Below are 396101 nucleotides of genomic sequence, written 5' to 3'. Positions count from 1 at the left end.
GTCACGGCCAGGTTCGAGCCCTGGAGAATCAGGAACGAGCCGAGCGTGACGAGGAAGCTGGGCAGCCCGGTCTTGATCAGCAGCCAGCCGTTGAACGCTCCGACCGCCAACGACATGATCAGCGCGACGAAGACACCGGTCCACACGTTCACCGTCAGCTGGAAGCTGATGATCGCGGCGGTCAGCGCGGAGGTGGTGACCGCGACACCGGCGGACAGGTCGAACTCCCCACCGATCATCAGCAGGGCCACCGGGATCGCCATGATGCCCATGACGGAGGCCTGGTAGAGCACGGTCGCCAGCGAACTGGCCTCACGGAAGGACGGGGCCACCGAGAAGAAGAAGGCGTACACGCCGATCGCGGCTATGAGCGCGCCGACCTCGGGGCGGGCCATCAGCCGGCGCCCGAGCGAGCGCTGTACGGTGCGCCCGTCCTTCTGGGCGGCCGGCGGAGCCGGCGACGAGGGTGAACTCGCCGCCGGTGCCGTTGCTTGGGTCATTCAGATCACCGGGTGCCCTTCGCGGCGAACTTGGCGATCGTGTCGACGTTCTTCGCATCGACGAACGCGGGGCCGGTCAGCACCGCTTCCTCGCCGCCGCCGCTGTAGTTGCCGTTGTTCTTGTAGAGCCACATCGAGTCCACGGCCAGGTATCCCTGCAGATACGGCTGCTGGTCCACCGCGAACTGGATGTCACCGCTCTTGATCGAGTCCGTCAGCTCCTTGTTCAGGTCGAAGGTGGCGACCTTCGCCTTGCTGCCCGCGTCCGCGACCGACTGGACCGCGGTCAGGGCGTAGGGGGCGCCGAGGGCGACCACGTAGTCGATGGCGGTGTCCTGCTTGAGCTTGGCGCTGATGGTCGACTTCACGGACGGCATGTCGGTGCCCGTGACGTTGAGGATCTCGGTGTCGCCCTCGAAGGTCTTCTCCACGCCCGCGCAGCGCTGCTCCAGGCCGACGTTGCCCTGCTCCTGCACGACGCAGACGGCCTTCTTGGCGCCCACGTCGTTCAGCCGCTTGCCGAACGCCTCGCCCGCCACGCTCTCGTCCTGCCCGAAGAAGGACATCAGACCGAGGTTCTGCCAGTCGCTCAGACCGGAGTTGAGACCGACCACGGGGATGCCGGCCTTCGTCGCCTTGGCCACGACGTCCTTCATCGCGTCGGGCTTGGCGAGGGTGATGGCGATGCCGTCGACCTTCTGGTCGATCGCGTTCTGCACGAGGTTGGCCTGGGTGCCGGCGTTCGGGTCCGCCGAGTAGATGAGCTCGATGTTGTCCTTGTCGGCCGCCGCCTGGGCGCCCTTGCGGACGATGTCCCAGAAGGTGTCGCCGGGGGCCTGGTGGGTGACCAGCGCGACCTTCATCCGGGGGGTGTTGGCCTTGCCCGCGGAGGCGTCTGCCCCGCCCTCCTCGGCCTCCTTGCCGCCGGAGTCGCTGGAGCAGCCGGCGATCAGCAGCGCGGACGCCGCGGCTATGGCGAAGAAGGGGGCCACTCTGCGTGAGCGGGAGTACGTGCGGTCCATCTTTCCTGCACCTCACTGTGCGACAGGGGGAAAGGGAACGGGACAGCGTCGGGCGGAATGCCCGCGCGAGCCCGGACGTTCGAAGTCCGGATCATTGTGCCGGTAGGCCGACTGCGCTGTTTCGTTGGGACGGGATACAAACGCCTAGCGGACCCCGCTGTCAAGACTTTGTTAAGACATTATTTCACGAGCAGGTCAGGATGTCAGTACAAAGCCTTGACAGAGGGTCGCTTCGGGTCCTACACCTGGGATACATCCGGACCCGAGTGCTCGCATCCCCGCGCGCGGTGGGCCTCCGGGGGCCCGCAGCCGACCATCCGAGGAGCGACGCGTATGCCTGAGTCCGCCGAAAGCTTCGATCCGATCACGATGGGTCGTGTCGGAATCGATCTCTATCCGTTGCAGACGGGGGGCGTTCTTCGGGTGCGGGCGGGTGGGGGCTGGCCGCGCAGTTCCCCGCGCCCCTAAAGATTCAGGCCCCTGCGGGCCTGAAAGACCGCGGCCCCGGGCGCCTGAAATGGCGACGGGGCCGCGGGGTGAAAAGCACGGGGCGCAGCCCCTGCTTTTCAGGGGCGCGGGGAACTGCGCGACCAGCCCCCACCGGACCCGCACCCGACAACGAACCGCCCCCGCCGCCCACAACACCCCCTTCGCCCCCGTGAGGTACCGATGCCCCAGCCCCCCGCGCCCCCCACCCGCCGTCTGACCGTCGCCCAGGCGCTGGTGCGGTTCCTGTCCGCGCAGTACACGCAGCGCGACAACGAACGCCGTCGACTGATCGCCGGAACCTGGGGCATCTTCGGCCACGGCAACGTCGCGGGGCTGGGCCAGGCGCTCCTGGAGGCCGGTGAGAAGGCGATGCCGTTCCACCAGGGCCGCAACGAGCAGTCCATGGTGCACGCGGCCGTCGGCTACGCCCGCCAGCTGAACCGGCTCTCCGCCCAGGCCGTCACCACCTCCATCGGCCCCGGCGCCACCAACCTGGTCACCGGCGCCGCCCTGGCCACGATCAACCGCCTCCCCGTACTCCTCCTCCCCGGCGACTACTTCGCGACCCGCACCGCCGACCCGCTGCTCCAGCAGCTGGAGCACCCCACCGAGGCCGATGTCTCGGTCAACGACACGCTGCGCCCGGTCTCGCGCTACTTCGACCGGATCAGCCGCCCGGAGGCCCTGATCCCGGCCGCCCTGAACGCCATGCGCGTCCTCGCCGACCCGGCCGACACCGGCGCCGTCACCCTCGCCCTGCCGCAGGACGTCCAGGCGGAGGCGTACGACTGGCCGGAGGAGTTCTTCGCCGAGCGGGTGTGGAACGTACGCCGCCCCCTCCCCGACCCGGTCGAACTGGCCGAAGCCGTACGAGCCGTCCGTGCCGCCCGGCGGCCCCTCCTCGTCGCGGGCGGCGGCGTCCACCACAGCGAGGCCGAGGACGCGCTGAAGGCGCTGGTCGACGCTACCGGCATCCCGGTCGCCTCCACGCAGGCGGGCAAGGGGTCCCTGCGGTACGACCACCCGGCCGACCTCGGCGGGATCGGCCACACCGGTACGGCGGTCTGCGACGACCTCGCCCGCACCGCCGATCTGATCGTCGGCGTCGGCACCCGCTACACCGACTTCACCACCGCCTCGAACACCCTCTTCCAGAACCCGGACGTCCGGTTCGTCAACCTCAACATCGCCGCCTTCGACGCCCACAAGCTGGCCGCCCGGACGGTGGTCTGCGACGCGCGGGCGGGACTCGAAGCGCTGACGGACGCACTCGCCGGCCACCGGGTGGACGAGGCGTACGAGGCGGAGTACCGGGCGGGCAAGGAGCGCTGGGAGCGGGTCGTCGAGGCCGCCTACACCGCCGCCGACGAGCATGCCGTACCCACCCAGACCCAGGTGCTCGGCGCCCTGGACGCGGTCGTCGGCGACGAGGACGTGGTCATCAACGCGGCCGGTTCGCTCCCCGGTGACCTGCACAAGCTGTGGCGGGCCCGGGGCCCCCGCCAGTACCACCTGGAGTACGGCTACTCCTGCATGGGCTACGAGATCCCCGCCGGGATCGGTGTCCAGCAGGCGGCGCCCGGCACGGCCGTCTGGTCGCTGGTCGGCGACGGCACGTATCTGATGATGCCGACGGAGATCGTGACGGCCGTCCAGGAGGGCCTGCCGGTCAATCTGGTCCTCATCCAGAACCACGGCTACGCCTCCATCGGCGGCCTCTCGGAGTCGGTCGGCGGCGAGCGCTTCGGCACCGCCTACCGCTACCGCGCCGCCGACGGCACCTTCACCGGCGCCCCGCTCCCGGTGGACCTCGCCGCCAACGCGGCCAGCCTCGGCATGGACGTCCTGCGCGCCAAGACGGTCAAGGAACTGCGCGACGCGCTGGCGACGGCCCGCGCCTCGGAGCGGCCCACCTGCGTCTACGTCGAGACCGACCCGGCGCCCACCGCTCCCCCGGCACAGGCCTGGTGGGACGTCCCGGTCGCGGAGACCGCCTCCCGTCCGGCGGCCGTCGAGGCGCGCGTGACGTACGACCGGGAGGTGGCCGACCGGCGCCGCCACCTCTGACCCGGCCGAATCCGCCGGTCGCGACGCATCATGTAAGGACAATGCGATGACAGGGGTTCCTGTCATCCGGACGGACGGATACCCTCATGGGCGTGACCAGCGCGACTGCGGGGAGTACAGGGAGTCTCGGCCTCAGCGTCGACCGGAGCAGCCCGGTGCCGCTGTACTACCAGCTGGCCCGGCAGCTGGAGTCGGCGATCGAGCACGGCGCGCTCGGCCCGGGCAGCCTGCTGGGCAACGAGATCGAGCTCGCGGGCCGTCTCGGTCTGTCCCGGCCCACCGTCCGGCAGGCCATCCAGTCGCTCGTCGACAAGGGCCTGCTCGTACGCCGCCGGGGCGTCGGCACACAGGTGGTGCACAGCCAGGTCAAACGGCCGCTGGAGCTGAGCAGCCTGTACGACGACCTGGAGGCGGCCGGGCAGCAGCCCACGACCAGGGTGCTGCTGAGCGAGATCCGGCAGGCCTCCGCCGAGGTCGCGGCCGCCCTGGGCATCGCCGAGGGCGCCGAGGTGCACCTCTTCGAGCGGCTGCGCCTCACCCACGGCCAGCCGGTGGCGTTCCTGTCCAACTTCGTCCCGGCCGGACTGCTGGCCCTCGACATCGACCGCCTGGAGTCGACGGGCCTGTACCGGATGATGCGCAACGCCGGCATCACCCTGCACAGCGCCCACCAGAGCGTCGGCGCCCGTATCGCCACCCCGGAGGAGGCCGAGCGCCTCGGCGAACCGGAGGGCGCCGCACTCCTCACCATGCAGCGCACGGCGTACGACGACACCGGGCGCGCGGTCGAGTACGGCACCCATGTCTACCGGGCCTCGCGCTACTCCTTCGACTTCCAGCTGCTCGTCCGCAACTGAGACCGGGGCGGGGGCAGTTGGGGGCCGCTTCCCTCGGGCTCAGAGGTCGACCCAGGCCCCCGACTCGGCCGAGCGGCTCATCGCGTCCAGCGCGGTGGCGCTGTGCACGGCGTCGGCCAGGGTGGTGCCGTGCGGCGTGCCCTCGGCGATGGAGCGCAGGAAGTTGTACGCCTCCACGACCTTGAGGTCGTCGTAGCCCATGGCGTTGGCGGAGCCCGGCTGGAAGGCTCCGTAAGCGCCGTGGCCGGGGCCGACGAAGAGGGTGTGGACGGCCTGGTCCTGGTAGGCGTCGCCCTTGCTGACGCCCAGTTCGCCCATGCGGCGGAAGTCCCAGAAGAGGGCGCCCTCGGTGCCGTGGATCTCGAAGCCGTAGTTGTTCTGCTCGCCGACGGAGACCCGGCAGGCCTCCAGGACGCCCCGGGCGCCGGAGGCGAAGCGGAGCAGGCAGTTGACGTAGTCCTCGTTCTCCACAGGGCCCAACTCGCCGCCGGAGGAGCGGGTGTGGCCGGCGGTGGCACCGGTGGGGCGGGCCCGCTCGGGGACGAAGATGGCGGTGTCGGCGGTGAGGGAGGCGATGTCGCCGAGCAGGAAGCGGGCGAGGTCGACGCCGTGCGAGGCGAGGTCGCCGAGGACGCCGCTGCCGCCGCGCTCGCGCTCGTACCGCCAGGTCAGGGCGCCCTCGGGGTGGGCGGCGTAGTCGCTGAAGAGACGGATGCGGACATGGGTGACGGTGCCGATCTCCCCGGCGGCGATCAGCTCGCGGGCGGCGGAGACGGCGGGTGCGTTGCGGTAGTTGAAGCCGACGGTGCCCTGGACGCCGGCCTTGGTGACCGCGTCGGCGACGGCGCGGGCGTCGGCGGCGGTGAGACCGACCGGCTTCTCGATCCAGATGTGCTTGCCGGCCTCGGCCATGGCGACGCCGATCTCCCGGTGCAGGAAGTTCGGCGCGGTGATGCTGACCGCCTGGATCCGTGGGTCGGCGGCCACCTCACGCCAGTCCCGGGCGGTGGTGGCGAACCCGAACTGCCGGGCGGCCTCCTCGGCGCGGCCTGGCACCTCCTCGACGACGGTGACCAGCTCGGGCCGCAGACTCAGCTCCGGGAAGTGGTGCGGCACGCGCGCGTACGCCTGGGTGTGCACCCGCCCCATCCAGCCGAACCCCACGACGGCGACACCGAGCGCACTCACCATGACTGCCCTTCTTTGGACCGTTCCAATAACGTACGCCGCTCACACTGAGGGCATGCTCCGGCACTGTCAAGCCCTTTGACACAGGCACCCCGCTGTGGAACGGTCCAGGCCATGAGACCCGGACCCGCGAGCCCGACGATCCGCGATGTCGCCGAGAGGGCCGGCGTGTCCAAGTCGCTGGTCTCGCTGGTGCTGCGCGGGTCGGAGCAGGTGCGCGAGGAGAAGCGGCAGGCGGTGCTGGCCGCCGTGGACGAGCTGGGCTACCGGCCGAACGCCGCCGCGCGCAGCCTGAGCGAGCGCCGCACCCGCACGGTCGGCGTCCTCCTCCACGACATGCGCAACCCCTGGTTCGTCGAGCTGCTGGACGGCCTCAACTCCCGGCTGCACGACAACGGTCTGCGCATGCTGCTCGCCGACGGCCATCTCAACCGGCGGCTCGGCGAGGACCTCACCCGTACCTTCACCGAGCTGCGGGTGGACGGGCTGATCGCGGTCGGCACCCTGCCGCCGTCCGCGGCGCTGCGTACGGCGGCGGGCCTCATCCCGACCGTGGTCGCGGGCGCCCGCGAGCCCACGCTTCCCCATGTGGACGTCGTCGCGGGCGACGACCAGCACGGCGCCCGCCTCGCCACCGAGCACCTGATCGGCCTCGGGCACCGGCGGATCGCGCACATCGCGGGGGACGGTGTGGTCGGCGCGCTGCGCCGCCGCACCTTCGAGACGGTGATGCGCGAGCACGGGCTGAGCGACACGGCGGCCGTCGAGCGGGGCGATCTGACGGAGGAGGGCGGCTACCGCGCCACGGTCCGGCTGCTCAGCCTCCCCGAACGCCCCACCGCCGTCGTGGCGTTCAACGACATGGCCTGTGTGGGCGCGCTCTCCGCCGCCGAGGAACTGGGTCTGAAAGTGCCGCGCGATCTCTCCCTCGTCGGCTACGACAACACCTACGTCTCCCGGCTGCGCCACCTCTGGCTCACCACCGTGGACAACGCCAGCCACGACGTCGGCCGCACCGCCGCGCAGTGCCTCCTCGACCGCATCGCCGACCCGGCCCGCCCCGCCAAGGTCGTCCTGACCACACCGACGCTGGAGATCCGGGGCACGACGGGTCCACCGGCCGAGAGCTGAGGAGCCGGCCGCGGACCTCTGGTCCGTCGGCGCTGCGGTGGTGCGGTCGTGCGGCGGGGGGGGTCAGCTCGGGGGCAGCAGGCAGTGGTCGTCCGGCGCGACGGTCTGCCAGATGCGCCGCCCGATCTCCTTCAACTGCCGCTGCTGGGTCTTGCTGAGCGCGTCGAACACATAGCGTCGTACGGCGTCGGCGTGACCCGGCGCGGACTCGACGACCTTGGCGAATCCGGCGTCCGTGAGGACGGCCAGGGTGTACCGCCCGTCGGTGGGGTCCGGCTCCCGGCGCACCCAGCCGCCCTTCTCCAGCCGCTTCACCAGATGGGACAGCCGGGACAGCGACGAACCGGCGTATCCGGCGAGGTCGCTCATCCGCAGGGTGCGTTCCTCCGTCTGGGACAGCATCGCCATCACCAGATACTCGACGTGACTGACGCCCGAGTCCCGCTGCAGCTGCGCGTCGAGCGCGCTCGGCAGTCTGACCATCACGCCCGCCAGCACGTGCCAGGTCTCCATCTCCTCATCGGTCAGCCCACCCGACCGCCGCGGTGTCTCCATGGCGCCCACTCTACGTGCCGCTTCAAGTGATCAAGCGTTGGATGACTTGACCATTCAAGTCACCCGACCTACGTTGATCCCGCCATCTCTCTTGAAGCTTCAACACACACACCGGAAGTGCCCGCCATGAACGTCACCCTCTGGATCATCGCGAGCCTGCTCGCGGCCGCCTTCCTCGCCGCCGGTCTGATGAAGACCATCCAGCCCAAGGAGAAGCTGGCGGCCTCCGGCATGGACTGGGTCGACTCCTTCTCCCCCGGCATGGTCAAGACCATCGGCGCGCTGGAGGCCCTGGGCGCGGTCGGTCTGATCCTTCCGGCCGTCCTCGACATAGCCCCGGTCCTCGTCCCCCTCGCGGCGACCGGCCTCGCCGTCACGATGGTCGGCGCGGCCGTCTTCCACCTCCGCCGCGGGGAAACCAAGGAGACCGTGCCGAGCGTGGTGCTGCTCATCTTGGCGGTGGTGGTGGCCTGGGGCCGCTTCGGACCGTACGCGTTCTGATCGGTCCTTATGTGCGGGGTGCGTTGTCGGGTGCGGGTCCGTGGGGCTTCTCGCGCAGTTCCCCGCGCCCCTGAAAAGCCGGGGCTGCGCCCCGTGCTTTTCACCCCTGCAGCCGCGTCGCCACTCAGACTCGCAGCCCCGTCTTCTTTCAGGCCCGCAGGGGCCTGAATCCTTAGGGGCGCGGGGAACTGCGCGAGAAGCCCCACCGGGCCCGCGCCCGCCGACGAACCGCACCCCCGAGCTCATACGCGCCCCCGCACATCGACCGCGGTGAGTGCCAACGCCAGCAACCCCGGCACGAGAAACACCAGCGGCAGCAGCATCCACACACACAACACGGCGGTCACCACGGCGAGTACGACCAGCCCACTGCCCCCGGCATCCCGCACCGCGTCCCGGCCCGCCCCCCGCACCGCAGCGGGCCAGTCCTCGACCGACTCGGGGCGCCCACAGGCCCGCAGACCGACCACCACGGCCCCCGCACCGATCGCCGCCGCCAGAAGCGCGAAGGCCCGCCCCCCGGGGAGCCCCGCACCGGCGAGGGCCAGGTCGACGAGGGCGAGGGCCGCGCCGACGAGCGCCACGAGCCCGGCGACCAGGTCACCGAACCGCAGTCGCCGCCGCAGGGCCACGAGGAACCGCCCGGCCGTGACCGGCCGGCCCTCCCGTACGCCCCGCAGCACCGCACAGGCCGTGGAAAGCGCCGCCGGCAGCGTCACCAGCGGAAGGCTCACCACCGCCACGGCGATCCCAACGCTCAGCACGTCCGCGAACAGCGTCATCCGGGGCCCGAAGATCTCGCCCGGCTCCTTGGTCGTCCGTACGGGGCTCATCGTCATCACCCCTTGATCCCGGAGTTGGCCATGCCCTCCACCAGGAAGCGCTGGAAGGCGAGGAAGAACAGCACGATCGGGAGGAGCGCGATCACCGACATGGCGAACATCGGGCCGAACGCCGAGGTGCTCGACGCGTCGACGAAGGACCTGAGCGCCAGGGTCAGGGTGAACTTCTCGGGCGAGAACAGATAGATCAGCTGGGTGAAGAAGTCGTTCCAGGTCCAGATGAAGGTGAAGATGGCGGTGGTGATCAGGGCGGGGCGGGTGAGCGGAAGAATCACCGAGAAGAAACTCCGGAAGGGCCCGCATCCGTCGATACGCGCCGCCTCCTCCAACTCCCTCGGCAGCCCGCGCATGAACTGCACGATGAGGAAGACGAAGAACGCTTCCGTGGCGAGGAACTTCGGCAGGATCAGCGGCCAGTAGGTGTTCACCATGCCGAGCTGGTTGAAGATGATGTAGTGCGGGATCAGTACGGCGTGGTGCGGCAGCATGATCGTCGCGATCATGAAGGCGAAGAGCGGGCCGCGGAAACGGAACCGCAGACGGGCGAAGGCGTAGGCGGCCAGGGAGCAGGACAGGACGTTCCCGACGACCGCGCCGCCCGCGATCAGCAGGGAGTTGCCGAGCAGTCGGCCGACCGAGACGTCGTTGACGCCGTCGAGCGCGGTCTCGTAGTTGGTCCACTCCAGCCGGCTCGGCAACAGGTCGAGGCTGGCGATGACCTCGTCGGCCGGTTTCACGGAGGTCGCGAGCAGCCAGGCCAGCGGGTACAGCATGACCAGGAGCGCGGCCAGACAGCCGACGTGCAGGGCCACGCGTCGCCAGGCAACTGGCTTATGGGCTACTGAAGTTGAGGGTGTGGTGGTGGTCATCGGTCCCCCTCGGAGGCGTAGAAGACCCAGGAGCGGGACGTGCGGAACAGGATCGCGGTGACCGCGCCGATGGCGAGCAGCAGGACCCAGGCCATGGCGGAGGCGTAGCCCATGTGGGAGGCGACGAAGCCCCGGTCGTAGAGGTAGAGGGTGTAGAAGAGCGTGGAGTCGGCGGGGCCGCCCTTGCCCGCGCTGATCGCGAAGGCCGGGGTGAAGACCTGGAAGGCCTGGATGGTCTGGAGCACCAGGTTGAAGAAGATCACCGGCGACAGCATCGGGACCGTGATCGACAGGAAGCGGCGCCAGGCGCCCGCGCCGTCCACCTCGGCGGCCTCGTACAACTCCCCCGGGATCTGCTGGAGTCCGGCGAGGAAGATGACCATCGGGGCGCCGAACTGCCACACCGTGAGCAGGGCGACCGCGAGCAGTGCCCAGCCGGGGCGGTTGACCCAGCCGCCGGTGCCGAGGAGGTTGTCGACGGTGCCGCCGTCGTTGAAGATCGCCCGCCAGACCAGGGCGATGGACATGGAGGCGCCGAGGAGGGAGGGGGCGTAGAAGGCGGAGCGGTAGAAGCCCCGGCCGCGTTTCATGTTCTTCAGGGCCAGTGCCACCAGGAGGGCGAGGGCCAGTTGGAGCGGTACGGCGATGACGACGTACATCAGGGTCGTCGTCACCGAGCGCCAGTAGCGCGGGTCCTCGGTGAACATCTGGGTGTAGTTGCGCAGGCCCACCCAGTTGGGGGCGTTGAACAGGTCGTAGTCGGTGAAGGAGAGATAGAGCGAGACGGCCATCGGGAGCAGGGTGAGGACGCAGGCCCCGAGCACCCAGGGGGACAGGAACACCCAGGCCGCGCCCTCGCGCCGGCGCCGCCGGGCGGGCCGGTCGGGCTGGGGAACTCCCTTGTCGCGTGCGGTCGTTGGCAGCTGTGTGGTGGTCATGACCTCAGCTCCGCCTTCGCCTCGATGAGGTAGTTCTCGGCCGCCTCGCGGGGGGACATCCGCTCGTAGGAGACCTGGTCGTAGTCGCGCTGGAAGGTGGTCTGCAGGGCGCTGTCGCCCGAAGGGGGCGCCTGCGGCGGGGGGTTGAGCTTTCCTTCGACGGTGGCCTGGTAGTCGTAGATGGTCTTGTCGAAGTCCTTGAGACCGGCCGCGATGTCCTCGCGGATCGACTCGTTGACGGGGATGCCCCGGGTGGCGCCGAGGATCTTCGCGGCCTCGTCGTCGTTCAGCAGGAAGTCGACGAGCCGGGCGGACTCCTCGGGGTGGCCGGAGTCGGCGGCCACGCCCATGAACATGGAGGGCTTGAAGTACTGGCCGGGCGTGCCGTCCTCGCCCGCCGGCATGGGGGCGAGGGAGATCCCGGAGGGCACGAGCGCGAGGTAACCGCTGGCGGGGGCGTCCCAGTTGACGTCCGAGGCGGCCTTGCCCCGGCCGAGCGGGGTGTTCTCGACCGAGCCGTCGAGCTGGGTGGTCTGTTCGGCGGGCGACACGGCGCCCTCGCGGCGCAGCCTGTCGGTGAAGGTCCACCAGCGGGTCAAGTCGTCTGCGGTGAAGCCGAGTTGATTGTCCTCGGTGTAAAGGGACTTGCCCTGGCCGCGCAGCCAGATCTCGAAGGCGTCCTCGCTCTGGCCGGGGTCGGTGCCGCCGGGCGCCCCCGTCTCCTCGGCCACCTTCCGCATGGCGTCGGCCCAGTCGCTCCAGGTCCAGCCCACCCGGGGCGGTGCGAGGCCGGCGGTCCTCCACTTCTCGGTGTCGTACACCATGGTCTCGGTGCCGCGCCCCTGCGGTACGGCGTACTGCTTGCCGTCCACCTTGCCGGTGGCGAGGAGTCCGGGCTCGAACTCGGCGGTGTCGAGGGCCTGTTGCTGCTCGGCGAGGTCGAGGAGCACGCCCCCGGAGGCGTACTGGTCGATCATCCGGTAGTCGAGCTGCATCACATCGGGCGCGTCACCGCCGGCGGCCTGGGTGGCGAGCTTCTGTTTGTAGGCCTCGTAACCGGCGAAGGAGGTCTGTACGTCGATCCCCGGGTTCCGCTTCTCGAAGAGGTCGACGGCCGCCTGGGTTCTGGCCGCCCGGTCCGGGTTGCCCCACCAGGTGTAGCGCAGGACGACCTCGCCGCCGGCACCACCCGACCCGTCCGTTCCCGAGCAGCCGGTGAGCAGCGCGCAGAGCGCCAGCGCGGTGGCCGCCGCACGGGGTTTCCAGGACTTCCTCGTCCTGATTCGGGGCATGAGTGGGTCACCTCTTTCACTAGAAAGCGCTTCCACCCCCCGTACGACCCTAGGGAAGGTCCGGATGTCAGAACAAGACCCCTGCACCACCTCCCTACGACACCGCCGCACCGCCGTGGTGGGCCTCGGCGCCCGTGCGCGGATGTTCACCGAGGCGCTGACGGGACCCTTCGCGGACCGGATCGACCTGGTGGGCTTCTGCGACCCGAACGCGCACCGCATGGCCGTCCACAACGCCTGGATCGCGGCCGACCATCCGGGCCGCGCGCCCGTACCGGCGTACGGCGCCGACGAGTTCGAGGAGATGCTGCGGCGCGAGCGGGTCGATCTGGTCGTGGTGTGCTCGATGGACCGGACCCACGACCACTACATCGTCCGCGCCCTGGAGGCGGGTTGCGATGTCGTCACCGAGAAGCCGATGACCACGGACGCCGAGCGCGCCCACCGCATCCTGGAGACCCAGCGGCGCACGGGCCGCGAGGTGCGCGTCTCCTTCAACTACCGCTACAACCCGGTCCATTCGGCCGTACGGCAACTGATCGCGTCCGGTGAGATCGGCGAGGTCGGCTCGGTGCACTTCGAGTGGCTGCTCGACCTGCGGCACGGCGCCGACTACTTCCGCCGCTGGCACCGCGAGAAGGCCGACTCCGGCGGCCTCCTCGTCCACAAGTCGACCCACCACTTCGACCTGGTCAACTGGTGGCTCGGCACCCGCCCCGAGACCGTCTTCGCGCAGGGCGGCCTCTTCTTCTACGGCGACGAGGCGGGCCGCCGCCGAGGCCTCGCCCGGGACTACGACCGCACCCACGGCTCCCCGGCGGCCCGGACCGACCCCTTCGCCCTCCACCTCACGGACTCCCCCGTCCTCACCTCGCTCTACCTGGATGCCGAACGGGAGGACGGCTACCACCGGGACCGGAACGTCTTCGGTCCCGGTGTGACCATCGAGGACGACATGGCGGTCCTCGTCCGCTACGCCTCCGGCGCCACCCTCACCTACCACCTGACGGCCTACTCCCCCTGGGAGGGCTACCGCATCGCCTTCAACGGCAGCGAGGGGCGCCTCGAACTGCTGGTGGAGGAGTCCACCTGGACCCGCCCCCACGTCCGCACGACCGGCGCGAGCCCGGTCCTGCACGGCGTGCAGGACGGTGCCGAGGCAGGCCGCACCGAGCTGCTGGTACGCCGCTTCTGGGAACGGCCGCGCGAGGTGAAGGTGACCACGGGCGAGGGCGGGCACGGGGGAGGCGACCTGCGGATGCTGGCCGACCTGTTCGGGGAGCGGGTGCCGGACGGGCTGGGGCGGGCGGCCGACGCGGTGGACGGGGCGCGGTCCCTGGTGACCGGGCTGGCGGCGAACCGGTCGCTGGAGACAGGGGTGCCGGTGGCGGCGCGGGAGTTGCTGGACGTGTGAGGTGGCGGATGTGCGAGGTGCCGGGCGGGTGAGGTGCCGAGCGGATGGGACGCCAGACGGGTGAGGTGCCGGGCGGGCGAGTCCGCGTCGTCCGGGCCTGGGCTCAGGGGGGTCACCAGACGAGTTCGAGGCGTTCCGGGGAGCGGTGGATCAACGTCGGGCGCATGGTGATCTGTTGGTCTTCCGCGAGGCGCAGGCCGGGCAGGCGGCTGGTCAACTGCTCCAGGGTCAGGCGGAGTTGTTCGCGGGCGAGCTGGGAGCCGGGGCAGGTGTGGGTGCCGAAGCCGAAGGAGAGGTGGCGGCTGCCGGTGGGGCGGGCGATGTCGAAGTCGTCGGGGCGGGCGTGGCGGGAGGCGTCGCGGTTGGCGCTGCCGTAGGCGAGGAACACCGGTGTCCCCGCGGGGAGTTCGGTGCCGGACAGGGTGACCGGGCGGGTGGTGACACGGCGGAAGCCCTGTATCGCGGTGTCGTAGCGGACGGCTTCCTCGATCGCGGCCGGGATGCGCTGCGGCTCGGCGCGGAGCAGCTCCCACTGCCGGCGGTCGCGCAGGAGGTGCAGGAGGGTCGTCCCGATGAGGGCGGTCGTGGTCAGGTGTCCGGCGATGAGCAGGTTCTGCAAGTGGGCGACGATCTCATGGCGGTGATCGAGCGTCAGCTCGTCGGCGTCCGGTCCGACGACGGACCTGATGAGTTCGGTGCCCAGGTCCTCGCGCGGGTCGGCGTACCGGGCACGTACGAACGCGTCGAGCCGGTGGGCCGTGGCGACCATGTCCTCGGCCGCCGCGATCTGTTCGGCCTCCGGCATGGGCCGGAACAGCAACTGCTCGGCCCGGTGACCGCCGTGGACCAACGCCGGCACGTCGTCCGGGTCGAACCCGATCAGTCGCCCGATGACCTCCCCGGGCAGCCGTCCCGCGTAGGCGGACATCAGCTCCACCCGGCCTCCCTCGCCGCTCCCCTCTCCCTTGCCGTCGCCTCCCCCGCCCTCCTCGCCGGCCTTGATGAACTCGTCGACCAGGGCGGCGGCCCGTTCGGCGGCGTACGGCAGGACGGCGGCGACCCTCGCGGGTGACAGTCCCCGCACGATGGGGGCGCGCAGCTGCTGGTGCAGGGTGCCGTCGGCGGTGACGACGACGGGGCGGCCACCGAAGCCGCCGCCGAGCACGGCCAGCGCGGCGGGTGCGGGCATGACGTCCGGGCGCAGCGCGTTGGCCGAGGAGAAGTCCTCCGGGCGCCGCAGCACCTCCCGTACGTCGGCGTCCCGCGCGACCAGCCAGGAGTCCAGCTCGGGGACGTACGTCAGCCCCTCCGCCGCCCTGGCCCGCGCGTAGTGCGGATACGGATCCCGCTGCAACTCGTCGAGTCTGCCGTGCAGTTCATTGTCCACGGGAGCACCTTCCGGCCGGGGGCGGGCGTGCGTGCGGTCGCGCTCATGGTGTCGCACGGGGCGGCCGGGCGGTAGGGGATCCGCAGCGGGACGGACCGAGGGACGGGTGGGCGTGGAGCGGTCCGCCGGGCGCAGGCCGCCGTCCGTCTCGCGGCGGGCATCGTCGGCGGGTGACGGTCCGGGGCGCCCGCCCCGTCCGTAATTGTTCACTTACGATCACTCCGTGGTCCTCTTTCTCCTCGAACGCCTCTCCCGACTCCCCGCCGACCGGGCCTGGCAGCACCTCACCGACTGGCCCCGGCACGCCGCCGTCGTCCCGCTGACCCGTATCACCGTGCGTACGCCTCCACCGACCGGCGAGGGCACGGTGTTCGTGGCCCGCAGCGGTCTCGGCCCGTTCGCCTTCGACGACCCGATGGAGGTCACGGTCTGGCAGCCGCCGGAGGGGGACGTTGCCGGTAAGTGCCGTCTCGTCAAGCACGGTTCGTTCGTCACCGGGTGGGCCGAGATCGAGGTCCATCCGTACGGAGACGGCGCGTCCCGCGTGGTGTGGCGCGAGGACATGCGGGTGCGAGGGCTGCCGGGCCTCTTCGACCGGCCGCTGGGACGGCTGGCGCGGCGGATGTTCGGGCGGGCGATGGACGGGCTCCTCAGGGACGGGCCGCTCGCGGACGACGACCGACGGGCGGGCTGAGCCCCCCGACAGGTTTGCTCCTGGCCGGTGTTCGACGTCGTTGATGCTCCTGTCGCTGTCAGACCCGCCCGCTACGGTCCCGCACCATGACCTCTCACCATCTGCACACCACCCGGGCCTCCTACGACACCGTCGCCGCCGACTACGAGAAGCTGCTGAGAGACGAGCTGGCGAACAGCCCGTTCGAGCGGGCCATGCTGGGCGTGTTCGCCGAACGGGTGCTTGGCGCCGGGGGCGGGCGCGTCGCGGACGTGGGGTGCGGGCCGGGGCGGGTCACCGGGCATCTGGCCTCGCTGGGGCTCGACGTCTGCGGGGTCGACCTCTCCCCGGAGATGATCGCCGTCGCCCGCTGGGCCCACCCTCGGCTGCGGTTCGACGTGGGCACGATGACCGCGCTCGACTTCGAGGACGGCTCCCTGTCCGGCGCCCTCGCCTGGTACTCCACGGTGCACACCCCGCCCGCCGAACTCCCACCGGTCTTCCGCGAGTTCCACCGGGTCCTCGCCCCCGGCGGTCTTCTCGCCCTCGCCTACAAGGTCGGCGACGAGTCCGTCCACCTGTCGCACGCGTACGGCCACGACCTGGACCTCGATGTCTACCGCTTCCCGCCGGACCTGGTCGCGGACCTGCTGGGGGACGCCGGGTTCGTCGAGGCGGCGCGGCTGGTGCGGGAGCCGGACGGGCCCGGCACCACGGCGACCACTCCCCAGGCGTATGTGCTGGCGCGCAAGCCGGAGTGACCGTCGGGAGTACCGTCGGGAGTCCTGAGAGCGGGGCCCCGGTCAGGACGGGCCGGGGTCTCCCCTCCGGGCGGCCAGGCCGTCGCGGCGGTCGCGGTCGCCGTCGCCCGTGGTGCTGAGGAGGGTGTCGCAGATCTCGCGGAGCTTGTCGGTGGCCTGCTTGGAGAACAGCCCGCAGAGCCCGGCGATCCCGGAGAAGCCGTACGGGTTGGTCGCGCCCGCGCCGGAGCTGCCGGCGAACAGGCCGCCGCGCAGCAGGAGATAGACGAGGAGGGCGAGGGCCACCCCGATGCCGGCGCGGAGGAGGTACCACCACAGCCAGCTCGCGTAGAGCCGCCGGTTGCCGACGTAGGTCGCGAAGGACGTGGCCGCGTGCACGAAGCTGCCGAGCGCGCTGCACACGACCACGGCCAGCAGCATCGCGGTGTCGGCCGTCAGCGACCAGTCCCCGAGGCCGAAGGGCGACCACCGCGCGGTGGCCGTGGGCTCCGCGCCCGGCTCCACCGTCTCCAGCACCGCCGGCCAGAGCGTCACGAGGGCCCCGCAGACGAAGACGACGTCGGCGAGGAGGAAGAGGCCCAGCAGGGCCGTCGACAGGGTGGACAGCCGCCGCCGCTCGTCACGGGCATCGGCGGGTTGCTCCGGCTCGGGCTCGGCCGGACCCTCGTCGGTGGTCGGCGCCGTATCGCTGTCGCCTCTCGGGTCCGTATCGCCGTCGGCGCGCGGGTCCGTACCCCCGCCGGTGTTCGGGTCCGTACCCCCGTCGGTCGCTTCCGGGTCCGTGCCGCCGCCCGGGGCCACGCTCCCGCTCGCGCCCCCGTCCGGGCGCTCCTCGCCGCTCGCCATGCTCAACTGACCGCCCCCGTAGCGCTGTTGCCGTAACGCAACGGTCGGTCCTGCCGCCCCCGGGGTCAAGCCACCGGCGCATCTCGGGGTTCAGGAGACACGCAGGCTCGGCAGTTCCGTGACGTCCGGTGAGGTGTCGTGGTGGATCGGGGTGTGCGCCCCGGTCAGCGAGACCCCGCTGCCGCCACGCCGGTCGGCGACGATCTCGGCGGCGATGGACAGGGCCGTCTCCTCCGGCGTACGGGCGCCCAGGTCGAGCCCGATCGGGGACCTGAGGCGGGCCAACTCCAGCTCCGTGACGCCCACTTGACGGAGGCGCTCGTTGCGGTCGAGGTGGGTGCGGCGGGAGCCCATCGCGCCGACGTAGGCGACGGGGAGCCGGAGGGCGAGCTGGAGCAGGGGGACGTCGAACTTGGCGTCGTGGGTGAGGACGCACAGGACGGTCCTGCCGTCGACGTCCGTACGCTCCAGATATTTGTGCGGCCACTCGACGACGATCTCGTCCGCCTCCGGGAAGCGGGTGCGGGTCGCGAAGACGGGGCGGGCGTCGCAGACGGTGACGTGATGGCCGAGGAACTTGCCGACGCGGACGAGAGCCGACGCGAAGTCGATCGCGCCGAAGACGATCATCCGGGGCGGCGGGACGGACGACTCGACCAGAACCGTGAGCGGTGCTCCGCAACGCGAGCCCTGCTCTCCGATCTCCAGGGTGCCCGTGCGGCCGGTGTCGAGGAGGGCGCGGGCCTCGGCGGCGACCGTACGGTCGAGTTCGGGGTGGGCGCCGTAGCCGCCGTCGTACGAGCCGTCCGGGCGGACCAGCAGGGCGCGGCCCCGTAGGTCCGCCGGGCCGGAGACGATCCGGGCCAGGGCCGCCGTCTCCCCGCTCGCGGCGGCGGAGAGCGCGGCGGCGGCCACCGGGCGGACGGGGTCGCCGGCCCGTACCGGGGTGACCAGGATGTCGATGACTCCGCCGCAGGTCAGGCCGACGGCGAAGGCGTCCTCGTCGCTGTAGCCGAAGCGTTCGAGGACCGGCTCGCCGTCCGCCAGGGCCTGTTGGCACAGGTCGTAGACAGCGCCCTCCACACAACCGCCGGAGACCGAGCCGATCGCCGTGCCGTCGGCGTCCACCGCGAGGGCGGCGCCGGGCCGGCGGGGCGCGCTGCCGCCGACGGCCACCACGGTGGCCACGGCGAAGTCACGTCCCTGCTCGACCCACCGGTGCAGTTCTTCGGCGATGTCCAGCATCTCTCTCGGTCTCCTCGAACGACGGTTGCGCGAACGGTACTTGCCAGGCGGGACTTGCCGGGCGGGACTTGCCGGGCGGGCCCTAGTGCACGCCCATCCAGCTTTCGATCGGGTTGAGGGCGAAGAAGACGACGAAGACCGCCGTCAGGCCCCACATGAACGCGCCGATCTCCCGCGCCCGGCCCTGGGCGAGTTTGATGGCGACGTAGGAGATGACTCCGGCCGCGACGCCCGCGGTGATGGAGTACGTGAACGGCATGATCACGACGGTCAGGAAGACCGGGATCGCGGTGGCGCGGTCGGACCAGTCGACGTGCCGCGCGTTCATCATCATCATGGCGCCGATGACGACGAGCGCGGCGGCGGCCACCTCGCCGGGCACGATCGCCGTGAGCGGGGTGAAGAACAGACAGGCCGCGAAGAACAGCCCGGTGACGACGGAGGAGAGCCCGGTGCGCGCGCCCTCTCCGACTCCCGTGGCCGACTCGACGAACACGGTCTGGCCCGAGCCGCCGGCCACGCCGCCGATCGCGCCGCCCGCCCCGTCGATGAACAGCGCCTTGGACAGGCCCGGCATCCGGCCCTTGTCGTCGGCGAGCCCCGCCTCGGTCCCTACGCCGATGATGGTGGCCATGGCGTCGAAGAACCCGGCGAGCACGAGCGTGAACACGATCATGCCGACCGTCATCGCGCCGACCTCGCCCCAGCCGCCGAACTCCACATGACCGAAGAGCGAGAAGTCCGGCATCGACACCGCGCTGCCGTGCAACTCCGGTGCGCCGCTCGCCCATTGCTTCGGGTCGATGACGTCGAGGGCGTTCAGGATCACGGCGAGCACCGTGCCGCCGACGATGCCGAGCAGGATCGCGCCGGGGACACCGCGGGCCTGCAGCATGAAGATCGCGAGGAGGGTGACCGCGAAGAGGAGGACCGGCCAGCCGGCGAGTTCACCCGTCGGGCCGAGGCTGACCGGGGTCGCCTTGCCCTGGTGCACGAAGCCGGCCTTGTAGAAGCCGATCAGGGCGACGAACAGGCCGATGCCCATGGTGATCGCGTGCTTCAGGGCCAGCGGGATGGCGTTCATGATCATCTCGCGGAGGCCGGTGACGACCAGGAGCATGATGATCACGCCGTACATCACACACATGCCCATCGCCTGCGGCCACGTCATCTGAGGTGCGACCTGCGAGGCGATGACCCCGGAGACGGAGAGGCCGGCGGCGAGGGCGAGCGGGACCTTGCCGACGACGCCCATCAGGAGGGTGGTGACGGCCGCGGCGACGGCGGTCGCCGTGATCAGGGCCTTCTGCGGGAGCGTGGCGCCTGCGGCGTCCGGGCCGGACAGGATGAGCGGGTTGAGCAGGAGGATGTACGCCATCGCCATGAAGGTGGTGACGCCGCCGCGGAGCTCTCTGGCGACCGTGGATCCTCGGTGGGTGATGTGGAAGTAGCGGTCGAGCGAGGGCCTGCCTTTGGGGACGCGGGGTCCTGAGGTCTCGGCCTCGGCCTCGGCCTTCGGTTGGAGTGACTGTTGGGTCATGTGGGCCTTCTCCCAAGGTTCACAGGGGCACGGCCGTTGCACTGGGCTTCGGCCGATTTGGGAAGGTGCCCGACCCGGGGGACGGCCCGAGACGGTGGTGTGTGCGGGTGGGGTGCGTTGTCGGGTGCGGGTCCGGTGGGGCTGGTCGCGCAGTTCCCCGCGCCCCTGAAAAGCAGGGGCTGCGCCCCATGCTTTTCACCCCGCAGCCTCGTCGCCCTTTCAGGCCCCCGGGTCCATCGCCTTTCAGGCCGGCGGGGCCGTGGTCTTTCAGGCCCGCAGGGGCCTGAATCTTCAGGGGCGCGGGGAACTGCGCGAGCAACCACGAACAACCCGCACCCGCCGACGAACCGCACCCCCGAGCTCATAGGCGCCCCAACAAGAACTACGCCGTACCGGTCAAATGCTCCGGCCGAACCGGCGTCCGGTTCAGCTCCAACCCCGTCGCGTTCCGGATCGCCGCGAGGACGGCCGGAGTCGACGACAGGGTGGGCGCCTCGCCGACGCCACGGAGCCCGTACGGCGCGTGGTCGTCGGCGAGTTCGAGCACGTCGACGGGGATGGTCGGCGTGTCGAGGATCGTGGGGATGAGGTAGTCCGTGAAGGACGGGTTACGGACCTTCGCGGTCTTGGGGTCGACGATGATCTCCTCCATGACCGCGATGCCGAGACCCTGGGTCGTGCCGCCCTGGATCTGCCCGAGGACGGAGAGCGGGTTCAGGGCCTTGCCGACATCCTGCGCGCAGGCCAGCTCGACGACCTTGACCATGCCCAGCTCGGTGTCGACCTCGACGACCGCCCGGTGCGCGGCGAAGGAGTACTGGACGTGCCCGAAGCCCTGCCCGGTCCGCAGGTCGAACGGCTCGGTCGGCCGGTGCCGCCACTCAGCCTCGACCTCGACGGCCTCGTCACCGAGGACGTCCACCAGGTCGGCCAGGACCTCACCGCCGTCGGTGACGACCTTGCCGCCCTCCAACACCAACTCGGCCGTGGCCCAAGCCGGGTGGTACGTACCGAACTTGCGGCGGCCCAGCTCCAGCACCTTCTCCCGGACCAGCTCGCAGCTGTTCTTGACCGCGCCGCCCGTGACGTACGTCTGACGGGACGCGGACGTCGAACCCGCCGACCCCACCTGCGTGTTGGCCGGGTTGATCGTCACCTGGGCGACGCCCAACTCCGTACGGGCGATCTGCGCGTGGACGGTGATGCCGCCCTGGCCGACCTCCGCCATGGCCGTGTGGACCGTCGCCACGGGTTCACCGCCGACAACCTCCATACGGACACGGGCGGTTGAGTAGTCGTCAAAACCCTCGGAGAAGCCGACGTTCTTGATGCCGACCGCGTAGCCGATGCCGCGTACGACGCCCTCGCCGTGCGTGGTGTTGGACAGGCCGCCCGGGAGCTGTCGTACGTCCGCCGCCTCGCCCGCCGCGAGCCACTGCTGCTCCGGCGGCAGGGGCATCGCCTTGACGCGGCGCAGGAGTTCGGCGACCGGGGCCGGGGAGTCGACGGCCTGGCCGGTGGGTAGCAGGGTGCCCTGTTCCATGGCGTTGAGCTGCCGGAGCTCCACCGGGTCCATACCGAGCTTCGCCGCCAGCTTGTCCATCTGTGCCTCGTAGGCGAAGCAGGCCTGGACCGCGCCGAATCCGCGCATGGCGCCGCAGGGCGGGTTGTTGGTGTAGAGGGCGATGGACTCGATGTCGACGTTCTCGATGACGTACGGCCCGGCGCCGAGCGAGGCGGCGTTGCCGACCACGGCCGGGGAGGCGGAGGCGTACGCGCCGCCGTCCAGGACGATACGGGCCTTGAGGTGGGTGAGCCTGCCGTCGCGGGTGGCCCCGTGCTCGTAGTACAGCTTCGCGGGGTGGCGGTGGACGTGTCCGAAGAAGGACTCGAAGCGGTTGTAGACGATCTTGACCGGCTTGCCGGTGCGCAGGGCGAGCAGACAGGCGTGGATCTGCATGGACAGGTCCTCGCGGCCTCCGAAGGCACCGCCCACCCCGGCCAGCGTCATCCGGACCTTGTCCTCGGGCAGGCCGAGCACGGGCGCGATCTGGCGCAGGTCGGAGTGGAGCCACTGGGTGGCGATGTAGAGGTCGACACCGCCGTCCTCGGCGGGCACGGCGAGCCCGGACTCGGGGCCCAGGAAGGCCTGGTCCTGCATACCGAAGACGTACTCGCCCTCGACGATCACATCGGCACGCTCACGGGCCGCCGCCACGTCGCCGCGGATGATCGGCTGCCGGTGGACGATGTTCGGGTGCGCGACATGCGCGAAGTGGTGGTCGTCGCGGCCCTCGTGGACGAGGACGGCGTCCGGCGCGGTCGCGGAGGCCTCGTCGGTGATGACCGGCAGTTCGCGGTACTCCACCTTGATCTTGGCGGTGGCGCGGCGCGCGGTCTCGGGGTGGTCGGCGGCGACGATCGCGACGGGCTCGCCGTGGTGGCGGACCTTGCCGTGGGCGAGGACCGGGGTGTCCTGGATCTCCAGGCCGTAGTTCCGCACGTCGGTCGGCAGGTCGTCGTACGTCATGACCGCGTAGACGCCGGGTGTGGCGAGGGCCTCGGCCGTGTCGATGGAGAGGATCTCGGCGTGGGCGACCGTGGAGCGCAGGATCTGGCCCCAGAGCATGTCCTCGTGCCACATGTCGGAGGAGTACGCGAACTCGCCGGTGACCTTGAGGGTGCCGTCGGGGCGGAGCGTGGACTCGCCGATGCCGCCCTTGGTGCGCGACCCCTGGGTGATGTTGGTGGGCAGGCCGGTGGTTCCCATGATCAGACCCCTTCCGACTGCCGGGCGGCCGCGAGGCGGACCGCGTCCATGATCTTCTCGTAGCCGGTGCAGCGGCACAGGTTGCCCGACAGCGCCTCGCGGATGTCCGCGTCGCTCGGGTTGGGGGTGCGCTCCAGCATCTCGTCGGCGGCGACCAGCAGACCGGGTGTGCAGAAGCCGCACTGGACGGCTCCGGCGTCGATGAACGCCTGCTGGATCGGGGAGAGTTCACCGCCCTCGCCGGTCTGCGAGTCGGTGCCCCGGGCCGCCCACCGCTTGGCCTCGTCGAGCGAGGTCCCCGCCGAGCCGGACGCACCGGCCGCAGCAGTCGTACCGGCCGTACCGCACGCGCCAGACGCACCGGACGCGCAACCGCCGCGCTCCGCCCGCTGCTTGGCGAAGTCCGCCAGGCCCTCGACCGTGACGACCTCGCGGCCCTCCACCTGTCCGGCGGCGACCAGACACGCACACACCGGTACGCCGTCGAGGCGGACCGTGCAGGACCCGCACTCGCCCTGCTCACAGGCGTTCTTGGAGCCCGGAAGCCCCATCCGCTCCCGCAGCACGTACAGCAGGGACTCGCCCTCCCACACGTCGTCTGCTTCCTGCGGACGGCCGTTGACCGTGAAACTGACGCGCATTACGCGACTCCCTCCGTGCGAGCGGCGGTGCCGCGGTACGACTCCCAGGTCCACATCAGCGTGCGGCGGGCCATGACACCGACGGCGTGGCGGCGGTAGCTCGCGGTGCCGCGGACGTCGTCGATCGGGTTGCAGGCGCCGGCGCACAGGTCCGCGAACTGCTTGGCGACCGAGGGGGTGATGATCCGGCCGTTGTCCCAGAAGCCTCCCTCGTCGAGCGCCGCGTTGAGGAACTCCTCGGCGGCCTTGGCCCGGACGGGGGTCGGCGCGGCCGAGCCGATGCCGGTCCGGACGGTGCGCGAGGCCGGGTGGAGGGCCAGTCCGAACGCGCACACGGCGATGACCATGGCGTTGCGGGTGCCGACCTTGGAGTACTGCTGCGGGCCGTCCGCCTTGTCGATGTGGACGGCGCGGATCAGCTCGTCGGGCGCGAGGGCGTTGCGCTTCACGCCGGTGTAGAAGTCGTCGATGGGGATGAGCCGGGAGCCGCGTACGGACTCGGCCTCGACCTGGGCGCCCGCCGCGAGGAGGGCCGGGTGGGCGTCGCCGGCCGGGGAGGCGGTGCCGAGGTTGCCGCCGACGCCGCCGCGGTTGCGGATCTGCGGGGAGGCGACCGTGTGCGAGGCCAGGGCGAGGCCGGGCAACTCGGTACGGAGGTCCTCCATGATCCGGGTGTACGGGACGGACGCGCCCAGGCGAACCGATTCCTCGCCGACCTCCCACTCGGAGAGTTCGCCGATGCGGTTCAGATCGAGCAGATACTCGGGCCGACGGTGGTCGAAGTTGATCTCGACCATGACGTCGGTGCCGCCGGCGATCGGCACAGCGGTGGGGTGCTCGGCCTTCGCGGCGAGCGCCTCCTCCCAGCTGGCGGGGCGAAGGAAGTCCATGTGACCGGCTCTCTTCTTCGTCTTGAGTCGTTCTCTTTGAGCCAGATCGGTGCGGCGGGCCCGGCTCGTCCATGTGCTGTTCACGTGTCCTGAGCTTCAGTACACAGCGCGCTCCTCCGCCCCGGTCAGTCACGGAAAACATGAAGGAGTTGGCTGGCCAGGGGGCGCATCTTGTAGATTCGTATGAACGGAGGGCATCTGCAACCTCTTGGTATTCCCCTGGAAACCTCCTTGTTCTCGACACAGGAACGGCGGCGACGAGAATGCGCCTGCGCGCACTGCTGGACACCGACGCGCTGGGTCTGCGGCTGCTCGGCGGCGAGGACGAGCTGGACCGCACCGTGCGCGGTGTGATGACCACCGACCTCAGGGACCCCAGCCGCTACCTCTCCGGCGGCGAGCTGGTCCTCACGGGCCTCGCCTGGCGCCGTGACGCGGCCGACTCCGAACCCTTCGTACGGCTCCTGACCGGCGCCGGCGTCACCGCGCTTGCCGCCGGGGAGGCCGAGCTGGGTGCCGTCCCGGAGGACCTCGTCGTGGCCTGCGCCCGGCACCGGCTGCCGCTCTTCGCGGTCAACGAGGCGGTGGCCTTCGCCACGATCACCGAGCACGTCGTACGGCAGGTCTCCGGCGAGCGCGCCGGGGATCTGGCGGCCGTGGTGGACCGCCACCGCCGGATGATGACCTCCGGCCCGGCGGGCGGCGGCCCGGACGTCGTCCTGGACCTCCTCGGCTCCGACCTGGACCTCAGGGCCTGGGTGCTGTCGCCCGCCGGCCGGCTCGTCGCAGGCCCCAAGGAGGGCCCCGCCCTCCCCGCCGGGCTGTGCGCGCGGCTGTCCGCCGAGCATCTGGCGGCGACCCGCACGGGACGGCTCGGGCCGCACCGCGTCCTGGCCGGCACCACCACGTACTCGCTCTTCCCGATCAGCGGCACGGGCCGCGCGCCGGGCGCCGCCCGTGACGTGCGCGAGACGGTGCTGTCCGAGTGGCTCCTCGTGGTCGAGGCCGACGCCGGGGACTGGCCCGCCGAGCGGCTCGACCTGCTGTACGGCGTCACCCAGCTGATCGCGGTCGAACGCGACCGGCGCGACGCGGCCCGTACGGTACGGCGACGGCTCGCCCAGGAGGTGCTGGAGCTGGTGCAGGCGGGGGCGGTCCCGGCGGAGATCGCGGCCCGGCTGCGGGTCGCCGCACCGGTGCTGCTGCCGGGCCTCGGGTCGGCACCGCACTGGCAGGTCGTCGTGGCCCGGGTCGAGTGGGACGGCGGCGAGATCGACAGCGGCCAGGTCGCCCAGGCCCTGCTGGAGGAGATCCTCGTCGATCCGCTGGCGACCGGCCCCGAGCCGTCGGACCGGATCGCCGTCGCCCATACGGGTGAGGAGGCCATCGCCCTCGTCCCCCTCCCGGCGGTCACCCCGGAGCACGACGGCCCCGGACCCGGCATCCACGCCGACACGCTCCTCGCCGCCGTACGGGACCCGCTGGCCGCCGGTCTCGACGACGACGGGCGGCTCACCCTCGGCGTCAGCGCGGCCGTGCACTCGGCCGAGGGGCTGCGCGGCGCCCTGGAGGAGGCCCGGCACGCCCGCCGGGTGGCGGCGGCCCGCTCCGGCCGGGTCTGCGCGGCCGGCCACCAGGAGCTGGCCTCGCACGTCCTGCTGCTCCCCTTCGTCCCCGACGACGTGCGCCGCGCCTTCACCGCCCGCCTCCTCGACCCCCTGCGCGACTACGACCGCCGGCACCGCGCCGAGCTGATCCCCACCCTGGAGGCGTTCCTGGAGTGCGACGGCTCCTGGACGCGGTGCGCCGCGCGGCTCCACCTGCACGTCAACACGTTGCGGTACCGGGTGGGCCGTATCGAGCAGTTGACGAGCCGGGACCTCTCCCGGCTGGAGGACAAGCTGGACTTCTTCCTGGCCCTGCGCATGAGCTGAGGTCATGGGGTGGTGGGCGAAGATCCAAGTGCGCCGTCCGCACCCCATGACTTTGTGAATTCCTTCACCCACCCCCTTGGCCGGGCGCCGGAATCCGTGCTGAGATGCGGCCACCACTCAAAGCTCAAAGGCGTGCTCGGGGAGGGCAACGTGGCGCATACCGCCATGTCTGGTAACGGAACGACCGCCGGTGACGATCCACTCCAGACCGCGGTATGGCGGCTGCGCTCACGCGCCTGCTGGGTCGACGCGGCGGCCCTGATCGAGCCCGTCACCCCACAGGCCTCGCTGCAGCGGACCGCGCTGCTCGTCGAGCGCTGTCTCTACACCGAGCAGGGCTGGGAGGACGCGGAGGACGCGCTGCGTACGGCCGAGGCGCAGGCCCGGACCGACGACGAGCGGGGCGCGGCGGCGTGCGAGCGGGGTCAACTGGCGTACGCGGCCACGCTGCTCGGGGTGCGGGACCGCGCCGACGAGGCGCGGGCCGCGCTGGGGCGGGCGGCGGCGCTGATCGCCCCGGGTGCGCCGGGGCGGGCCCTGCTCGACTTCCGCCGGGGTGTTCTCGCGGAGAACCTCGCGGACTCGCCGCAGGCGGCCCGTGCCGCGTATCGCCGGGCGCATGCCGGGGCCACCGCCCATGACGACCTGTTGCTGCAGTCGTTCACCTGGCGTCATCTCGCCGGGCTCGCCCTGCGCGACGGCGAGTTGGCCGAGGCGCGGCACGGCTTCGCCGAATCCCTCCGCCTCCGCGAGGAGTTGGGCTATCTCGTCGGCACCGCCCCCGCGCTCGTCTCCCTCGCCGACACCGAGTCCGAGCCCGAGGCGTCCCGGCTCCGCGAGGAGGCGGGACGGCTGTTCCGCCTCCTGGGAGGCGTCCCGACCTGGCTGGCACGGCAGTTGGCCCCACCACCGGCGGCTACGGCCTGACCGGGGCCGGGGGGGTTCGTTGTCGGCCGCGGGTCCGGTGGGGGCTGGTCGCGCAGTTCCCCGCGCCCCTAAAGGCAACGGCCCCTGCGGGCCGTTGAAAAGCACGGGGCGCAGCCCCTGCGTTTCAGGGGCGCGGGGAACTGCGCGACCAGCCCCCACCGAGCCGCACCCGCCGACGCCCCCTCAGCCCACCACCCCGAAATGCTTCTCCACCAGGCAGCACGCCGCCTCCAGGTCCTCCGCCACCAACGCGTCCAGCAGCGCGATGTGCTCCGCCGCGTCGGCCATCAGCTCGACGCGCCCCCCGCTCCCCACCTGCCCGCCCCCCAACGGCAGTTGCGTACGCCGGTGCAGGTCGTCCGCGATCTGGAGCAACTGCTCGTTCCCGGCGAGCCCCAACACCCCCCGGTGGAAGGCCCGGTCCGCCTCCCCGTACGTGGCCCGGCACCCGGAGGACGCCGCGCGGGCCGTCTCGTCGGCGAGGGGCCGTAGCAGGCTCCAGCGCTCCGCGGGCAACGCGCGGGCGAGCCGCATGATCACCGGGACCTGGAGCAGCGCCCGCACCTCGGCGAGTTCGGCCAGCTCCCGGGCGCCCCGCCGTACGACACGGAACCCCCGGTTGGGCACGACCTCGACCGCACCCTCGATGGCCAGTTGCTGCATCGCCTCGCGCACGGGGGTCGCGGAGACCCCGAACTGCTCACCGAGCGCGGGCGCCGAGTACACCTCCCCAGGGGTGAGCTCCCCGCCGGCGAGCGCGGCCCGCAGCGCGTCGAGGATCTGCCCCCGCACGGAGGCCCGCTGGACGACCGGGCGCCCCTGTGCGCGCGGCAGCGGGATGGGGGTCTCGCTGTGCGTGTGCTCGCCCCGGGCCGCGTCGGCGACGGGGCCGGTGTCGCCGCGCACGCCCGTGGTGCCGGCCGCCGCGATGCCCCGCTCCCGGTCGACGTCCGCGACGCCGGGCTGCGCGGGCACGCGGTAGGCCGACGCCGGACGGGCGGCGGCGGTGTCCGGGGCACTCGCGGCGGTGGCCTGGCGCGAGCGCGGTCCGGCCTGCTCCACGGGGGTCCTCCTCCGAGCCGAGTCGTGTGCCGAGTGGGCCGAGCGGTGCGGCCGACCGGGTACATGGGGGCGCTTAGGTCACTACTGGGGTTGTTACCGGTCGTAAAGCACCATAGGCGCACATGCCCTCAGTTCAAACCTCGACCACCTCGGGTAAGGTAAGCCTTACTTGGCAGCGATGGTGAAACGGCGGTCTCCGTATGCCCCACTCAGCTCCGGCACCGGCCCCCACTGCGCGCACGTCACCCATGACGGGCGCGTACGCCCGCCTGACCGAGGTCCTGCCGATGGTGAGCGTGACAGAACTCTCTCCCACGGACCCCCTGCCCGAGGGTGAGGGGTGGGTCTCCGCCGCCGGGCTCGCGGCGGCGGGGGCCGATCTCGACGCGTTCCTCGCGTGGGACCATGCGCAGATCCTGCGGGACTACGACCGCCCGGGCCGCCCGGACGTGGTGGCGGCCTTCGGGCTGCACCGCTACGCCTGGTACGCCTGTCTGCTCTTCACCGTCCCTTGGTTCCTGGAGCGCCGGGTGCCGAGGTTCCCCGCCGGGCAGGTGGCGTTCCAGCGCGAGCAGAGCCGGCTGGTGGTGCGGGGCGAAACGTTCAGCTGCCTGCCGGACGACCCGGCGGCCGGCGAGCCGGGCGCCCGGGTGGTGCCGGACGAGGAGGCGCTGCGGGCCGAGGTGCGGGCGGCGTACGCCGAGCACATGGAGCCGGTGCTCGGCGGCTTCGGTCCCCGGATGCGGCGGCGCGGACGGGCGCTGTGGGCGATGGCGACCGACGAGATCGTCGAGGGGATCGAGTACGTCGCCGAACTCCTGGGCCCCGACGAGCAGAAGCGCTGCCGGCGCGAGCTGGAGCTGCTGCTGCCGGGGGCGACCCGGCCGTTCGTGGGCGACGCGGGCTACCGCGAACTGACCGGCCCCGGCGGCGAGTCGCTGCCCACCCGGGACCGGGCGAGCTGCTGCATGTTCTACACGCTGGCCCCGGACGACACCTGTGTCACCTGCCCGCGCACCTGCGACGCGGACCGGATCGCCAAACTGACGGCCTCCTCCACCGCTTGACGGATCCTCGCGCAGCAGCCGACGGGCGCCCGCGCACCCTTGACGGACCCTCGTGAACAGCTGACGGATCCTCGCGAACAGTTGACGAACACTCGCCGACCCGAGGATGCTTCTCGCCGGGCGCCCCCCGGCGATCGCCCGCGGCATGTGCCGTAAGATCAACTCCGGGTGGGACCCTCGTTGGGTTACAGGTGGTTCACAAATTCCTCACTTGTCGCAGGAACTTTCCGTTGAACCACCCGAACGGGTAATCTCACTCGCACTCAACTCCCGTCCCTCGCGCGGTAGTTCGAGCAGAATGCCGCCTGGCGTCACTCATTGCACTTCTTTGGCGGTCTCTTGCCCCGAAACCCCCTGAGGGCCGCGAGGATTGGGCCACTATGGCGGGCGTTACGCCCTATCCCAATGCAAGGGACCCCTGATGAGATTGACCGACATATCGCTGAACTGGCTGCTTCCGGGCGCCGTACTGCTCCTGGGCATGCTGGCGGCGGTTGCGGTGCTCGCGCGCGGCAAGCGCTCCGGGGAGCACGCGAAGACCGACGATTCGTGGGAACGCAGTGAGGAGCGCCGCAGGCGCAAGGAGGCCCTCTACGCCACGGCCTCCTACATACTCCTCTTCTGCTGCGCCGCGGTCGCCGCCGCGCTCTCCTTCCGCGGCCTGGTCGGCTTCGGCGAGCAGAACCTGGGCCTCTCCAACGGGTGGCAGTACCTGGTTCCGTTCGGCCTGGACGGCGCCGCCATGTTCTGCTCGGTGCTCGCGGTGCGCGAGGCCAGCCACGGTGACGCGGCCCTCGGCTCGCGGATACTCGTATGGACGTTCGCCGGTGCGGCGGCCTGGTTCAACTGGGTGCACGCCCCCAGGGGCCTCGGCCACGACGGCGCCCCGCAGTTCTTCGCAGGCATGTCCATGTCCGCCGCGGTGCTCTTCGACCGCGCGCTCAAGCAGACCCGCCGGGCCGCACTGCGCGAGCAGGGTCTCGTGCCGCGACCGCTGCCGCAGATCCGTATCGTCCGCTGGCTGCGGGCCCCGCGCGAGACGTACAAGGCCTGGTCGCTGATGCTCCTGGAGGGCGTCCGCAGTCTGGACGAGGCCGTGGACGAGGTGCGCGAGGACAAGCGGATCAAGGAAGAGAACCGGACGCGCAAGCGCGAGCAGGAGCGTCTGGAGCGCGCCCACCTCAAGGCGATCAGCCGGGGCCACCGGGGTCTGCCCGGCCGTGGCGGCGGCGGTGGCGGGGGCCAGCGCCAGGTGGACACCACCGTGGAGCGCGTACCGGCCCAGGTCGCCTCGGAGCCTGCCATATCGACACCGGAACAGCTGCCCGTACGTTCGCGTCCCTCCCTGCAGCCCGTACGCAACGGAGCTGACAAGTCGATCACCGTCGACCTCACCGCGGAGGACGACACCATGGCCCTGCCGCGGCTCGACTCCCTGGAGCGCAAGCTCAAGGACCTGGAGCAGCAGTTCGGCTGAGCGGCATCACGAAGAACGAGCGAGCGAGTCATCGGACAGGGGCGCGGCAGAAGCCGCGCCCCTGTCCGTTGCCGTGTCGATGTCTCATGGATGCCGCGTCGAGGGGGCTACGTCAGCCCGCCGTCGAGGTCGAACCACACCGCCTTGCCCACCCCGTGCGCCCGTACCCCCCAGGCGTCGGCGAGCGACTGGACGAGGAGAAGGCCGCGTCCGTGTGTGCTGTCGTCGGAGGTCGTCCTCGGCCTGGGCCTGCGCCCCACGAAGTCCCGTACCTCCACATGGAGTCCGCGCGGTGAGACGGTGGCGGTCAGCACCGCGTCGTGGTCGGTGTGGATGAGCGCGTTGGTCACCAGCTCGCTCGTCAGCAGTTCCGCTATCTCCGATCGTCCCGGCCGCCCCCATTGCCGCAACAGCTCCCGCAGGGCCCTGCGTGCCTCCGGCACCGCCCTCAGGTCCGCCCGTCCGAGTCTGCGCCTCATCTGTCCGGCACCGGCCTTGTCCGTCGCATCGCCGGTTACGTCCTCCACCACCTCTGCCGAGAAGGCCCCGATCGCCATGGGACCGCCCCCTCGTGCCTGCCTCTTCATGACCCCCGCCCACGCGCCGATGACGATTCCCCTCCTGCTCGAACACGCACACGGGGATGCATGCCCCGTCCGGATCGCGGCACTCATGCCGAATCGTCAACGACCCTCCGTACGCTTTCAAACGCACAGAGTCAAGCCAGCTGTCGGCACCTTGTGAGAGCGCTTCCCGTCCCACGAAACCCCCGCACAGCCCGACGAACCCGGCGCCCCGCCGCACTCCGGGCACCCGGGTCCCGACCATGGCGGCCGGGTCCAACTGCCCACGCGAGGCTGCCGATCCGGCCGTGTGCCACCGGGGCACGACGGCCGTGTGTACACCGTGTTTCCCGCCCGGGCCGGGGCGCTCGCACCGATGATGTTGATTGGCCGGAATCCTGCGCCGGTACCGGCCAACATGTGGCCGGGAGCCACCGGTCGACGCCTGTCGTCGTCCTCCGGGGCCGCCGTCAGGCCTCCCAGACGGCGGCGGCCGTACGGTCGTCCGCGTAGCCCTTGACCCTGACCTGGGCGTCGGCGAGGAAGGCGGCGAGGCCGGGCGGCTCGGCGGCTCCCCAGCGGGCCGCGAGGTGGTCGGCGAGCGGGGCCTCGCCGCGCAGCGGTTCGGCCAGACCGCCGGTGCACAGGAGCAGGACGTCCTCCTCGCGGGCCACGGAGGCACGGAACCTGAAGGGCTCGCGGGGTGGCGCGGGGGCGGGTTCGTACGGGCTCGGGGGTGTCGTGATGCCGAGATCCATGGTGAGTCGGTCGCCGTCGGGGGTCTCGTGCGGCAGCGAGCCGAAGCCGACCACCGGGGCGCCCGCCGTGTCGGCGACCCGGGGCTCTATGTCCTGCCATTCCCCGTCCCGCAGCCGGAACAGTCCGCCGGCGCCGACCCCGAAGAACACGCGTGTACGGCACCGGGGGTCGGCCGGGAGCAGCAGACAGCGCAGGCTCGCCGTGTACTCCTCCGGGTCGAGGCCCTGTTCGACGGCGCTGGCGCGCAGTTTGCCGAGGCTGCGGTCGGTGAGCCGGTGCAGCCCTGACTTGAGGTCGCCGCGCCGGGACGCCCTGATGTCCTCCACCAGCCGGGCGTGGCTCATCCCCACGGCCCGCCCGATCCACCGGCACGCCTCCGCCGCCGCCCGGTGCGCGCCCGGTGTGGCGCGGGCGCCGGTCGCCATGGCCACCAGTACGAGCGCCTGCTCCCCCAGGCCGAAACGGGCGGTCAGGAGTGAGTCCCGGCGCGGTTCGCCCCGGTAGCGCGCGGAGTCCCCGCGCAGCGACGCGGCCCGCAGCGTGCACGCCCCGTAGCGCGCGCCGTCCAGCACCGTGTCCGCGACCAGGTCCCCCAGGTCCTCCGGGTCCGCCGGCGGCAGCGCGCTCGGCTCCGCGTCGTAGGTGGGCGGCCCCGACCCCACGTACTCGACCCGCACCCGCTGACTCCCGGTGACCAGAGTGACCTCCCGCCCCTGGAGGGTCTGCGGGTCGAGCTGGGTGGGGGGCGGGGCGTCCGAGGGTTCGGAGGCCGGGGGTGCGGCGTTCGAGAGTTCGGGTGCCGAGGGTTCGAGTGCCGGCGGGGAGATCGAGGGCGCCGTGGGCGGGACGGCGTCGGAGGGCGGCGCGGGCGGGCTCGCCCATGGGTCCGTGGACATCGGCGGAGGGCCGGGCGGTCGCACCGCCGGGGGTAGCGGGGGACGCGGGGGGCGCGGGGGCGTGCCGCCGGGCGGTACGTCCGCCGGGGGCCGGCCGCCGGGAGCGGGAGGCGCGTCCACCGGTGGCCGTGCGGTGAGGCCTCCCCCGATGGGTGACCCAGTGGGTGACCCAGTGGGCGACCCGGCGGGCGTACGGCGCCGGGGGACGGCCGTACGGAAGCCCGGTGGGGTGGGCCCCGACGGAAAGGTCAGGGGGCCCGTCGGCAGGGCGGGCGGCGGCTCCCAGGGGGCACGCTGCGGGGTGAGGCCGCTGCGGCGCAGGGCGTCGGTGGCACCACCCGGTCCACCGGATCCGCTCCACCCGCCGGGGCCGGGCGGGGGTGTGAGGGGACGCGGGGGGTCGCCGGGGCGGCTGCCGTATCCGTCCTGCCCGCCACCTTGCCCGGTGGGGCCGCCACGGAGGTCCTGGCCATCGGTTCGCCCGGTGGGGCCGCCACGATCGGCCGATCCGTCGGTTCGCCCGGTGGGGTCGCCGCGATCGGCCGATCCGTCGGTGCGACCTGCCGCACCCGGTCCGCCGGACCCGTTCCACCCGTCGGGGCCGCCCGGCGGTCCCTGGGCGGGCACCCTGTCCGAGAGGGCGCCCGGGTGGGGCGGGGCGGGGCGCGGGGGGTCCTGGGCCGCGCGCGGGTCGCCCGGGGTGGTCGCCCCGGATCCTGATCCCCCCGGTCCACCCGACCTGCCCGGCCCACCGCCCGATCCGCTCCTGGCGCCCGACGACCCCGGCACGGCTCCCCAGGCACCCGTCGTACCCGGCACCGCGCTCCAGGCACCCCGCGAACTCGGCGCACCCCGTGGACTCGACGGACTCGGCCGCCCGGTCGGCCCACCCGGCGGATCGGCCGGTGTGCTCGAAGTCGTCGGTGTCGTCGGTGTCGTCGGCGGCTTCCCGACCGTGTTCGCCGCCGAGGCGAAACGGTCGTCGAGGGAATCGGCCGCGACCGAGGGGCCCGTGTCCCCGTTGGCGTCGTCGTACAACTGCCGCCACCAGTCGTCCTCATGACCGGTGGGCCTCTCCCCCTGCTGGCTCATGCCCCTAATTGTCCACCTCAGAGGCCGTATGAAAACGGGGCATCCGGAAAATCGGCCCGCAGAGCAGACGACCTCACGGCGTGTCGGACTACACGTCGAACTCCGGTGCGAGGCAAGGGAGTCGAGGGATCGGTGGGGTCGGGTGGAGATCCGCAAGGCCGTCCGGAGAGATCTGAAGGGACTCAAAGGGGCCCGAGGAGACCGCCGGGCGGTGCCACCCCCCACAGGAGAAACCGCCCGGCGGCGCCGGGGTGACCGGGGCGCGGTGCGGGCGCGGGGGCCGGTCGGCCCGAGTGTGAGGCATGTTCCTGGGATTCCGCTGTGTGACCCCGCCGGGCAGCGAGGTACGCGGTGCGGTGATGATGTGCCGAGGCGGAAGCGCGCCGGGAGAGGCGCGGCAAGGGTGAGGGGCGTCGCCGCATGCTGGGAGCGATAGGTCTCGACGAGACGCACGAGTCGGCGTACCGGGCCCTGGTGTCCGTGGGCGCCGCCGACGTACCGGACCTGGCGCGCCGGCTCACGCTCGGGGAGCACGACACCGAGCGCGCGCTGCGCCGGCTGGAGCGGCACGGTCTCGCCGCGCAGTCCTCCGCGCGCCCCGGCCGCTGGGTGGCCGCGCCGCCCGGTGTGGCCCTGGGCGCACTGCTCACCCAGCAGCGGCACGAGCTGGAGAAGGCCGAGCTGGCGGCGGCGTTGCTCGCCGAGGAGTACCGGGCGAGCGCCGCCGAGCCCGCCGCGCACGATCTCGTCGAGGTGGTGATCGGCTCGGCGGCCATAGCGCAGCGCTTCCTGCAGCTCCAGCTCGGCGCCACGGAGGAGGTCTGCGCCATGGTCACCGGCGCGCCGATCGCGGTCTCCGGCCCGGAGAACAACCCCGCCGAGGAGCAGGCCACCGGCCGTGGTGTCGGCTACCGCGTGGTCGTCGAGCGGGCCGTCCTGGACGAGGACAGCGGGCTCACCGAGCTGTCCGCCGCGCTGGGCCGGGACGAGCGGGTGCGGGTGATGGACGAGGTGCCGACGAAGCTGGTGATCGCCGACCGGACGCTCGCGATGGTCCCGCTCACCACGCACACCGCCGAGCCCGCCGCGCTCGTCGTCCACGCGAGCGGTCTGCTGGAGCTGTTGTCGGGCCTGTTCGAGTCGGTGTGGCGGCAGGCCCTGCCGTTGCGCCTCGGCGCCGGCCGCGTCGTCACCGAGGACGTCCTCGACGGCCCCGACGACACGGATCTGGAGATCCTCTCCCTGCTGCTGGCCGGGATGACCGACGCGAGCGTCGCCAAACAGCTCGAACTGGGCCTGCGGACCGTGCAGCGCCGGGTGAAACGCCTGATGGAGCTGACCGGTGTGACGACCCGGCTGCAACTGGGCTGGCATGCGTACGAGCGGGCCTGGGTGACCCGGGACTGACACACCGACCAGCGCTTGACCTGCGCTTTCTCACGGGGTCCTGCACCCTGGGCAGATGGGAGCGTGGGAACTCCTGCTGGTCGCTGTGGTGCTGCTGCTCGGCCTGTGCGGAGTGCTGGTGCCCGGCGTACCGGGGTCCTGGCTCGTATGGGCCGGGGTCATGTGGTGGGCGCTGGAGGACCCGAGGCCGATCGCCTGGTGGGTGCTGGTGAGCGCCACCGTCGTCCTGCTCCTGTCCCGGGCGGTCCGCTGGGTCCTGCCGCCCCGGCGCCTGGCGGAGAGCGGTGCCACCCCCCGGATGGGCGTGTACGCCGGTACCGGCGCGTTCCTCGGTTTCGTCCTGCTCCCCGTGCTCGGCGCGATCCCCGGCTTCGTCGGCGGCATCTACCTCTGCGAACGCCTCCGCCTCGGTCGCTCCGGCGCGGCGAAGGACGCCACGCGCACGGCGATGCGCTCGGGCGGGTCGAGCGTCCTGACGGAGCTCTTCGCGTGTCTGCTGGTGGCGGGGACGTGGGTGGGCGTGGTCTTCGGAAGCTGAGGCCCGCCGCCCCCTCAGGAGCCACGCCCGCGGGCCCCTGAGGCGCGCGCCCCTACCTCGGGTCGCGCCGCGCTAGAGCACGCCCTCCAGACCGAGGAGCAGGCGCTTGCGGTCGAGGCCGCCGGCGTAACCCGTGAGGGTGCCGTCCGCGCCGATCACCCGGTGGCAGGGGCGGACGATGAGGAGGGGGTTCGCGCCGATCGCGCCGCCCACGGCCCGGACGGCGGCCCGGGGTGCGCCGATACGGGTGGCGATGGCCCCGTACGTGGTGGTCGCGCCGTACGGGACGTCGTCGAGCGCCTCCCAGACCCGCCGCCGGAAGTCGGTGCCCTCGCCGCGCAACTCCAGCCGGAATTCCTTGAGTTCACCGGCGAAGTAGGCGGCGAGCTGCTCCTCGGCGGCCCGGAAGGGCGCCGGGTCGCGCACCCAGGCCGCCAGCGGGACCCGGCCGCCCTTCTGCTCCGGCACGGAGACGGAGGTGAGCGCCCCGAACTCGTCGGCGGTGAGCAGGAGTTGCCCGGCGGGGCTGTCGACGACGGTGTAGTAGGTCCGCTGCTCGGTAGTCACGACTGAACTCCCTGCTCCTGTACCTGTGTCGGTACCTGCGTCTGTACGTGTTGCTTTACCTGTGTCCGAAGATGCCGGAGGGCGTACGACCGCCAGGGTCGCCAGGTGTCCGGCGCTGCCTCGTCCGGTGGTGCCACGTCCGGGTCGCCGAGGGCGCGGGTGCGGATCGCGGCGACGGTACGGGCGTCCAGGCCGGGCAGGGCGAGCAGTGCCGCCTCGGCGGCCTCCCGGTCGGCGCCCACGTCGAGGCGGACGGTGCCGTCGGCGAGGGCGGTGGCGAGGGCGCCGAGCGGGCCGTCCGCGCCGGCCAGTGCGGCGGGTTCGGGGAAGAGATGCGTCAGCGTCCCGTGCGGCGCGTCGAGCGCCTTCCCGTACGCCTGTACGAGTCGGCCCGCCTCCTCGCGCCCCACGAGCGCCCGCACCGCGCACTCCTCCGGATCGGCCGCGCCCGGCGACCGCAGTCCCGGCCTGGCGGTGACGAGCGGGGCGAGCCGCGCGTCCTGCCCGAGGCGCTCGTCCACGGCGTACGGATCGGCGTCCAGGTCGAACAGCCGGCGCAGCCGCTGTACGGCGGTGGTGAGGTCCCGGGGGTCGGTGAGATGGAGCCGGGCGTCGAGCCAGCCGCCTCCCGTACGCTCCCGGCGGCGGTCCCCGGGCCGTTCGTCGACCTCGGCGACACCGGTGCCGTACGGAAGGCGGAGGGTGCGCCGGTACGTGCGGTGGCCGCGAACGCCGGTCAGCTCCTCGATGCCGGTGACGGCCTCGTCGGCGAGGACGTCGAAGAGCGCGGTGGACTGGTACGGGCCCCGGTACGCGAGCCGGAGCGGGATCCCGGCGGTCGGCGCGCCGGCGGAGCGCCGGGGTGCCCCGGCGCGCAGGGCACTGGGCGTCATGGCGTACACGGCCCTGATCGTGTCGTTGAACTGGCGCACGCTGGCGAACCCGGACGCGAACGCGACCTCGGTGACCGGGAGGGCGGTGGTCTGGAGGAGGACGCGGGCGGTGTGGGCCCGCTGGGCACGGGCCAGGGCGACGGGCCCGGCGCCGACCTCGGTGGTGAGCTGCCGCTGGACCTGGCGTGCGCTGTATCCCAGCCGCACGGCCAGCCCGGCGACGCCCTCCCGGTCGACGACGCCGTCCCCGATGAGCCGCATGGCCCGGCCCACGGCGTCCGCGCGCACGTTCCACGCGGCCGACCCGGGCACGGCGTCCGGCCGGCACCGCCGACAGGCCCGGAACCCGGCACCCTGGGCGGCGGCCGCGGTCGCGTAGAACCGGACGTTCTCCCGCTTCGGCGTCACCGCCGGACAGCTCGGCCGACAGTAGATCCCGGTGGTCCCGACAGCGAAGAAGAACTCCCCGTCGAACCGCCCGTCCCTGCTCCGCACGGCCTCGTACCTGGTGTCTTCGTCCTTCATGCCTCCCAGTGTCGACGACGCGGACGACCCGGACTGGCGGAATTCGGACATGAGGCTCGGCGTCCTGGGGATGGGGGGAAGCAGGGGCGCAGCCCCGCTTCCCCCCAGGGGCGCGGGGAACTGCGCGACCAGCCCCCACTCACCCGCACCCAGAACTCAACGCCGCCCACCCCTCTTCGCCTCCATGGCCGCGCGCCCCTCCGCACCCTTCCGCTTCCACTCCTTACGGATCTCCGCCCGCACCCGCGCATCACTCTTCGCCACGATCCGCTGGTTCTCCCGGAGCAGCTTCCGGTAGCTGTCGAGCCGCCGCTCGGGCAGCTCACCGGACTCGACCGCGCCGAGGACCGCGCAGCCGGGCTCGGCGATGTGCGCGCAGTCGTGGAAGCGGCAGTCCGCGGCCAGGGCCTCGATCTCGGCGAAGACCTGTCCGACCCCGCTCTCGGCGTCCCAGAGGCCGACGCCGCGCAGCCCGGGGGTGTCGATGAGGACCCCGCCGCCGGGGAGGGCGAGGAGGTTGCGGGTAGTCGTGGTGTGCCGTCCCTTGCCGTCCACGTCACGGATGGCCTGGACGTCCATGACGTCCTCGCCGAGCAGCGCGTTGGCGAGGGTCGACTTTCCGGCGCCGGACTGCCCGAGCAGGACGGAGGTACCGCCGGAGAGCACCGCGGCGAGGACGTCGAGGCCCTCGCCGAGGGCGGAGCTGACCGTCAGCACGGCGACGCCGGGCGCGACGGTCTCCACGTCCTGCACCAGATGCGCCAGCGTGGCGGCCTCCGGCACGAGGTCGGCCTTGGTGAGCACGACGACCGGCTGGGCCCCGGACTCCCAGGCCAGCGCGAGGAACCGTTCGACGCGACCGAGGTCGAGTTCCACGGCGAGGGACACGGCGACGACCGCGTAGTCGACGTTGGCGGCGAGGATCTGTCCCTCGGCGCGCTTGGAGGAGGTGGAGCGTACGAAGGCGCTGCGGCGGGGCAGGTAGGTGCGGACGTACCGGGGGTCGCCCGCCGGTTCGACGGCGACCCAGTCGCCCGTGCACACGACACGCATCGGGTCGTGAGGCGTGACGAAAGCGGTGTCGGCCCGCAGCGAACCGTTCGCGGTGACGACGTCGCACTGCCCTCGGTCGACACGGACGACTCGCCCGGCGAGCAGGCCTTCGGCGTCGTAGGGGGCGAAGGCGTCCGCCCAGGAGTCGTCCCAGCCGTAGGGGGCCAGGGCGGAGAGGTCGGAACCGGCACCGGAAGCCGAAGCGGAGGCGGAACCGGTGGTGAAGCTGGAGGAAGTCAAGGGAGACCCTTCACAAGGGTGGTCCCGGCGGCCGTACAGCGAGGTACGGGAGTACAGGAAGTGGGTGTCAGCCGGTGACCACGGAGGTGGACTGGATGGATTCCTGGATGCGGGCAGCGCCCATCGCCGTGACAGCCATCGGTCAACACCTCCTGTCCCACTCGTCGTTGGCTACGGCGGCCGGAAGGCCGCCGTGCTCGGTGATCTCACCCTAGCGGGGGCTCACGGTCCCCCGTCAACCGAATTAATCCGCTCCCCGCCCGCTCCCCGCCCGCTCCCCGCCCGCTCCCCGCCCGCTCCCCGCCCGCGCTCGATCCGCGCTCGGCCCGTGCGCCGTCTGTGCACGGTCCGCGCTCAGTCCCCCCGTTCGCAGGTCTTCCCGTTGAGCGTGAAGTCCACGGGTACGGGGTTGTCGTAACCCTGCCAGATGCCGAGGAAGCCGACGCCGAAGGTGCCGCCCGCGGCGACCTTCTTGTTGTAGTCGGCGGCGGTGGCGGTGACCTCGGAGCCGTCCTGGTCGAAGGTGCCGTCCCACATCTGGGTGACGCGCTGTTCGGCCGCGTAGGTCCAGCCGACGCGCCAGCCGTCGAGGGCCTTGGCGGAGGTGACGGTGAGGGCGGCCTGGAAGCCGCCGGGCCACTCGTTGACGACCTGGTAGCGGACGTGGCAGGTGGCGTCCGGCGACTTGCCGGGATCGACCGGCTGGTGGGTGACGCGGGCCGGCGTCGAGGAGTCGCCCTGGGGTTCCTCGTTGCTGTTGCCGCCGCCCTTGCCGTCCTCGTCGCCGGAACCCGAACCGGTCTCCTCCGGGCGGGAGGTGCTCTGCAGCTCGGAGCCGCCGCCCGACGGGGGTTGGCTCACCGGGGAACGCGGGTCGCGCTGCACCACCGCGGAGTCGCCGGCGGACGTGCCGTCGGCGAGCGTCTCGTCCTCGCCGAAGGGCATGAGGGAGACGACGAGGGCCAGCACGGAGACGAGACCGGCTCCGGCGAGCAGCCCGTTGCGGCTGAACCGGGGCTTCGGCTCCCTGCCCGGCGAGAGTCCCCGGTCGGCGCCGGTGGAGTCCGCGCGTCCGGGGAGCAATCCGGCGTCGGCCGCGCGGCGGCGGCGCTCCAGGTAGGCGAGTCCGCTCCAGCCGATCACACCACTGGCGAGCGCGGCGGGCAGGCCGCCGCCGTGCAGGCCGAGACAGGCCGCGGCCTCGGCGCACTCCACGCAGGTGGCGAGGTGGCGCGAGAGGTCCTCGGGGGTGTCGGTGCCGGGCGAGCGGGTGACCGCGTCCAGCAGCCGGGTGTAGGTGCGGCAGTCGGCGCGCATGGGCGCGTCGAGCCGGCTGCGGTGGCACCGGTCCCTGAACAGCACGCGCACCTGGTCGAGTTCGGTCCGGGCGGCCACCGGGTCGAGACCGAGCCGGCGGGCCACCGAGCCCAGGGGCAGCGACTCGACCTCGGCCAGCCAGAGCAGGGCCGCGTCAGGTTCCTGCATGTCCCGCAGGGCGCGCAGGGCGAGGGGGCGGTGCAGCGGCGGGCCGATGTAGCGCGCGGCCTTGTCCGAGTTGAGCCAGAGGCGGAGTTCGGGGTCGAGCCGGTGGCCCTGGCCGTCCCTCTCCCAGACCGCGGCGGAGGTCCTGACCCAGGTCAGGAGGAACGGTATTCGAGGCAGCCGCAGAGCACGCCGGCCGACGCCGCGGTCGGCCCCCGCCTCGCTCTCCACGGTGTGCGCCTCGTGCATGCCGTTGGTGAAGGCCTCGGTGGCCAGTTGGGTCGCCGCGGTCGAACCGGACGTGCACAGGTCGGCGTACGACAGGACCGCGTCCCAGCACTCCGAGAACAACGCGGCCTCGGCGGCGTCCTGGGGCTTCGGCAGGTCAGGCATGAGTCTCCTGCATCCACAGAGCGAGGGGGGAAGAGTGCAAAAGTAGTCAACTGCCCTTTAAAGCCAAGGGAGTTGGGGGGACTACGTTGCAGCGCCCCAGAGCTTTTCACGCTTCCCACACAACTGACAAGCTGCGTCTTCGAACGCGGTTACCTGCGGTCACGCATGTGGACTTGTACGTACGCCGACCCCGATCGACTCAACCGTCACAGGAGTTACTGAACCGAAACCTCCTCGGCGGTCCCTTCGGTGCTCTCCTCGGCGGCCGGGAGGCTGTCCATGAAGGAGCTGACGGAGAAGACGGCGTTGCCGGGTCCGGGCGGGCCGTATCCGGGCGGCGAGGCGAGCCCGAACTCCTCCATCGTGGCGCGATAGGCCTGCAACAGCCTGATGTGGTACTCCAGCGGCGCGCCCTGCGGGTTGGCCTTGCCGAGCGGGGTCGTGGGCTCGGGGCACCAGGTGGTGAAGCGGGGCGTGATGCCCTGCGACATGAAGAACCGCAGGCCCTCGGTGGTCGACGCGATGGCCTCGTCGACCGTCTTGAACCCGAAGGGCTCGGCCATCTCCACGCCCGCCACGAAGTTGGGGATCACATTGCGCGCGCCGAAGACGCCCGCCGAGTCCAGGATCCGCTTGTGCCACTCGTCGCGGCCGACATAGCGCTCCTTGCCCGGGCAGTACATCTTGAAGAGGTACTCGTCCCACACCTCGTAGTTCGGGTGGTAGATCTTCACGCCGTAGTCGTGGAAGCGCTTGACGTCGTCCAGCGGCAGCGCCTGTGCGACGACCTTGCCGATCCAGCGGTCCGGGAAGCGCTCCTCGATGGCCTTGGCGTAGTGGCCGTAGAAGTCGGCCTCGTCGCGGCCCGAGACCGTCTTGGTGATGGCGCCGCCGGTGAGCGTGTACGCGGTGGATGTCTTCGCCGTGTCGTACCGGTCGATGATCTCCAGCGCTTCGAGGACCTCGTCGACGTCCTTCACGCCCGTGTAAGGCCGGCCCGCCGCCTTGTGCTGGCGCCAGTTGTGGTTGATGTCGCAGTACTGGCACTCCTCCTTCGCGCCGAAGTACTGGCAGACGCGGAAGACGGTCAGATAGATGAGGTAGCCCCACTGGATGGTCGGGGCCACCTCCATCACGGACTTCCCGTTGGAGAGGGTGTGCTTGTAGTACTCGGGCATGGGCGGGACGCCGACGTCCGCGATGCGCTTGCCGTCGAGGTACAGGCCGAGGAGGCCGTCCTCGTCGGAGGCCACCCGGTAGGGCGAGGACGGGTTGACCCGTACGGAGACGACCGTGCGCCGCAGGTCGTACGGGCCGCCGGTGAGGATGATCTCCTCCGGCGGGCGGCGCAGCGCTGCCTCGCCCAGCTCGGGGAGGGTGCCGTGGTCGAAGGAGAAGATGAAGTACGACTTCGGCTTGACCTCGCCCTTCTCGTTGTCGCTCAGCGCGGAGGCGTCGAAGGCCACACCACCCCTGAGCAGGTCCTCCTTGAAGACGGCCTCCCGTGGCACATGCGGGAACCTCTCCATCAGGTCCTCCACCAGTGCGGTGCGGCTGCCCATCCCGTTCTCCTCGCTCCCGACGTCGCACGGGGGTCGCCCGCGCGCTCGACTCCTCACGGTAAGCCTCCGACGGTACGAGGACACCGCCGGGTCCCCGGCTGGGCGTTTCATTCCCGCACGGACCTGGACCGCCTGGCCTGCTTGTACGCCTGCCACAGCCCGGTGGCCCGCTCGCACTGGACCTGTCCGTACCCGCAGTCGGCACAGCCGGTCATGTGGTCGATGAAGGCGCCGTACTCCGTCTCGCCGGGCAGATGGTCCGGCACCACGAGCGGCAGTAGCCGGCAGGGAACACGCCGCCCCGGCTCACCCCCGCTCACGCCTTCCTCCGCTTGCGGCGCGGCGGCCGGTGGTGGTTGCGGATCTCGACGTCGTGGTCCGACACCCGGGACAGGTCGCCTCGGGCTATACGCCACACCAGCCCGCGAACTCCAGCAACTCCCCCGGTGCCTTCGCCCGCGCCCGCAGCAGCGTGGACACCGTCTCGTGCACGCCCGGGTGGTACCGGGTCTGCTGGGGCGCCACGTGCCGTGCCTTCGCCAGCGAGGTGAAGGCGTCGCCGTGCTTCGCCGTCCAGGTCTCGGCGCGGGCCCGGTCCACCCAGTAGTGGCCGGCGCGGGCCTTCGGGTAGTCGTCCGGCAGGCGTACCTTGCGGGCCTTCTCCAGGGCGCGGGCGTGGCGGTCGCGGTCGCTGGACGCCGACATGCCGTGGATCACGACGTTGACGGGGCCGAACACGAGTCCGTAGTCGCGGGTCTCCCCCGTCTCCTCGGCGATCTCCCCGGCCGCCTCCAGCCAGTCGTCCGCACCGCCGGCATCGCCCCGGCGGCTGGAGAGGATCGCCCCCTTCAGGTGCAGGGCGCCTCGGACCGCCTTCGTGGCCCGCTGTCCGTCGTCGTCGAGGTCCTTGAGCGCCTGCTTGACCAGGAGCACCCCTCGGTCGTGGCGCGCCGCGTCGGCCATCAGCTGCGCGCGGTCCCACCGCTCGATGGCGATCTGCCGGGGGTCCCCGGACCGTGGAGCCGCGACGGCCATCCGGGACAGGGCCAGCCGGGCGAGATCCTGGAACCCGATCTGACGGCCGACCACGTACACCGTGCGGCACAGCTCCGCCTGGAGCCACGCGGCCTGCTCCAGGGCGTGTCCCGGACGCTGGGTGAGGACATGGGCGTTGACCTCGGCGAGCAGCGCGGGGAGTTCGTGGGCGATCTCGATGTACTCGGCCCGGGCGCGCTGTTGTTCCAGCCCGGCCACCGTGGCGCTCAGGTCGGTGAGCGACCGGGGTGGTGGGTCGTCCTCGCCGAGGGGGATGTCCCAGTCGTCCAGGGCCGAGCTGATCGGCGTGGTCAGCCGGTCGAGCTGGTCCGACTGGAGCTGGTGGACGTAGGGCTGGCCGTGCAGGACCGAGATGCTGACGGACAGGGCGCGGGCGACAGCGGAGACGACGGCCGGACTGGCTTCGCGTTGACCGTTGATGACACGGGAGAGCATGGACGGGGAGACGTTGGCGCGGCGTCCGAGTTCTCTGAGGGAGTAGCCGCGCAGGGCGCTCACGTCCGCGATGCGCGCCCCGATTCCCCCGGTGTCCTGGCGAGTTGGGTGGGCCATGCTGAACTCCGTTCCGACCTCGACACTCAGAACGGTACGCCGATCGCCCCCGCACCGGCCTCCCTCGGCCGACGTTCACGCCATCCGCTCCAGCACCCCCCGGTCCAGCGCGTGCGCCAACGCCCTCCCGGCGGCCAGCCGTTCCGCCTCCTCCGTGACCGCGAGGCCGAGGCGGGCGACCTCGTTGCCCTGGGAACCGGCCAGGTGGGGGGTGACGAAGGCGTTCGGGAGGTCGAGGAGGGGGGAGTCGGCGGGCAGTGGTTCGGGGTCGGTGACGTCGAGGATCGCGGAGAGGCGCCCGGCACGCAGCTCGTCGACGAGGGCGTCGTGGTCGACGAGGGCGCCGCGCGCGGTGTTGATCAGGACGGCCCCGTCGGGCATGAGGGCGAGGGCACGGCGGTCGATCAGGCGGTGGGTCTCGGGGGTGTCCGGGGCGTGCACGGTGACGATGTCGGAGGTGCGCAGCAGGTCGTCGAGCGGCAGCAGGGGGACGCCCAGGGCGGCGGCCCCTGCCTCGTCGACGTAGGGGTCGGTGAGGCTCACCCGGAGGTCGAAGGGGCGCAGCAGTTCGATGACGCGGCGGCCGATGCGGGAGGCGCCGACGACTCCGACGCGGCGGCCGTGGTTGCCGATGCCGGGGACGAACCCCCAGCCGGGCGAGACGCGTTCGGTCCTCAGACGCTCGCGGCGGCCGAGGATGTCCTTGCCGGCGAGCAGGATCATGGCGAGCGTGTACTCGGCGACGGGCACGGCGTTGGCGGCGGCGGCCGTGGAGACGGTGATCCCGCGTTCCCAGACGGCGGGGGCGACGAACCCCTTCACCGAGCCCGCCGAGTGCAGCACCGCGCGGAGTTTCGGCGCCGCGTCGAGGACGGTCCCGTCGATGCGGGGGCAGCCCCAGCCGGTGACCAGCACCTCGGTCTCGGCCAGCGCCTCCCGTACGCGGGGGCCGGTGAAGTCCTCGGCGACCAGGGCGGGATCGATGTCCACGGTCCCGCGCAGCCGGGCCAGCACGTCGGGCGGGAAGATCCGCGGAACGTTCTCGGCCGTCATGGCGAACAGGGCGCGCGGACGCTCGGGCAAGGAAGAACCTTCCGGCTGGGAGAGGGCGAGGTCAGACGGTAGTAACCGCTCTCTACGGTAGGCGGGCGCTCGTGGGGAGGTCAATGAACCGGACGGAGCGCGGGGCGGAGAGGATGGCCCTCATCAGGTACGGGCGGCGGAGGAGATCAGGTATGACGACCGAGACCATCACCAACTGGGCCGGGAACATCACGTACACCGCGAAGGAGCTGCACCGGCCGCCCTCCGTCGACGCGCTGCGGGCCCTGGTGGCGGGGAGCGAGCGGGTGCGGGTGCTGGGCAGCGGGCACTCGTTCAACGAGATCGCGGAGCCCGGCCCCGAGGGCGTCCTGCTCTCCCTGACCGGGCTGGCGCCGGAGATCGAGGTGGACACGGCGGTCCGTACGGTACGGGTCGGGGGCGGTGTCCGGTACGCGGAGCTGGCCCGCGCGGTGCACGACCGGGGTCTCGCCCTGCACAACATGGCCTCCCTCCCGCACATCTCCGTGGCGGGCTCGGTGGCCACCGGTACCCATGGCTCGGGCGACGGGAACGGTCCGCTCGCGGCGGCCGTGCGCGAGGTGGAGCTGGTCACGGCGGACGGTACGACGCTGACGCTGTCGCGCGGCGACGACCGCTTCGGCGCGGCGGTCACCTCGCTCGGCGCCCTCGGTGTGGTCACCGCGCTCACCCTCGACCTGGAGCCGGCCTTCGGGGTGAGCCAGCGGGTCTTCGGTGAACTCCCCCTGGCCGGGCTGGACTTCGCGGCGGTGTCGGCGTCGGCGTACAGCGTGAGTCTGTTCACCCGCTGGCTCCACTCGGGCTTCGACCAGGTGTGGGTCAAGCGGCGTACGGACCGGGCCGAGGCGGACTTCCCGTGGGCCGCGCCCGCGACCGGGGCGATGCATCCGGTGCCGGGGATGCCGGCGGTGAACTGCACCGAGCAGTTCGGGGTGCCCGGCCCTTGGCACGAGCGGCTGCCGCACTTCCGGGCCGAGTTCACGCCGAGCAGCGGGGACGAACTGCAGTCGGAGTATCTACTGCCGCGGACGTCCGCCGTGGAGGCGCTGCACGCGCTCGACGGGATCCGGCACGCGGTGGCGCCCGTGCTTCAGGTCTGCGAGGTCCGGACGGTGGCCGCCGACGCGCAGTGGCTGAGCCCGGCGCACGGCCGGGACACGGTCGCGCTGCACTTCACATGGATCGCGGACGCGGCGCCCGTCCTGCCGGTGGTGCGGCGGGTGGAGGAGGTGCTCGCGCCGTTCGAGGCGCGGCCGCACTGGGGGAAGGTGTTCACGGTTCCGGCGGCCGAACTGGGGCGGCTGTACCCCCGGCTGGGTGATTTCCGCAGGGTGGCGGACGGGCTGGACCCGGCGGGCAAGTTCCGCAACGCCTTCGTCCGGGAGGTGCTCGACGCGTGAGGGCGACCGGCCCGTACGGCCCTCCTACGGCCCTCATACGGCCCTCACCTGGTGACTCCGCCGCCGGTCCGCCCGGTGACCCGTCGCACGGTCGGTCTCCGGCCACGGCGCGGGGCCGGTCGGGAGACTTCGTAAACCCCCTTTCCTAACCCCTTGTCGAAAGTCTCTCCGCCCCATAACCTGGCGCGGCGCCGGGGCAACAGGCCTCGTCATGGCCTGGAGGGATCGAGGGGATCATGTCGTCGGCGAAGCGCACCTCACGCGACATCCGCACCGCGAACCGCTACGAGGTGCTGCGCCAGATCATCGCCAAGTCTCCCACCTCCCGGCAGGAACTGGCGGCGGCCACCGGGCTCAGTCTGGCCACGGTCGCCACCCTCGTCGGCGAACTGCTCGACCTCCGCATGATCACCGAGGTCGGGTTCGAGGACTCGGCGGGGGGCCGCCCCCGTGGACTGGTGGCCGTCAACGCGTCGGGGGGCGCGTTGATCGGCGTCGACATCGCGGAGACGTACGTCCATGTCGAACTGTTCGACCTGGCGCTGAACGTCCTGGCGCGGGCCGAGGAGGACGTACGGGCGGGGGAGACGCTGCCCGAGCAGATGGTCGGGCATGTCGCCGCCGCCGTCGGCTCGGTGGTGGCGCAGGCCGGTACCGAGGGTGCCCGGGTGCTCGGCGTCGGGGTGAGCGTGCCGGGGCAGGTCGACCGGGCCACCGGTATCTCGGAGTACGCGCCCAACTGGGACTGGCACGACGTGCCGCTGCTCGACCTGCTGACCGAGCACATCGCCTATCCCCTGTACCTGGACAATCCGCTGCGCGCGGTCGCGGTGGCCGAGCTGTGGTTCGGGGCCGCGCGCGGGCGGGGGGACGCCGTGGTGGTCACCCTCGGGACCGGTGTGGGCGCCGGGCTCGTCCTGGACGGCGGGCTGCACCGGGGGGTGAGCAACAGCGCCGGGGAGTGGGGCCACACGACGATCGTCCTCGACGGCCGGCTCTGCCACTGCGGCAACCACGGGTGCGTGGAGACGTATGTGGGCGCCCCCGGGATCATGCTGAACCTCCGGGAGCTGAGTCCGCGCAGTTCGCTGCTGCATCCCGAGGACCAGACGGCCACCATCGCCGCGCTCGCCCAGGGGGTGGCCCGGCAGGACCCGGTGGCGGTCAAGGTGGTGCGGGACACCGCCCGCTACCTCGGCGCGGCCGTCGCCGACCTGGTCAATCTGTTCAACCCCGAAGTGGTCGTGCTCAGCAGCTGGGTCGCGGCCGCGCTCGGCGAGCCCCTGGTCGCGGAGGTGCGCGAGGCCGTAGCCCGGCACGCGCTGCCGCGTCCGATGGCCGCCACCGAGATCGTGCTCTCCCTGATCCCCACGGACCCGGCGTGCCTGGGCGCGGCGACGTTCGCGCTCGAAGGGGCGCTGCAGTCCGTGGGGCAGCGGCCGGGCACACGTGCCGCCCCACCGAGGAGCCGCACCCCAGCCAGGAGCCGTACCGCGCCGTCGTCGTGACGAAGCGGTAGTACCCCCACGAGCCGAGGGCCGCCGGACCCTGACCCGGCGGCCCTCACCTTCCCCTTTCGTCTTCCCTCACCAACCCCTTCGCGCCGCACGGACGTTCGGAACACCGAACCGAATACAACGCTTCGAACAGACTTCGTCCAACCCCTTGCCGAAGCCTTAGCCGAAGGTTAACGTCCCGCACCGCAAGTCCCTTTGAGCCACTGAGCCAACTGGCGCTGAGCCGCAGAGCCATGGGCGCAGAGCCGCAGCCGTACTCGAGACAAGGACGTCAGCATGTCGGCATTCAGGAACAGCAACTTCGACCGCCGTACCGCCCTGCGGGCCGCGCTGGGTCTGGCCGCCGCCGGGGGACTGGCCGCGTGCGGCGGCAACACCGGTCGTAGCAGCGGCGGGGGCCCCGGCCTCACGCAGTACTTCCACGCGTACGGCGAGGCGGGCACCGAGCAGGCCATCAAGAAGTACGCGAAGGCCTACAAGGAAACCAACGTCACCACGCAGTGGATCACCGGCTCCAACTTCGAGAGCAAGCTGTTCGCCTCGCTGCTCACGGACAAGGCCCCCGACTGCTTCGAGTTCCACCCGCAGCTGCAGATGATCGAGAGCGGGCAGGTCGCGGACCTGACCGACCTGATAGACCCGGTCAAGGACGACTTCAACCAGGCCGACATCCAGTCGCACACGGTCGACGGCAAGATCTACGGCATCCGGATGATCGACGACCCGCAGTTCTTCTTCTACCGCCCCTCGCTGTTCGAGAAGGCCGGTGTCGAGGTCCCGACGACGCTGGAGGAGCTGGCCGAGGCCGCCGCCAAGCTGACCACGGACAAGGTCAAGGGCGCCTACCTCGGCAACACCCTCCACTCGATGATCAACCCGTTGATCTGGTCGGCGGGCGCACAGCACCTCGACGAAAAGAACCAGATCGCCTACCACACGGACGCGGTCGTCGACGGCTTCAAGCAGCTGCGCAAGCTGTTCACCAGCGGTGACCTGCTGCTCGACGCCCCGACCGACTTCTGGGACCCGTCCGCCCTCAACCAGGGCCTGACCGCCATGCAGTGGTGCGGTATGTGGGCGATGCCGCAGATGCAGGAGGCGCTCGGCGACGACCTCGGCATCTTCCCGTTCCCGAAGGTCGGCAGCGCCGGCAAGCAGTCGGTCTACAACGGCGGCTGGTCGATGTTCGTCAACGCCAAGGGCAAGAACCTCGAAGCCACCAAGGAGTACGTGAAGTGGCTGTGGATCGACCAGAAGGAGTACCAGGAGGACTGGGCCCTCTCCTACGGCTTCCACATCCCGCCGCGCACCTCGATCGCGGAATCCGCCGACAAGCTGAAGTCGGGTCTGCCGGCTGAGGGCGTCAAGCTCTTCAACGAGTTCGGCCACTTCGACAACATCGGCTGGACCCAGGCGAGCATCACCGCCCTGGAGGACGTCCTCGCCAACTCCGTCCGCAAGGGCGGCGACCCGGACAAGGAACTGACGAAGGCCGACGCCAAGGTCAACAAGGAACTCAAGAAGCTCTTCGGATAGGCCGGCGGACGGGTACTCACGACATGTCGACCATCACCAAGGACGGCGTCTCCAGCCCCGCCCCGGTCAAGGCCACCCCGGCCAAGCCGCGGCGGGGGCTGCGGGGCTCCCCCACCTTCAACTTCTGGCTCTTCACCGGGCCGTTCCTGATCGGCCTGGCGGTCTTCGTCTACCTGCCGATCCTGTGGAGCCTGTATCTGTCGTTCTTCGAGGCCCGCTTCACGGTCACCCCGAGCGAGTTCGTCGGCCTCGACAACTACGTGACGATGCTGACCGACGAGGAGTTCATCCGCTCCCTCGTCACCTTCACGATCTTCGCCGTCTTCATCGTGCCGCTGACCTGGGGCACCTCGCTGGGCCTGGCGCTGATGGTGAACCGGCTCCGCTTCATGCGGGCGTTCTTCCGCTCGGTGTTCTTCCTGCCGACGGCGGTCAGCTACGTCGCCGCCTCGCTGGTCTGGAAGATGTCCATCTTCAACGGTGTCCGCTTCGGTCTCGCGAACACCTTCCTGGGCCTGTTCGGCATCGACAACACCGCGTGGCTGGCCAGCCCCGACCCGCCGTGGTACTGGATGGTCATCCTGACCGTTCGCCTGTGGCTCCAGGCCGGCTTCTACATGATCCTCTTCATCGCGGCCCTTCAGAACATCCCCACGGAGCTGTACGAGGCCGCCTCGATCGACGGCGCCAAGCCTGGCTGGCAGACGTTCTGGCACATCACCCTGCCGCAGCTGCGGGCGACCTCCACCGCCGTGATCCTGCTGCTGCTCGTGGCGGCGTACCAGGCCTTCGACGAGTTCTTCAACCTGCTGAACAAGACCACCTGGGGCAGACCGCCCCTGGTCGAGCTGTACTACAAGGCCCTCGGCGACGCGCAGGACTACGGCGCGGGCAGCGCGGGCGCGCTGATCCTCACCGTACTGATCTGCCTCGTGACCCTGCTCCAGGGCAAGTTCCTGGGATTCGGAAGGGGTGAGGAGTCCAAGTGACCACCACCACGACACCTCCGGCGGAACACATGGACCGGACCGACGTATCCGCCAAGCCGCGCCGCGTCCGGACCGGCAGTGTGCTCGGCTCGACCGGGCTGTACCTCGCCACCGGCCTCGCCGCGATCCTCTTCCTGATCCCGTTCTATCTGATCGTCCGCAACGCGCTGATGACGGACCCGGAGATCACGGGCGAGGAATGGAAGTGGTTCCCCACCGACATCCAGTGGGGCAACGTCAGCGAGCCGTTCGACGACCCGTCGGTCGACTTCGCGCGCTCGCTGTGGAACTCGGCGGTCGTCGGCGTCCTGCACACCGTCGGCACCCTGCTGGTCTGCTCACTGGCCGGCTACGGCCTGGCCCGCATTCCGTACAAGCACGCCAACAAGGTGTTCTACGCCGTTCTGGGCACCCTGATGGTCCCGACCGCCGTGACGTTCGTGCCCAGCTTCGTGCTGGTGTCGTCCCTCGGCTGGATCGACACCTACCGGGGTCTCATCATTCCGGGCCTCTTCAGTGGTTTCACGTGCTTCCTGTTCCGGCAGTACTTCCTGGGGTTCCCCAAGGAGCTGGAGGAGGCGGCGCGCGTGGACGGGCTCGGCTACATGGGCGCGTACTGGCGGGTCGTCGTACCCAACTCGCTGAACTTCTTCGCCGCGATGGCGACGATCACGTTCATCAGCGGATGGAACTCCTTCCTGTGGCCCCTGGTCATCGGCCAGGACCCGAGCGCGTGGACCGTCCAGGTCGCGCTCTCGAACTACATGACCGGCCAGACCGTGAACTTCCATCTGATCTTCATGGCCACGGCCATTTCCATCCTGCCCCTGGTGTTCGTCTTCCTCTTCCTCCAGCGCTGGCTGGTGCAGGGCATCGCGCAGACTGGCATCAAGGGCTAGGAAATCAGCAAGGAGACCGATGTCTTTCCGCACGACCACATCGTCCGTCGAGTACGTCGAGGACGTGTCCCCGGGCCGCGGGGCCCTGCCGCCCCGCGCCTGGTACGCGTCCTCCGACGCCCGGTCCCTGTCGCTGAACGGCGACTGGAGCTTCCGGCTGTCGCCGACCGCCGACGCGGAGGACGACTCGTTCGCCGCCGAGGGGTACGACGCCGGGGGCTGGGCCCGGGTGGCCGTCCCCGGCCACTGGGTGCTGCAGGGCGACGGGGCCTTCGGGGCGCCGATCTACACCAACCACCTGTACCCGTTCCCGGTGGACCCGCCGAGGGTGCCGACGGAGAACCCGACCGGTGACCATCTGCGGTACTTCGACCTGCCGGGCGACTGGTCTGCGGACGGTGGCGCCGTGCTCCGTTTCGACGGTGTGGAGTCCTGCGCCCGGGTGTGGCTGAACGGCACGGACATCGGTGAGTTCAAGGGCTCCCGGCTGCCGCACGAGTTCGCGGTCGGGCACCTGCTGAAGCCGGCGGGGAACGTCCTCGCCGTCCGGGTCCACCAGTGGTCGGCGGGCTCCTATCTGGAGGACCAGGACCAGTGGTGGCTGCCCGGGATCTTCCGGGACGTCACCCTGCTGCACCGCCCGGCGGACAGCGCCCTGGACTTCTTCGTGCACGCCTCCTACGACCATGTGGGCGGTACCGGGACCCTGCGTGTCGACTCCGACGTCGACGGCCGGGTCCTCGTGCCCGCCCTGGACATCGATGTCGCGACCGGTGAGGCGGTGACGGTCCCGGTGGAGCCGTGGACCGCCGAGACGCCCCGGCTGTACGACGGTGAGCTGGTCACCGGGGGCGAGCGGGTCCCGCTGCGGATCGGGTTCCGTACGGTCGTCCTCGAAGACGGCCTCCTCAAGGTCAACGGCAGGGCGATCCTGTTCAAGGGCGTCAACCGGCACGAGTGGCACCCGGTCAAGGGCCGCTCCCTCGACCTGGAGACCATGCGCGAGGACGTGCTGCTGATGAAGCGGCACAACCTCAACGCCGTACGCACTTCGCACTACCCGCCGCACCCGGCCTTCCTCGACCTGTGCGACGAGTACGGCCTCTGGGTGATCGACGAGTGCGATCTGGAGACCCACGGCTTCACCGAGCAGAACTGGCGGGACAACCCCGTCGACGACGACCGCTGGACCCCGGCCCTCCTGGACCGCGCGGCCCGGATGGTCGAGCGCGACAAGAACCACCCCTCGGTGGTCATGTGGTCCCTCGGCAACGAGGCCGGCACCGGCCGGGGCCTGACCGCCATGGCCGAGTGGATCCACGGCCGCGACGGCTCGCGCCTCGTGCACTACGAGGGCGACTGGGACTGCCGGGACACCGACGTCTACTCCCGGATGTACGCCGACCACGCCGAGACCGAACGCATCGGCAAGCGTCTGGACGGCGGCACCCACAAGCGGCGCCAACTCCCCTACATCCTGTGCGAGTACGGACACGCCATGGGCAACGGCCCCGGCGGGATCGCCGACTACCAGCGCATCTTCGAGGCCCACGAGCGCATCCAGGGCGGCTTCATCTGGGAGTGGATCGACCACGGCGTCAAGCACCCGAAGCTGGGCTACGCCTACGGCGGCGACTTCGGCGAGGAGCTGCACGACGCCAACTTCGTCTGCGACGGCCTGATCTTCCCGGACCGGACACCCTCCCCCGGCCTGATCGAGTTCAAGAAGGTCATCGAGCCCGTCCGTATCGACGGCGACGGCTCGGCCGGGACGGTCCGGGTGCGCAACGCGTACGACTTCGCGGACCTGTCCTCGCTCGCCTTCGAGTGGGCGTACCAGGTGGACGGCAAGACGCTGGAGGCCGGCGCCCTCTCCGTGCCCGCGCTGGGGCCCGGTGAGTCGGCCGAGGTGAAGCTGCCGCAGCCGCCGGCCGGCGGACCGGCGGGCGAGGCGCTGTGGACCGTACGGGCGCTGCTGGCCGAGGACACGGCGTGGGGCAGGAAGGACCACCAGGTGGCGTGGGCCCAACTCCCGGTCGTGGAACGGCCGTTGCCGACCGTGACGCCTGGCGACGACCCTGTGGCGAGCGAGAAGTTGATCTATCTCGGCCCGGCCTCCTTCGACGTCCGCACGGGCGCGCTCAAGACCATCGGCGGCCTCGACGTGACCGGACTGCGCCTCGACGTGTGGCGGGCGACCACCGACAACGACGAGGGCGCGTGGAACGGCAACACCTGCTACAGCGACCTGTGGCGGAAGCTCGGCCTGCACCGCGTGCGACACCGCCTGGACGGGGTCGAGTTGGGCGCCGACGCGCTGACCGTACGGACCCGGGTGGCACCGGCCGCCCGGGAGGTCGGCCTGCGCGCGACCTACCGGTGGACCGCCGACGACACCCGGCTGAAGCTGACCGTGTCGGTGGAGCCGGAGGGTGACTGGACCGTGCCGCTCCCGAGGCTCGGCATCCGCTTCGGGCTCTCGTCGGCGAACGACGTGACGTGGTACGGCGGCGGCCCCGGCGAGGGCTACCCGGACACCAAGTCGGCCTCCATGGTGAGCCGTTACCACTCCACGGTCGACGAGATGCAGACCCCGTACGTCCGCCCCCAGGAGAACGGCGCCCGCCCCGACGTCCGTTGGGCGGAGCTGGGCGGACTCCGCATCGACGGCGACCCGGAGTTCTGGTTCACGGCCCGCCGCTGGACCACCGAACAGCTGGACGCCGCCGCACATCTGACGGACCTTCAGTCCGGTGACACGGTGTGGGTCAACCTCGACCACGACCTGATGGGCATCGGCTCCCAGTCCTGCGGCCCCGGCCCGCTGCCGCAGTACCACCTGCCGGCCGAACCGACGGAGTTCTCGTTCGTGTTCTCGGAGATCGGCTGATCCGACGGGCGCGTGAAGGGTGTCGTACGGCAACCTTCACGCGCCCGGCGGCCCCCAGTTCACGCCCGCGCCCCTGACGGGGCACGGGTGTGGTCGGGGCTTCAGTGGTCCGCGCAGCACGGTGTCGGTTCCGGTACCTCGAAGGGGACCAGGGTGCCGCCCACGGCGGGCATGGTGGTGAGGACGAGTTCGCCGTCGTGCCAGTGCGGGCGTACGTGGTCCTGGGTCACCAGCGGGGTGTCCGGGGCCGGGCGGCCGGGTGTGCCCAGGACGGTGACGCGGGTGATCGCGGAGCGGTCGAGGACGTCCGCGATCGTCAGCGTGCCGGTCAGGGCCGTGACACCGGGATAGATCACGGCGCGGCCCATGGCGTCCGGGGTGCCGGGCGCCACCTCGTGGTCACGGGCCGCCAGCCGCTCCTGGACGGTGCTCAGGAGCGGCTCGGACGGCACCGCGAGGGACAGGGCGACCCGTGGCCGGTCGCCCCGCACCAGGTGTGTGCACCCGAACGTGCCCTCGGGTAGGGCGAGTTCGGCGGCCAGCGTGTGGAGCAGGTGATCGGCGGCGCGCAGATCCCTGACCTCCGCGTCCACGGTGAGGGTGTACGGAGTCACGAGGGCAGGACCCACACCGGGTTGGAGTAGAACCACAGGTCGCGCCACGGGTCGGCGTCACCGACGACGTCGATGGCGGGGCCCGCCGGGTCGACCGCCGCGCCCATCGCGCCGACGGCCGAGCGGTTGCCGTCGCTGCCGCGCAGCCGGACGTAGAGCGGGCGGTCGACCTTGCCGAGGTCGTAGGTGAGCCGGACGGTGCCGGTGGACTTGTTCACCTCGTACGACTTCACGACCTTGGCCGTCGGAGCGGTGAAGGTGTCCTTGTCGGCGGGTGTGCCGGTCACATCGCCCCGGATGACGTCCACGCGGGCCAACTCGGGGACGAATCCCGCCCAGTTGGGGCCGCCGGCCAGGGACACGTCGACGGTCAGGGTGACCTTGGTGCCCTTCCTGACGTGCAGGGCGCCGCCCAGGGTGGCCCAGCGGCTGCCGCCGGAGACGCGGACGTCGAGGCCGCTGAGGAGGCCGCCGTGGTCGACCCAGACGCGGCCGGCGCGGATGCCGTCCATGACGGCGGCGTAGGAGAAGCCGTCGGCGCCGACGTGGGTGCGGCTGTACTGGCCGGGCCAGTAGTCGCCCTGGGTGATGTCTATCTTGCCGCCGTACACGGGGTCGGTGTGCTTGCCGTTGGCGGTGAAGTCGCTGTCCGGGCCGCCGCGTACGGCCGTGTCCGTGTACACCTGGTGGGAGTCCGAGTTGGCGGTGATCCACCAGGGCTTGCCCTCGGCGAGGAGGCTGTCCCACAGGCCGCCGACGGTGGCGGTCATCCAGTCGAAGCCGCCCCAGGTGCGGTAGCTCTCCAGCGGGTAGCCGGGGAAGGAGTTGGCGCTGGGGTTGTTGTCGTAGATGCCGCGGGCGCGGGCCATGCCGAGCGGCGCGGGGATGCCGGCGGCCTGGTGGCCGGGGGCGCCCTCGAAGCCGACGGCTATCTGGCGGCCCGAGCCGGTCGCGTCGCGCCAGCCACGGATCTCGTGCGGGGAGTCGACACCGCGCCGCGCCGGATGGTTGGCGAGCATCAGGGCGTCCTTGACCTTGCGCCGCCGGACCTGGTCGCCGAGGAAGGCGAGACCCGCGACCGCGAGGGCCTCGTTGGCGGGCGTGGAGTCGGAGGCGCCCTTCACGCTGCCGTCGTAGTCGGTCTCGAACTGCTTGAGGACGGAGACCTCGTTCCTGCCCGGGTGGACGAAGACGGTGCCGTGCTCGGCGCCCGGGATGTTCCACTCCAGGCCCTGGAAGACGAGCGTGTCCTCGTACGCGGCGCGCGCGGCCTTGATGTCCGGGTTGACCTTCTCGACACCGATCTTGGCGTGCGTCATGCTGCCGTGGTCGGTGATGACCAGCCAGTCCATGCCGTGCCTGGCGCCCTGGCGGACCTGGTCGACGACCCGGTACTTGCCGTCGCTGCTGTACTGCGTGTGGATGTGGTGGTCGCCCGCCAGCCACAGGAAACCGCCCTTGCGCCGGCCTCCCGAGGACGCGTACGCCGGGGCGGTCGCCGCCGCCTGTCCCAGAACGCTCGCGGCGGTCAGGCCCGCGCCCAACAGGCCCGCGCGGCGCAGCAGGGAGCGGCGCGACCGCTGCTCGGGGTTCAGCGCCTCGTCGGGCACGGAGGCGTCGAAGGCGGCGGGGAGCGGGGCGGCCGCGTCCCCGTGGTCATGCCCGTGGTCATGCCCGTGGTCGTGGTCATGTCCGTGGTCGTGCCCGTGATGGTGATGACCGTGCGCGTGCCCGTGCCCCATGAAACGCCTCCCGGATGCCGCTGCCTACGCGGCTGCCTTCGCGACGCGACCACGCCGCCTGTGGAGGATCGAGGGGGCACATGAACGTCGAACGATCAAGGGATGGCCGCCGGGTGCCCTGGATACGGCGGATCACCACGTCCCTCACTGTTTCCCCAACAGCCCTTGCACGTCACACTGATTGACATCGAATCTGAGCATCGCTCATCTTCCCCCCGCCCCCCGGAGAGCCCCATGAGTCCCACGCAGCCCAGACGTTCCGCGAGAAGACTGCTCGGCGCCGTCGCCGCCGGCGCGCTGGCCGTCACCGGCCTCGCCACCACCGGTGCGACGCCCGCGGCGGCCGCCACCAGCGGCACGTTCAACGTGCTGACGTACAACGTCGCCGGCCTCCCGGAGGGGCTCAGTTCCGGCAAACCGGCGACGAACACCCCGCTGATCTCGCCGCGCCTCGGGGCGTACGACATCGTGAACGTCCAGGAGGACTTCAACTACCACGCGGCGCTGTACGCGGGCGACAACCACCCGTACCGCACGGCGACCAGCGGTGGCGTGCCCTTCGGTGACGGCCTCAACACGCTGTCGGACTACGCGTTCGAGGACTTCGAGCGGGTGAAGTGGAACGACTGCACCGGCACCAACTGCCTCACCCCGAAGGGCTTCTCACTGGCCCGGGTGCGGCTCGACGACGGCGTCTACGTCGACCTCTACAACGTGCACACCAACGCCGACTCCGACGACGCGGCCCTCGCCGCCCGCCGCGCCAACGTCACCCAGCTCTCCGAGTTCATCAAGGCGAACTCGGCGGGCAACGCGGTGATCGTCATGGGGGACACCAACACCCGTTACACGCGCACCGGCGACAACATCCGCTCGCTCGTGTCGGAGAACGGTCTCACGGACCCGTGGGTGCAGCTGGTCAAGGGCGGTGTCGCCCCGGCCCTGGGCGCCGACCCGCTGCTCTGCCCGACGACCGCCCCGACCAACGACTGCGAGGTCGTCGACAAGGTCTTCTACCGGGACAGCAACGTGGTCGACCTGACCGCGAACCGCTACAACAACGACTGGGCCAAGTTCCTCGACTCGGCGGGCGGCAACCTCTCCGACCACTTCCCGCACACGGTCGACTTCTCCTGGAAGCTCAACTCGGGCCTGCGCGCCAGTGACTTCTTCGGCGGCCCCCACGGCACGGCGTACAACGACGCGGACAACCTCCCCTCGACGGTCTCGCCCCGCACCCTGACCCTGCGCGGCGCCTCCCGCCTCGACGCGGTCTCGCTCACGCACGACGGCGGTACGACGCTGACCCACGGCGGCACGGGCGGCACGGCGACCTCCCTCACCCTGGCCTCCGGCGAGCACCTCACCTCCGTGAAGCTCACCCAGGGCCAGAAGGACGGCCACACCCGGATCTTCTCCGCCGCCTTCGGCACGGACAAGGGCCGCACCCTCGCCTCCGGCACCGCCACCTCCGAGACCAAGACCTTCACCGCCCCCTCCGGCTGGCAGATCGTCGGCTTCACCGGCCGCTCGGGCAGCGAGATCGACAAGCTCGGCGTGCTGTACGCGCCGATCCGCTGACCTGCGGTCCCACCGTCACACGGCCTCCGGGCCCTTGATCGCCGGGCGGTAGCCTGGGCGTCCGGGGTCCCAGAGGTGAAGAGGTGGTCTCCATGGCCCGTGCCGGGCTCACCGTCGACCGGGTCGTGGAGGCCGCGGCCGATCTCGCGGACGAGATCGGGTTCGAGAAGGTCACCCTGTCCGCGCTGGCGCGGCACTTCGGGGTGAAGGACGCGAGTCTGTACTCGCACGTCAGAAACCTCCAGGATCTGCGGACACGGGTCGCGCTGCTGGCGGGCGGCGAGATGATCGACGACATCGCCGAGGCCGTCGCCGGACGGGCCGGCAAGGACGCGCTCGCCGCCTTCGCCGGGGCCTACCGGGCGTACGCCCTCAGACACCCCGGCCGGTACGCGGCCACCCAGATCCCCGTCGACCAGGCCCTCGTCACCGACTCCCCCGCCCTGCGCCGCACCGCCGAGATCACCTACGGCATGCTCCGCGCGTACGGCCTCGACGAGCCCGACCTCACGGACGCCGTACGCCTGCTGCGCAGCACCTTCCACGGTTTCTGCGCGCTGGAGGCCGGGGGCGGCTTCGGCGCCCCCCGGGACGTACGGCGGTCGTGGGACAAGGCCGTCGAGGCACTGCATCTGGCGCTGACGCACTGGCCCCGGGAGGACGGGGGCCACTCTTGAGATCTCAAACATTTTTCGCCCAGGTGGCAACCTCTCGCCCCCGCGCGGCGACCACAGCACATGACACCTGCAACACCCACCCCCTCCGCACCGCCCGCCCCGGCCAGACACCGCCGTCGCCACCTCGCGCGCAAGCCCGTCATCGGCTCGCTCGTGGCCGCGTCCGTGCTGGCCGGCGCCTGGTACGCGACCGCCGGGGCCGCGCCCACGCCCACCGCCGCGGCCGGTGATCTCACCGTCACGAACACGACGGTGAGCCTCACGGCGAAGTTCCCGTACCTCTCGGCCGGCTACAACAACAGCCGGGAGTGGACGCGGACGGCGACCGCCGTGGCGCCGAACGGCTCGCTGCGGGTCGCCTGGCCCGCCTCGGACGGTATCCATGTCACCCCGCTGACGGCGGCCGGGAAGCGCTCGGGGGCCGACACGGTCGTCAAGGGGACAAGGGAGGTCGGGGGGCTCGTCGCGCACAACGACGGGTTCGCGCTGCTGACCCGGGTCGCCGACAGCAACAAGTGGAAGGAGACGGCCGCCGCGCTGATCCGCTACCAGAACGGCAAGCAGACCTGGCGGACCAAGCTCACCGGCACCTCCTCGAACGACACGGCCCCGCTGCTCGACGGCCAACTCGCCTGGAACGGCAAGAAGTACGGCGCCTACTTCGTCGTGCACGGCGCGGGCGGCTTCGCCGACGGCCACTTCGGCGACAAGCTCGCGTACGTGGGCCCCAAGGGCAAGAAGCTCGGCGGCGGCTGGGGCTGGGGCTGCTCCCACAACGAGGGCATAGCCCTGCGCGCCGAGACGACCGGCGACTTCACCTCCCTGTGCTTCGACGACTGGCGGTCGGGCCTGTTCGTGTCCACCGGCATAGCCGCTCCCGACAACGCCCCCGTCGTGCAGCGCGAGCAGTGCTGGGCCGGCTACTGCGGCGGCACCTTCTCCGGCCGCACCGGCGAGATCGTGAAGTCCTCCACCGGCCGCTACGCCACCGCCTTCGCCTCGCGCGGCGCCGCCTCCGCCAAGAAGAACCCCGAGGACTCCAGCGGCCGTGGCTGGACGGTCAAGCCGAAGACCAGCACCCACCAGGTCGCGATCGCGTTCCTCAAGAACCGCAGCACGCCCTCGGGCAAGCCGGTCTACCTCACCTCCGCCAAGGGCACCGAACACGTCAACGTGCGCGTCGCCCCGTACGGCAAGAACCGGCTCCTCGTCTCCTACGAGACCCTGAAGAACGCCAAGTGCGCGAGCGGCACCTGCACCGGCACCTTCACGGGCACCCACTTCCGCCTCGTCGACTGGAACGGCAAGCCCCAGGGCGCCGACAAGGTCGTCGGCGCCCGGATCAGCGGTGACATCGCGGTCCTGAAGGACGGGACGCTGACCTGGGCGTACGCCCCCGTCACCCCGTCCTACACGACCGCCCTCAACGGGGCGTCACCGACCACGAAGACGCTGAGGATCGCCCGTCTGACGCCGTGAACACGAACTGGGCCCGCTCGTGGCTGTGGGCCCAGTTCACGGACACCTCGTACGTCCCCCGCACCTCCACGGAGACCAGCTCCGGGAGGGGCGGGGGCGTCGGCTCACCGGTGAGCCGGGCGAGCGCCACGAAGAGGGTCGCCGCTTCGCCGACACCGCCGACGAGCCCGGGTGCGTCCGCGTCCGCGTCCGACGACAGACCGTGCGCCGGGAGGAGTTCCGCGTGTACGCCGTCCGCGCCCGCCCATCCCGTGATCCGTACCGCCGTGCCGGGCACCGCGCCCGCCACCAGATGGGCCCGCACCTCCACCGCCCCGCGCGCGAGCACGAGGCTCGTCACCCGCGCCCCTCCCCCGGCCGTGTGGCGGGACGCCGCCCAGCCCTCGCCGACACCCAGCGGCTCGATGTCCGTACGGCTCGCGTCGCCGCCGACGATCACGCTGTTGTCGTACGTGTCGGCCGGCTCCGCCAGGGCCACGGGCTCCGTCACCGTCGAGTACGCGAGCCGGGTGTAGAACGGGTCGTAGCGGACGTCCTCGCTGCCGTGGTTGTGGAGACGGACCAGGCCGTCCGAACGTGTGGACTGCAGCAGCCAGTTGGGCGGGCCGACCGGGCGCAGCTCGTCCTCCCGCTCCACCGGGCCCGGCTCCTCCGTCGCCGTCCACACCTCGTGGTCCGGCGGCAGGAGCAGTCCGAGGAAGCCCTTGCTGGCCCAGTACGGGGAGGCGGGGCCCGAATAGCCTTGCAGGACGGCGGAGTTGGGCCCGTGCCAGCCGAGGGACAACAGACCTCGCTCGTCGACGGCCCCCCGGTCGAGGAAGTACTTCAGCGCACCGGACGCCAGCCGCCTCGTCTCGCCCGGCGACAGGGGCGTACGGCCGGTGAGGGCGCCCAGCCACAGGGGGACCGTCGTCGCGAAGCGGTAGGTGAGGGAGCGGCCCTGGTGCAGGGGGGCGCCGTCGCCGCCGAACAGGCGGGCGTAGTCGGCGAGATGGGCGGAGAGGCGGTCGCCGTAGCGGGCGAGGAGGTGGTCGTCCTTGGCCAGCCAGGCGTGCAGCACCGGGTAGAGGTGCATGGCCCAGCCGTTGTAGTAGTCGAACTTTCGGCCGTCGCCGTCGGTGTACCAGCCGTCGCCGAGGTACCACTGCTCGATGCGGTCGAGGCGCTGTTCGATGACCCTGTGCGCCAACTCCGGTTCGTGGCCGATCTCTTCGAGGAAGCCGCCGACTGTGACCGGGAACAACTCCCAGTTGCAGGGCCAGGGTTCGGCGGTGAGCGCGTCGCCGAGCCAGGCGGCCGTGCGCTGCCGGACGTCGTCGTCGAGGCGGTCCCAGAGCAGGTCCCGGGCGATGCGCAGGGCGAAGGCGATGGAGGCGGCCTCGACGAGGGGTTGGCCGCGGTCCTCGATGCGGGGCCAGACGCCCGATACGCCGGCGGCCAGGCCGTCGGCGTAGCGGGCGAGTGCGTTCTCGTCCCGACGGAAGGCCGCGAGGAGCAGCGTCCGGGCGTATCCCTCCAGCCCGTCCGACCTGCGGCCCGACCAGCTGGTGCGGTCGCCGGGGAGGTCGCAGAGGGCCCCATCGGGGGTCGCGTACGGCTCGACGGCGGCGAGCAGTGCGTCCGCTGCCGCCTCCCAGTGGGCGCGGGTGTAGCCGGTGTACGGGCTGAGGGTGCGGTCGTCCTGGGGCTGGGAGGGCATACGGCGCGCTTTCTGGCTGGGGTTCGTTCGGGGTGGGGGTGGGGGTGGGGGTGAGTGGGCTGCGTTGTCGGGTGCGGGTCCGGTGGGGGTTCTCGCGCAGTTCCCCGCGCCCCTAAAGGGCCAGGCCCTGGCGGGCCTGGAAGGCGGCGGGGCTGCGGGGCTGCTGGCCTGCTGGCCTGCTGGCCTGCTGGCCTGGAAAACACGGGGCGTAGCCCCTGTTTTCAGGGGCGCGGGGAAGCGCGGCCAGCCACGAACCAGCCGCACCCGCCGACGAACGGCACCCCCCACCCCCTCCCGCGTACAAACCTGGGACGCCCCGGTTCCGGTCGGGACGCCCCAGGGGTCTCATCCCACCCTGGTCCGCCCCTCGGGCACCAGCCCCTGGGCGACGAGTTCGTCACGGACCAACCCGGCGTAGACGGTCGCCCCGTGCACCGAGGTGTGCGTGTTGTCGCGCTTCTCGTTGTAGAGGTAGAGCGCCTTGGACCCCTCCGTCCCCAGCGACTCCACCAACGCCTTGGTCTTGGCGGTGAGGTCGACCAGGGGCACAGCATGCGCCGCCGCGACCGAACGCGTGACCGCCGGGTGGTCGACGCCCAGCCCGTTGACCAGCAGGGCCGTACCGTTGTTCAGGGTCCCGTCCGCGTTGAACCACCGCCGGACGATCGGGGTCACCAGCACCGGCCTGCCCCCCTGCGCACGGACGCCCGCGACCAGGGTCTCCAGGTTCGCCCGATACGTGGCCTCGTCGGTCTGCTTGTCGTTGTGGGCCAACTGGATGAGGACCAGGTCACCCCGCTTGATCCGCGGCTGGACGGTGGCCCACAACCGGGAGTCGGCGAGGTAGGACACCGTGCTCTCGCCGGAGTCGGCGTGGTTGGCGACCGAGACGCCCTTGCGGAGGTACTGCGGAAGCTGCTGCCCCCAGCCGGAGTACGGATCGCCGGGCTGGTCGCAGACCGTGGAGTCGCCGACGAGGAGGATCTGCCGGGCCCGCTTGGCAGGGGTCACCCGGATGTCGGCCAGCGCGGGCGCCGAGCCGCCGATGACGAGGTCCAGACCGGGGGTGCCGACGGCACCCGTCGGCTCACCCTCAGGCGTACGGACATCGACGGTGAAGCTGCGGAGGACGGGCCTCCCGGCCGCCGTCGCCGTCTCCGCCACGAGCGTGCGGCGCGTCTCGCCGGTGACCCTCGTGCTCGCCGCGCCGTCGCCGCCGAGGCGGACCGTCACGTCGTACGTGCCGGCCGGGACGTCGAAGTGGCAGGCGTTCGCGGCGCAGTTCTCCAGGCCGAGCGCGGGCCGGCCCTGATGGGCCTGGGCCGGTACGGCGGACAAGGCGGTGCCCAGGGTCGCAGCCGTCAGCACGGCGACGGTGAAACGTCTCATTGCGGCTCCTCCGGAGGGATGACAAGACCCGGCGGGTGGACGGTACATCGTTTGACAAGCGCTTTCTAGATGTCGGATCGATTTCACACGATTGCCAACTTCCCTGAGGCGAAAGCCCTTTCGCGAAAACGATTCAACTGTCACCCTTCCGAATCACCCGCACTCCCCCCACACCACCCGAGGAGGACCCCCATGTCCGAATCCAACGACAGACCACCGACCGCCCCCGGCCTGGGCCGCCGCGGCTTCGTCGTCGGCACCGCCGCCACCGCCGCCGGGGCCGCGCTCGCCGGGCCGCTGGCCGGCACCGCCCGCGCCGCGGCCTTCGGCTACACCGACGACGGCACCCACTACGTCATCGACACCGGCGCGAACCTCGTCTTCAAGGTCAGGAAGAGCAACGGCGACCTGTCCTCGCTCGTCTACCGGGGCACGGAGTACCAGGGCTACGGCGGCATGAACTCGCACATCGAGTCCGGCCTCGGCAGTTCCACGGTCACCGTCAGCCAGTCCGGTTCGACGATCCTCGTCTCCGTCTCCTACGGCACGCTGAAGCACTACTACGCGGCCCGCAGCGGCGAGAACAACGTCTACCTGTGGACCAACAAGGCCGACACCTCGGTCTCGGCGACCCGCTTCATCCTGCGCGTCAAGGCGGGCCTGTTCCTCAACGACGAGCCCGATTCCTACACCTACGCGCCCACCACCATCGAGGCCTCGGACGTCTTCGCGAAGTCCGACGGCCAGACCCGTTCGAAGCACTACTCGAAGCGACGGGTCATCGACTACGACTACGTCGGCTGGACGACCGGCGGCGTCGGCCTCTACGTCGTCCGCAGCAACCACGAGAAGGCCTCCGGCGGCCCGTTCTACCGTTCCCTGCTGCGCCACCAGAGCGCGGACGGCGGGGGCCTCTACGAGATCCTGTACTACGGCCAGAACCAGACCGAGGAGCAGCGGTTCGGCCTCCAGGGTCCGTACGTCATCGCCTTCACGGACGGCGGGGCGCCCTCCTCGTCGCTGTTCCCGGGCACGCTGACCACGTCGTGGGCGGACTCGCTCGGCCTGTCCGGGTACGTCGGCGCGGGCGGCCGGGGCCGGGTGGCCGGCGTCGGCATCACGGGGCGGAACACGTCGTACGCGTACACGGTGGGGCTCGCCAACTCGGCGGCGCAGTACTGGGGTTCGGCGCGGGCGTCGGACGGCTACTACTCCATCTCCGGGGTGCTGCCGGGGACGTACACGCTCACCGTCTTCAAGGGTGAGCTGGCGGTGTACACGACCTCGGTGACGGTCTCGGCGGGCGGCACGACGACGCTGAACTCGATCGCGATCCCGGCCACGAACGACCCGTCCAACGCGGGCGCGATCTGGCGGATCAACGACTGGAACGGCACGCCGAGCGGTTTCAAGAACGCCGACCTCATGACGTACGCGCACCCGTCGGACGTCCGGGCCGCAGCCTGGACCGGCAACGTGGTCATCGGCAGCGGCACCGAGACCTCGGCCTTCCCCTGCTACCTGTGGAAGGACGTGAACAGCGGCCTCCTCGTCTACTTCAGGCTGACCGCCGCGCAGGCCGCCGCCGCCCACACCCTGCGCATCGGTGTGACGACGGCCTACGCGAACGGCCGGCCGCAGGTCGTCGTCAACGACACCTGGACCTCGGCGATCCCCTCCCCACCCACCCAGCCGAACACCCGGTCGCTGACGAACGGGTCCTACCGGGGGAACAACCACACGTTCACCTACAGCGTCCCGGCGTCCGCCTGGCTGACGGACACGAGTCAGTACAACGTGCTGAGGATCAACGTGGTGAGCGGGTCGGGGTCGACGTCCTATCTGAGCGCCGGGACGGCGATCGACGCGATCGATCTGCTCAACTGAACTTCATGTCTGACTGATTGACGGTCAGTCATGTTCCGCGCGTCCACTGCTGATTCGTCCCGCTGCCACATGTGTAGGTGATGACGGCGGCCGAGTCGGCGGTGGACGCGCCGTTCACGTCCAGGCACTCGCCGGTCGCCCGGGAGACGAGCTTGACGTAGCTGCCGGAGGTGGTGAGCGACCACTGCTGGCTCGTGGAAGAGGAGTTGCACTTCTCCTGGGTGACCGTGTTGGCGTTCTCCTGGACGCACAGCGAGCTGTGGCGGGTGGTCAACTGGTAGTAGCCGCTGCCGAGGGACTTGAACCAGTACTTCTGGTTGTTGCCGCCGTTGCAGGTGTACTGCTTGATCTGGGCGCCCGCCCACTGCGACTGACTCGTGACATCGGCACACTTGGACGAGTGGCGGGCGATCAGGGTGTTGTACGTGGCGCTGGTGCCGCTGACCGTGCCGGTGGCCGTGTCGACGGTGATCTCCGGGGACCAGGACATGGACATCGTGGTGGAGGTCGGGAAGGTCAGCGGCAGCCAGACGTACCGGGAGTCGTTGACGGTGCCGCCGAAGGAGTTGCCCCAGCGGTCGCCCAGGTAGAGGTAGGAGGTGGTCGAGGTGCCCTGCACGGGCAGGACGTACGCGGTCTGCGAGCCGTAGGTGGTGGAGTCGCCGACGTTGGCCATGGCCGTCCAGGGGCCCGCGATGCTGGTGGCGGTGGCGTACTGCTGCTGGTTGGGGTTCCAGCCGGTGGCGCCCGAGGTGAGCATGAAGTAGACGCCGTTGCGCTTGAACAGGGCCGGGGCCTCGCGGTGGCCGCCGTGCCAGGGGTCGGCGACGAGGGCGGCGATACCGGTGTAGTCGGCGGTGAGCCGGTAGATCTGGAGGTCGTAGTTCTCGCGGGCGGCCGAGATCATGTAGCCGGTGCCGTCGGTGTCCACGAAGACGGTGATGTCGCGGGACATATGGGTGCCGAGCGGGCGGAAGCTGCCCTGCCAGGTGTAGTCGCCGTCGACGGTGTCGGAGACGGCGACGGCCGCGCGGGCCTCGCTGTAGTCGACGCCGTTCTCCTTGTGCATCCACATCACGAACTTGCCGGTGGCCGCGTTGTACATGACCTTGGGCCGCTCGATGTTGGCGGTCGCCAGCTCGGGGTCGGTGGCCTCGGTCAGGACGTGGTTGCGGAACTCCCAGTTCTTGAGGTCCGTGGAGCGGTAGGCCGACACGTACCGGAAGGTGTTGTCGGAGTTCCGGTTCTCACCGAACCAGTAGTAGTACGAGCCGACCTTGATGACCCCGCCGCCGTGGGCGTGCAGGGCGTTGCCGGCGCTGTCGGTGAACTGGGTGCCGTTGGGGACGGTCTGCGGCGCCGCCTGGGCGGGGCCGGCGGTGACGAGGGCGCCGGCCAGCGCCAGACAGAGCGCGAGGAGCATCGCGTACGCACGTCTCATCTCAGCTCTCCTTACCTGGTGTTCGGGGTGGGTGCGTCGGCTACGGGGACGCCGAAGTCGGGGGTGCCGTCGGGCTTCCAGCCGAGGCGCTGGATACGGGTGTGGCGGTTGGGGTCGTTGAGGGGGTCGCCGACGATGTCCTTGTACTGGCGGGCGTGGTAGACGAGGACGTCGGTGCATCCGTCCTCGGCGACGGTGAAGCTGTTGTGGCCCGGCCCGTACTGCTTGGTGGTGTCGTTGCTGGTGAAGACCGGGGTCGGGGACTTGGACCAGTTGGCGGGGTCCATGAGGTCGGCGTCCGCGTCGATGGTCAGCAGGCCCATGCAGTAGTTGAAGTCGGTCGCGCTCGCCGAGTACGTCATGAAGAGCCGCCCGTTGCGCTTGATCACCGACGGGCCCTCGTTGACCTTGAAGCCGATGACCTCCCAGGGCAACTCCGGGGTGGTGAGCCGGACCTGAGGTCCCGTCAAGGTCAGCGGGTCGGCCATCCGGGACAGCCAGACCGCGGTGTTGTTGTTCATCCCGGGCTCGTGCTGCGCCCACGCGAGATAGCGGGAGCCCCGGTGGGTGAAGGTGGTGGCGTCCAGGGAGAAGGTCTCCCAGGCCGTCTTCAGCTGACCGCGCTCGACCCACGTTCCCTTGAACGGGTCGCGGTGGGAGTTCTCCAGGACCCAGATCCGGATCGCCCAGATGTCCTCGGCGGGCGCGGAGGCGAAGTAGATGTACCACTTGCCGTCGATGCGGTGGATCTCCGGCGCCCAGATGTGCGCGCCCATCACGCCGGTGGCGTGTTTGCGCCAGATCACGGACTCGGCGGCCGTCGACAGGCCGCGCAGGGTGCGGGATCTGCGCAGGATGATCCGGTCGTACTCGGGCGCGGTCGCCGTGAAGTAGTAGAAGCCGTCGGTGTGCCGGTTGATGTGCGGGTCGGCGCGGTTGCGGACGAGGGGGTTGGCGTACGGGGGCCGGCCGCTCGACGTCTGGGCGGCGCCGGACGCGTGGGCGACACCGGCGGGCATCGCGGTGAGGGCGCCGGCGGCCAGGGCGCCCTTCAGGAGCAGACGACGGTTCGGGGGGTCGGGGAAGGTGTGGTCGCGGCCCATGCGGCTTCCTCTCGGAGGGGGGAACAAAAGGAAACAGAAATGTTCGACATATCGCACAAGATCTTTCATTCCGAACGCCGAAAAGGTAAGGGCGTGTTACGAGGAGGTCAACGGGTTGCGCGGAACGAACACAAGCTCACAGGAAGCGAACCGAGGTCCTCACAGGATTTCTGTTATCGGGACGGCACCCGGACCGTCCCCATGTCGTGCGCAGCCATATCCACAAGACAGCGTCGGCCGCCGGAGCCCTGGCGGTCACCGCCCTGATGCTCGGTGCCCCGACCGCGACCGCCGCCGGCCCCCGGGACGTGACCGCCGATGTACTGGCCGGACGGAACGTCACCCTCTCCGGCGACACGGTGGTGACCGTGCCGTCCGGGACGACGAAGTACGGCGGTGTGTTCAGCGGCACGGGCACACTCACCGTGCGCGGCACCGGCACGCTGGTCCTCACCAGGGACAGCGACTTCACCCTGCCGAAGTCCCGGCAGCGGCAGAGCGTGCGGACGCTCGGCGGGAACCACCCGTACGTCACCGTCACCAACCCGGACCCGCCCGCCGTGACCGTCGCGAAGGGCGCGACCCTCCAGTACGGCGACAGCGGCTCGACCGGGGCGATCGGCCACTACCCGTACAACACCCCGGCGTTCCGGCTCAACCAGAACAACATCCGGGTCGACGGCACCCTGCGGCTCGCCCTGAAGAACGTCCAGTACAACCTGGGGACCATCAGCGGCTCGGGACTGGTCACCCAGCCGAGGTTCCTGTGGGCCACCTGGGACCTGTCGGGCACCCACCCCTTCACCGGGGTGATCGACAACGGCACACAGGTGAACGCCGGGCGCCCGGAGTTCGCGACCTCGCTGCCGAACGCGCGCAAGGTCCTGAACCAGGGCACCTGGACGGTGGACACCCCGCTGGGCCAGACCGTCACCCAGGGCATGGACTTCTACCAGCGCGAGTACGGCAGTGACATCAACGTCCAGTCGCGGCCCGGCAGCAAGGTGATCCTCACCGGCCAGTACAGCTGGTCGGACCGGGGCGGCGACACCGACCCCTCGCTCAGCGACCCCGCCCTGAACTGGACGCCCGCCCGTAAGAACGTCAACAAGCGCGGCACCAACATCAAGGGCGCGAACGTCCAGTGGGGCGACGGCACCACGAACAAGATCTTCATGCCGGGCACGGCCGAGACGGTCTACATCAACCTCCTCGCCGCCCGCTCCCGTTCGCTGCTCACCTTCGACTACAACGGGCCGGTGACGCTGGGCGCCCCCATCGGCGGCGGCCGCTTCCACGACACGCTCTCCGCGCCCGGCGCCGGGGACATCGTCATCGCGGGGACGAAGGGCAACGACGTCACCTTCGCCGCCGTGCAGTACTACAACGGTTCGACGACGGTCGAGAAGGGCGCGGTGCTGCGGCTGGGCAGCGGCAGGTCCGGTGGCGACGGCGGGCTTTACACCAAGGGCGACCTCTACAAAGTGGTCAACAACGGTTCGCTGATCGTCCGGAACACCTCGAAGCCGGTGACGCTGTCGCGCGTCGGCGGCACCGGCTCACTCACCCAGTCGGGGGCGGCCACGACGACGCTGACGGGCGGCGCGGTGACGTACACCGGGGCCACGAACGTCACCAAGGGCACGCTGGCGCTCCGCTCGGGGGCGACCCTCGGCCGGAGCCGGACCATTCGGCTCACCACCACCGGGGCGAGGCTCGACGTGGGCACCGCCGGGCTGAAGGTGACCAGGTCGCTGTCCGGCAAGGGCACGGTGAAGGGCGCGGTGACCAACGCGGGCGTGGTCGTGGCCGGCCTCACGGTGACCGGCGGCTACACCCAGACCGGGAAGGGCGAACTGGTGCTGCGCGAGCAGCCGTTGAAGGTGACCGGGGCGGTGAGGCTGGCCGGGGAGCTGGACTTCGCGGCCCTGGCGGACGTGGGCGGGCCCGGCGAGAGGATCACCGTGATCGACCACAGGGGCAAGGGCCGGAACACCGGCACGTTCACCGGGCTGCGCGAGGGCGCCAAGGTGAAACTCGGGGACAACACGTACCGGATCACCTACAAGGGCGGTGACGGCAACGACGTCGTCCTGACCACGGCCAAGGCGGGCGCGTCGCCGGCCGTGAAGGCCGCCGCCGGCTCCGGCTCGGACACCGGCGCCCAAGAAACCCGGACGCAGAACGCGAGCGCCTCCGCCGACAGCGGCCTCGGCTGGTGGCCGTACGCGCTCGCGCTCGGTGCTCTCTCCGGGCTGCTGGTGCCGGTGGCCAGGCACCGCAGGAACAACCGGCGCGGGGGCGGCAGGCACGCCGCCACGGGCTGAGACAGGAGTCTCGCGAGGCGAGACGTGTGACGGTCGGGCGGTCGCTGTACGGGGGTCGGCGTCCGCCCGACGCATGTTCGCCGGGCCGCGGTCCCCCTCTTCAGCTGTCTCCCCGCTTCAGCCGTCCTGCCGGGACTTCCGGTCCAGCAGGGCGGCGCCGAGCGGGGTCAGGGTGTGCAGGACCGTGTTGGCGTGGCGGTGGCTGGTGATCAGGCCGGCGTCGCGCAGTACACCGGTGTGATGGCTCGCGGTCGTGGGGGTCACTCCGGCCCGGCGGGCGGCCTCGGTGGTGGTGGAGCCGGTCGCGCTGGCTCGCAGGATGGCGGCGCGGGTGGGGCCGAGCAGTGCGTGCAGCGGCGGGGAACCGGTGTCCGGGGGCGTCGCCGGCCGGTGGTGGAGAGGGTGGAGCAGTACGGGCGGGAGTCCGGGGTCGGCCAGCGCGATGGGCGCGTGCCAGCAGAAGTGCGAGGGGATCAGGAGCAGTCCCCGCCCGGCGAGGTGGACGTCGCGGTGGTCCGGGTACGGGTCGATCTCCAGGACCGGTGGCCGCCAGTGGATCGTGGGCCCCAGCCCGGCGAGCAGCCCGTCGGTGCCGGTGTGGAACAGGGTGTGCGCGTAACGGGCCCGCTCGGTGTGCAGACGTTCCTGGATGTGCTCCTCGTGCGGGGCGATCACGGCCCGGTGGTAGGCGCGCAGGGCGTCCACGAGCTGTTCGCGCATGTCCCGCTCGGTGAGCCGGTGCACCCAGGCCGGGGCGCCGACGGCCCGGGTGAGCGCGTCGACCTCGCTCACGACCCGCTCGTGCGGTGCCGCGAGGACGGCCTCCAGCCCGGCGTCCAGGCCTTGGGTGCCCTCGGGTGGTGTCAGGAAGTCCGGGAAGTAGCTGGCGCGTGGGAAGAGCGGAAGCAGGAAGGTCTTCACCGTCCGTTCGAGCCCGGCCCGGCGCAGCGAGGCCCGTGCGGTGTGGAACCAGGGGGCGTAGGCCCAGCGGCCTTCGCGGGTCTGGAGCCGGTGCAGACTGACCGCGATCTCCCAGAGGGCGTGCGGTTCGGTCGCCACTCTGACTCTGGTGAGGTCCTCGGACGTGAAATGAAAGCGGAGCATCCTGTTCTCCGTGGGCCCTTGTGGTCGGCCTGCGAAGTGTCAGCACACTCGCATGAGCATGACAGTGGCATGCCGGGCCGGGAACATGAATTCCCGCCAGCAGTAAGCCCGTTGGCACTGTCCACGAGAAAGGCATGGGATGTTCTCGTACGAGCGGAAGCACGACCGGAAGTCCGGCCGCACCCTCCGTCGGAGCCGCAGGGGCCTCGTCGCCGCGGCGCTCGCCTTCGCCACGGCCGGCCTGGGCCTGATCGCACCGAGTGCCGCGAGCGCGGCGCCGCAGGCGTGGTCGTGCGGCAGCGGCAATCTGTGTGCCTACACCGGCGGCAGCGGCAACGGCAGCCGATGTTCGTGGAGCAACGCCGACGCGGACTGGTGGAGCGGTTCCACCCAGTGTTCGTGGTCCGACACCCAGAACGTCGGGTCGGCCAAGAACAGCGGCACCTCGTCCGCGTACGCCTATGTCGTCCTCTACACCGGCGCCAACTACACCGGCGACGGCTACTGCATCCCGCAGAGGGGTGGCGAGTGGCCGAACCTCAACGTCAGGATCCGTTCCCACCGCTGGGAAGCTTCCTGCTGATCCAGCAGGTGACCGGCGGGTCCCGGAACGGGGCCCGCCGGTTCGGCCGTCTCTAGGCGGCGTCCGCCGTGTCCTCGGTGCCGCTCGCCCCCTCAGCCCCTTCCTGCCGCCCCCGCAGCCACACGTACACCGGGATGCCCGCGAAGAGGAACAGGGCGCCCTGGTAGACGGCCGCGTAGCCGGCGCCGGCGATCAGCCAGAAGGAGAAGGCGAAGGAGAGGGCGGCGACGATCAGGTCGCGGACCAGACCGGCGGGGCGGACCCGCTCGCGGCTGCCCCTGGCCAGCCAGTACAGCTGGGCGGCGGCGGAGAGCAGGTAGGGGACGCAGCCGGTGAACGTGGTGATGAGGACCAGGACGCGGAAGGCGGTGTCCGGGTCGTCCGCGTAGTTGACGACGATCAGGAGCGTGCCGAGGACGGCGGTGGCGAGGACGCCGAAGCCGGGGACGCCGCCCTTGCCGACCCGGGCGAACTGCTTCGGGAAGAGGCCGTCGCGGGCGGCGGCGTACGGCATCTGGGCGCTGAGCAGGACCCAGCCGTTGAGGCAGCCCACGATCGAGGCCACGGCGACCAGCGCGATCACCGTGCCGCCCCAGCTGCCGCCGGCCATCGAGTCGACCGCGTCGGCGAAGGGCGCACCGGACTCGACGAGTTCCTCGTGCGGGACCAGACCGAACACGGCGACCGTGCCGAGGATGTAGACCAGCGCGGAGGCGAGGGTGCCGAGGACGCTGGCGCGGCCCACGTTGCGCTCGGGGTCCTTGACCTCGCCGGCGCTGACGGCGGCCGACTCGACGCCGAGGAAGCTGTAGAGGAGAAGCGCCGCGGCGGCGGCGAGCGCGCCGGGGGCGCTCTCGCCGGAGGCGTTGAACGGACCGTAGTTGTCGAGGTCGATGAAGAACAGGCCGACGGTGGCGACCAGCAGCAGCGGCACGAACTTCAGCACGGTGGAGACGATCTGCACGGCGCCCACATAGCGGGTGCCCGCGAAGTTCGCGGCGGCCGGCAGCCACAGGGCGGCCAGCGCCACCAGCGCCAGGACGGCCTTGCTGTCGCCCAGGGGTATCAGCACGTCGACATAGCCGACGACACCGACCGCGAGCGCGGCGATGCTGACCCAGCACATCGTCCAGTACGACCAGGCCGACAGGAAGCCCGCGAAGGGGCCGAAGGCGTCGCGCGGGTAGACGTAGAGACCGCCGGTGACCGGACTGCGCCTGGCCAGCTTCCCGAAGAGCAGCGCCAGCAGGACGGCGGCCACGGAGAGGACGACGAAGGCGAGCAGGCTGACCGTGCCGTACGGGGCGACGGCGGCGGGGAGCGTGAAGATGCCGCCGCCGATGATGTTGCCCATCACGAGGGCGGTGGCCGCGGCGAGGCCGAACCTGCGGCCCGGGGAGGCGGTCGTCGCCCCCGGGCTCGGCTCGGACTCCGTCACCGGGGTCGGTTCGGGCTCGGTGGCCTCGGGGGTGCTGGTCGTGGTCATGGCGGTTCCCGGGGGATGGGGCGGGGTGGGGACGGGGAGGGCGTGATCGTACCGCCGCATTCCACATGGTGGGCAGTCTGTTCATTAGATGGACACAATCGGCTGGGGTTTCCCGCTCCGGCTCGACTACCGTCGACGGCATGACCAGCAACACGCCCGGTACGTTCCCCGGCATTCCCGGTCCCCCCGTCGGCCCCTTCGCCGCGGCCCTCGCCGCAGAGGTCCTCGTCCTCGACGGCGGTATGTCCAACCAGTTGGCGTCCGCCGGGCACGACCTGAGCGACGAGCTGTGGTCGGCGCGACTGCTCGCGGAGCGGCCGGAGGCGATCGCCGAGGCCCATCTCGCCTACTTCGAGGCCGGCGCGAACGTGGCGATCACCGCCAGCTACCAGGCCACCTTCGAGGGCTTCGCCAAGCGCCGGATCCGGCACGAGCGCGCGGCCGAACTCATGGCCCTGAGCACCGAGTTGGCCGTGGACGCGGCGGTGGAGGCCAAGGCGAAGGGCATCACGCGCCCGCTCCTCGTGGCCGCCTCGGTCGGCCCGTACGGGGCGATGCTCGCGGACGGCTCCGAGTACCGGGGCCGGTACGGGCTGAGCGTGGCCGAGCTGGAACGGTTCCACCGGCCCCGTCTGGAGACACTGGCCGCCACCTTCCCCGACGTCCTGGCCCTGGAGACGATCCCGGACACCGACGAGGCCGAGGCGCTGCTGCGGGCGATCCGCGGTCTGGAGGTGCCCGCCTGGCTGTCGTACACCGTCGACGGCGACCGCACCCGTGCCGGGCAGCCGCTGGAGGAGGCCTTCGCGCTCGCCGCCGATGCCGAGGAGGTCGTCGCGGTCGGTGTGAACTGCTGCTCGCCCGACGATGTGGGCGGCGCGATCGAGACGGCCGTCCGGGTCTCCGGGAAACCGGTCGTCGTGTACCCGAACAGCGGCGAGACCTGGGACGCGTCGGCGCGGGCCTGGACCGGGCGGTCGACGTTCACCACCGCGCAGGTGGAGGGATGGCGGGCGGCCGGGGCCCGGCTGATCGGCGGGTGCTGCCGGGTGGGCCCGGAGGCGATCTCGGCGATCGCGAGGACGCTGGGCTGAAAGCCCGGGGGTGCGGGATCTCGGTGTCCATGACCGCCCCCACGTGGACTGCCCCGCGACTGCCCCGGAGGTGCGCGGGGCGGTCGCGGGGCAGGGATCCGCGGTGCCATGGCCGTTACTTCGGGTCGCTGTTGAACCTGGCGGCGGACCAGAAGTAGCCGAGGACGGCGAGGCCGAGGCACCAGGCGAGGGCGAGCCAGCCGTTGTGGCCGATCTCGGTGCCGAGGAGGAGGCCGCGGAGGGTCTCGATGGCGGGGGTGAAGGGCTGGTACTCGGCGATCGGCTGGAACCAGCCCGGCATCGTGTCGGCCGGGATGAACGCGCTGGAGATGAGCGGCAGCAGGATCAGCGGCTGTGCGCTGTTGGCGGCGGCCTCGGCGTTCGGGCTGGACAGGCCCATGCCGACCGCGATCCAGGTGAGCGCCAGGGAGAACATCGCGAGCAGTCCGAACGCCGCCAGCCACTCCAGGACCGTGGCGTCGGTGGAGCGGAAGCCGATGGCCACCCCGACGGCGCCGACGAGCACCACACTGGCGACACACTGCAGCACGCTGCCGACGACATGCCCGATCAGGACGGAGCCGCGGTGGATCGCCATCGTGCGGAAGCGGGCGATGATGCCCTCGTTCATATCGGTGGAGACGGACACCGCCGTTCCGACGACGGTGCCGCCGATGGTCATCATCAGGATGCCCGGGACGATGTAGGCGATGTAGTCGGAGCGGTCGCTGCCGCCGATGCCCGCGCTCATCACGTCGCCGAAGATGTAGACGAAGAGCAACAGCAGCATGACCGGGGTCAGGAGCAGGTTCAGGGTGAGGGAGGGGTAGCGGCGCGCGTGCAGGAGGTTGCGGCGCAGCATCGTCGTGGAGTCGCGGACGGCCAGGGCGAGGGTGCTCATCGGACGTTCTCCTTGGGCTGGTCGGGGATGCCGGCGGCGGGGCCGGTGAGGGCGAAGAACACGTCGTCGAGGTCGGGGGTGTGCACGGTGAGTTCGTCGGCCTCGATACCGGCCGCGTCCAACTGGTCGAGCACGGCGCGCAGTTCACGCTGGGTGCCGCCGCTGGGGATCTGCAGGGCGAGGGCTTCGTCGTCGCGGGTGACCTCGCGCAGCGCGGTGGCGGCGGAACGGTAGGCGGTGGGGTCGGTGAAGCGGAGGCGGACGTGTCCGCCGGGGATGAGCCGCTTGAGTTCCTCGGCGGTGCCTTGCGCCGCGATCTTTCCGTCGTTCAACACCGCGATGCGGTCGGCGAGTTCGTCGGCCTCTTCCAGGTACTGGGTGGTGAGGAAGACGGTGACGCCGCCGGTGACGAGTTCGCGGATGATCTGCCACATGTTGTGGCGGGAGCGGGGGTCGAGGCCGGTGGTGGGTTCGTCGAGGAAGATGATCCTGGGGTCGCCGACCAGGGTCATGGCGATGTCGAGGCGGCGTTTCATGCCGCCGGAGTAGGTGGAGGCGGGCTTCTTCGCGGCCTCGACCAGGTCGAAGCGTTCCAGGAGTTCGGCGGTGACCCGGCGTCCCTCGGCCCGGGACAGGTGGTGCAGGTCGGCCATGAGGAGCATGTTCTCCTCGCCGGTGATCAGGCCGTCGACGGCGGAGAACTGCCCGGTCACACCGATCGCGGCACGCACGGCCTGGGGGTCTGCGGCGAGGTCGTGGCCGCCGACGCGGATCTCGCCGGAGGCGGGGTCGGGGGTGATGAGGGTGGAGAGGATCTTGACCGCGGTGGTCTTGCCGGCGCCGTTCGGGCCGAGCAGGGAGAAGATCGTCCCTTCGGGGACGGCCAGGTCGATGCCGTCGAGGACGAGCTTGTCGCCGTAGGACTTCCGCAGGCCGTGGGCCGCGATGGCCGGGGTGGTCATGAGGGGTACTCCTTCGAAGGCTCCGGGGCGGAGGGCGTGGGTCAGAGGCGCGGGGCGGGAAGGCGGGGGGCGGGGACCGGAGGGCGTGGGTCAGAGGCTGCCGGCGGTGATGTCGCCGTAGGCGGTGGTGGCGTGGATGGTCAGGTCGGCGGCGGCGCCGTCGCTGTTGCGGAGCGTGTTGCGGATCCGGCCGTAGGTGGTGCCGGCGTCCAGGGAGGCGGAGACGCCATGGGCGGCGCCGATGGAGACATCGCCCCGCTCGGTGCGCAGCGTGACCGTGCCGCGCACGGCCTCGCCGATGTTCAGGTGGCCCTGCCGGGTGCTGATCTCGCTGTCCCCGGCCAGGCGGCCGATCGTGATGTCGCCGTCCTGGAGGCTGAGGCGGACGCTCGCGGCCTCGTCGAGCTTGACCGGGCCCTGCGCGCTCTCGAAGGCGACGTCTCCGAGCCGTCCGACGCCCCGGAGTTCGACGCCGGCCGCCTTCGCCTCGACATGGGAGCCGGCGGGCAGTTGGACGGTCACCTCGACGGACCCGGAGGCGCCGAAGTACTGGTTCTTCGCCTCCGGGGCCGTGATCCGCAGCACCCCGTCGACGTACTCGACCTTGGTCTCCTCCGCCGCCCGCACGTCACGGCTCTTGGTGGCGTTGGCGGGCAGGACCTCGACCGTGGTGTCGGCCCGGTCGGCGGCGATGAACCGCACGCGCCCGGCGGGGATGTCCAGGACCGCGGCGATCGGGGCGGTGGTGGCGAACTTCTGCGTCGTGTTCTGCATCGTGCTCTCCTCGGCTCGTTGTTTCGAACAATGGAAAAGCTACGTTGCATTCACAGATCTAGCAACGCACTCGTTGCGCAATATCGCCATAGTCGCAGGTCAAACTAAGTAAATCGTTGCAACGGCTTCGAGCCTAACGCAACACTCGCCATCGCATTCATTGCAATGAGCTGGGAGTGAACGCTATGGTGGACGCACCACGGAGCACAAAGGAGACAGCGATGCCGGGAGGCAGGCTCACCCAGCAGGAGCGTCAGCAGATCGCGGCGGGGCTGGCCGACGGCCTCGCCTACGCGGAGATCGCCAGACGCCTGGACCGCCCGACATCGACGGTCACACGTGAGGTGATGCGCAACGGCGGCCCCACCGCCTACCGCGCCGACCTCGCCCACCGCGCCACCGAGCGCCGCACCCACCGCCGCCGCCCGGCCGCACCCCGCGAGGCCCAGGCGCCCGAGCGGGCCCACGGACGCGACACCGAAGCCGTACGCGAGTACGAGGAGGTGTTCACCAACGTGATGATGGCCTCGGGCATGCCCACGATGATGGCCCGGGTGATGGCCTGCCTCACCCTCACCGACTCCGGCAGCCTCACCGCGTCCGAGCTGGCCCAGCGCCTCCAGGTCAGCCCCGCGTCCGTCTCCAAGGCGATCACGTACCTCGACAGCCAGGGCATGATCCGCCGGGAACAGGGCGAGCGCCGCCGTGAGCGCTACATCGTCGACGACGACGTCTGGTACCAGTCGATGCTGGCCAGCGCCCGCGCCATCGCCCAGATCGTCGAGATCGCCCAGCAGGGCGTGGGCGTCCTGGGCGCCGGCACGCCCGCCGCGACCCGCCTGGAGAACGTCGCCCGCTTCCTCGACTTCGTCAGCGAGAGCACCACTCGCGCCGCGGAACAGGCCCGCGAGATCCTCCACACCAGGCCCCGGACAGCCCCGTCCGAGGCCGCCGGCCCCGGCTCAGATCACGGTTAGCGGCGCTATGGAGGGGCCCGTCCTCACGGGCTGCGGCGGAAGCGGCGCAGCGCCGGGAGCGGGCCTCCGCCGGACGTGACGCCGGAGGTGACGAAGGTGCCCGAGCCCTGGACCCTGCGGGGCCGTCTCGCGTCCGCGTCCCACAGGGCGAGTTCGGGGTCGTAGGGGCCGAAGACGATCCGGGGGCCGTCCATGCCGCCGATGCCGTCCATATCGCCCGTGGCGTCCGGGGCGTCCATAGCACCCGGGGCGTGGGTGGCGTCCGGTGTGTCGAAGACGCGGACCGGATGAGTGGCGTCCCAGGCGGGCCAGCCGGGGGCGCCGTCCGTCGCGAAGCGGACCCAGGCGGTGTGCAGGGCGGTGGCGAGGTGGGGTGGGGGGTTCTCGCCGGCGAGCTTGGCGGAGGCGGGGGCGCCGCCGGTGTCGAAGACGAAGCCGAGTTCGAGGGCGTGGCAGGAACCGAGGGCGGGGATGCCGGAGGGCCAGGCGAACTCGTAGAGGTAGGACCGGGCCTGCTCCTGGCCGAGGCGGGCCTCCGCCACCCGGTGCAGGGGGACGCGCAGGAGGTGGTCGGTGACGAGCCGGCCCACCAGGTCGGCGGTGCCCTTGTCGGGGTGCAGGTCGCGGTAGCCGCGGGGCACCTCGGGGCCGCAGCGGCAGCGGGCGCGGGCACCGGCCAGGGCGACCGTGCCGAGGCGGTCGACGCGTTCCTGGAGACCGCCGGGGACGAGCCAGAGGCGGTGTTCGTCGCGGGTCCAGCCCATCAGGAGGTCGATCCCGGGGGCCGCGCCGTGCTCGGTCAGGGCCTGGAGCGGGTCGGTGGGCAGCAGCTCACCGTCGACGACGATGCCGAAGGCGGGGCCGCCCAGCACCGGACTGCTGAGCCGGCCGGCCTCGGCCTGTGCCTCGACGAGCGTGGAGCGGTCCACGGCGGCGAAGGCCTCGGCGGTCGCCGGGACCTTCAGCCGGGTCGCCATCCGGCGGACCATACGGCGCACCTTGTCCCGGTCCAGGGCCTCGGGCGGCCCGCTCTGCAGCACGGCCCGCCGGAACAGGCCCCGCGCACGGGGAACGGCCAGCAGCGCGCCGACACTGATGGCGCCCGCCGACTGACCGGCCAGGGTCACCCGGTCCGGATCGCCGCCGAACCCGGCGATCGAGTCCCGCACCCACTCCAGCGCGGCCAGCTGGTCACGCAGTCCGAGATTGGGCGGGGCGTCCGGGAAGAGGCCGTAACCCTCCACACCCAGGCGGTAGTTGAGGGACACCAGCACCACGCCGTCACGGGCGAAGGCGGCGCCGTCGTAGACCGGGACCGCCGACGAGCCCCGGGTGAGGGCGCCGCCGTGGATCCAGACCAGGACCGGCAGCCGGGCCCCGCGGCCCGGCTCCGGTGTCCATACGTTCAGGTTGAGGCAGTCGTCGCCCGGGACGACCGGGTCCGACAGATAGTGGGCGAACGCCTCCGAGTACGGCGGTTTCGGAGGCGTCGGCCCGAAGGCGACGGCGTCACGCACCCCGGTCCAGGGCTCGGGCGGGGAGGGCGGGCGGAACCGGCGGGGGCCGAAGGGAGGGGCCGCGTACGGGATGCCCCGGAAGACCGCGATGCCGTCCTCGTAGCCGTCCCCGTACGCGTATGTGCCGCGTACGTCCCCGTACGGCGTCCTGACCACGGGGCCCTGCCGGTCTGCCGTCATCGCGCACCAGCTCCTCACACCCGCCCGCGCGCTCGCTTACTCACGCGCTCACTCGCTCGTGAACCGTCATTCACCTCAGAGCACCACATCCCTTCGCGGTATTCCGTTCGTGCCGGGTCTTTGACGGCCGTTCGGGGGACGGCGGCCCGTGGGCGGGGCGGCGGCTACTTGGCGTACATCAGGGTGCCGAAGCCCAGCTGGTCGTAGCCGCCGCTGGCCGAGCCGTAGTCCCCGCCGCCGCCCTCGGGTCGGACCCGTTCGGCCATGGCGGTGATGTACGGGACGGACAGGCCCCGGCGCCGCGCGTAGTGGTAGTGGACGAGGTCCCACACCGGGCGGAGCTGGCCCCGGCTCGCGGAGGAGACGGCGGTGTGGGTCTGCCGGGCGCAGTTCTGGCCGGTGCCCCAGGTGTAGGTGGTGAAGGGGACGTCCTGCCCGAGGTTGTACTTGGCGACGTACTGGGCGCCCTTCATGAACCGGTTGCCGTCGTAGCCGTACAGGTCGTCGCCCTGGGACCAGGCCGTCTCGCAGAAGGCGCCCATCAGACCGATGCCCATGACGCTGTGGCCCTGGTCGCGGCCGGCCTCCTGCCACTGGCCGAGGGCGTGGCCGGCGGAGTCGGTGTGGAGGTACGGGACGGCGTGGGCGAGGGAGCCGTTGCCGGCGCCGGTCTTGAAGTAGTTCACGGCCTGGTCGTACTTGGCTCCGTCGTCGCACAGGATCCCGATCGCGAGGATCGAGTTCATGGTGCACAGGTCCCAGTTGGCCCAGTAGTTGGTGACGCAGGCGTCGTTGTGGCCGTTCAGGAACTGGTTGTTGAGCGGGTAGAAGACGTTGAGCATCATCGTCCTGAACCGGTCCAGGTCGAACCCGCCGTAGCCGCGCATGAGTTCGGCGGCGTTGGCGAACTGGTAGCCGTAGATCCCGGCGGCCAGGAACCGGTCGGCGTTGCCGGTGACGGTGGTGAGCGTCGACGACCAGGCGTTGAGGATACGGACCGCCGCGTCACCGTTCGCGGTGGTGCCGGCGATCTTCCAGCGCAGCGCGTTCTGGTAGGCCGCGTGGATGTCGTTGTAGAGGATGCCGTAGTTCTGGCCCGTGCCTCCGCGGATGATGGTGGCCTGCGGGTTGGGTGTCCAGGTGCTCGCGGAGTGGGAGTTGGCGGTCAGGCGGTTCCAGCCGGACAGCCACGGGTCGTCCCCGGCGGCCACCCGCGCCTTGGCGCGGTTGAGTTCGCCGTAGGCGTGCAGCATGCCGGGGTGGGTGAAGGCGGCCGGGGCCGCCTCCGCCGTCGTGGCGACGGAGGCGGACGCGGCGCCCAGCGCGAGGGCGGCGGTGAGACCGCCGGCGGTCCTGAGCAGACCTCGGCGGCTCAACTCGCCTTCGGTCACAGTCGTGTTGGGAGTGGTGTGGGGGGAAGTGCGGCTCATCGTGCGGCTCCCGTCCATGGGGGGATCGGCGGCCCGGAGCCGGTCCGGGTCCGCCTAGGTGGGGGTGATGCTCACCTCGCTGAATCGCGCGGTGCCGTGGGTGAGCGGGCTGCGGGAGCAGACCACCAGGCCCACGTGGTACGGGGCGTCACCGAAGCCGGGGATCTCTCCCTCGGCGAGGGGGGTGAAGGTGACGCCGCCGTCCGTGGAGACCGCTGCGGCGAAGAGGGTCCCTTCGCGCTTCAGCCGCAGCAGACAGGGGATGGTGACCGTGGCATCGCCGGTGAAGGCCGACCGTCCGGCAACCGTCGTACGGAGCATGAGCTGGGCGCCGGTCCCGCCGCTGACGATCGCTCCGGCCGCCTGGTCGAACGGCGACAGCGACTTGGCCATCAGCAGCCCGACCCGGTCGGCGGGGGCCCCGGTACGGGAGTCCAGCCGGACGGTGACCTCGCAGTCACCGGTGATCGGCCGCCGTACGAACTGGCCTGTCATCCCTTGGTTGTTGACGGTCAGGTCGATACCCGCGCCCCGTACGACGAAGGTCCCGTCCTCCTCGTACGCGGTACTGCCGGGTGTGCTGACGGCCACCACACCGAGGGTGCCGAACCGCCGGGTGTCGAGGACCGGGTCGCCGAGGTCGCCGTAGGTCCAGGGGGCCGGCGGGGGTGTGCCGACGGTCAGGGTGAGGGTGCCGGTGCCGTCGCCCGCCGCGTTCCCGGCGGTGGTGGTCACGGTGAACTCGCCGGTCCGGGTGGGGGTTCCGGAGATCAGGCCGGTGCGCCGGTCGACGCGGAGGCCGTCGGGGAGTCCTCTCGCGGTGAACCGTACGGGTTCGTGCGAGGCACGGATCAGGTACTGGAAGGCGTTGCCCCTGTTGGCGAACGCCGCTGCCGCTGGGGCGAGTTGGGGCCGGGACGGGGTCGGCATGGTCGCGGTGGCGGGCTTCGAGCGGGGGCCGCGTCCGCCGGTGTTCGTCTTGGTGACGGCGTAGTGGTACGTCGTGCCGGGGCTGCCGGTGGCGTCGGCGTACCGCAGGCGGGTGCCGAAGCCGACCGGGGCGACCTCGGTGGCGATCACCCGGTAGGGGCCGTCGGCGCGGGTGGCGCGCAGGACCCGGTAGCGGGCGGAGAGGTCGGGATCGGTCCACGCCAGCTCGACCGCGTCGGCACCGGCGACGGCCCCGAGGTCGGTCACCCGCCGGGCCGGGCGGTCCACCGACCAGATCTCTCCCCGGGCCGCCGACACGACCCGTACATGGTCGAAGGCCCCGGTGCCGGTCCCGGCGTACTCCTCGGCCACGCCCAGACAGGACGTGAGGACCAGCCCCGCGTACGCGGTGCGCCCCAACTCGACCTCGGTGGCGCCGACTTCGGTCCAGTGGACGCCGTCCGGGGAGATCGCCCCGGTGCAGCGACGGCCCGCGCGGCTCACCCGCACCCAGTACGGGGCCCGCAGCCGGTAGCCGTCGCCCGCGCCCTCGACGTACGGGGCCTCCAGCGGTGTCGCCGACTCCGGCAGCGCGCCCAGGCTGGAGATCGGGAACGCGGCGGAGGTGGTGATGCTCTGCCGCTGGGTGGGCGGCACGGGTGTGCTGCCGGTCGCGGAGATCGCCGACCCGGCCGCCCTCCGTACGCTCCACACACCGCTCCAGGTGTGCAGCGGCAGCCCCTGGACCAGCATCGAGGCGTGCGCGGCGCCCGCGTCGAGCGAGTCGCGCAGAGTGACACCGATCTTGGAGTACTGGGAGCTGAGCGGCCACACGATCCGCGCGGTGACCGTGCCGTCGCCCCGCAGCGGCAGATGCGCCAGGCGGTACGTGTCCGCCGTACCGCTCGCCCGGAGCACGAACCGCTCACCGTCGAAGCCGGCGGAACCGGGGATCCTCACGCTCCCCAGGTCCAGGCTGGACCAGGGCTCGGGCAGCCCGGCGCAGGCGGCGGCCTCACTCGAACTACCGCTGGCCCCGGCCGAGTTGGTGGCGGCGACGGTGTAGTAGTACGTCCGACCCCCGCGGACGTCCGTGTCGGTGTACGTCGGCTCGTCGAGCCCGGCGGCGACCTTCTCGTACGGGCCCTCGGGACCCGTGGACCGCCGGACGGTGTACCCGGTGGCCCACGCCGACGGCAGCCAGGCCACGGTCACGGCCCCGCGGTCGCCCGTCGCCGTCACCCCGGCCGGTGGTTGTGGGGCGGGGGTCGAGGCGGGGGCGGTGGCCCCGGCGTAGGCGAAGGTGCCGAAGCCGGGCAGGTCGTCGTTGCCGCCCTCGACCGCACGGGCGCCCGCCGTGCCGCGGAAGACGGCCGCCTCGGTGGCGGGGGCGTCGAGGCCGCGTACTCCGGCGTAGTGGGCGTAGTACATCTCGTAGACCGGCGGGAGGGTGCCGCGGCCCACGGCCGAGACGGTCTTCTTGATGTACTTGCCGGTGCGGTCCAGGGCGGGGGTGAAGGGGACGTCGCCGCCGAGGTTGTAGCGGGCGGCGTACTCGGCGTTCGCCAGCAGACGGTGGCCGTCGAAGCCCCACAGGTCGACGCCCTGGTTCCAGGCCACCTGTGCCGCGTCGCCCATCAGGCCCACGGCCAGCTGCTCGTGCCCCTGGTCACGACCGGACTCCTGGCCCTGGCCGGCGGCGGTGACGATACGGCCCGGCACACTGCCGTTGCCCGCGCCCGCCGCCGCGAACCGCAGCGCGTCCTCGAAGAGGACCGGTGCCTCGCAGAACACGCCTATGGCCAGGACGGTCTGAAGAGCCGTCAGGTCCCAGTTGCCGTTGGCGTACAGCATGTAGCCGGACACCGCCGGGTACCAGACGTCGAGGAACGACCGCTCGCAGCGGGCGATGTCGGAGTCCGTCCAGCCGTCGTAGCCGGTGTGCCGGAGCAGTTCGGCGGCGTTGACGAACTTGAAGGCCTGCAGCCCCGCGCCGAGCGGGCCGTCCGCGCCGGTGATCATCGTGAGGGACGCCGACCAGACGTCGAGGATGTCCCGGGCCTTGTCCGCGTGGGCCCGCTCGCCCGTCACGCACCACATCAGCGCGTTCTGGTAGGCGGCGGCCGAGTCGGCGACGGCCTGGTTCTGGAAGTTGGTGGGACCTCGGCCCCAGGAGGTGATCTGGCCCGTGTTCTGGACGGTGTACGTGGACTTGGAGCGGGCGTGGGCCGCGAACGCGAGGTAGCCGTCGTGGATCGGCGACTCCTCGGCGGCGACGGCGGCCCTCCACCGGTCCAGGTCGGCGGCGGTGTGCAGCAGACCCGGGTGACTGAAGGTGCGCGTCGCCGTGGTGGAGCGCGCCCACGCGTCCGTGACGGAAGCGGAGGTGGGCGCAGGGGCGGAGGCGGAGGCGGGCAGGAGTCCCGCCCCGGCCACGGTCGTGAACCCGGCCGCCCCGAGGAACGACCGCCTGTCGAACGATCCGTCGAACGATCCGTCGAGCGGTCGGTTGAGCCGTCGCTTGAGCGGTCTGTGGAACGGTCCGCTGAGGGGAAGCACAGGCGTCTCCTGGTCCTACGGGTGCCGCACGATGAGCTTGACGGACTTCGTGGCCCTACCGGCGCTGTTGGTGGCCGAGACGGTGACCGTGCGGGAGCCGGGGCGGGCGGGGACGCCGGAGATCAGGCCCGTTCTCGTGTCGATGCTCAGGCCCTTGGGCAGGCCCTCTGCGCCGAACGACGTGGGCAGTCCGGTCGCCGTGACGAGGTGGTTGAAGACCCGCTTCCTCGTGGCCGTGACCTCACCGGCGCTGGTGATCTCCGGGGCCGTGGTGGCGGCGGCCGTGTCGGCGTCCAGGAAGCGGAGGTTCTGGACGTGCTCGTTGGCGAACATCGGAACCATGTCCGTCGTCAGGAACCAGCCGGGCTTCTTCATCTTGTCGTGCACGACCGTGCCGTTGACCGTCAGGTTCTGGAAGGTCAGGTTCTTGATCGGGCGGTCCGCGTCGTAGCCGGTTAGGATCGCCATGGACGCGTGCGTGCCGTTGTACGTGAGGTCGCGGACGTACACGTCCTCGATGCCGCGCCCCGGGGAGGCGTTGTACCGGTTGGCCATCACCCGCATGTTGAGCAGCTGGCCCCAGGTGAAGTCCTCCACCCGGACGTCCTGGATACGGACGTTGCGGATGAGGTTGCTGTCGCCGGGGTTGAGGGCGAAGCAGCCCTGGTAGAGGACCTGCGGCTCGCGGTGCTGAAGGACGTCGATATTGCTGAAGACGATGTTCTCGATGGTCTCGGGCTTCTCGGGGTTGCCGTGCGTGCCGATGTTCACGGGGTGGGCGACGTCGGCCCAGAGGGTGGAGTCGCGGACGGTGATGTTGCGGCAGTCGCCGTAGTAGTCCCAGCGGTGGGCGTAGATGGCGACGCAGTCGTCGCTGTTGCGCATGAAGACGCCCTCGATCAGCACGTCCTCGCTGCTGAACACGTCGATGCCGTCGCCCCACTGACCGAAGCTGTACGAGTGCAGGTTACGGACGGTGACCTGCTGCGACTGGCCGATGGTGCAGGAGTAGCCGGTCTTGGGGTTGAGGGCGAGGATGCCGTCGATCTCGATGTTCTTGGAGAACGCCACCAGCGTCGCGGCGTCCGAGTCGTGGATGATGCCCCGGCCGAGCAGCCGCGCGTTCTCCACGTTGCTGAACTCCACGCGGGCCTTGAGCACCGCGCCACCGGCCAGGTACACCGTCTTGCCGCTGGGCACCTTCACCACGTTGTCGGGGACGGTGTGGATGCCGGGCCCGAAGTAGATGACGTCCGGGTCGCCCTCCTCGGGCCGCCACTTCTCGATCGGGTTGGCGTGCAGCTGGAGGTTGTCGTAGAGGTCGAACGCGCCGCCGTCGGCGTCGCCGATCTCGATGGAGAGATTGCGCGGCTCGGTGAGGCCGAAGGTGACGGTGTCACCGCTCACCTCGTGCGCGACGGCGTACGACAGGGGGCGGATCCGCGCCGAGGGGATGGCGCCCTTCGAGGAGGTGACCTGGACCTCCACCGTGCCGTGGAAGTCGAGGTTGGCGACGGAGGAGCTGCGGACGACGCCCGCGCCGGTCTTCTCGTTGATGGTCTTCGTACGGGCCCGGATGACGGGCACCGGCTGCCAGTCGCCGCCCGGCGTACGGGCCTTGACGGAGAAACTGGTGTTCAGCGGCAGCCCGGCCGGGACGGGGTGCACCACCAGCCGGTCGGCCCGCGGTCCGCCGGCCGCGCTCGCGGTGCCGGTGGCCGTTCCGAGCAGGGAGTACGCGGCGGCCGTGACACCGGCGGCCTGGAGCAGGGTGCGCCGGGACAGACCGGAGCCCTGGGTGTCGGTCATCAGCAATGTCCTTGTGTGCAGGGTGGGTTGGGGAAAGGCGCGGTGCTGCCTGAGGTCGGCGCACGGGAGTCGGGGCAATCACCCGTTGAGCAACAACCGGTTTCTACCGGTCGACGGGCAGAGCTTGTTCCTGACCGCAAACGGCGTCAAGGGTCTTGACCAGTTTTCGAAAACTCCGCGCACCCTTCGGGGCCTGGCCGGATGGCTTCACGGGGGCCCGTCGGCGACCACCCGGTGAGCGCAGATGTTTCATGTCGCCCCTGGTCAGCCCTGGTTCTCTGCCCACTCGCCCGGCCGGAACATCGGCCCCGAACCCCAACGACACGGGAACCGTTCGCCTTCCATCTGCGGGGCGACCGATGACGCCGGGCCATGTTCTACCCCGCCCCGCCCCACCCGCAGACACCCGATCAAGGTGATTGACCGCCCCTCGAACACACACCTACCGTAGAAGACGTTTTCTGGCTCTGACGCCGTTCCACAGCGCCCTCGCCCTCCCCCAGCCCACCCCAGCTCTCCAGGAGAGTCATGCCCAGCGCCCAGTCGACGCGCGCCGTGTTCGCCATGGATCCGGTGCATCTGCCCCTGCTCTTCCCGCCGCCGCTCATGGCACGGCTGCGGCGGACGGTCGAGATCGACCCCGAGTTCGTCGTGCGGGACTTCGCCGACCCCGTCGCCGCTCCCGCGCTGGCCGGGGCCGACGTGCTGATCACCGGCTGGGGCTGCCCTCATCTCGACGCTGACGTACTCAGGGCGGCGCCCCGGCTGCGTACGGTCCTGCATGCCGCGGGCTCGGTGCGCGCGCTGGTCGGCGAGGCGCTGTGGCAGGGCGGGGTCACCGTCTCCAGCGCGGTGGCCGGCAACGCGCTGCCGGTCGCCGAGTACACCCTCGCGATGATCCTGCTGTCCGGGAAGGACACCTTCGACCAGCGCGAACGCTTCCGGCGGACCCACACCTACCCCTCCCCCGCCGAGACCGCGGCCATCGGCAACGTCGGCCGCCGGGTCGGGGTCATCGGGGCCTCACGCGTGGGCCGCCGACTCCTCGAACTGCTGAGGCCGTTCGACTTCGCCGTCTCGCTGTACGACCCCTACGTCGACACGGCGGGGGCCGCCGCGCTGGGCGCCGACCCGATGACACTGGAGGACCTGCTGCGCACCAGCGACATCGTCAGCCTCCACGCCCCCGACATCCCCGAGACGTACCGCATGCTCGACCGCGGCAGACTCGCGCTGATCAGGGACGGTGGCGTCCTCATCAACACCTCCCGGGGCGCCCTGGTCGACCCCGACGCCCTCACGGACGAGCTGCTCTCCGGCCGGCTGCGCGCGATCCTGGACGTCACCGAACCCGAGCCGCTGCCCGTCGGCTCCCCGCTCTACCACCTGCCCAACGTCTTCCTCACCCCGCACATCGCGGGTTCCCTCGGCAACGAGCTGGAGCGCCTCGGCCGTACCGTCGTCGAGGAGCTGGAGCGCCTCGTCTCGGGCCTGCCACCGGCGCACCAGGTACGGCACACGGACCTGGTGCGGGTCGCCTGAACGCCGTTCACCGCGACACGGGCACTCCCCGCCCCCTGTCCGCCGCCGGACAACGGCTTCCGGCAACCCCGCCGACAATCCGGCGCAACAAATTCCCGTCGCACTCTTGCGGTCGGCCGATCGGGCCACCTACGTTTCACAGCAACCGTTTTCTACAAACGTTCCGCAGGGGCCCCGAGACCCGAGCTGACGGTCCACCTCGCTCGTCGTCGCCCCACCGAGCCGCCCCTCGCTCCGCGTCGCCTCCCCCGCTTCCGCGCTCGCCCACGTCTCGAAGGATGACCGTACGATGAACTCCCTCAGCCCCCGGAGAAGGTTCGCCCGCGTCGCCGTCGCGAGTGTGGCGCTGACAGGTCTGCTCGCCGCGTGCGGCGGTTCGGACTCGGGTGACGACGGTTCCTCCGGCGCCTCCGGTCCGGTCACCCTCCCCTTCTGGGGCTGGGCCAACGGACAGGAAGCCCTGGTCAAGGCGTTCAACGCCGCCCACCAGGACGTCAAGCTCAAGTACACCAAGGTCACCGACCAGTTGACCATGCAGAAGCAGCTCAACAACGCGGTGAAGGCGGGCAACGCCCCCTGTCTGGTGCAGAACACCGCCGAGTATGTGACGACCTGGGTGTCGCAGGGCGCGCTCGCCGACATCACCGACTACGTCGGGTCGAGCAAGGACAAGTTCAACGCCGGTGCGTGGGCCGGGGTCCAGGTGCAGGGCAAGGTCTACGGCGTGCCCACCGCCTCGGCGCCCGCCTTCACGATCTACCGCACGGACGTCTTCGACAAGTACGGCCTCAAGGCCCCCGCGACCTGGGACGACTTCATCGCCGCCGGCAAGGTCCTGAAGAAGCACGGCATCCACATCACCAACTACGCCGGTGAGGACCCCAGCACCCTGGAGGTGCTCGCGATGCAGGCCGGGGCCCACTGGTACGCGATCGACGGCGACTCCTGGAAGGTGGACTTCCAGGGCGAGGGCAGCCTGAAGGCCGCCGATGTGATCCAGCGGATCATCGACGGCGGTCTCAACTCCAAGCTCTCCTTCGCCGACTACGCGGCGGTGCAGCGCAACTACGACAAGGGCGGCACGGTCACCCGCCAGATATCGACCTGGCAGATGTCCGGCATGGTGCAGAACTTCACCGACTCCTTCGGCAAGTGGGCGCTCACGCCGTGGCCGACGTACAAGGGTGAGGCGGCCAAGACGCCGGCCGGCACCAACCAGAGCGGTGGCATGAACCTGGTCACCGAGCAGTGCGAGCACAAGGAGCAGGCGGCCGAGGCGGCGTTGTGGCTGTCCACGGACACCGGTGCGGTCAAGTCGATGGCGAGCCCGGAGACCGGCAGCGGTGTCATGCCGGGGCTGGCCGACAGTGACGCGTACGTCGCCGAGGCGATCTCCGAGAAGCTGCTCGGCGACCACTACGAGCCCGCCAAGAAGGTCGTCACGGACAGCCTGGGCACCGTCACCGCCGACTGGGTCTACGGCCCCAACTGGACCGCCATGTTCACCGAGTTGCAGAGCGAGTGGGGCAAGGTCGTCAGCAAGGAACAGAAGGTCACCGACCTGCTCGCGCACATGCAGGAGTGGACGGTCGAGGACCTGAAGTCGCGCGGTATCAACGTCAAGGGCTGAGGCATCCTTCGATGATTCGCTCCCAGCGCTGGAAGGGCGCCGCGTTCACGGTGCCCTTCCAGCTCGGATTCGTCTTCCTCTATCTGCTGCCCATCGGGTACGCGGCCTACGAGTCGCTGTTCCAGGAGAAGCGGTCCGGGCTCGGCCTCGGCGGCGCCACCCGGGAGTTCTCCGGGTTCGAGAACTATCAACTCGGGCTGACGGACTCTGTGTTCATGGGCTCCATCCTGCGGGTGGTGCTGTTCGCCTGCGTCCAGATCCCGTTCATGCTGCTGGTCAGCCTGGTCCTGGCGCTGTTCCTGGACGCGCTCACCTCGAAGGCCGCGAACCGCTTCAGTATCGTGCTGCTGGTCCCGTACATGATCCCGGGTGTGGTCGCGGCGATCGTGTGGATCAACCTCTACAGCCCCGAGGTGGGCCCGCTGACCCCGATCGGCGACCTCTTCGGGTTCGACTGGAACTTCTTCGCGCCCTCGATGGTGTGGCCGTCCATCGGCAACCTGCTCACCTGGCACGGCATCGGCTACAACATGGTGATCATCTACTCGGCGCTCCAGGGCGTGCCCCGCGAACTGTTCGAGGCCGCCCGCCTCGACGGCGCCTCCGAGTCCCGGATCGCGCTGAGCATCAAGATCCCGTTCGTACGCGGGGCGTTGGTGCTGACCGGCCTGCTGTCCATCATCCAGATGCTGCAGATCTTCAACGAGCCGGCGCTGTTCCGGAACATCACCCCGGAGACCGTCGACGACAGCTTCACCCCGATCATGATCATCTACAACCAGGCGTTCAACGCGGGCAACTACCCCTACGCCGCCGCCCTGTCGGTGCTCCTCGCCCTGATCCTCGGCGTCGCCTCCCTCCTCTTCTACCGGCTGACCTCGAAGGAGGTCGACTGATGGCCACGACCACCGAGTCCCCCAAGAAGGCCCGCGAACCCGGGCGGTCCGGCGTGCCTCCCGTACGGCGGATCGCCGGCCCCGACCCCGCCTCGCGCGGGCGCGGCGGCCAGCGGTTCATCCTGCTCGGCCTGATCCTCGCGAGCGTCTACAGCCTGTTCCCGGTGTGGTGGCTGATCGTCGCCGCCACCAAGGACCGGGTCGGGCTGTACCAGAGCAACGGCCTGTGGTTCGACGGCATGCACCTCTGGGAGAACCTGCGTCAGCTCTTCACCTACGAGGACGGCATCTTCCTGCGCTGGACCGCCAACTCGTTCCTGTACGCCGGTGTCGGCTCCCTCGGCGGCACGCTCATCGCGCTGGCGACCGGTTACGGCCTCGCCCGCTTCGACTTCCCCGGCCGGGGTGTGGTGTTCGCGGCGGTGGTGGGCTCGTTCCTGATCCCCATCGCCCTGCTCACGCTCCCCCTCTATCTGATGTTCTCGAAGATCGGCCTGGTCGACACCCCCTGGGCGATGCTGATCCCCTGCCTCATCAACCCCTTCAGCGTCTACTTGGCGAAGGTCTACACCGAGGCGACGATCCCCTTCGAACTCCTGGAGGCGGCCCGTATCGACGGCGCCGGTGAGCTGCGGATCTTCTTCAGCATCGTGCTGCGGATGATGACCACGGGCGGCGCGACGGTCTTCCTGCTGGCCTTCGTCAACACCTGGAACGCGTTCTTCCTCCCGCTCACCGTCCTGCGCGGCGAGGAGAACTGGACCCTCAACCTCGGCCTCTACAACTGGACCGGCAAACGCCTGGAGTCCGGCGTCGACCTGACGAGTCTGGTCCTGACCGGCGCGCTGCTGTCCATCGTCCCGCTGGCCGTCATGATGACCGCGATGCGCCGCTACTGGCGGTCCGGTGTGACGCTGGGGGCGCTCAAGTGACCGGCTCCTCCGCAGGGCAACGGGCGTCCGGAACCCGTGCCGTCGTGGACGTGCACCCGGGCATGACCGTGGCCCGCAACCCGATCATCCGTGGCTTCGCCCCCGACCCCTCCCTGATCAGGGCCGGCGAGTGGTACTACGTGGCGACCAGCTCGTTCGAGTGGTTCCCGACGATCCCGATCCACCGTTCCAAGGACCTGGCGCACTGGGAGTACGCCGGCCATGTACGCGGCGCGGCCCCCGGCGGCTCACTGGCCGGCGTCCCCGACTCGGGCGGCATCTGGGCCCCGTCGCTGAGCTGGGACGGCGAACGCTTCTGGGTGGTCTACACGATCGTCCGGTCGGTCGGCACGCGCTACTTCGATCTGGACACATACGTCAGCAAGGCCCCGGCGGTCGACGGCGACTGGACCGCTCCGCAGCGCGTCGCGAGCCACGGCTTCGACCCCGCCCTGTTCCACCACGAGGGCCGGCTCTGGCTGCTCAACATGCAGAGCGACCACCGCCCGGGCGGCAAGCGGTTCGCCGGGATCGTCCTGACCGAACTGGACCGCACCACCCTGCGCCCGCTCGGCGACACCCACCTCCTCCTCCAGCACGACCGACTGATCGAAGGCCCCAAGCTCCTGGCCCGGCACGGCTGGTACTACCTGGTCCTCGCCGAGGGCGGCACCGGCGTCGAACACGGGGTACGGGTGGCGCGCAGCCGCACCCTGACCGGCCCGTACGAACTCGACGACCTGCCCCTGCTGACGACACGGGACGCCCCGAAGTCCCCACTCCAGAAGGCCGGACACGCCGAACTGGTCGAGACCCCGAGTGGCGACTGGTACCTCAGCCACCTCACGGCCCGCCCCCTCCACACCGAGCACGGCATACGGTGCCCACTGGGCCGGGAGACAGCCGTCCAGGCGGTGGTGTGGGACACGGAGGGCTGGCCCCGGCTGCGGCAGGGGGGTTGGCATCCGGAGGTGGAGGTGGAGGTGCCGCGCGTGGAGGCGGAGGTGCCGCGCGTGGAGGCGGAGGTGCCGCGCGTGGAGGCGGAGGTGCCGCGCGTGGAGGCGGCCGGTGGGCCGACGTCCACCGCCGTGTCCGCCCCGCAGGAGGGCACGTTGACCTGGCCGTGGAGCAGCCCGCGTGCCTCGCCGGACGCGTCGTGGGCCGACACCACCGCGCGCCCCGGCTGGATCCGGCTCCGGGGACGTCAGGGCCCCGAGTCCCTGTGGGAGCGGAGTCTGCTGGCACAGCGGCTCACCGAGCACCGCGCGGAGGTGGAGGTCACCGTCGAGGCCCGCCCGCGCACCTTCGGCGAGGCCGCCGGACTGACCCTCCGCTACAACACCTCCTCCTACCTCACCCTCGACCTGACCTGGTCCGAACCCGAGGGTGAACCGCAGCGCGGCCAGCAGTGGCGGGGCGAGGGCCGCACCGTACTGAGCCTCCTCGAACGCGACGAGGACGGGGCCCGACAGGTGGCCGTGGTCGAGGTCGAACCGGGCCGCCCGATCACCCTGGGCGCGACCATCGACGGCCCGAACGCCCACTTCTGGTACCTCCACGACAACCACCGCACCCCCATCGGCCCACCCCTCGACTTCACCCACCTCTCCGACGACTACGGCCCCCACCTCCGCTTCACCGGCACCTTGGCCGGCATCCACGCCCAGGACCTCGTCGCTGCGGAGTTCACGGCGGACTTCAGGGGGTTTCGGTTGGTGTGCGAGGCGGAGTGAGGGGGCCGCTGCTTCAGGTTCCCTGCTCGAACGCGATGCGGATGCGTGCGACCTGCTCGGCCACGTGCTCCATGAACCAGTGCATGACCTCGTAGGGGATGACGTGCTCGTCGTGGCTGTGGATGTGGACGGTCGGCTCCAGGTCCGGATCCTCGTCGGGGATCACCGCCACCAGGAACGCGACTCCAGGCCGATGCGTCTCCGCCCACGCGGCCGGCGCCGGCACGGCCTCGCTCAACTCCACACACCAAGCGTCGTCCGGCAAGGCGTAGTGAAACTGGATGGCGTAGTGAATGCCTGCGTGATCGCGCAACTCCGACATGTCCGCAGGCTTCCACAGCCGCCGCGTCGGAGTCCCGCGAGTTTCCCGCTCAGCCGACTGTCCCGTTATCGCGGGGGGATGAGTGCCCGGCACCTGTCCGCCGGAGGTCAGAGGAAGAGGAGTTACGGTGCGGCTGACGGCTCAGTGGCCTGGGGGAAGCCCAGTTCGTCGAGCAGTGTGCTGAAGAGGTCTTCCACGGGGGTCTCGTGTGAGCGAAGCAGCTCTTCGATCCTCACTGCCTGCTGCGGCGTCACGGGAATGCCGACGGTTGTGGCCCATACGACCGCGCCCTCGGCGTCGGTGGGAATCTCCGCGTCGAGCTCCACGTGCTTACGTCTGACCGCGTCGTGGAACTCCGGTGTGTCCAGCCACAGGAGCTGATCCTCGAGATCTTCGGGCTCCTCGGCCAGAAGCCTGGCGGCGATGTCCAGGTTGAGCCAGGCCTGCCAACGCTCGCCGGTGGCGTTCAGACCGGTCACGAGTGCGAGGTCGCTGTCGGAGATGTCGGCGACGCAGGCCGGTGCCCTGCTCCACTCGACCAGGGCGGCCAGGTCGGCGTCGTCCCATGTCCCGGAATCGAACTGAAGCGTCTGCCAGCCTCCCGGCCGTGACTCCCGTGTGCGCACGGTGGCCTTGAGTTCTTCGTCGAGGCTGTCGAACACGGCAGCTTCCAGCAGAGGTCGGCTACTACGAGCGAAGACCAGGTGACCCGAGAATCCCACGGCAGTTTCTCCTTCGCGATGTTGGGCGCACCTTATGGCCTGCCGCTGACAACGCAGGCACCGCTGGCATCTGTTCGCGGTCAGTCCGGCTCATCTGCTCAAACGGCAATACCCCGATGAGGGCTGCGGCGATGGCAACGAACGCGAGAAGTCCTCGGGCTTGCGTTCATGGCATCGGTGCGGACGTCGGCAGGTGCGCTCCGAGGCGGCCACGAAGATGATCACGGCGAACGTCTCCCGTACTGCGCCGCGCTCGAACGGGCGATCGTAACCTGCCCCGACAGGAACCGCCCGGCTCCGGCCCGGGAAGCAATCCGGTAGCGGAGGCGGCCGCTCTCCGGCAGGCTCGCGTGCATGATCTCGGTGGTGCAGAACGTGGCGATCGACTGTGCTGATGCCTATGAACTGGCTCGCTTCTGGGGTGAGGTGACCGGTTGTCCGTTGGATCCGCAGGACAGACCGGGCGACCGGGAGACGCGGGTGCTGTTGCCGGAGGGCCCGTCGCTGTACTTCAACCAGGTGCCGGAGCCGAAGACGGTCAAGAACCGGGTCCATTTGTGCCTGCGGCCGACGACCTCGCGCGAGCGGGAGATCGAGCGGTTGCTGAACCTCGGAGCCACCTTCGTCACGGATCGCCGGGAGCCCGACGGCACGGGCTGGGCCGTCCTGGCGGACCCCGAAGGCAATGAATTCTGTGTCCTTCGCAGTGAATCCGACCGCGCTTCGATGCCTTCCTGACGTTCCGGAACAGCCAGCCCGCCTTGTTCGAAGTTTCGAAAGTTTTGACTGGGGGCGTCCTGTGAATCCCTGCTTCTTCCCGCCGTGTTGAGTTGGGCTTAACGTAGGAAGCGCTTGCTACGGTTCGGGTTTCCGTCGTGCGGGCGATGCTGTTCGAAAAATTTCATCGGCCCTCGGGACGGGGCCCTGAAAGGTGGAGTCGCGATGGTGCGTGGCGGGAGCGCGACGGCCGGGCCGACGCTGGCGGTGGTGGCGCGCGAGGCCGGGGTGTCTGTGCCGACGGCCTCGAAGGTGGTCAACGGCCGGGAGGACGTGGCCCCGGAGACCAGGCGCCGGGTCACCGAGGCGCTGGACCGGCTCGGCTATGTCCGCAGACCCCGGTTCGAGGCGTCGAAGCCGCCCCGCATGGTCGACCTGGTGGTCCACTCGCTGGAGAGTTCCTGGTCGGGCGCGGTCCTGCACGGCGTCGAACAGGCCGCCCACGACGCCGGCCTGGAGGTCGTGGTCTCGGCCGGTCTCACCCGTACCCGTGGCGGCGCCCGCCCCGAACGCGGCTGGTTCGACAAGCTCACCACCCGCGGCTCGGCGGGCGTGCTGTTCAATCTGGCCGAGCTGTCCCCCGCCCAGTACTCCTGGCTCACCCAGCACCGCATCCCGTTCGTCCTGATCGACCCGGTCCTCGAACCGCCGCCCGGCGTGGTGTCGGTCGGCGCCGCCAACTGGCAGGGCGGGATGACCGCCGCCGACCATCTGCTGGCCCTGGGCCACGAGCGGATCGCCGTGATCGCCGGGTACCGGCGCAAGATGTGCAGCAGCGCCCGGGTCGCCGGCTACCGCTCGGCGCTGACGGCCGCACGGATCCCCTACCGGCCCGAGTACGTCCGCTACGGCAACTTCATGGAGACCACCGCCCGCCACCGTATGCTCCAGCTGCTCGACCTCCCCGAGCCGCCGACCGCCGTGTTCGTCTGCTCGGACAAGATGGCCCTCGGCGTGTACGAGGCACTGGCCGAGCGGGGGCTGCGGGTGCCGGACGACATCAGCGTGGTCGGTTTCGACGACCTTCCCGAGGCCCGCTGGGCGACTCCCGGCCTCACCACCGTCCGCCAGCCCCTCTCGGAGATGGCCCAGACCGCGCTACGGCTGCTGGTGCGGATGATGGAGGGCGACCAACCGGAGGGCACCCGCACCGAGTTGTCGACGCGGCTCGTGGAGCGGTCCAGTACGGGGGCGCTGCGCCCGGCCTGAGCGGGTGGACGGCGGTGGGCGCCGGGTGCGTCGCGGTCCGGTGAAGGGGTTGCGGACACCCTGAGTTCGGGTGAACGGTTGGCGTCGTGGGACCGTACGCATAGGGATGCCCCCTCGGGTGTTCCGGCGGTCCCGCCACCCCGGCCCACTCCGCACCACCAGCACTGAGCTCCACATGCTCCACAGGGAAGGACCTTCGGGTTGTCGCACATACGCTCTCCGCAGCTTCCGGGATCCACACCGGCACCGGATGACGACAAGGCCCCGGAGGAAGCCACCCCTCCGGAGCGGACGTCGGAAGAGAGTTCGCCGGACATGGACGTAGACGTAGCGCCCGAAGCCGCGGCTGAGACCGAACCCCCTGCCGCGCCCTCCACCGAGCCCTCCGACGAGCCCTCCGCCGAACTCCCCGCCGGCCCTTCCGCCGAACTCCCCGCCGACCCTGCCACCGAACCCTCCACCGAACCCCCAGCCACCCCCTCCGGCTGGCGCGCCACGCACCCCCGTGCCGCCCGCGCCGTCGCCTGGACCGTGAGTGGGCTGGCCGTCGCTCTCGTGATGTTCGCGCTGCTCGTGCCGAACGATGTCACCGAGATCGGGTTCGGGCGGTTCCTGCGGATTCCGGCGGAGGGGATCCTCGTGGCCGGGCTGCTGCTCGTGCTGCCGGTGCGGGCGCGGCGCGTGGCGGTGGTCGTGGTCGGGGTGGTGCTCGGGCTGCTGACGACGGTCAAGATGCTGGACATGGGGTCGTACTGGACCCTGGACCGCCCGTTCGACCTGGTGCTCGACTGGATACTGCTGGACAACGCGCGGACGTTCATGCAGGACTCGCTCGGTGACACGGCGGCGCTGGCGGTGACGATCGGGCTGATCGTGCTGACGCTGGCGTTGCCGGTGCTGATGACGATGTCGGTGGCGCGGATCAGCCGGCTGATGACGCGCAACCGGCAGACGGCGAGCCGGACGCTGCTGGTCCTGGGCACCGCGTGGATCACCTGCTCGACGCTGACGCTGGAGGTGGCCGACGTGCCGGTGGCCTCGCACAGCGCGGCGACGCTCGTGGAGAACCGGATCGAGTCGGTGAGCGGCGGTCTGAAGGACGCCGAGGCGTTCCGGAAGCAGTCCGCGGTGGACGCCTTCGCGGACGTACCGCCGGACCAACTGCTGACGGGGCTGCGCGGCAAGGACGTACTGATCACGTTCATCGAGAGCTACGGCCGCTCCGCGATCGACGACCCGCGGATGGGCGAGCCGCTCAGCGAGACGCTCGCGCAGAAGACGCGGCAGCTGAAGGACGCCGGGTACGCGTCGCAGAGCGGCTGGCTGCGCTCCCCCATCACGGGCGCCGGCAGCTGGCTGGGCCACTCCACGTTCCTGTCCGGGCTGTGGATCAAGAACCAGTCGCGTTACTCCCACCTCGTCGCGAGCGACCGTCTCACCCTCACCGAGGCGTTCCGCCGTACCGGGGCCTGGCGCACGGTCGGTATCGTGCCGGGCACCCAGAAGACCTGGCCGGAGGGCAAGTACTTCGGTCTCGACCACATCTACGACTCCGACCAACTCGGCTACAAGGGCCCGAAGTTCAGCTGGTCGACCATGCCCGACCAGTACACGCTGAAGGCGTTCGAGGAGCTGGAGCACGGCAAGAAGGACCGTGAGCCGATGATGGCGGAGATCATCCTGACCTCCAGCCACAACCCGTGGGCCCCCATCCCGAGCACGATCCCCGAGGAGCAGATCGGCGACGGGTCGGTCTACCACTCGCTGCAGAAGGCCGAGGGCAAGAACCCCACGGAGGTCTGGAAGGATCCGCTGGCCGTCCGGGACGAGTACCGCAAGTCGATCGAGTACTCGGTGACCAGTCTCGTCGACTTCGTCACGAAGTACGGCTCCAAGGACACCGTCCTGGTCTTCCTCGGCGACCACCAGCCGAACAAGACGGTCACCGGCGACAACCCCAGCCATGATGTGCCGGTCTCGATCGTCGCCCAGGACCCCGAGGTGCTGGAGAAGGTCGCGGACTGGGGGTGGACGGACGGTCTCCAGCCCGCCGACAGCACTCCGGTGTGGCGGATGGACAAGTTCCGCGACCGCTTCATGACGGCGTTCGGCCCGCGGCAGCCGGGCGGCAAGTCCTGACCGTTCGCACCCGGGCTCAGCCCGACGCGCCCACCTCGTTGTCCGGTGCTCCGTCGCCGACCGGGGGCAGGTCGCCGCGCTCGGTCGGCACGCCGTCGTGCGGGGGCGGCGGGGGCTTGTCGTGGTGGCGGGGCGGCAGGAGGACGGCGAGTTCGGCGTCGGTGGGGCGGTGGGCGGCGAGCGCGGCGGCCCGCAGCGCGGCGCGGTCGACCGTGGCCGTCGCGGCGCTGACCCGGACGAGGTGGCCGTCCTCCTGCACGGCGTACTCGTGCTGTCCCGCCGAGGTGCGGTACCAGGCGTCCCCGTCGCGCTCACAGCCGACCTCCTCGCCGGTGCCCTGGCCGAGCGGCTGCTCGGGGCAGTTCCCGGCGGTCATCGCGCCGCGGTCGACGAGCAGCAGGAGCTGGGCACTGTTCTTCCGGGACCAGTAGGCGGCGGAGAAGCCGTCGGCGCCGTACACACCGACCGACTGCTTGGCCAGCGTGAATCCCGGGGACTCGGTGACATAGACGAGACCGGGCGTGAGGCCCAGCGCCTCGGCCCGGGCGTGGAGTTCCGCCCGGTCGGGGGCCGGCACCAGGGGCTCACGGTCCGCGACCACGACCTTCTCGGTACCGCAGGCCGCGAGCACCAACGGCAGCAAAGCCAGGGGCAGCAGAACACGTGCCGTACGGGGCATGGACATGCCCTCCATCCTGCCGCACAGTCGTTCCACAGGTGAGGCAAAGAGTCCGTTCTCGCGAGAGCGCTTACTCACACGGTTCTTGCTGACACGTTCTTGCTGACACGCTCCTTTCGCGCCCCAGCGGAGTGGGGCGGGTTCCGCGATGGGCTCGGGTGTCCGATTCCTTCAAGACCGGCCGGCGGCGGCCCGCCTACGGTGGCCGTATGACTCCACGACTCGATGCGATCGGCATGGTGGCCTCGGACATGGCCGCCTCCGTCACCTTCTACCGCCGGCTCGGCTTCGCCTTCCCGGAGGGCGCCGAGGACCAGCCGCACGCCGAGGCCCGACTGCCCGGCGGGCTGCGGCTGCTGCTCGACACCGAGGAGACCGTCCGCTCCTTCCACCCCCGGTACCAGCGGGGCACGGGTGGCGGCGCGGGGCTGGCCCTGCTGTGCGACAGTCCGGCCGAAGTCGACGCGGTGTACGAGGAGTTGGTGAACGCCGGATACCACGGTGAACTCAAGCCGTGGGACGCGGTGTGGGGCCAGCGGTACGCCGTGATCCTCGACCCCGACGGCAACGGCGTCGACCTCTTCGCACCACTGCCGACGCCCGCTCCCCAGTAACCCGCTGCTCCGACGCCCGCTCCCCCGCAGCCCGGCGGCCTGCCCGGGGCCTCGGGCTCGTTACCGTCCGCCGAGCAGATCGCCGAGCGGCAGCCCCGCCAACTCCCGTACGTCACGCGCCAGATGCGGCTGATCCGCGTACCCGGTCCGGGCCGCCGTCTCGGCGAAGGGCACCCCGTCGCGAGCTAGCGCGAGCGCCCGCTGCAGGCGCAGCACCCGGGCCAGCGTCTTGGGTCCGTACCCGAACGCGGCGAGTGATCTGCGGTGCAACTGCCGCGCTCCGAGGCCGAGTTCGTCGGCGGTCGCGGCCACGGGCCGCCCCGCGTCCAGGGTTTCGACGACCCGCCGCAGCACCGGGTCGGGCCGCCCCACCTCGGCCGCCCGCTCCAGGACCACCGCTTCGAGCCCGCTCGCCGGATCATCCGCCGCGTTCACCCGCGCGGTGAGCCGCCGTACGACCGCCGGGGACCACAGCTCGGCCAGCTCCACCCGGCGGTCCCGCAACTCGTGCGCGGGCACACCGAGAAAGGCGGGCGCCTGACCGGGGAAGAACCGAAGCCCCGCCCAACTGCTCGGCGTCCCTTCGGTGACGTACGCCGTGGTGTCCGGCCCGGCGACCATCAGCCGCCCGTCGTTCCACAGCAGATCCATGCACCCGTCGGGCAGGATCCGCCCAAAGCCCGGGCTGGCGGAACCCTCGGAACCTTCCGGGCGATTGGTCCACACCACGGCCCCGTCCAGCCGAGAAGCCCTTTCCGCATACACACGAAAAGGCTACGCCTGTGGCCGCCGAGCACCACCGCGCGCCCTCCAGGGGCGCGGGGAACTGCGCGAGCAACCACCCACGACCCGCAGTCCGCGACAGCCCCACACCCCCACGGCGCCCCCGGCTCTACCCAGACCGCCGATGCTCCTGAGGACTCACCCCATAAACCCTCTTGAACGCGTTCGACAAGGCGAACGCACTCCCGTATCCCACCCGCCGCGCGATCGCCTCCAACGTGTCCTCACTCTCCCGCAGCCGGTCCGCCGCCAGCGCGAGCCTCCACCCCGTGAGGTACGTCATCGGCGGCTCCCCCACCAGCTCGTTGAAGCGCCGGGCCAGCGCCGCCCGCGAGACCCCCGCCTTCGCGGCCAGCGCGGCCACCGTCCAGGGGTGCGCCGGATCGTCCTGCACCAGCCGCAGCACCCGCCCCACGACCGGGTCGGCCATCGCGGCGTACCACGCGGGGGTGTCCGCGTCCGGCCGGGCGAACCACGCCCGTAGCGCGGCGATGACCAGCAGGTCGAGGAGGCGGTCGAGGACGACCTCCTGGCCGGGTTCGTCGCGCACGATCTCCTCCATGAGGATCGGCGTGAGCGGGCACGGCCATTCCTCGGAGGTCAGGGTGAGCAGCGGTGGCAGCGCGTCGAGGAGCCGTCCGCTGACCTCGCCCTGCCAGAGGTAGGTGCCGATCAGCACCACGGCCGAGCCGTCGAGCCGGTCGCCCCAGGAGCGGACGCCGAGGTCCATGGAACCGTTGAGGGGGCGGCCGTCGGGGTAGCCGCACTCGGCGCCCGGCAGGATCACGGCCTGGGGCGGGGTCGAGGGGTCGTCGGCGCAGGTGTACGGGGCGGGGCCGCGTGCGATGGCGAGATCGCCGGCCCGGAGCCGTACCCGCTGTCCGCCGCCCTCGTCGGGGATGATCCAGGCGTCGCCGCGGACCATGAGCATGACCGTGAGCGGGGCGCGGTCCTCCACGCGTACGCACCAGGGCGGGTCGAAGCACGCACGGATCATGAAGGCGCCACGGGCTCGCGGGCCCTCCAGCAGGCCGGTGAGTGCGTCCATGTCCGTCAGCGTAGACGCGTGCTTATGGGAATGAGCCGTTCAGCGATGGGGTGCGGGCGCTCGGGGTTCTTCACTGGAGGCATGACGGAGAACACGGCACGTACTCAGGACATGACGGTGTTGGTGACGGGGGCCTCGGGGCGTACGGGGAGCCGCGTGGCGGAGGCGGCGCGGGCCGCCGGGCTCACGGTGCGGGCGGCGTCCCGTGCGAACGGGTTCGACTGGTTCGACCGGTCCACGTGGGCGCCGGCCCTGCGGGGTGTGGACGCGGCGTATCTGGTGTACCCCTCGGACATCGGGGCGCCCGGTGCCGCCCCGGCGCTCGGCGGGGTCGCGCGGGAGGCGGTCGCGGGGGGTGTACGGCGGCTGGTGCTGCTGTCGGCGCGCGGGCAGGACCTGGCGGCTGCCGCCGAGGAGGCCGTGAAGGCGTCGGGGGCTCGGTGGACGGTGGTGCGGGCGGCGTGGTTCATGCAGAACTTCAGTGAGGGGCCGCTGGTGGAGGGGTTGCGGCACGGGGAGTTGGTGTTTCCCGGTGGTGAGGTGCAGGAGCCGTTCGTCGATGTGCGGGACATCGCGGACGTGGTGGTGTCGGCGCTGACCTCGGGCGACGTGTATGTGGGGCGGACCGTGGAGGTCACGGGCGGGCGGTTGCTGAGCTTCCGGGATGCGGTGGCGGAGATCTCGGCGGTCGTGGGGAGGGAGTTCTCGTATGTGCCGGTGTCGGCGCGGGACTACGGGGACCAGTTGCTGGGGTTCGGGGTGCCGGCGGAGGAGGTGGCGTCGCTGGTGGAGGCGTTCGAGGGGTTGCTGGACGGGCGTAACGCGAGCGTCTCCGACGAGGTGCGGGGTGTGTTGGGGCGGGGGGCGCGGGACTTCGGTGAGTTCGCTCGGGAGGGGGCCGCGGCCGGGGTTTGGGGAGCGTGAGCGCCGTAGGGGTGAGGGTGCGTTGCGGGGTGCGGGCCGTGTGTGGAGCGTGAGCACCGTGGGGGTGAGGGTGCGTTGCGGGGTGCGGGCCGTGTGTGGAGCGTGAGCACCGTGGGGGTGAGGGTGCGTTGCGGGGTGCGGGCCGTCCGTGGTTGCTCGCGCAGTTCCCCGCGCCCCTTAAAGGCCTGGGGTCGCCCGGCGGATCACGACGCACCGCTCACACACGGCCCCACACAAGCCTGCGCCGCCCCGCAGCCGGCAGCGCACCGCTCGCCCTGCCCCGCAAGGCCCGCAGTCGCCCGGCACCTGACACCACACGCCCCGTGCCCCGGCGAGGCGCGCTACTCCTCCCCCTTCTTCACCGGTGACCGCAGTCGTGACGTCACGTCCTCCGGGGGCAGGAAGCGGGACCAGCGTTCGGGGAATTCGGAGGGCATGTCGGGGTCTTCGGGGTCGTGGGAGCGGGCGGCGGCGGCGCGGGCGACGTATTCGGCGGCCTGTTCCTCGCGGAGGCGCTCGTTGGCGGCGCGGGCCGCGGCCGTGGCGGCGGCGGGCCAGACGCGGTCGATCGCGGCGTTGACGGCGGCGCCGACCAGGACCGCGAAAGCGCTGACGCCGATCCAGAGGAGGACGGCGACCGCGGCGGCCAGGGAGCCGTAGATCGTCGCCCCCTCGACCGTGCTGGTGAGGTAGATGCGGAGCAGGAAGCTGCCGAGGACCCACATGCCGAGGGCCATGAGGGAGCCCGGTACGTCCTCGACCCAGGGGGAGCGGACGGGTACTGACACGTGGTAGAGCGTCGTGAGGAAGACGATGGACAGGACGATCACGACGGGCCAGTAGAGGACCTGCACGACGGTCGCCGACCACGGGACGATCCGGACGACGGCGTCGGGCCCGGCGACCATCAGCGGCAGGGCGACCGAGCCGATCAGCAGGGCCACGATGAACAGCAGGAACGCCATGAGGCGGGTCTTGACGATGCCGCGGACGCCGTCGAGGCCGTACATGACGGTGATGGTGTCGATGAAGACGTTCACCGCGCGGGAGCCGGACCACAGGGCGAAGAGGAAGCCTATGGAGATGACGTCGGGACGGCCGCCCTTCATCACGTCGTCCAGGATGGGCTGCGCGATCTGGGCGACGCCCTTGTCGGACAGGACGGTGCGCGAGGCCTCCAGGAGGTTGAGCTCCAGGCTGGCGATGGTGTCGGCGCCGGTCCAGTCGTCGACGTAGCCGAGCAGGCCGATCATGCTGAGCAGCAGCGGCGGTACGGAGAGCAGCGTGAAGAACGCCGCCTCGGCCGCGAGGCCCAGGATGCGGTACTCGATGCAGGAGTTGACGGTGTCCTTCAGGAGCAGCCAGGCGGTCCTGCGCTTGGAGACGTCCCGGTAGAGGGCGCGGGCGCGGTGGAGACGTCCATGGGAGCTCTCGGGCGTCCCGGACGGTGGGGGTGACTGACTTGCTGGCTGCACGCCCTAAAGGTATCCGGCCGCGCGTGCCGCCCTCACCTCCCCGTGGCGTCGGCCGCGACGGGGTCGGCGTGCGGCCCGTGTTCCCGTCCGCGTGCGGCGCGGGCTCCCGTCCGTGTGCGGCGCACGTTTCCCTCCGGTCGCGTCACGGGGCAGCAAACAAAGGGAAACCCAGAAGAAATCAAAGGTGATTCCGAATCGCCTTTTCTGTCATGGACGTGCTGGCCGAATCATTGAGGGGCCGGAAGCGGAACCTCCGGGCGTGTTTGTACCGTCCCTTTGGAAAGTTCCCCGCTGAAGCGGTGGGCGGACGCAGGTCCGACAGGTCGGAAGAGATCCGAAAAGGGGCGGGAAAGCGTCAATTACCCGACCTCACTTGACCTGTTCCCGAATGTACCGAAAGAATCCGGATTGCATTCCGCTGCGCCTACCTGGACCAGGTGCCGGCACAGCGCACACCAGGGGATTCATCGAGGCTCCGACCAGGCCTGATCAATTCCGCCACACGCGTCACCGCTTTCCATCTCTGCAACTCTCCCCCCTCCTTCTGTCATTCCGCGCGCCGTCCCGTTCACCCCCGGGCGCCTTCCATCGCAATACCTGTCGCGGAGAAATTCAATGACATTGCCAGCGCCACGACCCGTGGTGGAAATACCGGGCGAGGTCCAGGGGGCCGAGCCGGACGCGGCGGAATCGTACACCGCCACCGAGCGACTCCTGGCCGAGGTTTTGGCCGGCGTCGCACGCGTCGAACATGTGCCCGCAGAAAGCCATTTCTTCGACGACCTCGGTGCCAACTCGCTGACGATGGCGCATTTCTGTGCCCGCGTCAGGAAGCACCCCGATCTGCCGTCGGTGTCCATCCGGGACGTCTACGGCCACCCGACGATCCGCTCTCTCGCCACCGCGCTGACCGAGGCCCCGCCGCCGCGGGCCGCCCCGCCGGTGCCCGCCGAGCCCGCACCCCCGGGCAGTACGTTCCGGTACGTCCTGTGCGGGGCGCTGCAGTTGCTCCTCTTCGCCGGATACTGCCTGCTCGCCACCGCCGGATACGTACAGGGGTACGAGTGGGTGGCGGACGCCTCGGGGATCGTCGCCGTCTACCTGCGGTCGGCCGTCTTCGGCGCGCTCGCCTTCCTCGCCCTGTGCACCCTGCCGGTCGCCGCCAAGTGGGTGCTGATCGGGCGCTGGAAGACCGTGGAGTTCCCCGTGTGGGGCCCGGCGTATCTGCGGTTCTGGATCGTGAAGGCGCTCCTGCGCACCAGTCCGATGGTCCTGTTCGCCGGCAATCCGCTGTACGTGCTCTATCTGCGGGCCCTCGGCGCCCGCATCGGACCGGGCGTCACGATCCTCAGCCACACCGTCCCGGTCTGCACCGATCTGCTGACGATCGGCGCGGGCACCGTCGTCCGCAAGGACTCCTACTTCCTCTGCTACCGGGCGCGCGCCGGGCGCATCCGCACCGGCCCGGTGACCCTCGGCCGGGACGTCTTCGTCGGCGAGCACACCGTCCTCGACATCGGCACCTCCCTGGGCGACGGCTCCCAGCTCGGCCACTCCTCCGCACTGCGCGCCGAGGAGTCGGTCCCCGCCGGGGAGAGCTGGCACGGCTCACCGGCCCGGCGCACGGACGTGGACCACATCCGGGTCGCCCCGCTCCCCTGCGGCACGCTCCGGCGGGCCGGATACGGGCTCACAGCCCTGCTCCAGACCCTGCTGCTGTACGTGCCGCTGACCGTCGGCGGCGCCTATCTGCTGCTCACCGCCGCGCCCTCGCTGGACATCCTGCTCGACCCGGCGTCGCGGCACCTCACCTCGGCGCGCTTCTACGTCGAGGCGACGGCCCTGTCACTCGTGCTGTTCACCGGCTCCGTCGTCGTCGGCGCCGTCACCGTGTTCGTCGTACCGCGGCTGCTGCGCCCCCTGGTGAAGCCGGACCGCGTCTATCCGCTGTACGGCTTCCACTACTCGGTGCACCGCGCGATCGCCCGCCTGACCAACCTCAAGTTCTTCAAGTGGCTGTGCGGCGACAGCTCGTACATCGTCCCCTACCTCAAAGCCCTCGGATACGACCTCTCGCGCGTCGAGCAGACCGGCTCCAACTTCGGCACCGAGGTGCGGCACGAGACGCCGTACCTGGTGACGGTCGGCAGCGGCACGATGGTCGCGGACGGTCTGTCGGTCATGAACGCGGACTACTCCGGTACGTCGTTCCGGGTCTCCCGGACGGCGATCGGCGGGCACAACTTCCTGGGTAACGCCATCGCCTACCCGGTCGGCGGCCGGACCGGCGAGAACTGTCTGCTGGCCACCAAGGTGCTGGTCCCGCTCGACGGCGAGCTCCGCGAAGGGGTCGGGCTGCTCGGCTCACCGCCCTTCGAGATCCCCCGCTCGGTCGAACGCGACAGCCGCTTCGACCATCTGCGCGAGGGCGAGGAACTGCGCCGCCGGCTCGCCGCGAAGAACCGCTTCAACCTGCGCTCGATGGGACTGTTCCTGTTCCTGCGCTGGCTGCACACCTTCGCGCTCACCCTGCTGGGCTTCGCGGCCTACGACCTGTACGGGCACGGCGACGGCTTCGCCGGACTGCTGGCGCTCGCCGCGTTGCCGCTCGCGGCGCTGCTGTTCACCGTCCTGTACTACGCGCTGATCGAGCGGTCCCTGACCCGCTTCCGGCCGCTGCGCCCCCGGCTGTGCTCCATCTACGACCCCGTCTTCTGGCGGCAGGAGCGGCTGTGGAAGCTGCCGGACAAACACCTGGACGTGCTCAACGGCACTCCGTACAAGAACCTCGTCTGGCGGCTGCTCGGGGTCCGGATCGGGCGCCGGGTCTTCGACGACGGGGTGTACATCACCGAGCGGACGCTGACGGCCGTCGGGGACGACTGCACGCTCGCCGCCGGCAGCAAGATCCAGGCGCATTCGCAGGAGGACGGCACCTTCAAGTCCGACCACGTCACGATCGGCGCCGGCAGCACGCTGGAGGTCCAGGCGTTCGTCCACTACGGCGTGACGCTGGGCGAGGGGGCCGTGCTCGCGCCCGACTCCTTCCTGATGAAGGGCGAGGAGGTGCCGCCGTACGCACGCTGGGGCGGGAACCCGGCGACGGAGAACACCGGATCACGGTGAATCGGGGGAAGAACATGGAACTGTTGGATGCGGGCGACGTCGCCCGCGCGTACTGGCACGGGGTGCTCGGCGCCGGGGGGCGGACCGTCATACCCAGGTGGAGCGCCGACCCGGCCAAAGGGGTCGCCGCCTACGAAGTGGCCCTGCCGGAGGGGCTGTTGACCGCCGCCGACGGTACGGCCGCGCTGCTCGCCGCCCACGCCAAGGTGCTGTCCGCGCTGTCGGGCGAGGGCGAGGTCGTCACCGGCTGGCTGGAGGACGGACGCACCCTGCCGTGCCGGCTCACCACCGCGCCCGGCGACACCTGGCGGGAGCTGCTGGGCCACACCCACCGGGTCACCGCGGAGCTGCTGACGCACGCCGGGTTCCCGGTGGACGCCCTGCGGCACGAACTCGGGCTCGCCGAGGCGCCGTTCGAGACCGTGCTCGACACGAGCGGGGGCGACGGCGACCTCGACGAGGAGGTGGTCCTGCGGGTGGGGCTGGTGCACCGCGACGACGGTCCGGCGCTGCGGCTGCGGTACCGCACGGATGTGCTCGACGAGGAGGGCGCCGCCCGGATCGCCGGCTACCACCTCACCGCCCTCACCCTGCTGGCCGCCGAGCCGGACGCCGAGCACGGGCGGAGGAGCCTGGTGTCGGACGACGAACTCCGGTTCCAGATCGACGGGTTGGCCGGTCCGCACCGCGAACTGCCCGACCGCCGGGCGCACGAGCTGTTCGAGCAGCGGGTCGTGGCGCACCCGGACGCGGTCGCGGCGGTCCACGGCGACCGGCGCTGGACGTACCGCGACCTCAACTCCCGGGCCAATCAGCTCAGTCGGGCCCTGCTGGTGCGCGGGCTCGGCCGTGAGGGCGTCGTCGCGGTGGTGACGGAACGGAACCTGGACTGGATGGCGGCCGTCCTCGCGGTGTTCAAGGCGGGCGGCGCCTATCTGCCCGTCGAGCCGCACTTCCCCGCCGAGCGCGTCGCCACCACGCTCGCCCGCGCCGGCTGCGAGCTGGTGCTCACCGAGCGGGGCAGTACGGCCACGCTGGACGAGGCCCTGGCCGCACTGCCCGGGGTGCGGCGGCTGCTCGTCGAGGACGCCTACGACGAGGCCCACCCGGACTCCGACCTGGGGATGGAGATCGCCCCGGACCGGCTCGCGTACCTGTACTTCACGTCCGGTTCCACGGGTGAGCCCAAGGGCGCGATGTGCGAGCACGCCGGGATGCTCAACCATCTGCACGCCAAGCTCGACGACCTCGGCATCGGCGAGGGCGACGTGGTCGCGCAGACCGCGCCCCAGTGCTTCGACATCTCCCTGTGGCAGCTGCTGGCCGCCCCGCTGGTCGGCGGGCGGACCCTGCTGGTGGAACAGGACGCGATCCTGGACGTCGGGCGGTTCGTCGACCGGATCGTGGAGGGCCGGGCGAACGTGGTCCAGGTCGTGCCGTCGTACCTCGAAGCGGTCCTCGCCCATCTGGAGCGGCACCCCCGGGAACTGCCCGACCTGCGCCGGGTGTCGGTCACCGGGGAGGCGCTGAAGAAGGAGCTGGCGGAGCGCTGGTTCGCCACCGCACCGGGGATACCGCTGGTCAACGCCTACGGGCTGACCGAGACCTCGGACGACACCAACCACGAGGTGATGGACCGGGCCCCGGAGGGCAGCCGGGTGCCGCTGGGCCGCCCCGTCCGCAACGTCCGGGTGTACGTCGTCGACGAGCGGCTCTCCCTGGTGCCGCTGGGCGCGCCCGGGGAGATCGTCTTCTCCGGGGTGTGTGTCGGACGGGGGTACGTCAACGATCCCGAGCGCACCGCGCGGGCCTTCACCACCGACCCGTACCGGCCCGGTGAACGGCTCTACCGCAGCGGGGACCACGGGCGCTGGCGGCCCGACGGCAAGCTGGAGTTCCTGGGCCGCCGGGACAACCAGGTCAAGGTGAGGGGCTTCCGGATCGAGATCGGCGAGGTGGAGAACGCGCTGCTCAAGGTGGCGGGCGTGCGGGACGGCGCGGTGGTGGTGGCCGGGGGCGCGCGGCTGGTCGCCTTCCACTCCGGCCGGCCACTGGCGGGCGAGGAGCTGCGGGACCGGCTGGCGGCGTCGCTGCCGGCGTACATGGTGCCGTCGGTGTTCCACCATCGCGAGAGCCTGCCGCTGACCGCCAACGGCAAGATCGACCGGCGGACGCTGACCTCGCTGGCGGAGCGACTCGGCTCCGTGGAAGGCGAGCCGGGCGGCCTCCTGGTCACGCCGACCGAGGAGCGGCTGGCTGCCGCGTGGGCCGACGTGCTCGGGGTGCCACGGGACCGGATCGGCCGGCACGACCACTTCTTCGACCGGGGCGGCACCTCCCTGTCGGCGGTGAAGCTCGCCATCGCCCTGGAGCGGGCGGTGTCCCCCAAGGACGTGGCCGGGCATCCGGTCCTGGCGGAGCTGGCCGGGCTGATCGACACGAGGGCCGACACGGGGACGCACACGAGGGCCGGTGCGCCCGGTGCCGCCGGGACCGTGGGGAGGTCGTCGCTGTGAGCTTCCTGAGCCGCCGCCGCGCCGCCGCGCGCCATCGCAAGGACACGGCGACGAGTCCGCCGTCGTCAACTCCCCCGCCGCTGCCGGACATCGAGCTGTCGACCGACAGGCCGCCGCTGCTCACCGTCTCGCCCGCCGGACCCGCGTCCCGCTGGGCGGCCGGGCAGCGGGACGCCCTGCGGGCCGTCGTCGCCGAGCACGGCTCGGTGCTCGTGCGCGGCCTCGGGCTGCGGGACGCGACCGAAGTCGGCGCTGTCTTCCGGGAGTTGGCCGACACGCTGATGACCGAGAGGGAGGCGTTCGCGCCCCGGCGGACGTACGCGGACGGGGTGTACTCCTCGACGGCCTGGCCGTCGAACCAACCGATGTGCATGCACCACGAGTTGAGCTACACACTGGAGGTCCCCGGCCTGCTGCTCCTCGCCTGCCTCGAACCCGCCGGGCGGGGCGGGGCGACCGGGGTCGCCGACGCGGAGGCCGTACTCGCCGCGCTGCCGCCCGAGTTGACCGAACGGTTCGAGCGGGACGGCTGGCTGCTCACCCGCTCGTACAACGACGAGATCGGGGCGTCGGTCGCCGAGGCCTTCGGCACCGCCGACCGGACCGTCGTCGAGGCCTACTGCCGGGCGCACTCCATCGAGTTCGCCTGGCGGCCCGACGGCTCCCTGCACACCCGGCAGCGGCGCGCGGCCGTGCTCCGGCATCCGGTGACCGGCCGGCGCTGCTGGTTCAACCAGATCGCGTTCCTCAACGAGTGGACCATGGACCCCGAGGTCCGCGAGTACCTGGTGGACATGTACGGGGCCGACGGGCTGCCCTTCAACACCCGTCACGGCGACGGCGATCCGATCGGCGCCGAGGTCGTGGCGACGCTCAACGAGGTCTACGAGGCGCACACCGTCCGCGAACCGTGGCGGTCCGGCGATCTGCTCCTCGTCGACAACATCCGCTGCGCCCACAGCCGTGAGCCCTTCGAGGGGCCGCGCGAGGTGCTGGTGGGCCTCGCCGATCCGGTACGGCCGCCCGGCCACGACAAGCGGCACTCCCCCGCACAGGGCTCCGACAAGCAGGACTCCGACTCGAAGGACGAGGTGAGCTTCACATGACCGAGGTTCCGGGTTTCGCCGTGATCTCCGGCGCCCAGGTGCAGCGGGCCCTGCGGGGCCGGGAACGGGAGATCGTCGAACTGGTCGAGTCCGCCTATCTGCTGCACGGGAACGGGGAGACGGGCGACACGGTCAATCCGCCGTCGTACTTCCTCCGCTTCCCCGATCGTCCGTCGTCGCGGATCATCGCGCTGCCCGCCTCGCTGGGCGGGAAGTACCAGGTGGACGGGTTGAAATGGGTCTCCAGTTTCCCGGAGAACACGGCGAGCGGGCTGCCGCGCGCCTCCGCCGTGCTGATCCTCAACGATCACGCCACCGGGTATCCGTTCGCGTGTCTGGAGGCCTCCATCATCAGCGCCACGCGGACGGCCGCTTCGGCGGCGCTGGCTGCCGACCGGCTGAGCGACGCGCGCCGGGGGGCGCCGCGTCCGACCCGGGTCGGTTTCCTCGGAACGGGCCTGATCGCCCGGTACATCCACACCTTCCTCGTGGCGACCGGCTTCGCGTTCGAGGAGGTGGGGGTGCACGACCTGTCCGCGGACAGCGCGGCCGGGTTCCGGGGGTATCTGGAGCGGTCGGACGCGGGCGGGCGGGTGACCGTGTACGACGGTGCCGAGGACGTGATCCGGGCGAGCGACCTGGTGGTCCTCGCGACGATCGCGGGCGAGCCGCACATCCATGAACCGAAGTGGTTCGACCACCACCCGCTGGTGCTGCACGTGTCGCTGCGCGATCTCGCGCCCGAGGTGCTGCTCGCGTCGGCGAACTTCGTCGACGACGTCGAGCACTGCCTCAAGGCGAACACGTCACCGCACCTGACCGAACAGCTCACCGGCGCGCGGGACTTCCTCGACGGAACGCTCCACGACGTCCTCACCGGCCGGGCGACCGTGCCGGCGGACCGGCCGGTGATCTTCTCGCCCTTCGGCCTCGGGGTCCTCGACCTCGCGGTCGGCGGTCATGTTCACGACGAAGTGGCCCGCTCCGGCGAGCTGCGGGTCGTGGACGACTTCTTCCACGAGCTGCGCCGCCACGGCTGAACGGCCGGGCGCACCGCGTACGACAGTGCACAACCAGGGGGGCCGCAGTGCCAGTCATATCCGTTCCCACGGACTTCAACGAGGAGGAGCTGTACGTCGATCTGCGACAGGTCGTCGGACACGAGCTCTTCCTGAAGTGCGAGGGCTTCAACTTCGCCGGCTCGATCAAACTCAAGGCCGCGTCCGAGATGGTGCGGGCCGCCGAACGGGAGGGACGGCTCAGGCCGGGCTCGACGCTCGTCGAGTCGTCGTCCGGCAATCTGGGCGTCGCGCTGAGCATGATCGCGGCGAGCCGGGGCTACCGGTTTCTGTGCGTGACCGATTCCCGGTGCAATCCGCAGACCCGGCGCATGATCGAGGCGCTGGGCAGCCGGGTGCACGTCATCTCCGAACCGGACCCGCACGGTGGTTTCCTCGGCGCCCGGATCGCGTACGTCCGCGCGCTGTGCGCCACCGACCCGCGGTACGTGTGGCTCGACCAGTACACCAATGAGTCGAACTGGCAGGCGCACTACCGCACCACCGCGCCCGCCATCGCCCGGCAGTTCCCGCGGCTGGACGTGCTGTTCGTGGGGGTCGGCACCTCCGGGACGCTGATGGGCTGCGCCCAGTGGTTCTGGGAGCGGCGGCGCCGGGTGCGGATCGTCGCCGTGGACAGCGTCGGTTCGGTGGCGTTCGGCGGGGCGCCGGGCCGCCGGATGATCCCGGGGCTGGGCACGAGCGTGACTCCGGCGCTGCTCGACGCGTCCTATGTGGACGACGTCGTCCGGGTGGAGGAGATCGACACCGTACGGGCCTGTCACCGTATGGCCCGGCGCGGCTTCCTCTTCGGGGGCTCCACCGGCACGGTCGTCAGCGGCGCCACCGAGTGGCTGACCCGCAACGGCTCGCCCGACACCACGGCGGTGGCCGTCTCCCCGGACCTCGGGGAGCGCTACCTCGACACCATCTACCGGCCGGGCTGGCCGCTGGAGCAGTACGGGGAGGGCGTACTGGACCCGGAGGAGGAGTTCGGAACGGGTGGACTGGGGACGGGCGGACTGGGGACGGGCGGACTGGGGACGGGCGAGCTGGCGGCGCCCGTCTGAGCCGGCCCCCGCGAGTCCGGCGCCGATCCGTACCCCGGTCCGGCGCCGGACTCCTGCCCACCGGACATCCGCCGACCTGGCTCCTGCCCGCCGGACACCGGTGAGCGTCGCCGTGCCGGGGCGATGCCGGCGGGTAGGTTCCTTTCATGGCAGCCAGCACCCATGAAGTGACCAACCAGGCTCCGCCCCTGGTGGACTACGACGTCTTCGCCGCCGACCGGGTCCTGACGGAGGCGGTCGACCGGCATCTGGCACCGGAGCTGCTGGACGAGGCGCGGGACGAGCTGGCGGGGTTCGGCCGTACGGCGGGCTCCGCTCAGGTGCAGGAGTGGGGGCGGCTGGCGAACGAGAACCCGCCGAAGCTGCGGACGTACGACCGGTACGGCAACCGGGTCGACGAGGTGGAGTTCCATCCGTCGTGGCACCGGCTGCTGGGCAAGGGGGTCTCGGCGGGGCTGACGGCGGCCTGGACGCGGCCCGGCGGGCATGTGCGGCGGGCGGCGGCGTTCGTCGTCTGGACCCAGGTCGAGGCCGGCAACGGCTGCCCGCTGTCCATGACCCACGCGGCGGTGCCCGCGCTGCGCACGGACCCGGCGCTCGCCGCCGAGTGGGAACCGCGGCTGACGTCGCTGCTCTACGACTGGGACATGCGGCCCGCCGACCGGAAGGCCGGGGTCCTCTTCGGGATGGGCATGACCGAGAAGCAGGGCGGCAGCGACGTCCGCGCCAACACCACCGGCGCACGGCCGTTGGCCGAGGACGGGACGTACGAGCTGACGGGCCACAAGTGGTTCTGCTCGGCGCCGATGTCGGACGGGTTCCTGGTGCTGGCGCAGGCCCCGGGCGGGCTGACGTGTTTCCTGGTGCCCCGGGTGCTGGCCGACGGGTCGCGGAACGTGTTCCGGATCCAGCGGCTGAAGGAGAAGCTGGGCAATCGGTCGAACGCGTCCGCCGAGGTCGAGTTCGACGGGACGTGGGCGCGCCGGGTCGGGGACGAGGGCGCGGGGGTGCGCACGATCATCGGGATGGTGGCGGCCACCCGGCTGGACTGCGCGCTGGGCGCGGCCTCGCTGATGCGGCAGGCGGTGGCGCAGGCGGTCCACCACTGCGCGTACCGGGAGGCGTTCGGCGGGCGGCTGATCGACAAGCCACTGATGCGCAACGTCCTCGCCGATCTGGCGCTGGAGTCGGAGGCGGCGACGACGCTGGCGATGCGGTTGGCGGCAGCCTACGACGCGGCGGAGGCCGGCAACGAGAACGAACGCTCGTTTTTGCGGATCGCGGTGCCGGCCGCCAAGTACTGGATCACCAAGCGCTGCACCCCGCTCGTGACCGAGGCCGCCGAGTGCCTGGGCGGCAACGGCTATGTCGAGGAGTCCGGCATGCCCCGGCTGCTGCGCGAGTCCCCGCTCAACTCCGTCTGGGAGGGCGCCGGGAACATCCAGGCCCTGGACGTACTGCGCGCCCTCCAGCGTGAACCCCGGGCCCTGGACGCCTACTTGCGGGAGGTGGGCCGGGCCCGCGGCGCCGACCACCGGCTCGACGGCGCGATCAAGGACCTGCTCACCGAACTCGCCGACCTGGACGGCATCGAGGCCCGCGCGCGCCGGCTCGCGGAACGGCTCGCCCTCGTTCTGCAGGGCGCGCTCCTGGTCCAGTACGCGCCCCCGGCGGTCGCCGACGCGTTCTGCGCCTCCCGGCTGGGCGGTGACTGGGGCACGGCCTTCGGCACCCTGCCGCACACCCTGGATCTGGCGTCGGTGGTGGAACGGGCGCGTGCGGTGGCTTGAACCGACACCGGCCGGGGGCGTCCCGCCGCACGTACGGGCGTCCTCTTTCGAGTGGTGCGACCGGAGGGTCCGACGCGGGGGTGGTGCTGCGCCGACACGGCACCACCCCCGCTTCGTGGGCCCCTCTGAGCGGAGCGCATACGCCGCGACAGGCGACGTTGAACAAGTTTCAAGGAGCGTACGCCGGTTCGCCAGGGTTGCAGGGGGTTGCAACTCGTCTGCGCTCTGTGGCCGGAGTGTGTCCCTCCGTGGCCGAAGAGCGGCAGACTATGAACCCCGCAGTCAACGCCGTCGCGCGGATCCGGACTTCCACGGCCACCGGGGCCGAGGAGCGGACCGGCCCGCCGGGGAGGAACGAGTGCCGCACTCGCCGATGGAAGTCACGCGGCTCACCGCCACGGACGCCGCACGGGCGGCCCGGGTCCTCGGCGAGATCCGCGCCTCCACCCTCGACGGCCGGCCCTCGAAACCCGCCCCGCGCCCCGCGATCCGGGAGTCCTGGGGCCGCACGGCGCACAGCGGTGTCGACCCCGACCACGACTTCCGGTCCGACCTCCTCGGCCGCGACGAGGTCGAGCGCCGCCGCCGGACCTCACGGCTGCGGCATGTCATGCCGGTGCTCCGCGAAGGGCTGCTCTCCCTGGCGGACACCGCGCAGCACATCATGATGGTCGCGGACGCCGACGCCCGGGTGCTGTGGCGCGAGGGCAGTACCGGCGTGCTCCGCAAGGCCGACGGGCACGGCCTCGGGATCGGCGCGGACTGGCGCGAGGAGACCGTCGGCACCAACGGCGTGGGCACGCCCCTCGTCTCCCGCCGCGCCGTCCAGGTCTTCTCCGCCGAGCACTTCGTCCGCGCACTGCACCCCTGGACCTGTACCGGCGCCCCCGTCGTCGACCCGCGCGACGGCCGGCTGCTCGGCTCGGTGGACATCAGCGGCCCCCTGGAGACCCTGCACCCCTCCACCCTCGCCCTGGTCGACTCGGTCGCCAAGCTCGCCCAGGCCCGGCTGCGGGACCTGCACCTCACCTCGCTCGAACAACTGCGCGCGGTGGCGGCCCCGGTCCTGGCCCGCATCGGCGGCCGGGCGGTCGCCGTGGACCGGGACGGCTGGACGGCCGCGGTGACCGGCATGCCGTACACCAGCCGTGTCGCCCTCCCCGAGGCGCTCTCCCCCGGCCGCTGCTGGCTCCCCGCGCTCGGCCTGTGCTCCGTGGAACCGCTGCCCACCGGCTGGCTGATACGCCCCACCGCGGACCCCGCGCCAGCCCCGACCGTCACCCACATCACCCTGGACGTCTCCCACCCGCGCCGCTGGACCCTCACCGTCGCCGGCTGCGCCGGCTCCTGGACCCATGAACTGACCCCCCGCCATGCCGAACTCCTGTACCTCCTCGCCCTCCACCGCGGCGGCCGCAGCGCCTCCGCCCTCGCCGACGACATGTTCGGCGACCTCGCCCGCACCGTCACCGTGCGCGCCGAGATGTCCCGCGTACGCCGCTATCTCGGCGCCTTCCTCGACCACCGCCCGTACCGCTTCACCGAGCGGGCCGACGTCGAAGTCCTGCTCCCCGCGGCCCCGTTGGACCTGCTGCCGCACTCGGTGGCACCGGGAGTGGTACGGGCGCGGGGGATCACACCCGGTGAACGGATCATGGCCCCGGAGTGAGGGATCTCCCTTGATTTCTCGGGACCTCGGCGTGACACGTGTCCCACTGCCGTAGCATCGCTGCCAGGCCGCCCCACCTGTCCCTCCGTCAAGATCTTGGTCTCGGTAGGCAGTTGGCCGTCCCCGGGAGGTTTCATGAAGCACCGCGGCAGACACCGTCGACGCAGAAGGGGACGTGCGCTGCGCGCGTCCCTGGCGGGAACCGCGCTGGCCCTCACGGCGGCGGCCACGCTGATCAGCACGTCACAGGCGGCCGGCAGCCCCACACCGGGCGCGCTCTCCTCGATCACCTCGCCCGACGAACTGCGCAGGCTGCAGCTCCGGGAGACCCTCACCGACGGCACCGGACTGCGCACGCTCACCACGAAGACGGGCGGCGCGGTCGATGTCGAGGAGGTGCTGCGGAGCGCGAACCACACGATGCGCGGCGAGGGCGACTGCTTCGGCGCCGAGAAGAACAGTCTGCCCGTCGAGCCGGTGGCCGCGCGGGCGTACTGCTGGGAGCCGGGCGACGCGGTCGACGACAGGTGGGTCCCCCGCTCGGTCACCACGTCCCGGAACAACCAGGTCATCGCGGCCGGCTGGACGCACACCGGCGCCGGGAGCGACACGCCCGGCGGCCACCCGACCCGTGCGGGCGGTCCGGGCGTCGGCGCGCCCGACGAGGAGGGGCTCGCCCGGGTCGCCTTCGTCGACGCCAGTGACCCGGCGAACCTCAAGTACCGCTGGGTCCTGCTGGTCGTACCGACGGCCGACGGACAGGACTTCGAGGGCCTGCGTTCCCGGCTCGGCGGCATGGCCTGGTACGACGACAAGCTGATCGTCACCGCGCGGGGCCCGGAGAGCCGGGGCCGGCGGGACGACTCGCTGTACGTGTTCGACCTGGCCCGCTTCCTCCGCGCCGACGTCACCGACAGCGAGGTGATCGGCAAGGCCGGCGACGGCTGGTCGGCCCACCACTACCGGTACGCGCTGCCCGCGATCGCCGCCTACAGCCCACCGGCGGGCGGCGGCTGTGACGCGCGCGACAACGACGGGGTGCCCTGCCTCGGCTCGCTCTCCCTGGACCGGACGTCGACACCGCCCACCGTCGTCGCGAGCGAGCGGTTCCGGCCGGGCCGCGAGGAGCCCGCCCGCGTCTGGCGCTACGCCCTCGACCTCACCTCCGACCGCACCGGCCTGCTCACCACCACCGGGCGCGAGAGCAGCGCCGTCGCCACGGAGGCGTACCAGACCGAGGCCACCGGCGTCCGGGGCGTCCTCGCCCACCAGGGCGACTGGTATGTCGACCAGGCCGCCGAGAAGCCCGACGGGCACGGCACCCTCTGGCGGCAGGACGAGGACGGGGCCCAGGTCGCCAAGTGCGCGGAGACCGAGGCCGACGAGAAGGCGGGCCTCAGGTCGTACGCCTGCTGGGGCCGCCACACCGCCTCCCTCTCCTACTCACCGGAGACCGGCGAGCTGTGGACGCTCACCGACCCCATCCCGGAACGGGTGCTGTACGCGGTGAAGCTGAAGGACGTCGACGGCACGCTGGACTAGCGCTCTCGGCCCGACAGGGCGACCCGGCCCGGCCTTGGAGGCGGGCCGGGCCCCGTGATTCCCTGGGCTCATGAGCAGCAGCCCCGTCACCACCTGGTCCCTGGAACAGACCTCCCCCAGCGACCTGCTTCCCGCCGCCGCCCCCGAGGGCGACGACGTCCGCATCGTGCGCGCCGAGGTCCCCTCCCCCGAGTTCAGCCGCTTCCTGTACGCCTCGGTCGGCGGTGACATCCGCTGGATCGACCGGCTGTCGTGGCCGTACGAGCGGTGGCAGGAGCACCTGGGCCGGCCGGGTGTGGAGACCTGGGTCGCCTACGACCGGGGGACGCCCGCCGGCTATGTGGAGCTGGAGCCGCAGGACGACGGGGTCGTGGAGATCGTGTACTTCGGGCTGATCCCGGCGTTCCGGGGGCGGCGCATCGGTGGACATCTGCTGTCGTACGGGACGGCCCGGGCCTGGGACCTCGCCGAGCGGTGGCCGGGGCTGCCGCCGACCAAGCGGGTCTGGCTGCACACCTGCACCCGGGACGGCGAGCACGCCATGGCGAACTACCAGCGGCGGGGCTTCACCCTGTTCGACACGAAGGTGACCGAGGAGGCGGACACCCCGGCGCCGGGACCCTGGCCCGGGGCGACCGTTTCCACACCATGACCCACATCACACCGTCTCGGCATGCGAGACATCCTTGTCCGGAATATGGATGACGGTGGACTCGGTCTAAAGAGCCGTGACACGCTTCCGTCATGTCTGGAACTGGAATTGCCTTGGTGAGTCGGCGGCACGTCGACCTCGGCCGCATGTCCAGCGCCATCTGTCCGGTGAGCTGACGCCCCTGCCGCGAGGGGTTGGACGACCCCGGGCACTAGCGCCGCACCCTCCTCTGTTTCAGCCCGCGCAAAGACGCGCAGGCGCCGCACACGCTGCCCGCGTGTGCTCGCATGCGCGCGCAAGCGCAGGTCAGAGCCGCTTCCACGCCTTTCCCGAAGGACATACACCCATGGCCGCCACCCCGCAGAACCCCGCCACGCCACGCCGCAAGGTGAGCCGTCACCGTGGTGAGGGCCAGTGGGCCGCGGGACACTTCACCCCGCTGAACGGCAACGAGCAGTTCAAGAAGGACGACGACGGTCTCAATGTGCGGACACGCATTGAGACGATCTACTCGAAGCGTGGCTTCGACTCGATCGACCCCAACGACCTGCGCGGCCGGATGCGCTGGTGGGGGCTGTACACCCAGCGCAAGCCCGGGATCGACGGCGGCAAGACCGCGATCCTGGAGCCGGAGGAGCTGGACGACAAGTACTTCATGCTGCGGGTGCGGATCGACGGCGGTCGTCTCACCACCCAGCAGCTGCGGGTGATCGGCGAGATCTCGCAGGAGTTCGCGCGGGGCACCGCCGACATCACCGACCGGCAGAACGTCCAGTACCACTGGATCCGCGTCGAGGACGTCCCCGAGATCTGGGAGCGCCTTGAGGCCGTCGGGCTGTCCACCACCGAGGCCTGCGGTGACACCCCCCGTGTGATCATCGGCTCGCCCGTCGCCGGCATCGCCGCGGACGAGATCATCGACGGCACCCCCGCGATGGACGAGATCCATCGGCGGATCATCGGCAACCCGGCCTTCTCGAACCTGCCCCGCAAGTTCAAGTCCGCGATCTCCGGCTCGCCGCTGCTCGACGTGGCGCACGAGATCAACGACATCGCCTTCGTCGGTGTCCGCCACCCCGAGCACGGCCCCGGCTTCGACCTCTGGGTCGGCGGCGGCCTCTCCACCAACCCCAAGATCGGGCAGCGGCTCGGCGCCTGGGTGCCGCTGGACGAGGTCGCGGACGTGTACGAGGGCGTCATCTCGATCTTCCGTGACTACGGCTACCGGCGGCTACGCACCCGCGCCCGCCTGAAGTTCCTGCTCGCCGACTGGGGCACGGAGAAGTTCCGCCAGGTCCTGGAGGACGAGTACCTCAAGCGCAAGCTCATCGACGGCCCGGCGCCCGACCAGCCGGTGGCCCGCTGGCGCGACCACGTCGGTGTGCACCAGCAGAACGACGGCCGCTACTACGTCGGGTTCGCCCCGCGTGTCGGCCGCGTCGACGGCACCACGCTGACGAAGATCGCCGACCTCGCCGAGGCGCACGGTTCCGGCCGGGTCCGGACCACCGTCGAGCAGAAGATGATCGTCCTCGACGTCACCGAGGAGCAGATCGACTCGCTCGTGGCGGGCCTGGAGGCGCTGGACCTCACGGTCAACCCCTCCCCGTTCCGGCGCGGCACCATGGCCTGCACCGGCATCGAGTACTGCAAGCTCGCCATCGTCGAGACCAAGGCCCGGGGTTCCGCGCTGATCGACGAACTGGAGCGCCGTATCCCGGAGTTCGACGAGCCGCTCACCATCAACATCAACGGCTGCCCGAACGCCTGCGCCCGTATCCAGGTGGCGGACATCGGTCTCAAGGGTCAGCTGATGCTCAACGACCAGGGTGAGCAGGTCGAGGGCTACCAGGTGCACCTGGGCGGCGCGCTCGGCCTGGAGGCCGGCTTCGGCCGCAAGGTGCGCGGCCTGAAGGTCACCTCCGACGAACTCCCCGACTACGTCGAGCGCGTGCTCAAGCGGTTCCAGGACGAGCGCGAGGACGGCGAGCGCTTCGCCGCCTGGGTCACCCGCGCCAGCGAGGAGGCCCTGTCGTGAGCGAGCGAGCCGCCCCTTTCTACTGCCCCTACTGCGGTGACGAGGACCTGCGCCCGAACGAAGAGGGTCATGGCGCGTGGGAATGCGGAGCCTGCAATCGAGCCTTCCAGTTGAAGTTCCTCGGGCTGCTGGCCCGGGGGGTTCAGCGAGCCGACAGCGGAGGGGATCACATATGACTGCCGTTCAGACGGACTCGGATTCCGATACATCCGCGTCCACGGCCGCGTCCTCGACGGACGCGGCCGGCCCGGACGCGGCGAAGCGCGCCGAACTCAAGGCGCTCGCCGAGCAGGCCGGCCGTGATCTGGAGGACGCCTCGGCGCTGGAGATCCTCCAGTGGGCCGTGGACACCTTCGGCAAGCGCTTCTGCGTGACCTCCTCCATGGAGGACGCGGTCGTCGCCCACCTCGCCTCCCGGGCCAGGCCCGGCGTGGACGTCGTGTTCCTCGACACCGGCTACCACTTCCCGGAGACCATCGGCACCCGCGACGCGGTCGAGGCCGTGATGGACGTCAACGTCCTCACGATCACCCCGCGTCAGACGGTCGCCGAGCAGGACGCCGAGTACGGGCCGAAGCTGCACGACCGCGACCCCGACCTCTGCTGCTTCCTGCGCAAGGTCAAGCCCCTCGAAGAGGGCCTCACCCGCTTCGACGCGTGGGCGACCGGTCTGCGCCGCGACGAGTCCGAGAGCCGGGCGAACACCCCGGTCGTCGGCTGGGACGACAAGCGCGGCAAGGTCAAGGTCTCCCCGATAGCGCGCTGGACGCAGGACGACGTGGACGCCTACGTCGCCGAGCACGGCGTGCTCACCAACCCCCTGCTCATGGACGGCTACACCTCCGTGGGCTGCGCCCCCTGCACCCGCCGCGTCGCCCCGGGCGAGGACGCGCGGGCCGGCCGCTGGGCCGGCAACTCCAAGACCGAGTGCGGGCTGCACCTGTGACCGCCGCGGTGCCCGCAGAGAACGCCACCGAGACCGCCACCAAGACCGTCGAGACCGCTGACACCGTCGGGAACACCGTCCCCGGGACGGACCGTGCTCCCGCGACGAACCAGGAGAACCCAGTGACGACCGGAGCCACCGGAGCCACCGTCTGGCTCACGGGTCTGCCGAGCGCCGGCAAGACCACCATCGCCTACGAGCTGGCGGGCCGCCTGCGCGAGGACGGCCACCTCGTGGAGGTCCTCGACGGCGACGAGATCCGTGAGTTCCTCACCGCGGACCTCGGCTTCAGCCGCGCCGACCGGCACACCAACGTGCAGCGCATCGGCTTCCTCGCCGACCTGCTCGCCCGCAACGGCGTCAAGGCGCTCGTGCCCGTCATCGCGCCCTACGCCGACAGCCGCGAGGCGGTCCGCAAGCGGCACGCGGCGAGCGGTGCCGCGTATGTCGAGGTGCATGTGGCGACACCGGTCGAGGTGTGCTCCGTACGCGATGTGAAGGGCCTGTACGCCAAGCAGGCGGCCGGTGAGATCTCCGGGCTGACCGGGGTCGACGACCCGTACGAGGCTCCCGAGACCCCGGACCTGCGCATCGAGTCGCAGGACCAGACGGTCCAGGAGTCCGCGGCGCTGGTCCACAAGCTGCTCACCGAGAGGGGTCTGGCATGACGACGACCGTCGCCGCCGTCTCCGGGGAGACCGGCACCCCGTACACGCTGTCCCACCTGGACGCGCTGGAGTCCGAGGCCGTCCACATCTTCCGCGAGGTGGCGGGTGAGTTCGAACGGCCGGTGATCCTGTTCTCCGGCGGCAAGGACTCCATCGTCATGCTCCACCTGGCGCTGAAGGCCTTCGCCCCGGCGGCGATCCCCTTCACGCTGCTCCACGTGGACACCGGGCACAACTTCCCCGAGGTCCTGGAGTACCGCGACCGCACGGTCGCCGAGCACGGGCTGCGGCTGCACGTCGCCTCCGTGCAGGACTACATCGACCGCGGAGTGCTGCGGGAGCGCCCCGACGGCACCCGCAACCCCCTCCAGACCGTGCCGTTGACCGAGAAGATCCAGGCGGAGAAGTTCGACGCCGTCTTCGGTGGCGGGCGACGCGACGAGGAGAAGGCGCGCGCCAAGGAGCGGGTGTTCTCCCTGCGGGACGAGTTCTCGCAGTGGGACCCGCGCCGGCAGCGCCCCGAGCTGTGGAACCTGTACAACGGCCGGCACGCCCCCGGTGAGCACGTCCGGGTGTTCCCGCTGTCCAACTGGACCGAGCTGGACGTCTGGCAGTACATCGCCCGGGAGAAGATCGAACTGCCGCAGATCTACTTCGCGCACGAGCGTGAGGTGTTCCAGCGGGCCGGCATGTGGCTGACCGCCGGTGAGTGGGGCGGCCCCAAGGACGGCGAGACCGTCGAGACGCGGCTCGTCCGCTACCGGACCGTGGGGGACATGTCCTGCACGGGTGCGGTGGATTCGGACGCGGTGACGCTGGACCAGGTCATCACCGAGATCGCCGCCTCCCGGCTCACCGAGCGGGGTGCGACCCGCGCCGACGACAAGATGTCCGAGGCCGCGATGGAAGACCGTAAGCGCGAGGGGTACTTCTAGGCATGACCACGACCACGGAACTCACCGAGACGACCCTGCTGCGGTTCGCCACCGCGGGCTCGGTCGACGACGGCAAGTCCACCCTCGTCGGGCGGCTGCTGCACGACTCCAAATCGGTCCTCACCGACCAGCTGGAGGCCGTGGAGCGGGTCTCCGCCAGCCGTGGCCAGGACGCCCCCGACCTCGCGCTGCTCACCGACGGCCTGCGGGCCGAGCGGGAGCAGGGCATCACCATCGACGTGGCGTACCGCTACTTCGCCACCCCGCGCCGCCGGTTCATCCTCGCCGACACCCCCGGCCATGTGCAGTACACCCGCAACATGGTGACGGGTGCCTCCACCGCCGAGCTGACGGTGATCCTGGTCGACGCCCGCAACGGCGTCGTCGAGCAGACCCGCCGGCACGCCGCGATCGCCGCGCTGCTGCGTGTCCCGCACGTGGTCCTGGCCGTCAACAAGATGGACCTCGTCGGGTACGAGGAGCACGTCTTCGCGCGGATCGCCGAGGAGTTCACGGCGTACGCGTCCGAGCTGGGCGTCCCGGAGATCACCTCCATCCCGATCTCGGCGCTGGCCGGTGACAACGTGGTGGAGCCGTCGGCCAACATGGACTGGTACGGCGGCCCGACCTTCCTGGAGCACCTGGAGTCCGTGCCGGTCGCCCACGACCTGGCGCACTGCCACGCCCGTCTCCCCGTGCAGTACGTGATCCGTCCGCAGACCGCCGAGCACCCGGACTACCGGGGCTACGCGGGCCAGATCGCGGCCGGTACGTTCCGCGTCGGCGACCCGGTGACGGTCCTGCCCTCCGGCCGTACCACCAAGGTCACGGGCATCGACCTCCTCGGCAAGCCGGTCGACGCGGCCCACACCCCGCAGTCGGTGACGCTCCTGCTGGAGGACGACATCGACATCTCGCGCGGCGATCTCCTCGTCCCCAGCAAGGACGCGCCCGCGACCACGCAGGACATCGAGGCGACCGTCTGCCATGTCGCGGACGCGCCGCTCACCGTGGGCCACCGGGTGCTGCTCAAGCACGGCACCCGTACGGTCAAGGCGATCGTCAAGGACATCCCCTCCCGTCTCACACTCGACGACCTGTCCCTGCACCCGCACCCGGGACAGCTCGTCGCGAACGACATCGGCCGGGTGAAGATCCGTACGGCGGAGGCGCTCCCCGTCGACTCGTACGCCGACTCCCGCCGCACCGGCTCCTTCATCCTGATCGACCCCGCCGACGGCACGACGCTCACCGCCGGCATGGTCGGCGAGTCGTTCGCCTCCCCCGAGCCCGTCAAGGACGAGGCCGAGGACGACGGGTGGGACTTCTGACATGAACCCAGTGGACTACTACGCGACGTTCGCGAAGGAGGGCGGCCGTGTCGGCAGCGGCGCCCTCGGCAGCGGGCAGGGCGGAGTCGCGCGATGTGTGCGATGACGTACGCGCACTGCTTGCGCGCCCCGTCCCCCCACCCGACGTCCCGGTTGCGACGAAGACCGTTCTCCTGACCTCCCGGCCACGACCTGAGAGACCGTGACCGCCGGGCCTCCGAGAGGAACACCTCCCGTGCCTGCACACCGCTCCGCCGCCTTCCGGCGTACGTTCGCCGCCATCGCCGCGCTTCCCCTGCTCACCCTCGCCGCCTGCGGTTACGGTTCCGAGTCGACCGAGACCAAGACCGACAAGGTCGCCGCCGGGGCCGAGAAGATCGGCGGTCTCGACACCGTCAACATCGGCTACTTCGGCAACCTCACCCACGCCACCGCCCTCGTCGGCATCCAGAAGGGCTTCTTCCAGAAGGAGCTCGGCGGCACCAAGGCGAAGTACACGACCTTCAACGCCGGCCCCTCCGAGATCGAGGCCCTCAACGGCGGCTCCATCGACATCGGCTGGATCGGCCCCTCCCCGGCGATCAACGGCTACACCAAGGCGGACGGCGCCAACCTGCGCATCATCGGCGGCTCGGCCTCCGGCGGCGTGAAGCTCGTCGTCAACCCGGACAAGATCAAGTCCCTGAAGGACATCAAGGGCAAGAAGATCGCCACCCCGCAGCTCGGCAACACCCAGGACGTGGCGTTCCTCAACTGGATCGCGGAGCAGGGCTGGAAGGTCGACGCGAACACGGGCAAGGGCGATGTGTCCGTGGTCCGCACGGAGAACTCCGTCGCCCCGGACGCCTACAAGTCCGGTGCCATCGACGGCGCCTGGGTGCCGGAGCCGACCGCCTCCAAGCTGGTCGCCGAGGGTGCGAAGGTCCTGCTGGACGAGGCCGACCTGTGGCCGGACAAGAAGTTCGTGATCACGAACATCATCGTGCGCCAGGAGTTCCTGAAGGAGCACCCGGACGTCGTCGAGGCCGTGCTGCGCGGCTCGGTCAAGACCAACGCGTTCATCAACACCAACGCGGACGAGGCGAAGACCGCGGCGAACGCCCAGCTCAAGGCGGACTCCGGCAAGGAACTGCCGGCTGAGGTGCTCGACCCGGCGTGGAAGTCCATCCAGTTCATCAACGACCCGCTGGCGTCCACCCTGCAGACCGAGGCGGACCACGCGGTCAAGGCCGGTCTGCTGGAGAACCCGAAGCTCGACGGGATCTACGACCTGACGCTGCTCAACAAGGTCCTCAAGGCCGAGGGCGACGACGAGGTCGACGACGCCGGTCTCGGCGTCAAGTAACCGCGTAGTCCGATGAGTTCCCAGGAGGTGACGACCATGGCCACCACACTCGCCAAGGCCGCCGACGGCGTCCAGACGGCCGAGCACGCCGCCCGTATCGAGCACGTATCGAAGTCCTTCGCCGGGCCGACCGGGCAGCAGCTCGTCCTGGACGACATCACGCTCGATGTCGCTCCGGGCGAGTTCGTCACCCTCCTGGGGGCCTCGGGCTGCGGCAAGTCCACCCTGCTGAACCTGGTGGCGGGGCTCGACGCCCCGTCGCAGGGCAGCATCACGACCGACGGGCGTCCGGCTCTGATGTTCCAGGAGCACGCCCTGTTCCCGTGGCTCACCGCGGGCAAGAACATCGAACTCGCCCTGAAGCTCAGGGGGGTTCCGAAGGCCGAGCGGCGCGAGCGGACCGAGGAACTGCTCGGTCTGGTCCGGCTCCAGGGCGCGTACGGCAAGCGGGTGCACGAGCTGTCGGGCGGTATGCGCCAGCGTGTCGCCCTGGCCCGCGCCCTGGCGCAGGAGAGCAAGCTGCTGCTGATGGACGAGCCGTTCGCCGCGCTCGACGCCATCACCCGGGACGTGCTCCACGACGAGCTGACCCGGATCTGGAGCGAGACGCGGGTCTCGGTGCTGTTCGTGACGCACAACGTGCGCGAGGCGGTACGGCTCGCCGAGCGGGTCGTCCTGCTGTCCTCGCGCCCCGGCCGGGTGGCCCGCGAGTGGACCGTGGGCATCCAGCAGCCGCGCCGCATCGAGGACACCGCCGTGGCGGAGCTGTCCGTCGAGATCACCGAAGAACTGCGCAAGGAGATCCGCCGCCATGGCCAGCACTGAGACCACGAGCGACGCCATCCCCGGCAAGAACGTCAAGGACTCCGACGATCTCGCGGGGCTGGAGGCGGGCCTCGACGCGCTCGACTCGGTGCAGACCGGGCGGCCGCCGCTGCGCCAGGTACTCGTCCAGAAGGTGCTGCCCCCGATCACCGCGGTCGCCCTGGTGCTGGCGGTCTGGCAGCTCCTCGTCCTGGCGGAGGTCGCACCGGCCTACAAGCTGCCCTCGCCGTCCGCGGTGTGGGAGGAGGTCCGGCAGGCCTGGCTGCAGGGCACACTCCTGGACTCCATCTGGACCAGCGTCTCCCGTGGTCTGCTCGGCTTCCTCGCCGCCCTGGCGATCGGTACCCCGCTGGGTCTGCTGGTGGCCCGCGTCCGGATCGTCCGCGCCGCCATCGGCCCGATCCTCTCGGGTCTGCAGTCGCTGCCGTCGGTGGCGTGGGTGCCGCCCGCGGTGGTCTGGCTGGGGCTGGAGCCGTCGGTGATGTACACGGTCATCCTGCTCGGCGCGGTCCCGTCGATCGCCAACGGTCTGGTGTCCGGCATCGACCAGGTGCCGCCGCTGTTCCTGCGGGCCGGCCGCACCCTGGGCGCGACCGGGCTGAAGGGCACCTGGCACATCGTGATGCCGGCCGCGCTGCCCGGCTATGTGGCCGGTCTGAAGCAGGGCTGGGCGTTCTCCTGGCGTTCGCTGATGGCCGCCGAGATCATCGCCAAGGCACCCGACATCGGCTCGGGCCTCGGCCAGATGCTGGAGGCGGGCCGCACCAACAGCAGCATGCCGCAGGTGTTCCTGGCCATCTTCCTCATCCTGATCGTCGGTATCGCCATCGACCTGCTGATCTTCAGTCCGCTGGAGCGGTGGGTGCTGCGCAGCCGCGGTCTGCTGGTGAAGAGCTGATCCCCATGCACCTCAGGAAGCCGGTTCTCCTCGTCGTCGCCCACGGCAGCCGCGATCCGCGGCACGCCGCGACCGTGCACGCCCTCGTACGGCGTGTGCGGGCGCTGCGCCCCGGGCTGCGGGTGGAGACCGGCTTCCTCGACTTCAACATCCCCTCCGTCCAAGGGGTGTTGGAGTCACTGGCGGCGGAGGGCGTCCGGGACGTGGTGGCGCTCCCGCTCCTCCTGACCCGCGCCTTCCACGCCAAGGCGGACATCCCGGCGGTCCTGCGGGAGGCCCCGCCACGCCTGCGCATCCGCCAGGCCGACGTCCTGGGCCCCTCGCCGCTGCTGCTGACGGCGCTCGAACACCGGCTGTACGAGGCGGGGTTGAACCCCGCCGACAAATCCTCGACCGGGGTCGTCCTGGCCTCGGCGGGGTCCTCCGACCCGGAGGCGATCGCGGTGATCGCCGACATCGCGCGGGAGTGGTGGCACACCGGTTGGTGCGCCGTGCGACCCGCGTTCGCCTCCGCATCCCTCCCCCGCACCGAGGACGCCGTACGGGAGCTCCGGGCACTCGGCTGCGAACGCGTCGCCGTCGCGCCGTATGTCCTCGCGCCCGGCCGGCTGCCGGACCGCATCGCGACGGGCGCGGCCGAGGCGGACGTCCTCGCCGATGTACTGGGCCCGGCACCGGAAGTGGCCCGGCTGCTGCTGCGCAGGTACGACGAGGCGTCCGTGAAGGCGCTGCTGCGGACGCGGATCGGCGCGAGCGCCTGAACGTCTGAACGTTTGAACGTTTGAACGTTTGAACGTCCGGGTCCTAGCGGATTCCGAGTTTCGGGTCCCTGCCGCTCGACGCCAGCGCCCTGTCGAACACCGGCGCGTCGGCCGGTGCGGGCACGGGGTCGGCGAAGCCGTCGTACTGGCGGTAGAGGTCGCCGTGGGTCTCGACGACGTCGAGGACGAAGCGGGCGGCGCCCTCCGAGACCCGGAAGTCCTGGCCCGTGGCGACGGCGACGTCCCAGCCGTGGACGGCCATCTCCTTGATGATCATGCCGGCCAGGTCGACGGCCGGGAGCGGGCCCATGCCCAGGTCGATGTCGCCCTCCCAGAGGGACGGGTCGGCCCAGGCCGTGACCGCGCGGTCCAGCTGGGCGGCGTAGGCGTCGGCCCAGTCGGGGGCGGTGGTGAAGTCGCGCCGGGTCAGTTCCTCAGGAAGCGGCTTGCGCAGGGCGCGGTGTTCCAGGCCGTGCGAGGTGTACAGGACCCAGTGGTTGACCAGGGCGCGGACGTCCCAGTCGCCGCAGTGGGTGGGACGGGCGAGCTGTTCCGCCGTGACGCCCCGGGCGACACGGGCCGCCTCGGCGGCGCATTCCGCCATGAACGGGTGGTGGGGGTGCGGGCGTGGGTGCGGGGTGTCGTGGTTCGTCATGCACCTCACGCTAGGGACGGCGCGCCGGGTCCTCTTGAACAAACGCGACAGTCAGCCGGCCCCGGTCAGCTCCGCCAGCTTCACCACCGTGTTCCAGTTGCGGGTCGTGGCGATCAGACCCTTCTGGAGGCGGGGCCTGGACAGGGTCTCCGCGAGCTTGGAGCGGCCGAGGCCCTCGGGGGCGTAGAGGTAGACGGCCCGGTCGCCGAGTCTGAACTCCTCGGGGAGGAAGGCCTGTTGGTCGATGCCCTCGAAGCGGGTCGCGTCCACGGTCTCCGAGAGATAGGTGACGTGGAGTTGCTTGCCCTCCAGTTCCGCCGCCGGAAACGGGCAGGCCTCGCGGACGGCCTCCAGGTAGGCGTGGTCGCGGACCAGGACGTCGACGGTGAAGCCGAAGTGTTCGCCGATGGCCGTCGTGAGGTCGGCGGCGAGGGAGTCCTCGTCGCCGTGGTCGCTGGTGAAGACCGCGTTGCCGCTCTGCAGGTAGGTGGACACACCGGTGTGGCCGAGGCCGGTCAGGAGGGTGCGGAGGTCGGCCATCGGGACCTTCTTGCTGCCGCCCACATTGATCCCGCGCAGAAGCGCCGCGTACGTCGTCATGGGCTCACGATAAGCACGGGAGGGGGCGATCACCCTGAGGAGGGGCCCTGAGAGGCCGGGATAGGTGTAGGGGGTCACTGTCCTCCTTGGTGGGGAGGGGGTGGGGTCCGAGCGGAGGAGTCGTAGGCCTCGGGGTTCACCGGAGAGCACGAAGAGATGCCCTTATCCGGCTCATACCTTCGAAGCGAAGGGCGACGGCAGGGGGCCGTCACCTGTCGACGAGGGGACTGGCCGGCGATGGCAAACGGAGACATACGGGTGCGGGGTGTCGCCGCCCGGGCGGGCGGCTGGAGCGCCCGGCACCGCTGGGCGGCCGTCGGGATCTGGGTGCTGTTCGTCGTGCTGACGATGGGGATCGGCTCGGCGATGGGCTCGGTCGAGGTCAAGGACAGCGACCAGCTCAAGGGAGAGACCAGCACGGCGGCGCACATCATCGAGGAGGCGGGCATCGAGGAGCCCGCCGGTGAGACCGTCCTGATCCAGGCGAAGGACGACGGCACCAAGGCCACGGACGCCACGTTCCGGGCCGCCGTGGACGACGTCATGAAGGCCGTCGAGGGCACCGGGAAGGTCACGGACGTGACCTCGCCGTACGACACGCGGACGATCTCGAAGGACGGCCGCAGCGCGCTGGTGCAGTTCGACGTGCGGGGCGATTCGGACACCGCGGGCGAGCGCATCGAGCCGGTGCTGAAGGCCGTCGAGGGTGTCCAGAAGGACCACGGGTCGCTGCGGATCGAGGAGATCGGCGGCGCCTCCATGATGAAGACGTTCGACGACGCGTTCGGGGACGACTTCCAGAAGGCCGAGTACTCGGCGCTGCCGGTGGCGCTCGGCATCCTGCTGATCGCGTTCGGCGCGGTCGTCGCGGCGCTGCTGCCGGTCGCGCTGGCGATGACCGCGATCATGGCGACGATGGGGCTGATGGCCATCGTCAGCCATGTGATCCCGATGAGCGACACCGCCAACTCCGTGATGCTGCTGGTGGGTCTGGCCGTCGGGGTCGACTACTGCCTGTTCTATCTGCGCCGTGAGCGCGAGGAGCGTGCGGCGGGCCGGGACGCGCAGACCGCGCTGCGGGTGGCCGCCGCGACCAGTGGCCGCGCCATCATCGTCTCCGGTGTCACGGTGTGCGTGGCGATGGCGGGCATGCTGTTCACCGGGCTCGCCGAGTTCGAGGCGATGGGCCTGGCCTCCCTGATGGTCGTCGCCGTCGCGATGGTCGGTTCGGTCACGGTGCTGCCTGCGCTGCTGTCGCTGCTGGGCGAGCGGGTCGAGAAGGGCCGTATCCCGTTCCTGCACCCGGACAAGCGGCGGAAGAACGGCCGTTCGGGAGAGGGCAACGCGGAGAGCCGTTTCTGGAACGCCGTCCTGCGGGTCGTCCTCGCCAGGCCGGCGCTGTCGCTGGTCGTCGCGACCGGTGCGCTGCTCGCCGTGGCCGCGCCCGCGGTCGGGATGAAGACGCAGAACCTCACGCTGGACCAGGAGTTCGGCGACTCGCTGCCGATCGTGCAGACGTACAACCGGGTCAACGAGGCCTTCCCGGGCGGTTCCGAGCCGGCCGAGGTGGTCGTGAAGGCGAAGGACATCAACGCCCCCGAGGTGCGGTCGGCGCTGGCCGACTTCAAGGAGGAGGCCGTCGCCTCGGGCGCCTCGCGCGGCCCGGTGGAGATCAAGGTGCACGGCGCGCAGAACGTGGCGTTCGTGTACGTGCCGCTGGTCGGCGGCTCCGACCAGGACAAGGCGGGCGCGAGCCTGGACAAGCTGCGCGACGAGGTACGGCCCGCCACGCTCGGCAAGGTCGAAGGCGTCGAGGCGCCGGTCACCGGGCAGGTCGCGGGCAACCAGGACTTCAACGACCAGCTGGTCGGCTCCGTCGTCCCGGTCTTCGCCTTCGTCGTGGTCTTCGCCTTCCTTCTCATGCTGCTGTCGTTCCGCTCGCTGACGATCGCGATCACGTCGATCGTGCTGAACCTGCTGTCGGTGGGCGCCGCGTACGGCATCCTCGTCGGCGTCTTCCAGCACGGCTGGGGGGCCTCGCTGGTGGGCGCGGAGGGTGTCGGCGCCATCATCACCTGGCTGCCGCTGTTCCTCTTCGTGATCCTGTTCGGGCTGTCGATGGACTACCACGTGTTCGTGGTCTCGCGGATCCGTGAGGCACGGCTGCGGGGCCGTACGACGAAGGACGCGATCCGGCACGGGGTGGTCACCACGGCCGGGGTCGTGACCAGCGCCGCCGTCATCATGGTCGCCGTCTTCGCGATCTTCGGGACGCTGTCCATGCAGTCCATGAAGCAGATGGGCGTGGGCCTCGCCGCGGCCGTCCTCATCGACGCGACGATCATCCGGGGTGTGCTCCTCCCGGCGGTGATGGCCCTGCTCGGCGAGCGCAACTGGTATCTGCCGAAGTGGCTGAACCGGCTGCCGGACCTCACCCACGACGAGGCGCCGGAGCCGGGCCCGGGGCCGGTGCCCCCGGCCAGGGAGGACACGAGGGTACGGGTCTGACCGGGGCCGGAGTGCGGTAGTGGGCCGGGGGTGGTGTCACCGCCCCCGGCCCGCCCGTGTGCGCCGGTTCAGGCCGCCTTGGCCACGTCTCCCCGGACGTCTCCGCGGTCGAAGGAGTCGAGGGTGCGGGTGAAGTCGCGGGTGGAGAGCAGCAGCTTGTAGACGATGGCCAGTTCGAAGACGAGGAGCAGGGCGCCGGAGACGATGGTCGCCGCCATCACCGAGTCGATGATCGGGCCGATCATGAAGACGCCCATCTGGAACTCGATGCCGCTGATCAGGTGGGGGCGGACGCGGTGGCGCAGCAGGAAGGACCGTACGCGCAGATAGGCGGGGAAGCGGCGGCGGAACTCCTGGTGCAGGTCGACGACCTGGGTCCGCGGGGCGGCCTGGGTGACCTCGGCGGTGGCCGTGCGCAGGTCCTGCTCGATGTCGGCCTCGGGGTTCTCGCGCAGCAGGTCCTCCATGAAGGCGAGGTCCCGCTCGTTCTCGGCGCGGCGGGCCTCGCGGAGCCGGGCCTTGATCTGCTTGCGCATGGTGTGGCGGACCTTGAAGGTCTCCAGGGAGTTGATGTAGCGCAGCGCGTCGCAGCCGATGACGGCGGCGGCGAGCCAGATGTAGAAGGTCTCGCCGGTGCGGTCGTACTGCCCCGCCATCAGGGCCACCGAGCACGCCGCGACCCGGACGCGGTCGAAGACGAAGTCGAGCCAGGCGCCGAACACGGAGCCCTGGCCGGTGAGCCGGGCGACCTTGCCGTCCATGCAGTCGAGGATGAAGCTCAGGTGGTAGACGACCGCGCCGGCGATCAGCCAGCGCCAGTCGCCCAGCGCGAAGCAGGCGGCCGAGACCAGGCCCAGCAGGAAGGCGCCCCAGGTCAGCTGGTTGGGCGTGATCCTCGTGTATTTCGCGGTGAGCCGCACCAGCGGTGTGGCGACCGGATCGACGAGCCACACGGTCCACCAGGCGTCCCGCTTCTTCTGCGTGACGCGGCGCACTTCCGCGAGGTCGGGTATGTCTCGGCGCATGGGTCAACTTCCTGGCGTTCGAAATGAGTTCACGCTCAGCTTGGAAGCCGTTCACCTGAGGCACAAGAAGTGCCCGGCACAACCTTTCGGAGGGGGTAAGGGTCGAACCCGGTATCAGAGTCGGTGCGCTTTCCGCGCGGACCGGGCGTTACCCGACCGTTATCGAGTGACCTGACCGTGACCCAAAAAGTGCCGGGATTTCACGTTTGACATGGAACCAACCCGCTTGCCCGGCTATCAGGGGTTTCGGAGTTGGGCCTCGATGAGGTCGGCGGCCTGTCGGGTGCCGCCCTCTCCCGCCATCCCCTGCTGAACCTCCTTGAGGCGCCGGGCCACTTCGGGGTCGTCGGCGAGGGCGAGGACCGCCTCGCGCAGGGTCTCGGCCGTCGCCTCCGCCATGGGCAGATGGCGGGCGACGCCGAGCGCCTGGAGCATGTCGGCGTTGCCGAACTGGTCGACGGCCTGGGGTACGGCGACCATGGGCGTGGCGGTGGCGAGGCCCTCCTGACTGCCGCCGGCGCCCGCGTGGGTGATGAACGCGTCGGCCTGCTTGAGGATCGCCAGCTGCGGCACCCAGTCCCGCACCTCCACGTTGGCCGGGATCTCGCCCAGCTCCGCCGGGTCTACGTGCCTGCCGACCTGGAGCACCATGTGCCAGCCGGGCAGGTCGCCGAAGGCCTTCACACACTCCCGGTAGAAGTCGGGCCGCTTGGTGAAGGACGAGCCGAGGGAGACGAGCAGCACCTTCTCCGCGTCCGCCGGCCGGGTCCAGTCGCCCTGTGCCGAGCGGTCGCCCTGGCAGGCGCCGACGAAGGTGTAGCGGCTCTCGTCGACCCGGTCGGCGTGCGGCTGGAGCGCCTTCGGGATGAGGACCAGGGAACGGGCGGGCCGGCCGACGAACGGGTCGGGGTGCTCGGTGATCCCGTTCTCCTCCAGCCAGCGCTGGAAGCGGGCGTAGTAGGCCCGGCCGCGTTCCGTGCTCTTCGGCTCGGCCCACATGGGTTCGGCGACCTCCTCCTCGTAACCGGTCCAGGCGACCAGGTTCGGGGAGAGGGAGATCGCCTTGACACCCCAGCGGTGGGCGAGGACGGGGGCCGGGTACGCGGTGATGTCGTGCAGCACGAGGTCGGGCTCGTCGCCCTCGTACGCCTCGATGAGCTGGGGCAGGGCCTGGATCGCGTCGTTCAGGAAGGGTTCCACGTTGTCGAGGAGCGTCGTCCCCCATGCCTCGGGGTCGGCGTCGGGGCCCGGCAGGGTCGAGTCCCAGAGCTTCGGCTCGGCGCCGGTCTCCGCGACCTTCTCGGCGAACGCCGGCGGGATCGCGTACGTCACCCGGTGGCCCCTTGCCACCAGCTCGCGGATCACTTCGAGGCTCGGGTTCACGTGACCGTGGGCGGCGATGGAGAACATGGCGATGTGGGAGGTCATGCGCCGAAGGTACGCGAGACGAGACGTCTCGTGCAACCGTTTTTGGGCGGCAGGGTTGGTTGTCGGGTGCGGGTCCGGTGGGGGCTGGTCGCGCAGTTCCCCGCGCCCCTAAAGATTCAGGCCCCTGCGGGCCTGAAGACCACGGGCCCGCCGGTCCTGAAAGGCGACGGGCCGGTGGGCCTGAGAAGCGACGGGCTGCGGGCCTAAGGGCGACGGGGCTGCAGGGGTGAAAAGCACGGGGCGCAGCCCCTGCTTTTCAGGGGCGCGGGGAACTGCGCGAGAAGCCCCACCGGACCCGCACCCGACAACGCACCCCCACCGGCCCACCCCCTCACCGCTGGTAGCGCGCCAGCACCAGGTTCCCGTCCTCCTCCAACCGCTCCCGCAGCTCGCCGAGCCCGATCGCCCCGCTGTAGTACTCCTGGTACGCGGGGGTCGCGACCTTGTCCTTCCATTCCGGATAGCCGCGCACGGACTGGGCGGGGGCGGAGCGGAGGTGGGTCGCGAGGGCCGTGCCCGTGGCCCAGTCGAACCGGGTCGTGCGCAGGGCGGAATCCCGGAGGGCCTCCGTGCCGGTCGGGAGCATCCAGTCCCCGAGGGCGAGGCGGACCATGTTGTCGGGGCGGAGGAGGAAGTCGATGAACTCGGCGGCCTCCTGCTTGTGGGGGCTGTCCTCTGCAACCGAGAGGGTCTGCGGGCTGACGCCCTGGGTGAGCCCGTCGGCGCCGGCCGGGGCGGGCAGCACCTGCCATTCGAAGCCCTCGGGAGCCTGCTGGACGATCTGCTGACGGTAGGAGAAGCCGAGCGGGACCATCGCGTACTTCCCGCCGAAGAACCCGGGCAGCGTGTCGGACCCGCCCATACCGAGCGTGGTGCTCGACGCGCTCCCGTCGACGTTCACCTCGTCGTGCACGGTCTTCGGGACGACCGCGTCGGCCGCCTCGAAGCGGACCTCGACCTTGCCGTCCGCGTCCCGGTGGAACAGCTGCCCGCCCGCCGAGAGGGACAGGTTCAGCGTGGCCGACACCGGCTCCTTCAGCGGCCACGCGACACCGTACTTGCCGTCGCCGCTCAGCTCCTTCACGACCTCCCGGAACTCCGCCCAGGTCCACGGGTCCTCCGGCGTCGCCACCCGCACCCCGGACTCACGCAGCCACGTCGCGTTGGCGATCAGCACCCTCGGCTCCTGGAGGAACGGCACCCCGTAGATCCCGCCCCCGAAGGTCGTCGTCTCCCAACTGCGCGCCGGAATGTCCGACTTGAGCCGCTCGGGCAGCAGCTCGCGCAGATCGGCGAGGTAACCGCCGTACGCGAAGTCCGCGAGGTCGTCCGAGGCGTCGTGGATGATGTCGGGCGCCTCCCCGCCCTCGAAGGAGGTGAGCAGCTGGTCGTGGACGCTGTCCCAGGACCCCTGGACGTACTCGACCTCGACGTCCGGGTGCGTGGCGTTCCACTCCTTCACCAGCTCCTTGTTGACGGCGACGGACTCCTCCTGCCAGGCCAGGGACTGGAAGCGGAGGGTCACCCGGCCGTCGGCGGAACCGTCCTCGTCGCCCCCGCAGCCGGCGGCCAGGAGGCACAGCAGCAGAACGGCCGTCAGCCATCGCGCGCGCATCAGCTCTTCACCGCCCCGGCGAGCATGCCGCCCGTGATCCGTTTCTGGATGACCGCGAACACGACAAGGGAGGGCAGCGTCGCGAGGAACGCCGCGGCGGCCAGCGGGCCGAGGTCGGCCACACCCTCCGCGCCGATGAAGTGGGTGAGGACGACCGGCAGGGTCTGCCGCTCCGGCGTCTTGAGCAGCACCAGCGCGAAGAAGAACTCGTTCCACGCGGTGATGAACGCGAACAGCGCCGTCGCCACGATGCCCGGCGCCAGCAGCGGTGCCGTCACCGACACCAGCGTCCGCAGCTTCCCGGCCCCGTCGACCGCCGCCGCCTCCTCCAGCTCCACGGGCACGGCCCGGACGTAGCCGACGAGCATCCACAGCGCGAACGGCAGCGCCCACACCACGTACACCATGATCAGTCCGGGGACGGAGTTGATCAGCCGGAGGTTCTTCAGCACCAGGAACAGCGGGATGATCACCAGCACGAACGGGAACGCCTGGCTGACCACCACCCAGCCGGTCGCCAGCCGCGACAGCGTCGTGCGGTGCCTGGCCATGACGTACGCCATCGGGGTCGCGATCAGTACGGCGACGACGGCCGCGCCGAGCGCCGCGACCAGCGAGTTGAACGCGGCCTGGAGCAGGGGCTGTTCGTCGAAGGCCTGCCTGAAGTTGGCGAGGGTCGGGTCCTGTGGGATCCAGGTCGGGTGGAGACTGCCCAGCTCACGGGCCGGTTTGAAGGCGGTGGAGAGCAGCCAGAGGAAGGGGAAGGCCAGGAAGACGAGATACGCGAGGAGGGCCGCGTACTGGCCGGTGCGGGCTGCCTTGCTGGTCCTCACGTGTCCGCACCCCGCCTCAGTCGGCCGACCAGTACGCACGCGAGGACCATCGAGATCACCGCGACCATCACACATCCCATCGCCGCCGCGTACCCGAACTGCCCGTAGCGGAAGGCCTCCTCGTAGGCGAAGAGCATCGGCAGGCGGGTGCGGCCGCCGGGTCCGCCGTTCGTCAGGACGTACACCAGGGCGAAGGAGTTGAAGTTCCAGATCAGGTTGAGCGCCGAGACGGCCAGGGCGATGGGTCTGATGGCGGGCCAGGTGACCGTGCGGAACCGGCGCCAGGCGCCCGCGCCGTCCATCGCGGCGGCCTCGTGCAGTTCGCGCGGGGTGTTCTGCAGTCCGGCGAGCAGGGCGACGGTGGTCTGGGGCATGCCCGCCCAGACGCCGACCACTATGACGGCGGGCAGGGCGGTGGCCAGTCCGCTCAGCCAGTCGCGGCCGTCGCCGAGGCCCAGGTCGCGGATGGTCTCGTTGAGGATGCCCGCGTCGGGGTTGTAGACGAGCCGCCACATGATGCCGACGACCACCTCGGGCATGGCCCAGGGGATGATCGCGAGCGCCCTGGCCAGCCAGCGCAGCCGTAGCGGCTGGTTGAGGAGCAGGGCGAGGCCGAGGGCGAGGAGGAACTGCGGGACGGTGACCCCGACCGCCCACAGCAGGCCGATGCGGAACGAGTCCCAGAACAGGGTGTCGTGCAGCAGGTCCTGGAAGTTGAGCGTGCCGATCCACCGGGTGGGCTCGGTCCGGCCGGACTGGGCGTCGGTGAAGGCCAGCGCGATCCCGTACAGCAGCGGTCCGACGCTCAGCACCAGGATGGGGAGCAGCGCGGGCAGGACCAGGAACCAGGCGCCGTGGTCGATCAGGCGCCGGTCCCGGCCGTCCGCCGGGGTGCGCCGCTTGGCCGGTCGCGGGCGTTGCGGCTTCGCGGTCGCCAAGGTCATGCCCGTCATGGTGCTGAGGCCATGACAGGGCGTCAAGGCACCGCGCACAGGGCCCGACCTGTGCGAATGCGAGACTGACCGCTGTATGGCGTGAACCTGACGTCCCACCGGGGGGCGTCGGCCGTACGGAGTCGGTCGGACACGGAGGCGCGGGATGGACGAGGCACGGGCGCGGGACGTACTGGTCACGGCCGGTGTGCTGCCCGCCGGGGCCGGGGAGGCGCGGCTGCTCGCGCTGGGCGAGAACGCGGTGTTCGCCGCCGGTGACCTGGTCGTCAGGGTGGGCCGTGACGCCGAACTCCTCGACCGGGCCCGCCGCGAGCTGGACGCCGCGGCCTGGCTCGCCGAGGCGGGTGTCCCGGCGGTACGGGCCGCCGAGCCGAAGGCCCTGCTCGTCGAGGGGCACCCGGTGACGGTGTGGCACCGGCTGCCCGACTCCGTGCGCCCCGCCGGGCCCCGTGATTTGGCCGAACTCCTACGGCTGGTCCATGCCCTCCCCGCCCCTCCCTTCGCCCTGCCGCGTCGTGAACTGCTGGGCGGTGTGGAGCGCTGGCTGCGCCTGGCCGGTGACGCGATCGACCCGGCGGACGCGGCCTACCTCCGCGAACGCCGCGACGGCTTCGCCACGGCCGCTGCCACCCTCGTCCCCCATCTGTCCCCGGGCCCGATCCACGGCGACGCCCTCCCCCGCAATGTCCACATCGGTCCCGACGGGCCGGTCCTCGTCGACCTGGAGACCTTCTCCGGCGACCTCCGCGAGCACGACCTCGTGGTCATGGCCCTCTCCCACGACCGCTACGGGCTGCCGGCGGAGGACTACGACACCTTCACGGCCACCTACGGCTGGGACGTCCGCGCGTGGGACGGCTGTTCCGTGCTGCGGGGCGCCCGCGAGACGGCCAGCTGTGCCTGGGTCGCCCAGCACGCGCCGAGCAATCCGAAGGCCCTGGCCGAGTTCGAACGCCGCGTCGCCTCGCTGCGGGACGGGGACGAGACGGTCCGCTGGTATCCGTTCTGAACGGCCCCGGAGGCTCAGGTCGCTCAGGTCGCTCAGGTCGCTCAGGTCGCTCAGGTCGCTCAGGTCGCTCAGGTCGCTCAGGTCGCTCAGGTCGCTTCGAGTATGAGCACCGCTTCGTCGGTCTCCGCGTCGCGGGCCCGGGCGAAGCCCCGGTCGTGGCCGGTGACGACGAAGCCGCACTTCTCCAGGACGCGGATCGAGCCGGTGTTGTCGGCGGCCGCGCGGGCGTGCAGCGGCCGGGTGGGTTCGAGGTCGATCAGGGCGGTGAGGGCGGCGGTGGCGATGCCCCGGCCCCAGTGGGCGCGGTCGATCCAGTAGGTGACCTCGCGTTCGTCCGGCGGGCCGTAGACCGCGGCCTGGCCGACCACCTCGCCGTCGGCGACCACCGTGCGCATCAGGACGTCCGGGGCGGCGCGGATCTTCGCCAAGTGGGCGTCGAAGAGCGCCCGGTCGTAGTGGTACTCCCCGGTGAAGGCGGCGATCCGCTGTGCCTCGGGATCGGACGCGTGCTCCCAGAGGGAGGGCAGGTCGCCGTCCCGTACCTCGCGCAGGGAGATCTCGGCGGTCGTCATACCGTCTCGTCCTCCGTCTGGTCCTCGGTCTGGTCCTCGGTCTGGTCCTCGGTCTCGCGCAGCGGCCAGATCGCGTCGACGACCGCTTCCGGGTTGCCCTTGCGGCGCAGGAAGGCCTGGAAGTCGGTGGCCCATTCGGCGTACCACTCGATCTGGCTGCGGTGCAGCTCGGCCGGGCCGAGGGCGGCGACCTTCGGGTGGCGCTGGGCTATCGCGCGGGCGAGCCGGGCGGCGGCCAGGGCGTCGGCGGAGGCGTCGTGCGCGGCGTCGAGCGGGACGCCGTACTCCCCGCAGACCGCTTCGAGGTTGCGCTTGCCGCGGCGGTAGCGGTCGACGGAGCGGTCGATCGTGTACGGGTCGATGACCGGCGCCGGGTCGATGCCGCCGAGTCGGTCGCGCAGGGACGGCAGGGCGTGCCGGCGCAGCTCGGCGGAGAGCAGGGTCAGATCGAAGGCCGCGTTGTACGCCACGACCGGGACGCCCGTCTTCCAGTAGGAGACGAGGACGTCGGCGATGGCGTCGGCGACCTGGTCGGCCGGTCTGCCCTCGGCCGTCGCGCGGGCGTTGGTGATGCCGTGCACCGCCACCGCCTCCGCCGGGATCTCCATGCCCGGGTCGGCGAGCCATTCCCGGTGTCCGACCGGCTCCCCGTCCTTGACCTCGATCACCGCGCCCGTGACGATACGCGCCTCGCGCGGGTCCGTCCCGGTGGTCTCCAGGTCGAAGCCGATCAGCAGCTGCCGGTGCCAACCCATGCTGGCCCCCCTTCTTGGTGGTGCTTTCCCCCAGTGACCACCACCATCGCATGGGCCACTGACAATCCGAGGACCGCATTCCGCTTAGCCCCGCGGCAGGCCTTCACGACACCGGTCGCGAGTCCGCCCACGCCACTTCGAACTCCTCGCGGTATGTATCGAAAAGACCGACTTCGCCGTTCTCATGGGCCTTCAGGACCCGGTTGCCGCCGCGCAGGACGAGGACCGGTGCCTCCATGCCCCGGGTGCGGCGCAGATACGTCTGGACGACCGCGACACCGTCCGTGCCGTCGCCGTCCACGAGGTAGGCGGTGAAGCGGGGTGTCTCGTCGAAGACCTGGATCTCGAACGCGCCGGGGTCGCGCAGCCGGGAGCGGACCCGGCGCATATGGAGGATGTTCATCTCCACGGCACGGCTCAACTCGCCCCGCTTTATGCCCAGTTCGCGCTCCCGCCGCTTCACCGAACTGGAGGCGGGGTTGAGGAAGAGCAGGCGTACCCGGCAGCCCCCCTCGGCGAGCCGGACCAGCCGTCGTCCGGAGAAGTTCTGCACGAGGAGGTTCAGGCCTATGCCGATGGCGTCGAGGCGGCGGGCGCCGCCGAAGAGGTCCTCGGCGGGGAACTGCCGCAGCAGCCGCACCCGGTCGGGGTGGACGCCGACGACGTCCGCGTACCGGTCGCCGACGAGGTCCTCGACCGCGTCGACGGGCAGCCGGCGCGCGGAGGGCACGTCGCTGCCCGCGCCCAGGATCTCCAGCAGCTTCGCCGAGGCGCGCTCGGCCTGGGCGAGGACGGCCTCGGAGAGGGCCCGGTTGCGGGAGACGACGTTCCGGGTGACCTCCAGCTCGTCCAGCGCCAGTTCCACGTCGCGCCGCTCGTCGACGTACGGCTCGAAGCAGGGCCAGTGCTGCACCATCAGCTCGCGCAGCTGGGGCAGGGTCAGGAAACTCAGGACGTTGTCGTCGGCGGGGTCGAGGAGATAGCCCTTGCGGCGGCTGACCTCGCGTACCGCGACGGCCCGCTGCACCCACTCCTGTCCGGCGGGTCCGGCGGCGGCGACCACCCAGTCGTCGCCGTGGACGGGCTCGTAGATGGGCCGCAGCACGGCGGCGACGACGGCGCGCAGCCGCTGTTCGACGAGGTTCAGCCAGATGTAGGCACGACCGGCCCGCTGGGCGCGCGTACGCACTTCGAGCCAGGCGTCGGCGTTCCAGTCCAGTTCCGGGCCGATGGATCCCATCTCCATCGGCCGTGCCAGGGACACCGCGCCGGGTGGGACATCTGTGGAGTTCCCCTCGTGACCCGTATCGCCCGCGTCACCAGGAGGCAACTCCAGCCCTCCCGAGCCCACCCACGCACCGCCTTCCGCTCCCCCGAGCTCACCCCTACGCAACGATCAAGGAAGGGTACTCCGGTAGCGGGTGACGATACAGCCGGATGGACAGGTCGTTTCTCAACTACCGCCCGTGACTTGGCCGTTCCGGCGTGCTACCGCGCCGGGAGTGAGCTGATTCATAGCCGGCGGCGGTGATGATCCGACACTGACGGCCCCCGAGGCGTCACGATGTGTCCATCGCTGGGCAGGAGGGACGTATGCCCTAGGAGGTTTCCTCAGTTTGGGGGAGACTCCCACCGGAGTCGCCCCCAGCGGCGCGCGACAACTGGAAGAGTCGTATCCATGCAGGTCTGGCCTGGACAGGCGTATCCGCTCGGCGCCACGTACGACGGCGCCGGTACCAACTTCGCGGTCTTCTCGGAGGCCGCGCATCGAGTAGAGCTGTGTCTGCTGGACGACGACGGCTCCGAGACGGCGGTGGAACTGCGCGAGTCGGACGCGTTCGTGCGGCACGCGTATCTGCCCGGTGTGATGCCGGGACAGCGGTACGGCTTCCGTGTGCACGGCCCGTACGCGCCGGAGCGCGGACTGCGCTGCAACTCCGCGAAGCTGCTTCTCGACCCGTACGCGCGTGCCATCAGCGGCTCGGTCACCTGGGGGGAGGAGGTGTACGGCTATCACTTCGGTGCGCCCGAGAAACGCAACGACCTCGACTCGGCACCGCACATGATGACCTCGGTCGTGGTCAACCCGTACTTCGACTGGGGCGACGACCGGCGGCCCCGTACCGAGTACCACCACACGGTGATCTACGAGGCCCATGTCAAGGGCCTCACCATGCGGCACCCGGGGCTGCCCGAGGAGCTGCGCGGTACGTACGCGGCGCTCGCACACCCGGCGATCATCGAACATCTGACCTCCCTGGGCGTCACGGCACTGGAGCTGATGCCCGTACACCAGTTCGTGAACGACCACCGTCTGGCCGACATGGGCCTCAGCAACTACTGGGGCTACAACACCATCGGATTCTTCGCCCCGCACAACGCGTACGCCTCCTGGGGCGACCGGGGGCAGCAGGTGCTGGAGTTCAAATCGGCGGTCCGGGCACTGCACGAGGCGGGCATCGAGGTCATCCTCGACGTGGTCTACAACCACACGGCCGAGGGCAACCACCTGGGCCCGACGCTGTCGTTCAAGGGCCTCGACAACCCGTCGTACTACCGGCTCACGGACGATCCGCGCTACTACATGGACACGACCGGCACGGGCAACTCGCTCCTCATGCGGTCGCCGCACGTGTTGCAGCTCATCATGGACTCGCTGCGGTACTGGGTCACCGAGATGCATGTCGACGGCTTCCGCTTCGACCTCGCCGCGACGCTCGCCCGGCAGTTCCACGAGGTGGACCGGCTGTCGTCGTTCTTCGACCTCGTCCAGCAGGACCCGGTGGTCTCCCAGGTGAAGCTGATCGCCGAGCCCTGGGACGTCGGCGAGGGCGGCTACCAGGTGGGGAACTTCCCGCCGCTGTGGACCGAGTGGAACGGCAAGTACCGCGACACGGTACGTGACCTGTGGCGGGGCGAGCCGCGTACGCTCGCGGAGTTCGCGTCCCGGCTGACCGGCTCGTCCGACCTGTACCAGGACGACGGGCGGCGCCCGCTGGCCTCCATCAACTTCGTGACCTGCCACGACGGGTTCACGATGCGGGATCTGGTCTCCTACAACGACAAGCGCAACGACGCCAACGGCGAGGACAACCGGGACGGGGAGAGCCACAACCGGTCCTGGAACTGCGGGGCGGAGGGCGAGACCGACGATCCCGGGGTGACCGGACTGCGGGTCCGGCAGATGCGGAACTTCATCGCCACGCTGATGCTGTCGCAGGGCGTGCCGATGCTCAGCCACGGCGACGAGTTCGCGCGTACGCAGGGCGGCAACAACAACGCGTACTGCCAGGACAACGAGGTGTCCTGGGTGCCGTGGCCCTCCGCGGAGGACGGGGACGAGGGCGAGGGCGCCCCCTTCGGGGATCTGCTGGAGTTCACCCGGGCGATGGTGTGGCTGCGGAAGGACCATCCCGTTTTCCGGCGGCGGCGGTTCTTCCACGGCCGGCCGGTGGAGGGGACCCACGACGAGCTGTCGGACATCGCCTGGTTCACACCGGAGGGCGAGGAGATGGTGCAGCGGGACTGGGACTCCGCCCAGGCGGGGGCGTTGAGCGTGTTCCTGAACGGGAACGCGATCTCCGAGCCCGGGGCCCGGGGTGAGCGGATCTCGGACGACTCGTTCCTGTTGATGGTGAACGCGTCGGCGGAGCCGCTGGAGTTCGTGGTGCCGGTCAATCACGGGCCGCAGTGGCAGACGGTGGTGGACACGGGGCGGGAGGACGCGGTTCCCGAGGACGGGCCGAAGGTGGCGGCCGGGGACCGGGTGACGCTGGTGGACCGGAGCCTGGCCGTGTTCAGAAGGCCGACCTAGAGGTCCGGACGGCTACCGCCCCTGGCGCGCACCCGATGCCGGGAGGTGCGGCCGCGCCCCGGAAAGCGGCGGGCTTCGTCGCGTGTCAGGGTGCTCCAAATGTCCTGTGGCGGGTACGTAGGACTTCATGACCTCTGTCGTACCTGTCGCCACCTATCGGGTTCAGCTTCAGCCTTCGTTCCCGTTCGCCGCCGTCGCGGCCGCCGTGCCGTACATCGCCTCGCTCGGGGTGTCGCACCTTCATCTCTCGCCCGTGCTGGAGTCCGTGCCGGGGTCGGAGCACGGCTACGACGTGGTCGATCACGGGCGGGTGCGCGGGGAACTCGGGGGTGAGGAGGGGTTGCGGGCGCTGGCCCGGACCGCCCGGGAGCACGGGCTCGGGCTGGTCGTGGACATCGTGCCCAACCACATGGCCATGGCTCCCCGGCACAACCGGGCGCTGTGGGAGGTGCTGCGGGAGGGGCCCGGGTCGGCGTACGCGCGATGGTTCGACATCGACTGGGAGGCGCAGGGCGGGCGGGTGCTGCTGCCGGTGCTCGGGGGGCCGTTGGGGACGGAGATCGAGCAGTTCGTGGTGGACGGGCGGGAGCTGCGCTACTACGACCACGCGTTCCCGCTGCGGGAGGGCACCGAGAAGCTGCCGTTGCCGCAGCTGCTGGACGCGCAGTGGTACCGGCCGGTGTGGTGGCGGCTGGCCCGTACGGAGCTGAACTACCGGCGGTTCTTCAGCATCTCGGAGCTGATCGGGGTGCGGGTCGAGGAGCCGGAGGTCTTCGACGCGACCCACACGAAGATCCTTCAGCTGCTGGAGGAGGGGGTGGTCGACGGGCTGCGCGTCGACCATCCCGACGGGCTCGCCGATCCCGACGCCTATCTGCGGCGGCTGCACGAGGCGACCGGGGGGCGGTGGACCGTCGTCGAGAAGATCCTCGCTGACGGGGAGGCGCTGCCGGCGGCCTGGCCGGTCGCCGGGACCACCGGCTACGACGCGCTGCGGCACATCGACGGGCTCTTCACCGATCCGGCGGGGGCGGGTGAGCTGCTGGGGCAGTACCGGCGGTTCACGGCCGCGCAGGCCGACCGGGGCGGCGAGTGGGAGTCGACGGTACGGCGGGCCGCGTACCGGGTGCTCACGCACGAGCTGGTCGCCGAGGTGGAACGGCTCACCCGGACGGCGCACCGGTTGTGCGAGCGCTCCCCCTTGCTCTCCCTGCGCGACCAGGCGCCGTGGGCGCTGCGTACCGCGCTGTGCGAGCTGCTCGCACGGATGGACGTGTACCGCCCGTACGCCTCCCAGGACGCCTCCCTCGTCGTCACCGAGGAGGCGGCGGCCGAGGCCCGTGCGGTGTTCGTGGTGCCCGAGGAGGCCCGGTCGGTGGACGCCGTACGGGATCTGGTGCTGGGGCGGTCGGGGGACGGGCCGGAGCACGCGGAGTTCCGGGCGCGGTTCGCGCAGACCTCGTCGGCGCTGCGGGCGAAGTCGGTGGAGGACACGGCGTTCTACCGCTATGTGCCGTTGGTGTCGGCGAACGAGGTGGGGGGCGACCCGGGCAGTCCGGCCGTGTCGACGGAGGACTTCCACGCCTACTGCGCCCGGGTGCAGCGCGACTGGCCGGCCACGGGGACGGTGCTGTCGACGCACGACACCAAGCGCAGCGCGGATGTACGGGCGGCCGTCGCGGTGCTCGCGGAGTGCCCTGAGCGGTGGGCGGACGTGCTGGCGGAGGTGACCCGGGACGGTGCGGGGGTGGCGGATCCGCAGCTGGCGTGGGCGGCCTGGCAGACGGCGTTCGGGCTCGGCCCGGCGGACGGGGAGCGGTCCGGGGAGCGGCTTCGGGGCGCCCTGCTGAAGCATGTGCGGGAGGCGGGGCTGCACACCTCCTGGACCGAGCAGAACCCGGCGTACGAGGCGGTGGTGGCGGACTTCGTCGCGCGGGGGCCCGCCGTGGACACCCGGGTCGCCGCGCTGCGGGAGGAACTGGAGCCGTACGTCCGGGCGAACAGCCTCGGCGCCGCACTGGTGCAGCTGACCATGCCGGGGGTGCCGGACCTCTACCAGGGGACGGAGGGCGAGTACCGGGCCCTGGTGGACCCGGACAACCGCCGGCCCTTCGCGCCCCAGGACGAGGTGTCCGACAAGTTCCGGCTCACCTCGGCCGCACTACGGCTGCGCGGGCGGCGACCCAAGGTGTTCGGGGACGCGGCGACCTACGCGCCCCTGACTGCGGACGGGCCCGGGGCCGGGCACTGCGTGGCCTTCGCGCGGTCCGGTGAGGTGGTCACGGCGGTGACACGCCTTTCGCTGCGGTTGGCCGAGGCCGGCGGCTGGGGAGACACCCGCCTGCCCCTGCCGGAGGGGCGGTGGACCGATGTGGTCGGCGGGGGGCGGGAGTTCGAGGGCGAGGTGCGGTTGGCGGAGCTGTTCGAGTCGCTGCCGGTCGCACTGCTGGAGCGGGTGGGCGAGTGACGGGGGTGCCTGCCGGGGGTCGCTTCCCTGCCGGGTAGCGGTACTTCCCGTGCCGGGTGACGGTGAATGCGACTGGGCGCCCCTGGGAGCCGCCCCTTTCGGGGAAGGACACTGGACGGATCTCCCACTCGGCTCCGCCGGGTGCGCGGGTGGTGTTGCCAGGTGGACTGGACGGGGGTGGGTCTCCTGTTGGAGCTCGGTTATCCCACGGTGGCCGAACTGGAGTCGGCGGCCAGAGATCTGACGAACCGTCGGCCGGGGCTGTGCGCGCTGCGGCGGATCGGGGTCTCGCGTGCGGGCCGGCCGTTGCGGCTGCTGTCCGTGGGGCATGCGAGACGGGCCGTCCTGGTCGTCGCGGGCGCCCACGCGAACGAGCCGACCGGTGGCTCCACGGTCCTCGCGCTGGCCGAACGGGTCGCGCGGGAGCGGGAGTTGCGGGCCGGTGTCTCCTGGCACTTCGTGCTCTGCGCGGACCCGGACGGGGCGAGCCTGCACACGACGCCCGCGCCACGCACGCTCCTCGACTACCACCTGGGGTTCTTCCGGCCTGCCGGTCCCGAGCAGCCGGAGTGGTCGCCCTCGGTGCTGCCGCCTGACCGGCTGCCGCCCGAGACGCACGCCCTGCTCGGTGTGCTGGACGACCTGCGGCCCTACCTCCAGGTGACCCTGCACGGCACCGATCTCGGCGGCAGCTGGGTGCAGCTGACGAAGGACGTACCGGGGCTCGCCGAGCCGTTCGCCAAGTCGGCGGCCGAGCTGGGCATACCGGTGGAGCGGGGCGCGTCCGACGCCGCCGGCTGGCCCGCGGCCGGGCCCGGGGTGTTCGTGATGCCCCGGCCGGGCGCCCATGTGGCGTACCCGAGCATGCCGGACGACGCCCGGCACAGCACCTGGTACCACGCCCACCGGTACGGCGGTCTGACGGCGGTCGTCGAGGTGCCGATGTGGGCGAGCGACCTGGTGGACGACCCGGCCCCGCACCCGGCCCCGGCGGCGGCGCTGCGGCATCTGGCGCGGCGGCTCCTCGCGGACGCGGGCCGGGTGGAGCGGGTGCTCGCCGAGGCGCTGCCCCGGCTGCCGGGACCCGAGGGGCCGCTGCTGCGGGCCGCCCGGTGGGCGCTGGCGCTGGTGCCGGGGCTGGCCCGGGACTGGACCGACGGGCCGCCGCCCGACCTGTCGACGGCGTACGTGGGCAGTGTGGACGCGTTCGGGCGCCGGCTCCCGTTGCGGGCCGCGGCGATGCTGTTGCGGGTGCTGAGGGAGGCCGGCGACCCGGCGGCGCCGTATCTCGAAGGGGTGGTCTCCGAGTGGTGCGAGGCGTTCGGGGATCGGTTCCGTGCGCGGTGGGTGCCGGTGGGGGACCAGGTCGAGCATCAGGCTCGTACGGTGCTGGCGGCGGCGGTTTGTGCGCGGGATGGTGGGAGGTGCTGAGTGCGCCTACTGGGGTGCCGCTTTGGGTTGTCGGGCGAGTGCTGCGCCGTCCGTGGCTTGTCGCGCCCACGCGGCGGAGCGGCACATCGACACAGCCCCGCGCCCCTGAAAGCGGGGGTGACCGTCAGTCTGACAGGGCGAAGACCGAGCCTGTTCTGGCTGCCATCACGCACGCGTTCGCGAACGTCTGCTCGTAGGCGATCGTTCTGCCGTTCCACTGGCCTTCCGCCGTGGCGCGGACGGGGGCGTAGATCTCGGTGCAGATGGCGTTTCTGTGGGGGATGCGGGTGATGTCGCCGTCGGTCTGGCGGAGTTCCGCGCAGGCCTCGGTGGCGCGGCCGTGGCCCTGGGGCGGGTCGCAGAGGAGCAGGGTGCCTCGGGTGTCGGAGGAGCGGGCGTCGCCGCGGGTGAGGGAGACGTAGAGCCAGTCGCCCTGGACTGCGGCGGGGCGGGCCGGGGCCGAGGCGCCGACGGTGAGGAGTGCGAGGGCGGCGAGCAGACCGCCGCGTACCGCGTGGGTGGGGTTCGTCATTCCCGGTGCATCGGCACGGCGGGCTCGGAACTCCATCCCGGCTCACCCGAACGGGAGTCGCGCGGGCGCCCGGCCGCCAGTTCGAACGCGGCGAGGACGACGCGGGTCTGGTACTCCGTCTGGCGGGCCACGGGGATCCAGCGCGCCCCGTAGCCGTCGTGGTAGTCGGCGCACCACTCGTCGATGAGCCGGTCCAGCTCGGGCAGCGCGTCGGCCGGGTCGCGTCCGGCGCGGGTCACCAGCTGGTGCAGCAGTCCGGCGGTGCGCAGGGCGACCCGGCGGCCGGAGAGGGCGAGGGTGGTGAGCCGGGCGGTGTCGAGCGGGGGCAGCGGCCGGGCGGCGCCGTCGTGGACGTCGGGGTCCCAGGAGTCGGCGAGGCCCGGCCCGACCAGTAAATAGTCGTCGACCGGGGCGAGGAGCCGGGCGGCGTCCGGGCCGCCGCTCACCCAGGGGCGGACGCGGGCGAGGATGCCCTCCAGCAGGCGGGTGTCGCGGCGCAGGGCGCGGCTGACGCGGCGCAGTACGGCGTCGGCGTCGGGCGACGGGGAGGCGTCCTCGACGGCGGCCACCCCCCACATGGGGGCCTCGACGACGGCGGTGAACGTGCCGTAGCGGTGCGGGTGGTACCAGGTGGACTCGACGGCGGCCTCGGTGATGGCGGCGGCCAGGTCGCCCCGGCGCGGGGGTGGGATGCGGTAGACGGCGGGGCCGAGGCGGGGCCAGTACAGGGTGTCGTACGGGCTCAGCTCGCGCGGGATGCCGAGGCGGGCGGCGGCGCACGCGACGCGCCGGTCCAGGCCCGGCAGTTCGCGGGTCAGCTCGACGAAACCGCCGCCGACGTCGACGCCGTGCAGCGAGCACTGGAAGAAGGGCCGCAGTTCGTCCTGGAGGTCGAGCAGGGCGCGGGTCTCCGGCAGGACGGCCCCGGCGGCGCCGTCGGGCAGCCACTCGGGCTGCTCCAGGAAACCGGGGCGGAAGAAGTGCCGGAAGTGGTGGCCGAGGGTGTACGGGCCGGACAGCCAGCCCTCGTTGCGGCGGGAGCCGTCGGGGTCGAGGCTCAGCAGCAGGTTCCAGGTGGTGTCGGCGCCGTCGGTCAACCGGGGGTCCGTCAGGGCCCGTTCGGCGAGCCGGAGGACGGTGGCGCCGCCGACGGGTTCGTTGGCGTGCGGGCCGGCGACGATCAGGGCCTGGCGGCTGCCCCGTCCGACGGACAGCAGCCACATCGGTGTGCCCGCCCGTGAGGTGCCCACGCGGCGCAGTCGGGCGCGGTGCGGATGTCGGGCGGCGAGGGCCGCGGCGCGGGCGGACGACTCGTCCACGGTCGGATAGCGGAGGAGTGGCGGCAGGGCACACACCTCCACGAATGTGGTGCCGTCGTTCACCTGGTGTGCATGGTGTAAGCACAGTCAGTCATGGCCGAGAACCCACGTCAACACCCTGGAACGGAAGGGGAGTTGACAAACTCGCTGCGTAAATCCCAGGCCAGAGCTTTGTCGTGGGGTGGGTCGGAAGGTCATTCCGAGGAGAGACGGAAGTTCATCCGGCCGAAACTCACCTGATCGCCGTCGCGGACGACGGCCGCGCCGATCACCCGACGGCCGTTGACGGTGGTGCCGTTGGTGGAGCCGAGGTCGCGCAGGATCCACAGGCCGCCCTGCCGGCTCAGCTCGGCGTGCACCCGGGAGACCGTCTCGTGACTCAGCCTGAGGCCGCTGCCGGGGTCCCGGCCGATGCGCAGGGCGTGGCCGCTCGCCGGGTGCGGCAGCTGGAGCTTGGGGAGCCGCTCGGCCTGCCAGGCCCTGCGCAGCTTCACACCGAAGCCGGAGACCGCGCCGACGGTGCCGAGCACCAGCCGGGACCAGCGCTTCTCGGCGGGCAGGTCGGCGGTGAGCGCGGCGAGTTCGTCGGAGCGGCGGGCGGTGAGCGCCAGCTCCATCCGCCGGATGAACGTGTCGTGGGACAGGCGGCCCAGTGCGACGCCGTCACGGAGCGCCCTCAGCGCGCGGTCGCGCTCGGCGTCCGACAGCCGCGCGGGGTATGTGTGGAACTCGAAGGACGACGTCACGCGTGTGATTGTCGGTCAGGGGGACCTGAGGTGTCCAGACAAGCAGTAAACGGTGACGATCCGCGGACATGCCTGACCGGCGGTGCGGCGGGTGGTGCGGCGGGCTGTGCGACGCGCGGGTCAAAAGCGGCGATCCGAGCGCGCGGCGATCTCGTTTGCCGCACGATGGACTTCGAGCGGTTCCGGGGGTGTGCGCGTACGTCCCCGGGACGGCCGACCCCTGACTACCCAGGACCACGACCGGCAGCCGAGGGAGAACCGTTCCGTGCAGTTCGAGGTGTGGGCACCGCAGGCCGGACGTTCGACGCTGCACAGCGCGGGCGCCGTGCACGCCATGGAGCGCGATCCGGAGCGGCCGGGCTGGTGGACCGTCGAGGCGGAGGCCTCGGACGGCACCCGCTACGGATTCGCCGTCGACGACGGCCCGGTGCGGCCCGATCCGCGCTCGCGCCGGCAGCCGGACGGCCCGGACGGGCTGAGCGCGGTCGTCGACCACGGGCGGTACGCGTGGCGCGCCGAGTGGTCCGGGCGCGGACTGCCCGGCGCGGTGCTGTACGAGCTGCACGTGGGCACGTACACGCCCGAGGGCACCCTGGACGCGGCGGCCGCGCGCCTCGCCCATCTCACCCAACTGGGCGTCACACACGTACAGTTGATGCCGCTGTGCCCGTTCCCGGGGACGCACGGCTGGGGCTACGAGGGTGTCTCCCTGTGGGCCGTGCACGAGCCGTACGGCGGCCCCGAGGCGCTCAAGCGGTTCGTGGACGCGGCGCACGAGCTGGGCCTCGGGGTCGTGCTCGACGTCGTGCACAACCATCTGGGCCCCTCCGGCAACTACCTGCCCGTCTTCGGGCCGTACTTCACCGAGCGGCACCACACGCCCTGGGGCGCGGCGGTCAACCTGGACGCGCCCGGCTCGGACGAGGTGCGGGCGTACTTCCTGGGCAGCGCGCTGGCCTGGCTGCGCGACTACCGCCTCGACGGACTGCGCCTGGACGCGGTGCACGCGCTCAAGGACACCCGCGCGCTGCACTTCCTGGAGGAGCTGTCGACGGCGGTCGACGCGCTCGCCGACGACGTGGGCCGCCCCCTGTTCCTGGTCGCCGAGTCGGACCTGAACGACCCGCGCCTCGTCACCCCGCGCGCGCACGGCGGGCTCGGGGTGCACGCCCAGTGGAACGACGACTTCCACCACACCCTGCACACCACCCTGACCGGTGAGTCGCAGGGCTACTACGAGGACTTCGCGCGGGCCGGCCTGCCGGGTCTGGCGAAGACCCTGACGGGCGGCTACTTCCACGACGGCACGTACTCGTCGTTCCGTGAGCGCCGCCACGGCCGACCCCTGGACCGTACGAGCGTCTCCGCGCACCGACTGCTGGGCTACACCCAGACCCACGACCAGGTCGGCAACCGCGCCCAGGGCGACCGTCTCGCCGCGACCCTCTCCCCCGGGCTGCTCGCCTGCGCGGCGGCGCTGGTCCTCACCGGGCCCTTCACCCCCATGCTCTTCATGGGCGAGGAGTGGGCCGCGTCCACGCCCTGGCAGTTCTTCACCGACCACACCGATCCGGAGCTCGCCGACGCCGTACGGCGGGGGCGGCGGCGGGAGTTCGCGGCCCACGGGTGGGCCGAGGAGGACGTCCCCGACCCGCAGGACCCGGCGACCCGTGACCGGTCCTGCCTCGACTGGTCCGAGCCGGCGCGAGAGCCCCACGGCCGGATGCTGGCCTGGTACCGCACCCTCATCGCGCTCCGCCGCACCCTCCCCGACCTCTCCGATCCCGACCTCTCCGACGTCAAGGTCGCGTTCGACGAGGAGGCGCGGTGGTTCGGCTTCCGGCGCGGCGATGTACGGGTGGCACTGAACCTCGGCGCGTCGCCCGCCGCGATCCCGGTCGGCGTACCGCACGCGCGGGTCCTGGCGTCCTGGGACCCGGTCTCCGCGCCGGGGGCGGACGGGGTGCTGACGCTGGGCGGGGAGTCGTGCGTGGTGCTGACCGTGCCGTGACCGCAGCGGGGGGTGGGAGGCGCTTGCCGGCGCTTACAGGGTGCCGCCTGCGGCGGCCTGGGAGGGGCTCACCCCCTCCAGGGGCGCGGGGAACTGCGCGATCAGCCACATCGCACCCGCACTCGCCCGACAACCCTCAGCCCCGAGCTGTTAGGCGCCCCTGCCCCCACCCCGTCAGTCCTCGCCCCGCAAATCCGTCACCCTCTCCAACAGAATCGCCTCCCACGTCCGCCGCAACCGATCCCGAAGCACCGGAAGCGGCACGGCACCCCGCCCCCGCAACCCCTCCGCGAGAGCGACGACCGTGTCGCAGCGGGCCAGCCAGAGCCCGCGCAGACACGGCCGGGCGCCATAACCCGCGAGGGTCGCGGCCCGCACCGCGGCCGGTGAACCGACGGCCGTGGCGAGGCCGGCGATGTCCTCGGCGGGATCACCCACGACCGCGTCGGCCCAGCCGAGAACCCCCCGCACCCGACCGTCCGCGCTCAGCACGAGGTGGTCACCGGTCAGCCCGTGATGGACCAGCACCGCACCCGGCGCCGTCAGCTGCGCGGCACTCGCCGACGTCAGCTGCCCGAGCCGCGCCGCGTCGAACTCGTCGCCCTCGGCGAGCACCCGCGCCGCCCGCCCCGCCGCCGTACGCAGCGTCTCCAGCGAGCGCGGGGCGACGCGCGGCACCCCGAGCGGCTCGGCCTGCCGCAGCGGCACCTCGCGCAGCCCCGTCAGGAGCGCCGCCAGATCGGCCTCGCCCACGGCGGACACGTCGTGGTCCTCCGCCGTACCGCCGGGCAGCCTCGTGTCGAGCGTGTAGGTGAGCCCCCCGGACCACTCGCCGTGCGCGACGCTCACCGGGACGGCCACGCCGATGTGCGGGCGGACCAGGTCCCGCAGCCGCAGCTCGCGGCGTTGCGGCCCGACGGCGTGCCGGTCGGTCGCGAGGCGCAGCACATGGCGGGTGCCGACCCACCAGGTGCGGTGCGTGTCGTCCCCGGCGACGGGCCGCACCTCGGGTCCGCCGCCCCGGCCCTCCCCGTTCTTCAGCAGGGAACGGACCAGCCGGCGGACGCTGTCCGCGCTGGGTGTCGGTGCCTGGGTCATGGTCGCGCCGTCGTCCGGGGTTCAGGGAAGCGGGGGTACGAAGCCGATCACTCGGTCGCTTGCTGACGTGGTCACTCGGCCACTCGGCCACTCGGTCGTTTGTTCACTCGGCTGTTCACTCGACCGTCGCCATCTCTCGCGGGGTGTTGTTGAGGCGCCGGCCGCCGGTCTCCGTCACGGTCACGATGTCCTCGATCCGTACGCCGAAACGGCCCGGCAGATAGACGCCGGGTTCGACCGAGAAGCACATACCGGGCACGAGGGGCCGCTCCTCCCCCTCGATCATGTACGGGGGTTCGTGGGTGGTGACGCCGATGCCGTGCCCGGTGCGGTGGATGAAGCGGTCGCCGTACCCGGCCTCGGTGATGACGGCGCGGGCGGCCCGGTCGACGTCCTGGCAGGCCGCGCCCGGCCGTACCGCGCGGAACCCCGCCTCCTGCGCGGCCCGTACGACGTCGTGCACCTCGCGCTCCTCGGCGGCCGGTTCGCCGACGTGGACCGTGCGGGAGGTGTCGGAGCCGTAGCCGTCCTTGAGGCCGCCGAAGTCGAGGACGACCATGTCGCCGTCGCGGATGACGCGGTCGCCGGCCTCGTGGTGCGGGTTGGCGCCGTTCGGGCCCGACGCGACGATCGTGAAGTCGACCTGGGAGTGCCCGAACCGGCGCAGCAGCCCGGCGAGATCGGCGGCGACCTCGGCCTCGCGGCGCCCCGCGAAGGGGACCCGCCGGATCTCCTCGTACGCCCGGTCGGCCGCCGCGCCCGCCGCCGCCATCCGTTCCAGTTCGGCCGCGTCCTTCACCGCCCGCAGCATCGGCAGGGTCTCGGTGAGCGCCACGTACGACGTTCCGGGCAGCCGCCGCTGGAGGCCGAGCAGGTGCAGCGCCCAGGTGTTGTCGCTGACGCCGAAGCGCCCGCGCGGGCCGAGGAGGGAGACGGCCGCCTCGTAGGGGTCCTTGCCGTCGGTCCAGTCGCGGAGCGCGAGCGCGGGCCCGCCGGGTGCCTCGGCGGCGTCCGGGGCCTCCAGTGCGGGCACCACCAGCACCGGGTCCTCGCCGTCCCGCAGCACCAGCAGGGTCAGCCGTTCGGTCTCCGGCGGCCGGTGCCCGGTCAGCCACACCAGGTCCGGGCCGGGGGCGACCAGCAGTCCGTCGAGCCCTTCGTCCGCGGCGGCCCGCGCCGCGCGCCTCATCCGGGCCCGGTAGTCGTCGGCGGTGAAGGGCGTGGGCGGGGCCTCGGTCGGGGCGGGCGCGGGCCCGTCGCTGGGCGTGCCGGTCATCCATGCCTCCGTCTGCTCGGGGCTGCCTGGGTCTACGGGCAGCATCCTGCCCCTCCGTCGCGGCCCACGCGAGCCGATTGCCGCGTGGCGTCGACCCTCGTACGGCTCCGGCGTCAGCTCTCCAGGGCGAGCCTGGCGCCGAGGAGCAGCAGTACGCCGCCGGAGACCTGCTCCAGGCGCCGCCGCACCCCCGCGCGCGACAGCACGGCCTTCATCCGGCCGACGAACCAGACGTAGAGGCCGTAGTAGCCGATCTCGTAGACCGCCCAGAGCGCGGCGAGCCCGACCATGGTGGGCAGGTGGGGCGCGCCCTCGGGCACGAACTGCGGCAGGAACGACATCGCGAAGATCGCCGCCTTGGGGTTGGCGAGATTGAGCAGCAACCCGCCCCGGTACGACGCCCAGCCGCTCTTCGCGTCCGCCTCCCCCACGCTCTCCTGCTGTCCCTTCGCGCGGCGCGCCTGCCACAGGGTCTGTACGCCGAAGACGACGAGGACGATCGCGCCGACGATCCGCATGACGTCGTACGCCACCTCGGAGGCGGCCAGCAGCGCGGTCAGGCCGAACGCGGCGACGACGCCCCAGACGAAGACCCCGGTCTCGTTGCCGAGCACGGTCAGAAAGCCGGAACGCCTGCTGCGCAGGGACTCCTTGATGATCAGCACCGTGCTGGGGCCGGGCGAGGCGGCGATCAGGGTGCAGGCGCCGAGGAAGGCGAGAAGGGTGCTCAGCATCCCGCCATCGTGCCCGTCGGGCGATGGGGCGGGCCAGTGCGTTTCGCGGGGCTTCCCGAGCGGGCTCCTCAGGTGACGACTCCGGGGACGGCGACCAGGTACTGGCGGGTGCCGTTCGCGTGGCGTACGACGAGTCTCAGCGCCACTCCGGGGCGCGCGGCTGCGATCGCACGCGCGAGGTGGGCCGCCGATCCGGTGCGGGTCCCGCCCAGGGCGAGGACGACATCGCCGCGGACCAGGCCGGCGTGGTAGCCGGGGCCGGGGACATGGACACCGACGACGAGCGCGCCGCCGCCCGCCGTGTCGCCGGTGGTACCTCTGTCGGTGTTTCCTGCCGTACTTCCGGCGGTGCTTCCGGCCGTGCTTCCGGCCGTGTTTCCGGGAGCGTCGACGACCTCGACGCCGAGGGTGGGGCGTGCGAGAGCCGGGCCGCTCGCACGCGGGGGCGCGGGGGAGACGCTCGACCGCGCCGGCCCGGGGGCGGATTCCGGGGCCCGCGCCGACTCCCTCAGCTCCGCGAGTCTGCTCATGCCGATCACCGTGGCGCCCAGCGTGCCGAGTCCGACGCCCGACAGGACGAGGACCACGCAGGTGACCAGGGCGAAGAGCAGGGTGATCAGTCGTTGCCGGGCGCGGCGGGGCGCGGCGTGCGGGCGCCGGGCGGGGCCCGACGGGCGGCCACCGCCGGACTCCTGGCCGCCCGGCATGGGTTTGGGTCGCAACGCGGTCTGTTCCATGGTTCGCCTCCGGCAGGAGGCGTAGGGGGCGCCTCCGGCAGGAGAGCTACCCGGCGCACTCCGGCGTGACAAGCCACGAAAGAGTGAGACTGACACCCCGTCACCTCGTGTGCGCCCCTGTCAGCTCCCGTACCAGGGCCGCGGCCGCTCCCCCGGGTGTGCCGCCGTACACGATCTCCGTGCGGTGCACGAGGCACGGTTCGACCAGGGGGACGGCGACCGCGCCGGGGACGTCGGCGGCGAGGCCTCGGGGCAGGACGGTCAGGCCGTGTCCGGCGGCGGCGAGGGTGGTGAGCGTGCGCAGGTCGGTGCCCTCGTAGCGGAGGGCGGTACGGACGCGGCCGGTGCCGCTCGCGGTGCGGAGCCGGTCCAGCGGGAGGCCCGCGCCGGGGGCGTCGAGCCAGCGGGCGTCGACCAGGTCGGTGAGGCGCAGCCCGGGGCGGCGGGCCAGGGGGTGGCCGGCGGGGAGCAGCACGCAGACGGGTTCCTCGCCGGCGCCCCGGGTGGTCAGCGGTGCCACGTCGGGCAGCCGGAGGGGGTCGCTGGGGGCGGCGAGTCCGTCGACCAGGCCGAGGTCGGCGGCGCCCGTGGCGACGGCCGCCGGGATGTCGTCGCGGGCCAGGGTCCGCAGGGTCACGCCGGCGGCGGGCAGCGCGGCGATCGGACGGGGGCCGAGTGCCGTCGGGGTCGCCGCGAGCGTCAGGCCGTGCTCGGGGGCGGCCGCCATCCGTACGACGTCGGCGCGGGCCGCGTCCAGGCGCAGCAGCAGGGGTCCGGCGTGTTCGAGGAGCCGGGCGCCGGCGGCGGTGGGCGCGACCGGGCGGCGGGTCAGCAGCGGGGCGCCGAGGTCCTGTTCCAGCGCGGCGATGTGCTGGGACACCGCGGACTGGGTGTAGCCCAGCTCGCGCGCGGCCTCGGAGAAGGAGGCGAGCCGGGCCACGGTGACGTACGTACGCAGCAGATGCGGATCCATGGCGGACAGGATCGCGCACACGCTCCTCGGTGACATCAGCGACGCTTATCGAGGGTGCAGAAATCATCGTTGGACGTGAAGTCGGGGGCGCGCCCAGGATGGCGGGCATGACGAACGACACGGCTCAGCCCCTCTCTTCCGCCCCCGCCCGCTCCGCCCGGATCGCCCTCGTCGGCGACCGCTCCCCCGACGTCGTCTCCCACAGCCGGATCCCGCTGCTCCTCGACGCCCTCGCCCGGCGGGACCGGCTCGTCCTCGACGCCTACTGGATCCCCTCCGAGGACGCCCTCGCCGACCCGGGGGCCGTGCGGGGCTTCGACGCCGTGTGGGTGGTGCCGGGCAGCCCGTACCGCAGCGAGGCCGGTGTCCTCTCCGCGATCCGGACCGCGCGCGAGGAGGGCATCCCGTTCCTGGGGACGTGCGGCGGCTTCCAGCACGCCCTGCTGGAGTACGCCCGTGAGGTGTGCGGGCTCACCCGGGTCGCGCACGCCGAGAACGACCCCGACGCCGAGGACTTCCTGGTCGAGCCGCTGGCCTGTTCCCTGGTCGGGCACGAGGCGACGGTCGTCGTCGAGGCCGGGTCGCTCGCGCAGTCCGTGATGAACGCCGAGCGGTCGGTCGAGCGGTACTTCTGCGCGTACGGCCCGACCCGGCACCTCGACACCCTGCGCGCGCACGGTCTGCGGTTCTCCGGGCACGACGAGGACGGGCACGTCCGGATCGCCGAACTGCCCGGCCATCCCTTCTTCCTGGCGACGCTCTTCCAGCCGGAGCTGGCCGGCGACGGCAGCCGTCCGCACCCGGTCGTACGGGCCTTCGCCCGGGCCGCGGTCGAGCACGCGGCCCGGGCGGCGGTGGGTCAGCCGGCGTGAACCGGCGCGAACGACCGCACCGGCGGGCGGTCCGGGACGAAGCCATGGGCCCGGCGGGCCAGGAACTCGGGCTTGTAACGGTCCACCCGCTGGTGCCAGTTGAGAATGCCGGACAGCCAGTTCTGAAGGTCCGTCACATAGCCGCCCATGATGGTGCGCGCCTCCTGCGACAGCTCGAAGTCGTCGTAGACGACCGGGAGTTCATGGGCGACGACATGCTCGAACTGCCGCATCCGCTGCGTCATCAGGTCATGGATCACACCGAGCGCGGTCGGGTAGTCGCAGCCGAAGAAGTTCTGCACGACGAGGATCGCGTTGTGGACCTCGCCCTCGTACTCGATCTCCTTCTGGTACGAGAACACGTCGTTGATGAGGCAGGCGTAGTCGATCGCCGCGTTCTCCAGTGAGCGGACGGGGCCGCTGCGGTAGACCTCGTCCGGGATCTGCGGGCCATGACCCATCCGGCACATGCTCAGGGTCATGTCGGAGCCGAACGTGGCGCGCCGCATCTCCAGGTAGTCGACCGGGTCGGGGACGCGGTTCTGGATCTGGTTGAACACCTCCCACACCCAGCTCTCCGTCATCTTGTCGACGGACGCCTTCAGGCCGCGCCGCTCGTCGGGGGTCATGCCCGACGTCGTCCGCGTCCAGAGGTCGATGAGGCCCCGTTCCATGCCGTTGACCGGAACCGGGACCTGCTCGCCGTCGACGGGCATGCAGGTGGAGAGCCGGGCCGTGGTCAAGCGGGCGGCGGCGAGGTCGCGGCGGTGGCCGAAGACGAGGGGGTAGTAGTCGTCGCCGTAGGTGCCCCAGGCCAACCACGCGGAACTCAGGTCGAGTTGGTCTGGGGTCGCGTCCGGGTCGAGGCCGGCCGAGCAGAGCGGGAGGTCGGCGGCGGCGAGCCGTTCCTCGTCCCAGACGCCCTCGCCGAGCATGCCCATCTCGTGCATCCAGGCGGTGAGGCGGGGGCGGGCGGCGTCCAGGTGCGGGCAGAGCTCCACCTTGAACGGCATGTAGAAGTCGGGCAGTCGCGAGGGCCCGACCTTCTGGTACGGCACATGCGTGTGGGCGCGCAGCCTTTCCGCCGCGGCGGTCGCGAACAGTGCCCCGAGGTCGGCGGCCGAGGTGCCGAACCCGGGCCGGGCGGCCAGGGCGGCGCCCGTGAGGACCGCGCCGCCGAGGTCGAGCGGGCCGCGTGCGGAGGCGGCGCCCTCGTTCATGTAGCGGCTGGACCGCATGTGCCACTCATGGCCGCCGGACTGCCAGTCCTGAAGCCCCTTCGTGTACGCCGCGACGGCGGCGACCTCGTCCGGGGCGAGGCCCTTCTCCAGGGCCAGCCCGGGGACTTCGGTGAGCGCGGTGTTCTCGAACTGGTGCAGCCGGGAGGTGAGGATGTCGTTGACCGTCTCGGCGGCCTGCTGGGTGCCGCAGCCGAAGAAGGTCTCCAGGACGAGCACGCCGTTGCTGTTCTCGCCCTCGTCCTCGACCTCCCGCTGGTACGAGAACAGGTCATTGCGGAGGTGGACGGCGTCGGAGAACGTCTCCATCAGGACGCGCAGGGGCCTCGACTCCGCGACGGACGCGGGGACTTCGGCGGTCGCGTACTCGACGAGACCGGCCGACCAGGGTGCGCCGCCGACCTTCCGGCGCATCTCGATGTACTCCACCGGGTTGGCGATCCGGCCCTCGTTGATGTTGGACAGCTCCCACATCGACTCGTTGAGCAGATGCTCGGTGGCCACGGCGAAGCGGCGCCGCCAGTCCATCGACATCGCCGGCACCGTACGCGCCCAGAGGTCGGCGAGGCCCGCCTCCACCGGGTTCCTCGGCTCCGGTACGGGGGTCGCGAGGTCCAGGGGCATGAAGAGCGGGAGCCGGTCGAGGTGGGCCTTGCCGCCGGGGCGGTCCTGGGAGCGTTTGAAGAGTTCCAGGAAGTGGTCGTCGAAGAAGAACACCCACACGTACCAGTCGGTGATGAGCGAGAGTGCCGGGCCGTCGCAATCGGGGTGGGTGTACGCGCACAACAGACCGTAGTCGTGCGCGTCCAGGTCCGCCTGGTCCCATACGCCGGAGCCCTCCAGCATGCCCATCTCCCGCGCCCACTCGGAGGAATGGGTGCGGGCCTCTTCCAGGTGGGGGTTCAGGCGTGCGGGATACGGCATGTAGAAGTGCGGGAGTTCGAACGGCTGCGTCATGGCCGGGCCCTACCCGTGCCCTCCGACGAACATCCGGCCAAGGACACATGATCACACCATCGCGTGAATCCGGGCAGTTTCTTTCGCCCCCGCCGCCCTTACCCGCCCCATCCCCGGGGCTCCGCCCCGGACCCCGCTCCTCAAACGCCGGAGGGGCTGAATCGTGCCGCCGGGGCTGATCTTTCAGCCCGTCCGGCGTTTGAGGACGAGGCCGTTCAGGCCGAAGCGGGGGTCTGGGGGCGGCAGCCCCCAGGGATGGGACGGGTAGGGGCGGCGGGGCGAGGAAACCCTGGCTCAGACCCTGACCTGGATCAGCGCTCGCGTGCCGCTCGTGCGCCAGGTCTGGCCCTCGGCTGTCACGAGGGCCGTCTCCGTTGCGGGGGTCAGGCCCGTGATGACGTCGGACTTGAGGGTGCGGAGGGCGGCGACGGGGCCGGGGAAGTAGGAGGTGACCTCGGGGAAGGGGGTAGTGGGGGGCCAGAGGTGGTCGCCCACCAGGCGGCGGTAGTTGAGGTCGCCCTTCATCAGGGTCAGGTCGGCCGCGGCGAAGTCCTCGCGCAGGTCGTGCGGCATGTCGGCGTAGGGCAGGGGGGCGCAGGAGAAGGGGTGGGCGCGGAGGACCAGGCGGCCTTCGGTGAGGGCGGCGTGGAGGCGGGTTCCGGCGTCGGTCTTCGCAGAGACCAGGTGGCGTACGGCGTCGAGGGTGTCGGCGGTGGTGGCGTCCGAGACGAAGTACGGGTACGGCTTCAGGTGCAGGACGGCGCGGTCGAAGTGGCCGTGGGTGAGGAGGTGGTCGACGAGGAGCAGGTCGGGGATCAGTTCGCGGCCCGCGTTGTCGGCGACCAGGCAGAGGGTGCGTTCGGCGGAGGGTTCGGTCTTCTCCGTGAGGAGCGACAGCAGCAACTCGCTCTCGTCCGAGACGAGTTGGGATGACGGCGTGGACGTCTCGGTCTTCTCCTCCGTCTGGATGCGGAAGCCCAGGTCCGCCCGGTTGCCCCAGAGGGAGCCGTGGAGGAGGGCCTTGAGCTGGTCGGGGAGGGGTTGCTCCGACAGGGGGCCCAGGGCGGTGAGTTCGGCGGCTGCCTCGGGGGTGTCCAGTTCGGCCAGCTTGAAGGGGCGGAACGGGTCGACTCCCTGCCAGGGGTCGGGGTCGAAGTAGCCGACGGCGCGCAGGAGTTGGCGGTAGAAGCAGCTCTCGGCGGCGAGGAAGGGGAGGGAGAACCAGGAGCGGCCGGCGTAGCGGCGTACGTTCCAGGTGTCCCACCAGTCGTCGTCGGCCGGTGGGGCGAGAACGCCCTCGGTGGCGTTCCGCAGCAACTCGTCCAGCGCGCGGCGCTGTTCGGGGCCGTAGGGCGTGGCGTCCTGGACCTTGCGGATGAGGGCCGGATGGCGTTCGGCGAGGACGCTGTGCGGGAACGAGGCCGGGTCGTCGCTGCGGATCACGGGGGCGGGAGCGGGCACGGGGGCGGGAGCGGGTGCTTCAGGCATGGCCGTGGGGTCCTCCGGGGGCGGCGGGTGTGCGGGGCGGGAGTTCCAGCTGCCGCAGCTTCTCGTCGAGTTGCTCGGTGAAGCCGGCCTCGGTCCACACGTACTTCCTGAACTGGTCCGTCGTCAGCGGGCCCGGCCAGGGGCTGCCGGTGGGGTAGAACACGGACTCGCAGGAGGCGCAGTAGTGGGCGGGGGTCCAGAGGGCTTCGGCACGGGGCCTGCCCGCCTTGACGGTGGCGCGTTCGCGGGACTCGCCGCGGATCACCCAGAACGTGCCGACGAAGAGGAGGACGGCGAGGACCGCGCCGCCGACCGTGAAGAGGAGGTTGTCGTCCTGGACGCCGTGCTGGGCGAGGCCCGCGCAGACGCCGGTCAGGACCATGCCTTCCAGGAAGTGCAGGACGCTGTCGAACGCCGAGTCCGCGCCCGGGGACTTCGCGAGTCGGTCGGACAGGCCGGAGCCCGGGGAGTCGGGATCGGCGCAGGCATCGGGGACCGTGCGCACGGCTGGGCCCGAGGCCCCACAGCCGGGGCACACCACCCCGCCCGCCGCTCGGGCGGCGAACCCATCGCCGGCCGTCGCTCCCGCAGCCCCCTCGGCGGGTTCCTCGGTCCGTCCCCCGACCCGCCCCTCGGCCGGTCCGGGTTCCTCGAACTTGTCTGTCGGCATGCGCCCTACGCTAACGCCCCCCGCACATGCGCCGGCGGCCGACCGATGCCCGCTCGCATCGGTCGGCCGCCGGCAGTGGGGGGTGGCGGTCCTTCGGTGCCCGGCCGGTCAGCCGGGGTCAGGCCCCTGGGGTGGGGCTCAGAAGGTGAGCTTCCAGTTGTTCAGGCGGCCGGTGTCCGCGGCCGCGACGTCCTGGACCCGGAGCTTCCAGGTGCCGTTGGCGACCTCGCTGGACGCGTTCACCGAGTAGGTGGTGACGAGGTTGTCCGCGGAGTCCGAGCTGGAGGCCTTGAGCGGGTAGGTCGAACCGTCGGGGGCCACCAGGGTCACGACCAGGTCACCCCGGTAGGTGTGGGTGATGTCCACGCCGACCTGGAGGGTCGAGGGCGCGTTGCCCGTGAGGCCGGTGACGGAGATCGAGGACTCGATCGCCGCGCCGTTGTCCGGGATGGAGGCGGCCGTGGTGTTGGTGAAGGTGGTGCCCCCCGTGGAGCCCCCGCCGGAGCCGCCGGTCACCGCCTGCACCGTCTTGGCCGCGTCGGCCAGGCCGGCGCCGCAGCCGCCCGAGCAGGCGCCGGGCAGAGCACGCGAGTTGGTCTTGATCGCGGACTCGATCTGGGCCGGGGTCAGCGCGGAGCTCGCCGACTTCAGCAGCGCGGCGAGGCCCGCGATGTGCGGGGCGGCCATGCTGGTGCCCTGGTAGTAGTCGTACGACTCGCTGCCGGGGGTGGAGGCGCCTGCGTTCAGCGTGGACAGGATGCCGCCGGTCTCGACGGTGCGGGTCTCGCCGCCGGGGGCCGCGATGTCGACGACCGAGCCGAAGTTCGAGTAGTACGAGCGAGCGCCGGCGCGGTTGGTGGCCGCCACCGAGATCACGTTGTTGCAGCTGGCCGGCGAGTAGTTGGCCGCGTTGGCGTTGCTGTTGCCCGCCGCGACGACGACCGTGGTGCCGCGGTTCACGGCGGCGTTGATCGCGCTCTGGGTCGCGGTGGTGCAGGCGCCGCCACCGCCGAGGCTCATGTTGATGACCTTGGCGACGTTGGTGTTGGCGGGCACGCCGGAGACGCTGCCGCCGGACGCCCAGGTGATGGCGTCGATGATGTCGGAGTCGTAGCCGCCGCACTTGCCGAGGACCCGCAGCGGGGAGACCTTGGCGCCGTAGGCGATACCGGCGACACCCTTGTTGTTGTTGGTGACGGCGGCGATGGTGCCGGCGACGTGGGTGCCGTGCCAGGAAGAGGTGCTGGCCGGGTCGCCCGCGGCGCACTCGTTGGCCGCGGTCCAGTCGCCCGGGTCGGCCGGGTTGCTGTCACGGCCGTTGCCGTCGTTGGCGACGGTGGTGTCGGCGATGAAGTCGTAGCCGCCGACGATGTTCGCGGCGAGGTCCGAGTGGGCGACGTAACCGGTGTCGATGACGGCGACCGTCACACCGGTGCCGGTGACCTTGTCCCAGGCGCCCGGCAGGTTCATGCCGGCGGTGGACTCGTAGAGGTCCCACTGCTTGGTGTACTCGGTGTCGTTCGGGGTGGCCTGCGCCTTGTTCAGGCGGTCCGGGGCGACATAGGCGACCTGCGGGTCGGCCTGGTACTGGGCGATGACGTCGGCGACGTCCGCCTTGGAGAGGTCCTCGCCCAGGTCGACGAGGGCCGCGCCGCTGCCGAGCCGGCGCTGGAAGTCGAGGCTCTCGCCGGCCTCCTTGCCCTTGGCCGCTGCGTCGGCGTCGGCGGCCTTGTTCGAGGTGGCCTCGGCGGCGCCGGACTTGTAGCCGACGATCAGGCGCTCCGCGACGGCGCCGGGCGCGGCCTCGGTGGCACCGGCGACGGCGGGCGCGGCGTCGGCCTTGGCGGACGGGGCCTGGGCCACGGCGACCGAGGAGGTCATGCCGGCCACGAGGGCGACGGAGACCGCGGCGACGGATATGAGCTTCCGTCCGGCGGTACGGGAGGTGGAGGTACGCAAGGGCTTCGCCTTTCGTGGCCTGCTCATGTCAGGGGAGGAGCGGCAGTGAAACGCTTCTTCATCGAAGCGGCGGGGGGTCCAGAAAGGGTTGGCGCGAAGACCGGCCAGGCGCGAGCCGCGCCACCAGGGGTTACCTATGGTTCGGCTGTGCGACGACATTAGGCAAAGCCCAGGTCATGGGGATACGGGGAAAACCCTCGACCCCCTGGGAACTCCCCTATGCCGCCCGGCAGTCGGGGCCGGATGTGCCGCTTCGCCGGGTTTGCCGACCCTTTGCCGCCGTGCCGCGCATGGCTGGATCCGACCGGTCGAACAGGGCCGTGGTATTGAACGCGGCGCCTGCGGGTCCCGTACGACACGGTGGACCGCCAGCCCTCGACCTTCATGGATCGGACGTACCGGATGTACCGCTTGTCCGCCCACCGCACCAACGGCTGCCGTACGAATGGCTGCCGTACGAATGGCTGCGGTACGCATGACTGCCGTACCGACGGCTCCCGGGCCGACCGCCGCCGTGCCGCCGGCCGCAGCTTCACCGGCCGCCGCCCCGTGGTCGTGACCGCGGCCGCCACCGTCGTGGCCCCGCTGCTCCTCTCCGCGGGTGCCGTCTCCCCGGCCTGGGCGCACGGCGCGCCGACGGATCCGGTGAGCCGGGTCTCGGCGTGCTCGCCCGAGGGCGGCAGCCAGGGGTCGGCGGCCTGCAGGGCCGCTGTCGCGGCGAACGGCGCGCCCTTCACCGCGTGGGACAACATGCGGATCGCCGGGGTGAACGGGCGGGACCGGGAGGTCGTCCCGGACGGGCAGTTGTGCAGCGGAGGGCTCGCGCCCTACAAGGGGCTCGACCTGGCCCGCGCCGACTGGCCCTCGACCCGCCTCTCCCCCGGCACCACGCTGGACCTGACGTACCGGTCGACAATCCCGCACACCGGGACCTTCAAGCTGTTCCTGACGAAACCGGGGTACGACCCCACGAAGCCGCTGAAGTGGTCCGATCTGCCCGAGCGGCCGTTCGCCTCGATCACGGACCCGCCGCTGCGGAACGGCTCGTACCGGTTCTCGGCGAAGCTGCCTGCGGACCGGTCCGGGCACCATGTGCTCTACACGATCTGGCAGAACACGAGCACGGTCGACACCTACTACTCGTGCTCGGACGTCGTGTTCCCGAAGGACAAGAAGGTCAACTCCGGCGCGGACGGCGGGAGTTCGACTCCGACCCCCACCGGGAGCGAGGAGACCGAGGCCGAGAAGCCGGCCGCGGAGAAGTCCGAGCCCACGACCGCGGCTCCGACGGAGTCCACGCAGGCGCCGCCCGCGGACACCGGCGCCGACGGTGACGCGCGGGCCGCCGACGCCGGCAGTCCCGTCGCCTCCACGACCGACGAGAGCGGCGTCTCCGTGCCGCTGGTGGCGGGCGGCGCCACGGCGTTGGTGCTCGTCGTGGCCGCCGCCCTGTTCCTCCGCGGACGGGGACGCCGCTCCCGTATCGACGACTGACCGTGCGACGGTCAGTGCCTGGTGTCGGTTACCGACCGCCGGACCGGTAACCGACCAGCGCCGTCGGTCAGTTGGTGTAGACCGTGGCGCCGCCCTGGGTGGTGTCCGTGACGGGCGCGTACTTCGCCGTGAAGTAGCCGGTGGCGAAGCACAGGGACGAGCCCGAGGTCTTCGTGAAGGGCTGTGCGGTGAAGTTGATGCTGTTGTCGTCGTTGCTGGACGTGCCGGTGATGCTGGCCGCCTGATAGACGCAGTTGATGGTGCCCAGCAGGGTGCGCAGCACGACCGTGGTCTGGAGGACCGAGCCCGACGACGGGCTGACCGTGACGACGCCGTCCGAGGTCACGGCGGTGGTGTAGGGCAGGTTGTTGACGGTGACGCTGTTGACGCCGAGCACGCCGAGGACGTTGCTGGTGCAGCTGCCGAAGGTGTGGCCGTCGACCCGCTCGGTGGCCGTGCCGGGCGCGGCCGGGTTGTCGGTGACCGTGGCGGTGAAGGTCGACTCGGCGCAGGAGACGCCGCTGGTGCCCGTCGCGCTGGAGTAGAACTTGCCGGTCGTGCCGGACGCCAGCGACGCGCTGAGCACGTCGCCGACCGCGACCGCGTCACCGGCGAGGCCGCCGGTGGTGAGCACGGTGTCGGCGGCGGAGGCGGGGCTGACGGCCGACACCATCAGGGCGGCGGTGCCGGCGGCGAGGGCAAGGAGGGATCGCGTACGCATGGGGGTGCCTCTTCTCATGAGGTGAGGGCCGCGTGTGACGACCCTCGGAAGGTGCGGGTGACAGCCCCCGCGAAGCGCGGGCTGGGTGATGGCGCGCGAGTGGACACCGTTCGCGCGGGGGAACGCGGCAGGGCCGCACGGCGCCGTTGGTCGCTGCCGATCCGTGACACGCCTTCTCCGTACGTGACGGATCGACAGCGACAGCCGGGGACGGGACACGGCCCAGTGGAGGGGAAGGCGACCGTGCCCGGCACCGCGGCGAGGGGTGGTGCTGCGTCGGGCCGCGCAGCGTGTTCGGGTGGTGCCACCCACCCCCCGTCTGCGACGGGGTGTTCGGGACGGTGGCAATGCGCTGCGCGTCGGATCCGGCGCCACGGATCCGTGGGGGAAACCCGGGAGAGTTGTAGACCTGGGAAAGAGCCAACGTCAAGGCATTGAAAGGAAGTTGATGATCCGCGACAAGACGGGGGACGGGCGGGAACGGGGGCCCTCGGCGGTAAAACCAAAGGTGAGCGATGTTCACCTTTCACAGGGGCGGCACAACCAACATCCTTTTCCCACAAGCGCCTTGACCCTTGAAAGTAACCACCGGTAACTTCGCGAATGGCTACTGCGGCGTAGCAAGTAAGCCCTTGCACCACGGGAGGTGCTCCCAGGGGTGCGCCGCAACCGCTGTCCGCGCCAGGACAACGTGCCGTCGAAGCCCCATCTGCAATGACTCTTGGAAGTTCCAGGGAGCACACATGGCCTTGTCCCCGGACGCCGCGGCGTCCAGCAACGAAAGACCCGAGGGTCCCGAAGCGTCAGGACGACGCGGACGGGTCCGTCTGAAGCGCGCCGCCGTGATGGCGGTGCCGGCCGCCGCGATCGCCGCCGGCATGATGATCCTCACCGCGCAGGGCGCTCTGGGTGTCCAGTTCGCCATCTCCGGCATGCCGTTCGTGGTCACCGCCGACAAGCTCGACGGTCAGGGCTTCGCCCAGTTCGGCTCGCTCGACCACATGATCGAGAACAGCCCGAACGAGGGCGACACCGGCGGTCAGGTGCTGGTCGTGACCTCGGTCGTGAAGAACGGCAAGCTGACGAACCTCTGCCAGAGCGTCGACCTCGGCGGCATCCAGCTGGTCCTCACCGCCGGCAACAAGGGCACACCAGTGAGCGTGAAGAACCTGGCGATCGACTCCGACGACATCTCGGGCGACGCCTCGTTCAACAACATCGAGATCGGCCGCGACTCCAGCACGTTCGACAAGGTGGACCAGCAGGGTCCCCCCGGCGTCTACGGCCAGCAGGCCGACTCGGTCGTCATCACCGATCTGTACCAGCACAACTACGCCGCCACCGCGGCCGTCTTCAAGCTCCCCGACCTGCACATGAGCTTCACGAGCGGGGGCTGCCCGAAGTGAGCGGATTCCGGGAATGGAGGGGGCACCGGCCGTTCGCCGGTGGCCTGTTGCTGGTGCTGGGCGGCGCGGAGATCCTGCTGACCATGAAGGCGCCGCTGCCGGTCATCCTGAAGATCGGCATGCAGGGGCTGGCGGGTTACCTCCTGCCCTCGCTGATGGTCCTGTGCGGGTTGCTGATCCTCTTCAACCCCACGCAGCGCCTGTTCTACTCCATCCTCGGGATCATGCTCTCGCTGGGCACCTGGCTCACGTCCAACATCGGCGGGTTCATCGTGGGCCTGCTGCTGGGGGCCGTGGGCAGCGTTCTCGCCTTCGGCTGGCTGCCGGATCAGGAGCCTCGGCCGAAACGCTCCGCTCGGCGGCGGGAGAAGCACGCCGTAGAGCTCGGGTAGTGCGGTTCATCGGCGTGGGCGGGTAGTTCGTGGTTGTTCGCGCAGTTCCCCGCGCCCCTTTTCGGGCGCGGGGGCAGCGGTCACAGGGCGGCCGTGACCCCTGCCGCCGCGAGAGCCACGCGCAGGCGTTCCGTGTCGGTCCAGTAGCTGTCGTGGGAGAGCGGGACGCGCCAGTAGAGGCCCGGGCCCGAGGTGCGGCGCAGGGGCGGGACCGCCACATGGCTGCCGCGGCCGAGGACCTGGACGTCGGGCAGACGCCACGCGGACGCGTCGCCCGGCGGTATCAGCCAGTACATGATGCCGCCGTAGCCGTCCTTGATGACGGCGCCCGTCTCGTCCCCGAGGGACTTGAGAGCGAGGGCGCCGAGAGCGACCGGCACCCGTACGGCGTTCCACCAGCGCCCGGCCGGCACGGTACGGACTTCGGGGCTGTAGGAGCACATCCAGCGTGGGGCCCTGCTGACAGTCATGGCACTCACCGGCATTTCATGGGGGGGTGAGCCCGATCCTAGGAGTCGGTTCGGAGCCCGACTTGCGAGTACGCGCAGGGAAGTTGCCGTCGTACGCAGCACGCGCCACGTAATCTCGCCCGGCGACGCTACCGGGTCGTAGCGTGACCGGGCCTACACGTTGTGCAGTTGGACTGCTTTCGACCGCAGGAGGGCCCGATGGGCAACCCCACCCCCATGCCGATTGACGCGACCGGCCGTGACGTCCACGGTGAGGCCGCACGGATCCGCGAGACGGGCCCGGCGACCCGGATCCTGCTTCCTGGGCCGCCCGATGTCGAGGCCTGGGCCGTCAGCAGCCCCGAACTGCTCAAGCGGCTGCTCACCGATCCCCGGGTCTCGAAGGACGCGCGACAGCACTGGCCGAGGTTCGCCGCCGGGGAGATCACCCCGGAGTGGCCGCTGTTCACCTGGGTCGCCGTGCAGAACATGTTCACCGCGTACGGCGGTGACCACAAACGGCTGCGCACCCTGGTCGCCAAGGCGTTCACCGCGCGCCGTACGAACGCCCTCCGGCCGCGTATCGAGGAGATCACCGAGGGACTGCTCGACCGGGTCGAGGAGGGCCTGAGGCGCGGGGAGGCGGTCGATCTGCGGGAGGAGCTCTGCTATCCGCTGCCGATCCAGGTGATCACCGACCTCTTCGGGCTGCCCGAGGAACGCGGCCTGGTGCTGCGGGAGTTGGTGGACAAGATCTTCGACACGTCCGCCGACCCCGGTGAGATGACCGCCGCGTACGGGCGGTTGCAGGGAGTGCTGGCCGAACTCGTCGCCACCAAGCGGGAGTCGCCCGGCGACGACCTCGCCTCCGGGCTGATCTCCGCCCGCGACGAGGACGACACCCGGCTCAGCGAGCAGGAGCTGATCGACACGCTGGTGCTGATGATCAGCGCCGGGCACGAGACCACCGTCAACCTCCTCGACCAGGCCATCCACGCCCTGCTGACCCACCCCGAGCAGCTCGCCCATGTCCGGGAGGGGCGCGCGAGCTGGGACGACGTGATCGAGGAGACGCTGCGGGTGGAGGCACCGGTGGCGAGCCTGCCGCTGCGCTACGCCGTGGAGGACCTCGACCTCGCCGAGTTCGGCGGCCCCGAAGGCGTGGTGATCGGCAAGGGCGACCCGATCCTGGCCGCGTACGCCGCCGCCGGGCGGGACCCCGAGCGGCACGGGAAGGACGCCGACGTCTTCGACGTCACCCGCGCCGACAAGGAGCACCTGGCCTTCGGTCACGGCGTCCACTACTGCCTGGGCGCCCCGCTCGGCCGGATGGAGGCCCGGATCGCACTCCCGGCCCTCTTCGAGCGGTTCCCGTCACTCGAACTGGGCGCCACGGGCGCGGAGTTGGGCTCGGTGGAGTCATTCATCTCCAACGGCCACCGCCGCCTCCCCGTCCGCGTGACCGGACGGACGACCGAGGTCTGACGATCGGCCGGGCCCGACGGACGGCCGGGGGCCGACGAATGACCAGGGCCGATGAATGACCGGGGGCATGACGGACGACCGGGGCCCGACGATCGGCCGAGGCCCCACGGGCGGCAGGGGCCCACGGACGGCCGAAGCCTGACGGACGGCCGAAGCCCCACGGACAGCGAGGCCCGACGACCAGCCGATGCCCCCGCTTCGGTCGAGGCCCCCCGATCGGTCGAGGCGCCACGATCGATCGGGGTCTGCCTCACCCGCGCGGTTACTCGCCGCGCCACCAGGACAGCAGCCGGGCCCAGCCGCTCCTCGGGCGGGTGGGGTCCGGTGGTGGGGCGGCGGCGGTGCTGCCGTACGGTCCCTGCGGGCGGCGCGTGAGCGCCTGGGCCGTCGCGCCGACCACGGGTGCCTGCGGGAACGTCACCGGCAGCGCGGCGAGCGCCCGGTGGAAGGGGCCCGGGCGCCACTCCAACGCGCCCACGGGCACGGCGAGTTCGACGTCCGGGAGGCGGTCGAGGAGCTTCTCCACGGCCACCGACGCGATCAGCCGGGCCTCGCTCTGCGCGGGGCAGTTGTGCGGGCCCGCGCTCCACGCCAAGTGGGCGCGGTTGCCCGCCCGCTGATCGTTCGTCAGGGCCGGATCGGTGTTGGCGGCGGCCAGCGAGACGACGAGCGGGTCGCCGGCCTTCAGCAGCGCGCCCTCGTACGTCACGTCCCGCTTCGGGTAGTGCACGGCGTAGTTGGCCATCGGCGGGTCGGTCCACAGCACCTCGTCGAGGGCGTCCTCGACGGGGAGGCTGCCGCCGGACAGGTCGCCGGCGAAGCGGTCGTCGGAGAGCAGCAGCCGCAGCCCGTTGGCGATGAGGTTCTGCTGCGGTTCGGTGCCCGCGCCCATCAGGACGACGAGGGTGTGGATCATCTCCTCGTCGGTGAGCCCGGCCGGGTGCAGGGTGAGCCAGGACGTCACGTCAGGCCCGGGCCGCTCGCGCTTCAGGGTGACCAGTTCCAGGAGCGTGGTGGTGAGCAGGGCGTTGGCCCGCTCGGCGTCCACCCCGTCGAAGATGCCGGACATGCCCTCGACCAGCCTCAGCCCCAGCTCGGCCGGGCAGCCGAAGAGGTGGTTGAAGACGAGCAGCGGCAGGACCTGCGCGTACTCGCCGAGGAGGTCCGCCTCGCCGGTGGGGGCGAACCGGTCGATGAGGGTGTCGGCGCTGCGCTCGACATAGCCGCGCAGGGTGTTGGGCTCGACCCGGGCCAGGCTGTCGGTGATGGCGCCGCGCAGCCGCTTGTGCTCCTCGCCGTCGGAGAACAGGGCGTTGGGCCGGTACATCATCATCGGGACGACGGGGCTGTCCGGGGGGACGGTGCCGTCGTTGAGGTCGTTCCAGCGGCGCGGGTCCTTGGCGAACGTCTCCGTGCTCCGCAGTACGTGCAGGGCGGCCTCGTAGGAGGTGACGAGGGTGGCCCGTACGCCGGGGGCGAGTTCGACGGGTGTGGTCGGGCCGGTCGCGCGCGCCCTCCGGTAGAACGCGGCCGGGTCGGCGGCGAACTCCGGCCCGTACATGGGCTGGTGGGCCGGGCAGCCCGGGGGCGGCCCGGACGGCGATACGGGACTCACGCGTGCTCCGGTTCGGTGTCGTCCTGGCGGCTGAGCAGATATTCGACGAGGGAGATCAGGGCGCGGGTGGAGGAGTCCGGGTCGCGGGCGTCGCAGCGCACCAGCGGGGTCTCGTCCAGCAGGTCGAGGGCCTCGCGCACCTCGTCCAGATCGTGCACCGGGGCGCCGTCGAAGTCGTTGACGGCGACGGCGTACGGCAGGTCCAGCTCCTCCAGCAGGCCCATCACGTCGAAGGAGTGGGACAGCCGCCGGGTGTCGGCGAGGACCAGCGCGCCGAGGGCGCCGCGCGTCATGTCCTGCCAGAGCTTGGTGAAGCGCTGCTGTCCGGGGGCGCCGAACAGGTACAGCACCAGGGAGTCGTCGAGGGTGAGGCGGCCGAAGTCCATGGCGACCGTGGTGGTGGTCTTGTCCCGGGTGCCGGCGAGGTCGTCGACGAGGGCGCCGGCCTCGGTCATGACCTCCTCGGTGCGCAGCGGCCGGATCTCGGAGAGCGTGCCGACGAACGTGGTCTTGCCGACCGCGAAGTGACCGACGACGAGCAGCTTGGCCGCCGTCCGCACCGTCGGCCGCAGATAGACGTTGTCAGAGGCGGGCGCGGAGCCCATCGAGGACCTCCTGGAGGATGCCGGCGTCGGACGGCCGGGCGGCCGGTATGGGGGCGCGGGTGACGATGTGGCCGCTGTCCATGAGGTCGGCGACCAGCACCTTGGTCACGCTGACCGGCAGTTGCAGATGGCCGGCCACCTCGGCGAGGGAGAGCGAGCCGGGCCGGCACAGCTCCATCACCCGGCGCTTCTCCGGGCTGAGGCCGGCCAGCGGCATGTCCTCGGCGGCGATCAGCAGCGTGACCAGGTCCAGGGTGTTGCGGGTCGGGTGGGCGCGGCCCTCGGTGACGACGTACGACCGCACCAGCCGCCCTCGCGGCCGGGGGCGGGGCGTCATGTCCTGCTGCCCGTGTCCAGCCGTGCCGGGCTGGTCAGTTCCTTGCCGAGCCGGTCGACGAGCTTGTGCATGCGGTAGGTCACCGACTCCATGTCGACCTCGTCGCCGGTGGACACCGCGAGGTAGGCGCCCTCGCCGGCCGCGACGAGGAAGACGAAGCCGTGGCCGAACTCGATCAGGGTCTGCCGCCACGGGCGGTCCGCCGGGCCGCAGAACTCGGAGGTGCTGCGGCTGATCGACTGCAGGCCCGAGAGCCCGGCAGCCAGGCGCTCGGCGTCGTCGCGGTCGATGTCGGCGGAGTGGGCGCGGAGCATGCCGTCGGCGGAGAGCAGGATGGCGTGGCGGGCCTCGGGCACCTTCAGCACGTCGTCGAGCATCCAGCCCAGCTCGTTGGTCGTGGGCTCGATCATGCGTGGGGGGTCCCTTCGTTCTCTTGGGGGGCGGGCCGTCCGGAGTCGGCGGCACGGTCGGATTCGGCGGCACGGTCGGATTCGGCGGCGCGGTCCGGCTCGGGGACGTACTCGTCCTCGTCGAGGATGCGTCCCGCCGCCCGGCCGAAGCGGGTACCGCGGGCGAAGGCGCCCATGATGCGGGCGTTCTCCTCGGGCGACCGGCCGGGGATCTCGTCGGCCTCGACGGGCTCCGGCTCGGGTGCGGCCGTGCGCTTGGGGGTGCGCCGGCGGCGCTTGGGCAGTCCGCCCTCGGTGGTGTCGGCGGGGGTGTGCTCGGCGGATGCCCGGCGGGGGGCGGGGACGGAAGCGGTGTCGGTCACGGGTGTCGGGTCGGCCGGCGGCTCCGGGGTCACAGAGGTCGGGGCGGTCCGCGGCTCCGGAATCACGGGGGCCGGGCGGGTCCGCGGCTGCGGGGCGGCGGGCTCCAGGTGGGTGAGCAGCGCCGAGGGCAGGAACGCGACGGCGCGGACACCGCCGTACGGCGAGCGGGTGTCCACGGAGACGGAGAACCCGTAGCGCCGGGCGAGCATCCCGATGACGGCGAAGCCGAACTGGGGCGGATCGTCGAGGCGGGTGACGTCCACCTCGCCGCGTCCGCCGAGGAGCTTCGTGGCGCGTTCCACGGCGTGCGCGTCCATGCCGACGCCCGCGTCGTCGATGACGACGCACGCGCCGTTGTGCACATGCTGGACGTCGACCTCGACCGTGGTGTTGGGCTGGGAGTGGCGGGCGGCGTTGTCGAGCAGTTCGGCGACGGCGAGGACGACCGGTTCGACGGCGCGGCTCTCCACCGCGATGTCGACCTGGCCGTGGACGCGGACGCGCCGGTAGTCACGGATGCGCGAGGTGGCGCCCCGGACGACCTCGACGATCGGGGAGGTGGCGCGCTGCCGGCCCGGCCAGGAACCGCAGAGTACGGCGATGGCCTGGGCGCGGCGGCCGAACTGGGCGTTGGTGTGGTCGATCTCCAGGAGGTCGCGCAGCACGTCGGGGTCGTCGTGCCGGTCCTGCATCTCGGAGATGGACATCTGCTGCTCGTTGGCGAGGGCCTGGATCGAGCGCATGGAGGCCTTGAGGGCGGCCTTGGCGGACTGGTCGGCGCGGGTCTGCGCGTGTTCCACGGCGCCGGTGAAGCGGGCCAGCACCTCGTCGAGGCCCTTGCCGAACTCGGTCTCGGCGAGCCGGGCGTCGAGCGGTCCGACGGCCGGGAAGTCCTGGCCGGGGTGGTCGGCGAGGGCCGGCAGCCGGACCGTGACCAGGTGGCGCAGTTCCTCCTCCCGGACCCGCACACCGTCGGCCAGGACGGCGTTCCCTCTGCGCTGCCGCCTGGTGATCCCGTGCTGGCGCAGCAGGAGTACGGCGGTCGCGAACAGGGCCGCTGCCAGAGCCCAGGTCACCGCCTGCGGTATCGGTTCGGTCATGAAGTACAAGTCCTTACGTCCTCACGTCCCCAGGCATCGGCGGTTCCGGGACACCGGGCGGGAGTTGACGGAGCGCCCGACGCTAGCGGTGCGACCTCGCGGGTACTTTCCGTGACGCGCAGGGAAGTTGTCACAGGGCGCATGAGTGGCGCAAGAGGCGTGAGTGAGTGGGTGAGGATTCCCCCGGCATATTCGGCCACGGGAGGCCGGGCGGCATGGCAACCGCTTGCCACGCTAGGGTGCCCTCCGAGTTCGACCGGGCGGTAACTGTCTTTGATCAAGCAGCGGTTGAAGTTTTTCCCGTCGGGGGCCGTAAGAGACCACAAGGACGTCGTCGGGGGCCCGGCACCAGGGAGGAGCAGCGTTGCCCGCGGGAAGTTACAGCGTCGAGGCGCTGACCACCGAGGAGTTGACTCCACGCGAGCGTGCCGACTTCTGGACCGAGCGGATCGGCTCGTACCAGTCCCGGATGGGTTTCAGATACGCCCAGTCGGAGAACTTCCGCGGCGAGACCGTCCGTCAGCGCACCGACACGTATCAACTGGTGAAGTACCGGTCCGACGAGATCGAGTACACCCGCACGATGCGCCAGGTGCGCCAGGACCCGGACGAGGACTACCGGCTGCTGCTGCCGATGAGCGGTGAGATCCTCCTGCGCCAGGACGGCGAGGAGGCCCGGCTGACCGCGGGCACGGCGGCGCTGGTCACCTTCGCGTCGCCCTTCCAGTGCCTCCAGAGCGACGCCATCGACGCGTTCATCTTCACCATCCCGGCCCGCGAGGTGGACGGGCGGCTCAACACCAGATCACCGGTCGCCAGCGGTCTGGACCTCACCACCGGGCTCGGCCGTATCGTCGGCTCGATGCTGACCGGACTGCACGAGGAGCGCGAGCACCTCACCGACCCGGAGTTCAACGCCGTCTCCGACCGGGTCGTGGAGCTGGTGTGCATGCTCACCGTCGGCGACGACCGCCCCGACGCCCCCGGACAGCTGGGCGAGGTGGAGGCGATGGTCCGCCGCTATGTGCGCGACCACGTGGCCGACCCGAACCTCACGGGTACGGCCGTGGCGCGCGCCCTCGGCTGGTCGCTGCGCCAGATCCAACTGGCCCTGCAGAAGGCGGGGACCACGCCCCGCGAGCTGATCCGCGAGGAGCGGCTGCGGCTGGTCCGGGACCGCTTACTGTGCGCGGAGTGCGAGCACATGACGATCACGGATCTCGCCTACTCCGCCGGCTTCTCCTCCGCGAGCGCCCTCAGTACGGCCTTCCGACGGCGCTACGGCGTCAGCCCCCGGGAGACGCGTCAGAGCACACGCTGACCCGACTCCGCAGGAGAACAAGAGGGCTTGGCCGAAACCGTACGGTGGAGGCCGCCCGGCAAACAGATTCTCACACCCGCTCGCCGCGCTGATCGCTTGAAGTCTAAAGCTTAGTCAAAGCATCACCCGGCGTCGAACTCGGCCCCGTTCCGGCCCTCCCGGTGTGAATGTTCCTGGGGTGCGTCGTGCGCGGTATGTGCGAACGCATTACCTTCGCACCCAACTCCCGCTACTGCAAGCCGAGTTGACACGAGGCACTATCACGGCCGAATGGCGTGAACCTTGCGCCCTCATGACGGGGGACGAGAATCGGTGCGGGGGAACCCGCAGGTGGCCGCCGCCCGGCGACCCCTCTTTCACAGGCGGCGCGACGCCCCGGCCGAGGTGTGAAGAACTGTTCCGGCGCCGCCTCGTGAAGAGACGGTAGAAAGGCGTCGCAGACCCTTGCCGCCACTGACGGCACCTCAGGTGACAGACCTCCCCTGAGCGTCTAGGACCGCTGGTCAGATAGTTGACGTTCTTCGCTACTCTGTCGCGTACTGGCTGATCGAGAGGACTCCGATGCCTGAACCCCCACCCTTCGCAACGACCCCGGAACACGGTCGGCCGAACACGACGACTCCCCCGACTCGTCATCGGCACGGGAAAAGCGGGGCCTCGGATTCCGCGCACTCCTCCGCCCCCCAGCCCCGGCTGACGCGGCTCGCCGTGCTCCCCGCGGCGTTCATGGCCGGAATATCCACCGCCGTCACGGGCACGGTGCTGCGCCTGCAGGAGGGCACGGCCGACGCCGCCACCTGGGGTGTGCTGGCGGGCGGCGCGGTCCTCGGCTGCGGCTGCATCGCCGGGGCCGTGATGGCGGCCAGGAAGCGCGCCAGGTCCGACGCGAAGCGCGCCGAGTCGCTGCGGCAGGCCATCACGACCGGCAACTGGGCGCTCGACGAGGACCTGACCCGCCTCAAGCGGGGCGAACAGCTGCTCTCCCGCGGCTTCGCCTACCAGGCCTCACGCGCCGAAGACCCGTACCAGAAGCTGGAGTACGAGGTCACCGAGGCGCAGCACCGGGCCCGGGAGGCCCTCGTCTGGGCCGCGAGCTACTTCCAGTCGGCGTCCGACGACAACAGCGACAAGGTCGAGGTCTTCGTCAACCTGGCCCGCCGGCTGCAGTCGCTCGTCCACCGCACCATCCGTGAACTGGACGATCTGGAGAACCAGGTCGAGGACCCGGACCTGCTCCGGCGCATCTTCGGCATCGACCACCTGGCCACCCGAATACGCCGGCACGCGGAGAACCTCGCGGTCCTCGGCGGCGCGGTCTCCCGTCGCCAGTGGACCAATCCCGTGACACTGACCGAGGTGCTGCGGTCCTCCATCGCCGAGGTCGAGCAGTACTCCCGCGTCAAGCTGGTGCCGCCCATCGAGGGCACCCTGCGCGGCCACGCGGTCGCCGACGTCATCCACCTGCTGGCCGAACTGGTCGAGAACGCCACCATGTTCTCCCACCCGGACACCCAGATCCTGCTGCGCTCCCGCCGGGTGACCGCCGGCATCGCCATCGAGGTGGAGGACCGCGGCCTGGGCATCCCCCAGGAGGACCTGGACCGGATCAACACCCTGCTCTCCGACCCGGCCCGCATCGACGTCGCCAAGCTGCTCGCCGACGGCCGGATCGGTCTGTTCGTGGTCTCCTCCCTGGCCCGCAGGCACGGCATCGCGGTCCAGCTGCAGGGCAACATCTACGGCGGCGTCCAGGCCATCCTGGTGCTCCCGCAGGGGCTGCTGGGCGAGGAGGAGGGGACGGGCCCGGTCCGGGCACCGGTCCAGGTCAGGCCGGCCGCGCCCCACCCGGGGCAGGCGTCCGGGCCCGCGTGGGAGAGCCAGTCCCCCGCGGCACCGCCGGTCGCCGCACCGCCCCCCGTGCACCCGGGCCCCCCGGTCTCGCGCCCCTCCCGGCCCGGTCCCCCGACCGGTCTGCCCCAGCGGTCGGCCGCCCCCGCGCCGCCCCCCGCGGCCCCCCGGCACGAGCGGGCGCAGCCCGTCTCCGAGCTGCGCTCCGAGTACCGTCCCTCGGGCTACGACCGCCCGACGGGCGCCCCGCACGGGTCCGACGGGCCCGCCCGGCCGGTCCTGCCGAAGCGCCGGGCGATGGAGCACCTGGCCCCCGAGCTGCGCAACGGCCCCGCCCCGCGCCCCGAGACCCATGAGCAGGACCTGAACTTCAGCCCCGGCCTCCTGGCCGGAATCAATCGAGGCTTCGGTCTCGCCGGCGCGACCTCCGACGTGATCCCCGTCGACGACGCGCGCTGGGCCCCGCACCGACCGCAAGGAGAAGAACCCCACCATGGTGAGCGATAGCCACCCCACCGGACAGAACATCGACTGGCTGCTGGAGAACCTCAAGAAGACCGTGCCCGGCACCCGCCAGGTCCTGTTGCTCTCGTCCGACGGCTTGAGCAAGGCACACGTGGATCTGAGCGCCGACGACGCCGACCGGCTGGCGGCCATATCCTCCGGCCTCAACTCCCTGGGCCGGTCCTTCGGCCACGACAGGGTGCTGGGCAACGGCGGCACCGTCCGTCAGGTCATCGTGGAACTGCACAACGGCATCCTCATCGTGGCCTCCGCGGGCCACGGCGCCGTCCTGGCGGTCACCGCGGACGCGTCGACGCACACCGAGACGCTCGGCTACGAGATGGGCATGCTGATCCGGGCCGTACAGCCGTTCCTCGCCACGCCGGCCCGCCGCCCGAACGCACCCGCGGGGATGTGACGGCGATGACGGACGAGTTGTTCCTGGACGAGGAGGCCGGACGCTTAGTCCGGCCGTTCACCGTCAGCAACGGGCGCACTCGGCCCTCCACATCGTTCGACCTGCTCACCCTGGTGATGGCCACCGGTGTCCGGCCGGTCCCCGACCTCGGCCCCGACCACGACCTGGCGCTCGCAATGTGCGTCAGGCCGGTGCCGGTGGTCGAGGTCGCCGCGCGGATGAACCTCCCGGTCGCCGTCACCAAAGTCCTGTTGTCCGACCTGGTGCAGCACGAGGCGCTCACCGCACGGGCTCCCCGTGCCGTCGAGGCGGCCTCCGCCGCCAACCGAGATGTTTTGGAGGCGGTGCTCGATGGCCTACGCGCACGGCTCTGACCCCTTCCCGACCGCCCTGAAGATCCTGGTGGCGGGAGGGTTCGGGGTGGGCAAGACGACCTTCGTGGGGGCGGTCAGCGAGATCGCGCCGCTGAGCACCGAGGAAGTCATCACCACGGCCAGTGCCCGCACCGACAGCCTCGACGGGGTGGAGGACAAGTACACGACCACCGTGGCCATGGACTTCGGCCGGATCACCCTCGACTCGGACCATGTGCTGTATCTGTTCGGCACACCCGGGCAGGAACGATTCTGGTTCATGTGGGACGAGCTGTCCGACGGGGCGCTGGGCGCGGTGGTGCTCGCCGACACCCGCCGGCTCGACGCGTGCTTCCCCGCGGTGGACTTCTTCGAGGTGCGCGGCATCCCGTTCGTCGTGGGCGTGAACGAGTTCGACGGCGCCTACCAGTACTCCGTCGAGGAGGTCCGCGACGCCATCGGTCTGAAGTCCAACGCGCCGATCGTGTTCTGCGACGCCCGGCACTGCAGCTCCGGTACGGGTGTGCTCGTCGAACTCGTGCAGCATCTGCTCGGTATGACACCCGGTGTGGCGACGCACCAGCCACCCGTGCTCCGTTGACCTCTACTCAGCTCAGCCGACCTCGAACGGAGTTCCGATGAACAGCCCCTATTCCTCCTATGAGCCGCCGCTCGACCGTCTGCTCCTCACCCCCGAGGACCCGGTCGGCCCGCAACGCGCCGCCAGGCTCGCTCAGCTGGGGCTCGCCGACACGCCCCGGGCCGAGTTCGACGCGTTCGCGCGCCGGCTGGCCCTGGAGCTGGACGCGCCGTACGCGATGGTCAACTTCGTCGACGACAGGCGGCAGTTCTTCGCCGGGCTCTACACGCCGGACGCCGGACCCGTGAACATCTCGACGGGGCAGCTGGCCGAGACCTCGATGAGCCGGGAGATGCGCCTGGACCACGGTTTCTGCCCGCACACCGTCAAGCGGACCGCGGCGCTGGTGCTCGACGACGTCTGCGACTACCCCCGGTTCGCGGGCAACCCGGTCGTGGACGAGATCGGCATCCGCTCCTACATGGGCGCGCCGCTGGTCGACGCGCTGGCGGGGATCAACCTCGGCACGATCTGTGTCGTCGACACCGACTCCCGTACCTGGGGGCGGCAGCGGCTGGACATCATCAAGCGCATGGCGCAGGAGATGTCCGACCAGATCCAGGCCATCGCCTCCTCCGGCCGCTGAGACCGGGCCGGGCGCCGCCGCCGGTCCGCTGGGTCGAGGGGAGACGGACCGCCGGGCATCCGGCCCCACAAGGGCACACGAAAGCCGCGGACACGACGTCGTGTCCGCGGTTCTCTGCTGTCCGAGGACCGGTGATGTGCGGGGCTCCCCCGTGCCCCGACGGCGCGTACGACCGGCTCTCGACCGGGTTGCGTACGACCGGCTCCGGACCGGCCCTGGACCGTCTCTCCGGCCGGCCTCAGACCAGTTCGCCGACCGGGACCGGTTCCGTCTCCCGCTGCTCGACCTGCGGGGTGCGGACCAGATCGGCCAGACGCTCGGACCACTGGCCCTTGTTCTCGCCGAGCGCGAACTCGCCCAGCCTGAGCCCCTGGATCTCGGAGGTGCCGGCGGGCGCGTAGATGTGGAAGGCGTCACGCAGATAGCGCTCGACCGGGCGGTCGGTGAACAGACCGCAGGCCGCGTGCATCTTGACGGACGCCTGTGCCGACTCGATGGACGACTCGACGTTGAAGAGTTTCGCGGACAGCAGCTCGATGTCGCAGGGCCGCCCCTGGTCCAGCAGATGCGCGGCGAGATAGGCGCTCTGCCGTGCGAGGGTGAGGCGTTGCAGCATCCGACCCAGCTCGATCTTGATGTTGGGCAGATGCCCCAGCGGCTTTCCGTAGCGCTGGGTCTCACCGCAGTACCGGGCGGTCTCCTCGAACACCGCCTGGTGGATGCCCAGGGAGACCGCCGTCAGGTTGAGGCGGCCGTAGAGCACCGACGAGGAGTAGGCGACGGCCAGCCCCTCGCCCTCCTCGCCGAGCCGGTTGGCGGCCGGGACCCGGCAGTTGTCGAAGATCAGCTCACCGAAGCTGAAGCCGTGCAGGCCCATGGAGGGCACCTGCTCTGCGAGGGAGAAGCCGGGCCGGTCGGACTCGACCAGGAAGGCCGTCATGCCCCGGGAGCCGGGGCCGGTGCGGACCACGACGCCGTGCACATCGCCCACATGACTGTTGCCGACGAAGACCTTGCGGCCGTTGAGGACGTAGTCGTCGCCGTCCCTCACCGCGCTGCTCTCCATGCCGGCCACATGGCCCCCCGACCCCGGCTCGGTGACTGCGATGGTCGGCAGTACCTCTCCCCGGGCGATCCTCGGCAGCCAGTACCTCTTCTGGCGGTCGTCGCCGAAGTGGATGATCTTGGCGACACCGAGCTGGGAGGCCTGGACCATGGCTCCCATCGCGCCGCTCACCCGGGACAGTTCCTCGATGATGATGGTCTTGGCCAGATGGCCCGCGCCCATGCCGCCATGGGCCGGGTCGATCGTGGCCCCGATCCAGCCCTGCTCGGCGATCAGTCGGGAGAGCCCCACCAGTGCGGTACGGGAGGCCTCCATCTCGGGTATCAGCGGACGCACCACGCGCTCGGCGAACTCGCGTACGCGCTGCCGTAGATCCTCATGGTCCTGGGTTGTGAAGACGTGTTCCACGCCAAGCCCTTCTAGGCGTCTCCCCGCGCCCGGGGGAGACGCGGTGGCTGTGCGTCGGATCGGGGTTCCGCTTGGGGAAATCCGACCGACCTGCAACATGGTCTACAAATCAACCTCTTACGCCAAGATCGTTAAGGGGGTTTGGCCGAAACATGGGCAATTGAAATCCGAGCCTGACTGTGAGACAGGAGGGGGGCGATGTCCACATTTTGATACTTTCCAAGCCTAACTTGTACGGTTGCACGCGACATGGGATCAGACACCCACCGACCGAGCCACCAGGCACACCCCCGCGCCCGTACGCCTCCCCCGGCGCCGCACGGCCCCAAATACCAAACTGTCGCGCTGCCTGTGCATGTTTGATCAGGCGTCAGCTTATTTCAAGCCACACCCCCGGGAAGCACATGTGGCCGGAGAGTGCCGATTCCGAGGCCCTGCCGTGTCGACAAGTAGTCATTCCGCAAAGCCCCCGGAAGCACTGGCTCCGTCGCACGGTCCCCGACCCGCCGGAACGGCTCCGGAACCGTCGTCAATTCCTGCCGTCCGGCGACGAGTTGCGGACGGGCGGGTGCTGACGACGGGGCTCGGGTCCTGATACCGTTCCGTCCGCCCGCTGACATTCGCCGACGGTGTGTCAAGCCGGAGCACAGGGGTTGCCGGACGGCTCGCGGCACCCCCATCGCCATCGGATGTTCACTGTCGTACGAGGAATCAGATGCCAGGCACCCTCCCCCGCATCGGCCCCACGCGCGATACGACACGGTGGCCCCGATGAGCGGTGACACACCCCGCGCCGAGGCCGACGCCCCGCACCTCCCCGAGGGCCTGCCGCGGCGGCCCCGAAGCACACCGGCCGCGCCACGGCCCCCCGAGGACGCGGCCGGGCTCCCCGGCGCGGACGACGACGCGGAGGACACGCTGTGCCCCGACGCCCTCGCCCGCGCCGTGGTGGCGATCCGGCGGGGCTCGACGCGGGCCCGGCTCGGCGGCCCGGACGACACCGACGGCACCGACGGCCGGCCGGCACCACGGCCCGGCCCCGGCGCCGCCTGACGGGCGCCGCCCCCCGGGCGCCCCGACGACCCGGCGCCGCCCCTGGCGCCGACCGACCGTGAGGAACACGCACGACATGACAGAGCAGGAACGCCCCGGTCCCCAACTGGACTGGCTGCTGGACGGGCTGGTGGAACGCATACCCGAGATCCACTGCGCCATCGTGCTGTCCGGGGACGGTCTCCTCATCGGCAAGTCGAAGGACATCCGGTTCGACGACGCGGAGCATCTGTCCGCGGTCGGCTCGGGCATGCACAGCCTGGCGCGGGGCGTGGCCCGTCACTTCCAGGGCGGCGAGGTCCAGCAGACGGTCATCCAGATGGAACGGGCGTTCCTGTTCGTCACCGCCGCCGGCCGGGGCGCCCGGCTCGCCGCGATCGCCTCCGAGGAGGTGGACGTCGGCATGATGGCGTTCGAGATGGGGACCTTGGTCAAGCAGGTCGGCAAGTACCTGAGCGCGGCGCCCCGTTCGGAAACCCCGTCCGGTTACGTGCAGGACGCGTGAGCCGCTACGGCGGCCGGGCCTGGAACTCGTCGAAAGGGTGATGGATGGTGTCCGTCAGCTCCGAGCCTCTCGTACCCACCGCCCTGAAGATCCTCATAGCGGGGGGCTTCGGCGTCGGCAAGACCACCCTGGTGGGCGCGGTGAGCGAGGTGACCCCGCTGGCGACCGAGGAGCACATCACCGCGGCGGGCCGGCGTGTGGACGATCTGCGGGGGGTCGAGAAGAAGGTCTCGACGACCGTGGCCCTGGACTTCGGCCGGATCACCTTCTCCCCCGAGCTGGTGCTCTATCTCTTCGGTACGCCGGGCCAGGACCGCTTCTGGTTCATGTGGGACGACCTGTGCAGCGGTGCCCTCGGGGCCGTCGTCCTCGCCGACACCCGCAAGCTCGACGCCTGCTTCCCCGCGGTCGACTTCTTCGAGTCCCGCGACATCCCGTTCGCGGTCGGCGTCAACTGCTTCAACGGCTACCGCGACGTCGACGCCGAGCAGGTCCGCCAGGCGCTCGACCTGGGGCCCGCCGTGCCGGTCCTCCTCTGTGACGTACGGCAGCGGCAGTCGGGCAAGGAACTCCTGGTGGCGGTGCTCGGCGCGGCCCGCCGGAGGATGGAGGCCCGGCTGGTGGCGGCGGGCCTCCGGCCGGGCTGAGGCCCAGGGGCCGCCTCCGCCGCCTCGGCGGGGGCTCAGCGGGCCCCGTGGCTCCGGCCGGGACTCAGGAGGCCGGTTCGCCGGTGAGCCGGCCGAAGAGACAGCCCGCCGCGAAGGGGTCCTCGGCGCCGTTGGAGGCCACGACCGGCGTCGGCGGGGCCACCGGCGGGATGTGGCTCGGTGTTCCGTCGACCAGGTTGACCGCGCGCCGGGTGCCGCCGGGCAGGGGCACGTCCCGGTCGCGGTGCGGCGCGCGGTCGGACTCGGTGCGCAACGTGTCTCCAGCGAAGACGCCTTCGCCCGCGCCCCAAAAGGGCGCGGGACAGTGCCCATGTGCGGCTCCGCCGCGCGGGCGCGAACAACCACGACGGCGCGGCGGACGAACAGCGAGGCAGTGCGGCTTTCTCGGCGGAACGCCTACGTCCAGGACGGATCGGTCAGATCGGTCAGAGGTAGCCCTTGGTCCTCGTGCGGGGCCGTCGGAGGGGCGGGCTCGGCGGTTTCCCGGCCCTCCGACGGCAGTTCTGCCCAGACGACACGACCGGACCGTTGTGGGGTGTCGCGCACCCCCCAGTCGCTGCTGAGCATGCCGACCAGCATGAGCCCTCGCCCGTTCTGGTCGTCGGGGCCCGGACGACGCCGGGCAGGCTGTGCGTGACCGTTGTTCTGGTCCTCCACCTCGATACGGAGTCGTCGGCCGGTGAAGTGCAGCCGGCACACGATCCACTCGCTGTCCGTATGGGTCAACGCGTTGGTGACCAGCTCGGACGTGATCAGGAGGGCGTCCTCACGGGTCTCCGGACGCACCCCCCACTCGCCGAGCAACTCGCGTACGGTCCTGCGCGCCTCGCCGGCCGACGCGGGCACCGCGGGCAGTCCGAACACACCCGCTCTGTGGGGTTCGTAGGCCTCTGTTCCAAGGGGTGGGTACATGGCCGGGGCTAACCGGTCCGTGGAGGGAGGGAGGGTGGGCGGAGCCATCGCCATATGCCTTTCGTCGGCCCTTCGCACCGCAGCCGTGCCGGTGCCACAACCGCCTCGCCGTTCGACGCGATCATTGGCAACTCGCGTCGAACAGCGCTGAGTTGCGGCCACATCTCCCCCAACCTGGCCGCGCGGCCTCAGCGTTCACCGAAGCCGTGACGGTACGTCCACTGTGGCATCCGCGAACAACACCTCGCAACCAGCAAGTTGAAATTTGCAATTTGTGGGTCTCATGCCGTCCCCGTTCGAGCCAAGATCGTGTCAGACTGCGCACTCGAAGCGACTCGCACAACAACGCGCAACCCTTGAAGGAAAGTGCGCAACACACGTTGAGCAGTTCGACATGACCTCTGGGCTCGGTGTGAGGGGGTGGTGGGCTTGACCGCGGAAACGGACTGGGGCGGCGCCCCCTCCGTCCTGCGCATGATCCTGGGCAGACAGCTGGAGGAATTGCGCACCCGTGCCGGTCTGACGTTCGAGCAGGCGGGCGAGGCGATCGGTGTCAGCCATTCCACGATCCGCCGGCTGGAGGCCGCCAAAGTCGCCAGGCTCCGCCTCCCCGATGTCGAGAAACTGCTCCAGATCTACGGCGTACGGGACCAGCAGGAGATCGAGACCTTCCTGAAGTCGGTCCGCGAGGCCAACAAGCGCGGCTGGTGGCACACCTACCGTGACGTCCTGCCCGACTGGTTCGCCGCCTACCTCAGCCTGGAACAGGCGGCGCTCCAGATCCGCGCGTACGAGGCGCAGTTCGTGCACGGTCTGCTCCAGACCGAGGAGTACGCCCGTGCCCTGCTCGGCGCCGGCAATCCGCACGCGGCGACGGAGGACACCGAGCGGCGGGTGGCGCTGCGGATGCGGCGCCAGGAACTCCTCACCCGTGAGCAGCCGCCGCGGCTGTGGGTGGTGATGGACGAGACGGTGCTCAGATGGCCGGTCGGCGGGCCGGACGTGATGCGCGCCCAGATCGACCATCTGATCGAGCTGAACCGGCTGCCGCATGTGACGGTCCAGCTCATGCCGTTCCACAACGGTCCGCATCCCGCGATGCGGGCCGGTGCGTTCCATCTCTTCCGGTTCAGGGCCCCCGAGTTGCCGGACATCGTCTACCTCAGCGGTCTGGTCGGCGCCGTCTACCTCGACAAGGGGGAGGACGTCGTCGTCTACCGCGAGGCCCTGGACCGGCTGGGCGCGCAGTCGGCGCCCGCCCGCAAGACCGAGGTCCTCCTCGGTGCGATACGCAAGGAGCTCTGACGTGCACCACCACATACCCGACGGAGTACACAACGGCGTCCGCAACGGCATGCCCGCCCGCGACCTCGGCAAGCAGGACTGGCACCGGCCGTGGAGCGACGACGCGGGCGGTGCCTGCGTCGAGGTGAAGAAGCTCGCCGACGGCCGCGTCGCCGTACGCCAGTCGACCGACCCGGACGGCCCCGCACTGCTCTTCACCCCCCGCGAGATGACCAGTTTCCTGGCCGGCGTGAAGGCGGGCGAGGCCGACTTCCTGCTGTGAACCCGCTTGCTGCCACGCCTCGTTGACGCACCACCTGTTTGAGAACCGACGCACCATCACTTGAGGACCGGGGTTCCTCGCTCGCCGAACCCCCGGCTCTGCCCGACCGTGCACCTGTACGACACGACCTGATGGGAGGGACGGCGTTGCCCGACAACGGATGGCCGGCCGACCGGATCGACACCGATCACGCGCACTCCGCGCGTATCTACGACTACATCCTCGGCGGCAAGGACTACTACCCGGCCGACAAGGAGGCCGGTGACGCGATGGCGCACGAGTGGCCGGCCCTGCCGGTCCATATGCGCGCCAACCGCGACTGGATGAACCGCGCGGTGCGCTGGCTCGCCGAGACGGCGGGCATGCGCCAGTTCCTCGACATCGGAACCGGCATCCCCACCTCCCCCAACCTCCACGAGATAGCCCAGTCGGTGGCCCCCGAGTCCCGGGTCGTCTACGTGGACAACGACCCGATCGTCCTCACCCTGTCCCAGGGGCTCCTGGCCAGCACCCCCGAGGGCAGGACCGCGTACATCGAGGCCGACTTCCAGGACCCGGAGACCGTCCTCGGTTCCGCCGAGTTCGCGGAGACCCTCGACCTGAGCAAGCCGGTCGCGCTCACCGTGATCGCGATCGTCCACTTCGTCCTCGACGAGGACGACGCGGTCGGTATCGTCCGCCGTCTCCTCGAACCCCTCCCCTCGGGCAGCTATCTGGCGATGACCATCGGCACCGCCGAGTTCGCCCCCGAGGAGGTGGGCCGGGTCGCCCGCGAGTACGCGGCCCGCGACATGCCGATGCGGCTGCGCACCATCGACGAGGCCCACGAGTTCTTCGACGGCCTCGACCTCGTCGAGCCCGGCATCGTCCAGGTCCACAAGTGGCTCCCGGACGGCACGGGCGAGCAGAACATCCGCGACGAGGACATCGCGATGTACGGAGCGATAGCAAGGAAGCCGTGACCTAGGGGGCGCCTCCCTTTGGGGGCGCCCCCAAAGGGGCGCGGGGAACTGCGCGACCAGCCCCCACGAACCCGCAGCCGCCCGAAAACCCCTCCCGGCACCCCCCTGGGCGACCTACCCCACCACCCCCGTACTGTCCCGAACAATCAGCTCGACAGGAACAACCGGCCCCTCCACCACCGCGCCCCCCGCCGACTCCGACCCGTCCAACTGCCACAACAGCAAGCGCAGCGCCATCGTGCCGATCAACGAGAAGTCCGTACGGATCGTCGTCAGCGGCGGCAACAGATGCGCCGCCTCCGGGATGTCGTCGTACCCGACCACACTCACCTCGTCCGGAACCCGGCGGCCCGCCTCGTGCAGAGCCCGCAGCAGGCCCAGCGCCATCTGATCGTTGGAGACGAACACGGCGGTGACATCCGGGTCGTCCGCGAGCCGCCGGCCCAGCGCGTAGCCGGAGTCGGCACTCCAGTCCCCGACGAGCGGCTCGTGGACGCGTGCGCCGGCGCTCGTCAGGGTCGCCCGCCAGCTCGCGGCGCGCCGGTCGGCGGATGTCCAGCCGGTCGGGCCCGCGATGTGCCGGACCGTGGGGTGGCCGAGGCCCAGCAGGTGTTCGGTCGCCAGCCGGGCGCCCGCCGTGAAGTCCGAGGAGACGACGGGGGTGCCGTCGCCGAGGCCGTTGTCCAGCATCACCAGCGGGGTGTCCGGGCGGGCCCGCGCGAGTGCGGTGGCGACCGGGCGCTGCGGGGCGATGGCGATGATCCCGTCCGCGCCCTCGGCCGACAGCCGGTCGACCGCCTGGACGACGGTGTCCCGGTCCGCCGTGTCGAGGGCGATGGAGCTGACGAGGTAACCCGCTTCCTGGGCCGCCGTGTTGATCGCGGTCAGCGTGGAGGCGGGGCCGTATCGCGCCGCGTCGAACGAGATCACCCCGAGCATCCGGGTCCGGCCGCTGGCCAGCGAACGCGCGCTCCGGCTCGGCCGGTACCCGAGCGTCCGCATCGCCTCCAGCACGGCCTCACGGGTCTCCGGCCGGACCGCCGGGTTGTCGTTGAGGACCCGGGAGACGGTCTGCTTGGAGACGCCGGCGAGGTGCGCCACGTCGGCCATCACCGGGCGGGAACCGGCGAAGTTGCGGCGGCTGCGGGTGCGGGCGGGGCCGCCGGCGGGGTCGTCGGCCGCGGTGCCGTCCGTGGTGCTTCGGGACATGCGGCTGGTTCCTTTGCGACGGGGTTCGGGTGGGTCGGGTTCGGGTGGGTCGGGTTCGGGTGGGTCGGGTTCCGGGGGGGGGCCGGGTTCTGGCCGGGGCCACAGAATAGGTCTGGCGACTTCTCGCCCCCGCGAGGGAGTCGAGGGTCAGCCGGGGCGGAGGGGCCAGGGGCGGGTGGTGGTGTACTCCGCTCGGGTGATCGCCGCCGGGATCTCGGAGTCACCCGCGCGGCCGGGCACGTACACCGGCGCCCCGGCGGGCAACGGCAGCACCCGGAACCGCAGCACCCCCGCACGCACCCGATCGAGGCCGATGTCCCAGGTCGTACGCCCCGAGTAGAACTGGTCGGCGACCAGCCGGTCCCCCGCGTACGCCCGCGCCACATCCCCGGTCCAGTGGACATGGAGTACCGCGCCGGGCGGCGGATCGTCCGGCAGCGCCACCACGTACTCGGCCGCCACGGTGTCGAACCACATGTCGGCCGGCGCACTCGCCCGCCCCAGGACCCCCGTCGTCACCGGAGGCGCCACCCCCGCGGGCCGGACCAGGCGGACCGGAAGCACCCCGCTCCCACCGCCGACTCCCCGTCCCCCGTCGTCCTCCGCCACCAGCGTGTAGCGGACGAACACCCCGTCCGTCGCCTCCTTGACCACGGCCCCGGCCACCACAGGAGCCCGTTCGGGAGCGGGCAGGACGGCGAACGACGGTTCCGGGGCGGAGCTGTGGACACGCACCTCGTCCGCGTGGCCGTCGAAGACGACACCGCCACCGGACTCGGCGAGGACGAGCCGTTCGGCACCCCAGGCCGGCCCCCGGTAGGCGGTACGGGCCGTCGCCGCGTCCAGGACCAGGAGACCGACCCGGCTGCCGTCGGCGGCGTCTACCTCGACCAGCGCGTCCGTACCGGGCCGCAGCCCGGTCACCAGGATGCGGTCGCCCGAGGTGGTGACCTCGCCCGAGGGCGCGGAGAGAGTTGTCACCGTGCCGATGTCCAGGGCGAGTTCGGGGGCGATGCCGTCGGTCGCGGCCAGGACCAGGACCGTACGGCCACGGCCGTCGTCGACCGTGCAGACGGGCTGCGCGGTGGCCCAGTCGAGCCGCAGTCCGGCGATCTCCAGCCGCAACGGCCAGCAGAGATAGGCCCCTTGGGGGATGGTGACGGGAGCGCTCGGCAGCGACAGAGCCGTACCGGTGTCCGGGAACTCCACCTCGAACGACGTGTCCGGATGGTCCGGCAGCGGTTCGTGCGGCTGGTGGTTGTTGACGAAGAGGAAGCCCGACCGGCCGTCGCCGCGAACCGCCCACCTCAGCGTCTCCCGGTCGTCCTGCCCCGTCGGCCGCCGCTCGGGCAGGACCGGGTCCATCGGCGCGATCAGCCGGCCGAAGTCGGCCAACAGCAGGTGCTGGAGGCGGAGTTCGTCGTAGGAGGGGCGGTACTGGCCGTATTCGCCGAGGGGGGCCTGGAAGTCGTAGGTGAGGACGGGGAGGTCGTTGGGGTAGCCGGTGGCGTGGGACTCCTGGAGGGGGGTGAGGTCGCCCGGCGGGTTGGTGCCGCCGTGGAACATGTAGTAGCCCTGCCAGACCGAGCCGCACCCGATCTTGGTGAGGCCGAGGGCGCCGATGTCGGCGGCCTCGACGCGCGGCCGGCGGTGGTAGGCCACCGCCATACCGCCGCCCAACTCGCAGGTCGCCCAGGGGAATCGGGCCGCGAGACCGGCCTGGTCCGCCGGGTCGCCGCCGCGCACCGTCGTGGGACGGAGATCCGCGCCGATGCCCTCGTCGTCGCGCTGGTGGGTGAAGAAGAAGTGCTTGCGGCAGGTGTCGGGCCAGCCGCCGTCCGCCTCGGTCCAGAAGGCCTCGGGGTAGCCGCCGTAGAGGGGCAGGAGTTCGTCGGGTGGCAGCTGGACTCCGCCCCAGGCGGTCGACGTCCACAAGGGGGCCGACAGCCCCGCATCCTGGGCCATCCGCTTCAGCGACAGCAGATGCCCCGGCTGGTCGTACAGCTCGTTCTCGATCTGGATCGCGACGATCGGACCGCCGTCCGCCCGCCCCAGCCCGTGGAGTTGTCCGGCCACGGCCGTGAACCAGGCGCGTACGGGGGCGAGATAGGCCGGGTCGTCGGTGCGCGGCGCGTCCGTGCGGGCCAGCACCCAGTCCGGCAGGCCGCCGTTACGGACCTCGGCGTGGACCCAGGGGCCGATGCGGGGGACGAAGTCCAGGCCGTGGCGGGCGCAGAGTTCGGCGAAGCGGCGCAGATCGCGGTCGCCGTCGAAGCGGATACGCCCCTCGGTCTCCTCGTGGTGGATCCAGATGACGTACGCGGCGACGACCGTCACCCCGCCCGCCTTCATCTTCAGCAGCTCCTCCTCCCACTCCCCCGCCGGATACCGGCTGTAGTGGAACTCGCCGGAGACGGGAAACCACGGCCGGCCGCCCCGCGTCAGCAGACGGCTGGTGACCTCGATGGGGTCGGGCACGCCCGGCGCGTCGGCGAAGGGGAGGTGGCCGCGCAACGGCGGCACCCGCCCGGCCGGGAGCCGCAGCCGGTGCGGCTGCGGCAGCGGCTGCGGCGGTGTCATCAGGGCTTCACCGGGCCCAGGTCGGGCGTGTCGGTGAACTCGGCGCGGGAGCTGGTCGTGGCGTTGAGTTCCAGCAGGACCAGGTCGTTGGCGCCGGGGCGCAGGACGGGCCCGGGGACGTACAGGGTGCGCTGGGGGCCCCGGTTCCAGTAGCGGCCGAGGTGGAAGCCGTTGATCCAGGCCTGGCCCTTGGTCCAGCCGGGCAGCGAGAGGAAGGTGTCGGCGGGGGTGCCGACCTCGAAGGTGCCGTGGTGGAAGGCGGGGACGGTGACCGGGGCCGCCTCGGCGGACGCGGGGACGAAGGGGACCGTGGACAGGTCGGCCAGCGGGAGCCGGTGAATGTCCCAGCCGAGCAGGGCGGTGCCGTTGAAGGTGACCGGGCCGAGGAGTCCCTTGGCGGCGCCGATACGGGGACCGTAGTTGACGCCGCCCATGTTCTCGACCAGGACGTCGAGCGTGGCACCGGGGTGCGGGACGCGCAGGGGCAGGGTCTCGTCGTGGCGTTCGCGCTCCAGGACGCCGACGGGGGCGCCGTCCACGAAGACCTGGGCGCGGTCGCCGACCCCGCCGGCGAAGTGGAGCAGACCGTCGCCCGCCTCGGGGAGGGTCGTGCGGTAGAGGGCGTAGCCGGAGCGCTGCCCCAACTCCTCCATGGTGAGCGGGTGTTCGGTGCGCTCCACGGCCGCGCCGAGAGAGGTCGCGTACGGCAGCAGGGGAGCCCTGCGGTCCAACTCCACGGTGATACCGCCGAGTTTGGGCGAGGGGGCAGGGGCCGGCTCGTCCGGGACCGGCGCGTGACGGGCGATCACTTCCCGGAACGCGTGGTACTTGGGGCCGGGGTCGCCGGACTCGGTGAGCGCGGCGTCGTAGTCGTAGGAGGTGACGATCGGGGCGTAGCACTGGTCGTGGTTGGCGCCATTGGTGAAGCCGAAGTTGGTGCCGCCGTGGAACATGTAGATGTTGACGGAGGCACCGGCGGCCAGCAGCTTGTCGAGGTCGGCGGCGGCGCTCGCCGCGTCCCGGACGTGGTGCTCCTCACCCCAGTGGTCGAACCAGCCGATCCAGAACTCCGAGCACATCAGCGGTCCTTCGGGCATGTGGGCCCGCAGGGCTTCGAGGGACTCCTCGATCCTTCCGCCGAAGGTGGCCGTGGACAGGACGCCGGGCAGGCTCCCTGCGGCCAGGTGGTGGCCGGAGCCCGCCTGGTCGCAGGTGAAGAGCAGCTCCTCCACGCCCCGGGAACGCAGCGCCTGGTGTACGTGCTTGAGGTACGCGGTGTCGTCGCCGTACGCCCCGTACTCGTTCTCCACCTGGACGGCGATCACGGGGCCGTCGTTCGCGGCCATGTACGGCAGCAGCGGGGGCAGCAGGATGTCGAGGTAGCGGTCGAGGGCGTCCGTGAAGCGGGGGTCGCTGGAGCGCAGCCGGATGTCGGGGTCCGAGGTGAGCCAGGAGGGCAGGCCGCCGCCGTCCCACTCGGCGCAGATGTACGGGCCGGGGCGCAGCAGGACGTGCAGGCCCTCGGCGCGGGCGAGGCGCAGATAGCGGGGCAGGTCGAGCAGTCCGTCGAGGACGAGCGGGCTGTCCGGGTCGGGCTGGTGGAGGTTCCAGGGGACGTACGTCTCCACGGTGTTGAGGCCCATCAGCCGGGCCTTGCGCAGCCGGTCCGCCCACAGATCGGGGTGGATGCGGAAGTAGTGCATCGCGCCGGAGATGATCCGGAACGGCTCACCGTGGAGGAGGAAACCGTCGGACGACGTGGTCAGAGCGGGCGTGCGCAAGGCTGTTTCCCTTCAGCGGGGGGTGCGGGGGGCTCAACGGGGTCATTGGGAAGGCGAGTTGGAGCGCGGGGGCTCAACCCGGTCGCGGGTACAGCGAGTTGAAGTGGGAGGCTCGACTGGATCATGAGGAGGGCGAGTTGGAGCGGGTGGCGCGGATCAGCCACAGCGTGGCCAGCAGGCAGACGGCCGACACCGCGCAGAGCAGCAGCGGGACCGCGCGGACGCCGGACCACTCGATGGCCTTGCCGAGCGCCGGGCCCGCCACCACTCCCCCGATCATGGAGGCTGCGATGACCAGCGCTCCGGCACGGCGGGCCCGGGGCGCGGCCGCGTTCAGCCAGGGCAGGCCGGTGGGGAAGATCGGCGCGATGAACAGGCCGACTCCGGCATAGGCGTACGGGGCGAGCCAGGGCACCGAGGCCAGCAGCAGGCAGACGGTCATGCCGGCGCAGGAGACGGTGATGATCGTCTGCGGTGAGTGGCGCAGGGCGACGGGGGCGACCAGGAAGCGGCCGACCGTCATCATCAGCCAGTACACGGAGGTGGCGGTCGCGGCGGCCCCGGCGCCGTATCCGACCGTCTCCAGGTGGGTGGGTTCCCAGCCGCCGACGCCGGCCTCGATGCCGACGTGCAGGACGTAGAGGGTGACGAACACCGCGAGCACCGAGCCCAGGCTGCGGCCGAGCACCGAGCCGCCGGCCTCCGCGCCGGTCGCACCTGCCGGACGAGTCGCGCCGCTCACACCTCCCGTGCCGCTCGCGCCCGTGGCGGGCTGGGGCGCGTGGTCGCGTACGCCCCGCAGGCAGAGCAGCAGCGGCAGGTTGGCGGCGGCGAAGGCGAGGAAGAGCGCCGAGTAGTGCTCGGCGCCGACGGCGGCGATCAGGGCGGGGCCGAGGATCGCGCCGATACCGAAGTGGGCGTTGAGGATGTTCAGCATGGCGGTCGAGCGGTGGCCGAAGCCGACGGCGAAGAGCTGGTTGAGGCCGTAGTCGATGCCGCCGAAGCCCAGTCCGGCGAGCAGCGCGGCGGCGAGGGCCACGGGCCAGTTCGGCGCGAGCGCGAAGCCCGCCGCGCCGAGGGCCATCAGCAGATACGAGGCGCCCAGGATCCGCCGGTTGCCGAGCCGCCCGTACAGCCGGTCGAAGAGCAGGACGCCGACGACCCCGCCGATGAAGTGGGCGCTCAGCCCGAGCCCGGCGGCCGACGGCGACAGTCCGAACTCGTCGCGGAAGGCCGGGATGGCGGGGCCGTAGAGCGCCTGGAGCACGCCGATGAGGACGAAGCCGACACAGGACGCGACCACGGCGGCCGGGCTGAACACCGTGGGTGCCGAGTCCGGTCGGATGTGCTTCGCCTCTTGCGCGGTCGGTGTGTCGGGCACGCGGGGCTCCGCCTCTCCGTGACTGGGACCCTCGCAGTGTTACCGGTAACATCACCGCCGTCAAGATCCCCGGCAGGCCTGCCGGGGCCGGTCGGAAAAGTCGGTGGTCGGCGCTCTCGGGCGTGTGTTTCCATGCCGCGATGAAGAGCGAGAGCGTGTCCGGCGGAAGCGGAACCCATGACGTCCGACAGCGAACCGATCACGACCTCGGGGACTGCGTCCGGGCCCTCGCGGAGGTCCATGAACGCGACGGCTATCCCGTCAACTGGCCCGAGCGGCCCGGCGATTGGCTGACACCTCCCTCGCTCCTCGCCGCCTGGGTGGTGGAGCTCGACGGCCGGATCGCCGGGCACATCGGCCTCTCGCGGAGCGACGCGGGGGACGCGGCGCCCGGGCTGTGGAGCGACCGTACGGGGGTGGCCGTCGACGGGACCGCCGTGATCAGCCGCCTGTTCGTCGCCCCGGCGGCCCGCGGCCGGGGTTTCGGCGCGCTGCTCATGTCCCACGCGGTCGCCGAGGCACGCGGGCGCGGCCTGCACCCGGTCCTGGATGTCGTCGCCTCCGACACCGCCGCGGCGGCCCTGTACGAACGCCTCGGCTGGCGACTGCTGGCCACGGTCGAGCAGCGGTGGGGGCCGGGGCAGACGGTGGCCGTTCGGTGTTATGCGGCGGGGGATTAGTCGGGGCGGTGAGGCGGTGGGGGCGCGCCCGGGAGCGGGTTCCGGGCGCGCCCGTCGGGGGGGGCGGGTCAGCAGACGTTCGACGTGCTGTTGACCAGGCGGTTGTTGCGGAAGGTGGTGTTCTCGCCGCAGGGGCTCTCCCTGAGGGACGAGTTGGTGACCGTCAGGTTCTGGACGGTGATGTCACGGTTGTTGGCGAACTCCGAACGCGCCGCGAGCCGGATCTCGCCACCACCGGAGACCGTGCCGCTCTGCGCCGCGAGGTTCACGTTGTAGCAGTTCTCGATCAGGATCGCGTTGTTGCCGGTGTTGGTGAGGTTGACGCGGTCGATGACCGCGCCACCGCTCTCGGACACACAGAAGACGCCGCGTCCGCCGCCCCGCGCGACCACCTCGCCGACCCGGATGTTGGTCGGGTACGAACTGCCCACCCGCCCATTGCGGTTGGCCATCCGGAAGGCCGCGTAACCGGTGCCGGCGCCCGCGCCGTCCGCGTCGACCTTGGTGACCGTGGCGTTGACCGTCTGGTTGAGGAGCAGCCCGGACTCGCCGACGTTGCGGGCGGTCACCGTGCCGACGGTGAGCCCGTCGACGCCGTACGTCTCGACCGCGTGACTGCTCGCGCCGGACACGTACACGTTGTCGATCCGCACGTTCCGCGTCCACTGGCTGGTGTCGCCCCGGTTGTCGATCCGGACGCCGAGACCGCGCGAGAGGCGCATGTCGAGCTGGCCGAGGACGACGTTCTGGACGTTGCGCAGGAAGATCCCGTACAGCGGGGTGCCGGTGAGGTTGAGGTGCTGGACCTCGATGTCCCGGGTGCCGCGCGAGTAGACAGGCGCCTGGTCGCCGGAGCCCGTGCCGGTGACATCGATCGTGCCGCACACGTCGAGCACGGTGTAGCTGGGCAGCGAGACCCGGGAGCCGGCCCCGATGGACCCCGAGCCGCGTACGACGACCCGCTCCTTCGAAGTCCGGCCGGAGGTCAGGCTGTTGACGGCGGCCTGCATCGCCGCGCGCATGTCGGTACCGGTGTACGTGACGCTGCCGCCGCGCCGGGCGGTCCAGGTACCGCCGCTGAGCACGGCCTCCGCCTGGTACGAGCCCTCACCGCACGCCGCCGCGACCCCGGCGGCGACCGGGGCGGCGACCGGGGTCGGGGCCAGCTCCGGAGCCGGGCTCGCGGGAGCGGTCAGCAAGGCGGCCCCGGTGAGCAGGACGGTGGTGCACGCCGCGGTGACGAGGGCTCGTGTGCGGCGGGCGACCGGATCAACTCCGGGCAGCGAGCCCATATTTGATGTCACGTCAGTTGCACCGGGCGTGGCGGTGGTCGTGATGTCGGTGTGCTGGGCTGCGGCTCTGCGTCCCATCTCGGCTTCTCCTGTGGGGGGATCGGCGCGCCTGCCGTGCGTCGAGCGCCCGTCGAACCCGATTCGACCGAGTCGTGCGCGGTTCGAGGGGCTCGACGGGCCGATGACCTGGAGTGGCGCGGCTTCGTACGGCACCGGGCCGTACTGCGGTGTCGTGGCAGGCGTTCCCTGTGGCGGGCCGCGAGTGTGGCAAGCGCTTTCCACGAGAGTCAAGTGCCGGACGGTACCGTCCTCCGTACCCTCACGTCGCCCACATCGCTCACGTCGCTCACGCGGGGCGATGACATGCGAGTAACTCTGGGTAAGGCCAGGATTCACGTATGGTCATGGGGCGGGGGAAAGATACGAGATACGAGATACCAGGAGGGTCAGTTGGCGCTGGAGCCGGTGCGGTTCGCGGTTCTGGGGTCGGTCCGGGTGGAGCGGACGGGGGCGGAGTCGCCGTGGGGACGGCCGCAGGAGAAGGCGCTGCTGGCGCTGTTGCTGGTGCGGGCGGGGCAGCCGGTGGCGGTGAGCGAGATCGTCGACGTGCTGTGGGGGAGACAGCCGCCGGCCAGCGCGGTGAATGTGATCCGCCGCCATGTGGGCTCGCTGCGGCGTCTGTTGGAGCCCGGCCTGCCCAACCGTGCCGTCGGCCGGTGGCTGATACGGGACGCGGGCGGGTACCGGCTCCTGGTCGACGCCGACTCCTTGGATCTGCTGCGGTTCCGTCGGTTGCGGGACGAGGCGCGTCGGGCCGGCGGTGGCGCCCAGGGGTCGCCCGCGCGGGCCGTGGAGCTTCTCACCGAGGCGCTGGGGCTCTGGCGGGGTCCGGTCGGGGCGGGGCTGCCCGCCGAGGTGCGGGAGCGCGCCGGTTTCGGGGCGGTCGACCGTGAACGGCCGGCGGCCCTGCGCGAGGCGGCCGACGCGGCGCTGCGCGCCGGCACCCCCGCCGCCGTCCTACCCCTGCTCCAGGAGGCGGCGGCCGACGACCCGCTGGACGAACCCCTGCTGGCCCGGCTCGTCCTCACCCTGGCCGCCACCGGGCGCGAGTCCGAGGCACTGAGCACCTACCGGGCCGCCCGCACGCGGCTCGCCGACGAACTGGGCATCGACCCGGGGCCGGAGCTGCGCGACGCGTATGAGGCCGTGGTGCGGGGTGCCGGAGCGGGTGCGCCTGCTGTGTCGGGGGCGGAGGCCCGGGCTGGGGCCGGGGCGGGAGCCAGGGCTGGGGCTGGGGCTGGGGCTGGGGCTACGGCCGGGACGGGAGCCGGCGCGGGAGCCGGGGCCCGGACGGGAGCCGGGGCAGGTGCCGGGGCCGGGCCGGAAGCCGGGGTCCAAGCGGAAGCTGGGAGCGGGGCCGGGGCCGCCACTGGATCCGCCGTCCCGGCGCCCCCGCGTCCTCCGGCCGCCGCCGTCCCCGCCCAACTCCCCCACGACCTACCGACGTTCACCGGCCGCCGCGCCGAGCTGGAGCGCGTACTGGCGCTCCTCGCCGACCACGGCGGAGCCGGCTCCGGCGGTGGGGACCACGGCTGGAGGGACGACGCCGGGCGTGGGGACGGCGTCGACCGTGGCGACGACAGCGGGCGCAGCGACGACGGCGGGCGTGATGACAGCGGCGACCCTGGCCACAGTGCCAGCCATCGCCACAGCGGCAGCGGCAGCGGCAGCGGCAGCGGCAGCGGCAGCGGCAGCGGCAGCGGCGACAACCACACCAGCCACAGCCACAGCCACACCATCCGTCCCGCCGGCACCGTCGTGATCAGCGCCATCGGCGGTATGGCGGGCATCGGCAAGACCACGCTCGCCGTGCACTGGGCCCATCGGGTCGCGGACCAGTTCCCGGACGGGCAGCTCTACGTCAATCTGCGGGGCTTCGCGCCGTCCGGTGCGGTGATGGAGGCAGGGGAAGCGGTGCGCGTCTTCCTGGACGCGCTGGGCGTACCGCCGGAGCGGGTCCCGCACGGAGTGGACGCCCAAGCGGCGTTGTACCGCAGCCTGTTGGCGGGACGGCGCTTCCTCGTACTGCTGGACAACGCGCGGGACACCGAGCAGGTACGGCCGCTGCTGCCGGGCACGCCCGGCTGTCTCACCATCGTCACCAGCCGCAACCAGCTGTCGGGCCTGGTCTCCGCGCACGGCGCGCACACGCTGGCCCTGCGCCCGCTGGACACCGTACAGGCGCGGGCGTTCCTCGAACGGCGGCTGGGGCCCGGGCGGCTCGCCGGTGAGGAGCGGGCCGTGGCGGAGATCGCGGCGCTGTGCGGCGGGCTCCCGCTGGCGCTGGCCTGTGTCGCGGCGCGGGCCGCCGCGCACCCGGGCTTCCCGTTGTCGGCGATCGCGGCGGAGCTGCGCGCGGCGCACGGCAGCCTGGACGCGTTCAGCCGGGCGGACGCCACCGCGAACGTCGGGGCGGTGTTCTCCTGGTCGCTGGGTGCCGTGTCGCCCGAGGCGGCACGTCTGTTCCCGCTGCTCGCGCTGCATCCGGGCCCGGACTTCTCCGTGTCCGCGACGGCCGCGCTGGCCGCTCTCCCCGGACGCCGGGCGCGGGCGCTGCTGACCGAGCTGGCCGACGTCCACCTCGTGGGCGAGCCCGCCCCCGGCCGGTACGCCCTGCACGACCTGCTGCGCGCCCACGCCGCCGAACTCCTGGAGGACCAGCACCCGGAGGGCGAGCGCGAGACGGCCACCGAGCGGCTGTACGGGTACTACGTGCACACCGCGCACGCGACCGAGCCGCTCCTCGCCCCGTACGCGGACCCGATGCCGCCGGGGCCGCCCCCGGCCGGCGTCCGGGCCGAACCTCTCGTCGGTCATGAGCAGGCGCTCGCGTGGCTGACCGCCGAGTATCCGGTGCTGCTCGCCGTGGTCGGGGCGGCGGCCCGGTCCGGGCGCGACCGGGTGGCGTGTCTGCTCGCCTGGGCGTTGGAGCCGTTCTTCGACCGGCGGGGGCACTGGCACGACTGGGCGACCGTCCAGCGGATCGCGCTCGACGCGGCCCTGCGGCCGGCCGGTCGCGCGGCGGACCCCGTGTGGGAGGCCAGGGGTCTGCGCGCGCTGGCCCGGGCGGAGAGCCGGCTCGGTCTGCACGGGTCGGCGCGCCCCCGCCTCGACCGTGCGCTGCGGCTCTTCACCGAGCTGGGCGACGACATCGGGCGGGCCGACACCCATCGCAGCCTCGGCTGGACCCATGACCAGGAGGGCGATCTGCCCGGCGCGCTCCGCCACAACCGGCTGGCCATGGAGCTGTTCCGGGCGGGCGGCCGGCGCGCCGCGTACGCCAGTGTCCTCAACTCCGTCGGCTGGTATCACGCGCTGCTCGGCGAGTACCGGGAGGCCCTGAGCCACTGCCACGAGGCGCTGACCCTGCTCCAGGAACTCGGCGACCGCTACGGCCAGGCCGCCACCTGGCACACCCTCGCCTACGCCCACCACCACCTCGGCCGCCACCCGAACGCCCTCCTCGGCTACGGCCACGCCCTCGGTCTCTACCGGGAGTTGGGCGTGCCGTATCTGGAGGCCTGCACTCTCGTCCACATCGGCGACACCCACGCCGCGATGAACGACCACGCGACCGCCCATGAGGTCCGGCAGCAGGCCCTCACCCTCCTCATCACCCTCGGCCACCCCGACGCCGACCAGGTCCGGGCCCAGATCGCCGCGAGCGAGCGATGTGTGTGAGCGGGGCGTATGAGCAGTGCGCGTGGGTGGGGCACGTGAGCGGGGCGGGGAACTGATGCGGTTGGACGTGCTGGGCCCGTTGCGGGTGTGCCGGGGCGGGGAGGAACTCGATCTCGGGTTCCCCCAACAGCGAGCTTTGTTGGGGCTGTTGGTGGTGCGGGCCGGGCGGCCGGTGCCGGTGGGCGAGATCGTCGACGTGCTCTGGCCGGGGCGGGCGCCGGCCAGCGCGCGGAACGTGGTGCGTCGGTACGCCGGTTCGCTGCGGCGGCTGCTCGAACCCGGGCTGCCGCCCCGGGCCCCCGGGCGGCGGTTGCTGCGCCGCGCCGGGGGTTATCTGCTGGAGGCGGGCGAGGACGAGGTCGATCTGCTGCGGTTCCGTGCCCTCACGAAACGGGGCAAGCGGGCGGCGGCCACCGGGCGGTCCGAGGCGGCGGCGCGGCACTTCACTGCGGCACTGGACGAGTGGCGCGGCCCGGTGGCCATGGGGATCCCCGCCGCCGTACGGGAGCATGTCGTCTTCGCCGAAGTGGAACGCGAGTTGGTCCGCACGACCCGGATGGCCGCCGCCGCGGCGCTGCTGTCCGGCAACAGCGAGCAGGTGCTGCCCCGCCTGCGGCAGGCCCTCGAACTCGACCCCCTCGACGAGTCGTTGCACGCCGCCCTCGTCATGGCCCTCGCGGCGACCGGCCTCCAGGCGGAGGCGCTGACCGCGTACGAGCGCGTACGCCGGCTGCTGGCCACGGAGTTGGGCGTCGCCCCCGGCACGGAACTGGCCACCGCCCACACCAGGGTGCTCCGCCAGGAATGGGGCCCCACCGGCCCGCACACGGCACGGGGCTCAGCGGATGCCCACTCGGTGGGACGGCCGGGGGCCCGTACGAGCGTGGCGGCACCCGAGGCGGCTTCCGGCACGGACGCGGGCGCGGCGCCCGGCACGGACGCGGCGCCCGGCACGAACGCGGCGGTGCCCGGCGCCGACGCGGGGCGCGGCACGGACGCGGACACCGCCATGCACGCGGGGGCCGACACCGGCACAGGTACCGCGACCCACGCGGATGCGCGCACGGGTACGAATGCCGCCACGGGCACGGGTGCGGCCACGGGCACGGGTGCCGATACGGACGCGGGTGCCGATACGAACGGGGATGCGCGCCCTGCTACGGACGCCGACCTCGGCCAACCCCCGTCCGGTCCACCGGTGTTGGTCGGCAGGCGGGCTGAACTCGGCCGTCTGGCGGAGCTCACGGACGCGGCCGTCACCTCCCCGGAGACACCCACCACCGTACTGATCAGCGGCATGCCCGGTATCGGGAAGACCGCCCTCGCGGTGCACTGGGCCCACCAGGTCGCCCCACGCTTCCCCGACGGTCAACTGCACGTAACACTAAGGGAGTTCGGCCCCGCCCAGGCGCCCTTGGACCCGGCGGCGGCGCTCCGCGAACTGCTCACCGCGCTCGGGGTGCCGCCCGCGCGCATGCCGGACCGCACGGACTCCCTCGCCGGGCTGTACCGGAGTCTGCTGGCCGGCCGGCGGCTGCTGGTCGTCCTGGACGACGCGGCCGACACCGAGCAGGTACGGCCGCTGCTGCCCGCGTCGCCCGGCTGCCTGACCCTGGTCACCAGTCGCCACGGCCTGCCCGGTCTGATCGCTTCGGGCACCCATCCACTACGCCTGGACCTCCCGTCGGCGGCGGACGCAAGGGCGACACTGGCGGCCCACATCGGCCACGCCCTGGCGGCAGCCGAGCCCGAAGCGGCCGACGAGATCGTCACCCACTGCGCCCGACTGCCCCTGGCCCTGACCATCGCCGCCACCCGCACAGCCGACCACCCGAACCACCCCCTCAAGACCGTCGCGGCCGAGCTGCGCCACTCCCGGGGCACCCTCGACGCGTTCACCGCCGACACCGGCGACACCCCCGATCTCCGCGCCGCCTTCGCCCACTCCTACCGGCGCCTGTCACCCGAACAAGCCCGGCTGTTCCGTCTGCTGTCCCTGCACCCCGGCCCGGCCTCGGCCCCGGACACGCACCCCAGCCCGAACCGAGACCACACCCCGCACCCACACCCGATCCCGCACCCGCACCCGCACCCGCACCCGCACCTAACCCCAGACACGGCCGCAGCCCTGGCCGGTCTCCCGCCCCGGCAGGCGCGGCTGTTGCTCGACGGGCTCGCCGACGCGCATCTCGTCACCGAGTACGCGCCGGGCCGCTACGCCCTGCACGAGTTGCTGCGCGTCTTCGCCGCCGAGTCGGCCGAGACGTACGACTCGCCCGAGGACCGCCGCGCCGCACGCCGACGGCTGTTCGACCACGAGGCCCGCCCGGGCACCCCGTAGCCGTCGGAGCGCACGGGCACCCCGTAGCCGTCGGCGCTGCCACCGTCACTTCGCGGTCACACTTTTTTCACATCTTCCTTCCTACGCTCCGGGTGCAGTGATTGACGGGGGGCTCGAACGGCCGTGGAGGAAGCGACAGATGACCAGGTCCGACACCGGCACCATCGGGACGGCGGGTCTCCGCATCTCCGTCCTCGACCTCCGCCTCGGCCTCGACGGGGCGGCCGTGGAACTGCCCGGGGACGGGCGGCCCGCAGCCGACGCGTACCGGCTGACCGCGCGGACGGGCGGCGCGGCGTACCTGTTCGTCGGCGTGCGCGGGACCGGAGTCCCGCCGGCCGAACGGATACCGGATGTCTCCCTCCAGCCGGGGGACATCTGCTTCTACGACGCGAACCACCCCCCGTCCCTGGACCTCCCCGAGCGCTGCCTGCTGAAGGTCTTTCTCGTCCCGCGCGAGGAACTGGGGCTGGCGGACGGCGATCTGCGGCGTGTCGTGGCGACCCCGGTCGCCGGGTCCTCCCGGCTGGGGACGCTGCTGTCGCCGTTCCTGTCCGAGCTGGCCGACACGGCGGTCTCCGCCGAGCCCGTGGTCGGCGAGATGCTCACCCGGAACGCGGTGAACCTGCTGGCCACCCTCGCCACGGAGCAGTTGGGGCAGCCGGGCCGGTCCGGGCAGCCGGGGCAGCCGGGGCAGCCGGGGCCGACCGCGTCGGCCGGCGCACCCGGCGGCCACCGGTCGCCCCTGGTCGCACGGGTCCTGCGGTTCATCGACGACCACCTGGCCGACGCGGATCTCTCACCGGAGGTCATCGCGAGCGCGCACCACATCTCGGTGCGCTATCTGCACAAACTCTTCCAGGACGAGGGCACGAGCGTGGGCCGCTGGATCCAGCGCCGCCGTCTGGAGGAGTGCCGGCGCGACCTCGTGCTCGGCGTCCGCAACCGCCGCACCATCGCCTCGGTGGCCGGCCGCTGGGGCTTCCTGAGCGCGACCCACTTCAGCCGGGTGTTCCGGGCGGCGTACGGCATGTCACCGAGCGAGTGGCGGGACTCGGCGGGACAGGTCCCGCGCCTCAGCCCGCCGCGTGCTCCCCGATGACGGCCTGCGCGTAGACGATCCCGAGTCCGTAGGCGCCACCGTGCTCCTTGACCACCTCGGTGGTGGGACCGTACGTCTCCGTACGCGCCCAGTCGCGCTGGAACTCCAGGAGCACCTGCACCCAGGTGACCGGTACGGCACCGGCCTGGATCATCCGCTGTACGGCGTGCTCGTGGGCCTGCGGGCTGACCCCGCCGGACGCGTCGGTGACGACGTAGACCTCGTAGCCCTGGGCGAGCGCGGACAGGGCGGGCAGCACGACACAGACCTCGGTCCACAGGCCGGCGATGACGAGCTTCTCGCGGCCGGTGGCCTTCACCGCCTCGACGAAGGCGACGTCCTCCCAGGCGTTCATGGTCGTACGGTCGACGGTCTTCCGTCCGGGGAAGACGTCCGCGAGCTGCGGCAGGAGCGGGCCGGAGAAGGACTCGGCGGCCACCGTGCTGAGGACCACCGGCACATCGAAGACCTTGGCGGCCTTGGCCAGGCCCACGGTCGCGTTGATGATCGCGGTGCGGTCGCCGCTGCCGGTGCCGAAGAACATCTGCGGCTGGTGGTCCACGAACAGGACCGCGCAGTTGTCGGGGGTGAGCAGATCGGGGCCGGGGGTCGCGGTGACCTCGTTGATGTCGACCATGGTGATGCCTTTCCGAGGGGGGTTTCACATGCGGAATCGCTTTCGAAGCTAGGCGGGACGACCCCTCGCCCCTGGTCCGGCGGCGCACCGCATTCGTCCTCACAGCGCACGGGAAGCGGACGCGGAATCGACGCGACACAGGTCGTGCGCTCCCGGACCGGCCTCGGTGCGCTGGTGGGCAACTCCCCGTGGTTCTCCGGCTCTAGCGTGCTCGCCGAAGAGCACCGGCCGCACACCGGCGCACCGCACCACCCCGCCACAGAGCACGGCAACACACCGCACCACATCGGGAGAACCACATGTCCGACACCTCCGGCACCTCCGAGCCGATCCGCCCGGTCCTGGAACCGGCGGCCGCCGCGTTCGCGGAAGCCACCGCCAACCCGCCCTTCCTCTTCGAACTGCCGCCCGCGGAGGGGCGCAAGGCGGTCGACGAGGTGCAGTCGGGCGAGATCGAGAAGCCGGCGGTCGACGAGGAGTGGATCACCGTCTCGGGCGGTCCGACGGGCAGTGTCCGGGCGCGGATCGTGAAGCCGGCCGGCGCCGAGGGCGTCCTGCCGGTGATCCTCTACATCCACGGCGCGGGCTGGGTGTTCGGCAACGCGCACACCCATGACCGGCTGGTGCGCGAACTGGCCGTCGGCGCGAACGCCGCCGTGGTCTTCCCCGAGTACGACCTCTCCCCCGAGGCCCGTTACCCGGTCGCCATCGAGCAGAACTACGCCGTCGCGAAGTGGGTCGTCGAGCAGGGCGCGTCCAAGGAGCTGGACGGTGCCCGGCTGGCCGTCGCCGGTGACTCGGTGGGCGGCAACATGACCGCCGCGCTGACCCTGATGGCCAAGCAGCGCGGTGACGTCCCGCTGGTCCAGCAGGTGCTGTTCTACCCGGTGACGGACGCGGGCTTCGACACCGGCTCGTACCACCAGTTCGCCACCGGCTACTTCCTGCGCCGCGACGGCATGCAATGGTTCTGGGACCAGTACACGGCCGACGAGTCCGAGCGCGCCCAGATCACCGCCTCCCCGCTGCGGGCGAGCGTCGAACAGCTCAAGGACCTGCCCCCGGCCCTGGTCATCACCGGCGAGGCCGACGTCCTGCGCGACGAGGGCGAGGCGTACGCCAACAAGCTGCGCGAGGCGGGCGTACCGGTCACCGCCGTGCGCTTCCAGGGCATCATCCACGACTTCGTCATGCTCAACGCCCTGCGGGAGACGCACGCCGCCGAGGCCGCGATCACCCTGGCCACCGGCACCCTGCGCACCGCCCTCCACGGCAACTGACCGGCCCGGCCCCGCACAGCGGCCGACCCACCCAGCCCCCGCACGGCGGCCGGCCCACCCGGCCCCCGCGAGACCCAGGCCGCCCGCCTGACGCACCCGGCGGCCGAGAAGGAGCACTCCACCATGTCCCCCACCCCGACCCCGACCGTCCTCCTCGTGCACGGCGCCTTCGCCGACGCGTCCAGCTGGGCCGGCGTCATAGAGGAACTGCGCGGCCGGGACATCCCCGTCCGTGCGCTGCCGAACCCCCTGCGCGGTCTGGCCTCCGACGCCGCGTACGTCGCCTCGGCGGCGGCCCAGGTCGACGGTCCCGTCGTCCTCGTCGGCCACTCCTACGGCGGCGCGATCATCACCGTGGCCGGCGCCGCCGAGAACGTCGTCGGCCTGGTCTACGTGGCCGCGTACGTCCCCGAACAGGGCGAGAGCCTGGGCGAGTTGCAGGGCCGCTTCCCGCTCTCCCCGCTCGTCGCCAACCTCGACGAGTGGACGTACCCCGTCGAGGGCGCCGACCCCGCCGTCGAGGTCACGATCAAGCCGGACGCCTTCCCGGACATCTTCGCCGCCGACGTCCCGGCCGAGGCCACCAGGATCCTCGCCGTCTCCCAACGCCCCCTGTCCGCATCGGTGTTCACCGAGCCGACCGCGACGGCCGCCTGGCAGACCAAGCCCTCCTGGGCCGTCGTCGCGGACGCCGACCAGGCGATCAACCCCGACGTCCAGCGCTTCGGCGCCAAGCGCGCGGGCGCCACCGTCACCGAGATCGAGGGCGCCTCCCACGCCGTGGCGGTCTCCCGCCCCGACGAGGTGGCGGCAGTGATCCAGGACGCGGTACGAGCGACAAGCTGACAGGCTGACGAACTGACGAGTCGGCAGAAGAATGGCCCCGCCGGATGCGCCACCCCCGGTCGGGGCCGCCCCGCGCCCCTTCAGGGGCGCGGGGAACTGCGCGACCAGCCACAACCAACCCGCAGCCGCCCCACATCCCCGCCACCCCCTACGGCGGCCCCGCGCCACACCCCCCTCGCCCTCCCTCCCTCTCCCCCCCCGACACCCTGATCCTCTATGGCGATCAGGCGCCCGAATGTACGGTGAGGCTTCACCGAGCCCAGGGGGATCCATGCCGCACACCGCGGTCGTCATCGGCGCGAGCATGGCCGGCGTGCTGGCCGCCGCCGCACTGGCCAGGTCCGTGGACGAAGTGATCGTTCTGGAGCGCGACGAGCTTCCGGACGAACCCCGGTCGCGCAAGGGCCTCCCCCAGGGCCGCCACGCCCACATCCTCCTGCCCAGCGGGCGCGACGCCATCGACGAACTCGTGCCCGGCGGCGGGGTGCGCAAGCGGCTGCTGGCGGCCGGTGCCCGGGAACGCGGCCTCACCTCGGGCCTGGTGACGCTGGGCCCGCAGGGCTGGTACCGCCGCTCACGCCACCACGGCACGTATCCCTTGCTCATCGGCAGCCGCGACCTGATGGACTGGACCGTACGGGACGCCGTCCTCGCGAGCACCCCCCGCATCAAGATCCGCCGCGCCACGGTCACGGGCCTCCTGGGCACCGCCGAGCGGGTCACCGGCGTCCGGGTAACCGTGGGCGGGAGCGAGGCCGAGGAGAGTCTGCGCGCGGAGTTGGTGGTCGACGCCGGCGGTCGCGGCACCCGGATCGAGCACTGGCTCGCGGACCTCGGCATCACCGGTATCCGCAAGGACGTGGTCGACGCCGGGTTCGTCTACGCGACCCGCCTCTACCGCACTCCCGAGGGAGCGGAGACCTTCCCGCCGACACAGATCACGGCGGACCCGGCGGGCGGCCGGCCCGGACGCGCCGGGCTTCTCCTCCCGATCGAGGGCGACCGCTGGCTGGTCAGTCTCAGCGGCAGCCGGGGCAGCGAACCCACCGCCGCCCCCGACGACTTCGTCACCTTCGCCCGCGGCCTGCGCCACCCCCTCCTCAGCCAACTGATCGCCGACGCCGAGCCGTTGACCGATGTGCTCCTCAGCCGCAGCACCCGCAACGAACGCCGCTACTTCGAGAAGTCCGAGAAGTGGCCCGAAGGCCTGGTGGCCCTCGGGGACGCCGTCGCCACCTACAACCCGGTCTACGGGCAGGGCATGTCGGTGGCCGCCCTCGGCGCACGCGCGCTCGGCCGGGAGCTGGACCGGACCGGCATCGCCGCGCCCGGCCTGGCACGGCGGGCCCAGCGGGCGGCCGCGAAGGTGGTGAACGCGGCGTGGGCCATGTCCGTCGGCCAGGACCAGTGGTTCCCCGAGGTACGCGGCAAGTCCCCCACACCCGCCGACCGCCTGCTGTCCGCCTACACCGGCCGCATGACCCGCGTGGCCACCGGCTCCTACCGCGTCTCGGCCGCCATGTGCAAGGTGACCACCCTCCAGGCGAACGCCCTCCACCTGCTCCACCCCGCCCTGCTCCTGGCCACAGCCCTGGGCCCGGTCCTCCCACCGCTGTCGGGCCCCCCGCTCACACCACAAGAGCGGGAAATCCTGAGAAACCTGCACACCACCGCCCCGTAAGGGGGGCGGGGAACCGCGCGACAAGCCCCCACTGAGCCGTAGACAGCACGAGACCTGTCAGCCTTCAGCCCGCTCCGCCCGCACAGTCCCCTCCACAACACCACCCCGCACCACCCGGGACATCCGAATCAACGCCGCCTGCCCGGTGTCCAACCTCAGTCCCCCGGCTTCGGTCCCCACCTCAGACCCCACCTCGGTCCCCACCACCCCACCCCCGATCCCCGCGAGGGCATCAAGGGCAACACTGTCCAGAACGGCCGGATCCAGCACCCCCGACCCCATCTCCCCGGAACGACCCCCCGTGCCGGCCCTCACCTCCACAGCCACAGCCACCATCGCCGCGTCCCCGATCGCCTCGGCCTCCTCCACCCCGAGCCCAAGAGTCCGCGCCCGCCGACGGGCCCGCTCCCGCACACCCTCGTCGAAGTGGACGGACACCTCCCTGAGGCCGTCCCGGATGGCCGTCGTACGGCGGGTCAGCCGAAGCTCGACGTCACCGAGGGAGCGCCAGGACCGCAGAACGTTCCGCCGGCTCCGGCCACCGGTCCCGGCCTCGACGAGCCGGAGGAGCGGCCCGAGCCGCAGGAAGGCGAGAAGGCTGTCGATACGCGGCCCGAGCAGCGGCAGGACATAGCCGGCCGAGGTGAGGGCTGCGCCGAAGGTGACCAGCATCGGGGCCAGCCGGGTGCTCAGCGGATCCCAGTGGTGCCCGCTCCAGCGGCCGGCGACGGCGACCATCTTCACCACGCCGTACGCGCTGGTGCACAGCCACCCGACGGCGAGCACGGCCAGCGCCCACCGTGTCCAGCCGCTGATCCGGAGGGTCCAGCGCCAGCACAGGATCGTGGTGGTGAAGGCGGCCGCCATGTGGGCGACGAGATAGAGGACGATCATCTCGCGGATGAACGGGGTGCCGGCGTAGTAGGTGTCGAAGTCCGTGCGCCGCTCGACGGGCGCGTCCCCGGCGGCGAACAGCGCGGTCTGCCCCGCGATGACCAGGGCGTAGGCGAGCAGCCAGGCGCGGGAGACCCGCCGCAGCTGGGCGGGGTCGTCGGCGCCGCGCCAGTGGACGATGAGGACGAGGGACGCGGCGGAGAAGGCGTTGACGGCCCCGTAGGTGACGCACGCGGCGGCGTTGGGCACGCCGACGGCGTGGTTGATGAAACCGACGGTGGGCGGGGCGCCGAGGGCGAAGCAGAACCCGGCGAGGAAGATCACGGCGCAGAACGCGCACTTCAGCGGATCGCGCCAGTCGCGCCACAGGCCGGGCAGTTGGGCCGCGAAGCCGGTCCACAGGGCGGCGGCCGCCATGAAGTAGACCAGTCCGTTCACGTCAGGCCCCCGGGCACGGTCCGAGAGACCTCTCGCGTCAACACCCTTCACACAGTAGTCACGTAGTCAACCCCGGCAACGGGCGTACGAGCGACCACAGGTGAGAGGGCGTCAACGGCGACCGGCCCAGTGCGAGCCCTCGTCCGTGACCGGCGTCAGCCCTCGTCCGCGGCGAGCCTCAGCGAGATGCTGTTGATGCAGTACCGCTGGTCGGTGGGCGTGGCGTACCCCTCGCCCTCGAAGACGTGCCCGAGGTGCGAGCCGCACCGGGCGCACCGCACCTCCGTGCGGACCATGCCGTGCGACCGGTCGGAGAGCAGCTCCACCGCGTCGCTGTCCTTCGGGTCGTAGAAGGACGGCCAGCCGCAGTGCGACTCGAACTTCGTGTCGGAGGTGAAGAGTTCGGCACCGCAGGCGCGACAGGAGTAGACGCCCTTGGTCTTGGTGTCGGTGTACTCACCGACGAACGCGGGCTCCGTGCCGGCCTGCCGCAGCACGGCGTACTCGGCCGGGGTCAGCTCCGCCCGCCACTGCTCGTCCGGCTTCTCGACGTCGTACGACATGAGCCTCAGCCCCTCAACTCAACTCAGCTGGAAAGACGGTCCAGGATCTTCGGGCCCAGGTCCGTCACATCACCCGCGCCCATGGTGAGAACGAGATCACCCGGCTTCGCCATTCCCGCGATCACGTCGGGCACCTCGGCCTTGTCGTGCAGGGCCGTGACGTCGGCGCCCGCACGTCGGGCCGCGTCGATGATCAGCTCACTGGTCACACCCGGGATCGGGTCCTCGCGGGCCGGGTAGATGTCGAGGACGACGGACGCGTCCGCCAGCGCCAGGGACTGCCCCATCTCGGTGCCCAGCTCCTGGGTGCGGGAGAACAGGTGCGGCTGGAAGACGACGAGGATCCGCGCGTTCCCGGCCGCGGAGCGCATGGCCTCCAGGTCGGCGGTCATCTCGGTCGGGTGGTGCGCGTAGGAGTCGATCACCTGGACGCCCCCGGCCTCGCCCTTCAGCTGGAGCCGCCGCTTCACCCCGGTGTACGCCGCCAGCGCGGGCGCCAGCCCGTCCGCCGGCACGCCGAGCGCGACACCGGCCGCGAGCGCGGCGACGGCGTTGTGGGCGTAGTGCCGCCCGGGCACGGAGACCGTGAAGACGATCTCCTGCCCGTCGAGCACCACCGTGACCTCGCTCTTCAGCCCCTGCGCCACGACCGACAGCACCCGCACATCGGCGTCCTCGCGCTCGCCGTACGTCACGACGCGCACCCCGGACAGCCGGGAGGTCAGCTCCCGGGCGCCCTCGTGGTCGGCGGAGATCACCAGCGTGCCACCGGGCACGATCTTCCCCGCGAACGTCTCGAAGGACTCGTAGATCTCGTCCATGGAGGCGTAGTTGGCGTGGTGGTCCAGCTCCACGTTGAGGACGATCGCGACCTCGGGCGCGTACTTGTGGAAGCTGCGGTCGCTTTCGTCCGCCTCGGCGACGAAGATCTCCCCGTCCCCGTGCACCGCGTTCGACCCGGGTACGTCGAGGTCGCCGCCGATCGCGTACGACGGCCTCAGCCCCAGCTCCGCCAACGACACCGCCAGCATGGACGTGGTCGTGGTCTTGCCGTGCGTCCCGGCCACCGCGATCGGCCGCAGCCCGTCCATCAGCCGGGCGAGCGCGTCCGACCGGTGGACGACGGGAATCCCCAGCTCGGCGGCGCGGGCCAGCTCGGGGTTGTCGGCCCGGATCGCCGAGGAGACGACCACGCAGGTCGCGTCGTCCGCGAGATGCTCGGCCGCGTGCCCGATGTGCACCGTGGCCCCCAGCGCCCGCAGCGCCTCGGCCGTCTCCGACTCCTTGGCATCACTGCCGGCGACCTTGGCGCCCCGCTGCGCGAGGATCTTCGCGATCCCCGACATCCCGGCCCCACCGATCCCGATGAAGTGCGGCCGATCCATGGCGGTAGGCAGTCCGGGTGCCATGCGTGTTCTCCAAGCGACGGTACGAAGACGATCCACGCCCCACAGCAGGCGCGCCCCCACCCTATTGCGTAGCTACAAAGCCGGTCACTTTCGTAGCTATGGCCAGGGGCCGCGCCCTGCCCGGCGGCGGCGCAGCCGCCGTTCGGGGGCGCGGGGAACTGCGCGATCAGCCACGACGAACCCGCACCCGACGAACCACAGGCACCCCCAACGGCGCCCCTCCCTCAAGCCCGACTGTGCGAGAACAACTTCAACACCGGCACCCCCACCTTGTGCCGAGCCCGCGACGCCCAGTCCCGATGGAAGAACTCCTCCACGTAATGCGGATCGGTCAGCACCAGCACCTCATCGGCGGAAACCTCCTCCACCAACGACTTCAGCGCATCCAGCGGATGATCCTCGATCAGCCGCCCCTCCGCCGAACTCCCCGCCACCCGCAACGCCTGCAACGACACCTCCAGCGCCCGCTCCCCCGCGTCCAGCGCCAGCTCCCCCTCCGGTGTCTCCCCCTCCCGCGCCGCCTCGTCCAGCTCACCGAGGGCGAGGTCGTCGATGGCCCGCAGCAGCCGGTCGGCCTGATTGCCCCGCGGCTGGAGCAGCACATGGAAGGAGGCCCGCTCGTCGCCGTGCAGGGTCGTGACGAACTCCACGTCCGCGGACGTCAGAGCCTTCTCGATCATCAATACGCTCGTGAACGACACCACAGGCGCCCTTCTCCTCGGAGGGCCCCACGGGCCCTCACTCCTCAGGGTTCTAGTGTGCCCGGCGAAAGCTAAACGGAACGGTAGATTCCGCCCGCATTCACGTACGACGGTAACGACCGAACAGGTACCCGGCCTCCTCCAGCAGCGACGTCAGCGCGAAGCGCTTGGGCACCGGCACGGAGGGGCCCCCGGCGATCCGCTGGGCGTCCCCGGCCGTCAGCGTCGGCGACACGGTCAGACACAGTTCGTCCAGGACGTCGGCGGCGATCAGCTGGCCCAGGAGCCGGGGGCCGCCCTCGCTGAGCAGCCGTTTCAGCCCCAGGTCGGCGAGAGCCCGTACGGCCCGGGCAGGGTCGACGCCCATGCCGTCCCCGGCGACCACGACCCGGACACCGGCCTTCTCGGCGGTGGCCACCCGGTCGGGGGCCGCGGCGGCGCCGGTGAGCAGGATCGTCGGCGTGAGTGGCGAGGTGAACAGCGGCAGCGAGAAGTCCAGATCCAGACTCGCGCTCACCACGGCGACGGCCGGCGCGGGCGTCTGCCCGGCCGCCCGACGCGTCTGCGCGAACGCCTCACGCGCGCGTGCCGGACGGTACCCCTCCTGGCGTACCGTTTCCGCGCCGACGATCACCACATCCGCGAGCCCCCGCAGCGTGCCGAAGATCCGCATGTCGGCGTCGCTGGAGATCGGCTGCGAACGTCCGCCGTGCTGGGCGGCCCCGTCGAGCGTGGACACCATGTTGGCGCGCAGCCACGGCTCGCGCCCGCCCGGCGCGGGTTCGGGATAGGCGTACGCCACCGCCAGCTCATCGAGACTCCACTCATCAGGTGTCCGGTCTTCCGATGGCCGGTCTTCCGATGTCGGTTCTTCCGATGTCCGGGCCGCTGTCTCTTCGGTCACAGGGAACAGGCGTCGCATGTCGTGCAGTGTGGCACGACCCTTAGACTCGGTAACCGTGTCGTCGTCCTCTGCCACCGTGTCCGGAATCGGTCCGATACCCGAAGCGGCCCCCTCGTCCCTGTGTGCCCGCGAGCCCCATGTCCCCGCGGACCGGCTCGTGGCCGAGATGGTCCCGCCGCCCCGGTTCGACTCGGTCCGCTTCGCCACTTACATCCCGGACCCGAACCAGCCGAGCCAGACCGAGGCCGTCCACGTGCTGAGCGGCTTCGCTGCGGGCCTCGGCGGTGCGCACGCGACCGGTGCCGGCAAGCGCGGCTTCCTCGGCTCCCTGGGCTTCGGCAGGGCGAAGGCCTCCGGCGTCCCCGCCGGCCCTCGAGGTGTCTACCTGGACGGCGGCTACGGCGTCGGCAAGACCCACCTCCTCGCCTCCCTCTGGCACGCCACCCCGGCCGAGCCCGCCCTCAAGGCCTTCGGCACCTTCGTGGAGCTGACGAACCTGGTCGGTGCCCTCGGCTTCCAGAAGACGGTCCAGACCCTCTCCGGCCACCGTCTGCTGTGCATCGACGAGTTCGAGCTGGACGACCCGGGCGACACCGTCCTGGTGTCGACCCTGCTCGGCAAGCTGGTCGACGCGGGTGTGGCACTGGCCGCCACCTCGAACACCCTGCCTGGCAAGCTCGGTGAGGGCCGGTTCGCGTCGGTCGACTTCCTGCGGGAGATCCAGGGCCTGTCGGCCCATTTCCGCTCCCTGCGCATCGACGGCGAGGACTACCGCCACCGCGGTCTGCCCGAGGCCCCGGCGCCGTACTCCGACGAGCAGGTCACCAAGGCGGCGTACGCCACCTCGGGCGCCTCGCTCGACGACTTCCCGCATCTGCTGGACCACCTCGCGCGGGTCCACCCCAGCCGGTACGGCGCCCTCACGGACGACCTGACGGCGGTCTGCCTGACCGACGTCCAGCCGATCCCGGACCAGTCCACGGCGCTGCGGCTCGTGGTGCTCGCCGATCGGCTGTACGACCGCGAGGTGCCCGTGCTCGCCTCGGGGCTGCCGTTCGATCAGCTGTTCAGCGAGGAGATGCTGAAGGGCGGGTACCGCAAGAAGTACTTCCGGGCCATCTCCCGCCTCACCGCCCTCGCGCGCGACGCCAAGCGACTCGTGGAGCACTGACCCCACCACCACCGGACGTACACCGACCCACGACAACTTCCCCAGGTCAAGGGTCGATTCCGGCCAACCCGCCCTCGCTTTTCAGGCTCTCTTCAGCTCGCAACGTTAAGTTAACCCTGCAAACAACTTTGCAGGGTTAACGTGTTTCTTGACCAGCGGTTGACCATCGGTTGACCAAGTCGAGCAACTGTCGACGCGTGGGAGACACCCGGAACTGCCAGTGGGGAGGCTCATATTGCGAGGTACGACGACCCGGACCGTCCTTTCGGCCCTAGCCGCCGTCCTGCTCGCCCTCATGTCCTTCGCTCCCACGGCGTCCTTCGCAGCAGCGCACACGCTTGGTCATGTGAAGGCCAAAGCCAAGCCCGGAAACAGCCTCACCGCGAAGCCGGTGCGTGACAAAGCCGTCACCCACCGCGTGTGCACACCCTCACAGGACCCGACCGGTCCTCTCCGCACGCGCGACCGGCATCGTGCGACCACCCACACCGTGCCCGGGGCGCCCGCGCGTCCGCCGCTGGGGGAGAACCCGGCGGCCGCGAGCGAACCCGAACGGCCCTCGACCCGGTACCACCGGGCGTCGAGATCCTTCACGGCCCACACCCCGGCCGTTCTCCAGGTCTTCCGCTGCTGAGCCGCGGAAGCGCCTGTCCCCCCACATCTGTCGTGCAAGCCCGACGCGCCGGCGAGGCGCGCCAGGAGGAGTCACCACATCATGCAGCCCCTCATCGACAACGCCCGTACGTTCGGACAGCGCCCTGAGGAGTTCGCCAGGCTGGCCGAAGGCCAGTCCCCCGAGGTCCTGTTCATCACCTGCTCCGACTCGCGGGTCGTCCCGGCCCTGATCACGGGCGCCCGCCCCGGCGAGCTCTTCGAGCTGCGCACCGCCGGCAACATCGTCCCCCCGTACACCTCCGACCGCCCCACCGGCGAGACGGCCACCATCGAGTACGCCGTGGAGGTCCTCGGCGTCACCGACATCGTGGTCTGCGGACATTCGCACTGCGGCGCCGTGGGCGCCCTGGTGCGCGGCGACGACCTGGACGCCGTACCGGCCGTACGCGACTGGCTGACCAACGCGACACCGCGCCCCCAGGGCGCGGTCGAGGATCCGACCGTCGCGGACGGCGTGCAGAACCACGTCCTCAGCCAGCTTCTGCGCCTGCGCTCCTACCCGTGCGTGGAGAAGCGCCTCGCGGACGGCAGCCTCCGGCTGCGGGGCTGGTACTACGAGGTCCACACCGGTGCCGTGCGCGAACACCGCGCGGACACCGACAAGTTCGAGACCCTGTGACCGGCGGCCAGGTGTCTGCGATGACTTCCAAGACCTCCAAGTCCCCTGTCCCCTCCAAGTTCCCCCATCTGCGGCAGGACTTCGGCGCCTCGCTCGTCGTGTTCCTGGTCGCCCTCCCCCTCTGTGTCGGCGTGGCCGTCGCCTCCGGGGTACCGGCCGAACTCGGCCTGGTCACCGGCATCGTGGGCGGCCTCGTCGCCGGTCTGATGCCCGGCAGCAGTCTGCAGGTCTCCGGCCCGGCGGCCGGTCTGACCGTGCTGGTCTTCGAGGCGGTGCGCCAGTTCGGGCTGCCCGCCCTCGGGGTGATCGTGCTCGCCGCCGGTCTGCTTCAACTCGCCATGGGCGCGCTGAAGCTGGGCCGCTGGTTCCGTGCGATATCCGTCTCCGTCGTCGAGGGCATGCTCGCCGGCATCGGCCTCGTGATCATCGCGGGCCAGCTCTACGCGGCGGCCGGTCTGAAGGCCCCCGCCTCCGGCATCGACAAGATCGCGGGTCTGCCCGGCGCCTTCGTCGACGCCCTCGGCAGCACCGCCGCACTCGCCTCGCTGGCGATCGGCGCGGGCACTGTCGCGGTGATGGTGCTGTGGAAGCGTCTGCCGAAGAAGGCCCAGCTGGTCCCCGGCGCCCTCGCCGCGGTCCTGCTGGCCACGCTCGCCACCCTGGCCTTCAGCCTCCCGGTGGCGAACGTCGAGGTGAAGGGCCTGCTGGACTCGATCCAGCCCCCGGGTCTGGACGCCTTCGGCGAGCTGGCGGACGTGGCGATCATCGGCACGATCCTCGCCTTCACGCTCATCGCCTCCGCCGAGAGCCTGTTCAGCGCGGCGGCGGTGGACCGTATGCACGACGGTCCGCGCACCGAGTACGACAAGGAGCTGATGGCCCAGGGCGCCGGTAACACGGTGTGCGGGCTGCTGGGCGCGCTGCCGATGACCGCGGTGATCGTCCGCAGCTCGGCCAACCTCCAGGCCGGTGCGAAGACGAAGGCGTCCCGGGTGATGCACGGCGTCTGGCTGCTGCTCTTCGCGGCCCTGCTGCCGGGCGCCCTCGCCCTGATCCCGCTCCCCGCCCTGGCCGGCATCCTCGTCCACGCGGGCTGGAAGCTGATCCCGTTCCGCGAGATCGTCTCCCTGTGGCGCACCCACCGGGGCGAGGCGCTGATCCTGGTGGCCACGGCCGTCGCGATCGTCGCGGTGAACATGTTCGAGGGCGTACTGATCGGTCTGGCGCTCTCCGTGGCCAAGACCGCGTGGGAGGCCTCGCACATCAAGCTGGAGGTCATAGACAAGGGCGCCGGCCCCGTCCAGGCCTACCTCTCGGGCAACGCGACCTTCCTCCGCCTCCCGAAGATCCTCGACAACCTGGAGGCCCTCCCCCAGGACCGCCCCATAGAGCTCCACCTCACGGGCCTCCACCACCTCGACCACGCCTGCCGCACCGCCCTGGAGAACTGGGCCTCCCGCCACAGCGCGACAGGCACGGAACCGGTGAGGATGACGGTCCCGGAACCGGAAAAGGTCCCCTCGGCAACACCCTGACCCACCACGCTGCCACCCGTGCCGCCCCGGCCGCCCCGCCCTTTCTGCGGGCAATCGTGCCGCTGGGGCGGCACGGGTGGGCGCAGGCGGCACCCTGTAAGCGCCGGCAAGCGCCTCCCACCCCCGCCCAGCCCCAGCCCAGGGCACCCACCCACCCCGCTCAGCCCCGGCCAAGCCCGACCCCGGACGACATTCGCCTGCGCCCCCACCCTCGACATATCGTGGTAATCCCACGCACACGGGACGACTCAACAAGGGGGTCGTCATGCTGGAGTCCCTGCTCATAGCCGCCGCAGCGGTCGCCTCCGCCTCCGCCGTCTACATCGCGGCCGCCGCCCGAGTCGTCAAACAGTACGAACGAGGCGTGGTCTTCCGCCTGGGCCGCCTCCGCGGCGCCCCCAGAACCCCCGGCTTCACGATGGTCGTCCCCGGCATCGACCGCATCCACAAGGTCAACATGCAGATCGTGACGATGCCCGTCCCGGCCCAGGAGGGCATCACCCGCGACAACGTCACGGTCCGCGTCGACGCGGTCGTCTACTTCAAGGTCGTGGACGCGGCCAACGCGGTGATCCAGGTCCAGGACTACCGCTTCGCCGTCTCCCAGATGGCCCAGACCTCCCTGCGCTCGATCATCGGCAAGAGCGACCTCGACGACCTCCTCTCCAACCGCGAGAAGCTCAACCAGGGCCTGGAGCTGATGATCGACAGCCCCGCCGTGGAGTGGGGCGTCACCATCGACCGCGTCGAGATCAAGGACGTGTCCCTCCCCGACACCATGAAGCGCTCGATGGCCCGCCAGGCCGAGGCCGACCGCGAACGCCGCGCCCGGATCATCAACGCGGACGCGGAGCTCCAGGCGTCGAGAAAGCTCTCGGAGGCGGCGAAGGAGATGGCCGACACCCCCTCCGCCCTCCAACTCCGCCTGCTGCAGACGGTGGTGGCGGTGGCCGCCGAGAAGAACTCCACCCTCGTCCTCCCCTTCCCGGTGGAACTGCTCCGCTTCCTGGAACGAGCCCAGGCGGGCCCCCCACCGGACACCCCACCCCCGCCCCCACCTCCCGTATCACCGCCCGTCCCGCCCCCTCCGACCGAGTGACACCGGGACGACTCCTCGCCCGTCCCTCTACGCGCGTGGTTCACGTGACGTTCACCGCGTGATACACACAGGCGGGTCACATCCTGTCCGCCAACAGGAAGGTTTCCCCGTGTCAGTGACCCGCCGTCAGGCCATCGTCCGCTCGGGCGCCGGCATCGCAGGCATCACGTTCACCGGAGCCCTGTCCGAACTCTTCGCGGGCACGTCGTCCGCGCAGAACGCCCTCGGCCACTCCGCCGGCTACGGCCCCCTCGTCCCCGACCCGAACGGCCTGCTCGACCTGCCGAAAGGTTTCCGCTACCGAGTCCTCTCCCGCGAGGGCGACCCCCTCCGCTCCGGTGAGGGCCAGGTCCCCAGCAACCACGACGGAATGTCCGCCCTCCCCGGCAGACACGGCGGCGCCCGCGTCGTCCACCTCGTCCGCAACCACGAGAACCGCCACAACGCCCGCATCCCGGTCCCCAGGATCGAGGGCCTCACCTACGACCCGGCGGGCAAGGGCGGTTGTACGTCCCTCACCCTGGACGCACGCGGCAGGGTCCTCTCCGAACGCGTCGCCATCGCCGGTACCGCCGTCAACTGCGCGGGCGGGCCCACCCCTTGGGGCACCTGGCTGACCTGCGAGGAGACCGAGGACAAGGCCGGCACCAACGGCTACACCAAGGACCACGGCTTCATCTTCGAGGTGGACCCGGCCGACCCCCACCGCTCGGGAGCCGTCCCCCTCACCGCGATGGGCCGCTTCCAGCACGAGGCGGTCGCGGTGGACCCGCGCCGAGGAGTCGTCTACGAGACCGAGGACGCCTTCGAGAAACCCTTCGGCCTCTTCTACCGCTTCCTCCCCAACAGGCCCAAGGGCGGCCCGGGTTCACTCCGCGCGGGCGGCCGGCTCCAGGCGATGCGCGTCCCGGGTGTCCCCGACCTCTCCCCCATCCAAGAGCCGGGAGCCTGCTTCGAGGGCATCGAATGGGTCGACGTCCCCGATCCCCTCGCCGGCCAAACCCCTATCCGCCACCAGGACTTCGGCCCCGGCGGCATCACCCACGCGCAGAAACTCGAAGGCTGCTACTGGGGCGGCCGCCGCGTCTACTTCGTCTCGTCCTTCGCCCGCAGCGCGGACGGCTCGGCCGCCGACCACTACGGCCAGATCTGGCGCTACGACCCCGACCACCGCACCCTCACCCTGGTGATCGCCTTCGGTCCCGACACCGACCTCCAACTCCCCGGCGAATCCCCCGACAACATCTGCCTCGCCCCCAGCGGCGGCCTCATGGTCAGCGAGGACGGCAACGGCGCCCAGCACGTCTACGGCGTCACCCGCCGGGGCCACGTCTACGCGATGGCCCGCAACGCCCATAACATCGGCACGCCGAGCGACCCCGAATGGGGCGAGTTCGCCGGCGTCACCTTCTCTCCCGACGGCGACACGATGTACGTCAACTGCTACACCCCGGGCACGACTTTCGCGGTGACTGGGCCGTGGCGCCGCACCTGAACACGATCTGAAACGAAGAAGGGTGGACGCCTGGCCGCAGGCGTCCACCCTTCCGTTGTGCAGCGGTGGCGTGCGCTCTCCCGGCGGCGCATCATGGGAGAAGGTGCCGCCGCATTCGGCCTTGACACACAAATGGACCCACCCCGAGGGGCACCATGTCTGTCAAACTCTCACTCTTCTCGAATAACTTCCCGGATTTCTTCATCGTCGACCAGGACGGTTCTGTCGACATCGCCGAGATCGATTCGGACGAAGACCGCAGGGACGCCACGTTCGAGTGGACCGGTCCCCAGATGAGTTTCGGTGAGACCGGACAACTGCTGCGAGCCAAGGAGCCGCTGGGATTCTGCCTGCGCATCATGTCGTTCGACGAATTCCGCATAGACAGCAAGTTCTTCACCGGGATCATCGACCCCGACGTGGCGGCCGAGGTCCGCGCGGACTCGACCTTCACTCTCGTACCGGCGGAGATCGACCCTGCCCAGTTCTCCTTCCGCTCCGTGAGATTCCCCGACCGTTTCCTCCGGCACCGGGACTTCCATCTCTTCGCCGAGCGGGTGAACACCCCCGCGGAACTCCAGTCCGCATGCTTCAGGAGAAACGCTCCCCTCGCGTCCCCGTAAACCGTTCGAGATCATCCGGAGGATTTCCATGTCGGTTCTCGCCAAGCTTCTGGAGCTGACCGCGGCCACGGCCCAGGACAGCGACGGGCAGGACGAAATAGTCATGAGCCGGGTCGGCGGCGTCCAGTTCTTCCCCACGAGCGGCACCGTGTCCATGTCCGAGGGCACCACGGAGGAGCTGAACATCTTCATCCCCATTTTCGACAGCGACGCAAAACTCGCACTGCACGAAGTGGACGCGGGTTCCGGCATGCCGGCCAGCCTCGTGGGAACCGTCTCCCTCAAGGCCAACGAGGCCGGCAACGGCAAGATCCGCAAGCGGTTCGAGGGCGCGGGCGCGCTGTACGAACTGACCTACGTGGTCAACTGAGCCCTCTCGCGGGGCCCACCACATGTACGGCTCCAGGCCGTACATGTGTGTTCGATGGACAGTACGCGTAACCGTTGGTGACTCTGGGTGAGTTGGTGGTGGGGAGATCCGACTCATCTGGAGGTGGCCGAGCGTGAGTGTGGACTGGGAGCCGGACCCGTCCGACAGTCTGAAGACCTTCGGGGCGTTCGTACAGGCGCTGCGGGAGCATCACGGGTACACGAGGGAGCAGTTCGCGCCGCTGATGGCGTTCAGTGTGCATACGGTCGCCTCGATCGAGCTGGGGAGGCGGATGGCGGACGAGGTGTTCGTGGAGCGGGCGGATCGGGTGTTGGGGGACATGGGGGCGCTGCTCAAGGCGGCCAAACACCTGTCGCGACAGCCTGGGTTGGCGTCATGGTTCCGGAAGTGGGCGCGGCTGGAGAGCCAAGCGGTCAGTCTGAGTACGTACGAGTGCCGGTTGGTGCCGGGGCTGCTGCAGTCGGAGCCGTACGTGCGGGCGGTGTTCGGGGAGAGCATTCCGCCTCTGGCCGACGAGCAACTCGAAGCCCAGGTGAAGGCTCGCACGGATCGACAGCGGCTCCTCCGGGAGCGGCCCAACACCTCGTTCAGCTTCATCATCGAGGAGGCCGTCATCCGGCGGGAGTTGGGCGGGCCGGAGGTCACGCGCGCGATGCTCGACCACCTGCTGGAGCACATGCAGCTGCGGAACGTCGTGGTTCAGATCATGCCACTGAGCAGCAAGCACCACGCCTGTCTCGACGGCCCCGTACAACTCGTCGAACTGCCGGACGGTCGCCGACTCGCATACTCCGAAGGGCAACAAAGCGGACGGCTGATCTCCGACGGGAAAGAGGCCCGCCTGCTCAACCAGCGGTATGCGACACTGCGCTCGCAGGCCCTCTCACCCGCCGATTCCGAGGGGCTGTTGGAGCGATTGCGAGGAGCGTAATGAGCAGGCCCGAACTCGCCTGGTTCAAGAGCAGCTACAGCGGCACCCAAGGCGACAGCTGCGTCGAGATCGCGCTCGTCTGGCGAAAGTCGACGTACAGCGGCACCGAGGGCGACGACTGCGTAGAAGTCGCCACCCACCCCTCCACCATCCACGTCCGCGACTCCAAGCTCCCCGCCAGCCCGGAGCTGGCCCTCTCCCCCTCTGCCTGGGCCCCCTTCATCGCCCAGGTGGGTGACTTCGTGCCGGACTCCTTGTAATCCGGCAGCCAATCCGACTGTCCGCTGACCCCATCGCCGTACTTTCGTACGGTGATCAGCCCTGTACGAAGAATCACCGCGCTCTGCGCACTCGGCGCGCTCGGCGCCGCCCTCACCGCCTGTGGCGCGCCGCACGCCTCGACGCGCATCGTCAACGCCACCGCGAGCCCCACGGCCGTGTCGTCGTCCCGGCCGCCCACGCTCGCGCCGGGCCCGGCGGGGCTGACCCCGGTGTTCGAGCACGGGCTGCGGAGCCGTAGGGACAAGACCGTCGCGCTCACCTTCGACGCGGACATGACCGCGAACCAGGGCGCGCGGGCCGCCGAGGGGGAACGGTTCGACAATCCGGAGCTGATCGCCGCGCTGCGGCAGCTGAAGGTTCCGGCCACGGTGTTCATGACGGGGCGGTGGGTCGAGGAGTACCCGATCCAGGCGCGGTCCATCGGCCGGGACCCCCTGTTCGAGGTGGCGAACCACTCGTACAGCCATCACGCCTTCACCGAGGACTGCCACGGCCTGCCGACCATGGCACCGGGGCGGATGCGGGCGGACCTGGAGCGGGCCTACCGGGTGTTCCGGGAGGCGGGGGTCCGCGATCCCATGCCGTACTTCCGGTTCCCCGGCGGCTGCTACGACCGTCGCGCGCTGCGGAACCTGAGCGCGTCCGGGGTGACGGCCGTGCAGTGGGACGTGGTGAGCGGGGACGCGTTCGCGACGGACGCGGACGACGTGGTGCGGGAGGTGCTGGGCGGGGTGCGGCCGGGATCCATCGTGGTCATGCACTGCACCCGGAGTGCCGCGCCGGTCACGGAGAAGGCCGTACGGAAGATCGTGCCGGCGCTTCGGGAGCGCGGGTTCCGGTTCGTGAAGGTGTCGGAGCTGGTCGGGAGCACGGCGGCGACGGCGGCCAGGGCGGCGAGACCGGCGAAAGCACCCTGAGCCGGCCTCCACCCGCTCGCCCTACGCTGGACATATGAGCGACTACTGCGGCACCGAGCACCCGACTGCGGCTGAGGCGTCCGCCCAGGGCGCGCCCGCCGGCCCGCCCTTCGCCGAGTGCGTCCTGTGCCAGAAGCCCACCGAGTACGCGGAGTCCCACAAGGGGATCACCCTGTGCCCGGTGTGCGAGTGGCGGGAGGCCGAGCGGACCGCCTGTTCAGGCTGAGCGGCGGGTGGTCAGGGCGCAGGCCACGGCGGTGGCGGCGGCCGTGAGGAGCCCGGCGGCGAGCAGCGGCAGGACGGGCACCGGGATCGTCGCGCGCTGCGAGCCGTCGACCAGCGCGGTGACCGCCGCCCGGGCCGGGGAACCGGCCACCACCAGGGCCAGCAGCGCGCCGAGCAGGAGCGCGGGGACGGCCCTGCCCGGCGAGCGCAGCAGCGGCCAGTTGGTGAGCGCGCCGACGGCCGTGCCGAGGAGGGCGCAGACGAGGGCGGCCAGGAGGCCCGCGCCGCCCGCCGGGAGCGCCTCGACACGGGTCTGGTGATCCGTGCTCGTGGGGGCGCTGATGAGCGTGACGAGGACCGTGGCCGCCGTCCCGAGCAGCGCCGCCGCCCCGAACGCGACCAGGACACAGGCCAGGTGCGCCCGGCCAGGTCCGGCCGCCGCACCCGTACAACTGCGGGCGGCGGGCGGCTCGTTGGTGACACAGATCCGCATCAGCCAGGCGGACACGGGCAGCAGCGCGGCGGCCGTGTAGCCGAGCGAGTCGAGCACCGGCTGCCCGCGCTGCACACCGACGGCGAGGAACGCCGCGTACAGGATGACGGGCGGCAGCCAGCGCTGGGAGCGGACGAGAAGGGCAGCCTGGTAGCGGAGGAGGGCGTTCATCAGGAGTTCTCCACTTCCAGTTCCCTTTCCGACTCCGGTTCCCTTTCCGACTCAGGTTCCCTGTCCGACTCCGGTTCCTTTTCCGGTTCCGGTTCGCGCGAAGCCGCAGGTGCAGGTGCAGGGATCACACTCACCACGTGCCATGGTGGTCGGGCACCCAGCAACGCCCTGAGCAGTTCGTCGGAATCCGCCCGCGGAACGGTGAACCGGTGTGCGCCGGAGGCCATTTCCTCCACGGCATCCGCCAACTTGCTTATGCGGTCCGGTACTTGAGCACCGGGTCCCGGACCGCGTCCCTCGACGACGACAGAGGCCGGGAAGTCCGAGAAGTCGCCCTCCCCCGAACTCCCCTTCCCCGCACGGAGTTCCAGCGCACCGCCGACCACCGCGTACGTCGCGTCCGGCGCCCCCGCCAGGCGGCGCGGGTCATGGTCGACGAACACCACGGCGGCCCCGGCGGCGGTCCGCTCGACCACCACGCGCTCCAACTCCTCGCGGGCTTCGGCGTCCAGGCCGGTCCACGCCTCGTCGAGGATCAGCAACTCCGGATCGGCGAGCAGGGCCTGGGCGACGGCGACCTTCTGGCTGCTGCCCTTGGAGAGCTCCCCCATGGGCGTACGGGCGTACTCGCCGGCCCCGAAGCGCTCCAGCCACTCGGCGGCGGCGCGGGCGGCGGCCGGGCGGTCCAGGCCGTGGACGGCGCCGAGGTGGGTGAGGTACTCGGCGGCGGTGAACGGCAGCGCGGCGGGGAAGCGTTCGGGAACGTACGCCGTGCGGGGGCGCCCCGTCGCCCGGCCCTCCGTGGGCGCGTCGAGCCCGGCGAGGACCCGGAGCAGCGTCGACTTGCCGGTGCCGTTGGCGCCCTCGACCCGGATCAGCGCGCCGGGGGCGATCTCCAGGTCGACACCGCGCAGCACCCACGCGCCACGGAAGCCGTAACGGCGGCCGACTCCCTCCAGCCTCAGCAGTAACTCACGTTCCATGTCCCCCATCCTCGTACAAGCGGGCGAGTACGTGTCCGGGGAACGTTTCTTCCGCCTGGCAGACTGGGCGGGTGACCACGAGCGACCCGATCCCCGACCCCACGCGCATCCCCCCGCACACCCCCGCGCCCGCCCCCGCCTCCGCGCCCGCCCAGGACAGCCCCTTCCGGGACGAGCGGACCGCGCGCGACGAGGCGCCGCAGTTCGTGCTGCCCCTGGTCGCACGCATCGAGCGGGGCGCGCCCCCGGCGCGCACGGACGCGCTGGAGACGGCGGCGCGGGCGGTGCTGGTGATGCTGAGCGACGCGCGGTCCCTGGGTGACGGGGAGTGGGCCGAGGCGATGCGGAGCTGGCAGGACGCCCGGATCCGGAAGGTGGTCCGCCGGGCGCGCGGCGCGGAGTGGCGGCGGGCCGAGGCGCTGCCGGGGATCACCGTCGCGGGCAAGGCGGCCGAGGTGCGGGTCTTCCCACCGGTCCCCCTCGACGGCTGGCCCAAGGATCTGGCCCGACTCCAGGTCTCCGGCACGGATCTCGACGACCCGGAACCGCCGGCCGGCCCCGACCCCGCCGCGCCGGTCCTCTGGCTGAACCCCGAGGTCGGCATGTCGGCGGGCAAGGCGATGGCCCAGGCCGGTCACGGCGCCCAGCTCGCCTGGTGGGACCTCGACGACCCGGCCCGCGCCGCCTGGCGGGACGCGGGCTTCCCGCTCGCCGTGCGCACCGCCGCCCCCGACCGCTGGCAGGCCCTCACCACCGCCGGTCTCCCCGTCGTCCGCGACGCGGGCTTCACGGAGGTCGCCCCGGGCTCCTGCACGGTGGTCGCGGACCACCGGGCGCTGCGCGGCTGAGCCACCGGCCGACCAAAGACCTGCCGAGCGGCGCCGCCCCGGCAACCGTCGCCCGCCCGAGGCCCGTTCACCGCCCGCCGCCTCGCCCGGCCCGGCCCTCCGTGACCGGCGTCCGCCCGCGCCGCGCTGAATCGTGTCCGCCTGAACCGACCGCACTCAGCCGATTCAAAGCCCGTTGAACAACTCCGCCGCCCCGCGCGTACTTCCCGGTACTGGCCAAGCAATTTGCCCCAACGACCAGTTGGCATCATCCGGGAGGATCACTTTGCCTCGTCTCAACGGCTCGGTCTACGCCAGCCTGGCTCTCGTCGTCACCGTCGGCGCGCTGGCGTTCCCCGTATGGTCCTACGCCGACCGTTCGGGCACCGCCCAGGCCAATATGGCCGCCAGCACGGTGAGCACCCAGTGGGGGCCGCTGACGGCCTCCGACCGGGACCTGATCATCCGTGTCCGGCTGGCCGGGCTGTGGGAACTGCCCGCCGCCGAGAAGGCGATGGCGCGGTCGAAGAGCCCTGAGGTCAAGGAGGCGGCGGACCATCTGATTGTGGGCCACAAGGACCTCGACGAGCGGGTGCGGGCCGTGGCGTCCCAGATGGGTGTCGAGCTGCCCAACGTGCCGAACGAGCAGCAGCAGGGCTTCCTCCAGCAGATGGACAACGCCACGGACGAGCAGTTCGACCGGGTGTGGGCCAACCTGCTGCGCTCCGCGCACGGCAAGATCTTCCCGACCGTCGGGCAGATCCGGAACCAGACCGAGAACACCCTGGTGCGCCAGCTGGCCTCGGACACCAACCAGACCGTGCTCGACCACATCACGATGCTGGAGAAGACCGGCCAGGTCGACTTCGACGCGATCGCCAACGGCACGATCTGACGCGGCCCGGCCTCGGCCTCGGCTCGGGTCCCGAGCCGCGCCCAGGACCGGTCGCACCCAGCGGTCACCCTCCGCACCCCAGCACAGTTCCGTCCCCAACGCTCAGTTGGTTTCCTCCGGGAGGCTCATTTGCGACGCTCCAAGGGCTCTGTCCTCGTCGCCCTGGCGATCGCCGGCACACTCACCGCGGTCGCCTACCCGATCTTCTACTCGTACCCCAACCGCAACGCCACGGCCGCGGCGGCGCTCACCGGTGACACGGTGACCACGCAGTGGGGGCCGCTCACCCCCGGCGACCGCGACCTGCTCATCCGGGTGCGGCTGGCCGGTCTGTGGGAGCTGCCCGCCGGGCAGCAGGCCCTGGAGCGCAGCGGAAGCGCGTCCGTCAGGGAGGCCGCCAACCACCTGATCGTGGGCCACACCGACCTCGACAAGCGGTCGCGGGTCATCGCGGCGAAGCTGGGTGTCGAGCTGCCGAACCAGCCGACGGCGGAACAGCAGGGCTGGCTGGACCAGATGACCGCCTCGAAGACCGAGGCCGAGTACAACAAGACCTGGGCCAACCTGCTGCGGGCCGCCCACGGCAAGATCTTCCCCGCGATCGCGTCCGTGCGGAACACCACCCGCAACACGCTGATCCGGCAGCTGGCCTCCGACGCCAACCAGACCGTGCTGGACCACATCACGATCCTGGAGGGCACCGGCGCGGTCGACTTCGCGACCATCGCCAGCAACTCGGTCAGCGGTACCGCCAGCCCGACCGGCCCGCCGCCGCCCGTCCCGGGTGCGGTGCCGCCCGCCGCGCCCCCCGCCGTGCCGTCCACCAACCCGGACGTGAAGTCGACGCCGTCGCCCTTCCAGTCCAACCAGGTCCCCACCGGCCGGCCGGACCCGGAGGAGATCAACAAGGACCAGGGCACGGTGCAGGTCCAGTAGCGCGGTCCAGCGGCGGGTGCCGCAGCGGGTGCCCGGAAAGCTCAAATGTTGCTCTGAAGGTCCCCTCCACGGGGTTCGGCCCCGGCTGTCGGGGCCATGACTCCGTCACGCCGGAACACACGTCCGTCGTAAGGAGACACACAGGGTCCTGGTGAGGCCGTGGCCGACGTGACCGAGGAGGGGACGGGGACGATGGAGCAGATCGCACAGACGGGGACGTTGGGGACGGGGATCGGCTGGCGGCCGGAGATCGCCGACGCCGTCGAGCGCATGGCCGGGACGGCGGGCGGTGTCGACTGGGTCGAGGTCGTCGCCGAGAACGTCTGCCCCGGCCACATCGACGAGTCGCTGCTGCGGCTGCGCGAGCGCGGCGTCACGGTGGTGCCGCACGGTGTCTCCCTCGGTCTCGGCGGCGCCGACCGCCCCGACGAGCAGCGTCTGCGCTCCCTCGCGGAGCGCGCGGAGGCACTGGGCGCCCCCCTCGTCACGGAACACATCGCGTTCGTACGGGCGGGGGGCGCCCTCACCGCGTCGCCCCGGCTGGAGGCGGGGCATCTGCTGCCGGTGCCGCGCACCCGGGACGCCCTGGACGTGCTGTGCGAGAACGTCCGCATCGCCCAGGACGCGCTGCCCGTGCCGCTCGCCCTGGAGAACATCGCGGCCCTCATCAACTGGCCGGGCGAGGAGATGACCGAGGGGCAGTTCCTCTACGACCTCGTCGACCGCACCGGCGTCCGGCTCCTCATCGACGTGGCGAACCTGCACACCAACCACGTCAACCGGGGCGAGGACCCCGCGAAGGCGCTCGACGAGCTGCCGGTCGAGGCCATCGCGTACGTCCATGTCGCGGGCGGCTTCGAGCGGGACGGCGTGTGGCACGACAGCCACGCCCACCCCGTCCCCCGGCAGGTCCTGGACGTCCTCGCCGACCTCGCCTCCCGGGTGACCCCGCCGGGTGTCCTCCTGGAGCGCGACGACAACTTCCCCGAGCCGGGCGAGCTGGAGGGGGAGCTGACGGCGATCCGGGGAGTGCTGGAGAAGGCCGAGGTGCGGAGCCCCGAGAAGAAGGCGCCCGTCACCGAGCCGGCCTCCGCCGAGGTCGAGGAGGCGGAGCCCGTGGCCCGGCAGCGGCTCGGGCTCGGACAGGCCGCGCTGCTGTCCGCGCTGGTCGCGGGGACGCCGGTGCCCGAGGGGTTCGACCGGGTGCGGCTCGGCGTCCAGTCGCGGTCCCTCGCGGCCAAGCGGGCGGACGTCGTGGCGAAGGTGGCACCGGAGCTTCCGGAGATCCTCGGCTCGTCGTACCGGCCGACGTTCGTCGCGTACGCGCAGGGCCACCCGATGACCGACGGCTACCGGCGTGACGCCCTCTCCTTCGCCGAGCACGTACTGCTCACGGGCCGCCCCGACGACGCGGACATCCTCCGCGAGGTGCGCCGGTGGTGGCTGGAGCGCTCGGGTCCCGCCCCGCTCTCCCAGCGCCCGACGGCCCGGCTCGCCCGCGCGACCCGCCGGGTGCTGCTACGCCGCTGAGCCGGGGCGTCCACCCCAGATGTGCTGCGATTAACAAACCCGTGCCCCCCACACGGGTTTGCCGTCGTTTATGAGGCGTTCTGTCGCGTTTCGCCCGCCACTTCGCCTACCCATTCCGACGCGCTTTGTCCCCTCCTCAACCGTTCCTCCTCATACGGCGGTTGGCGTAGACCGGGCAGTAACATGCCGGTCCGTAGGCCGATCAGCACCCGTTGCGCATTAGCGTGCGGTGCCGCGAGCAGGAGGCACCATGCGAACCACCAACGGCAGAGGGGGACTCTTCAGTGGCACAGGACTCATCGTCGCCGGACTGACGGCGACGCTCATCGCGCTGATCTTCCCGGTCTGGTCGTACGCGGACCGCTCCGGCACCGGCGTCAGCGTGCTCAACGCGACCACCGTGACGACACAGTACGGCCCGCTGTCCGCGCTGGACCGGGACTTCATCACCAAGGTCAGGCTGGCGGGGCTGTGGGAACTGCCCGCCGGGCAGCAGGCCGAGACGAAGGGCACCACCGAGGCCGTACGGACCGCCGGCGAGCATCTCATCGAGGGGCACACCTTCCTCGACGCCCGCGTCCGCAATGTCGCCGCCCGCCTCAGCATGCCCCTGCCCAACCAGCCCAGCGACCAGCAGAAAGGGTGGCTGGACACCCTGACGGCGGCGCGGGGCGAGGAGTACGACCGCGAGTTCGCCAACATCCTGCGCCTGGCGCACGGCAAGGTCTTCTCCGTCGTCGCCCAGGTCCGCGCCACCACCCGCAACTCGCTGGTCCGCGATCTCGCCGACGACGCCAACACCACCGTCCTGGACCACATCAAGGTCCTGGAGGCCACCGGGCTCGTCGACTACGACGCCATCGCCCGCGACACCGTCGCCACGAACGCCCCGCCCCTCACCAACTCCCCCACCCCACCGGTCCCGTTGGCCGACCCGGGCTCCCCGGTCCCGGTGACCCCGTCACCTTCGCCACCGGTCCCGACCCCGCCCCCGTCGGATGCGTCGCCGCGCTACACCCTGCCACCGGCCGCCAACGGACCGGCGGAGGACGACGGCTAGGAACAGTCCGGAGGCACACCGGCCGGCAGTGCGTCGGCCGGTGACGCGTCGGCCGGCAGTGCGTCGGCTAGTAGTGCATCGCCACCACGGCGTACGCGAGCGCCACGACGACGACCGCACAGACGACGACGGCGGCGGCCAGCGCGCAGCCGAGCGCCCCCAGCGTGCCGCCGATCGCCGCCCAGCCGAACCGTGTCGCCCGCTCGGCCCGCCGCACCGCGTCGTGGTACCCGCCGTCGTCGTCCCAGCCTCGCTCCGACATGATCACCCCTTGGCCGGACCCTACAACTCGGCCCTCCCACCCCTCACGGAGCCTGGCAATTGCGGGCCGCAACGGCGACCAAACGGAAGAGACCGGGAACCTTCCCTCCGGATTACGGACATCGCGCGCCCCCGCCCCGGGCCGCCGCATAGAAACACGCCATGCTCTGGGTCCTCTTCCTCCTCCTGGCCTGGGCCGCCGCCGGCGTGTCCTGTGCCCGACTGTGCCTGACCTCGCTGCGGGCGGCGGCGGCCGACACCGACGCCCACGCGGACCGGGTCCACCACTGCCACCGGCTCACGCTGTACGAGGCGGCGTTCCTGTCCGGCGGTCCGGCACGTGTCGCCGACCTCACCCTCGTCTCCATGGCCCGTCAGCGCCGGCTCCTCCTCGCCCACACCGGCTGGGCCACCGTCGTGGACCCGGACGGACGGGACGAGATGGAACGGTCCGTCATAGGCGCGATAGGCCCCGGCGGACAGTCCCGGATCGCGCCCGTACGACGGACCGCCGCGGCCGCCGAGTCCGTACGCCGGCTCTCCGACCGGCTCGTCGCGGCGGGGCTGGCCGTGCCCGACGCCGCGCGCACGGGTGTGGCCGACGCGGTCACCCAGGTACGGGGCGCCGCACTGGGCGTGTGCGGGTTGGGGGCGCTGGCGCTGATGCTGCCCTCGCAGGGCTTCGAGGAGCAGCGCCTGCTGATCGCGCTGTGGTTCGCACTGCCGCTGGTGCTGACGCTCAGCTGTCTGGTCGTCGCACGCGTCGAGGGGCCCTGGGGCACGCGGTGGGCGTCGGCGGAGGGGATGCGGGTGCTGGGGGCCGTGGTGGGTCGGGGCGGCAGTGACGTGGCGGACCTCGTCTCCGTGGCCGTCTGGGGAGTGGGGGCGGTGGAGTCTCCCGAGCTGCGGGCCGCGTTCGATCATCGGTAGAAGCGGCGACACTGCCGGACAGTGCTTTACATTCACCCGATTTCACGCCAAACATCCCTTTGTCGCTGTCGGGCTTCGGAGGGATGCGCCATGCGGGCTGCCGTTCTGTACGGGACTGTCGGGGCGGTGCTGCTGAGCGGCCTCGCCGCCGCCCCGGCCACCGAGGAGGGCATTCGGTTCGGGAAGTGCCCGGTGGTGGAGGGGCTGCCGGACGGGGTGGAGTGCGGGAAGGTCGAGGTGCCGCTCGACTACGCGCGGCCCGACGGCCGGCGGATCTCGCTGACCGTCAGCCGGATCAGGGCCAAGGGGAAGAACGCCCAGGGCAGGAAGGTCGCCCGGCAGGGGGCGCTCGTGTTCAATCCGGGCGGGCCCGGCGCCTCCGGCATGTTCTTCCCGCTCATCGGCCACCTCCCGGAGTGGAAGCGGATCGGCGCCGCGTACGACCTCGTCGGCTACGCCCCGCGCGGGGTCGGGCGGTCGGCGCCGCTGTCCTGCCAGGACCCGAAGCGACTGCACCGGGGGCCCTCACCGGCGCCGACGCACCCTTCGGAGGCGTACAAGAAGAAGCGGATCGCACAGGCCAAGGCGTACGCGCGCGGGTGCGCGGAGCGGGGCGGCAGCGCGCTGCGGCACTACCACTCCCTCAACAACGCCCGTGACCTGGACGTCCTGCGCGCCGCGCTCGGCGAGCCCCGGCTGACGTTCATGGGGGCGTCGTACGGCACGTACTTCGGCGCGCTGTACGCCTCGCTGTTCCCCTCGCACGTACGCCGGATGGTCCTCGACTCGGCGGTGAACCCGGACCCCGAGCAGATCTGGTACCGCAACAACCTCGACCAGTCGGCCGCGTTCGAGGGACGCTGGGCGGACTTCCGGACCTGGGCCGCCAAGCACCACCGGGTGTACGGGCTGGGCGACACCCCCGAGAAGGTGCTGCGGAGCTATCGGCGGGCGGCGGCGCGGCTGGCCGCGAAACCCGCCGGTGGCAAGGTGGGGCCGGGGCAGTTGCAGGGCGCGTTCCTGCAGGCCGCGTACTACGACGACTACTGGCCGCAGCGCGCGCTGGCGCTCTCCGCGTATCTGAAGGGCGACCCGAAGCCGCTGGTGCAGATCGCCGGTCCGTACCCGGAGGCGGCCGTCGAGCAGGAGAACGCCAAGGCCGTCTACACGGCCGTCGAGTGCAACGACGGGCCCTGGCCGACGCGGTGGCGGGACTGGGACCGCGACAACACGCGGCTCGCGCGGACCGCGCCCTTCGAGACGTGGGACAACGTGTGGACGAACCTGCCGTGCGCGTACTGGGACGGGCCGCGTCAGCGACCACTGGACGTGCGGACCGGGCCGGGTGAGCTGCCGCCGACGCTGATCCTCGCGGCCGAACGGGATGCGGCGGCGCCGTACGACGGGGCGATCGAACTGCACCGGCGGCTGTGGGGGTCGGTGCTGGTGACCGAGCGGGACGCCGGGAACCACGGGGTCTCGGGCGGGCCCAACAAATGCGTCAACGGGTATGTGGAGGCGTACCTGTTGGAAGGGCGGGTGCCGGACCGGAGAGCCGCGTGCGCCCCACGGCCGGAACAGCAGCCGGGCGCCGCGCGGGTCGGGGCCGCGGGGACACTGCGGGTCGGTCGTGGCTGATCGCGCCCGCGCGGCGGAGCCGCCTGTGTGACGGCCCCGCGCCCCTCATGGGGCCTACGCCAGGCCCGCGACCAGTTCCGCCACCGACTTCCTGCGGCCCGTGTAGAACGGCACCTCCTCGCGGACGTGCATACGGGCCTCCGAGGCGCGGAGGTGACGCATGAGGTCGACGATGCGGTACAGCTCGTCGGCCTCGAAGGCGAGGAGCCACTCGTAGTCGCCGAGCGAGAACGAGGCGACCGTGTTGGCGCGGACGTCCGGGAAGCCGCGGGCCATCTTGCCGTGGTCGGCGAGCATACGGCGGCGGTCCTCGTCGGGCAGCAGGTACCAGTCGTAGGAGCGCACGAAGGGGTAGACGCTGACGTAGTCACGGGGCGTCTCGTCGGCGAGGAACGCCGGGATGTGCGAGCGGTTGAACTCGGCGGGGCGGTGCAGCGCCATGTTCGACCACACCGGGGTGAGCGCGCGGCCCAGCCTGGTGCGGCGGAAGAGGTTGTACGCCTCCTGGAGCTGGTCGGCGGTCTCGGCGTGCCACCAGATCATCAGGTCGGCGTCGGCGCGCAGGCCCGACACGTCGTACGTGCCGCGGACGGTCACGTCCTTCGCGGCGAGCTGGTCGAACAGCTCCTGGACCTCGTCGGCGTAACCGGTGCGGTCCTCCGGCAGCACGTCCTTCAGCCGGAAGACGGACCACAGGGTGTAGCGGATGACCTCGTTGAGGTCCTTGGCCAGCTTGCCCTTGTTCGGGATACGGCCGGGCTCGGTGGTGGGGGCGACGTCGCTCATGGTGCCTATTCTCCCGCTCCGCCGTGCGGGCTCCGCACCGGGTGGGCGGTGAGGTCCCGCACCGTGCGCAGGTCGCCGTGGATCTGGTCGACGGCGGCCGCGGCGCTCGCGACGCAGGCGGGGATGCCGACGCCGTCGTAGGCCGCGCCGCAGACCGCGAGGCCCGGCAGCTTGCCGATGTGCTCGCGGACCCGGGCCACGCGCGCGTGGTGGCCCACCGGGTACTGGGGCAGGCCGCCGTCCCAGCGGGTGACGCGGGTGTCGAGGGGAGTGGCGGTCAGGCCGGTGGCCTCGCGCAGGTCGGTTCGCGACACGTCCACGAGGTGGGTGTCGTCGTGGTCCAGGATCGCCGTCTCGCCGTACCGGCCGACCGAGGTGCGCAGGACCAGCAGGTCCGGGTTCTCGTCGGCGACCCAGCCCCACTTCTGGGAGGAGAAGGTGGACGCCTTGATCGTGCGGCCGTCGACCGGCGGGACCAGGAAGCCGCTGCCCTCGGGGAGGGCCACGTCGGCACGGCGGTAGGCGAGGGTGACCAGGGCCATCGAGGCGTACTCGACGCCGGACAGTTCGGCGGCGGCCTCGGGCGCCTCGGCGCGGAGGAGACCGGCGGCGACCGGTGCGGGGACGGCCACGACCACGGCGTCCACGTGCAGCACACGCTCCCCGGTGCCCCCAGCGCCGTCGGTGTCTCCGGTGACGACGCGCCAGCCGCCGGAGGCCTCGCGGCGCAGCTCCGTGACGGGCGTCCGGGTACGGATCTCGGCGCCGCGCGCCCGCACCGACTCGGCGACCGCGAGGGGCAGTTGCCCGATGCCGCCCTCGATGCCCATGAACACCGGCCCGGTCTGCTGAGCGGCGGCGGCACGCTCCTGGATGCCCCGGACGGCCTCGGTGAGGGAGGTGTGGGTCAGGGCGGCCTGGTAGAGCTGCGGGACGGCCGAGCGCATCGAGATACGGTACGCGTCGCCGGCGTAGACCCCGCCGAGCAGGGGTTCCACCAGGCGGTCGACGACCTCCCGGCCGAGGCGGGCCGCCACGTACTCCCCCACCGCCACGTCGTCGCCGACCTCGGTGCGCGGGAGGTCGGCGTCGCGCTCGATACGGGTCAGGCCCTCGTCGGACAGGACCCCGGCGAGGGCGGACGCGGTGCCGGGAACACCCATGACGTGCCCCTTGGGCATGGGCCGCAGGGCGCCCCGGGTCCAGAGGGAGGCGGAGGCGGAGGCGGGCGGCTGGAGCCGGTCGGCGAGGCCCACCTCGCGCGCGAGGGCGACCGCCTCGGGGCGGCGGGCCAGCATCGACTCGGCGCCGAGGTCGACGCGGGCGCCCGCGATCTCGCCGGGCAGCAGCTTGCCGCCGACCCGGTCCGAGGCCTCCAGGACGGTCACTCTCGCGCCACGGTCCAGCAGCTTGTGCGCGGCGGCCAGCCCCGCGATCCCGGCCCCGATGACGACGACATGCCCGGCGTCGCGCCCGACGTCCGTACGTGATCCGCTCATGTCTCCACCCTCTCAGATGTCACTGACAGTCATGCCGCCGGTCCGCCGCCGGCCCACGAGGGGTGCGTGGCCGCACCGAGTCCCGACCGTGACCGCTTCGGGACCGCTTCCGTCCAACGTTCCGGGCCCCTCCGGCGTCGAAGGAGCATCAGCAAGGCGGGTGAGCCCCGCCTGTCACGACCTTCGGGGGGTACGCCGCAATGGCCGAAACACACGTACGACGTTCCCGGCGGCCCGCAGGGGCCCTGGCGGCCCTGTTCCTCGCCGCCGCCCTGGCACTCACCGGCTGCAGCGCCGACAGCGGGGCCGACACCATGAGCGGCGGGGCGGACGACGCCGCGAAGAGCAAGGTCGACGAGAACGCGGCCCAGCAGGAGGGCGCGCCCGGCAGCGCGAGCGCCGGCGGCGGTTACACGGACAACGGCAAGGCCGCCGACGCGCCGCCCCAGATCGCCCCGAACCACATCATCCGCACCGCCACCCTGACCGTACGGGTCAAGAACGTGCCGAAGGCCCTGGACGAGGCCCGTACCACCGTGGAGAACGCGGGCGGGTTCATCGGCAACGAGTCCACGACCCGTGACGGCAAGGACCGCGAACGCACCCGGGTCGTCCTGCGCGTGCCCACCGAGAAGTACGACGAGGTCCTCACCGAACTGGAGGGCACCGGCACGCTGATCGAGCGCAAGACGAAGGCCGAGGACGTCACCGACCAGGTCGTCGACGTGGAGAGCCGGATCAAGACGCAGCAGGCGAGTGTGGCCCGTATCCGCGAGCTGATGGACCGGGCGACCAAGCTCAGCGACGTGGTCACCCTGGAAGGCGAGTTGAGCAGTCGTCAGGCCGACCTGGAGTCACTGCTCGCCCAGCAGAAGTCCCTCAAGGACCGCACGAGCCTCGCCACCATCACGCTGTCCCTGTCCGAGACCGCGGTGAAGAAGGCCGCCAAGGACGACGACCCCGGCTTCCTGGACGCGCTGGCGGGCGGCTGGAACGCGTTCGTCGCCGTGTTCCGCTGGCTGGGCATGGCCCTCGCCGCGGTGCTTCCCTTCGCGGTCGCGGCCGCGATCGTCCTACTGCTGTGGTTCCGCTTCGCCCGCTCCCGCCGCCCCGCCCCGGCGACGGCCACGGCGGGTACCGCGGGTTCGCTCCCGGCCGCCGCGCCGGTCAAGGAGGATCAGGAGTGAGGCGGACCTGAAATGCCGGGCCCCCGTAGCGTGTTCCCATGAACATGAGCCGCGCTGAAGAACGTTCGAGGGAACGCCTGGTGGTCGTCGGAGGCGACGCGGCGGGTATGTCCGCCGCGTCGCAGGCGCGCAGGCTGCGGGGGCCCGACGAGCTGGAGATCGTGGCGTTCGAGCGGGGCCACTTCACCTCCTACTCCGCGTGCGGCATCCCCTACTGGGTGGGCGGCGACGTCCCCGAACGCGACCGGCTCATCGCCCGCTCGCCCGAGGAGCACCGGGCCCGCGACATCGATCTGCGGATGCGTACGGAGGTCGTGGAGATCGACGCCGAGGGCTCCCGCGTCCGCGCGCGGGACCTCGATTCCGGCACCGAGTCCTGGACCGCGTACGACAAACTCGTCATCGCGACCGGCGCCCGCCCGATCCGCCCCGACCTGCCCGGCGTCGACGCCCCCGGGGTGCACGGCGTGCAGACCCTGGACGACGGCCAGGCCCTCCTGGACACCCTCACCGCCACCGAGGGCCGCCGCGCGGTGGTCGTCGGCGCGGGCTACATCGGCGTGGAGATGGCCGAGGCGCTCATCAACCGGGGGTACGAGGTCACGGTCGTCAACCGCGGCAAGGAGCCCATGTCCACGCTGGACCCGGACATGGGCCGACTGGTGCACAAGGCCATGGAGGGCCTGGGCATCACGATGGTCGACGACGCCGAGGTCACCGCCCTGCGCACCGGCGCCGACGGCCGGGTCCGCGCGGTCGTCACGGAGGACGCCGAGTACCCGGCGGACGTGGTCGTCCTCGGCATCGGCGTACGCCCCGAGACGGGCCTCGCGAAGGCGGCGGGCCTGCCCCTGGGCGACCACGGCGGCCTGTTGACCGACCTCTCGCTCCGCGTCCGGGGCCACGAGAACATCTGGGCCGGCGGCGACTGCGTCGAGGTCCTCGACCTGGTCTCCGGCCGGCAGCGCCACATCCCGCTCGGCACCCACGCCAACAAGCACGGCCAGATCATCGGCGCCAACGTCGGAGGCGGCTACGCCACCTTCCCCGGTGTCGTCGGAACCGCCGTCAGCAAGGTCTGCGACCTGGAGATCGCCCGCACCGGCCTCCGCGAGAAGGACGCCGACCGCGCCGGCCTCCAGTACGTCACCGTCACCATCGAGTCCACCAGCCGCGCCGGCTACTACCCGGGCGCCGCCCTCATGACGGTCAAGATGCTCGCCGAACGCCGCACCGGCCGCCTCCTCGGCGTCCAGATCGTCGGCCGGGAGGGCGCGGGCAAGCGCGTCGACATCGCCGCCGTAGCCCTCACGGCAGGCATGACGGTGGAACAGATGACCGCCCTGGACCTCGGCTACGCCCCACCCTTCTCCCCGGTCTGGGACCCGATCCTGGTCGCGGCGAGAAAGGCGACGGCGGCGGTAAGGGCGGGCGCCTCGTAATCAGGGGGCCACGCCCGCGCCCTGAAGGGGCGCGGGGAACTGCGCGACCGGCCACGACGCACCCGCAGCCGGCAACGCACAGGCACCCCTGCGGCGCCCCCGTCACACAGCCGACGTACCGGTGATCCGATCGATGGCCTGCCGAGCCTGCTCCGCCGGCGGCCGAGCCGGCAACGACGACACCGACGCGGCCGAGGTCACGGCGGCAGGCGCCGCAGGCGCGGTCGCCGGCTTCGCATGCGCCGCCGCCGGCCGGGCCGACCGCAACCGATGGCTCACGGCCTCGTCCAGCGTCACCGGCCGCTGCATCCGCGCGGCCAACCGCCCGGCCTCCTGGCCGAGCGCGGCGACGTCCTCCCAGGGCAGCCGCACCACCAGCGAGATCTCGGCCTCTCCATCGGGGGTGGCGTGCATCGCCGGGGCAACTCGGTCGTTCATCGCCTGTTTCCTCACGTAGATACGTAGATCCGGGGTTGAGAAGTCATACGCACCACCCGCCCCACACGTTCACCGACCTCGGCACCGAGGCCCGCACCGGCACTGGCCTCGCTGATTCCGGCCCCGTTTCCAGGGCACAAGTCCGGTGTGGTCATCCCCGTCCATGACGTGAACCCCGTGGGCCGCACGCCCTACGTGACATACGCACTCATCGCCGCGAGCGTCTTCGTCTTCGTCTTCATGCCGGGTCTCGCCGGTTCCGTGCCGGGGGACAGCGAGCTGGCCCGGCTGTGCCACACCCAGGCGTTCCTGGAGCGGTACGCGGCGGTGCCGCAGGAGTTGATCCGTCATCAGCTGCCGCAGCTGGTGCCCACCGGCGAACTCGCGCGCTCGGGCGGCTGCGCGCTGGGCCCGCCGGGCTACGACAAGTCGCCCGGGCTGTCCGTCCTCACCGCGCTGTTCCTGCACGGCGGCTGGCTGCACCTGCTCGGCAACATGCTGTTCCTGCTGATCTTCGGCACCACCATCGAGGACCGGCTCGGCCACGTACGGTTCGCGCTCTTCTACGTCGCCTGCGGCTACGCGGCCTCGTACGGCTACGCGTTCCTCAACGCCGACTCCGGCGACCCCCTGATCGGCGCGTCCGGGGCCATCGCCGGGGTCCTCGGCGCGTATCTCGTCCTCTATCCGAAGGCCAGGGTCTGGGTGCTCGTCCCGTTCCTGGTCTTCCTGCCGCTGAGACTGCCCGCCTGGCTGGTGCTGGGCTCCTGGTTCGTGCTCCAGGCCGTCTACTCCTCCGGCGAGGGCGTCTCCGACATCGGCTCGGTGGCGTACGCGGCCCACCTCGTCGGCTTCGTCGCCGGCATGCTCCTCGCCTGGCCCCTGCGCCCCGGCACCCCGCCACCGCCCGAGCCACGCGGCCTGCTGTTCGGCAGACGGGCGCGGCCCGGCTGGTGACCCGGGAGCGTCTACCGAGCGGTCTGCGTGTGGACGTACTCCACGAGCCGGGTCAGGGCGTCCGGGTCGGTGCTGGGCATGACGCCGTGGCCGAGGTTGAAGATGTGGCCCTCCAGTCCGGCGGCCGAGTCGAGGACCTCGCGGGTCTTGGTCTCGACGGCCTCGGTGCCGGCGAACAGGACCGTCGGGTCCAGGTTCCCCTGGAGCGCCTTGCCGGGGCCGACGCGGCGGGCGGCCTCGTCGAGCGGGACACGCCAGTCGACGCCGACGACGTCCGCCCCGGCCTCGCCCATCAGGCCGAGGAGCTCGCCGGTGCCGACACCGAAGTGGATGCGCGGGACGCCGTACGACTCGACGGCCTTGAAGACCTTCGCGGAGGCGGGGAGCACCGAGCGGCGGTAGTCGGCGGGGGCGAGGGCTCCGGCCCAGGAGTCGAAGAGCTGGACGGCTGAGGCGCCGGCCTCGATCTGGACCTTGAGGAACGCCGAGGTGATCCCGGCGAGGCGGTCGAGCAGGTCGGCCCAGAGCTCGGGGTCGCCGTACATCATCGCCTTGGCGTTCTCGTACGTGCGGGACGGGCCGCCCTCGACGAGATAGCTGGCGAGGGTGAAGGGGGCGCCCGCGAAGCCGATGAGGGGGGTCTCGCCGAGCTCGGCGGTGAGCAGCTTGATCGCCTCGGTGACGTACGAGACGTCCTCGGGGGTCAGGTCGCGGAGCTGGGCGAGGTCGGCGCGGCTGCGGATCGGCTTCTCGACGACGGGGCCGACGCCGGGCTTGATGTCGAGGTCGATACCGATGGCCTTGAGCGGGACGACGATGTCGCTGAAGTAGATCGCCGCGTCCACGTGGTGCCGGCGGATCGGCTGGAGGGTGATCTCCGTGACCAGCTCGGGCCGCATGCAGGAATCCAGCATGCCGATGCCCTCGCGCACCTTCAGATACTCGGGGAGCGAGCGCCCGGCCTGCCGCATGAACCACACCGGTGTGTGCGGCACGGGTTCACGCCTGCACGCCTTCAGGAAAGCGGAGTTGTACGTGGCGGTCGGCTGGTGGCCCGAGGGGCTGGCGTTGGCACTCACGAAGCAAAGTCTCGCACGCCCGCTTGACGGTGACGGCCGGGGCTGTGGACAACAGGAGCCCCTGCTTTTCCGGCCACCGTTCCCGGCCACCGCGGCGGCCTCCGTTCGCTGAGCGCGATGCGACCGTGACCCAGCGCACGGGTGTCTTGCCCTGCGCCGGGGCCCGGTTCCCCTTAATGTTCCGGCATGGCTGCGGCTCAGGGACGACTGTCGGACGGCGCTGGCGGAATGGACGACGCGAAGGAGGGGGAGCGCGATGCGATGGAGACGGCACCGCTGCCGTTCCGCTCCGCCGTCGAAGCGCTGCGGGCCACCCGGCTGCGGCCGGAGATCGAGATCGAGTCCACCAAGGCGCCCCAGCGGCTCGCCCCGTACGCGTACGCCCTGGAGGCCGCGGTCGTCGAGGGCGACGAGGATCTGGCCGACGGCCGGCTCGTCCTGCTGCACGACCCAGCGGGGCACGACGCCTGGCAGGGCACCTTCCGGCTGGTGACCCTGGTCCGGGCGGAGCTGGAGCCCGAGATGGCGGCCGATCCGCTGCTGCCGGAGGTCTGCTGGTCGTGGCTGACCGGCGCGCTGCAGTCCCGGGGGCTGTCGTACGGCGAGCCGAGCGGGACGGTGACGCGGGCGAGCTCGCACTACTTCGGCGGGCTGGCGACGCGGCCGGCCGCGTCGCAGATCGAGATCCGGGCGTCGTGGACCCCCCGTGAGGTGCTGGGCGGTGTGCCCGACACCGCCGCGCATCTCGCCTCGTGGTGCGACCTGCTCGCCCAGATCGCGGGACTGCCCCCGGCGGTGGACCCGGGTGACGCGGCGGTGGTGACGCTGCCGCAGCGGCGGGGGCCGCAGTCCCGCTGATCGTCCCGTACGTCCCGTACGTCTCATCAGGACCGTGCTCTGTGGAGCACGGTCCTTTTTGTGTGCGAGCAACCACGCCGACGGAAACCATCACTTTGTCGATACGGCCACTTTCGGCCTTGTATCGACGTGAAGCGACACCGTTCGGTCTTCGAATGATCGAAGATGTGTCCGAATTGCACGGATTGTTACTCACTAAATCGTGATCATTCTCTAAAGGAGCAGAGGTTTGGTGCCGAAGACCTCTGTGACCTTGAAAGCACGGTTCGTCCCGGCTTCGACCCCACGAGCCCGGCGAGCCCGCCCCCCGTCCCGCACCCAGGAGGCCTGGTGTCCGTTCTCCTCGAGCAGCCCGCAAGCCTGGTCGCCTACCGTCCGAACAAACCGACCGCGATGGTGGTGGTGGCCGACCCCCGGGTCCGGTCCACCGTGACCCGGCACCTGTGGGCCCTCGGGGTCCGCGATGTCATCGAGGCCTCGTCCATCGCCGAGGCGCGTCCCCGCGTAGGCAACCCCCGTGACATCTGCGTCGCGGACGTTCACCTGCCGGACGGTTCCGGCCTGACCCTCCTCTCCGAGACCCGCGCGGCGGGCTGGCCCAACGGCCTCGCCCTGTCCGCCGCGGACGACATCGGCGCCGTACGCAACGCCCTCGCGGGCGGTGTGAAGGGATACGTCGTCACCGGCACCCGTACCAACATCGGACTGCCCACCCGCCCGGGTGCCGCCCCCATCGGCTCCGCCGCCCGTATGCACCGCCGCCCCCCGGGAGCCCCGAGCCACCCTGGCGGCTACCGGGAGCTGTCGGGCCGCGAGGTCGAGGTGCTGCGCCTCGTCGCGGAGGGACAGTCGAACAAGGCGATCGGCGTCTCCATGGGCCTGTCCGCACTCACGGTCAAGAGCCACTTGGCCCGTATCGCACGCAAGCTCGGCACCGGCGACCGTGCCGGAATGGTGGCGGTGGCCCTGCGTACCGGGATCATCCACTGACGCCAGGGACACCGCGACAGGCAGGGGCCGGGATCGTTCGCCGATGTCCGGCCTCTCCCGGTTCGCCGGGAACATTCACTGACACGTGTGACACATGACTTGTTTACGCCCCTGGAAGGCCCGTCGGCGGAACGTTCCGTCGGCGGGCCATGTCCATACACAGATACCCTTGACAGGTGACCGACGCCCAAGAGACCGCAGCAGACAGGACCCTGCGAACCACCGGAGGCGCCCCTCCGGACGACGGCGGATCTTCTGAAGCGGGGGCGCCGATCCCTTTGCTGGAGCCACGGGACGGCATTCCGGCCGTGATCGCCGACGAGTCCTCGCTCGCCGAGGTGATCGCCGCCTTCGCCGCGGGCACCGGCCCCGTAGCCGTGGACGCCGAACGCGCGTCCGGTTACCGCTACGGCCAGCGCGCCTATCTGGTGCAGCTGCGCCGTGAGGGCGCGGGCACCGCGCTCATCGACCCCGTCGCCTGCCCCGACCTCTCCGGCCTCGGCGAGGCGCTCTCCGGAGTGGAGTGGGTGCTCCACGCGGCCACCCAGGACCTGCCCTGTCTGCGCGAGATAGACATGGTCCCGACCCTGATCTTCGACACGGAGCTGGCCGGCCGGCTCGCCGGGTTCCCCCGGGTCGGCCTCGGCGCGATGGTCGAGAGCGTCCTCGGCTATGTCCTCGAGAAGGGCCACTCGGCCGTCGACTGGTCGACCCGCCCGCTGCCCGAGCCCTGGCTCCGGTACGCGGCGCTCGACGTGGAACTGCTCGTGGACCTGCGGGACGCCCTGGAGAAGGAGCTGGACCGGCAGGGGAAGCTGGAGTGGGCGCGCCAGGAGTTCGACGCGATCGCCTCCGCGCCGCCGGCGGAGCCCCGCAAGGACCCGTGGCGTCGTACGTCCGGGATGCACAAGGTGCGGCGCCGGCGGCAGATGGCGGTCGTACGGGAGATGTGGGAGGCGCGGGACCGGATCGCGCAGCGGCGGGACGTGTCGCCGGGCAAGGTGCTGAGCGACGCGGCGATCGTCGAGGCGTCCCTGGCGCTGCCGGTCAACGCGCACGCGCTCGCCGCGTTGACCGGGTTCGGGCATCGGATGGGGCGGCGGCAGCTGGAGCAGTGGCAGGCCGCGGTGGACCGGGCGAGGGCGCTGCCCGACTCGGCGCTGCCGGCGCATGGGCAGCCCGTGACCGGGCCGCCGCCGCCGAAGGCCTGGGCCGACAAGGACCCGGCCGCCGCGGCCCGGTTGTCGGCGGCGCGGGCCGGGGTGAGCGCTCTCGCCGAGCAGCTCGCCATGCCCCAGGAGAATCTGATCACTCCGGACACGGTGCGGCGGCTCTGCTGGGAACCGCCGAAGTCGCTGGACGCGGAGGCGGTGGGGGCGGCGCTCGCGGGGTACGGGGCGCGGGCCTGGCAGGTCGAGCTGGTGACGCCGGTGCTGGTGGGGGCGTTGTCCGCGGTGGTGAAGGGCAAGGAGGCCTGAGCGCGCCGTAGTGGCGTCCGTGGGGTGGTGGGCGCGGGTGCCGGTCGCGCCCACGCGGCGGAGCCGCGTATCGAAACAGCCCCGCGCCCCTGAAGGCCTGGCACACCCGGCGGCCGGGCAGTGACCCCCTATTTCGTCGCGCCCCTCATGAAGCCGTTGTAGATGAACCTCTGGAGCAGCAGGAAGACGATCAGGGTCGGCAGGATCACCAGGACCGCTCCTGCCGAGATCGTTTCCCAGTGGGCGCCGAAGGGGCCCTTGAAGCGGAAGAGGGAGGTGGAGATGACTCCCAGGTCGTCGGAGGGCATGTAGAGGAAGGGGATGTAGAAGTCGTTGTAGACGGTGATCCCCTTGACGATGACGACCGTGGCGATCGCCGGCTTCAGGAGCGGGAAGATGATCTTTCGGTAGATCGTGAAGGCGTTGGCGCCGTCCAGGCGGGCGGACTCGTCCAGGGAGACCGGGATCGAGCGCACGAACTGCAGGAAGATGTAGATCGAGACGATGTCGGTGCCCATGTAGAGGGCGATCGGGGCCCAGAGGGTGTCGAACATGCCGAGGCTGTCGACGATCTGGAAGGTCGCGACCTGGGTGGTGACGCCGGGGACGAGGGTGGCGACGAGGAAGAGGGCGACGACCAGCTTCCGGAAGCGGAAGGTGAAGCGGTCGATCGCGTAGGCCGCCATCGAGCCGATGAGGACCGTGCCGGTGACGGCGAAGAAGAGGATGAAGGCCGTGTTGCCGAAGGCGGCGAGCATCTCGCCGTCACGGAAGGCCGTCGCGTAGTTCCCGAAGTTCAGGAAGCTGTCCGGCGGTGTGAGGGCACCGCTGTCGTCCGCCATCTGCCGCTCGGTCTTGAGCGAGGTCAGCAGGACCACCAGGAGGGGCAGGAGGACCACGGCCGACGCGCCGACCAGGGAGAGATAGGTGAGGGTGCGGGCAACTCGCCTGCGGGTCACCGGGGTTGGGGTCGTCAGTGTCGTCATACGAGGTCCACCCTGTCGTCGGGGACCAGTCGGCGCTGCAGCCACGTCACCGCCAGGATGATCAGCAGGAGGACGACCGCGGCGGCGGACGCGAGGCCCGTCTTGTTGAACTGGAAGGCGAGCTTGACCGTCTGGATCACGAAGGTCTCGGTGCCCGTGGCGCCGCCCGTCATGATGTACGGGATCTCGAAGACCGACAGGGATCCCGAGATCGAGAGGATCACGCTCAGGCTCAGCACCGGGCGGATACCGGGCGCGATGATGTACCGGAACTGGTGCCAGCGGCCCGCCCCGTCGAGTTCGGCCGCCTCGTACAGCTCCCCCGGGATCGACTGGATCGCACCGAGGAAGAGCACGAAGTTCAGGCCCATGTAGCGCCAGACGGAGACGCTCGCGAGGGAGATGTTCGCGGAGGTCGAGGTGCCCAGCCAGGCGCGGTCGGACTCGTGGCCGAGGAGGGCGAGGACCGAGTCGAGGGTGCCGCCGTCCTGGAAGAAGTAGAGGAAGACGAAGCCGATCGCGACGCCGTTGATCAGGTACGGGAAGAAGAGAAGGCCCTTGAAGAGGTTCCGGAAGCGGATGTCGAAGCTGAGGACCGTCGCGAAGTAGAGGGCGAGCCCTATTTGGAGGGCCGAGGCGGCCAGGTAGTAGCCGCTGACGAAGAAGACCTGGAACAGCTCGGGGCGGGTGAAGATCTCGATGTAGTTGTCGGCGCCCGTGTAGCTCAGTTCGGGGCTGACGCCGTCCCAGTCGGTGAAGCTGTACGCCAGCATGTTGGCGACCGGGGCGTACGTGAAGGCGATCAGGAGGGCCAGCGGGGCGGCGAGGAAGAGCCAGGGGGTGAGCTTCCGCCACAGGCGCACCTTGCGTGGAACGCGCCGGGGTACGGAGGGCCGGGGCGCGGCCGTCGAGGGCCGCGCCACCTTCTTCGTCGCGTGCGAGGGGTCCGTCGTACGCGTGTGGGGCATCAGGACCCCACGGTCTTCTCTGCCTCGGTCCAGCGCTTGCCCAGGTCGTCGAGGAAGTCGTCGACGTCACCGTCCTTGGCCCCTCGGGCGAGGTCGACCAGTTCCTGACGGTAGGCGGGGCCGTAGATCCCGACCTCGGAGGCGCTGTCGATCTCCTTGACCGTGCCGCCCTCGGTGTCGTCGAGTTCGATCAGTTCGACGCCCTGCTCCTCGTACGGCCTGAGCACCTCGGGCAGCGGCGCGTCCTTGAGTGTCGAGATCGAGAGGTTGTCCGCCGCGTAGCCCGACTTGTCGGTGAACCAGTCGATCCAGGCGCGGGCCGCCTTCTTGTGCTCGGAGTGGATGTTGACGGCCTGGTTGTAGTCGGGGGTGGCGATCGCGCAGGCCTTGCCGTCGACCCGGGCGGGGAACGGCATGAACCCGATGTCGTCGGGGTCCGCTCCGGCCTTCTCGGCCGCCTGCCGGAACTGGATGATCGCCCAGCTGCCGAGCCACGCCGTGGCGATCTCGCCCTTCGCCAACCGGGGTTTGGAGTTCTCCCAGTTCGTGGTCGCCGGGTCCTTCTCGATCAGGCCCTGGTCCACGATGTCGTACAACAGCCGGTCGCCCACGCGCAGTTCGCCGTCCTCGCCCCAGGGGTTGCCCTCCGCGAGCCTGGTGGTGGCGCCGGTGTCGCAGCTGACCGAGCCGTTGATGTACGTCCACTGGGTCAGCGGCCACTGGGCGGCGAAGTTGGTGTAGTACGGGATGGCGTCGGTCCTGGACTTGACGGCCTTCAGGGCGGTGAGGAACTCCGCCGGGGTGGTGGGCCATTCGGTGACGCCGGCCTCGGCCCAGATCCGCTTGTTGTAGAGGAATCCGGGGGTCGCGCCCATGGGGCTCTGGCCGTAGACCTTGCCGTCGACGGTGGTGAAGCCGGTGAAGCGGTATTTCTCGCCCAGTTCCTTCTGGGTGCCCAGGGAGGCGAAGAACTTGGGGTAGTCGTTCTTCTGGATGACGGCCGGGATCATGAGGACGTCGCCGTAGTTCTCCGTGTTCATCCGGATCTTGACTTCGGCCTCGTAGTCGGTGATCCCGTCGAACTCGACCTTCACCTTCGGATAGGTCTTGTTGAATTCCTCGGCGTACTTCGTCATCGTGCCGTCCTGCACGATGTCCGTCCGGTGGGTGAGGACCGTGATGGTCCCGGAGACCTGTGACGGGTCGCCGGCCGCCTCTGCCTCGGCGCCTTTCGAGCTGCCTCCGCCGCCGGTGCAGCCCGACGCGAGCAGCGTGGCCGCCAGCAGTGTTCCGGTGAGCGTCTTCCGGTGGTTCATGTGCACCAGCTCCGTTCGGGACGGACGAGCACGGGTGGGATGAAGAGAGGGACGAGCGCGTGGATGGATGGCTGGTTCGGCACTCTGGCAGCCTGTTACTGAACCGGTAAAGTCCCAATTTCGCCAAGGCTGTCGAAAGATTTCGCGATAGTGTCCACGAACCGAACTTGACCGGTTTAGGGAGTGCGCATGCTGGAGGCCACACCGTTCACCGAGGGCTGGATCCTGAGGTATGAGGGAGAACCGCTTCCCGCCGTGGTGCCGGGGTGCGTGCACACCGATCTGCTGGCGGCGGGAGTGATCCCGGACCCCTTTCTCGGGCGGAACGAGACCGAGGTGGCGTGGGTGGGGCGCCGGGAGTGGACGTACGAGGCCGAGCTGCCGGGTTCGGCCGGTGCCGGTGCCGGTGGGCACGACCAGCTGGATCTGGTCTTCGACGGGCTCGACACGGCCGCCGAGATCCGGCTCGACGGGCGGCTCCTCGGTTCCGTACGGAACATGCACCGCTCGTACCGCTTCGACATCACCGGCATGAGCGGCCGGCTCTCCGTGCGCTTCGCCTCCGCGTACACCGAGGCGGAGGCGGTGCGCGAGCGGCTCGGCGACCGGCCGAACGCCTATGCCGAACCCTTCCAGTTCATCAGGAAGATGGCCTGCTCGTTCGGGTGGGACTGGGGGCCGACGCTCGTGACCGCCGGTATGTGGCGGCCCGTTCGGCTGGAGCGGTGGTCGACGGCTCGTATCGCCCGGGTGCGGCCACTGGTGACCGTCGACGGCACGACCGGACGGGTGGAACTGCTCGTCGACGTGGAGCGGGCGACCGTGGAGGCGGGGCTGCGGCTGGAGGCCCGGGTGGGGGGTGTCAGCGCGGTCGCGGAGGTCGAGGGGTCGAGCGGGTCCGTGCGGCTGGACGTGCCGGGCGTGGAGCTGTGGTGGCCGCGCGGCTACGGTGAACAGCCCTTGTACGAGGTGGAGTTGACCTTGTACAGCGGTGGCGACGCGCTTGACGTGTGGCGGCGGCGGGTCGGGTTCCGGACCGTGGAACTGGACCGGAGCGCCGATGAGCACGGGACCGGGTTCACCCTCGTCGTCAACGGTGAGCGGCTGTTCGCGCGCGGGGTGAACTGGATCCCGGACGATGTGTTCCCCTCCCGCGTCACGCGCGAGCGGTACCGGGAACGGCTGCGGCAGGCGGCCGAGGCCGGTGTCGACCTCGTCCGGATCTGGGGCGGCGGGATCTACGAGAGCGAGGACTTCTACGACGTCTGCGACGCGTCGGGGCTGCTGGTCTGGCAGGACTTCCCGTTCGCGTGCGCGGCCTACCCGGAGGAGCAGCCGCTGCGGGGCGAGGTGGAGGCCGAGGCGCGGGAGAACGTCGTACGGCTGATGCCGCATCCCTCGCTGGTGCTGTGGAACGGCAACAACGAGAACCTGTGGGGGTTCAGGGACTGGGGATGGGAGGAGCGGCTCGCCGGGGAGTCGTGGGGCGAGGGGTACTACCTGGGGCTGCTGCCGCGTGTGGTCGCGGAGTTGGACCCGACACGGCCGTATACGGCGGGGAGTCCGTGGTCGGGGTCCTGGGAGCGGCATCCGAACGACCCCGCGCACGGGACGCACCACTCCTGGGGGGTGTGGAACCGGGAGGACTACGCGGAGTACCGGGCGAACGTCCCGCGTTTCGTCGCCGAGTTCGGGTGGCAGGCGCCGCCGGCGTACGCGACGCTGCGGCGGGCGTTGCCCGGTGAGGTGCTCGCCTCCGACTCACCCGGCATGCTGCACCACCAGAAGGCGGAGGACGGGAACGGGAAGCTGGAGCGGGGGCTCGCTCGTCATTTCACCCTGCCTGACGGCGACTTCGACCGCTGGCACTATCTGACGCAGGTCAATCAGGCGCGGGCGGTCGCCGCCGGGATCGAGCACTGGCGGTCCAACTGGCCGGTGTGCGCGGGCACGATCGTGTGGCAGCTCAACGACTGCTGGCCGGTGACCTCCTGGGCGGCGATCGACGGCGACGGGCGGGAGAAGCCGCTCCACCACGAGCTGCGGCGGCTGTACGCGGACCGGTTGCTGACGCTTCGACCGCGGGTGCTGGTGGTGGTCAACCAGGCCGCCGGGGAGTGGGCGGGCGTCGTGCGGCTGCGGCGGATGTCGGTCGACGGGGTGGTGGCCGGGGAGGCGGGCGTGGAGTTCGCCGCCGAGGGCCGGGCGGTGGCCCGTGTCGACGTACCGCGGGAGCTGGAGCCCGTCGGGCCGAAGGAGTTCCTCGTCGCGGACGCGGACGGGCTGCGGGCCGTGCGCTTTCCGAGTCCCGACCGTGAGATCCCCTACCCCCGGCCGGAGTTCGACGTGAGCGTCGCACAGGGCTCGGTCACGGTGACGGCCCACACCCTCGTCAGGGATCTGCTCCTCCAGGCGGACCGGCTGGCCCCGGACGCGCGGGCGGACCGGGGGCTCGTCACGCTGCTCCCCGGGGAGCAGGTGATCATCGGTGTCAGTGGCTGGAGGACTCCTGATCCGGACGCCGCCCGATCAGCCCTGTACTGCCTGGAGCCCGGCCGATGACGACCTCCCGCGTGACCATCAAGGACGTCGCCGCCCGTGCCGGGGTGTCCAAGGGAGCGGTGTCGCTCGCGTTCAACCGGAAGCCGGGTCTGGCCGACGCCACACGGGACCGGATCTTCGCGGCGGCGCGGGAGCTGGGGTGGACACCGAACCTGACGGCGCGGTCGCTGTCCAGTCAGCGGGTGGATGTCGTGGGACTGGCGATCTGCCGGCCCGCGAGGCTGCTGGGGCTCGAGCCGTTCTACATGGAGTTCATCTCCGGGGTGGAGAGCGTGCTGACCGAGCGGTCCTGCTCGCTGCTGCTGCGGCTGGTGCGGAATCTGGAGGAGGAGGTGGGGCTTCAGGACGCGTGGTGGCGCGGGCGGCAGGTCAGCGGGTCGATCCTCGTCGACTTCCGCGCGGATGATCCCCGGGTGACGGCCGTGGGGCGGCTGGGGATGCCGGTCGTCGCCGTCGGACATCCGTCGCTGACCGGGGAGCTCACGTCCGTGTGGACGGACGACGCGACCGCCGTGACGGAGGCGGTGCGGTATCTGGCGGCGCTGGGGCACCGGCGGATCGCCCGGGTGGGGGGTGCGGTGTCGTTGGGGCACTCGGCCCTGCGTACGGCGGCGTTCGAGAAGGCGGCCGGTTCGCTGAAGCTGGTCCGGGTCTGGCAGGTGGCGACCGACTTCTCGGGGGAGGCGGGGGCGCGGGCGACGCGGGCGTTGTTGACCGGGGCGGGGGGTGATCGTCCTACGGCGATCGTCTATGACAACGACATCATGGCGGTGGCGGGGTTGTCGGTGGCGGCGGAGATGGGGGTGCGGGTGCCGGAGGATGTGTCGTTGCTGGCCTGGGACGATTCGCAGCTCTGTCGGTTGACGCGGCCGACTCTTTCCGCGATGAGTCATGACGTGCATGGGTTCGGGGCGGATGTGGCTCGGACGTTGTTCGAGGTGATCGACGGGGGTGGGGCTTCTCATCCGGTGGCCACGCCTGTGCTGGTGCCTCGGGGGTCCACAGCGACCGCCCCCTGAGGTGGATGCACGTAACCGGCGGTAACATCTGAACCCGATGTGACCTTCGCCGCTCCCCCGCCCAGGGGTGTGCAGCGCTGTTACTCGTAAGTAGCATGGGGCTGAGCGCCCGCTCAGCGGTTGCGTATCGCAGCAGTGCCGTCCCGCACCTCTGGAGGAGAGCCATCGTGCCTCGTACCGTCAAGGAAGTCGTCTTCGTCGACGGCGTCCGCACCCCGTTCGGCAAGGCGGGCCCGAAGGGCATCTACCACGAGACCCGTGCCGACGACCTCGTCGTGAAGGCGATCCGGGAGCTGCTGCGCCGCAACCCGGGTCTGGAGCCCGCGAAGATCGACGAGGTCGCCATCGCCGCGACCACGCAGATCGGTGACCAGGGCCTCACCATCGGCCGTACGGCGGGCATCCTCGCCGGTCTGCCGCAGTCGGTGCCCGGTTACTCCATCGACCGCATGTGCGCCGGCGCGCTGACCGCCGTCACCTCGGTCGCCGGTTCCGTCGCGTTCGGCGCGTACGACGTGGCCATCGCCGGTGGTGTCGAGCACATGGGCCGCCACCCGATGGGTGAGGGCGTGGACCCGAACCCGCGGTTCGTCAGCGAGAAGCTGGTCGACGAGTCCGCCCTGTTCATGGGCATGACCGCCGAGAACCTGCACGACCGGTACCCGACGATCACCAAGCAGCGCGCCGACGAATACGCCGTGCGCTCGCAGGAGAAGGCCGCCAAGGCGTACGCCAACGGCAAGATCCAGGCCGACCTGGTACCGATCTCGGTCCGCCGGACGAACGCGGAGGCCGGTGAGACCGGCTGGGGGCTCGTCACCGCCGACGAGCCGATGCGGCCCGGTACGACCCTGGAGAACCTCTCCGGCCTCAAGACCCCGTTCCGCGTGCACGGCCGGGTCACCGCCGGCAACGCGGCCGGTCTGAACGACGGCGCCACCGCCTCCCTCATCGCCTCCGAGGACTTCGCCCGCGAGAACAACCTCCCGGTGAAGATGCGCCTCGTCTCGTACTCCTTCGCGGGTGTCGAGCCGGAGGTCATGGGCTACGGCCCGATCCCGGCGACGGAGAAGGCGCTCGCCCAGGCGGGTCTGTCCATCGACGACATCGGCCTGTTCGAGATCAACGAGGCCTTCGCCGTGCAGGTGCTCGCCTTCCTGGAGCACTACGGCATCGCCGACGACGACGCGCGCGTCAACCAGTACGGCGGCGCCATCGCCTTCGGTCACCCGCTGGCCTCGTCGGGTGTGCGTCTGATGACGCAGCTCGCCCGCCAGTTCGAGGAGCAGCCGGAGGTCCGCTACGGCCTCACCACCATGTGCGTCGGCTTCGGCATGGGCGCCACGGTCATCTGGGAGAACCCGCACCACAAGGACGCCGGAGGCGACAAGTGAGCACCACCGAACTCCTCAAGGGCGCGGCCGAGCTGTTCCCCGACGAGGTCGTGACGTCCGCGCACGTACGCCACCTCGACCTGCCGTTCGGCGCCGGGCGCTTCGCGCTCATCACGCTCGACAACGGCCTCGACCACACCAAGCCGACCACCTTCGGCCCGGCGTCGCTGGCGAACCTGAACACCGCCCTCGACCAGGTCGAGAAGGAGGCCTCGGCCGGCGAGATCGTGGGTGCCGGTGTCACCGGCAAGCCGTTCATCTTCGCCGTCGGCGCCGACCTCAAGGGCGTCGAGCTGCTGAAGAACCACGACGACGCGCTCGCCATCGGCAAGGGCGGCCACGAGGTCTTCAAGCGGCTGGCCGCGCTCGCCGTCCCGACCTTCGCGTACTACAACGGTGCGGCGATGGGCGGTGGCGTCGAGGTCGGTCTGCACTGCAAGTACCGGACCGTCTCCAAGGCCATCCCGGCGTTCTCCCTCCCCGAGGTCTTCCTCGGTCTGGTCCCGGGCTGGGGCGGCTGCGCGCTGCTGCCGAACCTGATCGGTGCCGAGAAGGCCGTCTCGGTGATCATCGAGAACAGCCTCAACCAGAACAAGCAGCTCAAGGGCCAGCAGGTCTTCGACCTCGGTATCGCGGACGCGATCTTCGAGGGCGCCGACTTCCTGGAGCAGTCGCTGATCTGGACGGCGAACGTCCTCAAGGGCGAGGTCACGGTCGAGCGCCCCGTCATCGACCGCGGTGAGGCCTGGGACCAGGCCGTCGCCAAGGGCCGGTTCATCGCGGACTCCAAGGTGCACGGGGCGGCCCCGGCCGCGTACCGCGCGCTGGACATCATCGAGGCCGCCAAGAGCGGTGACCTCCAGCAGGGCTTCGACGCCGAGGACGTCGCCCTCGCCGACCTGATCATGGGTGGCGAGCTGCGCTCCGGCATCTACGCCTTCAACCTGGTGCAGAAGCGCGGCAAGCGCCCCGCCGGTGCCCCGGACAAGAACCTGGCCCGTCCGGTCACCAAGGTCGGTGTCGTCGGCGCCGGTCTGATGGCCTCCCAGCTCGCGCTGCTCTTCCTGCGCCGCCTTGAGGTGCCGGTCGTGCTGACCGACATCGACCAGGAGCGCGTCGACAAGGGTGTGGGCTACGTCCACGCCGAGATCGAGAAGCTGCTCGGCAAGGGCCGGATCAACCAGGACAAGGCCAACCGCCTCAAGGCCCTGGTCAGCGGCGTCCTGGACAAGGCCGAGGGTTTCTCCGACGCGGACTTCATCATCGAGGCCGTGTTCGAGGAGATCGGTGTCAAGCAGCAGGTGTTCGCGGAGGTCGAGGCGGTCGCCCCGGCGCACGCGATCCTCGCCACCAACACCTCCTCCCTCTCGGTGACGGAGATGGCGTCGAAGCTGAAGAACCCCGAGCGGGTCGTCGGCTTCCACTTCTTCAACCCGGTCGCGATCCTGCCGCTCCTGGAGATCGTCCGCGGTGAGCAGACGGACGACGCCTCGCTCGCCACGGCCTTCGGTGTCGCCAAGAAGCTGAAGAAGACCGCGGTGCTGGTGAAGGACGCCCCGGCGTTCGTCGTGAACCGCATCCTCACCCGCTTCATGGGCGAGATCCAGAACGTCATCGACGAGGGCACCCCGGTGGCCGTGGCGGAGAAGGCGGTCGAGCCGCTGGGTCTGCCGATGTCGCCGCTGGTCCTGCTCGAACTGGTCGGCCCGGCCATCGGTCTGCACGTCTCCGAGACCCTCAACCGCGCCTTCCCGGACCGCTTCACGGTCTCCCCGAACCTCGCCGCCGTCGTCAAGGCCGGCAAGCGCGGCTTCTACGTCTACGACTCCGGCAAGCCGGAGCTGGACCCCGAGGTCGCCGCGCTGCTCAAGCAGGGCGATGTCGTCCTGTCCGAGGAGCAGGTCCGGGCCCGCGTCCTCGACGCCGTCGCCCAGGAGATCGGGCTCATGCTCGACGAGGGTGTCGTCGCCGAGGCGCAGGACATCGACCTCTGCCTGATCACCGGCGCGGGCTGGCCCTTCCACCTGGGCGGCATCACGCCGTACCTGGACCGTGAGGGCGTCAGCGAGCGCGTCAACGGCAAGAAGTTCCTGGCGGCCGGGGTGGCTTCGGTCCCCGCGTAACCACCGGACATGGTCGAGGGCCTCCGCTTTCGGGCGGGGGCCCTCTTCTCATGCGCCCCCGGACGCGAGGGTGAACCTCCCCGTCAGCAGGGCGTGGTCGGACTCGGCGTACGGCTCGGCGTCACCGTCCACGGCCGTGAAATGGCGTCGGTCGGCGAAGACATAGTCGATCTTCCGGCCGTCGGCGGTGGGTTCCTGGTCCACCGCGTCCGCCTCCGTGAAGCCGCCGGTGAGATAGGCGAGGGCGGGCGCGTCCGGCGGCAGGTTGAGGTCGCCGGCGAGGATCACGGGGATGTCCTGCGGGAGTCGGGCGAGCCGGTCCCGGATCTCCCGCAGCTGCCCGGGGGCCTTGGCGTTCGTATGGGCCGTGCACGCGGTGAGGGGGTGCCCGGCGAATGACGTGTGCGCGCACAGGAGTCCACGCCGGACCCCGACCGTACGGCCGCCGTTGGCATAGGTCTCACCGCCTGTGTCGGCGAACCGGTGGTAGTCCTGCCGTTCGTCGGGGACGCCCTCCCTGCTGAGGACGGCCGAGCCGAAGGCGCCGGTGCTGCCGCAGGCGGGCACGTTGTCCTGGGAGGAGGCGTACGTGCCGTCCATCTTCCAGCCCGCGAGGGCGAGTTGGCGCTTGAGTTCCGTGTACTGGGTCAGACAGAGCTCGTTGACGGTGACGATGTCCGCCCGCAATCGCGCCGCTCGCTCCACCAGCCGCGGGACCGAGGTGCCGGGGCCCGTGCCGCCGGAGTTCCACGGGCACACGGCCGCCGCTCCGCACAGGTTGTGGTGGACGACCCGCAGCTCCCGGGGCAATGGAAGAGCCGTGGCGCCTCGGTCGGACGCCGGGGGCCGCGTGGGAGCCGTGTCGCCCCGGTGAGCCGTGCCACCGCCCCTGTCGTCGTCGCGCGGTGCGGCGAGTGCCCCCAGGAGCACGGCGAGCCCGCAGGCCACCGCGCCCAGGAGCACTCCCCCGCGCCTACCAGTCACCCGTGAACGGCCGGTGCTCGCAGACGGCGTCGGCGCAGTCGTGCCGGGAGGCCCCGGACATCCGGACGGGACTGTTCTCGGGGATGCCGACGACCTTGAACGTCCGTGCGGCGGCCGGGGATTCGGTGGCGCCGAAGAGGGCGACGACCTCGACGGTGTGGGCGCCGGAGCGCCAGGGGTGGGCGTGGGTGAAGGACCACTCCCCGTTCTCGTTGACGCCGGTCGCGCCGATGAGGACGCCGCGCTCCAGCAGGACCACCTTGGTGACACCCTGCTCCACCTTGCCGGCGAAGCGCGGCCGGGGCCCGGCGAAGGCGCCCTCGGCGGGTGCCGTGATCAGCGGGGCCGGGACCTCGGTGCGCACGGTGAAGCGGTGCTCCAGGACCGGGGTGCAGCCGTCGCCGCGCAGTCCGACGCACTGGATGACGTGCTCGCCGCCGGACCAGTTGACCGAGCGGCGCCACATCCACTGGCCGGTGCTGCCGACGCCCGTACCGCCGAGGTACTGGCCGTTCTCGAAGAAGAGCAGGTAGTCCGTGCCGGGTGCGGCGACGCCGGTGAACTTCACCATCGGGCCGGAGAGTCCGCCCATGGCGGGTTTGTTGATGACCGGTGCCTCGCCGCCGCGTTGCGCGTAGTGCAGCGCGGACTCCGGGGACTGGATGGTGAACTCGCCGGAGACCGGGGGCATGGTCGGCGGTTCCATGAGCGCCTGGACGTTGACCTCGGACTTGTCGAGGACGCCGAGGTGGCACAGGCCCGCGACGACGATCCGGGCGACCTCGAAGGCGCCGGTGTGGTTGAGATGGGTGGAGTCGATGCTGCCGTCGGGGTGGCCGGGGTGGTCGCCGGCGTCGACCCAGCAGAAGTACTGGCGCAGCCGCATCGGGCCGATCTCGGCCCACAGTTCCATGGTGCGGCTCGTCAGGTCGACCAGCGGGGCGCCGAGTTCACCGGCGACCTCGGTCATGGCGCGGGGGTAAGCGCCGAGGGTGTCGAGGACGTCGCCGGTGGCGGAGAAGGCGTACCGCGCCATGGGGGTGACGAGGACGGGCACGCCGCCCTCCTGGTGCACATACGTGACGAACAGCCGGAGCAGTTCCTTGTACTCGGGGACGGGGACGTACCGCGTCCCGTTGTGGATCATGTGGTCCACGCAGCCGAAGCCGATGAGGACGATGTCACCGCGCTTCATGCGGTTGAGCATCGCCGGGAAGCGTTCGGTGAAGTACTTGCGGCTGGTCATGGCGGAGCGGGCGTAGTTGGCGACCTCGATCGGGCCGAGCAACAGCTCCTCGATCTTCTGGCCCCAGCCCGCCATGGGCGCCTCCTCGTCGGTGCGAGGGGCGGGGACGGAGTCCCCGAGCACGAATATCGTCCGGTTCATCTCTCTCGTCCGTCCTGACGGTCTCTAGCGGTACGGCCTCTAGCGGTACGGTCTCTAGCGGTCTACGACGTTCATGGCCATGGCTCCCGAGGCCGAGCAGTACGGCCGCACCCACACCGGGCGCGCCGGGTGGATCACGGCGTACGCCGAGGGCTCGTCGCCCACGAGAGGCACGGGCGGGTAGGCGTACGCGCCCTTGACGTCGGGGAAGTCCTCCAGGAGGTGGCAGACGCGGAGCTTGCTCCGGTCGGCGGGGTCGGGCTGGAGCCACCAGTCCCAGTCCTCCCAGCGTTCGAGGCGGTGGTCGACCACGCGTCGCACGGGTGCCTCGGCCCGGAACCGGCGGCTGCCCAGCAGGTGCACGGGCACCGTGAAGTGGGTGGAGTGCCGGCCTCGCCTGCTCACGACGAAGAGCGCGCCGGGCTTCAGCAGGCGCTTGCCGCACAGGACGCCCTCCACCGCGATGCCGGTGTCGGTCACCTCCACGCCGACGCATTCGGCGTGGTCCTGGCGGAGCACACTGCGCAGCATCAGCCGGCCGTTGGGCTGCGCGTACGGGAGGTTCCAGCCGACCGGGCCAGTCGGGGGCCTCGCCACCAGGCGGTCACGGGCGTCGATGAGGGCGCGGGTGTCGCGGAGCCCGGCCTTCATGTGGACGGCGCCCGTCTTCGGGGCACGCATGGTCACCTGCCAGCGTCCGTCGCCGAGATGGTCGAGGGCGGAGGGGGTGATCGCGGCGGTGTAGCGGGTGCCGCCGTTGTCCAGCGCCTTGCGTACGGTGCGCAGCGGCAGGTCGGGCAGCCGGTCGCCGTCGGAGGGCTTGTGGCGGAGGACGAACTGCCAGCGGTGGCGGCCCTCGGCGGGGCCGTCGGCGGCGAACCGCAGCCAGCCCGCGTCGTCCGCCGTGACGTCCACGGTGGCCGCGCCGAGGGAGACCGGAGGTACGGCGGTCAGGGCCTCGGCCTTCTTCCGGGGCCCCGCGGGCGCCCGGTACCCCTTCGCCCTGGCGGCGCGGCGCCGGGCCGCGTCCTCGAAGAGCTCGACATAGCGGGCGGCCACGGCGGCGGGGTCGTACCGGGTCGCGTTGCGCAGCGCGGCGGCGCCCATGACCCGGCGCAGGTGCTCGTCGGCCATCAGGCGCCGCAGGCCCCAGGCGATGGCGTCCACGTCACCGTTGGCCACGAGGAGGCCGTCCTCGCCGTCGGCCAGGATCTCGCGGGGGCCCACGGGACAGTCGGTGGAGACCACGGGCAGGCCGCAGCGCATGGCCTCGACCAGGGTCATGCCGAACGACTCCGCGCTCGACGTCACGGCCGCGATGGAGCCCTTGGCCCACTCGGACTCGATGGGTGAGAAGCCGCCCATGAGCAACGCCCGTCCCGCGAGGCCGAGTTCGGTGACCAGGGCGCGGAGTTTCCCGGCCTCGCCGCCGTCGCCGTAGATGCGCAGCTGCCAGTCGGGGAACTCCTCGGCGAGCATCCCGAAGGCGCGGATGAGGAGGTCGTACCGCTTGATGTGGTGCATCCGGCCGGCGCTGACGACGACCTTGTGGGTGCAGTCGGAGGGCGGGACGGCGGGCTGGGGCACGCTGTTGGGGATGCCGACCACGGTGAGGCCCGGGATGGGGGTGTGCTCCATGAAGGAGCGGGCGTCCGCCTCGGTGACCGTCGTGATGCCGTCGAGCCGGGGGTAGACGCGGGCCATCTCGGCGCGGACGGCGGGCGGGATGGCCAGGTGGGTCATGTGTTCCTGGGCCACGCGCAGGGCGCCGTCGCGGGTGTGGGCGGCGACGAAGAGGTTGAGGCTCGGACGGGTGCCTACGACGACGTCCGCGTCCGTCTTCCTCAGCTCGCGGATGATGCGCTGGTCGGTGAATTTGCTGTACTGCGCGAAGAACTCCTCCTGGCGCGGCACCACTTCGCTGGGCTCGTCGCTCCCGGCGGCGTCCCGGTCGCCCGATCCGGGCCGCAGGTCGACCAGGGCGCGGACGGTGATCCTCGGCGAGATCTCGAACTTCGTGGCGGTCGCGCGGCGGAACACCGAGACGATCTCGACCTCGTGGTGGACGGCGAGTGCCTCGGCGAGGTTGATGACCGTGCGGTTGGTGCCGCCGATGCCGTAGATGTTGTTGATCAGGAAGGAGATCTTCACCGGACCTCACGCTCCTTCCGCTCGAAGGGACTCGGCACCGGGTAGTAGGAGTCGAGGAAGCGGCCGAGCATCGCCGTCTGGCGGTCGATGTCATGGCCGTCGGACAGGGTGTCGTTGATGCAGAACGCCTGCCGGTCGCGGCGGGCCAGCAGGATGCCGAGGCGCCGCTGGATCTCGGGCCGGGCCAGGTCGAGATAGGCGAAGCTGATCTCGGAGGGCACGGCCCGGCCGGTGAAGTACGCGTAGTAGTGGTACAGCGACGACGGGATCGAGATGTCGTCCGCGCTGCGGAACCGGCTGTGCGAGGTCGCCCGGTGGGCGTCGGCGAACTCCCGCTCGATCTCGTGCAGGACGCTGCGGCGCAGGGCGTACGGGGCGTGCCGGACCTTCTGCACGATCGCCGAGCCGAAGTTGTCCAGCAGCAGCCGGCGGTTGTTCTTGCCGGCCGCGTCGACCGGGCGGTCGCCCTGGGTGCGCTCCCACCGGGGGACCTGGGAGGGCGAGAAGAACGTCCGGGTCATGCCGTTGGAGAGGAAGAAGTCCTGTGGGGTGACGGGGCGGCCCAGGAACATGTCGTCGTTGAAGTAGAGGAAGTGCTCGGCGAGGCCCGGGATGTGGTGCAGGCGGCTCTCGATGGCGTGGGAGTTGAAGGTGGGCAGGGCGCTCGGGTCGTCGAAGATCTCGGAGTGGTCGACGACCGTGATGCGGGGGTGGCGGTCGAGGAGCCACGCGGGGCGCTGCCGGTCGGTGACGACGTAGATGTGGCGGACCCAGGGGGCGTTCTGCTCCAGGGCGCGCAGCGAGTAACGCAGTTCGTCGCGGCTGAGGTAGCGGGCGGCGTTCGCGGACTCGGTGTGGTAGCCGCTCTGCCCGTACGCGCCGCGCCGCCGCTGCCAGGCGGGGTCGTTGCCGTCGACCCAGGTGTAGACGACGTCGACGGGGAAGCGGACGTCCTCGGGAAGGGCGTCGGCGCAGGGCGCGATGGTGCGGACCGCGCGGGTACGGCGGGTGTGCAGGGCGGCGAAACCGGTGAGCCGGCTCACCGGGACGGTGACCCGGGGCTCGGCGGGCGAGACGTCCTCGGTGACCCGGTTGGGGCGCGGGGCGACCAGGCGTCCTTCCTCGGGCCGCCAGAACTCGATGTCGCAGCCGTGCTCCGGACCGAGCACCAGGGAACCGGCCGGGTCGCTCCACAGCATGCCGACGCGCAGGATCCGGGCCTCCCCCGCGATCCGCCGGCCGGGCTTCGAACCGCACAGCGCGGTACGGCCGGTGGCGGCGTCGCCCCGGCAGGCCGTCACATACACGGGTCCGCTCGCGGAGCAGCGGTCCAGGACCTCGCGGACCCGGCCCCGATCGGCCTCGGCGACGGCGAGGCAGGAGCGGAAGTCGGAGTTGCCGCGGATCGCGAAGTAGTCGACACCCGCCTCCTCCAGCAGGGTCACCACCAGTTCGAGGTTGGCCTCGCGCAGCCCGAGCGGCGACACGGTGGGGCGTACGAGGGCGATCTGCGCCCCCGGTCCGGCCAGCGCGGCGAGCCGCTCCCCCTCGCGGAACAGTTGCGGCCAGCGGCGGCGGGCGCGGGCCGCGCGGAGCAGCCGGGAGCCCAGCGTGACCGACTGGAGGTGGCGCAGCAGGTGCTTCAGCGCCATGCGCAGCCGCAGCGGTACGCGGCGCGCGATACGGCGGCGCAGCCCGGTCGGGACGAGGGTGCGGTACGCCCCTACCAGGGCGGACGCCTCGGGATTGGCGATGCTCACGACTGGTTGTCCGGCTCCTCGGAGGCCCCGTGCTCGAAGATGCTGGGCACGGGGTAGTAGCGGCGCAGGAAGCGCAGGACGGCGTCGGTGCCGCCCCGGCCGAGAGACTCGGGCGCCCCCAGGCCGACGAGTTGGATCTGCTGGCTGTCCCTGCGGACGAGCAGCCGTTCCAGGTGGTTCTCTACGCCGGGGAGGGCGGCGTGGAGGGTGACGGTCGCCTCGCCGGAGGGGTCGGCGAGGCCCGCGACGGCGCCGACATGGTGGACCAGGCCGTCCATGGGGTGCGTGCCGGTCGCCGCCGGGGCCGACTGGACGTCGGGCAGGGGCAGGAGTCCGGCGCCCGACTCCGCGAGCCGGGACAGGGTCTCGCAGCCGTAGGGCTGGGGTCCCTCGGCGTAGCCGTGCGCGGTGACCCGGCCGGTCGCCGCGTAGGCGGAGCGGGTCCACGGCGCGAAGGACTCCTGCGCGGTCCAGGGGCCCCGGCGGGGGCGGGTCACGCCGTGCGGGGTGAAGTAGTCGAAGGCCCGGACGGGGCGGCCGAGCAGCGCGCCGGGGCGCAGCAGGAGGAAGTGGTCGGCGATGTCCGGCAGTTGGTGCAGCCGCCATTCGGCACCCGGCCGGGCGGGCACGATGCTCAGCCGCTCGTCGGCCCGCAGCCAGTCGGGGACGGGCGCCTGGGCCACCACATGGACGACGTCGGTCCAGGGCGCGTACTGGTGCAGCGAGCGCAGGGCGGCGCGCAGCAGTTCCTCGCCCCAGGGGGTGGCGTACTGGTGCAGCAGGACCGCGTCGACCGGGAAGGTGATCTCCTCCAGGCGGGCGATGTCGAAGTTCTCCAGCGTGACCGTCGGCTCCATCGCGCCGTCGATGTCGAGGTAGCCGGAGAGCCGGTCGAGGCCGATCTCGATGCCGAGGGCGTCGCTGGGCACGGCCCGCTGGACCCGGTTGGGGCGCGGGCCGACCACCCGCTCCCGCGGCAGATCGGTGTCGACCGTCCAGAACTCGATCTCGACGCCCTGGTCCTCGCCGACCCACAGGTTCTCCGTGGGGTCGGTGCGCAGCCAGGTGAGGCGGATCACCCGGGCCTTCCCGAAGTGCTTCCACGCCTTCACATGGCTGCCCGGGGTGTCCTGGGACTCGCTGTTCGCGGGCGAGACGGACACCACGTAACCGGTGTGCTCCTCCAGCAACGCGCGTAGCGCCCGGCGTACCGCGCCCTTGTCCCGCTGCTCCACGGCCAGAGAGATCCGCCGGTCGTCGAGGGCGGGCACCGCGAACCAGGGGATGTCGGCGGCGTCGAGGGCGTGGGTGACCAGGTTGTGGTCCAGGCGGCGGGCGAGGTCGACGGTCAGCCCGCTGTGCACATGCCCGACACGGCCGTCGTACGCCTGGGTGCGGCGCTCGGAGTGCCCGAACTCCGCCTTGCGGACCCGCCGCAGGGCACGCCGGTGCAGCCGGGCCTCGCGGCGGCCGAGGGCACGGGCGAGCGAGCGCTTGACCTTGCGCCGGACGCGCCCGGGGACGGTGGTCGCGGCGACGGTACGGACGGGCTGCGGGACGAGGCGCTTGTAGACATGGGCGGCGGAGCTCAACGACGTCTGGTCGGACACGTCATGAACTCCGTTTCGCCGTTCGTAGGGACTTCGCCGTTCGTAGGGGCTTCGCCGTTCGTGGGGACTTCGTCGCTCGCAGGGGCTTCATCGCTTGCCGGGGCTTCGTCACTTGTAGGGGCCATGCATCGGGTGGGAGGTCCGCTCGTCGTTCGAGCCGCCCCCGTGGGGGACGGTTCATCGCTCGTAGGGGCTCGGCGTGGGGAAGTACGAGGTGAGGAATCCGTCGAGGAGTTCCTGCTGGGCCTCGATGTCCTCGGGGGTGGAGAAGGCGTCGTTGAGGCAGAAGGTGTCCTGGTTCCTGCCGTCGAGCAGCCGGGCCAGCCGGTCCGCGAGGTCGGGGACGGCCAGCTGCAGATAGGTGAAGGGCATCGAGCCGGGCTGGGCCCGCCCGGTGAGCGCCGCGTAGTAGAGCGCGAACGACGAGGTCGGCGACAGATCCGTCATCGCCCGGAACCGGCTGGCCGACGTACGCGCCCAGGCCTCGGGGAAGTCCCGCTCGGCCTCGTCCATCGCCGAGCGGCGCAGGGCGTACGGGATGTGCTCCATCGGCTGGGTGATCACCTTGCCGAAACGTTCCTTCAGGAGCGCGCGGTTGTTCTTGCAGGCCGCGTCGACCGGGGTGTCGGTCTCGGTGACCGGGCCCTGCGGGATGCGGTTGCGGGAGGGGAAGTAGCGGGCGGTGCCCGACGGCGTGAAGAAGGCGTGCGGGGCGACCGGGCGGCCCATGAACATGTCGTCGTTGAAGTACAGGAAGTGCTCGGCGAGGCCCTCGATGTGGTGCAGCTGGCTCTCGATCGAGTGCGAGTTGAAGGTCGGCAGGTCCGCCGGGTCGCGGAAGATCTCGCGGTGGCTCGCGATCCGCAGACCGGGCAGGTCCTCGCGCAGCCAGGCCGGGACCTGGTCGTCGGTGACGATGTAGATGTTGCGGATCCAGGGCGCGAACAGATGCAGGGACCGGACCGAGTAGCGCAGTTCGTCGCGGCTGATGAAGCGCGCGTCGCTCGCCGACTCGGCGTGGTACGCCTCACCCTTGGCCCGCGCCTTGCGCCGCTGCCAGGCGGGGTCGTTCCCGTCGACCCAGGTGTAGACGGCGTCGACGGGGAAGTCGATGTCGTCCGCGCAGTTGACCAGGAACTCCGGGCGGGTGGCGAGCGCCGGCGCGAGGTGCCGCGGGGTCCAGTCCGACACGAAGCGGCTGAACAGCCGGGCGGCGCCGTACACGTTCACCCCGTTCGCGACGACGGCCCAGGTGGCGCGGTTGGCGCGGGGCGCGACGAGGTGGTCGCCGTGCGGCTGCCAGAACTCGACGGCGCAACCGTACTCATGGCCGAGCAGCAGATGCCGGCCGGGATCGGTGCGGTACCAGCTGACCTGGACGACCCGTGCCGTGGAGACACCGCGCCAGGCCTTCGGGTCGCGCGAGGAGACGGGGCGGGCGGGCCGGGGCGCGTCCGGATCGATCACGCTCAGGTGGCCCGGGTACTGGCCGAGGCCCCGGAAGACCGCGCCGAGCACCCGCTCACGGTCCCGCTCGGCGACGGCGACGACCGTGCCGTGGTCCGAGGTGCCGCGCACGGCGAAGTACGGGACACCGGCCGCGTCGAGCAGGGAGGTGAGCGCGCCGCGGTTGGCCTCGCGGGCCGCCAGCGGGGTCAGGCCGGGCTCGACGTACACATCGCCGCGCTCGGCGGCGACCGCGGGGTTCGGCGTCTGGCCGGAAGTCTGCGGTGGAGTTGCGGCGGAGGCTCGTCGGGCATGGCTGAAATCACCCGTCGCCCGTTGGACTCCGGGCTCGGAAACGGTTGTCACGCCTACTGCCCCTCAGCCCCCGTCGGCCACCCGTCTTCGCACCCGGGGGTACGAAACGTGACCACTTGCACACCGACGACGCTGTCGGATTCATTCACATAAAAACTTTAACCTTGCACAGGTCTGGCACATCATCACGACCAAATCAGCCAACTGTCAACAGCAGGCAAAAATAACAGAAAACACACAGCAACCGGCATCGTGACCGAACTCTCGGTAACGGGCAGGTGAACGGTGGGCCACCCGACCCGCCCTGACGGTCGGTTTATAGTTCGGACTCGTCGCGATATGTCGAACATTCGTGTGCCTGTGTCGCCAGAGTCGCCAGGGCCGGCATCGATCGCTTCAAGCCACCCATCGAGAGAGGACACCGAGGCGCATGACGCACGCCCCGACGGAGCCGGACCGGACCCCGAGATCCAGGCGTGCGCCATCGAGTCGCCGGGCCAAGCCGCAGCGCGGGCGCCGGGTGTGGCGCTGGGTCGCGCTCGGTCTCGCCGTCCTCGTCCTGGCGGCCGGCGGCACCGGCTACTGGCTCTACAGCGACCTGAACGGCAACATCGACGGCCTCGACCTCGACCGGGCGATCGGCGACGACCGCCCCGAGAAGCTGCCGACCTCGGGCCAGAACATCCTGGTCCTGGGCTCCGACTCACGCTCCGGGAAGAACGCCGACCTCGGCACGGGCGACGTCGCGGGCGCCCGCTCCGACACCGCGCTGGTGATGCACATACCCGAGGGCCGCAGCGAGGCCGTCGCGGTCAGCATCCCCCGCGACACCCTGGTGACCCGGCCCGAGTGCGCCAAGACGGACGGCTCCACGCTCGCCTCCGCGAAGCGTGTGATGTTCAACTCGGTCTACTCGCTGGCCGGTCCCGCCTGTGTGGTGAAGACCGTGGAGCAGATGTCCGGCATCCGCATGGACCACTTCATGGAGATCGACTTCGCCGGCTTCAAGGGGCTCGTCGACGCGATAGGCGGCGTCACGGTCACCGTCGACGAGGCCATCGAGGACAAGTCCAGCGGCCTCGACCTGGCGGCGGGCACCCACCGGCTCGACGGCACCCAGTCCCTCGCCTTCGTCCGCACCCGGCACGGCGTCGGCGACGGCAGCGACCTCGGCCGCATCGGCCTCCAGCAGCAGTTCATGATCGCCCTGCTGAGCGAGATCAAGAAGCAGGACCTCCTGGGCAGCCCCACCAAGGCCTACAAGATCGCCGACAGCCTCACCGAGTCCCTCACCACCGACTCCGAACTCGACTCCCTCACCGCCCTCTCCGACTTCGCCCGCAGCATGAACGGCGTCGACCCCGCCACCATGGACACGATCATGCTCCCGGTCGCATACGACAAAACCGACCCCAACCGCGTCGTACCGGCGGAACCCCAGGCGACGACCCTGTGGAAGGCGCTGCGGGAAGACAAGACGATCCCGGAATCGGCAAAGAAGTCGCCGGCGACGGGGCAGCGGGCCTGAAGAGCATGACGGGGCAACGGCGCTCAACGACATGGGGCGCGGCCCCTGCTTCTCAGGCGACGGGGCGGCGGGCTTGAGAAGCACGGGGCGCAGCCCCTGCTCTTCAGCGACGGGGCAGCGGGCCTGAGAAGCATGACGGGGCAACGGCCCTGAAAGACATGGGGCGCAGCCCCTGCTCTTCAGGGGCGCGGGGAACTGCGCGAGCAACCACGAACAACCCGCACCCGCCGAATCACCCACCCCGGCAGACGAACAGGCGCACCGTCACACAAGAACAGACGGCGCCAAACCCAACCCACCCTCATCCCGCTGCACAGCAACCCTCAGCGCCCCATCCACCCCGAGCACCCCCAACACAACCCGCCCATACGCGTCCCGAGCCAGCGCAGGCACCCCCCGCTCCCCCGTGGGCGCCCACCACACCCCGGCCTGCTCGTTCTCCGTCCCGCACGCCGCCAGCACGACCTGCCCCTCGACGTCCCGATGGGCCAGCACCACACAGTCGTACCCGTCCAGCGGCGCCCGCAGCACCGCGACCGGCCCCTCCGCCGGCGCCCCGCCCAGCGGAACCACCCACCCACCGGGCCGGTGCGCGACGACACCCCCGGTCGCCGGGTCGGTCCAGTAGTACGTCACCCGGTCGGGCCCGGTCTCCAGCCCCACCGCACTACCCCGCAGCACCGAGAGCGGAATGGTCGGCGCCTGCTCGAACGCGCCGTCGGGCTTCTCCTGGGTCCAGCGCATGATGAGGCCCTGGCCCCCGGCCATCACCTCGACCCGCCCCGAGGCGTGCGCGACCACGGCCACCGGATCCTGCACCCCGCTGCCCTTGAGGTCGGTCCACGGGCTCCACTTGCCGCCGGCCAGCTCCCGGCGCAGCATGACGCCGCCGCCCGCGTTGCGCACGAGGACATGGACGTTGCCGCCGGCGCTCACGGCCCCGGCCGGTATCCCGAAGCGGGCCGCCTTCGCCGCGTCCTTGTGCGGATTGCCCAGCGAACGCCATTCGGTGACCGGCCGCCCGGTCTGGTACTGGATGGCGTGCACGATGTCCACGGTGGCAGGACCGTCGCCCTTGGCCGTCTCCCGCCGCCCGAGGAAGTGCACATAGGTGTCCGCGCCCTGCACGACGTGGAGGTCGGTCAGCCCGGCCACGGGGAAGAGTTCCGGGCCGGTCCACTCGGTGCCGCCGGGCCGGGTCTGCGTCCAGCGCAGCAGCCCCGTGCGCGCGCGGGCGTACGCGGTGAGCCTGCCGTCCTTGCCGAGGACGAGCCAGGAACCGGTGAGGGTGGCCTCGGCCCTGTGCCGCCCGCCCCCGCCGTTCGCCGAGATGTCGGCCGCCGCCCCCTGGGCAGCGGCGCGCCCGGATCTGGTCCGCATGACGTGACCTGCCCTTTCGATGACGCTCGGCGCGGCTCTCGGCCGCCTTCTCGCTCAGGAACGCGGAAGGCCGAGCGGTCCCCATCATAGGATGAACGTTTCACCAACCTCATATGACGGCCGGGCGTGCGACCCTGTCCCCCATGGACGCCCCCCTGCTCGTGATCGTCGACGCCGCCAACGTCATCGGCTCCGTCCCCGACGGCTGGTGGCGCGACCGACGCGGCGCGGCGGAACGCCTGCGCGACCGGCTCGCGCGGGACGGGGTCCCCGGCCGGGACGAGCCCGTCGAGCTGGTCATGGTCGTCGAGGGCGCGGCCCGGGGAGTGGAACCGGTGCCGGGCGTACGGGTCGAGGCGGCGCCCCGCAGCGGTGACGACCGCATCGTGGAACTGGTCGCCGAGGAGGCCCGCGACCGCCCCTGCCTCGTCGTCACCGCGGACCGCGAACTACGGCGCAGGGTGGGCGAGTTGGGCGCCGATGTGACGGGGCCCCGGGCGGTGCGCGGGGAGTCCTGAACGGTCGCCCCTGGAGGGGCGCGTCACCCCCCGCAACACAACGGTCCGGCCCCGCACGTCCCGCCGGAAGCGGAACACACGGGGCCGGAGTGCCGGCCAACGGGAACCCGCCGGACTACGGAGCGCCGTTCTGCGGCGGCCTCCCGCCGACCTCGCCCGCGGTGGCCTCCTCGCGCCCCAGCCGACTGTGCGAGCGGCCGTACGCGAAGTAGACGACGAAGCCGAGGGCCATCCAGCCGGCGAAGCGGAGCCAGGTCTCGGCGGGCAGGTTGAGCATCAGCCACAGCGAGGCGCACACCGACAGGATCGGGATGAACGGCACCCACGGGGTGCGGAACGCCCGGTGCAGATCGGGGCGCGACTTGCGGAGGATGATGACGCCGATCGCGACGACCACGAACGCGAACAGCGTGCCGATGTTCACCAGCTCGGCCAGCTCGCTCAGCGGGGTGAAGCCCGCGAGGATCGCGATGACCACACCGAGCAGGATGGTCGGCCGGTGCGGGGTCTTGAACCGGGGGTGGACGCGGGAGAAGAAGCGCGGCAGCAGTCCGTCGCGGCTCATCGCGAAGAACACCCGGGTCTGGCCCAGCAGCAGGATCATGCACACGGTCGTCAGGCCGACGGCGGCGCCGAAGCTGATGAAGCCCGCGAACCACGGATGCCCGGTGGCCTTGAAGGCGTCGGCGAGCGGCGCGGTGATCGACAGCTCGCTGTAGTGCTGCATACCGGTCACCACGATCGACACCGCCACGTACAGCGCGGTGCAGATGACGAGGGAGCCGATGATGCCCCGGGGCATGTCCCGCTGCGGGTTCCTGGTCTCCTCGGCGGCCGTGGCGACGACGTCGAAGCCGATGAACGCGAAGAAGACGACGGAGGCGGCCGTGAAGATGCCCATCACCCCGAAGTTGGAGGGCGCCCAGCCGAACATCAGCTGGATCAGCGGGGACTGGAGGCTGTCGCCCGCCGGCACCGCCTGCGCCTTCGGCACGAACGGGTCGTAGTTGTCGCCCACGATGAAGAAGGCACCCGCGATGATCACGGTCATGACGACCGTCACCTTGATGGCGACGACGACCGAGGTGACCCGCGCGGAGAGCTTCGTGCCGAGCACGAGGATGACGGTGAGCACCAGGACGAGCGCGGCGGCGAGGATGTCGAACCCGAAGCCGTCCGCCCCGTCTCTGGTGCTGAGCGCCGCCGGCAGCTCCCAGCCGGCGTTGGCCAGCAGCGAATGGATGTAGCCGGACCAGCCGACGGCCACCACCGCCGTCCCCAGCGCGAACTCCAGGACGAGGTCCCAGCCGATGATCCAGGCGGGCAGTTCGCCGAGTGAGGCGTACGAGAAGGTGTACGCGGACCCGGCGACCGGGACCGTGGACGCGAACTCCGCGTAGCAGAGGGCGGCGAGGGCGCAGACGACGCCGGCCACGACGAAGGCGAGGGCCACGGCGGGACCGGCGTTGTTCTTGGCCACCGTGCCGGTGAGGACGAAGATGCCGGTGCCGATGATGACACCGACGCCGAAGACCGTCAGATCCAGTGCGGACAAGGATTTCTTGAGCGCGTGCTCTGGTTCCTCGGTATCGAGGATGGACTGCTCGACCTTCTTCGTCCGGAAGAGTGTGCTGCTCACAGGCGTACCTCCCACGCTTGTCGTCCTCGACATGATCGAGAGGGGGCGATGGGGGTCCCCCCGGGTCGAGCGAAGCCGAGAGCTGGGGGAGCGTATGCCCCGGCGCGGGGGGTTTCACGCGAATGGGCCGGTATCACCACCGTAAAGGATGGTGAGACCGGCCCGAACAGCCCAACCGGACAGGGTCAGTCGCGGGCGGACTCCACCTCGGCGGCGGTGTCGCCGAACCGGCCGTCGATCTTGGAGACCAGTCCGGTGACCTGGCGGGCGATGTCGGGCGCGGTGAGCCCGATCTCGGCCAGGACCTCGGCGCGGGTGGCGTGGTCGAGGAAGCGCGGCGGGATGCCGAAGTCGCGCAGCGGGATGTCGACGCCGGCGTCGCGAAGCGCCTGGGCGACGGCCGAGCCGACACCGCCGACGCGGGAGTTGTCCTCGACGGTGACGACCACACGGTGCTGGTCCGCGAGCGGCGCCATGTGCTCGTCGACCGGCTTGACCCAGCGGGGGTCGACGACGGTCGTGGTGATGCCCTGCTTGTCGAGCAGGTCGGCGATCTCCAGGCACATCGGCGCGAGGGCGCCGACGGAGACGAGGAGCACGTCCGGGGTGTCGGTGCCGGGCTCGCGCAGTACGTCCATGCCGCCGACGCGGCGCAGGGCGGGTACGGCGGGGCCGACGGCGCCCTTGGAGAAGCGGACGACGGTCGGCGCGTCCGTGACGTCGACGGCCTCGCGCAGCTGGGCGCGGACCTGGTCGGCGTCACGCGGCGCGGCGAGCCTGAGCCCCGGGACGACCTGGAGGATCGACATGTCCCACATGCCGTTGTGCGAGGCGCCGTCGGTGCCGGTGACACCGGCCCGGTCCAGGACGAACGTCACCCCGCACTTGTGGAGGGCGACATCCATCAGCACCTGGTCGAAGGCACGGTTGAGGAAGGTGGCGTACACGGCGAAGACCGGGTGCAGTCCGCCGGTGGCGAGGCCCGCCGCGGACACGGCGCCGTGCTGCTCGGCGATGCCGACGTCGTACACCCGCTCGGGGAAGGCCTTGGCGAACTTGTCGAGCCCGACCGGCTGGAGCATGGCCGCCGTGATGGCGACGATGTCCTCGCGCTCCTTGCCGAGCTTGACCATCTCCTCGCCGAAGACGGAGGTCCAGTCGGCGCCGGAGGAGGCGATCGGCAGGCCCGTGTCCGGGTGGATCTTGCCGACGGCGTGGAAGCGGTCCGCCTCGTCCTGGAGGGCGGGCTGGTAGCCGCGGCCCTTCTCGGTGAGGCAGTGCACGATGACCGGCCCGCCGAAGCGCTTGGCGCGGGACAGCGCGGACTCCAGGGCCTCGATGTCGTGCCCGTCGATCGGGCCGACGTACTTCAGGCCCAGGTCCTCGAACATGCCCTGCGGGGCGATGAAGTCCTTCAGCCCCTTCTTGGCGCCGTGCAGCGTCTCGTAGAGCGGCCGGCCCACGACGGGCGTACGCTCCAGCAGGTCCTTGCCCCGGGCGAGGAACCGCTCGTAGCCGTCGGTGGTCCGCAGGGTGGCCAGGTGGTTGGCGAGGCCGCCGATGGTCGGCGCGTACGAGCGCTCGTTGTCGTTGACGACGATGACCAGCGGGCGGTCCTTGGCGTCGGCGATGTTGTTCAGCGCCTCCCAGGCCATACCGCCGGTGAGCGCGCCGTCGCCGATGACGGCGACCACGTGGTCGTCGCGTTTCAGCACCTGGTTGGCCTTGGCGAGGCCGTCGGCCCAGCCCAGCACCGTGGAGGCGTGGCTGTTCTCGATGACGTCGTGCTCGGACTCGGCCTGCGAGGGGTAGCCGGACAGGCCGCCCTTCATCTTCAGCTTGGAGAAGTCCTGACGACCGGTGAGCAGCTTGTGGACGTAGGACTGGTGGCCCGTGTCCCACAGCACCTTGTCCTTCGGCGAGTCGAAGACCCGGTGCAGGGCGATGGTGAGCTCCACCACGCCGAGGTTCGGGCCGAGATGACCGCCGGTCTTCGACACCGCCTCGACGAGGAAGGTCCGGATCTCCTCCGCCAGCTGGTCCAACTCCTCCAGGCTGAGCCGGTCCAGATCGCGCGGTCCCCTGATGCGGGTCAGCAGCGGCACCCGTGCCTCCTTGCGATAGTGCTGTTCGAGCGTTACCGGGCTCGTCGAAGTCTAATCTTCCGCGCACACGCCCGACCGCCGGGCGGTCGACTCCCACGTCACACAAACGGCCGTAAACCATCCTGCGCAGACGTACCCGTACGAAACGTCCGACAACAAACAGAAGTGCCCGGCGTCAGAATCGACACCGAGCACTTGTTCGCCAAGGCGACTGCAGCACCCTGCTTTTAGGGGCGCGGGGAACTGCGCGACCAGCCACGACGGACCGGCACCCGCGGAACGACCCGCACCCCGATGACGCCTAGGCGCGGCCGGCGGCCTTCTGGCTCCGCCGCGAGACGGAGTCGATGACGACCGCGCCCAGCAGCACCGCACCCGTGATCATGTACTGGATGGACTGGTTCATGTTCAGCAGGTTGAGGCCGGTCTGGATCGACTGGATCACCAGCATGCCCAGCAGCGCCGACCACACCGAACCGCGCCCGCCGAAGAGGCTGGTACCGCCGATGACCGCCGCGGCGATCGCGAGCATCAGCGTGTTGCCGCCACCCGCGGACAGCGTCGCGCTCGCGGTCTGACCGGCGAAGAACATACCGCCGATCGCCGCGAAGCCACCGGAGATGGCGAACACGGAGATCCGGACCATCGGCACGTTGATACCGGCACGGCGGGCCGCCTCGATGCCACCGCCGACCGCGAACACCTTGCGGCCGTAGGTCGTACGACGCAGCACGAAGTCCACGATCACCAGCGCCGCGAGGAAGATCACCAGCGAGTTGGAGACACCGGACGCGTTGTTGAGCACGGCGGCGGCGGCGAAGGCCGCGACCGCGAGCGCGCCGACCCGCAGCAGGATCTCGCTGGTCGGCCGGAACGGCACGTTCGCGGCCCGGCGGCGGCGCTGCTCACCGAGGTTGCCGACGAGGGAGAGCACCACGGCGAGACCGGCCAGGAGGTACGCGCCGATGATGGCCTGGTCCATGAAGAAGGAGCTCTGGCCGAGCAGACGGACCGGACCCGTCTCGGACGGGAGGTTGATCGTGCCGCTCTCACCGAGCAGCCACAGCATCACACCGTTCCAGCCGAGGAAGCCGGCCAGGGTGACGACGAACGCGGGTACACCGATCTTGGCGAAGAACCAGCCGTGCAGCGCACCGATGGCGAGACCGGTGAGGATCGCGAGGCCCAGCGACAGCCAGGAGTTCATCCCCTGGTTCACCGCGAGCACGGCGAACAGGGTGGAGGCCAGCCCGCTGACCGAGCCCACGGACAGGTCGATCTCGCCGAGCAGCAGCACGAACACCAGGCCGATGGCGAGCATGCCGGTGGCCGAGAGGAAGTAGCTGATGTTGGAGAGGTTGTCGGCGCTCAGGAAGCGGTCGTTCTGCAGCTGGAAGATCGTCCAGATGACGATCAGGCCGATGACCACCGGCAGCGAGCCCAGCTCGCCGCCCTTCACCTTGCGCTTGAACTCGGTGACGTAGCCCTTGAGGCCCTCGTCGCGGACCAGCAGGCGCGGGTCGACGACGGTGACCGGCGCGGCCGTGGGGTCGTCGGCGGGAGCGACCGTGGTCTGACCCTCCACGGCCCCCGGAGCGGAATCGCTCTTCACGGTCTTGGACGTGTCGCTCACTTTGCCGCCTCCGTGGTGCGCCGCCCCGCGCGACGGGTCACGGCGTTGTCCGTGGCACCCGTGATCGCGGCGATGATCTCTTCGTGGCTGGTGTCCTTCACGGAGAAGGAACCGTTGTTCTTGCCCAGACGCAGGACGGCGACGGTGTCCGCGACCGCCTTGACATCGGCCATGTTGTGGCTGATGAGGATGACGGCGAGGTCGCGCTCGCGCAGCCGCTCGACCAGGTCGAGGACCTGCGCGGTCTGCTCGACACCGAGGGCGGCGGTCGGCTCGTCCAGGATGACGAGCTTGGGGTCGCCGATGAGGGCGCGGGCGATGGCGACGACCTGGCGCTGACCGCCGGAGAGGCTCGCGATCGGGATGCGCACGCTCGGGATGCGGATCGAGAGCGTGGACAGCAACTCGCGGGAGTTCTTCTCCATCGACACCTCGTCGATGACACCCCGGTGCAGCAGTTCGCGCCCGAGGTAGAGGTTGCTCACGACATCGAGGTTGTCGCAGAGCGCGAGGTCCTGGTAGACCGTCGCGACGCCGAGTCCCTGGGCGTCGTGCGGCTTGTCGATCTTGACTGGGCCGCCCTGCCACTCGATGACGCCCTCATCGATGGGGTGGACACCCGCGATCGTCTTGACCAGGGTGGACTTTCCGGCGCCGTTGTCGCCCACCAGGGCGACCACTTCTCCGGCGTGGACCTCCAGATCGACGTCGGTGAGTGCCTGCACCGCACCGAATCGCTTGGAGACTCCGCGCAACGCCAGCACGGGCGTAGCGGACACGTGAACCATCTCCTTCGCCGCCTGACCGGCGGGGATGCCGCGCTTGAATTCAGGCGCGGAGGACTGTGCGTGACGCACAAGGATTACAGGGGAACATGCGTAGATCCGCCGCGCTGGGCGGCGGGGTTCCGTCCGGCGCCCGCCCCGGAAGCGGGGTCTGATGTGGGGCGGGCGCCGGACAGGTTCTACGGGACCGCGGAGCGGTCGCGCCTCGGAGGACTACTCGAGGCCGGCCTCCTTGCAGGCCTTGGCGTACTCGGCGGTGCAGATGTCGGCGACCGTGTACAGACCGTCCTTGACGACGGTGTCCTTGATGTTCTCCTTGGTGACGGAGACCGGGGTCAGCAGCTTCGCCTGGACCTTGTCACCGGAACCGCTGGTCACCTCGGTGTCGGCCAGGGACTTGATGTCCTTGTCCTCCAGCAGGTTGACCGCGAGCTCGGCGGCGGTGTCGGCCTCCGGCTTGTAGGCCTTGTAGACCGTGGAGGACTGCGTGCCGGCCACGATCCGCTGGATGGCGGCGAGTTCGGCGTCCTGACCGGTCAGCGGGATGCTGCTGATCTTCGCACCCTTGAGGGTGTTGGCGATACCACCGGCCATGCCGTCGTTGGCGGCGTAGACGCCCGCGATGTTCTTGGCGCCCAGCTGGGTGATGGCCGCGGACATCTTCTCGGCGGCGACGGTGTCCTTCCAGAGGCCGGACTGCTCGTAGGCGATGTCGACCTTGCCGTCGAGGGCCTTGTGCGCGCCCTCCTTGAACTGACCGGCGTTCGGGTCGGCGTCGTCGCCGTTGATCATGACGACCTTGGCCTTGGGGGTCGCCTTGTCGCCGAGCGCGTCGAGGAGGGCCTGGCCCTGCAGCTCGCCGACCTTGACGTTGTCGAAGGAGACGTAGGCCGAGACCGGGCCCTGGGCGAGACGGTCGTAGGCGACGACCTTGACGCCCTTGTCCACCGCGGACTGGATGGAGGACTTGATGGCGGCGGAGTCCTGGGCGGAGACCACGATGACCTTGACACCCTTGGTCACCATGGTGCTCATCTGCTGCGCCTGCTTGGCCGGGTCGGCGGCGGCGTTCGCGTACTGGACGTCACAGTCGGAGCAGAGCTCCTTGACCTTGTCCTCGAAGTACGGCTTGTCGAACTTCTCGTAGCGCGCGGTGACGTTGTCGGGCAGGAGCAGACCGATCGACTTGCTGTCGGAACCGCTGTCGCTACCGCTGTCCGAGTCGTCGTCGCCGGCCTTGCCACAGGCGGCCACGGAGAGCGCCAGCGAAACCGCGGTGGCGCCGATCACGACTCTACGCATCGTTGCGTTCATTTGGGTTGTGCCTCCCTGACACGGGCCGCAGCACTGCGGCCGAGGTGGCTGGAAGTCAACTCGGCCACACGTGCGACGTCAAGAAGTAAATCCTTAACGGGTTGGCAACGGCGTGTTTCGTTCTCTAAGTGAAGGCAGGGGTTGCTGCGGTGAGGGTCCCGTCCAAAAGGGTCGAATCACCCATCTCGCTGAGGGCCAGGGCCAAGGCCCCGAGGACCTCGGCACGGCCGCCAAGCGCTCCTGGCAACACCGAGAGTTGACGTGCGGCACTCGGGATCGCGTACCGGCCGACCGACTCCCTTATGGGCCCGAGAACCAGCTCTCCGGCCTCGGCGAGATCGCCACCGAGGACCACGCGGCTCGGGTTCAGCAGATTGCAGAGATTGGCGACTCCACTTCCGATGTGTCGGCCGACGTCGGCGATCACCCGACGGCAGCCAGGGTCCCCGTCCCGCGCCAACCGTACGACCCCTTCCATGGTCAGATCGGTGCCGTGGCTGGACTGGAGGAGCGGCAGCACATAGCGCGCGGCGGCGAAGGTCTCCAGGCAGCCCCGGTTGCCGCAGCGGCAGACCGGGCCGGATTCATCAAGAGTAATATGCCCGATTTCTCCCGCTGTGCCACCCGGGCCTCTGTAGATCTTGCCATCGATCACCAGTCCGGCACCAACGCCGCTGGACACCTTGATGTACGCCAGGTCCCGCACCCCCCGGCCACTGCCCCAGACCAGCTCACCGAGGGCGCCGAGGTTGGCGTCGTTGTCCACGTGGACGGTCACGCCGAGGCGGTCCCGCATCTCGGCGGCGGGCTTGGTACCGGTCCAGCCCGGCAGGATGGCGGTGGAGCCGAGCGTCCCGGACTCCACGTCGATCGGGCCGGGCACGCCGAGGCCCACCCCCGCGATCTTCGTGGGATCGACGCCCGTGGCTTCGACCAGCCGTGTGACCAGTTGCTCCGCCCGGTCGAAGCCCTGGGCCGAGGAGGCGTCCACGTCCAGCGGCTCGGACTCCTCGGCGAGCACCTGATGAGCGAGGTTCCCGATCGCGACGCGCAAATGCGTATGCCCGAAGTCCACGCCGATCACGATCCCGGCGTCCCCGCTGAGGGAGACCGCGCGCGCCCGGCGGCCGCCCGCCGATGTGGGCGTGACCTCGACGGTTCCCCCGTCCTTCAGCTCACGCACGATGTTGGAGACGGTGGCGGCGGACAGGCCGGTCGTCCTGGCGATCTCCGCCTGCGTCAGCGACCCGGCGAGCCGCACCGCCCGCACGACGCGTTCGAGATTTGCTCGGTGCAGCGACGACTGCGACCCCGGAGTCTCCATCGACTCATCCACTCCCGTCCCAGGACGGGCGGCCCGCACGCCGCCCGTGACCCAGGTCACAGCCACGGAGCCCGGGTCACTTACAAGTTGTGAACTCCAAGCTCCGCTGAACGGGTTACCGCAGTCAAGTCCTTGACGGAAACTGGGGCCGCCGAATGACCACTAAATGTCACTCTGCGGCTACTTGGGGTCCCGGGACGGGCTACTTGAGCGTGGCTGAGGTGAGGCCCGCCTGCACCTGGCGCTGGAAGGAGAGATAGACCACCAGCATGGGGATCATGGCGATGGTGACACCGGCGAAGAGGACGGGCAGGTCCGAGGCGTAGCCCTGCTGCTGCTGGAGCTGGATGAGACCCTGGGTGAGGACGTACCGCTCCGGGTCGTCGCCGCTCTGCGGCTGCATGAGGACCGTGGGCAGGATGAACTGGTTCCACTGGCCGAGCGTGTTGAAGATCCCCACGCTGATCAGCCCCGGCTTGGCCATCGGCAGCATGACCTGGAAGAACGTACGGGTGTGCGAGGCCCCGTCGAGGATGGCCGCCTCGAAGACCGCGGTGGGCAGCGTCCGGAAGAACGCGTGCATGAAGAACACGGTGAACGGCAGTGAGTAGGCGACGTACACCAGGATCAGCCCCTGGTAGGTGTTCAGCATGTCCAGCCGTTTGACCATGAAGAACAGCGGCACCAGGGCCAGGAACACGGGGAACATCGCGCCGGCGACGAAGAAGTAGTACAGCAGCCGGTTGCCCCGGAACGGGTAGCGGGCCAGGACGTACGCGGCCATCGAGCCGAACAGCATGGTCAGCGGCACGGAGAAGACCAGCACGATGACCGTGTTGACGAAGTAGTCGCCGATGCCCTTGTCCCAGGCGCGGGAGAAGACGTCCAGGGTCCAGTTCTGGGGCCAGCCGAAGGCCGAGCCGCCGATCTGGGCGTCGGTCTTGAAGGAGCTGAGCACCAGCCACAGCAGCGGCAGCACGATCAGCAGGGCCCACAGGGCGAGGAAGCCGTGCGAGAAGACGTTCAGGACGACGCCTTCGCCGCGTTCGTCGCTGGGGTCGGTTCCGCGCTTGGTCACGGCCGGTCCGGTGGGGACCGAGTCGCCGCGCGAGGCGGTCTTGAGGGGTGCACTCATCTTCTGTCGTCTCTCCCGCTCAGAACTCGACGCGCTCGCGACGGGTGGCGCGCAGCATGACCACCGACACGATCAGGGTGAGGAGCAGCATCACCACGCCCATCGCGCAGGCGTAGCCGCTCCTGCCGTACAGCAGGAAGTTCCGCATCATCACGGTCGCCATGACCTCGCTGTGGTGGTCGGGGCCGCCCCCGTACTCGCCCGCGGTCATGGTCGAGACCAGGATGAACATGTCCATCGCCGCGATGCCGAGATAGACCCAGGCGGTCTGCACGGAGTCCCACAGCAGCGGCAGGGTGATGCGGAAGAACGTGTGGGCGCGGCCGGCGCCGTCGATCAGGGCAGCCTCGTAGATGTCCCTCGGGATGGCCTGCATGGCGGCGGAGAACAGGACGAGGTAGAAGCCGACGCCGTGCCAGACGACGACCAGGATGAGCGCCCAGAGCACGAAGTTCGGCTCGTTCAGCCACTCGACGGGGCTGCTCTCGTCGACCAGCCCCAGTCGCATGAGGAAGCCGTTGAGCATGCCGCCGCTGTCGCTGCGGTACACGGCCCCGAACAGCACCGCGAGGATCGCCAGCGACAGCACCTGCGGGAAGAAGTAGACGATCTTGTAGAACCCCGACCCGGCGACCCCCGAGACCCCGCCGGCCCGGCCGCGTCCGCCCGCGTTCAGCATGAAGGCGAAGAAGAGCGCGAGCAGGATGGTGATCACCGGGATGAACACCAGGAACAGGATGTTGTGCCAGATGGCCTGGAGAAAGATGTCGTCCTCGAACAACGCCGTGTAGTTGTCCAGGCCGATGAAGGAGAACGTCTGGGACTGTCCCTTCCAGTCCGTCAGCGAATAGCCGAACGTCTGGATGTACGGCCAGATCACGAAGATCACATAAAGCGCCACGGGGGCGAGGAGAAATCCCGCGACGAACCGGTTCTGCCCTTTACGCATTGGCTTTTTCCTGCCTCGGGTTCCATGAGACGAAAGGCGCGCCCGTCTTTTCAGGGGCGCGGGGAACTGCGCGACAAGCCACGACGGACCCGCAGCTCACCACAGTGCGCAGCTCCCACGGCGCTCCGACGCCCCATCAATCCCGACGGTTCTTCTTGGAATCCGGGTCCTTCGCCTGCTTGTCCACCGCCGCCTGCGCCCGCTTCAACCACTCGGCCGGCTGGATCCGCTTCGCCATCAATTCGTTCGACGCGTTCTGGATCGCCGTGTCCATCTCGCTGTACCACTCCGTGTACAGGTAGCGGAACGTGTCGTCACCGGCGGCCTTGGCCACTTCCACCGTCGACTGCGTTCCCGGCCGCAGCGAGACCCCGGTGTCGACGCCGTCCTTCACGATCGTCAGGGAGTTCGCCTCCTTGGCGAACAGCGTCGACCACTCCTTGGAGAGCATCATCCGCATGAACTCCTTGGCGGCCGGCAGGTTCTTCGCCTTGGCCGGGATGATGAACGGCTCCCCGGAGCCGGCCCGGATCGCCTCGAAGGGCATCACGCTGTCCGGCAGTACGGGCATCGGCATGAACGTCATGTCGAAGTCGTCCGGCGTCTGCTTCAGCTGCTCGTTCTCCAGCCAGGAGCCGGAGGTGATGAACACGGCCTTGTACTGGTTCCAGCGGGCCTGGGACTCCGTGTGGGTGAGGCCGTTCGTGCCGGGCATCAGATAGCCCTTCTCGACGATCTCGTAGATCGCCTCGACGCCCGCCTTCGCGGCGTCGGAGCCGACGAACGCCTTCGGGTCGAGGTTGTCGATCGCCTTCATGGCGTCCAGGCCGCCCGTCTTGGCGATCAGGTCCATGATGGCGACGTTGATGTAGTACGGGTACTTGCCCTGGTGGGCGAGGCCGCCGATGCCCTTGGCCTTGGCCTCCTTGCAGATGGTGAGGAAGTCGGCCCAGGTCTTGGGCTCCTCCCAGCCGTTCTCCTTGAAGAGCTTGCCGGAGTACCACAGGCCCCACACCGTGTAGATGTAGTTCAGGGCGACGACCTTGTTCTCCTGCATGCCCGCGTCGAGCGTGCCGGGGATCAGGGTGTCGCGGACCTTCTTGCTCGGGTCGTCGATCGAGGGCGAGTCCAGGACCTCGGCGAGATCGAGGAGCTGGTCGTTCTTGTAGAGGACGTCGATGGGGATCTGCTGGGCGCCGGAGTCGTCGACGATGTCCGGCGGGTTGCCCGCGTTGAACCGGGGCTGGAGCTTGCCGGTGATCTCCTGGGTGCCGGTGTGCGTGGAGGAGACCCCCCACTTCTTCTGGAAGGCGGCCTCCCAGGCCTTGGCGTAGGCGTCGCCGTAGCCGCCCTTGAAGATGACGACGTCGAGTTTGCTGCCCTTCTTGACGCCGAAGGGGTTCGACTCGGAGGTCTCGCCCTGGGTGTCGTCGGAGGTGTCGTCTCCGCCGCCCCCGCTGGCACACGCGGACAGGAAGCTCATCGTCGGGACGGTGATCAGGCCGAGCGCGGCGGAACGCTTGATCAGATCGCGGCGGCCGACGCCCTCGGTGTCGGTGGTGCCGGCGCCCTCGGGGCCGTGGTCGTTCTCAGCGGTAGTGGATCCCATGCTCAAGTCCTCGCCTTCTCCAGGACTCAGGCGGTGAACCGGATCCTCCCGGCACCGCGGTCGGTTCAAGCTGGGGTCGTGCGTGAGGATTCAACAGGGGCAAGACGGCGGTCGGCGCGCGGACACGTCCGCGACCACCGGTAATTCCCCCCAGGTAGTGCCTGTCCCACGGTGGTGCGAGCTGTGCGACCACTATGCGGACGCCGACAGGTATAGTCCACTTCCCGCCAACGGGGCAAGATCGAATGCAAGGTTCGTCTTCGGTCTTTTCCGAGTTGAGACCTCTCGGAAATATGAGCGCCCTTGCGCCACCTGACCGGAAAATCCCCGCCATTCGCCCCGGATGGCGCACTCAACACCCTTGACATCACGCGCCACTTCAACCACTACTGGTCCCTGCGTTACGCGGTCGACAACGTTGTCCTCTTTCGATCATTTCTTGATCGAAAACTGTCTGCTGGACGTAGGGAGAGTGCTCGCCGATGCGGCACAGACGCGGTTCCACGGCGGCGCTGGGCGCCGCCGCTTTCGCTCTGGTGGTGGCCTCGCAGGGCGCGGCCGTCGCGTTACCGGACCGACCGGCGGCCGGGGAGCGGGAGTTCAGCTCCTCGTTCGAACCGGACGACCCGGCGCCGAACTGGCTCAGTACGGTCGACACGGCGCCGGACGGCTCCGCGCGGACCTCCGGTGTCGACGGCGGCTACACCACCGGCATCCCGGGCAACATCACCGACCATGTCACCGACGTCCGGGCCAGCGGCGAGAACGCGGGCAGCGGGGAGGTGAAGGAGAACCTCGTCGACGGCGAGCCCGGCACCAAGTGGCTCACCTTCCAGCCCACCGGCTGGGCAGAGTTCGACCTCGACCGGCCGGCCGAGGTGGTCACGTACGCGCTGACCTCGGCGAACGACTTCGAGACCCGCGACCCGAAGGACTGGACCCTGCGGGGCTCCACCGACGGCAAGGAGTGGAAGACCCTCGACACCCGCTCCGGTGAAAGCTTCGGGGAACGGTTCCAGACAAAGTCGTACGACATTCCCGGCGACGCGGTGGCCGAGTACCGGCACTTCCGGCTCGACATCACCAGGAACAACGGCGCCTCGATGATCACCCAGCTCGCCGATGTGCAGTTCTCGACGGGCGGCGGGCAGACGCCCGCGCCGAAGGAGATGCTGTCGCTGGTCGACCGGGGCCCGAGCGGCTCGGCGACCGCGAAGGCCGGCATGGGCTTCACCGGCAAGCGGGCCCTCAGATACGCGGGCAGGCACACGGCGGACGGCCGGGCCTACTCGTACAACAAGGTCTTCGACGTGAACGTGGCCGTCGAGCGGGACACCGAGCTGGCCTACCGGATCTTCCCCTCGATGGCGGACGGCGATCTGGACTACGACGCCACGAACGTCTCGGTCGACCTGGTCTTCACCGACGGCACCTCCCTGAGTGAGCTGAGGGCCGCGGACCAGCACGGATTCCCGCTGTCGCCGCGCGGGCAGGGCGCGGCGAAGGTGCTGTACGTCAACCAGTGGAACGACGTGGTCGCGCGGATCGGGTCGGTCGCGGCCGGGCGGACGGTGGACCGGATCCTGGTGGCGTACGACTCCCCGAAGGGCCCGGCGAGGTTCCGCGGCTGGCTCGACGACGTGACGCTGCGGGTCCGCGCCCCCGAGCCGCCGAAGGCGCACCTTTCCGACTACGCGGTGACCACCAGGGGAACGAATTCCAGCGGCGGTTTCTCCCGCGGCAACAATTTCCCGGCGACGGCGGTGCCCCATGGCTTCAACTTCTGGACGCCGGTGACCAACGCGGGCTCGCTGAGCTGGCTGTACGACTACGCGCGGGCCAACAACGCGGACAACCTGCCGACGATCCAGGCGTTCAGCGCGAGCCATGAGCCGAGCCCCTGGATGGGCGACCGGCAGACCTTCCAGGTGATGCCCTCGGCCGCCACCGGCACCCCCGAACTGAGCCGTACGGCACGGGCGTTGGCGTTCCGGCACGAGAACGAGACGGCCCGGCCGTACTACTACGGGGTGCGCTTCGAGAACGGTGTCAGGGCCGAGATGGCGCCCACGGACCACGCGGCGGCGCTGCGGTTCACCTATCCCGGCGACGACGCGAGCGTGATCTTCGACAACGTCACGGACCAGGCCGGGCTGACCCTGGACAAGGACGCCGGGGTCGTCACGGGATTCTCGGATGTGAAGTCGGGGCTGTCCACGGGCGCGACCCGCCTCTTCGTGTACGGGGTCTTCGACGCCCCGGTCACGGACGGCGGCTCGACCGGGGTGAAGGGCCACCTCCGCTTCGACGCGGGCGCGGACCGCGCGGTGACGCTGCGACTGGCCACCTCACTCATCAGCCTCGACCAGGCGAAGGACAACCTGCGCCAGGAGATCCCGGACGGCACGTCCTTCGAGACGGTGAAGGACCGGGCGCGGGCGCAGTGGGACCGGATTCTCGGGAAGGTGGAGGTCGAGGGCGCGACCCCCGACCAGCTGACCACGCTGTACTCGAATCTCTACCGGCTGTATCTGTACCCCAACTCCGGCTTCGAGAAGGTCGGTTCGACATACAAGTACGCCTCGCCGTTCTCGCCGATGACCGGCCAGGACACCCCGACGCACACCGGCGCGAAGATCGTCGACGGCAAGGTGTACGTCAACAACGGCTTCTGGGACACCTATCGGACGACCTGGCCCGCGTACTCTCTCCTGACGCCCGGTCAGGCGGGTGAGATGGTCGACGGGTTCGTGCAGCAGTACAAGGACGGCGGCTGGACCTCCCGCTGGTCCTCCCCCGGCTACGCGGACCTGATGACCGGCACCTCGTCGGACGTCGCGTTCGCGGACGCACACGTCAAGGGCGTCGGCTTCGACGCGAAGGCGGCGTACGAGGCGGCCCTGAAGAACGCCACGGTCGTCCCGCCCTCGGCGGGCGTCGGCCGCAAGGGCATGGCCACCTCGCCCTTCCTCGGCTACACCTCCACCGACACCCACGAGGGCCTGTCCTGGGCCCTGGAGGGCTACCTCAACGACTACGGCATCGCCCGGATGGGCCAGGCGCTGTACCGGAAGACGGGCGAGAAGAGATACAAGGAGGAAGCCGCCTACTTCCTCAACCGGGCCCAGGAGTATGTGAAGTTGTTCGACAAGGACGCCGGGTTCTTCCAGGGCCGGGACGGCAACGGGGCCTGGCGGGTCGACTCCGCGAAGTACGACCCGCGCGTCTGGGGCCACGACTACACGGAGACGAACGGCTGGGGCTACGCCTTCACCGCACCGCAGGACAGCAAGGGCCTGGCCAACCTGTACGGCGGCCGGGGCGGGCTGGCGCAGAAGCTGGACACCTACTTCTCCACCCCGGAGACGGCCTCCCCCGAGTTCGTCGGCTCCTACGGCGGCGTCATCCACGAGATGACCGAGGCCCGTGACGTCCGCATGGGCATGTACGGCCACTCCAACCAGGTCGCCCACCACGCGATCTACATGTACGACGCCGCCGGGCAGCCCTGGAAGGCCCAGCAGAAGGTCCGCGAGGTGCTCTCCCGCCTCTACGCCGGCAGCGGCATCGGGCAGGGCTACCACGGCGACGAGGACAACGGCGAGCAGTCGGCCTGGTACCTGTTCTCCGCGCTCGGCTTCTACCCGCTGGTGATGGGCAGCGGCGAATACGCCGTCGGCTCCCCGCTGTTCACCAAGGCGACCGTCCATCTGGAGAACGGCAGGGACCTGGTGGTCGAGGCCCCCAGGAACAGCGCGCGGAACGTCTACGTTCAAGGCCTGAAGGTCAACGGCAAGGCCTGGACATCGACTTCACTGCCCCACTCGCTCATCTCCAAGGGTGGCACCCTGAAGTTCGACATGGGCCCGAAGCCGTCCCGCTGGGGCACCGGCGAGAGCGCGGCCCCGGTGTCGATCACGAAGGGCGACAAGGCGCCGGCACCCCGCTCGGACGCCGTCGAGGGCGACGGCGCGCTCTTCGACAACACCTCGTCGACGAAGGCGTCGGTGGGGACGGTGGCCCTCCCGACTCCCGCCCGGACCAAGGCGGTTCAGTACACGCTGACCTCCGCCGACCGGACCGAGGCGCCGACCGGCTGGACCCTCCAGGCCTCCGCGGACGGCACCGCCTGGAAGACCCTCGACAGGCGCTCCGGCGAGTCCTTCGCCTGGGACCGCCAGACCCGCGCCTTCTCGGTCCCGGTCCCGAAGGCTTACGACCACTACCGGCTGGTCCTCGACGGCACGGCGACGCTGGCGGAGGTGGAACTGCTGTCCTGATGTCCTGATCCGCCGGTCGGGGTCGGGTGCTGTGACGCACCCGACCCCAACCGGCTTGACTTGGTTGCCCGTTGAAACGATAGAGTCTTGTCCAGACCACTCGACAACGTTGTCCTGGCGAGAGGTCCCACAGCGGCACTCCCACCGCGCCCGGTCTCCCCCGTACCGGGTCGCGGCTCGCGGACCGGGTGGGCACGCACCGCCCGCCCACCCGGTCCGCCCCGAGCGCGACGCCTGCCCCCGCACAGGGCCGGCACCGCGGAAGGGGCCGGGCTCAGCCCACCCGGCAGGGCAGTGTCGTCGCGGGATCACCCCCCGGCCCCTGCACCACGTAGCCGAACGTGGCGGTCTTCCCTGGAGCCAGCGACCCGTTCCAGTCCGCGTTGTGGACCATCACGTTCTGTCCCGTGTAGGTCGCGCTGCCGCTCCAGAGACTGTCGACCTTCTGTCCGGCGGGCAGGGTCCAGTTGACCATCCAGCCGAGCATCGGCACATCACCGGTGTTGGTGACGACGACCTCGGACTGGTAGCCACCGTTCCAACTGCCCGTCGTACGACGGGTCGCGGCGCACTGGCCCGGCACCGGCTCGCTGGGGTTGCCGGGCTCCTTGATGCCGGTCACCTCGCCGTTGCCGCCGTCGAAGACGATGTCGGAGCAGGAGTAGAAGGTCTCCGCGCTGTCGGAGCGCTGCCACACCATGTAGATGAGGTGGCGGCCCGACTTGTTCGCGGGAAGCTGGCCCCGCCAGGAGTAGTTGGCCTCGACCGTGCCCGGACTGCCGTTCAGCGGCGGGTGGTCGACGCTCAGGAACGGCCGCTCCTCGATGTTGTTCCAGGTGAGCGGCTTCGTCGGGTCGAAGCCGTCCTTGGTGATGTAGGCGTAGAACCAACCCGGGTGCGCCGCCCACGCGTTGTACGAGAAGTCGATGGTGGCGCCGGAGGTGAGGTGGGTCAACGGCCAGTCGGCGCTGGGGGTGTTGAACCCGGTGAAGTTGGTGTTGCCGCCGCTGCACAGCTGGCCGTCCGGCACGAAGCCGCGGGTGCGGCCGGCGCCGTCCGAGCGGAGCACCGAGAACCAGTTGTAGAACGGGGTCGTCCCGCTCGTCTGCTGCGCCGAGCGACAGGCCGGGTTCACCGGTTTGATCTCCCCGGTGTCGGTCAGCCCGTCCTGCCAGCACAGGAAGGTGCGACTGCCGGGCTTCATGGGAGTGCCGTGCGCCTCCGCCTTCCCACTGCCGGCCGTGACGACCAGGCCGAGCGCCGGGATCGTGGTCACCAGGGCGAGCAGGACGAGAAGGAGTGCTCTGTGGTGCCGGGGGAGCCTTAATCGTAGAGATCGATCTGCCACGTGCATGACAAACTCTCCTTGCGTGTACGGCTTGGAGGTGGGGGGACGTGCGCGTGCCGATGCGGATGTACCGGGGTGCGGATGTGCCGGTGTGCGGATGTGTGTGGTGCGGGGTGGGAGCGGGCCCGGGCGATGACGGGTTCCGGTCCGCCATGCCTTATGGGAGCGCTCCCACCCCCACCTACTTCGCAAGCTAGCGCGGAGCGCCGCGCTTGTAAACGGCTGACGCGTGGTGAGGGCGAGGAGCCGGGGAAACCGGTCGCGGGCCGCTGATGCCATGACCGCGAACGGCCACCGGCGTGGTGCGACGGCTGGGTGTCGGCGGCGGTGGATGTCGCGCGGGTCGGCTGAAGGTCGGTTGAAGCTCGGGCCGTGGTCTGTCGGTTGCCCGGTCCAGGATCGGGCCGTGGTCTGTCGGTCGCCTGGTCCAGAGTCGGGCCCTGGACTGTCAGACGCCCGGTCCAGAGTCGGGCCCTGGACTGTCAGTCGCCCGGTCTAGGGTCGCCCGCATGGCTGAGCCCTCCTTTCTGACCGCTGTCCGCGAGTCGTACGACACCATCGCCGCCGATTACGTCGAACGCGTCCCGCCTCCGGCCGAGCTGGACCCGCTGTCACGCGCGATGCTGGCGGGGTTCGCCGAACTGGTGCGGACGGCCGGGTTGGGGCCGGTGGCGGACCTGGGGTGCGGTCCGGGACGTGTGACGGCGCATCTGGCCGGGCTGGAGGTGCCCGTCTTCGGCGTCGATCTGTCGCCGAAGATGGTCGGACTGGCCCGGCACGCCTATCCGCACCTGCGGTTCACCGAGGGCTCGATGACCGCGCTGGAGACGGGGGACGACGAGCTCGGCGGCATCCTGGCGTGGTACTCCACCCATCACACGCCCCCACAGTGGCTGCCGGAGGTGTTCGCCGAGTTCCACCGCACGCTCGCGCCCGGCGGCTACCTGCTCTGGGGAGACTATGTCGGCGACGAGCGGCTGCAGCCGACCCACGCCTATGGCCGCCCGGTGTCCTACGAGTCGCACCTCCTGCCCCTGGACCGCATGGTCGACCTGCTGCACCGGGCCGGATTCGTCGTCACCGCACGGCTGGAACAGGCGCCCGGCGGACGCGTGCACAGACCACACGCCTGCCTCCTGGCCCGCAAGCCCGAAACGCCCTGACGGGGCTCGTACCCGGCCCCTCGGGCCACGCGTCCCCCTCTCCCCGTCCCCGTCCTCCCAGTCGTCGTACGGCTCCGGCGGCACCCGCAGCAGGGCGCGGCACTCCGGACCGTCGGTGCCGTAGACACCGACCGGTGGGGTACGGCCGAACTCCTGGACTCCCGCCACCTCCCCGTACGCGACCGCCACCGCCAGCAGGCGGCCGCCCTCGGCCTGGACGGCGAGATCGGGCTCGCCGATCTCGGTGAGCGGGCGGTCGCCGAGGACGTGGTCGACGCGGAAACGCGGCGTCATGCTGCTGGTTCTCGCCAGGGACGCTCGGCGCGCAGCCGGACGTCGTTGAGCAGGCGGCGGGTGAGTGTGGTGTGCAGGCCGGTGTTCAGGATGAGCAGGCGGTAGAGGCGGCCGGCCGGGCCCGGGAAGGCGGCGTGGGTCTCGGCGCGGAGGCGGGTGTGGTCCGGGCCCGCCGTGTCGAGGTGGAAGGTCCAGGTGTACGAGGAGAAGCGGTGGCGGCCCTGGAGGGTCAGCTGCCGGGACGGGATCGCGGTCGCCGTCCGGAAGCCGGGGAACGTCGTCGAGTCGTCCACGGGCGGGCGCGGTCCGGACGCGGTGTGGTCGGCGCAGCCCACGAGCTTCGCGTAACGGACCGCCTCGGGACGGGAGAAGGCGCAGTCGAGCGCCTCGGCCAGGGCCCACCAGACCTCGCCGGCGTCCGCCTCGACGAGGATCGTGTGCTCGTCGACGAACGGCAGCGGGGTGCGGCGGCGCATCGGTGCATCCATGAGGCGAGTCTTCGCCCTCCGGCCCCGCCGCCGCCAGGGTGCCGTGCGACGACATTCGTCACGCCGGCACGCGCCGCTCCCGCTCACTCACCCGGCAGTCGCCCCAGCAGGGCCTCCGCCGTGTCGCCCACCTGGTGGAGTTGGCTCGCGGTGAGGCGCCGCAGCTCCCAGAGGAGTTCGGCGATGCCGGTGATGTCGTACCTCAGGGGCGGGGCGTCCGTGGGCAGGGGGACCCCGGTCAGTACGGCGAGGTCGGCGGCGGGGACGTCGAGCAGCGCGGCGTAGTCCGCCAGGAGGTCGGGGGTCAGCGGCTTGCGTCCTGCGCCCACTTGGCCGTAGGTGGAGGCGGCCCAGTATCGGCCCGTGACCAGCAGGAACGTGTGCGCGGTGGGCGCCCAGCGGAGGTTCCTGTTCTGGACCATGCGCATGAGGAGGGCACCGGGACCCGGAGGGTACTGCTGGTACCGGAACGGTTCCGGGGCAGGCTGCGTGCGTTCCTCCTGGGACAGGGACGCCACGAGCCCGCGTAGGGCGGGGCGTTGTTCCGGTGGGAGGAGGACGGCGTTCCGGATGACGCGGGGGACCTTCGGCCCGGCCTTGGCGTCCAGCGGGGCCAGGTCGTCGGGGAGGTCGATGCCCGCGAGCGCGAAGACATCCGCCGCGTGGAGACCGAGGGCGGGCGCGAGCCGCCGTAGGAGGGGCGGGTTCGGCGCTTCGCCGTGGAGTACGGCCGACAGTTCGGGCTCGGGCACGGCCGTGAGCCGGGACAGGGCCGCCGGATCCAGCCCCCTGCGATCCAGCAGCCGCCGCAACAGCGGACCGAAGTCCTCTTCCCCCACCATCCCGCAAGGCTAGCCCGGTGTCCCGTAGGCCTCCCCCGGCGGTCACACCGAAATCGACGGCACCGTGGGCACCGACGGAACCGAGGGCGCCGAGACCGTGTCGATGGTGGGGAGTTCGGTGCCGGTCAGGGGGAGTTCGATCGTGAACTCGGTGTGGCCCGGCTCGCTGGTGACGTCGAGGCGGCCGCCATGGGCGGAGACGATCGCGGCGGCGATGGCGAGGCCGAGGCCGGCGCCGCCCTCGTGGGGGTTGGCACGGGCGCGGGAGGCGTCGGCGCGGGTGAAGCGTTCGAAGACGGAGGGGAGGAGGGCCGGCGGGATGCCGGGGCCGTTGTCGCGTACGCGGATCACACAGCGGTCGTCGGTGGCCTCCACGGACGCCGTGACCGTCGTGCCAACGCCCGTGTGCACACGGGCGTTGGCCAACAAGTTGGCCACCACCTGGCGCAGACGGGCCTCGTCGCCGCTCACCAGGGCCGGGGCGTCCAGGAGCAGGGCGAGCTGCCAGTTGTGGCCCTCGCCCGCCGCCCGCGCGTCCCACACCGACTCGGCGACCACCGCCGCGAGGTCCACCTCGCCCGACCGCAGGGGCCGGCCCTCGTCGAGCCGGGCGAGCAGCAGCAGGTCCTCGACCAGTCCCGTCATCCGCGCCGACTCCGCCGACACGCGCCGCCAGGCCAGCGCGGGTTCTATGCGCTGCGTACCCCGGTTCATGAGTTCCGCGTATCCGGCGATCGAGGCGAGCGGGGTACGGAGTTCATGGCTGGCGTCGGCCAGGAAGCGCCGCATGCGTTCCTCGCCGGCCTGGCGTTCGACGAGGGACGACTCGACGTGGTCGATCACGCGGTTGAGGGCGGCGCCGACCTGGCCGGCCTCGCTGCCCGGGTCGGTGTCGCGTTCCGGGACTCGGGTGAGGCCGACGACCTCGCCCCGGCCCAGCGGTGCGCGCGAGACCTCGACGGCGGTGGCGGCGACCCGGCCGAGCGGGCGCAGTTCGCGCCGTACGACGAACGCGCAGACGCAGCCCGCGACCGTCAGTGCGACCGCGGCCACCACGGCCTCGACCACGACCAGGCCGCGGATCATGTTCTGGACGTCGTCCATCGGCAGCCCGGTCAGCACCCGGACCCCGTTGTCCCCGGTGCCGCCGATCGCCGTGATCCGGTAGGTGCCGAGGCCCGGCACGCTGCGGGTGTGCATCCTGCCGTCGGCCCTGATGCCGGCGAGGGCCGACCGCTGGGCGGGGGTCAGGTCCTGGGGTGCCACGTCCTGGGCGACGACCTGGGCCGTGAGGAGGGTGCCGTCGGCGGCGAGGCGGGCGGCCAGGGTTCCGGCGGGCTGGCCGCTCTCCTTGAGGAAGCCGAGGTCGGTGTCGTGCTCGGGGTGGAGCCCGGCGCCGCCCTGGCTGCGGGCGACGGCGTTGGAGACGCGGTCGTCGAGGTTGCCCAGCAGGTACTTGTGCTGGGCGAGGATGGTCGTGACCGCCATGGCCGCGCAGACGAAGGCCAGGGTGACCCCGATGAAGAACAGCAGGCGGGTCCGCAGGGAGCGCCCGCGCAGACGTACGGTCATCTCCCGTCCTCCTCCGCCCGGATCGCGTACCCGAGTCCGCGCACGGTGTGGATCATCGGGGCCCGCCCTTTGTCGATATTGCGGCGCAGTCCGGAGATGCGGGTCTGTTCGGCGCCGCACCGGCGCAGCAGTCCGCGCAGCCGCAGCACGACCTCCTCCAGGGGAACGGCTTGGTGACGTAGTCGCCGGCGCCCGCCTCCAGTCCGTCGAGCCGGTGTTCGAGGGCGTCGCGGGCGGTGAGCATGAGGACGGGCAGGCGTGGGCGCTCGTACCGCAGTCTGCGCAGCACCTGGAGGCCGTCGAGGACGACGGCGTGCGGGGCCGAGGAGCGGGCGATCCGCAGCGCGCTCTCGCCGTCGAGGGCCGGACAGAGCCGCCCGCCCGCCTCGGTGACGGCCACGCACAACAGTTCCGTGAGCGCCGGTTCGTCGTCGACGATCAGCACACGGATGTGGTCGCCGCGAAACCGAGAAGTGCCAGACATGTCCCGATCGTGTCCCGGCTTCCTGGGGGAACCCTGTGTTCAAGCTGGGCGACGGCCGTGGGACGCCCTCCCGGGGGCATCGGATGCGGTCAACTGCCTTGACCGAAGGTGGCATTGGCACTCCCCGGCCACAGGAATCCCTTGAGCCGCTTTGCGCGCTGCACGCACTCTGAGCACTGGCTTCCGCTCCACGAGGGCGGAGGTGTTTCAGCGTTCAGGGGAGGACCTCCACACATGCGAAGACTCCACGCCCTTTGGGCCGTGGCAGGAGCGGCCGGGCTGCTCGCCGGGGCGGTCACGCCCGCGGCGGCAGGTGCCGTGTCCCCGACCATCCAACCGGGCAGCACGAAGACACCACACACCGACGCCCAGGCCGTCACCCTCATCACCGGCGACACGGTTTCCGTCACCACTGGGCCCGACGGCAAATCCGCCGTCGAGGTCGAGCGCGGCAAGGGCCGTGAGGCGGCCACCTTCCTTTCCACCGAGCGCGACGGCGAGGTCAGTGTCCTGCCGGCGGACGCGATCCCGCTGATCCAGGCGGGCCGTCTCGACCCGGCCCTGTTCAACGTCACCCAGCTCGTGAAGCAGGGGTACGCGGACTCGAAGACCGGCACCACGCCGGTGATCGCGACGTACAAGAGCGGCAGCGTGACCCCCGAGGGCGCACGTCGGACGCTCACGCTGCCCGGGATCGACGGGGCCGCGCTGAGCGCGAAGAAGTCGACCTCGTTCTGGGCGGACATCGCTCCCGCACTCGGCACCGAGCCCACCGCGAAGGCGGCGAAGCAGCTCGGCGAGGGCATCGACAAGATCTGGCTCGACGCCCAGGTGAAGGCGTCCCTCGATGTGAGCGTGCCGCAGATCGGCGCGCCCGAGGTGTGGCAGGCGGGTTACGACGGCAAGGGCGTCAAGGTCGCCGTCCTGGACACCGGCGTGGACACCGGGCACCCGGACCTCGCGGGGAAGCTCGCCGAGACGCAGAGCTTCGTACCGGACCAGGCGGTCCAGGACGGCCACGGCCACGGCACCCATGTGGCGTCCACGATCGTCGGCTCGGGCGCGGCCTCGGACGGCAAGCGCAAGGGCGTCGCCCCGGGCGCGGAACTGCTGGTCGGCAAGGTGCTGGCCAACGACGGCCGGGGCCAGTCCTCCTGGATCATCGCCGGCATGGACTGGGCCGCGCACTCCGGGGCGAAGATCGTGTCGATGTCGCTGGGCGGTGACGCCACCGGCCCCTCCGACATCCTGAGTGAGACCGTCGACGAGCTGTCCGCGTCCACCGGCGCCCTCTTCGTGATCGCGTCGGGCAACTCCGGTCCGGCCGAGCAGACGGTCGGCACCCCGGGCATCGCCGACTCGGCGCTGACGGTCGGCGCCGTCGACAAGTCCGACAAGCTGGCCTCGTTCTCCAGCCGCGGCCCCCGCCTCGGTGACTTTGCGGTCAAGCCGGAGATCACCGCGCCGGGCGCGGGCATCGTGGCGGCCCGTGCGGCGGGCACCACGATGGGCACGCCGGTCGACGCCAACTACACGGCGGCGAACGGTACGTCGATGGCGACCCCGCATGTCACGGGCGCCGCGGCGCTGGTCGCCCAGGCCCATCCGGACTGGACGGGGCAGCAGATCAAGCAGGCGCTGGCGACCACGGCGAAGACCATGCCGGACGCCGATGTCTTCCAGCAGGGCGACGGCCGGGTCGACGCCGTACGGGCGGTGAATCAGGGCGTCTTCGCGACCCCCGCACTGAGCTTCGGCAAGTACGAGGACGCCGACACCGAGGTCGCCACCAAGGACATCACGTACACCAACACCACGGACAAAGCGGTGGAGTTGAAGGTGTCCTCGTCACTTCACGACGCCGCACTGAACGCGGACACGGTCACCGTCCCGGCGAAGGGCACCGCCACCGTCGCGGTCACGGTCGACCCGGCCAAGGAGGCGGTCGGCCGGTACACGGGCCACATCACCGCGAGCGCCGACGGTGTCCTCGTCACCACGGCCGTCGGCTTCGAGAAGCTGCCGAAGACCTACGACCTGAAGGTGTCGCTGCTGGGCCGCGACGGCGAGCCGTCCACCGGCGCGTCGCTCTTCATGCTGCAGGAGCTGAACGGCGCGTACCCCGACACCTACGGGTTCATCGGCAAGGGCTACACCTTCAAGGTGCCGGCCGGTACGTATTCCATGGCGTCCTGGATCTCCAAGCGGGACGCGGCCGGACTTGAGGTCGACACCTCGATCGTCGGTGATCCGGAGATCAAGGTCGACCAGGACACCGAGGTCGTCCTCGACGCCCGCAAGGCGGTCGAGATCAAGCCGAAGACCAAGGAGGACTCCGAGTTCCGGGGCTTCACCACCACCTGGCACCGGGAAGGCCCGGGCACTGGCCTGGGGGTGACCTACAGCCAGGGCTGGTGGACCGACCACGTCTATGTGGCGCCCACCGAGAAGGTCACCCAGGGCGTGTTCGAGTTCTCCTCGAAGTTCCGTCTGTACGCCAAGGAGCTGACGGCGAGCGTCACCGGCCCGGAGAAGTACGCGCTGCCTCTCGACTACGCGCAGACGTACAGCGGCCTCCCCGTGAAGGTCAGCGGTGATCACACGGTGCGGGCGGTGGACGCGGGCGCCGGTACCGCGGCCGACTTCAAGGGACTCGACGTCAAGGGCAAGGTGGCGGTCGTCCGCGTGGGCGCCGGTAAGAGGGCGGACGAGGCACTGGCCAACGCGACCGCGGCCGGGGCCGGTTACGTCCTCGCCTACCAGGAGAAGCCCGGGTACTGGCTCGGCTCCGTGCAGAGCATGACCATCCCGCTGATGCTCGCCACCGGCGAGGACGGCGCGAAGCTCGGCGCCCTGCTGAAGAGCGGGAAGAAGGTCAAGCTGAAGCTGGCCGGCACTCCGGTCAGTCCGTACGTGTACAACGTGATGTTCCCGCAGGTGGGGGGCGTCTCGGCCAACCAGACGTACAACCTGAACAGCTCCAGCACGGTGAAGCAGAAGGTTCGCTACCTCGGGGCCCGGGCCGGTGATGTCGGCAAGGACGCCGTGTACCGGTTCCGCCCCTGGCAGGGGGCCGACATCGCGACCAGCACCAACGTGCAGCTCGGCACGGAGCGCACCGAGTACTACAACGTCTCCGACACCCGGATCTGGCACGCCGTCTATCCCCACTGGAAGGCGACCCAGCCTCAGTGGGGGGACTTGCGGACCTTCGACAAGGCGGGCAAGCAGCCCGCCGAGGACTGGCTGGGCCAGGTCGTCCGGCCGGCGACCGCCCAGCGGTACGGCCTCTCCCAGCGCACCGGTGACAAACTCTCCTTCCGCATCCCGGAGTTGAGCGATGCGACACCGGGCCACTACGGATTGGTGGACAACGTCCTGGACACCGCGAAGGGCAAGCTGTACGCGGACGGCCAGCTGGTCGGCGACACCGCGCTCGGCGGCTACGGCGCCTTCACCGTCCCGGCGGCGAAGTCCTCGTACCGTCTCGTGGTCGACACACAGCGCACGGCCGACTGGGCGGCGTACTCCACCAGCACCCACACCGAATGGTCCTTCGCCTCGGCGCACACGGACCAGCAGACGGCGCTCGGGGTGCTCTCGGTCGACTATGACGTGGCCGGGCTCAATCTCCTCAACAGCGCTGAGGCCGGGCACACGTCGAAGCTCGGCCTCTCCCTCCGGAACCAGTCGGGCGGCGTCACCACAGGTTCCCTGAAGGCCTGGGTCTCGTACGACGACGGCACCTCCTGGAAGGAAGTGAAGGTCAAGAACGGCAAGGCGGAGCTCAAGCACCCGAAGAAGAGCGCCGGGTTCGTGTCGCTGCGCGTACGGGCCGCCGACCGGGACGGCAACACGGTCGACCAGACGGTGGTACGGGCGTTCGGCCTGAAGTAGCCGACCTCCGTCAAACATTGCGAAAATTCTTAACAAAGATCGTCTACCGTGCCGGGCCATGGTGAACACGGCATACGACACGGCAAGGGAGACCCCTGCCGCGAGCCCCTGGGCCGCGGTGGGGGTCTCCGCGTTCGACGAGCTGCTGTACCAGGCCATCCTCAACCAGCCCGACGCCGGCGCGGCCGGCTGGGCGCTGCTGACCGGTGCCTCCCCTGCCCTGGTCCGTGAGGCCTGCAGCCGGCTTCTCACGCTCGGTCTGCTGCAACCACCGGACTCCATGGGCGGATTACGGGCAGTCGACCCCCGGGTGGCGATCCGCGCGCTGATCCGGCGGCGCGAGACGGAGTCCGAACTGCTGGCCGCCACCGCCGAGGAGATGGCGACCGCGTACGAGGCGGGGCTGCTGCGCGAGGAGCCGACCCGTCTGATCGAGGTGGCGTCCGGCGAGGGCGCCATCGCGGCACGGCTGGAGGAGATGTACGCGCGCGCGGAGCACGAGGTGTGCCTTTTCGACACACCGCCGTATCTCGCCCCGGCCGGTCCGCAGGTGGATCTCCAGGCCGATCTGCTCAACCGCGGGATCGTCTCTCGCGGGATCTACGCGGCGACCGGCCTGGAGGATCCGAAGGTCCTGTCCCGCGCCTTGAGGATGGTCGAACTCGGCGAGCAGGCCCGGGTACTGCCTTCCGTGCCGCTCAAGCTGCTGGTGGTCGACGGATGCCGGGCGCTGCTGCCGCTGACCGCCTCCGTGGCCGGCGGCTACTGCGCCGTCGTGATCTGGCACTCGGCGGTGACCGAGGCCCTGCAGAAGCTCTTCGAGATGGCCTGGCAGCAGGCGACTCCGCTGGGCCAGGCGGCGGACGACAGTGAACTCTCCGAGAGCGAGAGGACGTTGACCCGGCTGCTGGCGGCCGGAATGAAGGACGAGGCGGTGGCTCGCCATCTGGGGGTGAGTCTGCGGACCCTGCGGCGGCGGGTGAGCGAGCTGCAGGAGCGGCTGGGGGCGTCGAGCAGGTTCCAGCTGGGGATGCGGGCTTCTCAACGCGGCTGGGTGTAGCCGCTGCGGCTCCGTGAGGCGAAGGGCCGCGCTCCGGCCGGGAGCGGGGCCCTCACTCCGTCGGGTGCCGTGGCCGAAGGGTGCATTGGCACTCCCCGGCCACAGGAATCCCTTGAGCCCCAATCTGTGCGGCGCCCACTCTGATCACTGGCTTCCGCTCACCAGGCCGGAAGCGTTTTCAGAGTTCGAGCGTTCAGGGGAGGACCTCCACCCATGCGAAGACTCCACGCCCTCTGGGCCGTGGCAGGCGCGGCCGGGCTGGTCGCGGGCGCGGTCGCGCCCGCGACAGCCGGTCCCGTGTCCCCGGTCACCACCACCCCCAGGAGCCCCGGCACAGCTGCTGTCCCGGCGCAGACCGTCACCCTCATCACCGGCGACACCGTCTCCCTCACCAAGGGAGCGGACGGCAAGAACGCCGTCGACGTCCGGCGCGGCAAGGGCCGGGAGGCCGCGACCTTCCTGTCCAGCGAGAAGAACGGCGAGGTCAGTGTCCTGCCGACGGACGCGATCCCGCTGATCCAGGCGGGCCGTCTCGACCCGGCCCTGTTCAACGTCACCCAGCTCGTCAAGCAGGGCTATTCGGACGCCAGGACCGGCGCCACCCCTGTCATCGCGACGTACAGCAAGGGCAGCGCGACCCCCGAGGGCGCGCGCAGGACGCTCGCACTGCCCGGGATCGACGGCGCCGCGCTGAGCGCGAAGAAGTCCAGCGCGTTCTGGGCGGACATCGCCCCGGCCCTCGGCACCGAGCCCACCGCGAAGGCGGCGAAGCAGCTGGGCGAGGGCATCGACAAGCTCTGGCTCGACGCCCAGGTGAAGGCGTCCCTCGATGTGAGCGTGCCGCAGATCGGCGCGCCCGAGGTGTGGCAGGCGGGTTACGACGGCAAGGGCGTCAAGGTCGCCGTCCTGGACACCGGCGTGGACGCCGGACACCCGGACCTCGCGGGGAGGATCGCCGAGTCGACGAGCTTCGTACCGGACCAGGCGGTCCAGGACGGTCATGGCCACGGCACCCATGTGGCGTCCACGATCGTCGGCTCGGGCGCGGCCTCGGACGGCAGGCTCAAGGGCGTGGCGCCGGGCGCGGAGCTGCTGGTCGGCAAGGTGCTGGGCAACGACGGTCGCGGCCAGTCCTCCTGGATCATCGCGGGCATGGAGTGGGCGGCGCACTCGGGCGCCAAGGTCGTCTCCATGTCGCTGGGCGGTACGGCGACCGGCCCCTCCGACGTGCTCAGTGAGACCGTCGACGAACTGTCCGCGTCCACCGGCGCCCTCTTCGTGGTCGCGTCGGGCAACGCGGGCCCGTATGAGCAGACCGTGGGCACCCCGGGCATCGCCGACTCGGCGCTGACGGTCGGCGCCGTCGACAAGTCCGACAAGCTGGCCTCGTTCTCCAGCCGCGGCCCGCGCCTCGGTGACTCCGCGGTCAAGCCGGAGATCACCGCGCCGGGCGTGGGCATCGTGGCGGCCCGTGCGGCGGGCACCACGATGGGCACGCCGGTCGACGCCAACTACACGGCGGCGAACGGTACGTCGATGGCGACCCCGCATGTCGCGGGCGCCGCGGCGCTGGTCGCCCAGGCCCATCCGGACTGGACGGGCGAGCAGATCAAGCAGTCCCTGGCCAGCACGGCGAAGACGAACGACGTCAACTCCGTGTTCGAGCAGGGCGACGGCCGGGTCGATGTCGTACGGGCGGCCGGGCAGGGTGTGTTCGCGACCTCGGCGCTGAGCTTCGGCCAGTTCGAGGACGGTGACACGGGAGTCGTCGGCAAGGACATCACGTACACCAACACCACTGACAAGGCGGTGGAGTTGACGATCTCGTCCAGCCTCGCCGCAGCCGCCCCGGGCGTCGGTACGGTCACCGTCCCCGCCAAGGGCACCGCCACGGTCCCGGTCACGGTCGACCCGGCGGCGCAGGCCCAGGGCCGGTACACGGGCCACGTCACGGCGACCGCCGACGGCATCAAGGTCACCACGGCCGTCGGCTTCGAGAAGGCGCCGAAGACCTACGACCTCAAGGTCTCGCTCCTGGGCCGCGACGGCAAGGCGCCCACCGGGGGCTCGATCTACACGCTCATGGAGCTGAACAGCGCCATCCCCGACGAGTACGGCTTCCTCGGCACCGGCTGGACCTGGCAGGTCCCGGCGGGCACCTACCACATCTCGACCTGGATCCCCGACCGTGACGCGGGCGGGACGGCCGTCGGCAGCTCGGTCGTCACCAGCCCCGAGATCAAGGTGGGCGGGGACACGGAGGTCGTGCTCGACGCCCGCAAGGCCGTGGAGATCAAGCCGAAGACCAAGCAGAACTCCGAGTTCAATGGCTTCAGCACCAATGTGCACCGCGAGGGGCCGGGCAACGGCTGGGGCCTCACCTACAGCCAGGGCTTCTGGACCGACCACGTCTATGTGACGCCGACCCCGAAGGTCACCATCGGAAGCCTGGAGTTCTCCGCCAAGTTCCGGCTGTACGAGAAGGAGTTGACGGCGAGCGTCACCAGCCCGGAGAAGACCGAGCTGTCCTCGCTCTACTACTCCCAGACGTACGAGGACTTCCCGTTGAAGATCAGCGGTGACCACAAGGTCCGGGCGGTGGACGCGGGCGGCGGTACCGAGGCCGACTTCGCGGGGCTCGACGTCAAGGGCAAGGTGGCGGTGGTCAGGGTCGGCGCCGCGGACCGCGCACAGAGCGCTCTGGACAACGCGACCAAGGCCGGTGCGGGTTACCTCATCGTGTACCGCGACAAGCCCGGTTTCTGGATCGAGGCCGTGGACCGAGCGACCACCGTCCCGCTGATGATCGCCACCGGCGAGGAGGGCGCCAAGCTCACCGGTCTGCTGAAGACCGGCAAGAAGGTCACGCTGAAGCTGAGCGGCACGCCGGTCAGTCCGTACGTCTACAACGTGCTCGTCGCGCAGAGCGGTTCCATCTCCGCGGACCAGAACTACAGCCTGGACAAGTCCAACACGGTGAAGCGGCACGCCCGTTACTACGGGGCGACGGCCGGCGAGATCGGCGCGGACGCTCTGTACACGTTCCGCCCCTGGCAGCTCTTCGGCATCGAGAGCAGCGTGTACACGCAGTTGGGCACGGAACGCGACGAGTACTACTACGTCGACCCCGACACCCGTACCTGGCACGTCGTCTATCCCCACTGGAACACGTTCAGGGGCCAGTGGAGCCCGCTGCGGACCTTCACCGAGGCGGGCACGGAGAAGGGCACCGAGAACTGGCTGCGCCAGGTCATCCGCCCGGGAACCAGTGAGGAGTACGGCCTCTCCGAGCGCACCGGTGACAAACTCACCATGTCTGTGGCGGAGTTGACCGACTCCACGCCGGGTCACTACGGATACATCGACGGCACCGACAGCACCGCGAAGGGCAAGCTCTACGCGGACGGGCAGCTGGTCGGCAACTCGGTGCTCGGCGGCTACGGCATCTTCGACGTCCCGGCGGCCAAGGCCTCGTACCGCTTCGAACTGGACGTGCAGCGCCGGGCGGAGTGGGCCAAGTACTCCACGAACACGCACACCGAGTGGACCTTCGCCTCGGCGCACACCGACGCCTCGACCGCGCTGCCGCTGCTCACGGTCGGGATCGCGCCGAAGGGGCTCGACCTCCTCAACCGGGCGGACCGCAAGCAGGAGTTGGAGGTCGCGCTGCCCGTCGCCAACCAGCTGGGGAGCGTGAAGGCGAGCAGTCTGAAGGCCTGGGTCTCCTACGACGACGGCACCTCCTGGAAGGAAGTGAGGGTCAAGAACGGCAAGGCGGCGTTCAAGGCCGCGAAGGGCGCCGAGTCGGTGTCGCTGCGGGTGCGGGCGGCCGACCGGAACGGCAACGGGATCGATCAGACCGTGCTGCGGGCGTTCGGCCTGAAGTAACCCGGGCGACTGGCCCGTCTCAGCAACTCGGGCAGGCGACCCCCGAAACCTGTGCCTCAGCCTTAACAAGGATCCTCTAGCGTGCCGGGGCATGGTCAACACGGCATATGACACGGCAAGACAGACCCCTGCCGCGAGCCCCTGGTCCGCGGTGGGGGTCTCCGCCTTCGACGAGCTGGTGTACCAGTCGATCCTCCATCAACCCGACGCGGGCGCGGCCGGCTGGGCGCTGCTCACCGGCGCCACACCGGCCCGGATCCGTGAGTCCTGCAACCGGCTGCTCGCGCTCGGCCTGCTCCAACCGCCGGACTCCATGGGCGGGTTACGCGCGGTCGACCCGCGCGTGGCGATCCGCGCGCTGATCCGGCGGCGCGAGACCGAGTCCGAGCTGCTCGCCGCCACCGCCGAGGAGATGGCGACCTCGTACGAGGCGGGGCTGCTGCGCGAGGAGCCCGCGCGGCTGGTCGAGGTGGTCTCCGGGGAGGGCGCCAACGCGGCACGGCTGGAGGAGCTGTACGCGCGCGCCGAGCACGAGGTGTGTCTCTTCGACACGCCTCCCTATCTCGCCCCGCGCACCCCGCAGTTGGACCTCCAGGCCGATCTGCTCAGCCGTGGGATCGTGTATCGCGCGGTCTACTCGGCGACCGCCCTGGAGGACCCGGACGTCCTGTCCCACGCCTGGAAGATGGTGGAACTCGGCGAGCAGGCCCGGGTGTTGCCGTCGGTGCCGGTCAAGTTGCTGCTGGTGGACGGGCGTCGGGCGATGCTCCCGCTGACCGCCGGCCCGGCGGGCGGCTACTGCGCCGCCGTCGTACGGCACTCGGCGGTGACCGAGGCCCTGCAGAAGCTCTTCGACCTGGCCTGGCAGCAGGCGACACCGCTCGGTCAGCCGGTCGGTGAGGGTGAACTCTCCGAGGGGGAGCGGACGTTGACGCGGCTGCTGGCGGCCGGGATGAAGGACGAGGCGGTGGCCCGGCATCTGGGCGTGAGCCTGAGGACCCTGCGCCGCCGGGTGAGCGACCTCCAGGAGCGGCTGGGGGCGGCGAGCCGCTTCCAGCTGGGGATGCGGGCGGCACAGCGCGGCTGGTTGTAGCGGACCCGAAGACCTACGCGGAGGGCTACGCGAAGGGCCGCACCCCCGTCACCGGGGATGCGGCCCTCAACTGCCCTGCCTGGCCGCTTACTTGCGGATCAGGCTGCGCAGCACGTACTGCATGATGCCGCCGTTGCGGTAGTAGTCGGCCTCACCGGGGGTGTCGATGCGGACGACCGCGTCGAACTCGACGCCCGTGTCGGTGGTGACCTTGACCGTGCGCGGGGTGGTGCCGTTGTTCAGCTCCTCGACGCCGGTGAAGGAGAAGGTCTCCTCACCGGTGAGGCCGAGGGCGGAGGCCGAGGCACCCTCCGGGAACTGCAGCGGGAGGACGCCCATGCCGATGAGGTTCGAGCGGTGGATGCGCTCGTACGACTCGGCGATGACGGCCTTGACGCCGAGGAGGGCCGTGCCCTTGGCCGCCCAGTCACGGGACGAGCCGGAGCCGTACTCCTTGCCGGCCAGGATGACCAGCGGGATGCCCTGCTCGATGTAGTTGCGCGAGGCGTCGTAGATGAACGACACCGGACCGCCGTCCTGGGTGAAGTCGCGGGTGTAGCCGCCCTCGGTGCCCGGCGCGATCTGGTTGCGCAGGCGGATGTTGGCGAACGTGCCGCGGATCATGACCTCGTGGTTGCCGCGGCGCGAGCCGTAGCTGTTGAAGTCACGACGCTCGACACCGTGCTCCGTGAGGTACTTGCCTCCGGGGGTGTCGGCCTTGATCGCACCGGCCGGGGAGATGTGGTCGGTGGTGACCGAGTCGCCCAGCTTGGCGAGGACGCGGGCGCCGGCGATGTCCGAGACCGGGGTGGTCTCCATCGTCATGCCCTCGAAGTACGGGGGCTTCCTGACGTACGTCGACTGCGGGTCCCACTCGAAGGTGTCGCCCTCGGGGATCGACAGCGCCTGCCACTGGGCGTCACCGGCGAAGACGTCGGAGTAGGACTTGGAGAACATGTCCTCGCCGATGGCGTTCGCCACGACGTCGTTGACCTCGGCCTCGGAGGGCCAGATGTCCTCCAGGTAGACCGGCTTGCCCTCCTGGTCCACACCGAGGGCGTCGCGCGTGATGTCCACCTTCATGGAGCCCGCGAGGGCGTACGCGACGACCAGCGGCGGGGACGCCAGGTAGTTCATCTTGACGTCGGGGTTGATCCGGCCCTCGAAGTTCCGGTTGCCGGAGAGCACCGAGGTGACGGCGAGGTCGTGGTCGTTGACGGCCTTGGAGACCTCCTCCGGCAGCGGGCCGGAGTTGCCGATGCAGGTGGTGCAGCCGTAGCCGACGAGGTTGAAGCCGACCTTGTCGAGGTAGGGGGTGAGCCCCGCCTTGTCGAAGTAGTCGGTGACGACCTTGGAGCCCGGGGCGAGGGTGGTCTTGACCCACGGCTTGCGGGTCAGGCCCTTCTCCACGGCCTTCTTCGCGACCAGCGCGGCGGCGACCATGACGTACGGGTTCGAGGTGTTGGTGCAGGAGGTGATGGCCGCGACCGTCACCGCGCCGTGGTCGATCTCGTACGTCGAGCCGTCGGGGGCGGTCACGGTGACCGGGTTGGACGGGGCGCCGTTCGGGGCGACGGCCGGCGAGTCGGAGGCCGGGAAGGACTCCTTGCCGGACTCGTCCACGGAGTCGACGTAGTTGAGGACGTCCTGCTTGAACTGCTCGGCGGCGTTCGCGAGGACGATGCGGTCCTGCGGGCGCTTCGGGCCGGCGATGGAGGGGACGACCGTTGCGAGGTCGAGCTCCAGCTTCTCGGAGAAGTCGGGCTCGGCCTGCGGGTCCAGCCAGAGACCCTGCTCCTTGGCGTACGCCTCGACGAGCGCGAGCTGCTGCTCGGAGCGGCCGGTGAGCTTCAGGTACTTGATGGTCTCGCCGTCGATCGGGAAGATCGCGGCGGTCGAGCCGAACTCCGGCGACATGTTGCCGATGGTGGCGCGGTTGGCGAGGGAGGTGGCGGCCACGCCCTCACCGTAGAACTCGACGAACTTGCCGACGACACCGTGCTTGCGGAGCATCTCGGTGATCGTGAGCACGAGGTCGGTGGCGGTGGTGCCGGGGGTCAGCTCACCGGTCAGCTTGAAGCCGACGACGCGCGGGATGAGCATGGAGACCGGCTGGCCGAGCATCGCGGCCTCGGCCTCGATACCGCCGACGCCCCAGCCGAGGACGCCGAGGCCGTTGACCATGGTGGTGTGCGAGTCGGTGCCGACGAGGGTGTCGGGGTACGCCTGGCCGTTGCGGACCATGACCGTGCGGGCCAGGTGCTCGATGTTCACCTGGTGGACGATGCCGGTGCCGGGGGGTACGACCTTGAAGTCGTCGAACGCGGTCTGGCCCCAGCGCAGGAACTGGTAGCGCTCCTTGTTGCGGCCGTACTCCAGCTCGACGTTCTGCGCGAAGGCCTGGCTGGTGCCGAACTTGTCGGCGATGACGGAGTGGTCGATGACCATCTCGGCCGGGGAGAGCGGGTTGACCTTGGCCGGGTCGCCGCCGAGCGCCTTCACGGCCTCACGCATGGTGGCGAGGTCCACCACACAGGGCACACCGGTGAAGTCCTGCATGATCACGCGGGCCGGCGTGAACTGGATCTCCTGGCTGGGCTGGGCCTGGGAGTCCCAGCCGCCAAGGGCACGGATGTGGTCGGCGGTGATGTTCGCGCCGTCCTCCGTGCGGAGCAGGTTCTCCAGCAGGACCTTGAGGCTGTAGGGCAGGCGAGCCGAGCCCTCCACCTTGTCCAGCCGGAAGATCTCGTACGACTCGTCGCCCACCTGCAGCGTGCTGCGGGCGTCGAAGCTGTTCGCCGACACGACAGTCTCCTTCATTCCATGTGCGCGTACCACCGCATCCTGCCGCCACGCCCCCTTGGCCGATCCGCTAAGGTAAGGCTAAGTTAGGTAGCCCTTACCGCCAGACCGAGTGTGACGTGCGGCCGAGGTGCGCCTCGGCAGATATCTCGATGTCGAGATAACAGTAGTACATGGGCGCGGGCTGGTCATGCCCGGCCCGATGTGGCGTGCGCCAATCTCCGGGCGAACGGGCACGGCACCCGAGGGACCGGCAGGGCGCGGGCGCGGCCCCGGCGCCGCCTATTTCCGTTGCGGGGCGGTTCCCGGGCTTCCTAGCATTGCTGCCCTCATGGGCGCCGCTGCCCGCACGGGCAGGGGGACGAGCCCCGTGCGCGGCTGTGAGTCAGCGGATCGGAGACCCCCGGGGATGACCACCCACCTGCACGCGCTCAGTTTCGACGCGAACGACCCCGTCGGTCTCGCCCGCTTCTGGGCCGGCGTCCTGGACTGGGAGACGGTCGACGACCCCTACGGCGCCGTCGCGCTCGCACCGGGCGACGACACCGGGTTCCGGCTCCGCTTCCTGCCGAGCCAGGAGAAGAAGACCGTCGCGAACCAGACGCACTTCGACCTGACCAGCCGGTCCCTCGACGACCAGCGGCGGACCGTGGCGCGGGTGCTGGAACTCGGCGGCCGGCACATCGACATCGGCCAGCTCCCGGACGAGGAGCACGTGGTCCTCGCCGACCCCGAGGGCAACGAGTTCTGCGTCATCGAGCCGGGCAACAATTTCCTCGCCGACTGCGGCTTCATCGGCGCGCTCGCGAGCGACGGCTCCCAGGAGGCCGGGTACTTCTGGAGCCGGGCCCTGGGCTGGCCGCTGGTCTGGGACCAGGACGAGGAGACCGCGATCCGCTCACCGCACGGCGGCCCGAAGATCACCTGGGGCGGTCCGCCGGTGGCCCCGAAACCCGGGAAGAACCGGCTGCACTTCGACCTCGCACCGCCCGCCGACGGCGACCTGCCGGCGGAGGTCGACCGCCTCGCCTCCCTCGGCGCGACCCGCGCCGACATCGGCCAGGGCGAGGTCGACTGGGTGGTGATGGCCGACCCCGACGGCAACGAGTTCTGCGTACTGCCGCCAACGCCCCTCCCGTAACCGGCGGTTGTCGACGACCGGCAGGGATGCGCACCGTCGAGCGGGGTACCCGGCGTACATCGGGAAGTCCTCGAAAGTGCTCGACAGCCCGGGAAATCCGGGGGAGGAGGCACACATGCCGCTCACGTTCCGCAAGAGCTTCCGCATCCTGCCGGGTGTGCGACTGAACATCAACAAGCGGTCCTGGTCCATCACCACCGGTGGCCACAACGGCCCGCGGCACACCCACAGCAGCACGGGACGCCGTACGACCTCGATGGACCTGCCCGGCCCCTTCGGCTGGCGCCGCACCCGCAACGCGAAGCGCCACTGAGCCCGGCTGACACTCCGTCACCTGAACGGACCCGCGTCACGACCCCAACAGACCCCCCAAGAGGCGCCATCTCATATCTGAGATAACCTCGACCCCATGGCAGACGACTACCTCGAACGCATCGGCAAGCTCATCCGTGACGCAAGGCAGCACCGGGGCTGGACACAGTCACAGCTGGCGGAGGCGCTCGGCACGAGTCAGAGCGCGGTGAATCGTATCGAGCGCGGTAATCAAAACATCAGCCTTGAGATGATCGCTCGAATCGGTGAAGCCCTGGACAGTGAGATCGTCTCGCTGGGATACGCGGGTCCGATGCATCTGCGGGTGGTCGGCGGACGCCGGCTGTCCGGCTCGATCGACGTGAAGACCAGCAAGAACGCGTGTGTCGCGCTGCTGTGCGCCTCCTTGTTGAACAGGGGGCGCACAGTGCTGCGCCGGGTGGCCCGCATCGAGGAGGTGTACCGCCTTCTGGAGGTGCTCGGCTCCATCGGCGTACGCACCCGGTGGATCAACGGCGGTGTCGACCTGGAGATCGTGCCGCCGGCCGAGCTGGACCTCGACGCGATCGACGCGGAGGCCGCCCGCCGCACCCGCTCGATCATCATGTTCCTCGGCCCGCTGCTGCACCGCATGGACCACTTCAAGCTGCCGTACGCGGGCGGTTGCGACCTCGGGACGCGGACGATCGAGCCGCACATGATCGCGCTGCGCCGGTTCGGTCTCGACATCACGGCCACCGAGGGGCTGTACCACGCCGAGGTCGACCGGTCCGTCACCCCCGGCCGGCCGATCGTGCTGACCGAGCGCGGCGACACGGTCACCGAGAACGCGCTGCTGGCCGCCGCCCGCCACGACGGCGTGACCGTCATCCGCAACGCCTCGTCCAACTACATGGTCCAGGACCTGTGCTTCTTCCTGGAGGCGCTCGGCGTACGGGTGGAGGGCATCGGCACCACCACGCTCACCGTGCACGGGGTGCCGCACCTCGATGTGGACGTCGACTACTCGCCCTCCGAGGACCCGGTCGAGGCGATGAGCCTGCTCGCCGCCGCGGTCGTCACCGAGTCCGAACTGACCGTGCGCCGGGTGCCGATCGAGTTCCTGGAGATCGAGCTGGCGGTCCTGGAGGAGATGGGCCTCGACCACGACCGCTCACCGGAGTACTTCGCCGACAACGGCCGTACGCGGCTGGTGGACCTCACCGTCCGCCCCTCCAAGCTCCAGGCGCCGATCGACAAGATCCACCCCATGCCGTTCCCCGGCCTGAACATCGACAACGTCCCGTTCTTCGCGGCCATCGCCGCCGCCGCGCAGGGCCAGACCCTCATCCACGACTGGGTCTACGACAACCGCGCGATCTACCTCACCGACCTCAACCGCCTCGGCGGCCGCCTCCAACTCCTCGACCCCCACCGCGTCCTGGTCGAGGGCCCCACCCGCTGGCGCGCCGCCGAGATGATGTGCCCGCCGGCCCTGCGCCCCGCCGTCGTCGTCCTCCTGGCGATGATGGCCGCCGACGGCACGTCCGTCCTGCGCAACGTCTACGTCATCAACCGCGGCTACGAGGACCTCGCGGAGCGGCTGAACACGGTGGGGGCGCAGATCGAGATCTTCCGGGACATCTGACGAGCGTCACCGCCCGGGCCGGCTGTCGCCCCGGGGCACGGCACGGCCGCCGCGGATGTCCGCGGCGGCCGTGTGTGGGAAGCGGGGATCAGCACTCACCGCGCCAGGTGGCCTGCTTGAAGACGACGCCGGGCGCGAAGTCCCACTTGTAGTCGCCGGGGCCCGGGTTGAAGTGGAGGCAGTCGCTGAACGTGCCCCCGTTGTAGGTCCACGTGAGCTGGATGTGGTCGGCACCGGGGAAGCTCGTGCCGTTGTTGAAGACGGACCGGCCACTGACGCTGCCGGACCAGTTGCCCTGACTCTCCACGAGCAGCGAACCGGTCTGGCCCGTGCCGGAGTAGATACAGAAGGCCCCCCGGTCGCAGCCGGGCGGGTTCGGTTCGGCGGACGCGTTGGGTGCCGCGATGGCCACGACGGCCAGGGCGGTGGATGCGGACAGAGCCGCGACGGTGCGCTTGCGCATCGGGTTCTTCCCCCTAGTTCGGGTCCTGTTCTCGTTGCCCCCTCACTGTGGGAGACGGCGGTACAGCCGGAGCGCAGTGCCGGTTCAGTCCTGGTTCAGCTACCTGCCCGGCACCGCGCTCGGATCCGTCCGGTCCGTCTGATCCGTCTGATCCGTCCGATCCGTCTGATCCGTCTCCTCGACCGCGCGCAGTTCGGCGTACTCCCGGGTGCCGTAGAGCCGGAAGGTCAGCAGCGCCTCCTGGCGCAGCGCACGGGCGGCGGGCCGGTCGCCGAGGAGTTCGTGGAGCCGGGACAGATCCCGCAGGGTGCGGGCGCGGAAGACCGGATGCCTCAGCCGTGTCCAGAGATCCAGCGCCTGCCGGAGACAGGCCGACGCGTGGTCCACGCGCCCCTGGGCGAGGTGCAGTTCGCCGAGCGTGCGCAGCAGCAGGGCCTCGCCGAACCCGTCGTCCAGCTCCCGGCACACCCGTAGCGCGCCGAGCAGCGCGGGCAGTTCCGCGTCGTCGGGCCGCAGCCGGAAGCGGACCTTGGCCAAGGCCTGTACGGCGTATGCCTCCATCAGCCGGTCACCGGCCGACCGCAGCAGGGCGAGGGCCCGCGCGCACTGTTCCTCCGCGCGCACCAGGTCACCGTCCGCTCGGTGCACCAGGCCGATCGCCCGCAGGACCAGCCCCTCACCGCGCCGGCTGCCGATCGACCGGTGGATGGTGAGCGCCTTGCGCAAGTGGACCGTCGCCTCCTCGGAGTGGCCCTTCTCCCGCAGGATCGACCCGAGGTCGTAGAGAGCTCCCGCCGCCCCCGCGGCGTCCCCGAGTGCCTCGAAGGCGGACAGGGCCCGTTCCAGACAGGCCGTCGCCTCGGTGAAGTTGCCCTGCTCCCGGCCCACGACGGCGATCCCCGCCAGAGCCGTGGCCTGACCGCCGATGTCGTCCAGCCGTACGAACCCGGCCAACGCCGCGCGGAAGTAGCGGTCGGCTTCGTCGAACCGGTCCTGTTCGTAGCGCAGTTGCCCGAGGCCGGTGAGCAGTACGGCCTCCCCGCGCGGGTTCGCCGCTCGGCGGACGGCGGCGAGGGCGGCGTCGTGCGTACGCTGCCACTCCTCGAACTGGTTGTTCACCCGGAACGACGCCTGGACGAGCGCCGAGGCCAGGTCGCACGCCTCCTCGTGGAGATCGAGGCGCGCGGCCAGCACCACCCCGGCCACCAGCGAGCTGTGCTCGGCCTGGAGCCAGGCGCGCGGATCGGCCAGCAGCCGCCCGCCGAGTGCCGTGTCGGCCTCCTGAGCGGCTTGCCGGGGTGCGAGACGCGCCAGCCCGGTGGGGTCGAGGTCACCGGCCCGGCGGCCGAGCGCGAGCCAGGTACGCAGCAGCCGCGCCAGCGCCGAGGACCGGTCCTGCGGGGTGTCCTCCAGGTCGGCTCGTTCCCTGGCGTACAGCCGGACCAGGTCGTGGAAGCGGTACCGTACGCGGCCGGTTCGGTCCGCCCCCAGCGGCTCCAGCAGATGGGCGTCGGCCAGCCGGTCGACCAGACGCTCCGCGTCGGACACGTCGATGTCCGCCAGCGGTGCGGCCACCCAGGGCGCGAGATCCGGTGATTCGAGCATGCCGAGCCGGCGGAAGACCAGTCGTTCCGGCTCCGGCAGCGCGCGGTAGCTGACCTCGATCCCCGCGCGTACGTCCAGGTCTCCGGAGGCCATCTCGTCCAGCCGGACGTGTTCGTCGCGGAGCCGCTCGGCCAGTGCGCCGAGCGGCCAGGCGCTTCGGCTGCCGAGCCGGGATCCCGCGATACGCAGCGCCAGCGGGAGCCCTCCGGACAGCTGGGCGATCTCGGCCGCCGCCTCGGGCTCCGCCGTCGTCCTGTCGGAGCCCGTGAGCCGGGCCAGAAGCTGCACGGCATGGGCGGGGTTCAACACCTCCAGGCCCACCCGCTCGACCGAGTCCAGGCCGTGCAGGGCCTTCCGACTGCTGATCAGCACGGCGCTCCCGCTGCTCGCGCCCGGCAGCAGGGACCGCACCTGCTCCTCACCGGCGGCGTCGTCCAGCACCACGAGCACCCTCAGACCGGCCAGCACCGTACGGAACGCGGCGGCGCGTTCGGGCAGCGACGTGGGGATCTGGCCCGGTCCGATGCCCAGCGCGCGCAGGAAACCCGCGAGGATCTCCGCGGGGTCGGCCGGCCGGGCCGGGTCCCCACCGCCCAGTACGGCATGGAGTTGTCCGTCCGGGAAGGCCGTCGCGACCCGGTGTGCGACATGCAGCGTCAGTGCCGTCTTGCCGACGCCCGCCATCCCGTGCACGACGCAGATCCGGCTGTGCTCCCCGCCGTCCCGCAGTGCGGCCTCCAGTCGGGCCGTGTCCGTCTCGCGGCCGGTCAGCCATTTCGGTGCGGCGGGAAGCTGTCCGGGAGGCGGCGCCCCGCCCGGCTCGCGTCTGTGCGCCTCCCACCGTGCGCGCTCCTGCCCGGCGGCCCCGCCCTCACCGGGCCGGTCGGCCACCAGCAGCCGGGCGTTCACCTCCTGGAGTTCCGGGCCGGGTTCGATGCCCAGCTCGGTGTGCAGCCGGCGGCGGCCGTCGCGGTACACGGCCAAGGCGTCCGCCCGACGTCCGCAGCGGTCCAGGGCGGTGATGAGCTGCACCCGTAATCGTTCCCTCAGCGGATGTTCGGCCACCAGCCCGGTGAGGTCACCCACGAGTTCCGCTCCGCCGCCCAGTTCCAGACGGGCGTCGAGCACGCGCTCCACGGTGGCCAGCCGGATCTCCTCCAGCCGGGTCGCCTCGGCCTGCAGCACCGGGGTCGTCGGAGCGCCCAGCGCGGGGCCCCTCCAGAGCCCCAGCGCCTGCTCGAAGAGGTCCGCCGCACCGCCGTGTTCGCCCCGTGCCGCTTCCGCGTGGCCGCGTTCCAGCAGCGCCTGGAACAGCTGAAGATCCAACTGCCCCTCCCCCGGCTCGAACACATAGCCACGGGGACGGGTCGTGATCACTTCTCGGGTGTCCGGGCTGTGGAGCACCTGTCTCAGTCTGAGGACGTACCCCTGCACCAGCTTCGCCGCCGACGCCGGTGGCCGGTCCCCCCACACGGCGTCGACCAGCCGGTCGACCGACACCAGCCTGCCCGCCTCCACGAGCCCGGCGGTGAGCAACGCGGTCGGCTTGCGCGGGAACGGCGGCAGCCTCTGCCCGTGGAGCCACACCTCGACCGGCCCCAGCACCCGGAACTCCACCTGTCCCCCAAGGCTCTTGATCACCGTGGCCCACTGGTCATGTGTGCCGTCACTCGAAGCCCCCGGTGTCCACGATGCTCGGGCTGCTCACCCGACGCCAGACCCCGACCGGCCAGGGGGTCGGAATGGCCGAACCCCGCCGACCGCGGCGGCTGGTCGGGTCGGGCCGGGTCAGGTCGGGCCGGCTGGATCGGGTCGGGTCGGGTCGGGTCGGGCCGGGTGGATCGGGTCGGGTCGGGTCGGGTCGGGTCGCTAGGGAGACGCCTCGGTGGAATTCAGGGGTCTCGTCGGCCAGTCGAGGAGGCGGGCGCCGATGACGGCGGTCTGGAGGGTGTAGCGGTCGGTGGGGTCGGTCGGGTCCGTGCCGGTGAGGGTGTGGACGCGGGCCAGCCGGTACGTGAGGGCGCGCACGCTGAGGGAGAGCCGCCGGGCGGTCGAGGCGGCCACACAACCGGTGTCGAAGTACGCGGTGAGGGTGTCCAGCAGGGGCCGGGCCCCGCCGCGCGCCTGTTCCAGGGGGCCGAGCGTGCTGCTCACCAGGTCGACCAGTGCCTGCCGGTCCCGGGCCAGTACGGGAAAGACCAGCAGGTCGGCGGCGCGCAGCAGCGGCTCTTCGAGGCCCATCCGCTGGGCCACGTCCAGGGCGTTGAGGGCCTCCTCGTAGCTGTGGCCGATGCCGACCGTGCCGGGCCGGGAGCGGCCGATGGCGACCTGGGTCCGGCCGGTGGCGGCGTAGGAGCGTTTGGCGAAGTGGGTGAGGACGTCGTCCTGGTCGCCGGGGGCGATGCACACCATGCGGCCGTCCTTGGTGGTGAACAGGATGCGGCGGTTCTCGAAGCGGGCGAACAGTTCGCTCGCCACCTGCCGGGGTACGGGGTCGGTCTCGTCGTACTTCTCCGGCCCCTCGGCGACGGCGACCGCGTGCGCGCGGGACAGGCGCAGCCCGAACCGTTCGGAACGGGCGGCGAGTTGGCCCGGGTCGCCACGGCCGTGGAGGAGGTCGTCGATGAACTCCCGGCGGGCGGCCTCCTCCTTGCGCACCACGAGCCGCTGGGCGCGTTCGTAGCCGTCGGCGAAGGCGTCCACGGCCTGCTCGATGACGGCGAGGACGCTGTCCGGGTCCGCCGCCCTCGGCCAGTTGTCCCGACCGGCCACGAGATGCGCCCGCACCAGCGAACGCCACCCGTACCCGGCCTCCGCCGCCCGCGCCCCGAGCGCCCGCCGCGCCTCGATCTCGTCGCGCGTCAGGCGACGGCCGGTGGGCGCGGCGTCCGCGAGAACCTGCTCGAAGCCATGGAGAAACTCGTCGCTTTGGGGGCGGGGGGTTGAGGGGCGCTCAGCTGAGGGGCGGGCGGCTGGGGTGCGGGCGGGCGGGCTCGGGGTGGTCGCGGTGCGGTCGGGTGCACGCCGGGCGGTCGGGGTGCGATCGGGCGTAGGCGGGGTGGCCGGGGGGCGATCGGGCGTATGCCGGGCGGTCGAGGTGCGCTTGGTCGGGCGCGGGGCATTCGGGCCCCGGTCGGCCGCGCGCGGGGCGGTCGGATTCCGGTCGGCCGCACGCCGGTCGGCCGGGATTCGATCGCCCCCGCTCTCGTCCACCGCACTCATCCCGGCCGCTCTCCGAACGCCCGCGCTCCGAGCGGCCGTGGCCCTGCCGTCCACGCCCCGGCCACCCGCGCCCCGCCTGTCCACGGTCATTCCGTTCGCCCTCCCGCCGTTCGCATTCCCGGTGTCCGCGTCCCTGCCGTTGGCGTGCTGACCGTGCGCGTGCTGACCGTTCATGGCCTCCCCTTTCGGTCGAGGGTGATCGGGTTCCGGTGGCCGTGGCGCCGCGCCCTACCCCATGGCGCGTCCGGTGCGAGCGTGGCCGCACCCCCGCCCGGCCCCCCTCAGACGTTCGCGTGCACAGCCCCGCTGGACTCCGGCTCCGGCTCCGGCTCCGCCTCGGGTCGGGCCGTCGGTGTCGCCACAGCCGACGCGCGCCGGCGGGTGAGGCGGTGGGCCAGGGGTTCGGTCCAGCGGGCGGTGAGGGGGCCGAGGACGACCAGGATGAGGACGTAGGCCGTGGCGAGGGGGCCGATGCGGGGCTCGACCCCGACCGCGAGGCCGGCGATGACGATGGAGAACTCGCCGCGGGCGACCAGCGTGCCGCCCGCCCGCCAGCGGCCCTTGACGGAGATCCCGGCCCGCCGGGCGGCCCAGTACCCGGTGGCGATCTTCGTGAGGGCGGTGACGGCGGCCAGCGCGAGGGCCGGGAGGAGGACGGGCGGGATGTCGGCGGGGTCGGTGTGCAGGCCGAAGAAGACGAAGAACACGGCGGCGAACAGGTCCCGCAGCGGGCTGAGGATGCTGCTGGCACCCTCGGCGACCTCACCGGACAGCGCGATGCCGACCAGGAACGCCCCCACGGCCGCCGAGACCTGGAGATGCTGGGCGACCCCGGCGACGACCAGGGTGAGCCCGAGGACCACGAGCAGGAGCATCTCGGCGCTGTCGGAGGAGACGGCACGGCTGATCAACCGGCCGTGGCGCAGGGCGACATAGAGGACGGTGACCACGGTGCCCAGCGCGATCAGCAGGGTGAGGGCGCCACCCGCCAGGCTCACCCCGGCGAGCAGGGCGGTGAGGATCGGCAGGTAGACGGCCATGGACAGGTCTTCGAGGACCAGGATTCCGAGCACGACCGGGGTCTCACGGTTGCCGAGGCGGCGCAGATCGCCGAGGACCTTGGCGATGACGCCGGAGGAGGAGATCCAGGTGACGCCCGCCAGGGCGACGGCGGCGACCGGGCCCCAGCCGAGCAGCAGCGCCATCGCGGCGCCGGGGGCGGCGTTGAGGACGAAGTCGACCGCGCCGGAGGGGTATTGGGTCTTGAGGTTGGTGACAAGTTCGGAGGCGCTGTACTCCAGGCCGAGCAGGAGCAGCAGGAGGATGACGCCTATCTCGGCGCCGGTGGCGACGAACTCCTCGCTGGCCTGCAGCGGGAGTATCCCGCCGTGGCCGAAGGCGAGCCCGGCGAGCAGATAGAGGGGTATGGGTGAGAAGCCGACCCGTCCGGCGAGGCGACCCAGCAGGCCCAGGGCGAGAATGATCGCCCCGAGTTCGATGAGCATGGCAGTGGTGTTGTGCACGGGCGTCTGTCCTCCGTTGACGAGTGCGGTGACGGCGTCTGTGCCTGAGGCGAGTTCTGGTGTGTGTTCTGGTGTGTGTTCTGGCGCGCGGGTGGACACACAGGTGGACGCGAGGGCCGCATGCGACCACGACTGCGGGCGGTCGGGCGGTCGGTGCCGTACGGACACGCGGGTTTCCCACGGAGACGGCTCAAAAGCGAGTCGGCCGTCGCGCGTGTGACATGACGGGCTGCCCGACTGCCCGAGGCCATCGGGCCGTGGGGCAATGGGGCCATCGGTCAGTCGGGAATCCCCGCTACGGCGGCGAGTGCGTCAGTGCGCGGGGCGGTCGCCCGGGCCCGCGGCGCGGCCGGTATCGGGAACGGCGTCGCGAGCGGTGTTCACGACGCGCACGCGGAATACCCGACCCATGTCACGCCCCCCAACACGCCGTCGGCCGAACCGCCGACCACCACTCGAACGAATGAGCAAATAAGCGCTCACCAGAGCGTTAGCGCTTGGTAAAGGATTCTAGCGCAATACGAAAAGGCGAAATCACACAATAGGTAAAGCACTACCCATTTCCCTTTACCTCAGCCTCACCCTCATCCCGTCACTCGCCGATCTCCACCTTGCCGTTGCCACCCGCCCGCCCGCACCCCCGACTCCCCTGACACAGGAAGAGACAGGAAGAGAGAGGACGGGCGGAACGAGCCGCTCAGCGATCCACCGCACGCACCACGACCGACGTGGCCGTCGGCCGGAATGGCGGTCACCACACGCCCGGCGGTGCCCACCAGATCGTCGCGCCGTGGCGTGACGGCGGTCCGACCGTGCGTCAGGGCCGGCCCGAAGCGGTAGGTCGCCACCCCCTCTCGCCCCGCCCCCGATCTCCGGCTTGACGGGATCCTCACACGGGTAGGGGGACCGATTCATTGCCGCGTTCCGGCAACGTTCCCGCGCCTTTCCTTCCGTTCCCCGCCTGCCTCCCGGCTCAGGCCGCGGCGCGGCGGACGACCTCCGCGACCTCGTAGCCCGCCTCGACGATCGCCGCGCGGACGGCCGCGTCGTCGACCGTCTCCCCGCGTACGGTCACCAGGCCGGCCCGTACGTCGACATCGACCTCGGTGACGCCGGGCACCGCGACGACCTCCTCGGTGACGCTCACGGCGCAGTGCCCGCAGCTCATGCCGGACACGGTGAAGTACTTCTCGGCCATGGGGTCGCTCCTGTCCTCGTTCGGCCCGGTGACTGTGCCGCAGGGGGCTCACGGACCGCGTGGCACGAGGTACGGCGAACGGCCCCACCACGTTCAGAGAGGGCAAGGTCACAGCCGCGCCCCCTGCTGCTCCTTTGCGCCTCTGGCCTAGCATCCGAGCATGACGGTCCTGCCTGACGACGGGCTTGAGCTGGCCGCCGAGTTCCCTGACGCAACCCACGAGCAGTGGCAGCGCCTCGTTGCGGGCGTGCTGCGCAAGTCGGGCAAGGACGTCGAGGGACCTCAGGCCGAGGAAGCCCTGTCCACCGCGCTGGAGGACGGGCTGCGCACCCGTCCCCTGTATTCCGCGCACGACACCGCGCCCCCTCCGGGTCTGCCCGGCTTCGCGCCCTTCGTACGAGGAGGCCGGGCCGCGGGCAACACCGTGGGCGGCTGGGACGTACGCCAGCGGCACACGGCGGCGGACGGGGACGCCGTGCTCGCGGATCTGGAGAACGGCGTCACCTCCCTGTGGCTGGTGCTCGGCGAGGCCGGCCTCCCGGTGTCGTCGCTCGGCCGGGTCCTCGACGGCGTCCTCCTCGATCTCGCGCCGGTCGTCCTGGACGCCGGAGCCGAGGTCGAGCCCGCCGCCCGGGAGTTGCTGCGGCTGTACGCGGAACGCGGTGTCGCCAAGGAGGCGGCGCGCGGCAACCTGGGCGCGGACCCCCTCGGCCACGAGGCCCGCACCGGACAGCCGTACGACTTCACCCCTGTGGCCGAACTCGCCCGGCTGTGCGCCGAGGAGTACCCGGGGCTGCGGGCCCTGATCGTGGACGCCCTGCCGTACCACGAGGCGGGCGGCTCGGCGGCCCAGGAGCTGGGTGCCTCGCTGGCGACCGGCGTCGCGTATCTGCGGGAGCTGACCGGGGCCGGGCTGAGCGTCGAACAGGCCTGTGGACAGCTGGAGTTCCGGTACGCGGCGACCGCCGACCAGTTCCTGACGATCGCCAAGCTGCGCGCCGCGCGCCGCCTCTGGGCCCGGGTCGCCGAGGTGTGCGGGGTGCCCGCCGCCGGGGCGCAGACGCAGCACGCGGTGACCTCGCCGGTGATGATGACGCGCCGCGACCCGTGGGTGAACATGCTGCGCACGACCATCGCCACCCTGGCCGCCGGGGCGGGCGGCGCCGACTCCGTCACCGTGCTGCCCTTCGACCACGCGCTCGGGCTGCCGGACGCGTTCGCGCGGCGCATCGCCCGCAACACCTCCACGATCCTCATCGAGGAGTCCCACCTCTCCCGGGTCATCGACCCGGCGGGCGGCTCCTGGTACGTGGAGCGGCTCACCGACGAACTCGCCCACGCGGGCTGGGAGTTCTTCCAGGAGATCGAGCGGGCGGGCGGCCAGGCGGCCGCCCTGCGCTCCGGGACCGTACGGGACCGGCTCGCCGAGACCTGGGCGGCCCGCGGCGCCCGGCTCGCCAAGCGGCGTGAACCCGTCACGGGCGTCAGCGAGTTCCCCCACCTGGCGGAGAAGCCGGTCGTCCGCCGGCCCGCCCCCGAGCCGCCGTCCGGCGGTCTCCCCCGCGTCCACCGGGACGAGGCGTACGAGGAGTTGCGCGCCCGCTCCGACGCCCACCTGGCCACCACCGGCTCCCGGCCGCGCGTCTATCTGGCCTCGCTGGGCCCGGCCGCCGCCCACACCGCCCGGACGACCTTCGCCGCCAACCTCTTCCAGGCGGGCGGCATCGAAGCCGTCACCGACGGCACGTTCGAGGAGAGCGGCGCCACCGAGGTGTGCGTGTGCTCCAGCGACGCCCTGTACGAGGAGCGGGCCGCCGAGGCCGCCGCATCCCTCAAGTCGGCGGGTGCCACACACGTGTTCCTCGCGGGCCGGCCCGGGCAGTACACCGATGTCGACGCGTACGTCTTCGCGGGCTGCGACGCGGTCGCCGTCCTGTCCGCCACCCTCGACCGCATGGGAGTGTCCTGATGGGAATCCCCGACTTCTCCGGGATCGAGCTGGGGAGTCCGGCCCTCGCGGGCGGCACCGAAGAGTGGCAGGCGGCCCTCAAGAAGGCGGCCGGCGGTGACGACCTGCTGTGGGAGACCCCGGAGGGCATCCCGGTCAAGCCGCTGTACACCGGCCAGGACCTGGAGGGCCTGGACTTCCTGGGCACCTACCCGGGCGTCGCGCCGTATCTGCGCGGCCCGTACCCGACGATGTACGTCAACCAGCCCTGGACGATCCGCCAGTACGCGGGCTTCTCCACGGCCGAGGAGTCCAACGCCTTCTACCGGCGCAACCTGGCGGCCGGTCAGAAGGGCCTGTCCGTCGCCTTCGACCTGCCGACCCACCGGGGCTACGACAGCGACCACCCCCGGGTGACCGGTGACGTCGGCATGGCCGGCGTGGCGATCGACTCGATCTACGACATGCGACAGCTGTTCGACGGCATCCCGCTGGACAAGATGACTGTCTCGATGACGATGAACGGCGCGGTTCTGCCCGTGCTGGCGCTGTACATCGTGGCGGCCGAGGAACAGGGCGTACCGGCGGAGAAGCTCGCGGGGACCATCCAGAACGACATCCTCAAGGAGTTCATGGTCCGCAACACCTACATCTATCCGCCGAAGCCGTCGATGCGGATCATCTCCGACATCTTCGCCTTCACCTCCCAGCGGATGCCCCGCTACAACTCCATCTCCATCTCCGGCTACCACATCCAGGAGGCCGGGGCGACGGCCGACCTGGAGCTGGCGTACACGCTCGCGGACGGCGTGGAGTACATCCGCGCGGGCCGGGCGGCGGGGATGGACGTGGACGCGTTCGCGCCCCGGCTGTCCTTCTTCTGGGCGATCGGCATGAACTTCTTCATGGAGATCGCGAAGATGCGGGCGGCCCGCCTGCTGTGGGCCAAACTGGTGAGGCAGTTCGACCCGCAGAACGCCAAGTCCCTCTCCCTGCGCACCCATTCGCAGACCTCGGGCTGGTCGCTGACCGCGCAGGACGTCTTCAACAACGTCACGCGTACGTGTGTGGAGGCGATGGCGGCCACCCAGGGCCACACCCAGTCGCTGCACACCAACGCCCTCGACGAGGCCCTCGCGCTGCCCACCGACTTCTCCGCGCGCATCGCCCGCAACACCCAGCTGCTCATCCAGCAGGAGTCCGGCACCACCCGGGTCATCGACCCGTGGGGCGGCAGCGCGTACGTCGAGAAGCTGACGTACGACCTCGCCCGCCGGGCCTGGCAGCACATCGAGGAGGTCGAGGCGGCCGGCGGCATGGCCAAGGCCATCGACGCGGGCATCCCCAAGCTGCGCATCGAGGAGGCCGCGGCCCGCACCCAGGCCCGGATCGACTCGGGGCGGCAGCCGGTGATCGGCGTCAACAAGTACCGCGTCGAGACCGACGAGCAGATCGACGTCCTCAAGGTCGACAACTCCTCCGTCCGTACCCAGCAGATCGAGAAGCTGCGGCGGCTGCGCGCGGAGCGCGACGAGCGGGCCTGCCAGGACTCGCTGGACGCGCTCACCCGGGCGGCCGGCGGCGAGGGCAACCTGCTGGAGCTGGCGGTGAACGCGGCCCGCGCCAAGGCCACCGTCGGTGAGATCTCCGACGCCCTGGAGAAGGTCTACGGCCGGCACGCGAGCCAGATCCGTACGATCTCCGGGGTGTACCGCAACGAAGCAGGTGAGTCCCCGAACGTGGAGCGCACCCGGAGCCTGGTGGACTCCTTCGCCGAGGCCGAGGGCCGCCGCCCCCGCATCCTGGTCGCCAAGATGGGCCAGGACGGCCACGACCGGGGCCAGAAGGTCATCGCGACCGCCTTCGCCGACCTCGGTTTCGACGTGGACGTCGGCCCGCTGTTCCAGACGCCCGCCGAGGTGGCCCGGCAGGCCGTCGAGGCGGATGTGCACATCGTCGGGGTGTCGTCGCTGGCCGCCGGGCATCTCACCCTCGTACCGGCGCTCAAGGAGCAACTGGCCGAGGAGGGGCGCGCGGACATCATGATCGTGGTCGGCGGTGTCATCCCGCCGCAGGACGTGCCCACGCTCCTGGAGATGGGTGCTGCGGCCGTGTTCCCGCCCGGGACGGTGATTCCGGACGCGGCGTACGACCTGGTGGAGCGGCTGTCGGGCGACCTCGGGCACGACCTGTGATCGATGTCGACGCCTACGCCAAGGGTGTGCTCGACGGGAAGCGGGCGATCGTCGCGCGCGCCATCACCCTCGTCGAGTCCACCCGGCCCCAACACCGGTCGCTGGCCCAGGAGTTGCTGACCGTACTGCTGCCGCACAGCGGCCGGGCGCGGCGGATCGGGGTCAGCGGGGTGCCGGGCGTCGGCAAGTCGACGTTCATCGACGCGTTCGGCACGATGCTGACCTCGCTCGGCCACCGGGTGGCGGTGCTGGCGGTGGACCCCTCGTCCAGCCGTACGGGCGGTTCGATCCTCGGCGACAAGACCCGGATGGAGCGCCTGGCCGTCGACCCGGCGGCGTTCGTCCGGCCCTCCCCCACGGCCGGCACGCTCGGCGGGGTCGCCCAGGCCACCCGTGAGTCGATCGTGGTGATGGAGGCGGCGGGCTACGACGTGGTGCTGGTGGAGACCGTCGGCGTCGGCCAGTCCGAGACGGCCGTCGCCAACATGGTCGACTCCTTCCTCCTCCTCACCCTCGCCCGTACCGGCGACCAGCTCCAGGGCATCAAGAAGGGCGTCCTGGAGCTGGCCGACGTGCTAGCCGTCAACAAGGCGGACGGCCCGCACGAGCGCGACGCCCGTACGGCGGCCCGTGAGCTGGCGGGCGCCCTGCGGCTGATGCACCCGGCGGACGCGGCCTGGACGCCTCCGGTGCTGAGCTGCAGCGCCCGCGAGTCGACCGGCCTCGACACCATCTGGGAGCGGCTGGAGCAGCACCGCACCCTTCTCGACTCCAGCGGCCGCCTCGCCGCCAAGCGGCGGGACCAGCAGGTCGACTGGACCTGGTCCATGGTCCGCGACGAACTCCTCGGCCGGCTGCGCACCCACCCCGGCGTCCGGTCCCTCGCCCCCGGTCTCGAACAGCAGGTCAGGGACGGCGAACTGACGGCCACCCTGGCCGCCGAGCGCATCCTGAAGGCCTTCGGGGACTCCGTGTAGGCCGTTCGGGGGCGGGTCGGGCGGCCTCCGGTTCACCCGGCTGAGCGCCCCGAGTGGTGGCGGAACGGGATCCGGCTGACGGTGGATCACGTCGGAGCCGGGTCAAGTCAGCTGACGAAGCACCAGCTGCCCGGCTGTGGCGGAAGGACCATCAGATGCGTTCTGCTCGCATGCTGCTCGCGACCGCGGCGGCCACCGCCGTCCTCGCCATCACCGCACCCGGCGCCTACGCCGACGGTGACAAGTGGGACCACGAGGACAATGGCTACAGCAAGGAGCACGACAAGGACAGCAGCCACGACGGACCGCGTGGCGGGGTTCACACGGGTGGCGGTGCGCTGACCTCCCCGGCCAACGAGGGGGAGTGGGACTCCGAGCGGTCCGGCAGGCCCGGGGCCGGGGGCTACGACAAGGAGGACGAGGCCACGAAGGAGGCCCCGAAGGCCGACCAGGACAAGGAGTCCTGGAAGGGCGAGAACGACAAGGAGTCCTGGAAGGACGACGAGGACAAGGGCTCCTGGAAGGACGAGGAAGAGGGCGCCTGGAAGGGCGACCACGACAAGCCCCGCGGCGGTATGCACACCGGCGGCGGCGCGCTCGCCTCGCCGGCGGCGACGGCGGGCGGGATGGCCGTCCTCGCGGTGGCCGGGACCGGCATGTACGCCCTGCGTCGCCGGAAGACCGCGGGAAGCGTGGCCTAGCCCATGCCGGGCGCGATACCCGGTCCGATAGCGGCCGCGGCCGCCACACCGTGTGTCGTGTGGCGGCCCGGCCGGCGTTCCGGCACGTCCGCCGCCCGTCCTCCGGCCTGAGCCAGTCCGGCCTGAGCCAGTCCGGCCTCAGTCGGTCCGGCCTCAGTCGGTCCATCCGTTCGCTTGTTCGTTCGTCCCGCTGCCGTACCTGGTGAGGTGGTGTCCGATGGCAGCCCACCCTTCTCCCCCCGGCACCGATCCGGTGCCGCCCCGACCCGGCACCCGCGTCAATCTGACCGTGCTGTGCGCCGTGGCCCTGCTGATCCTGGCGGTGAGTCTGTTCGGCGGCGAGGACTCCTCGTCCGACGCCTCCCGCCCGCCGAACGCCCGGCACGCCCCGCAGGCCTCCCCCGTCCCCGCCGCGCCGTCCGATGCGGACTCCGCCGAACGGCCGGCGGAGCGGCGGCGGAGTGAGGCCGGGTCCCGGCCGGTCCGGCTGCTCATCCCGAAGATCCGGGTGAGCGCCCCGTTCATCCCCCTCTCCGTCGGCCGCTCCGGGCAGCTCGACGCCCCGCCCGCCGACGACGTGAACCTCGTCGGCTGGCACGCCGAGGGCACCGCCCCCGGGGAGACGGGCACCTCGATCATCGCCGGGCACGTCGACACGGTGACCTCGCCGGCCGTCTTCGCGGAGCTGAGCGAACTGGAGAAGGGGGACGTCTTCCATGTCGTCCGCGCCGACCGGAGCCGGGCGTCGTTCGTGGTCGACGACGTGGAGACGTTCGAGAAGGACGACTTCCCCGACGAGCGGGTGTACGCCGACGCGTCCCGGCCCGAGGTCCGGCTGATCACCTGCGCCGGCGCCTACGACCGCAAGGTCATGGACTACACGGAGAACCTGGTGGTCTTCGCGCACCGGACATGAGGACGTGAGGGCGCGCGGACCCGCCCGCACGTCCGGGCCGTCCGGTCAGGCCGTGGCCTCCGCCGCCGCCCTGCCCGACTGGCGGCCCGAGAAGAGGCAGCCGCCGAGGAAGGTGCCCTCCAGGGAGCGGTAGCCGTGGACTCCGCCGCCGCCGAAGCCGGCGACCTCGCCGGCCTCGTAGAGGCCGGGGACCGGTTCGCCGGAGGCGCCCAGGACGCGGCCGGAGAGGTCGGTCTGGAGGCCGCCGAGGGTCTTGCGGGTGAGGATGTCGAGGCGTACGGCGATCAGCGGGTGGGCGCCCCTGTCCATGATCTTGTGGGCGGAGGCCGTCCGGCTGAGTGTGTCGCCGGGGTACCTGAGGGCGTTGCGGATGCCCATGACCTGGACGTCCTTGGTGTACTCGTTGTCGATCTCGCGGTCGCGGGCCTCGATCTGCCGCGTCAGGTCGGCGAGGTCGATCAGGTTCTCCCCCGTCAGCTTGTTCATGCCCCGGACCATCTCGGACAGGGACGAGGCGACGACGAAGTCCACGCCGTTCTTCTTGAACTTCTCGATCGGCTCCGGGGTCTGCCAGATGCGCGAGAGGAGCATCCAGATGTTCTTCTCGGTGAGGTCCGGGTTCTGCTCGGAGCCGGAGAGCGCGAACTCCTTGGCGAGGATCTTCTGCGTGGTCACGAACCAGGAGTAGTCGTACCCGGTGTCGGTGATCGTCTTGAGGGTGTGGAGCGTGTCGTAGCCCGGGATGTCGGGGGAGTTGAAGCGCTTGCCCGTGGCGGAGAACCACATGGAGGACGGGCCGGGCAGGATGCGGATGCCGTGGCCGGGCCAGATCGGGTCGTAGTTGCGCAGGCCCTCGGTGTAGTGCCACATCAGAGACGTTGCTGGGCTCCAGGACCGCGCCGCGTACGCCGGTGACGGCGCCGTCGGTCTTCACCAGGCCGTCGACGCGGTGGCGGAACTTGAAGGTGACGTTCCCGGCCGAGACGGCCGCCCGTACCTTCTTCGCGAAGGGCTCGACCACGGCGGGGTCGGTGCCCCAGGTGACGTGGAAGCGGGGCACCGAGTTGCCGTGCCCGTCCGCGAGGCCGCCGCCTCGCTCGGCCCAGCCGACGATCGGGAACCACTGCATGCCGAGACCGACGAGCCAGGACCGCTTCTCGCCGGAGGCGAAGTCCACATACGCCTCGGCCCACTTGTAGGCCCAGTGGTCCTGGCCGGCGGGGTCGCCGATGCCCCGGTCGAAGCCGGCGGTGCCGAGCCAGTCCTGCCAGGCCAGCGCCTTCGAGTCCTTGATGCCCATCAGCCGCTGTTCGTCGGAGTTCACGAGGAACAGTCCACCGAAGGACCAGAAGGCCTGGCCGCCGAGGCTCGCCTCCGGTTCCTGGTCGAGCAGCAGCACCTTGCGGCCGGCCGCCGCGAGTTCGGCGGTGAGGACGAGTCCGGCGAGACCGTGGCCGACGACGATGGCGTCCGCGTCGTACGACGCCCCGGCGGCGAAGGCCGGGACCGCCTGTGCGGCGAGGGCGGCTCCGGCGAGCACGCCACCGGTCGTCGTCAGGACCCGGCGGCGGCTGACCCCGTCCGGCTTCGACCGGGGCATCGGCGACAGCGCCGGGGACGTAACGCCGCGGGTGGGCACGGGAGGGAAGAAGCGCCCATGACGGTCGTCCACGAGCGTGAACCGGTCACCGGAGTCCTGCGGGCCATGGCCGCCGACGCGGACGGGTGCGAGGAGCTGGTCCGCGCGGCACGCGGCCGCTCCCCCGAACTGGCCCGGCTCGGCGAGGCGGAGACCCTCTCCCACGTCAACGCCCTGATCGGTGCCGCCGAGGCCTGGCTCACCACACTCGGCCGGGTCGAGGAACACGACTTCGCCGCCGCGCTGCTGCTCGGCGCCGACCGCGCGGCCCGGGGCATCCCGATGACCGCCGTGCTGCGCGGCGTCCAGGCGGCGCTCACCCGGGTCGTGGAGATCACCGTCGAGCGCAGCCGCTCGGCCGGGGTGTCCGACGCCGCGCTGCTCACCGTCGTCCTGCGACTGAAGGAGTACGGCGACGCCCTGGAGCGGCATGTCGTCAACGGCTACCGCGCCGCCGAGTCGGGGCCCCGCGCGGCGCCGGCGAGGCCCGGGCGCGGCTGCTGCGGCGGCTGGCCGAGGGCGACGACACGCCCGTACCGTCCCGTGCGGAGCTGGCGCGGGAGGGCCTGCGGGCGGAGGGCCGGTACCACTGTGTGGTGGCGGACCCCGGTGATCCGGCGCACGCCCGCGCGCTCACCGCCCGGCTCTCCGCGCTGCCCGGGGTCTTCGGCGTCGTCGACGACCGTCCGGTGGGCCTGTGTCCGCGGCTGCCGGGGAACGACGAGCCGGCGGAGCTGGGCGGGGGCGGCGTGGCGCTCGTCGTCGCGTCACCGGCCGCCACGCCGGAGCTGCTCCGGCCGCTGTACCGGCTGTGCGTACGGGGGTTGGAGATCGGGGGTCGGCGGGGGCTGCGCGGGGTGCGTCAACTGACGGATCTGGCCGGGGAGATCGCGATGGCGGACCACGCCGTGCTGGGCGCGGCGCTGAGCGCCCGGTTCCTCGGCGGGCTCGACCCGGCCGACGGCTTCCACCGCCAACTCGCGCTCACCGCGCTGGCGTTCCTCGACAGCGGGCGTCGTCTGGACCGGACCGCGACGGTGTTGTTCACCCACCCCAACACCGTCCGCTACCGCCTCGGCCGGCTACACCGGCTCACCGGCACCTCGCTCACCGACGGTTCCCTCGACGGCCCGTCGGGGACTCTGACGACCCTGCACTGGTGGTGGGCGCTGACGACATGGCTGGACACGGGGGCTGAGAGCGCTCCCATCCCCTAAGGCGAACAACAAGAGACCAGGTGTCCAAAAACCTCTCCTGAAGTGGCCAAGAACGATTCAAGGAACGGCCATGATTGATCAACTCTCGTCCATGATTCCGCAACTTGAACGTTTGAGCGTTTAGCCCGGACGTACGTTCCTGCCCGTGAACTCTGACGCAGCACCCCACAGAGGCGAGGACGCCGAGGCGACCGCCGCCGGCGCCGACGCCCCGATATCCCACGCCAGGCCCCGCGGCCGACGCTCACTCCTGCGCGCCGCGCTGGCCGGCACGGCGGTGGTCGGCGGCGGCCTCGCCATCGGCGCCTTCCCGGCCGACGCCGAGCCCGTCTCCCGTTCCTCCCACACCCCCACGCCCTCCGCCCCCGCGCGCACCCGGCCGAGCACGGCTGACGAGGCGCTGAAGGAGCTGTCGCAGGGCAACCGCCGCTGGCGGACCCTCCACCAGCGGCACCCCGACGAGGGCGCCGCGACCCGCAAGGCCGCGACGACCGGTCAGCAGCCCTTCGCCCTGATCCTCGGCTGCATCGACTCCCGCGTCCCCCCGGAGCTGGTCTTCGACCAGGGCATCGGCGATCTGATGACCGTGCGCAGCGCGGGCGAGGTCCTCGACCAGTCGGTGCTGGGCAGCGTGAAGTACGGCGTCCTCGAACTGGACATCCCGCTGGTCGTGGTGCTCGGTCACCAGTCCTGCGGTGCCGTGAAGGCCGCCGTCGCGGTGGACGAGAGCGGTGAGGAGCTGCCGAGCGGCATCCAGTACATCGCCGACGAGATCGCTCCGGCCATCGACCACAGCGTGACCGGCGACGCCCGGGTCGCGGCGACCATCGACGCGAACGTCCGGCTGGTCCGCTCCAAGCTCGTGGCCGACTCCGACCTCGCCGCGAAGCTGAAGGCGGGCGAGGTCGCGATCGTCGGCGCCCGCTACGACCTGACGACCCAGCGCGTGCACCTGCTCAAGTAGCGGGCCCGGCACGGCGGAAGGCGGCTCCGGTGGGACCACCCACCACCGGGGCCGCCTTCGCGTCGCGGTCGCCGGGCCGGGTCGCGCCCGGCCGTCGGCTCAGCCCGCGACGAGGGTGATGTCCTGCTGCCGCACCGCGTGGAACTTGGGCAGCGGCAGCCCGCTGCCCGACAGTTCGGTGACGGTGGCCTCCACCCGGGCCGGACCCGGCAGGAAGCGGCCCGGCTCGGCCCGGCCCGTGTTGGTCCAGGTGTGGACGGCGCCGTCGCAGACCGCCGTCGAGCCGCCGACACCCTTGCGGACCCTGCTGTCGCCCTGCTGGAGCGAGGACGACACGAACACCGGGCCGTTGCCGCCGAGACAGCGGTAGGTGCCGGACAGGGTGAGGGAGCCGTCCGCGGCGACGTACCCGGTGGGGTCGACCGTCACCGTCTCGAACGGCTCGGCCGTGGCACCGGCCGACGGGGCGGCGGCGAGCATGAGCAGCGCGGCGCCGAGGGCCGCGCCGAACACCTGGGGAACGCGGGAGCGCAACATCCGATTACCTCCTTGAACGGGGGGCTCCAGAGGTACCGGGCGCGCCCTTCCGATCAGGTGATCATCACTCCTCCGTCGGCGCGTCGGTTCCGCCGTCCTCACTACCGGGTGCGACCCGCGCGTACGGGGTTATGTCCGCGTCCTGTCACAGCACGTCCGGGTGCTGTCACGTCTCACGAAACGGTGTGGCGATGAGTTCCGGGCGCGGGCATGGTCTGTAGTGCGAGGCGGTGACTCGCCGCCGGAACTCACGATGACGTGGAGGCGCGCCATGTGTTCACACCAGCCCCTGTGCCCCTCGGCCGACAGCTCCGACCGCGACACCGCGCACGTCGTCGCCTTCCACCCCGAGCAGGGCTGGAACCTGCTGTGCAGCGGGGCGATCGTCTTCGACGACACCGGTGAGATCCTGCCCGACGGCAGCATCGTCGCGCCGAGCCGTCTCGCCGTCGCCGCCTGACCCTCTCCCGGGGCTACGGCAGGACCGCGAAGCCGTCCAGCTCCACCAGGGCCCGTTCGTCCCAGAGCCGTACGACGCCGATCACCGCCATCGCGGGATAGTCGCGGCCCGCCAACCTCCGCCAGATACCGCCGAGTCGGGGAGCGCGGACACGGTAGTCGGCGACATCCGTCGCGTAGACCGTGACCCGGGCGAGGTCGGCCGGTGTGCCGCCGGCGGCCTCCAGCGCCGTCAGCAGATTGCCGAGCGCCCGCTCGAACTGCTCCTCCAGCGTCTCCCCCACGACCTTGCCGTCCGTGTCGAGCGCGGTCTGGCCCGCCAGGAACACGACCCGGGTGCCGGTGGCGACCACGGCGTGCGAGAAGCCGGTGGGCGGTGCCAGCTCGGCCGGGTTCACCCGCTCGGCGCTCATGAGGACCTCTCCTGCGACGCGGTCGGCCGGTACAACTCCTTGGCGATGACGGCCCGTTGCACCTCGCTAGCCCCCTCGTAGATACGCGGCGCCCGCACCTCCCGGTAGAGGTGTTCGAGCAGATGGCCGCGCCTGAGCGCCCGGGCCCCGTGCAGTTGTACGGCCGCGTCGACGACGTACTGCGCGGTCTCCGTGGCCAACAGCTTCGCCATCGCGGCCCGCCGGGGCACGTCCGGGTCGCCCGAGTCGTACGCCGAGGCCGCCGCGTAGACCATCAGCCTGGCCGCCTCCGTGCGCAGCGCCATCTCGGCGACCTGGTGGGCCACCGTCTGGAGGTCGCTCAACTTGCCGCCGAACGCGTCCCGTTCGGCGGTGTGCGCGAGGGTGGCGTCGAGCGCGGCCTCGGCCATGCCGACCGCGAAGGCGCCGACGCTCGGGCGGAAGAGGTTGAGGGTGGCCATGGCGACGCGGAAGCCCCGGTCGGGTGCGCCGAGGACGTCGTCGGTGGTGACGGGGACGGCGTCGAAGTCGAGGGCGCCGATGGGGTGCGGGGAGAGCATGTCGAGCGGGGTGCCGGTGAGGCCGGGGCGGTCGGCCGGGACGAGGAAGGCGGTCACACCACGGGCGCCCGCGTCCTGGGTGGTGCGGGCGAAGACGGTGTAGAGGTCGGCCTCGGGGGCGTTGGAGATCCAGCACTTCTCGCCGGTCAGGCGCCAGCGGCCGGGGCCGTCGGGTTCCGCGCGCAGGGAGAGGGCCGCCGCGTCCGAGCCCGCGCCCGGCTCGCTGAGCGCGAAGGCCGCGACCGCCTCGCCGTCGCTCACCCGGGGGAGCCAGCGGGCGCGCTGGGCCTCGGTGCCGTGGGCGTGCACCGGGTGGGCGCCCAGCCCCTGGAGGGCCAGTGCCGTCTCGGCCTCCGTGCAGACGTACGCCAGTGCCTCGCGCATCAGACAGAGGTCGAGGGCGCCCGAGGTGAAGAGCCGGGCGAGCAGACCCAGTCGGCCCAGTTCGGCGACGAGGGGGCGGTTGACGTGGCCCGGTTCGCCCTTGTCGGCGAGGGGGCGCAGGCGTTCGGCGGCCAGGGCGCGCAGGTCGGCACGCCGGGCGAGTTGTGCCGGTTCGAGCGAGAATGCGGTCATTGCCGATCCCTTCTCCCCCTTGGGGCCACTGCCGAGGTTATCGCGAACTGTTGACTGCCGTCACCAAGGCGATACGCTCGCTGTGCGAGGCCACCCACGGCATGCGAGCCCGGTTCGGCGGGGACGACAGCAGGGGGCGAACGTCATGAGTTCCAGGGTCACCGCTCATCTCGACACCTTCGCCCGTGACCGTCTCCCGCCGCCGGACCAGTGGCCCGAGCTCTCGTTCGACCTGCCCGAACTGCGCTATCCGGACCGACTCAACGCCGCCGCCGAGCTGCTCGCCGGCGGCGATCCCGACCGGCCCGTCTTCCGTACGCCCGACGGGGACGTCTGGACGTACGGCGAACTGCGGGCCCGGGTCGACCGGGTCGCCCACACGCTCACGTCCGTCCTCGGCGTGGTCCCCGGCAACCGGGTGCTGCTGCGGGGGCCCACCACGCCCTGGCTGGCCGCGTGCTGGCTGGCGGTGCTCAAGGCGGGGGCGGTCGCGGTGACGGTGCTCGCGCAGCAGCGGCCCCGGGAGCTGGCGACGATCTGCGAGCTGGCGCGGGTCTCGCACGCGCTGTGCGACGCCCGGTATGTGGACGACCTCACGAAGGCGGACGTCCCGGGGCTGCGGATCACCGCCTTCGGTGGGGCCGGGCCCGACGACCTGCTCCTGCTCGGCCCGTCGACGGCGAACGGGGCGCGGGAGCCGTACGAGGCGGTGGACACGGCGGCCGACGACGTGGCGCTGATCGCGTTCACGTCCGGTACGACCGGGCGGCCCAAGGGGTGTCTGCACTTCCACCGGGACGTCCTGGCGATCGCGGACACCTTCTCCAAGCATGTGCTGCGGCCCCGGGCTGACGATGTGTTCGCCGGGTCTCCCCCGCTCGGTTTCACGTTCGGCCTCGGCGGTCTCGTCGTCTTCCCGATGCGGGCCGGTGCCAGCGCCCTGCTGCTCGAACAGGCCGGGCCGAAGCAGTTGCTGCCTGCGGTCGCAGAGCACGGGGTGTCGGTGCTGTTCACCGCGCCGACGGCCTACCGGGCGATGCTGGCCGAGCTGAACGGCTCGGACGGGTCGGACGGGTCGGCGCCGTACGACGTCTCGTCGCTGCGGCGGTGTGTGTCGGCGGGCGAGAACCTGCCCGAGGCCACCTGGCGGGCCTGGCACCAGCGGACCGGGCTGCGGATCATCAACGGCATCGGCGCGACCGAACTGCTGCACATCTTCATCTCGGCGGCCGACGACGGCATACGGCCCGGGACGACGGGGGTGCCCGTACCGGGTTGGCAGGCGCGGGTGCAGGACGCGGACGGGAAGCCGGTGCCCGACGGGGAGCAGGGGCTGCTCGCCGTGCGCGGTCCGGTGGGGTGCCGCTATCTGTCGGACGAACGGCAGCGGGAGTACGTACGGGACGGCTGGAACATCACGGGAGACACGTATGTGCGCGAGCCGGACGGGTACTTCCGCTATGTCGCGCGCGCCGACGACATGATCATCTCGGCTGGTTACAACATCGCGGGGCCCGAGGTCGAGGAGGCCCTGATGCGCCATCCGGACGTGGTGGAGACGGCGGTGGTGGGGCGGCCGGACGAGGCGCGCGGCCAGGCCGTCGTCGCCCATGTGGTCGTCGCGGCGGGCGCCGACCGGGACGGTGAACGCCTGCGCGCGTTCCTCAAGGAGCAGCTGGCGCCGTACAAGTGTCCGCGCGAGATCGTGTTCCTGGACGCGCTCCCGCGCACGGCGACCGGCAAACTCCAGCGGTTCCGACTGCGCACCCAAGGTGACCAGCAGTGATACCGAAGACCTAAAATGATCAACGTGTCCGAACAGCACGCACCACGTTCGCTCATCGTCACCTTCTACGGCGCGTACGGCCGTTCGGTGCCGGGGCCCGTACCCGTCTCCGAGCTGATCCGGCTGCTCGCCGCGGTCGGTGTCGACGCGCCCTCCGTCCGCTCCTCGGTGTCCCGGCTCAAACGGCGCGGCCTGCTGCTGCCGGCCCGTACGGCGGCGGGGGCGGCCGGGTACGAGCTGTCGGAGGACGCCCGGCAGCTCCTCGACGACGGCGACCGGCGGATCTACGCGACGGCGCCCGAGCAGCACGAGGGCTGGGTGCTGGCCGTGTTCTCGGTGCCGGAGTCGGAGCGGCAGAAGCGGCACGTCCTGCGTTCCCGGCTCGCCGGACTGGGCTTCGGCACGGCCGCGCCGGGCGTGTGGATCGCCCCCGCCCGGCTGTACGAGGAGACCCGGCACACCCTGACCCGGCTGCGACTCGACCCGTACGTGGACCTCTTCCGGGGCGAGCACCTGGGGTTCGCGGCGACCGCCGAGGCGGTGGCCCGGTGGTGGGACCTGGCCGGGATCGCCAAGCAGCACGAGGCGTTCCTCGACCGGCACGCGCCCGTGCTGCACGGCTGGGAGCACCGGGCGGACACCCCGCCGGAGGAGGCGTACCGGGACTATCTGCTGGCCCTGGACTCCTGGCGCCATCTGCCGTACGCCGACCCCGGACTGCCCGGCGCGCTCCTGCCGGCGGACTGGCCGGGGGTGCGGTCGGCGGCCGTGTTCCGGGCGCTGCACACACGGCTGCGGGACGCGGGGGCGGCGTTCGCGGGCACCGGATCGTAAAGGCTTGTAACAATTTCGTTCACTAAGGGAACGCTCAGGGTTCTCCTTCAATCTTCTCAGAATCCTTACTTACCATCCTGACGCATGAGCCTCATGCGCAACCTGAACCGTGCACTCACCGCCACCACCGGTCTGCAAGTACGCAGGGCCCCCGCGGCGGCGCCCGCCGCCCCCAAGGCCACGGCGCCGAAGCAGGCCGCGAAGAAGCCCACGGCGGTGTACCGATGTCCGGGTCCCGAGGACCTCGCCACGGACCGGTTGCTCAGGCAGCCGGTCTTCATCATGTCTCCGGTGCGCTCGGGCTCCACCCTGCTGCGGATGCTGATGAACGCGCACTCCCGGCTGCACTCCCCGCACGAGCTGCACATACGCCGGCTGGAGGTCGGCTACGGCAGCAAGCTGTCGCAGAAGGCGATGAGCGCCCTCGACCTGGAGCGCGGTGATCTGGAGCATCTGCTGTGGGACCGGGTCATGCACCGGGAGCTGGTGAGGTCCGGCAAGGACTTCGTCGTCGAGAAGACCCCGAGCAACGCCTTCGTGTACGAGCGCATCCGGGACTGCTGGCCCGACGCCCGCTTCGTCTTCCTGCTGCGCCACCCGGTCTCCATCGCCCAGTCGTGGCACGAGGGCGACCCCGACAAGCGCACCTACGACGAGGCCGCCGCCGACGCGCTGCGCTACATGAAGGCCGTCGAGAGGGCCCGCGAGGGGATCACGGGCGGGCACACCGTCCGCTACGAGGACATCACCGCCGATCCCGAGAAGGAGATGCGGGGCCTGTGCGACTTCCTCGGCCTCGACTTCGAGCCGGCCATGCTCGACTACGGCAGGAAGGACGACGCCCAGGTCGTGAAGGGCCTCGGCGACTGGCGGGACAAGATCAAGACCGGTCGGGTGCAGGCCGGGCGGGCGCTGCCCACCGAGGACGACATCCCCGATCTCCTCCGGCCGATGTGCGAGGCGTGGGGCTACGGCAAGTGAGGCCGCACGCCGAGATGGCCGAGGTCTGGCCCCGCGACGGCCGCATCAGACTCGTCGGACGCATCCACGGGGTCCCGGCCGCCGGCACCTGGCAGCTGGTCCTCACCCGCCGCGCGCGGGCCGGCCACACACTGCGCTACGACGCCGACGTCAAGGGCGACCGCTTCGAGAGCGCGCTGTCCGTCGGCGACCTCGCCGCCGCCGACCCCGCGCCCGTCGAGGAGTGGGACATCCACCTCACCGACGGCGAGGTCGAACTGCGCGCCGGGAGACACCTCGACGACGTACGCGGCAAGAAGAGGATCTTCGTGTATCCGGAACAGCGCACCGGGGACCTCCGGGTGCGCCCCTACTACACGATCAAGGACAACCTGTCTCTGGAGTGCCGCACGGGAGGCTCCGCATGACCGACCGCCGCCCGCTCCCCCAGCGCCCTCACATCCGCTATCTCCTGCTGCACGCCTACGGCAGGGGCGGCACCATCCGCACGGTGATGAACCAGGCCAACTCCCTGGTGGCGGCGGGCTGGACCGTGGAGATCGTCAGCGCGCTGCGCCGCCGCGACGACATCCAGTTCCCGCTCGACCCCCGGGTGAAGGTCTCCACGGTCGTGGACATGCGTGAGGGCGCGTACACCCCGCCGTCCGGCCTGGTCGCCCGCTGGCGCGACCGCAAGCGCGGCGAACTGCTGGAGGCACCCGCCCGGCACATCCCGAAGGGCGAGTTCGGCTACCGCTACTTCAACCGGTACGTCGAGGACCGGCTCATCGCCTATCTGCGGTCGCTGACGGACGGCGTCCTGGTCACCACCCGCCCCGCGCTGAACTTCCTGGCCGCCGAGCACGCCACGAGCGGCGTGGTCCGGATCGCCCAGGAGCACATGAACCTCGGCACCCACAAACGGGACGTGCAGCAGCGCATCCGGGAGACCTACCCGCACTTCGCCACGGTCGCCGTACTCACCGAGCGCGACCGCGCCGAGTACGCCGAACTGCTGCCCGGCACCCAGGTCGTCCGCATCCCGAACGCCGTGCACTCCCTCGACCAGATCCCCGCCACCCCCTCGTCGAAGATCGCGGTGGCGGCCGGCCGGCTCTTCCCGCAGAAGGGCTTCGACCTGCTGATCCCGGCCTGGGCGAAGCTCGTCGAGACGTACCCCGACTGGCAGCTGAGAATTTACGGCAGCGGCGAGAAGAAGTCGGAACTCCGTCATCTCATCGAAGAACACCATCTCTACAATCACGTGTTCCTCATGGGACACACCGACCGCTTGGACGACGAACTCGCCAAGGCCTCCTTCTACGTGCTCAGTTCACGCTTCGAGGGACTGCCGATGGTGATGATCGAGGCGATGAGCCACGCCCTGCCCGTGGTGAGCTTCGACTGCCCGACCGGCCCCGCCGACGTGCTGACGCACGGCGTGGACGGGCTGCTCGTCGCCCCCGAGGACCCCGACGCGCTCGCCGACGCCATGGCGAAACTGATGGCCGACGAGGTGCTGCGCGCCGACATGGGCGTGGCCGCGGTCCTCACGGCCGCGTCCTACGGCCCGGACTCCGTCCATCACCGCTGGGAGTCCCTGTTCACCTCCCTCCACGAGCAACGGCACGGCATCGCCGCCGGCGCCGCGAAAGGAACCCACGCATGACCACCTCGTCCAGGGCGTCCAAGGCCCAGGGAGCCACGGTCTGGCTCACCGGACTGCCGAGCGCGGGCAAGACCACGATCGCCCGCGTCCTCGCCGGCCGGCTGCGGTCCGAGGGGCACCGGGTGGAGGTGCTCGACGGTGACGAGATCCGCCGCTTCCTCTCCGCCGGCCTCGGCTTCTCCCGCGAGGACCGCAACACCAACGTGCAGCGCATCGGCCTGGTCGCAGAGGTCCTCGCCCGCAACGGCGTGCTGGCCGTCGTCCCCGTCATCGCGCCGTACGCCGACAGCCGCGAGGCCGTCCGCAAGCGCCACGACGTGAGCGGCACCCCCTACTTCGAGGTGCATGTCGCCACCCCCGTCGAGGTGTGCAGCGAGCGCGACGTGAAGGGCCTGTACGCCCGCCAGGCCGCCGGCCAGCTCAAGGGTCTGACCGGGGTCGACGACCCGTACGAACCGCCGGCCGACCCCGCGCTCGTCCTCCCGACGCTGGACCAGACGCCCGACGAATCGGCCGCGTCCGTGTACGCGCTGCTCGCGGAGCGGGGCCTCGTATGACCGTCCCCGTCCTGTCCCACCTGGACGCGCTGGAGTCCGAGGCCGTCCACATCTTCCGCGAGGTGGCGGGTGAGTTCGAGCGGCCGGTGATCCTGTTCTCCGGCGGCAAGGACTCCATCGTCATGCTGCATCTGGCGCTGAAGGCGTTCGCCCCGGCGGCGATCCCCTTCACACTGCTGCACGTGGACACCGGGCACAACTTCCCGGAGGTGCTGGAGTACCGCGACCGTACGGTGGCCGCGCACGGGCTGCGGCTGCATGTGGCCTCGGTGCAGGAGTACATCGACCGGGGGGTGCTGCGGGAGCGTCCGGACGGGACGCGGAATCCGTTGCAGACCGTGCCGTTGACGGAGAAGATCCAGGCCGAGCGCTTCGACGCCGTCTTCGGTGGCGGGCGACGCGACGAGGAGAAGGCGCGCGCCAAGGAGCGGGTGTTCTCGCTGCGGGACGAGTTCTCGCAGTGGGATCCGCGGCGGCAGCGGCCGGAGTTGTGGAACCTGTACAACGGCCGGCACGCGCCCGGTGAGCATGTGCGTGTCTTCCCGCTGTCCAACTGGACCGAGCTGGATGTGTGGCAGTACATCGCCCGGGAGGGCATCGAGCTGCCGGAGATCTACTTCGCCCATCACCGCGAGGTGTTCCGGCGGGGCGGGATGTGGCTGACCGCCGGTGAGTGGGGCGGCCCCAAGGACGGCGAGACGGTCGAGAAGCGGCAGGTGCGGTACCGGACGGTCGGTGACATGTCGTGTACGGGTGCGGTGGACTCGGACGCGACCACGCTGGACGCCGTGATCACCGAGATCGCGGCCTCCCGGCTCACCGAGCGGGGTGCGACCCGTGCCGACGACAAGATGTCCGAGGCGGCGATGGAGGACCGTAAGCGCGAGGGGTATTTCTAAGCATGAACACGCTGACCATCGACACCCTGCGCTTCGCGACGGCCGGGTCGGTCGACGACGGCAAGTCCACGCTCGTCGGGCGGCTGCTGCACGACTCCAAGTCGGTGCTGACGGACCAGATGGAGGCGGTGGAGCGGTTCTCCGCCGGCCGTGGGCAGGACGCCCCGGATCTCGCGCTGCTCACCGACGGGCTGCGGGCCGAGCGGGAGCAGGGCATCACCATCGACGTGGCGTACCGCTACTTCGCCACGGCCCGGCGGCGGTTCATCCTCGCCGACACCCCCGGGCATGTGCAGTACACCCGCAACATGGTGACGGGTGCCTCCACCGCCGAGCTGGCGATCATCCTCGTCGACGCGCGCAACGGTGTCGTCGAGCAGACGCTGCGGCATGCCGCCGTGGCGGCGCTGCTGCGGGTGCCGCATGTGGTGCTGGCCGTCAACAAGATGGACCTCGTCGGGTACGGGGAGAAGGAGTTCCGGCGGATCGTCGAGGACTTCGCACGGCACGTCGACGAGCTGGGGCTGCCTGCCTGTACGCCGATCCCGGTCTCGGCGCTGGCCGGTGACAACGTCGTCGAGCGGTCCGGGCGGATGGACTGGTACGACGGTCCGGCGCTCCTGGAGTTCCTGGAGACCGTGCCGGTGGGGGTGGAGGCGGTGGACGCTCCGGCGCGCTTCCCCGTGCAGTATGTGATCCGGCACGACGAAGTCCGTTACTACGCCGGGCAGTTGGTGTCGGGAGCGCTGCGGGTGGGTGACCGGGTGACCGTCCATCCGTCCGGTGAGACCTCCGAGATCACGGGGATCGACGTGCTCGGCGAGGCGGCGGAGGTCGCGTACGCGCCGCAGTCGATCAGCATGCGGCTGGCGGACCAGCGGGACATCTCCCGAGGGGACATGCTCACGACGGGCGAGGCGGACGCGCCGACGCGGACGCGGGACGTCCGGGCGGCCGTCTGCCATCTCGCGGAACGGCCCCTCCGGGTGGGCGACCGTGTGCTCCTGCGGCACACCACCCGAACCGTCAAGGCCATCGTCAAGGAGCTCGGCGGCCACCCCGAGCTGACCACGAACGATCTGGGGCGGGTCGTACTGCGTACGGCGGAGCCGCTGGCCCTGGACGACTATGCGGTGGTGCGGCGAACCGGGGCGTTCATCCTGCTCGACCCGGCGGACGGGGCCACGCTGACGGCGGGGATGGTGACCCTGACGTAGCGACGCCGCCCCAGCGCCCCCGCGTCCGCCTGGCTGTGGGCATGCGTGCCGCTAGGGGCGGCACGGGTGCCCGCAGCTAGGACAAGGTCAACCTGGGCTTCGGGGCGTCTGTGCGGCCTGTGTTGGGGCGGCGGTTGCCGGGGCGGTAGGGGGTGGGCCAGGTGACGCCTGGGCCGGAGTAGTCCTGTTCGGCCGCTGCGTGGAGGGTCCAGTGGGGGTCGTAGAGGTGGGGGCGGCCCAGGGCGCAGAGGTCCGTACGGCCCGCCAGGATCAGGGAGTTGACGTCGTCCCAGGAGGAGATGGCACCGACGGCGATGGTCGGTACGCCCGCCTCGTGCCGGATGCGGTCCGCGAAAGGGGTCTGGTACGAGCGCCCGTACTCCGGGTGTTCGTCGGCGACGACCTGTCCCGTCGAGACATCGATCGCGTCGGCCCCGTGCGCGACGAAGGCGCGGGCGATCTCGACGGCGTCCTCGGCGGTCGTCCCCCCGTCGGCCCAGTCCGTCGCCGAGATACGGACGGTCATGGGCCGCTCCTCCGGCCACACCGCCCGTACCGCGTCGAAGACTTCGAGGGGGAAGCGGAGCCGGTGGTCGAGGGAGCCGCCGTAGCGGTCGGTCCGGCGGTTCGTCAGCGGGGAGAGGAAGCCGGAGAGCAAGTAGCCGTGGGCGCAGTGGAGTTCGAGGAGGTCGAAGCCGCTGCGGGCGGCACGGCAGGCGGCCGAGGTGAACTGCTCGCGGATATCGGTGAGTTGGGCACGGGACAGCTCGCGCGGAGTCTGGCTGCCGGGCTTGTACGGGATCGGGGAGGCCGCCGCCACGGGCCAGTTGTCTGCGTCCAGTGGGTCGTCGATGCCTTCCCACATCAGTTTGGTCGAGCCCTTGCGGCCGGAGTGGCCCAGCTGGACGCCGATGGCCGTACCCGGCGCCCGCTCGTGCACGAACCTCACCGTGCGGCGCCAGGCGTCGGCCTGCCGGGAGTTCCAGAGTCCCGCACAGCCCGGGGTGATCCGCCCCTCGGGGCTCACGCACACCATCTCGGTCATCACGAGCCCGGCGCCGCCGAGGGCACGGGCGCCCAGATGGACGAGGTGGAAGTCGCCGGGGACACCGTCCGTCGCCGAGTACATGTCCATCGGGGACACGACGACACGGTTGCGCAGGGTCAGCCCGCGCAGCCGGAACGGGGTGAACATCGGGGGCGTTCCCGGTGGGCAGCCGAACTCCCGCTCCACCGCCTCGGTGAAGTGCGCGTCGCGGAGGCGGAGGTTGTCGTGGGTGACGCGGCGGCTGCGGGTGAGGAGGTTGAAGGCGAACTGCCGCGGGGGCTGGGCGAGATGGAGCCCGATGTTCTCGAACCACTCCAGACTGGCCCGGGCCGCCCTCTGGGTCGAGGCCACGACCGGGCGCCGCTCCTCCTCGTACGCCGTCAACGCCGTTGCCAGGTCCGGCTGTTCCTCCAGCGAGGCGGCGAGTGCCAGGGCGTCCTCGACGGCCAGTTTCGTACCGGAACCGATGGAGAAGTGCGCGGTGTGCGCGGCGTCGCCGAGCAGCACCAGATTGCCGTGCGACCAGCGCTCGTTGACGACCGTGCGGAAGGTCGTCCAGGTGGAGTCGTTGGAGCGCAGGGGCCGTCCGCCGAGCGCGTCCGCGAAGAGTTTCGCGCAGCGCTCGACCGACTCCCGCTCGTCCGCCCGGTCCAGCCCGGCGGCCCGCCACACCTCCTCGCGCATCTCCACGATGACCGTGGAGGCGTCCGGCGCGTAGGGGTAGCCGTGCAGTTGCATCACACCGTGTTCGGTCTCGGCGATCTCGAAGCGGAACGCGTCGAAGGCGAAGTCTGCGGCGAGCCAGATGTAACGGCAGCGGTGCGGTTCGACGGTGGGCCGGAACACCTCCGCGTACGCCTCGCGCGTCGCGCTGTGCACGCCGTCCGCGGCGATGACCAGGTCGTACGTCTCGCAGAGCCAGGCGGGGTACGGGGCTTCCGTGCCGAAGCGGAGTTCTACGCCGAGGGCGCGGCAGCGGGTGTGGAGGATCTGGAGGAGCCGGCGGCGGCCGAGGGCGGCGAAGCCGTGGCCTCCGGAGGTGTGGCGGGTGTTGCGGTGGACGATGTCGATGTCGTCCCAGCGGGTGAAGTGGGCTTGCAGGGCCTCGTAGACGACCGGGTCGGCGTGTTCTATGCCGCCCAGGGTTTCGTCGGAGAGGACTACGCCGAAGCCGAAGGTGTCGTCGGGGGGGTTGCGTTCCCAGACGGTTATCTCGCGGGAGGGGTTCAGGCGCTTCAGCAGGGCGGCGGCGTAGAGGCCGCCTGGGCCGCCGCCGATGATCGCGATTCGGGTGGGGTGGATCGGGTTCGTGGGCGGCTGCGGGTCTGTTGTGGCTGGTCGCGCCCACGCGGCGGTAGCCGCGAATTCAACGCAGCCCCGCGCCCCTGACTCCGCTGCCCCTGGACTTGGCATGACAGGTGAGGTCGATGCAGGTGAGGTCGGTACAGGTGGCTTCGGCATCAGCGGCCCTGCCACTTCGGGGGGCGTTTCTCCGTGAACGCCGCGTGGAACTCCGCGTAGTCCTCGCCGTTCATGAGGAGGGCCTGGGTCGTGGCGTCCAGTTCCACGGCTGCCGACAGGGGCATGTCCAGTTCGGCCGTCAGGAGGGCCTTCGTCTGGGCGTAGGCCAGGGCGGGGCCCTCTGCCAGGCGGTGGGCCAGGGTTCGGGCGGCTTCGTCGGCGGCGCCCTCGTCGGTGAGTTGGCTGATGAGGCCGATGCGTTCGGCCTCGGGGGCGCGGACGGGTTCGCCGAGCATGAGGAGGCGGGTGGCGTGGCCGAGGCCGACGACGCGGGGCAGGAGGTAGGCGGCGCCCATGTCGCCGCCGGAGAGGCCCACGCGGGTGAAGAGGAAGGCGAAGCGGGCGGTGGGGTCCGCCACGCGGAAGTCGGCGGCCAGGGCGAGGACCGCGCCGGCGCCCGCGGCCACTCCGTGCACGGCGGCGATCACCGGGAAGGGGCACTCGCGTACGGCCCGGACGACCTGCCCGGTCATCCGGTTGAAGTCGAGCAGCTGGGCGGTGTCCATGGCGAGGGTGGCGCCGATGATCTCGTCGACGTCGCCGCCGGAGCAGAAACCCCGGCCTTCGCCGGCCAGCACCAGCGCCCGTACGGACCGCTCCCGGGAGAGCTCGGCGAGCAGGTCGCGCAGGTCGGCGTAGGCGCCGAAGGTGAGGGCGTTGAGCTTCTCGGGGCGGGCGAGGGTGACGGTGGCGACACCGTCCGCGATCTCGCACCGCAGATGGCGCCAGTCCGAGGTGCGGGCGGCGGAGCCGGTGAAGGGACTCATGACGGGCGGCCTCCTCGGGGCTACCAGCGGCGCTGCGGCTGCTTCCGCGCCTCTGTCTCCCTGCCTCTGTTTCCCTGCCTCTGTTCCCTGCCCTTCGAAGTTATCACTGTTATCTGACTGTCGTCACGAGTGCACGATAGTGCGTTTGATGGCGGCGGCCCCCGTGACTCGGTCACGGACGTTCGACAGGCCGGTAACGACGGGCTCGGCCGGGCGCGGCGGAGCGTTGGGGTGGGTAGACCGCCGGCAACGGGGCCGACGGTCCCCCCACGGCGCCCGCCGCGCGGCTTTGCCGGTCCGCGCCGTACCATTCGTAACGTTGAAAGCAGGACGACCCATGACCTGCTCCATGAACGGATCCGCCGCCTTGCAAGAACCCGCCGCCCCCGCCTCCTGGCGCATCGCGCTGCCGCACACCGCCGCGGCCGTGCCCGTGGCCCGCGCGCTGGTGCGTACGGCGCTGACCGAGCTGGAGCACGGGGCGGACTGCGACACGGCGGAGCTGCTCACGGCGGAACTGGTCGCGAACGCGATCGAGCACGCGGCCGGGGACGGGCCCATAGAGCTGGTCGTGGAGCTGGTGCCGACCGGCTGCAAGGTGGAGGTCCACGACCCGGACCCGGCGCCCCCGGGCGACCTCACCACCCCGGGGCGGCTCGACCCCGACCCCTGGCAGGAGCACGGCCGCGGCCTCCTCCTCATCCGCGCCCTCAGCTCCGCCTGCGGCCACCGCCCCACGGACTCGGGCAAGGCGGTGTGGTTCCGGCTGCCGACGGTGCCCCATCAGCGCCACCGTCCCGCATAGCTTCCCCGGGACACCGGGCCCCTGCCGGGGGCCCAGACCCCAGGCCGCTGGCGGAGGCTCCGAGCAGGGATTTCTCAGCCGGCTCCGGCGAGGCCACCGTCCTGGATGACCTTGCGGGCCAGCAGTTGTCGCGGCTCGCGGAGCTCGTCCTCGATGGCATCCGCCACGGTCGCGTCGAGTGTGATCGTCGCGGGGTGTACGGCTCCGAGGGACAGCCGCGCGATACGGGGGCCGTCGGACGGAAGGCCGCGATCTCCGGCCGGGTGGTCGGAAGAGCCGGAGTCGGTCACCGTCGCGACACCGCGGCCGACGTCGTCGGGCCTGTTCCCTGCCCGGTCCGGCAGCGCTGCCACGTGCGTGGCGACCCTGGGCCAGAAATCCTGCTCGGCGCTTCGCACGGCAGCGGCTCGCCCGAACGTGCGGGTCGCGATCGCGAGTCGACGGACCTCGGCGCCGACGGTGCGGGCCAGCCGCCGGTCGCTCAGGAGAGACAGGGCCGCCGGGGTGGAGGCGATCCGGGCGGCCACGGCATCCGCCTGGAACTCCGCGCGCCGCGCCCCCGGCAGCGTGAGCCGAAGCAGCAGACGGGCCGCGCCCTTCGTCACCAGTTGCGGGATCCACAGCACGAGATTCACGATCCGTCCGCGGGTCCTGAAGCGGTGCGCCGCCGCGGCCATCTCGTCGGCGTGGCGGGAGGTGGCCGGCGCCGTCAGGGCGCCGTTCGCCGGATCGGGGCGGTGCTCCGCCAGTTCCGACCCGCCGTTCAGTGAGCTGAGCGCCAGACCGACCAGCGCGCCGCGGCGGACATCACGCGCCGCCAGCTCCAGCGCATGCGCGACGGCGGCGACCCGCTGCTGCGGCGCGGACGTCAGCCAGAGGGGGAAGCCGAGCTCCAGCAGCCGTCGGCGGCGGATGCCGAATGTGGAGACCCGTACGTCGAAGTCCGCGCCGATCCGGACCGCGTCAACGCGTCGCACGCCGGCCTCGTCCGCGATCGCGTCCAGCAGGGTGAAGAGAGCCGGTGCCTCCCCCCGTCGCAGCGTGGGCAGGTCGGACGCGAGCCCCGCGAACCGGGGGCGCAGCTGAGCGGCGAGCGCGAGGAGCACCAGCCCGATCAGTGGCTGCACGACCGTCGTGAGCCCGAGAACGATCAGCAGCAGACCGCTGATCAGCAGTCCCGCCGTCGTTAGATGCACCAGGCAGGCGACGCCGTACGCGGCGGCCGTCGCCCCTCCTGCCCGGCCGGGCTCGGCGACCCCGGCCCCGTCCGACCCCTGTCGTCCCCGCACAACACCCTCCCCGTCGACTGCGGCAAGCATATGCGGCAGCTCAGGGGCGGTTCCGGGCCCAGCCCCCGGGGCCGAAGGGGCGGCGCCCCTCCGGTCAGGCCAGCGTCGCCACCAGTACCGCCTTGATCGTGTGCAGCCGGTTCTCCGCCTGGTCGAAGACGACGGAGTGCTCCGACTCGAAGACCTCGTCCGTGACCTCCAGCGAGTCGAGACCGTGCAGTTCGTGGATCTCGCGGCCGACCTTCGTGCCGAGGTCGTGGAAGGCCGGCAGACAGTGCAGGAACTTGACGTCCGGGTTGCCGGTGGTGCGCAGGACGTCCATGGTCACGGCGTACGGGGAGAGCGCTCCTATGCGCTCGTCCCAGACCTCCTTGGGCTCCCCCATCGACACCCAGACGTCGGTGGCGACGAAGTCGGCGCCCTCGACCCCGTCGTGGATGTGCTCGGTGAGCGTGATCCGCGCCCCGCTGATCTCCGCGAGCTTGCGCGCGTGGGTGACGATCTCCTCGGCCGGCCAGTACGCCTGCGGGGCGACGATCCGTACGTCCATTCCGAGCAGGGCCCCGGTGACCAGGTACGAGTTGCCCATGTTGAAGCGGGCGTCGCCGAGGTACGCGAAGACCGTCTCGTCGAGCGGCTTGTCGCCGTGCTCGGTGATGGTCATCACGTCGGCCAGCATCTGGGTGGGGTGCCAGTCGTCGGTGAGGCCGTTGTAGACCGGCACTCCGGCGTACGCGGCCAACTCCTCGACGTTCGCCTGGCTGTCGCCGCGGTACTCGATCGCGTCGAACATCCGGCCGAGCACCCGTGCGGTGTCCTTCACCGACTCCTTGTGGCCCATCTGCGAGCCGGACGGGTCGAGGTACACCGTCCGGGCGCCCTGGTCGGCCGCGGCGACCTCGAACGCGCAGCGGGTGCGTGTCGAGGTCTTCTCGAAGATGAGCGCGATGTTCTTGCCCCGCAGGTGCTGGGTCTCCGCTCCGGCCTTCTTGGCCGCCTTCAGCTCCACGGCCAGCTCGATCAGCCCGCGGAACTCCTCCGCGGTGAAGTCCAGCTCCTTGACGAAGTGGCGCCCGGCGAGGGCGTGGGGAACGGTCGCCATGGGGGCGCTCCTGGGTCGACGGGACAGGGACAGCGTAAGGAAGGATGGAAGTCTATACGATGTTCCACATTTCTATACGGCGGATCTCTCCACCGGGCAGCTCATACAGCGTGGGCCGCCCCTCCCCCGCCCCAGCTCGCTCCCCGGGATCTCGATCACCTCGATGCCCTGCTTGCGCAGATGTGTGTTGGTGGTGGCGTTGCGCTCGTAGGCGACGACGACGCCCGGTTCGACGGCGAGGACGTTGCAGCCGTCGTCCCACTGCTCGCGGGCGGCGGCGTGGACGTCCTGCGTGGCGGTGAGCACCCGGATGGCGTCGAGGCCGAGCGCGGCGGCGATCGCGCGGTGCATGTGCTCCGGCGGGTGGTCGGTGACCTTGAGCTCCTTCTCGCCGACGCCGGGTTCGATGGTGTACGAGCGGAGCATGCCGAGTCCGGCGTACTGGGTGAAGGTGTCGCCGTCGACCATGGTCATGACGGTGTCGAGATGCATGAAGGCCCGGCGCTTCGGCATGTCGAGGGCCACGATCGTCCGCGCGGAACCGGCGGCGAAGAGCTTGTGGGCGAGCATCTCGACGGCCTGGGGGGTGGTGCGCTCGCTCATGCCGATGAGGACGGCGCCGTTGCCGATGACGAGGACGTCACCGCCCTCGATGGTGGACGGGTAGTCGGCCTGGCCCTCCGACCAGACATGGAACGTCTCGTCGCGGAAGAGGGGGTGGTGCCGGTAGATCGCCTCGAAGTGGACGGTCTCGCGCTGGCGGGCGGGCCAGCGCATGGCGTTGATGGAGACCCCGTCGTAGATCCAGGCGGAGGTGTCGCGGGTGAAGAGGTGGTTGGGGAGGGGGTCGAGGAGGAATTCGTCCAGCTCCATGACGTGGAAGCGGACGGAGGCCGGCTCCATGTGCGCGTCGAGGAACTCGCGCTTGGTCATACCGCCGACGAGGGCCTCGACCAGTTCGGTCAGGGGCAGCGACTCGAAGGCGGCCCTGAGGTGGTCCGTGGCGAGCGGGCCGTACTCCTTCTCGTCGAAGACCCGGTCGAGGACCAGTTCGCGGGCCAGGGGGACGCGCATGACGTCGGTGAGGAGGTCGCCGAAGAGGTGGACGGCGACGCCCCGGTCGCGCAGCACGTCGGCGAATCCGTCGTGCTCGGCGCGCGCCCGGCGCACCCACAGCACATCGTCGAAGAGCAGCGCGTCCTTGTTGCTGGGGGTGAGCCTTTTGAGCTCAAGATCCGGCCGGTGCAGGATGACGCGGCGCAGGCGCCCGGCCTCGGAGTCGACATGGAATCCCATGCCCTCATCCTGACCATTCGGGCGCGTGTTCACCCACCGGTCGGCCGAATCGGAACCCTTCACTCTCACTCATCTCGTCCCCTTGACGATAAGCAGGCCACTCCATTATCGTCTAAGTGACATTAATCGGGGTGGCACTCATCGGTGTCGCCCAGTCGTCACGAGGGGGATCATCCATGGCCGACATCACCAGACGGCTCGGCTGGCGGCATCTGCGCGGCGCGCCCACCGCGCACATCCGTCACCACCGTTCCGGGCAGCTTGTGCACGACGGCCCGGGGCTGAGCTTCTGGTACCGGTCGCTGAGCGCCGCGCTCTCCGAAGTCCCGGTGGACGACCGGGAGTTGGCGATGACCTTCCATGCCCGTACGTCCGACTTCCAGGACGTGGCGGTGCAGGCGACGGTGACGTACAGGGTGAGCGACCCGGCGATCGCCGCCGCCCGCCTCGACTTCTCCATCGACCCCGACACGGGGGTGTGGCGCGGCGCTCCCCTGGAGCAGTTGTCGACACTGCTGACGGAGACCGCCCAGCAGCACGCGCTGGACGTCCTGGCCCGTACGACGCTGGCGTCGGCCCTGGTCGACGGGGTCGCGGCGGTACGGGAGCGGGTGGCGAGCGGGCTGGCGGCCGAGCCCCGGCTGCCGGCCACCGGCATCGAGATCGTGGCCGTACGCGTGGTGGCGCTGCGGCCCGAGCCCGAGGTGGAGCGGGCGCTGCGCACCCCGGCCCGGGAGCAGATCCAGCAGGAGGCGGACAAGGCGACGTACGAGCGCCGCGCGGTGGCCGTCGAGCGGGAGCGGGCCATCGCGGAGAACGAGCTGGCCAGTCAGATCGAACTCGCCCGGCGCGAGGAGCAGTTGGTCGAGCAGCGGGGCACGAACGCGCGACGCGAGGCGGAGGAGAGGGCCGCGGCGGACGCGGTGAAGGCGGGCGCGGAGGCGGCCCGGACGGTACGGCTGACCGAGGCGGAGGCCGAGCGGACGGTGCGGCTCGCGGACGCGGAGGCGGCGCGGAGTGTGAAGCTCGCCGAGGCGGAGGCGGTACGGCAGGTCAAGCTGGCCGAGGCGGAGGCGCGGGCCGCGCGGGCGGTGGGTGAGGCGCGGGCCGAGGCCCAGGCGGCGTGGCTGCGTGTGCACGCCGAGGTGGACGCGGCGACGCTGCACGCGCTGACCGGGACACGGCTCGCGGAGAACCTGCCGCGGATCGAGAGCGTGACGGTGTCGCCGGACGTGCTGACCGGGCTGCTCGCGAAGCTCGGCGGCGGGGCGGGCAGCGGAGGGGACGCGGCGTGAGTCTCGCGCCTCGGGTGGTGCTGGTCCATCGCACCACCGAGTACGAGGAGTTGGTGGCCCGGCACGGTACGCACGGGCAGGCCGCCTTCTTCCTGCGGTCCCGGGGGCGGGACATCGAGGACGTGGCCGAGCGGCACCGGCGGGAGCGCGGGGCGCTGGCCGAGGTCGCGTCCTCGCTGCCGCTGACGTGGCGTCAGGCTCGGGTCGAGCGGCGTGACTTGGACCGGTTCCTGTTCGCGCCCGAGGACGTCGTGGTGGTCGTCGGCCAGGACGGGCTGGTGGCCAATGTCGCCAAGTACCTCGCGGGGCAGCCGGTGGTGGGGATCAATCCCGATCCCCGACGCAATCCGGGGGTGCTGGTGCGGCATCGGCCCGAGCAGGCCGGGAAGTTGCTCGCCTCTTCGGTGCGGCACGGGGCTCAGGCCGATGAGTTGACCATGGTCGAGGCCGTCGCGGACGACACGCAGCGACTGGTGGCGCTCAACGAGATCTACCTCGGCGCGGCGGGGCATCAGACCGCCCGGTATCGCCTGGGGCTCGACGGCGACAGGGGTGTCGTCGAGCCCCAGGCCTCGTCCGGGGTGCTGGTGGGGACGGGGACCGGGGCGAGTGGGTGGATTCGGTCGGTGTGGCAGGAGCGGGCCAGTGAACTGGTGTTGCCGGGGGTGAGCGAGGCGCGGTTGGTGTGGTTCGTGCGGGAGGCTTGGCCCTCGCCGGCCACGGGGACGTCGATGGTGGCGGGGGTGCTGTCGGGGGGTGGGCGGCTTTCGCTCACCGTGGAGTCGGATCGGTTCGTCGTGTTCGGGGATGGGATGGAGGGGGATGCGGTGGAGTTGACGTGGGGGCAGGTGGTGCGGGTGGGGGTGGCGGGGGTTCGGTTGCGGTTGGTGGGCTGACGCGTGGGGTCGCCCCCGCCGCCCCTACCCGTCCCATCCTTCAGGGGCTGCGTCCCTTCGACCCCCTTCGCGCTCCGCGCGGGGTGGGTGGGTGGGTGGGTGGGTGCGGGTTCGGTGGGGGTTCTCGCGCAGTTCCCCGCGCCCCTGAAAGCAGGGGCTGCGCCCACTGCTTTTCAGGCCCCCCGGGGCCTGAAGCTTTTAGGGGCGCGGGGAACTGCGCGACCAGCCCCCACTCACCCGCACCCGACAACGCACCCGAACCCCCGAGCTCCGCGGCCGGCGGCTCGGCCTACTTGTCCGCCGGGGCCGACGCCGCGCCCTTGCGGCGTTTGCGGTGGGTGTAGGCGACGACCGCGTCCCACAGATCGCGGCGGTCCACGTCCGGCCAGGGCTGGTCGGTGAAGTGGAGTTCGGCGTAGTGGGCGTGCCAGGGGAGGAAGTTGGAGGTGCGGATCTCGCCGCTGGTGCGCCACAGGAGGTCGACGTCGGGCAGGGCGTGGTGGGGAAGGTGGGCGGCGAAGAGCTGCTCCGAGACCCGGGCGGGGTCGACCTCGCCGGCCAGTGCGGCACGGGCCAACGCCGCGCCCGCCTGGGCGAGTTCGGCGCGACCGCCGTAGTTGACGCAGACGTTGAGGGTGAGGCCGGTGCGGTGGCGGGTGGCGTGCTCCTGGGCGCGGAGGACTTCCACCACGTCGTCCGGGAGGCCGTCGGGGGAACCCACCCAGCGCAGGCGTACGTCGTGGTCGAGGAGTTCGCCGTCGAGGAGCTCGGAGCGCATGATGGCGAAGAGCTTGGAGACCTCGTCGGGCGACCGCTTCCAGTTCTCGGTGGAGAAGGCGTAGACGGTGAGATGGGCGAGGCCGATCTCCAGTGCGCCCTGGACGACGTCCCGGAGGGCGACCGCGCCGGCCCGGTGGCCCTCGTCGCGGGGCAGGCCGAGGCCGGTGGCCCAGCGGCCGTTGCCGTCCATGACGATCGCCACGTGCTGCGGGAGGTGGGCCTCGGCTATGGCCGGCGGGCGGGCGCCGTCGCGGTGCGGGCGGGGTGGGAGAGGTGGTTCGGCGATCCGGGTGGTGGGCAGTCCGGGGCCGGTGAGCAGGTCCGGTGCGGTGGCGTCGGCCGAGTCACCGCCGGGGGCCGTTCGCGCCGGGGTGTCGTTCCTGCCGGGCGGCAGCGTCAGCCGCCACACCACGGCGGCCCGTGCCCGGGCGGGGCCGAGGATCCGCCACTCGGTGTGCCGGGGGACGCGGACCGGGCGGTGCAGCACGGCCGAACCGGTCCGGACGATCGCGTCCAGCTCCGCGCCGAACAGTTCGACGGCGCTGTCGAGCACGATGGCGGGGCCGAGCGGCAGCGTGTTCCGCAGCGCCCGGCGGGAGCCCTCCAGCCATTCCCGGGCCTGGCCGGTGAGGTGCGCGATCAGCTCCCGGACCGCGGGGGTCCACTCCCGGGAGATCAGCTCGGCCGGGGTGACCTGGAAGCGGTCCATGACATCGGCGGGGAACCACACCTGTCCGGCGTCGAGGTCCTCGCGGAGGTCACGGAGCATGTCGGTGAGGAACAGCCCGTCCACGAAACGGGTGAAGCCGGGGAGGTCACGGAGCCGTACGGGTACGGGCAGTCCGACCCGGACCAGCATCCGCATCAACTGCTCGGGCCAGCTGATGTTCTGGGAGTGGGCGCGCTCGCGCCACTCCCGCCAGTTCGCGACGCCCTCGCGGCGCTCGTCGCGCTGGACCGCGTCCAGGGCGCCGAGCAGGTCGCCGAGGTCGAGCCCCCAGTGCCACACCGAGTCGGTCAGCGCGAGCCGGATCGGGTCCTCGCTGGTGCCGCTCGCCAGGTCCGCCTCCAGCGCGGCCCGCCACTCCGTGAGCCGCCGGCCGCGCTCCTCCGGGGTGCCCTCGGTGGAGTCGATCAGGTCGTCGGCGCGGGAGAAGGCGGCGTACAGGGCCCAGCAGGCGGGGCGGGCCACCGGGGGCATGAGCTGCATCAGGGCGTGCTCGGTGGGGCGGGTCGTGCGGACCAGACGGCGGCACTCGTCGTACGCGGCGTCGAGTGCCGATCGCTCTCGCCCGGACCGCGAACCGGGCCGGGTGACGGACCGCGTGGTACTGCGACGCATGGGGAACCCCACATACCTTCGAATGGGACCGATGGGACCGACTCGGGTGACAGCGATCGCCTGCGACTGGCCGCGATCACTGTCCCCCGAGCACTGCCGGAACCGCTGGAACCATTCGAACGCAGTGCACGGCCACGCCTGGCTGCGACATTATCAGCCGCATTGTCGCCTCACAGGCGCGGGTCCACCCGGCGCCTGTGAGGCGGCCGTACGTCACGGAACGAGGATGCCGTGCGTCGCGGAACGGGGATATCCGGGGAATCGCGGATATCACAGACGGGGGTCGACCGGCTCCGACTCCAGGGCCAGTACCCCGAACACCGCCTCGTGCACCCGCCACAGCGGCTCCCCCTCGGCGAGCCGGTCCAGGGCCTCCAGGCCCAGGGCGTACTCACGGAGGGCGAGTGACCGCTTGTGGTTGAGGAACCTGCCGCGCAGCCGGGCGAGGTTCTCGGGGCGGGTGTACTCCGGGCCGTAGATGATCCGCAGGTACTCCCGGCCCCGGCACTTGATGCCCGGCTGGACCAGTCGGCCCTTGTCGCTCCGTACGACCGCCCCGACCGGCTTGACGACCATGCCCTCGCCGCCGCGGCCGGTCATCTCCAGCCACCAGTCGATGCCGGCCCGCACCGAGGCCTCGTCGCCGGTGTCGACGAACAGGCGCCGGGTGGTCTGCAGCAGACCGCTGACGTCGAACTCGACGAGCCGGTCGATGAGGGCCAGCTGCTCGTCGTGCGGGAGCGCGGCGAGGCTGCGGCCCCGCACGGCGAGGATCTGGAAGGGGGCGAGGCGTACGCCGTCCAGGCCCTCGGTCGGCCAGCAGTAGCGCCGGTACGCGTCGGTGAACGCGGCGGCGTCGGCAGCCCGCTCGCGCTGCTTGCCCAGCAGGTCGCCCACGTCCACACCGCGTGCCGCCGCGCCCTCCAGGGCGGTCAGCGCCCCCGGGAACACCGCGCCGGAGGCGGCGCCCACGGCCGCGTACTGGGTGCGCAGCAGCCCGGACGCCTTCAGCGACCAGGGCATCAGCTCGGCGTCGAGCAGCACCCAGTCCGTGTCCAGTTCGGCCCAGAGCCCGGCCGCCGTCATGGCCTCGCGGATCCGGCCGAGGACCAGTTCGGTGCGGGCCTCGTCGTCGAAGAACGGGCGGCCGGTACGGGTGTAGAGGGAGCCGGTGGGGCCGTCCACGCCGAAGCGTTCGCGGGCCGCGTCCGCGTCACGGCAGATCAGGGCGACGGCCCGCGACCCCATGTGCTTCTCCTCGCACACGACCCGCGCGACGCCGTCCTCCTTGTACTGCGCGAACGCCTCGGCCGGGTGCTCCAGGTAGCCCTCGATGTGCGAGGTGGCCGTGGGGGCCATGGTCGGCGGCAGGTACGGCAGCAGGCGCGGGTCGACCGCGAAGCGGCTCATGACCTCCAGGGCGGCGGCCGCGTTCTCCTCACGGACCGACACCCGGCCCGCGTGCCGGGTCTCGACGACCCGGCGGCCGTGCACGTCCGCCAGGTCCAGCGGCCGTCCCTCGTGCCCGCCGGGCGCCTCCGTGGCGAGCGGTTTGACCGGTTCGTACCAGACCTGCTCGGCCGGTACGTCGACCAGTTCGCGCTCCGGCCAGCGCAGCGCGGTCAGCTTGCCGCCGAAGACGGCGCCCGTGTCGAGGCAGATGGTGTTGTTCAACCATGTGGCCTGCGGAACCGGCGTGTGGCCGTAGACGACGGCCGCGCGGCCCCGGTAGTCCTCCGCCCACGGGTAGCGCACGGGCAGCCCGAACTCGTCGGTCTCGCCGGTGGTGTCGCCGTAGAGCGCGTGGCTGCGGACCCGGCCCGACGTACGGCCGTGATACTTCTCCGGCAGACCGGCGTGGCAGACGACCAGCCGGCCGCCGTCGAGGACGTAGTGGCTGACGAGGCCGTCGATGAACTCCCGTACCTGCTTCTTGAACTCCTCGCTCTCGCCCTCCATCTGCTCGATGGTCTCGGCGAGTCCGTGGGTGTGCTGGACGTTGCGGCCCTTGAGGTAACGGCCGTACTTGTTCTCGTGGTTGCCGGGCACGCAGAGCGCGTCGCCCGAGCCGACCATGGACATCACGCGGCGCAGCACGCCCGGGCTGTCCGGGCCCCGGTCGACGAGGTCACCGACGAAGACAGCCGTACGGCCCTCCGGGTGCGTGCCGTCGACGTAGCCCAACTTGCCGAGCAGCGACTCCAGTTCGCTCGCGCAGCCGTGGATGTCGCCGATGATGTCGAACGGGCCGGTGAGGTGGGTCAGGTCGTTGAAGCGCTTCTCGGTGACGACCGTGGCGTGCTCGACGTCCTCCACACCGCGCAGGATGTGCACCTTGCGGAAGCCCTCGCGCTCCAAGTGCCGGAGAGAACGGCGCAGTTCGCGGGTGTGGCGCTGGATCACGCGGCGCGGCATGTCGGCGCGGTCGGTGCGGGCCGCGTTGCGCTCGGCGCACACCTCCTCCGGCACGTCGAGCACGATGGCGATCGGCAACACGTCGTGCTTCCGCGCCAGTTCGATCAACTGCTTGCGGGACTCCGACTGCACGCTGGTCGCGTCGACGACCGTACGGCGGCCGGCCGCGAGACGCTTGCCCGCGATGTAGTGCAGGACGTCGAAGGCGTCCTTCGTCGCGCTCTGGTCGTTCTCGTCGTCCGAGACCAGGCCCCGGCAGAAGTCGGAGGAGATGATCTCGGTGGGCTTGAAGTGCCGTCGGGCGAACGTCGACTTGCCCGAGCCGGAGGCGCCGATCAGCACCACGAGGGAGAGGTCGGTGACGGGCAGCACGCGCCCCTCGGGGGTCTGCTGAGTGGTCTCGCTCATGCCGCCTTCGCCTCCTTCTCGTTCGTGAACGTGGACGTGGTCGTGGTCGTGGTGCCGGCTGTGCTCATTTCGAAGACGGCCATCTGGGTGGGCGGGCCCACCTCCGGGTCGTCGGGTCCGACGGGCACGAACTCGACGTCGTAGCCGTGCCGTTCGGCCACCCTGCCGGCCCAGGCGCGGAACTCCTCCCGCGTCCACTCGAAGCGGTGGTCGCTGTGCCGGGCGTGACCGGCGGGGAGGGTCTCCCAGCGCACGTTGTACTCGACGTTCGGGGTGGTCACGAGGACGGTCCGGGGGCGGGCCGAGCCGAACACCGCGTACTCCAGGGCGGGCAGCCGGGGCAGGTCGAGGTGCTCGATGACCTCGCAGAGCACGGCGGCGTCGTACCCCTTGAGCCGCTTGTCGGTGTAGGCGAGGGAGCTCTGGAAGAGCTGGACGCGGGAGGCCTGGCGCTCGCCCATGCGGTCGAGCTTGAGCCTGCGGGAGGCGATGGTGAGCGCGCGCATCGACACGTCCGTACCGACGATCTCGGTGAAACGGACGTCCTTGAGCAGCGCCTGCACCAACTGGCCCTGGCCGCACCCGAGATCGAGGACACGTGCGGCACCGGAGTCCCTGAGCGCGGCGAGGATCGCGTCCCGGCGCTGGACGGCCAGCGGCGCCGCCTTCTCCTCGGCCTGGCCCTCGGTCTGGTTCGCCGCCTCCCCGTCCTCGGTCTCCTCGGTCTCCTCGACCGCGTTGTCGATCTCCTCGACCTCGCTGTCGTCGGCCTCGGCCAGCCGTACGAGTTCCAGGCGCTCCATGGCCTGCCGGGTCAGCGACCAGCGGCGGGACAGGTAACGGCTGGTGATCAGCTGGTGCTCCGGGTGGGCCGGGAGCCAGCCCTCGCCCGCGCGCAGCAGCTTGTCGACCTCGTCGGAGGACACCCAGTAGTGCTTGGTGTCGTCGAGGACCGGCAGCAGGACGTACAGGTGGCGCAGCGCCTCGGCCAGGGTCAGCGACTCCGACTCCAGCACGAGCCGTACGTAGCGGGAGGCGCCCCACTCCGGGAACTCGGTGTCCAGCGCCACCGCCTCGACGGTGACCGTCCAGCCGAGCGGCTCGAAGAGCTTGACGACGAGGTCCGGGCCACCGCGCGCGGGCAGCGCCGGTATCTCGACGCGCAGCGGGCGGGTCTGCTCCGGCAGTTCGGGCCGGGCCTTGCACTGTCCGCGCACGGCACTGGAGAAGACGTCGTTCAGCGCGACGGCGAGAAGGGAGGAGGCCGCGTACGGGCGGTCGTTGACGTACTGCGCGAGCGCCGCGTCCGGTGCCCCGCCACGGCCCTTGCCCTTGCCGCGCCGGACCAGCGCCACCGCGTCCACCTCCAGCAACAGCGCGGCCGTGCACCGCTCGACGTCCGCCTCGGGGTAGAGGACGTGCGCCTTGCCGTAGGAGGTGGAGAACGCCTGCGATTTGTCAGGATGCTTGTGCAGCAGGAACCCGAGGTCTGTCGCGGGGCGCTCTGGGGTGCCGGTGGTACTGATCGTCAGGAACACGGTGGGGTTGCCTCGTGGTGGGTGTCTGAGCTGCGGATATCTACGCATCGTCCCGTTTCGGCGCGCGTCCCCAACGTACAGGGAAGGCTCGGACCGCACTCAGGCATTTTCCGCACGCCCACCGCGTGCGGCCGTTCCGGAACCAGCGGTCAGGAAGGCCGGCCCTCCGGGACGCGACGGCCGAGGAAGGCGGCCACCTGGTCGAGGGCGGGAGCGTGCTCGGATGTGGACTGTACCGGGGCGATGGAGCCTCCGGCGGTGCGGGGCAGGTCGCCGTAGATGTCCCGGACCACGGGAAGGGCGGCGCGCGCGATGTCGGGAACCAGGTCACGGCCGTGGCCGAGGGCGGTCGCGAGATCCCAGCCGTGCACGAGCAGTTCGACGAGGAGCTGCTCGACCACGCGACGGCCGGGGGCCGGGCCGAAGGAGCGGTCCAGGAGGTCCGGTTGCCGGAAGGCGTCGCGGGCCCGGGCGGCGGCGGTCTCGAACGCGGCGATGTGGTCGTCACCGAGGTGGTCGTCGGTGTGGCCGTCGGTGGGGGGCGTGCCCTGGGCCAGGCCGCCCCAAATGATGTTCTCCCACACCAGATGGTCGAGCAGATCCCGTACGGTCCAGTCCTCGCAGGGAGTCGGCAGGCCGAAGCGGTCCGGCGCCGTCGCGCGCACGAGCGTGCCCACGGTGTCCTGGACGCGCGCGAAGGCATCCAGGACACCGCCCGGCCAGGGGTCGGTGTCGTCCGTGTAGAGGGCTTCGAGCCGGGCGTCGCGCGCGCCGGGCGCGGGGTTGGCACGCAGCGCGGTGGTCAGCCACTGTCCCGCCCCGGCGATCCCGGCGGGCGCGGGGCGGCCGCCGAGGACGCACAGCAGTTGCCAGAAGCGCTCGACGGCGGGTTCGGTGGCCGCGGTGAGCTGGTCGTGCAGGAGTCTGCGCGCCGGGGCGCCGTCGGAGGTCACGGCGGGTTCGGGGTTCGCGCGGCTGGGCAGCCAGGCGGCGACGATCTCCGCGACGACCCGGTCGGCGGCCGGGGAGTCCGCCGCCGTGCCGGCTCGCATCGCCGTGCGGACGCGTGCGGTCCAGAGGTCGGTGAGGGCGCGCATCTCGTCCGCCGCGGCGGAGTCCCGCGCTCCGTGCCCTTGGCGGGCGGCGTACTCCGCGATACGGCGCATGGCGGCCCGCAACTCCCCGCCGGCGACCAGCTCGCCCAGCTCCAGCCACGCTTCGACCTGCTCGTCGGTGGGATCGTCCGGAAGGTCGGCGCCGGCCGCGAGGAGCCCCTCGCGGAAGTGGGGCACATCCAGATCGCCGAGCGCGTCGGTGAGGAAGTCGTGGACCAGCTCGCGACGTTCGTCGGGGGACATATGGGCGGTACGGGTCATGAGAGCGAGTCCTTCATGGGTGGTGCGGCGGGTGACGGTGCGCAGGACGGCCTGGCGGGTCCGCAGACGGCGGATCTGCGCCTCCAGGGCCTCGATGTGCGCGGCCGCCACCTCGGTGAGCCCGTCCTCTCGGTCCAGGGCGGCCCGGATCTCACCGAGCCCCATCCCCAGGTCCCGCAGAGTGCGGGCCAGGTGCAGCCGGGCCACACCGGCGGTGTCGTAGCGGCGGTAGCCGCCGGCGGTCCGGCCGACCGGCGCCACGACGCCCGCGTCCGACCAGTGCCTGACCACTTTCACCGGCAGCCCGACCTGTCGCGCCACGGCCCCGATGCTCCACGTGGGCCGCGACCCGTCGTCCATACGCATGTGCCCCACCCTTGACTCTCCCTCCGTGGGAGAGTCAAGCGGCCTGCCGGCCGGCGCGCGGGTACGGAGCCCTGTACGGAACACGCCCCCGCACCCCCTTGAGGGGCGTGGGGGCGCGGAACGGCTCCCTCGGGTGCCCTCGCTACGACAGCTGGGACTGCACCTGTGCGGAGATCAGCTCCAGGTGGTCCAGGTCGTCGAGGTCGAGGATCTGGAGGTAGAGGCGCTGGGAGCCGACGGCCTGGTAGCGGGCGATCTTGTCGACGACCTCGGCCGGGGAGCCCGCGAGGCCGTTGGCCTTGAGCTCGTCGACCTCGCGGCCGATCGCGGCGGCACGGCGGGCGACCTCGGCGTCGTCCTTGCCGACACAGGCGACCAGGGCGTTCGAGTACACGAGGTCGTCGGCCTTGCGGCCTGCCTCCTCTGCGGCCTTGCGGACCCGGCCGAACTGGCGCTCGCTGTCCTCGATCGAGGCGAACGGCATATTGAACTCGTCGGCGTACTGCGCGGCGAGCCGCGGGGTACGGCTCGCGCCGTGGCCGCCGACGAGGACCGGCACCTTGGCCTGCGCGGGCTTGGGCAGCGCGGGCGAGTCGGTCAGCTGGTAGTGGGTGCCCTCGTACGAGAACGTCTTGCCGACCTCGGTGGCCCACAACCCGGTGACGATGGCGAGCTGCTCCTCGAGACGGCCGAACTTCTCCTTGGGGAAGGGGATGCCGTACGCCTTGTGCTCCTCCTCGAACCAGCCCGCGCCCAGGCCGAGTTCGACCCGGCCGCCGGACATCTGGTCGATCTGCGCGACCTGGATGGCGAGCACGCCGGGCAGCCGGAAGGTGCCGGCGGTCATCAGGGTGCCGAGGCGGATGCGCTTGGTCTCGCGGGCGAGTCCGGCCAGGGTGATCCAGGCGTCGGTGGGGCCGGGCAGGCCGTCCGTCGAGCCCATGCGGAGGTAGTGGTCGGAGCGGAAGAAGGCGTCGAAGCCCAGGTCCTCGGTGGCCTTGGCGACGGTGAGGAGGGTGTCATAGGTCGCCCCCTGCTGGGGCTCGGTGAAGATGCGAAGATCCATGCCTCCATCCTGCACGCTCGGCCCCCGGTCAACGGCACCGGTCCCACAGGCGTCATGGGGCCACGGTCGGGTGAAAATCCGTCAATCCGGCGCATGGGGCGGGCTCGGGCCAGTGACCGGCGGGAACGGTGATCGTTGCTCGGGAGGAGCCGGACCGCCCGGCACCCGTCGCCGGCGGCGCTGCCGGGACGCCTGCACACGTGCCCCCTCGGGGGGCGAGGGCCGAGGAGGCCGTCACATGTCCCAGGAAGCCGTGCCGGAGCAGGCCGCCGTGCCTGCGCAGCCGAAGGGTCTGCTCCAGCAGATGGAGGAGCTGATGGCTGCCCTGAACGCGGACCTGTCCCAGCTCGACGCGGATCTGGCGGCGCCGCGGGTCGCTGCCGCGGAGGAGAGCGACACCGCCTGACCTTCCCCGAGTCATGACGCCTGACGCCCGGCCCCTTCGCGGCCGGGCGTTCGCCATGCCACCCCGGGGTTGCGCCCCGCTTCGGGCCCGCCCGGCCGAGGTGTTGGACTGCGGGTGGGAGTTGGCGGGCTGCCGGTGGGGGTTGGCGGGCTGCGGGGGTGTGTTGTTCGGCTGCGGGTGAGTGGGGGCTGGTCGCGCAGTTCCCCGCGCCCCTGAAGACCTTGGGGTGGTCGCGCAGTTCCCCCGCGCCCCTGAAGGGGCACAGGCGTGGTCGTACAGTTGCCCGCGCCCCTGAAGGGCCTGGGCGTGGTCGTACGGTTACCCGCGCGCCTGCCGGCCTTGGCCCGGTCGTACAGTTGCCCGGCCCGAAGGCGTGCTGGTGGCGGACTCAGCCCGCTGCCGCGTCTCTTTCCGAGAGGACCTGGTCTCTCACGGCCAGGCGGCGCAGCATTTCCAGTACTCGGTCTCGGGCCTCGTCCGCCGCGTCGATCGCTTCCATGCACTGCCAGTACGTCGCCTCGTCGTCCGCGCCGCTGGCCATCCCCACGAGCGCGATGCCGACCTCCCCCAGCAGGACCCCGAGCCGCAGCAGCGACTCGTGGGCGTCGCCCAACTCGGTGAGCTGGGCGGCGCGTAAATCGCCCACGCCGAGCGGCGGGGCGCCGAGTATGCCGCAGCCGCTGCCCGCCAGTTCGGTGAGGCCGAGGGCCTCACCGCGCAGTTCCGGGGGTCCCGAGACCGCGAGACGGCTGCCGATCGCCTGGGCGAGGGCATAGGACTGCCACGCCTCCGCCATGAGCTGAGGCCCCTCGACGCTGCCCGCCAGAGCACTCCTGCTCGCCAAGATGAGCCGCACCGCATCCATGCGCTGCCCCCGACCTGTCCCGACGCGCTCTCACACGTCCGCCCGAACTCTTGCCTGTTCATTACCCACAGTGAGGTCCGCTGAGACAGAAAGCCAGAGGAAGCCCGAAATCTGTGGATAACAAGTCGGCTGTGGACAACATTTCAACTCCGGAGAGTGACAACCGGATGGACGCGATCAGCGTCAAGCACCGTCAGGGCTTCTCCCGCGCCGGAAATCTCCGTTCGTTGCGGTCGATCTTCGCATCCAGCGCCGACAACGGGTCGATGCCCAGCACCTCGCAGAGCTGGAGCAAGTAGGCGAGCACGTCGGCGACTTCGTCCGTGACCCGGTGGGCGGTCTCCGGGTCCGACATCACGCGCGCGGACTCGTCCGGCGTCAACCACTGGAAGATCTCCACGAGTTCGGACGCCTCGACGCTCAGCGCGGAGACCAGGTTCTTGGGCGTGTGGTACCGCTGCCAGTCGCGGGCGGCGGCGAACTCGGCGAGCCGCCGCTGCAGGGCCGCCAGGTCGGGCTTCGGCGCGGATTCAGGATCTTTCACGGTTCAGGTCTACCACCGTCACCCCCGCCACCCCGGCGGCCCAGGACCCGTCGCTCACGGCGCCGACCAGCCGGATGTGCCCGCGCTCGCACATCCGGGCCGCCAGCCGCACCAACTCCAGGGCCTGCCTGGGGTCGAGGGCCCGGTCGAAGCCGTCGGCGAGGACCGTGAGGGTCTGGAGGGCCGCCGGAACCTCCGCGACCGGGTCCACCTCCAGCACCCCGGGGCCGGTGAACAGCACCAGCGCCAGCGCGAGATACCGCAACTCCCCGTCCCCCAGCAGACCCAGGGCCGTCCGCACCCCGTCGCCCCGGTCCAGCACCGCCCGTACCGCGCCGTCGCGCAGCGGCTCGGCCAGCAGATCGAGGACCGGTCCCACGCAGCCGTCGCGAACGGCGCCGACGAGCAGCGCGTGCCGCCGGCCGCACTCCGTCCGCGTACGCCACAGCACGTCGGCGAGGTTGTCGCAGCTCCGGAGCAGCCGTCCGGAGCCGAGCGGCACGGCGGCGCGCATCCGGCCGGGGCGCGGATCGCAGGCGTAGACCGAGCGGAGGGCGACCACCATCTGTTCGGCGGCGGCGAGGACCCGGCGCTGGCCGTCCGTCTTGCCGGCGACGCGCAGCGGGAGCAGCGCGGTGCCGAGGCGGTCGTCGGGCAGCGGGCCGCGGGTGACCGGGGACGAGCCGGCCGTGTGCCAGGAGGCCTGGACGACCGGACGGCTCGGGTCGACGAGCGCCGTCTGCAGCAGGGTCAGGCCGCCGGCCGTCAACCGCTCGCCCACGATGCGGAGTTCGGGTTCGGCCTGGACGGCGACGTCGAGATGTACGGGCCCCTCGGGGCCGTCGGCCGTGCAGCCGATACGGAATCCGCGCCGCCGCTGGGCGTCGGGGCGGGCCCGTTCCGGAACACAGCCGCCCGGCTCGGGAAAGGTCTCGCCGAGACCCGCGCCACCACCGAGTCGCGCCAGCGCCTCGTACGCCCGCAGCGCGGTCGTCTTGCCACTGCCGCTGCGCCCCGCGAGCAGGGTCAGCGGCCCCAACGGAAGGTGGACGCCCCGGTGCCCGGCGAAGGCGGAGAGCCGCAACTCGGTGACGCTCGGCCGCTCCGGACGCGCCCCGGCGTCCGCACCGGGCAGCATCGGCGACAGGGATGACACGGTCATATGCGGACCGTAGGGGCCCTTCCACCAGGCAAACCGTTCCACCCAGTGGATCTTCCTACGATCGAGGGAGCGCCCTGAACGGGGCGGGGGCGCTGACGGCCGACCGCGAGCCCCGGACGAGACCGCCCGGGAGCGCGCCGACACCGGGCGCCGTCACACCCCAGAGCCCGGGCTCTTTACGGTGCACTTCCACGGCCCGGGGCTCTCATGTCACGCCCCGCGCCCCGGGCGCACCCCAGCACGCGCCGAGGCACTCCGGCCCCACATCACACCCCAGGAACCCCCGCCCCCTCCATCAACCCCCGCACCTCGGTTCCCGGGGGCGTGAGAAGGAACACGTTTCGGTCTACCCGGTGCATTCCGCTGGCCAGGCCGAAAACAACCCCTGTGCTGAAGTCCAGCACGCGCTTGGCGGTGTCGGACTCCGCGCCGGACAGGTCCAGGAGCACCGGAATGCCCGCCATCAGCGTCTCCGCCACCTCGCGGGCGTCCGCGAAGACGTTGATGCGCAGCACCACGAAGCGGCGCCGGGCCTCGGTCTCGGCTTCCGGTATGGTCCGGTGGCCGACCGCGGACGGCCAGGCGTCCCGGCCCCGCAACGGCACGACCTGGGCGAGCCCCTCCCACTGTTCGTCGGTGACATCGTGGCTGTTCACCCTGTTCACCGGCCTTCCCCCTGGCTCGCACTGAATGACTGCATCAGCCAATTCTTACGCATGGTCACCCGTTCGGCCCAACAGCGACACGGACCGCCACACCTCCTTCCGGTACAACGGCCGGAACCCGCCCTCACAACCCCTTGCGCGGCCGTGTGTGGCGGGCGTAACGCCTCATGATCAGGTCATGTGACACAGGCGTAACGGGCAATTCGTACGATCGGGCCTGGTGGGCGGCGACGCTGAAGCTGAGCGAGAGCTGAGCAGGAGCTGAGCGGAAGCCGCCCGGCCGCCGTACCAGACAGCGACCGGACGACCGGCGGCGCAGCCCGCCGGACGACCCGGTACAGCCCGACGGGCGCCCCGGCACATCCCGCCGGACGACCGGGCGACGACCGACCGGATGACCGCCCGGACACCCCGGACGCCGACAGAGAGGGGCCGCCCGTGGCCGCACAGGGCCCGCAGAGCACCACGACGCAGGTGCGGACCGTGTGCTCGTACTGCGGTGTCGGCTGCGGCATGCTCCTGGACGTCGGGATGGGCCCCGACGGCCGGCGCACGGTCCTGCGGGCGACGGGCGACAAGTCCCACCCGGCGAACTTCGGCCGCCTGTGCACCAAGGGCGCGACCACGGCCGACATGCTGGCCGCGCCCGGCCGGCTCACCACCGCCCTCGTCCGGGACGACCGGGGCGACGAGCCGGTCCCCGCCCCGGTCGCGGACGCGATCGCCGAGACCGCCCGGCGGCTGCGCGCGATCATCGACGAGCACGGGCCCGACGCGTTCGCCTTCTATGTCTCCGGCCAGATGAGCCTGGAGGCGCAGTACCTGGCGAACAAGCTGGCCAAGGGCTTCATCCGAACCAACCAGATCGAGTCGAACTCCCGGCTGTGCATGGCGAGCGCCGGCACGGGCTACAAGCTGTCGCTGGGTGCCGACGGGCCGCCCGGCTCGTACGAGGATCTCGACAGGGCGGATGTCTTCCTCGTCATCGGTTCCAACATGGCCGACTGCCACCCGATCCTGTTCCTGCGGATGATGGACCGGGTCAAGGCGGGCGCGAAGCTGATCGTCGTCGATCCGCGGCGGACGGCGACGGCCGAGAAGGCCGATGTCTTCCTCCAGATACGTCCGGGTACCGACCTCGCCCTGCTCAACGGGCTGCTGCATCTCCTGCACGCGGACGGACACACCGACCCCGGCTTCATCGCCGCCCACACCGAGGGCTGGGAGGCGATGCCCGGCTTCCTCGCCGACTACGCGCCGGACGCCGTCGCCGACATCACCGGCATCCCGGCGGACGACATCCGTGAGGCCGCCCGGCTCATCGGCGAGGCCGCCGAGTGGACGAGCTGCTGGACCATGGGCCTCAACCAGTCCACGCACGGCACCTGGAACACCAACGCGCTGGTCAATCTGCATCTGGCGACCGGCGCGATCTGCCGCCCGGGCAGCGGCCCGTTCTCGCTCACCGGGCAGCCCAACGCCATGGGCGGGCGCGAGATGGGCTACATGGGGCCGGGGCTGCCCGGCCAGCGGTCCGTGCTCGTGGACGAGGAGCGGGCGTTTGTCGAGGAGCTGTGGGAGCTGGCCCCGGACAGCCTGCGCAAGGACGGGTTCGGCAAGGGCACCGTCGAGATGTTCCAGAAGATGGCCGACGGGGAGATCAAGGCCTGCTGGATCATCTGCACCAACCCGGTCGCGTCCGTGGGCAATCGGAAGACCGTGATCGAGGGGCTGGAAGCCGCCGAGTTCGTCGTCACACAGGACGTCTTCGCCGACACCGAGACCAACGCGTACGCCGATGTCGTCCTGCCGGGCGCGATGTGGACCGAGTCCGAGGGCGTCCTCATCAACAGCGAGCGGAATCTGACGCTCGCGGCCCCCGCCGCCGACCCGCCCGGTGAAGCCATGGCCGACTGGCGGATCATCGCGGCCGTCGCGCGGGAGATGGGGTTCGAGAAGGGGTTCTCCTACGACAGCGCCGAGCAGGTCTTCGAGGAGATCAAGCGGGCGTGGAACCCGAAGACCGGCTGGGATCTGCGGGGTGTGACGTACGAGCGGCTGCGGTCGGAGTCGGTGCAGTGGCCGGCCGCCGCGGAGGACGGGCCGGCGCGGAATCCGATCCGGTACGCCGGGGCGGGGGCGGACGGAGGGCTCCTCTTCCCCACCGCCAGTGGGCGGGCCGTGTTCCACGCGCGGCCGCACATGCCGGCCGCCGAGATGCCGGACGACGACTACCCGTTCGTGCTCAACACCGGGCGGCTGCAGCACCAGTGGCACACGCTGACGAAGACGGGCAAGGTCGCCAAGCTCAACCGGCTGAACCCGGGACCGTTCGTGGAGATACATCCGCAGGACGCGCGTGAACTGGGCGTCCTGGAGGGGGACTCCGTCGAGGTCGCGTCGCGGCGGGGGCGTGCCGTGCTCCCGGCGGTGGTGTCGGACCGGGTGATGCCCGGGTGCGTGTTCGCGCCGTTCCACTGGAACGACCTGTTCGGCGAGTATCTGAGCATCAACGCGGTGACGAGCGACGCGGTGGATCCGCTGTCGTTCCAGCCGGAGTTGAAGGTGTGCGCGGTGTCGCTGGCGAAGGTGGCGGCGCCGGCACGGGTGCCGACGCGGTCGTCGGCCCCGGTCGAGACCAGGCCCGCCGAGGCCCTCGCGCCGGCGACGGTGACCGTGCCGACGACGGTGACCGTGCCCACGGCGGTCACCCCCGGCGTCGCCAACCCGTTCGGGCTGGAGCCCTCGCCCCCGCCCGTCCTCTCCGCCCAGGAGCGCCAGTACCTCACCGGCTTCCTCGCCGGGCTCGGCTCCGGTGTGCAGGGGGTGCCGGTGCTTCCGGTGGACGCGCCGTTCAGTCCCGAGCACGCGATGTGGGTCAACGGGGTGCTCGCCGGCATGTACTCGCGGTCGGCGGCCCCGGGCCCTGCGCCCGCCGCCGGGCCCGCCGGGCGTGAGGTCGTCGTGCTGTGGGCCTCGCAGACCGGGACCGCCGAGGAGTTCGCGGTGGCGGCGGCCGAGCATCTGGGGGCCGCCGGGCACCGGGCGACCCTCGTCGGCATGGACGAGGCGATCCCCGACCAACTGCCGCGCGGGGCCGACCTGTTGCTGATCACCAGCACCTTCGGTGACGGCGACGCACCCGACAACGGCTCCGGGTTCTGGGACGCGCTGTCCCACCGGGAGGCCCCCCGCCTCGACGGTGTGCGCTACGCCGTGCTGGCCTTCGGCGACTCCTCCTACGACGACTTCTGCGGCCACGGCCGCCGTCTGGACGCCCGGCTGGACGAGCTGGGCGCGGTGCGCCTGGCCCCGCGTACGGACTGCGAGCCGGACTACGAACCGTCGGCGGACGCCTGGCTCGGCCAGGTCATCACCGCGCTCGGCACGGACACCGGCATCGCCACGGACACCGGCACCGGCATCGGCACGGCTCCGGAGGCGAAGCCTCAGGGCACCACGGCCACGGCCGCAGCCACACCCACTACCACCGCTGCCGCCACGGCCCCGGCTCCCCTCACCCGTTCCCCCAAGCCCGCGCCCGCCGCCGCCCGGCTGGTCGGCAACCGGCTGCTCAGCCTGCCCGGGGCGGGCAAGGAGGTGCGCCGGTTCACCTTCGACACCAGCGGTACGGGACTGTCGTACGAGGCGGGCGACGCGCTCGGCGTACGACCCGTCAACTCCCCCGACCTGGTGGCGGAATGGCTGGCGGTGACCGGCCTTGACGGCTCGACTCCCGTGGAGGTCAACGGAGTTGGCGAGGTGCCGTTCGCCGAGGCCCTGCACCGGCACCTGGACATCACCCGGATCACCTCGGACCTGCTGCGCTTCGTCTCCGAACGCACGCGGGACAACCGGGAGTTGAAGAAGCTGATGCGCCCGGACAACAAGGACGGGCTGGCCCAGTGGTCGTGGGGGCGGCAGGCCGTCGACGTGGTCACCGAGTTCGCCGTGCGGGCCTCCGCCCAGGAGTGGGCCGGCGTCTTCAAACGGCTCCAGCCCCGGCTGTACTCCATCTCGTCGAGCCCGCTCGTCGACCCCCACCACATCTCGCTGACGGTGTCGGTCGTCCGGTACGAGAACCTGCGCGGACGGCCGCGCGGCGGAGTCTGCTCGCCCTTCCTCGCGGACGGCGAGCCGGACCTTGAGGTGCCGGTCTTCGTGCAGCGCTCGCCGCACTTCAGGCCGCCTGCCGACCCGTCGACCCCCATGGTCATGGTCGGCCCCGGCACCGGTGTCGCCCCCTTCATCGGCTTCCTCCAGGAACGGCGGGCCCTCGGCCACCGGGCGCCCAACTGGCTGTTCTTCGGGGAGCAGCACCGGGCCACGGACTTCTACTACCAGGACGAGCTGACGGCCCTTCAGGAGTCGGGCACGCTCAGCCGGTTGGACACCGCGTTCTCCCGTGACCAGCGCACCAAGGTCTATGTCCAGGACCGTATGCGCGAGCGCGGGCCCGAGTTGTGGCACTGGCTCCAGGACGGCGCCCGTCTCTACGTCTGCGGCGACGCCTCCCGCATGGCGAAGGACGTCGACCAGGCCCTGCGGGACATCGCGGTCACCCATGGCGGGATGACCGAGGGCGAGGCCGCCGCGTACATGAAGCAACTGGCGACGGAGAAGCGGTACGTGCGGGACGTGTACTGAGCCGGTTCCCGGGCCCTTCCCAAGCGGTTCCGCAGCGGTCTGACACGTACCTGGCCCGGCCTCGGGAAACCCTCCGCCGGACGACTTTGCCATCTCTTTACAACGCGTCCCGCCGCTGTCTCGTCTCTCCGCTCGATATGTGACGCCGCCGCATGCCGGGCAACCGGCCCGGCGGCCCGGGAACCGACGAGAGAGAGCCACTCATGCGCCGAACCGTCCTCAGTGCCACGGCACTCGCCTTCACCGCCGTGCTGGCGACCGCACTGCCGGCGTTCGCCGACGACACGAGCCCGACCACCGCGCCGCAGGACGCGTCCGCCGCGCCGAGCGCGGTCCCGTCCGCCCCGGCCACCAAGGCTCCGTCCGAGGCCGAACCCACCAAGGACACCAACAACGGCGACACGCGCCCGGAGCCGAGCCAGGTCTCCGTCGTCCCCAGCGGCGCGCCCGACACCGGTGCGGTGTCGGGGTCGACGGGGACCGGCACGGGCGTCCTGGCCGGTGCGGGCGCCACCGCGCTGCTCCTCGGCGGCGGCGCGGCCGTCGTCCTCGTACGGCGCCGGCGGGCGAACGAGGCGTGACCTCGCTCTCCAGGCGCGCCTTCACCACGGCCGCCACCGCCGCGACCGCTTCGCTGCTCGTGAGCTGCGCCGACCGACGAACCGACCGGGCCACGACCTCGCCCTCCGCGGGCGACGCGACCCCGTCCTCGCCTTCCGAGCCGTCCGCCGCCGGTGCCGGTGCCGGTGCCGCGCGTGCCCTCGGCCGCTCGGTCCCGGTCAGACTGCTGATACCGGTCATCGAGGTCGACACCCCGGTCATCCGGCTGGGGCTGGCCCCGGACGGCACCGTGGAGGTGCCGCCGATCACCGCGCACGACCGGGCGGGCTGGTACGAGCACTCACCGACACCGGGGCAGACCGGGCCGTCGGTGATCCTGGGCCATGTCACGGTCGGCGCCTACGGCGACGGGGTCTTCCGCCGCCTGGACCGGCTGCGGCGGGGCGAGCGGATCGAGGCGCGCCTGGAGAACGGCACGACAGCGGAGTTCGGCGTCGACTCCGTACGGACGATCGCCAAGGCCGACTTCCCCGCGGAGGAGGTCTACGGCAACGTGGACCTCCCCGCGCTGCGTCTCGTCACCTGCGGCGGCCCCCGCACGGGAGACGAGTACCGCGACAACGTGATCGTCTTCGCCACGCTGAGCGCCACGGGCCGGTGACCCACGGCCCCTTGGCGCACGGACCGCCGGCCCACGGAGCGGTGATCCACGGAGCGGTGATCCACGGCCCAGCGCTCCGCCCACCGATCGGGTCAGCGATCGACCTGTCAACCACCCACCCCCCACTGCCACTTGTCGCCCCATCACGACCATGGAGAGCGTTGAAACGGTCCCGCGAGAAGGCCGCGTCCGAGCTGTTCGCCGCCCTCTACCCGCGCCTCGCCGGCTGGTGCCGTCGGCTGGTCGACGACGACGAGACGGCCCACGAGATCGCGTCGGAGGCGTTCGCCCGGCTCTGGGCCCGCTGGACGTCCGTGGCGGAGCCGCACGGCTTCCTCTACGTCACCGCGGCCAACCTCGTGCGGGACCACTGGCGCAAGCTCGAACGCGAACGCAAGGCGATGCGCCGGGTCACCGCCGAGGCCTCGGTGCGCCCGCTGCCCGACCATGCCGAGCAGTCCGACCCCTCGGTCCGGCTGCTCGTGCAGTCGCTGCCGGAACGGCTGCGCGTGCCGATCCTGCTGCACTACTACGCTGACATGCCGATCCGGGAGGTGTCCGTGCTGACCGGACGCAAGGAAGGAACCGTCAAGGCCGACCTCCACGCGGCCCGCGAACTGCTCCGCGCCCATCTGAGGAGAAGCCTTGATCACACGCCCTGACGAGGGCCCGGACTTCGAGCCCGACGACCCGCTCACCGTCCTCCTGCGGCCCCCCGCCGACCGCCTCGGCCCACCCCCCGGCCGCTACGAGACGATCCGTCGCACCGCGGCCCGCCGCCGCCTCGTCCGGGCCGCGGCCGGCGCCGCCGCGACCTGCGCGGTCGTCGCCCTCATCGCCCTCCCCGTGCGCTTCGCCGGGAACGAGGCCCCCGACTCCCCCTCGGGCCCCATGGCCCCGCCGCCCGCGACCAGCCCCTCGCTCACCCCGCCGACCTCCCGCGTCCCCGACACCGGACCACCCGCCGAACAGCTCCCGAGCCCCGTCCCCTCGGCCCCACCCACCAAGACCGGGACCGCGCCCAGCGCTCCGGAGACGACCCCGACCCGCGCCCCGACCCCGACCCCGACCTCGACCCCGACCACCGACGTCTCGGCCCCGAGCGACTCGCCCGACGCGGGTTGAGCCAACGCCGCGCAACGCATCCGCGCGAGCGGGCCCGGCCACCCGTCTCCCGCAGGGGCGTACGCGCTCGGCCACCCGTCTCCCGCAGGGGCGTACGCGCCCGGCCACCCACCCCTTCGCGGTCGACAGGATCGGCTCCGCGCACCGCCGACCGTCCCAGGCCCCTTCCGTCGCGGCCGTCGCGGCACCCCCAGGGAGCCGCTCCGCCCCGGTGCCGGGCGCCCCGGACCGACGGCGCGTTCCCCTGCCGCACCGGCATCCACACGGCTAGCGTGGATCCACCGCGGCTTTGTCGAAGGGGGAGAAGTTGGGGTGGTCGAGGGGCAGAGGCGCGGCACGGGCGGGCTCGACGGAGGACTTGGCGGAAGCGGACGAGCGGCGCCGCCTATCCACCCTGGACCTCGTGGGCCTCGCGGCCGGCGGTGTCGTCGGTTCCGGATGGCTGATGGCGGCCGGTTCCGTCTACGCCGAGGCGGGCGACGGCGCCGTATGGGCCTGGGTGATCGGCGGGGCCCTGATGCTGCTGATCGCCGCCGTGATGGTCGAGTTGGGGATCGCCCTCCCCAAGACGGGCGGGCTGATCTTCCTCCCCCTCCAGGCCGCCGGACCGCTGGTGGCCACGGTCGTGGCCGCCGGGCTGTGGATCGCGTACGCGGTCAACCCGGCGAGCGAGGCCGTGGCCATGGTCCACGGGCTCGCGTTCCAGTTCGAATCACTGCTGGAGCAGGAGGGCGGGACCTACCGTCTCTCCGGCGCGGGCTGGCTCTGGGCCGTCGTGTTCATGGCGGCGATCGTGGGCCTCAATCTGCTGCCACCGCGTCGTCTGATCCGGCTGAACCTGTTCGTCACCGCGGTCAAGGTCCTGATCCCGGTGCTCATCATCGTCTTCCTGGGGACGGCCGCCGCCGACACCTGCCGGCCGGGCGACGTCTGGCACTTCAGCACACTGCGGGAGAGCGCCAGGAGCCAGGCCGGAACCATCTCACCGCTGTACGTGGTGCTGGGCGGCAGCATCATCTACGCGTACATCGGCTTCCAGGCCCCGCTGGACTTCGCCGGCAACGTCAAACGGCGCGGCACGGGAGAGGCCGCGCGGCTGCGATGGGCCGTGTACGGCACGCTGATCGGCGCGTTCCTGCTGTACACGGCGCTGCAACTGGTGTTCGTCCAGCACTGCGGCAGGCCCATGACGAACATGCTCGACTCCCCGTACGCCCAGTTCGCCATGGCCCTGTCGATGACCTGGCTGGTCTGGCTGGTCCATGTGGACGCGTTGCTCTCGCCAATGGGCTCCGGCATCGTCTTCACCCACGCGCTGACCCGTGAGGTCGCCGCCCTGAGCCGCGCCCACCTCACCCACCGGGGGCTGCAGACCGCCCGCCGGGCCTCGTTCCGGTTCCGGGGCGCCGAGATCGACGCGTACTGGATGATCCTGCTGGTCAATTTCGTCATCGGTCTGGGGATGCTCGCGCTCGCCCGGGGCCGATGGGAGGAGCTGGTCGCCCTCAACAGCGTGCCCACGATGGTGGTCTACGCCCTGCCGGGTGTCGTCCTGGTGGCGCTGAGACCGCCGGGAGTCCGGGGCGCGCGGCGGAGGGTTCATCTGGCCCTGGCCTACACCGCGTTCATCGCGATCGCCCTCGTGATCCACGAAGCGCGGTGGGCCGATGTGTGGCGGGGCATGGCGGCCGTGGGCATCGGCGCGGCACTGCTGCTCGGGCTGCCCCGGCTGGCGAGACTCGACCTGCCCTTCGTGGGACGCCTGTTGCGGCGCTACGACGCTCGCGACCACGTCTCGCGCTTCGCCGCCCCCGGTGACCCGGCCGTCCGGCCGATGCTGCTGTTCCTCGCGCATCTGGCGGTGCTCGTGGTGTGCACGTTCCTGCGGGAGCACCTGGGCGACAAGGACCACGCGTACGACCCCCTCGACGTGGCGACGCTGCTGATCGTCACCGTGTCGGCGGCCGTCGTGTTCCCCCTGATGGTCCGGGCCGCACGCCGCTACATGGCGTCCGCACCGCCCACTCTGCCCGCTCCCCGCCCCGAGCCACGGCCGAAGTCACCGGTCACCGAAGGGACTTGATCACCCACTCCGCCGCCTCGCACCTCCCGGCCGCCCGCAGCGCCGCCACCGCGTCGTCGCGGTGGCCCACGTCCGACCACCGGCCCACCGTGGCCCGCAGCAGCAGCTCCGCGTCCGGCAACGGCAGCGCCAGCACCTGGCCCACGACCTCGACGACATCGGCCGGGGTCACCAACTGCTCGTTCTCCAGGAACCGTTCGAGCAGCGTCCAGGACACCTTGTGCAGCCCGGCGTGGTGCAGTCGTCCCGCCACATCGGCGACCAGCTCGGCGTCGACCGTCAACTCCTGCGACGGATCGGAGAGTTCACGGCAGGCCGAGCGCACGGCGACCGCGTACTTGGCGTCGTGCAGCGCGCGGACGCACTCCACGAACCAGTTGCGGTCCTCATCCCTCCCCATGACGGCCATGGCGATCCGACGCCCCACCTCGTGCGCGGCCCTGGTCCGGTCACGGCTGCGCTCGACACGGCCCAGCAGGGTCACCAGATCGGCGCCGGAGCGCCCCTCGACCCGTACGGCGGCGACCTGGCACAGCAGCCGGGAGCACTCGGGGGCGGCACCGTCCAGGGACAGCCACTCGCCCAGCTGGGTCAGCTCGTTCAGGGGGCGGGGGGAGGAGGCGGCGGCGGAGGGAGGGGGCGTGGAGGCGGCGGTGGAGGGTGTCGAGGCCGAGGGTGTCTCGGCGGAGGGTGCGGAGGTGCCCGCCACGATGTCGTTCAGCAGGCTCCGGGTGGTGCGGGTCAGGGCCGGCTCCTTGTGCCAGGAGGCCACGAGCACGGCCAGCTCCTGCACGTTCGCGTTCGCCGCCGCGTAGCGCCGCACCAGGGCGCACTTGGCGGGGGACGCCTCGTCCTTCGCCAGCATCGCGCAGAGCTTCACCAGATGCCGGGGCTGTGTGGTGCGGCCGATGTGCTCGGCGAGGGCGTCATGGCCGGTCCCGCGCCGGGCGATCAGCTTCGCCACCAGGCGTCGGGTGCGCTCCACCTCGGTCGCGTCCGAGGCGTTCAGCCGCTCCTCGACCCAGCGCTCCAGGACCCGCCCGGCCGGGCTGAGATGCTGGAACGCGCCCGCCAGATCGGCGATCTCCTCCCCCTCCTCGCCCGCCCCGGCGGCACCCGGCGGGCTGTCGGCGATCGCCCGCAGGGTCAGCCCGAGCAGCCGGTCGGCCTCACGGTGGCAGCCCTCGTCGCGGAGCGCGGTGTGCAGCAGGGCCTTGTCGAGGTTGGTGCGGCCGGAGCCGGGCCCCGCGAACACCTGCACGGTGCGCTTCGCGAGCGCCGACCGCCGCTGCTCCAGCACCCGCACGAACACCGCCACGTCGAACGCCGTGCGCTGGCACGCGACATCGTGCACCAGACTCGCGGTGATCGGGGCGCGCTCGCTGCGGGACTCCGCCTCCTGCTGCATCACGGCCAGCTCGGCGGCCTCTCCGACGGGCCGCGACAGGGCCGCCGTCGCCATCAGCATGACCGCGTCCCGTGGATCGAAGTGGTGGGCGAGATGGACCAGTTCGCCGACCGGGCGGCGCAGCGCGAAGGCGTGCAGAGCACGCATGGCCATCGCCTCACGGTGCTCCTCCCGCATCCGGCGCAGGATCCCCACGAACTGCCACACCTGGATCCGAGTCACCCACGCATACGCCTCGTTGAGCGACTCGGCCAGGTCCATCTGGAACAAGTGGTCGGTGTGGCGGGTGCGTTGGGCGGGCGGAGCGCTCCGGACACGTTCGGCGCCCTGGACGGCCGCTGCGCCACCGGTGCCGTCGATGAAGCCGGGGTTGGTATGGGTGTGGGCGTGGGTGTTGGTATCGGTGTTGGCGTTGGTATCGGTGTCGGGGTTGCCGTCGGTGCCCTGGACGTCGGTCATCCGCCGCCCAGCATCGCGGGTTCGATCTCACCCCAGTACAGGACGAAGTCGACCGGGTTGGTCAGCAGTTCGCCTGCCCTCCGGTCGACGCGGCGGGCCAGGTCGCGGCTCTGCTCGTCCCCGGCCTTGAGCCGCACGACCACGCGGCCCGCGAGGTCCGGGCGGCTCATCAGACCGGGCAGATTGCGCTCGCCGTTGAGGAGCAGTTCGCGGACCCACTCGTCCACCGTCTCCGGTGTGCGGGTCCGGGGCCGGCGGCCCTTCGCGCTGTTGGTGAAGAGCGGGGCGGCCTCCGAGGCGTCGTTCAGCAGCATCCGGGGCGTGGGGTGGACGCCGCACTCCTGCATGCTCTCGTCGATGCCGGCCCGGAGCGCGCCGAGCGTGAGGTCGTCGGGGTGGTCGGGCATGCCCTGCGCCAGCACGTTCAGCAGATGGCCGCTGAACGTCGTACAGCCGTCGAGAGGGGCGGGAAGGTTCGCGCAGGCGCCCGCCCACGCGTTGTGGACGTTGCCGCCGACCGCGGTGAGGACGCAGGTGCCCTGGTAACGGGTGCCGAGGACGCCCGGCAGGGCGGACTCGGAGCCGAGGTGCGGCAGCATGCTGGAGTAACAGCAGTCCGCGATCAGCACTTTGAGGCCGGCCCTGCTCTTCCTGATCGCCCGGTACACGTACCAGGCGGACAGCCAGGTCCAGGGCTCGTTGATCCGGGAGGAGCCCACCGCGAAGTGGACCTGCCCGCCGGGTACGTCCTGCCAGTACGCGCCGTGCCCGACGTACACCACGAGCAGCGTGTCCTCCGGCCCCTCCCCGGCCGCGGCCGCCTCATGGAGGGCCCGCATCACCCCGTCCGCGGTCCGCGCCCGCCCCGGCTCCAACACCGGCGACCGCTCGGCCGCTCCCCACCTCGGGTCCCGGGCCAACGCCTCCCCGTACGCCCGGGCACTCGCCTCGATCGTCGGATACCCATGTATCCCCGAGTCGTCGTCATACGCCCCGACCCCCACCACCAACGCCCGGGATGCCATACCGTCAACTCCCCCCGAGCCCGGCGGGACGTTGTGGGGGTTCTGGGGCTTGCGGGGGGTCTGGGGTCTGCGGGGGCGCCGGGGGTCGCGGGGGCTCTGGGGGTTGCATAGGTTCCGGGTTCGGCGGGGGCTGAGGGGATCGCGGGGGCTCCGGGCCCCGCGGAGGCTCCGGGGATCGCGAGGACTCCGGATCTTGTGGGGGCTCCGGGCTGCGCGAAGGCACCGGATGGCCTTGCGGCGACTCTGGGCCCCGGGAAGGCTCCGGGCCTTGCGAGGGTTCTGGATCCTCCGGGGGGTTCGGGGGCTGCCCTGCCCCCGGGTCCTGCGGAGCCTGTTGAGGCTGCCCGGCCCGTGGCCCCTGCCCGGCCTGCGGAGGCAGTGGAGGCTGCCCGCCCTGCGGGTCCTGCCCAGCCTGCGGCGGCTGCGGCGGAGCTGGTGGGCGCTGCGGATCCACCGGCTCCGGCGGCTGCGGCGGACGTACGACGATCGTGACGGACGGCGGATCGAGCCTGCGCCCCCGCCAGTTGTCGACCGCCAGTTGCGCGGCGACCTGGATCGTGGCCCCGATGCCGCCGCCGAGCACGGCCTGCAGCATCGTCTCGGTGAGCCCCCCGTCGAGGGTGCCGTCCCGCCGGGCCGGCTCAAGCCGCCACACCAGCCCTGTCGCACGCCCGAGTTCTTCGAGGAGCTCCTCCGGATCGTCCAGCCCGACCGGCCCCTCGACCTTCACGGAGATTGTCGCCGTCATGTCTGCCATGCCTCCCCCGAAGCGCCCAGCCGTACGCATCCACTCTGCCAGCCCGAACACCGACCCCACGAGGGCGAACCGGGGCCCGTTACAGGCTCACCGCACCCCCGATCACCACCCTCACGCCCCCGACCGCCGCCCCACCTCGTACGTGGAACTCGGTGGAGCAGCCGTAACCGCCTTAAATGCGCACGACGTTGAGACCGATCCGCATGGCGGTCTCGGAGCCGAACAGCTTCGCCGTCCCGGCCTCCAAGTGCGGTCTTCGGGGTCGTCGCGGTTCGTGCGGGGCCGGCCCGCGGCGACTGGACGTCGGCGTACGGGCCGTCAGGCGCCGGCGTCCGCAGGTGAGACGAGGTCGGCGATACGGGCCCACATCTGCGGCGGGTTGGAGTACATCGGGAAGTGGGCGCAGTGCTCGATCTCGGCGAGCTCGACGCCGCCTTCGGCCAGGGCGGGGAGGTAGGAGAGCGCGTTGTTCTGCTCCCCGTACATGAACGTCTTCGGCGCGGGGAGCCCGAGGAACCGGTCGAGCAGCTTGCCGTGGTCGGAGAGATCGACCACGGACTCGAAGATGGCCCTGACCACTCCGGCCCGGACCTCACGGCATTCGCCGGTGACGGCGAGGCCACCGGCCCCTTCCTCACCACCCGTCAGGGAAGCCGACGCTTCACCACCGGCATCGCCCACGCGGCCACCGGCAGTGTCCAGGACGCCACACACGAATTCTTCGGCATCCCGTTCGTCGGCACCGACCACGTCTTCCGCCTCATCGGAGACCGCGTGGAAGCGTTCTCCGGAATCCAAGCCGATCTTTTCGAGCACCTGAGCCACGGCAGGCTGGAGCAGTACCGCAGCGAGGTCTACACCCGGCGGTCCACTTGGCCCACGGGCAGTTGGGACGAGGATTGGGGCGGCCCCATTTCCCTGCACCAGGACGGCTCCGTCCTGGCCATGCACCTGTTGCCCTAACCCATCGCGCATCCGCACTCATTGACACAGGGTCGGAAAGCCTCGCTCGCCGTCCGTGGCCAAGCGCCTTCTAAGCGCTTGGCCCCGGTTCGAGCCCTACGGGGCGGTCACTTCCTCCCCCAACGGGAGGCGACCGCCGACGAGACCGCCGAAGAACTGGTCGAAGCCATGGCACTGGCCCGTCGGGTCTTTAGCCATGTGCGACATGCCCTACTCGTATGTCTCTTTCCGGCGAGTGCGATGTCTCCGATCACCCTGCCCTGCCCCGTTCACCTCACCGAGCGACAGGAGTGAAGCTCCGTTGTTCCACAGACCGAGGTGGTCGCGATGGACAGCGATGACGCCGTTCTGCACCGCGGTTCGCTCGGACGGTCCGGTGAAATACGTGGTCGTGACGAAGACCGCGACATCGGCCTTGAAGTGAACCCTCGACCCGAGAAGGTCTCGGATCTCACGGCTTGGGATCCTGCTCCTGGGTGAGTAGCGCTTGCACTGGATCACCATGCGCCGGCCGTCGGGCAAACGCCCCAACACATCCGCGCCATCGTCGTGAGAGCCTCCCACCCGGCGAACCTCGGTGCATCCATCACGTCGGCACAGCTCCACGACGAAGTCCTCGAACTCCCCTCCCGACATGGCGTCCACCTTGGCGAGAGACCGCCGGCCGGCCAAGACCGCCTCTTCCCGCCGCCACCGCTGATCACGCTTCTTGACCAGCCGATTCACACGCCACAGCCACCACCCGCCGGCCCCACCCCCGACGAGGGCCGACCCGGCGACGACGTACGGCCAGATGATCTGCCAGAAGAAGACGAGCAGGACGAGACAACCGCCACCACCGATCAAGCCCGCCTTGAGTCGCTGTTCGCGCCGCTTCCGCGCCGCCGAACGACGTCGATTCCGCACCGCCACCGAACCCCTCCCCATGCCCGAGCAGCAGTCTCGGCAGCTCCGCGGGGTTCGGTAAGGGCTCAGATCGGCCAGTGGCCGATGTCATTTCCCGCACATGGTGCGCACAGGCGAAATCCCAGCTCAGGCACCCTTGGCGACCGGCTCCAGAATCGCCACGCACTCCACATGATGAGTCATCGGAAACAGATCGAACACCCGAAGCATCCGCACCCGATACCCCCCCTCCCGGAAGTACCCCAGATCCCGCGCCAGCGCGGCCGGATCGCAAGCCACGTACGCGATCCGGCGGGCACCCAGTGACGAAAGATGCTGGACCGTCTTCTTGCCGGCCCCCGCTCGCGGCGGGTCCAGGACGATGAGGTCGACCTCCGCGATGCCCGTGCGCGGAAGCACCGCCTCGACCTTGCCCTGTTCGATACGGACGCGTTCGAAGTCGGCGAGGTTGTGGCGGGCGTCCTCGACGGCGCGTTTGCCGGACTCGATGCCGAGGACGGCGCCCTTGTCGCCGACGCGGTCGGCGAGGGCGCCGGCGAACAGTCCCACTCCGCAGTAGAGGTCCAGGGCCATGTCGCCCTTGCGCGGGAGCAGGCCCTGCATGACCGCCTTGACGAGGGTGTCGGCGGCCTTCGGGTGGACCTGCCAGAAACCACCGCTGCCGACACGGTACGTACGGTCGTCCGCGCGCTCGCGGACGAAGGGGCGCCCGTGGACACGGTGCACGCCCCCGTCCTTCTCCTCGACCCGCATCACCGACACCGGCTTGTCCAGCTCCACGATCGGAAGACGCGCCCCCGGCCGGGGCTCCAGGATCACCTGGCGGTCCTGCGACCCCGTCGCCGCGATCGCGTCGATCGACGCCATGCCCGTCCAGTCGCGCTTCTCGATCCCCAGCTCGGACACACCCGGCGCCGCGATCATGCAGTGGTCGATCGGCTCGACCTCGTGCGAGCGGTGCTTGCGCAGTCCGGCCCGGCCGGAGTCGTCCACCGCGTACTGCACGCGCGTACGCCACGCCGGGACCTCGCCCGCCGGCAGCTTGTCGCCCTCGGCCGGCATCACCGTGCCGTCCCAGCCCGCCTCCTCGGGCGTCAGGCCCGCGAGGCGCCGCAGCTGCTCGGTGACGACCTCACCCTTGAACCGGCGCTGGGCGCCCGGCTTGGCGTGCTGCCAGTCGCAGCCGCCGCAACGGCCCGGGCCGGCGTAGGGACAGGGGGCCTCGACGCGGTCCTTGGAGGCCGACAGGACCGAGACCGCGTCCGCCCGCAGGAAGCGCGCCCCCTCCTCACCGTCGGTCACCCGCGCCACGACCCGCTCGCCGGGCAGCGTGTGCCGTACGAAGAGGACCTGGCCCTCGGACGTACGCGCGATGCAGTGGCCGCCGTGGGCGACGGGGCCGACCTCGACCTCGTACTCCTCCCCCACCAGCGATTTCTTGGGTTCTGCCTGCATGGTGGGGTGACTCCAGAAGAGAGGAAAGCGACAACAGCCGGACAACAGCCCACCAGTCTACGTGGGTGCCGTCCGGCCGCTGACCACGAGCGAGGGCGAGCGGCGACCAGCGCCTCCCCGCGCTCAGCCCGCCCGGGCTCAGCACTCCCGCGCTCAGCCCTCCCCGCCCTCAGCCCTTGCTGCCCGAGGACTCCCTCGACGAGCCCTTCGACGACTCCTTCGGCCGCTCGTTCGCCGGCCCCCGCCGCACCGACCCCGGCGCGCTCCAGTCCTGCCGCTTGCGCGCCCGGCGCTTGGCGACCTCGGAGGACTCCAGCTGGTAGGGCACGGAGGTCACCATGACGCCCGGCGTGAAGAGCAGTCGGCCCTTGAGCCGGAGTGCGCTCTGGTTGTGCAGCAGATGCTCGTACCAGTGGCCGACCACGTACTCTGGGATGATCACCGACACCGCGTCGCGCGGCGACTCCTTGCGCAGCCCCTTGACGTACTCGATGACCGGCCGGGTGACCTCGCGGTACGGCGAGTCGAGGACCTTCAGCGGTACGTCGATGCCACGCCGGGTCCACTCCTCCTGGAGCGCCTTGGTCTCGGCCGGGTCGACGTTGACGCTGAGCGCCTCCAGCGTGTGGGAGCGCATCAGCTTGGCGTAGGCGAGGGCGCGCAGGGTGGGGCGGTGGATCCTGGAGATCAGGACGACGGAGTGGACCCTCGACGGGCGGACGACGTCGTCGCTCGGGCCGTCCGGCGCGGCGATCTCCGCGGCGACCCGGTCGTAGTGCTTACGGATGGCCGTCATCGTCGCGTAGAAGATCACCATGCCGAGCAGGGCGACCCAGGCGCCGTGCGTGAACTTGGTGACGAGGACGACGATCAGGACCAGCCCGGTGAAGAAGGCACCGAAGGTGTTGATCGCGCGGGAGCGGACCATGTGGCGGCGCTTGGCCGGGTCCCTCTCGGTGCGCAGATGGCGGTTCCAGTGCCGGACCATGCCCGTCTGGCTGAGGGTGAAGGAGACGAACACACCCACGATGTACAGCTGGATCAGACGGGTCGAGTCGGCGCCGTAGATCCACACCAGCAGCACGGCGGCGCCCGCGAGGAGCACGATGCCGTTGGAGAAGGCGAGGCGGTCGCCGCGGGTGTGCAACTGGCGCGGGAGGTAGCGGTCCTGGGCGAGGATCGAGCCGAGCAGCGGGAAGCCGTTGTACGCGGTGTTGGCCGCCAGGAAGAGGACCAGCGCGGTGGCGGCGGCCAGCACGACGAAGAAGAACGTGCCGTCGCCGAAGACGGCGGCGGCGACCTGGGAGATCACCGGGTTCTGGACGTAGGAGTCACCGACCGGGGTGCCGTCGCGCACCAGGTCGACCGCCGGGTTCTCGGCCATCCGTACGTCGGTGGCCATGGCGAGGCCGATGATGCCGCAGAACATGGTGACCGCGAGCAGGCCCATCGCGGCGAGGGTGCTGGCCGCGTTCTTCGACTTGGGCTTGCGGAAGGCGGGCACGCCGTTGGAGATCGCCTCGACGCCGGTGAGCGCGGCACAGCCGGAGGAGAAGGCGCGCAGCAGCAGGAAGACCAGCGCGAAGCCGGCGAGGCCCTGGTGCTCGGGCTTGATCTCCAGGTCCGCGGTGGGCGCCCGCATCGTGTCGTCGAGGACGAGGCCGCGGTAGGCGCCCCAGGCGATCATCACGAAGACGCCGACGACGAAGACGTACGTCGGGATCGCGAAGAGCTTCCCCGACTCCTTCACACCGCGCAGGTTCATCAGCGTGAGCAGCACGATGATGCCGATCGCGCACAGCACCTTGTGCTCGACGAAGAAGGGGATGGCCGAACCGAGGTTCTCCACACCGGAGGAGATCGACACGGCGACGGTGAGGACGTAGTCGACGAGGAGCGCGCTGGCGACGGTGAGACCGGCCTTGGGGCCGAGGTTGGTGTTCGCCACCTCGTAGTCGCCGCCGCCACTCGGGTACGCGTGCACGTTCTGCCGGTAGGACGCGACCACGGTGAACATCAGCACGACGACCGCGACGGCGATCCAGGGGCTGAAGTGGTAGGCCGACACGCCCGCGATGGAGAGGACCAGCAGCACCTCGCCGGGTGCGTACGCCACGGACGAGAGCGGGTCGGAGGCGAAGACGGGGAGAGCGATGCGCTTCGGCAGGAGCGTTTCGCCGAGCCGGTCGCTGCGCAGGGCGCGCCCGATCAGAATCCGTTTGGGCACGTCGGTCAGTTTGGACACGCAGAGGATCGTAAGCGCCACGACTGGTTCTGGGCACATCCGGGTGAAATCCCGGCGGGCCCCTGGGTGAAATCCCTCCGGCGGTGACTGCGAGGTGCGTCACGTCACGCATCCTCCGGTGTGATGGGCGGCGTCCTCACGTCTATATGACGAATTCCGTGGCGTTCGCGTCCACTTCCGTGACGTTCTCGTCCACCTCACTCACTGGAGGCCCCATGCAGGCCGCTACCGCGGAGCTGATCGGCGCTCTCGCCTCCCTCGTCGGACTCGGTGTCCTGACGAGGATCAGCGTCCGCCGGATCAGCCGACGCCGTCCCACGATGTGACCCGGGACTGCACGGGGGTGCCCCCGGTGGACCGCACGTGTGTAGCTTGGGCGACGGTCTGAGACCCTGTTTTCGACGTTTCGGCTGAACAGTAGCTATTGACACCGGAAGGACGGTCGTGCACATCGTCATCATGGGCTGCGGGCGAGTGGGTTCCACCCTCGCCCAGACCCTGGAGCAACAGGGGCACACGGTCGCCGTGATCGACCAGGACCCCACGGCCTTCCGTCGTCTGGGCTCGGGTTTCGGCGGCCGGCGCGTCACCGGGATCGGCTTCGACCGGGACACCCTCCGTGAGGCGGGCATCGAGGAGGCGGGCGCGTTCGCCGCCGTCTCCAGCGGCGACAACTCGAACATCATCGCCGCCCGCGTCGCCCGCGAGATGTTCGGCATCGAGAACGTGGCGGCGCGGATCTACGACCCCCGCCGCGCGGAGGTCTACCAGCGCCTGGGCATCCCGACGGTCGCCACGGTCCGCTGGACCGCCGACCAGATGCTCCGCCGGCTGCTTCCGTCCGGGGCGGAGCCGCTCTGGCGCGACCCGACCGGCGGCGTCCAGCTCGCCGAGGTGCACGCCTCGTCGGCCTGGGTGGGCCACAAGATCAGCAAGATGCAGGAGGAGACCGGCGTCCGCGTCGCGTTCCTCACCCGCCTGGGCGAGGCGATCCTGCCCTCCTCCCAGACGGTGCTGCAGGAGGGCGACCTCGTGCACGTGATGATGCGGACGGACGACGTGGAGAAGGTCGAGGCGTCCTTCGCCGAGGGCCCCGACGAAGAGGGCGGTCACTGATGAGGGTCGCCATCGCCGGAGCGGGAGCGGTCGGCCGCTCGATCGCGGGCGAACTGCTGGAGAACGGCCACGAGGTCCTTCTCATCGACAAGGCGCCGACGGCCATCTCGGTCGAACGCGTCCCCCAGGCGGAGTGGCTGCTGGCCGACGCCTGCGAGATCACGTCCCTGGACGAGGCGGCGCTCCAGCGCTGCAACGTCGTCATCGCCGCGACCGGCGACGACAAGGTCAACCTGGTCGTCTCGCTGCTGGCGAAGACGGAGTACGGCGTCCCGCGCGTCGTCGCCCGCGTCAACAACCCCAAGAACGAGTGGCTGTTCAACGAGTCCTGGGGCGTGGACGTGGCCGTGTCGACCCCGCGTCTGATGTCGGCGCTGGTCGAGGAGGCCGTCAGCGTCGGCGACCTGGTCCGGCTGCTGCGCTTCAGCCACGGCGACGCGAACCTGGTCGAACTGACCCTGCCGCCGGAGTCGGCCCTCGCCGGCACCCAGGTGGGCGAGGTCGAGTGGCCGGAGGACACCTCCCTGGTCACCATCATCCGAGGCACCCGGGTCCTCACCCCGACCCCGGACGACTCCCTGGAGGCCGGCGACGAACTCCTCTTCGTGGCCGCCCAGGCCCGCGAGGAACAGCTGGAGGACCTGCTGTCTGTGCGCCGCGAGGACGCGACGAGCTAGCGGGTTCCGATACGAGCTCGGGGCGCCGGAGAATCTCCGGCGCCCCGAGCTCGTCACCTCAGGCCTTCGTCACTTCTCAGCCCGGTCCAGGCACCCTCAGCCCGTCCGGCGTGTGAGGACGAGGCCGTTCAGGCCGAAAGCGGGGGTCTGGGGGCGCAGCCCCCAGCGCGGCCCGCACCCACACACCGGGTGCCTAGTCACCCGCCCGCGCCGCGGCCTTCCGCTCCTCCGCCGCGCGCTCTTCCGCCTCCATCTCGGCGAACACATCGATCGGCGCCGGCGCCTTCGCGAGGAAGATCCAGGTCAGCCACACGGCGAGCAGGAAGGGCGGGATCTTCAGGGCGATGAGCACCCAGCCCAGCTGGGTGGTGTCGGCCCACCAGTAGAGCGGGAAGAGGATCGCGCACTTGGCGAGCAGGATCGCGCCCCAGGCGTAACTGGCCTTCGCGTAGGCCTTCTTGCGGCCGGGGTTCCGGGTCCGCCAGGACAGGTTCTCCTTGAAGACCGGGCCGAGCATCAGGCCGATGAGCGGCACCCCGGCCAGCGTCGTGATGATGTACGCGAGTCCGAGGCCCAGCGTGTAGAGCATGCCCGGCAGATAGAAGTCCTTGGCGTTGCCGGTCATCATCGCGAAGACCACACCGAAGGCGACCCCGAAGACACCGCTGAAGGCGTGCTTGACGGTGTCCTTCATGACGAGACGCACCACGACCAGCAGGACGGAGACACCGAGGGCCGCGAGGGCCGCCTTGTGCAGGTCCTTGTTGATCGTGAAGATGGAGACGAAGAGCAGGCCCGGCAGCACGGTCTCGACCATGCCGCGCACGCCACCGAAGGCCTCGAACAGCGCGGCCTCCGTCACCGCCCTGGAGTCCTGCGCGCCGTCCTGCCCGCCCTCGGCGTCCTGGACGCCGCGCTGGGCGTCTTCCGTCGGCTTGTCGAGCGACGTCACCGGCTACTCCCGTCCGAGCGGTCTGAGTTCGTACTTCGGATTGAACAGCACCCTACGGCCCCGGCTCATCGAGACCCGGCCGGATGCGATCAGCTTGCGCCCCGGCTCTATCCCGACGATGGAGCGCCTGCCCAGCCACACCACGTCCAGCGCGGCCGAGCCGTCGAACAGTTCGGCTTCCAGGGCCGGGACACCGGCCCGGGGGCGCAGCGTGACCGTGCGCAAGGTACCAGTAACCGTCACTATCTGTCGGTCGTGGCAGTCACATATGCGCGTACAGCCCGCGGTGTCCGCGTCCTCGCGCAGCTCCTCCGACTCCAGGTCCGTCTGGGACGAGGAGAGCCGGTCGAGCATGCGCCGGAAACGGCCCGCCGGCTTCTCTGAACGAGGAACAGCACTCATGACAAAAAGCGTACCGGGGCCCGCCGACAGAGCGGCACCCACGGTTACTTCTCGAAGCGGTACCCCATCCCCGCCTCGGTGATGAAGTGCCGGGGCCGCGAGGGGTCGCCCTCCAGCTTGCGCCGCAGCTGGGCCATGTAGACCCGCAGGTAGTTGGTCTCCGTCCCGTAGGACGGCCCCCAGACCTCCTGGAGCAGCTGTTTCTGGCTGACCAGGCGCCCGGTGTTGCGGACCAGCACCTCCAGGAGGTGCCACTCGGTGGGGGTGAGCCGGACGTCCCTGCCGTCCCGGTTCACCTTCTTCGCGGCCAGGTCCACGGTGAAGTCGTCGGTCTCCACGATCACGTCGCCCTCCTCGCCCGCGACGGGTTCGGCCCGGCGGACGGCGGCGCGCAGCCGGGCGAGCAGCTCGTCCATGCCGAAGGGCTTGGTGACGTAGTCGTCGGCGCCCGCGTCGAGGGCCTCGACCTTCTCGTCGGAGGAGTGCCGGGCCGACAGGACGAGGATGGGGACCCGGGTCCAGCCGCGCAGTCCCCTGATCACCTCGACGCCGTCCATGTCGGGCAGCCCCAGGTCGAGGACGACGACGTCGGGGTGACGGGCGGCGGCGAGTTCGAGGGCACTCGCGCCGTCGTGGGCCGCGTCGACCTCGTATTTGCGGGCCTTCAGGTTGATCACGAGCGCGCGGACGATCTGCGGCTCGTCGTCGACCACGAGCACCCGGGTCATGTGGTTCGCCTCTCTGCCGATGGGGCCGTGCCGGCCGGTGCCGCCCCGCTCCCCGACGCGGGCCTGTCCGCCGCCGGAACCGTGTCCCCCGACGGGACCGTGTCGTCCGTCGAGGGGACCGTGTCCGTCGACGGGGCCGCGTCCACCGACGTAGACGTGTCCGCCGCCCGACCGGTGCCCGAATACGGGCCCCCACCCGTCCCGGATCCGTTCTGCGCGGCCCGCACCGTGAGCACCATGGTGAGTCCGCCGCCGGGGGTGTCCTCGGCGTCGAGCGTGCCGCCCATGGCCTCGGCGAAGCCCCGGGCGACCGCGAGCCCCAGGCCGACGCCGGTCCCGCGCGGGGCGTCGCCGTGGCGCTGGAAGGGGGCGAAGATGCGGTCCTTGGCCTCGTCGGGGACGCCGGGGCCCCGGTCGGTGACCCGGACCTCGACCCGGCCGCCGAGAGCGCTGGCGGAGACCTGGACGGGTGCGCCGGGCGGGCTGTACTTGACGGCGTTCTCGACGACGTTGGCGACCGCTCGCTCCAGCAGCCCGGGGTCGACCGCGACCATGGGCAGGCTCTCGGGGATCTCCAGTCCGACGCTGCCCTCGGGGACGCCGCCGAGCGCCATCGGCACCACCTCGTCGAGGTCGATCTCGCGGATCAGCGTGGTGACCGTGCCGGTCTGCAGCCGGGACATGTCGAGGAGGTTGCCCACGAGGTGGTCGAGCCGGTCGGCGCCCTCCTCGATCCCTTCGAGCAGTTCGGCCTCGTCCTCCTCCGACCAGGCCACGTCGTCGGAGCGCAGCGACGACACGGCGGCCTTGATCCCGGCCAGCGGGGTGCGCAGATCGTGGCTGACGGCGGCGAGCAGCGCGGTGCGGATGCGGTTGCCCTCGGCCAGTTCCTTGGCCTGGTCGGCCTCCTGCTGAAGGCGCCGGCGGTCCAGTACGACGGCGGCCTGGGCGGCGAACGCGGCGAGCACCCGGCGGTCCTCGGCGGGCAGGACGCGCCCCGAGAGGGCGAGCGCCATGTGGTCGCCGACCGGCATGTCCACGTCCGCGTCCTCCGGACGGTCCACCTGCCGGGAGCCGACGCTGCCCGCACAGGTCCACGGGTCCACCTCGCTGCCGCGCTCCAGCAGGGCCACCGACTCCATCCCGAAGGTCTCGCGCACCCGTTCGAGCAGCGCCTCCAGGCTGGTCTCCCCGCGCAGCACACTGCCCGCGAGGAAGGACAGGATCTCCGACTCGGCGCGCAGCCGGGCCGCCTGGTGGGTGCGCCGGGCGGCGAGGTCCACCACGGACGCCACCGCCACCGCGACCCCTATGAAGACGGCGATGGCGACGATGTTCGTCGGGTCGTCGACCGTCAGGGTGTGCACCGGCGGTGTGAAGAACCAGTTGAGCAGCAGTGAGCCCAGCACGGCGGCGGCCAGGGCGGGCAGCAGACCGCCCAGCAGGGCCGCGGCGACCGTCAGCGACAGGAACAGCAGCATGTCGTTGGCGAGACCCAGGTCGGTCTCGAAGTTGGCGAGCAGCAGCGCGAGCAGCAGCGGTCCCGCCGTGCCGACCAGCCAGCCCCAGATCATCCGGGCCCGGCCGAGCCGCGCGCCCCGGGCGACGGGCAGTCCGCGTCCCTTGCCGGCCTGGTCGTGGGTGATGAGGTGGACGTCCAGGTCGGGTCCGGAGCCCCGGGCGACGGTCGCGCCGACGCCCGGCCCGAACACGTACTGCCAGCTCTTGCGCCGTGAGACGCCCAGCACGATCTGGGTGGCGTTGACCCCGCGCGCGAAGGCCAGCAGCGCGGCCGGGATGTCGTCGCCGACGACATGGTGGAAGGTGCCGCCGAGGTCCTCGACGAGGGTGCGCTGGACGGCGAGTTCCTTGGGCGAGGCGGAGGTCAGCCCGTCGCTGCGGGCGATGTAGACGGCCATGACCTCGCCGCCGGCGCCCTTCTCCGCGAGCCGGGCGGCCCGCCGGATCAGGGTCCGCCCCTCGGGGCCGCCGGTCAGCCCGACCACGATCCGCTCGCGCGAACCCCAGATCCTCGAAACCTGGTGCTCGCTGCGATACGCGTTCAGGTACTCGTCGACCCGGTCGGCCACCCACAGCAGCGCCAGTTCCCGCAGGGCGGTCAGGTTGCCGGGCCGGAAGTAGTTCGACAGGGCCGCGTCGACCTTGTCGGGCTGGTAGATGTTGCCGTGCGCCATCCGCCGCCGCAGCGCCTGGGGCGACATGTCGACCAGCTCTATCTGGTCCGCCCGCCGCACCACCTCGTCGGGCACGGTCTCGCGCTGCCGTACACCGGTTATCGACTCGACGACATCGCCGAGCGACTCCAGGTGCTGGATGTTGACGGTCGATATGACGTCGACACCGGCCGCGAGCAGTTCCTGGACGTCCTGCCAGCGCTTGTCGTTGCGGGAGCCGGGCACATTGGTGTGGGCCAGCTCGTCCACGAGGGCGACCCGGGGCCGCCGGGCGAGGACGGCGTCCACGTCCATCTCGGTGAAGACCGCGTCCCGGTACTCCAGCTCCCGGCGCGGGATCTGTTCCAGCCCGTGCAGCATGACCTCGGTGCGCGGGCGGCCGTGGTGCTCCACGAGGGCCACCACGCAGTCGGTGCCGCGTTCGACCCGGCGGTGCGCTTCGGACAGCATCGCGTACGTCTTGCCGACGCCCGGTGCCGCACCGAGGTAGATCCGAAGCTTCCCGCGTCCCATGGCCCCATTGTCTTCCCGTGACCGCCGCCTACGCAGCGTCGACCTTACGGCCCATCATCACGACAAAAGGGACAGAGGCGACCTGGGGCCGCCTCTTTGACACAACCCTGACGCCGACGCCCCATAAGGGTGCGGGGAACTGCGCGACCGGCCACGACGGACCCGCAGTTCCCGGACGGCCTCGGCCGGATCGCGGCTAGCGGACCTCGGTGATCTCCGGCCCGCGCTGCAGCTGCCCCATGCCGCCGGAGAAGCGGGACCCGGCCTGCTCCTCCTGCTGGACACCCTCGGGGACCATCTGCGCGTCGTTCGGCAGCTTCAGGACGATCGGGTCGCGCGGAGCCATGGGGCCCTCGCCGCGGACGACGACCGTGTCCCGGAAGATCTGCTCCAGCAGCCCGGCGGTCCCCGGCTCCACCGCGCCCCGCCCGGAGATCACTCCGCGCAGGAACCAGCGGGGCCCGTCCACACCGACGAACCGGACCACCTGGAAGCCGCCCGTGCCGTCCGGCAGCTGCACCGGCACCTGTGCGCGCAGCTCCCAGCCCAGCGGGCCCTCGACCTCGTCGATCACACCGCCCTGCTGGGTGATGCCGCTGGCGATCTCCTCGCGGACCTCGCCCCAGATGCCCTCACGCTTGGGGGCGGCGAAGGCCTGCAGCTGGACCGCGCTGTCGCGGAGCACGACGGTCGCCGCGACGATCGCGTCGCCCGCGACCTCGACCCGCAGCTCCATGCCGTCGACTCCGGGCACGAAGATGCCGCCGAGGTCCACCCGGCCCTCGCCGGGATCGCGCACCTCGGAGCTGTCCCACGGCCCGTCGGGCCGGGGCTCGGGCTCCAGCCGTACGCGCTCCCGCTGGACCTCGTCCGCCTCAGCGTCGGCTTCCCCGGCAACGCCGTCGACCTGCTCGGCCTCGCTCGCCGCGTCCGCCGCGTCCTCGGCGGAACCCTTCTTCTTGCGACGTCCGAACACGTCACTGTCCTTCCCGGTCGGATACGACCGATGCGTATCGATTCCCACCCGTTGTGCCGCTTGTTGTGCCGCCCACGGCGGCATGACCGCCGGTGGACCCGAAGCCCCCCTCGGCCCGCGCCGAGTCGGGAAGCTCCGCCACCTCCTGGAAGCGCACCTTCTCGACCTGCTGGACGACCAGTTGGGCAATCCGGTCGAAGCGCTCGAACCGCACGGCTTCATGCGGGTCGAGATTCACCACGATCACCTTGATCTCCCCACGGTACCCGGCATCAACCGTCCCCGGGGCATTCACCAGGGCGACGCCGCAGCGGGCGGCGAGGCCGGATCGTGGGTGCACGAAGGCCGCGTACCCCTCCGGGAGCGCGATGGACACTCCCGTGGGTAGCACGGCCCGTTCGCCCGGCTTCAGCTCGTGACTCTCCGTGGTGCGCAGATCGGCGCCCGCGTCGCCGGGCCGCGCGTACTCCGGCAGCGGAACGTCCGGGTCGACGCGCCGGATCAGGACATCGACAGGGGTACGGTCGCCGCTCATGGGTTCACCTCGAAGGCACGGGCCCGCCGGACCTGGTCCGGGTCGTTCATGGCCGCCTGGATCTCCTGGTCGCGGCCGTGGTCGATGAAGTGGTCGACCTTGACCTCGACGAAGAGCGCGTCCGCGCGGACGGCGAGCGGGCCGTCGGGGCCGCCGATGCGTCCTTCGGCGGTCGCGAAGATCTTCCGCCCGGCCACCGCCGTCACCTCGGCCCTCAGATGCAGCACGGTGTCGACGGGGACGGGCCGCAGGAAGTCCGTCTCCAGCCGCCCGGTCACCGCGATGGTGCGCAGCAGCCAGGTGAGGGAGCCGAGGGTCTCGTCGAGGGCGCTGGCCAGGACTCCGCCGTGCGCGAGGCCCGGGGCCCCCTGGTGCGCGGGCCGTACGGTGAACTCGGCGGTGAGAGTGACGCCCTCACCGGCCGTCGCCTCCAGATGCAGCCCGTGGGGCTGTTCGCCGCCACAGCCGAAACACTGCCCGTAGTGCGCGCCCAGCGACTCACCGGGGGCGGGTGCCTCGGGATGCCGTACGGGCGCCGTGGCGTCCGCCGGCGGTCGCAGGGCCGCGGAAGTACCTCTCACAGGCGCAGACCTTACCCGTCCGTCAGCGTCCGGCCATCGCCCCTACGGGCAGGGTTTCCCCTCGGGCGCCCCTATTCCGGGGCCGGAGGGCCCGCGTGCCAAGCTTGACGCCATGCAGCTCTCCGCCTCGCCGTACGAAGAACGCCTCACCGCGCCCCGCACCTGGTGGCTCGTCTGCTTCCTGGTCGGCGTCTCGATGGCCCTCATCCTGCTGCCGTTCGGCACGCTTCCGCTGCTGGGCGGGCTCGCGGGCGGCACCGCGGTCGCGGCGGTCGTCGCCAGTTCCTACGGCTCGGTCCGCATCCGCGTCGTCGGTGACTCGCTGATCGCGGGCGAGGCGAAGATCCCGGTGAGCGCCCTGGGAGAGCCGGAGATCCTCGACCGCGAGGAAGCCCAGGCCTGGCGCACCTACAAGGCCAATCCCCACGCCTTCATGCTCCTGCGCGCCTACATCCCCACCGCCCTGCGCGTCCCGGTGACCGACCCGGCCGATCCGACCCCGTACGTGTACCTGTCGACGAGGGAACCGGAGCGTCTGGTGGCGGCCCTGGAGGCGGCGAGGACGGCGGCGTAGATTTCTCGCCCAACTCTTACCGGCGACCTCGTACCGGCGGCGGTTTTCGGCAATTTCTTTTCGCGGCGGCGGAGACCGGCCACGGCGGCGTGATTCCGGTGGTGCGGAACTCGGGCGCGCCCGCTCGACGAACCGGGCGAACCGGGGGCGCCCGACGACTTCCGCTCAGCCTCCGCCGAGTTCCTTCGGCAGCTCCCCCACCGCAAGGGGATCGACGGGTTTCTCCAGCGGCGGCAGTTCCGGCAATGCCTCCCACGGCACCTGTGTCCGCCGGAGGTCCTTACGGATCCGCTCCGCGAGATGTCTGGTCTCCCGGCGGTTCATGACCGCCCCGACCGCGGCCCCGACCAGAAACGGCATCAGGTTCGGCAGATTCCGCACCATCCGCTTCATGATCTGTTGCCGCAGCTGCCGCTTCATCTGCCCGCCGAGCGCCAGGTTGATCGTCGACGGCCTGGTCACATCGATGCCCCGCTCACCGGACCAGGAGTCCAGATAGGCGGTGCTGCGCTGCAGCAGATTCCCGGGCGGCCGCACCCCGTAGACCTCGTGCAGCTCGGCGATGAGCTTCAGTTCGATCGCGGCGACCCCGGTGATCTCGGCGGCCAGTTCCGCGGGCATGGCGGGCGGCGCCGGCAGCATCGCGGCGGCCCCGACGCCCGCGCCCACCGTGGAGGTCGCGTTGGCGGCCCCCGCGACGAGCTTGTCGGCGATCTGCTCGGGCCCCAGCCCCGGGAAATGGGCGCGCAGGGTCGCGAGGTCGCGTACGGGGATCCGCGGGGCGATCTCGATGACGCGGTCGGTGATGTACGCGAGGCCCGCTCTGGCCCCGTCACCGCTCTTGCGGGCCCCCACCTTGAGGCCCTGTTTCAGTCCGTCCCGGACGACGGCCGCGCGTCGTCTGGCGACCGGCGCCGGAGTGTCCACCGGTACGGGCAGGCGTCCCTGCTCATCCGTGGCGCCCCCCGACGCCGTGCCGGACGCACGTTCGAGCGAGGCCGCTCCCTGACCGGAGGAGCCCCGCTCGTCGTCACGCACGCCGTCGGAGCCGTCCTGCGGCCCCGGGTCCGCCCCCTTGCGGGAGCGGCGCTTCCAAGGAGGGGTCGAGCCAGTCACGGCCGACCCTGCCTCAGTCGCAGTCGCGGCAGATCGGCTGACCGTTCTTCTCCTTGGCCAGCTGGCTGCGGTGGTGCACCAGGAAGCAGCTCATGCAGGTGAACTCGTCCTGCTGCTTGGGCAGCACCCGGACGGCCAGCTCCTCGTTCGAGAGGTCGGCCCCGGGCAGTTCCAGGCCTTCGGCGGCCTCGAACTCATCTACATCCACGGCGGAAGTCGACTTGTCGTTCCGGCGAGCCTTGAGCTCTTCCAGGCTGTCCGAGTCGACGTCGTCGTCGGTCTTGCGTGGGGTGTCGTAATCCGTTGCCATGTCGCGCTCTCCCCCTCTGGGTGTCTGCGGTGTCTCCAGCGCACGTAACGCGTGAGAGGCCGGACTTGTGCCCGACCTGAGGCGGAGATTTTGCCTCACATCAAGGTCTGTTACTCAATCGACACCCAACCGGACTCCTCAAGAGTGATCGGCTTGGATGGCGAACGGGACCGTACACGGTCCTGAGGCTGCATATCAAAGGCGCCTCAGCATGTACTTCCCGTGATCTCAACCCCCGAAAACCCGGATTTTCCCGGCTTTACGACGGCCACATGATCACGCTCGGTAGATGGCTGGAAATTCGCCCATGTGATCGATCACACATCGGTCGTGCACGACCGTTTCGATCGAGTGCCCCGGAAATTCCGCGTAAAGCGAACATGTCCCGGAACCGGGGTCATTTTCTCAGACGGGAAGGGTCACGCGCATCACGAGTCCGCCCCCCTCACGTGGCCGGGCGGCGATGTGGCCGCCGTGCGCACGGGCCACGGACCGGACGATCGACAGGCCGAGGCCCACGCCCTTGTCGCTGCCCGTGCGCTCCGTACGCAGCCGCCGGAACGGCTCGAAAAGGTTGTCGATCTCGTACGCCGGGACCACGGGCCCGGTGTTCGTGACCACCAGGACCGCCTGCCCGTGCTGCAACTCCGTGGTGACCTCCACCCAGCCGCCCGGCCCCGGCACGTTGTACCGGACGGCGTTCTGGACGAGGTTCAGGGCGATGCGCTCCAGCAGGACGCCGTTGCCCTGGACGACCGCGGGGGCCCACTCGCCGCGGATCTCCACCTTCTTGGCGTCCGCCTCCGAGCGCACCTGGTCGATGGCCTGGGAGGCGACCTCGGCGAGGTCCACGGGCTTGCGCTCGACGATCTGGTTGTCGCTGCGGGCGAGCAGCAGCAGACCCTCGACGAGCTGCTCGCTGCGCTCGTTGGTGGCCAGCAGCGTCTTGCCCAGCTGCTGCAGCTCGGCCGGCGCGGCCGGATCGGAGAGGTGCACTTCGAGAAGCGTGCGGTTGATCGCGAGCGGTGTGCGCAGCTCGTGCGAGGCGTTCCCGACGAACCGCTGCTGCGCCGTGAAGGCCCGCTGGAGCCGCTCCAGCATCTCGTCGAAGGTGTCGGCCAGCTCCTTCAGCTCGTCGTCCGGACCGTCCAGCTCGATACGGCGGGACAGGTCCGAGCCGGCCACCGCGCGCGCGGTCCGCGTGATCCGGCCCAGCGGCGCCAGCACCCGGCCCGCCATCGCGTACCCGAAGGCGAACGCGATCACGGCGAGCCCGAGCAGGGCCAGCAGGGAGCGGCTGAGCAGGGTGTCCAGGGCGCGCTGGCGCTGGTCGTCGATGCACGAGGCGATCGCCGCGTTGAAGTCGTCGAGCTGGAGGTTGGTCGGGGCGGTGTCCGCGTCCACCGCGGGACATATGTTGCTGGACACGCTGATGTTCGTGCCGCCCTCGATCTTGAACACCGGGGTGTTGCCGGTGCTCACGGCCTGGGCGGCCAGCAGATAGATGATCGACAGCAGCAGGATCCCGGCGATCAGGAACATGCCGCCGTACAGGAGCGTGAGCCTTATCCGGATGGTCGGGCGCAGCCAGGGGAGCGGGTTCTGCCCCCGCCGGGGGTCCCAGGTGGGCTTCGGGGGCGCTTGGGGCGGCGCGGGGGTGGCGGCCACGGCGGATCAGATCCGGTAGCCGGAGCCGGGCACGGTGACGATGACCGGTGGTTCGCCGAGCTTGCGGCGCAGCGTCATGACCGTCACGCGCACGACGTTGGTGAACGGGTCGGTGTTCTCGTCCCAGGCCTTCTCCAGGAGCTGCTCCGCCGAGACGACGGCGCCCTCGCTGCGCATCAGCACCTCCAGGACCGCGAACTCCTTGGGCGCGAGCTGGACCTCCTTGCCGTCGCGAAAGACCTCGCGGCGGTTGGGGTCGAGCTTGATGCCGGCGCGCTCCAGGACGGGCGGCAGCGGCACGCTCGTACGCCGGCCGAGGGCCCGCACGCGCGCGATGAGCTCGCTGAAGGCGAACGGCTTGGGCAGATAGTCGTCGGCGCCGATCTCCAGGCCCTCGACGCGGTCGCTGACGTCGCCGGACGCGGTGAGCATCAGCACGCGCGTGGGCAGGCCGAGCTCGACGAGCTTGCGGCAGACGTCGTCGCCGTGGACGAGGGGGAGGTCGCGGTCGAGGACGACCACGTCGTAGTCGTTGACGCCGATGCGTTCCAGAGCGGCCGCACCGTCGTACACGACGTCGACGGCCATGGCCTCCCGGCGCAGTCCGGTGGCCACCGCATCGGCGAGCAGCTGCTCGTCCTCGACGACGAGTACGCGCACGTCGCTTGTCCTTCCTGTGTCCACCCGCGCGGCGCGTCACAGGCGCGCACGGGCAGGGTGTTCGTGGGTGTGTGACCTCCATCCTGCCTTTTTCGGCCGTAAGTCGGCTGTAAGACGACCCCGTGACAGGAAGGCCGAAGGCGCCCGGCCGGGAATGCGGGACTTTTTCGTCCGGTTGAGGTTTCCGTCCGAGAGACCGGGGGGAGGACGGCTTTACACCCCGCGATCACGCTCTGCTTGTGCCGCACCACCATGCGGTACGCGGCGGTCCGCTTCTCCGCAGAGTGGGCGTGGGTGTCCGGCACCGTCGCCGCCCGGCCAGGGCAGCGCTGGGCATCCACAAGAGACGTGATCGCCCCTTCCGAACGGCACACCCCCGTGCCAACGACCCACGACCCAGGACGAGGGGGCGCAGCATGGACGCATTCACCGCAGGACTTCTGCAGCGCATAAGGGCGACCGAGTCCGACCTGACCAGGGCTCGCGACGAGGGCGACGACTTCCTCGTCGAGGTGGAGCAGGGAGAACTCGACGACCTGCGCCGCCTCGCCGCCGATCACGGTGTGGAGGTCGGCGCGTACAGCGTCTGATTCCCGGCCCACACGCACGACGTCTGATCCCGGCCCACAGGCACCAGAGCAGGACCCCCGGCAGATCCAGTCCGGGGGTCCTGTTTTTTGGGGCTCGGTTCGCCTCCGGGGCGCCTGTGCCTGTGTCGAGAGCCCGACCGTGCTCGACCCTTCGGGCCTCCGCGCGCTCGGGCTCTCGACACAGGCGCGCCCCTTCGGCTCACTCGCCGTAGGGCACCCTCTTCGGCTGTTGCTCTCAGAGGCACCTTCGGCGGTGGCCGTCAGTCGTGCCAGGCGCCCAGGTCGTCCAGGCGGCGCTGGAGGGCCTCGAAGAGGACGGGTGGGGCCGCGATGGTCAGGTCGGGTGAGAGGGGCTCTGAGGGGCGGCCACCGGTCAGGGCGCCCGCCTCCCGGGCGATGAGGTCGCCCGCCGCGTAGTCCCAGGCGTTCAGACCGCGCTCGTAGTACGCGTCCAGGCGGCCCACGGCCACGTCGCACAGGTCGATCGCGGCCGAGCCGCCGCGCCGGATGTCCCGCACCTCGGGGATCAGCTCACGCAGCACGTCGGCCTGCCTGGCTCGGCGCTCGGCGCGGTAGCCGAAGCCGGTGCCGACGAGGGCCAGGCCCAGCTCCGGGGCGGGCCGCACGCGCGCGGGACGGTCGTTCACGTACGCGCCCTCACCGAGCACCGCCCGGTAGACCTCACCGCGCACCGGGGCGTCGACCACGCCGACGACCGTCTCACCGTCCACCCGGACCGCGATGGACACGGCCCAACTGGGCAGTCCGTACAGGTAGTTGACGGTGCCGTCGAGGGGGTCGATCACCCATTGGACGCCGCTGGTGCCCTCGACGCTCGCGCCCTCCTCGCCGAGCACGCCGTCGTGCGGCCTGCGCTCGGCCAGCAGGCCGGTGATCAGCTTCTCGGAGGCGATGTCCATCTCGGTGACGACGTCGACCGCGCTGGACTTGGTGGCGGCCACGCCGAGATCGGCGGGCCGGCCGTCGCGCAGGAAGGCTCCCGCGCGGCGGGCCGCGTCCAGTGCGATCTCCAGCAGTTCGGCCCTCAGGCCGTCCGGGCGCTCTGACTGGTCGGTCACGGTGCTCCTCACGCGTACGGGCTGTCGGCGCCCGCGGCGGCGGGCCGGGGGGCGCGGGCCGGGCAGCAGCCGACCGGGCACAGGTTGTGGCTCGCGCCGAGCGCGCCGAGGGCGCAGGGGGTCACGTCCTGGCCCCGCTCGGTGGCGGCGCGCTCCAGGACGAGGTCGCGGATCGCGGCGGCGAACCGGGGATCGGCGCCCACGGTGGCCGAGCGGCGGACCGGCAGACCCAGCTCCTCCCCCTTGGCCATGGCCTCGGTGTCGAGGTCGTACAGGACCTCCATGTGGTCCGAGACGAACCCGATGGGCGCCATCACGACGGCCGGGGCCCCGGACTCGTGCCGCTCCTCCAGGTGGTCGCAGATGTCGGGCTCCAGCCACGGGATGTGCGGGGCGCCGGAGCGCGACTGGTAGACGAGCTGCCAGGGGTGCTCCACGCCGGTCCGCTCGCGCACGGCGTCGACGATGAGCTTCGAGACGTCCAGGTGCTCCGCGACGTACGCGCCGCCGTCCCCGTGGTCCTCGACCGGGCCCGAGGTGTCCGCCGAGGCGTTCGGGATGGAGTGGGTGCAGAAGGCGAGGTGCGCGCCGTCGCGGACGTCCTCGGGGAGGTCGGCGAGCGATTCCAGGACGCCGTCGATCATGGGCTCCAGGAAGCCCGGGTGGTTGAAGTAGTGCCGGATCCTGTCGACCCTCGGCGGCTCCAGGCCCTCGGCCTCCAGGGCGGCGAGCGAGTCGGCGAGGTTCTCGCGGTACTGGCGGCAGCCCGAGTACGAGGCGTACGCGCTGGTGGTGAGGACCAGGATGCGGCGGCGGCCGTCGGCGACCATCTCACGCAGGGTGTCGGTCAGGTAGGGCGCCCAGTTGCGGTTGCCCCAGTAGACCGGCAGGTCCAGGCCGTGCTCGGCGAAGTCCTTGCGCAGGGCGTCGAGCAGGGCGCGGTTCTGGTCGTTGATGGGGCTGACCCCGCCGAACAGGAAGTAGTGCTGCCCGACTTCCTTGAGGCGTTCCTTGGGGATGCCGCGCCCCCGCGTCACGTTCTCCAGGAACGGGACCACGTCGTCCGGGCCCTCCGGGCCGCCGAACGAGAGCAGGAGCAGGGCGTCGTAGGGGGTGGCGTCGTGCGCGTGTGGCATGTCATCGATCCTGCCACCCGACACCGACGGCCGGGATCCCGGCCCATGTCCGAGGATGACTTAGGGTCACCTGACCCGTAAGCTGTATCAGCCGCCTTCACACCTTACGAGGAATCAGTTCCTCCCCTTCCCGGACCGACCGGAGCCCCCGTGCCCAGCCCCTACACCGCCCTGTTCGCCGCCCCCGGCACCAAGGGCTTCACCGCCGCGGGTCTCCTCGGCCGGATGCCCCTGTCCATGATGGGCATCGGCGTGGTCACGATGATCTCCCAGCTCACCGGGCGGTACGGCCTGGCCGGCGCGCTCTCGGCGACCATCGCGCTGTCCGCCGCCGTGCTCGGCCCGCAGATCTCGCGCCTGGTGGACCAGTACGGACAGCGGCGGGTGCTGCGCCCGGCGACCCTCGTCGCGCTGACCGCGTCGGCGGGACTGCTGTTCGCCGCGCACTACGGCTGGCCGGACTGGGTGCTGTACGTCTGCTCGGCCGGCATCGGCTGCGTGCCGAGCCTCGGGGCGATGACACGCGCGCGGTGGGCGGCCCTGTACCGGGACACCCCGCAGCTGCACACCGCGTACTCCTTCGAGTCCGTCGTCGACGAGGTCTGCTTCATCTTCGGGCCGATCATCTCCATCGGGCTGTCCACGGCGTGGTTCCCGGAGGCCGGGCCGCTGCTCGCCGCGTGCTTCCTCGCGGCCGGTGTCTTCTGGCTGACCGCCCAGCGCGCCACCGAACCGGCGCCGCACCCGCGCGCGCGGCACGACAAGGGCCGCTCCGCGCTGCGTTCGCCCGGACTGCAGGTCCTGGTGGCCACCTTCGTGGCGACCGGGGCGATCTTCGGGGCCGTCGACGTGGTCACCGTCGCCTTCGCCGAGGAGCAGGGCCACAAGGCCGCCGCGAGCGTCGTCCTGGCCCTCTACGCGGCCGGTTCGTGTGCCGCCGGCATCGTCTTCGGGCTTCTGCGCTTCGGCGGGGCGGCGGAACGCCGGTGGCTGCTGGGCGTGTGCGGCATGGCCGTGAGTATGATCCCCCTCCTACTGGTCGGAAACTTGCCGTTTCTGGCCGTGGCGCTCTTCGTGGCGGGACTGTCCATCGCACCCACGATGATCACGACCATGTCCCTGATCGAAGAGCACGTACCACGCACGCAACTGACCGAGGGCATGACCTGGGTGGGCACCGGGCTCGCGGTCGGCGTCGCGCTCGGCTCCTCGGTCTCCGGCTGGGTGATCGACGCGGCCGGGGCGGAGGCGGGGTACGTGGTTCCGGCGGCGTCCGGGGCCGTCGCGGTCGCGGTCGGTTTCCTCGGGTACCGCCGGCTGCGCAGGCCGGCTCCAAGGCGGGGAGGGCCCCATGAGCACCACAGTGATCGGGAAGAGCGGCACGTGGCGTAACTGGGCGGGGAACGTCACCGCCCGGCCCGTACGGGAGGTCACTCCTGCCACCGTCGAGGAACTCGCCGCCGCCGTACGGCGCGCGGCCGAGGACGACCTCCGGGTGAAGGCCGTCGGCACGGGCCACTCCTTCACGGCCGCCGCCGCGACCGACGGCGTACTGATCCGCCCTCAACTGCTGACGGGCATAGGCAGGATCGACCGCGAGGCCATGACCGTCACGGTGGCCGCCGGCACCCCGCTCAAGCGGCTCAACCTGGCTCTCGCGCGCGAGGGGCTGTCGCTCACGAACATGGGCGACATCATGGAGCAGACGGTCTCCGGCGCGACCAGCACCGGTACGCACGGCACCGGCCGGGACTCGGCCTCGATCGCCGCACAGATCCGGGGACTCGAACTGGTCACCGCCGACGGCTCGATCCTCAGCTGCTCCGCCACGGAGAACCCCGATGTCTTCGCCGCCGCCCGCGTCGGCATCGGCGCCCTCGGCATCGTCACCGCGATCACGTTCGCCGTGGAGCCGCTCTTCCTGCTCACGGCACGCGAGGAACCGATGCCGTTCGAGAGGGTGCTGGCCGAGTTCGACGAACTGCACGCCGAGAACGAGCACTTCGAGTTCTACTGGTTCCCGCACACCGGCAACACCAACACCAAGCGCAACAACCGCAGCGCGGGCCCCGAGAAGCCGGTACCGCAGCTGAACAGCTGGTTCGAGGACGAGTTCCTCTCCAACGGCGTCTTCCAGGTGGCCAACTGGGTCGGGCAGGCGGTCCCCGCCACCATCCCGACGATCGCGCAGATCTCTAGCCGCGCCCTGTCCGCGCGGACGTACACCGACATCCCCTACAAGGTCTTCACGTCCCCGCGCCGGGTGCGCTTCGTGGAGATGGAGTTCGCCGTTCCGCGCGAGGCCCTGGTGGACACGCTGCGTGAACTCAAGGCGATGGTCGACCGGTCGAACCTGCGCGTCAGCTTCCCCGTCGAGGTCCGCACCGCCCCCGCCGACGACATCACGCTCTCCACCGCCTCCGGCCGCGAGAGCGCCTACATCGCCGTGCACATGTTCAAAGGGACGCCCTATCAGGCGTACTTCACCGCCGCCGAGCGGATCTTCGCCGCGCACGAGGGGCGGCCGCACTGGGGCAAGGTGCACACCCGGGACACGGACTACTTCGCCAAGGTCTACCCCCGCTTCGGCGAGTTCACCGCGCTGCGTGACCGGCTCGATCCCGAACGGCGGTTCCAGAACGACTACTTGCGCCGGGTGCTCGGGGCCTAGCCCGACGGACGTCCGTCGAAGATCACGTGAAGCACGTCCCTCCCGAGGTCACGAAAAGGTCTGTTCCGGCGACGCGTTGACGTCTTCCATGAGAAGTTGAGCGGCGTGCCGATCCACGCAAGTGGCCCGAATGGAGTACTGTTGCGAGCCCTGGGTCCGGACTCCCGCCAGCGTGTCCGGGGCCTTAGAGGACCGCCGGGAGGGGGATCGTTGCACAGGGTGATGAGGTTCGTCACTTAGCGTTGCGAATAGGTAACCGTGCCATAACGGCGGCCTCGGGCTCACGCCCGACACGCCGGGCAACTCGGCAAGGTTGTGGCAGGCTGCACCCGGGCAGGCCACACTCGACTAGCGGAAGCAGCGACGCACGTGACGTCGGCAGGCACCACCCGGGAGGTCCCCATGCCCGAACTGCGTGTCGTGGCCGTCTCCAATGACGGCACACGGCTGGTGCTGAAGGCTGCCGATTCCACGGAGTACACGCTTCCGATCGACGAACGGCTGCGTGCCGCCGTGCGCGGCGACCGTCCCCGCCTCGGTCAGATCGAGATCGAGGTGGAGAGCCATCTCCGCCCCCGTGACATCCAGGCGCGGATACGCGCGGGTGCCACGGCCGAGGAGGTCGCGCAGCTCGCCGGCATCCCCGTCGACCGGGTCCGCCGGTTCGAGGGCCCCGTCCTGGCCGAGCGCGCCTTCATGGCCGAGCGGGCGCGCAAGACCCCGGTCCGCCGCCCCGGCGAGAACGCCGCCGGACCCCAGCTCGGTGAGGCCGTCCAGGAGCGACTGCTGCTGCGCGGCGCCGAGAAGGACACCGTCCAGTGGGACTCGTGGCGCCGCGACGACGGCACCTGGGAAGTCCTGTTGGTCTACTGCGTCGCGGGCGAACCGCACTCGGCGAGCTGGACGTACGACCCGCCCCGGCGGCTCGTCCAGGCCGTCGACGACGAGGCGCGTTCGCTGATCGGCGAGTCCGACGACCTCGGGGCGCCCGAACCGAGCTTCCCGTTCGTGCCGAGGATCGCGCGGCTGCCCCGTGACCGCCCCCTGGACCGCCAGGCGGAA

325 protein-coding genes and 2 pseudogenes (1 of these 327 only partly in view) are annotated in these 396101 nt (G+C 71.2%); 163 read left to right on the top strand and 164 right to left on the bottom strand.

What is annotated here, in order from left to right:
• Together ABT147_RS04790 and ABT147_RS04785 are read right to left on the bottom strand one after the other, a co-directional pair.
• On the bottom strand, positions 1-500 hold a 500-nt coding region (locus ABT147_RS04790; protein WP_502983023.1), incomplete at its 3' end, for an ABC transporter permease.
• Between the two features lie 5 nt (positions 501-505).
• Positions 506-1522: a sugar ABC transporter substrate-binding protein gene (locus ABT147_RS04785; RefSeq protein WP_351402700.1), complete on the bottom strand. Its 1017-nt coding sequence runs from the start codon at positions 1520-1522 to the stop codon at positions 506-508.
• A gap of 669 nt (positions 1523-2191) precedes the next feature.
• Between ABT147_RS04785 and iolD the strand changes: the two genes are divergently transcribed.
• Both iolD and ABT147_RS04775 read left to right on the top strand, forming a co-directional pair.
• The gene (gene iolD / locus ABT147_RS04780) at positions 2192-4078 is read left to right on the top strand and encodes a 3D-(3,5/4)-trihydroxycyclohexane-1,2-dione acylhydrolase (decyclizing) (RefSeq protein WP_351402699.1); all 1887 of its coding nucleotides are present in this window, start codon (positions 2192-2194) and stop codon (positions 4076-4078) included.
• Positions 4079-4164: 86 nt separating this feature from the next.
• Positions 4165-4935: a GntR family transcriptional regulator gene (locus ABT147_RS04775; RefSeq protein ID WP_351402698.1), complete on the top strand. Its 771-nt coding sequence runs from the start codon at positions 4165-4167 to the stop codon at positions 4933-4935.
• Positions 4936-4974: 39 nt separating this feature from the next.
• Here the strand turns inward: ABT147_RS04775 and ABT147_RS04770 are convergent, their stop codons facing one another.
• Positions 4975-6126, bottom strand: a complete 1152-nt coding sequence (locus ABT147_RS04770; RefSeq protein WP_351402697.1) for a Gfo/Idh/MocA family protein — start codon at positions 6124-6126, stop codon at positions 4975-4977.
• A gap of 111 nt (positions 6127-6237) precedes the next feature.
• Between ABT147_RS04770 and ABT147_RS04765 the strand changes: the two genes are divergently transcribed.
• Positions 6238-7254 carry a LacI family DNA-binding transcriptional regulator gene (locus ABT147_RS04765; RefSeq protein WP_351402696.1) on the top strand — a complete coding sequence of 339 codons (1017 nt, stop codon included), beginning with the start codon at positions 6238-6240 and terminating at the stop codon, positions 7252-7254.
• Between the two features lie 63 nt (positions 7255-7317).
• Here the strand turns inward: ABT147_RS04765 and ABT147_RS04760 are convergent, their stop codons facing one another.
• Positions 7318-7809 carry a MarR family winged helix-turn-helix transcriptional regulator gene (locus ABT147_RS04760; RefSeq protein ID WP_351402695.1) on the bottom strand — a complete coding sequence of 164 codons (492 nt, stop codon included), beginning with the start codon at positions 7807-7809 and terminating at the stop codon, positions 7318-7320.
• A gap of 126 nt (positions 7810-7935) precedes the next feature.
• Between ABT147_RS04760 and ABT147_RS04755 the strand changes: the two genes are divergently transcribed.
• On the top strand, positions 7936-8310 hold the full coding sequence (locus tag ABT147_RS04755; protein ID WP_351402694.1) for a DoxX family protein: 375 nt from the start codon (positions 7936-7938) through the stop codon (positions 8308-8310).
• Positions 8311-8552: 242 nt separating this feature from the next.
• Here the strand turns inward: ABT147_RS04755 and ABT147_RS04750 are convergent, their stop codons facing one another.
• The 4 genes from ABT147_RS04750 to ABT147_RS04735 are packed head-to-tail and all read right to left on the bottom strand — an operon-like array spanning position 8553 to position 12251.
• The gene (locus ABT147_RS04750; protein WP_351402693.1) at positions 8553-9143 is read right to left on the bottom strand and encodes a hypothetical protein; all 591 of its coding nucleotides are present in this window, start codon (positions 9141-9143) and stop codon (positions 8553-8555) included.
• Positions 9144-9148: 5 nt separating this feature from the next.
• The gene (locus tag ABT147_RS04745) at positions 9149-10021 is read right to left on the bottom strand and encodes a carbohydrate ABC transporter permease (RefSeq protein ID WP_351402692.1); all 873 of its coding nucleotides are present in this window, start codon (positions 10019-10021) and stop codon (positions 9149-9151) included.
• Positions 10018-10959, bottom strand: coding sequence for a carbohydrate ABC transporter permease (locus tag ABT147_RS04740; RefSeq protein WP_351402691.1), 942 nt, complete (start codon positions 10957-10959; stop codon positions 10018-10020). The genes ABT147_RS04745 and ABT147_RS04740 overlap by 4 nt, the downstream gene beginning before the upstream one ends.
• Positions 10956-12251, bottom strand: a complete 1296-nt coding sequence (locus ABT147_RS04735) for an ABC transporter substrate-binding protein (protein ID WP_351402690.1) — start codon at positions 12249-12251, stop codon at positions 10956-10958. The genes ABT147_RS04740 and ABT147_RS04735 overlap by 4 nt, the downstream gene beginning before the upstream one ends.
• A gap of 64 nt (positions 12252-12315) precedes the next feature.
• Between ABT147_RS04735 and ABT147_RS04730 the strand changes: the two genes are divergently transcribed.
• Positions 12316-13665: a Gfo/Idh/MocA family protein gene (locus tag ABT147_RS04730; protein WP_351402689.1), complete on the top strand. Its 1350-nt coding sequence runs from the start codon at positions 12316-12318 to the stop codon at positions 13663-13665.
• A gap of 112 nt (positions 13666-13777) precedes the next feature.
• On the opposite strand, the gene ABT147_RS04725 is transcribed toward ABT147_RS04730, so the two are convergent.
• The gene (locus ABT147_RS04725; protein WP_351402688.1) at positions 13778-15052 is read right to left on the bottom strand and encodes a cytochrome P450; all 1275 of its coding nucleotides are present in this window, start codon (positions 15050-15052) and stop codon (positions 13778-13780) included.
• 223 nt (positions 15053-15275) lie between these two features.
• Between ABT147_RS04725 and ABT147_RS04720 the strand changes: the two genes are divergently transcribed.
• The gene (locus ABT147_RS04720) at positions 15276-15746 is read left to right on the top strand and encodes an SRPBCC family protein (protein ID WP_351402687.1); all 471 of its coding nucleotides are present in this window, start codon (positions 15276-15278) and stop codon (positions 15744-15746) included.
• Positions 15747-15832: 86 nt separating this feature from the next.
• On the top strand, positions 15833-16486 hold the full coding sequence (locus tag ABT147_RS04715) for a class I SAM-dependent DNA methyltransferase (RefSeq protein ID WP_351402686.1): 654 nt from the start codon (positions 15833-15835) through the stop codon (positions 16484-16486).
• A 42-nt stretch (positions 16487-16528) separates the two neighbouring features.
• Here the strand turns inward: ABT147_RS04715 and ABT147_RS04710 are convergent, their stop codons facing one another.
• The 6 genes from ABT147_RS04710 to ABT147_RS04685 all read right to left on the bottom strand — a co-directional run bounded on the left by ABT147_RS04710 (position 16529) and on the right by ABT147_RS04685 (position 24418).
• Entirely contained in the window at positions 16529-17332 is an 804-nt protein-coding gene (locus ABT147_RS04710; RefSeq protein WP_351402723.1) for a hypothetical protein, read from the bottom strand.
• Between the two features lie 90 nt (positions 17333-17422).
• Positions 17423-18577, bottom strand: a complete 1155-nt coding sequence (locus ABT147_RS04705; protein ID WP_351402685.1) for an XdhC family protein — start codon at positions 18575-18577, stop codon at positions 17423-17425.
• A gap of 82 nt (positions 18578-18659) precedes the next feature.
• Entirely contained in the window at positions 18660-20117 is a 1458-nt protein-coding gene (locus tag ABT147_RS04700) for an NCS2 family permease (RefSeq protein ID WP_351402684.1), read from the bottom strand.
• A 382-nt stretch (positions 20118-20499) separates the two neighbouring features.
• Positions 20500-22887, bottom strand: coding sequence for a xanthine dehydrogenase family protein molybdopterin-binding subunit (locus ABT147_RS04695; RefSeq protein ID WP_351402683.1), 2388 nt, complete (start codon positions 22885-22887; stop codon positions 20500-20502).
• 2 nt (positions 22888-22889) lie between these two features.
• Positions 22890-23528, bottom strand: a complete 639-nt coding sequence (locus tag ABT147_RS04690) for a (2Fe-2S)-binding protein (protein WP_351402682.1) — start codon at positions 23526-23528, stop codon at positions 22890-22892.
• Positions 23528-24418 carry an FAD binding domain-containing protein gene (locus tag ABT147_RS04685; RefSeq protein WP_351402681.1) on the bottom strand — a complete coding sequence of 297 codons (891 nt, stop codon included), beginning with the start codon at positions 24416-24418 and terminating at the stop codon, positions 23528-23530. Before ABT147_RS04685 ends, ABT147_RS04690 begins: the two co-directional genes overlap by 1 nt.
• A gap of 263 nt (positions 24419-24681) precedes the next feature.
• Here ABT147_RS04685 and ABT147_RS04680 point away from each other — a divergent pair, with 263 nt between their 5' ends.
• Complete coding sequence (locus tag ABT147_RS04680) at positions 24682-26352, top strand: PucR family transcriptional regulator (RefSeq protein WP_351402680.1); 1671 nt, start codon at positions 24682-24684, stop codon at positions 26350-26352.
• Between the two features lie 150 nt (positions 26353-26502).
• Complete coding sequence (locus ABT147_RS04675) at positions 26503-27279, top strand: hypothetical protein (protein ID WP_351402679.1); 777 nt, start codon at positions 26503-26505, stop codon at positions 27277-27279.
• 183 nt (positions 27280-27462) lie between these two features.
• On the opposite strand, the gene ABT147_RS04670 is transcribed toward ABT147_RS04675, so the two are convergent.
• On the bottom strand, positions 27463-28341 hold the full coding sequence (locus ABT147_RS04670; RefSeq protein WP_351402678.1) for a GntR family transcriptional regulator: 879 nt from the start codon (positions 28339-28341) through the stop codon (positions 27463-27465).
• 248 nt (positions 28342-28589) lie between these two features.
• Here ABT147_RS04670 and ABT147_RS04665 point away from each other — a divergent pair, with 248 nt between their 5' ends.
• Together ABT147_RS04665 and ABT147_RS04660 are read left to right on the top strand one after the other, a co-directional pair.
• A complete protein-coding gene (locus ABT147_RS04665) occupies positions 28590-29408 on the top strand; it encodes a (2Fe-2S)-binding protein (protein ID WP_351402677.1) in 819 nt (272 codons plus the stop codon).
• A 421-nt stretch (positions 29409-29829) separates the two neighbouring features.
• Positions 29830-30885: a DUF2637 domain-containing protein gene (locus ABT147_RS04660; protein ID WP_351402676.1), complete on the top strand. Its 1056-nt coding sequence runs from the start codon at positions 29830-29832 to the stop codon at positions 30883-30885.
• Between the two features lie 107 nt (positions 30886-30992).
• On the opposite strand, the gene ABT147_RS04655 is transcribed toward ABT147_RS04660, so the two are convergent.
• Positions 30993-31442, bottom strand: coding sequence for an ATP-binding protein (locus ABT147_RS04655; protein ID WP_351402675.1), 450 nt, complete (start codon positions 31440-31442; stop codon positions 30993-30995).
• 476 nt (positions 31443-31918) lie between these two features.
• Positions 31919-33424: a protein phosphatase 2C domain-containing protein gene (locus tag ABT147_RS04650; protein ID WP_351402722.1), complete on the bottom strand. Its 1506-nt coding sequence runs from the start codon at positions 33422-33424 to the stop codon at positions 31919-31921.
• A 379-nt stretch (positions 33425-33803) separates the two neighbouring features.
• Between ABT147_RS04650 and ABT147_RS04645 the strand changes: the two genes are divergently transcribed.
• The 3 genes from ABT147_RS04645 (at position 33804) to ABT147_RS04635 (ending at position 36140) form a co-directional block, all read left to right on the top strand.
• Positions 33804-34166 carry a hypothetical protein gene (locus ABT147_RS04645; RefSeq protein ID WP_351402674.1) on the top strand — a complete coding sequence of 121 codons (363 nt, stop codon included), beginning with the start codon at positions 33804-33806 and terminating at the stop codon, positions 34164-34166.
• Positions 34167-34615: 449 nt separating this feature from the next.
• Positions 34616-35602: a helix-turn-helix domain-containing protein gene (locus ABT147_RS04640; protein WP_351402673.1), complete on the top strand. Its 987-nt coding sequence runs from the start codon at positions 34616-34618 to the stop codon at positions 35600-35602.
• Between the two features lie 55 nt (positions 35603-35657).
• Complete coding sequence (locus ABT147_RS04635; RefSeq protein WP_351402672.1) at positions 35658-36140, top strand: DUF456 domain-containing protein; 483 nt, start codon at positions 35658-35660, stop codon at positions 36138-36140.
• Between the two features lie 72 nt (positions 36141-36212).
• Here ABT147_RS04635 and ABT147_RS04630 read toward each other — a convergent pair whose 3' ends face one another.
• From ABT147_RS04630 to ABT147_RS04595, 8 genes are all read right to left on the bottom strand, one after another.
• Entirely contained in the window at positions 36213-36707 is a 495-nt protein-coding gene (locus ABT147_RS04630) for a methylated-DNA--[protein]-cysteine S-methyltransferase (RefSeq protein ID WP_351402671.1), read from the bottom strand.
• On the bottom strand, positions 36704-38125 hold the full coding sequence (locus ABT147_RS04625) for a bifunctional transcriptional activator/DNA repair enzyme AdaA (protein ID WP_351402670.1): 1422 nt from the start codon (positions 38123-38125) through the stop codon (positions 36704-36706). Before ABT147_RS04625 ends, ABT147_RS04630 begins: the two co-directional genes overlap by 4 nt.
• Before the next feature lie 156 nt (positions 38126-38281).
• Positions 38282-39346 (bottom strand): ribosome small subunit-dependent GTPase A, encoded by a 1065-nt coding sequence (rsgA, locus tag ABT147_RS04620; RefSeq protein WP_351402721.1) that lies wholly within the window; start codon positions 39344-39346, stop codon positions 38282-38284.
• A gap of 426 nt (positions 39347-39772) precedes the next feature.
• On the bottom strand, positions 39773-41293 hold the full coding sequence (locus ABT147_RS04615) for a cellulose binding domain-containing protein (RefSeq protein ID WP_351402669.1): 1521 nt from the start codon (positions 41291-41293) through the stop codon (positions 39773-39775).
• A 215-nt stretch (positions 41294-41508) separates the two neighbouring features.
• Entirely contained in the window at positions 41509-42855 is a 1347-nt protein-coding gene (locus tag ABT147_RS04610; protein ID WP_351402668.1) for a radical SAM protein, read from the bottom strand.
• A 107-nt stretch (positions 42856-42962) separates the two neighbouring features.
• Entirely contained in the window at positions 42963-43175 is a 213-nt protein-coding gene (locus ABT147_RS04605; RefSeq protein WP_351402667.1) for a hypothetical protein, read from the bottom strand.
• A gap of 85 nt (positions 43176-43260) precedes the next feature.
• Positions 43261-44463: a helix-turn-helix domain-containing protein gene (locus ABT147_RS04600; protein WP_351402666.1), complete on the bottom strand. Its 1203-nt coding sequence runs from the start codon at positions 44461-44463 to the stop codon at positions 43261-43263.
• Between the two features lie 75 nt (positions 44464-44538).
• A complete protein-coding gene (locus tag ABT147_RS04595; RefSeq protein ID WP_351402665.1) occupies positions 44539-45546 on the bottom strand; it encodes a hydroxyacid dehydrogenase in 1008 nt (335 codons plus the stop codon).
• 152 nt (positions 45547-45698) lie between these two features.
• Here ABT147_RS04595 and ABT147_RS04590 point away from each other — a divergent pair, with 152 nt between their 5' ends.
• From ABT147_RS04590 to ABT147_RS04565, 6 genes are all read left to right on the top strand, one after another.
• On the top strand, positions 45699-46946 hold the full coding sequence (locus ABT147_RS04590) for a D-arabinono-1,4-lactone oxidase (protein ID WP_351402664.1): 1248 nt from the start codon (positions 45699-45701) through the stop codon (positions 46944-46946).
• A 236-nt stretch (positions 46947-47182) separates the two neighbouring features.
• A complete protein-coding gene (locus tag ABT147_RS04585) occupies positions 47183-48454 on the top strand; it encodes an ROK family transcriptional regulator (protein ID WP_351402663.1) in 1272 nt (423 codons plus the stop codon).
• Between the two features lie 285 nt (positions 48455-48739).
• A complete protein-coding gene (locus tag ABT147_RS04580; protein WP_351402662.1) occupies positions 48740-49999 on the top strand; it encodes an ABC transporter substrate-binding protein in 1260 nt (419 codons plus the stop codon).
• A 23-nt stretch (positions 50000-50022) separates the two neighbouring features.
• Positions 50023-50988, top strand: coding sequence for a carbohydrate ABC transporter permease (locus ABT147_RS04575; protein ID WP_351402661.1), 966 nt, complete (start codon positions 50023-50025; stop codon positions 50986-50988).
• 29 nt (positions 50989-51017) lie between these two features.
• Complete coding sequence (locus ABT147_RS04570) at positions 51018-51887, top strand: carbohydrate ABC transporter permease (RefSeq protein WP_351402720.1); 870 nt, start codon at positions 51018-51020, stop codon at positions 51885-51887.
• 19 nt (positions 51888-51906) lie between these two features.
• Positions 51907-54777 (top strand): glycoside hydrolase family 2 TIM barrel-domain containing protein, encoded by a 2871-nt coding sequence (locus ABT147_RS04565; protein ID WP_351402660.1) that lies wholly within the window; start codon positions 51907-51909, stop codon positions 54775-54777.
• A gap of 101 nt (positions 54778-54878) precedes the next feature.
• Here the strand turns inward: ABT147_RS04565 and ABT147_RS04560 are convergent, their stop codons facing one another.
• Positions 54879-55391: a hypothetical protein gene (locus ABT147_RS04560; protein ID WP_351402659.1), complete on the bottom strand. Its 513-nt coding sequence runs from the start codon at positions 55389-55391 to the stop codon at positions 54879-54881.
• Positions 55388-57133: a PHP domain-containing protein gene (locus tag ABT147_RS04555; protein WP_351402658.1), complete on the bottom strand. Its 1746-nt coding sequence runs from the start codon at positions 57131-57133 to the stop codon at positions 55388-55390. Before ABT147_RS04555 ends, ABT147_RS04560 begins: the two co-directional genes overlap by 4 nt.
• 234 nt (positions 57134-57367) lie before the next feature.
• Here ABT147_RS04555 and ABT147_RS04550 point away from each other — a divergent pair, with 234 nt between their 5' ends.
• The 3 genes from ABT147_RS04550 to ABT147_RS04540 all read left to right on the top strand — a co-directional run bounded on the left by ABT147_RS04550 (position 57368) and on the right by ABT147_RS04540 (position 60870).
• On the top strand, positions 57368-58714 hold the full coding sequence (locus ABT147_RS04550) for a jacalin-like lectin (RefSeq protein WP_351402657.1): 1347 nt from the start codon (positions 57368-57370) through the stop codon (positions 58712-58714).
• Between the two features lie 92 nt (positions 58715-58806).
• A complete protein-coding gene (locus ABT147_RS04545) occupies positions 58807-59391 on the top strand; it encodes a TetR/AcrR family transcriptional regulator (RefSeq protein WP_351402656.1) in 585 nt (194 codons plus the stop codon).
• A 60-nt stretch (positions 59392-59451) separates the two neighbouring features.
• Positions 59452-60870, top strand: a complete 1419-nt coding sequence (locus tag ABT147_RS04540; RefSeq protein WP_351402655.1) for a hypothetical protein — start codon at positions 59452-59454, stop codon at positions 60868-60870.
• Here the strand turns inward: ABT147_RS04540 and ABT147_RS04535 are convergent.
• On the bottom strand, positions 60815-62569 hold the full coding sequence (locus ABT147_RS04535; RefSeq protein WP_351402654.1) for a DUF2264 domain-containing protein: 1755 nt from the start codon (positions 62567-62569) through the stop codon (positions 60815-60817). The two genes, ABT147_RS04540 and ABT147_RS04535, sit on opposite strands and share 56 nt — an antisense overlap.
• Before the next feature lie 345 nt (positions 62570-62914).
• Complete coding sequence (locus ABT147_RS04530; RefSeq protein WP_351402653.1) at positions 62915-63958, bottom strand: rhamnogalacturonan acetylesterase; 1044 nt, start codon at positions 63956-63958, stop codon at positions 62915-62917.
• Positions 63959-64150: 192 nt separating this feature from the next.
• On the opposite strand from ABT147_RS04530, the gene ABT147_RS04525 reads away from it, so the two are divergent.
• Positions 64151-65845 carry a rhamnogalacturonan lyase B N-terminal domain-containing protein gene (locus ABT147_RS04525; RefSeq protein ID WP_351402652.1) on the top strand — a complete coding sequence of 565 codons (1695 nt, stop codon included), beginning with the start codon at positions 64151-64153 and terminating at the stop codon, positions 65843-65845.
• 28 nt (positions 65846-65873) lie between these two features.
• On the opposite strand, the gene ABT147_RS04520 is transcribed toward ABT147_RS04525, so the two are convergent.
• Positions 65874-67286, bottom strand: coding sequence for an RICIN domain-containing protein (locus ABT147_RS04520; RefSeq protein WP_351402651.1), 1413 nt, complete (start codon positions 67284-67286; stop codon positions 65874-65876).
• A gap of 11 nt (positions 67287-67297) precedes the next feature.
• Positions 67298-68389, bottom strand: coding sequence for a glycoside hydrolase family 43 protein (locus ABT147_RS04515; RefSeq protein ID WP_351402650.1), 1092 nt, complete (start codon positions 68387-68389; stop codon positions 67298-67300).
• Positions 68390-68595: 206 nt separating this feature from the next.
• On the opposite strand from ABT147_RS04515, the gene ABT147_RS04510 reads away from it, so the two are divergent.
• On the top strand, positions 68596-70716 hold the full coding sequence (locus ABT147_RS04510; RefSeq protein ID WP_351402649.1) for an autotransporter: 2121 nt from the start codon (positions 68596-68598) through the stop codon (positions 70714-70716).
• Between the two features lie 117 nt (positions 70717-70833).
• On the opposite strand, the gene ABT147_RS04505 is transcribed toward ABT147_RS04510, so the two are convergent.
• Positions 70834-71820: an ArsR/SmtB family transcription factor gene (locus tag ABT147_RS04505; RefSeq protein ID WP_351402648.1), complete on the bottom strand. Its 987-nt coding sequence runs from the start codon at positions 71818-71820 to the stop codon at positions 70834-70836.
• Between the two features lie 139 nt (positions 71821-71959).
• On the opposite strand from ABT147_RS04505, the gene ABT147_RS04500 reads away from it, so the two are divergent.
• The gene (locus ABT147_RS04500; RefSeq protein WP_351402647.1) at positions 71960-72403 is read left to right on the top strand and encodes a peptidase inhibitor family I36 protein; all 444 of its coding nucleotides are present in this window, start codon (positions 71960-71962) and stop codon (positions 72401-72403) included.
• Positions 72404-72455: 52 nt separating this feature from the next.
• Here the strand turns inward: ABT147_RS04500 and ABT147_RS04495 are convergent, their stop codons facing one another.
• Positions 72456-73889, bottom strand: coding sequence for an amino acid permease (locus ABT147_RS04495; RefSeq protein ID WP_351402646.1), 1434 nt, complete (start codon positions 73887-73889; stop codon positions 72456-72458).
• A 140-nt stretch (positions 73890-74029) separates the two neighbouring features.
• On the opposite strand from ABT147_RS04495, the gene mmuM reads away from it, so the two are divergent.
• The gene (gene mmuM / locus ABT147_RS04490) at positions 74030-74983 is read left to right on the top strand and encodes a homocysteine S-methyltransferase (protein WP_351402645.1); all 954 of its coding nucleotides are present in this window, start codon (positions 74030-74032) and stop codon (positions 74981-74983) included.
• Between the two features lie 115 nt (positions 74984-75098).
• Here mmuM and ABT147_RS04485 read toward each other — a convergent pair whose 3' ends face one another.
• The 3 genes from ABT147_RS04485 to ABT147_RS04475 all read right to left on the bottom strand — a co-directional run bounded on the left by ABT147_RS04485 (position 75099) and on the right by ABT147_RS04475 (position 77620).
• Positions 75099-75884: an ABC transporter permease gene (locus ABT147_RS04485; RefSeq protein ID WP_351402644.1), complete on the bottom strand. Its 786-nt coding sequence runs from the start codon at positions 75882-75884 to the stop codon at positions 75099-75101.
• Positions 75881-76846, bottom strand: a complete 966-nt coding sequence (locus tag ABT147_RS04480; protein WP_351402643.1) for an ATP-binding cassette domain-containing protein — start codon at positions 76844-76846, stop codon at positions 75881-75883. The genes ABT147_RS04485 and ABT147_RS04480 overlap by 4 nt, the downstream gene beginning before the upstream one ends.
• Positions 76847-76936: 90 nt before the next feature.
• Positions 76937-77620, bottom strand: coding sequence for a DUF4097 family beta strand repeat-containing protein (locus ABT147_RS04475; RefSeq protein ID WP_351402642.1), 684 nt, complete (start codon positions 77618-77620; stop codon positions 76937-76939).
• Positions 77621-77841: 221 nt separating this feature from the next.
• Between ABT147_RS04475 and ABT147_RS04470 the strand changes: the two genes are divergently transcribed.
• Complete coding sequence (locus ABT147_RS04470; RefSeq protein WP_351402641.1) at positions 77842-78597, top strand: GbsR/MarR family transcriptional regulator; 756 nt, start codon at positions 77842-77844, stop codon at positions 78595-78597.
• A 23-nt stretch (positions 78598-78620) separates the two neighbouring features.
• Here ABT147_RS04470 and ABT147_RS04465 read toward each other — a convergent pair whose 3' ends face one another.
• The 4 genes from ABT147_RS04465 to ABT147_RS04450 all read right to left on the bottom strand — a co-directional run bounded on the left by ABT147_RS04465 (position 78621) and on the right by ABT147_RS04450 (position 87022).
• Entirely contained in the window at positions 78621-80294 is a 1674-nt protein-coding gene (locus ABT147_RS04465; RefSeq protein WP_351402640.1) for a carboxylesterase/lipase family protein, read from the bottom strand.
• Positions 80295-80458: 164 nt separating this feature from the next.
• Positions 80459-81724, bottom strand: a complete 1266-nt coding sequence (locus ABT147_RS04460; protein WP_351402639.1) for an alginate lyase family protein — start codon at positions 81722-81724, stop codon at positions 80459-80461.
• Positions 81725-81778: 54 nt separating this feature from the next.
• Positions 81779-85090 carry an alginate lyase family protein gene (locus ABT147_RS04455; protein ID WP_502983025.1) on the bottom strand — a complete coding sequence of 1104 codons (3312 nt, stop codon included), beginning with the start codon at positions 85088-85090 and terminating at the stop codon, positions 81779-81781.
• A gap of 138 nt (positions 85091-85228) precedes the next feature.
• A complete protein-coding gene (locus ABT147_RS04450) occupies positions 85229-87022 on the bottom strand; it encodes a putative Ig domain-containing protein (RefSeq protein WP_351402638.1) in 1794 nt (597 codons plus the stop codon).
• Between the two features lie 528 nt (positions 87023-87550).
• Between ABT147_RS04450 and ABT147_RS04445 the strand changes: the two genes are divergently transcribed.
• From ABT147_RS04445 to ABT147_RS04425, 5 genes are all read left to right on the top strand, one after another.
• On the top strand, positions 87551-88564 hold the full coding sequence (locus ABT147_RS04445; protein ID WP_351402637.1) for a hydroxyacid dehydrogenase: 1014 nt from the start codon (positions 87551-87553) through the stop codon (positions 88562-88564).
• A 289-nt stretch (positions 88565-88853) separates the two neighbouring features.
• Entirely contained in the window at positions 88854-90194 is a 1341-nt protein-coding gene (locus tag ABT147_RS04440; protein WP_351402636.1) for an ABC transporter substrate-binding protein, read from the top strand.
• Positions 90195-90205: 11 nt separating this feature from the next.
• Positions 90206-91090: a carbohydrate ABC transporter permease gene (locus tag ABT147_RS04435; protein ID WP_351402635.1), complete on the top strand. Its 885-nt coding sequence runs from the start codon at positions 90206-90208 to the stop codon at positions 91088-91090.
• Positions 91090-92022 (top strand): carbohydrate ABC transporter permease, encoded by a 933-nt coding sequence (locus ABT147_RS04430; RefSeq protein ID WP_351402634.1) that lies wholly within the window; start codon positions 91090-91092, stop codon positions 92020-92022. Before ABT147_RS04435 ends, ABT147_RS04430 begins: the two co-directional genes overlap by 1 nt.
• Positions 92023-92084: 62 nt before the next feature.
• Positions 92085-93755, top strand: coding sequence for a glycoside hydrolase family 43 protein (locus ABT147_RS04425; protein ID WP_351402718.1), 1671 nt, complete (start codon positions 92085-92087; stop codon positions 93753-93755).
• A gap of 13 nt (positions 93756-93768) precedes the next feature.
• Here ABT147_RS04425 and ABT147_RS04420 read toward each other — a convergent pair whose 3' ends face one another.
• Both ABT147_RS04420 and ABT147_RS04415 read right to left on the bottom strand, forming a co-directional pair.
• Complete coding sequence (locus ABT147_RS04420; protein WP_351402633.1) at positions 93769-94077, bottom strand: hypothetical protein; 309 nt, start codon at positions 94075-94077, stop codon at positions 93769-93771.
• Between the two features lie 122 nt (positions 94078-94199).
• A complete protein-coding gene (locus tag ABT147_RS04415; RefSeq protein WP_351402632.1) occupies positions 94200-94799 on the bottom strand; it encodes a hypothetical protein in 600 nt (199 codons plus the stop codon).
• Positions 94800-95153: 354 nt separating this feature from the next.
• Here ABT147_RS04415 and ABT147_RS04410 point away from each other — a divergent pair, with 354 nt between their 5' ends.
• The 3 genes from ABT147_RS04410 to ABT147_RS04400 all read left to right on the top strand — a co-directional run bounded on the left by ABT147_RS04410 (position 95154) and on the right by ABT147_RS04400 (position 98924).
• On the top strand, positions 95154-95537 hold the full coding sequence (locus tag ABT147_RS04410; RefSeq protein ID WP_351402631.1) for a VOC family protein: 384 nt from the start codon (positions 95154-95156) through the stop codon (positions 95535-95537).
• A 204-nt stretch (positions 95538-95741) separates the two neighbouring features.
• On the top strand, positions 95742-96785 hold the full coding sequence (locus ABT147_RS04405; RefSeq protein WP_351402630.1) for a LacI family DNA-binding transcriptional regulator: 1044 nt from the start codon (positions 95742-95744) through the stop codon (positions 96783-96785).
• A 315-nt stretch (positions 96786-97100) separates the two neighbouring features.
• On the top strand, positions 97101-98924 hold the full coding sequence (locus ABT147_RS04400) for an alkaline phosphatase family protein (RefSeq protein WP_502983022.1): 1824 nt from the start codon (positions 97101-97103) through the stop codon (positions 98922-98924).
• A 16-nt stretch (positions 98925-98940) separates the two neighbouring features.
• Here the strand turns inward: ABT147_RS04400 and ABT147_RS04395 are convergent, their stop codons facing one another.
• The gene (locus ABT147_RS04395) at positions 98941-99609 is read right to left on the bottom strand and encodes a hypothetical protein (RefSeq protein ID WP_351402628.1); all 669 of its coding nucleotides are present in this window, start codon (positions 99607-99609) and stop codon (positions 98941-98943) included.
• 203 nt (positions 99610-99812) lie between these two features.
• Between ABT147_RS04395 and ABT147_RS04390 the strand changes: the two genes are divergently transcribed.
• Positions 99813-100217 carry a VOC family protein gene (locus tag ABT147_RS04390; RefSeq protein WP_351402627.1) on the top strand — a complete coding sequence of 135 codons (405 nt, stop codon included), beginning with the start codon at positions 99813-99815 and terminating at the stop codon, positions 100215-100217.
• Between the two features lie 60 nt (positions 100218-100277).
• On the opposite strand, the gene ABT147_RS04385 is transcribed toward ABT147_RS04390, so the two are convergent.
• Positions 100278-100982: a helix-turn-helix domain-containing protein gene (locus ABT147_RS04385; protein ID WP_351402626.1), complete on the bottom strand. Its 705-nt coding sequence runs from the start codon at positions 100980-100982 to the stop codon at positions 100278-100280.
• A 127-nt stretch (positions 100983-101109) separates the two neighbouring features.
• Complete coding sequence (locus ABT147_RS04380; protein ID WP_351402625.1) at positions 101110-102048, bottom strand: AraC family transcriptional regulator; 939 nt, start codon at positions 102046-102048, stop codon at positions 101110-101112.
• Positions 102049-102129: 81 nt separating this feature from the next.
• Between ABT147_RS04380 and ABT147_RS04375 the strand changes: the two genes are divergently transcribed.
• Entirely contained in the window at positions 102130-102972 is an 843-nt protein-coding gene (locus tag ABT147_RS04375) for an NmrA family NAD(P)-binding protein (protein ID WP_351402624.1), read from the top strand.
• A gap of 341 nt (positions 102973-103313) precedes the next feature.
• Here ABT147_RS04375 and ABT147_RS04370 read toward each other — a convergent pair whose 3' ends face one another.
• Complete coding sequence (locus ABT147_RS04370) at positions 103314-104447, bottom strand: YihY/virulence factor BrkB family protein (protein WP_351402623.1); 1134 nt, start codon at positions 104445-104447, stop codon at positions 103314-103316.
• Between the two features lie 639 nt (positions 104448-105086).
• Between ABT147_RS04370 and ABT147_RS04365 the strand changes: the two genes are divergently transcribed.
• The 20 genes from ABT147_RS04365 to ABT147_RS04270 all read left to right on the top strand — a co-directional run bounded on the left by ABT147_RS04365 (position 105087) and on the right by ABT147_RS04270 (position 128723).
• A complete protein-coding gene (locus ABT147_RS04365; protein ID WP_351402622.1) occupies positions 105087-107573 on the top strand; it encodes a Pls/PosA family non-ribosomal peptide synthetase in 2487 nt (828 codons plus the stop codon).
• 14 nt (positions 107574-107587) lie between these two features.
• Positions 107588-110089 carry a non-ribosomal peptide synthetase gene (locus tag ABT147_RS04360; RefSeq protein ID WP_351402621.1) on the top strand — a complete coding sequence of 834 codons (2502 nt, stop codon included), beginning with the start codon at positions 107588-107590 and terminating at the stop codon, positions 110087-110089.
• Positions 110086-111195 (top strand): TauD/TfdA family dioxygenase, encoded by a 1110-nt coding sequence (locus tag ABT147_RS04355; protein WP_351402620.1) that lies wholly within the window; start codon positions 110086-110088, stop codon positions 111193-111195. Before ABT147_RS04360 ends, ABT147_RS04355 begins: the two co-directional genes overlap by 4 nt.
• Positions 111192-112235 carry a 2,3-diaminopropionate biosynthesis protein SbnB gene (gene sbnB / locus ABT147_RS04350; protein ID WP_351402619.1) on the top strand — a complete coding sequence of 348 codons (1044 nt, stop codon included), beginning with the start codon at positions 111192-111194 and terminating at the stop codon, positions 112233-112235. The genes ABT147_RS04355 and sbnB overlap by 4 nt, the downstream gene beginning before the upstream one ends.
• 47 nt (positions 112236-112282) lie before the next feature.
• A complete protein-coding gene (sbnA, locus tag ABT147_RS04345) occupies positions 112283-113323 on the top strand; it encodes a 2,3-diaminopropionate biosynthesis protein SbnA (protein ID WP_351402618.1) in 1041 nt (346 codons plus the stop codon).
• A gap of 146 nt (positions 113324-113469) precedes the next feature.
• The gene (locus ABT147_RS04340; RefSeq protein ID WP_351402617.1) at positions 113470-115113 is read left to right on the top strand and encodes an acyl-CoA dehydrogenase family protein; all 1644 of its coding nucleotides are present in this window, start codon (positions 113470-113472) and stop codon (positions 115111-115113) included.
• A gap of 373 nt (positions 115114-115486) precedes the next feature.
• A complete protein-coding gene (locus ABT147_RS04335; protein ID WP_351402616.1) occupies positions 115487-116782 on the top strand; it encodes a helix-turn-helix domain-containing protein in 1296 nt (431 codons plus the stop codon).
• A 135-nt stretch (positions 116783-116917) separates the two neighbouring features.
• Positions 116918-118324: a hypothetical protein gene (locus ABT147_RS04330; protein ID WP_351402615.1), complete on the top strand. Its 1407-nt coding sequence runs from the start codon at positions 116918-116920 to the stop codon at positions 118322-118324.
• A 70-nt stretch (positions 118325-118394) separates the two neighbouring features.
• Positions 118395-118976, top strand: coding sequence for a GNAT family N-acetyltransferase (locus ABT147_RS04325; RefSeq protein ID WP_351402614.1), 582 nt, complete (start codon positions 118395-118397; stop codon positions 118974-118976).
• Positions 118977-119068: 92 nt separating this feature from the next.
• Entirely contained in the window at positions 119069-119152 is an 84-nt protein-coding gene (locus ABT147_RS04320) for a putative leader peptide (RefSeq protein ID WP_309474722.1), read from the top strand.
• Between the two features lie 170 nt (positions 119153-119322).
• Positions 119323-121014 (top strand): nitrite/sulfite reductase, encoded by a 1692-nt coding sequence (locus ABT147_RS04315; RefSeq protein ID WP_351402613.1) that lies wholly within the window; start codon positions 119323-119325, stop codon positions 121012-121014.
• A complete protein-coding gene (locus tag ABT147_RS04310; protein WP_152786627.1) occupies positions 121011-121190 on the top strand; it encodes a hypothetical protein in 180 nt (59 codons plus the stop codon). The genes ABT147_RS04315 and ABT147_RS04310 overlap by 4 nt, the downstream gene beginning before the upstream one ends.
• Complete coding sequence (locus ABT147_RS04305; protein WP_351402612.1) at positions 121187-121960, top strand: phosphoadenylyl-sulfate reductase; 774 nt, start codon at positions 121187-121189, stop codon at positions 121958-121960. Before ABT147_RS04310 ends, ABT147_RS04305 begins: the two co-directional genes overlap by 4 nt.
• 122 nt (positions 121961-122082) lie before the next feature.
• Complete coding sequence (gene cysC / locus ABT147_RS04300) at positions 122083-122628, top strand: adenylyl-sulfate kinase (protein ID WP_351402717.1); 546 nt, start codon at positions 122083-122085, stop codon at positions 122626-122628.
• Complete coding sequence (cysD, locus tag ABT147_RS04295) at positions 122625-123563, top strand: sulfate adenylyltransferase subunit CysD (protein ID WP_351402611.1); 939 nt, start codon at positions 122625-122627, stop codon at positions 123561-123563. Before cysC (ABT147_RS04300) ends, cysD (ABT147_RS04295) begins: the two co-directional genes overlap by 4 nt.
• 2 nt (positions 123564-123565) lie before the next feature.
• On the top strand, positions 123566-124894 hold the full coding sequence (locus ABT147_RS04290; protein WP_351402610.1) for a sulfate adenylyltransferase subunit 1: 1329 nt from the start codon (positions 123566-123568) through the stop codon (positions 124892-124894).
• Between the two features lie 235 nt (positions 124895-125129).
• On the top strand, positions 125130-126239 hold the full coding sequence (locus ABT147_RS04285) for an aliphatic sulfonate ABC transporter substrate-binding protein (protein WP_351402609.1): 1110 nt from the start codon (positions 125130-125132) through the stop codon (positions 126237-126239).
• Positions 126240-126275: 36 nt separating this feature from the next.
• Positions 126276-127064, top strand: coding sequence for an ABC transporter ATP-binding protein (locus ABT147_RS04280; protein ID WP_351402608.1), 789 nt, complete (start codon positions 126276-126278; stop codon positions 127062-127064).
• Complete coding sequence (locus ABT147_RS04275) at positions 127051-127962, top strand: ABC transporter permease (protein WP_351402607.1); 912 nt, start codon at positions 127051-127053, stop codon at positions 127960-127962. Before ABT147_RS04280 ends, ABT147_RS04275 begins: the two co-directional genes overlap by 14 nt.
• Before the next feature lie 5 nt (positions 127963-127967).
• Positions 127968-128723 carry a sirohydrochlorin chelatase gene (locus ABT147_RS04270; protein ID WP_351402606.1) on the top strand — a complete coding sequence of 252 codons (756 nt, stop codon included), beginning with the start codon at positions 127968-127970 and terminating at the stop codon, positions 128721-128723.
• 43 nt (positions 128724-128766) lie between these two features.
• On the opposite strand, the gene ABT147_RS04265 is transcribed toward ABT147_RS04270, so the two are convergent.
• On the bottom strand, positions 128767-129378 hold the full coding sequence (locus ABT147_RS04265; protein ID WP_351402605.1) for a TIGR03086 family metal-binding protein: 612 nt from the start codon (positions 129376-129378) through the stop codon (positions 128767-128769).
• A gap of 51 nt (positions 129379-129429) precedes the next feature.
• Positions 129430-129978 (bottom strand): DUF1697 domain-containing protein, encoded by a 549-nt coding sequence (locus ABT147_RS04260; protein WP_351402604.1) that lies wholly within the window; start codon positions 129976-129978, stop codon positions 129430-129432.
• 237 nt (positions 129979-130215) lie between these two features.
• Between ABT147_RS04260 and ABT147_RS04255 the strand changes: the two genes are divergently transcribed.
• The gene (locus tag ABT147_RS04255) at positions 130216-132486 is read left to right on the top strand and encodes an MMPL family transporter (RefSeq protein ID WP_351402603.1); all 2271 of its coding nucleotides are present in this window, start codon (positions 130216-130218) and stop codon (positions 132484-132486) included.
• Positions 132487-132554: 68 nt separating this feature from the next.
• Here ABT147_RS04255 and ABT147_RS04250 read toward each other — a convergent pair whose 3' ends face one another.
• From ABT147_RS04250 to ABT147_RS04230, 5 genes are all read right to left on the bottom strand, one after another.
• A complete protein-coding gene (locus ABT147_RS04250; protein ID WP_351402602.1) occupies positions 132555-133511 on the bottom strand; it encodes a CDP-alcohol phosphatidyltransferase family protein in 957 nt (318 codons plus the stop codon).
• Positions 133512-133748: 237 nt separating this feature from the next.
• The gene (gene mgt / locus ABT147_RS04245; protein ID WP_351402601.1) at positions 133749-134939 is read right to left on the bottom strand and encodes a macrolide-inactivating glycosyltransferase; all 1191 of its coding nucleotides are present in this window, start codon (positions 134937-134939) and stop codon (positions 133749-133751) included.
• Positions 134940-135270: 331 nt separating this feature from the next.
• Positions 135271-136554, bottom strand: a complete 1284-nt coding sequence (locus tag ABT147_RS04240) for an ABC transporter substrate-binding protein (RefSeq protein WP_351402600.1) — start codon at positions 136552-136554, stop codon at positions 135271-135273.
• Positions 136554-137387 (bottom strand): carbohydrate ABC transporter permease, encoded by an 834-nt coding sequence (locus ABT147_RS04235; RefSeq protein ID WP_351402599.1) that lies wholly within the window; start codon positions 137385-137387, stop codon positions 136554-136556. The genes ABT147_RS04240 and ABT147_RS04235 overlap by 1 nt, the downstream gene beginning before the upstream one ends.
• Positions 137384-138331: a carbohydrate ABC transporter permease gene (locus tag ABT147_RS04230; protein WP_351402597.1), complete on the bottom strand. Its 948-nt coding sequence runs from the start codon at positions 138329-138331 to the stop codon at positions 137384-137386. The genes ABT147_RS04235 and ABT147_RS04230 overlap by 4 nt, the downstream gene beginning before the upstream one ends.
• 154 nt (positions 138332-138485) lie before the next feature.
• Here ABT147_RS04230 and ABT147_RS04225 point away from each other — a divergent pair, with 154 nt between their 5' ends.
• Positions 138486-139349 (top strand): aminoglycoside phosphotransferase family protein, encoded by an 864-nt coding sequence (locus ABT147_RS04225; protein WP_351402595.1) that lies wholly within the window; start codon positions 138486-138488, stop codon positions 139347-139349.
• Between the two features lie 86 nt (positions 139350-139435).
• On the opposite strand, the gene ABT147_RS04220 is transcribed toward ABT147_RS04225, so the two are convergent.
• The 3 genes from ABT147_RS04220 to ABT147_RS04210 all read right to left on the bottom strand — a co-directional run bounded on the left by ABT147_RS04220 (position 139436) and on the right by ABT147_RS04210 (position 142027).
• Positions 139436-139921: a GNAT family N-acetyltransferase gene (locus tag ABT147_RS04220; RefSeq protein WP_351402593.1), complete on the bottom strand. Its 486-nt coding sequence runs from the start codon at positions 139919-139921 to the stop codon at positions 139436-139438.
• Complete coding sequence (locus tag ABT147_RS04215; protein WP_351402591.1) at positions 139918-140676, bottom strand: 3'-5' exonuclease; 759 nt, start codon at positions 140674-140676, stop codon at positions 139918-139920. The genes ABT147_RS04220 and ABT147_RS04215 overlap by 4 nt, the downstream gene beginning before the upstream one ends.
• Before the next feature lie 103 nt (positions 140677-140779).
• Positions 140780-142027, bottom strand: coding sequence for a DUF5919 domain-containing protein (locus tag ABT147_RS04210; protein WP_351402589.1), 1248 nt, complete (start codon positions 142025-142027; stop codon positions 140780-140782).
• 327 nt (positions 142028-142354) lie between these two features.
• Between ABT147_RS04210 and glgX the strand changes: the two genes are divergently transcribed.
• From glgX to ABT147_RS04195, 3 genes are all read left to right on the top strand, one after another.
• Positions 142355-144490 carry a glycogen debranching protein GlgX gene (glgX, locus tag ABT147_RS04205; RefSeq protein WP_351402587.1) on the top strand — a complete coding sequence of 712 codons (2136 nt, stop codon included), beginning with the start codon at positions 142355-142357 and terminating at the stop codon, positions 144488-144490.
• Between the two features lie 127 nt (positions 144491-144617).
• Positions 144618-146957 carry a malto-oligosyltrehalose synthase gene (gene treY / locus ABT147_RS04200; protein ID WP_351402585.1) on the top strand — a complete coding sequence of 780 codons (2340 nt, stop codon included), beginning with the start codon at positions 144618-144620 and terminating at the stop codon, positions 146955-146957.
• Positions 146958-147134: 177 nt separating this feature from the next.
• A complete protein-coding gene (locus ABT147_RS04195; RefSeq protein ID WP_351402716.1) occupies positions 147135-148388 on the top strand; it encodes a M14 family zinc carboxypeptidase in 1254 nt (417 codons plus the stop codon).
• A 124-nt stretch (positions 148389-148512) separates the two neighbouring features.
• Here the strand turns inward: ABT147_RS04195 and ABT147_RS04190 are convergent, their stop codons facing one another.
• From ABT147_RS04190 to ABT147_RS04180, 3 genes are all read right to left on the bottom strand, one after another.
• Positions 148513-148920, bottom strand: a complete 408-nt coding sequence (locus ABT147_RS04190) for an SSI family serine proteinase inhibitor (RefSeq protein WP_351402583.1) — start codon at positions 148918-148920, stop codon at positions 148513-148515.
• A complete protein-coding gene (locus tag ABT147_RS04185) occupies positions 148917-150281 on the bottom strand; it encodes a M14 family zinc carboxypeptidase (protein ID WP_351402715.1) in 1365 nt (454 codons plus the stop codon). The genes ABT147_RS04190 and ABT147_RS04185 overlap by 4 nt, the downstream gene beginning before the upstream one ends.
• Before the next feature lie 152 nt (positions 150282-150433).
• Positions 150434-150985 carry an FHA domain-containing protein gene (locus ABT147_RS04180; protein WP_152172358.1) on the bottom strand — a complete coding sequence of 184 codons (552 nt, stop codon included), beginning with the start codon at positions 150983-150985 and terminating at the stop codon, positions 150434-150436.
• 265 nt (positions 150986-151250) lie between these two features.
• Here ABT147_RS04180 and treZ point away from each other — a divergent pair, with 265 nt between their 5' ends.
• Positions 151251-152996, top strand: coding sequence for a malto-oligosyltrehalose trehalohydrolase (gene treZ, locus ABT147_RS04175; protein ID WP_351402581.1), 1746 nt, complete (start codon positions 151251-151253; stop codon positions 152994-152996).
• A gap of 174 nt (positions 152997-153170) precedes the next feature.
• Here treZ and ABT147_RS04170 read toward each other — a convergent pair whose 3' ends face one another.
• The 5 genes from ABT147_RS04170 to ABT147_RS04150 all read right to left on the bottom strand — a co-directional run bounded on the left by ABT147_RS04170 (position 153171) and on the right by ABT147_RS04150 (position 157814).
• Positions 153171-154094: an aminoglycoside phosphotransferase family protein gene (locus tag ABT147_RS04170; protein WP_351402579.1), complete on the bottom strand. Its 924-nt coding sequence runs from the start codon at positions 154092-154094 to the stop codon at positions 153171-153173.
• Positions 154095-154209: 115 nt separating this feature from the next.
• Entirely contained in the window at positions 154210-155370 is a 1161-nt protein-coding gene (locus ABT147_RS04165; RefSeq protein ID WP_351402577.1) for a M24 family metallopeptidase, read from the bottom strand.
• A 113-nt stretch (positions 155371-155483) separates the two neighbouring features.
• Positions 155484-156104 (bottom strand): LysE family translocator, encoded by a 621-nt coding sequence (locus tag ABT147_RS04160; RefSeq protein ID WP_351402575.1) that lies wholly within the window; start codon positions 156102-156104, stop codon positions 155484-155486.
• A gap of 68 nt (positions 156105-156172) precedes the next feature.
• A complete protein-coding gene (locus ABT147_RS04155; RefSeq protein ID WP_351402573.1) occupies positions 156173-156841 on the bottom strand; it encodes a PDZ domain-containing protein in 669 nt (222 codons plus the stop codon).
• Between the two features lie 100 nt (positions 156842-156941).
• Positions 156942-157814: a LysR family transcriptional regulator gene (locus ABT147_RS04150; RefSeq protein WP_351402571.1), complete on the bottom strand. Its 873-nt coding sequence runs from the start codon at positions 157812-157814 to the stop codon at positions 156942-156944.
• A gap of 107 nt (positions 157815-157921) precedes the next feature.
• Between ABT147_RS04150 and ABT147_RS04145 the strand changes: the two genes are divergently transcribed.
• Positions 157922-158686, top strand: a complete 765-nt coding sequence (locus tag ABT147_RS04145) for a CTP synthase C-terminal region-related (seleno)protein (protein WP_351402569.1) — start codon at positions 157922-157924, stop codon at positions 158684-158686.
• Here the strand turns inward: ABT147_RS04145 and cyc2 are convergent.
• From cyc2 to ABT147_RS04125, 4 genes are all read right to left on the bottom strand, one after another.
• A complete protein-coding gene (cyc2, locus tag ABT147_RS04140; protein ID WP_351402567.1) occupies positions 158674-160881 on the bottom strand; it encodes a germacradienol/geosmin synthase Cyc2 in 2208 nt (735 codons plus the stop codon). The genes ABT147_RS04145 and cyc2 overlap by 13 nt on opposite strands.
• Before the next feature lie 294 nt (positions 160882-161175).
• A complete protein-coding gene (locus ABT147_RS04135; RefSeq protein WP_351402565.1) occupies positions 161176-162369 on the bottom strand; it encodes a damage-control phosphatase ARMT1 family protein in 1194 nt (397 codons plus the stop codon).
• A complete protein-coding gene (locus tag ABT147_RS04130) occupies positions 162362-163039 on the bottom strand; it encodes a hypothetical protein (RefSeq protein ID WP_351402563.1) in 678 nt (225 codons plus the stop codon). Before ABT147_RS04130 ends, ABT147_RS04135 begins: the two co-directional genes overlap by 8 nt.
• 138 nt (positions 163040-163177) lie before the next feature.
• Positions 163178-164998 carry a S8 family peptidase gene (locus tag ABT147_RS04125; protein WP_351402561.1) on the bottom strand — a complete coding sequence of 607 codons (1821 nt, stop codon included), beginning with the start codon at positions 164996-164998 and terminating at the stop codon, positions 163178-163180.
• Positions 164999-165400: 402 nt separating this feature from the next.
• On the opposite strand from ABT147_RS04125, the gene ABT147_RS04120 reads away from it, so the two are divergent.
• Positions 165401-166492: a lytic polysaccharide monooxygenase auxiliary activity family 9 protein gene (locus ABT147_RS04120; protein ID WP_351402559.1), complete on the top strand. Its 1092-nt coding sequence runs from the start codon at positions 165401-165403 to the stop codon at positions 166490-166492.
• Between the two features lie 67 nt (positions 166493-166559).
• On the opposite strand, the gene ABT147_RS04115 is transcribed toward ABT147_RS04120, so the two are convergent.
• A complete protein-coding gene (locus tag ABT147_RS04115; RefSeq protein ID WP_351402557.1) occupies positions 166560-167213 on the bottom strand; it encodes a Tat pathway signal sequence domain protein in 654 nt (217 codons plus the stop codon).
• Positions 167214-167956: 743 nt separating this feature from the next.
• Between ABT147_RS04115 and ABT147_RS04110 the strand changes: the two genes are divergently transcribed.
• Both ABT147_RS04110 and ABT147_RS04105 read left to right on the top strand, forming a co-directional pair.
• On the top strand, positions 167957-168619 hold the full coding sequence (locus ABT147_RS04110) for a DUF6230 family protein (protein WP_351402555.1): 663 nt from the start codon (positions 167957-167959) through the stop codon (positions 168617-168619).
• Positions 168616-169011 carry a DUF6114 domain-containing protein gene (locus ABT147_RS04105; protein ID WP_351402553.1) on the top strand — a complete coding sequence of 132 codons (396 nt, stop codon included), beginning with the start codon at positions 168616-168618 and terminating at the stop codon, positions 169009-169011. The genes ABT147_RS04110 and ABT147_RS04105 overlap by 4 nt, the downstream gene beginning before the upstream one ends.
• Positions 169012-169091: 80 nt before the next feature.
• Here the strand turns inward: ABT147_RS04105 and ABT147_RS04100 are convergent, their stop codons facing one another.
• A complete protein-coding gene (locus tag ABT147_RS04100) occupies positions 169092-169481 on the bottom strand; it encodes a hypothetical protein (protein ID WP_351402551.1) in 390 nt (129 codons plus the stop codon).
• Between the two features lie 198 nt (positions 169482-169679).
• Here ABT147_RS04100 and ABT147_RS04095 point away from each other — a divergent pair, with 198 nt between their 5' ends.
• Positions 169680-170945 carry a cytochrome P450 family protein gene (locus ABT147_RS04095; RefSeq protein WP_351402549.1) on the top strand — a complete coding sequence of 422 codons (1266 nt, stop codon included), beginning with the start codon at positions 169680-169682 and terminating at the stop codon, positions 170943-170945.
• 262 nt (positions 170946-171207) lie between these two features.
• On the opposite strand, the gene ABT147_RS04090 is transcribed toward ABT147_RS04095, so the two are convergent.
• The 5 genes from ABT147_RS04090 to ABT147_RS04070 are packed head-to-tail and all read right to left on the bottom strand — an operon-like array spanning position 171208 to position 175375.
• Positions 171208-172506, bottom strand: coding sequence for a cytochrome P450 (locus ABT147_RS04090; protein ID WP_351402714.1), 1299 nt, complete (start codon positions 172504-172506; stop codon positions 171208-171210).
• Positions 172507-172556: 50 nt separating this feature from the next.
• Positions 172557-173165, bottom strand: coding sequence for a GTP-binding protein (locus ABT147_RS04085; RefSeq protein ID WP_351402547.1), 609 nt, complete (start codon positions 173163-173165; stop codon positions 172557-172559).
• Positions 173143-173502, bottom strand: coding sequence for a DUF742 domain-containing protein (locus ABT147_RS04080; RefSeq protein WP_351402545.1), 360 nt, complete (start codon positions 173500-173502; stop codon positions 173143-173145). The genes ABT147_RS04085 and ABT147_RS04080 overlap by 23 nt, the downstream gene beginning before the upstream one ends.
• Positions 173499-173912: a roadblock/LC7 domain-containing protein gene (locus ABT147_RS04075; RefSeq protein ID WP_351402543.1), complete on the bottom strand. Its 414-nt coding sequence runs from the start codon at positions 173910-173912 to the stop codon at positions 173499-173501. Before ABT147_RS04075 ends, ABT147_RS04080 begins: the two co-directional genes overlap by 4 nt.
• Positions 173909-175375, bottom strand: a complete 1467-nt coding sequence (locus ABT147_RS04070) for an ATP-binding protein (protein ID WP_351402541.1) — start codon at positions 175373-175375, stop codon at positions 173909-173911. The genes ABT147_RS04075 and ABT147_RS04070 overlap by 4 nt, the downstream gene beginning before the upstream one ends.
• Before the next feature lie 364 nt (positions 175376-175739).
• On the opposite strand from ABT147_RS04070, the gene ABT147_RS04065 reads away from it, so the two are divergent.
• The 6 genes from ABT147_RS04065 to ABT147_RS04040 all read left to right on the top strand — a co-directional run bounded on the left by ABT147_RS04065 (position 175740) and on the right by ABT147_RS04040 (position 181045).
• A complete protein-coding gene (locus ABT147_RS04065) occupies positions 175740-176696 on the top strand; it encodes a helix-turn-helix domain-containing protein (RefSeq protein ID WP_351402539.1) in 957 nt (318 codons plus the stop codon).
• A 561-nt stretch (positions 176697-177257) separates the two neighbouring features.
• The gene (locus ABT147_RS04060; protein WP_351402537.1) at positions 177258-179051 is read left to right on the top strand and encodes a sensor histidine kinase; all 1794 of its coding nucleotides are present in this window, start codon (positions 177258-177260) and stop codon (positions 179049-179051) included.
• A complete protein-coding gene (locus ABT147_RS04055) occupies positions 179038-179466 on the top strand; it encodes a roadblock/LC7 domain-containing protein (RefSeq protein ID WP_351402535.1) in 429 nt (142 codons plus the stop codon). Before ABT147_RS04060 ends, ABT147_RS04055 begins: the two co-directional genes overlap by 14 nt.
• Positions 179467-179471: 5 nt before the next feature.
• Entirely contained in the window at positions 179472-179840 is a 369-nt protein-coding gene (locus ABT147_RS04050) for a DUF742 domain-containing protein (RefSeq protein ID WP_351402533.1), read from the top strand.
• Positions 179818-180420 (top strand): GTP-binding protein, encoded by a 603-nt coding sequence (locus tag ABT147_RS04045; protein WP_351402531.1) that lies wholly within the window; start codon positions 179818-179820, stop codon positions 180418-180420. The genes ABT147_RS04050 and ABT147_RS04045 overlap by 23 nt, the downstream gene beginning before the upstream one ends.
• A gap of 37 nt (positions 180421-180457) precedes the next feature.
• A complete protein-coding gene (locus ABT147_RS04040) occupies positions 180458-181045 on the top strand; it encodes a GAF domain-containing protein (protein ID WP_351402529.1) in 588 nt (195 codons plus the stop codon).
• A gap of 238 nt (positions 181046-181283) precedes the next feature.
• Here ABT147_RS04040 and ABT147_RS04035 read toward each other — a convergent pair whose 3' ends face one another.
• Positions 181284-182519, bottom strand: coding sequence for an acyl-CoA dehydrogenase family protein (locus ABT147_RS04035; RefSeq protein ID WP_351402527.1), 1236 nt, complete (start codon positions 182517-182519; stop codon positions 181284-181286).
• 771 nt (positions 182520-183290) lie between these two features.
• On the opposite strand from ABT147_RS04035, the gene ABT147_RS04030 reads away from it, so the two are divergent.
• The 3 genes from ABT147_RS04030 (at position 183291) to ABT147_RS04020 (ending at position 184724) form a co-directional block, all read left to right on the top strand.
• Positions 183291-183572, top strand: coding sequence for a hypothetical protein (locus tag ABT147_RS04030; RefSeq protein ID WP_351402525.1), 282 nt, complete (start codon positions 183291-183293; stop codon positions 183570-183572).
• A gap of 76 nt (positions 183573-183648) precedes the next feature.
• Entirely contained in the window at positions 183649-184077 is a 429-nt protein-coding gene (locus ABT147_RS04025) for a roadblock/LC7 domain-containing protein (RefSeq protein ID WP_033529372.1), read from the top strand.
• Positions 184078-184121: 44 nt separating this feature from the next.
• Complete coding sequence (locus tag ABT147_RS04020; RefSeq protein ID WP_351402523.1) at positions 184122-184724, top strand: GTP-binding protein; 603 nt, start codon at positions 184122-184124, stop codon at positions 184722-184724.
• Between the two features lie 64 nt (positions 184725-184788).
• Here the strand turns inward: ABT147_RS04020 and ABT147_RS04015 are convergent, their stop codons facing one another.
• Complete coding sequence (locus tag ABT147_RS04015) at positions 184789-184998, bottom strand: hypothetical protein (RefSeq protein ID WP_351402521.1); 210 nt, start codon at positions 184996-184998, stop codon at positions 184789-184791.
• A 143-nt stretch (positions 184999-185141) separates the two neighbouring features.
• Positions 185142-185609 carry an ATP-binding protein gene (locus ABT147_RS04010; RefSeq protein WP_351402519.1) on the bottom strand — a complete coding sequence of 156 codons (468 nt, stop codon included), beginning with the start codon at positions 185607-185609 and terminating at the stop codon, positions 185142-185144.
• Between the two features lie 477 nt (positions 185610-186086).
• Here ABT147_RS04010 and ABT147_RS04005 point away from each other — a divergent pair, with 477 nt between their 5' ends.
• The 3 genes from ABT147_RS04005 to ABT147_RS03995 all read left to right on the top strand — a co-directional run bounded on the left by ABT147_RS04005 (position 186087) and on the right by ABT147_RS03995 (position 188186).
• Positions 186087-186962: a Sco1979 family transcriptional regulator gene (locus ABT147_RS04005; protein WP_351402517.1), complete on the top strand. Its 876-nt coding sequence runs from the start codon at positions 186087-186089 to the stop codon at positions 186960-186962.
• Position 186963: 1 nt separating this feature from the next.
• On the top strand, positions 186964-187224 hold the full coding sequence (locus ABT147_RS04000) for a DUF397 domain-containing protein (protein ID WP_351402515.1): 261 nt from the start codon (positions 186964-186966) through the stop codon (positions 187222-187224).
• A 146-nt stretch (positions 187225-187370) separates the two neighbouring features.
• On the top strand, positions 187371-188186 hold the full coding sequence (locus ABT147_RS03995) for an SAM-dependent methyltransferase (RefSeq protein WP_351402513.1): 816 nt from the start codon (positions 187371-187373) through the stop codon (positions 188184-188186).
• A 114-nt stretch (positions 188187-188300) separates the two neighbouring features.
• Here ABT147_RS03995 and ABT147_RS03990 read toward each other — a convergent pair whose 3' ends face one another.
• The 4 genes from ABT147_RS03990 to ABT147_RS03975 form a co-directional block, all read right to left on the bottom strand.
• Entirely contained in the window at positions 188301-189395 is a 1095-nt protein-coding gene (locus ABT147_RS03990) for a LacI family DNA-binding transcriptional regulator (RefSeq protein WP_351402511.1), read from the bottom strand.
• Positions 189396-189542: 147 nt separating this feature from the next.
• A complete protein-coding gene (locus tag ABT147_RS03985) occupies positions 189543-191975 on the bottom strand; it encodes a beta-galactosidase (RefSeq protein WP_351402509.1) in 2433 nt (810 codons plus the stop codon).
• Positions 191975-193756, bottom strand: a complete 1782-nt coding sequence (locus tag ABT147_RS03980; RefSeq protein ID WP_351402508.1) for a glycoside hydrolase family 35 protein — start codon at positions 193754-193756, stop codon at positions 191975-191977. The genes ABT147_RS03985 and ABT147_RS03980 overlap by 1 nt, the downstream gene beginning before the upstream one ends.
• Before the next feature lie 121 nt (positions 193757-193877).
• Positions 193878-195137 carry an MFS transporter gene (locus ABT147_RS03975; RefSeq protein WP_351402506.1) on the bottom strand — a complete coding sequence of 420 codons (1260 nt, stop codon included), beginning with the start codon at positions 195135-195137 and terminating at the stop codon, positions 193878-193880.
• A gap of 140 nt (positions 195138-195277) precedes the next feature.
• On the opposite strand from ABT147_RS03975, the gene ABT147_RS03970 reads away from it, so the two are divergent.
• Positions 195278-195817, top strand: coding sequence for a GNAT family N-acetyltransferase (locus tag ABT147_RS03970; protein ID WP_351402504.1), 540 nt, complete (start codon positions 195278-195280; stop codon positions 195815-195817).
• Positions 195818-195885: 68 nt separating this feature from the next.
• On the opposite strand, the gene ABT147_RS03965 is transcribed toward ABT147_RS03970, so the two are convergent.
• Positions 195886-197187: a hypothetical protein gene (locus ABT147_RS03965; protein ID WP_351402502.1), complete on the bottom strand. Its 1302-nt coding sequence runs from the start codon at positions 197185-197187 to the stop codon at positions 195886-195888.
• Between the two features lie 372 nt (positions 197188-197559).
• On the opposite strand from ABT147_RS03965, the gene ABT147_RS03960 reads away from it, so the two are divergent.
• The 3 genes from ABT147_RS03960 (at position 197560) to ABT147_RS03950 (ending at position 204293) form a co-directional block, all read left to right on the top strand.
• The gene (locus ABT147_RS03960) at positions 197560-200850 is read left to right on the top strand and encodes an AfsR/SARP family transcriptional regulator (RefSeq protein ID WP_351402500.1); all 3291 of its coding nucleotides are present in this window, start codon (positions 197560-197562) and stop codon (positions 200848-200850) included.
• Positions 200851-200872: 22 nt separating this feature from the next.
• The gene (locus tag ABT147_RS03955; protein WP_351402498.1) at positions 200873-203191 is read left to right on the top strand and encodes an AfsR/SARP family transcriptional regulator; all 2319 of its coding nucleotides are present in this window, start codon (positions 200873-200875) and stop codon (positions 203189-203191) included.
• Between the two features lie 139 nt (positions 203192-203330).
• Positions 203331-204293 (top strand): helix-turn-helix domain-containing protein, encoded by a 963-nt coding sequence (locus ABT147_RS03950; RefSeq protein WP_351402496.1) that lies wholly within the window; start codon positions 203331-203333, stop codon positions 204291-204293.
• Here ABT147_RS03950 and ABT147_RS03945 read toward each other — a convergent pair.
• The gene (locus ABT147_RS03945) at positions 204268-204930 is read right to left on the bottom strand and encodes a hydrolase (protein ID WP_351402494.1); all 663 of its coding nucleotides are present in this window, start codon (positions 204928-204930) and stop codon (positions 204268-204270) included. The genes ABT147_RS03950 and ABT147_RS03945 overlap by 26 nt on opposite strands.
• Positions 204931-205229: 299 nt before the next feature.
• Here ABT147_RS03945 and ABT147_RS03940 point away from each other — a divergent pair, with 299 nt between their 5' ends.
• From ABT147_RS03940 to ABT147_RS03930, 3 genes are all read left to right on the top strand, one after another.
• On the top strand, positions 205230-206210 hold the full coding sequence (locus tag ABT147_RS03940; RefSeq protein WP_351402492.1) for an alpha/beta hydrolase: 981 nt from the start codon (positions 205230-205232) through the stop codon (positions 206208-206210).
• A 123-nt stretch (positions 206211-206333) separates the two neighbouring features.
• Positions 206334-207056 (top strand): alpha/beta fold hydrolase, encoded by a 723-nt coding sequence (locus tag ABT147_RS03935; protein ID WP_351402490.1) that lies wholly within the window; start codon positions 206334-206336, stop codon positions 207054-207056.
• 271 nt (positions 207057-207327) lie between these two features.
• Positions 207328-208737, top strand: a complete 1410-nt coding sequence (locus tag ABT147_RS03930; protein ID WP_351402488.1) for an FAD-dependent oxidoreductase — start codon at positions 207328-207330, stop codon at positions 208735-208737.
• 57 nt (positions 208738-208794) lie between these two features.
• Here the strand turns inward: ABT147_RS03930 and ABT147_RS03925 are convergent, their stop codons facing one another.
• From ABT147_RS03925 to ABT147_RS03905, 5 genes are all read right to left on the bottom strand, one after another.
• Positions 208795-210069: an MAB_1171c family putative transporter gene (locus tag ABT147_RS03925; protein WP_351402486.1), complete on the bottom strand. Its 1275-nt coding sequence runs from the start codon at positions 210067-210069 to the stop codon at positions 208795-208797.
• Positions 210070-210224: 155 nt separating this feature from the next.
• Complete coding sequence (gene msrB, locus ABT147_RS03920) at positions 210225-210632, bottom strand: peptide-methionine (R)-S-oxide reductase MsrB (RefSeq protein WP_351402484.1); 408 nt, start codon at positions 210630-210632, stop codon at positions 210225-210227.
• Positions 210633-210655: 23 nt separating this feature from the next.
• Positions 210656-212041, bottom strand: a complete 1386-nt coding sequence (gene murC, locus ABT147_RS03915; RefSeq protein WP_351402482.1) for a UDP-N-acetylmuramate--L-alanine ligase — start codon at positions 212039-212041, stop codon at positions 210656-210658.
• A 224-nt stretch (positions 212042-212265) separates the two neighbouring features.
• Positions 212266-212721 (bottom strand): indole-3-glycerol phosphate synthase, encoded by a 456-nt coding sequence (locus tag ABT147_RS03910; RefSeq protein WP_351402480.1) that lies wholly within the window; start codon positions 212719-212721, stop codon positions 212266-212268.
• Positions 212722-212842: 121 nt separating this feature from the next.
• Positions 212843-213742 (bottom strand): pyrimidine reductase family protein, encoded by a 900-nt coding sequence (locus ABT147_RS03905; RefSeq protein ID WP_502983024.1) that lies wholly within the window; start codon positions 213740-213742, stop codon positions 212843-212845.
• Between ABT147_RS03905 and zapE the strand changes: the two genes are divergently transcribed.
• The 12 genes from zapE (at position 213663) to ABT147_RS03845 (ending at position 223610) form a co-directional block, all read left to right on the top strand.
• Positions 213663-214817 (top strand): cell division protein ZapE, encoded by a 1155-nt coding sequence (gene zapE / locus ABT147_RS03900; RefSeq protein ID WP_351402476.1) that lies wholly within the window; start codon positions 213663-213665, stop codon positions 214815-214817. The two genes, ABT147_RS03905 and zapE, sit on opposite strands and share 80 nt — an antisense overlap.
• A gap of 235 nt (positions 214818-215052) precedes the next feature.
• Positions 215053-215451, top strand: coding sequence for a hypothetical protein (locus ABT147_RS03895; RefSeq protein ID WP_351402474.1), 399 nt, complete (start codon positions 215053-215055; stop codon positions 215449-215451).
• 81 nt (positions 215452-215532) lie between these two features.
• Complete coding sequence (locus tag ABT147_RS03890; RefSeq protein ID WP_351402472.1) at positions 215533-216111, top strand: carbonic anhydrase; 579 nt, start codon at positions 215533-215535, stop codon at positions 216109-216111.
• Positions 216112-216131: 20 nt separating this feature from the next.
• Complete coding sequence (locus ABT147_RS03885) at positions 216132-217646, top strand: SulP family inorganic anion transporter (RefSeq protein WP_351402470.1); 1515 nt, start codon at positions 216132-216134, stop codon at positions 217644-217646.
• Positions 217647-217911: 265 nt separating this feature from the next.
• Positions 217912-218745, top strand: coding sequence for a slipin family protein (locus ABT147_RS03880; protein ID WP_351402468.1), 834 nt, complete (start codon positions 217912-217914; stop codon positions 218743-218745).
• Between the two features lie 115 nt (positions 218746-218860).
• Positions 218861-220240, top strand: a complete 1380-nt coding sequence (locus tag ABT147_RS03875) for an alkaline phosphatase PhoX (RefSeq protein WP_351402713.1) — start codon at positions 218861-218863, stop codon at positions 220238-220240.
• 155 nt (positions 220241-220395) lie between these two features.
• Positions 220396-220863: an AbfB domain-containing protein gene (locus ABT147_RS03870; protein ID WP_351402466.1), complete on the top strand. Its 468-nt coding sequence runs from the start codon at positions 220396-220398 to the stop codon at positions 220861-220863.
• 28 nt (positions 220864-220891) lie between these two features.
• On the top strand, positions 220892-221233 hold the full coding sequence (locus ABT147_RS03865; RefSeq protein ID WP_351402464.1) for a hypothetical protein: 342 nt from the start codon (positions 220892-220894) through the stop codon (positions 221231-221233).
• Positions 221234-221372: 139 nt separating this feature from the next.
• Entirely contained in the window at positions 221373-222185 is an 813-nt protein-coding gene (locus ABT147_RS03860) for a helix-turn-helix domain-containing protein (RefSeq protein WP_351402712.1), read from the top strand.
• Entirely contained in the window at positions 222185-222445 is a 261-nt protein-coding gene (locus ABT147_RS03855; RefSeq protein WP_351402462.1) for a DUF397 domain-containing protein, read from the top strand. The genes ABT147_RS03860 and ABT147_RS03855 overlap by 1 nt, the downstream gene beginning before the upstream one ends.
• A gap of 51 nt (positions 222446-222496) precedes the next feature.
• Positions 222497-223384: a polysaccharide deacetylase family protein gene (locus tag ABT147_RS03850; protein WP_351402460.1), complete on the top strand. Its 888-nt coding sequence runs from the start codon at positions 222497-222499 to the stop codon at positions 223382-223384.
• Between the two features lie 34 nt (positions 223385-223418).
• On the top strand, positions 223419-223610 hold the full coding sequence (locus ABT147_RS03845) for a hypothetical protein (protein ID WP_351402458.1): 192 nt from the start codon (positions 223419-223421) through the stop codon (positions 223608-223610).
• Here ABT147_RS03845 and ABT147_RS03840 read toward each other — a convergent pair.
• Positions 223602-224273, bottom strand: coding sequence for an ABC transporter (locus tag ABT147_RS03840; RefSeq protein WP_351402456.1), 672 nt, complete (start codon positions 224271-224273; stop codon positions 223602-223604). The genes ABT147_RS03845 and ABT147_RS03840 overlap by 9 nt on opposite strands.
• Positions 224273-225256 (bottom strand): ABC transporter ATP-binding protein, encoded by a 984-nt coding sequence (locus ABT147_RS03835; RefSeq protein ID WP_351402454.1) that lies wholly within the window; start codon positions 225254-225256, stop codon positions 224273-224275. The genes ABT147_RS03840 and ABT147_RS03835 overlap by 1 nt, the downstream gene beginning before the upstream one ends.
• A 71-nt stretch (positions 225257-225327) precedes the next feature.
• Here ABT147_RS03835 and ABT147_RS03830 point away from each other — a divergent pair, with 71 nt between their 5' ends.
• From ABT147_RS03830 to ABT147_RS03810, 5 genes are all read left to right on the top strand, one after another.
• On the top strand, positions 225328-226104 hold the full coding sequence (locus tag ABT147_RS03830; RefSeq protein WP_502983021.1) for an aminoacyl-tRNA hydrolase: 777 nt from the start codon (positions 225328-225330) through the stop codon (positions 226102-226104).
• A gap of 265 nt (positions 226105-226369) precedes the next feature.
• Positions 226370-226978, top strand: coding sequence for a DUF4142 domain-containing protein (locus ABT147_RS03825; RefSeq protein WP_351402452.1), 609 nt, complete (start codon positions 226370-226372; stop codon positions 226976-226978).
• Positions 226979-227107: 129 nt separating this feature from the next.
• Positions 227108-227914, top strand: coding sequence for a DUF4142 domain-containing protein (locus ABT147_RS03820; RefSeq protein ID WP_351402450.1), 807 nt, complete (start codon positions 227108-227110; stop codon positions 227912-227914).
• A 192-nt stretch (positions 227915-228106) separates the two neighbouring features.
• Complete coding sequence (locus ABT147_RS03815) at positions 228107-229444, top strand: MbnB/TglH/ChrH family RiPP precursor modification enzyme (protein ID WP_351402710.1); 1338 nt, start codon at positions 228107-228109, stop codon at positions 229442-229444.
• 250 nt (positions 229445-229694) lie between these two features.
• Positions 229695-230504, top strand: coding sequence for a DUF4142 domain-containing protein (locus ABT147_RS03810; RefSeq protein ID WP_351402448.1), 810 nt, complete (start codon positions 229695-229697; stop codon positions 230502-230504).
• Between the two features lie 67 nt (positions 230505-230571).
• On the opposite strand, the gene ABT147_RS03805 is transcribed toward ABT147_RS03810, so the two are convergent.
• Positions 230572-230766, bottom strand: a complete 195-nt coding sequence (locus ABT147_RS03805; RefSeq protein WP_351402446.1) for a hypothetical protein — start codon at positions 230764-230766, stop codon at positions 230572-230574.
• 161 nt (positions 230767-230927) lie between these two features.
• Between ABT147_RS03805 and ABT147_RS03800 the strand changes: the two genes are divergently transcribed.
• Both ABT147_RS03800 and ABT147_RS03795 read left to right on the top strand, forming a co-directional pair.
• A complete protein-coding gene (locus ABT147_RS03800; RefSeq protein ID WP_351402444.1) occupies positions 230928-231695 on the top strand; it encodes a TIGR04222 domain-containing membrane protein in 768 nt (255 codons plus the stop codon).
• Between the two features lie 90 nt (positions 231696-231785).
• Complete coding sequence (locus ABT147_RS03795; RefSeq protein WP_351402442.1) at positions 231786-233333, top strand: alpha/beta hydrolase; 1548 nt, start codon at positions 231786-231788, stop codon at positions 233331-233333.
• A 54-nt stretch (positions 233334-233387) separates the two neighbouring features.
• Here the strand turns inward: ABT147_RS03795 and hemQ are convergent, their stop codons facing one another.
• Both hemQ and hemG read right to left on the bottom strand, forming a co-directional pair.
• Entirely contained in the window at positions 233388-234119 is a 732-nt protein-coding gene (hemQ, locus tag ABT147_RS03790) for a hydrogen peroxide-dependent heme synthase (protein WP_351402440.1), read from the bottom strand.
• 5 nt (positions 234120-234124) lie between these two features.
• Positions 234125-235618, bottom strand: a complete 1494-nt coding sequence (hemG, locus tag ABT147_RS03785) for a protoporphyrinogen oxidase (protein ID WP_351402438.1) — start codon at positions 235616-235618, stop codon at positions 234125-234127.
• A 200-nt stretch (positions 235619-235818) separates the two neighbouring features.
• On the opposite strand from hemG, the gene ABT147_RS03780 reads away from it, so the two are divergent.
• A complete protein-coding gene (locus ABT147_RS03780; RefSeq protein ID WP_351402436.1) occupies positions 235819-236805 on the top strand; it encodes a DUF4349 domain-containing protein in 987 nt (328 codons plus the stop codon).
• 38 nt (positions 236806-236843) lie between these two features.
• Entirely contained in the window at positions 236844-238247 is a 1404-nt protein-coding gene (locus ABT147_RS03775; RefSeq protein WP_351402434.1) for an FAD-dependent oxidoreductase, read from the top strand.
• A 102-nt stretch (positions 238248-238349) separates the two neighbouring features.
• On the opposite strand, the gene ABT147_RS03770 is transcribed toward ABT147_RS03775, so the two are convergent.
• On the bottom strand, positions 238350-238685 hold the full coding sequence (locus ABT147_RS03770; RefSeq protein WP_351402431.1) for a hypothetical protein: 336 nt from the start codon (positions 238683-238685) through the stop codon (positions 238350-238352).
• Between the two features lie 147 nt (positions 238686-238832).
• Between ABT147_RS03770 and ABT147_RS03765 the strand changes: the two genes are divergently transcribed.
• Positions 238833-239642, top strand: a complete 810-nt coding sequence (locus ABT147_RS03765; RefSeq protein ID WP_351402429.1) for a rhomboid family intramembrane serine protease — start codon at positions 238833-238835, stop codon at positions 239640-239642.
• An 11-nt stretch (positions 239643-239653) separates the two neighbouring features.
• Here ABT147_RS03765 and hemE read toward each other — a convergent pair whose 3' ends face one another.
• A complete protein-coding gene (hemE, locus tag ABT147_RS03760; RefSeq protein ID WP_351402427.1) occupies positions 239654-240721 on the bottom strand; it encodes a uroporphyrinogen decarboxylase in 1068 nt (355 codons plus the stop codon).
• Between the two features lie 228 nt (positions 240722-240949).
• Between hemE and ABT147_RS03755 the strand changes: the two genes are divergently transcribed.
• From ABT147_RS03755 to ABT147_RS03745, 3 genes are all read left to right on the top strand, one after another.
• Positions 240950-241579, top strand: a complete 630-nt coding sequence (locus ABT147_RS03755) for a DUF3000 domain-containing protein (protein ID WP_351402709.1) — start codon at positions 240950-240952, stop codon at positions 241577-241579.
• A gap of 330 nt (positions 241580-241909) precedes the next feature.
• Entirely contained in the window at positions 241910-242569 is a 660-nt protein-coding gene (locus tag ABT147_RS03750) for a helix-turn-helix transcriptional regulator (RefSeq protein WP_033529424.1), read from the top strand.
• Between the two features lie 176 nt (positions 242570-242745).
• A complete protein-coding gene (locus ABT147_RS03745) occupies positions 242746-244047 on the top strand; it encodes an HRDC domain-containing protein (protein WP_351402424.1) in 1302 nt (433 codons plus the stop codon).
• A gap of 128 nt (positions 244048-244175) precedes the next feature.
• Here the strand turns inward: ABT147_RS03745 and ABT147_RS03740 are convergent, their stop codons facing one another.
• From ABT147_RS03740 to ABT147_RS03730, 3 genes are read right to left on the bottom strand one after another with little or no spacing between them, the layout of a single operon-like run.
• On the bottom strand, positions 244176-245033 hold the full coding sequence (locus ABT147_RS03740; RefSeq protein WP_351402422.1) for a carbohydrate ABC transporter permease: 858 nt from the start codon (positions 245031-245033) through the stop codon (positions 244176-244178).
• Entirely contained in the window at positions 245030-246001 is a 972-nt protein-coding gene (locus ABT147_RS03735) for a carbohydrate ABC transporter permease (protein ID WP_351402419.1), read from the bottom strand. The genes ABT147_RS03740 and ABT147_RS03735 overlap by 4 nt, the downstream gene beginning before the upstream one ends.
• Positions 246001-247317: an ABC transporter substrate-binding protein gene (locus ABT147_RS03730; RefSeq protein WP_351402417.1), complete on the bottom strand. Its 1317-nt coding sequence runs from the start codon at positions 247315-247317 to the stop codon at positions 246001-246003. Before ABT147_RS03730 ends, ABT147_RS03735 begins: the two co-directional genes overlap by 1 nt.
• A 189-nt stretch (positions 247318-247506) precedes the next feature.
• Between ABT147_RS03730 and ABT147_RS03725 the strand changes: the two genes are divergently transcribed.
• The 4 genes from ABT147_RS03725 to ABT147_RS03710 all read left to right on the top strand — a co-directional run bounded on the left by ABT147_RS03725 (position 247507) and on the right by ABT147_RS03710 (position 254415).
• Positions 247507-249879 (top strand): glycoside hydrolase family 2 protein, encoded by a 2373-nt coding sequence (locus ABT147_RS03725; RefSeq protein WP_351402415.1) that lies wholly within the window; start codon positions 247507-247509, stop codon positions 249877-249879.
• Positions 249876-250898 carry a LacI family DNA-binding transcriptional regulator gene (locus tag ABT147_RS03720; protein WP_351402413.1) on the top strand — a complete coding sequence of 341 codons (1023 nt, stop codon included), beginning with the start codon at positions 249876-249878 and terminating at the stop codon, positions 250896-250898. The genes ABT147_RS03725 and ABT147_RS03720 overlap by 4 nt, the downstream gene beginning before the upstream one ends.
• A gap of 167 nt (positions 250899-251065) precedes the next feature.
• Positions 251066-252292 carry a thiolase family protein gene (locus ABT147_RS03715; protein ID WP_351402411.1) on the top strand — a complete coding sequence of 409 codons (1227 nt, stop codon included), beginning with the start codon at positions 251066-251068 and terminating at the stop codon, positions 252290-252292.
• Entirely contained in the window at positions 252289-254415 is a 2127-nt protein-coding gene (locus tag ABT147_RS03710; RefSeq protein WP_351402408.1) for a 3-hydroxyacyl-CoA dehydrogenase NAD-binding domain-containing protein, read from the top strand. The genes ABT147_RS03715 and ABT147_RS03710 overlap by 4 nt, the downstream gene beginning before the upstream one ends.
• A 48-nt stretch (positions 254416-254463) precedes the next feature.
• Here the strand turns inward: ABT147_RS03710 and ABT147_RS03705 are convergent, their stop codons facing one another.
• The 6 genes from ABT147_RS03705 to ABT147_RS03680 all read right to left on the bottom strand — a co-directional run bounded on the left by ABT147_RS03705 (position 254464) and on the right by ABT147_RS03680 (position 264119).
• Positions 254464-255399, bottom strand: a complete 936-nt coding sequence (locus ABT147_RS03705) for an endonuclease/exonuclease/phosphatase family protein (protein WP_351402406.1) — start codon at positions 255397-255399, stop codon at positions 254464-254466.
• Positions 255389-256786: a GDSL-type esterase/lipase family protein gene (locus tag ABT147_RS03700; RefSeq protein ID WP_351402404.1), complete on the bottom strand. Its 1398-nt coding sequence runs from the start codon at positions 256784-256786 to the stop codon at positions 255389-255391. The genes ABT147_RS03705 and ABT147_RS03700 overlap by 11 nt, the downstream gene beginning before the upstream one ends.
• Before the next feature lie 54 nt (positions 256787-256840).
• On the bottom strand, positions 256841-258937 hold the full coding sequence (locus tag ABT147_RS03695) for a glycosyltransferase family 4 protein (protein WP_351402402.1): 2097 nt from the start codon (positions 258935-258937) through the stop codon (positions 256841-256843).
• Positions 258934-260697, bottom strand: coding sequence for a stealth family protein (locus tag ABT147_RS03690; RefSeq protein WP_351402400.1), 1764 nt, complete (start codon positions 260695-260697; stop codon positions 258934-258936). The genes ABT147_RS03695 and ABT147_RS03690 overlap by 4 nt, the downstream gene beginning before the upstream one ends.
• On the bottom strand, positions 260694-262307 hold the full coding sequence (locus ABT147_RS03685; RefSeq protein ID WP_351402398.1) for a sugar phosphotransferase: 1614 nt from the start codon (positions 262305-262307) through the stop codon (positions 260694-260696). Before ABT147_RS03685 ends, ABT147_RS03690 begins: the two co-directional genes overlap by 4 nt.
• A gap of 177 nt (positions 262308-262484) precedes the next feature.
• Positions 262485-264119 (bottom strand): stealth family protein, encoded by a 1635-nt coding sequence (locus ABT147_RS03680; RefSeq protein WP_351402395.1) that lies wholly within the window; start codon positions 264117-264119, stop codon positions 262485-262487.
• Between the two features lie 379 nt (positions 264120-264498).
• On the opposite strand from ABT147_RS03680, the gene ABT147_RS03675 reads away from it, so the two are divergent.
• On the top strand, positions 264499-265596 hold the full coding sequence (locus tag ABT147_RS03675) for an LCP family protein (protein ID WP_351402393.1): 1098 nt from the start codon (positions 264499-264501) through the stop codon (positions 265594-265596).
• A 264-nt stretch (positions 265597-265860) separates the two neighbouring features.
• On the opposite strand, the gene ABT147_RS03670 is transcribed toward ABT147_RS03675, so the two are convergent.
• The gene (locus ABT147_RS03670) at positions 265861-266976 is read right to left on the bottom strand and encodes a PLL family lectin (protein WP_351402391.1); all 1116 of its coding nucleotides are present in this window, start codon (positions 266974-266976) and stop codon (positions 265861-265863) included.
• Positions 266977-267119: 143 nt separating this feature from the next.
• On the opposite strand from ABT147_RS03670, the gene ABT147_RS03665 reads away from it, so the two are divergent.
• Positions 267120-267494 (top strand): NTP pyrophosphohydrolase, encoded by a 375-nt coding sequence (locus ABT147_RS03665; protein ID WP_351402388.1) that lies wholly within the window; start codon positions 267120-267122, stop codon positions 267492-267494.
• Between the two features lie 115 nt (positions 267495-267609).
• On the opposite strand, the gene ABT147_RS03660 is transcribed toward ABT147_RS03665, so the two are convergent.
• The 9 genes from ABT147_RS03660 to ngcE all read right to left on the bottom strand — a co-directional run bounded on the left by ABT147_RS03660 (position 267610) and on the right by ngcE (position 279987).
• Entirely contained in the window at positions 267610-269133 is a 1524-nt protein-coding gene (locus tag ABT147_RS03660; RefSeq protein ID WP_351402386.1) for an amino acid permease, read from the bottom strand.
• 185 nt (positions 269134-269318) lie between these two features.
• Positions 269319-271238 carry a 1-deoxy-D-xylulose-5-phosphate synthase gene (dxs, locus tag ABT147_RS03655; protein WP_351402384.1) on the bottom strand — a complete coding sequence of 640 codons (1920 nt, stop codon included), beginning with the start codon at positions 271236-271238 and terminating at the stop codon, positions 269319-269321.
• 301 nt (positions 271239-271539) lie between these two features.
• Entirely contained in the window at positions 271540-272871 is a 1332-nt protein-coding gene (locus ABT147_RS03650) for a sugar ABC transporter permease (protein ID WP_351402382.1), read from the bottom strand.
• The gene (locus ABT147_RS03645; RefSeq protein ID WP_351402379.1) at positions 272868-273659 is read right to left on the bottom strand and encodes an ATP-binding cassette domain-containing protein; all 792 of its coding nucleotides are present in this window, start codon (positions 273657-273659) and stop codon (positions 272868-272870) included. The genes ABT147_RS03650 and ABT147_RS03645 overlap by 4 nt, the downstream gene beginning before the upstream one ends.
• Before the next feature lie 210 nt (positions 273660-273869).
• Entirely contained in the window at positions 273870-274958 is a 1089-nt protein-coding gene (locus tag ABT147_RS03640) for a sugar ABC transporter substrate-binding protein (RefSeq protein ID WP_351402377.1), read from the bottom strand.
• A 136-nt stretch (positions 274959-275094) separates the two neighbouring features.
• Positions 275095-276294, bottom strand: coding sequence for an ROK family transcriptional regulator (locus tag ABT147_RS03635; protein ID WP_351402375.1), 1200 nt, complete (start codon positions 276292-276294; stop codon positions 275095-275097).
• Between the two features lie 202 nt (positions 276295-276496).
• Positions 276497-277429, bottom strand: a complete 933-nt coding sequence (locus ABT147_RS03630; protein ID WP_351402373.1) for a carbohydrate ABC transporter permease — start codon at positions 277427-277429, stop codon at positions 276497-276499.
• 19 nt (positions 277430-277448) lie between these two features.
• Positions 277449-278378, bottom strand: a complete 930-nt coding sequence (locus ABT147_RS03625; RefSeq protein ID WP_351402370.1) for a carbohydrate ABC transporter permease — start codon at positions 278376-278378, stop codon at positions 277449-277451.
• A 136-nt stretch (positions 278379-278514) separates the two neighbouring features.
• Positions 278515-279987: an N-acetylglucosamine/diacetylchitobiose ABC transporter substrate-binding protein gene (gene ngcE / locus ABT147_RS03620; RefSeq protein ID WP_351402368.1), complete on the bottom strand. Its 1473-nt coding sequence runs from the start codon at positions 279985-279987 to the stop codon at positions 278515-278517.
• A 482-nt stretch (positions 279988-280469) separates the two neighbouring features.
• On the opposite strand from ngcE, the gene ABT147_RS03615 reads away from it, so the two are divergent.
• Positions 280470-284267, top strand: coding sequence for a GH92 family glycosyl hydrolase (locus ABT147_RS03615; protein WP_351402366.1), 3798 nt, complete (start codon positions 280470-280472; stop codon positions 284265-284267).
• Between the two features lie 274 nt (positions 284268-284541).
• Here ABT147_RS03615 and ABT147_RS03610 read toward each other — a convergent pair whose 3' ends face one another.
• Positions 284542-285621, bottom strand: a complete 1080-nt coding sequence (locus tag ABT147_RS03610) for a lytic polysaccharide monooxygenase auxiliary activity family 9 protein (RefSeq protein ID WP_351402363.1) — start codon at positions 285619-285621, stop codon at positions 284542-284544.
• Positions 285622-286124: 503 nt separating this feature from the next.
• Between ABT147_RS03610 and ABT147_RS03605 the strand changes: the two genes are divergently transcribed.
• Positions 286125-286778, top strand: a complete 654-nt coding sequence (locus tag ABT147_RS03605; RefSeq protein ID WP_351402361.1) for a class I SAM-dependent methyltransferase — start codon at positions 286125-286127, stop codon at positions 286776-286778.
• 290 nt (positions 286779-287068) lie between these two features.
• Here the strand turns inward: ABT147_RS03605 and ABT147_RS03600 are convergent, their stop codons facing one another.
• The 4 genes and pseudogenes from ABT147_RS03600 to ABT147_RS03585 all read right to left on the bottom strand — a co-directional run bounded on the left by ABT147_RS03600 (position 287069) and on the right by ABT147_RS03585 (position 290458).
• Positions 287069-287560, bottom strand: a complete 492-nt coding sequence (locus ABT147_RS03600) for a hypothetical protein (RefSeq protein WP_351402359.1) — start codon at positions 287558-287560, stop codon at positions 287069-287071.
• Between the two features lie 83 nt (positions 287561-287643).
• Complete coding sequence (locus ABT147_RS03595) at positions 287644-288402, bottom strand: helix-turn-helix domain-containing protein (protein WP_351402357.1); 759 nt, start codon at positions 288400-288402, stop codon at positions 287644-287646.
• A 42-nt stretch (positions 288403-288444) separates the two neighbouring features.
• Positions 288445-289974, bottom strand: a complete 1530-nt coding sequence (locus ABT147_RS03590; RefSeq protein WP_351402355.1) for a sensor histidine kinase — start codon at positions 289972-289974, stop codon at positions 288445-288447.
• Positions 289971-290458: pseudogene (locus ABT147_RS03585) on the bottom strand (response regulator). Before ABT147_RS03585 ends, ABT147_RS03590 begins: the two are co-directional and overlap by 4 nt.
• 234 nt (positions 290459-290692) lie before the next feature.
• On the opposite strand from ABT147_RS03585, the gene ABT147_RS03580 reads away from it, so the two are divergent.
• From ABT147_RS03580 to ABT147_RS03565, 4 genes are all read left to right on the top strand, one after another.
• Positions 290693-294355, top strand: coding sequence for a S8 family peptidase (locus ABT147_RS03580; protein ID WP_351402353.1), 3663 nt, complete (start codon positions 290693-290695; stop codon positions 294353-294355).
• Positions 294356-294413: 58 nt separating this feature from the next.
• Complete coding sequence (locus ABT147_RS03575; protein WP_351402351.1) at positions 294414-295415, top strand: helix-turn-helix transcriptional regulator; 1002 nt, start codon at positions 294414-294416, stop codon at positions 295413-295415.
• 213 nt (positions 295416-295628) lie between these two features.
• Positions 295629-299303 carry a S8 family serine peptidase gene (locus ABT147_RS03570; RefSeq protein WP_351402348.1) on the top strand — a complete coding sequence of 1225 codons (3675 nt, stop codon included), beginning with the start codon at positions 295629-295631 and terminating at the stop codon, positions 299301-299303.
• Positions 299304-299394: 91 nt separating this feature from the next.
• Positions 299395-300396: a helix-turn-helix transcriptional regulator gene (locus ABT147_RS03565; protein ID WP_351402346.1), complete on the top strand. Its 1002-nt coding sequence runs from the start codon at positions 299395-299397 to the stop codon at positions 300394-300396.
• A gap of 87 nt (positions 300397-300483) precedes the next feature.
• On the opposite strand, the gene acnA is transcribed toward ABT147_RS03565, so the two are convergent.
• Positions 300484-303201: an aconitate hydratase AcnA gene (gene acnA, locus ABT147_RS03560; RefSeq protein WP_351402344.1), complete on the bottom strand. Its 2718-nt coding sequence runs from the start codon at positions 303199-303201 to the stop codon at positions 300484-300486.
• A gap of 406 nt (positions 303202-303607) precedes the next feature.
• Between acnA and ABT147_RS03555 the strand changes: the two genes are divergently transcribed.
• The 3 genes from ABT147_RS03555 (at position 303608) to ABT147_RS03545 (ending at position 306278) form a co-directional block, all read left to right on the top strand.
• Positions 303608-304339: a VOC family protein gene (locus ABT147_RS03555; protein ID WP_351402342.1), complete on the top strand. Its 732-nt coding sequence runs from the start codon at positions 303608-303610 to the stop codon at positions 304337-304339.
• Positions 304340-304454: 115 nt separating this feature from the next.
• The gene (locus ABT147_RS03550) at positions 304455-304652 is read left to right on the top strand and encodes a DUF4236 domain-containing protein (RefSeq protein WP_351402340.1); all 198 of its coding nucleotides are present in this window, start codon (positions 304455-304457) and stop codon (positions 304650-304652) included.
• 96 nt (positions 304653-304748) lie between these two features.
• Positions 304749-306278 (top strand): helix-turn-helix domain-containing protein, encoded by a 1530-nt coding sequence (locus ABT147_RS03545; protein ID WP_351402337.1) that lies wholly within the window; start codon positions 304749-304751, stop codon positions 306276-306278.
• 88 nt (positions 306279-306366) lie between these two features.
• Here the strand turns inward: ABT147_RS03545 and ABT147_RS03540 are convergent, their stop codons facing one another.
• From ABT147_RS03540 to ABT147_RS03520, 5 genes are all read right to left on the bottom strand, one after another.
• Positions 306367-306741: a peptidase inhibitor family I36 protein gene (locus ABT147_RS03540; RefSeq protein ID WP_351402335.1), complete on the bottom strand. Its 375-nt coding sequence runs from the start codon at positions 306739-306741 to the stop codon at positions 306367-306369.
• Between the two features lie 99 nt (positions 306742-306840).
• Complete coding sequence (locus ABT147_RS03535) at positions 306841-309987, bottom strand: AfsR/SARP family transcriptional regulator (RefSeq protein WP_351402333.1); 3147 nt, start codon at positions 309985-309987, stop codon at positions 306841-306843.
• A gap of 228 nt (positions 309988-310215) precedes the next feature.
• Positions 310216-311568: a PucR family transcriptional regulator gene (locus ABT147_RS03530; protein WP_351402331.1), complete on the bottom strand. Its 1353-nt coding sequence runs from the start codon at positions 311566-311568 to the stop codon at positions 310216-310218.
• 281 nt (positions 311569-311849) lie between these two features.
• Positions 311850-313091 carry a cation:proton antiporter gene (locus ABT147_RS03525; RefSeq protein ID WP_351402329.1) on the bottom strand — a complete coding sequence of 414 codons (1242 nt, stop codon included), beginning with the start codon at positions 313089-313091 and terminating at the stop codon, positions 311850-311852.
• A 973-nt stretch (positions 313092-314064) separates the two neighbouring features.
• A complete protein-coding gene (locus ABT147_RS03520) occupies positions 314065-314289 on the bottom strand; it encodes a heavy-metal-associated domain-containing protein (RefSeq protein ID WP_351402327.1) in 225 nt (74 codons plus the stop codon).
• Between the two features lie 160 nt (positions 314290-314449).
• Between ABT147_RS03520 and ABT147_RS03515 the strand changes: the two genes are divergently transcribed.
• The 5 genes from ABT147_RS03515 (at position 314450) to ABT147_RS03495 (ending at position 321026) form a co-directional block, all read left to right on the top strand.
• Entirely contained in the window at positions 314450-316258 is a 1809-nt protein-coding gene (locus tag ABT147_RS03515) for a methylmalonyl-CoA mutase family protein (protein ID WP_351402324.1), read from the top strand.
• Positions 316258-318432, top strand: coding sequence for a methylmalonyl-CoA mutase (gene scpA, locus ABT147_RS03510; RefSeq protein ID WP_351402322.1), 2175 nt, complete (start codon positions 316258-316260; stop codon positions 318430-318432). The genes ABT147_RS03515 and scpA overlap by 1 nt, the downstream gene beginning before the upstream one ends.
• Positions 318429-319409 carry a methylmalonyl Co-A mutase-associated GTPase MeaB gene (meaB, locus tag ABT147_RS03505; protein WP_351402320.1) on the top strand — a complete coding sequence of 327 codons (981 nt, stop codon included), beginning with the start codon at positions 318429-318431 and terminating at the stop codon, positions 319407-319409. The genes scpA and meaB overlap by 4 nt, the downstream gene beginning before the upstream one ends.
• Before the next feature lie 155 nt (positions 319410-319564).
• Positions 319565-320110 carry a hypothetical protein gene (locus ABT147_RS03500; RefSeq protein WP_351402318.1) on the top strand — a complete coding sequence of 182 codons (546 nt, stop codon included), beginning with the start codon at positions 319565-319567 and terminating at the stop codon, positions 320108-320110.
• Between the two features lie 217 nt (positions 320111-320327).
• Positions 320328-321026, top strand: coding sequence for a class F sortase (locus ABT147_RS03495; protein WP_351402316.1), 699 nt, complete (start codon positions 320328-320330; stop codon positions 321024-321026).
• Between the two features lie 45 nt (positions 321027-321071).
• On the opposite strand, the pseudogene ABT147_RS03490 reads toward ABT147_RS03495, so the two are convergent.
• A pseudogene (locus ABT147_RS03490) lies at positions 321072-322626 on the bottom strand (FAD-binding protein).
• Positions 322627-322683: 57 nt separating this feature from the next.
• On the opposite strand from ABT147_RS03490, the gene ABT147_RS03485 reads away from it, so the two are divergent.
• The 3 genes from ABT147_RS03485 to ABT147_RS03475 all read left to right on the top strand — a co-directional run bounded on the left by ABT147_RS03485 (position 322684) and on the right by ABT147_RS03475 (position 324846).
• A complete protein-coding gene (locus ABT147_RS03485) occupies positions 322684-323535 on the top strand; it encodes an RsbRD N-terminal domain-containing protein (RefSeq protein ID WP_351402314.1) in 852 nt (283 codons plus the stop codon).
• Positions 323523-323882 (top strand): helix-turn-helix domain-containing protein, encoded by a 360-nt coding sequence (locus ABT147_RS03480; RefSeq protein WP_351402312.1) that lies wholly within the window; start codon positions 323523-323525, stop codon positions 323880-323882. The genes ABT147_RS03485 and ABT147_RS03480 overlap by 13 nt, the downstream gene beginning before the upstream one ends.
• A 145-nt stretch (positions 323883-324027) precedes the next feature.
• Positions 324028-324846: a carbonic anhydrase gene (locus ABT147_RS03475; protein ID WP_351402310.1), complete on the top strand. Its 819-nt coding sequence runs from the start codon at positions 324028-324030 to the stop codon at positions 324844-324846.
• Between the two features lie 99 nt (positions 324847-324945).
• On the opposite strand, the gene ABT147_RS03470 is transcribed toward ABT147_RS03475, so the two are convergent.
• On the bottom strand, positions 324946-325383 hold the full coding sequence (locus ABT147_RS03470) for a DUF6299 family protein (RefSeq protein ID WP_351402307.1): 438 nt from the start codon (positions 325381-325383) through the stop codon (positions 324946-324948).
• A 271-nt stretch (positions 325384-325654) separates the two neighbouring features.
• Between ABT147_RS03470 and ABT147_RS03465 the strand changes: the two genes are divergently transcribed.
• Positions 325655-325843 (top strand): DUF5999 family protein, encoded by a 189-nt coding sequence (locus ABT147_RS03465; RefSeq protein ID WP_351402305.1) that lies wholly within the window; start codon positions 325655-325657, stop codon positions 325841-325843.
• 13 nt (positions 325844-325856) lie between these two features.
• On the opposite strand, the gene ABT147_RS03460 is transcribed toward ABT147_RS03465, so the two are convergent.
• Positions 325857-326255: a RidA family protein gene (locus ABT147_RS03460; protein WP_351402303.1), complete on the bottom strand. Its 399-nt coding sequence runs from the start codon at positions 326253-326255 to the stop codon at positions 325857-325859.
• Complete coding sequence (locus tag ABT147_RS03455; protein WP_351402301.1) at positions 326252-327391, bottom strand: acyl-CoA dehydrogenase family protein; 1140 nt, start codon at positions 327389-327391, stop codon at positions 326252-326254. Before ABT147_RS03455 ends, ABT147_RS03460 begins: the two co-directional genes overlap by 4 nt.
• A 145-nt stretch (positions 327392-327536) precedes the next feature.
• Between ABT147_RS03455 and ABT147_RS03450 the strand changes: the two genes are divergently transcribed.
• From ABT147_RS03450 to ABT147_RS03415, 8 genes are all read left to right on the top strand, one after another.
• Positions 327537-329177 carry an AMP-binding protein gene (locus ABT147_RS03450; RefSeq protein WP_351402299.1) on the top strand — a complete coding sequence of 547 codons (1641 nt, stop codon included), beginning with the start codon at positions 327537-327539 and terminating at the stop codon, positions 329175-329177.
• A 15-nt stretch (positions 329178-329192) separates the two neighbouring features.
• Positions 329193-330011 (top strand): PaaX family transcriptional regulator, encoded by an 819-nt coding sequence (locus tag ABT147_RS03445; protein WP_351402298.1) that lies wholly within the window; start codon positions 329193-329195, stop codon positions 330009-330011.
• 84 nt (positions 330012-330095) lie between these two features.
• A complete protein-coding gene (locus tag ABT147_RS03440; RefSeq protein WP_351402295.1) occupies positions 330096-330992 on the top strand; it encodes a sulfotransferase family protein in 897 nt (298 codons plus the stop codon).
• Entirely contained in the window at positions 330989-331399 is a 411-nt protein-coding gene (locus ABT147_RS03435; RefSeq protein WP_351402293.1) for a hypothetical protein, read from the top strand. The genes ABT147_RS03440 and ABT147_RS03435 overlap by 4 nt, the downstream gene beginning before the upstream one ends.
• Positions 331396-332640, top strand: a complete 1245-nt coding sequence (locus tag ABT147_RS03430) for a glycosyltransferase family 4 protein (protein WP_351402291.1) — start codon at positions 331396-331398, stop codon at positions 332638-332640. The genes ABT147_RS03435 and ABT147_RS03430 overlap by 4 nt, the downstream gene beginning before the upstream one ends.
• Positions 332637-333197 carry an adenylyl-sulfate kinase gene (gene cysC, locus ABT147_RS03425; protein WP_351402288.1) on the top strand — a complete coding sequence of 187 codons (561 nt, stop codon included), beginning with the start codon at positions 332637-332639 and terminating at the stop codon, positions 333195-333197. The genes ABT147_RS03430 and cysC (ABT147_RS03425) overlap by 4 nt, the downstream gene beginning before the upstream one ends.
• Positions 333194-334096 (top strand): sulfate adenylyltransferase subunit CysD, encoded by a 903-nt coding sequence (gene cysD, locus ABT147_RS03420; RefSeq protein WP_351402286.1) that lies wholly within the window; start codon positions 333194-333196, stop codon positions 334094-334096. The genes cysC (ABT147_RS03425) and cysD (ABT147_RS03420) overlap by 4 nt, the downstream gene beginning before the upstream one ends.
• Before the next feature lie 2 nt (positions 334097-334098).
• Complete coding sequence (locus ABT147_RS03415) at positions 334099-335313, top strand: sulfate adenylyltransferase subunit 1 (RefSeq protein ID WP_351402284.1); 1215 nt, start codon at positions 334099-334101, stop codon at positions 335311-335313.
• A 76-nt stretch (positions 335314-335389) separates the two neighbouring features.
• Here ABT147_RS03415 and ABT147_RS03410 read toward each other — a convergent pair whose 3' ends face one another.
• Together ABT147_RS03410 and ABT147_RS03405 are read right to left on the bottom strand one after the other, a co-directional pair.
• Positions 335390-337774, bottom strand: a complete 2385-nt coding sequence (locus tag ABT147_RS03410; RefSeq protein ID WP_351402282.1) for a bifunctional salicylyl-CoA 5-hydroxylase/oxidoreductase — start codon at positions 337772-337774, stop codon at positions 335390-335392.
• 47 nt (positions 337775-337821) lie between these two features.
• On the bottom strand, positions 337822-338649 hold the full coding sequence (locus ABT147_RS03405; protein ID WP_351402279.1) for an enoyl-CoA hydratase family protein: 828 nt from the start codon (positions 338647-338649) through the stop codon (positions 337822-337824).
• Positions 338650-338998: 349 nt separating this feature from the next.
• Here ABT147_RS03405 and ABT147_RS03400 point away from each other — a divergent pair, with 349 nt between their 5' ends.
• On the top strand, positions 338999-339454 hold the full coding sequence (locus tag ABT147_RS03400; protein WP_351402277.1) for an ATP-binding protein: 456 nt from the start codon (positions 338999-339001) through the stop codon (positions 339452-339454).
• A 74-nt stretch (positions 339455-339528) separates the two neighbouring features.
• Here ABT147_RS03400 and ABT147_RS03395 read toward each other — a convergent pair whose 3' ends face one another.
• The 3 genes from ABT147_RS03395 to ABT147_RS03385 all read right to left on the bottom strand — a co-directional run bounded on the left by ABT147_RS03395 (position 339529) and on the right by ABT147_RS03385 (position 343141).
• On the bottom strand, positions 339529-340743 hold the full coding sequence (locus ABT147_RS03395) for a M48 family metallopeptidase (RefSeq protein WP_351402276.1): 1215 nt from the start codon (positions 340741-340743) through the stop codon (positions 339529-339531).
• Between the two features lie 94 nt (positions 340744-340837).
• Complete coding sequence (argF, locus tag ABT147_RS03390; protein ID WP_351402274.1) at positions 340838-341845, bottom strand: ornithine carbamoyltransferase; 1008 nt, start codon at positions 341843-341845, stop codon at positions 340838-340840.
• Between the two features lie 72 nt (positions 341846-341917).
• Entirely contained in the window at positions 341918-343141 is a 1224-nt protein-coding gene (locus tag ABT147_RS03385) for an arginine deiminase (RefSeq protein ID WP_351402272.1), read from the bottom strand.
• 176 nt (positions 343142-343317) lie between these two features.
• Between ABT147_RS03385 and ABT147_RS03380 the strand changes: the two genes are divergently transcribed.
• Positions 343318-344436, top strand: a complete 1119-nt coding sequence (locus ABT147_RS03380; RefSeq protein ID WP_351402269.1) for an SPFH domain-containing protein — start codon at positions 343318-343320, stop codon at positions 344434-344436.
• Positions 344433-345332 carry an NAD(+)/NADH kinase gene (locus ABT147_RS03375; protein ID WP_351402267.1) on the top strand — a complete coding sequence of 300 codons (900 nt, stop codon included), beginning with the start codon at positions 344433-344435 and terminating at the stop codon, positions 345330-345332. The genes ABT147_RS03380 and ABT147_RS03375 overlap by 4 nt, the downstream gene beginning before the upstream one ends.
• 289 nt (positions 345333-345621) lie before the next feature.
• Here ABT147_RS03375 and uppS read toward each other — a convergent pair whose 3' ends face one another.
• The 5 genes from uppS to ABT147_RS03350 form a co-directional block, all read right to left on the bottom strand.
• Positions 345622-347454: a polyprenyl diphosphate synthase gene (uppS, locus tag ABT147_RS03370; RefSeq protein WP_351402265.1), complete on the bottom strand. Its 1833-nt coding sequence runs from the start codon at positions 347452-347454 to the stop codon at positions 345622-345624.
• Positions 347455-347724: 270 nt separating this feature from the next.
• Entirely contained in the window at positions 347725-350277 is a 2553-nt protein-coding gene (locus ABT147_RS03365; RefSeq protein WP_351402263.1) for a polynucleotide kinase-phosphatase, read from the bottom strand.
• Complete coding sequence (locus ABT147_RS03360) at positions 350274-351815, bottom strand: 3' terminal RNA ribose 2'-O-methyltransferase Hen1 (protein ID WP_351402260.1); 1542 nt, start codon at positions 351813-351815, stop codon at positions 350274-350276. The genes ABT147_RS03365 and ABT147_RS03360 overlap by 4 nt, the downstream gene beginning before the upstream one ends.
• 149 nt (positions 351816-351964) lie before the next feature.
• Positions 351965-353557 (bottom strand): TIGR03086 family metal-binding protein, encoded by a 1593-nt coding sequence (locus ABT147_RS03355; RefSeq protein WP_351402258.1) that lies wholly within the window; start codon positions 353555-353557, stop codon positions 351965-351967.
• A 142-nt stretch (positions 353558-353699) separates the two neighbouring features.
• Positions 353700-354623, bottom strand: a complete 924-nt coding sequence (locus ABT147_RS03350) for an LLM class F420-dependent oxidoreductase (protein ID WP_351402256.1) — start codon at positions 354621-354623, stop codon at positions 353700-353702.
• Positions 354624-354861: 238 nt separating this feature from the next.
• Between ABT147_RS03350 and ABT147_RS03345 the strand changes: the two genes are divergently transcribed.
• Positions 354862-355029: a hypothetical protein gene (locus tag ABT147_RS03345; protein WP_351402254.1), complete on the top strand. Its 168-nt coding sequence runs from the start codon at positions 354862-354864 to the stop codon at positions 355027-355029.
• 388 nt (positions 355030-355417) lie between these two features.
• On the opposite strand, the gene ABT147_RS03340 is transcribed toward ABT147_RS03345, so the two are convergent.
• The 4 genes from ABT147_RS03340 to ABT147_RS03325 all read right to left on the bottom strand — a co-directional run bounded on the left by ABT147_RS03340 (position 355418) and on the right by ABT147_RS03325 (position 358256).
• Positions 355418-355894 carry a DUF6099 family protein gene (locus tag ABT147_RS03340; protein WP_351402252.1) on the bottom strand — a complete coding sequence of 159 codons (477 nt, stop codon included), beginning with the start codon at positions 355892-355894 and terminating at the stop codon, positions 355418-355420.
• 193 nt (positions 355895-356087) lie between these two features.
• Complete coding sequence (locus ABT147_RS03335; RefSeq protein WP_351402250.1) at positions 356088-356438, bottom strand: nucleotide pyrophosphohydrolase; 351 nt, start codon at positions 356436-356438, stop codon at positions 356088-356090.
• Positions 356425-357600, bottom strand: a complete 1176-nt coding sequence (locus tag ABT147_RS03330; protein WP_351402248.1) for an AAA family ATPase — start codon at positions 357598-357600, stop codon at positions 356425-356427. Before ABT147_RS03330 ends, ABT147_RS03335 begins: the two co-directional genes overlap by 14 nt.
• Before the next feature lie 266 nt (positions 357601-357866).
• Positions 357867-358256 carry a cell division protein SepF gene (locus ABT147_RS03325; protein ID WP_351402708.1) on the bottom strand — a complete coding sequence of 130 codons (390 nt, stop codon included), beginning with the start codon at positions 358254-358256 and terminating at the stop codon, positions 357867-357869.
• Positions 358257-358703: 447 nt separating this feature from the next.
• Here ABT147_RS03325 and ABT147_RS03320 point away from each other — a divergent pair, with 447 nt between their 5' ends.
• From ABT147_RS03320 to ABT147_RS03295, 6 genes are all read left to right on the top strand, one after another.
• Positions 358704-362912 carry a bifunctional nitrate reductase/sulfite reductase flavoprotein subunit alpha gene (locus ABT147_RS03320; RefSeq protein ID WP_351402246.1) on the top strand — a complete coding sequence of 1403 codons (4209 nt, stop codon included), beginning with the start codon at positions 358704-358706 and terminating at the stop codon, positions 362910-362912.
• Positions 362913-363115: 203 nt separating this feature from the next.
• A complete protein-coding gene (locus ABT147_RS03315; protein ID WP_351402243.1) occupies positions 363116-363493 on the top strand; it encodes a sortase-dependent protein in 378 nt (125 codons plus the stop codon).
• Positions 363490-364134 carry a class F sortase gene (locus tag ABT147_RS03310; RefSeq protein WP_351402241.1) on the top strand — a complete coding sequence of 215 codons (645 nt, stop codon included), beginning with the start codon at positions 363490-363492 and terminating at the stop codon, positions 364132-364134. Before ABT147_RS03315 ends, ABT147_RS03310 begins: the two co-directional genes overlap by 4 nt.
• Positions 364135-364295: 161 nt before the next feature.
• Positions 364296-364796 (top strand): RNA polymerase sigma factor, encoded by a 501-nt coding sequence (locus tag ABT147_RS03305; RefSeq protein WP_351402239.1) that lies wholly within the window; start codon positions 364296-364298, stop codon positions 364794-364796.
• Positions 364780-365259 carry a hypothetical protein gene (locus ABT147_RS03300; RefSeq protein WP_351402237.1) on the top strand — a complete coding sequence of 160 codons (480 nt, stop codon included), beginning with the start codon at positions 364780-364782 and terminating at the stop codon, positions 365257-365259. The genes ABT147_RS03305 and ABT147_RS03300 overlap by 17 nt, the downstream gene beginning before the upstream one ends.
• A gap of 358 nt (positions 365260-365617) precedes the next feature.
• A complete protein-coding gene (locus ABT147_RS03295; protein ID WP_351402234.1) occupies positions 365618-367342 on the top strand; it encodes an APC family permease in 1725 nt (574 codons plus the stop codon).
• Here the strand turns inward: ABT147_RS03295 and ABT147_RS03290 are convergent.
• From ABT147_RS03290 to ABT147_RS03280, 3 genes are all read right to left on the bottom strand, one after another.
• Positions 367326-369209, bottom strand: coding sequence for a hypothetical protein (locus ABT147_RS03290; protein ID WP_351402232.1), 1884 nt, complete (start codon positions 369207-369209; stop codon positions 367326-367328). The genes ABT147_RS03295 and ABT147_RS03290 overlap by 17 nt on opposite strands.
• The gene (locus ABT147_RS03285; protein ID WP_351402230.1) at positions 369206-370234 is read right to left on the bottom strand and encodes a hypothetical protein; all 1029 of its coding nucleotides are present in this window, start codon (positions 370232-370234) and stop codon (positions 369206-369208) included. The genes ABT147_RS03290 and ABT147_RS03285 overlap by 4 nt, the downstream gene beginning before the upstream one ends.
• A 1075-nt stretch (positions 370235-371309) precedes the next feature.
• Positions 371310-371546, bottom strand: coding sequence for a hypothetical protein (locus tag ABT147_RS03280; protein WP_351402228.1), 237 nt, complete (start codon positions 371544-371546; stop codon positions 371310-371312).
• Between ABT147_RS03280 and ABT147_RS03275 the strand changes: the two genes are divergently transcribed.
• Positions 371526-371954 carry a hypothetical protein gene (locus tag ABT147_RS03275; RefSeq protein ID WP_351402226.1) on the top strand — a complete coding sequence of 143 codons (429 nt, stop codon included), beginning with the start codon at positions 371526-371528 and terminating at the stop codon, positions 371952-371954. The two genes, ABT147_RS03280 and ABT147_RS03275, sit on opposite strands and share 21 nt — an antisense overlap.
• Positions 371955-372164: 210 nt before the next feature.
• On the opposite strand, the gene ABT147_RS03270 is transcribed toward ABT147_RS03275, so the two are convergent.
• The 3 genes from ABT147_RS03270 to ABT147_RS03260 form a co-directional block, all read right to left on the bottom strand.
• Complete coding sequence (locus tag ABT147_RS03270) at positions 372165-372866, bottom strand: restriction endonuclease (protein ID WP_351402223.1); 702 nt, start codon at positions 372864-372866, stop codon at positions 372165-372167.
• Between the two features lie 120 nt (positions 372867-372986).
• Entirely contained in the window at positions 372987-374315 is a 1329-nt protein-coding gene (locus ABT147_RS03265; RefSeq protein WP_351402221.1) for a class I SAM-dependent RNA methyltransferase, read from the bottom strand.
• Positions 374316-374484: 169 nt separating this feature from the next.
• Positions 374485-376560, bottom strand: coding sequence for an APC family permease (locus ABT147_RS03260; protein WP_351402219.1), 2076 nt, complete (start codon positions 376558-376560; stop codon positions 374485-374487).
• A gap of 444 nt (positions 376561-377004) precedes the next feature.
• Here ABT147_RS03260 and ABT147_RS03255 point away from each other — a divergent pair, with 444 nt between their 5' ends.
• Both ABT147_RS03255 and ABT147_RS03250 read left to right on the top strand, forming a co-directional pair.
• Positions 377005-377676 carry a potassium channel family protein gene (locus ABT147_RS03255; protein ID WP_086753671.1) on the top strand — a complete coding sequence of 224 codons (672 nt, stop codon included), beginning with the start codon at positions 377005-377007 and terminating at the stop codon, positions 377674-377676.
• The gene (locus ABT147_RS03250; protein WP_351402217.1) at positions 377676-378353 is read left to right on the top strand and encodes a potassium channel family protein; all 678 of its coding nucleotides are present in this window, start codon (positions 377676-377678) and stop codon (positions 378351-378353) included. Before ABT147_RS03255 ends, ABT147_RS03250 begins: the two co-directional genes overlap by 1 nt.
• A gap of 193 nt (positions 378354-378546) precedes the next feature.
• On the opposite strand, the gene ABT147_RS03245 is transcribed toward ABT147_RS03250, so the two are convergent.
• From ABT147_RS03245 to ABT147_RS03215, 7 genes are all read right to left on the bottom strand, one after another.
• The gene (locus ABT147_RS03245; protein WP_351402215.1) at positions 378547-379305 is read right to left on the bottom strand and encodes a DUF3159 domain-containing protein; all 759 of its coding nucleotides are present in this window, start codon (positions 379303-379305) and stop codon (positions 378547-378549) included.
• Positions 379306-379308: 3 nt separating this feature from the next.
• Positions 379309-379707: an OB-fold nucleic acid binding domain-containing protein gene (locus ABT147_RS03240; protein ID WP_005481623.1), complete on the bottom strand. Its 399-nt coding sequence runs from the start codon at positions 379705-379707 to the stop codon at positions 379309-379311.
• Positions 379708-379751: 44 nt separating this feature from the next.
• Entirely contained in the window at positions 379752-380435 is a 684-nt protein-coding gene (locus ABT147_RS03235) for a response regulator (RefSeq protein WP_351402213.1), read from the bottom strand.
• Positions 380432-383143, bottom strand: a complete 2712-nt coding sequence (locus ABT147_RS03230; protein ID WP_351402210.1) for a sensor histidine kinase — start codon at positions 383141-383143, stop codon at positions 380432-380434. Before ABT147_RS03230 ends, ABT147_RS03235 begins: the two co-directional genes overlap by 4 nt.
• A gap of 196 nt (positions 383144-383339) precedes the next feature.
• The gene (locus ABT147_RS03225) at positions 383340-384119 is read right to left on the bottom strand and encodes a DUF3710 domain-containing protein (protein ID WP_351402208.1); all 780 of its coding nucleotides are present in this window, start codon (positions 384117-384119) and stop codon (positions 383340-383342) included.
• 1 nt (position 384120) lies between these two features.
• Positions 384121-384654: a dUTP diphosphatase gene (gene dut, locus ABT147_RS03220; protein ID WP_351402206.1), complete on the bottom strand. Its 534-nt coding sequence runs from the start codon at positions 384652-384654 to the stop codon at positions 384121-384123.
• On the bottom strand, positions 384651-385235 hold the full coding sequence (locus tag ABT147_RS03215; RefSeq protein WP_351402204.1) for a PaaI family thioesterase: 585 nt from the start codon (positions 385233-385235) through the stop codon (positions 384651-384653). The genes dut and ABT147_RS03215 overlap by 4 nt, the downstream gene beginning before the upstream one ends.
• Before the next feature lie 112 nt (positions 385236-385347).
• Between ABT147_RS03215 and ABT147_RS03210 the strand changes: the two genes are divergently transcribed.
• A complete protein-coding gene (locus ABT147_RS03210; RefSeq protein ID WP_351402201.1) occupies positions 385348-385809 on the top strand; it encodes a DUF3093 domain-containing protein in 462 nt (153 codons plus the stop codon).
• Positions 385810-385974: 165 nt separating this feature from the next.
• On the opposite strand, the gene ABT147_RS03205 is transcribed toward ABT147_RS03210, so the two are convergent.
• From ABT147_RS03205 to ABT147_RS03190, 4 genes are all read right to left on the bottom strand, one after another.
• Positions 385975-386925, bottom strand: a complete 951-nt coding sequence (locus tag ABT147_RS03205; RefSeq protein WP_351402199.1) for a hypothetical protein — start codon at positions 386923-386925, stop codon at positions 385975-385977.
• 13 nt (positions 386926-386938) lie between these two features.
• Complete coding sequence (locus tag ABT147_RS03200; protein ID WP_351402197.1) at positions 386939-387235, bottom strand: DUF4193 domain-containing protein; 297 nt, start codon at positions 387233-387235, stop codon at positions 386939-386941.
• A gap of 405 nt (positions 387236-387640) precedes the next feature.
• A complete protein-coding gene (locus ABT147_RS03195) occupies positions 387641-388903 on the bottom strand; it encodes a sensor histidine kinase (protein WP_351402196.1) in 1263 nt (420 codons plus the stop codon).
• A 6-nt stretch (positions 388904-388909) separates the two neighbouring features.
• Positions 388910-389563 carry a response regulator transcription factor gene (locus ABT147_RS03190; protein WP_009340866.1) on the bottom strand — a complete coding sequence of 218 codons (654 nt, stop codon included), beginning with the start codon at positions 389561-389563 and terminating at the stop codon, positions 388910-388912.
• A 416-nt stretch (positions 389564-389979) separates the two neighbouring features.
• On the opposite strand from ABT147_RS03190, the gene ABT147_RS03185 reads away from it, so the two are divergent.
• Positions 389980-390153 (top strand): hypothetical protein, encoded by a 174-nt coding sequence (locus ABT147_RS03185; RefSeq protein WP_192829560.1) that lies wholly within the window; start codon positions 389980-389982, stop codon positions 390151-390153.
• A 260-nt stretch (positions 390154-390413) separates the two neighbouring features.
• Here the strand turns inward: ABT147_RS03185 and ABT147_RS03180 are convergent, their stop codons facing one another.
• On the bottom strand, positions 390414-391232 hold the full coding sequence (locus ABT147_RS03180) for an inositol monophosphatase family protein (RefSeq protein ID WP_351402193.1): 819 nt from the start codon (positions 391230-391232) through the stop codon (positions 390414-390416).
• Positions 391233-391240: 8 nt separating this feature from the next.
• Entirely contained in the window at positions 391241-392368 is a 1128-nt protein-coding gene (locus ABT147_RS03175; RefSeq protein WP_351402190.1) for a ferrochelatase, read from the bottom strand.
• Positions 392369-392518: 150 nt separating this feature from the next.
• Here ABT147_RS03175 and ABT147_RS03170 point away from each other — a divergent pair, with 150 nt between their 5' ends.
• From ABT147_RS03170 to sepH, 3 genes are all read left to right on the top strand, one after another.
• Complete coding sequence (locus tag ABT147_RS03170; protein ID WP_351402188.1) at positions 392519-393760, top strand: MFS transporter; 1242 nt, start codon at positions 392519-392521, stop codon at positions 393758-393760.
• Positions 393720-395039 carry a D-arabinono-1,4-lactone oxidase gene (locus tag ABT147_RS03165; RefSeq protein WP_351402186.1) on the top strand — a complete coding sequence of 440 codons (1320 nt, stop codon included), beginning with the start codon at positions 393720-393722 and terminating at the stop codon, positions 395037-395039. Before ABT147_RS03170 ends, ABT147_RS03165 begins: the two co-directional genes overlap by 41 nt.
• A 402-nt stretch (positions 395040-395441) precedes the next feature.
• Positions 395442-396101 carry the 5' portion of a septation protein SepH gene (sepH, locus tag ABT147_RS03160; protein ID WP_351402184.1) on the top strand. 369 nt of this gene lie beyond the right edge of the window, so 660 of the gene's 1029 nt are visible here — the first part of the coding sequence; its start codon is at positions 395442-395444; the stop codon falls past the right edge of the window.

The sequence above is a fragment of the Streptomyces sp. NPDC001868 genome (assembly GCF_040297125.1).
Taxonomy (GTDB): Bacteria; Actinomycetota; Actinomycetes; order Streptomycetales; family Streptomycetaceae; genus Streptomyces.
Note: the sequence above shows the minus strand (reverse complement) of the source record. Positions and strands in the feature narration are given on the sequence as shown.

Coding starts and splice junctions, on each gene's coding strand:
- ABT147_RS04785 (WP_351402700.1), bottom strand. CDS start 1,522: ATGGACCGCACGTACTCCCGCTCACGCAGAGTGGCCCCCTTCTTCGCC.
- iolD (WP_351402699.1), top strand. CDS start 2,192: ATGCCCCAGCCCCCCGCGCCCCCCACCCGCCGTCTGACCGTCGCCCAG.
- ABT147_RS04775 (WP_351402698.1), top strand. CDS start 4,165: ATGGGCGTGACCAGCGCGACTGCGGGGAGTACAGGGAGTCTCGGCCTC.
- ABT147_RS04770 (WP_351402697.1), bottom strand. CDS start 6,126: ATGGTGAGTGCGCTCGGTGTCGCCGTCGTGGGGTTCGGCTGGATGGGG.
- ABT147_RS04765 (WP_351402696.1), top strand. CDS start 6,238: ATGAGACCCGGACCCGCGAGCCCGACGATCCGCGATGTCGCCGAGAGG.
- ABT147_RS04760 (WP_351402695.1), bottom strand. CDS start 7,809: ATGGAGACACCGCGGCGGTCGGGTGGGCTGACCGATGAGGAGATGGAG.
- ABT147_RS04755 (WP_351402694.1), top strand. CDS start 7,936: ATGAACGTCACCCTCTGGATCATCGCGAGCCTGCTCGCGGCCGCCTTC.
- ABT147_RS04750 (WP_351402693.1), bottom strand. CDS start 9,143: ATGAGCCCCGTACGGACGACCAAGGAGCCGGGCGAGATCTTCGGGCCC.
- ABT147_RS04745 (WP_351402692.1), bottom strand. CDS start 10,021: ATGACCACCACCACACCCTCAACTTCAGTAGCCCATAAGCCAGTTGCC.
- ABT147_RS04740 (WP_351402691.1), bottom strand. CDS start 10,959: ATGACCACCACACAGCTGCCAACGACCGCACGCGACAAGGGAGTTCCC.
- ABT147_RS04735 (WP_351402690.1), bottom strand. CDS start 12,251: ATGCCCCGAATCAGGACGAGGAAGTCCTGGAAACCCCGTGCGGCGGCC.
- ABT147_RS04730 (WP_351402689.1), top strand. CDS start 12,316: ATGTCAGAACAAGACCCCTGCACCACCTCCCTACGACACCGCCGCACC.
- ABT147_RS04715 (WP_351402686.1), top strand. CDS start 15,833: ATGACCTCTCACCATCTGCACACCACCCGGGCCTCCTACGACACCGTC.
- ABT147_RS04710 (WP_351402723.1), bottom strand. CDS start 17,332: ATGGCGAGCGGCGAGGAGCGCCCGGACGGGGGCGCGAGCGGGAGCGTG.
- ABT147_RS04705 (WP_351402685.1), bottom strand. CDS start 18,577: ATGCTGGACATCGCCGAAGAACTGCACCGGTGGGTCGAGCAGGGACGT.
- ABT147_RS04700 (WP_351402684.1), bottom strand. CDS start 20,117: ATGACCCAACAGTCACTCCAACCGAAGGCCGAGGCCGAGGCCGAGACC.
- ABT147_RS04695 (WP_351402683.1), bottom strand. CDS start 22,887: ATGGGAACCACCGGCCTGCCCACCAACATCACCCAGGGGTCGCGCACC.
- ABT147_RS04690 (WP_351402682.1), bottom strand. CDS start 23,528: ATGCGCGTCAGTTTCACGGTCAACGGCCGTCCGCAGGAAGCAGACGAC.
- ABT147_RS04685 (WP_351402681.1), bottom strand. CDS start 24,418: ATGGACTTCCTTCGCCCCGCCAGCTGGGAGGAGGCGCTCGCCGCGAAG.
- ABT147_RS04680 (WP_351402680.1), top strand. CDS start 24,682: ATGCGCCTGCGCGCACTGCTGGACACCGACGCGCTGGGTCTGCGGCTG.
- ABT147_RS04665 (WP_351402677.1), top strand. CDS start 28,590: ATGACGGGCGCGTACGCCCGCCTGACCGAGGTCCTGCCGATGGTGAGC.
- ABT147_RS04660 (WP_351402676.1), top strand. CDS start 29,830: ATGAGATTGACCGACATATCGCTGAACTGGCTGCTTCCGGGCGCCGTA.
- ABT147_RS04655 (WP_351402675.1), bottom strand. CDS start 31,442: ATGGCGATCGGGGCCTTCTCGGCAGAGGTGGTGGAGGACGTAACCGGC.
- ABT147_RS04640 (WP_351402673.1), top strand. CDS start 34,616: ATGCTGGGAGCGATAGGTCTCGACGAGACGCACGAGTCGGCGTACCGG.
- ABT147_RS04635 (WP_351402672.1), top strand. CDS start 35,658: ATGGGAGCGTGGGAACTCCTGCTGGTCGCTGTGGTGCTGCTGCTCGGC.
- ABT147_RS04625 (WP_351402670.1), bottom strand. CDS start 38,125: ATGAAGGACGAAGACACCAGGTACGAGGCCGTGCGGAGCAGGGACGGG.
- ABT147_RS04615 (WP_351402669.1), bottom strand. CDS start 41,293: ATGCCTGACCTGCCGAAGCCCCAGGACGCCGCCGAGGCCGCGTTGTTC.
- ABT147_RS04610 (WP_351402668.1), bottom strand. CDS start 42,855: ATGGGCAGCCGCACCGCACTGGTGGAGGACCTGATGGAGAGGTTCCCG.
- ABT147_RS04600 (WP_351402666.1), bottom strand. CDS start 44,463: ATGGCCCACCCAACTCGCCAGGACACCGGGGGAATCGGGGCGCGCATC.
- ABT147_RS04590 (WP_351402664.1), top strand. CDS start 45,699: ATGACGACCGAGACCATCACCAACTGGGCCGGGAACATCACGTACACC.
- ABT147_RS04585 (WP_351402663.1), top strand. CDS start 47,183: ATGTCGTCGGCGAAGCGCACCTCACGCGACATCCGCACCGCGAACCGC.
- ABT147_RS04580 (WP_351402662.1), top strand. CDS start 48,740: ATGTCGGCATTCAGGAACAGCAACTTCGACCGCCGTACCGCCCTGCGG.
- ABT147_RS04575 (WP_351402661.1), top strand. CDS start 50,023: ATGTCGACCATCACCAAGGACGGCGTCTCCAGCCCCGCCCCGGTCAAG.
- ABT147_RS04570 (WP_351402720.1), top strand. CDS start 51,018: ATGGACCGGACCGACGTATCCGCCAAGCCGCGCCGCGTCCGGACCGGC.
- ABT147_RS04565 (WP_351402660.1), top strand. CDS start 51,907: ATGTCTTTCCGCACGACCACATCGTCCGTCGAGTACGTCGAGGACGTG.
- ABT147_RS04555 (WP_351402658.1), bottom strand. CDS start 57,133: ATGGGGCACGGGCACGCGCACGGTCATCACCATCACGGGCACGACCAC.
- ABT147_RS04550 (WP_351402657.1), top strand. CDS start 57,368: ATGAGTCCCACGCAGCCCAGACGTTCCGCGAGAAGACTGCTCGGCGCC.
- ABT147_RS04545 (WP_351402656.1), top strand. CDS start 58,807: ATGGCCCGTGCCGGGCTCACCGTCGACCGGGTCGTGGAGGCCGCGGCC.
- ABT147_RS04540 (WP_351402655.1), top strand. CDS start 59,452: ATGACACCTGCAACACCCACCCCCTCCGCACCGCCCGCCCCGGCCAGA.
- ABT147_RS04535 (WP_351402654.1), bottom strand. CDS start 62,569: ATGCCCTCCCAGCCCCAGGACGACCGCACCCTCAGCCCGTACACCGGC.
- ABT147_RS04530 (WP_351402653.1), bottom strand. CDS start 63,958: ATGAGACGTTTCACCGTCGCCGTGCTGACGGCTGCGACCCTGGGCACC.
- ABT147_RS04525 (WP_351402652.1), top strand. CDS start 64,151: ATGTCCGAATCCAACGACAGACCACCGACCGCCCCCGGCCTGGGCCGC.
- ABT147_RS04520 (WP_351402651.1), bottom strand. CDS start 67,286: ATGAGACGTGCGTACGCGATGCTCCTCGCGCTCTGTCTGGCGCTGGCC.
- ABT147_RS04515 (WP_351402650.1), bottom strand. CDS start 68,389: ATGGGCCGCGACCACACCTTCCCCGACCCCCCGAACCGTCGTCTGCTC.
- ABT147_RS04505 (WP_351402648.1), bottom strand. CDS start 71,820: ATGCTCCGCTTTCATTTCACGTCCGAGGACCTCACCAGAGTCAGAGTG.
- ABT147_RS04500 (WP_351402647.1), top strand. CDS start 71,960: ATGTTCTCGTACGAGCGGAAGCACGACCGGAAGTCCGGCCGCACCCTC.
- ABT147_RS04495 (WP_351402646.1), bottom strand. CDS start 73,889: ATGACCACGACCAGCACCCCCGAGGCCACCGAGCCCGAACCGACCCCG.
- mmuM (WP_351402645.1), top strand. CDS start 74,030: ATGACCAGCAACACGCCCGGTACGTTCCCCGGCATTCCCGGTCCCCCC.
- ABT147_RS04485 (WP_351402644.1), bottom strand. CDS start 75,884: ATGAGCACCCTCGCCCTGGCCGTCCGCGACTCCACGACGATGCTGCGC.
- ABT147_RS04480 (WP_351402643.1), bottom strand. CDS start 76,846: ATGACCACCCCGGCCATCGCGGCCCACGGCCTGCGGAAGTCCTACGGC.
- ABT147_RS04475 (WP_351402642.1), bottom strand. CDS start 77,620: ATGCAGAACACGACGCAGAAGTTCGCCACCACCGCCCCGATCGCCGCG.
- ABT147_RS04470 (WP_351402641.1), top strand. CDS start 77,842: ATGCCGGGAGGCAGGCTCACCCAGCAGGAGCGTCAGCAGATCGCGGCG.
- ABT147_RS04465 (WP_351402640.1), bottom strand. CDS start 80,294: ATGACGGCAGACCGGCAGGGCCCCGTGGTCAGGACGCCGTACGGGGAC.
- ABT147_RS04460 (WP_351402639.1), bottom strand. CDS start 81,724: ATGAGCCGCACTTCCCCCCACACCACTCCCAACACGACTGTGACCGAA.
- ABT147_RS04450 (WP_351402638.1), bottom strand. CDS start 87,022: ATGACCGACACCCAGGGCTCCGGTCTGTCCCGGCGCACCCTGCTCCAG.
- ABT147_RS04445 (WP_351402637.1), top strand. CDS start 87,551: ATGCCCAGCGCCCAGTCGACGCGCGCCGTGTTCGCCATGGATCCGGTG.
- ABT147_RS04440 (WP_351402636.1), top strand. CDS start 88,854: ATGAACTCCCTCAGCCCCCGGAGAAGGTTCGCCCGCGTCGCCGTCGCG.
- ABT147_RS04435 (WP_351402635.1), top strand. CDS start 90,206: ATGATTCGCTCCCAGCGCTGGAAGGGCGCCGCGTTCACGGTGCCCTTC.
- ABT147_RS04430 (WP_351402634.1), top strand. CDS start 91,090: ATGGCCACGACCACCGAGTCCCCCAAGAAGGCCCGCGAACCCGGGCGG.
- ABT147_RS04425 (WP_351402718.1), top strand. CDS start 92,085: ATGACCGTGGCCCGCAACCCGATCATCCGTGGCTTCGCCCCCGACCCC.
- ABT147_RS04420 (WP_351402633.1), bottom strand. CDS start 94,077: ATGTCGGAGTTGCGCGATCACGCAGGCATTCACTACGCCATCCAGTTT.
- ABT147_RS04410 (WP_351402631.1), top strand. CDS start 95,154: ATGATCTCGGTGGTGCAGAACGTGGCGATCGACTGTGCTGATGCCTAT.
- ABT147_RS04405 (WP_351402630.1), top strand. CDS start 95,742: ATGGTGCGTGGCGGGAGCGCGACGGCCGGGCCGACGCTGGCGGTGGTG.
- ABT147_RS04400 (WP_502983022.1), top strand. CDS start 97,101: ATGGACGTAGACGTAGCGCCCGAAGCCGCGGCTGAGACCGAACCCCCT.
- ABT147_RS04395 (WP_351402628.1), bottom strand. CDS start 99,609: ATGTCCATGCCCCGTACGGCACGTGTTCTGCTGCCCCTGGCTTTGCTG.
- ABT147_RS04390 (WP_351402627.1), top strand. CDS start 99,813: ATGACTCCACGACTCGATGCGATCGGCATGGTGGCCTCGGACATGGCC.
- ABT147_RS04380 (WP_351402625.1), bottom strand. CDS start 102,048: ATGGACGCACTCACCGGCCTGCTGGAGGGCCCGCGAGCCCGTGGCGCC.
- ABT147_RS04375 (WP_351402624.1), top strand. CDS start 102,130: ATGACGGAGAACACGGCACGTACTCAGGACATGACGGTGTTGGTGACG.
- ABT147_RS04360 (WP_351402621.1), top strand. CDS start 107,588: ATGGAACTGTTGGATGCGGGCGACGTCGCCCGCGCGTACTGGCACGGG.
- sbnB (WP_351402619.1), top strand. CDS start 111,192: ATGACCGAGGTTCCGGGTTTCGCCGTGATCTCCGGCGCCCAGGTGCAG.
- ABT147_RS04340 (WP_351402617.1), top strand. CDS start 113,470: ATGGCAGCCAGCACCCATGAAGTGACCAACCAGGCTCCGCCCCTGGTG.
- ABT147_RS04335 (WP_351402616.1), top strand. CDS start 115,487: ATGGAAGTCACGCGGCTCACCGCCACGGACGCCGCACGGGCGGCCCGG.
- ABT147_RS04330 (WP_351402615.1), top strand. CDS start 116,918: ATGAAGCACCGCGGCAGACACCGTCGACGCAGAAGGGGACGTGCGCTG.
- ABT147_RS04325 (WP_351402614.1), top strand. CDS start 118,395: ATGAGCAGCAGCCCCGTCACCACCTGGTCCCTGGAACAGACCTCCCCC.
- ABT147_RS04320 (WP_309474722.1), top strand. CDS start 119,069: ATGTCTGGAACTGGAATTGCCTTGGTGAGTCGGCGGCACGTCGACCTC.
- ABT147_RS04315 (WP_351402613.1), top strand. CDS start 119,323: ATGGCCGCCACCCCGCAGAACCCCGCCACGCCACGCCGCAAGGTGAGC.
- ABT147_RS04305 (WP_351402612.1), top strand. CDS start 121,187: ATGACTGCCGTTCAGACGGACTCGGATTCCGATACATCCGCGTCCACG.
- cysD (WP_351402611.1), top strand. CDS start 122,625: ATGACGACGACCGTCGCCGCCGTCTCCGGGGAGACCGGCACCCCGTAC.
- ABT147_RS04290 (WP_351402610.1), top strand. CDS start 123,566: ATGACCACGACCACGGAACTCACCGAGACGACCCTGCTGCGGTTCGCC.
- ABT147_RS04280 (WP_351402608.1), top strand. CDS start 126,276: ATGGCCACCACACTCGCCAAGGCCGCCGACGGCGTCCAGACGGCCGAG.
- ABT147_RS04275 (WP_351402607.1), top strand. CDS start 127,051: ATGGCCAGCACTGAGACCACGAGCGACGCCATCCCCGGCAAGAACGTC.
- ABT147_RS04270 (WP_351402606.1), top strand. CDS start 127,968: ATGCACCTCAGGAAGCCGGTTCTCCTCGTCGTCGCCCACGGCAGCCGC.
- ABT147_RS04265 (WP_351402605.1), bottom strand. CDS start 129,378: ATGACGAACCACGACACCCCGCACCCACGCCCGCACCCCCACCACCCG.
- ABT147_RS04260 (WP_351402604.1), bottom strand. CDS start 129,978: ATGACGACGTACGCGGCGCTTCTGCGCGGGATCAATGTGGGCGGCAGC.
- ABT147_RS04255 (WP_351402603.1), top strand. CDS start 130,216: ATGGCAAACGGAGACATACGGGTGCGGGGTGTCGCCGCCCGGGCGGGC.
- ABT147_RS04250 (WP_351402602.1), bottom strand. CDS start 133,511: ATGCGCCGAGACATACCCGACCTCGCGGAAGTGCGCCGCGTCACGCAG.
- mgt (WP_351402601.1), bottom strand. CDS start 134,939: ATGACCTCCCACATCGCCATGTTCTCCATCGCCGCCCACGGTCACGTG.
- ABT147_RS04240 (WP_351402600.1), bottom strand. CDS start 136,554: ATGCGCGCGCGATGGCTGACGGCCGTTCTGCTGCTGTGCCTCCTGGCC.
- ABT147_RS04230 (WP_351402597.1), bottom strand. CDS start 138,331: ATGACCTTGGCGACCGCGAAGCCGCAACGCCCGCGACCGGCCAAGCGG.
- ABT147_RS04225 (WP_351402595.1), top strand. CDS start 138,486: ATGGACGAGGCACGGGCGCGGGACGTACTGGTCACGGCCGGTGTGCTG.
- ABT147_RS04220 (WP_351402593.1), bottom strand. CDS start 139,921: ATGACGACCGCCGAGATCTCCCTGCGCGAGGTACGGGACGGCGACCTG.
- ABT147_RS04215 (WP_351402591.1), bottom strand. CDS start 140,676: ATGGGTTGGCACCGGCAGCTGCTGATCGGCTTCGACCTGGAGACCACC.
- glgX (WP_351402587.1), top strand. CDS start 142,355: ATGCAGGTCTGGCCTGGACAGGCGTATCCGCTCGGCGCCACGTACGAC.
- treY (WP_351402585.1), top strand. CDS start 144,618: ATGACCTCTGTCGTACCTGTCGCCACCTATCGGGTTCAGCTTCAGCCT.
- ABT147_RS04190 (WP_351402583.1), bottom strand. CDS start 148,920: ATGACGAACCCCACCCACGCGGTACGCGGCGGTCTGCTCGCCGCCCTC.
- ABT147_RS04170 (WP_351402579.1), bottom strand. CDS start 154,094: ATGACCCAGGCACCGACACCCAGCGCGGACAGCGTCCGCCGGCTGGTC.
- ABT147_RS04165 (WP_351402577.1), bottom strand. CDS start 155,370: ATGACCGGCACGCCCAGCGACGGGCCCGCGCCCGCCCCGACCGAGGCC.
- ABT147_RS04160 (WP_351402575.1), bottom strand. CDS start 156,104: ATGCTGAGCACCCTTCTCGCCTTCCTCGGCGCCTGCACCCTGATCGCC.
- ABT147_RS04155 (WP_351402573.1), bottom strand. CDS start 156,841: ATGGAACAGACCGCGTTGCGACCCAAACCCATGCCGGGCGGCCAGGAG.
- ABT147_RS04150 (WP_351402571.1), bottom strand. CDS start 157,814: ATGGATCCGCATCTGCTGCGTACGTACGTCACCGTGGCCCGGCTCGCC.
- ABT147_RS04145 (WP_351402569.1), top strand. CDS start 157,922: ATGACGAACGACACGGCTCAGCCCCTCTCTTCCGCCCCCGCCCGCTCC.
- cyc2 (WP_351402567.1), bottom strand. CDS start 160,881: ATGACGCAGCCGTTCGAACTCCCGCACTTCTACATGCCGTATCCCGCA.
- ABT147_RS04135 (WP_351402565.1), bottom strand. CDS start 162,369: ATGCCTGAAGCACCCGCTCCCGCCCCCGTGCCCGCTCCCGCCCCCGTG.
- ABT147_RS04130 (WP_351402563.1), bottom strand. CDS start 163,039: ATGCCGACAGACAAGTTCGAGGAACCCGGACCGGCCGAGGGGCGGGTC.
- ABT147_RS04120 (WP_351402559.1), top strand. CDS start 165,401: ATGTACCGCTTGTCCGCCCACCGCACCAACGGCTGCCGTACGAATGGC.
- ABT147_RS04115 (WP_351402557.1), bottom strand. CDS start 167,213: ATGCGTACGCGATCCCTCCTTGCCCTCGCCGCCGGCACCGCCGCCCTG.
- ABT147_RS04110 (WP_351402555.1), top strand. CDS start 167,957: ATGGCCTTGTCCCCGGACGCCGCGGCGTCCAGCAACGAAAGACCCGAG.
- ABT147_RS04100 (WP_351402551.1), bottom strand. CDS start 169,481: ATGACTGTCAGCAGGGCCCCACGCTGGATGTGCTCCTACAGCCCCGAA.
- ABT147_RS04095 (WP_351402549.1), top strand. CDS start 169,680: ATGGGCAACCCCACCCCCATGCCGATTGACGCGACCGGCCGTGACGTC.
- ABT147_RS04090 (WP_351402714.1), bottom strand. CDS start 172,506: ATGTACGGGCCGGAGTTCGCCGCCGACCCGGCCGCGTTCTACCGGAGG.
- ABT147_RS04085 (WP_351402547.1), bottom strand. CDS start 173,165: ATGGGCTCCGCGCCCGCCTCTGACAACGTCTATCTGCGGCCGACGGTG.
- ABT147_RS04080 (WP_351402545.1), bottom strand. CDS start 173,502: ATGACGCCCCGCCCCCGGCCGCGAGGGCGGCTGGTGCGGTCGTACGTC.
- ABT147_RS04075 (WP_351402543.1), bottom strand. CDS start 173,912: ATGATCGAGCCCACGACCAACGAGCTGGGCTGGATGCTCGACGACGTG.
- ABT147_RS04070 (WP_351402541.1), bottom strand. CDS start 175,375: ATGACCGAACCGATACCGCAGGCGGTGACCTGGGCTCTGGCAGCGGCC.
- ABT147_RS04060 (WP_351402537.1), top strand. CDS start 177,258: ATGCCTGAACCCCCACCCTTCGCAACGACCCCGGAACACGGTCGGCCG.
- ABT147_RS04055 (WP_351402535.1), top strand. CDS start 179,038: ATGGTGAGCGATAGCCACCCCACCGGACAGAACATCGACTGGCTGCTG.
- ABT147_RS04050 (WP_351402533.1), top strand. CDS start 179,472: ATGACGGACGAGTTGTTCCTGGACGAGGAGGCCGGACGCTTAGTCCGG.
- ABT147_RS04045 (WP_351402531.1), top strand. CDS start 179,818: ATGGCCTACGCGCACGGCTCTGACCCCTTCCCGACCGCCCTGAAGATC.
- ABT147_RS04040 (WP_351402529.1), top strand. CDS start 180,458: ATGAACAGCCCCTATTCCTCCTATGAGCCGCCGCTCGACCGTCTGCTC.
- ABT147_RS04030 (WP_351402525.1), top strand. CDS start 183,291: ATGAGCGGTGACACACCCCGCGCCGAGGCCGACGCCCCGCACCTCCCC.
- ABT147_RS04025 (WP_033529372.1), top strand. CDS start 183,649: ATGACAGAGCAGGAACGCCCCGGTCCCCAACTGGACTGGCTGCTGGAC.
- ABT147_RS04020 (WP_351402523.1), top strand. CDS start 184,122: ATGGTGTCCGTCAGCTCCGAGCCTCTCGTACCCACCGCCCTGAAGATC.
- ABT147_RS03990 (WP_351402511.1), bottom strand. CDS start 189,395: ATGTCCCGAAGCACCACGGACGGCACCGCGGCCGACGACCCCGCCGGC.
- ABT147_RS03985 (WP_351402509.1), bottom strand. CDS start 191,975: ATGACACCGCCGCAGCCGCTGCCGCAGCCGCACCGGCTGCGGCTCCCG.
- ABT147_RS03970 (WP_351402504.1), top strand. CDS start 195,278: ATGAAGAGCGAGAGCGTGTCCGGCGGAAGCGGAACCCATGACGTCCGA.
- ABT147_RS03965 (WP_351402502.1), bottom strand. CDS start 197,187: ATGGGACGCAGAGCCGCAGCCCAGCACACCGACATCACGACCACCGCC.
- ABT147_RS03950 (WP_351402496.1), top strand. CDS start 203,331: ATGACCAGGTCCGACACCGGCACCATCGGGACGGCGGGTCTCCGCATC.
- ABT147_RS03945 (WP_351402494.1), bottom strand. CDS start 204,930: ATGGTCGACATCAACGAGGTCACCGCGACCCCCGGCCCCGATCTGCTC.
- ABT147_RS03940 (WP_351402492.1), top strand. CDS start 205,230: ATGTCCGACACCTCCGGCACCTCCGAGCCGATCCGCCCGGTCCTGGAA.
- ABT147_RS03935 (WP_351402490.1), top strand. CDS start 206,334: ATGTCCCCCACCCCGACCCCGACCGTCCTCCTCGTGCACGGCGCCTTC.
- ABT147_RS03930 (WP_351402488.1), top strand. CDS start 207,328: ATGCCGCACACCGCGGTCGTCATCGGCGCGAGCATGGCCGGCGTGCTG.
- msrB (WP_351402484.1), bottom strand. CDS start 210,632: ATGTCGTACGACGTCGAGAAGCCGGACGAGCAGTGGCGGGCGGAGCTG.
- murC (WP_351402482.1), bottom strand. CDS start 212,041: ATGGCACCCGGACTGCCTACCGCCATGGATCGGCCGCACTTCATCGGG.
- ABT147_RS03910 (WP_351402480.1), bottom strand. CDS start 212,721: ATGATCGAGAAGGCTCTGACGTCCGCGGACGTGGAGTTCGTCACGACC.
- zapE (WP_351402476.1), top strand. CDS start 213,663: ATGTCGTGCAGTGTGGCACGACCCTTAGACTCGGTAACCGTGTCGTCG.
- ABT147_RS03890 (WP_351402472.1), top strand. CDS start 215,533: ATGCAGCCCCTCATCGACAACGCCCGTACGTTCGGACAGCGCCCTGAG.
- ABT147_RS03885 (WP_351402470.1), top strand. CDS start 216,132: ATGACTTCCAAGACCTCCAAGTCCCCTGTCCCCTCCAAGTTCCCCCAT.
- ABT147_RS03880 (WP_351402468.1), top strand. CDS start 217,912: ATGCTGGAGTCCCTGCTCATAGCCGCCGCAGCGGTCGCCTCCGCCTCC.
- ABT147_RS03870 (WP_351402466.1), top strand. CDS start 220,396: ATGTCTGTCAAACTCTCACTCTTCTCGAATAACTTCCCGGATTTCTTC.
- ABT147_RS03865 (WP_351402464.1), top strand. CDS start 220,892: ATGTCGGTTCTCGCCAAGCTTCTGGAGCTGACCGCGGCCACGGCCCAG.
- ABT147_RS03855 (WP_351402462.1), top strand. CDS start 222,185: ATGAGCAGGCCCGAACTCGCCTGGTTCAAGAGCAGCTACAGCGGCACC.
- ABT147_RS03845 (WP_351402458.1), top strand. CDS start 223,419: ATGAGCGACTACTGCGGCACCGAGCACCCGACTGCGGCTGAGGCGTCC.
- ABT147_RS03840 (WP_351402456.1), bottom strand. CDS start 224,273: ATGAACGCCCTCCTCCGCTACCAGGCTGCCCTTCTCGTCCGCTCCCAG.
- ABT147_RS03835 (WP_351402454.1), bottom strand. CDS start 225,256: ATGGAACGTGAGTTACTGCTGAGGCTGGAGGGAGTCGGCCGCCGTTAC.
- ABT147_RS03815 (WP_351402710.1), top strand. CDS start 228,107: ATGGAGCAGATCGCACAGACGGGGACGTTGGGGACGGGGATCGGCTGG.
- ABT147_RS03810 (WP_351402448.1), top strand. CDS start 229,695: ATGCGAACCACCAACGGCAGAGGGGGACTCTTCAGTGGCACAGGACTC.
- ABT147_RS03805 (WP_351402446.1), bottom strand. CDS start 230,766: ATGTCGGAGCGAGGCTGGGACGACGACGGCGGGTACCACGACGCGGTG.
- ABT147_RS03800 (WP_351402444.1), top strand. CDS start 230,928: ATGCTCTGGGTCCTCTTCCTCCTCCTGGCCTGGGCCGCCGCCGGCGTG.
- ABT147_RS03795 (WP_351402442.1), top strand. CDS start 231,786: ATGCGGGCTGCCGTTCTGTACGGGACTGTCGGGGCGGTGCTGCTGAGC.
- hemQ (WP_351402440.1), bottom strand. CDS start 234,119: ATGAGCGACGTCGCCCCCACCACCGAGCCCGGCCGTATCCCGAACAAG.
- hemG (WP_351402438.1), bottom strand. CDS start 235,618: ATGAGCGGATCACGTACGGACGTCGGGCGCGACGCCGGGCATGTCGTC.
- ABT147_RS03780 (WP_351402436.1), top strand. CDS start 235,819: ATGGCCGAAACACACGTACGACGTTCCCGGCGGCCCGCAGGGGCCCTG.
- ABT147_RS03775 (WP_351402434.1), top strand. CDS start 236,844: ATGAACATGAGCCGCGCTGAAGAACGTTCGAGGGAACGCCTGGTGGTC.
- ABT147_RS03770 (WP_351402431.1), bottom strand. CDS start 238,685: ATGAACGACCGAGTTGCCCCGGCGATGCACGCCACCCCCGATGGAGAG.
- ABT147_RS03755 (WP_351402709.1), top strand. CDS start 240,950: ATGGACGACGCGAAGGAGGGGGAGCGCGATGCGATGGAGACGGCACCG.
- ABT147_RS03740 (WP_351402422.1), bottom strand. CDS start 245,033: ATGACGACACTGACGACCCCAACCCCGGTGACCCGCAGGCGAGTTGCC.
- ABT147_RS03735 (WP_351402419.1), bottom strand. CDS start 246,001: ATGCCCCACACGCGTACGACGGACCCCTCGCACGCGACGAAGAAGGTG.
- ABT147_RS03730 (WP_351402417.1), bottom strand. CDS start 247,317: ATGAACCACCGGAAGACGCTCACCGGAACACTGCTGGCGGCCACGCTG.
- ABT147_RS03725 (WP_351402415.1), top strand. CDS start 247,507: ATGCTGGAGGCCACACCGTTCACCGAGGGCTGGATCCTGAGGTATGAG.
- ABT147_RS03720 (WP_351402413.1), top strand. CDS start 249,876: ATGACGACCTCCCGCGTGACCATCAAGGACGTCGCCGCCCGTGCCGGG.
- ABT147_RS03700 (WP_351402404.1), bottom strand. CDS start 256,786: ATGAACCGGACGATATTCGTGCTCGGGGACTCCGTCCCCGCCCCTCGC.
- ABT147_RS03675 (WP_351402393.1), top strand. CDS start 264,499: ATGACGCACGCCCCGACGGAGCCGGACCGGACCCCGAGATCCAGGCGT.
- ABT147_RS03670 (WP_351402391.1), bottom strand. CDS start 266,976: ATGCGGACCAGATCCGGGCGCGCCGCTGCCCAGGGGGCGGCGGCCGAC.
- ABT147_RS03665 (WP_351402388.1), top strand. CDS start 267,120: ATGGACGCCCCCCTGCTCGTGATCGTCGACGCCGCCAACGTCATCGGC.
- ABT147_RS03645 (WP_351402379.1), bottom strand. CDS start 273,659: ATGGTTCACGTGTCCGCTACGCCCGTGCTGGCGTTGCGCGGAGTCTCC.
- ABT147_RS03640 (WP_351402377.1), bottom strand. CDS start 274,958: ATGCGTAGAGTCGTGATCGGCGCCACCGCGGTTTCGCTGGCGCTCTCC.
- ABT147_RS03635 (WP_351402375.1), bottom strand. CDS start 276,294: ATGGAGACTCCGGGGTCGCAGTCGTCGCTGCACCGAGCAAATCTCGAA.
- ABT147_RS03630 (WP_351402373.1), bottom strand. CDS start 277,429: ATGAGTGCACCCCTCAAGACCGCCTCGCGCGGCGACTCGGTCCCCACC.
- ABT147_RS03625 (WP_351402370.1), bottom strand. CDS start 278,378: ATGCGTAAAGGGCAGAACCGGTTCGTCGCGGGATTTCTCCTCGCCCCC.
- ngcE (WP_351402368.1), bottom strand. CDS start 279,987: ATGGGATCCACTACCGCTGAGAACGACCACGGCCCCGAGGGCGCCGGC.
- ABT147_RS03615 (WP_351402366.1), top strand. CDS start 280,470: ATGCGGCACAGACGCGGTTCCACGGCGGCGCTGGGCGCCGCCGCTTTC.
- ABT147_RS03610 (WP_351402363.1), bottom strand. CDS start 285,621: ATGCACGTGGCAGATCGATCTCTACGATTAAGGCTCCCCCGGCACCAC.
- ABT147_RS03605 (WP_351402361.1), top strand. CDS start 286,125: ATGGCTGAGCCCTCCTTTCTGACCGCTGTCCGCGAGTCGTACGACACC.
- ABT147_RS03600 (WP_351402359.1), bottom strand. CDS start 287,560: ATGGATGCACCGATGCGCCGCCGCACCCCGCTGCCGTTCGTCGACGAG.
- ABT147_RS03595 (WP_351402357.1), bottom strand. CDS start 288,402: ATGGTGGGGGAAGAGGACTTCGGTCCGCTGTTGCGGCGGCTGCTGGAT.
- ABT147_RS03590 (WP_351402355.1), bottom strand. CDS start 289,974: ATGACCGTACGTCTGCGCGGGCGCTCCCTGCGGACCCGCCTGCTGTTC.
- ABT147_RS03580 (WP_351402353.1), top strand. CDS start 290,693: ATGCGAAGACTCCACGCCCTTTGGGCCGTGGCAGGAGCGGCCGGGCTG.
- ABT147_RS03575 (WP_351402351.1), top strand. CDS start 294,414: ATGGTGAACACGGCATACGACACGGCAAGGGAGACCCCTGCCGCGAGC.
- ABT147_RS03570 (WP_351402348.1), top strand. CDS start 295,629: ATGCGAAGACTCCACGCCCTCTGGGCCGTGGCAGGCGCGGCCGGGCTG.
- ABT147_RS03565 (WP_351402346.1), top strand. CDS start 299,395: ATGGTCAACACGGCATATGACACGGCAAGACAGACCCCTGCCGCGAGC.
- ABT147_RS03555 (WP_351402342.1), top strand. CDS start 303,608: ATGACCACCCACCTGCACGCGCTCAGTTTCGACGCGAACGACCCCGTC.
- ABT147_RS03550 (WP_351402340.1), top strand. CDS start 304,455: ATGCCGCTCACGTTCCGCAAGAGCTTCCGCATCCTGCCGGGTGTGCGA.
- ABT147_RS03545 (WP_351402337.1), top strand. CDS start 304,749: ATGGCAGACGACTACCTCGAACGCATCGGCAAGCTCATCCGTGACGCA.
- ABT147_RS03540 (WP_351402335.1), bottom strand. CDS start 306,741: ATGCGCAAGCGCACCGTCGCGGCTCTGTCCGCATCCACCGCCCTGGCC.
- ABT147_RS03530 (WP_351402331.1), bottom strand. CDS start 311,568: ATGAGTGCGGTGGACGAGAGCGGGGGCGATCGAATCCCGGCCGACCGG.
- ABT147_RS03520 (WP_351402327.1), bottom strand. CDS start 314,289: ATGGCCGAGAAGTACTTCACCGTGTCCGGCATGAGCTGCGGGCACTGC.
- ABT147_RS03515 (WP_351402324.1), top strand. CDS start 314,450: ATGACGGTCCTGCCTGACGACGGGCTTGAGCTGGCCGCCGAGTTCCCT.
- scpA (WP_351402322.1), top strand. CDS start 316,258: ATGGGAATCCCCGACTTCTCCGGGATCGAGCTGGGGAGTCCGGCCCTC.
- ABT147_RS03500 (WP_351402318.1), top strand. CDS start 319,565: ATGCGTTCTGCTCGCATGCTGCTCGCGACCGCGGCGGCCACCGCCGTC.
- ABT147_RS03495 (WP_351402316.1), top strand. CDS start 320,328: ATGGCAGCCCACCCTTCTCCCCCCGGCACCGATCCGGTGCCGCCCCGA.
- ABT147_RS03485 (WP_351402314.1), top strand. CDS start 322,684: ATGACGGTCGTCCACGAGCGTGAACCGGTCACCGGAGTCCTGCGGGCC.
- ABT147_RS03470 (WP_351402307.1), bottom strand. CDS start 325,383: ATGTTGCGCTCCCGCGTTCCCCAGGTGTTCGGCGCGGCCCTCGGCGCC.
- ABT147_RS03465 (WP_351402305.1), top strand. CDS start 325,655: ATGTGTTCACACCAGCCCCTGTGCCCCTCGGCCGACAGCTCCGACCGC.
- ABT147_RS03460 (WP_351402303.1), bottom strand. CDS start 326,255: ATGAGCGCCGAGCGGGTGAACCCGGCCGAGCTGGCACCGCCCACCGGC.
- ABT147_RS03455 (WP_351402301.1), bottom strand. CDS start 327,391: ATGACCGCATTCTCGCTCGAACCGGCACAACTCGCCCGGCGTGCCGAC.
- ABT147_RS03450 (WP_351402299.1), top strand. CDS start 327,537: ATGAGTTCCAGGGTCACCGCTCATCTCGACACCTTCGCCCGTGACCGT.
- ABT147_RS03445 (WP_351402298.1), top strand. CDS start 329,193: ATGATCAACGTGTCCGAACAGCACGCACCACGTTCGCTCATCGTCACC.
- ABT147_RS03440 (WP_351402295.1), top strand. CDS start 330,096: ATGAGCCTCATGCGCAACCTGAACCGTGCACTCACCGCCACCACCGGT.
- ABT147_RS03430 (WP_351402291.1), top strand. CDS start 331,396: ATGACCGACCGCCGCCCGCTCCCCCAGCGCCCTCACATCCGCTATCTC.
- cysC (WP_351402288.1), top strand. CDS start 332,637: ATGACCACCTCGTCCAGGGCGTCCAAGGCCCAGGGAGCCACGGTCTGG.
- cysD (WP_351402286.1), top strand. CDS start 333,194: ATGACCGTCCCCGTCCTGTCCCACCTGGACGCGCTGGAGTCCGAGGCC.
- ABT147_RS03415 (WP_351402284.1), top strand. CDS start 334,099: ATGAACACGCTGACCATCGACACCCTGCGCTTCGCGACGGCCGGGTCG.
- ABT147_RS03410 (WP_351402282.1), bottom strand. CDS start 337,774: ATGCCAAGTCCAGGGGCAGCGGAGTCAGGGGCGCGGGGCTGCGTTGAA.
- ABT147_RS03405 (WP_351402279.1), bottom strand. CDS start 338,649: ATGAGTCCCTTCACCGGCTCCGCCGCCCGCACCTCGGACTGGCGCCAT.
- ABT147_RS03400 (WP_351402277.1), top strand. CDS start 338,999: ATGAACGGATCCGCCGCCTTGCAAGAACCCGCCGCCCCCGCCTCCTGG.
- argF (WP_351402274.1), bottom strand. CDS start 341,845: ATGGCGACCGTTCCCCACGCCCTCGCCGGGCGCCACTTCGTCAAGGAG.
- ABT147_RS03385 (WP_351402272.1), bottom strand. CDS start 343,141: ATGGGATTCCATGTCGACTCCGAGGCCGGGCGCCTGCGCCGCGTCATC.
- ABT147_RS03380 (WP_351402269.1), top strand. CDS start 343,318: ATGGCCGACATCACCAGACGGCTCGGCTGGCGGCATCTGCGCGGCGCG.
- uppS (WP_351402265.1), bottom strand. CDS start 347,454: ATGCGTCGCAGTACCACGCGGTCCGTCACCCGGCCCGGTTCGCGGTCC.
- ABT147_RS03365 (WP_351402263.1), bottom strand. CDS start 350,277: ATGAGCGAGACCACTCAGCAGACCCCCGAGGGGCGCGTGCTGCCCGTC.
- ABT147_RS03355 (WP_351402258.1), bottom strand. CDS start 353,557: ATGCGTATGGACGACGGGTCGCGGCCCACGTGGAGCATCGGGGCCGTG.
- ABT147_RS03350 (WP_351402256.1), bottom strand. CDS start 354,623: ATGGATCTTCGCATCTTCACCGAGCCCCAGCAGGGGGCGACCTATGAC.
- ABT147_RS03345 (WP_351402254.1), top strand. CDS start 354,862: ATGTCCCAGGAAGCCGTGCCGGAGCAGGCCGCCGTGCCTGCGCAGCCG.
- ABT147_RS03340 (WP_351402252.1), bottom strand. CDS start 355,894: ATGGATGCGGTGCGGCTCATCTTGGCGAGCAGGAGTGCTCTGGCGGGC.
- ABT147_RS03330 (WP_351402248.1), bottom strand. CDS start 357,600: ATGACCGTGTCATCCCTGTCGCCGATGCTGCCCGGTGCGGACGCCGGG.
- ABT147_RS03315 (WP_351402243.1), top strand. CDS start 363,116: ATGCGCCGAACCGTCCTCAGTGCCACGGCACTCGCCTTCACCGCCGTG.
- ABT147_RS03290 (WP_351402232.1), bottom strand. CDS start 369,209: ATGACCGACGTCCAGGGCACCGACGGCAACCCCGACACCGATACCAAC.
- ABT147_RS03285 (WP_351402230.1), bottom strand. CDS start 370,234: ATGGCATCCCGGGCGTTGGTGGTGGGGGTCGGGGCGTATGACGACGAC.
- ABT147_RS03265 (WP_351402221.1), bottom strand. CDS start 374,315: ATGCAGGCAGAACCCAAGAAATCGCTGGTGGGGGAGGAGTACGAGGTC.
- ABT147_RS03250 (WP_351402217.1), top strand. CDS start 377,676: ATGAGGGTCGCCATCGCCGGAGCGGGAGCGGTCGGCCGCTCGATCGCG.
- ABT147_RS03240 (WP_005481623.1), bottom strand. CDS start 379,707: ATGAGTGCTGTTCCTCGTTCAGAGAAGCCGGCGGGCCGTTTCCGGCGC.
- ABT147_RS03235 (WP_351402213.1), bottom strand. CDS start 380,435: ATGACCCGGGTGCTCGTGGTCGACGACGAGCCGCAGATCGTCCGCGCG.
- ABT147_RS03230 (WP_351402210.1), bottom strand. CDS start 383,143: ATGGGACGCGGGAAGCTTCGGATCTACCTCGGTGCGGCACCGGGCGTC.
- dut (WP_351402206.1), bottom strand. CDS start 384,654: ATGAGCGGCGACCGTACCCCTGTCGATGTCCTGATCCGGCGCGTCGAC.
- ABT147_RS03210 (WP_351402201.1), top strand. CDS start 385,348: ATGCAGCTCTCCGCCTCGCCGTACGAAGAACGCCTCACCGCGCCCCGC.
- ABT147_RS03200 (WP_351402197.1), bottom strand. CDS start 387,235: ATGGCAACGGATTACGACACCCCACGCAAGACCGACGACGACGTCGAC.
- ABT147_RS03185 (WP_192829560.1), top strand. CDS start 389,980: ATGGACGCATTCACCGCAGGACTTCTGCAGCGCATAAGGGCGACCGAG.
- ABT147_RS03175 (WP_351402190.1), bottom strand. CDS start 392,368: ATGCCACACGCGCACGACGCCACCCCCTACGACGCCCTGCTCCTGCTC.
- ABT147_RS03165 (WP_351402186.1), top strand. CDS start 393,720: ATGAGCACCACAGTGATCGGGAAGAGCGGCACGTGGCGTAACTGGGCG.